We start from the raw sequence: 324,766 nt of genomic DNA on the forward strand, positions 1-324,766 counted from the left end.
GTTCAATTACACTGAGCGATTCCAAAGGCGTAGACGATCTGATCAATATCAGCGAACGCCAAATGCGGGGCATTCGTGGAAATCGGGTTTCGATGATCTTTCAGGAGCCGATGCGTTCGCTGTCGCCGTTGCATAAGATCGGCAATCAGGTCAGCGAAGTTCTGTGGCTGCACCGCAACGCCTCTGAAAAGCAGGCCCGCAAAGAAGTGCTGACCCAGTTCGAGCGTGTGGGCTTCCCCGATCCTCAGCGTGCTTATGATTCTTATCCGTTCGAGTTGTCCGGCGGGATGCGGCAACGGGCGATGATCGCCATGGCAATGGTGGCCAGACCAGAGCTGCTGATTGCGGACGAGCCGACAACCGCATTGGATGTGACGACGCAGGCGCAGGTGCTGGGGCTGATCAAGGAACTTCAGCGTGAAACCGGAATGGCGCTGATCCTTGTCACCCACGACCTTGGCGTTGTCGCCAATATGGCCGAACAAGTTGTCGTTATGCACAAGGGTCAGGTGATGGAGGCCGGAGCAGCAGCGCCGATCCTGAACGCACCCGCCCATCCTTATACCCAACAGCTGTTCAACGCGGCCCCCGCGATCCCGGATGAGGAATCGGTTGGATTACCGATGCCACAAGAAGATCTGATCCTTCAGATGAAGGACGTCTCCAAGACCTACACAATGCGATCCAGCAGGGGTTGGCAGGGGGACAGGCAGATTCACGCCTGCCGCGGAGTTGATCTGAACCTTGCGCGCGGCAAGACGCTGGCGATTGTCGGCGAAAGCGGCTCGGGCAAAACAACGGCCGCGCGCATCGCGCTTGGCGCGGAACCGCCGGACCCGGGCGGCGAGGTGCTGTTCAAAACGTCACCGGACGAAGACCCGATCACCGTGCATCGCATGACCCGCGCCCAGCGCAACGCTTTTCAGCGTAAGGCGCAAATGGTGTTTCAGGACCCCTATAGCTCCCTCAGCCCAAGGATGCGCGTTCAGGACGCCATGACCGAGCCGCTGGAAATTCACCGGGTCGGCTCAACTTCGGAGCAACGCGATAAAGCGGCCGAGATGTTGCAGCGCGTCGGGCTGAATTCCGACATGCTAAAACGCTATCCACATGCCTTTTCCGGCGGTCAGAGACAGCGCCTGTCGATCGCACGGGCAATGATGCTGGACCCACAGCTGATTGTCTGCGACGAGCCGACCTCGGCCTTGGATGTCTCGGTTCAGGAACAAATCCTGACTTTGCTTGAAAATCTGCAGGACAGCCTGAACCTGTCCTACTTCTTTATCTCACATGACCTTGCTGTCGTGGCGCGCATTGCGGACGAAGTTGCCGTCATGCGCCGGGGCCTTGTTGTCGAACAAGCCCCGCCTGAGACGCTGTTTTACAACCCCCACCACCCCTACACCAAGGCGCTGATCGCCGCCCAACCTGAACCAGACATCAACCGGCCTATCGACCTGAATTTGGTTGCTTTGGGCGCAGGTTCGCCAGACAGTTGGGATGACGCCTTCCGATTTACCGACTCCGTGATACCCTCGCTGGTAGAGATGGAGCCCGGCCATAAGGTACGATGCCATGTTTAAGACCACTCGCCCCCTGTTTCTGGCCGCCACACTGGCTGTCACATGGATGCTGCCCGCCACGGCAGAAACCCCGGCGCCACAAGAAAGCACTTTTTGGGCAACCGAGGTGAATGCGGGGAACCTTCCGCCGATACAGGATCGCCTGCCCAGCGAACCGCTGGTTGTTGACCTTGCCGCAAAGGGGCGCGATTTCGGAACGCCTGGCGGTACGTTGCGCACAATGGTCACGCGATCCAAGGACATTCGCCAGATGGTTGTGTACGGCTATGCCCGGCTGGTCGGATTCAACGAAAACTATGAACTGACCCCCGACCTTCTGGAATCGTTCGAAAACGAAGACAATCGCAAGTTTACCCTGAACCTGCGGCAAGGGCATAAATGGTCGGATGGCACATCTTTCACGTCCGAAGATTTTCGTTACTGGTGGGAAGATGTCGCAAACAATGAGATGCTCAGCCCATCCGGCCCGCCGGATTTTCTGATTGTCGAGGGCAAGCCACCAACCGTGACCTTCCCGGACGAGACCACAATTGTCTTTGAATGGGAAAGTCCGAATCCCGATTTCCTGCAAACTCTGGCACAGGCGCGCCCGCCTTTTATCTATCGGCCGTCCGCATTTCTGAAACAATATCACGATAAATTCGCCGACGCCGACAAGTTGAAGCTTCACGTCGATGACGCCCGCGTCAAAAGCTGGGCGGCGTTGCACAACAAACTGGACAACCTGTACAAGTTCGACAACCACGAATTGCCCACACTGCAACCTTGGCTGAATGCAAGCTCGGGCAAGAAAATCCGCCACAATTTCGTGCGCAACCCCTATTACCACCGCATCGACAGCAACGGCATTCAACTGCCCTATATCGACGTGGTCGAGTTAGAGATCGTGGCCCCCGGCCTGGTCGCCGCAAAAACCAATGCCGGTGAAAGTGATCTTCAGGGGCGTGGTCTGGCGTTCCGCGATGCCTCGATCCTGAAAAAGGGAGAGGCCGGAGGCAACTACAAGACCCTGCTTTGGAAAACCGGTGTCGCATCCCAGATTGCGATCTATCCGAACCTGAATTTCTCGGATGAAGGCTGGCGCGACGTTCTGCGGGATGTTCGCGTCCGCCGTGCCCTGTCGTTGGCGATTGACCGCAAGACGATCAATCAGGCGCTTTATTTCAAACTGGCGCATCCCGGTGCAATGTCCGTGTTGTCCGCCTCGCCCTTTTATGACGAAGCGAACGCGCAAGCCTGGGCACAGTATGACATCAAAATGGCCAATACCCTGCTGGACGACGCGGGCCTGTCCGAACGTGACAAAAATGGCATTCGCCTGTTGCCTGATGGTCGCCCGATGGAGCTGATCATCGAAACCGCAGGTGAGCGGCAAGAGGTTGAGAACGCCTTGCAAATTGTCACCGACACCTGGCGTGAGATCGGCGTGGATCTGGTGATGCGCCCGCTGGACCGCGATATCCTGCGCAATCGTGTATTTGCAGGCAGCACCATGGCTTCTGCCTGGTTTGGCTGGGATGATGGCATCCCCCAGGCGCACACATCCCCCGCCTATTTGGCACCGACCGATCAGGTGTTTCTGGCCTGGCCCAAGTGGGGGCAATATTACCAGACCGGCGGCGATGTGGGTGAAGCCCCCGACATGCCAGAGGCGGAACGCCTGATGCAACTGGCCCATGATTGGGAGGTCGCCACGACCGAAGATGAACGCAAGGCCGTCTGGACCGAGATGTTAAAAATCCACGCGGATCAGCTTTACGCGATCGGCATTCTGAACGGCGCGCCGCAGCCCATTGTTGTGTCGAACCGTCTGCGCAATGTGCCGGAACAAGCCATGTGGGCATGGGAGCCCGGCGCGCATTTCGGCATTCATCGTCCGGATGAATTCTTCTTCGCCGACTGACAGGAGCAGCTAAATGGTCATGCTGCGCTATGCGGTGTATCGCTTTTTCACGATGCTACTGACGCTGTTGGTGGTGTCGATGCTGGTCTTCGTGATCATCAACCTGCCGCCCGGCGACTATCTGAGCAACCAGATCGCCGAGCTTCAGGCCTCGGGGCAATCTGCGGGTGTTGCCAAGGCGGAATTCCTGCGCTCTGAATACGCGCTGGACCGTCCCATGTGGGAACAATACCTGATCTGGATCGGGTTCTGGCCCGGCCCGCATGGCTTTGAGGGTTTGTTGCAAGGCAACTATGGGTGGTCCTTCGAATTTGACCGCCCAGTGGCCGAGATCGTAGGTGACACCCTGTGGTTGACCGTGGTGGTCAATCTGGCGGCGATCCTGTTTGTCTATGCGGTCGCCCTGCCCCTGGGGGTTTTAGCCGCTGCAAAGTCACGCACATGGATCGACTATACCTCGGCCTTTGTCGGCTATCTGGGATTGGCGACACCCAACTTTTTGCTGGCGTTGATCCTGTTTTACTATGGTCACCGCTATTTCAACCTGCCCATCGGCGGGTTGATGGACCCGTCCTTCGAAGGTGAACCGATGAGTTGGGACAAACTGAAATCCATCCTTATTCACCTGATCGTTCCGACATTCGTGATCGGCACCTCGGGTGCTTCGGCGATGATGCAGCGCCTTCGGGCCAATATGCTGGACGAATTGGGTAAACCATATGTGGAAACCGCAATTGCAAAGGGCATGGCCCCGTCGCGGATGCTGACCAAATACCCGCTGCGCGTGGCGTTCAACCCGTTTGTGGCTGATATCGGCAACCTGTTGCCCTCAATGGTGTCCGGCTCGGTTCTGGTCTCGGTCGTTCTTGGGCTGCAAACCATCGGCCCGACCCTGCTGACAGCCCTGAAAACGCAGGATCAATTCCTGTCTGCCTTCATTTTGATGTTCGTGGCCCTGTTGACCTTGATCGGCACCATGATCTCCGACATCCTGCTGGTCATGCTGGACCCGCGCATTCGGTATGAGGGGCGCGAAGCATGACCAAACATCCCGACGGTCGCTATGTCGACGAAGCCCCCTTTGACCCAAATGCTGCGCTGCAACAGCTTGAGCGCGCCGATCTGGATGCCCCGAACTGGATACTGGTCTGGCGCAAGTTCAGAACGCACAAACTGGGCCTGATCTCGGGCCTGTTCCTGCTGCTGTGCTACCTGATGCTGCCCTTTGCGGGGTTCATCGCGCCCTATGGCCCGAATGAGCGGAACGGAGAGCACCTGTACGCCCCACCCCAAAGCGTCAATTGGTTTTACGAGGGCGCGCTTGTCGGGCCATATGTCTTTCCCATCGTGGCCGAGGCCGACCTTGAGACCTTTCAGTGGAAATTCGTGTCCGATACCCAAGACCCGCGCCCGGTACGCTTTTTCTGTGAAGGGGCAGAATACAAGCTGGCAGGGTTGATAAAATCGAACACTCACCTGTTCTGCGCGCCCGAGGGTGCCACGCTGTTTCTGTGGGGGTCTGACCGCCTGGGTCGTGATGTGTTCAGCCGCATCCTTTACGGCGCTCAGCTGTCGCTGACAGTTGGCCTGATTGGCATCACTGTGTCGTTTTCGCTTGGCATTCTGTTCGGGTCGATGGCGGGCTATTTCGGCGGCAAGATCGACTGGGTCATCAACCGCGTGATCGAAGTCCTGCGCTCACTGCCGGAACTGCCCTTGTGGCTGGCGCTGTCCGCTGCGGTGCCCTCGAACTGGAGCCCGGTAGCGGTGTTCTTCATCATCTCGATCATCCTCGGCATCCTCGACTGGCCGGGGCTGGCCCGATCCGTGCGCGCCAAATTCCTGTCCCTGCGCGAAGAGGAATACGTGCGCGCGGCCGAGATGATGGGCGCAAGTTCCGGCCGGGTGATCCGCAAGCATCTGTTGCCGAATTTCATGTCACATCTTATCGCGTCAGCCACATTGTCGATCCCGGCGATGATCCTTGGGGAAACCGCGCTCAGCTTTCTGGGTCTGGGGTTGCGGGCACCTGCGGTCAGTTGGGGCGTGATGCTGAATGATGCACAGAATCTGGCCTCGATCGAGATTTACCCGTGGACGGCAATCCCAATGCTGCCGATCATCGTCATCGTGCTGGCCTTCAACTTCCTTGGCGATGGGTTACGCGACAGTCTGGATCCGTATCAACAATGACTTTGCTGTCGGCCCTTCCTGCCTCGGACAGTTACCGAACGACGGGGTCGGGCGCGCGCGCCAGCGTATTTGCCGTCTCGGAACTGGCGACAGCAAGTTTTGCTTCTGTAGGTCAGGAACTGGCACGCCTCGTGACCGCGTTGAACCTGACGCCGGGCACGCCCGACGTTTCGATTGATCACCGTTTGGCCTCTTTGTGGTACGGGCTATCGTTCAAACCAGACGGGTGGGAGGTTCCCAGCCTCTGGGATGCAATTGCTGGCAATTATCAGGCTTCAGACGGATGGATACGGCTGCACACCAACCTGCCCCGCCACAGGGCCGCCGCGTTAAAGGTGCTCGGCGTTTCCGCTGAAAGGAACGCGGTCGCCGCAGCCCTGAAAAAATTGGCCATAGCTGAACTTGAGGCAGCAATCGTCGCCGAAGGCGGCGTTGCCGCCGCGATGCGCAGCCGTGCAGATTGGGCAGATCACCCTCAGGGTCGGGCAGTGTCGCGCGACCCGCTTATTAACTGGCACAGCCCCCGACGGATCACGCTGCGCGACCGACCCCAAGCCACCGCCAATCGCCCGCTGGCGGGTCTGCGCGTTCTGGATCTGACCCGCATTCTGGCGGGGCCTGTGTCGACCCGCACCCTGGCCGGATTCGGGGCCGAGGTGCTGCGTATCGACCCACCGGGATGGGACGAGCCCGGAATAATCCCGGACATATCCCTTGGCAAACACTGCGCGTATCTGGATCTGAAAACACCGGCGGGCTTGGAAAAGCTGCAGGATCTGTTGTCGCAAGCTGACGTCTTTGTTCATGGATATCGTCCCGGGGCGCTGGATGCCCTTGGCCTGACCAAAGCCAAACGCGACGCGCTGGCCCCAAACCGGGTCGAGGTCACTTTGAATGCCTATGGGTGGCAAGGGCCGTGGTCCAACAGACGCGGCTTTGACAGTCTTATTCAAATGAGCGCCGGGATCGCGGATGCCGGTCGCATCTGGGCAAATACCGACAAGCCAACCCCGCTGCCGGTTCAGGCGCTGGATCATGCCACAGGGTACCTGATGGCCGCCGCCATCCTTTCTGCCCTGGCCGAGGCTGCCTCGGGGAACTCTGTCATGCACGCGCAGCTTTCGCTGGCCCGCACGGCTGAATTGCTGGCCGTTCTGGGAAAGTCAGACACCAACAAAGAAATCACCGAGGCTGAACCGGCAGATTATTCCCAGACGCCCGAGGCGTCGGACTGGGGCCCCGGTCACCGCCTGAAACCGGCCTTGACCGTGGGCGCCGCCCGCATGTCCTGGCCCCTGCCTGCATCAAAGCTGGGTACTTCAGTGCCGGTCTGGTCGTCGCTTTCCACATGACGCACCCGCTGCGCGGCACGCGCAGCCCGGCCCAACGCTTTGGTTGGCGTCTCGTCAGAGACGCAATTCAAAGGGGCGGGAGCAGCCCCTAGCGGTCATCGCCACCGGGGCCAATGTCGTCCAGATAATCCTCGTCAATTGCAGCTTGCACCGCACCGGTGACTGCTTCGCGCTCTTTCGGGGACAGATTTTCCGCCTCTTTGCCGTCCGCCAGCCGAACCGTGACCTCGCGGTGCGCAAAGCGAATACCTTCGCGCGCGAACAGCTCTCGTATATCTTGATAGACTTTCTTGCGGACCAACCACTGATCGCCGGGTTTGGTCATGAATTTCACCCGGATGATCATTGCCGAATCCTGCATCTCGATCACGCCCTGGGATTTCAACGGCTGGATAAAGTTCTCACCAATCACTGGATCGCTCAGCAATTCCTGACCCAGCTTCTTGATCAGCTTCCGCACCTTCTCGACATCGGTGTCATAGGTGACCCGCAGCGGCAGCTTCATGATGACCCAGTCGCGGGAATAGTTGGTCAGAACCTTGATTTCACCAAAGGGAATAGTGTTCAGCGCCCCAAGATGGTGGCGCAATTGGAACGAGCGAACCGATATCTTTTCCACTGTCCCCTTTACGTCCCCAATGTCGATGTATTCCCCCTTGCGGAACGCGTCATCCATCAGGAAAAACGCGCCCGAGAAAATATCACGCACCAATGTCTGTGAGCCGAAACCAACGGCCAGACCAACAACACCCGCGCCCGCGAACAACGGGCTGACATTGATCCCAAGTTCCATCAGAACAATCAGTGCGATGGTGACAACAACAACGGCCAGGATCGCGCCACGGAAAAGCGGCAACAAAGTCGCCAACCGGCTTTGCCCACCTTCGCCGCCCTCATCCCCCAATTCGGCATCGGCGCTGCCATCGTCGGTTTCTTCGGCGATCTTCGTGTCGATCCAGACACGGAAAAAGTGGAAAAGGATATATCCGATGAACAGGATCACCATCACATCCAAGGCCCGTTCGATCGGCAGGTCCTCGCTCCAGCTGGCCTCTGGGTTCCAGATGACCGCCAGGGCATAAAGCCCGACAACAAACGCAAGGATACCTGCCACACGACGTGCCAGATCCTCATAGGTCAGGATCGCGTGCTTACGTTTCTCTGCCTGCGGTGTTTCGGTTACTTCCTCGGCTTCTGGGTCGTCCTCGGCCTGAGCCTGGGCGTTCATCTCGTCCATCTGGCGGTTGCGGTCAAAGTACCGCTCCAGCAGATAGTTCATGGCCCCGTAGGCAACGACCACTGACATGAAGATCGCATAGCTGCTGGCAACAATCGGAATCGAGTTCTCGTTCTCAAGCACCAGATCGACGGCCAGCTTGAACCAGCTGAACACCATATACACTGTCAAAACCGGCGCCCAGGAAAACGAGATCAGGCGCAAAATCCACGACACCTGATCCGGCATCCGGCCACCGCGAATGGCATTCGAAATAGCCCGGGCGTTAAACAGGATCATCAGCACGTTCCCGATCGCGCCGAACATGGTCAGCCCGCCGTAAACCATGGCGTAAACGTTATAGTTCAGTCCGAAATCCGCCACCCAGGTCGCAAACAATACAACCGATATATCATACGTCGCCAGCGCCGAAGCCCAGTAGTACAACCGCTTTGCATCACGATCCGAGAAGGGCGGCAGGCGGTATTGGCTCAGATACGGTGACAGGACCATCCGCCACAGGTCGGACGCGGTGCGAGCCAGGAAAAAGCCCGAAAAGATCGCCGTGACCGTGAATTGAATCGAGATGTCTTCGGCCTCGCCGAAAAACAGGAACCCCGCAATCAGTGCCAGCACCATCGCAAAGATCGTGGCCCCGATGCCCATAAAGAAGCGGAACACCAGAAACGGCATCTTTTCACGATACCCCTGCGGGTTTTCCTTGGATCGCGCCACAACGATCCGGCGCGCGATGCGTTTTCCATAGATTTCAATGGACAGCCAACGCCCCAGCAGCAGGAACAATATGTTCCAGAGCAAGACCTCGACATAGGTTTGTATCCGACCGTCCGGGCTGGTTTGGCGCAGGACGTACTGCATCTCGAAAATGGAATAGGGCAAAGCCTGCAACCGAGATTCCATGGACGCGCGGAACCTCGAAAACCGCTCTTGCGCCTTCATCAGTTGCGAGCCCTCAGCCATTGCGTCATGCGCAGACGTGGCATTGGCGTCGGCACCCTGCTGTCCGCCCGAAGAGACAACCTGACCCCCGCTGTCGATGACGATCACACTTGCCCCTGCCTCGGTCGCGGACCGTATCGCAGCAGCCAGATCGCCGTCTTCCGACGCCTCAGAACTGGATTCTGTTCCCGAAGTGTACCCCGGAATAAGCGAGGTTTGCGCCACCGCTTGGGTGACACAGGCCAGGCTGACCGCCCAGATAAACGACGCAATTCCAGCAAACAGTTTGAGTTTCATCGTATTTTTTATCCAGCTCATATCTTGCGAACAGGTTACAGAAGCGCCAGCCCGTGTTCAAATCTTCTGCTTTTTTCTTCGCGATATCATGCGCAGCCGTGTTCCGTGTGCCATGGCGGCGATTAGACTGTTTCCAAGTCCGGAAAAACTGAATATGACCAATTCGCTACTATGGGCTTGTCTAAGGGCGCCAACAGCGAAAACGGTGCTATAGGCATTCACGACAGAACCGGAATTCAGGATGTTGCCAATTCGCAATGCTTGCTGAAATTGCCGGGGCTTGGCGACCCCTTTGGCAAGCAGTAGCAAGGAATATACGATAACAGATGTAAACGCGCGCAATTGCACCGAGACAAAGTAACAGGCGAAGGCATGAGCCTAGGAATACAAAACGAAAAAACGGGCCGTGCGCCGCGCATATTGTTCTACAGTCACGATACGTTCGGGTTGGGTCATTTGCGCCGGTCGCGTGCCCTTGCCGGTGCGATCACGCAGGCAAACCCACAGGCCTCGGCCCTGATCCTGACAGGATCGCCCGTCGCCGGGCGGTTCACTTTTCCGCGTCGGGTCGACCATGTGCGTTTGCCGGGTGTGACCAAACGCGCCGACGGGTCTTATGCCTCGCAGACAATCGGCATGGGCATCGAAGAAGTGACCGAACTGCGCTCGGGCCTGATTCAGACCGCGGTTCAGCAATTCGACCCCGATGTTCTGATCGTCGACAAGGAACCCACCGGTTTTCGCGGTGAGCTGCTGCCCACGCTGGAAATCCTGCTTCAGTCTCAGCGGACCCGGTTGGTTTTGGGCCTGCGCGACGTTCTGGACGAGCCCGAGGTTCTGGCTGCCGAGTGGGAGCGGAAAGAGGCCGTCGCCGCAACCGAGGCATTCTATGATGAAATCTGGGTCTATGGGCTGCGTTCGATCTATGATCCGACCAGGGGCCTTCCGCTTAGCCCCGCCACGCAATCGCGGATACACTGGACGGGCTATCTGCGTCGGGATCTGGGGCCAGTGTCGGAACCGCCCGAGCAACCTTATATCCTGATCACACCGGGCGGTGGTGGCGACGGTAAGGCGATGGTCAACCTTGTCCTGTCCGCCTATGAAAAAGACCCGGACCTGTCGCCACGCGCGCTGCTGGTCTATGGCCCCTTCCTGTCCGGTGAACTGCGCGAGGATTTTGAGACCCGCGTTGCCGCGCTGAACGGGCGGGTGACGGCTGTCGGTTTCGAATCCCAGATCGAAACGTTGTTTGCCGGGGCTGCCGGTGTGGTCTGCATGGGCGGCTACAACACATTCTGCGAGGTTCTGTCCTTTGACAAACCCGCCGTCATCGTGCCGCGCACAACGCCACGGCTAGAGCAATGGATTCGGGCGTCGCACGCGGAAAATCTGGGCCTTGTCCGGATGCTGGACGAATACCGCGACGGCCTGTCTACGGATGCGATGATCAAGGCCATCCGCGAACTGCCACATCAACCACTGCCATCGCAGGCAATCCGGGATGGGTTGCTGGACGGGTTGGATTACGTCACCGACCGTATTGACGCGTTGCTGAACCGGGAACAGGAACGGGCCACCGGATGACCGCTGCACAGCCCAAACTGGCGGTGCTGGTCAAAGGCTGGCCGCGCCTGTCCGAGACGTTTATCGCCCAGGAATTGGTCGCTTTGCAGGAGGCGGGCCACAGTTTTGATATCTGGTCGCTGCGTCACCCCACGGACGTCAAACGGCACCCGCTGCACGACCGGTTTCGCGGGCAGGTGCGTTACCTGCCGGAATACCTGTATGACGAGCCACAGCGCGTCTGGGCGGCCCGCCACATCGCGCAGGACCTGCCCGGCTATGCCAAGGCTTATGCAATCTGGCGCGCCGACCTGCGCCGCGACCCGACCCACAACCGTATCCGCCGTTTCGGTCAGGCCTGTGTGCTGGCCGCCGAATTGCCGGAATCTACGCGGGTGATGTATGCGCATTTCATGCATACGCCCTCGTCCGTTGCCCGTTACGCCGCAATCATGCGCGGCCTACCGTGGAGCTTTTCCGCCCACGCCAAGGACATCTGGACCTCGCCGGAGTGGGAGAAATCGGAAAAGCTGCGGGCGGATACATATGGCGCAGCTTTTGGCGCGACCTGCACCGCGATCGGGGCAGAACACCTGCGCAGCCTGGCCGATGATCCGGCGCGCGTTGATCTGATCTATCACGGGCTGGACCTGAGCCGGTTCCCTGCACCGCCCGTGCGCGCGCCACGCGCCCCTGACGGCCCGTTTCACATGCTGTCCGTCGGTCGGCTGGTCGAGAAAAAGGGGTTTGACCGCCTGATCGACGCCTTTGGCCTGTTGCCGGATACGCTCGACTGGCACTGGACCCATATCGGTGGCGGCAGCCTGGGCGGCCCGCTGCGCGACCGCGCCCGCACCGCAGGTCTTTCAGATCGGATTTCGTGGAACGGGGCCTGTGACCAACCCGAAGTCATCGAAGCCATGCGCCAAGCCGATCTGTTCGTCCTGCCCAGCAGGATCGCAGCGGACGGGGATCGCGATGGCTTGCCGAATGTACTGATGGAGGCTGCCTCGCAATTGCTGCCGATTCTGTCCACACCGGTTTCAGCCATCCCCGAGTTCATAGAAACGGGGACGCACGGCGTATTGTCAGACGACGACCCCGGATCGCTTGCCGCAGCCATAACCCGTCTGGCCGCAGACCCCGAACAAACGGCGGCCATAGCCGGTGCAGCCTATGACCGGCTGATCGCCGAGTTTCGCATGGACCCCGGAATTGCCCTTTTGTCCAAACGGTTGTGCGCTTTGGGCGCGGACAGAGACTGATGGCCCGCGTCGCCTTTTACACCCCAATGAAATCACCCGACAGCCCGGTGCCTTCGGGGGATCGTGAAATGGCGCGAAATCTGATGCAGGCGATTGGCGCGCAAGGGGATTTCGTTGATCTTGTGTCCCGGCTGCGCATCTACGACAAACATGGCGATGCGCAGCTTCAGTACAGTTTGCGCGCCGAAGCCGAGGCCGAGGCACAGCGCCTGATCCGGGACATGCCCCACGATACGGCGTTATGGGTAACGTATCACAATTACTACAAGGCCCCTGATCTGTTGGGGCCGCTTGTATGCAAGGCCCGAAACATTCCTTACGTCCAACTGGAAAGCACACGCGCGAGCAGCCGTTTACATGGTCCTTGGGCCGGCTTTGCCAAATCCGCGCATGATGCCTGCGACATGGCGCAGGTGATTTTCTACCACACCGCAAACGATCTGATCACGCTGGAACGAGACAGATGCGGCTCGCAGACCCTTGCGGAACTGCCCCCCTTTTTGCCGATATCCGACCTGCCACCTGCGTCCGGCTGTGACGGCCCCATGCTGGCGGTTGGCATGATGCGGCACGGCGACAAGCTGGCATCGTACAAGCTGCTTGCGCAGGCGCTGACGCATCTGACCGGCGAATGGGCGCTGAACATCGTGGGCGACGGCCCCGCACTGGCTGATGTCCGGACGCTGATGGCGCCTTTTGGGTCAAAGGTTCGGTTTCTGGGGCAGCTTGGGCGGGACGCGCTGCAAACGCATTACGGGGCAGCGTCCCTTTTGGTCTGGCCCGGCGTGAATGAAGCTTATGGCATGATCTATCTGGAAGCGCAGACCAGCGGCGTACCGGTTGTGGCACAAGACAGACCGGGGGTCCGGGATGTCTTGACGCCTTCGGACTACCCCCCGGTCGACGCAGGGCCCGAAGGGCTGGCCGCGAAAATGCAGGCGCTGCTGCCCGATCTTCCCCTGCGCCTTTCGCTGGGGGCTCAGGCGCGGGCGCACGTATCCCAACGCCACCTGATGCCCGCCGCAACCAAGCGGTTCTGGCAGGTCACGCGCCCGTTGATAGCGGGCACCGCATGACCCGGCTGGCCCTGCTTCGTCACGGTCACACGCATTGGAACCGTGCAGGCCGCATTCAGGGGCGCAGCGATATTCCGCTGGATGCCGATGCGCGCTCGGAACTGGCGACCTATGACCTACCTGCGCCATGGGACAAGGCAACCGTGTGGTCCAGCCCCCTGTTGCGAGCAAGTGAGACAGCGCAGCTGGTATCGGGGCGGAACCCCCGCACCTCGGACGCGCTGACCGAGATGAATTGGGGCGATTGGGAGGGCCTGCGCGGCGTCGACCTGATCGCAGACCCCATCAGCGGCTACCGTCACATCGAAGATTGGGGATGGGATTTCCGCCCACCGGGCGGTGAAAGCCCGGCAGAGGTCTTGACCCGTCTGCAACCCTGGCTGGCCGGTTTACAGGGCGACGCAGTTGCGGTGTGCCACATCGGCATAATGCGGGTCATTCTGGCACGCGCCTGGGGATGGGATTTCAGCGGAGACGCGCCCTTTAAAATCAAGCGCAACCGCCTGTATATCGTCGATATGACAACACAAACCGCCTTGCCGGACCCCGTTCGCCTGCTGAAACCGGAGACGCCCCAATGAAGGTGATGATCGTCGTCACGCATTTGCTGGGGACCGGGCATCTCAGCCGGGCGCTGACCTTGGGCCGGGCTTTCGTTCAGGACGGGCATGAAACACTTGTCGTATCCGGCGGGATGCCTGCGCCACAACTGGACAGCTCGGGCATGGATCTGCTTGGGTTGCCGCCGCTGCGCTCGGACGGCACAGATTTCACGCGGCTGTTGACGCAGGCGGGTGAGGTGGCGGATGCAGCTTATCTTCAGGCCCGCGAAACCGCTTTGGTTGCCGCCCTCCAGAGCTTTGCACCGGACGTTCTGATCACAGAGCTGTTTCCCTTTGGCCGCCGCTCTCTGGCGGCCGAGTTCGGGGCCACGCTGGAGGCCGCGCAGAAGATGCCACGCCGCCCAATCGTTCTGGGTTCGATCCGGGATATTCTGGCCCCGCCTTCGAAACCATCAAAGGCGGAGCGGACCGAGGACGTCGTTTGCCGCCACTATGATGGCGTCCTTGTTCATTCGGACCAAAGCATAGTGCCCCTGGATATCAGTTGGCCGGTGTCCGAACGTTTACGACCGCGTTTGTTTTATACGGGTTTTGTCGCCCCACGCCCCCCGGTGCCGCACCCCGAAGCGGCGGGGAAAGGCGAAATTCTGGTCAGCGCGGGCGGAGGATCGGTGGGCCAGCCGATCTTTCGCGCGGCCATCGAGGCCGCCCGCAAGATGCCCAACAGGCGCTGGCGCCTGTTGGTTGGCGGACAAGACGCGGCGACGCGCATCGAATTTCTGAAGCCGCTGGTTGGCGACGCGCCCGTCACGCTGGAACCCGTGCGCCCGGATTTCCGCCAGATGTTGCCCCATGCGGCGGCCTCGGTCAGCATGTGCGGATACAACACCGCGCTGGACATCCTGCAATCCGGCACAGCTGCCGTGTTCATCCCCTTTGACGACGGCAACGAAGTTGAACAAAGCCTGCGCGGCCAGAGTCTGTCAGATCTTTCGGCAATCGAAGTTCTGACAAGCCAGAATCTGGATGGCGACTCTTTGGCACGGGCCGTCGACAAGGTGATCCAGGCCGCCCCGCGCCCCGCATCCCAACAGGGGTTTGACGGGGCCGCCAGATCGGTCGAGATTGCAAAAACCCTGATGGAGCGCGCGTGACACCCGACTGGACCCCCCTGCAATCCGAGCTTGATGTCTGGCAGGCGCGCGGGCTGTCCCTGCCCCTTTGGTGGCGCGATGACGATGCCATCTCGGCAACGCCGCAGCTTGAGCGACTGTCCGAGTTGTCCAAAACGCTTGCGTTGCCTGTGCATCTTGCGGCCATCCCCCGTGATGCGGATCGCACTTTGGTGGACGTTGTGACACACCAACCGGAATTGATCCCGGTCGTTCACGGCTGGGCACATTTGAACCACGCGCCGCCGGATGAAAAGAAGTCCGAATTCCGCCTGCACCGGCCTTTGGAGGAAATCCTTTCTGATGCGCGGTCAGGGCTGAAGCAGATGCAAGGGCTGTTCGGCGATAAACTCTGCCCGATGTTCGTGCCGCCCTGGAACCGTATCGCGCCCGACGTGGTGCGGGAGTTGCCGGGTGCGGGCTACCACTTCATCTCAACCGCGACACCGCGCCGGACAAGGTTTCCCGCGCCGGGGATTGAGCAGATCAACACCCATCTGGACCCCATCGACTGGCGCGGGACGCGTGGTCTGGCCGCACCGAATGACCTGATCGTAAAGACCTCAGATCTGCTGCGGGATCGCCGCACGGGGGGTGCCGACATCACCGAACCGTTTGGCGTCTTGACCCATCATCTGGTTCATGATCAGGACATCTGGACCTTTACCAAAGACCTGCTGCGCAGATTACTGGACGGCCCCGGTGTTGCCTGGACCGCGCCGCAAACCGACATGATACGGAGACCCGAATGAGCCGACTGGATTCCATGCTGCGCCGCCTGACGGCCCAACGCGACGGGTTGAACTGGGCGGCGGCCCAGATTGGCGACATGGCTGGCGATGTTCTGGACATGGGCCTTGGCAATGGCCGCACCTATGACCACCTGCGGGAAATCCTGCCGGACCGACGCATCTGGGTGATGGATCGGGTGCTGCAATGCCACCCATCCAGCACTCCGCCAGCCGAGGATTTTTTGCAGGGTGAGGCAGGCCCGATGCTGAACAGGTTGGCCAAAGGTGGCCCCAAGATCGCGATGGCCCACTATGATTTCGGACGTGGCATCAAGGACGACGACGTTGCCGAGGCTGCCCATCTCAGCCCTTGGATTGCGCAGGTGATGCTGCCCGGTGCGCTGCTGATTTCGGGGCAACCTCTGGTCGGGTTTAAACAGATACACGGGCCGGACACGATAGCGCCGGACCGGTATCTGTTCTACAGGGCCTGATCAGGACACACGCCGCCCACGCGACCAGACGCCGTTCAGTGCTGGCGCGCCCTCACGCATCCGGAACCTGATGAGGTCTGCACGGGCTCCGACCCGAATCTCACCCCGGTCATTCAACCCGACCGCTTGCGCCGGGGTTTGGGTCACGGTTTTCAGACCGCGGGGCATGTCACCCCACAGCTCGCCCAGACGCGCCGCCGACAGCAGCAAAGCCGCTGGCACATAGTCCGACGACAAGATGTCGAGATGCCCAAGATCGGCCAGCTCAAATGCGGCCACATTGCCGGAATGCGACCCACCCCGGATGACATTCGGCGCGCCCATCATCACCTTGATCCCGTGTTCGTGGCAGGCGCGCGCGGCCTCGACCGTGGTGGGGAATTCGGCCAGCCGAATACCGTGACCAGCCGAGACGCGCACCTGTTCGTCGGTCGTGTCATCATGGCTGGCCAGCATCGCGCCGAACCGTTTGGCGGCTTTGACCGTCTCGATCTCATGCTTGTCCCCGTTTCGGTCCCGCAACGCCTTGAGGTCCGCAACATGCCGTTGAAAGCCGTCGCCGTCTAACCCCAGCTTTCCTTTCAGATAGGCTTCAAGCTTGGTGATGTCGCGGAACTGCCGCTGACCCGGTGTGTGATCCATCAGCGAGACCAGCCCGACGCGGTCTTCGGGCCCGAATTCGTCCAGTTCTTCGACAAGCGTTTCCGAGCAAACTTCGGCCCGCAGATGCAGGAAATGGCTGATCTTCAAAGCGTCCTGCTCGCGCAGTTGCCACAGCTCGCGCGAAAGACCACGCGCGTATTTCGCGTATCGCTGCCCAGAGGGAATTGATCCCACACGCATCGCGTCAAACACGGTTGTAATCCCGGTACTGGCCAGTTCTGCGTCATGGGCCAGAATCGCGGCTGCGTGGGGCCAGTCGACCTTGGGGCGCGGTTGGATGTGACGCTCAAGGTTATCGGTGTGCAATTCGACCAGGCCCGGGCTGACATAGTCGCCGTCGCAGTCGACCGCACCTGTTGGCACCGACGGGCCCGTTGCAACCTCGGCAATTGTTTCGCCGACAATCCGAACGCTGCCTGTGACCGTCTCATCGGGAAGCACAAGCGTGGCATTGGCAAGGATCATTTCTTCTGTCATCTGAACTTCACACGGATTGAGCTATTGGGAAGGCCACGCATAGGAGGCCAATGTGACATTCACGCGATACGCGATTTATTTTGCACCCCCCCAGGATGCCCGGTGGGCAGCTTTCGCCACCAGTTGGCTGGGCTGGGATATGGAAACCGGGCGCAAAGTTGCGCAGCCGGTCCTCGAAGGTGTGGATGTTGCCGCCGTGACCGAAGTGCCGCGGAAATACGGGCTGCACGCGACGATCAAACCGCCGTTTCGCCTGCGGTCCGGGTGTTCGGTTGCCGAGCTGCAAGATGCCTGCGCCCTGCTGGCCGCACGTCAAGCGCCCGTCACGCTGGACGGGCTTGAGATCGCCCGGCTGGGGCGCTTTCTGGCGTTGCGCACGCGGGGCGACGAAGGCGCGCTGAACACGCTTGCGGCCGCTTGTGTGCGCGATCTGGACATGTTTCGCGCGCCCGCCCCCCAAGCCGAGCTGGACCGCCGCCGCGCCGCCGGTCTGACCGCACAGCAAGAGACCAATCTGGACCACTGGGGGTATCCCTACGTGATGGAGTCGTTCCGCTTTCACATCACCCTCAGCGGCAAGCTGGACAAGGCGACGCTTGCAGCCGTTCAGGCCGTGTTGCAATCGCAGCTTGCGCCGCTGCTGCCCACCCCGTTCCACATTACTGATCTGGCGCTGGTCGGAGAGGCCGAGGACGGGCGGTTTCACCTGATCCATCGTTACGCCCTTTCCGGTTGAAGCTGGGAGAGTATCGCCTCAACCGTCTGCTCAAGCGGCCCGGAATTGTCGATGGTGATCACACGGGTCAACCCATCGGGCAGCGGCGTATTGGCCTTGCTGAGCCGCTGCGCCTGCTCGGCAGCACTTTCCCGCCCGCGCGTGGACAGGCGTTGGGCCAGAACCTGTGGATCGGCGGTCAGCGAGACCACGATCAGATCACCAAACACCTGTTGCGCCCGAAGCAGAACCGAGCGGGAAAAGTTGACCAGAACGGCATCAGCTTGCTGCCTTGACTGGTCGATGCTGGCGGGCACCCCGTAAAACAACCCATGCGCGGCCCAATGCAGGGCAAAGGCCCCATCACCGACCATTTGTTGAAAAACGGCGGTGGACACCCGGTCGAAATCTTCGCCCTCTTCACCGGCGGGGCGCGTGATAACCCGACGCATTCGGTGAATGCCGGGGGCACGCGCAGCCAGCGCCTCCATCACGCTGTCCTTGCCGACGCCCGAAGGCCCGACTACGGCGATTACCGGCGCGCGGCTCATGCGGCCATACCGGGGGTGAAGTCCGATACGTCGACCTCGTGGTCGCAGATGCGTTCACGCGCATCAACATCATGGAAAATGCCCACGATCGCAGCGCCGCGCGACTTGGCCTCTTCAATCAGCGCCAATACCGTTTCCCGGTTTTGGGCATCCAGCGACGCCGTCGGCTCGTCCAGCAGCATCGCTGGATAGTCATGGGCGAACCCACGGGCGATATTCACACGTTGCTGTTCGCCGCCCGAAAACGTCGTGGGGCTAAGGGTCCACAACCGTTCGGGAATATTCAACCGCGCCAGCAGGGTCGCCGCCTTGTCCAGCGCAGCCTGCCTGTCGCAGCCGATGACCAGCAGCGGCTCGGCCACCACCTCCAGCGTTGGCACGCGCGGCACGACGCGCAGGAACTGGCTGACGTATCCCAATGTCTTGCGCCGCAAGGCCAGGATTTCACGTGGTTCAGCCCGGGCCACATCCAGACCACCCACCAGAACCTGCCCCGAGGCCGCCAGATAGTTGCCATAAATCACCCGCATCAGGGTCGACTTGCCTGCCCCGGACGCACCAGTTAGCGCAACGCATTCACCGGGCGCGACCTTGAGAGTAGCCCCCCGCATTACCGGGATCACCGCGCCGCCCTGATTGTGCAGGGTAAAGCTTTTGCTGACGTTCCTGAGTTCAATCATCCTCTCGCCCCCTGTCAAACCTGCAACACGCTGGACACCAGCAGTTGCGTGTACGCGTGCTGCGGATCGTCCAGAACCTGATCGGTCAGCCCGCTTTCGACCACATGCCCGTCTTTCATCACCATCAGCCGATCCGCCAGCAGGCGCACCACAGCCAGATCGTGGGTGACGATGATCGCGCTCAGCCCCATCTCGCGGACCAATCCGCGCAGCAGGTCCAGCAGGCGCGCCTGAACCGAAACATCCAGCCCGCCGGTCGGTTCGTCCATGAACACCAGCCGGGGGCCGGTAACCAGATTTCGGGCAATCTGCAGGCGTTGCTGCATTCCGCCGGAAAAATCCGTGGGGCGGTCATCGACGCGGGTTTCGCTGATTTCGACCCGACCCAGCCAATCTACGGCCCGCTCTCGGATCGCGCCGTAATGGCGCTCTCCGACGGCCATCAGACGTTCGCCGATATTGCCGCCCGCGCTGACCGACATGCGCAGCCCGTCGCGGGCGTGCTGATGGACAAAAGCCCAATCGGTGCGGCCCAGCTTCCGACGTTCGGGTTCGGACATTGTCACCGTGTCCACCGGGCCGTCGGCCCTTGTGTCAAAAACCACCCGTCCCATGTCGGGTTCAAGATGCCCCGCCAGACAGTTCAACAGCGTCGATTTACCGGAACCGCTTTCGCCGACAATCCCCATCACCTCGCCGGGGTAGAGGTCAAAGTTGACGCCGGTGCAACCAACCCGCGCACCGTAGGTTTTTCTGATGTCCTGAACGCTTAGAAGCGGTGTCATGTCACTCACCTCGGGTCGTACGCGAATTCGATCCGGTTGCCGCCCGGTTCGCGGATCATAAAGTGGATTTTTGGCCCAGCGCCCGAGGGTTCGGGAGCGAATTCCACAACAACACCCGGCCAGTCCTGGACCGTGGTGAACACAGCCTCCAATGCGTCCTGATCGCGGAGCTTGAAGGCGACATGATGCAGGCCCACATTGGCATGGCGGTCGAACCCACGCTGGTTGTCGCCTTTCTGCTGCCATAGCGTCAGTACCGCCGCGCCATTGCTGATGAATACCGAAGGGTAATCCGGCCGACCGCCAACCTCCTCCCAACCCAGCGCGTCGACAAAGAAGCTTTTCGTGGCCGCCAGATCCGAAACCGTCAGACCAAGGTGATCAATTCCCAAGATGTATTCGCGTGTCATTGCATTTCCTCCCTGGCCATCCGGCCTTGATAACCCGCGGCGCGGCGCGAGCGGCAAAAATCCGTGTCTGAGCAGACAAACATCCGGTTGCCCGCATCATCCATGATGACCTCATCCAGATAGCTGTCATTGGCCCCGCACAGGTCGCAGGGATGGTTGGCTTTTGTGGCCTCGAACGGGTAATCCTCGAAATCCAGCGATACGACTTTTGTATGCGGCGGCACCGCATAGATGCGCTGTTCGCGCCCAGCACCGAACAGCTGGATCGCGTCCATCTCAAGCTTTGGGTTGTCGAATTTCGGGATCGGGGACGGATCCATCACATATCGCCCCGACACTTTCACCGGATAGGCATAAGCGGTCGAGATCGCCCCATGTCGGCTGATATCCTCGTACAGTTTCACATGCATCAAGCCGTATTCCTCAAGACTGTGCATCTTGCGCGTTTCGGTCTCGCGCGGTTCCAGAAAGCGTAGCGGTTCGGGGATCGGCACCTGATAGACGATGATCTGGTCGTCGCGCAGCTTGGCCTCGGGGATGCGGTGGCGGGTCTGGATGACCGTCGCCTTTTCGGTTTCCTCGGTGGTTTCGACGCCTGCGGTATTTTCAAAAAATTTGCGGATCGAAACCGCGTTGGTGGTGTCATCCGCGCCCTGATCTATCACCTTGAGGGTGTCACCCGGCGTCAGCGTTGCGGCCGAAACCTGAACACCGCCCGTGCCCCAACCATAAGGCATCGGCATTTCGCGGCTGGCAAAAGGCACTTGATAACCGGGCACAGCCAGCCCCTTTAGAATGGCCCGCCGGATCATTCTCTTGGTTTGTTCGTCCAAATATGCGAAGTTATACTCATTCATTTGATGTATCACTTTGTTTTTTGGTGTTTTTGTGGACATATTTGTTTATTGCTCGGGCGTTTTCGCCGTTATGGTCTATTTTTTCTGGCACACGCGACACGCAAAGCGCCGACGCCGTGCTATGCAACGCGATGATTCTGACATTTGGAGTTCGATAGGCGCGGCCCAGGGCACTCCTGCTGCCAGCGAAACGCCTGATGACCCCAGGGCAAGAAGATGTAGCAGCCTGGATGAAGCCACACGGCAGGCACGCTGAGCTCATTCCGCGGCCTCCTTTGAAGTCAGGCGCTCCTCGGCTTCGCGGCGCAGCTTGCGCACCAGTTCCAGTTCGGACTGGAAATCCACGTAGTGCGGCAGCTTGATATGTTCGAGGAACCCGGTCGCCTGAATGTTGTCAGCATGGCTCAGTACAAATTCTTCGTCCTGCGCGGGTGCGCCTAGGTTGTCCTCGCCCAGTTCCTTCCAGCGCAGTGCCCGGTCGACCAGCGCCATGGCGATGGATTTGCGTTCCGATTGACCAAAGACCAGCCCGTAGCCGCGCGTAAACTGGGGCGGTTCCGTCTTGGAACCTTTGAACTGGTTGACCGTTTCGCACTCCGTCAGCTCGATCTCTCCGATCTCGATGGCAAAGCCCAACTCGGGGATATCCATCTCGACGGGTACCTTGCCAATCCGAAGTTCACCAACGAAAGCGTGGTTGCGGGCATAGCCGCGCTGCGTCGAGTAGGCCATGCCCAGCACGAACCCTTCGTCCCCGCGCGTCAACGATTGCAGGCGCAGGGGGCGATCTGTCGGAAACTCCAACGGTTCTCGGGTCAGGTCACCAGGGGTTTCGTCGCTGGCGGGTTCGTCCTGAATGATACCCTCACCCCTGAGGAACCCGGTGATATGCGGCGTCGACCCGGTGCGCGCGGGACCTTCGGATACGGCGGGCACCTCACCCTCGGCGGCCAGCTTGAAATCCAGCAAGCGGTGCGTGTAATCGAAGGTCGGCCCCAATACCTGCCCGCCCGGCGCATCCTTGAACGTGGCCGAGATACGGCGGTCACAAATCATCGCGGCGGTTTCCACCGGGTTGGAATAACCAAAGCGCGGCAGGGTGGTCCGATAAGCGCGGATCAGAAAGATTGCTTCGATCAGATCCCCGCGCGCCTGTTTGATCGCCAGCGCGGCCAGATCGGGATCATACAGCGACCCTTCGGCCATCACCCGGTTCACCGCAAGGCTGAGTTGTTCGCGGATTTGCGCAACGCTCAACTCGGCCACATCCGTCGACCCGCGTCTTTCCTCGGCCAGCCAGGCGTGGGCGTTTTCAATGGCTTTTTCACCACCTTTGACAGCGACATACATCGTTCAGCCCCCCGTCCTGACCTGCGTGCTGCGTGGCAGGGCCGCAACCTTGTCCCCGCAGGTGAAAAAGAAATCGCACCCCAGCGGATAAAGCGCGGCGTTGGCCTGAAAGGCCGGAACATCGGGCAGCGATAAAAAAGCGGTGTCACGGATACCCGGTCCGCTCAGTTCAACGCCGGACGGGTGCAGGGCGTCACATTCCACGATCAGGGTCGCGGACCGGTCGGGGTATTCAGCCGTCCCGATGCGATAATCGTCTAGGGGACCCAACGCCTGCCAGCTTCCGATTGCAAAATCCGCCTCGGCGGCGGCCGTGATGGGCGCGCCGGTATGAAAGGTCAGCCATTGGCGCACAGCCTCGGTATCGGCACCTTCGGCCAGATGCACATTGGTATCCGGATCACATAGGGTCAGCAGCAAGGTCCCCGCCGCGATCGACAATGGCGCGGGCGGCTGGGCGCCGATCAAAGGGCGAATGACCCCTGGGCGCGCCATAACCGTCATGGCCGCGCGGAAGGCTACCGCCGCCTCGACAGGCGCATTCTGAAATCCGCCGGAAAACTGGGTCTGCGCGTTCATCAATCCTCTCCCCGTACCATTGTGAAGAATTCAACTTTGGTTGCCGCAGCCTTGGCCGCGCGGGTGTTTCTGTCGGCCTGCATCTGCTGCCTGAGCGGCACGATGACCTTTGCGCGGATTGTTTCTGCGGCGTCAGTTTGCATCAGCGCATCAATCAGCGCCGCCGCTTCGGCCTTGGGTTTGGATCGGCCCTGGACATACCCGTGCCCGATCGTTCCGTCCTGCAACACCAAGGAACATCGCGTGACCGTCATTTCCCCAAGGTTGAACGGCGCCCCCGTGCCTCCGGTACGCCCCCGAACCATCACGCCGCCAACCTCGGGGCTGCGCAACCAGTCAAAGCGCGGCCGCGCCCCGGCATTGGCCCAAAGATCCAGCACCGCCTTTTCCGGGGCACGGGCCAAAAGCCCCATCCATTCCTGACGCGCACCACCCGTGATTTTTGTCTGATCTGTCATCAAAACCTCTTGGCCGGGTTGTCTAAGTTTACTATACAACTAGACAAATATTACACCCCACCGCGATGACTCGCAATCCGCAACCTTGTGAAGATTTGGTGACATGAGCAAAACACCCGTCTGGAAAAGCATCGCCTTAAGCCTCACCTCGGAAATTGCCGAAGGGCGGTACAGCACCGGCGACCGCCTGCCGACCGAGGCGCAATTGTCCGCGAAACATGGCGTAAACAGGCACACGGTGCGTCGTGCACTGTCAGAATTGGCCGAACAGGGGTTGGTCCATGCCCGTCGTGGCGCGGGCGTTTTCGTGGCCGCGCATCCGACGGATTATCCAATCGGAAAACGAGTTCGGTACCACAAAAGCATCTCGGCCAACGGCAAAATGCCCGGCAAAAAGATCCTCACACTGACGACGCGCGCAGCGGATGCATCCGAGGCCGAGGCCCTGCAGCTTGAGCCCGGCGACCCGGTACATGTCTATGATGGGTTGTCTTTGGCGGATGGCCAGCCAATCGGCCTGTTCCAAAGCGTTTTTCCCGCAGACCGCTTGCCCGATATTCTGGAGGCGCTGACGGAAACGCAGTCGGTGACCAAAGCGTTGCAGCGATGCGGGATCGCGGATTACACCCGCATTTCCACCCGCCTGACCGCACGGGCTGCAACGGTAACCCAGGCCCTGCACCTGCGCCTGCCTGAAGGCGCGCCCGTCTTGTTTTCGGTTGGCGTGAACGCAGATCCGAACGGGGTGCCGGTGGAATTCGGCCGGACGGTTTTTGCGGGCGAACGCGTTACATTGACCCTGAACGAGGATTAGATCACGGGGGGCCTCTCCCGCCCGTCTTCAACCTCCTGACGGAGGTCTCATCCCGTTGGGCGTAGCGCCGCGCAAAGCGCGGCGCCGGGCCCAAGGCCGCCAGGGCGTTTCGGCGCAGCCGAAGCGAACGCGGGCACGGGAGGGCTGGGTTTTGATTGCCGGGTGTTACCTATTCGTATTTCTCCAGAAATCCCTCAGCCCCCAGCGCGCGGAAGTCAGGCAGCGCCGCGCGCAAACGCAGGCTATCCCAATCCCACCACGACAATGCGATCATCCGATCCGCCACACCCCTGGGAAATCGCAATCGGATCGGATCGGCCGTGACCCCGCCGACGATGGTGTATGGCGGCACATCCTTGGTCACGACCGCGCCAGATGCAACAACTGCGCCATGGCCGATGGTCACTTCGGGCTTGATGATAGCGGCGTGTCCGATCCACGTATCGTGCCCGATCCTTGTGATCCGGCTTGCACGATGCTGAAACCAGTCCGCGTCGTCCTCGGCATCATCCCAGTAATCCGTCGAGCGGTAAAGAAAGTGATGCAGGGATGCCTTCTCCATCGGATGATCCGTCGCCCCGATCCGGGTAAAGCTGGCGATATTGGCGAATTTTCCGATCTGCGCATTGGCGATGTCGCAGGTTCGGTCGCAATAGGAATAATCGCCGACCACCGTGTTCACCACGCGGGTACCAGCACCGATTTCGACGTATTCGCCGAACTGGCTGTTTGCAATTGAGCAATCCGGATGAATGAACGGTTGATCCGAACGAAGACGCGCCATGAATTTACCCTTTTGCCCCGTGAATCTCAGCCTGCTTTTCCGGTCTGAGCCGTTCTCCGCCTTGGCCCAGTTTCGCCTTGTATCAGACGCCGACGCAGCCAGCCTGAGAACCAGTCCATCAGCATCACCATCAGGATGATCAGGACGATGTAATAGGCCACCTCCTCCCAATCTTTCTGCGTGATGATCGCCTGCGTCAGCAGCAAGCCAATGCCGCCGCCTGTTATCGCGCCAATCACCGTTGCGCTGCGGGTGTTGGATTCGAGGAAATACAACAGCTGGCTCAGCAGTACCGGCGTCACCTGTGGGATCACGCCAAACCGATAACGCTGCGGCGCGTTGGCCCCGGTGGACTGTACGCCTTCGATCTGTTTCTGATCGACGTTTTCCAACGCTTCCGAGAATATCTTGCCGAACGTTCCGGTATCCGTCACCAGAATGGCCAGCGCCCCGGTCAGCGGGCCGGGCCCAAAGGCGCGCGCCAGTACGACGGTCCAGATCAGCGCGTCCACACCGCGCACGAAATCGAACACCCGTCGTGTGGCGAACCGGACCGTTTTCAGTGGGTTGAAATTGCGCGTCGCAAGAAATGCCAGAGGCAGCGCGACCATTCCTGCACCCAATGTGCCCAGAAACGCCATCAGGATTGTCTCAAATATGGCCCAGGCCACATCCTGATGCCGCCACATCTTGTTGGTCCAGAAATCATTCAGGATTGCCCCGGCTTCGCCCTGCGCTGCCAGACCGGCCAACTCGGGAAAGGATTTGCCGTAGTACGGGCTGTCGAGCGTGAACCAGAACAGCTCCCACCCGGTGAAATAGCGGAACACTTCGGACCGGTTGCGCGTGACCGTCAGGCGGCCCGCATCCGTGGTGATCGCCATCCGGTTTTTGGACATATTGATCCAGTCGGGCACCTTGTCAGTGGGCAATTCCGCCTGCACGCCCGCCGCGCGGGTCGGCGTTGCCCGGACGGTGCCATAGCCCGGGATGTCATATTCCACGGTTTCGGGCCCGAAGCGCACGATGTGACCATCCTCCAGATCAACCACGGTCGTTTCACCCAGCGCCACCCAATCCGGGGCCTGCCCGTCGGGATAGCTGCCCTTGCGCTCACCCTCGATGGCAACGGACACCTCGCCGTTGCGGTTGTCGCGCGTGACATGGGTTTTGTAGCTATAGCTGTCGGCAATCAGCGTTTTGCCGTTTTCCCAATTCGCCCGACCGGCCAACCCGGAGACGTCGAAGGCAAAGAACACATAAGACAGGTAAACCAGCACCAGTGCGGGCAAACCGAAATTCACCAGCCGTTTGCGGCTGAACATACGATCAACTTCGGTCTTCAGGTCGTCAATGGTCAGGTCGGTGGCAAAGGTGCTCATGCCCGCGCTCCTTTCTCGGTTCCGTGGGTCAGGCGGTCGCGCAGATATCCCGAAATCTGATCCACGATGACGATGGTGACAAACAGCAGGACAAAGATGGCGGCCGCCTCGTCGTAACGTCCCTGCCCCCAGGACATCGCGTTGCGCAGCTCATACCCCAGCCCTCCGGCACCGACAAAACCCAGAATGGCCGAAGCGCGAATGTTGATCTCGAACCGCAGCAAGGCATAGCTGACATAGTTCGGCCCGACCTGCGGGATCACCCCCAGATACATGCGCTGCGACCAGTTTGCGCCCACCGAATGCAGCCCCTCAACGGGTTTGAGCGAGGCGTTCTCGTTTACCTCGGAAAACAGCTTGCCCAGCGCCCCCGCCGTATGAATGGCGATAGCGATCATCGCGGGCACCGGGCCGCCACCCAGAATGAAGATCAACACCAAAGCGATGACGATTTCCGGAACGGCCCGGAAAACATCCGAAATACGTCGGAACACAGGGATCAGCGATGGCCAATAGGCCATGCCGCGCGTCGACATCAGCGCCAGAAACGTCCCCACAATCGCGCCGATCAGCGTCGAGGCCGCAGCGATATTCAGCGTCTCAACCAGCGCTGGGAAAAATGTGACCAGATGCGCGGGCATCTCGGCGATCTTTTCCCAGGCTTCCGACAGGACCTCGGCCGGATAGTCCAGCACGCGGTGCCAGCCGTCGATAAAGCTGCCTGCGTTGCGATCGTCGGCGGTGCGGAAACCTGCAGCCATCATGGCAACGAACAGGATCAGAAGGATACCACCATAGACCCTCTTGCGCCGCGCCATCTCGGTATAGTCGTCGCGGATCTGATCGACGGTCGGGGACCCAGCAGTCAGGTCTGTCATGGAATGCTCCTGATGGAAAAACGGGGTCCGGTTTTTCACCGGACCCCGCGTATTGGATATGCAGGCTTAGTTGGACTTCAGCTTGCGCGCTTCGATGATGACTTCGTAGGCGTCATGGGTGATCGGCATCAGGCCTTTGGATTCGCCACCCAGAACGTTGTACATGCAATCCGGGTCAATCGAATTCATCGAGGCCAGCATTCCTGTCATCTTGATTTTGACATCCTCAGGCAGCTCGGAACGCACCACGAACGGGCCTTCGGGGATCGGCTTGGATTTCCAGATTTCGACCATGTCGTTCATGTCGACCAACCCGGCATCCACCGCACGGCGCAGCGCGCCGGACTGATAACCGTCTTCCCAATCACCCAGACCGTCGGCCCAGGTCACGCCCGCGTCCACATCGCCGTTGTTTACGGCCACAATGGTTTGCTCGTGACCACCGGTGAATTTGACCTCACCGAAATAATCGCCCGAAGCCATGGTTGCCCCTGTGGCGGCGGGGATTTCAATCGACGGGATCAGAAAGCCCGACGTCGAGTTGGGATCACCAAAACCAAAGGTCTTGCCCTTCATGTTGTCCAGCGAGGTGATGCCGCTGTCCTTGCGGGCAAACCCAATCGAGTAGTAGCCGTAGCTGCCATCGGTGTTGACCTTGACCAGAACCGGCTCAACCGCTTCGGGATCGCTCAGATAGGTCTTGGCGTAACCCGACGCACCCAGCCAGGCCATGTCGATGGTGCCGCCCAGCAGACCCTGAATAACACCGTTATAGTCGGCAGGGGCAAACAACTTTGTCTCGACGCCCAGCAGGTCTTCGGTCTGTTGACGCAGGCATTCCTGTTTGCTCAGACGGTCCTGCGCGTTCTCGCCGCCCAGAATGCCGATGCGGAATTCGCTGATCTCTTGCGCCATGGCGGGTACGGCCAGCGCGGTGGTCGCCACAAAGGCGGCAATCAGTTTTTTCATCTGTCTCTCTCCAGTTTGATTGCGCCGGCCTGTCATCGGCCGGTCGATGAAAGGGGTGTGTGGGCCTAGATGACAGCTTCGGCTTCCATCAGCGCCTTGCGGGTCGCATCCAGCGTCTCAATCTCGGTCGAGGTCGCCTCTTCCGAGAAGCTGGCGTCAGCGCCGTAGATCTCACGCGCGACGCCGGTGGTCAGCTGTTCGGGCAACCCGTCGAATACGATGCGCCCGTCGCGCATACCCACCACGCGGTCGCAGTACCGGCGCGCGGTATCCAACGTATGCAGGTTGGCGATGACGGTGCGGCCATCCTCTTCGTGGATACGGCGCAGCGTCTGCATCACAACCTGCGCATTCATCGGGTCCAGCGAGGCGATAGGCTCATCCGCCAGAATGATGCTGGGGTCCTGCATCAGGGCGCGCGCGATGGCGACACGCTGTTGCTGCCCACCCGACAGCGCCTCGGCCCGTTTTGGCGCATGTTCGGCGATGCCCAGACGGTCCAGAATGTCGATGGCGCGGTGAATGTCCTCGGTCGGGAACAGGTTGAACATGGTGGCCAGGGTCGACTGCCGGTTCAGCGTGCCATGCAGCACATTCGTGACCACATCCATGCGCGGCACCAGATTGAACTGCTGGAAAATCATGGCGCAATCGGCCTGCCAGGCGCGTTTTTCACGGCCTTTTAGCTGGGTGACATCGCGGCCTTCGAACAGGATTTGACCATCGCTGGAATCAGTCAGGCGATTGATCATCCGCAACAGCGTCGATTTGCCAGCCCCGGATCGACCAATGATGCCAATCATGCAGGGTTTGTCCACATCCAGCCTTGCCGCATCCACAGCGATATTGTCGCCGAAGCGTTTGGTCAGTTTCTCGATCCGCAGCACAGGCCACCCCCAATTCATATTGGCGTCCAGCTACAGGTGGTGTTCAACGGCTGTGTGTCAGCGTGGTGAAAGTTTTGTAACGGGCCGAATGGCGCAGGGGCTACCCATCCGATGCGCGCACGGGTATACGCGATCCCGACTCTTCATCTGACATGAGGCCGCCATGAGCTTTGACCGCACCATCAAGATCGCCCCGTCGATCCTGTCCGCCGATTTCGCCAATTTCGGCGCCGAGATTCAGGCCATCGAAGCCCAGGGCGCCGACTGGGTTCATGTCGATGTGATGGATGGCCATTTCGTGCCGAACCTGACCTTCGGCCCGCCCGCCGTCAAAGCCTTTCGCCCGCATGTGAAAACGGTGATGGACGTGCACCTGATGATCACCCCGGTCGATCCCTACATTCAGGCCTATGCCGACGCCGGGGCCGACATTCTGACCGCCCATATCGAGGCCGGAGCCCACACGCACCGCACCCTTCAGGCAATCCGCGCCGCCGGTATGAAGGCCGGTGTGGCGCTGAACCCCGGCACCCCGGCCGAGGCAGTCGAGCATCTGCTGGACCTGACCGATCTGGTGTGCGTCATGACAGTGAACCCGGGCTTCGGCGGGCAAAAGTTCATCGACATGACCAGCAAGGTTCGCAAACTGCGCCAGATGATCGGCGACCGCCCCGTGCATATCGAGATCGACGGCGGCGTTGACCCCAATACCGCCCCCCTGCTTACCGCCGCTGGAGCAGACGTACTGGTCGCCGGGTCAGCGGTGTTCAAGGGTGGGTCGGTGGACCAGCCTAACGTCTATGGCGAGAACATTCGGGCCGTGCGGACTGCGGCGGAGGCTGCGCTGAAGTGAAGCCGTCGCACTAAGGTGCGCGACAGTCTGAGCCTAGTGAGCTAACGGGCATCGTTAACCCTTATCGAATCCAAAGGGTGGTGGTCTCGCATTTTATGTTCTTGTTTTGACGAGGGTAATCTCGGCATAGAAAGGCATCAATAGCGGTTGAGAACCGCTCCCTTCATAACAGAAGTAAGCCTTCTTACGACCACGGTTTGAAATCTTGACAGTGCCCGGGCACACTCACAGAAAAACGAAAAAGGCCGCCCCCTAAGGAACGGCCTTCTTTGTTTCACCGATGTGCCGGGCTGAAGCCCGGCCTACCGACTTACTCGACGATTTTCGAGACGACGCCGGCGCCGACGGTGCGGCCGCCTTCGCGGATGGCGAAGCGCAGGCCGTTTTCCATCGCGATGGGCGCGATCAGCTCAACGCCGAACGACACGTTGTCGCCGGGCATGACCATCTCGGTGCCTTCGGCCAGGGTCACGGTGCCGGTCACGTCAGTCGTACGGAAGTAGAACTGCGGGCGGTAGTTCGCGAAGAACGGCGTGTGACGGCCACCTTCATCCTTGGTCAGGATATAGGCTTCGGCTTCGAACTTGGTGTGCGGTGTCACCGAACCCGGCTTACACAGAACCTGACCACGCTCAACGCCTTCACGGTCGATGCCGCGCAGCAGGGCGCCGATGTTGTCGCCCGCTTCGCCGCGGTCCAGCAGCTTGCGGAACATTTCAACGCCGGTACAGGTGGTTTTCTGAGTGTCGCGGATGCCGACGATTTCGATCTCGTCGCCAACGTTGATCACGCCACGCTCGACACGACCGGTCACAACCGTACCACGACCCGAGATCGAGAACACGTCTTCGACCGGCATCAGGAACGGCTGGTCAACAGCGCGCTCAGGTGTCGGGATGTACTCATCCACGGCCGCCATCAGCTTGCGGATCGATTCTTCGCCAATCTCCGGGTTGTTGCCTTCCATCGCGGCCAGAGCCGAACCGGCAATGATCGGAATGTCGTCGCCGGGGTAGTCATACGAAGACAGCAGCTCGCGGATTTCCATTTCCACCAGTTCCAGAAGTTCTTCGTCGTCAACCTGGTCAACTTTGTTCATGAACACGACCATGGTCGGGATGCCAACCTGGCGGCCCAGCAGGATGTGCTCGCGGGTCTGCGGCATCGGGCCGTCAGCGGCGTTCACAACCAGGATCGCGCCGTCCATCTGCGCCGCACCGGTGATCATGTTCTTGACATAGTCGGCGTGGCCGGGGCAGTCGACATGCGCATAGTGGCGGTTGTCAGTCTCGTATTCCACGTGGGCGGTCGAGATCGTGATGCCGCGGGCTTTTTCTTCCGGCGCGCCGTCAATCTGGTCATACGCTTTGAAGTCACCAAAATACTTGGTGATCGCTGCGGTCAGCGTGGTCTTGCCGTGGTCAACGTGGCCAATCGTGCCGATGTTGACGTGCGGCTTGTTACGCTCAAACTTTTCCTTTGCCATTCCTCAGGCGCCCTTTTGCGATTTGGGGGACCCTTGGTCCCGTGGTTACATCTGCGCGCGCGAGATATTGGGTTCAAAGGGGAAAATCAAGCACATCCTTCGGAAAACCCGATCTTCACGCCGGATTTTGCGTGACCTCTGTGGAATCCAACGGCTGGATCAGATTGGGCCGCCTGTCGAACCAGCCATTGTCCTGGTGTTCTTCTGCCAGCCACTCTTCGACACGGTCCGCCACTTTCAGCGCCAGACCGCTCATCTGTTCCTCGCGCGTACGGGCGTGGCCCGACCCCTTCAGCGCACTGCCGCCGGTGGTATCTTCCAGCACCTGGAACTGTTTGCCCTTGGCGATGAACTCTTTCTTGTTCACGTCGTAGACGTTCACCAGAACGATGGCCGTGCTTTTGGGGTTGAACACCACCGGCACACCCGGAGGTGCCAGCATGTACCCTTCGAGGCTGATGCCGATGTCATAATCCTGCGCGCCCTCGTACCGGCCCAACCGGATATCGACCGCGTTCTGGATGGCGGCGGTCCATTCCTCGGGGGTTGCGTCCCGCGACACCGGGCCTTTCACGGCCTTGTCGGCAAAGGCGTAATTCACACGCAATTTGAATTCACCCAGATTTTCGGGTTCTTCATAAAGCTGTGTCTGCGTGCAAGCGCCCATCAGGGCCAGTCCGGAAATCAGAGTCAGAATGCGGATCATGGTCACGTCCCGATAGGTTTGTTTTGCTTTGATCTAACGCACCGATACGGGTTGTGCCAAGCCGTATCGGCAGAAATCCACCATTGATGGCGCGCGATCACGAGAATTTATAGTCGCGCGGGAAGCCGTAGGGCGGTTTTTTCCCGACACTGGCGCGTTTGGACAGCCATTGCGACAAGTCCGCCTCATGCCGGGTTTTGTCGCCACCCATGGACCATTTCAGACCTTCGTTCCAGTCGAAAGTGGTGATGTCGGACAACCCGCCATCCAGCTCCAGCGTGCCCTGACGCCCACGGGCCATGTTGTATTTCTGCAAGCGCACACCCTTACCACGGGTCATCTCGGGCAGTTCGTCGACCGGGAAGACCAGAAACTTGCCGTTCTGGGACACCACGGCCACGTGGTCGCCCCCAACCGGTTTACAGATCATCGCGGTCTCGTCACCTTTGACATTCAACACCTGCTTGCCGTTGCGGGTCTGGGCCAGCACCTCATCTTCGGGCACCATAAAGCCGTTGCCCGCATCCGAGGCCACCAGCAGTTTGCGCCCCGGCTTGTGGATCAGGATGTCAATGATCTGCGCCTCGTTCGGCAGATCGACCATCAGGCGCAGCGGCTCACCCATCCCCCGCCCACCGGGCATATTGGCGGCGCTGAGCGTGTAGAACCGCCCGTTCGAGGCAAACACCAGCAACCGGTCGGTGGTTTCCGCGTGGAAGATGAAACGCGGGCCGTCGCCGTCCTTGAACTTCAACTCGCGCTTCAGGTCGATATGGCCGGTCATGGCACGTATCCAACCCATCTGAGAGCAGACCACCGTGATCGGTTCCTTGTCGATCATCGCCTCAAGCGGCACTTCTTCGACGTTGCCCGCCTCGGCGAATTGGGTGCGGCGTGCGCCGCCTTCGTAATCCTTGCCAAACGTCTTTTTGGTCTCTTTCAGTTGCTCGGCGATACTGTCCCATTGCAGGCCCTCGTCAGCCAGCAGATCCTCAAGGTTGGCGCGTTCTTCCATCAGCGCGTCACGCTCACGGACAAGTTCCATTTCCTCAAGACGCCGCAAAGACCGCAGACGCATGTTGAGAATTGCGTCGACCTGAACCTCGGACAGCTCGCCTTCGCCCGGCTTGGGCGAGACATAGTCAGCCTCGTTGGTGGCGCGGACGTGGTCGATGCCCCAATCCTCGCGCATCAGCGCGGCTTTAGGGTCGTCGTCGTAACGGATGATGTCGATCACGCGATCCAGATTGAGAAAGGCAACGATGAAACCTTCCAGCACTTCCAGACGATGATCAATCTTCGCCATGCGATGGCGCGAGCGGCGCAGCAGCACCTCTTGCCGGTGATCAAGGAAGGCGCGCAGCACTTCTTTCATCGAACAGACCTTGGGTGTCACCCCGTCGATCAGCACGTTCATGTTCAGGCTGAACCGTACCTCAAGGTCCGAGTTGCGGTAGAGCATCCCCATCAGCACCTCGGGGTCCACATTCTTGGAACGCGGCTCAAGGATCAGGCGAACGTCATCGGCGGATTCGTCGCGCACATCGGCAAGGATCGGGATTTTCTTGGTCTGGATCAGTTCGGCGATCTTTTCGATCAGCTTGGATTTCTGAACCTGATAAGGAATCTCGGTGACGATGATCTGCCATTGGCCGCGGCCCAGATCCTCGACCTCGTACTTACAGCGCAGGCGGAAGCTGCCGCGTCCGGTGCGATAGGCCTGTGCGATGTTCTCGGGCGGCTCAACAATCACGCCACCGGTCGGGAAATCCGGGCCGGGGACATAGTTCAGCAATGTATCGTCGCGCGCATCCGGCGCCTTGATCAGATGCAGACAGGCATCGCATAGCTCCGAGATGTTGTGCGGCGGAATATTGGTCGCCATGCCCACCGCGATACCGCTGGACCCGTTCGCCAACAGGTTCGGGAACTGCGCAGGCAGCACGACCGGTTCAGTCAGCGTGCCATCATAGTTGTCGCGGAAATCGACGGCGTCCTCGTTCAGACCCTCAAGCAGCGCTTCGGCCACGATGGTCATCCGCGCCTCGGTGTACCGCGAGGCGGCCGGGTTATCACCGTCGATATTGCCAAAGTTCCCCTGACCGTCGACCAGCGGGTAACGCACGTTGAAATCCTGCGCCAGACGCGCCATCGCGTCGTAAATCGCGGCATCGCCATGCGGGTGATAGTTACCCATCACGTCGCCCGAAATCTTCGCGGATTTACGGAACCCACCGGTTGCGTTCAGCCGCAGCTCGCGCATCGCGTAAAGGATTCGCCGATGCACCGGCTTCAGACCATCCCGCGCATCGGGCAACGCCCGGTGCATGATGGTGGACAGCGCATAGGTCAGATAGCGTTCGCCAATCGCGCGGCGCAGCGGCTCGGCTATCTCGCCCCCATTGCCGGGGGCCTCCATGTTGGGGTCGTCTATCGTATCGTTCATATATGATGTGATACGCCGCAAGCGCGCTTTGGTAAAGCAAGCAGCGCATATTTAGCTGGGGACAAGTCGCGCTTTTTGCAACAGGGGGAGACAACCCCCCGATTTCCCCCGTCTTTCGACTCAGTCCAGGAAATATGGTATCCTGACTGAATTAGACTGCTGCCTATTTCTTGTTTCTTGCGATTACCGGGGGATGCGCCATGACGCGCCTTATTGTTATGACTTTCGCCGCACTGGGTTGGTGCTTTTACGTAGTAAGCGACGGGCCGAATTTCGAACCGCGTGGCCTGCGCGCCGAGCAACCTGTACGTGTTGCCGCAACTCCGAAACCGGCGCCACCTGCATCCACACAGGCCCGGGATCTGGTGACCAACGTTGCCCTGCGCACCCCATTGACGCGTGTGGAAACGGAAACCACCCCAACAGAAGACGCCGCAGCAGCAGTACCTGTGCCGGCCAACCTGGAAGGGTTTTCCGGCCTGACGGCGTTTGACGATCAGGCCGCCAGCATAACGCTTGCCTCGCTTGAGGACGGCGTGGCCGGGCTGCAACAGACCGTTTTGGATGTTCAGGATCAGACCACCGAAGTCTTTGAACCCAAGAAAGACATCCGCGAGATTACCGGAACCCGCGTCAACGTCCGTGACGGGCCGGGCACCATCTATCCCATCATCGGCAAGGTGGCCATCGGCCAAAAGGTCGAGGTTCTGAGCGAATCCGGAACCGGCTGGCTGCGCCTGCGCGTGTTGCCTGCGCAACAGGTCGGATGGATTTCGGCGTCACTGGTCCAAAAAACTGCAAACTGACGTCGTGGTGTCATTGTCCTGACCCGAACCTGACCATAGCTTCAACTCAGGTTCAGCTTCAGGAAGATCATGCAGAAAACCATTCTTATCACCGGCTGCTCATCCGGCATTGGCCTTGACGCAGCTCATGGAATGCGTGCGCGCGGTTGGCGGGTGTTTGCATCCTGCCGCCAGCAACGCGATTGCGACCGGCTGCGGGCGCAGGGCTTTGAAAGCCCCCGAATTGACTATACCGATTCCGGCAGCATCACCCAGGGGCTGGCCGAAGTGCTGGAGGCCACAGGCGGCACGCTGGACGCGTTATTCAACAATGGTGCGCACGGCCTGCCCGGCGCGGTCGAGGATTTGCCGACCGACGGTCTGCGTCAGATATTTGAGGCCAATTTTTTTGGCTGGCACGAGCTGACCCGGCAGGTGATACCGATCATGCGGGCGCAGGGACATGGGCGAATCGTGCAGAATTCATCCGTGCTGGGCCTGGTGGCTTTTCCTTGGCGCGGTGCCTATGTGGCAACGAAATACGCGATCGAAGGGCTGACGGACACGTTGCGCCTGGAACTGGCGGATACCGACATCAAGGTCATCCTGATCGAACCCGGCCCGATCACATCGAAAATCCGCGTAAACTCGATCCCCCACTTCGAGCGTTACATCAACTGGCAGAACTCGGCCCTGCGCGAACGGTATGAGACGTCCTTGTTGAAAAGGCTGTACGAATCCTCAGGGCCGGACAAATTCGAACTGCCCGCCTCGGCCGTGACCGACAAGTTGGCCCATGCGGTCGAATCGAAACGGCCCCGCCCGCGGTACTATGTGACAACGCCGACCTATATCGCCGGATGGCTGCGCCGGATCCTGCCGACCCGCACCATCGACCGCATCCTTTCGGACGTCTGAGGCGAAATTACCCGTTCGCTTTTCAGGCCCATAAGGCTAGATGATAGGCCAAGGAAATAAGAAATGCGGACGGTGTGCTCATGGACCTTTTGATGGTCGTTTTGCTGTTGGCCATGGCGGCGGTTGTCGTCGTGCTGGCGATTGGCATCTTCAACTTCGGCAAAAGCGGCAAGTCCGCTGCCGTGAAAAGCAACAAGATGATGCAATTGCGCATCCTGTTTCAGTTCATAGCCGTGGTGCTGATCGTGCTCTACGTCTGGCTGCGCGGACAAGGAGGTCAGTAAATGGTCGTACTCAACAAGATTTACACCCGCACTGGCGACGACGGGAAAACGGCGCTGGGCAATGGTGAACGGGTTGCCAAGTATTCCGGCCGTGTGGCCGCCTATGGCACGGTCGACGAATTGAACGCCTTTGTTGGCGTGGCCCGCACCGAGGCCGAAGGCGACGTCGAAACCGCCCTGTCACGCATCCAAAATGATCTGTTCGATCTGGGGGCCGATTTTTGCCGCCCGGAAATGGAAAAGGATGCCGAGGCGGATTATCCGCCGCTGCGTATCATTCCGGCCCAGATCGACCGGCTGGAAGCGGAAATTGACGCAATGAATGAAACGCTGGAGCCACTGCGCAGTTTCATCCTGCCCGGCGGCTCGCGTCTGGCAGCGCAACTGCATGTCTGCCGGACTGTCTCGCGCCGGGCCGAACGGCTGGCGGTCGAGCTGACCAACATGGAACCCGTCAATGTGGTTGCAGTGAAATACCTCAACCGTCTGAGCGACTGGTTTTTCGTGGCTGCCCGGTGCGCCAATGAAAACGGGACGGCGGATGTGTTGTGGGTTCCCGGCGCAAACCGCTAGGAAATCGGCGGCCAAGCAATATTCTTGCTCTCCGTTGCGTCAAAAATTACGAAACGCGACGTCTCAAGTTCATGTCATGACGATTTTGCCCTGTTGTCGCACGGGCGGAGACGCTATTGAGGCCACCGAGAGCATTGGTGGAGTCGCAACGCGGCTTGCCGTTTTTGTAAGGAGCGTACGCAAAAATGAAGGTACTTGTGCCTGTCAAACGCGTGATCGACTATAACGTGAAAGTTCGCGTCAAAGCGGACGGCAGCGGTGTTGATCTCGCCAATGTCAAAATGTCGATGAACCCATTCGACGAAATTGCCGTCGAAGAGGCCATTCGCCTGAAAGAAGCCGGCAAAGCGGACGAAGTCATCGCCGTGTCGATCGGTGTCAAGCAGTCGCAGGAAACCCTGCGGACCGCATTGGCTATGGGCGCAGACCGCGCCATTCTGGTGATCGCAGCTGACGACGTCCACCAGGACATCGAACCGCTGGCGGTTGCCAAGATTCTGGCCAAAGTGGTCGAGGAAGAGCAGCCCGGCATCGTGCTGGCTGGCAAGCAGTCGATCGACAACGACATGAACGCCACCGGCCAAATGCTGTCGGCCCTGCTGGGCTGGTCGCAAGGCACATTCGCCTCTGAGGTTGATATCGAAGGCGACAACGCCAAGATCACCCGTGAGGTTGACGGCGGCCTGCAGACCATCAGCGTCAAGATGCCGACCATCGTCACCGTTGACCTGCGTCTGAACGAGCCGCGCTATGCGTCGCTGCCCAACATCATGAAGGCGAAGAAAAAGCCGCTGGACGAGAAGACCGCCGCCGATTACGGCGTCGACGTCACACCGCGTCTGGAAGTCGTCAAAACCGAGGAACCTGCCGCACGTGCCGCGGGTATCGTCGTAGGCTCGGTTGACGAGCTGGTCGAGAAACTCAAAGAAGCGGGGGCTGTGTAATGGCTGTACTTCTGCTTGCCGAAGTGAATAACGGCGAACTGGCGATGGACGCCACCGCCAAGGCCGTCAACGCCTCAAAGGTACTGGGCGACGTGACCGTCTTGGCCGCTGGCGGTTCTGCCGCTGCGGCTGGTGAGGCTGCCGCCAAGATCGACGGTGTGTCCAAGGTGCTGGTTGCCGAAGATGCCTCGCTGGGTCACCGCCTGGCGGAATCGACCGCTGCACTGATCGTGGGATTGGCTGATGGCTATGAGCACATCGTGGCACCCGCGACCACTGACGCCAAGAACGTCATGCCACGCGTGGCCGCGCTGCTGGACGTAATGGTGATCTCGGATGCGTCCGGCGTGGTTGATGGTTCAACCTTCGAGCGCCCGATTTATGCGGGCAACGCCATCCAGACCGTGAAATCCAACGACGCAAAAAAAGTCGTCACCATCCGGACCGCCAGCTTTGACGCTGCGGGCGAAGGTGGCTCGGCTGCGGTCGAGACCGTCTCGGTTGGCGACAATCCGGGTCTGTCCGAATGGGTCGAGGACAAGGTTGCTGAAAGCGACCGTCCCGAACTGACCTCGGCTGGCGTGGTTGTCTCGGGCGGCCGTGGTGTTGGCTCGGAAGAGGATTTCAAACTGATCGAGACGCTGGCTGACAAGCTGGGCGCCGCCGTTGGCGCGTCGCGGGCCGCGGTCGATTCGGGCTATGCCCCGAACGACTGGCAGGTCGGTCAGACCGGTAAGGTTGTCGCCCCCGACCTGTATGTCGCTGTCGGCATCTCGGGCGCGATCCAGCACCTTGCTGGCATGAAAGACTCCAAGATCATTGTTGCAATCAACAAAGACGAAGAAGCACCGATCTTCCAGGTTGCCGATTTCGGACTGGTCGCTGACCTGTTCCAGGCGGTGCCGGAACTGACCGAGAAACTCGGCTGATCACAGAACCAAGATTTTTCGACGAAAAATCTTGTGGGGCCCGCCAATAGGCGGGCCTTTTTCAATTCAAGTTCCGAACTGATCCTATCAGCATATTCGCAATGGACCTGTGCGTCGCGGGGCCGATCATATGCTCTGCCAGGGGCTGCTGAAGCGTCCCGAACAATAGATCTTCAAGCTCATCAGATTGCCCCGAAACACACGCATTAACATCCGCGCTGCCGACACAATAAGGGCGCAGGGCCTCAAGCATCTGATCGGTCACGGAGACACCTGCCTCTTCAACCTGATGTTCCCCGACCATTTGATGCTGAACACGCAGGTGCATCAGGAAAACCGGCACTTGCAGTCGGCGAAGGAAGGAACTGATCCGTTTGGCCCAATTCCGGCGCAGCTCTTCCGCCACGACCTCAAAACGCGCGTCTCGAAAACCGCGCAGGCGGGCCATCAGATGGCGCACGAAATGCACGTCGGTAAAGTCAATCTCGGGGTAGAGATCGACCAGGTTGTCTGTAGGGGCCAGGACCCGATCGTTGCGCCTGGGGTGGACCCGATAAAAGTGATTCGATTGCCCCAGTACATTCGGCGTTTGCAGAATACACAGCTCGGCCCCGTTCAGCAGGCTGACCAGCCCTTCATCGCCGCACAGTGCATCGACGCCGCAGAACAAGCTGCCGAAATTCACGCAGCGCTGGCCCAAACGCTCTTCAAGAATTGCGGCAAAGGGGTATTCGACGAAACGTCCGTGGGTCTCCTCTCCTCCGACGCAGGCCATATATGGCAGGTCCAGCACCCGGCGCGGGCCGCGAAACCACAGTCGCGACCCATCGTATTGACATACGGCATCCTCGGGTCCCCCCGAGCCTGTTTGATGATAGCTCATAACACTCACCCAATTTTTCACCCGGTTGCCATCTTGCGGTCTTATGTCTTGAGGAATTCCTAATGTGCGTATTTTAAACAAATTCGTTGGGTTCGCTCCTCTTGCCGCCTGCCCCGAACTACCGATAGTGTCTGAGTAACCGTGATACAGAGGCACCAGATTATGGATGTAAAATCAGTCGGAGTAATTGGCGCAGGCCAGATGGGCAACGGCATTGCACATGTGCTGGCCCTGGCGGACTATGACGTGCTGCTGAACGACGTAAGCCAAGACGCATTGGACGACGCGATTGCAACGATAGAAGGCAATATGGCGCGCCAGGCCTCACGTGGGAAGATCACCGAAGAGGCCATGCATACCGCACTTAGCCGGATCAATACCACGCTGGAGCTGCCGCAGCTGGGTCAGACGGATCTGGTGATCGAGGCCGCCACTGAACGCGAGGCGATCAAGCAGGCGATTTTCGAAGACCTGCAACCGCATTTGCTGCCGCATACGATCCTTACATCCAACACCTCGTCGATCTCGATCACCCGACTGGCCAGCCGCACAGACCGGCCCGAACGGTTCATGGGGTTCCACTTCATGAATCCTGTTCCGGTCATGCAGTTGGTAGAGTTGATCCGCGGCATCGCCACCGACGAAGAGACGTTCAGCGCGTGCAAAACCGTTGTCGATCGTCTTGGTAAAACCGCTGCCAGCGCCGAGGATTTCCCAGCGTTCATTGTGAACCGCATCCTGATGCCCATGATCAACGAAGCGGTGTACACCCTGTACGAAGGCGTTGGAAATGTGCGATCCATCGACCAATCCATGAAACTGGGCGCAAATCACCCGATGGGTCCATTGGAACTGGCCGATTTCATCGGTCTGGATACCTGCCTTGCCATCATGAATGTGCTGCATGAAGGTCTGGCGGACACCAAATACCGCCCCTGCCCCCTTCTGACCAAATATGTCGAAGCTGGTTGGCTGGGGCGCAAGACCGAGCGGGGCTTTTATGACTATCGTGGCGAAACCCCTGTTCCGACGCGATAGCGTCAGATAGGCACCCCTCTGACCTGCGGCCGGATCGTCAGATCACGGCACGCGGGTCAGGATTTCTGGGACGGACCCAAAGCAAGTGTGCGCTTTCTGAGCCATGCCATGAAACCGCGTGGGTCACGCTCCAAAAGCTGCATATCCTCGTCCGAAACAGGTTCACCGATAACCGGTGATTGGGGTTTGTTGCACGAGCGGACAATTTCATGCAGCAAAAGCCCCTGCCGCAGGATCGGCGACAGTTTGTTGGCGATCTGATAAGCGCGCGAGTTTCGGCCCGGGAAAAAGATCGGAACAACCTGTGCCCCCGATCGACGGATCATTTTCGCGGTAAAGACATTCCACTCACGTTCCTGCGCCGGACCGAACCAATCATCGGATGACATCACAACGCCGGACGGAAACAGGGCAACAACACCGCCGTTTTTCAGATGATCCATCGCATTGCCGCGCATTTCCAGCATCTTGGTCTGCGCTTCGGGGTCATGCGGGAATGGTACCGGGATCATGAAGGATGTCGCCGCTTCATCAAGACCGGTCAGAACCGAGCGCGTCAGGATACGGTAGTCATTGCGCACCTGCCCGATCAGTTCGGCCAGTATCATACCATCGACCATTCCATGAGGGTGGTTCGCCACCACAACAACCGGGCCTGTTTTCGGAATGCGCGCCATCTGTTCCTGCGGGGTGGTCAGCTTGATGCCCATGACCTCAAGCGCGCCGCCCCAGAACCGTTGACCGCGATAATATTCGTTCTTCTTCTCGAACTTGTTGACCATACGCAAAATGGTCAGCTTGCCCGTGCACCATTCGATCGCGCGAATGGCTGTCGAGGTCCAGACGTCATCGAAGGAATTTGCATAGGTCAGCGTTCTACGGTCGTAGATTTCGCCTTCGTCCGCGGCTTTATCTGCCACCTGGCCTGTCTTGGTTTCGTGCGTGGTTTCCGCCAATTCCTGGTTTTCCCGTTCTTCGTATCGCGGCGGATGTGTCAGAAACCTTCGCCGAACTTGTCGTTCACCAGTGTTTCCACAGCATCAGCCAACGCCTCAGCATCCGGCCCGGACGTCTCGACGTCAATAGTCGTTCCGCGTGACGCTGCCAACATCAAAAGGCCCATTATGCTGTCCCCCGACGCAGAAAGCCCGTCCTTGGACACCTCGGCCTGCGCATCGAACCCTTCGACCACCTCGACCAGCTTTGCCGAGGCGCGGGCGTGCAGGCCCTTTTCATTGATAATTTTCAAGCTTCGGTTGGTCATTCTTAATCAGTCCGGTCTTCTTCCAACGTCACATTTTGCGCGTTGATATATTTGCGTCCAGCCTCCATCGCCTGCCGCACCGCATCTCCGATGGGCAGGTGGCGACTTTTAGCCAATTTGATCAACATAGGCAGATTTGCACCGTAAAGGATACGCCGATCCTGCGGTGCGCAGGCGCGCAGGCTCAGATTCGACGGGCTGCCGCCGAACAGGTCCGTCACCACCACAACGCCGCCGCCCATATCCACGCTGTCGGCGGCCGCGCAAATCTCGGCCTGCTTCGCATCGCGGTCATGATCGGCCTCGATCGAGATCGCGGCCAGACCCGGCTGTTTTCCGACCACATGCTGCAGGGCTGCCAGATACTCCTGCGCCAGCCCGCCATGTGCTACGAGTACGATCCCGATCAATCCGGCCTCACATTCAACGATCGACGTTCCATTTCGCGGTGTCTAATTGCCACTTGCTGCCCCTCCTCCGCAAGGGCTTTTGCAACCGCCTCGGCCATGGCCACCGATCTGTGTTGCCCCCCGGTGCAGCCAAATGCCACCGAAAGATGGGCCTTACCCTCGGCACGGAAGGCCGGCAACAACAGGGTCAACAGATCGACCACCCGGTCAAAAAACGGTGCATAATTCTTATCGGACTGAACATAGCGCGCCACACCCAGGTTTCGACCATCTTCTGCCCGCAGTTCCGGGCACCAATACGGGTTGGTCAAAAAGCGGCAATCGAACACCATGTCCAGACCGCGCGGCAGGCCACGTTTGTACGAAAACGATTCAATCGACACGGCCAGATGACGCCCACCCTGCGGCGCGAACCACCGCTCGACCTCTTCGCGCAGTTGGTGGACGTTCAGCGGGCTGGTTTCAATCAGGGTGTCAGCAATCTCGCGGATTGGGGCCAGAAGTTCTTTTTCCTGCCGTACCCCGGTCTCGGGGCTGGCATCCATCGCGACCGGGTGCCGCCTGCGGGTTTCCGAGAACCGCCGCAGCAGCACCTCGTCACTGCAATCCAGATAGAGCGTGGTCACTTCGACATGCTCCATGCGGCGCAAGCGGGCGACCAGTTCGATAAAACCGATGGTCGAAAAATCGCGGTTGCGGGCGTCAATGCCCAGCGCCATGGGGCGATCGCTTTCGGCACCGTCCAGCAGGCGCAGCAGCAACCCCATCGGCAGATTGTCGATGGCTTCAAAGCCCAAATCCTCGAGAACGCGAATCGCGGTCGAACGGCCCGCCCCTGAGGGGCCTGTTACAAGAACGATGCGCCGCTGCGTTGTCATGTGTTGGGCCATTGCGGGTTCACACGTCCCATTTTCAGAAGCTGCATGAGTGCTGCCGGTAAATTGGGTGTGCCGGCGGCCAGAAGCAAGGGAACGGTTTGCCTCAGGACCTGTGCATGGCTGGGCTCGGGCAGGCGCGACGGGTCTTCCTGATCCAGATCCACCACAAGGCTGACCAGCGTCGGCCCAGCCGCTTGTGCGCGTAAAATTCCGATACCGCGCGCCTCGATCAACCCGCCAAGGTTCGGGGCCGCATCGGCCACCGCACGCCCATCGACCATGCGCAACACAACCCTGTCATCCGCAACCAAAGCCGCGCCATTCCCCATCATCTGCAAAGCCAACGCCGATTTGCCCGCGCCCGAGCGCCCGACGATCAGCGCACCCTGCCCCGCGACGGCGACGCAGGTGGCGTGAATGATGGCAGTCTCCAGATTGTGTGTGTCTAAGAGCGTCCCACCACACATGTCTTAAACCGGAAGGCCAACGACAAAGCGCGCGCCCAAGGGGTCAGAAGTGATATCTGCCGCCGTAGGGCGAATGTTCTCGGCCCAGATAACGCCCCCGTGGGCTTCGACGATCTGTTTGGAAATCGCCAACCCAAGCCCGGAATTGTTTCCGAAATGCTCTTCCGGGCGTTGTGAATAAAACCGCGTGAACACTTTGGTCAACGCCTGTTCGGGGATACCGGGGCCGGTATCCTCGACCACGATCAGAACCCGGTTTTCCCGCCGTCGCACCCAGACCCGGATGGCATCGCTTTCCTCGCAAAACGAGATCGCGTTGGTGACCAGGTTGACAAAGACTTGAGCCAGCCGTGCCTCCAACCCGTTCACGACAACCGGCTGAGAGGGCAGATCCGAAATATAGTCGATCCCCTTTGCGCGGGCCTCTTCGCCAAGGTGCTGACCGATATTGCCGATCAGTTTCAGCAGGTCAAAGGGTTGCTCTTCTTCCTTGACCAGTTCCGCATCCAGACGGGACGCGTTCGAGATATCGCTGACCAGGCGGTCCAGACGGCGCACGTCATGTTCGATCACGCCCATCAGCTTTTCGCGCTGATCATCGCGTTTGACCATACGCAGGGTTCCCACCGCCGATTGCAGACTGGCCAGCGGGTTCTTGATTTCATGCGCAACATCTGCCGCGAATTGTTCGTTGGCGTCGATGCGATTGTAAAGTGCGGTCACCATGCTCCGCAAAGCACTGCTGAGGCGGCCGATCTCATCCGGGCGCGCGCTGAGATCGGGGATGCGGATACGACCGGGATTAACCCCGGCCCCGCGGTCCTTGCCCATCTCAGCCGCAGCAGCCAGATCCGCCAGCGGGTTGGCAATCGTTGACGCCAGAACAAGGCTAAGCCCGATCGACACCAACAGGGCGACAACGAACATTTGCAGGATACGTTCCTGCTGTTGCCGGGCTAGGGCGTCGATCTCACCCGGAGGACCCGCCATGGCAACGGCGCCCACGGGTACACCAGACAACTGAATCGGTGCGGCAGCGACGATGACAGTCTGCCCGGCATCATCCTTGACCGCCTGAACCTGCATCTGCCCATCCAGTGCCTGCGGGATAATTTCCTGAACACGCTGCGCCAGGGTCGGCGCCTCCTCAGGTTCGCCCCAAGAAAAAATCTTGGAGATTCCAGTCCAGACCGCGTTCAGCGAGTCACTAATCAGTGTGCTGCCAGTCTGCATCTCGGCTTCGGATCTCAGCAAAACCGGGGGTTGCGATAACGTCGAGGCCCCCCGGGTCCAGCCGATCAGCGTACCACCTGCGTCATAAACAAAGACCTCACCCGCTTCGGGAAGGCTGAGACCCGCAAGCGTGCCCTTCACATCCAGCGCGCCGGTATTCTGCGCAGAGCCGGATGTTTTCTGGCGCAATTGGGCCTCGAACACATTGCTGACAAGCTGCGCATCCCCGATCAGGTTGCGCGCGGTCTGCTGCACCTGATCTTTTCGGGAATCGTCCAGATACAACAATCCGGTGACGAGGATCACAAGCGCGATCAGGTTGAAGGTAATGATCTTTCTGGCAAGGGGCGAACCGCGCAAGGAAAACAGATTGCGCTGCGCACGCGATGCGCGCAGACCGGCCACGTCGGCATCCTGCGGGATGACCCAGTCATCCCCCAGAACGACATCTCCGTCCCGCATATCGCTGGCTTGTTCAGTATCGCGCACGAGACCCAGTTACCCCTTGAAAGCGGCCGTCCTTACTCTTCGTTGTACCTGTACCCAATGCCGTACAGTGTTTCGATGGCCGAAAACTCTGAATCTGCGGCGCGCATCTTTTTGCGCAGACGCTTGATGTGGCTGTCGATGGTACGGTCGTCCACATAAACCTGATCATCATAGGCAACATCCATCAGCTGATCCCGGCTTTTGACGAATCCCGGACGCTGCGCCAGGGCCTGCAGCAACAAGAACTCGGTCACCGTCAGCGAGACATCCGACCCTTTCCAACTGACTGCATGGCGCAGCGGGTCCATCCGCAGCTCGCCCCGCTCCATAACCTTGGTGTCACCGGTGGTGGCGTTCGTCACCTCGCCGTTGGTCGCCTCTTGCCGGCGCAGCAGCGCGCGGATGCGTTCGACCAGCAAACGCTGCGAAAACGGTTTCTTGACGTAATCGTCCGCACCCATGCGCAGGCCCAGAACCTCGTCTATCTCATCGTCCTTCGAGGTCAGAAAGATGACCGGCATCTGGGTTTTCTGTCGCAGACGCTGCAACAGATCCATGCCATCCATACGCGGCATCTTGATATCCAGCACCGCCATGTCCGGTAATTTCTTGTTGAACGCATCCAGGGCGGCTTGCCCGTCATTATAAGTTTCGACCTCGAAGCCTTCGGCTTCCAGGGTCATGGAAACAGACGTCAGAATGTTTCTGTCGTCATCCACCAGTGCAATCTTTGACATCGGGTTAACCCCTATTCCTGCTCACTCATGCAATATTTCGCTTATTAGTATGGCTTTTTTGGCGTTTTTAAGACCGCGAATCAATCCGTATCTGCGAATCGTGCGATTGTTGTCACACAGCTGCGGCAAAAAAGCCGTTAATGCGCACAGAAAAGCGCCCTGATTTCCGGCAGGAAATTCTTGGTGGCGCTAAACCTGGGCTTGGTTGCGCTAACTGCGCCAAACCGTCCTGTTCATGCCCTAAATGACCGTGATAAGACCCGGCTGTCCGCCGGATTCATCCCGGCATAATGCCCCAAGAGCGCAGCTGGCCCAACTGCCATCGCGCCGCCACAGGAGAAGACACACATGACATCTGGACGGGTTAACCCGCAATTCCGCCTCGAAGATCAGGGCATCGAGGGTCTGGGCAATGTCTATTACAACTTCATGGAACCGGCGCTGATCGAAGAGGCTCTCAAGCGGGGCGAAGGTACGCTTGGCAAAGGCGGTGCCTTTCTGGTCACAACTGGCAAATTCACCGGCCGGTCGCCCAAGGACAAGCACGTCGTCAAAACTGACAGCGTCACCGATACAATCTGGTGGGAAAACAACGCCGCGATGACCCCCGAAGGGTTCGATGCGCTCTATGAAGATATGCTGGCGCATATGAAGGGCCGCGACTACTTTGTGCAGGATCTCGTGGGCGGCGCCGACCCGGCCTATTCGATCAATGTCCGCATGGTCACCGAATTGGCCTGGCACAACCTGTTCATCCGCCACCTGCTGCGTCGTCCGGACCGTGAAGACCTGGATGAGTTCGCCGCAGATTTCACCGTCATCAACTGCCCCAGCTTTCAGGCCGACCCGAAAAAGCATGGCTGCAACAGCGAGACCGTGATTGCGCTGAACTTCGACCGTAAGCTGATCCTGATCGGCGGCACTGAATACGCAGGCGAGAACAAGAAATCCGTGTTCACCCTGCTGAACTATATGCTGCCTGAAAAAGGCGTGATGCCGATGCACTGTTCGGCCAACCACGCCGTTGGCAATGCCGTCGACACCGCCGTGTTCTTTGGCCTGTCCGGCACCGGCAAAACCACCCTGTCCGCCGACCCTTCGCGCACCCTGATCGGGGACGACGAACATGGCTGGTCGGACCGCGGCACCTTCAATTTCGAAGGCGGCTGCTATGCCAAGACGATCAACCTGAACGCCGAGGCCGAGCCGGAAATTTATGCGACCACAAGCAAGTTCGGCACCGTGATTGAAAACATGGTCTTCGATCCCGAAACCAAGGAACTGGATTTCGAAGACGACTCGCTGACCGCGAACATGCGCTGCGCCTACCCGCTTGAATACATCTCGAACGCGTCCAGCAGCGCAATGGGCGGGCACCCCAAGAACATCATCATGCTGACCTGTGATGCGTTCGGCGTGCTGCCTCCGATCGCACGGCTGACCCCGGCGCAAGCGATGTATCACTTCCTGTCGGGCTTCACCTCGAAGGTGGCCGGGACCGAGCGCGGCGTCACCGAACCCCAGCCGACCTTCTCGACCTGTTTCGGCGCGCCGTTCATGCCGCGCCGCCCCGAAGTCTATGGCAACCTGCTGCGAGACAAGATCGCCCAGCACGGCGCGACCTGCTGGCTGGTGAACACCGGTTGGACCGGTGGTGCCTATGGCGTTGGCAGCCGGATGCCGATCCGCGCCACCCGCGCCCTGCTGACCGCAGCACTGGAGGGTTCGCTGCGCGATGCCGAGTTCCGCAAGGACGCGAACTTCGGCTTTGACGTTCCGGTCGCTGTACCCGGCGTTGCCGAGGTCCTGCTGGACCCGCGCCGCACCTGGGATGATCAGGCGGCCTTCGACAAGCAGGCCGAGAAACTGGTGCAGATGTTTGCTGCAAACTTTGAGCAGTACCTGCCCTTCATCGACGACGACATTAAAGCCGTCGCAATCGGTTAAACGACTTTAAGGGGGCGACATCGCCCCCTTTTCCCTGAGGTGTCTCACCTCAGCGCTTTCCCCCTAAAGTTGTAATTCGTAACATGCACAGACAAATGCGTTGCCCGAATTGCCCGGTTCGGGTATCTCATCGTGTCATTATGATGAAAAAGCCCGGCGCAAAAGCACCGGGCCAAACTTGAAAAGACCTTTGGGTAGCTCGCACGCACACTCACATTCGCGAATTGAGCAACCTAATCAGATAACTAGTGTATTCTAAAGGGGGTGAGTGTCAATATGAGACATACCGAGAAACACTCGGATCAGTATGTCCATATCTGTCGCGGCACCGCGACAGGCGACACTGAGGAGAACGGGTAGCAATATGACAGAAATCTCGAAATTGACCGAACTGCGCAAACTGATGCAGAGCATGGAACGGACATTGGGGCTGGAGCAGCTCTCTCCGGTTGAACGCGATATTTATTACGCAGCCGAAGAATTGTCCAAAGCCGACCAGGAAGTTCGCACTTTCGGTCTGATCGAACACACGCTTGTTCAAAGTGTTTCGCGCCCGACGTTTTTCCGCGCGCTGAAATCTTTGGTGCAAAAGGGATATATGTCCCAGAGCGGAAGCGCTAACCGAGGCCGGTATATCGTTCATGCACCCAGATGACGCCTGCAACCTACGCAATGGTGGCTGATCATCGTGCGCAGGTGGGCTTCTGACACTCTCTTTGCCTCTTTGGCCTATGTAGTTGCATCGTTCCTGACATTCGAGGTTCTGATGCCGCTGCAAAATGTGTTTTTTCCGGAATATCCAAGCCGGGCCAGCCTGTTGTTTCTGCCGCACGGGGTGCGGGTTCTGTCGGCATGGCTGTTGGGGTGGCGGGCGATTTTCGCGCTGTTACCAGGGGTGTTTCTGGTCTTTGCCTTTCTGGGCGGTGCAGACGTTTTCCTGCCAAGTCGTTTGCTGGCGATGGCCATTGCCGTCACGACCGTCCCTGCCGTGTTCTACCTGTGCAAATGGCTAGGCTGGGATCTGTTTCCCCACCCGGATCGCAAACCCTGCTGGTCCTGCGTCATGGGGGTTGGGATCATCACATCTTTTCTTGTGTCCGCTCTGACAAACATGGCATTCGGCAGCGCCAGGGTTGAATATATCGCCTTTCTGATCGGGGATATCTCGGGCCTGTTTTTCCTGATGTTGGGGCTGTATTTCACGCTTCGCGTTATGGATCGTCAAGGTTAACCAACCAGACCGCGTCGCAGCAAGTTCAGCCCCGCTATCAGCAGGACCAACAAGGTGACTTTGCGGAAAAGCACCTGATCAATCCGGGACTGCAATTGATACCCGATCCACATCCCCGCCAGCGCCGGTGCAATCAGAACCACCGAAAACGGCGCGGTTTCAGCCCGCAGGATGCCGGACCCCAAGTGTGCCAGCAACAAGGCCACCGCCCCCAACCCATAGATCACCCCCTGCACGCGCATCTGTACGGCCTTCGGCGTGTTCAGAGCCGTCAGGTAAGCCACCGTCGGAGGCCCCCAGATACCCGACATCCCCCCAACAAAACCCGCAATCGCGCCAATGAACGCTTCGATGCGCACCGACGGTGCGTTCAGGGTAAGCTGCGCACCCAACACCTGAATCAAGGCAAAGAATGAAACCGGGATGCCGATCATCAGCAAAAAGGTCGACGCAGGCACAAGGCTGACCACTTGCGCACCCATCAAAAGGAACACCAATCCGACAATCAGGAATGTGCGAAACTGCCGGATTGACGACACAGCCGCTGGCACCCCCTCGCGCAGGGCCTGAATCCCGTTCGTCACCAACGTCGGCAGGATCAGCCCCGCAATCGCCAGATCAGGCGGCAGGAACATGCTGAGGCCTGAAACCAGAACCATGGGCATGGCAAAACCAACCATGCCCTTGACGCAACCCGCGATAAAGGCAACGCCAAAGGCCAACAGCAACTCTTGCGGAGTCAGAATAGAAAACAACACCATACGCCCGTGATAACACTCTTGACGGGCGCTGCACCGCAAAATCGCACAAGCAACTTTAGAACATTATCGCCGCGTAATTCGTATTTTTGTTGCGCTGCATGTGCAGCATGATATGACCGGGCGACCCAGAAAAGGACGTGATTCATGGCCCATGACGGACAGGATATGACCCAGATGACAACCTCCGCGATTTTGCCCGATCTTTTGACACTGACCCGCGCGGCGGTACCTGCCGTTGAAACAGTTTTCGAGCGCGCGCGCGAGTCTGTCCGGGCAATGGTCACTGCGGATGGCCGTGTATCGGGTGCGCTGATCGAAGCCAACCAGACTGCGGCGCATGGGCTTGCATGGCTGGCGACATACAACCAGTCCCTTCAGCAGATGCAACGCTGGGCCGAAGCCCTTGAGGCCGACGGCAAGTTCGGTGAAATCGAACAGCTGCTGCACCAGATCGCCTTTGGCGAGTATCTGCATCAAGTCGCAGGCGGTATTCCGATGAACCAGGGTGAGGTCGTGCGCCTGCAGGATATGGGCCTTGGCTGGGATGCCCTGTCGGGCTTCCAATCCTCCGAAGTGCAGACGCTGATGGCGCAGGCCAACTCTCAGGCCGCGCGCACACGTCTGGTCGCCCTGATGGAAGATCAGGCCGGTGCGACCATGTTCGGCGCCTCCGGTCTGGACGAAGAACTTGAAATGATCCGCGATCAGTTCCGCCGCTATGCGCAGGAAAAGGTCGAACCAAACGCACACGACTGGCACCTCAAGGACGAGCTGATCCCGATCGAGATTATCGAGGAGCTGGCCGAGATGGGTGTCTTTGGCCTGACCATCCCCGAGGAATTCGGCGGCTTTGGCCTGTCCAAGGCGTCCATGTGCGTGGTGTCCGAAGAACTGTCGCGCGGCTACATCGGTGTCGGCTCATTGGGCACCCGTTCCGAGATCGCGGCCGAACTGATCATCGCCGGTGGCACGGACGAGCAGAAAGCCAACTGGCTGCCGAAACTGGCCAGCGCCGAGATCCTGCCCACCGCTGTCTTTACCGAGCCCAACACTGGTTCGGACCTGGGCAGCCTGCGCACCCGCGCGGTCAAGGACGAAAACGGCGACTACACGGTCACCGGCAACAAGACATGGATCACCCACGCGGCACGGACCCACGTGATGACACTGCTGGCGCGGACCAATCCCGACACCACGGACCATCGCGGTCTGTCGATGTTCCTAGCCGAAAAGACCCCCGGCACCGATGAGAACCCCTTCCCCACCCCCGGCATGACCGGTGGCGAGATCGAAGTGCTGGGCTATCGCGGAATGAAGGAATACGAACTGGGCTTTGACGGCTTCAAAGTCAAAGGCGAGAACCTGCTGGGCGGCGAAGAAGGCAAAGGTTTCAAACAGCTGATGGAGACCTTCGAAAGCGCGCGTATTCAGACGGCGGCCCGCGCCATCGGCGTGGCCCAAAGCGCGCTGGATATCGCCATGCAATACGCGCAGGATCGCAAGCAGTTCGGCAAGTCGCTGATCAACTTCCCCCGCGTGTCGGGCAAACTGGCGATGATGGCGGTCGAGATCATGATCGCGCGGCAGTTGACTTATTTCTCGGCCTGGGAAAAAGACCACGGTCAGCGCTGTGACCTTGAGGCCGGAATGGCGAAGCTGCTGGGCGCGCGCGTGGCCTGGGCAGCGGCGGACAACGGTCTGCAAATTCACGGCGGCAACGGTTTTGCGTTGGAATATAAAATCAGCCGCGTCCTGTGTGATGCGCGCATTCTGAATATTTTCGAAGGGGCCGCCGAAATTCAGGCACAGGTCATTGCTCGGCGTTTGCTGGGCTGATCAATTCGGCACCCCTGTTTCCCCAACTGACCCGGTCCCCGTGCCGGGTCTTTTTCTGTTTTGGATCGGTTTCGTCGAAGTTTTGAACACTTCCGGCGCAGCGATCAGTCGTGATCCGCCCACGCGGAAACTTCTGCTTTGAATTCATTCGGAAACCCGGCTAAAGCAGCCTGCGCCCCGACACTAAATTTGGCACCCGAAATGACCAGACGATTATTTGCACTTTGGGCGACCCTCGCCGCCCTCGCCCTTGGCGGCTGCGCCACCACACAGCCCACCGCCAGCCAAAGCGACATCGACAATCTGGCGCAGGCCATCCAATCCCTTGACCCCAAAGTCGACCCGACCGAGGCGCAAGAGGCCGCCACTATCGCCTATACCTATTCCCAGCAACTGGCGCAGGAATGGCGGGTCACCGACCCGGCCATCATCCACAACGCCAAGGTCATCAACGGCTTTCGTGAACGGGGCCTGTGCAATGACTGGGCCCAGGCCATGACCACGCGCCTGCGGCAGGAAAACTTCCGCACGCTTGACCTGCATTGGGCCACGTCTCCACCAACTGAGCTTCGGATCATCCACCACTCGGCCCTGATCAGCGCCAAGGGCGATTCGATGTATGACGGGATCATCCTTGATCCATGGCGCAACAGCGGCGCGCTGGTCTGGGCTCCCACCCTCGAAGACACACGGTACAACTGGCGCCCTCGTTTGGAAGTGCGTGAGGAATTGCTCAGCGGCAAGCTGCCCTACTGACACGGCTTAACGGCGGTTTCGCTGGAATCCACGATGCGCTAAGACCATCACATGATACGCCTGATCCTGACCTTGCCCCTGTTGGCCCTGTTTCAATGCGACAAAGACGAATCCGTTGCCGCCTATGGGGCGTCAACGCAGGTTTGGGCGCTGCAAGAGATCGACGGTCAGTCATTCGAGGCCAGCGCCCAGCTGCGTTTTGCCCAAAAGGGCAGGATCGAAGGCAACGCCCCCTGCAACAGCTATAGCGGCACGCTGAACGCGCCCTATCCGTGGTTCGAGGTCACCAACCTGACAGCCACCCGCGCCGCCTGTGCCGGGCTCGAGGCCGAAGGGTTCTATTTCGCGGCCCTCATGACCATGACCCAATCCGAGGTATCGGGTGATGTGCTGATCCTGCGCAACGAGGACGGGCACGAGATGCTGTTCAAAGCCGCCGAGTGAACTGATCGACAAACCGCGCCCGTGCCTCGGGCAACGGATTGTGACCCAGCGACGGGGCCAGGTGGTGATCCAGAAAATAACCGGTGGTTCGCAAACCCTGAAGGATTTCCGCATCCGGCGCGGCCCCTTCACCGCGCAAACAGGGCGGCAGCGGTAACAGCTTGTCCGCCCATTCCCCCGCGCCCTGGGCGCTGACCGCGCGGCCGGTTTTGGGCGAGACATAGATCAGCCCCGCTGACGCCCCCGTCACCGCACAAGCCGACAGGTCAAGGCCAAAGCCCAGTTCCTCAAGCAGTGCCAGTTCCCACCGCAGATAAGCCAGTGGCCAAATCTCATCTTGCCCCAGCAGATCCATCAGTTGTTCGGTCTGCCTGTAGATCGCCGGATGCGGTTCCCGTTCAGGCAGGCAAAAAGACAGCAACGCCACGGATGCGTTCAACCCCGCCAGCGCCAACCGCCCCGAAAACGCCGCCGCCGCGCGCGACCGCAGGGGTTCGACCTGAAACGTCCCGATATGCTCCTCCAGCCGCGCCCGCCAGAGCACATCCAACTGCGCACCGGGTTGCAGAATCGGGGCGATCTTGCGGCTGGTCCCGCCGCGCACGACCCCGGCATGGCGGCCGTGGCCTTCGGTGAAGACTTCGATAATGGCCGCCGCCTCGCCATGGCGACGTGTGGTCAAAAGGATGCCGTGATCGCGCCAGTCCATGTGGGGCCTGTTAGTGGTTGGATCAATTTTCGGCCAGAAGATCGTGCCGATTGGCATTCTGCAAGCGTTAAACGTGGGGCGACACATCAATCGGTTGACTTAAAGGGGCTACGCAATGGCCGGGATGCGGACGAACCCGACCTTTGCGATTGGACAAGGCATGTCCGCTCAACGCCTGTCTCCGACCTTGGCGTCCGGATGTCTGAATGCGAGCTTGATCGATTTTGCGCTCAGGTTTCCCAAGGTGGCTTTGCACCAATCTCCGCGATCAGAAAGTCCATGAACACTCGAACTTTGGGAGATAACACGTTCGACTTGGGATAGATCAGCCACAAGACGTTGTCTTCGGCGGCCTCAAAGTTCGGTAAAATACGGGTCAATCGCCCTGCCTTCAGGTGATCCTGCACGCTCCATAGGGCGTTCAAGGAAATCCCGGCCCCGGCCAGCGTGGCGCGGACCTGACTTTGGCCGTCGTCGATAATCAATTGACCCTTGGCCGATGCGGGATCGAAAACGGCTTTTTCGCCCTCCAATCCTGTCAGCGAGCGCGGTTGGCGGTTTTGGAAAGCGATCAGGTGGTGGTCCGTCAAATCGGCAGGTGTTTCGGGTGTGCCGTAGGTCTCAAGATAACGCGGCGCGGCACAAAGAATACGGTGATCATCAGCCAGTTTGCGGCCTTTCAGGCTGGTGTCGACAAGTGGTGCGTTCCTGAGCGCCAGGTCGTAGCTTCCTTCGATCAGGTCGAACTGCACATCCGACAGGCGCAGATCGAGTGTGAGGTCGGGGTGCTGTTGTAGAAATTTCGGCAGGATCGGTGCAATGTAGAGCTGTGCAAAGCTGCTTGGTGCAGCGAAGCGCAACGTGCCCTTGATCGTTGTCGTCTGCTTGCCCAAGGCCGCAAGCGCTGCCTCTTCCTGTGCGATGATCTCGCGGGCGAAAGGCAGGAAATCGGCTCCTTCAATCGACAGCGACACTTTGCGCGTCGTGCGGTGCAAAAGCTCGGAACCCAAGGCCTGCTCCAGTTTGGCAAGTTTTGCGCTCGAAACGGCTGGAGCCATACCCAACGCGCGCCCCGCAGCGCTGATGTTCAACATTTCCGCCGCACTGACAAACAGCCGGAGCGCGTCTGTATCAAGGCTTATTATATCCAATACCCGAATTATCAATCCATTATTGCGCTGTTTATCTGCAAATGGATCGAGGTTAAATGCCTTTCATCGACGCAACAGAACTCGGGCAGGAGGTGCAAATGACACGGACGGCCACAGTCAACTACCATGTTCACAAGCCCCACCGACAAGCCTTTGAACTTGATGCAGGAGGCATCGCAGGTAACCTGATTTCCCCCGAACTGGCCCCGAGATCCGTTGAGCTTACAGACAACCGGATGGCGGCCATGTCAGTCGCATTCGCGTCTGACGCGGTAGAATTCACTTCGCTGACAACGCAGGTCCGGGACTTTTCAGGTGACAGCTGGAAACAGGCATATGATGCAGAGCTGACGGCGATGCTTCTGGAAAAGTTGGGTGCGCACGAGGTTGTGGTTTTTGATCACACTGTTCGGGTGGACGATCCCGATGCGACGCGCAAACCCGCACGCAATGTCCATAGTGACTACAGCAAGGACGGGGCCGAGCAGCGCCTTGTCGATCTGTTGGGGGTCCAGACGGCGGCTGAATGGGCGCAGGGTCACTATGCCTTTGTCAATGTGTGGCGTCCGGTGGAGCATCCGATCAATTCAGCACCCCTTGGGTTTGTCCGCCCGTCATCCGTTGATCCGGCCGATTGGCTTCTGCTGGATCTGATCTATTCTGACCGCAAAGGACAAATCTTGGGGTTGGCGGCAAACCCGAACCATGAGTGGGTTTACCAGTCCAAGATGACGCCGGGCGAAGTGGTAGTTTTCAACATCTACGACAATCAGGGGCTGCCGTCGATTGCACATAGTGCGCTCGATATGGTCGAGGGTCCAAACGTGACCACCCCTCGCAAAAGCATCGAGAGCCGCACTTTAGTGCGTTATTGAAGGGGTGTAGAAAATGTTCGACAAAATACAGTCGACTGAGTTTGCCCAGATCAACGTGGCCTATAACCGGGTGTTTCGTCCGGGGCGGCTGAGCGTTGGTCTTGTGTTGCCGCTGGAGGCTTACGCGGTCGGCGCAGAGCCCTCCCTGCGGGGTCATCTGGATGCGGCTCGGAAAGCTGAAGACTTTGGGTTTGCAGCCCTCTGGCTGCGCGACGTGCCCTTCAATGTTCCAAGCTTTGGGGATCCAGGACAGGTTTTTGATCCATTTGTCTATCTGGGTGCGCTGGCAACGGTAACGGACCGGATCGCGCTTGGAACGTCGAGTGTCATCCTTCCCTTGCGCCACCCCGCCCATGTGGCCAAGACGGCGGCAACGGCGGACGTGCTCTCGGGCGGGCGGCTACTGTTGGGCGTTGCCTCGGGTGATCGGCCTGAGGAGTACCCGGCGATGAACCAGAGCTATGATGACCGCGGGGCCCGTTTCCGCGACAGCATGGACTACATCCGCGCGGTCGGTTCGGACTATCCTACGCATGAAGGCGCGCAGGGCATATTGTCTGGCGGGATTGACCTGTTACCAAAGCCGCATGGCACGCGCCTGCCGATGCTCATCACCGGCGGCAGCCAGCAAACGCCCGATTGGGTGGCGCAGAATGGGGATGGTTGGATGACCTATCCGCGCAGCGCGGCAGCTCAGGGGCGGGTCATCGTGGATTACCGCAGGCGAGTGAAGGCGGCGGGCCAGCCCGAAAAGCCTGTCATGCAATCGCTTTATGTTGATATCGTTGCTGATCCCGCCGCACCTCCGCGCCCGATCCACCTTGGGTTTCAGTCCGGCGTCGACTTCCTACGCGGCTATCTGCGCGAGATTGAAACGCTCGGCGTCAATCACGTGGCCCTGAATCTCAGGTTCAATCAAGCCCCCATCGATACAACCCTCGAACATCTGGCGGACACTGTGCTGCCTGACTTTTGCTAAAGGATCAGACCAATGACAAAGACCATTCTCATTACAGGTTCAACCGACGGCATTGGCTTGTTGACGGCAAAGAAACTGGCCGCGGATGGGCACCAAGTGCTGTTGCATGGACGCAGTGTAACCAAATTGGAGCGCGCGGCCGCCGAGGTCGGCGGCAACGTCGAAACCTATGCCGCTGAATTGAGCGATCTGTCCGCGGTTCGAAAACTGGCCGAAAACATACGCGCAAAACATGACCAACTGGATGTGTTGATCAACAACGCTGGTGTGCTGAAAGCCCCACAAACCGTGCTCGAGAACGGGCAGGACATCCGCTTTGTCGTGAACACGCTCGCACCCTATCTGCTGACCGAATTGCTGCTGCCGATCATGCCCACGGATGGGCGCGTCGTAAACCTATCGTCAGCGGCGCAGGCCCCGGTCAACATCCGGGCCATGCAGGGCAACATCCCGCTGGCGGATATGGATGCCTATGCGCAAAGCAAGCTGGCGATCACCATCTGGACCCGGGAATGGGCCAAAGCGCTAACCGATGCGCCGATGATGGTCGCTGTAAATCCCGGATCGCTACTTGCCTCGAAGATGGTGCAAGAAGGCTTTGGCGTCTCAGGAAACGACATGAACATCGGCGCGGATATCCTGATTGATGCGGCCTTAGGTGAGCGGTTCGCTGATGCGTCCGGCGCCTATTTCGACAATGACAGCGGGGCTTTCGCTGATCCGCATGCCGCAGCGCTCGACAAAGACCACGCCACCAATGTCATGACCACTATCAGAACCTTGATCAACCAGACCGGCTGACCCAAGCGGTGCGGTCGCGCCATACACATCCACCTTTACCTCCTACCACCCCCTCGCGCGTGTCGCGTCGAGGCCCAAGAAAGGACTGCCTGATGAAATACAAGAACTTTCAAACCTTTGACGTAGCCGTTGAAAACGGCATCGCCACCGTGACATTCAACTTCGGCTCTGTGAACGTTCAAGGCCAGGAAATGCTGGCCGATCTCAACAGTCTGGCTATGCGGTTAGAGCGAGATCGCGTCACCAAGGTCGTGATCTTTCAGTCTGCCAACCCGGAAATCTGGGTCTGCCACTACGACACTGACTTGCTCAAGGACATGTCGACCGAGGCGATATCCCGGCAGGACGCACAGCTTCTCGACCTGCAATCGGTTTGCGAGCGGATCAGCAAAGTGCCGCAAGCCACCATCGCAAAGCTGGAAGGGTTTGCACGCGGCGGCGGGCACGAATTGGCGTTGGCGCTCGACATGCGCTTTGCCGCGCGGGGCAAGTACAAGTTCATGCAGATGGAGGTCGGCATGGGAATACTGCCCTGCGGCGGCGGTGCCTCGCGCATGGCGCGTCAGACCGGTCTTGGCAAAGCGCTTGAGATCATTCTGAGCGCGCAAGACTATGACGCGGATGACGCCGAACGTCTGGGCACCATCAACAAGGCGCTAGAGCCGGACGTGATTGGCCCGTATGTGACCGCGCTGGCCGAACGGATCGCCCAGTTCCCGGCAGATGCGATCAATGCCTGCAAGCAGATGGTCTATGAATCCATCGACAAACCCATTGATGAGGCACTGAAGGCCGAAGCCTATTGGCTCTATCAGGCCACCAGCAAAACCCCGGCCGTCAAACGGTTCGCCATCGCGGATGAACAGGGTTTGGAACACGACATCGAAAACCAGCGCAAGTGGAGCGAACTGGTGATGCAGGTTCAGGACATCAACTGACCCCCAAGGAAAGGTCACGTCAGCGCGTCCGCTTGCGTGACATCAGAAAAGGAATATCCCAATGAAAGCAACGGTTCTGAATACATATGGACCAGACGCGCCGTTCGAGCTTGCAGAAATGCCCGACCCGGTCGCAACACCCGGGCATGTGGTGGTCAAGGTCGCCGCCGTCAGCGTCAATACCGTCGACACTATGATCCGAAGCATGGGCGCAGACCTACCGCTATCCCCCGCCTTGCCTGCCGTTTTGGGCATGGACTTTGCTGGCACAGTTGTCGCTTTGGGTGACGGTGTGACAGATTTCGCGGTGGGCGATGAAGTCTATGGCTGCGCCGGTGGTTTGATGGACCTGCCCGGTTCGCTGGCAGAGTACATCAACGCAGACGCGCGCCTGATTGCTCACAAACCCAAAACGCTGAGCATGCGCGAAGCCGCAGCGCTACCCCTCGTCGGCATCACCGCCTACGAAGGGCTGACCCGTGCCGGTGTCGACGAGGGGCAGACCGTACTGGTTCAGGGCGGCGCTGGTGGCGTTGGCCACGTCGCCGTGCAAATCGCCCGCCATCTTGGCGCGACGGTCTCCGCAACAGGTCGCGGTGCCAACCAGATGTCTCTGATCGAGGGGCTGGGCGCGCGATCCTTGGATTTCACAACGCAAAAGGTCGAAGACTATGTGGCCGAGCACACGGGTGGTACAGGCTTCGATGTGGTGTTTGACAGTGTCGGCGGGTCGAACATGACGAACTCTTTCAACGCGGCGAAGCTGAATGGCCATGTCACCTCGACAGTAGCGATGGTCGAGATCGATTTGACACCTGCGCATTTCAAAGGTCTGTCTCTGCATGTCGTTTTCATGCTGATCCCGATGATGCACAATGTCGGACGGCAGAGCCATGGTGACATCCTCAGGACACTGGCAGATCTGGCGGATGACGGCGCGCTTAAACCGATTGTTTACGAACAGACGTTCGGGCGGGCCGATGTCGAGGCAGCCTATGCCCAGCTTACGAATGGATCTGCGGTCGGAAAAGTCGTAGTGGAGTTGTGATAATTTTCGGCTGAGATTGGTGCGCGTAAAATGACCTTGCGCACCAACTCAGTTTGAGCTGCAACGATGTCGACTATCAGTGCTTAGCTGACCTTCGAGCAAATTGCAGCACCGGTAACTCTGGGCTCAGAGCGGTCATCTGACATATTCAGTAGGACATTGACCGGGTTCCAACGGCCCCAAAGCCTGCTGTGCGGACGGAGCAGCCGTTCGACGCCAGTGTTCGAACGACAGCTTCGCAGCAGTACTACCAAATCAAACTCTTGCCGCTTGCTGCTCAAAAATACGCTAGCGTGATTGTCGACTGCGAAGAAAGAGGTGATAGTTAGTCGAGACTAGGGAGGGTTTGATGACGTTAAATCTGATTGATTGGGGGAAAAGGGCCATTTCGCTTCTTCCTGATATGACAGAAGACGATGATCTCTATGATTTCACCGCAAAAATGTTTCCGGAGATTACAAAAGCCGTTGAGTTTTCGGAACTTTCTATCCGACGCGGCATACACGAATATATGGATACTTTACGCGTTGATTACCTTCAAATATCTGCCACGAAAGACACCTATCAAGTGCTCGGACTTGCGATTTTGGCCGCTGCCTTTCAAGCAGAGGACGTTTGGATCACTTTAACGAACGAAAAGACAGATTTTAAGTTTCTGTCGATTTCCGGCTCTGACATGGCAAGTTGTGGCGGGGTACGTGGCAGAGTGGCCCTGAAGGAATGGAGCTATACGCCGCGCGAGCGAACACGACACCCATTTTTCGCCGATAAGCTGGCTGAGTATCCGGCATTTTGCCTCGAATGCAGTGATGAAGATGCTCCGCTACCTGACGTATGGGACTCCCGTGATACGGTTGTGGGGTTTGGAAGGCTTGAGCCGTCCCTAGAACTTGCGGGAGTGCTGCTGGACATGGCGAGGCCAAGTAACTCCCGGAACGAATTCGTGCTTGAGGGTCCCGCTGGCTTCCAAGGCGTTGACGCGCTTAGCGCCGAGGTAAGGTTTTGGCTACCCGGTGCAGCTGGATATGATCTCTGATGGATTGCTCAGGAACAACAAGCCCATAAGTCCTGTACAATTTTCTCGTCTAATTGGTCTTCATTCTCAAGAGCCGCCATTCGCTGTCTTGCAGAAGTTTGTCATTTTGGGCTCAAAGTTGACAATCGTTGAGCGGCTACTCTAACCCCTCTTCGCCCAAAAGATGCCGCCCTTGCCGGTCTTCGACCTCTAACACCCAGAGGTCGGGGTCAAAGCTGCGCTGGCGTTGGATGGCCTCGTCTACGTCCAGTTCCAAACCGCTGGACAGCTCGACCCATTTGCGGTCACCGCTCATCAGATCAAAACTGCGTTGGAACGCCACCGCCTGACCGTCCAGTGTATTCAGCTTGACCAGAACAGCACCGGCTGTGTCGTCGCCGTGAGACACGACAAAAGCCGGAATTTCCTGAAACCGCAGCCGCGCCAGATAAGCATGAACCCAGAATTCCGCTGTCAGACGACCCATCGCGCCGCCCTTTCCATTGGGCGTAAGAATTTTCGACGAAAATTCTTATCCTGCGTCATGCGTTGCCGTCTTTGAAATCCAGACCCATTTCCGAATAGCGCTCCGATTCCTCCAGCCAGTTGGGCCGGACTTTCACTTGCAGGAACAGGTGAATCTTGCGGTCCAGAAACTCTTCCAACTCAGCCCGCGCCGCCTGGCTGACGGCCTTGATCGTCTCACCCTTCTTGCCCAGAACGATACCTTTGTGGCCGTCGCGCATGACATAGATGATCTGATCGATTTTGGCCGAGCCGTCCTTGCGTTCTTCCCAGTTTTCGGTTTCGACCGTCAGCTGATAGGGCAGTTCCTGATGCAAGCGCAGCGTCAGTTTCTCGCGCGTCATTTCGGCCGCGATCATGCGCAGGGGCAGATCGGCGATCTGATCTTCAGGATACAGCCAGGGGCTTTCGGGCAGTTTGCCCGCAAGCCACTTGCGCAGGTCTTCGACGCCATAGCCCTTTTCAGCCGAGATCATGAAGGTTTCGGCAAATTGGTAACGCGTGTTCAGTTTGCTGGTCAGCGCCAGCAGAACCTCGGACTGCACCTTGTCGATCTTGTTGATCGCCAGCGCGACGGTACGGCCCTGCCCGATCTCATCCAGACCTTCCAGGATGCGTTCGACCCCTTCGGTAATGCCGCGATGCGCCTCGACCATCAGGACAACGACATCCGCATCGGCGGCCCCACCCCAAGCGGCGGCGACCATGGCGCGGTCCAGGCGGCGGCGGGGTTTGAACAGGCCGGGTGTGTCGACAAAGACCAGTTGCGCGTCACCCTCCATCGCCACGCCGCGGATGCGGGTGCGGGTGGTTTGCACCTTATGCGTCACGATCGAGACTTTGGCCCCGACCATACGGTTCAAAAGGGTGGATTTGCCTGCGTTGGGCTCTCCGATCAGGGCGATAAATCCGGCGCGTGTGGTCATGTGTCCTGCGATCCTGTTTGCAAGTGCGCACCCCTATAGCAGAAAGACCCCGCGGGCCAGAGGGATTTGTCGCATTGCAGCCATGCGATTGCGGTGGCAGGACTGAAAGCGCGCCACGCCAAATCCAGCCAGGCGATCAGTATTGCAATGAGGCAGGACATGAACCGTCGTGAGTTTCTTTTGGGCAGCGCCGCCGCCACCGGCGCGGCAGGGTTGGGTGGTTACAGCATGGCAGCCAACCCGCAGGAACTGGTCATCCAACCGGCCCGTTTCGCCTTGCGCGATCAGGTAACGACCGGAATGGTCAGCCTGTCACCAGACGCGCCGCCGCCGGTTTTGTACGGCAGGCAGGGCGAAATCATGCGCCTGCCGGTGCGCAATACCCTGCCCGAGTATACCGCGATGCACTGGCACGGGCTGCGCATTCCCAATGAGATGGACGGGGTGCCTTATCTGACCCAGATGCCAATCGGGTCGGACGAGGTATTTGGATACACGTTCACCCCCCCGGACGCGGGCACATATTGGTATCACCCCCATTGCATGACGATGGAACAGATGGCCCATGGCCTGACCGGCGTGATGGTGATTGCCGAAGCCGAAGACCCCGGCTTCGACGGCGAACAGGTGATCAACCTGCGCGATTTCCGACTGGATGATGAGGATCAGTTTCTGCCCGCCTATACCCAACGTGGCGCGGCACGGGCGGGCACCTTCGGCAATGTTCAGACCGCCAACTGGCTGGACGCGCCGATTTATGATCACACCGCAGGCGGGCTGGTGCGGCTGCGGGTGGTGAACTCGGACACGACCCGTATTTACAAGTTGCATCTGCAAGGGGCCGAGGCCCGGATCATCGCATGGGACGGCCATCCGGTAGAAATTGACCTCGCCATGCCCAGCGCAGATGCACCGCTGCTGGTGGGGCCGGGTCAGCGGGTGGATTTTGCCGTTGCCATGCCGGGGGTGGAAGGGCAGACCGTTGATCTGATGGCGAAACTGCCCGGTCAGCCACATCGCGCCATGGCGCAGTTGCGGGCCACAGGCACATCATCGGCACGCGATCTGCGCGAGCTGCGCCCGCTGGCCCCGAACCCGGTGGCCAAACCCGATCTGGCCAATGCCGAGTTGCACGAATTTGTCTTTGGCTGGACACCCGAGGGGGGTGAACCTATCAACGGCTTCTGCGGCTCGCTGGGGTATAATTTCTGGTCGATCAACCGCAAACCCTGGCCCGGAGATGCCGCGCAGGGGCTTGGGCCGCTGGCGACGCTGGAAATGGGCAAAAGCTATGTTCTGCGGTTGCGCAATGAATCCCCGAACCTGCATCCGATCCACCTGCACGGGCTGGCCTTTGTGCCGCTGAAATCGAACCAGCGTACTTTACCGCCTCTGATGACCGATACGATGCTGCTGTTGAAGGATGAGGTGGTCGAGATCGCTCTGGTCGCGGACAATCCCGGCGACTGGGCCTTTCATTGCCACGTGATCGAGCATCAAAAGACCGGGCTGACCGGGTTTATCCGGGTGGTTAGAGGGGGTAAGCGAACCGTCCTGTAAAACAGGACAGGTCGCAGGTGTTGGCGTATGTCGAAGGATCAGGCCGTCTGACGCTCGATCCAGCGTAGGATGGCGACCATCACGATGCCGTAAAGGACGTGCCCGATCAGCGCGACCCAGGCAATGCCGGTAAAATTCAGAAACGGCGGCAGGCCCGCAAAGGTCGTGACCCCGCCGATGGCAAAGACCCACAGGCCAAAACCATAGAGCGCCGAGGCCAAACCCCAATACCCCGGTCCCAAGACGCGGCTCCAGACCGGGTTGAAAACCAGCACCCACCCCAGCGGATAAGCAATCAGCCCGACGATGTAGAAATGCACGAAAAAGCCCAGAAAGGCGCTGCTGGGCAGTCCGAGGCTGGCCAGCAGGCTTTGCGCCAACCCCTCGGGCGACAGGTTGGCCCAACCGATCGAAGGGCTGATGACCTGCCCCCAGAAATCAAAGGCCATGGTGGCGAAAAAACCGGCAATGAACAGGAAGCCGACATAAGAAATGGTCTGAGTGCGTTGCATGGTGTGACTTTCAGAGCTGTTTGTTAATCGCCAAGGTCGACCAGACAAACAGGTTCGGCCTTGGCAGGCTGTCACACAGATACGCACGGCAGAAGTTTCTGCCAGATTCCTCAAGATAGTTTTACAATTCTGACAAAGTGCTTCAGCCCAGCCGGTCGAGCATTGCCCTTGCAGCAGCCTGTTCCGCCTGCCGTTTTGACCCGGCGGTGGCCTGCGCCTCGGTCCCGTCCTGAAGGCGAGCGGCAATGGTGAATATGGGCGCGTGGTCAGGGCCGCTGCGCTTGACCTCGACGTAAGACGGCGGCTTTTGCCCCCGCGCCTGCGCCCATTCCTGAAGCGCGGTCTTGGCGTCGCGGGCGTCGTCCTCGACCGTGTGGATGCGATCACCCCAAAGCGCCAGGATCACGTCGCCAGCAGCTTCGAACCCGGCATCGCGGTAGATAGCGGCGATGACGGCCTCCATCGCGTCGCCCAGCAGGGCCTGTTTGCGGCGACCGCCTGACAACATCTCGGATCGGCCCAGCTTCAACACCGCGCCCAGATCAATCTGACGGGCGACATCCGCACAGGCTTCTTTGCGGACCAGCGCGTTGAAACGGGGGGCTAGCTGCCCTTCCGAGGCTTTTTTGTCGGCCTCAAGCAGGGCGGTGGCCATGACCAGACCCAGCACCCGGTCGCCCAAAAACTCCAGCCGTTGATTGTCAGGCCGGGTGGTGGACGAGACCGAGCCGTGGGTCAGCGCGCGTACCAGCAGCTCGGGGTCGGCGAACTCATACCCCAAACGCTGCTGGAACGCTTTTATTTCAGCCGAAAGCTTCAATTGACCGCCTTAAAGAACCGGTCACTGCGCCAAGTCCAGAAGAACAGCATCGACCGGCCCGCGGACGAGAACATGATACGGTCCGCGCGACCGATCAGGTTCTCATAAGGCACATATCCGACGCCACCGGCCGATTGCGGCACCCGGCTGTCGTTTGAATTGTCGCGGTTGTCACCCATGAAGAAATAATGCCCCTCGGGCACGGTATAGATGCCGGTGTTATCTGATCCCTGATTGCCGATGTTCAGCACATCATAGGACACGCCATTAGGCAGGGTTTCGATCGAGCGCGATTTTTCGCATTCCCCGCCAATACCCACAGGTCCGTTTTCACAGCGCGGGCGCAGACGTTGCGGGCCTTGCGGCTCGGCGGTTTCGACGAATACCCCATCAGGCTGTTGCGGAACCGGGGTGCCGTTCAGGACGACCTGCCCCTGACGCACCTGAACCCGGTCGCCCGGCAGACCGATCAGACGCTTGATATAGTCGCGCCCGGTGACCGGGTGGCGAAAGACGATGACATCGCCGCGCTCGGGGTCGCCGCCCCAGATGCGGGTGTTGTCATCCCCCTGCATCCAGCCACAGATGTCTTCGGCATCGACATTCAAACCGACGCTGGGGATGATCAGGCTGGGGCAGGACGCATAGGAATAGCCATAGGCCATCTTATTGACGAACAGGAAATCCCCGATCAGCAGGGTCTGTTTCATCGAACCAGACGGAATCCAGAACGGCTGAAAGAACAACGTGCGGAAAATACCTGCAATCAGCAGGGCATAGACGATGGTTTTGATCGTCTCCCAGACGGGATTTCCGGTTTTGACGTCCTCGGCCATACTGCTCTCCGGTCCTTGGTTGGTTGGGGTGCTACATGCGGGGCGGATAGGGGCAAGTCAAGGCCGCGCAGGACCATCGTGAAGCGGGCGCGCCTCGATCACCACAAAGGCCTGTGCCCAGGGATGGTCATCGGTCAGCGTGACGTGAATGATCGCCTCGTGCCCCTCGGGCGTCATCTCTTTCAGACGCTCGGCGGCCCAGCCGGTGACCTGCATGACAGGCTGACCCGTGCGCAGGTTGGTGACGGCCATGTCTTTCCACGCAATGCCCATGCGCAGACCGGTACCCAGCGCCTTTGAACACGCCTCTTTCGCGGCCCAGCGCTTGGCATAGGTGCCTGCGGTATCGCGGCGGCGCTCGGCCTTGTGCTGTTCGGTGTCAGTAAAAACACGGTTGCGGAACCGGTCGCCGAAACGGTCAAGCGTTCCCTGAATGCGGTCGATGTTTGCGAGGTCTGTGCCGATGCCGAGGATCATTGATCTTGTTCTTTTTGGTTGCTTTTAGCAATCGCTCTGAGTTCAGCTTTGATGCAGAACGGAAAAACGACTGCGTTTGAGATAAACGCCACTGTCGTCAGAAACGCCATCAAATCCACAGTGTGGTCCGTGATGTACCAGAAGTGCAATATGTACATGCTGACTGGCCCGATATTAGACAATGCTAATAAAAAATAGGCTGACGAGTTCACCACAAGGAAAATCAAAGTTGCCAGGACAGCAAACGCCAGCACTTCACGCCAACCCGGCATGTGACCCTTAGAACGCGCTACCCCGCGTCCTGCAATAGCAGCTGCCAGAATCGCGGACAGAACCGGTATGCCGATATTCGTAAGGTCAATTCCGGTCAGGGTAAGTAAAACGACAATAGATATCGGCAGCAGATAACGGATGGCCACGAGCCAAACAGTGTATTGCCACAAGTCTATCCTTTGCAATTTCGCCTCCTGAAATCAACTTAAAGTACTGTTAACTTTATTTCTTACGACACCCGCACCGTCAGAATCTTGTAACTGGCCACCCCAAAGAACCCGGCAAAGGCAAAATCGAACCAGCGGCGGGTGCGGCGATAGGTGCGGACCATGCGCGCGGATGAGAACAGGAAAGCATAGCCGATGAAGATCAGCAACGATCCCGCATAAAGCAGGCCGAAATAACCCAGCAGCATCGCAAGGCTGGCGTCACTTGGCGCGACAATGGCATAGATCGACCCCCAGCTGAGGATCGCCTTGGGGTTGGTCAGATGGATGGCTGCCCCTTTGGCGAAGATTGTTCTTAGCGACCCCGTGACCGGGTTACCCAACGCCACCTCGTCCGAGGTCATGGCGCGGCGCAGCGCCTTGAACGCCAGCCAGCCCAGATAGGCCACACCAACATAGCGGATCACCTCGAACACCCAGACATTGGCCAGCATGATCGCCGACAGTCCCAGCGCCGCAGCGATGCCCCAGGCGGCGGACCCGGCGCAGATGCCCAGTGCAAAAACCAGCCCGGCAGTGCGGCCTTCGTTCATCGCGGTTCCGGCAATCCCCATGGTCGCAGGCCCCGGTGAGCCCCCCGCCATCAGCCAGGCAAGCCAGATAGCGACGAACCCGGATGTGATCATGCACGCGCCTCATCCATAAGGCGGCGCATTTCGGCGATGGCCGGGGTAAGGCCCAAAAAGATCGCCTCGCCGATCAGAAAGTGGCCGATATTCAACTCTCGCACCTCGGGAAAGGCGGCAACGGGTTTCACCGTGTCATAGGTCAGGCCGTGGCCCGCGTGCACCTCAAGGCCCAGAGAATGGGCAAAGCTGGACATTTCACGCAATGATTCCAGCTCGCGCGCGGCCTCGTCCTGGCGGCCCTCGGCATGGGCATCGCAATAGGCGCCAGTATGCAGTTCGATCACCTCGGCCCCGATGCGATGGGCGGCCTCGATCTGGCGTTGATCGGCGGCGATGAAGATCGAAACGCGGCAGCCGATATCGCGCAGGGGCGCGATGAAGTGGGCCAGCCTGTTTTCCTCACGCGCGACTTCAAGCCCGCCTTCGGTGGTGCGCTCCTCGCGCTTTTCGGGAACGATGCAAACCGCGTGCGGCTTATGGCGCAGGGCGATTTTCTGCATTTCATCCGTCGCCGCCATTTCAAAGTTCAGCGGCACCGACAGCACCTCCATCAGCCCATCAATATCGGCGTCCGAGATGTGGCGGCGGTCTTCACGCAGGTGGGCGGTGATACCATCGGCCCCGGCCTCTTCGGCCAGTTTGGCCGCGCGGAGCGGGTCAGGATAGACGCCGCCACGGGCGTTGCGCACCGTGGCCACGTGATCAATATTCACGCCCAGACGCAGGGGGTTATCAGACATCACGCGTTTCCTTTTTCAGACTATTGCCCGAGCCTAATGGCTTTGTCAGAAGAGTAGCAGGGTTTGCTTCGGCCCGGCGTTTGATTTCATCGAATTTTGCTTTGATTTTGTCGCGGCGGCGTTGCTGATAGGTTCGGATCAGCGGCAGGCTAAGGTAAAAGCACACTATCCCCGCCAGCAGACCGGGCAAGACGCCACCAATCATGTAGGGGTAAAACACTTCGCGGTAGAAAACCCCCAGCCCGTTCCAATCCGCGACCTGATCGGTGAACATCGCGAGAAAGTTGTTTTTCAAATCCCCCATTGCACCGGTAAATTTACCCATCAGACCGTGGGTTTCGCTTTTTTCAAACTCTGTCCCCAACAGAAAATGGCCGGTCTGCAAACAGATCACACCAATGGGTACATAAGTCAGAGGGTTACCGAAGAATGTGCCGCTGAGCGCCGCAAGGATGTTGCCATTCAGCAGCCGCGCACCGATGGCTGCAACGAGAAAGTGCAACCCATAAAACGGTGTGAAGGCGGCAAAGACCCCTGCGCCGATGCCACGTGCAATCCGCTCAGGTGAATCCGGCAGGCGGCGGACACGGTGCTTGACGTAGTGAAAGGCCCGCGCCCAACCCCCACGGGGATAGACGAATTCCGAAGCGATCCGGGCAGGCGAGCGTCGATCTCGGCGCTTGAAAACCACTCGTGATCACCCCTTCTCAGCCAGCCGCCATGGCGGTTTTGGACCTGTCCCGATACCGTTCGACCGCGGCAACATCGCTTTCAGCCTCGAGCATCAGCATCAGCGAATGCAGTTGTTCCAGGTCGCGCAGTTCGACATTGATCATAAGCCGGTAAAAATCCGGTTTGCGGTCGACAAATTCCAGATTGGAGATATTGGCCTTTTTCTCACCAATCAATGTGCAAATACGACCCAATACCCCGGCATCGTTTCCAATTGTCAGATCAAGCGTGGCACCATAGACGGCGGGGTGCGTGCCCGAATGCCAGTGCAGATCGACCCAACGGTCCGGTTCGCTTTCGAATTCGGAAAGGCGGTCGCAGTCGATGGCATGTACGACCACGCCCTTGCCGCGATAGGTAATGCCCACGATACGTTCGCCCGGCAGGGGCTGGCAGCAGGGCGCGCGGTCGAATTTCTGCCCCGGTTCCAGACCAATCACCGCGCGGCGCAGCGGGATGGCGTCGCCGTCATCCTGCGTCAGTTCTGGGTAGACCGCGCTGACGACGTCATGGGCGGTCAGTTCGGCACTGCCGAGGCGGGCCAGCAGCTCGTGCCGGTCTTTCAGACGCAGGTGTTTGGCGGCGGTATCCAGCGCCTTGTCGGTGGCTTTGCGGTTCACATGCTCGAAACCGGACCGGGCCAGTTCCTTGCCCAGCTTGATGAACCGCTCGCGGTCCACCTCGCGCAGGGCGCGGCGAATGGACGTTCGGGCCTTGCCGGTAACAGCGATTTCAAGCCATGTAACCTGCGGCGTCTGACCGTCGGCGGTGATGATATCCACCGATTGGCCATTCTTGATCCGGGTCCACAGCGGCACGCGAATGCCGTCCACCTTGGCCCCTACGCAGGCGTGGCCGATGCGGGTGTGGATGGCATAGGCGAAATCAATCGGCGTCGCCCCACGCGGCAATTTCACCACATCCCCTTTGGGCGTGAAGCAAAACACCTGATCCGAATACATCTCAAGCTTGACGGCTTCGAGGAAATCTTCGTGATCTTCCTCGCTGTCGAACTGTTCGGTCAGGTTTGCGATCCACTTGGCCGGGTCGACGGCAAAGGGGTTTTCCGAACGTACGCCATCGCGATAAGACCAATGCGCCGCAACGCCGGTTTCGGCCACATCGTGCATCTGGCGGGTGCGGATCTGCACCTCGACCCGTTTACCGTCGCGTCCCGATACCGTGGTGTGGATCGAGCGATAGCCGTTCGATTTCGGCTGACTGATGTAGTCCTTGAACCGCCCGGGAACCGCGCGCCAGCGCTGATGGATCGCGCCAAGGGTGCGGTAACACCCTTCCTCGGTCTGGGTGATGATACGGAAACCGTAAATGTCGGACAGGCGCGAAAAGCCCTGATCTTTTTCCTGCATCTTGCGCCAGATCGAGTAAGGCTTTTTGGCACGGCCAAAGACCTCAGCCTCGATCCCGGCCTTTTCAAGCTCATGCCGCATGTCGCCGGTAATGCGATGGATCACGTCGCCGGTTTCACGCTGCAAGGTGATAAAGCGGCGAATGATCGACTGGCGGCCTTCGGGGTTGAGAACGCGAAAGGCGAGGTCTTCCAACTCCTCACGCATCCACTGCATCCCCATGCGGCCCGCAAGCGGCGCGTAGATATCCATCGTCTCGCGCGCCTTGATCACCTGTTTTTCCGGGCGCATCGCCTTGATCGTGCGCATGTTGTGCAAACGGTCGGCCAGCTTGACCAGAATGACCCGCAGGTCCTTGGACATGGCCATGAACAGCTTGCGGAAATTCTCGGCCTGCTTGGTTTCGCGGCTGGACAGCTGCAGATTGGTCAGCTTGGTGACACCATCGACCAGCTTTGCGACCTCTTCCCCGAACAGCTCGGACACTTTGCCGTAATTGGCTTTGGTATCCTCGATTGTGTCGTGCAGCAGGGCCGTGATGATGGTTGCATCATCCAGACGCTGTTCGGTCAGGATGGCGGCAACGGCAACGGGATGGGAAAAATAGGGCTCGCCGGAATGGCGGAATTGCCCATCGTGCATCTGCTGGCCGAACTCATAGGCCAGTGCGATACGATCAGCATTTGTCTTGGGGTTGTAGTTGCGGACCAGCGCAATCAGATCGTCAGCAGAAATCATCCGGTCCGCACCTTCGTCTTTGGGAATTACCCCTGGCCTTGAGCCTCCATCAGAGCGCGCAGCAGCTTCTCTTCTGACATATCGTCATCGGCAGGTTTATCCGATTCCGCACCCATCAGCAGCGCCATCTGATCTTCTTCCGGCTCGTCCACCTCGATCTGGGTCTGGTTGGCCTCGATCAGACGTTCGCGCAGATCATCCGCACCCTGGGTTTCATCCGCGATCTCGCGCAGCGACACGACAGGGTTCTTGTCGTTGTCACGATCAACGGTGATCGGGCCACCGGCAGAAATCTCGCGCGCCCGATGGGCGGCCAGCATCACCAGTTCGAACCGGTTCGGAACCTTGTCTACACAATCTTCGACCGTCACGCGGGCCATGGGGCGCTCTCCGTTACTGAATCCATGTCAGGAAGAGGTTTATCTAAGCGCGAATCCCCGCCTTGACAAGCAGGAAATGCGGCACAGCCGCGGATCACAATGGGGTGACCGCCGCAATATCATCAGCCGGCAGGTCCCCAAGCATTTCCGCAACCGTCCGACCCAGCACCGGATGCCGCCAATCGGGGGCCACATCAACCATCGGAACCAGCACAAAGGCACGGTCCTGCAATCGCGGGTGTGGCAGGATCAACTGATCCGGTGCCTGGTGTTTCTGATCCTCCACCGGCAAGGCACGCCAATGGTCGAACCCCGCCCGATCCGGAAGAACCAAATCGTCATAACACAGCAAATCCAGATCCAGCGTGCGCATTCCCCAACGCTGAACCCGCTCGCGGCCATATTCATGTTCGACGTCATGAAGTACCCGCAACAGTTCGGCCGGGGATTTCTCTGTCTCAACCAACGCTGCAGCGTTCACGTAATCCGGCCCCGCGCCTGCCGGAAAGCAGGGCGTTTCAAAAAAGCGGCTGACGGCGCGAATCACCACCCCTTGACGCGAAATCGCGTCAAGAGCCTTGCGAAGTGTCACCCTGGGTCCTTCTTCTCTCAATTTGAGATTTGCACCCAGCGCAAGCACGGCTTTTGACGAAGAATTGCTCATGCTACTCCCTATATTCGGTGAATTGCATACTTGCGATACGGTTTAAAACCCCTAATTATAGACATATCAGCGCGCCGCCTATTTCTAGCTCACTCACGCATCATTCGGCGTTCTGGTTAGTACCGGAAGGATCAATTTATGTTTTATAAAGACGAACGGCTAGCGCTGTTCATCGATGGCTCGAATCTTTATGCGGCCGCAAAAGCACTGGGGTTTGATATAGACTACAAACTGCTGCGCCAGGAATTCATGCGACGCGGCAAAATGCTCAGGGCTTTCTACTATACAGCGCTACTGGAAAACGACGAGTATTCGCCGATCCGTCCCCTGGTCGACTGGCTGCATTACAACGGCTTCACCATGGTGACGAAACCGGCAAAGGAATACACCGACAGCATGGGGCGTCGGAAAGTCAAAGGGAACATGGATATCGAACTGACCGTCGATGCCATGGAACTGGCACCACGCGTCGATCATATTGTGCTGTTTTCGGGCGATGGGGATTTTCGCCCGCTGATTGCCAGCCTGCAACGTCAGGGCGTACGCGTTTCGGTGGTTTCGACCATCCGCAGCCAACCGCCGATGATCTCGGACGAGTTGCGCCGCCAGGCCGACAACTTCATCGAGTTGGAAGACCTGCGCGACGTGATCGGGCGGCCCCCGCGCGAAATGCCGATGGAGCCGCGCAGCGTCGCAGCCGCCAGCGGACAATAAACCCCGACCACTCACCAACCCGGGGATGACAGAAATCGGCGCGGTCAGGATTCACTCTCCTGACCGCGCCTTTTTCAACTGGGAACAGGTGCTGAGATTTCTTTTGGCTCGCACCGTTTCTTGTCGGTTCAATGACACAGTCCCGTCTGGACCAGGGCCAGGAAAAGACTTACCTGTGGCTTATGGAGACCGCGACATGACAAAGCCCCCCCTGATCCTTTACCTTGCCGCACCGCGCGGGTTCTGCGCCGGTGTCGACCGCGCCATCAAGATCGTCGAAATGGCGTTGGAAAAGTGGGGCGCGCCGGTCTATGTGCGCCACGAGATCGTACACAACAAATTCGTCGTTGATGGGCTGCGCGACAAGGGTGCCGTCTTTGTCGAGGAACTGGATGAATGTCCCGATGATCGCCCGGTGATCTTTTCCGCCCACGGGGTGCCGAAATCCGTCCCCGCATCGGCCGCGCAGCGCGAAATGATCTATGTCGACGCCACCTGCCCGCTGGTATCCAAGGTCCATGTCGAAGCCCAGCGCCACGCTGAGGCCGGGTTGCAGATGATCATGATCGGCCACAAAGGCCACCCCGAAACCGTCGGCACCATGGGCCAGCTGCCCGATGGCGAGGTGTTGTTGGTTGAAACAGTTCCGGATGTGGCCACCGTGCCCGTGCGCAACCCCGAAAAGCTGGCTTACGTCACCCAGACCACCCTGTCGGTCGATGACACCAAAGACATCGTCGCCGCACTTGAAGCACGGTTCCCGGCGATTGTCGGCCCGCACAAGGAAGACATCTGTTACGCCACCACCAATCGGCAAGAGGCGGTCAAGGCAGTAGCCCCAAAATCCGATGCCCTGCTGGTTGTGGGCGCGCCGAACTCGTCAAACTCGCGCCGTCTGGTCGAGGTCGCATCGCGCGCCGGGTGCAATTACGCCCAGCTTGTGCAGCGCGCCACCGAGATCGACTGGCGGGCGTTGGAAGGTATCTCCACCGTCGCGATCACGGCGGGCGCATCCGCCCCCGAAGTGCTGGTCAACGAAGTAATCGACGCGTTCCGTGCCCATTACGATGTCACAGTCGAAATGGTGGAAACCGCAGTTGAGAACGTCGAATTCAAAGTACCCCGTGTCCTGAGGCAACCCGCATGAATGGCATTCCAAGGGCCCCTCTGTTTCTGGGGCTGGCCGGGTTGATCCCTTTTGTCTGGGGGGTGTTGACCTATCTGAACGACGACCTGCACGCCTGGGGCACGCAGGCGCTTGGTTCGCGGTTTGTCGGGCCTTATATCCAGCTGTTTTACGGCTCGGTGATCCTTAGCTTTATGTCGGGCGTTTTGTGGGGGTTCGCGACAAAGACCTCTGGCGGCAAGGCGGCAACCTGCTATGTCCTGTCGGTTCTGCCCGCGCTTTGGGCCTTTGTCAAAACCGGCGGCGGGGCTGTCAGCACCGGCACCAACCTGATGTACGGCTTTGCCGGGCTGCTGGTTCTGGACGCCATCTTTGCCTATTGGCGGCTGACCCCGACCTGGTGGCTGCGTCTGCGCGTGTTGCTGACAGCCGTTGTTCTGGCCTGCCTGGCTGTAGGAGTGTACCTGTGACCGACGAAAGAACGATCAACGCCTATACGACCCGGGTGGCGGATTACCTCAAAATCCCCCTGCCCCCGGAGCAGATCGAAGCCCGCCTGACCTTTGCCGAGGCGGTGGGCACAGGCTATGTACTGGATCTCGGCTCTGGCCCCGGATCGGACAGCGCGTTTTTCCAGCGTGAGGGCCTGACGGTGCGGGCAATGGACGCAACCCCGGCCTTTGTCGACTACGCCCGTGAAAACGGTGTGGATGCATATCTGGGCACCTTTGACGATGTGACCGAAGAGGCAGAGTATGACGGCGTCTATGCCAGCTTTTCCCTGCTGCACGCGCCGCGCGCGGATTTCCCGCGTCATCTGGCAGCCATTCACCGGGCGCTAAAGCCCGACGGCATCTTTTTCCTTGGCCTGAAACTGGGCACGGGCGAGCACCGCGACGATCTGGATCGCTGTTATACCTATTTCTCACAGACCGAGGTCGAAGGCGCGTTGGGTCAGGCCGGTTTCACGGTCGACCGCATCACCACAGGCATGGGCACCGGTCTGGCCGGGTCTTATGACGGGTTCATTCTGGTGCTAGCCCATGCCTGAGCTGTTTGCCTATACCGATGGGGCCTGCTCCGGCAATCCCGGCCCGGGCGGCTGGGGCGTGCTGCTGCGCGCAACCGATGGCGATACCGTCCTGAAAGAGCGTGAGCTGAACGGTGGCGAGGCCGAAACCACGAACAACCGGATGGAACTGATGGCCGCAATCAGCGCGCTTGAGGCACTGGAACGGGCGTCGAAAATCACCATAGTCACTGACAGCGCCTATGTGAAAAACGGCGTCACGGGCTGGATATTCGGATGGAAGCGGAATGGCTGGAAGACCTCGAACAAGAAGCCGGTCAAGAATGTCGATCTGTGGCAGCGGCTGGATGAGGCGCAGACCCGCCACGATGTGACATGGGAATGGGTCAAGGGTCACGCAGGTCACCCTGAAAACGAAAAGGCCGACGAATTGGCTCGTGCCGGAATGGCCCCATTCAAACCGAAAAAGACCCAGGCATGAGCGGCCTGGCTTTGCTGGACTACGCCTCGGTGCTGGTTTTTGCGCTGACGGGCGCATTGGTGGCCAGCCGGGCACAACTGGATTTGGTGGGGTTTGCCTTTATCGCCTGCCTGACGGCGGTGGGCGGGGGTACCCTGCGCGATCTGCTGCTGGACCGGCACCCGGTGTTCTGGGTCGGGCAGCCGGGTTACATCCTGATCGGAGCTGGTGCCGCAATACTGGTTTTCTTCACCGCCCATCTGGTCGAAAGTCGATACAACTGGTTGGTCTGGCTGGACAGTTTCGCCCTGTCGATAGCTGTAGCGGCAGGCACCGGCGCGGCGCTGTCGCTGGGGCAATCTGGTACAATCGTGGTGCTGATGGGGGTCACGACGGGGTGTCTGGGCGGGTTGATGCGCGATGTGGTGTGCAACGAGGTGCCGCTGGTCCTGAAACAGGGTGAGCTTTACGTCTCATGCGCTTTGGCCGGTGCGGTGACCGCCGTGGCCACAAACCGCCTTGGGCTTGATGAACTGACCACGCTGGCGATTTGCGCACTAACCTGCTGGGCCTTGCGGGCGGGATCACTGCTGTTTGGCTGGAAACTGCCCGTCTACAAAAGCCGCCCGCCGCGCCGTTAACCGGCCAGCGGTCTGGCCGGTATCCCGCCCAAAGGTCAAAAGGTCAGCGGCGCAGATAGGTCTGCCAGATCCAGATCACCAGCAATGCGCCCAGCAGTGCGCCGACAAAACCCGAAAGCCAGCCCGCCACAGTGATCAGTGCGCGCAGAAGGAAGCCACCCACCAACGCGCCTACGATGCCGATCAGCATGGTGGTGGGAATATTAGCGTCGATCCGCATCAGGCGGGTGGCCAGAAATCCGGCGGCGGCACCGATTACAATCAGGGCGATGACGGGCATTCTACTTCCTCCAATGGGTCGGCACGATGGCCAACGCGCCAGCGGACGACAAGATGGCATTCAGGCCGGGCGACCCAATCCCAAGGCTAAAACCGAACATCCGGCCGAACATGATCTGGGCAAAGAAAAACAGAAAGGCCCCGCCGACACAAATGATGATGGATTGCAGATACCCATTGCGGGTAAAGCCGGTTTTCTCGGCAAGGCTTCCGACGGCGGCCGCGATCAGCACCGTCCCCATCAATGTCATGTACAAATCGTTCGTTCCTTTTTCAGATCCGCTGCCCGGCCGACACATCCCAACCGCGCAGGAATACGTCTGCGTCCTGTGCCCCCTTACCTGCCCGCTGTAGGCGCAACAGGTCAATCGCTCCGTCCCCGCAAGCCACGCGGAGTGTGTCATTCAGAACCTCTCCGGGTGCGCCCTGCCCTTCGGCCAGCCGTGAGGCCAGCAGCTTGACGCGCGCGCCTTCGATTTCGGTCCAGGCACCGGGGAACGGGGACAGACCCCGGATCTGGCGATCAACCTCGACGGCCGGGCGGGTCCAGTCCACCCGCGCCTCGGCCTTGTCGATTTTCGAGGCATAGGTCACGCCAGTCTCGGGCTGTGGCTCGGGCGTCAGATCGGGCAGTCGGCGCAGGGCCTCGACGATCAGATCGGCCCCCATGGGGGCAAGGCGATCATGCAACTCGGCTGTGGTCTCTTGCGCACCGATGTCGGTGGCTTTGCGCAGCAGAACGGGACCGGTATCCAGACCGGCCTCCATCTGCATGATGCAAATGCCGGTCTGTGCGTCGCCTGCCATGATGGCCCGGTGGATCGGCGCAGCCCCGCGCCAGCGCGGCAACAGACTGGCGTGGATGTTCAGACAGCCGTGAACAGGCGCATCCAGAATGGGTTGCGGCAGCAACAGGCCATATGCCACGACCACCGCCACATCGGCGTTGAGGGCGGCAAAAGCCGTCTGCTCCTCAGGGGATTTCAGCGAGACCGGATGGCGTACGGTCAAGCCCAGCGCCTCGGCCTGCGCATGGACCGGTGTCGGGCGATCTTTCTTGCCACGACCAGCCGGGCGCGGCGGCTGGCAGTAGACGGCGGCGATCTCGTGCCCGGCATCAACCAGCGCATCCAATACAGGCACCGAGAAATCGGGAGTTCCCATGAAAATGACGCGCATGATTGGCTCCGGGTTGTGGCGGGTGCCGGGCTGAAGCCCGGCCTACGTTGATTTTCGCGCTTTGCGCAGCAGCATGTCACGTTTGATCTTGCTGAGGCGGTCGAAGTACATCCGACCGTTCAGATGGTCGATCTGATGCTGAACGCTGGTGGCCTCGATCCCCACAAAATCGCGGCGGTCGACGATGCCCTGTTCGTTCAGGAATTTAACCGTCACAGCACGGGGGCGTTTCACCTTGGCCGAGACACCGGGCAGGTTCGGGCTGGCCTCATCATGTTCGCGCAGCTCGATCGAGCTGTGCAGGATTTCCGGGTTCGCCAGACGCACCGCCCGGCCCCGTTCGGCCGAGCCGTCGACAACGGCCAACCGCAACATCACGCCGATCTGCGGCGCAGCCAGTCCAACGCCGGGCATCGCCTCCATCGTGTCGATCATGTCATCCCAGATGGCCCGAATGTCGTCGGTGATCTCGGCCACATCCTGGGCCTTGGTCCGCAGACGATTGTCGGGCCATGGCAGGCAGGTGCGAACGGTCATGCGCGGGCCTGCTCGCGTTTCAGCTTTTGCATCCTGCGGGTGATCATTTGGCGTTTCAGCGGCTTGAGGTAGTCAATGAACAGCTTGCCGTTCAGGTGGTCGATCTCATGCTGTACGCAGGTTGCCCAGAGGCCATCGAATGTCTCTTGCCGCGCGTTGCCATCCTGGTCCATCCACGCAACATCCACCACTTTGGGGCGAGTCACCTCGGCGTATTGGTCGGGGATCGACAGGCAACCTTCCTCGTAAACATTGGTTTCATCCGACGAGGCGATGATTTCCGGGTTGAACATCACCAGCGGGCGGGGCGTCTCGCCCTCTTCCTTGATGCAGTCCAATACGATCAAGCGATCAAGAATACCAATCTGCGGTGCGGCCAGCCCAATGCCGGGCGCATCATACATCGTCTCAAGCATGTCATCGGCCAGTTTGCGCAGGTCGTCCGTCAGGTCGGCCACCGGGGCGCAGACCTTTTTCAGACGGGGGTCGGGATGGATCAGGATATTACGTTTCATGGGGTTGATTTAGGCCATCCCGCCCCCCGCCGCAACGCCCCCCTTGCACCTGCGGAATTTGTGGCTAGCTTTCGTCAAGACAGATGGAGCAGACATGACTTTCAACAACCAGATCGACCGCCGGGGCACCAACAGCTCAAAATGGGACAAGATGGAAAAGCTATATGGCATCCCCCCCGAGGACGGGCTGGCCATGTGGACGGCAGACTCCGACTATCCCACAGCGCCCTGCGTGATTGAGGTGGTGCGTCAGGCTGCCGATCATGGGGCCTTTGGCTATTCCTGGATGCATCCGGATTACCTGACATCGGTTCAGTGGTGGATGAAGAACCGCCATGCCTGGGATATCGACACCGATTGGGTGCTGACCTCGCAGGGATTGGGTAACGCAATTGCCCTGTGTCTGGATGTCTGGAGCGAACCCGGCGATGGCGTGGTAATCTTCAGCCCCGTTTACCACGAGTTTGCGCATAAGGTGAACAAATCGGGCCGCCGCGTGGTCGAATGTCCGCTGGTGCGCGAAGGTGATACTTACGCACTGGATCTGGACGATGCGCAATCGCGGCTGGATGGGTCGGAAAAGCTGTTGCTGTGGTGCTCGCCCCAGAACCCATCGGGCCGGGTCTGGACACCGGACGAGCTGCGCGCGGTGGCGGGTTTTGCCGAACGCAACGGGTTGATCCTGGTCTCGGACGAAATTCACCACGATCTGGTTTATCCCGGTCATACCTTCGTGCCGATGGATGTGGCAGCACCCGATGCGCGGCCCTGGACGGTCACGCTGACGGCGGCATCCAAGACGTTCAACATTGCCGGGCAGCGCACGGGTAACATGATCATTCCCGACGCAAAGCCGCGGGCCACCATGCGCCACCGGATTCAGACGCTGGATTATGACCCAAGCGCATTGGGCGTGACCATGATCACCGCCGCATATTCACCCGAGGGCGCAGCCTGGGTCGATGCGCAGATCGCGCATCTTGACGGCAACCGCAAACTGTTCGACGCCGCCATCGCCAACATCCCCGGGATGTGGTCGATGCCCCTGCAGGCCACCTATCTGGCCTGGGTCGATTTCTCGGACACCGGGATGGATCACGACGAATTCGTCCGCCGCCTGCGCGAGGATGCAAGGATCGCCACCTCGTCCGGCCCCGGTTTCGGCGCGGGTGGAGAGACATTTGAGCGGTTCAATCTGGCCACCCAACGCGCGCGGGTTGAAGAGGCATGCGCCCGATTGAAACACGCGTTTTCTGACTTGCAATAACAGATATGCGGCGGCTGACGCTCATATCTCTGTTGGTCGTTCTGGCAGGTGCCGTCTGGTTCGGGTGGCACCGCTATGGGCCGCGCGGGCCGGTGCCGCTAATGGCACCCGATGCCGCGCAGATTGACCACATCCTGATCGAAAAATCCGCCCGGCGGCTGACGGCAACCCTGAACGGCGCTGTGGTCATGCAGACCGACATTGCCCTGGGCTTTGCACCCGATGGCGACAAGCAACAAGAGGGGGACGGAAAGACCCCCCTTGGCGTTTTCAAGATCGACAGACGCAACCCCCAAAGCGCGTTTCACCTGTCACTGGGGCTCGACTATCCGCAGCCCGAGGATCTTCAACGCGCCCACGATCAGGGCATTGACCCGGGCGGGGATATTTTCATCCACGGGCAACCCAATGGCGTCGTGGGCTTGACCTTGCCTGGAGACTGGACCGCCGGGTGCATCGCCATATCAAACGCCGAGATCGCGCAGCTTTGGAGCCTGACACCAAACGGAACCGTGGTGGAAATCCGCCCCTAGTCCTCATACCCCAGCAGGGCAATCGGCGCATCGGGTGCGCGGTAGAAATCCAGCGGTGCCTTGTCGGCCGCGGCGGTGCTGCGCTTGAATTCATAGCGCATCTCTCCCGCGTCCTCATCATCCGCGATGATCAGGCATTGATACAGATGGCGGGCACCGTCGTAGATATCGACCAAACCGCGCAGTTGCGGCGTGGTTTCAGCCTCGACCGTGAAGCCATCCTTCCACAATCTTAGAATTTTGAACGTATTGTCGCCAAATTCTACACGCAGGCGGCTGGTTTTCTTTAATCCCGCGATTCGCGCCGCATCCAATTCGGCGCTCATCTCCTTAGAAACATAGGTCGTCATAATAAATTCCCCCCGGAAACAGACTCCATTGTGCGGCACCAAATGTAAAAATCCAGTGAAGACGGTCACATAATTCCGTTAGAATTCGAATTGTTGCACGAGCATCATAGGCCCGGCCTGTGCGCCAGCGCAGACCCGATGCGCGAACCCTGACGTGTGAAGGCATCCAGCGACGCCCTATGTTTGCCGAAATCGCAAGGCGGAGGATACGCAATGGGCCTGTTGGTCGACGGCAAATGGCACGACACTTGGTATGACACCAAATCCACCGGCGGCGCGTTCAAACGCAGCGCCGCGCAGTTTCGCAACTGGTTGACCGCCGATGGCACCGCCGGCCCGTCCGGCAAGGGCGGCTTCAAGGCGGAACCCGGGCGTTATCACCTGTATGTCAGCCATGCCTGCCCTTGGGCGCACCGCGCATTGATCTTCCGCGAGCTGAAAGGGCTCAGCGATCTGATCACGGTCTCGGTGGTGCATCCCGACATGCTGGACAAGGGGTGGACCTTTGAAACCGACGATCACGGCGCGACCGGTGATACATTGTACGGGTTGGACCATGCGTATCAGATCTACACCAAGGCCGATCCGACCTATTCGGGCCGCGTCACGGTGCCGATTTTGTGGGACAAAGCACAGGAAACGATCGTCTCGAACGAAAGCTCAGAGATCATCCGCATGTTCAATTCGGCCTTTGACGGGATCACCGGCAACACCGACGACTACTGGCCCGACGCAATGCGGGATGACATCGAAGAGGTGAACGCGCAGATTTATTCTGACGTCAACAACGGCGTCTACAAATCCGGCTTTGCCACCAGCCAAGCGGCATATGACGCAGCCGTTGGCCCGCTGTTTGACACGCTGGACTGGCTCGAGGACCGGCTGACCACGAACCGCTATCTGATGGGCGACCGTCTGACCGAGGTCGACTGGCGTCTGTTCACCACCCTGATCCGGTTCGACCCAGTCTACCACCTGCATTTCAAGTGCAACCGGCAGCGGCTGATCGATTATCCGAACCTGTGGGCCTATACCCGTGAGCTGTATCAGTGGCCGGGCGTGGCGCAGACGGTGAACATGCCGCATATCGTGCGCCATTATCACTATAGCCACGAAACGATTAACCCACACCGGATCATCCCGGTGAATCCCGATCTGGACTACATGGAACCGCACGGCCGCGATCAGCGCCCCGCCGCGTAGTGTTCGACCATCGCCGCCAGATCCTCTGGCGGCGTTGCGCTTTGTACATAGGCGCAGGCGTTCGGGCTGTGGGCAAAGATCGACCCGTCCGAGAAAAACGTGGTGTTGGTGACAAAGATCACCCGTGCCTCGGGGCGGCGATAGCTGGCAAAATCGGCAACCGCCAGCGCGCTGCCGGTTTCCAGAACCAGATCCAACACGATGATATCGAAGTCCTGGCCGTACAACGCCAAAATCGCAGCCTCTTGCCCCGCCACAAGCGTCACCTCCGCGTTGTGGCGTTCCAGATGCCTTTGCCAGACCCGACCAAGGTCGGGGTTACTCTCAACAATCAGAACTTTCATTTGCAACAACCTCGGCACTTGATAGAGTGTGTGGTGCCGACCCCCGTGGTCCGTGATCCCGTGATTTTCTTAACAAAGTGTTAACGATGACCTTCGTAGGCCCGGATCACGCGGATTCGCTTGTCAAAACGGCAAAATTCCGCTTGAAGCGGCAAAATCAGGCATTTTGGGGCGGATTACGTAAATGTGCAGTGACGAATTGAACCCGCGCAGCAAACGCGACCACGGTGGCGGTTTGGATGGGGCCATCGCACAATACGGCGGCACGCGCGCCGACTGGATCGATCTGTCCACCGGAATCAATCCGATTCCGTATGAGGTGTCGGGGCTGACCTCCCCAGACTGGGCCGAATTGCCGGACCACGGCGCATTTGAACGTCTGACTGAGGCCGCGCGCAGCTTCTGGTCGGTGCCAGATGGGGTGGCGATCCTACCCGCGCCGGGGGCATCTGCCGTGATCGCACGGGTTCCGGCGCTTGCCGCACAGGGCAAGGTACAGATCACGCCCCCGACCTATAATGAACATGCAGCGGCCTTTTCGGCGCAGGGTTGGGCCGTGCAGGCCGACGGACCGGCACAGGCCCGCGTCATCGTACACCCCAACAACCCCGACGGGCGGATCTGGAGCGCGGCAGATGTGAACGCCCCCCTGACCATAATCGACGAGAGCTTCTGTGACGTCTGCCCCGATGCATCCCTGATCCAACTGGCCGCCCGGCCCAGCGTGATCGTGCTGAAGAGTTTTGGCAAATTCTGGGGGCTGGCCGGGCTACGGCTGGGCTTTGCCATTGGACACCCCGACCTGATTGCCTGCCTCAACGACCTGACCGGCCCTTGGTCGGTCTCTGGCCCGGCTTTGCGGGTCGGCACGCGCGCGCTGACCGACACGTGTTGGGCTGACGCCACACGCGCCCGGTTGGCCGACGACTCTGACCGATTGGACCGGATGGTCACCGCCAAAGGCGCGCAACTGGTGGGCGGCACCACCCTGTTCCGCCTGTACGAGGTCGACAGTGCCGCCGACTGGCAGGACCGGCTGGCTCGCGCCCATATCTGGAGCCGCATCTTCCCCTATTCGAAGACCTACCTGCGGCTGGGCCTGCCGCCTGGTGATGGCTGGGACAGGGTGGAGGCCGCGCTGTGAGCACCGCCTTCCTGCTGGTCTGCGCCCTGTGTCTGGACGCCGCCTTGGGTGAACCCGACTGGCTGTGGTCGCGGGTGCGCCATCCGGCGGTGATTATGGGCACTGTCATCGGCTGGCTGGACAAACGCCTGAACCACGGCGCGCATCGGCGGTTGAAAGGTATCGCCGTAGTGGCGGTTCTGGTTGTCGGCGCGCTGATCCTTGGGCGGGCGCTGGCCCTGCTGGGACCGGTGGTCGAGATCATCCTCTGTGCCATCCTGCTGGCGCAGAAATCGCTGGTGTCCCATGTGCGCGAAGTGGGCGAAGGGCTGCGTGCCTCACTGCCGGAAGGACGCGCAAAGGTGGCCATGATCGTCTCACGCGATACGGGTGAGATGACCGAATCTCAGGTGGCCCGATCCGCCATCGAAAGCGCGGCCGAGAACCTCAGCGATGGGGTGATCGCGCCGGCCTTCTGGTTTTTGGTCGCCGGGCTGCCCGGGCTGCTGATCTACAAGGCTATCAATACCGCCGACAGCATGATCGGATATCGCACCGAAACCTATCGCGCGTTCGGCTGGGCCGCGGCCCGTCTGGACGACCTGCTGAACCTGATCCCCGCCCGCCTGACCTGCGTGATGATCTTGGCGTTGTCCGGCCAATGGGCGCGTTGGTCGGACATTGTGGCAGATGCGCGCCGCCATATCTCGCCCAACGCGGGCTGGCCCGAGGCCGCCATGGCCCGTGCCCTGAATGTGGCCCTTGCCGGGCCGCGCAGCTATGACGGGCAGCTGCGCGATCTGGCCTGGGTCAACGGCGATGCCCCGCACGAGATTGGCGCGCCGGAGGTTTTCCGCGCATGTGACATGCTCTGGCAGGTTTGGGGGCTTGCGCTTGGCCTCGTGTCAGTGTCGGTTGGGCTGAGTTTCATTTTCTGACGGATCCACTCATGCGTTTTGTTTCCGGCCTGCTGGCCGCCGCCCTGTTTGCAACGCCCGCTTTTGCCCAATGCGGCGGCGGGTTCAATTCCTTTGTAAAAGGGCTGAAAGCCGAGGCCGGTCAGCAAGGGTTCGACACCTCCACCGTGAACGCCTTTTTCAACGGTGTGCAGCAGGACAATGCGGTGCTCAGGGCCGACCGGGCGCAGGGTGTGTTTCAAAAACCCTTCATCGACTTTTCCCGTCACTTGATCTCGGCCAACCGGATCGAACGCGGTCAGGCCATGGCGCGCAAATACGATGCGGTTTTTGACCGGATTGAACGGGAATATGGCGTCTCGCGCGGGGTTCTTCTGGCCTTTTGGGCGTTCGAGACCGATTACGGCGCCTTTCAGGGCGACTTCAACACCCGCAACGCGCTGGTGACGCTGTCCCATGATTGCCGCCGCCCGGAACTGTTCCGGCCGCAGATTTTCGCAGCAATTGAACTGTACCAACAGGGCGATTTCGACCCCAACCGCACAACGGGCGCATGGGCCGGTGAGATCGGCATGGTCCAGATGCTGCCACGCGACATTCTGGAAAACGGCGTCGATGGGGATGGCGACGGCAAGGTCTCGCTGAAAACCTCGGCCCCGGATGCGCTGATGTCGGGCGCAAAAATGCTATCGCATCTGGGCTGGCAACCGGGTCAGCCGTGGCTGCAAGAGGTGACGGTGCCCGCACAGATGGACTGGTCGCTGGCCGGCCCCGGCAAACCGCGTTCGGTATCCGACTGGCAAGCGATGGGCGTGCAGGCGCGTGGCGGATCGCTGACTGATCTGCCCGCCTCTCTGATCCTGCCGCAGGGGCACAACGGGCCTGCCTTTCTGGCCTATCCGAATTTTGACGTCTATTTCGAATGGAACCAGAGCTTTGTCTACGTCCTGACCGCAGCCTATTTCGGCACCCGTCTGCAAGGCGCACAGATCTACGATGCTGGCAATCCGGCACAAGGTCTGTCAGGGGCGCAGATGAAGCAGCTGCAAAGCAAGCTGCAAGCACGCGGGCATGACGTGGGCAAGATCGACGGCATTCTGGGCGCTGGCACACGGGCTGCGGTACAGGCGGAACAGGCGCGGCTTGGACTGCCCGCAGACGCGTGGCCGACGGCAAAGTTGTTAGGGCGGTTGTAAAGAAATTACGACTGTGGGCCCAAAGCGAATTACTTGCCCTGATGGCAATTTGAACCAATCCGCCTAGTCTAAGGACATACCAGAAACTCAGGATCGCGCGCGTTTCAAAGGGAAAAAGATGGCTACATCAACTTCGAACTTAAGAGTTTTTGAACCCACCCCCTACTTGCTCGCGTTCTATGACGGACGGATAGAGGGCACCCGCTTGCATTCGGTTGAGCCTAACTGGCTCGATGATGGTGCTTATTCGCTGGGTTTTGCGAGTTACGTCATTGTCGATCAGGGCGAAGCCTTGGTTTATGACACCAGCATCTCAATCGAACATGCGCAGGCGATCAGGGACGAACTTGAACGCCGCGGTGTCACCTCAATTCGCGTCGTGCTTAGCCACCACCACATGGATCATGTTGCCGGAACTGCGGTGTTCTCGGATTGCGAAATCATCGCCAGCGCAAAGACCGCTCAGGCGCTTCGGGACGAGCAAGACGCATTCGCAAGATCATCACCACCAATCGCCCCGGTCGTTATGCCCACGACGGTATTTGACGGTGAATTGAAATTAACGGTCGGAGGTCTTGATGTTGAACTACGCCCATTGGACATTCACAGCTTTGACGGCCTTACGATCTACTTGCCAGAAACTCGATTGCTGTTGGCTGGCGACACGCTTGAGGACACTGTCACATACGTGGCAGAGCCGGATCGACTTGATGTGCATCTGGCAGAGATTGACCGGCTTTCCAATTGGGATATCCAAGCGATTTTCCCCAATCATGGCACCCCTGACCGCATTGCAAGCGGGGGGTATGAGACGTCCTTTATTGCTGCAACGCGTGCGTATGTCGAAAAACTACTACGCTGCCGAAATGAGCCTGAGCTGGGTTCTCTCACGCTTTCCGAGTTCATTGCCCCACATATCGAAAGCGGGGTGTTGATATATTTTGAGCCCTATGAGCAGGTGCATAAATGGAATGTGAGGTCAGTTCTAGCCACCTGAAACTGGCCAAGCGAATAGTCAGGTGACGTTATTTCGCACAGGTTTCTGACAGCAGTCAGGTCTTGCGAAACGACAATCTCAAATTGGAAAAATCACGTCCCACTCACTCCGGCCGCACCGGATAGCGATCGCCCTTTTCATCAATCAGGATCAGCCGGTCACCGCTGTGCACGTACATGTCACAGCGGCTGAACCCGTTGCGGTAAGCGATGCAGACGCTGCCATCCTCGGCGATGCTGTAAGTGCCAAAGGCGGATTCCCCGCTGGCGTAAGTAAAGGAATAGGCCCCGCCCGCTGAAAATCTGGACTGACCGTCGTCGTAAAAGGTCAGCGTGCGTCCGGCCAAGCCATCCAGTTCCTCGGCGGTCAGGGGGGCATCTCCGGGCTTTGTGGGCCATTCCGCTGCCGCAAGCGGGCTGGCGGCAAAAAGGGCAATGATCAGAAACCGCGTCATGCCACCAGCTTAACCCGACCCGGGGTAAATGGCCCATAACGTTGCGGTGATGGGGTCAGGCGACCATTTGCTCGGCCTTCTTCAGATCGACCGAGACCAGCTGGCTGACGCCTTGTTCCTGCATGGTCACGCCGAACAAGCGGTCCATCCGCGCCATGGTCACCGCGTGGTGGGTGATGATCAGGAACCGCGTGTCGGTTTGGCGGCACATCTCATCCAGCAGGTCGCAGAAGCGCGTAACGTTGGCGTCATCCAAGGGCGCGTCGACCTCATCCAGAACGCAGATCGGCGCGGGGTTGGCAAGGAACACGCCAAAGATCAGCGCGGTGGCGGTCAGGGTCTGTTCACCGCCCGACAGCAGGCTGAGTGTCGACAGTTTCTTGCCGGGCGGCTGGCACATGATTTCCAGTCCCGCATCCAGCGGGTCGTCGCTTTCGACCATAACCAGATTGGCCTCGCCACCGCCAAACAGGTGCTTGAACAGCATGGCAAAGTTCGAATTCACCTGTTCGAACGCGGTCAGCAGACGCTCGCGCCCTTCGCGGTTGAGGCTGGCAATACCGCTGCGCAGGGCCTTGATCGCCTCTTCCAGATCGGCCTTTTCGCTGTTCAGGGTATCGAATTCTTCCTGAACCTCTTTGGCGTCCTCTTCGGCGCGCAGGTTGACCGCGCCCATCGCGTCGCGTTGGCGCTTGTGGCGGTTCACTTCGGCCTCAAGCGCGTCGGCGGCGGGCATCTGATCGGGGTTCACGTCCAGCTGGTTCAGCAATTGGTTCGGTGTCAGCTGCTGATCCTCGGCGATGCGTTCCGCCGCGGCTGTCACGCTTTCCTTGGCCGCATCACAGCGCGCCTCAGCCGCCGCGCGGCTTTCGCGCGCTTCCGAGGCGAGGCGTTCCGCCTCCCGCTCGGCCAGAACAATTTCACGCTGTTGCGTTTCAGCCAAGGCCAGTTTGTCAGCAGCTTCGGCACGGCGGGCTTCGGCCTCTTCGATCAGCTCGTTGAGTTCTTCGCGCGCTTCGGCGATTTCACCGGGAGCAGCCATCGCCTCGGTCAGCTCCTCCTCGGAACCTTCCTTGCGTTCAGCCAGTTCCGCGATCCGCTTCTCTGCCGTTTCCAGACGGTGCTTCCAGCCGCTGAGGTCCTTGGTCACCTCTTGCGCGCGTCTCGTGCGGGCCTCGCCCTCGCGGCGCAGCTCATCATGGGTCGAGCGGTGGGTCAGCATGGTGATCCGCGCCGCCTCGACCGTTTGTTTGATATCTTCGACCTGCGCGCGCGCACTGTCGAGGTCACCAAGACCCGTCAGCGCGCCTTCGGCCTCGCGCAGTTGCGCGCGGGCGGACATGGCGTCTTCTTTGTGGCGATCCACGGCCAGCGCCAAAGTTTCCCGCTTGCCCTGCGCCAGATTGCGATCCGCCTCAGCCCGGCTGAGCGCACGCGCCGTTTCGGCCATCCGCTGATCGGCGGCGCGGCGGGCTTCGCGCGCGCGGCGGTCGGCTTCGGTCACATCGGCCAGTTGTTGCGACAGGGCCTCATGCGCTGCGCGGGCGCCACCTGCCTGCGCCTCGGTCCGGGTCAGTTCTTGCTTCAGGGCTTCCAGCTTGTTGAGCTGTTCCAGCCGCAGGGCCGCCGCACTTGGCGCATCCTCGGCCCAGGCGCGGTATCCATCCCAGCGCCACAAATCGCCCGAGCGTGAGACCAGCCGTTGCCCCGGCTTCAGCGAGGCCTGCAACCGTGCGCCCTGATCAGCGTCGACCAGCCCGATCTGCGCGATCCGACGGCTGAGGCGATCGGGACCCGACACATGCAGCGCCAGCGGTTCCGCCCCATCGGGCAGCAGCTGATCGGCGTCATAGCCCGCAACCTGAACCCAGCCCGAAGGACCATCCCCTTCGACCAACGGCGCGCGCAGATCATCGGCCAGCGCCGCACCCAGTGCCTTTTCATAACCCGGCTCGACCCGCAGCAGATCCAGCACCTGCCCACCTTCGGCGGTATCGCGTTCAACCAGCTTGGCCAGCGCCATAGTCTCGGCCCGTATGGCACCCAGCTCTCCTTCGGCTTCGGACCGCTGCGCGCGGGCTTCGGCCTCACGCGCTTGCGTTTCATTGCGCAGCTCATCAGCGGCGGCCAGGGCTTCTTCGGCAGCCTCAGCGGCTTCGCGGGCTTCTTCCTCGCCCTCCTGCGCGGCCTCGAACGCCTCGCTGGCGCGGGTCAGGGCCTGACGGGCCTCTTCCACCGCACTGCGCGCCTTTTCTTCTTCTCCCTCAGAGCGGGCCAGCGTCTTGTGGCTGTCTTCGACCAGACGCTGCGCCGATTGGTGGCGAGCCACCAGCCGCGCCATATCTTCGGTTTCCTGCGACAGGTGGTCTTCGCGATCCTGCAGCACCGATGCCGCCTCGCGGGCGATCTCGGCGGCCTCGGCCACCTTGTCTTCGTGCCCTTCGGCGGCCTTGGCCAACTCGCGCGCTTCCCATTCCAGACGTTCGATCATCTGACCGGCATCGCGGTTCAACCCGGTTTCGCGTTCGATGTCGTTGCCCAGCTGCTGAATGCGGTTGGTCAGCGTCTCGATGGTCTGACGGGCGCGGGTTTCCTGATCCGACAGCTGGTCGCGCTGCACCTGCTGGCGTTGCAGGACAGCGGCGGCGATGGCCTCTTCCTCGCGCAGGGGCGGCAGGGTTTCTTCGATCTGGGCGCGTTTGGCGCTGGCTTCACGGGCGGCGGCCTCGGCGCGCGAGGCTTCGGTGATCCGTTCGCGCAGTTTCTCTTCGGCCTGCTGACGGGCCATATCGGCCTCTTTCCAGCGCCGGTACAGCAACATCCCTTCGGCCTGACGCAGCTGTTCGCCGATCTCGCGATAACGCGCGGCCTGACGGGCCTGACGGGCCAGTTGCGCCAGTTGAGTGCCCAGCTGCTCTAACACATCATCGACGCGGGTCAGGTTGGATTCGGTGCCTTTCAGCTTCAGCTCGGCCTCATGCCGACGCTGATAGAGACCCGAGATGCCCGCAGCCTCTTCCAGAATGCGGCGGCGGGCGCGGGGTTTGGCGTTGATCAGCTCGGCAATGCGGTTCTGCCCCACCAGCGCGGGCGAATGCGCCCCGGTCGAGGCATCGGCGAACAGCATCTGCACATCTCGCGCGCGCACGTCCTTGCCGTTGGTCTTATACGCGCTGCCCACGTCGCGGGTGATGCGGCGCACGATCTCAAGCTGGTCGCTGTCATTGAACCCCGAAGGAGCCAATCGTTCCGAATTGTCCATGGTCAGGACCACTTCGGCAAAGTTGCGGGCGGGGCGTGTGGCGGCCCCGGCAAAGATCACGTCCTCCATCGCGCCACCACGCATGGATTTGGGACGGTTTTCGCCCATCACCCAGCGCAAAGCCTCAAGAAGGTTCGACTTGCCGCAGCCATTCGGCCCCACCACACCGGTCAACCCGTCCGCGATGATCAGATCGGTCGGATCAACAAAGCTTTTGAAGCCGGTGAGTTTGAGTTTGCTAAAGCGCAAAGGCCGCTGGTCCCATGATTCCTACGTCTATGAAGTCTGCGCAACGGAATAGGGTTGAGTCAACGCAGTTGCGCAGGATATGGGATATCCACCCTACTTATCCACAATATCTTGCCGAAATGCGCAGGAAAACGCGTATCTCAGTAAGGTGTGCATTCAAAGACCTGATAGCCATAGTCGTAGCGGATATCGTCATAGATGCCATAGTCGACACATTCATAGTTCGGAGTCGATATCGCGGTCAGCAACAGCCTTTCCCCGGCCTCACGGTCACATCCCAATACGCCGACAGTCACCGCAGCATCCCCCAGCACGTCCAGAATTGGACAGCCCGAAACCTGCGCCATGGCCAGCCCGGCCCGGTCACGGATCGGGCCCAGCCGCGGCGCGTATTGCATGTTGACCCGCACCGCCTCGGCCAGATCGCCGCGCACGCGCACGTCAAAGACGCTGCCGTTCACCGCTACGCGGGTCGCGGGGACGTCACGAAAGTGGGGCGTACCCGCCGAACAGGCGGCCAGCAGCAGAAAGGGCAGAAACCGGATCATGCACCCAGTCTTGCGATAACTTGGTTAACAGAACCTTTCCGCCGTTCAGCTTCGCAGAACTTCTCCTAACCGGCGGATGCCTTCGCGGATCGTATCCTCGTCCGAGTTCGAAAAGCTCAACCGGATCGTGTTGGCGCCGGTTGCATCCGGGTAAAAGGCCTGCCCCGGAACAAAGGCCACCTTAACGGTGTCCAGCGCGTGCGCCAGCAGATCGGCCCCGTCCATGCCGACCGGCAGGGTCATCCAGATGAACATGCCACCCTTGGGTTTGGTCCAGTTCACACCGTCAGGCATGTGTTCCTGCAACGCGTCCAGCATAGCATCGCGGCGCGCGCCATAGACACGGCGCAGCATCGGGATATGCGTATCAAAGCAAGCCCGCGCCACGTGGTCGATGGCCATCTGGTTGATCGTCGCCGAATGCAAATCCGCCGCCTGTTTCATCAGTACCAGCTGTGAAATCACCGGTTTGGCCGCGACCACCCAACCCACGCGCAGCCCCGGAGACAGGGTTTTCGAGAAACTGCCACAATAGATCGTCCGACAGTTTTCGATCGAGCCCTTGCGGGCCTGTTCCAGCGCAAGCACCGGCGGGATCGCATCGCCGTCATAGCGCAAAGCCTGATAGGCCCCGTCTTCGATCACCGCACAGTTCAACTCGTCAGCCAGATCCAGCAATGCCTCGCGGCCGCGCAGATCAACGGTCTCTCCGGTCGGATTGGCGAAATCCGGCGACAGATAGGCAAATTTGACCGCGCCCTCACCCGCAGCCGCATTGTATTCAGCGGCTCCGCGATTGCCATTGATGCTAAGCCGGTCAAAGCGCGGCTCATAAGCGTTAAACGCGGCCAGCGCGCCCAGATAAGTGGGCCATCCAACCAGCGCCGTGTCGCCGGGCGACAGATACAGCTTGCCCAGATAGTCCAGCGCCTGCTGCGAGCCCGACGTGATCAGGATGTTGTCCAGCGTGCATTCAACACCAATCTGACGCATGTGCTGCACCAGCCATTCCCGCAGCGGCACATAGCCTTCGCTGACCGAATACTGCAGCGCTTGCGCCTGACTGTCCGACCCCAGCGCCGTCTGGAATGCCTGCGCAAAACCGTCTGCGGGAAACAGGGCCGGATCGGGAATGCCGCCCGCAAATGAAATAATGCCTGGCTGATCGAGCAGTTTCAGCAATTCGCGAATTTCGGATGCCTTCATCCGGGATGCTCTTGTGGCAAACAGATCGTGCGTTGACATGTGTCTCCTCCGTTTGGGATTCCGGTCAGAGTAGACGCGACGCCAACAATGTCAATATTTCTGACCTAATACGCCAAAGCGGTTGAAATGCCGTCCTTGAACCGCCCCGGAATACATGGTCATATGATTTGACCAATCCTAAAGCGATCGCGTCATGCCCTTTCAAAAAATCCAAACCGAAAAGCTGTCCATCGCGGTGGTCAAACAGATCGAACTGCTGATTCTGCGGGGCATCCTGCGCCCGGGCGAACGATTGCCCCCCGAACGCGATTTGGCGGACCGCATGGGTGTTTCGCGCCCTTCCCTGCGCGAGGCGATTTCGGAATTGCAGGAACAGGGGCTGCTGACCGCCAAGGCGGGCTCGGGCATTTATGTCGCCAAGGTTTTGGGATCAGCCTTTTCCCCCGCCCTGATCCGGTTGTTCGGCAGCCATGATGAGGCCGTGTTCGATTACCTGTCTTTCCGGCGTGACATGGAAGGGTTGGCGGCTGAGCGCGCGGCCCGATTGGGATCGGCAAGTGATCTGAAAGTTGTGCAGGCGATCTTTGACAAGATGGAGGCCGCCCATATCCGCAACGCCGCCGAAGACGAGGCGCATCTGGATGCGCAGTTTCACATGGCCATCATCGAAGCCAGCCACAATGTGGTGATGCTGCATATGATGCGATCCATGTTCGACCTATTGCGGCAGGGGGTGTTCTACAACCGTCAGATGATGTTCCAGCAACGCACCACGCGTGAAGCTATCCTGGACCAGCACCGCGCCATCAATACCGCCCTGCAGGCACGCGACCCCGAAGGTGCGCGTGACGCGGTCCAACAACATCTGAGCTTTGTTCGAGCCTGCATGGAAGATCACCAGAAAGCCATGCGGAATGAATCCATCGCGCAACAGCGGCTGGAGCATGAAACTGGCCAGACCTGACGACAGTGTCGCCGACCCGTGATTCAGATGCGGTACAGCAGCCGCATGACCTTGTGTTTCCAAAGCTGCACGCGTTTTAGGGGGCGAGGGTCCACGCCGCCAATTGCAGGAAAGCACTCTTCGGCCTCGGATCGACTGCGCAGTTCAAGCGGAGCATCCAGAATAGATTTGATCAGGTCATCGGCACTGTTTTCCAAAGCCCTCTCGCGCTCAATCGCCTCAAGCATTTCTGCATGATACCTGTCCATCGCCTCGGACCGCTGCCCCTCGCGGAACCGAAACGCACCGATCCGGGCGTGCACCGGCACCAGTTCGGCATGGCGGGAAAAGCGCAACCACAATTCACCATCTATCGCAAGTTTGACCGTTTCATCACATTGACCACCGGCCCTGTCCCACAGGCTGCGGCGCCAATATGTTGATTCCTGTTGAATCCACCGGTAATCCCCGGCCAACAAACGGGCACGAGAAAACGGGCCGGGGCGGCCTGCACGAAGAAGATTACCGTGTTCATCTATGGTGGTAAGACGGCCGGTCAGCCATTCGATGTTCTTGTTCAACGCGAACAGGGACCCAACAGTGGAAAGCCCGCCCGGCATCAGAACGTCGTCCGAGTTGATCCAACCCATCACCTCGCCGCGCGACAGGGCAAACCCCTTGTTCACGGCGTTAGCTTGCCCAGTATCCGGTTCTGAGATGATGTGGGAAAATGCATCCCGGTAGCGTTCAACAATGTCCATGGAACCGTCGGTGCTGCCACCATCCGCAAGAATCAAATCCAGATGCGGGTATTCCTGTTCAAGAACGGAAACGATTGTGCGTTCCAGAAACTCGGCGCAATTCAAATTCGGAATCACGACGCTGATCACAGGTAGGGCGGTCATAGTATTCTCATGTCAGAGGTGCCCGAACCGTTGGAAATCAGCAAGCGCAAGTAACAAATTAGGGGAACCAATTTGGCGCTCTAGGTATTAGCTGAGCGCCTAGGATTTGAGAGGAAATCCTGGCAAAGAGCGGACCCGACAGATATTTGCCGGGTCGCACTATTGTTAGTGTAGCTTTTCTCCGACGTCGGCAATTGCCCCGTCGATCAGCTTGTTCGCCTGTGCAGCCGTCATCTGTTTGGCCAGTACCGCATTGGCAGCCGAAACTGCGACGGTGATGGCCTGATCACGAACTTCCTTGACGGCCGAAGCTTCGGCAGACGCGATCTGATCCTGCGCAGCGGCCAGACGGCGTGCAATGGAACTTTCCAGATCGGCCTTCGCCTGTTCGGCAGCCAGCACCGCGTCATCCTTGGCAGCGGCCACAATGGCATCTGCCTGAGTCTGCACTTCGCGCTGCTTACGCTCGTACGAAGCCAGCAGGCTGCGGGCTTCTTCGTGCAGGGCGCGGGCTTCGTCCAGTTCGGACTTGATGCCCTCGGCACGGTTGTCCAAAGCACCGCCGATCATGCCCGGCACCTTGAAATAGAACAGGACCGCGATGAAGACGATAAAGCCCAGCAGCACGACAAAGTCGGTGTTGCCCAGCGAAAAGAACGGGCCGCTTGCGGCAAATGCCGGGCTGGCCGCACCTACGGTCAGGATAAGGGCAAGAGTGTTCCGCATGTCACTTATCCTTTCGTCTGTGCGTCAACAGCACTGTTGATAGCGGCGGCGTCTGCCTCTCCACCCAGTGCAGTCACCAGTTCGGCGGCCGTATCCTTGGCAACCACTTGAATGCCTTCCAGCGCACCGGCACGGATATCGGCAATAGCCTTTTCCGATTCAGCTGCCTTCGCAGCGATTTCCGCATCTGCCTTGGCAATTGCGTCATCCAGACCAGACTGGATTTCAGCGCGTGCCTCGGCAGCGATACGCTGTGCCTCAGAACGGGCATCGGCCAGCGCCTTGTTGTAAGCCTCTTCAGCTTCGACAGCCTTGGCCTTCAGGTCTTCGGCCGCAGCCAGGTCATTTGTAATGGTCCCCTGACGTTCAGCCAGGATTGCCGCGATGCGCGGCAAGGCCACGCGGGACAGGACCAGAAAGATGACGACCAGCGTAATGACCAGCCAGAAAATCTGGTTGGGGAACCAATCAAAGCAGAGCTGTGGCATCCCGATGGCAGAACCACCGGCGTCGACACATGTGCCAGCTACTTCTTTGGCAAGGGGTTCAGTCGCCATGATGTCCTCCGTCGGAACGTTGTCTTTACAACAGGTGGGCCGCTATGGCTTGGGCCCACCCGCGCGTAAGGATCAGGTTCCGCAGATTAGACGGCGAACATCAGCAGCAGCGAAACGAGGAATGCGAAGATCCCCAGCGCTTCTGCGAATGCGATACCGATGAACAGGGTCGCGGTCTGCGAAGCAGCCGCCGAAGGGTTGCGCAGTGCGCCGGCCAGGAAGTTGCCTGCTACGTTGCCCACCCCGATTGCGGCTGCGCCGGAACCGATTGCTGCCAGGCCTGCGCCGATGTGTGCGAGATCGCCTTCCATGATGTTTCTCCTTACGAATTGGAAGTTTCGATGTTTGGGTATCGGACCTTAGTGCGACGGATGCAGCGCATCTTTCAGATAAACACAGGTCAGAATGGTGAATACGTAGGCCTGAATAAAGGACACGAGGACCTCGAGGCCATACATTGCGGTGATCGCCAGCACGGACACAGGCGAGATCACGGCAATCGCGGCAAAGCCCGCGAACACCTTGATCACGGCGTGACCTGCCATGACGTTACCGGCAAGACGAATAGAGTGGCTGACCGGACGCACGAAGTACGAGATCAGCTCGATGATCGCCAGAACCGGACGCAGCGCCAGCGGCGCGCTGGAGACCCAGAACAGGCCCAGGAACGCAGCACCGTTCTTGACGAAACCAAGGATGGTCACGGTCAGGAACACGGCCAATGCCAGCGGGATGGTCACGGCGAAATGCGATGTGGTTGTGAACGAGGTCGGGATCATGCCCAGGAAGTTCGCGCAGACAATGAACATGAACAGGGTCATGACATAGGGGAAGTACTTGACGCCTTCCTTGCCACAAATGTCTTCCAGCATCTTGTAGATGAAGCCGTAGGCCAGTTCGGCCACCGACTGCATCCGGGTCGGAACAATCGCGCGCTTTGAGGTGCTGAGCACCAGCAGGGCAAAGATCGCGGCAATCGCCAGGAACATCCACAGGGTCACGTTGGTGGGCGTATACCATGCAATCGCACCGTCGCCGAAAAGTGGCTTGACGATGAACTGGTCCATTGGATGGAAAACCAGGCTGCTGCTCTCTTCGGCGCCGTGTGCTGCGGTGGTCTCAGTTGCCACGTTCAGTCCCTCTCGTCTTTTTCGGCAGCCTCAGCCGCCGTTTGCTTCGCCTGGGCCTCTTGTGCGCTGCGGAGCATAACCTTCACCCCGGCGACCAGACCCAGCAATGTGAACAGCACCAGAAAAATCGGGATTGTCCCGAGCAGGCTATCCAGCCCAAATCCGATGCCAAATCCGATCCCCAGACCGGATACCATTTCGATGACCATCCTCCAGGCAAGCTCGCCCCCGGAAAAGTCGGCGTCTGCGCGGGTCTCGGGCTGTTTGGCCTTTTTCGCCGCGTCGATCTTGGCCTCAAGCTGCGCCATACGCTGCTTTTGGTCGTCATCAGTCACGGGCAATTCCCTCGCACAGTCTTGGGCATGTGCTAAGGGTCGCAGGGCGCAGAGTCAACGGCGATGATCGCCCAAATTGATGCGCGCCAAGTGATTGTTTTGCAAGTGTTTTACATCGAATCCTGTGCCGCCAGATTTCCTGCGGTACAGGCCGTCGCTACCAATTGCACTGAATTCGGATATTCAACCAAATGGTTGACCAATCACGGGCGCTGTGGTTCAGCGAGGGTATGCCCAATGATCTCGACACCGTATTCGCCGCCCTTGCCGATCCCACACGCCGCGCCATTCTGGCGATGCTGCTTGAGGACGACATGGCCGTCACCGATGTGGCCGAACCGTTCGAGATGTCGCTGGCCGCGATTTCGAAACATCTGGTCATCCTCACCAAGGCCGGTCTGATCTCTCAGGAAAAACGCGGGCGGGTAAAGTGGTGCAAGCTGGAACCCGACGCCCTGCGCGCCGCATCCGTCTGGATGCAGGGGTTTGGTCAGTTCGAGCCGGTCAACCTGGATGCATTCGAACGGTTTCTGGAAATCGAGCTGCCCGCAACCGACGACCCCTAGCCGGTCTGAGCGCACGACCAGAACCGAGACCCTGGCGTATTTGGCCCTCCTGCCATTGGGCGAGGTGCAAGCGGTCAATCCCGCCGCTGTGATCAGGATATTGCTGGATTCATTGTTACGTGCCCGTGTGTTGTCTGGAACCAAGGCTTACACATAACGGCGCGAAAGCAAGTGTCACTCTGGCGCGGATTGTGCCGGGACGCGGTGCTGATCCTCGGCCTTCAGCAGCAGCAGCAGCGCCACAACGGTCAGAATTGCGCCGACAAAAATCAATAAGGCGGGCGGCTGTTGGCCCAGCGCGATTTCCCACAAGATCACCCAGCTGGGCGTCAGATAGGTATAGGCCATCACCTTGGCCGACGGCAGACGCAGCGTGGCGAATTGCACCAGTACAAAGCTGGCCGCCGTCGCAAAGATCGAGACATAGAGCAGCCCGACCCAGACGATCAGCGGCAGGTTGACCCAGTCGGTCGCGCGAATATCGGCCCAGCCATACAGGGTCAGCAACAGGCACCCCGCGACGAGCGTGCCAAAGGTGAAGACTACGGCCGGTTCACCCCGGTTCAACTTGCGCACCATGGGCGTATAGATCGCATGGGCCACACACCCCCAGAAAAAGATGATTTCGCCGCCGCCGATCTCAAAGGCCGCAAAGGCCCGCCAATCCGCGCGAAAAATGACCCACAGCGCGCCAACGGCGCCGACCGTCAGCGCCAGGCCCATACGCGGCGTCGTGATCTGCCGCAGCAGCACCCACCCCGCCACGGCCGACATCACCGGGGTCAGCGTGAACACAGCGGCGGCGCTAACGGGCGGCGCGGTTTTCAGCCCGTGAAACATCAGCACAAAATAGCTGGCGAACAACCCACCTAGCACCAGATAGCGCCACGGGGCCTGCGCCACACTGCGTGGCAGGCCGGTCGTCATCAACGCCGCCACCCCGATCACAACCGACGCGATCAGAAACCGCGCCGCCGTGATCGCCTCGGGCGCAATCTGGTTCGCGATCAGCGACCCCAACGAAAAGCTGCCCGCGACCAGCGCCGAAAACACCAGCATCGCCAGATGGCCACGGGCCTGAGGGGTCACGCCAACCAGCCTTTGGATTGATCCTTGAGATAGCTCAGAAAACTCTGAACCTTGGTTGTGCGGTGCAGATCCACATGGGTGACCAACCACAGGTTTCCGAACCATTCTGCCATCGGGTCTATCACCTCGACCAGATTGGGATCGCGGGCGGCCTCCCACCGGGCCATGAAGCCGATCCCGGCCCCTGACGAGACCGCCTCGCGGATGCAGAAGTTGTTGGTGCAGCGGAAGGTGATGTTTTCCGCCGGTACTGTCGCACGCAACCAGCGGGAAAATGGCGCGCGGCTGTTTTCATCATCGGTGCTGACAAAGAAATGGTTGCCGAAATCCGCAACACCTGAAGGTTTGCCATGACGCTCGATATAGGACGCGCTGGCAAAAAGCCCGACTTCCTGAGTGATAAAAGGCTGCACCACATTGTCTGGCTGGTCAGGGGCTGATCCGGCCCGGATGGCGACATGCGCCTCGCCGTATTCAAGCCGGAACAGGCGGTCTCCGGTCAGGTACCGCACGATCAGCCCCGGATGCAGGCGCTGAAACTCGCTGAGCACGGGAACCACCAGTGGTGCCAGCGAGGCCAGCGACGTCACCACCAATTCGCCCGAGACGTCGTCACCCCGGCCCTTCATCCGCCCGACCAGTTGGTTGAACTGATCCTCGGTGGCCTGCGCCACGCGCAGCAGGTCCTCTCCGGCCTCGGTCGAAGTATAGCCGCGTGCGTGACGCTGGAACAGTTTGACACCCAGCCGCGCCTCGATCGCGTCGATGTGGCGGATCACCGTCGCGTGGTGCACACCCAGCACCTCGGCCGCGCCGCTGACGGTGCCCATGCGGGCCACCTGATAGGCGGTTCTCACTTCGTCCCAATTATCCATGGCCAAATATCTTCTGTGCAATTTCCAACAATCAATGTTGATGTAGCCGAGTTTTGTTCACTCACGCAACATCCATATTGGCCGCAGACGTAAAACCCCTTTTAAAAGGACTTCGGTGAAATGACCAAAACCATCCTCCATATCGACGCCTCGGCCCGCCGGTCCGGCTCGACCACACGCGACCTGTCCCAGCGGATCGTTCAGCATCTTGGCGCGGATCGCATCATTCGACGCGATCTTGCCAGCGCATTGCCGCAGGTGACCGAAGACTGGATCGCCGCCAATTTCACCCCCGCTGATCAGCGCGATGCCGTACAGCGCGACCGCCTGACCCTGTCGGATGAGCTGGTGGATGAGCTTCAGCGCGCGGACACCATCGTAATCGGGCTGCCGATCTACAATTTTTCGGTCCCTGCGGCCTTCAAGGCGTGGATTGACCTGATCGCCCGCGTCGGGCTGACGTTTTCATATTCTGAAACCGGACCCAAGGGGCTGCTGGAGGGCAAACGTGCCGTTCTGGCAGTTGCCTCCGGCGGCACGCAGGTCGGGTCGGATATCGACTTTGCCACCGGCTATGCGCGTCACGTGCTGGGCTTTGTCGGCATTCAGGACGTCGATATCGTCGCCGCGGATCAGATGGCACTGGATGCCGAAGCGGCGCTGAACACTGCCCACAAGGCGGTCTCGGAACTGGCGGCCTGACACCTCTGGATTTTGCCCCTCGAAACGTCCAGTCTGTACCTGCAAGGGAATTGGCAGGCTGGGCGTTTCAGGTGAAGAAGATCGGGATATTGGGTGGCGTGGGCTGGGCCTCGACCGTAGATTACTACCGGGCGATTGCCGAAGGCGCGAGCCGGTATTTTGCCGAACGCGGCCATGGCTCGCCCCTGCCGATCCCGCCGATGACTATCGAATCCGTGACGCAGGCCAAAACCCGTGCCCTGCGCGGCGTGGCCGGGGACGAGGGCAGCTGGGCGGCGTTTGATGCGGTGTTTCGCGATGCGTTGCTGACGCTGGAACGCGCAGGCTGCGATTTCGGGATCATCGCATCGAATACGCCCCACGCCCGGCTGCACGCGATCCGTCAGGGTGTCTCGATGCCCATCCTCAGCATTTTCGACGCCACCGCCGAGGTTACCGCATCATGCGGGGCCTCACAGGCGCTGGTGCTAGGCACAACCGTCACCATGCAGGCCAGCAATTACGCCGATTGTCTGGCCCGGGAAGGCGTCACCGCAAATGCCCGCCTGCCCGACCCGGAAATCGCGGAAATGCAGGCGATGATCGACAGCGACTTTTATGGCGGGGCATCAGACACGGCGCGAGGCCGCCTGCTGGCCTTTTGCAACCGTCACGCCACGCCCGGAACCGCCATTCTGCTGGCCTGTACCGAGCTGCCGCTGGCCTTTCCCGATCATCTGGACGATCCGGTGTTTCGGGCGGATGGCCACTTGTTCATCAACCCCTCGGCTGCACATGTCGCGGCTGCACTGGCAGAGGCCCTGAGCGATTGATCAGGGCAGCCAGGTGACCTCGCACCCGATCCTGTCGAAGAAGGCCATCAGATCGTCGCGCGCCATTGCAATGGTGCGGTCGTTGACCAGCGGGTGCATATAGATGGCATCCGCGTGCTGCGCGGCGGCATCCATGAAAAACCGCACGTCGTTCTGCACCCCGTTGATCATCGCCAAAGGGCTGACCGCGCCGGGGCGGATACCAAGGTTCTGCATCAACCGATCCGCTGATCCAAAGGACAGGTTGCCAATCCCCAGTTCAGCCGCCAGAGCCTTAAGATCAATCTCGCGGCTTTGTTCCAGCGTCACCAGATAATTGCGCTTTTTCTTGTCGCGCAGATACAGGTTCTTAAGGCGCAGCGCGTTCTCACCCGGCACCATGAACTGATCTTCAACCGCCTTGGCATCCTCGACCGTGCGCAGGGGCACATGGGTATGCAGCCGATAGGTCAGCCCCCATTCGTCAACCCGCGCCAACAGCGCGTCGGAACTGAGCGGCAATGTGTCCTGAAATGCGGATGATGCGTCCATGGCTAACCCCCTCTTTCACGTGGTCATCGCGCAACGGGACGGGAAATTCAAGTCGGGACAGGGCGGCAAGCTGGTGCTAGCGTGCGGTCATGAAAGTGACCCGCAATTCAGCCGATCAACTGATCCTGTCCGACACGCCATGGTTCATCGGGATCACGCTTATCTTCTTCGTACTGACCTTTGTCGGCCTCGGCTTGTTCCTGATGAGCGAGGGCGGAAAAGGTATCTGGTTAGGGCTGCTGTTCGGGCTGGTCGGTGGCGGCCTTGGCGTCGGGTTTTTTTTCGCGTTCGTCCGGCGGGTGCAGGTCATACTGGACCGCAGCAAGGACAGCATTTTGATCCAACGCCAATCCATTTTTGGGCATGAGGCGGTGGAACATGCTCTTTCCAACCTGTCTCATGCGGAACTGGAAAGCACCATTTCGCGCAGCAACAAGGGGTCATCTACCCTGTACCGCCCTGTTCTGATCCTCGACAAAGGCATGAGCACGGGCCGTCATCCTATAACCGAGGCGTTCTCGAACGGCGGCGGCTCGAAACGTATGGTGGATGCCGTCAACGATTGGTTACCCGCACATGAGGTTGACTCGGACAGCCAATCAGCCTAAATCGCCCCAAACATCCGGAAGCCTCTCGATCTTCCGGTCCCTTGAGTCGTTCAGGGATCGCCCCCCACCAGCGAGTTTCGCCCGTGGGGGCAATGCCATTTGGCATTACCCCCACGTCTAATTCAGTGGGAGGGGGCAATTGTGTATTTAACCGGTGCCCCCTAACTAGGTGGTGCCACATCTAAACCGGCTAAGGAGGCCGCAGGCATGTTTGAAAATCTATCCGAACGCCTCTCTGGCGTCTTTGATCGGCTGACCAAACAGGGTGCCCTGTCCGAAGAAGACGTCAAAACCGCCCTGCGCGAAGTGCGTGTTGCCCTGCTTGAGGCCGACGTCTCGCTGCCCGTCGCCCGTGAATTCGTCAAAAAGGTGCAGGATCAGGCCACGGGTCAGGCGGTAACCAAGTCGATCACACCCGGCCAGCAGGTCGTCAAGATCGTGCACGACACGCTGGTTGATGTGCTGCGCGGCGAGGATGATCCCGGTGCGTTGAAGATCGACAACCCGCCTGCCCCGATCCTGATGGTCGGTTTGCAGGGCTCGGGTAAGACCACCACCACCGGTAAGCTGGCCAAGCGCCTGAAGGAAAAAGAAGGCAAAAAGGTCCTGATGGCCTCGCTGGACGTCTATCGCCCGGCGGCGATGGATCAGCTGGCCGTTCTGGGCACTCAGGTTGGCGTCGATACGCTGCCGATCGTTCCCGGCCAAAAACCCGTCGACATTGCCAAGCGCGCCAAGCAACAGGCGACGCTGGGTGGTTACGACGTCTATATGTTGGATACCGCCGGCCGTCTGCACATCGACGAAGTGCTTATGGGTGAGGTCGAACAGGTCCGCAACGCGGTTGATCCGCGCGAAACTCTGCTGGTGGTCGATGGCCTGACCGGTCAGGTCGCCGTTGAGGTTGCCGAAGAGTTCGACGCCAAGGTCGGCATCTCAGGCGTGGTTCTGACCCGGATGGACGGTGACGGGCGCGGCGGTGCGGCGCTGTCGATGCGCGCGGTCACCGGCAAGCCGATCCGCTTCGTTGGTCTGGGCGAGAAGATGGACGCGCTCGAAACCTTCGAGCCGGACCGGATCGCCGGTCGTATTCTGGGCATGGGCGACATCGTTGCCCTGGTCGAAAAAGCCCAGGAAACGATGGAGATGGAACAGACCGAGCGCATGATGAAGCGCATGGTCAAAGGTCAGTTCAACATGAACGACCTGAAAATGCAGCTGGAACAGATGATCCAGATGGGCGGCATGCAGGGCATGATGGGTATGATGCCGGGCATGGGCAAGATGGCCAAGCAGGTCGAAGAGGCGGGCATGGACGACAAGGTGCTCACGCGCCAGATCGCCATGATCCAGTCGATGACCAAACGCGAACGTGCCAACCCGCAGCTGTTGCAGGCCAGCCGCAAAAAGCGGATCGCAGCCGGTTCGGGAATGGAGGTCAGCGACCTCAACAAACTGCTCAAGATGCACCGGCAGATGTCGGACATGATGAAAAAGATGGGCAAGATGGGCAAAGGCAAGATGCTGAAACAGGCCATGAAAGGCATGTTCGGCAAAGGCGGACCCTCGCCCGAAGATATGGCCGCGGGCATGGATCCCAAGGCGCTGGAACAGGCCGCCAAGGCGATGGGCGGCAAGATGCCCGGCATGCCCGGAATGGGCGGCGGCATGGCCTTGCCCCCGGGTCTGAGCGGGTTTGGGAAGAAAAAGTAAGTGAACGCCTTCGCCCATCATATCCCCCGGCTTGAGACCGAGCGCCTGATCCTGCGCGCGCCGTCCGAAGCTGATCTGGACGCAGAGGCAGAGTTCTACGCCAGTGACGCGTCGGAATTCGTCGGTGGGCGAAAACGCCGAGATGAAACCTGGCGCTTGATCGCAATGCTTTTGGGTCATTGGACCCTGCGCGGATATGGCTTCTGGGGCGTCGAGGAAAAGGGCACTGGCACCTATGTCGGTCGCGTCGGCCTGTGGTTTCCCGAAGCCTGGCCTGAGCGTGAAATCGGCTGGACCCTGATGAACACGGCCACCGGCAAGGGCTATGCAACCGAGGCCGCATTGGCCGCACGGGCACATGCCTATGATGTTCTGGGCTGGGACACCGCGATTTCGCTGATCGACCCGGAAAACCACGCCAGCAAAGCCGTGGCCGAGCGGTTGGACGCGCAGTTCGACTATCACTACGAACACCCCAAATTTGGCACCACCGAAATCTGGCGCCACCCTGCCCCCGCCGATCTGGTGAATGGCGGCATGGAGGCCTACGCATGACCCACACCGCCTTGACTGCTGAGAGGACCGGCCAATGACCGACCCCGTGACACAGGCCGCCGCGCTGCTGAAAGAGCATCGCGAAAGCATCGACCGGCTGGACGCGATCCTTGTCTATACGCTGGGTGAGCGGTTCAAGCACACGCAGGCCGTTGGCAAGCTCAAGGCGACACACGACCTTCCCCCGTCCGATCCCACGCGCGAAGCGGCGCAGATCGCACGGTTAGAAGATCTGGCGAAACAGGCCGATCTGGACCCTGATTTCGCCAAGGCTTTCCTGAATTTCATCATTCAGGAAGTCATCCGGCACCACAGGAAACACCAAGAGTGAACCTAGGGTTCAAAGAATACCAAGAATAGCCGGGAATGCCCCGGCACACGCCATCCAAAGGAGATACCACCATGGCAATGAAAATTCGTCTCGCCCGCGGCGGCTCGAAAAAACGTCCCTTCTATCGCATCGTGGCTGCTGACAGCCGCATGCCGCGCGACGGCCGTTTCATCGAAAAGCTGGGCACCTACAACCCGCTGCTGCCCAAAGACAGCGAAGAGCGCGTGAAAATGAACGTCGAGCGCGTTCAGTACTGGCTGGACCAGGGCGCACAGCCCACCGACCGGATCGCACGTATGCTGGAAGCAGCCGGCACCCGTGACAAGGCCGAGCGCAGCAACCCCAACAAGGGTACCCCGGGCAAGAAAGCTCAGGAACGCGCGGAAGAAAAAGCGGCCAAGGCTGCTGAAGCTGCCGAAGCGGCTGCTGCACCGGCTGAAGAAGCGGCTGCAGAAGAATAAACAGGCGGGCGCGTGCAGAATCAGGCTTTCACCGACGATTTTCGCACGCAGTTCGACCTGTTGATGCGGCTCCGGCGCGATGTGCGCCGGTTTCGCACCGACGCGATAGACGAGGCAGTGCTGACGCGCTGCCTCGACGCGTTTCGGCTGGCCCCTTCGGTGGGGTTAAGCGAACCCTGGCGCGTCATTCGCGTCGAAAGCGAGGCGGCGCGCGCTGCCGCGCTTGAGAATTTTCAGACCGCCAACGCGCAAGCGTTGGACGGGTATTCCGGTGAGAAAGCGCAGCTTTACAGCCGGTTGAAACTGTCCGGGATGCAGGAAGCCCCCGTACAGTTGGCCGTGTTCTGTGATGATGCCACCGACAAGGGGCTGGGATTGGGCGCAAACACAATGCCCGAGATGCGCCGCTATTCGGTCGTATCCGCCATCACCCTGTTCTGGTTGGCCCTGCGTGCCGAAGGGGTGGGGCTGGGCTGGGTGTCTATTCTTGACCCCGACCAGCTGGCGCGTGACCTGAACGTGCCGGACGATTGGCGGCTGATTGGTTACTTCTGTATCGGCTGGCCCGAGGGTCTTTCAGATACGCCCGAACTGGAACGCGTCGGCTGGGAATGCCGCGACGACAGTTTGTCGGTTGAGGTGCGATAGCTGATGTTCGGGTTGATACGGCTTCCTATTCTTTTGATGATCGCCTTTATTGTCGGCGTGTTCTTTGAACGCAGCAACCAGCGCGAGGCCTGTGCCGAGCATGGGCAATGGCAGGACGGGCTATGTATGATGGAACGGTCAAATGAGTGATCTGATCTGCGTGGGCAGCATTGCCGGATCGTACGGCGTACGCGGCGAAGTGCGGCTGAAAAGCTTTTGCGCCATCCCCGAGGATATCGAAGCGTACTCGCCCCTGACCGATGAGGCGGGCACGGAACGCTATCCGCTGGTGCTGACGCGCCCGGTCAAGAACGGTTTTGCCGCGCGTCTGGGTGGCGTCGAGACCAAGGAACAAGCGGACGCCGTAAACGGCCTACGCCTGTTTGCGCGGCGCGATCAATTGCCGTCGCTGCCGGATGATGAATTCTATCACGCCGACCTGATCGGGTTGGCGGTGTACGATACCGGTGGAATACTGTTGGGCCGCGTGAAATCCGTACAGAACCACGGCGCGGCAGACCTTTTGGAACTGCACGGGGAGGGTTTGAAAACCACGGTGTTTTTACCCTTTACGCTGGACTCCGTGCCCACCGTCGATCTGGAGCAGGGCCGTATCGTCGCCGACCCGCCCGAGGGTCTTATCTGATGCGACGGGTACTGCTGCATCTGGGGTTTCATAAAACCGGCACCACGGCTGCACAGTCCTTTCTCTATGAAAACCGCGCGTTGATCTGGCCACATTTCGCACTGGTTCTGCCTTATCGAACACGTGACTTGGGCCTGTCGCGGGCAGCTACCAACCATTCCGTCTATGGCACGGTTGGCACCCTGTCCAAATTTGGCACTCAGATTCGTACTTTTCTGGACTCACTCGATTTCGGCGACAAACGCGGCCTGATTGTCAGCGAAGAGAATTTTTCGGGTCTACGCCCCAGCCGCAATGCGGAACAGGGCTATGCGGCGGCACCGGAACTTGCCGCCTGTCTGGTGGACGCGATCCGCCACCGCCTGTCCGGGCAAGAGGTCGATATCACCGTCTACCTGTCCCTGCGTCAGCGTGGTAGCTGGCTGCGCAACTTGTGGGCACATGACCTGGAACACATGCGGCAGGTTCGTGATATTGAGACCTTTCGCGCGGAACTGGATCACCTTCCCCCGCTTGAGGATACGGTTGCCAGAATCCGGGAAAAACTGCCCTCTGTCACGGTACAGGAAGAATGGCTGGAAGATCTTCAACTGCGGCGCTTTGGTCCCGGCACGCCCTTTGCCGAGTATCTTAAGTTGCCCCGCGACAAGGCTCGCCTGTTGGTGCCACCCACCAAAGTCAACAATCGCCTGCCCGAAGACGTTCTGGCTGAATTGCTGGACCTGAACCGCTCACGGCTGGACGAGGCTGCGCTGATCCGGCAAAAGACGGCGATTATCAAACGCGCAAGACATGCGCTGATCGGCACAAGATGACAGACAAGCCCAGCAAATCCCACGGTCGCAAGGCGATCCGCCCCACCCTGAAACCCCGAGAGTTGATGACGCCCACTCCCGATCTGCATGGCGTGTGGAAGGTCAAGATCATCACTCTGTTTCCGCAGGCCTTTCCCGGCGTGTTGGGTGAAAGCCTGACCGGCAAAGCCTTGCAGGAGGGGCTGTGGCAACTGGAAACCGTTGATCTGCGTCCGTTCGGCATCGGCAAGCACCGCAATGTCGATGACACGCCCGCAGGCGGCGGCGCGGGCATGGTGCTGCGCGCCGACGTGCTGGGCGAAGCGATCGAGCACACGATGGTGGGTGTACAAGGCAATTGGCCGCTGATCTACCTCAGCCCCCGGGGCCGTCGGATGGATCAGCACATGATGCAAAGCCTTGCGCATTGCGACGGCATGACCCTGCTGTGCGGCCGTTTCGAGGGTGTCGATGAGCGCGTGCTGGAACATTATGGTGTTCAAGAGGTTTCACTGGGCGATTTCGTCATGACTGGCGGTGAGATCGCAGCGCAGGCACTGATTGACGCGACGGTGCGACTGATCCCCGGCGTGTTGGGCAATCAGGCTTCGGCCGAAGATGAGAGCTTTTCCTCGGGCCTGCTGGAGCATCCGCAATACACCCGCCCGGCCGAGTGGAAAGACCGCCCGATCCCCGAAGTGCTGATGTCCGGCCATCACGGGCGCATTGCCGAATGGCGTCACGACATGTCGGAACAGATCACCCGCGAACGGCGGCCCGATTTGTGGGACATTTTTTGCAGAACCCGGACAGAGCAGCAGGATTGATCAGCATTTCTGTTGCCTTTGGGGCGCAGTTTTCAAGCTCTGTCAATTTCGCCTTTTCGAAGAACTACGTTGTACATATTCATCTATAGATGAACCTAAATTTCGATAGCAACGATCAATACAGGCTACATAGATGAAAGTAATTTGGCTTGCCGCCCTGCTGGCAGTTTCTGCCTGCACAGCAAAACCCCTGACAATGTCAGTTCCCTCAAAAGCCGGTCATGATCTGAACTCCGCAAGAAAGGCAGTGCATTTCTGCACGGGCCAATCGGATGAGGGAGGCAACAGTGCCGTTATCGGCGGGTATATGACCAATATCGTTTTATTTGGCATTTTGCCCGGCACGGTTGGAACAATGCTGGTGCAGGACGAGCTGCGCACCCAGGGCGAGTATGATCAGGTGGACCGCTGCCTTACCGAACGCGGATTTGAGCGCCGCGAACTGACACCAAATGAATCCGCGTGGCTGCGCAATACCACAGAGGCAGAGCGGGCTCGCCGACTGGATCATTTGGTCGATGGCGGTAAAATCGAAGCTTACGGTCTGACTAGGGTTCAGTAACCCCCCGCCTTCCAGCGTGCCCAGATTTCAGGCGGGCCGTTGAAGGTGTTGATGTCAACTTTCCCCTGCACGCCGGGCACCAGCCCGGTGCCCGTGTATTGCCAGAATCGCCAGGCCGCCTTTGGGTATACATTGCGCGGATGTCCGGCGACCGAACGCAGCCAGAACTCGGTTTTTGGAAGGCGGGCTATGTCCGTATCCCCATAGAAATCCACGGTCGTGTAGACAATCGGTCGGCGGCCATAGTGACGTTCGAGGATATCGAGAAAACGCTGCGCCTCGGCCCGGACGGTCGCGCCATCCGGGCGCAGGGTGCAGGTTTTGGAATGGGGCGTCCACTCCATATCCAATACGTGCGGCAGGTCACCCCCCTTGGGCACATTTTCGATGAACCAGCGGGCCTGTTCATGGGCAGGGCGGCAGAAATAGTAATAGTGATATGCTCCCCACGGCACGCCCGCCGCCTGTGCGCCGCGGCGGTGGTCGTCAAACAAGGGGTCGGCCACATCCCCGCCTTCGGTCGCCTTGATGAACACGAAACTGACGCCGGACGTCTTGGCCCTGTGCCAGTCAATCGGCCCCTGCCAGCGCGACACGTCCAGCCCATGCACAGGATAGTGGCCGGGATGCCGCCCCTCCCAGTCGTGAGGGTCGGCGTCGCCAAAGGCCGGAAAAATCACCGAAGGCGATGTCGTGTCCAGAAAAGCTTTGGCCTCGACCTGTTGTGGCGGAGGGCTGCTGCGACCGCATGACAGGGTCGCAAAGGCCATAACGGCCAGCATCAATGCTGCGCGCATAATCTGTTCCTGTTCCGAATTTCTGCTCTTATAATTACGTCCAGAATGCCTGATCCGGCGCACAAGGCAACAGTGTTGTTTGTCAGTGGCGAAACCCCACCGCCCACACCAGGGATTTATCACGATTTAGGCTTGATCCCCGCACATAAAGCCCTTAAACGACGGCAATCCGGTGCCGCAAATTGCGACTCCGGTGTTTTGGTTTGCATCATGGCGCAACACCCGGCTTTCTTCGGCCGCGGCGTGTCGGGGCGGACCGGATCAAAGGAACATTCGATCTGACCTCTGGCGGGCTGCACGCAGGACCCGGTGAAGACCAAGAGCTCTCAGGCCGTGCCCAAACTTCGTGGACCAACCACGAGCAGATAGGAGAACTGCGATGGACCTGATCGCACAGCTAGAGGCGGAACAGATTGCCGCCCTGGGGAAAGACATCCCCGATTTCAAAGCCGGTGACACCATCCGTGTCGGCTTTAAAGTGACCGAAGGGTCGCGCACCCGTGTGCAGAATTACGAAGGCGTCTGCATCGCCCGCAAAGGCGGCAGCACCATCGCCGGTGCGTTCACCGTGCGCAAAATTTCGTTTGGCGAAGGCGTGGAGCGTGTGTTCCCGCTGTATTCGACCAACATCGACAGCATCACCGTTGTCCGCCGTGGCCGCGTCCGTCGCGCCAAACTGTACTACCTGCGTTCGCGCCGTGGTAAATCCGCACGTATCGCAGAAGTCACCAACTACAAGCCCAAGGCTGGCGCCGAGGCGTAAGGAGCGGAAAGATGAAAAAAGACATCCATCCCGATTATCACGTCATCAACGTCAAAATGACCGATGGCACCATCGTTCAGATGAAATCCACCTGGGGCGCCGAAGGCGACCAGCTGGCTCTGGAAATCGACCCCTCTGTGCACCCTGCATGGACCGGTGGTTCGTCGCGCCTGTTGGACGCCGGCGGCCGCGTGTCGAAGTTCAAGAAGAAATACGAAGGCCTGGGTTTCTAAGCCAGATCTGTTTCGAATGCGAAAGGCCGCTCCTTCAGGGCGGCCTTTTTTTGTTGGGCACTCAACTGTAACTTCAAGATTTTTGCAAAACCCACTCAATCAACGCTTTGTTCGATGCAGCTTTGGTGAAGTCGCCGTTTCCAGTTTGCTGCTGGAATTACACACCAGCCATGGCCAATAATGCGCGGTGATAAACGATCCCGCCCATACTCTCAGTGATCTCGGCCTTACAAGGGGCCTCATTTCGATCCACGCACCAGATCGGCCGCGCTGTGAACGGGCGGCACCGGGCCGCGTAACAGCAACAGCGCCAGCACCATCCCAACCAGCGCCATAACCGCCGCAACCAACATGGCGCTGTCAAAGGCGTTGTCCAGCAAATCCCGCAGGGCTTTGGCCAAGGCAACGCTGGACGGCGGATCCATACCTGCCAGCAACTGCTGTATCTGACTGGGTGTGCCATGGGTTAGCGCGTGGGCCAGATCCGCGCGTTGGGTCGAACCGGTCGGCAAGGCGTCGATCACCTCGGACAGGCCCCGACGGGTGGTGATGGCCTCGGCCAGGCCGCCGACCACAGCGCCCAGCGTGGCCCCGAAATACAGGCAGGCATTGATCACACCCGATCCCTGCCCTACGTGTTCTTCGGGCAGCAGTCGCAGGCCAAGGCGCGGCAGCAGTGAGAAACAAATCCCCAGACCAACCCCAACGATCATCAGCTTCCACCATATCCCGGCATATTGCGTTGAATTCGTGGTCGTCATCAGCAGCAGAAAACCAACCGACATCGCCCCCAGGCCAAACGCAATGGGCCATCGAAAACTGTAGGGGGCCAGAAACCGGGGCGCGGTGACCGAGATAACAAACATGCTGAGGCTGAGCGGCATGATCGACAGCCCCGCCCCGATCGAGCTATAGCCAAACGCATCCGGCGACTGCACGAAGGTGTTGAAATACACAAAGAAGCAGAACAGCGTAAAGCCGGTAATGAACATGCCCGCCGCGGCCATGAAATACCGGGGATGCCGGAAATAACGCAGTTCGATCAGCGGGTCGTCACTGCGGCGCGAGACGATAACCAAAACCACAGTTGCCACCGCCGCCACGCCCAACGGGACCAACGTGAGCGGCGTGGCCCAGCCGTTGCTCTCGCCATTGCTGAGGGCAAAAGACAACGGCCCAAGAAACAACAGCAATGCAAACGCACCGGGATAGTCGAATTCGGCCCCGGCAAGGCGGGTATCGGGCACGTATTTCCTTTTGCTGACGTGCAGGCCGATGGCAAAGGCCGCGGCAAGCAACACCAGATCGGTCGCGAAAACAGCCCGCCAGCTGATGTAATGCGCAAAGGCGCCGCCTACGATTGGTCCGACGCCGATTGCCAATCCCACAACGGCACCCCAGGCCCCGGTGACGCTGGCCCGTTGCGCCTCGGGGGTGGCCGCCGTCAGCAAGGACAGCGAGGTGCCGAACAGGGCCGCCGCCCCGGCCCCCTGCGCCCCGCGACCAACCAGCAGCATGGCCCCGTCCTGCGCAATCAAGACCAAGGCTGATCCGAAGGCAAAGACGATCATTCCAACGAAAAATACGCCCATCTTGCCGGTGATATCGCCCAGACGGCTGACGATGGTAACCAGTGTGGCGCTGGCCACGGTATAAGTTGCCATCACCCATTGCAGTCCCGAAAGGGTCAGGTCGAATTCAGCCTTCAGGTTTGGCAAAATGGTCGCGACGGCGGTGGTGTTAAAGCCGACAACCATCATACAGATCGCCGTCATCGCCAATACGGTGCGCGCGCGCCCGTCCTGCGTTGTTTCCGCTGCGCTTTGGTCGCTCATCACCTGGCCCTGTATCTGTGGCTGTTTGGCATAACTTATCAGAAGTTAAGCGATTTTCGCCGTCACGCATAGGGTGCGCATCAAACCCAATAGGACAAAGCAACCGGCAGCACGATGATTGTGGCCAGCGTCGACACCAGAATGAACCCGGCCACATCCGGCCCGTATTCCGGCACGTGTTCATCAATGAACAGGTAGGTCGCCACCGAAGACGGCATCAGGCAGCACAGGATCACCGCACCGCGTTCCGCCCCTGAAAATCCGAATACCCAGACCAGCCCGCTGGCAATCAGCACCGCCATCACCAGATGCAGGACCGTCAGCAAGACCGCGCGGCTGAGGTTTTTGATCTGCAATGTCTCCAACGTATGGCCCAACGTCAGCAACATCAGCGGGATCGAGAGCCCTCCGAGAATATCGAAAGACTTGGCGACGGGCTGCGGCAGCCTGTAACCGGTGGTCATCAGGATCAAGGACAGGATCACCGCGTAGATTATGGGCGACGTTGCAAGCTTCTTGGCCGAGAATTCCCCGGCGGGAATCCACATGCCCAGCGTGAAGATGCTGACCAGAACAACAACTACAAACCCCATCGTATAGGCCATGCCGGTATCCCCCAGCGCCAGCAGGGTGATCGGCAGGCCGATATTGCCGACATTGCCATGCATCAACGGCGTCAAAAACGCCCGCACCGGCAACCCCATCGCCTTTAGCGCAACAAACCCCAGCACGCCAAACCCGACAATCGCCAGAGCGGCGGCAGCCATCACATCCAGAAACGTGCCAACGGCAATCTTGGTGGTCGACAGATGCGAAATGATCAGCGTCGGATAACCGACCCGGGACACGATCCCGCCGATGATCTTGTTGTCAAACGGCGCTTTGATCAGGGCCAGCGCGTATCCGATTCCAGCACAGATCAGTACCGGCAGGACCACGTTCAGAACGTTCAGAAACATATGGTCCACTTGGCGCCCCTATCGCAAACAGCTGTCCAGAACAGTGAAACAGGGCGGTAATTTTGGCAAGCGCGCAGACTAACCCGCCCCCACGCCTTGGTTTTCCAAGTCAGGGCCTATTATCACACTGCAACAATGCTTGGGGTTCTTCCCTTCCAGCGTTCCACAACATATAGTGGCCTGTAACAACGTGTGGCTAAACACGGCGGGACATGGGAATACAGGCATGGCACATATCATCGTAGTGGGGAACGAGAAGGGCGGCGCGGGCAAATCGACCGTGTCGATGCATGTGGCCACCGCGCTGGCGCGACTGGGGCACAAGGTCAGCACGCTGGACCTGGACCTGCGGCAACGCAGTCTTGGACGGTACTTTGAAAACCGCGGCAACTTTTTGAACGGGTCCGAAGTGGCCCTGCGCAGCCCCCGCCACCACGACCTGCCCGAGATCGACGCCGCCAAGCTGAAGCCCGGCGAGAACATCTATGACCATCGCCTGTCGGCCGCCGTGGCCGAGCTGGAAAGCGACAGCGACTTCATCCTGATCGACTGCCCCGGCTCGCACACGCGGCTTAGCCAGGTGGCGCATTCTTTGGCCGATACGCTGATCACGCCGCTGAACGACAGTTTCATCGACTTTGACCTGCTGGCCCGGATCGATTCAAAGGGTGAGAAAATCCTTGGTCCGTCGGTCTATTCCGAAATGGTGTGGAACGCGCGACAGCTGCGGGCGCAGGCCGGGTTGAAGCCAATCGACTGGGTTGTCGTGCGCAACCGGGTTGGTACGCAGCGCATGGTCAACAAGGAAAAGATGCAGCGGGCGATTGAAATGCTGTCGCAGCGCATTGGCTTCCGCGTCGCCTCGGGCTTTTCCGAGCGGGTCATCTTCCGTGAGCTGTTCCCCCGCGGCTTGACCCTGCTGGACCTCAAGGATATCGGGGTCAAACAGCTGAACATCTCGAACATTGCCGCGCGTCAGGAACTGCGCGACATGATGAAAGAACTGAACCTGCCGGGCGTCGAAATCGATTTTTGAAGGATCACGACAAAAGCCGGTCTGCGCCTGCCGTTTCAATACGATCCCAATCCACAGATCATGGTCGGAGCCTACACTGCGACTTTGGGCAAAGCGGCTTTATCGGTAAATCGTAAACAGCTCTTTCGGTTCGGGCACGCCGCGCAGCATGTATCGCCCCACTGACACCAAATCCTGGCCATCGGGTTGCGCGGCACGGGCCACATCATCCGAGATCAGAATCCGCTGCCCAAGCGACCGGTGCATTCCTGCGATCCGGGCGGTCTGGTTTACGGCCGGGCCGATCACTGTGAAATCCAACCGGCTTTCCGCGCCGATATTACCATAAAGAATCTCGCCCGCGTGCAGGGCCAGCGTATAGTTGGATACTGGCAGGTCACTGGCTGCACGGTGTGCATTCAACGTGGCCATTTGTTCTTGCAGCTTGGTCACTGCGGCCAACGCAGCACGGGCATCGGCATCAATCTCACCCACATCGAACATGGCCATCAGACCATCCCCCATGAACTTCAGAATACTGCCGCCGCAGGCGTGCACAACATCGACCGCAACGGCCAGATAGTCGTTCAGCATGTCGATGATCTCGTGTCCTGGCAGCTCCTCGGACAGGCTGGTGAACCCTTCAAGGTCGAAATTCCAGATCACGGCGTCGATCTGTTGCAATGATCCGCGCCGAATCTCACCCGACAGCACGCGTTGGCCCGCGTCGCGGCCCAGATAGACACGCATCAGATCCTGCGAAATCCGGGCATGGTTTGCGGATTTCAGCGCCAACCCCAGATGCGGCAGCGCCGTTTGGATCAAAGCCAGATCGCCTTCTCCAAACCCCTCGGGCGCATTTGAAGTCCAGGACAGCAACACCCCGTCCAATGACTTTTTCGCATCCCTTAGCCCGTTGTCGGTTGGGACGTCGGTTGCCACGCCGGTTGCAAAGTAATCGGTCGCGCCACGCTCGCGCAGTTCGTTCAGCAAAGGAAACCGGCTGGCTTCGTTCTGATCGACCAGACGTTCGTGAATATAGTCCAGCCCTTCGTTCAGGATCGCGAACAGGGGGCTTTGCTGCCAGTTTTCATTGGGTTCTTCCGAGTATTCGAATGACTTGTACTCTCCGCCCTGTCCCTGATACCAGCTATAACCGGTTCCGCCATACACCGGATGCAACGCCGACTGCGCCGCGTGAAATCGCATCAGCGGAACACCCAAATCAACCAGACGGGTGCAATAGCCGTCCAGCAGTTCTTCTTTGTCAGCGCCTTCAAGGCCGCGTGTCACCAACCAGGTGATCAATTCGCTTGATTTCGACGCGTCAGAGCCCGAGGCTGTCATATCACGTTCCTGTGTCCGCATTGGATTTCATCTGGGGGCAATTGCACCGAATTACCAGTGCTCAGCCCATATGCGCCAGCCGTCGCAGCATTTTGCGCAACAAAGCGGTCTCATCTTTGCTGAACTTCCCGGCAAGCTTCGCATCATATTGTTCCGCGATGCCACGCAGTTCGTGATAGACTGACTGCCCCGGGGTGGTCAGTTGCAAAAGCTCGACCCGACGGTCCGTCTCGCTGCGCGTGCGTGACAGGTAACGTCGGTGCTCCAGCTTGCGCACTGCACGGCTGATCTTGGTTTTGTGGATCTTGGCCCGGTCACCGATTTCCTTCGCCGTCATCCCGCCGTAATTGCCCAGATGGAACAACACCCGCCATTCCGTGCGCAGCATCCCATAGCGGTCCTTGTAGACCTTTTGAAACTCTAACGAACTTTCCTCGGCTGCGCGGTTCAGCAGGTAGGGCAGGAAATCACGCAGATTAAAGTCATCTTTTTTGTCGAAACTGTCTTCTGTCATACTTGTTAGTTACAAAATCAACTATTATCCGACAAGCAGCAAATGGAGGAACACTGGATGAACCATCCGACTGATCCGCATACACTGACGCAGGCCAGCACCCCGGTTGGTACGCAAGCGGGCTATATGCCCGGCTTTGGCAATGACTTCGAAACCGAGGCCCTGCCGGGTGCGCTGCCGCAAGGAATGAACAGCCCGCAACGGTGCAATTATGGCCTGTACGGCGAACAGCTTAGCGGGACGGCTTTTACCGCCAATCCGCCCGAACGGACGTGGTGCTATCGTATCCGGCCATCCGTCAAACATTCGCATCGCTATGAAAAGATTGATCTGCCCTATTGGAAATCCGCCCCCTGCGTCGATCCTGATGTGGTCAGCCTGGGCCAGTACCGGTGGGATGCGGTTCCGCATACCGATGAAGGTCTCACCTGGCTGACGGGTATGCGCACGATGACCACGGCCGGGGATGTGAACACGCAGGTCGGCATGGCATGTCACATCTATCTGGCCACTGAATCCATGGTGGACGACTATTTCTTCTCGGCCGATTCCGAGCTGTTGGTGGTGCCACAAGAAGGCCGCCTACGCTTTGCCACTGAGCTGGGCGTCATTGATGTAGAACCCAAAGAGATCGCCATCCTGCCACGCGGCCTGGTGTACCGGGTCGAAGTGCTGGAAGGCCCCGCTCGCGGCTTTGTCTGCGAAAATTACGGTCAGAAGTTCGAATTGCCTGGCCGTGGACCCATCGGCGCGAATTGCATGGCTAATCCACGGGACTTCAAAGCGCCGGTGGCTGCATTCGAAGACCGCGAGGTGCCCTCGACTGTGACCGTCAAATGGTGCGGGCAGTTCCACACCACCAAGATCGGGCAAAGCCCACTGGACGTGGTGGCGTGGCACGGCAATTACGCGCCCTATAAATACGACCTGCGCACCTATTGTCCGGTCGGTGCGATCCTGTTCGATCACCCCGATCCGTCGATTTTTACTGTCCTGACCGCGCCTTCGGGACAACCGGGCACCGCCAATATCGACTTTGTCCTGTTCCGCGAACGCTGGATGGTGGCCGAGGATACATTCCGCCCACCCTGGTACCACAAGAACATCATGTCGGAACTGATGGGCAACATTTACGGCCAGTATGATGCCAAACCGCAGGGCTTTGTTCCCGGCGGCACCAGCCTGCACAACATGATGCTGCCACATGGCCCGGACCGGGACGCCTTTGAAAAGGCGTCGAATTCCAATCTGGGCCCGGACAAACTGGATAATACCATGTCCTTCATGTTCGAAACCCGGTTCCCGCAACACCTGACACCGTTTGCCGCCAATGAGGCACCGTTGCAGGATGACTATATCGATTGCTGGACGTCGCTTGAAAAGAAGTTCGACGGCACACCGGGCAAAAAATAGGTTCTATTGGCGGTCCAAGATTTTTCGACGAAAAATCTTGGACCCTGACACAGGTTTGGAGACAAGATGCCATTGATGAAATCCTGGGTGGCTTCGGCTAATGACGCAGCCCACCCGTTCCCGTTGAACAATCTGCCCTACGGGGTCTTTTCCACAGCGGGAACCGACCCGAGATGTGGCGTGGCCATTGGCGACATGATTCTGGACGTCTCGACCGCCGAGGCCGAAGGTTTGATTACCCTGATGGATGAGCCTCTGTTCGATCTGCCATTCTGGAACCCGCTGATGGAGGAAGGCCCCGCCGTCTGGGCCGCCCTGCGGGATCGGCTTACCACCCTGCTGGCCGAAGGCGCCGACCAACAAGACGCGATCGCCCCCTTTCTGGTCGCCCAGCAAGACGCCGAGATGCATATGCCGTTTGCGGTCAGCGAATACACCGATTTCTATGCCGGGCGTCACCATGCCCAGAACGTTGGAACAATGTTCCGTGGGCCGGAAAATGCACTGCCGCCGAACTGGCTGCATATCCCGATCGGCTATAACGGCCGCGCGTCGTCGGTTGTGGTCTCGGACACCGATATCCGCCGGCCCTGGGGACAGCTGAAATCCCCCGATCAGGAATTGCCTGCCTTTCTGCCCAGCCGCCGGTTCGATATCGAGCTTGAGATGGGCGCGATTGTCGGCACGCCGTCCGATGGACCGATCTCGGTTCAAGAGGCGGATGATAACATCTTTGGCTATGTTTTGCTGAATGACTGGTCTGCGCGCGACATCCAGGCGTGGGAATACCAGCCGCTGGGCCCTTTTCAGGCCAAGGCGACCGCAACCTCGATCAGCCCGTGGATCGTGACCAAAGCCGCGTTGGACCCATTCCGCTGTGACACGCCAAAACGTGAGTTCGAATTGCTGGATCACCTGAAGGACTGCGGTCCCATGCTCTATGACATTGATCTGGCAATCACCATGGCGCCAGAGGGCGGGGATGCCACTACCATTGCGCGGACGAACTACAAGGAAATGTACTATTCCGCTGCACAGCAACTGGCCCATCACAGCACGTCGGGTTGCCCGATGAACGCTGGCGATCTGTTGGGGTCGGGCACGATTTCGGGGCCGACCAAACCCGAACGCGGATCATTGCTGGAACTTAGCTGGGGTGGGAAAGAACCGCTGACGCTGGACAGCGGCGAGACCCGCAGCTTTATCGAAGATGGCGACACGCTGACCCTGAAAGGTGCCGCCAAAGGCGACGGCTATACCGTGGGCTTTGGCGAATGTGTCGGCACTGTCCAGCCCGCCCTTGAAAACCCATACGCACGATAAGGAACCCATCATGGCCAAGGCATTCGCGTCCCAGGGGGACATGTCGGAAAAGAAAATCTCATTCACCGAAGTTGGCGAGGGCCTGTATGCCTTCACCGCCGAGGGTGACCCGAACTCGGGCGTTATTATCGGCGATGACAGCGTGATGATCGTCGAGGCGCAGGCGACCCCGCGTCTGGCCAACAAGGTGATCGAATGCGTACGTTCGGTCACTGACAAGCCGATCACACATGTGGCGTTGACGCACTATCACGCGGTCCGTGTGCTGGGTGCCAGCGCCTTTGGGGCACAGCAGATTTTGATGTCGGACATGGCCCGCGCCATGGTCGTGGAGCGCGGGCAAGAGGACTGGGACAGCGAATTCCAACGCTTTCCACGCCTGTTCGAAGGCCACGAAAGCATTCCCGGCCTGACCTGGCCCACCACCACCTTCAGCGACACGATGACCGTGTATCTGGGCAAGCGCCGCATCGACCTGATGCATCTGGGCCGCGCCCATACGGCGGGGGATATTGTTATCCATGTGCCGGATCAGAACGTGATGTTCACCGGGGACATCGTCGAATACCACTCGGCCTGCTATTGCGGTGACGGTCATTTCAGCGACTGGGGCGACACCCTGGACGAGATCAAGTGGTTTGACGTGGACGCCATCGCACCGGGCCGGGGCAATGCGCTAGTTGGCAAGGACATGGTCAACGCCGCCATCGAAAACACCCGCGACTTCGTCGAAAGCACCTATCGCCCGGCTGCCAAAGTCGCGGCCCGCGGCGGATCGCTGAAAGAGGCGTGGGATGCGGTACGCGCGGAATGCGACCCGAAGTTTGCCGATTATGCGATCTACGAACATTGCCTGCCTTTCAACGTTGCCCGCGCCTTTGACGAGGCGCGCGGCATCGACACCCCACGCATCTGGACCGCGCAACGCGATCTTGAGATGTGGGAGGCGCTGCAAGGCTAAGGAAACCCCGGCGCATTTGATCCAGATCGTTTTGCGCCGGGCCAATCAGTGAAACCATTGGCCCAGGACGTGCGGCACGCCGTTTCCATAGACCGGAGATATTGCGTCATCGCCGCCAAAGCATCGGGGGACAGAGCCCATGAACAAGATCTTCGAAGTTCCACTTTACGCCTATGAACGCAGCCCGGATCAGGACACAGCGACGCCAGTACGGCATAAGGTGATCGTGATCGGTGCGGGGCCGATCGGACTGGCCGCCGCGATAGATCTTGCGCAACAAGGCATCCAGGTCGTGGTGCTGGATGACAACGACAAGGTCAGCTTTGGCAGCCGCGCCATCTGCTTTTCGCAGCGCACGCTGGACATCGCAGACCGTCTGGGCGGTGGCCGTCAAATGGTTGACACCGGGGTTCAGTGGAATACGGGCAAGGTGTTTTTCGATGATCGCAAAGTTTATGAGTTCAATCTTCAGCCCGAAACCGGATATGCCAACCCCGCTTTCATCAACCTGCAGCAATATTATTTCGAACAGATTCTGGTGGACCGCGTCCATGAATTGCAGGATCAGGGCGCATCGATTGAAATCCGGGGGCGCAACAAAGTCGCGGCTGTCGGCACCCATGACGATTTCGTCAAACTGGAAGTCGAAACACCCGAAGGCCCCTATAACATCGAGGCCGATTGGCTGATCGCCTGCGATGGGGCACAATCGCCCACGCGCCGGATGCTGGGGCTGGATTTCGAAGGCCGTGTGTTCGAAGATAACTTTTTGATTGCCGACGTCGTGATGGAGGCGGATTTTCCGACCGAACGCTGGTTCTGGTTCGATCCCCCCTTCAATCGTGGACAATCAGCGCTGCTGCACAAGCAACCCGACAACGTCTGGCGCATCGACCTGCAATTGGGCTGGGACATCGACAAAGATTACGAAAAACAGCCCGAAAATGTCATTCCGCGCCTCAAGGCGATGCTGGGCGAGGATGTGGCGTTCGATCTGGAATGGGTGTCGATCTACACCTTCCAGTGCCGCCGGATGGAGCGGTTCCGCCACGGCCGGGTGCTGTTTGCCGGGGACAGCGCCCATCAGGTCAGCCCGTTTGGGGCCCGCGGGGCCAATTCCGGGGTGCAGGATGCCGACAACCTGTGCTGGAAGCTGAAACTGGTGCTGGAGGGAAAAGCGCCCGAGATTTTGCTGGACAGCTACAGCCGCGAACGGGTTCAGGCAGCGGATGAGAATATCGCCAGATCCACCAGTTCAACCGAATTCATCACCCCCAAATCCGAGATGTCGCGGCTGTTGCGGGACGCGGTTCTTGACCTGAGCGAGCATTATGAATTCGCGCGCCCGCTGGTCAATTCCGGCAGGCTGAGCGTGCCATGCACCTATCACGATTCATCGTTGAATTCGGCGGATGCGCTTGATGGCCCCGACATGACACGCCCCGGATCAGCCTGCCCTGACGCGCCGCTGGGCGATGCGTTCCTGCTGCCCAAACTGGCAGGTAAGTTCACCCTACTGACCATCGACGCCGACGCCCCGGACAGCATCGAAGAGGACGGGGTCGAGGTGACGCGGTTGGCCCTGTCCGTCAAGGATGACCTGACGCTGGAACTGAAACGCCGGTATCTGGGAAAGGCCCGCAGCGGGGTCTATCTGATCCGCCCCGATCAGCATGTCGCCGCACGTCGCGACACCTACGAAGAAAACGCGTTCCGGCAAGCGATCCGCCGGGCAACCGGTAAGGAGTAAGCGAGATGGCCGATCTGATCCTCACGCCCAATATTGACGACGCCGATGATTTCTTTGCCGATCTACTGGCCACGCATGAAGGGCTGGAAAAAGGTGAAAGTGACGCGTTGAATGCGCGTCTGGTGCTGGTGCTGGCCAATCACATCGGGAACTCTGATGTGTTAAAGCAAGCCCTGCACACTGCCGCGCTAAAGGACGCCTGACGCTGTGACCGAGATTGTCCTTTACGACTACTGGCGGTCATCGGCCAGCTACCGGGTGCGGATCGCGCTTAATCTGGCTGGGCTGAACTATCGCGCCGTTTCGGTCGATCTGCGGGCCGGGGATCAGACATCCGCCCCTCATCTGGCACGCAACCCACAGGGGCTTGTTCCCGTGCTTGAGATCGACGGTTTGCGCCTGACGCAATCGCTGGCGATCATCGACTATCTGGATCAGACCCGGGATATGGGCTTACTGCCAGCCGATCCCGGGCACCGTGCACGCGCCGTGGCGTTGGCGCAATCCATCGCCATCGACCTGCATCCGGTCTGCAATCTGTCCGTTGCGCAATTCGCCACAAAGCTCAGCGGGGATGCCGAGGGGATGCCCGGCGACTGGATGCGCCACTTTATTCGTCCCGGACTGTTGGCATTTGAGGCGCTGCTAAGCGGGTTTGAACAGACCCCATATTGCACCGGCGCACACCCCGGTCTGGCCGATCTGTGCCTGATGCCGCAGATGTATAACGCGCGCCGCTGGCAGGTTGACCTGTCGGACATGCCCCGCATTCTAAGCGTCGAGACTGCCTGCGCCGATCACCCGGCCTTTGCCGCGGCCCACCCAGACGCCGACGCCCCGACCTGAACCGGCGCACAGGATTTGTGTGCGGGCGCGGATAGGAACACCCATCACAAAGCCTTAGGTTCATCGAAACGGATGAAAGAGGACACTATGCCCGAGATTTCAGGCTATCACGCCCATGTCTATTTCGATGCCGAGACGCAGGACGCCGCACAGCAGCTTTGCGAAGAGGCCACGCGCCTGTTTCCTGTCCAAATGGGCCGGATACACACCCGCAATGTCGGCCCCCATCCCCGCTGGAGCTGCCAACTGGGTTTTGCGCCAGATGTGTTCGATCAGGTCATCCCATGGCTGATGCTGAACCGGCAGGGCCTGACCATCTTCACCCACCCCGAAACCGGCGATCATCTGACGGATCATCGGGACCGGGCCATCTGGATGGGCGAGATGCTGGCGCTTGACCTGTCGATCTTTGACCGGCTGGACACCTAGTCCAGCGCCCGCGCCTGATCGCGCAGTTTGAACTTTTGAATCTTGCCGGTCGATGTCTTGGGCAGCGGCCCAAAAACGACGGTCCTGGGGGCCTTGAAATGGGCCATGTTATCCCGGCAAAAGGCAATGATCTCGGCCTCGTCCGCCGCGATATCAGGCTTGAGCTCAACAAAGGCGCAGGGCGTTTCCCCCCATTTTTCATCCGGCCGCGCCACAACGGCGGCATCCATCACGGCCGGGTGTTTATACAGGATATCCTCAACCTCGACCGATGAGATATTCTCGCCCCCCGAAATGATGATGTCCTTGGACCGGTCCTTTAGCGCGATATAGCCGTCCGGGTGCATCACCCCCAGATCACCCGAGGCAAACCAGCCACCGCGAAAGGCTGCGTCCGTGGCCTCGGCGTTCTTCAGATATCCTTTCATGACAACGTTGCCCTGCATGAAAATCTCACCCATGGTTTGGCCATCGGCGGGCACCGGGTCCTGTGTGTCCGGGTCAGCCACCATCAGCCCGGACAAGGCCGTGTATCGCACCCCCTGCCGCACCTTCAGGGCGGCGCGGTCTTCGGCGTCTTTGCTGTTCCATTCGTCCTTCCATGCACAGACCACCGAAGGGCCATAGGTTTCGGTCAGGCCATAGACATGGGTGACTTCGACCCCCATCCCCTCCATCTTTTCGATCACCGCGGCGGGTGGCGGTGCGCCCGCAGTCATCACCTTGATCTGATGGTCGAAATCCTTGAGGTGATCCGGCGCGTTGGCCAGCATGTTCAGAACAATCGGCGCACCGCAAAAATGGGTGACCTTTTCATCGCGAAACGCGGCATAGATCGGCTCATCCCGCACCGCCCTCAGGCAGACCGAAACACCGGCATTGGCCGCCATCGCCCACGGGAAACACCAGCCATTGCAATGGAACATTGGCAGCGTCCACAGATAGACCGAATGCCGTGGCATGTCCCAGTCCAGCAAATCGGACTGCGCGTTTAACGCCGCCCCCCGGTGGTGGTACACAACGCCCTTTGGGTTGCCCGTGGTCCCCGAGGTATAGTTCAGCGTGATCGCATCCCATTCATCTTGCGGCAGCGACCAGTTGTAATCCGCGTCACCTTCGGCCAGCAGCGCATCATAGGTCAGGCTGCCAAGCCTCTGGCCCCCGTCAAAGCTTGGGTCTTCGATGTCTATGAGCAGAATGTCGTGATCGACCTGTTTCAGCGCCTCAGCCACCACGTCCGAAAATTCGGGATCAACCAACAGCACCCTGGATTCGGCATGGTTCAGGATGAAGGCGATAACCGGCGCGTCCAGTCGGGTGTTGATCGCGTTCAAAACCGCGCCCGCCATGGGGACGCCGAAATGCGCCTCATACATCTCGGGGATATTGGTGGCGATGATCGACACCGTATCCCCCGCGCCGATACCGCGCGCATTCAGCGCCCCCGCCAGACGGCGGCAACGGGTATAGGTTTCGGCCCACGTATAGCGGCGCGCGCCATACACCACCGACGGGTAGTCCGGATAGACCTGCGCCGTACGTTCGATAAAGCTGAGCGGTGAAAGCGGCGTGAAATTCGCCCGGTTTTTGTCCAAATGGCGCGTGTAGATATTGGTCTCTGTCATCCCCTGTCCCTCCGACTCCAGATCCTGCGCGACTTGACCACAAAGACAGGCGTCTGACAAATCCGTAGAAATACGCCGCAGACATGAACTGGCAATACGGGATGATGCAATCTGGCCCTATCGCCCGATGGTCTTTCGCGGTGATCTGAACCATCGCAAATGCAAGCCGGGACCGCTTTGTTCCCGCATCCCGAGCACCCTGTAATTCTGAAAGGACATGTCATGGACGGCACGTTCAATGAAAACGATCTTTCCCGCGTGGTCGAGGCCGACCGGGCCCATATCTGGCACCACCTGATCCAGCATAAACCCTTTGAAACCAATGATCCGCGCATCATTGTCGAAGGCAAGGGTATGCGCGTCTGGGACCAGAACGGCAAGGAGCATCTGGACGCTGTGTCCGGCGGTGTCTGGACAGTCAACGTGGGCTATGGCCGCGAATCGATCTGCAAGGCGGTCTATGACCAGTTGATGAAACTGTGTTATTTTGCGAATTCGGCCGGGTCGATCCCCGGGTCGATCTTTGCCGAAAAGCTGATCAGCAAGATGCCGGGCATGAGCCGTGTTTATTATATGAACTCAGGTTCCGAGGCGAACGAGAAGGCCTTCAAGATGGTGCGCCAGATCGCGCACAAACGCTATGGTGGCAAGAAGACCAAGATCCTGTACCGCGATCGCGACTATCACGGCTCGACCCTGGCGGCGATGTCGGCAGGTGGGCAGGACGAGCGCAATGCCCAATACGGCCCCTTTGCCCCCGATTTCATCCGCGTGCCGCATTGCATGGAGTACCGTAAGCACGAGTTGGACGGCGCACCCGAAGAGAACTTTGGCGAATGGGCCGCAAACCAGATCGAAGAAGTGATCCTGCGCGAAGGCCCCGACACCGTGGGCGCCCTGTGCCTTGAGCCGGTGACCGCTGGCGGTGGTGTGATCGAAGCGCCCGACGGCTACTGGCCACGCGTTCAGGAGATCTGTAAAAAGTACGACATCCTGCTGCATATTGACGAGGTCGTCTGCGGCGTGGGCCGTACCGGCAGCTGGTTTGGCTATCAGCAATACGGTGTGAAACCGGATTTCGTCACTATGGCCAAAGGTGTGGCGTCAGGCTATGCCGCCATCGCCTGCCTGGTGACCACCGAAGAAATCTTTGACATGTTCAAGGATGATGCCGCTGATCCGATGAACTACTTCCGCGACATCTCAACCTTTGGTGGCTGCACCGCTGGTCCGGCGGCCGCGATCGAAAACATGCGCATCATCGAGGATGAAAACCTGCTGGGCAATTGCGTCGACATGGGTGACCGTATGATGGGCAACCTTCAGGCGCTGATGGACAAGCATAAGGTCGTCGGCGATGTGCGCGGCAAGGGTCTGTTCCTGGGCGCCGAACTGGTTGCGGATCGGTCAACCCGCGAGCCGGTGGAAGAAAAGATGGCGCAGGCAGTTGTGGCCGATTGCATGGCGCAGGGCGTGATTATCGGCGTCACCAACCGCTCGATCCCCGGCCGCAACAACACGCTGTGCTTCTCGCCTTCATTGATTGCCACACCGGATGATATCGACCAGATCACCGATGCGGTGGATGGTGCGCTGGGGCGTGTGTTCGGATAACTCACTGCAACAAGACTGTGAAAACCGGCGCGCCTTGCGCCGGTTTTTTTGTTTCAACGGAATAGTTTGCCAAATTTCCATTCTCGAGTAGCCTGATCGCACCCCATGCAGGAGATCAGTCCGATGATACGCAACCTCATCCTCAGCTTTGCCGCCGCCCTTGTTCTGGCGGTTGCCCCCCCGGCCAGCGCCGAAGACGGAAGTGGCTTCCCCCAGATCGTCGGCACGTGGCATGGCACCTATCTGGTCGCCTTCGCCAAGTCGAACCCGAACCACGGAAAGGGCCTACTGAAAACCGAGATGGAGTTGGAGGTCACCAAGCTGGACGGCAACCTGATCACCGCCACCAACCGCTGGCGGCGCATCGGTGACACCGAATGGATCGTCGAAGAGGCAATGGGCACCTTCAGTCTGGATGACCCCACCCGCTTTGTTCTGGCCGAGGCCGGGATTTCAGGCGACGACGTCTCGGCGGGGATATTCAACGGCGTCTATCTGGATGATGTGATCATGATCACTTACGCCGGTCCGGGTACTGGTGTGGCCTTTGCTGCGCAATTGGTGAAGAAGGACAAAAGCGAGTAAGCCCATAGGCGGGCTCTAGTGCGACGAAGACCGGCACCATTCGCGCCATGTTTTTTTGGGGAAACCCATATACTGTCGTGCAGAATGACCACTCTACCGGACGGAGCAGACTTCCGATATCCCAAAACATTGGCTATCAAAGGCCATGAATGAAATTAGCCAACAGCTTCTTTATCAGCGATTACGCAATCGCATCATTGAACAACTAGATCACTCTTCGTCACTTTGTAGCGTGTCTGAGCTTGGCGCATTCGAAACGTTAGAGTGCATATACGATTTCCTGCCGATAGACTTTGATGTTGTCCCAGAACTGTTTGACGAAGAAGAGCGGAAAGCGATTTCTGGTTTTTTGGAGATTGCCGACAAAGCTGCCAAGGAAACCCATCAAGACACTTGGGAACTCGCTGTGTACGAACGATCTACAACGTGGGTCGAACTATCTCGCAGGGCAAAGTTGGGGTATGCGGTGTTCCTAAGAAGGGGGCGGTTCTCCGAGGACGAAGAGGCGAACCTAACTAAGTCAATGTCGACTTAGGGCTCAATGCGGCCTCAAACCGTTTCCGGCTTCCTGTAACAAAAGGGCCGCCCCAAACGGGACGGCCCTTCATTCACTGTCTCTTTTCAGAGGATCAGGCGGTCAGAGCAGCCTGAGCTTGGGCGACGATCGCGCCGAACGCTTCCGGTTCGTGCACGGCCAGGTCGGCCAGAACTTTGCGGTCCACTTCGATACCGGCCAATGTCAGGCCGTTGATGAAGCGGGAATATGTCAGTGCTTCGTCATGCGAACGCACAGCAGCGTTGATACGCTGGATCCACAGCGCGCGGAAGTTGCGCTTGCGGTTCTTACGGTCGCGGGTTGCGTACTGATTGGCCTTGTCGACGGCCTGACGGGCAACCTTGAAGGTGTTCTTGCGGCGGCCATAGTAACCTTTGGCGGCCTTGACGACCTTCTTGTGACGGGCGTGAGTTACGGTTCCACCTTTAACGCGGGACATCTCTTAATCTCCTCTTAGCGGTCGTAGGGCATGTAGCCCTTGACGATCTTGGCGTCGGGGGCGGACAGGGTGGTGTTGCCACGGGCATCGCGGATGAATTTCTTGGTCCGCTTGATCATGCCGTGACGCTTGCCGGCCTGGCCAGCAAGGACCTTACCGGTCGCAGTCACCTTAAAGCGCTTTTTGGCGCTCGACTTTGTCTTCATCTTAGGCATTTCCGTCTCCTTTCGGGGTTCGGTACTAAACGCGACTCGGCATGCCACATTGGCCGGTCACGCGATCAGAAGCGCCGTTTACGCAAGTTCGATCATACTGGCAAGGGGGTTTCGACCAGAATCTGCGCTTTTCGCAGCATGGTCAGGCACCGGGGCGACAACGACCGCCCCGGTGATTTGCTTCAATGGCCGAATTTGCGGATTTCGCCACTTTTCAGTCGGGCCGCGTAGGACGCCAGTTCCTGCCGCACCACTTTCATCAGGAAATACAGCGCAAAGACGTTCACAACCGCCATCGCAAAGATCGCCGCATCCGAGAAGTCGATGACCGGGCCAAGGTTAGCGGCGGCACCGATCACCACGAAGACGCAGAAGATGATCTTGAACATCAGCTCCTTGGTGTGACCTTCACCGAACAGGTAGGTCCAGGCCTTAAGGCCGTAATAGGACCAGCTGATCATGGTTGAAAAGGCAAACAGCACCACCGCAATCGCCAGAACATACGGGAACCAGCTGAAGGCGCTGCCAAAGGCCGCCGAGGTCAGGCTGACGCCCGAGTTACCGTCGACGGTGGCAATTGCATTGCCCGCCTCGTTCAGCATGTAGTTGCCGGTTTCAGGATCAACGATCAACTGCTGGGTGATGATGATCACCAGGGCGGTCATGGTACAGATCACGACCGTGTCGATGAAGGGTTCCAGCAGCGAGACAAACCCTTCGGTGATCGGCTCTTTGGTCCGCACCGCCGAGTGCGCGATGGCTGCCGAACCCACGCCCGCTTCGTTCGAAAACGCCGCACGGCGGAAGCCCTGGATCAGCGCCCCGACCATACCGCCTGCAACACCAAGCCCTGTGAATGCACCGGCAAAGATTTGGCCAAAAGCCCAGCCGATCTGATCTGCGTGCATGATGATGATGACCAGCGCCGCCGCCACATACATGACACCCATGAACGGCACGACCTTTTCTGTCACGCGTGCGATGGATTTCAGGCCGCCCACGATCACCATGAAAACGATGGCTGCAAAGACCAGCCCCGTGATCCAGCCGGGATAACTCCCGACAATGCCCGCAATCTGCTGATGCGCCTGGTTGGCCTGGAACATATTGCCCCCGCCCAACGCGCCAAGGATACAGAAGATCGAGAACAGAACCGCCAGTATCTTGCCACCCGGCAGGCCGAGTTCGTCGAACCCCTTGGACATGTAGTACATCGGGCCACCTGACACGGTGCCATCTTCGTATTCGTTACGATATTTCACGCCCAACGTACATTCGGTGAACTTAGAGGCCATGCCCAGCAGGCCCGCAACGATCATCCAGAACGTGGCACCCGGCCCACCGATCCCAACGGCCACCGCCACACCGGCGATATTGCCAAGACCGACTGTTCCCGACAGCGCCGTTGCAAGCGCCTGAAAGTGGCTGACCTCACCCGCGTCGTTGGGATCGGAATAGTCGCCCTTTACCAGGCTGATTGCGTGGCCAAAGAACCGCAACTGCACAAAGGCAAAATACAGCGTAAAGACAGAGGCCGCGACAACCAGCCACCCGACGATCCACGGAAACCCCGTTCCCGGGAACGGGGCAAAGATAAAGCTGACGAAAGGCCCGGTGAAATCGGCAAAGGCCTGATTGATCCGCTCGTCCAATCCGGCGGCCTCTTGGGCCATTGCGGGGCTGGCGAACAGGGCGGCCGCTGTGGCCAGACCCAATTGATGTAGCATTTTCATTGTCATCCCTCCCCCTCAGTTCACAACAGTGACTGGCACATCGGCATGCATGACCAGATTCTGGGTCGAACTGCCGAAAAGACGCTTTTTGAACCCATCCGCCGAGGCGCGGCCGACGATGATCTGCGTGCCCTTGTTTTCAACCGTGATCGCGTTCAGCGTCTCGGCCACGTCACCATGACGGACGATGCCATGTGCCGTGAAGCCCGCTGTACTCAGGGCCTCGATCGCCGGGGTGACAATTCGTGACGTCGCCAATGCGACTTCTTCTTCGCGCCGCTTGTGGCGCAACGCATTTTCTTCGGGTGTTTGAAATGTAAAAGGGGACCATTCGATGACATAGACCACCAGCAATTCACAGGTGCCAATCCGCCCGGCCAAATCCTTGGCAAAGGCGATTGCACGCTCTCCGGTTTCTGTCCCGTCCAGTCCAATGACAATTTTCGTTGTCATGACGTTCCTCCATTATTTTGGTTGTGCAAAGGCTTATGCCCCCGCCAGGACAGCCGGAACCTGGAACTTAATGAGTAGACCGTCCCTGCGGCCAAGTATCCGGGAAAAACACCAAAAATCAGAGGATTATCTGCCAAATTCACCCATAGATTCGGCAATATGCTGGAATCGCTATATTATTTTCGCCCAATAATTAGGCATGTCACCTGCGCGACATATTCAAGAATGAAATTTCACCCTCGGATCAACCCGGATCGGTGTTGTAGATCAGACGCTCGTCGCAAGGGGCGATGCGCAGGATATTGGTGGTGCCGGGCACGTTAAAGGGCACACCGGCGGTCACGACGATCTGATCAGCCTCGGACGCGAAACCGCCAGCACGCGCCGCGCGGGCGGCATTGACCACAGCGCCCTTGAACCGCTCCAGCTCGGGCGTCATCACGCAATGGCAGCCCCAGCTCAGACACAGACGGCGCGCGGTGCCGGTGGCGGGCGTCATGGCGATGATCGGCACACCAGGACGTTCGCGCGCAGTCAACAGCGCGGTGGTGCCGCTTTGGGTAAAGCAGCAGATGGCCTTGATATCGGTCTTTTCCGCAATCTCACGCGCGGCGGCCACAATGCCGTCAGCGATTGTCGTGCCCTTGGCCGTGCGGGATGCGGCGATGATCTGGGTATAGGTGGGATCGGCCTCAACCTCGATTGCGACCTTGTTCATGGTTTGCACAGCCTCGATCGGATACGATCCGGCAGCAGATTCCGCGCTGAGCATGATTGCATCGGTGCCCTCATAGATGGCGGTTGCCACGTCCGAGACCTCGGCCCGGGTGGGCATCGGGCTTTCGATCATGCTTTCCAGCATCTGGGTGGCCACGATCACCGGCTTGGCGGCGCCTCGGCACCTGCGCACCAGACGTTTCTGGATCGGCGGCACAGCGGAAACCGGCAGTTCAACGCCCAGATCGCCCCGCGCCACCATGATCCCGTCCGAGGCATCAAGGATGTCGTCAAACGCCTCGACCGCCGCAGGCTTTTCGATCTTGGACAGGATCGACGCGCGGCCATCGGCCAGCGCGCGCGCCTCGAACACGTCCTTGGCGCGCTGCACAAAGCTAAGCGCAAGCCAGTCGACACCTAGTTTACAGACAAATTCCAGATCGTCCCGGTCCTTGGCCGACAGCGCCGCCAAGGGCAAAACCACATCGGGTACGTTGACGCCCTTGCGGTTCGAAATCGTTCCGCCGACTTCAACCGTGCAATTGGCGTAATCCTGACCACAATCCTGCACGATCAAACGAATCTTGCCGTCATTCACCAGCAGGCGCGCGCCGACCTCAAGGGCCGCAAAAATCTCGGGATGAGGCAGGCAAACACGGCTGCTGTCACCGGGTGTCTCATCAAGATCCAGACGGAACGCGGCACCCTCTTGCAGATCTTCCGCATCATTGGCGAAAACGCCGACGCGCAGTTTCGGCCCCTGAAGGTCGGCCAGAATCGCAATCGGGCTGTCCAGGTCCTTTTCCACCTGCCGAATGGTGCGATGCCGTTCGCGGATTTCATCGTGGCTGCCGTGGCTCATGTTCAGGCGGAACACATCTGCGCCTGCCTCGTGCAGGGCGCGGATGGTGTCATAGTCGTTGGACGCCGGTCCCAGCGTCGCCACGATTTTCACATTTCTCAGGCGTCGCATCGGTTCCGCTCTCCTCACGTCTTTTCTTGGCTTCGCAGTCATGTTACCGCAAACATTGCCTGGGTCTGCTTATTGCGCAATTCCCTTTTCTAGGCAACTGCCCTACACCTGCGACAAACTAGATGACAGGCTTATGACGTATTCTCCGTTTTTTATCCATGGCGCGGATCGCCCGTCCCGCTGGCTGATCACATGCGACCACGCAACCAACACCGTGCCGCCCGAAATCAATGGTGCGGACCTCGGTCTGCCGCGCGAGGATATGGAACGTCACATCGCCTATGACGTCGGCGCCTATGAGGTGTCGAAACATCTGGGTGAGATCCTGAATGCCCCTGTCATCGCGGCCAATTTCTCGCGTCTGGTGATTGATCCGAACCGGGGTGAGGACGATCCGACCCTGCTGATGAAGCTGTATGACGGCTCAATCATTCCCGGCAACCGCCACGCCGACGCGGCCGAGCGGGAACGACGCCTGAACATGTGTTACCGCCCCTATCACGACGCGCTGGAGCGTTTGGCCGGGTTGCCGCACGCCGTGATCGTGTCGATGCATTCTTTCACCCGGCAATTGCGGGGTCGCGAACCGCGCCCGTGGCACGTAGGTATCCTGCACACCGAGGACGAGAGATTCTCGCGCCCGTTGATCAACCGGCTTGAGGCCGAGGCAGACCTGTGCGTCGGCGTCAATCAGCCCTACACCGGCGTATTGCCCGGTGATGCGATCAACCGGCACTGCACGGCCCATGGCCGCCCGAATGCGCTGATTGAACTGCGCAATGACCTGATCGCCGATCACTCTGGGCAACGGGAATGGGCGGAACGTCTGGCCGTTATCCTGCAAGACGCGTTGACTGACAGCGGCTTGTAACGGCAACAGGATAAAAACCCCGATCATTGCGCGCCACACCCCCGATCCCCATGTACTGAGAGAAAGGAGGCGATCATGACACAGGAGTTTCTGACAACCGTTTTCGGCTGGATGGCGGTGCTCAACATCGCGGTTCTTCTGTTCACGACTTTGGCAATAGTCCTGTTGCAAGACTGGATCGCAGGGGTTCATGGCCGGATGTTTCAAATGGAACGTCCAGACGTGAAACGGGCTTACTTCAGATATCTTGCCAACTACAAAACCCTGACCCTTATCTTTTGCATCGTGCCATGGCTGGCGTTGAAACTGGCCTAGGGAACGATCCGCTGTTTGTTGTAACGCCACAATTGGATTACTAGGTCAGCTAACACACACAAGACAACCATCCGGAGCCAGACCATGGACAAGCAAACCGAAATCGAACTTCAGGCCGCCGCGTTCCGCCGGTTGCAAAAGCACCTGATGGAAGATCGCACCGACGTTCAGAATATCGACATGATGAATCTGGCCGGGTTCTGCCGCAACTGCCTGTCGCGCTGGTATCAGGAAGCCGCCAACGAAAAAGGCATCGAGTTGGGCAAGGACGAGGCCCGCAAAATCTTCTATGGCATGACCATGGAGGAGTGGAAGGCCAACTACCAGACCGACGCCAGCCCAGCGAAGCAGGCCGAATTCGAAGTCGCATTCGAAGAGAATGTAGGCAAAAAGGGGTAACCCCCGCCGAACAAAAGGCCCGCCCATTCGGCGGGCCTTTTCAGGTCCGGTGCGCCCTCAGATCGCCGCCTTGCGGCTTTCATCCAGATAGATCTCGCGCAGGCGTTTGGCGATTGGGCCGGGTGTGCCGTCGCCCAGTGGAACGCCGTCAATCTCAACCACCGGCATGACAAAGGCGCTGGCCGAGGTGGTAAAAGCCTCATCCGCCTCTTTGGCCTCATCAATGGTGAACAGACGTTCTTCGATTTCCATCTGAGCTTCTGCTGCCATGCGCAGCACTGCCTTGCGGGTGATGCCATGCAGGATGTCGCTGGACAGTGGGCGGGTCACGATCTTGCCGTTCTTGACGAAATAGGCATTGTTGCTGGTGCCTTCGGTAACATGGCCATCCTCGACCATCCACGCATCATCGCAGCCGGCGGCTTTGGCCATCATCTTGCCCAGCGACGGGTACAGCAGCTGCGTCGTCTTGATATCCCGGCGACCCCAGCGGATATCGTCGATCGAGATGATCTTGGCACCTTTTTTCGCTGCGGGGCTGTCGGCCAGCCCCGGCTTGTTCTGCGTGAACAGAACCAAAGTCGGTTTGGTATCTTCCGCCGGGAAAACGAAATCCCGATCCCCATCGCTGCCGCGGGTGACCTGCAGGTAAATCAGCCCTTCTTCGATACCGTTCAACTCTACCAGCTTGCGGTGAATTTCCAGCAACTCTTCTTTGGAGCACGGTTCGGCCATCTGCAATTCGTTCAGCGAACGTTTCAGGCGCACCGCGTGGCCTTCGAAGTCAATCAGCTTGCCGTCCAGAACGCTGGTCACCTCGTAAACGGCATCAGCCATCAGGAAACCGCGGTCAAAGATCGAAACCTTGGCCTCGGTCTCGGGCAGGTACTCGCCATTCACGTAAACGGTGCGGGTCATGTCTTATCCTTTTCGTCTCTGGGCTTCGCCCGTTCCTCACTGAAAACGATCCGCCGGATCGTTTTCTAGGCGTTCGTCACCCCCAGAGGTTCGCTTTGGGCGGGTGCACTCCGGCGTCATCGAAAATCAGCGGGGTATCGCGGTCTTCGGCCAACAGAAGCGGGCCGTCAAGGTCCGTTACCATCGCACCTTGCGCCAACAAGGTCGCAGGCGCCATCGCCAGCGAGCTGCCGACCATACACCCAACCATCACGCGATAGCCTTCGGCCAGCGCGGCCTGACGCAGGTGCAGCGCTTCGGTCAAGCCGCCGGTCTTGTCGAGCTTGATGTTCACCACGTCATATTTGCCCTTCAACGCGGGCAGGCTCGCATGATCATGGCAGGATTCGTCGGCGCAGACCGGCACAGGGCGATCCATACCGATCAGCGCATCATCGTCCCCGGCAGGCAGGGGCTGTTCGACCAGTGCCACCCCCAGCCGCACCAGATGCGGGGCCAGATCGGCATAAACCTCGGCCGACCAGCCCTCATTGGCATCCACGATGATTTTCGAATCCGGAGCACCTGTGCGCACGGCCTCAAGCCGGGGCATATCGTCCGGCGTGCCCAGCTTGATCTTCAGCAGCGGGCGATGCGCATTTGCCGCCGCCTGTGCCTGCATCGCCTCGGGCGTGTCCAGTGACAGGGTATAGGCGGTGATCTCGGGGGCAGGTGCTGGCAGCCCGGCCAGTTCCCAAGCACGCCGCCCGGCGCGCTTGGCCTCAAGATCCCACAACGCACAATCCACCGCGTTGCGCGCAGCGCCTGCGGGCAGCAACTCCATCAACCGGGCACGGTCAAACGTGTCCGGTAGGCCTGCAATCTCAGCCTCGACGGATTCCAATGTCTCATCATACCGGGCATAGGGCACGCATTCGCCCCAGCCCTGATGCGCCCCATCTGAAAGGCGCACGGTCAGCACCTTCGCCTCGGTCCGCGACCCGCGCGAGATCGTAAAGACCTGCGCCAGCCGGAATACATCTCGAGAGACATCAATCTGCATAACCGCATCCTTATTCTTTTGAACGACCGGGTGCCCGGCCCAGATTTTTCGACGAAAAATCTCGGCCCAACGGCGGCCGGTTCTCTTTACATCGCCGCCAGCGCATCCACCAGCTTGCCGGACCCGAACCGGAACGGGTCGGTGGCTGGCAGGCCCATCTCGGCCTCGACCTTGGCCAGATAGGCGCTCGCTTCGTCCTCGCTCATGTGCTGCGTGTTGACCGAAATACCGACCACCTGACAATCGGGATTGGCAACCCGGCCCAGCGCCAGCGCCGTGTCGCGCAGGGTTTCAAGCGACGGCAGCTGATAGGTCGGCAAACCGCGCATATGCGTGCGCGTCGGCTCATGGCTAAGGATCAGTGCATCCGGCTGGCCGCCATGGATCAGCGCCATGGTCACACCAGAGTAAGACACATGGAACAAAGACCCCTGCCCTTCGATCAGGTCCCAATGGTCGTCGTCATTGTCCGGTGTCAGCCATTCGACCGAGCCCGCCATGAAATCTGCAACGACCGCATCCAGCGGCACCCCGTCGCCGGTTATCAGAATGCCGGTCTGGCCGGTGGCACGGAAGGTCGACGTCATGCCCCGCCTGCGCATCTCGGCATCCATTGCCATGGCCGTGTACATCTTGCCCACAGAGCAGTCGGTTCCCACGGCCAGACAGCGTTTGCCCTTGCGTTTGATCCCGTTTGCGATCGGGAATTCGACCTCGGGGACGCGCACATCATGCAGCTTGCGGCCCGTGGCCTCGGCCACGGCGACCAAATCCGGCTCGTCCCGTAGCAGGTTGTGCAGGCCCGAGGCCAGATCGAACCCTTCCTCAAGCGCCATCACCAGAACCTTTTTCCATTCCTGGCTGATCACGCCGCCACGATTGGCAACGCCGATCACCAGGGTCTTGGCCCCTGCTTCGCGTGCCTCTGTCAGGGTCATGTCGGTCAGGCCCAGATCCGTCTTACAACCATCCATCCGGTACTGACCCACGGCGTTTTCCGGACGCCAGTCCCTGATGCCGATGGCAACTTTGGCCGCCAATTGGTCGGGCGCATCGCCCAAAAACAACAGATACGGTGTCTCGATCATTGCGGTGCACTCCTTAGGTTTCGACGCAGGCTAGTGAGAATGCCTGACGAGTGTTTCGCGTTTTCAGCTGGCAACGCCCCTTTGGGTGGGAGATTTTTGCGCCGACTTCGGCAATTACGCACAAGGCTTCGAAGTTTTCACAGTGATTAAACTTTAATCTCCAACAAAGGGCCGCATCAGAGTGATTGCTGCGATTGCATTGCCGCAACTGCACAAAGGCGCTTGCGAAGCCATGCGCAATTTAATACCTCATGAGGCAAGAAAATCGCAATTTCCTTTCTTGCACGAGGTCCAGATGAGCTTTCGCATTCAACCCGCCGCCCCCGCGCGTCCCAACCGCTGTCAGTTGTTCGGACCGGGATCGAACACCAAACTGTTCCCGAAAATGGCGGCGTCGGCTGCGGACGTCATCAACCTGGACCTCGAGGATTCGGTTGCACCTTCGGACAAGGACACAGCCCGCGCCAATGTGATCGAGGCGCTGAACACCATCGATTGGGGCGGCAAATACATGTCTGTGCGAATCAACGGGCTGGACACGCCCTATTGGTACCGCGATGTTGTGGATCTTCTGGAACAGGCGGGCGACCGTCTGGACCAGATCATGATCCCCAAGGTCGGCTGCGCGGCGGATGTCTATGCTGTTGATGCCCTGGTCACCGCCATCGAACGCGCCAAGGGCCGCACCAAGCCGGTTTCCTTCGAGGTCATCATCGAATCGGCCGCAGGCATTGCCCATGTCGAAGAAATCGCCGCCTCATCCCCGCGGATGCAGGCCATGAGCCTGGGTGCCGCGGATTTTGCCGCATCAATGGGCATGCAGACCACCGGGATCGGCGGTACGCAGGAAAACTACTACATGCTGCGCGAAGGCGAAAAGCACTGGTCCGACCCGTGGCACTGGGCGCAGGCCGCAATCGTGGCCGCCTGCCGCACCCATGGCGTGCTGCCCGTGGATGGGCCTTTCGGCGACTTCTCGGATGACGAGGGTTATATCGCGCAGGCCAAACGTTCGGCCACGCTGGGCATGGTCGGCAAATGGGCGATCCATCCCAAGCAGATCGCTCTGGCCAATCAGGTCTTTACCCCGTCGGACGAGGCGGTGTCGGAAGCCCGCGAAATTCTGGCCGCGATGGAACAGGCCAAAGCAAACGGAGAAGGCGCAACCGTCTATAAGGGCCGCCTGGTCGATATCGCCTCGATCAAACAGGCCGAAGTGATCGTGGCACAGGCCGAGCTGATCGCCGCCAACGCCTGACCCGGAAAAGAAAAAGGCGCCCATCGGGGCGCCTTTTTGCTATCGGCCAAACACGTTGTTGGGCGTCCAGGCGACCCCTTCGCCCTGCTTGCCCGACTTCATCATCAGGCAAGACGTGCCAAGTTTCTGGAAATAAGTGATCTTCAGCGGATACCACCCCGCCCGCGGCACTTCGACTTCGGTTCGCTGATTGGCCTCGCACCCCTGAATGCCCCTGACATGACCGATCTGCTGGCCGCCAACCCATGCGTCGATCCCGTCATTTGACCAGGTTTCAAGTTCATACACCCCCGGCGAGTCGAACCGCATGTAACCCGTGATCTCAGCGGCAACATTATAGGCGTCGCTGAACGTCAGCACTTTTTCACCTTTGTTCGTGTCCCGGTAATCCAGCCCACGCAAGGGTTGCCCGGGTTGTGCTTTGGACAGCAATTTCTTGGCCTGTTTTAGATCGCGGATCTTTCGCTGTGTTCCGCTTCCGACATATTTCACATCCAATCCCGCTTTTGGGCTGGGTTGCGGGTTGGCAGGTTGCAATTTCAGCGGCGCGGTCATGGCCGCACCGGCGATCAACGCCAGTGCTGCGGCAAGTGCCCCGGTCCGAATGAATGTCATGGTCTTCTCCCTGAGTATGGCCCGGCTTGGGTTTCTCCCCACTTCGGTTGGCCTTTTAAGGAAACATTAAGACCTGAGTATTTACCCCGCAAGACGGTTAAAGTTCACAATTTCAGACTCAGGCCCGCATATCCTTGGGCGATCCCATGACAACATAAGATGTAATCGACGTGACATGCGGCAGGGTTCCCAGAACGTCGGTATGGAACGTTTTGTAAGACGCAAGATCCGCGCATTCGACCCGCAGCAGGTACTCAATGGTTCCGGTGATGTTGTGACATTCAACCACCTCTGGCGCGCGTTGCAGGGCGCGTTCGAACCCTTCTTGCGCGGCCTTGGTGTGTTCACCCAAACCCACACCGATATACGCGACAAACCCCACGCCCAGCGCCGCAGGGTTCAGCACTGCGCGATAGCCTGCGATCACGCCCGAACGCTCAAGCTCTTGCACGCGGCGCAAACAGGCCGAGGGGGACAGGCCAACGCGGTCCGCCAGTTCAAGATTACTGATACGGCCGTCGCGCGACAGTTCACGCAATATTTGCTGATTTATGTCGTCTATCGTCGTCATTAATTGCAGAAGTACTGCATAAACACATCAAAACGCAATTTCATTTGCGGGATTCACAGCAATTATCCGCGTTATGACTTTTGATATCCTTCTGGCCCTGATCGCCTTTGCCTTTGTCTCATCCATCACGCCGGGACCCAATAACCTGATGCTGATGGCCTCGGGCGCGAATTTCGGATTTCGCCGCACTATCCCGCACATGCTGGGAATCGGGCTGGGGTTCACCTTCATGGTGCTGCTGGTCGGGGCCGGGCTTGTGCAGCTGTTTGACAGATATCCGGTCAGTTACACGGTGCTGAAACTCGTATCCGTGATTTATCTGCTTTATCTCGCATGGAAAATAGCCCACGCCGCCCCGGTGCAAGGTGGGAATGCATCCGGTGTGCCGATGACCTTTTTGCAGGCGGCGGCGTTTCAGTGGGTCAACCCCAAGGCCTGGGCCATGGCCCTGACCGCGACAACGGCATACACGCCGGATCAAACACTAAAAGCAATTGCCGTTGTTGCGCTGGTCTTTGGCGCGGTGAACCTGCCATCGGTCAGCACATGGACCGTGCTGGGGCAACAGATGGCGCGCGTTTTGACGAACCCGCGCCGACTGGTGGTGTTCAACTGGACCATGGCCGCCCTGCTGATCGCCTCGCTTTATCCGGTCCTGTGGCCGGGCTGAGTTACTTTAGCGGCAGGCAGATTTCGGTCAGCAGGTCTTCGGGGGCCGTTTCGCGCGGGTTGTTCAGGTAGATCTCATAACAGGGCTGATCTGCGGGTTCCTCGCCTGATTCTGGCAACCAATTGCCGTAAAGGCTGTGATACGCGGCATGAATGCCGGAGTACGGTCCCTTGTAGGTCAGCACAGCCGTCTTGCCGCCGGGGATTTCCAGGCTTTCCATCCCCTCGGGGGTGGCACCGCCCCGGAACTCGGCCCCTGCATAGCTGCGCAATTGGTCTGCGGGCACCTCGTCGGGGCTGTCCAGATAGACGGCCAGCACTAGCCCGATTTGCGGCCACAACTGGCGGGATTCGCACAGGGCGCCGAATGCCTCAAAGCTTTTGCCGATCTCGGTATAGCTGCCCTTGTGCGGCAAGGCGACGACACGGCGGGCGGGGTCAGTGCGGGTGATAATGGGTTGCATGGGATAGTCTCCGGTTTTGAAATGAGGGTTTGCGGGCAAAAACTGTCCGGCCTTGCGAAACGCGGCAGGGCTGTGGCCATAGGCATCGGTAAAGGCCCGCGCAAAGGATTTGAGGTTGGGATAGCCGATGCCCGTCGCAATCTGCGCGACCGGCCGGTCTGTTTGCACCAACCAACTGGCAGCACGATGCAGCCTGATCCGGCGCACCGCCTGCGCACAGGTTTCACCGGTGATGGCGCGAAACACGCGATGCCAGTGAAACCGGGACATGGCAGCAATATCCGCCAATGCGTCCAACGACAGGTCCCCAGCCGGGTAATTGTGAATATGAGCCAGAACGCGCAGGACGCGGTCTTCGTAACTTGTTGCCATCGGCATCCCTCTTTCGCTTTGCCTGTCCGGGATTGCATATACCGCATCCACAAATCTTGCTGAGTTGCATCCCGAGCGACGTCAGGTCATATAGCAGGGAACTTCTGCGTTGAGAGGCGTCATGACCCAGTATCTGGATTTCGAAAAACCACTGGCCGAGATCGAAGGCAAAGCCGAGGAATTGCGCGCGCTTGCCCGCGCCAACGAAGAGATGGACATTGCCGCCGAGGCTGCCGCTCTGGACACCAAGGCCGCCAAGCTGTTGGACGAATTATATGACGACCTGACCCCATGGCGGAAATGTCAGGTGGCCCGTCATCCCGAACGGCCCCATTGCAAGGATTACGTCAAATCCCTGTTCACCGAATTCACCCCGTTGGCAGGTGACCGGAACTTTGCTGACGATCTGGCCGTGATCGGCGGTCTGGCCCGGTTCAATGATCAGCCGGTTATGGTGATCGGCCACGAAAAAGGGTCAGACACCAAATCGCGGATCGAACGGAATTTCGGCATGGCCCGGCCCGAAGGCTATCGCAAGGCCGTCCGCCTGATGGAGATGGCCGGTCGCTTTGGCCTGCCCGTCATCACCCTGATCGACACGGCAGGTGCCTATCCCGGCAAGGGCGCCGAGGAACGCGGCCAGTCCGAGGCCATTGCGCGTTCAACCGAGATGTGCCTGAAGATCGGTGTGCCGCTGGTATCAGTGATCATCGGCGAAGGCGGCTCGGGCGGGGCTGTGGCCTTTGCCACGGCGAACCGCGTCGCGATGCTGGAGCATTCGGTCTATTCGGTGATCTCACCCGAGGGCTGCGCCTCGATCTTGTGGAAAGATGCGGAAAAAATGCGTGAGGCCGCCGAAGCGCTGCGCCTAACCGCGCAGGACCTGCACAAACTGGGCGTCTGCGACCATATTATCGAAGAACCCAAAGGCGGCGCCCATCGGGACCCGTCCGCCACGGTTGAATTGGTTCGGGGGGCTATTGCCGAAATGCTAAAAGATCTGGACGGCAAAGATGCGGCGGCCCTGATTATGGACCGCCGTCAGAAATTCCTGGATATCGGCTCGAAAGGGCTGGCGGCGTAACCCGTCAGCCGCCCAACCTGCGCAACAACGCCACCGAAGGTTCGCCCGTTACCGGCAGACCACTGGCGCGCTGATAGGCGCTGATGGCGGATTTGGTGTTGTTGCCGATCACCCCGTCCGCGCCCTGCGTGTCATAGCCTGCGGAGGTCAGCCGACGCTGCAATTCCTTGCGGTCTTCCAATGTCAGACCCGTGGCGTCCGGCCCGAACGAGGCCTGAAACGGCGCACCGCCCGCGATCCGGTCAGCCAGATGTCCGACGCCAATCGCATAGCTGTCCGAATTGTTGTAACGCTTGATCACCTGAAAATTGCGGAACACCGCGATACGAGGCCCGGGCTTTTGCGGCTGCAGAATTGCGACTGGAGTGCCCGATACTGTACCGGCCTCCCCTCCCCAAGGCTGCCCTCTCACCCAGCCCGCGCGCGCCAGATAGGCGGCGGTCGAGGCCAGCGAATCTGCCGGATCTTCGGACCAGATATCGCGCCGCCCGTCGCCGGTGTGGTCCACCGCATAGGCCAGGTAGGATGTGGGGATGAACTGCGTATGCCCCATCGCACCGGCCCAGCTGCCGGTCATGTTGGCCGGCGTTGTGTCGCCTTCCTGTATGATCTTCAGGGCCGCCACCAGTTGCTTTTCAAAAAACGCACCGCGCCGCCCGTCATAGGCCAGTGTTGACACCGCCGACACCACCGGCACATCCCCGCGCCGCGCGCCATAGCGGCTTTCCAGACCCCAGACGGCCACCACGACTTCTTTGTCGACGCCATATTGCGACTCGATATGCGACAGGGTTCCTGCGTGACGCACAAGCATCTGCTTGCCGGTGCTGATCCGCTCGTCCGAGGCGGCGATGGCCAGGTAATCCTCAAGCGAGCGTTTGAATTCGACCTGATTGCGGTCGCGTTCGATCACGTCGGGCAAATACCCGGCCCCCTGAAATGCGCGGTTGAGGGTGGATTGCGAAATCCCCTGTGATGCAGCGCGGCCTTTGAAACCCGCAACCCATGCATCCCAGCCTGCGTTCGGAACGCTCTGCATTCGCGACGCTGGCGCACTGGTTGGCGCCCCCCCGGAACAGGCGGCCAGCAGGGTTGATCCCAGTCCAATGGAAAAAATCCGTCGATTGATCATGATTGAAATCTGCTCTTGTTGTGATTTGGTCCAGAGTACCGCAGACCAGACGCGCAGGCCAGAACCACGACACCGTATCCAGACAAGCCAACGCGGTCGGCGACAAGCCGCTTAGCTAACCAGCATCCGCAGACCCTGCGTCACATCCGAGCGTACCGCCAACCGCAATCCGGGTTCGTCCCCGGCCTGCAATGCGGCGATGATCAGCTTGTGATAATGCGGCGGCTCGGTGCGTCGCAATCGCCCGTACAACGCCCGCATGGTTGGCCCCAATTGCAGCCACACCGTTTCGGCAATGGCCAGCATCGCCGGGGCCTGCGCCCGCAGATACAGCGTGCGGTGGAATTCAAGATTGGTTCGGATATAGCCAACAGCGTCGCGCTTGGTGACCATCTCAGCCACGGTCATGTTGATGCTTTGCAACCGGTCGATCAGCGCCATATGTGCGCGTGGCAGGGCACGGCTGGCCAGCTCGACCTCAAGCAACGCGCGCAACGCCGCCAGCTCTTCGATCCTGTCGTTGGTCAGCTCTGGCGTCGAAACACGGCCTGACGAAGACAGGAACAACGCCCCCTCGGCCGCCAGACGCCGCACCGCCTCGCGCGCGGGCGTCATTGACACGCCAAAGTCCTTTCCGATGCCGCGCAGGGTCAGCGCCTGCCCCGGTGCCATCTCTCCGTGCATGATGCGCGCGCGCAAAACACGATACACCCGGTCATGTGTGGCGGTCTGGGACTCGGAAGGGCGCGCATTTAACATGCGCCCATGTGATCACAAACTGCCACAGGGTCAACTCAGGGGGCATCAAATCTGTACTGATGCAGCTGCGCCCCGTTGTCGCGCAACCAGCGTCGTTGCCCCTTGTAGTCACCAAAAATCCGCTCGACCTGTGCCCAGAAAGCGGGCGAGTGGTTCATCTCGGCCAGATGCGCCACCTCATGCGCGGCGACGTAATGCAGAATTTCGGACGGGGCGAGGATCAGCCGCCAGGAAAACATCAACCCGCCGGCGGAACTGCACGACCCCCAACGCGACCGGGTGTCCCGGATGGTCAGGCTGGTGTACGGGCGACCCAACATCGCCGCATAATCATCGCAGGCCCCGGTCAGGCGATCACGAGCCAGTTCCTTGAGAAACCGCGCCAGACGCCGCGCCTCGGCCCCCTCGGGCACCGCAATTTCGTCGCCCTGCAACAGAATGCGGCGACCATCGGCGGGTACGATTCGCCGTTCCGTGCCCTCGATGGGGATCATCTGGCCAAACTGAACCACCGCAGGGTCCGGGCGATCCAGCAAATGTTCCCGTATCCACTCTTCCTTCATTCGGGCAAAGCTCAGGGCCTCGGTTTCAGGGACACCTTGCGGGTATGTCAACGTAACCCGCCCGTCCAATTGGGAAATTCTCAGACTGATACGCCGCGCACGGGCCGATTTCCGCAATGTAAGCGGCACCGGCGGTGTCCCGGGCAGTGCGTGATCTCCCATATGCCAATTTCTCCTGCGCAAAGGCTTTGACAGTGCCCGCTGCATGTGGCACCTGACCTGAATCGTTGATACGACTCACCTGATATCAAGGGGATTTGACATGCCCAAGGAAGAATGGGGCGTAAAGCGCGTTTGCCCAACAACTGGCAAACGTTTTTATGACCTGAACAAGGACCCGATCATAAGCCCCTACACCGGCGAGATCGTGGAGTTTTCAACCGGCAAAAGCCGGATGATTGCTGCGGATGCGGAAGATGCTGCATCCGCCAAAGCGCGTGAAAATGCGTCGGAAGAAGATATTGTTCTGGACGATGGCGACAATGTCGAAGTCGAGCTGGACGATGATCTGCTCGATGATGACGATGATGAAGATGATAAAGTCTCGCTGGACGATATCACCGACATGCCGTCGGAAGACGAGAGCTGATATCGGTCAGAGGCGGCCGCGCGCCGCCTCAAACCATCCCCGGACCTGGGACTGAAATTTTTTGGCGGATTCCAATTTTTTGGACTTGAACTCACTGCCACCGTCTCATAAATGTCCGCCCACTGCTTCGGCAGTACCTGTATGGGGCCTTAGCTCAGTTGGGAGAGCGCTTGCATGGCATGCAAGAGGTCAGGGGTTCGACTCCCCTAGGCTCCACCAAAACCTAACTGGATAGTTCACCATAGTTCTTCCATTAATTCGCGTGTTTCTTCCATTTTCTGGCTGACGCGACTTTTCGCACCCGGCACACGACTTTCATCACCCTCTATCGGTCCGGCTGTATCAACTGGCTTGAATCGCATCGTTACAGTTTTGAAATCGAGACTTTTTGTCGATCTTGCGCTAGGCGCGCTGCGCATCGATTTGCGGCCGCGCGGATACAGAATGTAGCATCTGGCATCGCTGTAAGCTCTACAAGAATTCTTAGTAGAGAACCCATTGCTCGGCGCTCTCCCCGAAAACGGCTATCCCATGTGCAAAATGAGAAGGGAAACATCGACTGACCAGGCGCTCAAGGAAGGACTCTTCGGCATAAAGGCCACCAAGCCGCCATTCTCGCTGCGGTTGCGACACTGGTGGCTACTAACGGCAGCTACAGGGGTGCTCTTAGAGCAAATTACTCTGTAGCCTAAGTCAACCTTCGAAGTCCTCCGCATCCTCGGCAATAGCGTCTATCGATACATCTTCAGCCGTTGGTTTGTCTTGTTTGATCCTAGGCGCAGCTTTCTTCCAGACGGAGAGGTTCGCGCCCACTTCTCCATAAAACAGAGGAACAACCTCTTCTAAGTCCGATATGAAGTTGACCTGTTGTGTGAAACGGCCGCCGAGGCGTTTGGATAGGAACACATGAAAGCCGTGTGTAACGAGGTGGTCTTTGCCTTCCTGGCAGATATCAATGTCTTCCCGTAAATCCGAGACCAAGTGCTGTGTCGGTTCGCTGGCTCCAGGCCAAAGCAAGCGTATATACAACCCCTCCATGTTACCGACTGTGATCTGCCGCAAAAGCCAATTCAGCCTAGCTTTGGTCGACTTCTTATCTTCAGGCGCGCGGATGGTCATTCCGACGTCGACGCACCGCCGCTTCAGATCTGCGGTAACTTCAATTGGAGCGGCAGTATCCGGAACATCCAAAGTGCATTGCAACTGGTGTTGCTCTCTCAGCATCAGCAATTCGTCTTTCTTCCGCTGTGCTGGATCATTGATGTGTTTACGCGAAAGTTTTTCACTGACGGATGTCTCAACCAAGCGACTCAGGATGAGCGACAGGTCGCGGGTTTCCTGATGCCAAGCGTCAATTACGATCTGCGCCTCTGGCGACCGCGCTGGAATGACACCGCCAGACGACACCAGTTTGTTGAGATCGCCCCATTCTTTGGGCATCCTATGGAAGCCCTGAACGCCAGCGCTCTCGTGGTTGAGGAAGCGCCGGAGCTCATTCAGCAACAGTAGTTGATCCTTGTCCTCGACCTGCTCATTGCTGATCAGCAACTCCGCAGTCGTAACAACGTGCATCCATGACCAATGATACACAGGTATCTTGGATCTGCTCTTCCTAACTTCCTCAACAGGGTGCGCTGTGGGGGTAGTGGCGAATTGATTGGATATCGTGATGACGCAATCGACGCCGTTCTCTTTGGCAAGAGCACGGTATCTTTCAATTTGCTCGGCATCGAGGGTGTTGTTCCCAACTTTGGTTTCAACAAGAGCCCTCCACTCGCGAGGGCCAACCTTCAGGACAATTAGTCCGTCGGGCCGATCCTTGATTGTCTTGGACTGGTTCTTGAATACGACCTCAGTGAACGCATGCACTTGGGCCCGTTTTCCACGCTTCTGGCCTAATGATTGCAGTAACGCGGCTCCTAATTCCTCAATCTGAACCATACAAGCCAACACAATGGACGTTGTGCGACCTTCCTTCGACGTGGTTGAGAGAACGGGGAACAAACGGGCGGCTTCGCCTTGAGCCAGGTAATCTGGCAATTTCTCAGTCATCTATGCGCCTACAACTTGAAATTGAATATCATGTCTCAAATAGACAGTCGTCGCAGCTTTCCGTCAAGTTTTCAATGAAGTATCGTCCTCAAAACATGGAGGGAAACCGCCTCTAGCGTGGTTGAAAGACCACGCTTCTAAAGGAGTAGCGTAGATTGATGAAGTTTCATTCTGATTGGAAATTCACGCAATGGCAGTCAGTTGAACGAGTTGCCAACAATGACTTAACGCGGGTCGTCGCGCTGGTGCCAATTATTGGGTATCTAATCCTGTTCAACGACCAAATTGCGGAAATAGCTTCATTCCGGATGATAGCTGGAGTTGAACCGGGTGCAGAAACACCGTTTCTCTTATCTGGCTTAGCCAAGATGAGGCTAGTCTTCTTTGGTAGTCTTTTTTTGTTGTTTTCCAATTTGATTTTTAAGGGCTTTCGCCCACAGGTCTTGGAGCTTGCCAAAGGAGACGTAGAGTTTGCTGCCAGAGTAGGAGAACGCTACAGCGTCCATGAACTTGCAGACATGGAAACACACGTTTTTTCCGAAGACTGGAAGCCGAGACTGCCTCTGTTCTGGAAAGTGCACGACGAGTTTAGGAGCAAGAAGCCGCTGGTTTCAGGTTATAGACCTGATGTTCGTTCTCATATGTTTTCGGGGCATTGTGACTATATTAGCTTTCTTGCGCGAGAATGGTGGACAGGGGAGATGCACACATTCCGGTTGGCGCGCTTCGTGTCACTAAGTCTGGGCATCATTGGAATCTTCTTACTGGCAATTCCAACGTTGGATATCACGCAAGCCGTAGTCGGAGACGTTCTTCTGAAATTTTGGTGATTTGGTTGGCAGCTGGACCTGATATCTGCTCAAGAACGAATGTCTGCTTAGGGCTGATTCTGTGGAAAAACAACGTGTTGCTGGTGCGGAAAGTGTGGTTCTGAACAGAGCGCGAGCGCCTTTTCTATCAGGCTTTGCGCGTTTGCTGCGGTGCAAGAAGGATCCGAGATGCCGTAAAGAAGCTGGTAGTCTGGCACGGCGTCTTGCAGTGCGCGGCGACACAATAACAAAGCACATGGAAGCATCGGGCATGAACCACAGCGAACTGCGCACAACACCCTTACTTGTGTGATCATATTTCAGGCAAAACCGCATGGTTTTTTGCCGATCAGCAAGAATCTTCCGATTCAGGGCTGATTTTTGGAAAAATCTTCCACTTCGAGCGGTGGTCAATCCGGATCAAACCCCATATTTAAGCCGCCATATATCCATCAGGCAGAAATCAGTCCCGTGTTCGACCTACCCGCGCAGCGTGCGTATCTCTCCGATAAATATGATCTGGCCCCGTCACCCGAGCTGGCCGCCAGCATGGACGACATCTATCAGCGCATGGCCCGTGTCGTGTCGCCGGTCGACTGGGCGATCTATGCGCCCTACGTCAAGGCGATCAACGATCTCAAGGCTGAACGCAATGCGGTCATTCTGGGCCATAACTATATGACGCCCGAGATCTTTCACGGCATTTCGGATTTCGGCGGTGACAGCCTGCAACTGGCCATCAAGGCAACCGAGGTCAAGGAAGACGTGATCGTGCAATGCGGCGTGCATTTCATGGCCGAGACGTCAAAGATCCTGAGCCCGAATAAAACAGTGCTGATACCGGATATGGAAGCCGGGTGCTCTCTGGCCGAATCAATCACGGCCGAAGGAATCGCCGAGATGCGCAAGCAATATCCCGGTGCGCCGGTCGTGACTTATGTGAACACCACGGCCGAGGTCAAAGCCGCGTCCGACATCTGCTGCACCTCGTCCAACGCGGCCCAGATCGTCGCAGCGCAGGACAGCCATACCGTGATCATGACGCCTGATCAGTATCTGGCGCAGAATGTGGCGCGCGACGTGCCGCAAAAGAACGTGGTCTGGTGGGAAGGCTCGTGCATCGTGCACGAACAATACAGCGCCAGCGACCTGCGCGACTTCCGCGAATGGAACCCGGGCACTCGCCTGATCGCGCACCCGGAATGTCCGCCGGATGTTGTGGCCGAGGCCGATTTTTCCGGCTCGACCAGTGGCATCATCAAATACGTCACGGATGAAAAGCCCGAAAAGGCGTTGCTGATCACCGAATGCTCGATGGCGTCGAATATTGCCGATGAACTGCCCGAGGTCGATTTCGTCGGCCCCTGCAACATGTGCCCCTATATGAAAAAGATCACCCTGGAAAAGGTGCTCTATTCCCTCGATACCATGACCGGACAGGTCGAGGTCGACGCCGACGTCGCCGAAAAGGCCCGCCTGTCTGTGCAGCGGATGATCGACCTGTCGCGTCAACTGGGGCTTTGACCGGACGGATGCAAACAATCGCCACCGCGCGTGTTGTCATCATCGGGGCCGGGCTTGCAGCGGTCTATGCCGCGCTGAAACTGGCGCCGCGCCCGGTTGTGATGATCTCGCCCGAGCCGTTGGGATCGGGGGCCAGTTCGGTCTGGGCGCAGGGCGGTGTTGCCGCCGCAATGGCCCTGACAGACAGCCCTAAGGCCCATGCCGATGACACCATGCGCGCCGGGGCCGGTTCGGTCCTGCGCGAGGTGGCCGATTTCGTGACCCGGGCTGCCCCGGAACATATCCTCGACCTGTCTGATCTTGGCACCGGGTTCGACCGCACCGCCGATGGTGGCTTTGTGCAATCCCGCGAGGCGGCGCATTCCGCCGCGCGGGTGGTACGGGTCAAAGGCGATCAGGCCGGCTCAGAGATCATGCGGGCGCTGATCGCGGAATTGCGCCACACCCCATCGGTTCAGGTGATCGAAGGGGCGCAGGCGGTTGGGCTGGAAAGCGACGGCACGCGCGTTACCGGTGTTTACCTCTCCGGCACCGATGCCCCCGGCGCGCAGCCGGTTCTGTTGCGGGGGGCCGCGCATGTGCTGGCCACGGGCGGGTCGGCGGGGCTGTATGAACAGACCACCAACCCCGCGCGCATACAGGGACAGGGGATCGGAATGGCAGCCCGCGCGGGCGCGCGCATCGCCGACGCCGAATTTGTCCAGTTCCATCCCACCGCGATCGACGTGGGCGAAGACCCGACACCGCTGGCAACCGAGGCTCTGCGCGGCGAGGGTGCCGTTCTGATTGACAGCTCTGGCCATCGGTTCATGGCCGCGATCCACCCCGATGGGGAATTGGCGCCGCGCGATATCGTCGCCCGCGCCGTCTATGTGCAGGCACAGGCAGGCCTGCGTCCCGCGCTGGATACACGCGCAGCCATCGGGGCTGAAATCGCAACTCTGTTCCCTTCCGTGACCGAAGCCTGCACCCGCAACGGCGTTGATCCCATATCCGATCCCATCCCTGTGACCGCATCGGCGCATTACCATATGGGCGGGGTGGCCACGGACCTGGCTGGCCGCAGTTCTTTGGCCGGGCTTTGGGTCTGTGGCGAGGCGGCCTCGACCGGGTTGCATGGGGCCAATCGTCTGGCCTCGAACGGGCTGCTTGAGGCGCTGGTTTTTGCCCGCGCCTGCGCCCGGGACATTGCGACGCTGGTGCCAACAGGTAGCGCGCCAATGGTCGATATCCGCTTTGACACGGGTGGCAGTTTTTCACGGCAGCAGGCCGTGTCCGCCCTGCGCCAGACCATGACCGCGCATGTGGGCGTGGTCCGGGATCGCGCCGGCCTGCGCCGCGCACTGTCGGACATCGCAAGGCTTGAGGCCGAGCAGGCGGGGTCTGAGGTTTTCCTGAACATGACCGCCACTGCAACCCTGATCGCCGCGACCGCCCTGATCCGCAAGGAAAGCCGGGGCGCGCATTACCGATCTGATTTCCCCGAACCCATCCCCGGCCCCGGCCAACGCTCGGTCCTGACGCTGAGCGAGGCCCTGACGCTGCGGGACCGTATCGCAAAGGAAGATACATGAGCTATCCGGCATTGCCCAACATGATCCTTGACCCCCTGGTCCGGTCCGCCCTGATGGAGGATCTTGGGGCCAACGGCGATATCACCACCCTGACGGTGATCCCGGCGAACACCACCTATGTCGCCCGGCTGAACGCGCGTGAAAACGCCGTGGTGTCCGGTATGCAGGTCGCTGAGCTGGCGTTTCGTCTGGTTGATCCCTCGCTGATCGTCACGGCGCATGTCAAAGACGGTCAGCCCTGCGCCAAGGGTGATACGCTGATGGAGATTCACGGCAGCGCGGCCTCGATCCTGTCCGGGGAACGGGTGGCATTGAACTTTGTCGGGCGTCTGGCTGGCGTCGCGACCTCAACCGCGGCGCTGGTTGCCGAAACAAAAGGCACCAGGGCGCGTGTCACCTGCACCCGCAAAACCACACCCGGCCTGCGCATCGTCGAGAAACAGGCGGTGATACACGGCGGCGGCTTCAACCACCGGTTTTCCCTGTCCGATGCGATCCTGATCAAGGACAACCACATCGCGGCCGCTGGCGGCGTTCGCGCGGTGCTCGAGGCGACGAAATCCCGCGCCTCGCACATGATGAAGGTCGAGATCGAAGTGGACACTCTGGATCAACTGGCCGAGGTTCTAAAGGTCGGCGGAGCGGACGTGGTCCTGCTGGACAACATGTCCTGCGACCAGTTGGAAAAAGCGGTCGCATTGGTGGATGGCCGCCTGGTGACCGAAGCGTCAGGCAATGTCACCCGCGAAACAGTTGCCGCCATCGCGGCCACCGGGGTGGACTATATCTCTTCCGGCGCGCTGACCCATTCGTACCGATCCGTGGACATCGGTCTGGATTTCTGACGCCGCAGGCGCGTTCGGATGACACAGACGCTGATACCGGCGGGGGCATCATGCCCCCGTCAGGCACCCCAGTCAGACGCGGGCGTCACTTTTCGGACGGATCGCTTTCGGCATAATCCCGCAAGACAGTAACGTCCGAGATTTCCGCGTGATTTCGGTTGATCTTGACGCCAACCGATTTCAAACGCGAAAACGCCCGGCTCAGGCTTTCCGGCTTCATCCCCAGACGCCCGGCAATCAGCATTTTATCATAGGGCAGTTCAACGTCGCATCCGCCCGCATCAATATCGCTGAGGTTCAGCAGAAACTCTGCCACCCGCTGCGCCCCGGTCTGCGCCTTGAGCTGCTCCAGCTGGGCCACCAGCCCATGCAGATGGGTAAAGGTCGAGGCCAGAATGGATATCCCGATCTCGGGGTCTTCTTTCATCATCGACAGCAGAACCGGGCTGGGGATATGCATGATGTCACAGGCCGACACGGCCTCGGCCGATACAGGGTACGGCACGTTGCGCAACGCGACCGCCTCGCCAAAGCTTTCACCGCGGGTAAACACGCTGACCACGGCCTCGGCCCCGGTGGGCGACATGCGGAACAGCTTGACCCAGCCCGCAAGAACCACATGAACGGCCCTGGCCTCTTCCTCTTGCAGAAAGATCGTCTCGCCCCGGTCGTAAGACCGCCAGATCGCGTGGCTCAGTAAGGTATCGACATGCTGGTCCGGCAAGCTCTTGAGCAAGAGTGACTGCCGCGCGATCGCTTTTTGTGCTTCGTGCGCCAAGAAGGTTCCCCTTTTCCCTGGCCGGTGTCCCGGCCGGTACATCCTTCGGCTACAGCCTATGCCAAAGCCCTATCCCAAGCACCAGTCTTTTCGGGCCTCGCAACTTGACAATTGTCATGTCGCAGCTAGTGCCCAGCGCCTAATCTGCGGTCAATGCCAGTAATCCAGGGAGCCAGCAAGATGGACTACGAGCGATTTTTCACCCAGAGCCTGGATGATCTGCGAGACGAGGGAAATTACCGCGTCTTCATCGACCTGCAACGCCGTTGTGGTGCCTTCCCGAACGCGCGCCAGACGGATGGGGCAGTGGAGCGGGATGTGCGAATCTGGTGTTCGAACGATTATCTGGGCATGGGTCAGCACCCCGTCGTCATCTCGGCCATGCATGACGCGCTGGATCGCTGCGGCGCGGGCGCAGGTGGGACGCGCAACATTTCCGGCACAACACATGACCATGTGCTGCTTGAGGCCGAACTGGCCGATCTTCACGGCAAAGAGGCGGCTTTGCTGTTCACCTCGGGTTATGTCTCGAACTGGGCGGCGCTGGGAACGCTGGCGGCGAAAATCCCCGGTCTGATTGTGTTTTCCGATGCGCTGAATCATGCCTCGATGATCGAGGGCATCCGCCATTCGCGCGCGCAAAAGGTGATCTGGGCCCATAACGATCTGGCCGATCTTGAGGCGAAGCTGGCCGCTGCCGACCCCGACGCGCCCAAGATGATCGCCTTCGAGTCGGTTTATTCGATGGATGGCGATATCGCGCCCATCAAGGAAATCTGCGATCTGGCCGACAAATACGGTGCGATGACCTATCTGGATGAGGTCCACGCCGTTGGCCTTTACGGTCCGCGCGGCGGCGGCATTGCCGAACGCGAAGGGCTGATGGATCGGTTGACGGTGATCGAAGGCACGCTGGGCAAGGCGTTTGGGGTGGTCGGCGGGTACATCGCCGCCTCAGCCGCGCTGTGCGATTTCGTGCGCAGCTTTGCCAGCGGGTTCATCTTTACCACCGCCCTGCCCCCCGCAATAGCGGCTGGCGCTGCGGCCTCGATCCGGCATCTGAAACAATCGAATACTGAACGTGATCTGCAAAAAGACCGTGTGGCGCAGGTGCGTGCCCGGTTGGATGCCGAGGGCATTCCGCATCTGCCCAATCCCAGCCACATCATCCCGGTGATGGTGGGCGATCCGGTCAAATGCAAATTCATCTCGGACACATTGTTGGAAGAGTTTGGCATTTACATCCAGCCGATCAATTATCCCACGGTCCCCAAAGGCACCGAACGCCTGCGGATCACGCCGTCCCCTGTGCATACGGACGCGGATATCGACCAATTGGTCGGCGCACTGTCGGCCCTGTGGCAGCGGTGCCAGATCGCGCGGATGCCGATCGCTGCCCAGTAACCAAAGCGCCCCTTGCGTGGAAAACTGCCGTCCTTCGGGGCGGCTTTTTTCGGTTCAGATCAGATAAAGACCAAAGATCAGCACGGTAAATCCGGACAGCACCATGGTAAAACCCCGCAGCCAAGCGGGGCTGCCAGACAGATCAAGATAACGGGCAAGGATCACCCGTGCCTTGATCAGCGCCAACAACAAAATGCCCGCCCCCAGCAGCGCGGGCCGCAACGGCACCAGGGTCAACAGAGCCGAACCCAGACTCAACCCCAGAAGGGTAAGCCAAGCACGGGTAAGGAGGTCTGCGCGCATCGTTTTCATCCCAACAGGTAGATCACGGGGAACAGCATGATCCAGACCAGGTCAACCATATGCCAGAACTGCGCGCCCGCTTCGATATTGCGGGGTTCGTCGCGCCAGGTGACCAGCAGCAGAATGCCGACCCCGGCCAGCACATGCGCGGCATGAAAACCCGTCAGCAGGTAGTAGAACATGAAAAACGGGTGGGTTTCGAAATTGATACCCTGTGCGGATTTGTCAGCATATTCCGCCCCTTTGATGATCAGAAAGACGACCCCCAGCGCGGCTGCCGCAAGCAGAGCGAGCCGCGCAGCAAACCGGCGGGCGGCGCGGCGCCAATGCAGGGCCTGCGCCGCCAGATACCCCGAGGTGACCAGAATGGCAGTGTTCAGCGCAGCACCCGTGCGATGCAGATGCGATTGCGCCTCGGCAAATCCCGCCGGGTCGGTCAGGCGCACGCCCATAAAGGCAACCAGCCCGGCACCAAACACCAGCAGTTCCGAGATGATCAGCACCCACATCAGCAACTCACCCGGAAGCTCGTCGATCAGAGAGGTGTCGCTCATGCCCCCACCAGTTGGCGATAGATCTGCGGCAGCGCCATGGTCAGGCGATGCGGGTCGGGGATGACGGCGAAACCGCCCTGCCCGAACATACGCGGGAACCAGCTTTTGCCGGTTTTGTCGATGGTGACGCCAAAGACCGATTGCCCGGCGCGACGCGCTTCGCGGATCGCCATTCGGGTGTCTTCGATCCCGTGGCGGCCCTCGTAATGATCCAGATCATTGGGCTTGCCGTCGGTGATGACCAGCAGCAGGCGGCGTTTGCGCGATTGCGCGGCCAGATCAGCCGAGCAATGCCGGATCGCCGCCCCCAACCGCGTGTAATGGCCGGGGCGCAATGAGGCGATGCGCTGTTCTACTGGTTTGCCCATGGGTTCATCGAACCTCTTGCAGCGCTGCACGTAAACCCGCTGGCGTTTCAGCGAACTGAAGGCGTGGATGGCGAAATCGTCGCCGCAGGCATTCAGGCCCCAGGCCAGCGCGGCCAGCGCCTCACGCTCAATGTCGATCACCGCGCGGCCAGTGACCGCGCTTTCGGTTGAACGGCTGACATCCAGCAGGATTGACACCGCCAGATCGCGGGCCACCGGGCGGGATTGCAGCCAGACGCGTTCATTGCCCTCGCCGCGGGCAAGACGGTCAGCTTCGGCCCGCACGGCGGCTTCGATATCCAGTTGGTCACCGTCCAGATGGCCGCGCGTCATCACCCGCCCGGGGCGCAGCGCCTCGAACTGGCGCTTGACCGCGCGGATACGGCGGGCGGTGGCGGGGTCTTTGCCGAACTCTGCCGCATCTTCGCGGATATCGGCGTCGGACAGCAGGACATTGACGTGATCGGGCAGATATTGCCCCGTGCGCACATCCCATTCGGGATACAGGATACGGCCCGACAGCCGTTCGCGGTTCACGTCCTCAGGCGCCAGATCCAGATGCAGTTTCAGCTTGGTTGGCGGCGCTTTGGAGATCTGGCCCAACCCGATTTCTTCCTGATCGTCGGCGGCCTTTTTGGCGTTGTCGGGATCGTCGTCGTCAATGCGCCGATTGATGTTCAGGAATTCGGCCCAGCTGAGGATCGCTTCGAACTTGTGCAGGATGAAACTGTCACTGCGTGTGGCCTGATCGGATTTGCGGCGACGGGCGCGGTGGGTTTTTTCATCCGATTCCTCGGGCGGGCCTTCGGTATCGGGGTTTTCAACTTCGTTGTGTTCGGACAACCCGACGGCGCGCAGCTCGGGCCACAGGGGGATCGGGCGAAAACGCTGATACCCGCGCGGGGCCGTAACGGTGTCGTCCAGTGCCCTCAACTGTTCAGCCCTGGCAGACAGCGGCGCAGGATCACCCAGCATGTGCCGCAGCAGTTCTTCCAGCGCGGCCTCAACCGGCGGCAGGTTCGGGATATCGCGCTGATGCAGCAGCCCCTTGCAAAGCTCGGAATACAGCGGGCGCAGGCCGGGGGCGTCGTCCAGCGTCGCCTTTACCATCCTCTGCGCGGCGTCCAGCGCGCGCAGATCGGCACGCAGAGGGTCATCTTCGTCAATGCGGGTTCCGGCATGGGCCGCCGCCGCCGCCAGCCAGACATAAAGCGCACCGTTCGCCTCGCGCGCGGGGAAAACGGCCAGCCGTTCCGGCAGGCGCAACACCTCGCCATCGAACGATGCGCGCGGCATCAGCTCTGCCTCGGTGCCCAGACGGCGGCGCCAGCTTAGGCGGTGGCGCGACACTTCGGGCGAGACCGGGCGCAATTCAACGCCCGGACTGCCCCCAAGCCCCCGAAAAAGGACTGCCAGCCGCCCCGCGACCTCAGAAAGGTCGACCGCGGCTCCAACATGCACCTGGGGTGCATCGAGGCGACTGGCAAGGGTGTGCCACAGTTTCCCGATCGTTTCTTCGGGTTCCCATGGCTCAAAATCGATCTTGACCATTGGCCGGCCTCACCCAAAGACAGCCGTGACAAGATCGAGGAGCCCGCGTTTGGTGTCCTCGTCATCAGTCAGAGGTTCAATCATTGCGGCAAGGATGGCGCGGTCGGTGGACATGCCCTGTGCGATCAGTGTCGCGGCATAGACAACCAGACGGGTGGAAACGCCTTCCTCAAGATCCTGACCCTTGAGCCCGCGCAGCTTGCCCGCCAGCCGGATCAGCGGCTTGCAGCGCTCCAGCGGCAGGCCGCTTTCCTGCGCGACCACCTGTGCCTCCAACTCGGGCGACGGAAAGTCGAATTCCAGCGAGATGAACCGCTGCCGGGTCGAGGGTTTCAGGGTTTTCAGGATATTCTGGTAACCGGGGTTATAGGACGCCACCAGCATGAAACCGGGCGCGGCCTCAAGCTCCTCGCCGGTGCGGTCGATCGGCAGGATGCGCCGGTCGTCGGTCAGCGGGTGCAGCACGACGGTCACGTCCTTGCGGGCCTCGACCACCTCATCCAGATAGCAGATCGCGCCTTCGCGCACCGCGCGGGTCAGCGGGCCATCGACCCAGACGGTTTCGCCGCCTTTCAGCAGATAGCGTCCGATCAGATCGGCGGCGGCCAGATCGTCGTGGCAGGCCACGGTATAAAGCGGGCGGCCAAGGCTGGCGGCCATATGGGCCACAAAGCGGGTTTTGCCGCAGCCTGTCGGCCCTTTCAGCAGGACCGGCAGATCGTTGTCATAGGCGGCGTTGAACACGTCGCATTCATCGCCCTGAGGCAGGTAGAAGGGGGCGTCAGCCGCCCCCGTTCCCAGTTGTAAGGAGCCATCCATATCCATCACTCCGCCGGGGTCTTGGCTGCGCCGGGTTCGATGACCTCTTTCCGGGGCACCCAGATTGAATAGATGAACAGCAGCGCACCGATGACCACCACCAGACCAGAGCCAAAGCGCATCCAGTAGAAGATCGCGATCTGATCCTGCACATCCATAAAGTAGTCACCGACCACCCGCTGCATGTGCGTCTGAACGGTTCCGCCAAAGGTCAGGACAAAGGTCATGAAGACCATGCCGCTGGTCATCAGCCAGAAAGATCCCATGTTCAGCACCTGATTATACGGATCGCGGTTTTTCAGGATCGGCATGGCATAGCTGAAGATCGCCAGGTTGAGGCAGACATAGGCACCGTAAAAGGCCAGGTGACCATGAGCCGCCGTAATCTGCGTGCCGTGGGTATAGTAGTTCACCCCGTGCAGCGTGTGCAGAAAGCCCCAGACGCCCGCGCCAAAGAAAGCCAGCGTGGCACAGCCCAGCGACCACAGCAGTGCGGCCTTGTTGGGATGGTCCCGGCGGCCCTTCCAGACCATGACAAAAGCAAAGGCCATCATCGCAAAAAACGGGATCACTTCGAGGCTTGAGAAGATCGACCCGATCCACTGCCAGTAACCCGGTGTCCCGATCCAGTAATAGTGGTGGCCAGTGCCAAGAATGCCCGAGAACAGCGCGGCGGCGACAATGACATAAAGCCATTTCTCGACGATCTCACGGTCCACACCAGTCAGCTTAAGCATCAGGTAGGCCAGGATCGAGGCCATGATCAGTTCCCACACACCTTCGACCCACAGGTGGACGACATACCACCAGTATTGCTTGTCCAGGGACAGGTTGCCTGGGTTGTAGAAGGCAAACAGGAACAGCAGCGCCAGACCCCACAGACCCAACAGAAGGATGTTGGTGATGGCGGTTTTCTTGCCCTTCAGAACGGTCATCGACACGTTGTAAAGGAAGATCAGCGCAGCCACGACGATGCCGGCCTTGACCCATTTGGGTTGCTCAAGGAACTCGCGCCCTTCTTTGCCCAGCAGCCAGTTGCCTTCGAACAGGTTGAACGTATAGGTCAGCACCGCGCCCAGCGTCCCGACCACAAGGATCAACAACTGCAGATACGCCAGCTTGGTCGAGTGGATTTCCCGCTCGGATTCCTCGGGAATCAGGAAGTAGGCTGCGCCAAAGAAGCCCAGGATCAGCCAGACAATCAGCGCATTGGTGTGCAGCATCCGAACAATGTTGAACGGCAGCAGCTCACTCAGGAAATTGGGGGACACATAGATCCAGCCTGCCAGCAGGCCGCCGGTCACCTGGATCGCGAACAAGCCCATTGCCACGGCAAAATAGGCATAGGCCACTTTTTGGGATTCGTATTTCATTTCATTGTTCCCTTCTCAGCCCGCCTCGTTGGGGGGCCAGCCCTGCGCGTCGATGTTGTCGGTCCAGATCAGGAAGTTGGCCAGATCGCGGATCTCTTCGTCGCTGAGGTTGAAATTGGGCATCTGCCGGCGACCGGGAATGCCGGTCGGCTGCGCCTCCATCCAGCCCTTGAGGGTTTCAAAGGCCGATTCCGGGTCGTCCAGAACATCCCAACGGGTCATTACGTTGCCGACCTCGGGGGCAAAGTAGGCCCCTTCGCCCAGGATCGTGTGACAGTTGATACAGGCGTGTTTTTCCCAGACGTGTTTGCCCCGCACCACACTTTCATCGAGTTTCGCCGAATTCTCGGAGTTCACGATATACCAGTGGGAATGGGCCGACAGGGCCAGAAAAATTAAAATAAAGAACAGTGACCCGCCATAAAATATGTTGCGGGCCATGCTCTTGGTCATGACTTCTCGCATTGCGCTCTCCTTTGCGCCGCATTGCTGGTTCCGGCAGAATGGCTGCGGGGCCGTGGGGCCGCCTTAACGAAAGTCAAGACTGGTGGAATCAAATGATTTTCACCCCGCCCGTGGGGGCCTTGGCCCGGTCAGCGCTGGCCACATTGCGATCAGATAAAGTGCAAAGGCGCTGACCCACAAACCGTCAGACAACAGCATCGCCACCGGGTACCCCGCATCCAGCGAGGCCCCGACCCAACGCGACAGGGCTGCGACCGCCATCAACCCATAAGCCACGACTACTGGCCCCGGCGCGATCAGCGCGCGGCCGCTATGACCCAGCGCTGCGCGGCTCATGACCGCCAGGGTCGTGCCGCCGACGCAACCGATCCCAAGGACATGAACGGCGGCGACCTCATTGCCAAACCCCAGCACTGCCAGCCCCCACAGGATCAGCCCCAGCGCCAGCATCCCAAGCCCCATATGCAGCGCCAGCAGTATCGGTTGCCGCGCGGCCCAAACCGTGCGCCAGCGCGTCATGCGCAGGATCTGCACGATGCCCAGCGTCAGCGCCACAACCCCGGCCAAAGGGCCGGTCCCCAACGTCAGGACGCTCAGCGGCAGGATCAGGGCCAGAACCATGCCCACCTTGTCCAAACGGGCAACCGAAACCGGCCAGCCAGCTTCGGGCACCCCGGCGCGTTTCATGGCGTTGCGGGTAAAGGCCGGGGTGATCCGCCCGCCCAGAATACCGATCATCGCGCATAAGGTCAGCAACCCGGCACGCAGACCGGCTTGCAGCGTGTCGCTGGTGATGCCCATCCACTCCAGATGTGTCAGCAGGTTGGCCACCCAGATAAAGCACAGCAGCAGCAGGAAGATCATGTTCTGCGGTTTCGGACGACGCATAAGCTGCGATGCGATCTTGGCCGCCAGAATCGGCACAAACGCCAGATCGACGGCCGCGACCAGAACCGGTGACAGCATCCCTGAAAACCACATCGCCATCCGACCCGCCAACCACAGCCCGGCGGCCAGAGTGATAAAGCGCGCCCGCGCCTCGGGGGCGCCGGTCCAGTTTGGCACGGCGGTCAGGAAAAACCCGCCCAGCGCTGCGGTCGCATAGCCGAAAATCATCTCATGCGCGTGCCACATGGGCGGCGTCATGCCGTAATCCGGGACCACATAAGGCACCGTCAGCCACACGCCCCAAACCACCCCGACAAACAGGCCATAAAGCCCGGCGGACAGGAAAAAAACACGAAACCCCTCACCTAAAACGCGGGCGATGACTGTGGGCATGGCTGCTCTCCTCGGTCGTTTTTCCTGACCTAGCAAGCGATCCACGCGGGCGACTTAACCAAAATCAAAAACCCCCGGAAAATATGACCCTGAGACACAGATTTTTCCGCGATCATTTTCGACGAATTATTCAGCCGGACCGCCCAATTGCCCCGCTCGTGTTGACTTTGGTCAAGGAGAGCCTACGCGCGATGTCCCACCCTTGGACCTGCCTCACCACGCAAATGGAGAGTGATCATGTCACTTGGAATCAGCTACAACAAAACTGGCCGCGCCTTTGGGGTCGGTTTGGCGATGCTGCTGGGCAGCGTCGCTGCACCAACCTTCGCCGAAGAGCCAACATTAAGCGACGAAGCCTTTGAATCGTCCAAACAGCTCTATTTTGAACAATGCGCCGGTTGCCACGGCGTTCTGCGCAAAGGCGCCACCGGCAAAAACCTTGAACCGCACTGGAAGAAAACCGCAGCCGACGGCACCGTGACCGAAGGCGGCACCCTGCAACTGGGCCAGGAACGTCTGGAGAAGATCATCGCCTGGGGCACCGAAGGCGGCATGAACAACTTCTCGGACATCATGTCCGAGCAGGAAATCAAGGACATGGCGACCTACATCATGATGGATGCGCCAAAGCCGCCGGAAATGTCGCTGGAACAGATGATGGCGACCCGCAAGGTCTATGTCGAAGAAGAGGATTACCCGACCGAGCCGCTGCATGGCCGCAACTGGGAAAACTTCTTTGTCGTCATCGAACGGGACGTGGGCAAGGTGGCCGTGATCGACGGCGACACCAAAGAGGTGCTGACCCATATCCCCACAGGCTATGCGGTGCACGTGCTGAAGGCGTCGGAACACCACGCGCTTGAAGAACCCGAAGAACCCGGCCGTTTCTGGTACACCATGGGCCGCGACGGCAAGATGACCAAGATCGACCTCTGGCAGACGCCGGACAAGATGTTGGTGTCCGAAGTCAAGATTGCCTATGACGCCCGCGACGTGGCCGTATCCGGCGACGGCAAATACGTCATCGGTGGGGGCTATTGGCCGCCGCACTTTGCTATCGTTGACGCACAGACGATGGAACCGGTCAAGGTCGTGTCCACCCGCGGCGTGAACGTGGACGGGGATTATGTGGAAGAGGCCCGCGTGGCTGCGATCTACACAACTCCGAACGAACCCACCTGGATCGTTGCGGTCAAAGAGCTGGGTCAGTTGTGGCAGGTCGATTACACCGATCTGGACAACCTGCGGATCGACAAGATCGACAGCGCCAAGTTCCTGCATGACGGGTTCTTTGATCCGACGGGCCGGTACTTCCAGATCGCCGCGAACGCGTCGAACAAGATGGTGGTCGTTGATACCGAAACCCACAAGCTTGAGGCGATGATCGACACCGCCGCCCTGCCGCACCCCGGTCCGGGTGCCAACTGGGTTGATCCGAATTGCGGCCCGGTCGCAGGCACGACCCACCTGGGCGTCGGCACCGTGACGGTTTGGGGCAACGATCCTGAAAACCGCCCCGATGACGCCTGGAAGGTCTGCTATGAGGTGGAAACCGACGGCCCCGGCCTGTTTGTCCGGACTCACCCGAACTCGGATTACATCTGGGCGGACCAGACCAAGCACCCCGAGCCTGAGGTTCAGCAATCGGTTCAGGTCATCTCGAAAGAGACCGGCGAGATCGTGAAAACCATCCAGATTACCGAAGACGAAGGCAGCGCCGCTGTTCACTTTGAATTCAACGCGGATGGGACCGAGGTCTGGGTGTCCAAATGGAACCTGTCGGACTCGCTGGAGCCCAACGGTCAGATCGTGATCTTCGACGCCAAGACGCTGGAAGAAATCGGTCGCATCGAAGGGCTTTATGCCCCGACCGGCAAGTTCAACGTCTACAACCGGTCGAACCACGTCACCTGACGGATTCGCGACCAACACCGGAAAGGGCGGGCCCCTCGCCCGCCCTTTCCTCGTTTAAGCGATCAGCGACATTCACCGGCCTGTCACCCGAGGCCAGACAAGACAGCCAAAACGGAGCCCGGATATGACCCAGTCCGAACCGGATAAGAAAAAACCAATCTGGCGCCGGTATTTCCTGTGGGGAATGCCCGTGGCCGGTATTGCCGTGGCCTTTGCCGCCGGCATCGTCTTCTGGGGTGGGTTCAACACCGCCATGGAAGCCACCAACACCAAGGATTTCTGTATCTCGTGCCACGAGATGCGCGATTTCGTATACGAGGAATACACCGGCACGATCCATGACGTGAACCGGTCAGGCGTGGGCGCGGTTTGCTCCGACTGTCACGTGCCCAAAGACTGGACCCATAAGATCATCCGCAAGATCAAGGCGTCGAAAGAGCTGTATGGCAAAATGGTCGGCACCATCAACACACGCGAAAAGTTCGAAGCCAAGCGTGTGCATCTGGCGATGAACGAGTGGGAACGGATGAAATCCTCGGACTCGCGCGAGTGCCGCAACTGCCACGATTTCGAATCGATGATGCCAGAGTTTCAGAAGCCCCGCGCACGTCAGCAGCACCTGAACGCGATGAAAGTGGGCCAGACCTGTATCGACTGTCACAAGGGGATCGCGCATTCGGACGCCCGCGACCGGGCCGACGAAGAGTATCTGGAAGAACTCGAAGCGCCGAACCCAGACTTCATCCGCCCGGTTCCGCCGGAATACCTGGCCAGCCTTGCAAAAATCGAAGCCAAAGAGGCCGCCGTGGCCGAGGCTGAGAAAGCTGCCAAGCAGACCCAGCAAGAGGCTGTACAGACCCAGATCGCAGCCGCTGTTGACGCAGCCGTTGCCGAAGAACGCGCCAAGGCAAATGGTGAAGACGCCGCAGCACCCGCAGGCGGGGGCAGCGGTGTCGGCGGCGATATCGACTGGAACGCCGTTGCCGGCGCGGATCTGAAACTGTTCTACCCCGGTCAGGCCTCGTTTGAATGGGTGCAGAACGGCAAGTTCCATGGCGGCGCCCGCCCGCTGACCAAGGGCGGTGATCAATGCACCACCTGCCACGCCAAGGAACTGGATGCGATTGGCAACAAGATCGTTGCGGGCGGAGAGCTGGAGCCCACGCCGATCCCCGGAAAACGCGGTGTGATCGACGCGACAGTTCAGGCGGCCCATGACGATGAAAACCTGTATGTCCGCCTGCAATGGCCGGATGCGGGCCACAACCCAGCGCCCTTTGTCGATGGGGGCAAGATGGATCCCGACAATCAGATCAAGGTTGCCATGATGATCACCGGCACCGGCATTGAGCTGGGCGAACAGGTGGGTTGCTGGGCCTCGTGCCACGCCGACAACACCTATATGCCCTTCGCGCCCGAAGGTGACGCGATTGCCGCCAATGGTGATTTCACCAGCCGCATGACCGCACCGGGTACAGTGACCAAATACATCAGCGAAAGCCGCACAGATGTTGAGGTCAAAGGCCGTCGTGGCAAGGCGTTGGGCGGATGGGACAAGCTGCAGGCCGCCGAGCAGATCGAGCAATATCTGACCGATGGCACCTATCTGGACCTGATGCGGGTGTATGCCGATGGCAGCGCAACAAATGGCTATCTGCTGGAACAGCGCGTGGTCAACGACGGCGAGATCGCCGCTTCGGCCAATCTGTCGGGTGGTATGTGGACCGTGGTCTTTGCCCGCCCGCTGAATTCCGGCGCGCCCGGCGATGTGCCGCTGGAACCCGGCCAGACCTATACGGTGGGCTTTGCCATCCACGATGACTTTGCCGCCGCACGGTTCCACCATGTGACGCTGAACACCAGCCTTGCGTTGGATGACGACGCGGCCGCAATCAACGTGGTGAAACAGTAACAGACGGGGCCGGATGATCCGGCCCCTTCTCTTTTGGAAAGGAGACATGGACGATGAAACCCCACCGCCTTCTTCCCGCGCTGCTGCTTCTGGCAGCGCCCGCCTGGTCGGATGAGGCCGCCGCCATCTGCGCCGAAGCCCAGACGCGTTATGTTGAGCTGTTCGGTCAACCTTCATCCGGCGTCGAGGATGCCGAGGTTGTACTGATGTACAAATACAACTTCTGCCCGGCGGAACTGACGGTCAAAGCAGGCACAACGGTGCGCTGGGTGAATGTGGACAAACGCACCAGCCACTCGGTCCTGTTGAAGGACGGCAGCGCCCCCGAAAGCGACCGTTTGTTCCCTGAGGAAACGGTCGATCTGACCTTCCTGACCCCCGGGCCGCAGGATTACCTGTGCGGCCCACATTGGGAGACACAGAACATGATCGGAATGATCACCGTGGAACCCTGAGGCCGGGGCGGATTCACACGCAAAATCAAAGGAGCGCGGGCGCAAATCCCGCGCTCCTTAACTTATGTCAAGGAGGTTGGTTTTCGATTGCGTCACCCTGCGCTCATGACACGCCCGGTTCACCCAACAACGTCCCCAGTTCGCGCGTGGGCGCTGCCGGAAGGCCCGGGTTCAGAAGACATTCAGAACAAGCGAGTGTGCACATGAGCGGTAAGGTTTTTCTGATTGGCGCCGGCCCCGGAGACCCCGAGCTGATGACCCTGCGCGCCCTGCGTATGCTGCAAGAGGCCGACGTGGTGGTTTATGACCGACTGGTCTCGGACGATATCCTTGCCCTGCATACCGACGGTGCGCAGCTGATACCCGTTGGCAAAGCCCCCAAATGCCATACGGTTCCGCAGGACCGCATCAATGGGATTTTGCTGGAACAGGCCCGCGCCGGGCACACCGTTGCGCGGCTGAAGGGTGGCGACCCGATGATCTTTGGCCGCGGCTCGGAAGAGGCGGCCTATCTGATGGCCCACGGCGTTATGGTCGAATATGCACCGGGCATCACGGCGGCGCAGGGGGCGTCCTGTTCTACCGGCGTGCCGCTGACCCATCGCGGGCTTGCAACCTCGGTCCAATATGTCACCGGACACCGGCAGGCGGATAAGGTGCTGGATCTGGATTGGAAACGGCTGGCCGATCCGGATTCGACGCTGGTTGTCTATATGGGGGTGGCCAATATCGGCCAGATCGCCATGGGTCTGATGACCGAGAACCTGCCCGGCTCCACCCCTGTTCTGGCCGTTGGCAAAGCCACCACCCCGCACGAACGCCGCCTGATCTCGCGGCTGGACCAACTTGCGACGGATGTGCGCGCGGCGGATCTGAAAGCGCCGACACTGTTCATCATTGGTCAGGTGGTATCGCTTTATGCGCAACGCTCCGTGACTGAGCTGTTGGAGCAGGCCCATGGCTAGCGCCGCACAAAGGAACGGCGGACTTCCGGGCTGGACGGCGCGCGCTGTTCTTACGACCGCCGTGCTTGTCGCCACCTCGGCCCTTGCCGCTGACGCAATCGACCCAGGCGCCCTGAAACGGCTTGTCCATCAGGATTGCGGCTCGTGCCACGGGCTGTCGTTGAAGGGCGGGCTTGGCCCCGATCTGCGGTCTGAGACCCTGAAACACTATGACCCCGACGTCCTGACCGGCGTCATTCTTGACGGCATTCCCGACACCGCGATGCCGCCCTGGCGGCCTCTGATTACCGAAGAAGAGGCCGAATGGATCGCCCGATACCTGCTGGAACCGGAGGCACAATGAAACATCTTCTGCTTGGCCTTGCAGCCGCCCTGATGATGACCACCGCACAGGCCGAACCCACCGCCACCGGTGATCTGGGTCTGGTGATCGAACGCGCCAACGGCTCGGTCCTGCTGGTGGACCAATCCGACCGGGCCGCGTTGGCGCGGATCGAAGGGCTGGGCGATCTGTCCCATGCGTCGCTGGTGTATTCGCCCGATGAACGCTTTGCCTATGTGTTCGGGCGCGATGGCGGGCTGACCAAGGTCGACATCGTCACCCGCCAGATCGTGAACCGTGTCGTGCAGGCGGGCAACGCTATTGGCGGCGCAATCTCGGATGACGGCAGGCTGGTTGCGGTGTCGAATTATGAACCCGGTGGCGTGCGTGTGTTCGATGCAGATACGCTGGAAATGGTCGCCGACATCCCCACCGGCAGCAAAACCATCGGTCTGGTCGACGCGCCGGGCCGCCGGTTTGTGTTTACCATGTGGGACACGGGCGAAACCTGGATCGCCGATTTCGCCTCGGGCGATCCCGAGATCACCAAAATCCCAGACATGGGCAAAAACCCCTATGACGCGCTGATCACCGCCAATGGCCGCACCTATATCACCGGCCTGTTCGGCGAGGACGGACTGACCGCGCTGGACCTGTGGGCCGACACGCCCGAACCCATCCGCGTGCTGCCCAACTATGGGCGCGGGCAGGAGGAAATGCCGGTCTACAAGATGCCCCATCTGGAAGGCTGGGCGCTGACCGGGAGCGAATTCGTCCTGCCCGCCGTTGGTCACCCGCAGGTTCTGTGGATCGACGCCGGCACACTGACCGAGACCGGGCGCACCCAAACCCACGGCCAGCCGGTCTTTGCCATGGCGCGGCCAGACGGGCGGCAGGTCTGGGTGAATTTCGCCCACCCGCTGAACGATACGATTCAGGTGATCGACAGCGTCAGCAAGCAGATCATCCATGAATTCAAACCGGGCCCGGCGGTGCTGCATATGGAGTTCACGCCACGCGGGCATGAGGTCTGGATCAGCGTGCGCGATGCCAACAAGGTCATGGTCTACGACACGCACACCTTCGAAAAACTGCGCGAGATCGAGGCCGACAGCCCATCCGGCATCTTCTTCACCGCACGCGCGCACAGAACGGGGCTGTAACCGATGGATCACATCACCGACCCGATCGACCGCCGCCTGCTGGATGAATTCCAGCGCGATTTTCCGATCACAGACCGCCCGTTTCAGGTTCTGGCCTACCTGCTGGGGCTGGGTGAAGCCGAAGTGATTGATCGCCTTGCCCGGATGCGGACAACCGGCCGGATCACCCGCGTTGGCGCAACGATTGCTCCGGGTGCAGTCTCGGCCAGCACGCTGGCTGCCGTCGCCGCCCCGGCTGAGCGGCTGGAGGAAGTCGCCGCCCTGATCGACGCCGAACCCGGCGTGAACCACAATTATCAGCGCGAGGATGACTGGAACCTGTGGTTCGTGGCCACCGGCCCGGACCGAACGCATGTAAACGACACATTGGCGCGCATCTCGCGCCGGACCGGGTTGCAGGTGCTGGACTTGCGACTGGTGCGCCCGTTCAACGTGGATCTGGGTTTTCGCATGTCGGGCGAGACCCGCCACACCCCCGGCCCGCGCAAGGTGGATCGCGATGCCATGCAAGACGGCGACCGCACGCTGTTGCAGGCGCTCAGTTCCGGTCTGCCACTGGTCGCTGATCCCTATGCCGCGCTGGCCCGGTCGCTGGACCGGAACGCGGGTGATGTAATGGCAAGGATCGAGGCGCTGCATATGGCAGGCATCATTTCGCGCCTGGGCGTGATTGTGCGCCATCGGGCCTTGGGCTGGTCGGCCAACGCAATGGTCGTCTGGGACATGCCCGCCGAACAGATCGACCGCGCCGGACCCGCCCTTGCCGCGCATCCCGGTGTGACCCTGTGCTATGAGCGCCGCCCGGTTGAAGGTATCTGGCCCTATCGCCTGTATTCTATGATCCACGCCCGCGCGCGCAGCGAGGCCAAGCAAGTGTTGGCGGGCGCCGCCGCCCTGCCCGAGATGTTCGGCGCGCACCACAAGGTGCTGTTCTCGACCCGCTGTTTCAAACAGACCGGCGCATTGATCCAACCGAAGGAGGCCGCCGCATGACGCTTGATGAAACCGACCGTGCGATCCTGAACCGGATGCAGGACGACCTGCCGCTGACCCCGCATCCCTTTGCCGCCATCGCCGAGGAGCTGGGCATTTCTGAAAACGCGCTGCTCACCCGACTTGCGCGCCTGAAGGATGGCCGCGTGATCACCCGCTTTGGCCCGTTTTTCGACGCCGCCGCCATGGGCGGTGCGTTCTGCCTGTGTGCAATGGCTGTACCCGCGGAAAAATTTGAAACCGTCCTGACCAAAGTCAATGCGCACCCCGAGGTGGCCCATAATTATGAACGCACGCACCGGCTGAACATGTGGTTCGTGCTGGCCACCGAAACACCCGAGGGGATCGTGGCCACCGCCGATGCGATCGAACGGGAAACGGGAATCGAAGTCCTCCGGTTTCCCAAATTGCAGGAATTCTTCATCGGTTTCCGGGTGGCGGCATGATCGACGCAAAAGACAGAGAGATTATTGCGGCGCTGCAAGGCGGCCTGCCGCTTGTGCCTGCGCCCTATGCGCAGGTGGCCGAAACGCTGGGGATGGACGAGGACGCGCTGCTTTACCGGTTGGCGGACCTCAAATCGCGCAGTGTGATCCGCCGCATCGCCGCCGCACCAAACCATTACAAGCTGGGCATGACTGCAAACGGGATGACCGTCTGGGATGTAAAGGATGACCAGATCGCTGAATTGGGCACCCAGATCGGCGCTTTGCCCTTTGTGACCCACTGCTATGAACGCCCCCGCGCCCTGCCCGACTGGCCCTATAACCTGTTCGCTATGGTCCACGGAAAGGACCGCAAAGAGGTTGAGAAAAAGCGCGCCGAGATCAGCGCCATTCTGGGCGGGGCCTGCCGGGCCAAAGATATTCTTTATTCCACGCGCATCCTGAAAAAAACCGGGCTGCGCCTGAAAGCGAAAGGCTGAGTACCCATGTTCCGCCTGACCGAATACATGCACCAGCTGGTCAAGCCGACCCCGGTGCGCAAACGCCGCCCCGGCCCGGTAAAGCCGGTGGTGATCTGGAACCTGACGCGGCGCTGCAATCTGAAATGCCGCCATTGCTACACCGTTTCGGCGGATGTGGCGTTCCCGGGTGAACTCAGCCATGAGCAAGCCATGATAACCCTTGAGGATCTGGGCCAGTTTCGCGTCCCGGCCCTGATCCTCTCGGGTGGGGAGCCGCTGGACCGGTTCGATTTCTTCGACATCGCCAAACGCGCGCGCGATCTGGTGCCGATGCTGGCGCTGTCGACCAATGGCACCCGGATTTACGACGAAACCGCCGATATGATCGCCGATGTGGGGTTCAACTATGTCGGCATTTCGCTGGACGGAATCGGGGCCACAAATGACTGGTTCCGTGGGGTCGAAGGTGCCTTTGCCGACGCCCTGCGCGGCGTGCGCGAATGCAAGAAGCGCGGCATCAAAGTTGGTCTTCGGTTCTGCCTGACCGAAGGCACGCAGCATCACCTGCCGGACTTGTTGCAGCTGTGCGACGATGAAGGTGTCGACAAGTTCTATCTGTCCCATCTGGTCTATGCCGGGCGCGGCGACAAGAACCGCGGCGAGGACGCCGAACATCTGCGCACCCGCAAGGGGCTGGACCTGTTGCTGGACCGCGCGTGGGAGGCCGCCTCGGGCGGGCGCCCACTGGACATCGTGACCGGCAACAATGATGCCGATGCGGTGTATTTCCTGAACTGGGTCCGCGCGCGTTTCGATGCCGAAAAAGCCGCGCGTGTACGCGAACATCTGGCCGCCTGGGGCGGAAACTCCAGCGGGTTGGGTGTGGCCAATATCGACAATCTGGGGCGGGTGCATCCCGACACCTATTGGTCCGACTACACGGTCGGAAATGTAAAGACCAAACCGTTTTCCGAGCTGTGGACCAGCGACGATCAGATGCTCGCCATGCTGCGCACCCGTCCGCGCCCGTTGAAAGGGCGCTGCGGGGCATGTCAGCTTCAGGACGTGTGCGGCGGCAATACCCGCATCCGGGCCTTGCAGGTGACCGGCGATCCCTGGGCCGAAGACCCGGCCTGCTATCTGTCAAACAAAGAAATCGGCGTGAATGACGCGGGCGAGCGCCTGCAAGTCACACCGTTCCGGGGGAAACGCCATGATCCGGCGCATCAGTTCTTTTGACACTCTGAAAATCGGTACGTTCTGTTCCCTTTTGCTGGCTGGCACCGCATGGGCCGATGCCCCGTCGGATTACGCCGAACATTGCGCGTCCTGCCACGGGGAAAACCGTCTGGGCGGCGTGGGCCCGGCGCTGATCCCCGAAACGTTGAAACGGATGCGCGGCCCGCGTGTGGCTGCGGTGATTGCCGAAGGTCGCACCGCGACGCAGATGCCGGCCTTTTCGCAGGACCTGGACGCCTTGCAGATCGAAGAACTGGCGGGCTGGCTGAAATCCCCGCTGGAAACCGACCCGAACTGGGGCGAGGCCGAGATCATGGCCAGCCGCACGCTGGACGAGGGGTACGCCCCGGTCGATGCGCCCGTCTGGGACAGCGATCCGATGAACATCACGCTGGTGGTGGAAACCGGCGATCATCATGTCAGCGTGCTGGATGGTGACACCTTCGCGGTTCTGGACCGGTTCGAGACCCCCTTCGCCGTGCATGGCGGCCCAAAGTTCAGCCCCGACGGGCGGTATGTCTTCATCATGTCGCGCGATGGCTGGGTGCAGAAATACGATATCTGGGCGCTGCAACAGGTGGGCCGCGTGCGCGCGGGTCTCAACAGCCGCAACATCGCCATGTCCAGCGATGGCAAATGGGTGGCCGTGGCGAACTACCTGCCCAATAGCCTGACCCTGCTGTCAACCGACGATCTGTCGGTGGCCAAGGTCATCGACATCAAAAGCAAAAAGGGCAATCCCAGCCGTGTCTCGGCCGTTTATCAGGCCCCGCCGCGCGAAAGTTTCGTTCTGGCGCTGAAAGATGTGCCCGAGATTTGGGAAGTGTTCTATGGGGCCAACCCGCCGCAATCCGGGTTGGGGCATGATTTTCGCATCGAAGGTCAGTTCAAGAACCCCAACCCCTTTCCCGTGCGGAAAATCACCACGCCTGACTATCTGGACGATTTCTTTTTCGACCAAAGCTATGAATACGTCATGGGGGCGTCTCGGGACGGCAAGGGCGGTCAGGTGATTGACCTGGTGATCGGTCAGAAAGTGGCCGATCTTGACCTGCCTGGCATGCCGCATCTGGGGTCAGGTATTACGTGGCAGCACGGCGAAACCACCGTGATGGCCACGCCCCACCTGACCGACGGCACGGTTTCGGTGATCGACATGGAAAGCTGGGAAACGGTCAAACGGATCAAGACCGAAGGGCCGGGTTTTTTCATGCGCAGCCATGAGAATTCGCCCTACGTCTGGGCCGATGTGTTCTTTGGTCCCAACAAGGACGCGATGCATGTGATCGACAAGCAAAGCCTTGAGATCGTAAGGACTCTGCGCCCCGCGCCCGGCAAGACCGTGGCCCATGTCGAATTCACCAAGGATGGCAGCCACGCGCTGGTGTCGATCTGGGAAGATGACGGCGCGGTGATTGTCTATGACGCGCAGACGCTGGAAGAGGTCCGCCGCCTGCCGATGCGCAAACCTTCGGGGAAATACAATGTCTGGAACAAGATCACCTTCTCGGAAGGCACCAGCCACTGAGGGCAAATGGCCGGTCTGGAAACTGGCCATATTGCTGTACCCGGCCACGGCATTGGCCGTGGCCATCAATCTGTTTCTGGCCGGGCTGATCGGCCACAGCGCCGGGTTTGGCGTAATTGCACCGGTCACCGCGATCGTGTGGTCGATCCCTTTGGGCATCCCTGCATCCTGGCTTGCCGGGCGTTGGCTGCGCGGGCTGATGGATGAGGCCGACGGCTAGTTCGAAATTTTCGGTGGCCTGACCTAAGTCAAGTATTCGCTTCGGGAAATCCAATACGACTCAGGAAAGTTCGCCGAGTTGGATTCTCCATGCCCGCCCTTAACCCTCTGCACATCATAGCTGTTCGCGCCCTGCGCGCGGTATGTGCGTTTGCGGGCATTTTCCTTTTGCTGTTGCAACTGCTCGGCCCGGCGCTGGCGAGTCCCGGGCAAAGCATGTGGGTGGAGATCTGTTCAGAGGCTGGGGCGGTCTGGGTTCAGGTCGATCTGGAAGAGGAAGACCGCGATCCAACCGCGCCCTGTCCGAAATGCGCCGATTGCGCCCTTTGCGCGGTAACGGCAGCCGCCCCGCTGCCCGGTCAGCCTGAACTGATACGGGCCGAGTTTATCCAAACCGCGCAAAGCGGGGTCCGTATCCTGTACGAGCCCTACGTTTCAGCCTGGCTCTGGCCTGAAACCCGTGGCCCCCCGGCTGCGCCCGGACATAAAACCGAACGCGCCCTGCGCGCGTCCATGGCGTCAATCCAAGTTATCGGAGGTGCGCCGTGGTCGTAAGTCGCGCAACCCATTTTCTGCTGGCTTTAATCCTGTCCTGCCTGATGGCGATCAGTGCCCATGCCGACAGCCTTGCCAGCTTTCTGCCCGATATCACGCCCGCCGATCTGGCCCCCGGTGCAGACGCCTTTGGTCCCGTGCGCGATGACGTGCCCGTTGCCCCCGTTCTTAAGGGCGGCGCAACCGTCGCCTGGGCCTTTCTGACATCCGATTTTGTGGGCACCACCGGATATTCCGGCAAACCCATCCACGTGGTTGCCGCTATCGACGCTGACGCCGTTCTGACTGGTGTGCAGTTGATCAAACACTCGGAACCCATTGTTCTGATCGGCATTCCCAATTCCCGCATGGTCGAACTGACCGAAGGTTACACCGGCCTGGACCTCAAGCATGAGGCCGAAACCGGGGGTGAGGGGCATGACCTCGACATCATCTCGGGCGCGACAGTAACGATCATGGTGATCGACGACAGCCTTGTGCGCGGCGGTATCAAGGTGGCCCGCGCGCTGGGTTTGGGTGGGCTTTCCCCATTGCAGGCCGATGGGCCGAAACGCGACGTCGATCTGGCGCAGAATGCCGTCTATGACTGGACCACCCTGTCCGGCGACGGCTCGGTCCGGCGGCTGACGCTGGATATCGGTCAGGTCAACGCCGCGTTCGAGGCGACCGGCGATCAGCGCGCCATCAAACGGCCAGAACCGGGCGAACCGGATGACACCTTCATCGACATGCATATGGCGCTGGTTTCCGTACCGTCGATCGGGAAATCCCTGCTGGGTGAGGCCGAATACCAGAACCTGACCGAATGGCTAGTTGAGGGCGAACAGGCCATTCTGGTTCTGGGGCGCGGGGCTTACAGCTTTAAGGGCTCGGGCTATGTGCGCGGCGGGATTTTCGACCGGATTCAATTGATCCAGGGTGACAATTCCGTGCGGTTCTTCGACAAGCAACAGCGCCGCCTGGGTGCGGTTGCCGCGCCCGATGCGCCCAGTTTCACCGAGTTGGACATCTTCAAAATCCCCGCCGATGCCGAGTTTGATCCGGCCGAACCCTTCCGCCTGCAACTGTTGGTGCAACGGGCCGTCGGCGCGGTTGAGAAGACGTTCCTGACTTTCGATTTGGGCTACAAACTGCCCGAGCAGTACTTGTTGCCCGTTACCGCCCCGGCTGTCGTAGACGACGCCACGGGAGAAGCCGCCGCCAAGGCCGCCCTATGGCAGCGTATCTGGAAGGATCGCACGGTCGAGATCGCCGGTCTGGGCGTCATGCTGCTGGTGCTGACCGCCACCTTCTTCTTTCAGTTCCACGCCACGATGAACGCGCGGGTCTTCTACTGGTTCCGCATCGGATACCTGACTATGACCCTGTTCTTCATCGGCTGGTACGCCAATGCGCAGCTGAGCGTAGTGAACCTGATGGCGCTGGCGGGCAGCCTGCGCACGGGCTTCTCATGGGATGCCTTCCTGCTGGACCCGCTGGTGTTTATCCAATGGTTTGCCGTGGCCGCCGCCCTGCTGTTCTGGGGGCGCGGGGCCTATTGCGGATGGCTGTGCCCGTTCGGCGCGCTGCAAGAGCTGACCAACAAGATCGCCCGCGCCTTGCGCGTTCCGCAATGGACCCTGCCCTGGGGGCTGAACGAACGCCTGTGGCCCGCGAAATACATGATCTTCCTTGGCCTGTTCGGCCTCAGCTTTGTCTCGATCCCGCTGGCCGAGAAATATGCCGAGGTTGAGCCGTTCAAGACCGCGATCATCCTGAAATTCATGCGCGACTGGCCGTTTGTGGTCTTTGCGCTGACCCTGCTGGGGATCGGGCTGTTCATCGAACGGTTCTATTGCCGCTACCTCTGCCCGTTGGGCGGAGCGCTGGCGATCCCCGCCCGTATCCGCATGTTCGACTGGCTGCGCCGCTACAAGGATTGCGGCACCCCCTGTCAGACCTGCGCCAACGAATGCCCCGTTCAGGCCATCCACCCCAGTGGTGAGATCAACCCGAACGAGTGCGTCACCTGCCTGCATTGTCAGGTGCTCTACCAGTCCGAGGACAAATGTCCCGTCGTTATCCGCCAGTTGAAACGGCGGGCCAAGACAGGGTCGGTCGACCTCAAGACCCCACTCGGACAACCACCGGCGAACCATCCGAACGCCAAACCGCAATCCGTTTCCTAAAGGAGAAACATCATGTCGGAACATGATAAGAAACTGAACGTCACACGCCGCGGCATGCTGGGTGCAACCGCAACCGGCGCTGTGCTGGCCGGGACCGGTCTGGGTTCAACCCTGATGACCGCAAAACAAGCCAGCGCTGCGGCTGGTGCCAATCTCGAACCCGGTGAGCTGGACGAATACTACGGCTTCTGGTCCTCGGGCCAAACTGGCGAACTGCGCATCCTGGGCTTCCCCTCCATGCGCGAGTTGATGCGGGTTCCGGTGTTCAACCGCTGCTCGGCCACTGGCTGGGGCCAGACCAACGAGTCGCTGAAAATCATGACCGATGGCCTGTTGCCGGAAACCAAGGAATTCCTCGCCAAGCGCGGCATGAAGACCTATGACAACGGCGACCTTCACCACCCGCATATGTCGTTCACCGACGGCACTTATGACGGCCGTTACCTGTTCATGAACGACAAGGCCAACACCCGCGTTGCCCGCGTGCGCTGTGACGTGATGAAATGCGACAAGATTGTCGAGATCCCGAACGCCAAGGCGATCCACGGTCTGCGTCCGCAGAAGTTCCCGCGTACCGGCTATGTCTTTGCCAACGGTGAAGATGAAACGCCGCTGGTCAACGACGGCAGCGTGCTGGACGACCCATCGCAATATGTGAACATCTTTACTGCGCTGGACGGCGACACCATGGAAGTGGCGTGGCAGGTGATGGTGTCGGGGAACCTCGATAACACCGACTGCGACTATCAGGGCAAATACGCCTATTCGACCTCGTACAACTCGGAAATGGGTATGAACCTGGCCGAGATGACCGAGAACGAATTGGACCATGTCGTCGTCTTCAACCTTGCGGAAATCGAAGCAGGCATCGAGGCCGGTGATTATCAGGAGTTGAAAGGCGTCAAGGTTCTGGACGGACGTAAGGGTCAGAACAAGAACTATACCCGCTACATCCCGATCCCGAACTCGCCACACGGCATCAACACCGCGCCCGACGGCAAGCACGTCTGCATCAACGGCAAGCTGTCGCCGACCGTGTCGATCATGGACGTCACCAAGCTGGACGCCCTGTTCGCAAGCGATGTCGACCCGCGCTCGTGCATCGTGGGCGAACCGCAGCTGGGTCTTGGCCCGCTTCACACCGCATTTGATGGTCAGGGCAACGCGTTCACCACGCTGTTCCTCGACAGCCAGATCGTGAAGTGGAACATCGAAGACGCGATCAAGGCTTACGGCGGCGCTGACGTGGACCCGATCATCTCGAAGGTCGATGTGCATTATCAACCGGGCCACAACTCGACCACCATGGGTGAAACCAATGAAGCCGACGGCAAGTGGCTGATTTCGATGAACAAGTTCTCGAAAGACCGGTTCCTGAACGTTGGACCGCTGAAGCCTGAAAACGAGCAGTTGATCGACATCTCAAACAGCGAGATGAAGGTGGTGCACGATGGCCCGACCTTTGCCGAACCGCATGACGCCATCATGGTGCGCCGCGATATCGTCAATCCGGTCAACGTCTGGGATCGCAACGACATCACTTGGGAAGACGCCCGCAAGCAGGCCGAGGCCGATGGCGTCGATCTTGAAGATGGTGCCGAAGAACCCATCCGGGATGGCAACAAGGTACGGGTCTACATGACATCGCAGGCCCCGACCTTCAGCCTTGAGAAGTTCACCGTCAAACAGGGTGACGAGGTGACGGTTTACATCACCAACCTGGATGACGTGGACGACGTGACCCACGGGTTCTGCCTGGGTAACTACGGCATCGCGATGGAAGTTGCACCGCTGGCGACCGCCTCGGTCACCTTCACCGCCGACCGTCCGGGCGTGCACTGGTTCTATTGCCAGTGGTTCTGCCACGCACTGCACATGGAAATGCGCGGCCGGATGCTGGTCGAACCGCAGGGGGCATAAACCATGCGTTGGCCCCTGCTCATACCGCTCCTGCTCGGCTCGCCCCTTTGGGCGGCGGACTGGGATGTGCCCAATTGGGCGGGGGCCATCAACGAAACACTGGCGCAGGCGGCGGATGGGGACACCCTCCGCCTGAGCCCCGGAGTGTATAGCGAAGCTCTGGTACTGGACCGGCCCGTCACCATCGACGGGCAGGGACAGGCCACCATCGACGGGCAAGGCGCGGGCAGCGTCATCACCGTGACCGGGCCGGGCGTGACCCTGCGTGGGTTGACGGTGATCGGCTCAGGTTCAAGCCATGACGGGATCGACAGCGGTATCCAATTGACCAAAACAGCCAAAGCACCGGTGGTTGAGGATAACGTGCTGCTGGGCAATCTTTATGGCGTCGACATTCACGGCGCCAAGGACAGCATCGTGCGCGGCAACCGCATCGAAGGGCGGCAGGATCGCCGGATGAATGCTCGCGGCAACGGCGTCTATGTCTGGAACGCGCCGGGTGCGCGGGTTGAATCGAATGACATTCGCTATGGTCGTGATGGGATCTTCGTAAATTCTTCGAAGAAGAATTTCTTCACCGGCAACCTGTTCCGCGATCTGCGTTTTGCGGTGCACTATATGTATGCAGACGATTCAGTCGTCAGCGACAACGTTTCGATCGGCAATGATCTGGGCTATGCGGTGATGTTCACGACCAATGTGAAGGTCGCAGACAACGTCTCAATTGGTGACCGCGAACATGGCGTGATGCTGAATTACGCCAACAAGAGTGTCATCACCGGCAACGTGGTCATAGGTGCCAAGGAAAAATGTACCTTCCTCTATAACTCCAACAAGAACGAATTCACCGACAACTGGTTCCAGGGGTGCGGCATCGGCATCCATTTCACCGCCGGTAGTGAGCGTAATCGCATCGTTGGCAATTCATTCATCGGCAACCGGACGCAGGTGAAATATGTCTCGACCAAATGGGTCGAGTGGTCCGAAGACGGGCGCGGCAATTACTGGTCTGATTTCGCCGCCTATGACGTGGATGGCAACGGCATCGCCGATGCCCCCTATCGTCCCAATGACTCTATGGACCATGTGCTGTGGACCCAACCCGCAGCCAAATTGCTGCTCGGCTCGCCTGCCGTGCAGCTGGTGCGCTGGTCGCAATCGGCCTTCCCGGCGCTGTTGCCGGGGGGCGTGATGGACAGCAACCCGCTGATGCAAGCCCCTGAACCCCCAGCTATGAAAAAGGTGCCTCATGACGGATAAGGCCCTGAGTATTACCCAAGTCTGCAAGGACCGTGGCAAGATCCGCGTTCTTGACGATATCACCCTGTCCCTTGCCCCCGGTCAGCGCGTTGCGCTGCTGGGCCATAATGGCGCGGGCAAATCGACCCTGATCAAATCCATCCTCGGTCTGACGCCGATCCATGGCGGAGCCATCCGGATCGGTGACGCCACCCCCGGCAGCGCGCAGGCGCGGCGGGATACGGCTTATCTGCCCGAGGCGGTGTCGTTTCATCCCGCCTTGACCGGGCGAGAGCAACTAAACCTGTTTGCGCAATTGTCCGGGGCTAGGGCGGACGTGCCTGGCCTGCTGGACCGTGTCGGCCTCAGCGATGCGCTGGATCGCCGGATCGGCGCCTATTCCAAAGGGATGCGGCAACGTCTGGGTCTGGCGCAGGTGCTGCTGGGTCAGCCGAAAGTGGCGCTGTTGGATGAGCCAACGAGCGGATTGGACCCGATCTCGCGGCAGGACCTGTACGCCATCATTGATGAGCTGGCGGCGCAAGGCACCGCCGTCCTGATCGCCAGCCATGCGCTGACCGAGGTCGAGGCCCGCACCGACCGCATCGCCATCATGCGCAAGGGTCAGATGGTAGCGGATGACACGCTGAACAACCTGTCGGCGCTGGCCGGTCTGCCGATCCGCCTGAAAGTGCGTGCCAGCGCCAACCCAGAAGTACTTGCCGCCGAACTGGGTGGCATTCGGATCAACGGTGCCTCAGTCGAACTGCTTTGCACCCCCGATGACAAGATGGAGGCCCTGCGCCGCATCGCCGGAATGGGTGACGCGGTGGCGGATGTGGAAATGACCCCACCCAGACTGGAAGACCTCTATCGCCATTACGCTCAGGAGGAGATGCAATGACCCGTTTCCTTGCCATCACCCGTACTGAAATGCTGATCCTGCGCCGCAACCGCTGGCTATTGGTCGCAACACTGATCATGGTGCTGTTTGCACTGGCGCTGACATTTGCGGGCAGCGCACCCACCGGAACGCTGGGCGTTGACATGCTGACCGTCTCGGTCGCGTCGATGACCACGCTGTCGGTCTACCTCGCCCCGCTGTTGGCGCTGATGATCGCTTTCGACGCCATCGCAGGCGACGTGGACCGGGGCAGCCTGTCGCTGCTGCTGTCCTACCCTGCCGGGCGCGGGGAAATCCTGCTTGGTAAATTCACCGCCCATCTGGCCGCGCTGGCCTTTGCCATGACCGTCGGCTTCGGCACCGCCGGAGCAGTGGCCGCGTGGTTCGGTGGCGCAGGCCCAGAGAGCCTGATGGCGCTGGCGCGCCTGATCTTAACATCCATCCTGCTGGGTGCCGTGTTTCTGGCGTTGGGATACCTGCTGTCCGCCTTGTCGAGGGGGTCGACGGCGGCAGCAGGTCTGTCGGCCGGGCTTTGGCTGATCTTTGTCGTCCTCTATGATCTGGGCCTGTTGGGGGCTGTGGTCATGGACAAGGGCGGCACCTTCACCCAATCCGTCTTTCCATGGGTGATGGTCGCCAACCCGGCCGACGCGTTTCGTTTGTGGAACATCGCCGCGACCGAAGGGATCGCGATGGCCTCGGGCATGACCGGCGCGGCGCAGGCCCTGCCCGCGTGGGCCGCACCCGCATCGCTGCTGATCTGGCCGGTGCTGGGCTTTGCCCTCGCCCGCGCCGCGTTCCGGAGGGTCGAGCCATGAAACGCCTGTGCCTGATCGCGCTGGTGGCCCTTGCTGCCTGCAAGGAAGACATCGCCGTCGCCCCCGATCCGGTTGATCTGACCCCCGATGCGCTCAGCTTTTTCTGTCAGATGAACATCGCCGAACATGGCGGTCCCAAGGGGCAGATCCATCTGAAAGGCTACCCCACGCCCCTGTTCTTTGCGCAGGTACGCGACATGGTGGCTTATCTGAAAAGCCCCGAACGGGATGCCGAAATCACTGCCGTCTATGTCAGCGACATGGGCGCTGCGCCCAACTGGCGGCAGCCGGGTATCTCGAACTGGATCGCGGCTGATGGTGCGACCTTTGTGGTCGGGTCAAATGTGGCGGGCGGCATGGGCGCGCGCGAGGTCGTGCCCTTTTCCGATCCCGTCGCAGCCGAGGCGTTTATCAAAGAATACGGCGGGTCCGCCCTGCCGCTGTCGGAAATCCCGGATACCGAAGTGCTGGGGCCCGTCGATCTGGACCTAAAGCTGGAGAGCCCCGCATGACCCATCTGACCCGTCGTCGGTTTCTGACAATCTCTGCGGCCTGTGTGGCCCTTCCGACACATGCGAGCCCCGCACCCACAGCCAGCTGGCACGGCACCGCCTTGGGCGCACCCGCCAGTCTGAGGCTGGAGGGTTTGACCGATGCGCAAGCCGCGCCGATCATTGCGGCCGTCGAGGCCGAGGTGCTTCGGCTTGAGAACATCTTCAGCCTTTATCGCCCTGAATCAGAGTTGAGCCGGTTGAACCAAACCGGCCATCTTGAAACTCCGGCCCCGGAACTGCTGAATGTCTTCAGCCTGTGTTCGGCGCTTTATGACGCCACCGACGGCGCATTTGACCCAACCATTCAACCCCTTTGGGTCGCTTTGGCACAGGGGGGCGATGACATCGAAATCCAAAACGCCCGGCAAACCATCGGCTGGAGCCGTGTTTCCGTGCAGACAGACGTTGTCGCACTGCCCCAACCCGGCCAATCCGCCCTGACGCTGAACGGGATTGCCCAAGGGGCGATTTCGGACCGTATTGCCAACCTGCTGAAATCGCAGGGCCTGCAGGATGTTTTGATCAACATGGGAGAAATCGTCGCCAATGGCCAACGCGGTGACGGGCAAGATTGGCAGGTGGGCATTGCAGGGCCAGACGGTACCGTCAGCAAGCACATCGCGCTGAGAGATCGTGCCATCGCGACATCCGATGCCAACAGCATGATGCTGACCGACAGTCAGGGGCACATCCTGGCCCCCGATGGCCAGAAGCTGCATCATCAGATCTTGTCTGTTTCCGCACCGAATGCGGCCTTGGCCGATGGGTTGTCGACGGCTTTATGCGCCATGCCAACACCAAAAATGGAAACGGCAATAGGCTACTTTCCGGGCGCGCGGATCGAATTGTATCTGTGATCTAGCGCAAAGCCTGTCACGGCCACGCTATGCGGACATCAAAGACCTGATGGGTCCACAAGCGTGCGGCAGAGGTCGCGTCATGGTCTGAGCCAGACTCATAAGACCCTGTGCTGGTTAACCCTCAAACTTCACAGCCAGCGCTTCTTGGGTTGCAACACTCTGACAGGTCAGGATCAACCCTTTCGCGATGTCCGCATCTTCAAGTGCCACGTGGTTTCGCATTTGAACGCTGCCGTCCGTCAACCGCGCCACACAGGCACCGCAGACGCCGGACTGGCAACTGAACGGCGGGGCCAACCCTGCAGCGCGGGCCGCCTCAAGCAGGGTTTGGTCGGCGGCCACGGGTATCTCACTTACGCTGCCGGCCAATTCCACGCGCGCGGTTGCGGCGATACCCTGCACGTTATCATTGTCGTCAGCGGCTGCGCCAAAGCTCTCCATATGAATACGGTCGGCAGGAACGTCCAAACCCGTCAGGGCCGCCTTGACGTCCACATTCATCCCGCCGGGTCCGCATATCCAGTACTGCGCGTCCTGCGCAACCGGGGGGGCTTCGGCAATGGCTGCCTGTACGGTTTCCGCATCCAGACGGCCCTTGCGCCACGGCCTGAGCGACGCCCACATCGACGGGGCAGACAGAACATGGCGAATGGTGAAACGCGTTGGAAAGCGGGTCAGCAACTGCTCTAGCTGGGCGTGGAACAGTATCGTTTCCACATTGGTATTGCCGTAAACCAGATGCGCAACCGAATAAGGTTCGCCGTCCAAAACCGCATTGATCATGGCGTAAAGCGGCGTGATGCCGCTGCCAGCCCCAAAAAAGTAATGGGTGCGGCGCTTCAATGCGCCGGGGTGCAGGGTGAACTGGCCAAAGGGAGGCATAACCTCGACCTGATCACCGATTGTCAGGGCGCCACCGATATGGTTGGAAACGACACCGCCCTTAACCCGCTTGACCGTGATCCGCAGCGCCGCCCCCGGCGGGTTCGAGATCGTATAGCTGCGCCGGTGTTCCTTGCCATCGATCAGGAATTTCAACGTCAGATGCTGGCCTGCCTGCCACTGAAAAAGATCGGTCAGTTCGGGCGGAACGTGAAAGGTCACAGAGGTGGCCGCGCCGTCGATCTCTTGGCGGATGTCGGAAATCTTCAGGATGTGAAAGTCGCGTCGCACCGGGTTTCCCTTCAGCGATAGTCAATTGTCGTGTCCAACGAGCGGATCACGGGCTTGCCCAGTTGGGTTTCGAAAACAAACCGGTCGGTTTGCAGCATCGTGCCATTGTACCCCTGCCACGTATAGGCGACACGCGTCTCGGCGGTCAGATGCAGGACGCCATCCGTTGTTTTCGAGGTGATTTTGGGATCGGACCGGCCGGTTTCCTCATACCCTTTCAGGGCTTCGGAAAGCTGGGGGTCATTGGTGGGGTCCGGCAGGTTGGCGTAATCCGCGACCATATATGCAAAGACATCATCCTTTTGCCCCAAACCATATTTGATTGTGACCTTATGCTCAGCCGCTGGGTGCCAATCGTCCCACGTGGCGGCCAGGGCCTGTTCGTTCTGGGCCTGGACGACGCGGGTCGCGATTTCTTCCGGGGAATCCGCCTGCGCGGTCAGCGCCAGAGCCGCCGCAAACACAACGCCGATCAGGGTTGCTTGAACTGGTTTCATTATCTGTGCTCCTGACTAGGTGGGGTCTTTTGCGGGTTGCATGAAATCAAGTACCGCGCGCTGGTGCTGGACAATCGGGCTTTCGCCAACCGCAGCCGGTCCGATTTCCAGAAACGGGCTTTTCAGGGATTTTTGCTGCTGTTCGCAGGCGAATATGTCTTCGGATGTAAAATCGCCCGAGGTCATCGGGTCATCTGCACCGCTGGCGTCCGCGCCCTGATACTTCGGGCCTCCGAAGTTTTTCCAAAAGCCTGCGCTTTTCCATTGCTGCTTCTGGTATGCCCAGTCGGATACATTGGCCAGTTTCGTGCGGGTTTCTATTCGGGTCAGATCCGGCGCCAAGGGTTTGACGATGAACAGGTTCCAACTGTCTTCGCTTGCGCCGATACCGATTCCGGGGAACAGCATCGGAACCCACGCCCCAACATGCGGTTCCGGGATGGCGCGCGGCGTTGGAAGGTTGGTTTCCAGATTTTCCGCATATTCAGCCGAAGGAGGTTCCCAGAAATGATAGTGCGGTCCCTTCCATCCGTATTCGGCCTTTGCATGATCATACATATACAGCGTGTTCGAATGCAGATGGCTCAGGTGATATACGTCAATGTAATTCTCGACGACGATTTTCCAGTTGGCCTTGATTTCATAGGCGTTTCTGGTGTCCGGGTATTCGATCAGCTCTTCGGGCCTGTGCGGTCCCAACAGCGGATCAACCTCTCCGAACCATTCGGCCAATGTCGGGGCAGCTGGATCGGGGTGAACAAAAAGCATACCACGCCAGACATCCACGCTGGCCGGCTTCAGGCCAAGGCAGGATTTGTCGACGCCCTGGGGAAATTCCGATGCCTCATCCGGGACCGAGATGAGGTTGCCTTCCAGATCATAGGTCCAGTCGTGGTACGGGCAGGTCAGGGCCTTTTGCGTCTTGCCGACAGCGCGGATCAACTGGGTTCCCCGGTGTCGGCAGATGTTATGAAAAGCGCGCAACCTGTGGTCCCGCCCCATGACGATAAAGATATTGTTCAGCCCGGCCTGAACCGTCAGGAAGTGACCGGGTTCCGGGATATCTTCGACCAATCCCGCAAAGCTCCAGGTGCGCGAGAAGATCAGGCGCTGTTCCCGTTCGAACCAGTCTTGTGATGTGTAAGCGTCAACAGGAAGCTGGTGGTACATTTTGGTCATCGGGATACCTCAGGCAAGAAGATGGGCGTATTGCGGAAACAGGCTTGCGGCGATCATCATCAGGCCAAGCACCGCCCAAAGCGTCACAATGGCCCAATACAGCACCGGGTCTTCGTCCCGGTTGACCTCAAAGACCAGAAAAGCCTGCCCGTTGAGGATTGTCGGAACCACCCACCAGACGAACAGCGCGCCCCAAATCCAATAGATGCCATAGGCCGTCGAAACCAACAGAACCGGCAAGGCAACATAGTTTAGCGTTCTGGCTCTGCTCATTGGCGGACCTTCAGGACCGAGGCCATCAATGTCGCCGCCAGTTTAAGTTCGGCGCGCCAGTCGTCCGGCGGGTCCAAAGTGGACAGCGCATCCAGATTGACGAAGATCGCGGAAATGCCCTGTGTCACTGCCCGTATTTTGGCATCCGGGGCCATGGGGGCCGCGCGCCTCAGGATCTCTTCCACGACGTCGTAAAAATCCGTCAGGCTGTCCATCAGGCCTTGCCGCAAGTTCGGGTGCCCCGGAACGGCCGCCACAAGCGCCTGATAGGTCAGCATCAACCGGGGATCGGTGCCGCTGTGTTCCGAAAACAGCGCCTCGACCAGGTCGGACGGTTGCGCCATGTCCGGCAACGCCTGACGCAACCCCTCGACCGCCTCTCCAAAACAAGTGACCACATGACCTGTCAGGGCAATGATCATCTCATCCTTGTTGCCAAGGTAATGGCGCAGCAACGGGCGCTTTACGCCAGCCTCCTCGGCGATGCGGTCCTGCGTCGCGCCTTCCAGGCCGAACCGCGCCACACAGGTCAGATAGGCATCCAGGATTTCGTTGGTTCTTTGGTCTTTCAGCGATGGTCGTGGCATTTGGCTTCCATAAATTGTCACCAGAGACAAATAACCCCTATCGATACTTTGTCAACAGTGACAATTTATAGGATTCACACCCAACCACTAACCCAACAACCGCGCGTTCACAGGCTGCGGAACTCGCAGGTATTTGCCAATCACCGGGACAACACGGGAAGTTTAAGTTGTAGTTTTCTTATTTATCGATAACAAACTCGGGAAATGGAACGAGATTGGTAAATTATCGATAAAATGGAAAATCCGAACCTGCCATGGACCCGCAAGACCGCCGAAGCCCTGCATGATCTGCCCCTGATGGATCTGCTGTTTCGCGCACAGTCGGTACACCGCGAAAACTTTGACCCCAACAAGATCCAGACGTCAAAGCTGTTGTCGATCAAAACCGGAGGCTGCGCTGAAGACTGCGCCTATTGCTCGCAGTCGGCGCGAAACGGGTCGAAACTGTCGGCCTCAAAACTGATCGAGGTCGAGCGTGTCCTGAGCCAGGCGCGCAAGGCGCGCGACGGTGGCGCGACCCGTTTCTGCATGGGGGCCGCCTGGCGCGAACCCAAGGACCGGGACATGGATGCCCTTGTGGCCATGGTCGAAGGTGTGCGCGATCTGGGCATGGAAACCTGCATGACCCTGGGCATGCTGGACGATGATCAGGTCTTTCGCCTGCGCGATGCCGGGCTGGACTATTACAACCACAACATCGACACGTCCGAGCGGTATTACCCCGAGGTCATCACCACCCGCACCTTTGCCGACCGGATCGACACGATGAACCGTGTGCAGGACGCCGGGATCAAGGTGTGTTCCGGCGGCATTCTCGGGATGGGCGAAGAAGCCCAGGATCGGGTCGACATGCTGGTGACGCTGGCCAACTTGAACCCGGCCCCGGATTCGGTGCCGATCAACATGCTGATGCCGCAAGAAGACACCCCACTGGCCGACGCCAAACCGATCGACCCGATCGACTTTGTCCGTGTCATCGCCCTGGCGCGCATCATGATGCCGCAATCTTATGTCCGCCTGTCCGCCGGTCGCAGTGAAATGAGCGACGAGCAGCAGGCCATGTGTTTTCTGGCCGGGGCGAATTCGATCTTTGTAGGTGAAACTCTTCTGACGGCGGAAAACCCCGAAGAAGACACCGACGCCATCCTGTTTGCCAAGCTGGGGCTGCAAGCGGAAACCCCTGCCGGGCAATCCTGTGCGGATGCTGCTGAATGAAGGTTCTTAGCCGCCTGCACTCTGTGCTTGAGGTTCTGGACAATCGGCATCGCCGCCGGGCGCTGACCGCGCGGCAGGGCCTGGACTTTGCGTCCAACGATTATCTTGGCCTGTCGCAATCGCCGGTGCTGAAGCGGGCGGCGCAGCAGGCGCTGGATCGCGGCGTGCCGCTGGGATCGGGCGGATCGCGGCTGTTGCGGGGCAATCACCCCGAACACGAAGCCCTTGAACAAGAGGCCGCCGCTTTCTTCGGCACCGAGGCCGCCCTGTTCATGGGCGGCGGGTTTCAGGCCAATCAGGCGATTTTTTCGACCCTGCCAGCAGCCGAGGACCTGATCCTGCATGATGCGCTGGTGCATGCCAGCGCGCATGAAGGTATGCGTCTGGGCCGCGCGGACACGCGGGCATTTGCCCATAATGACGTGCAGGCCGCGCGGCACGGCATTGCCGAATGGCGCGCCGCCGGTGGGCGCGGGCAAATCTGGATTGCGGTCGAAAGCGTCTATTCCATGGAAGGCGACATCGCCCCGCTGCAAGAGCTGGCCGATCTGGCCCGCGAATACGGCGCGATCCTTGTGGTCGACGAGGCCCATGCAACCGGCGTTTTCGGACATCAAGGCAAAGGTCTGGCCCACGGCCTGAAGGCCGACCTGCTGACCCTGCACACCTGTGGTAAGGGTCTGGGGGTTTCGGGCGGGTTGATTTGCGGGGCCCGTGTGATGATCGACACGCTGATCAATCGCGCGCGACCCTTCATTTTTGCCACTGCCCCTGCGCCGTTCAATGCGGCGCTGGTCCGGGCGGCATTGCGCCAGCTGCAAACGGACCAAGACCTGACCGGGGTCGCACGTGACCGCATGCGACACGCGCACGCCGAGGCACAGCGCAACGGGGTTCCACAAGCCGCGCTGAACAGTCAGATCATCCCGGTAATTCTGGGCGACGAAGCCCGAACGATGGACACAGCCGCCGCTTTGCAGGCCAAGGGCTTTGACATTCGCGGCATCCGCCCGCCGACAGTTCCGCGCGGCACGTCACGTCTGCGGGTGTCCATCACCGGCAATGTCGACAACTCTGACATCACCGCGCTGTTTGAAACGCTTGCCCGCTACCGGAAAGAGGCCGCATGAACCCTGTGATCGTCACCGGCACCGACACGGATGTCGGCAAAACCGTATTTGCCGCGGGCCTGACGGCCGCGCTGGGTGCGCGCTATTGGAAACCGGTACAATCCGGTCTTGCGGACGCGACCGATTCAGAAACGATCCGCGCCTTGTCCGGGGCCGAGGTGATCCCCGAGGTATATCTGCTAAACAAACCGGCCTCGCCGCATTTGTCGGCCGAGGATATGGGGCTGGAAATCGCAGCGGACCGCCTTGCCTTGCCGCCTGTCTCTGGCCCTTTGGTCGTTGAGGGTGCGGGTGGCGTCATGGTACCGCTGAACCGCAAGCTGTTTTTTCTGGACCTGATTGCACAATGGCAGGCACCGGTGGTTCTGGTGGCGCGCACGGCGCTGGGAACGATCAACCACACCAGCCTGTCGCTGATGGCCCTGCGAAATGCGGGGTGTACGGTGATTGGCGTGGCTTTTGTCGGCGATGCGGAACCTCAGGTCGAACAGACAATTGCCGACATGTGCGCGGCCCGGCATCTTGGGCGGCTGCCGTATCTTGATCCCCTGTCGCGCAAGACCCTGTCCGATGCGTTCACAGCCATCGACGTCGACACAATCCGGAGCGCCCTGTGACCCCGCTGGACTTTGACGCCCGCCATCTGTGGCACCCGTATACAAATGTTCTCGACCCCGGCCCGATGCATCTGATTACCGGGGCCGATGGGGTTTGGCTGACCCGCGACGACGGAACCAGAATGATTGACGCGATGTCGTCCTGGTGGTGCGCGGTGCACGGGCATCGTCACCCTGCGATCACCGGCGCGATGCAGGCACAGTTGCAGCAAATGCCGCACGTGATGTTCGGTGGGCTGACCCATCAGCCAGCGATTGACCTGGGCCGCACGCTGGTCGGGCTGCTGCCTGACGGTCTGGATCGCATATTCTACAGCGACAGCGGATCGGTCGCGATCGAAGTGGCGCTGAAGATGGCGGTGCAATATCAGATGGCGCTGGGACGAACCGGGCGCACCCAATTCGCCACCATTCGCGGCGGCTATCACGGAGACACCTGGAAAGCGATGAGCGTGTGCGACCCCGTCAACGGGATGCACGGTTTGTTCAGTGGCGCCCTGTCGATCCAGCATTTCCTGCCCCGTCCGCAAATCCAGTTTGATCAGGAATGGTCCGAGGACACAGACGTGAACGGCCTGTCAGCGCTGCAAGAGCTGCTGGACACCAAAGCCGATCAGATTGCGGCCCTGATCCTTGAACCTGTCGTTCAGGGCGCGGGGGGGATGTATTTCTACCACCCGGAATGGCTGCGAAAAGCGCATGAGATGTGCAAGGCACATGATGTGCTGGTCATCTTCGATGAGATCGCCACCGGGTTCGGGCGCACCGGAGAGCTGTTTGCGATGCACCACGCCGGTGTGGTGCCGGATATCATATGCCTGGGCAAGGCCCTGACCGGGGGCCATATCACCCTGGCCGCCACCGTGACCACCGAAACCGTTGCGCGCAGGATTGGCGAAAGCGACGCCAGCGTCCTGATGCACGGGCCGACCTATATGGCCAACCCGCTGGCCTGTGCGGCGGCGGTCGCCAGCCTTGAACAGTTGTCGGCAAGAGATTGGCGCGCCGAGGTTCGCGCGATCTCTGCCCAGCTTACGCAGGAGCTTTCCCCGGCGCGCGGGTTACCGGGGGTCGCTGACGTGCGGGTGTTGGGTGCGATCGGGGTCATCGAAATGGAGGCATGGGTCGATCCCGCAATCGCCCATGGGCTGGCCCCGGAAACCGGCGTCTGGCTGCGCCCGTTTGCCCGCAACATCTATTGCATGCCGCCCTATATCATCTCGCCCGATGAGTTGAGCCGCGTGAGCGCAGCCATGGTGTCTCTGGCCCGGGGCATGTCATGAGGCATCAGTGGCTGTCGCGGTCAGGCACCCAGGAGTTGATTTTGGTGTTCGGGGGCTGGGCCCTTGGCGCGGCCCCTTTTGCGGGCATGACAGGGGATCAGGACGTTCTGCTGGTGGATGACTATACCCGACTGGACGATTCCGTGCCGGTTCTGGCCGAATATGACCGGGTTTGCCTTATGGCCTTTTCCTTTGGTGTGGCGTCAGCCGCCCATTGGTTGAACCAGACGGGGTTCAGACCCACGCGCCTGGTCGCGGTCAGCGGCACGCTGTTCCCCGCTGACGCCCAGCGCGGCATTGCGCCGGACATGATCCGTGCCACGGCGGATCAATTGACCACAGACAGTTTTACCCGGTTCTGCCGCCGCGCTGGTCTGGAAACCGCCGCACCGCAAATTGACTTTGATGCGGCCCGGAACGAGCTGCACGCGGTGATCGCTCGCGGCCCGGCCCCCGCGTATAAATTCGACCGCATATGGATTCCACAGCGGGATCGGATCATTCCCACACGCGCGCAAGAGGCCGCATGGGTATCCCAACAGGACGCCATCCGCAGCATCCCGGCCCCGCACACCCCGTTTCGCGCCGGGCAGGATTGGGCAGGGTGGATCACGTGAACACCCAAAGCACCGCGCGCGTTCAGCGCAGCTTTAGCCGCAGTTTTGGAACCTATCACGAGTCAGCCGGTCAGCAGGCCCGGATCGCAGGGCATTTGGTGCAGGAACTGCGCAACAGCGGCGCACCAAAGCAGTTTTCATCCGCCTTGGAATTTGGCTGCGGCACCGGCCACCTGACACACCAGCTTTGCACGGCATTCGAATTGGGTGCGCTGACGATCAACGATCTGTCGCCAGAGGCCCACCAAACCGCAACCGACGTTGGGGCCAATTTTCTGTGCGGCGATGCCGAAACCGTCGATTGGCCCGATCAGCCCGATCTGGTTGCCTCGGCGTCAATGATCCAGTGGTTGCCCGACCCGACCGCATTCCTGCGCCGGATCGCCTCCGCCCTGGCCCCCGGCGGTTGGCTGGTTGTTTCGGGTTTTGGCCCCGAACAATACCGGGAACTGGTTCAGATCGGCACGGCGGCCAAGGCACCGGGGTTGCGCCAACCCGCCGATCTGGCCGCCGCTGTACAAGGTGATCTTGAAATCATGAGCACGGGTGAAAGCCTGCGGCAGATGCACTTTGCCTCGCCGCGAAAGGTGCTTGAACACCTTCGGCAAACCGGCGTGAACGGGCGCGCGCAAAGACCCTGGACCAGATCCACGCTTGCACGGTTTACAGACGAGTATGCCCAGCAATTCACCACCGAGGCCGGCGTATCGCTGACCTACCACCCGACCTGGATCATCGCCCGCAAACGCGGCTGAGCGCGTCAGGCCAAACGGTTCAGATGGCGCTGCATCACCGAATGCGCCCGCGCGGTGTCCCGGTCCTTGATAGCGGCCAGGATTGCCGCGTGATCCGGATCGTCGCGCTTGCGCCACCGGGCCGTGTGACGCTTGTTGAAATGCCAGGCGTACAACAATTGCAGGTTCCGGATTTCGGCAATCAGGCGCGACATCTGGCAGCCCGCGATAACGGCCATATGAAAGCGTTGGTTGGCCTCCTCCCAATCCTCGGCGGTTTCGGCCTCATTGCATTGTTCGTGCGAGGCTTCGATCTGCGCGATCTGCGCATAGGTGAGGTTCGGAACGGAATACCGCAGCGCGACCGGCTCCAGCGCGCGCCGCATCACGCGCACCTCCTGGGCTGCGTTCTGGTCCATGGGCGCAACACACATGCCCCGGCGCGGCAGACCGGTCACCAGCCCCTGCGACGCTAGGTTAAGCAGCGCCTCACGGACAGTAACCTGGCTGACGCCGAATTCACGGGCAATCAAATCCTGCCTCAGCTTTTCGCCGGGCTGAAACGCGCCCCGAACAATTCTTGCCGACAGTTTGTACGCAATGTCGTCCGATTTCTTGACTTGTAAGTCCGACACTGTGCCCCCGCCGTTTCGGTGAAATGAATTCTGCTTCGGAACGATTATCGCCATGTGCCGTATTGGGCAACAGACCAACGCAAGTCCTGATCCGGCATTGGGCTTGTAACACACAGGGATACGGTCAAGAATTCCAACAGGGCAATGATGGAGCAGCAGGATGGCGTTGGAACTGAAAGAAATGTGCAGCGGGTTGGGGTTTCCCGAAGGCCCGGTTGCAATGAAGGACGGATCGGTGCTGTTCGTTGACATCAAGGAACAAACCCTGGCGCGTCTTGCGCCCGACGGGCAGGTCAGCGTCGTGGCCAAGATACCGGGCGGACCCAACGGGGTGGCGATTGGCCCGGATGGGGCGGCCTATGTCTGCAACAATGGCGGGGTCTACAGCTTTGTGCCCTTCGGGCCTGACAAGATCACGGTTCCGGCCCCGATCCGGCCAAATTACACGGGTGGATCCGTGCATCGGGTGGATTTGCAAACCGGGGCCGTGTCGCTGCTGTTCGATGCCTATCAAGGCACGCGGCTGATCGCGCCGGACGATCTGGTGTTCGACGCCTCTGGTGGCTTCTGGTTCACCGATACCGGGATCGAGGACGAAGAATCCACCCGCTATGGCGGGCTGTATTACGCCACGATCGACGGCAAAACCCTGATCAAGGCGGCCACGATCCCCATGCCCAACGGGGTTGGCCTGTCACCGGATGGCAAAACCGTCTACGTCTCGGACACTGTGTTCGGGCGTCTCTGGGCGATGGAGATCACGGGGCCGGGGCAAGTCAAATCCGGGCCGATCCCCGGAATGCCCGGAAATGTCGTGCAGACGCTGCCGGGGTACCAATGGCTTGACAGCCTCAAGGTTGAAGAGGACGGCCGCGTCTGCGTCGGCACGATTTTCAACGGCGGGATCACGGTTTTCGGGCTGGATGGCACGACCGAGCACGTCGAAACCCCCGATCTGTTCACGACCAACATGTGTTTCGGCGGCAGCGACATGCGGGATTTGTGGATCACGGCCTCAAGCACAGGTAAAATCTATAAGACCCGGTGGCCACGTCCGGGGTTAAAGCTGGAATTCAACGCGTAATATTTCGCGATTACAGCACACACGCAGATATCCGTGACATTTTCACTGCCATTTGATGACGCTGTTAACACCTTCCGTTGGGGATGCCTTGGCGGAGCGTGGCAGGGTGTTGTACACCGTTAAACAACATGGGGGACAACACAGATAATCCTGCGCGGCAGTCAGCAGATCTTGGCCAAAGACGCCAAGTGTCGGTGCTGTTTGCCGATATGGTCGGATATACGGCGATTGTCGCAGGGCTAGAGGACGAAAAGGCCCTGGAATTCGTCCGCATGGTCTACGAAAAGCTGGTGCGCGCGGTCGAGGATCATGGCGGCACGGTGCGCGACTTTGCCGGCGACAGCATCATGGCGCTTTTCGGGATACCAGACGCACTGGAAGACCCCGCCCTGCGTGCCTGCCGCGCGGCAATGTCGATCCATGAATCGTTCAACGCAGCTGCGGCAGACATCGAAACCCGGTTCGGGGTGCGCCCGACCATGCGTGTCGGGGTTAGTTCGGGCACAGTCCTGATGGCGGCGGTACAAGGCAAAGGCAGCCCGATCACAGCCGTGGGCAGCACGGTAAATCTGGCTGCACGAGTGGAAAACCTGGCGCCATCCGGCAGCAGCCTGGTGTGTGATACCACGCGCGGACTGGTGGAATGGGTGACCGAGCTGAGCTTTTTCGGCGAGCATCAGATCAAGGGTCTTTCCACCGCACAGAAGCTGTGGCAGCTGCAATCCATTCACGACGACGCAACCCGCTTTGATGCCTCGGTCGCGCAGGGACTAAGCAGTTATGTTGGCCGCACCAATGAGCTGAACGCGATGTCGGCTGCGCTGACCCGGTCAAAACCCAGACGTTCGATCATTGATCTTGTGGCAGAGCCCGGGCTGGGTAAAACGCGCCTTGTCTTTGAATTTCTGCATCGGGTGCTGGCAGATGACGTCACGGTTCTGACCGGATATTGCTTTGCAGACGGACAACAGATTCCATTCCTGCCGTTTCTGGAGATCATTCGGAAGTCCTTTCAAATCCGGGATGTGGACAACCCGCTGCTGGTACAGAAAAAGCTGGAAATTGGCCTCAATATCTTGGGTATGCTTTCGCAGCAGAACCTGGGCCTGATGATGAACCTTCTGGGGTTGGAACCCCCTGTGGGGTCTTTGGATGGATTGGACGGCGTTCTGATCGGTTTGCGAACGCGCGGGCTGATGATGGACCTGCTGCGGGAAAAATGCGCCCGCGACCGGGTCATTTTGTTGATCGAAGACAGCCACTGGATTGACAGCGCCTCAGAAGACCTTCTGGCGATCATCATCGACGACCTAGACCTTTCAAACCTGTTGATCATTCAGACACGACGCCCAGAGTACACGCCGGATTGGCTGAACCAAACTGGCGTGATGCGCGTGACCCTGAACCCCTTGGGGATCCGGGATATTGCCAATCTGGCGCAAAACCGCCTTGGGGTGACCGATCTGCCGGGCGGCCTGGCAGAGCAGCTGACCGAGCGTGCCGGGGGAAATCCACTGTTTGGTGAGGAAATCCTGAGCTTCCTGCTGGATCAGGGGGTTTTACGCATCGACGGGGACACGGCATGTTTCGACGCCGAGATCAGCGACAGTGGCCTTCCCATCACGATGCGCAGCTTGCTGACCGCCAGAATTGAACGCCTTGCCCCCGAGGACCGCGAACTGCTGCAGGCCGCCGCTGTGATAGGACGTCGGTTTGACCCTGGCTTGTTGTCGCAACTTATCGAGAACGCCAAGGACGCCGGTGCCGCGCTGCAAAGGTTGCAAACGCAAGACGTATTGTACCGCGAGGTGAACTCGTCGGATTACGTCTTCAAACATGTGCTGTTGCGGGACTCGGTCTATGAAAGCCTTGTTTCGTCGCGCCGGTCGGAATTGCATCTGGCCATCGCAGACGCCCTTGCCTTTCGAAACGCAAACCGCCTGCAAGAGGTGGCCGAAACGCTGGCGTATCACTATGGGCAGACGGATCGCACGGATCAGGCATTTCGGTACAGCGCCATGGCCGGCGACAAAAGCCTGGGTGTCTATTCGCTGGACGAAGCAGATCGGTACTTTGTGTCCGCCTTAGAGCTGTATCAAAGCGACCCGGACTGCGCCACGCACGAACAATTTGCGCAATTTCTGGCCAGCTTTGCGTTGTGTTCCAATATCTCTCTGCGGGTCAAAACGATTATTGATCTGGCGGGCACAGTGCGCCCGATTCTGGAGCAGGTGGGTGACAGCCAGCACCACGCCTTGTTTCTGCACCACTATGTCTCGTGCCTTGTGTGCAACGGCAAATACCACGAAGCGCATTGGGTACAGCGGGACCTGACAGAAATGGCCCAACGTCTGGGGGATCCTGCATCCCGGGCCTATGCCATGGTGAACGAACTTTCGGTGTCGATCTATCATCAGCCCATTGAGAACGCGCAATTTGAGGCTCGCAAGCGGGAAATCGAAGCCGTCCTGGAAAAGATCGACGACGCCTATATTCAGAACTTCTTTCTCGCGACGGTCGGTTGGAACGAGCTGACCCGTGGTCGTGTGGCACGGGCCCATGCCACCTCGGACCGGATGATCGCGGTTGGAAAATCCAAGAATGACCCGCGCGCGCTGGGATACGGAAAAGCGATGAAGGCGCTGATCGCAATGGTCACGGATGACCATGAGCTGGCCTTTGAAATGGCGGAAGAAGCGCGCCAAGTCTCGCGGGCCGAGTTTGAGCTGGCGATTGCCAAGGCCGCCTGCGTCGGCGCCATGGTGCCGTTGGAAAAGCCGGACGCGATCGAGACCATTCAGCAGCATATCAAGGCGTGTGACGAAAAAGGCTGGGCGTTGTTCACCTTTGGCCCTGCAACGATGCTGGGTGTGGGATATGCGATGAACGGTCAGGTCGCCGACGGGCTGCGACAGGTTGAATCGGCCATTCAGAAACGCACGGATGAGGGCACCTTGATATCCGCCGACTGGGCCCGCCTGTTCCTGTGCGAGCTGTATCTGGCCATCCTGACCGGGGAAGGCGGCGGTTCGTTGGGGGTTCTGTTTCGAAACTTCTGGTCAATCGTCTGGGTCATGTTGTTTGGCGAAAAGCGGCTGGTCGCAATGGTCGATCAGGTGCGCAAGAACCCTCAGTTTGACGACCGGGGGCATTACATCGCCCGCTGCGACATGATCATGGGGCTGCTGTACAAGGCCAGAAAAAAGAAGGCGCAGGCCATCGAATACCTGACCAAGGCCCGCGTCATCGTGGAAACCGCCGGGCATTCCCCAATGTTGACCCGTATTGATACCGCTTTGGCCGATCTCGCCTAACCCGTCAGTTCCGACAGATATTTAATCGCCGTCAGGCTGGGCAGGAACGTGTAAGCTCCTCCCCGTGTTTGGATCAGGCGCGGAAAGCCGTGCAGGCGGATAGATCCCCCATCCGGCAGTGTCATGTCGAACCAGCTGGTTTCCGGTGTATTGGCCCCAAGCAGCGGATCATTTGCACCGGTGATCGTGGGATCCTGCAGACCAAGGTTGATCCAGTCGCACATCACCGCCTCGAACTGCGCGCCAATATTGGCGCCGATAAAACTGCCAAGCAGGCCGCGTTCTTCGGTATCGGGGTTGCGCGGGTCAAAATCCGGGCCATAAGACATGCCCCGACGCACCAGCCGCCGTGTATAGTTGGCGATGCGCTGCACAATCGGGCCGCCCCGGGGATTTCCGCGCCGCAGATGCGATCCCGCCGGGCAACGCGACGTATGCGAATAGTCGAAATTGGTCAGCGACACATCGCCTTCGGGCCATTGTGCATCGGGTGACAGCTCATACGGGATGCCGTTGCGCCAGCGCCCACACATCTGCGCGGCCGCCACCTCGCGCAGCGCGCCGCGCTGGTCGAGGCCCTTGCCGATGCGTTCCAGCTTGCTGGGGTCGGCCAGCATATCACGCTTTGGATGTCTCATCAGCTCATCCGCTGCCTGATCCAGATAGCCTTCGAACCCGGCTGCGTCCTGCGCCAGCACACGGAAGGCATTGAACGAACCGTTGAACCCCAGCGGATGAGGCGACGGAACGCGAAACAGAACGCCTTCCTGCGTGGTTGGATAGCCCAGCAGCGCGGTGCCCAGCGGGTCTATGGGTTCGTCCACGCAGACCTGTTCCGGGTCATAGACCTGTTCGAACCGCGGTTGCGAGATACCGTCGACATAACCAAAGAACACCTTGCCCTCGGGCAGGTTGCGGCCGTTGCGGACCCCCAGAATGGTAAAAGCCCGGGCGACCTGTTGTTCGACGCTGTCCAGATAATCGGCGGTGTCGGAATGAACGGATGCAATCAGATGCACTCGGTCCGGCTGATCAAACGGTGCGGGCCAGTTTTCCGGCCCGCTGTCGCCGAAATCACCCAGCTTTGCCGCGCGCTGCGTCATGCCCTGCGCGAACTCGGTGGGGAAGGTTTTCAGATGGTCAGGCGCGGCGCCCAGCGCGCGCAGGCCCGCAAAGGTGATACCGATGTTAAAACAGAACGGCGGCTTCACATCCCACAACAGGCCGCGGGTGATGGCAGGAACCGTGTCGCTGCCACCATCGGCGGCAACGCCAAGGAACCGGCGGGCTGCTGCGCGGTCGGTGACTTCAAGGATCAGATGGCGCACCAGATTGCGGCGATACCCCCGCAGGATGTTGCCCTGAATATCCGCGAGATCAAGTTTCGTATTCACCAGCCCTGTCCAAATTTTTGGCGCACCTGCGCGGCTGAAATTCCGGGATAGGCGCGATACCCGCCCCCCAGCGAAATATTGCGGTTCGCATGAAGCTGCAGAACAAATTCACGCGGTAGTGTGACCAGCTTATGCGGCGGCTCATTCGGTTGCAGACCTTTGGCTGCATCCTGCAATCCAAACAGGTCGGTGGGAAAATCAGCAGCCTGAAACAGGTCATGCGCGTGTACCCAGTCAATGAATTCCTCGACATTCCGCTCAGTCGGGATCAGGTGTTCGGCCCCCTCCACCAACGAGATCACATCGTTGAAGACACTGCCGATCGTAGTGATGAAGTCACGGATATAATTGCTGAAATCCCCGTCATAGACAGAAATCATGCAGATGTTGTTGTCGATCAGCAGAAACCGCGCAAAGTGGACCGTGCCGACATTGTCGAGCCCGGCAAAAATCTCATCAACGTTCTGTGCGATGGCCAGCGTCGCCCGGGCGCGGCCAGCGGGGGACGGGTCCTTGAGGGGCATGATCAGGTTCATCATGCGCTGCAGGTTCTCGCTGGGCTGGGGCGACGGGCGCGGACCGCCGGGCAGTTTCGGCTTTGGGTCGCGCCAGTTCCAATAGGGCACAACGATATAGCGGGACAAAAACCTGAACCACCCCCGGTCCGGCAGGCTGTTGACATAGCTGTTGAACCAGCTGTTCCGGCTTGTCATGATCTTAGCTCTCTGAAAATGGGCAGGGTGCGCCGCCGCGCCACGCGCTTGAGATTTTGTACGAGTCGATCCGCACCTTCAGCACCGGATCGTCCGATGCCGCGATACCATCGGTCAGCAGACCCGGATTGAAGCTGAGCTTTTCCGACAACCCGGTCTGATCCTCGGGCACGGCATTCAACGTCAGCGTTCCCATCATGATCCGTTTGCGGTGCGGCGGCCACGGGCGGGACGAATTGTTGAAATCATCCCCGATCTCACCAATCGTCATCATCAGTGAAAACCGGGCGGTTTCTTTGGCCAAACGCTTTTTCAGCTCGGCCCGCAGGTAGTCATCGACCGGCGGCTCTGCCGGATTGGTACTGAGAACGCCCGCGATGGGTTGCCAGGAAAACCGCACCCAGCGGCGCGTGCCATCTGCCCCGGTGACAACAAAGGTGTGAACCGCGTGATAGGCGGCACGTACATAGCTGGTTGGCGCGCCGATCTGGGCCGCCTGCAAGACACCCAACTGGGAATAGGCGTTGCTGTCGGCAAACGCGATGGCACCTGCGTCCGGGCTGATGGTTTCACCGGGGTAAGGATCGCGCGCAGGCAGGATCAGTTGCAGGTAGTTTGCAATTTTCCGCCAGGGGGATTCACCCTTGTACAATTTGGGTTCGGCCTCTTCGGCGAACTCCAGAAAGGTTTCGGGCGTCGGCGCAAAGAATTCAGGCAAGGTCATTGCGATCAGGTCTGTGTCGGTGCCGTCGGACAGATGAAAGCGTACTGCCATACCACGCACGTCCGACCAGCCATCATGCACCACCGCGCACCCCGATCCGTTCGAGAACCGCACGATCACGTCGGTTTTTTCCGCCTTGAAATGATCCGCGACACAAAAATTTTGGGCGATAGGAGAAGGTTTGAAAAAACCTGTCGCGCTGATGCCGATCGTGTGCACGGGTCGCAACGCCAGATCGCCATCAGGGCGCTGCAATACCTCAACCAGCTTCTCGGCAATGCCGGGATCGCTCATCCCTCTCTCCCCCTTTTCACAGCTGACGTTGATAACTTGTGAACTGCTTTGCGCAAACATTATGCTCTGCGCGTTCAAAGGCAACAAAACGCTTGGTGAGGGGCGGTTTGGCTGCCCCCTGTGGCGCTGCGGCTACCATTTGTTCAGCATATCCACGGCGTTTTCCCAATCCTGGCTTTGCTTGCTGGTCTGGAATGCGGCCTCCATCAGCCGATAGGATTCGGGTTTATGCGTCGCCAACCCAACAACTTTGGGAAGCGCAGGGTTCAAACGCACCAGCCTGTCCTTCAAAACCAGATGCGCCATCCAGTACTGATTTTCCGCCGAAGTGTTCAGCAACAGTTCAATCAACGCCCCCCTCGGGGCGTTCGAGGTAATGCCGAACCATTTCAACAACCCCCAATCGTCGGGATTCTTGATCATCTGTTCCGAGATATCGGTCGGCTGCTGGCCGGTGCCGATGGACAGGGCCTCGATATCCTCAAGCCCGTGCGCGCGATTTGCGGCAATGGCGACGTTGATCCCGTTCATCACAGGGTTGTTCGCAAAGGTTCCACCATCGGCAAAATACCCATAATCCGAGCCCCCGGCCTTGATCAGATGCGGTGGAAAATAAGACGGCGCGGCCGAGCTGGCCATTGCCACATCCAACAGCCGGACCGCGCTCATATCCAGCCAGTTTTCATGTTCAAGGTTCTGGTTGGTGAAGGTGAATGGCGCCCACCCGACCTTGTCGCTGCGATGCAGGCAAACCGTGTTGATGGCCAGAACAAGCTCCGGCGACAATGATCCGATGGTCCGATCCCCGACAAGCGATAGCCCGATTTCCTCAAGGCCCGATGCGCTATACTGCGAGGCCGTGATGCCAGGGCCGCCGCCCAGTTTGAACCGCTTCAGAACGTCATCAAGAGCACGGTCCAGAAGGGTGCGTTCGTTTTCCCGGAATATCTTGTCAGCGTCATCGCGGTAGTGCGCCGCCAGCTTGCCGACCAGTTGCCCCATATCCTTGCCCCGGGTCCGCCCATCTGCCAACGCGATGGCAGTCAGCCCGCCGGTTGACGTGCCTGCGAACCCATCCGCCTTGTCCAGAACCCCGGTTTCTTCGTGCAGGCTTTGCAGGGTCAAGCAAGTCAGATACCCCCTGATCCCCCCGCCGTCGCAGGAAACCAACTTGAAAACCATCCGATGCGCCTCGTTCTTTTTTGCTTTCAGCCGCCAGCGTGACCTTTAACCAGATCGGCACCAAGCGCCGTGTATTCTTCTGTGCCCCCATCATGAGGAAAACCGCCCATAGCGCAAGAACGCGTCGCCCCCTGCCCGAACAACGGATACGCCAGATCGGCCTAAACGGATGTCTGCCGTTCCCGGCCATGATGGCTGAACATCAGCTGGCTTCTCCGGACGTCCGAACGGAAATCCGCCGTCCGGCCATCCAATGCGCGGTAGAACCTTTGCAACCCAGGCTCGACATGTTCCGCAATAACCACGCAGTCCCGACATATCTGCCCAACCGTTGACTGAGGTTGCCGATCCCTGATTGCCGCGATCAAGGCCTCATGAGTAGCTTCGAGCTTTTGATAATTGGGGTCTTCAAGCAAGGTTCGGTTTCCGACCAGGACATAAACCGGCTCAGGATCGGACCGCCCCTTCAGATCAACAAATCCGGCCTCAAGCATGGCGAGGTCTTGACGCGTGGTGTCATACACCGAACTTGAGACGAGGATATCATATTCGACATGGCGGCAGCTTTGTTCGATCCGCGCCGCGACATTCACCACGTCGCCGATAACAGTATAATTGAACCGCCGCCGCGAACCGATATTGCCAACGCAGGCCTGACCGGTGGCACAACCAGTCGCCAGCGCGATGGGTGGACGGCCCCGCATCACGTCGGACGCGTTGAATTCAACCAACGCCTCGCGCATCAGCAACGCCGCCCGAGCGGCACGTCGCGGGTGATCTTCGACCGGCAGAGGCGCATTCCAAAACGCCATGACCGCGTCACCGATGAATTTGTCGATCGTGCCCCTTTCAAGCAGAATTTTGTCGCCAACCTGTGAGAACAGTTCATTCAGCAAAGTGACAAGATCGGTTGCTGAAACCGACTCGGACAACGGGGTGAACCCCCGGATGTCGGAAAACATGACGGTAATTTCCTGGGTTTCACCGCCAAGCTGCAACTGATGGCCCGAGACCTCCATCTCATCCAGAATTTCCGGCGCAACATAATGCGAAAATATCTGCCGGATCACGCGTTTTTCACGCTCGGTCGAAATGAACAGATAGCCCGCCAGCAGGCCGAAATTGGCCATGCCACCCAGCAAGGGAAACGTGACATCGAACAGCACCAGCTGGTTCTGAAAGGCAACCCAACTGACCCCCAGAACAACGGCTGCCGCGATCCCCCCCGCAACAAACGAGGCAACCGCGCCAAAGCTGGACATTACGACAATCACCACCACCCCAAGCAGGACAAATGACAGCAATTCCAGCGCCGCCGTCACATCCGACCGGCTCAGCATTTCGCCGGTCAGGATCTGTTCAAGAATTTGCGCGTGGATCGACACGCCGGGGACAGATTCGCCCAGCGCCGTCTGATGCATATCGAACAACCCGGGGGCTGAAGTTCCGATCAGAATGATCCGACCTTCGATTTCGGCGCGCAACACCGGGTCTTCCGACCCTTTCATGACGTCATCGGCAGACAGATAAAGTTCAGGGCGGTCCCGCCTGTACCTGACCCAAACCTCGCCATTCTCGGTGGTCGGCAGGCGGAAGCTGCCGATCTCAACCGCCAGCATGATGCCGGTCTCATCTGGTGTTCCTTCGGCCAGGATGACCGGCTCGCCCATGGCGATCCTCAGCGCTTCGATGCCAAGACTGGGAAGGGGGCCGTCCGGTCCACCCCATAGAACCGGAACACGGCGGACGATCCCAATCCCGCCCAGGGGCGAAACATTCACCCCGCCTATACCCGTCGCATCCCGCCCCAGCGGCGGCGCCGGCGGCGTCCAGTGTGGAACGGTGACCAGCCCAGCAGTCGGTGCTTCGCCGATTTCGATGATACCTGCCTTGGATGTGACATCCGGGCCGTCGTGGGTCAGCCGCGCCGCCGCGCCCATGACAACGGGCCATTTCGCGATTTCCGATCCGAACAATACGTCGTTGTCCAGGTTTTCGGCTTCGCGGCTGACCGACAACATTCCCGCAAGGGCCGGATCAGTCAAAAGCCGGGAGGGTGAGTATCGGTCAGGTTCGATAAACAGCATATCAAACGCGATGGCTGCCGCGCCATGTTCACCCAGTCTTTGAACCATCTGCGCCAGCAAGGTCCGGGGCCAGGGCCACTGCCCCCAGTTCGCCAGTGATCGTTCGTCAATATCAACAACCCGAACAGGAAGATCCGGGTTGTATTCCCGGGGTGAAATACGCTGAAGAATATCGAAATAGATCAGCCGCGACATCCGCACCGGATACGGATCCATCACCCGAATGAAACACCCAAAAAGGATCAAAGCCAGCCCGACAAGCTGAAAGGCCCGCCGCCGACCCGTTCTTTCTTTGGACTTCACGGTCACGTCAGCCTCCAGACGCGGTGGACAGTGTCCCAGTGACGCCTTGAATGTGGTTTGCGGCTACCGCACAGGCATTTGCCACGCGGCACCGCCCGTTTCGGTCTCAGCCACTGTTGCCGCCATTGCCGCCGGGGCTGCCACTGCCGACCCCATCGCCAGAAGTGCCACCGCCGCCCCCGATCGTGCCACCGTTACCGTTGCTTTCGCCAACAATGCCACCGCCGCCACCGCCAATGCTGCCCCCTTGGCCATTCCCGCTGTTACCGTCGCTGTTGATATTGCCGCCGTTACCGTTTCCGCTCGGGGTGCCGCCGCCGATGCTGCCGCCGTTGCCGCTCCCGACACTGCTGCTCTCGACGCTGCCGCTGTCATCGCTTTCTGTCTCAGAGGGTCCGCTTTGGGCGGCGGAATTCACTTCCGAGCGCTGCGACCGCTCACCCTGACGCTCGGGCGCGTCCGATTTCACCGGCAGCAAAGGCAAGGATTCCGCAGCGCATCCTCCGAAATCCACCTGCAGCGGCGCCAACAGTTTTTCCTGAGATTGAACAAATGGGAACCCGGCTTTCAGTGCCTTTTCGTACTGCTCTTGATCCGCAGGACGCCCAACACCGCCACCTTGCGTCGTGGCGAACAGATTGCATTGACGTCCTGTCGACCGGCAGCTTCCGGTTAGGCTGCACATCTCGACCTTGCCTTCCAGAACCAGCATCGCACTTTGGGTGCCAGACACCACCCACATATCAAAGGTGGTACCGCGCACGGCCATGGTCGCTGTGGGCGTCTTGATGGAATAGGCCCGTTTTTTGCTTTTGCCGGAAATGAACCGAAAGCTGCCGCCCAGGGCTTGAACCGCAAAGCTCTTGGCCTTTCGATTGCCCCGCAACATCGTCACGTCCAGCACCATTCGCGCGTTCGGTCCAATCGCAATTTTGGTTTCATCCACGAACACCAATTGGACAATCCCTTTGCCGTCGGTGGAAATTGAATCCCCGGACGCGACCCCCATGCCCTTGCGCAGAGGCTGTGATTTCCCCGAGCGGGTAAGTTCTGCACCTTGTTGAACACCTATGACCGTACCGATTTCGGCCAGAACCTTTGGCGGCAAAATCAAAACGTAACACGAAACAATAAACACTTTTAACCAGGCCAAACTCTTATCCCTTCCCCCAAAAGGTAGATGCTGAGCGCTATGCACTCCCTGCCCGGTCGGTGCCTCACGAATTCCGTTTTTTGAATTAACTGCAATAAAATCTAGACAAATATGCATTAAACCTTGTGCGTTTGGCAAGTTTTCTGTGCGAAACGCAGGGAAACCGCCGTGAACTTCTGGTTATTTTGCAGCGTTTCGCTGCCTGATACGCGCGCCACACGGTTCGGTCAGAGAAAAATGTAAAACGAGTGGAAAATCGTCTTGTATCTGGGCGACGGGCAAGGATATACCGGCCAACGGAGACGTGGCCGAGTGGTCGAAGGCGCTCCCCTGCTAAGGGAGTAGGCCCGGAAGGGTCTCGAGGGTTCGAATCCCTTCGTCTCCGCCATTTCACTATTTGCGGTACTGATCGCGCTCGCGAAAAGCGATTTGCTCTTTGAAAGAGCTCGGTAGATCCTGCGCAATTGATGCTACATCAAAATAAAGCTGTCATTCGTCACGAACGCTTTCGAGAATGGGTATCGATGATCAATAATCCTTTGGTTGCAGTATTGCACCCAAGCAAGGATTCGAGACGCAAGAACGACCGTCATTGATTAGGCGTATGGCCTGATGTCAATATTCGCCACAAATCTATGAAGGCAATCAATCAATTGTATTGCCATTGAACCCGATCCGGAATCGTGCACCTGTCGGGTATGGCTCAAGTTTTATGCAACCGTCTAGTGCTTCGACGATAGCTTTCACAATGTTCAGCCCCATCCCAGTGCCACCTAGGTCTCGGCGGGTGGTGAAGAACGGAGTCAAGACTCTGTCGCGATTACCGTCACTGATCCCCTTGCCGTTGTCCGTAATCGTTAGGTGCGTTCCGGAAGAATCCGACGAGACTTCCAGAGTTACATCGTCGGCTCCATGCTGCTGAGCGTTCTCCAACAAATGTGTCAGGACGATCTTCAGCGTGTCCTGATGTGCCGGCAGGGGGACTTCGTTGTTCAGAATATTGATCACCAATGAGTGGAACTTCATCCGTATGTCATCCTCGATTTGGGTCAGGCTGCATGTGCCCTCGATGGCGTTCTGTTCGGCCAGGCTGAAGGCCCGCATACTGGCTAGTAGGTCTTCCATACGGGCGGTGTCTCGGTCGATATTGTCCAGAAACCGGCTCCTCTGCACCGATGTCATCTCAGCATCACGCAATAGCTCAACGGCCCCCTTCACCCCGGTGAGCGGAGATCTTAATTCATGGGTCACATGGGCCGTATAGCTCTTCAGGGCGTCCTGCTGGCTCTGGAGCCGTCCTGTGAGGGATTGGAAACTACGGCTGAGGTTTTCGATTTCTCTGGTGCCATAATGATTCAGGGGCTCCCACCGTTTGCCGTTCCCGGTGGTCCGGGTGCGATGGATAAGTGTCTGGATCGGGCGGGTAATGAAGCGCCAGAAGATGAAGCCGATCAGACCCGTCGAGACTATGATGAACAGCCCTGCCTTGGCCAGGTTGAATCGTTCGCCGTAGAAGAACCGGAAGATATGGTTCGGGGTGCGACTGATATAAACCGCCCCGATGATGTCGCTGTCTATGACGACAGGCATCGCGGTGAAGACCCTGACCCTGGTGCCACGGCTGAAGGCATAGAGGACCGGTTCAGGGGTTTCACGGATGCGTTCTCGGGCGACAGAGGCGATTTCACCCTGAAGTGCTCTAGCAACCTCGTCCACATGAAGCAGGGAAAGGCCGACTTCGGCACTCCCCCCGATGACATTCCCATTTGGATCAAGCAGCCGGTATCCGGCCAGCGTGTTTACTTGGGATGCCGCCGCGATGCGGGACAGTTCGGGACCTATCTCAAGATAAATGACGTCGGGATTTTTGGTAATGGGAACAGCGTCCGGGCGTGGCGGAAGGATCGCCTCGGATTGCATCGACAAAGAGGGAAAGACCGGAGTGTAATCCTGTTGCTTATCCGCGTTGGTAGCGTCCCGACTGGTTTCAGCCCGATAGAGTTCAGCATAGACTGCCGCCATTACCGACGCCTGCGTCAGCAGGCTTTCCTCAGTCTGCTGGACAAGCTGGTTGGCATAAAACTTGAACAGAAACAGCCCAGCGAAAGGCAGGCACAGGACCAACCCCAGCACCAGCAGCACGACGGCCCAGAGGCGAGGACGCCATTTTCCTGTCAAGCTGTCTGGCACGATCCCATCCTCAACCCTACGCCGTGGACCGTCACAATGCTTTCCGCACAACCCGCCCGGGCCAGCTTGCCCCGGATGTTACGGATGTGGCTGTCGATGGTGCGATCCGAGACGTGGATGTTGTGGCCGTAGATAGCATCAACAAGGCGTTGCCGGGACATGACGTTGACCGGTTTTGACATCAGGGCCTCAAGTAAAGAGAACTCGGAGGCGGTCAGAGAAACCTCTTGCCCCGCCACCAAGCAAAGATGCCGGTCAGGGTCGATCCTGAGATCACCATGGGATAAGGCAGGGTCTGAAGGCACGGCATTTGTCTGGGTTCGTTTCAGGATCGCTTTGATCCGGGCGACCAGTTCACGGGGCGAGAACGGCTTGGTCACGTAGTCGTCCCCGCCGATCTCCAACCCTACGACTCGGTCGATCTCCTCATCCCGGGCGGTGAGGAACAGAATGGGTAGGTCCGAGGTCTTGCGCAGTTCCCGGCAGACCTCCAACCCATCCATCTCGGGCAGTCCGATATCCAGCACCATGAGGTCGGGTTTGCCGGTGCGGGTTTGCTCCAGAGCGGCCAGACCATGCTTGGCAAAGACAGCGGTGAACCCGGACTTCTCCACAGCAAATCCGATCACCTCACGGATATTCGGATCGTCGTCAACGATGAGAATTTGGCCGGACATCAATCACCTGCTCCTAGAATTCCCCGGCAAGATAGACCTGAAGCCGCCATTCGCGAAAGCCCCAATCCCGCCAGTCGTCGATGGGGGTATGCAAGGGCATCTCACGCCCATATCCCGAGCACATGGTCTTCCCGGTCGTCCTGTCATGCTCAAGGATCAATGGCAACGCTTGTTCACCCAGTCCACAGAGATAGCGGGTATCGAGCCGACCGATAGTGTTTGAGTGGTGCAGATTGTAGTCGGCGATCACCCAGGCAAAGTTGACAAAACTGCACAGATAAAGCGTGCTCATCAATACGGCCAGATTTGACCTCACCAGCCATCCGACACTGTATGCCTTGGTGATCTGAACGATGATCAGGACCAGCCCCACAAACACCAACCCCATCCAGACGAAGGCCGCGACCCGCAAGTAGGTGAGGGTGTAGGCTTCAACATAGAGGCTAAGCCGAAACGTTGCCGTGATGACCAGAAACAGGTTCTGACCTAGCCACAGGAACAACAGGTTCTTCAAAAACCGGCTTTCGCCGATCATCCTGTGCGTGGTGACGGCAAACACGCCGGCCAGAAGCGCGGTGGCCACCAACGGATAGGCCCCACGATAGGCGTAACGGGCAAAGGTCACGCCCTCTGGAAGTGACATACCACCGATCAGCACGCCGATATCCATGGCGGTTTGGACAAAAAAGAGGATGTTGAACAGGACGAGGGAGTTGCGAACGGATTCGGCGCTCACCAACGACGCCAGCCAGGGCATCCGAAGTGACTTGAATTTGGGCGTATTGGCAACTGGACCGAGCCAAGATTCGCTTAGGTTCAGGTAGGGCCAGATAACCGACGCCACGACCAACCAAAAGGAAACCCGAAGCATCTGCTTGGCCGTCAGGAATTCCAATCTTGCGAGCCGATCCAGGAACCGCTCCAGGATCGGATTGGCCGAGGTCAGCAAGAACAAGAACACCAGCCCGATCCCTAACGGGAGGATCAACGCCCTCAGTTGATGCTTCCATCCCGCCGCGCTCTGGGCCCCCCTCACCTCCTCGACCAAGCCGATGGGCAGCAAAACGGCTCCGACGGTTGATATCCGGATCATGGCCCATAGGGCTTGCCACCATTCGACAATCCGCCCGTAACTCACCCAAACGACCAGGACGACAATCCCGATTCCGGTGAACATAAGCGACAGCGGTTGAATCTGTTCGACAACGGGTAAGTTGCAGATGAGTTCACATCCCAATGCGATCACCCATTCGCGATGTGTCACCCCGCCGGACCTCATGGCCAAGATTGCGGCAGACAGAACCAGAGCAAACAAGGCAATAGACAGTCCAGGGCTGTGACCCCAAAACAGCCAGTCGGCCAGCAGAACCAGGACGAGCAATACTGGGATGGTCACGGGGTGACGAAGAGCAGTGGTCTTCTGCGGCGTTTCCTCCTGCTTGCCGGTGTCACCGCGTGCGTCAGCAACACTGCATGCAAGCCACCAGCCATCCAGCCGAATACAGTCTGGCACACCATTGATCACAAATTGTCCGCTCATCTTTCCCTCTTTCGAAAATCAGGTTTCTTACGAAAGATTATGGGGAGCCGGTGTGAATTTCGCCGTGGTGGTTTGTGTAGGCGTCGAGGCTCTTTTGCGCAGAATTCGTGCAGGAGAATTCTAATCCGGCACAATCCAAGTATGTTGCCATGAGGTGCCGGCAACGCGATGATACCGCCATATATTCGAATCCCTATTGGCGTTTCGTACCATCGGATCAGAATCCTCATTAGAAAATGCCAGATCGCTACAATCTTTTGCTACTGTATCTGCTCCTTATTCGTGTAGATTGCTGATCTAATGTTGTTAATTTTCGGTCGGTTAACCTCAATCGCCCTCGCAGAAACCGTCATTTACTGGTTATGAATCCTGACCCTAATCACCCGGAACTGTAATTCGTATCATTGTCTGAACTGAGCTTCAGGAGGTGATGCGATGGTAGGACGGGTGGCGGATGCGGTGGTGCTGAGCGATGAAGAGCGCCCCGGTCGCCCGCGCACGGTGTCGGATGAACAGGTGGCCGAGGTGATCGAGCGCACGCTGAACACCACGCCAAAGGACGCGACCCACTGGTCGATCCGCTCGATGGCTGCCGCGACGGGGCTGTCTCACACAACAATTCGGCGGATTTGGAACGCATTCGGGCTACAGCCACACCGCAGCGAGACCTTCAAACTCTCAACCGATCCGCTGTTCGTGGACAAGGTGCAGCATATTGTCGGGCTGCACCTGTCGCCGCCGAACCGGGCTATCGTGTTGCGCGTAGACGAGAAATCCCAGATTAAAGCGCTGGATCGCGAACAGCCGGCCCTGCCCCTCTCGGCAGATTGCTTTGCAATCGCCTGCCGGCAATGCATCGCGCCCGGCGTGGCTGAGCGGCGAACTCACACGTACATCCGTCACGGCATCACATCGCTTTTCGCCGCGCTGGATATCGCCACCGGTGCCGTCACCGGCAAGTGTTACAAACGCCATCGCGCGACCGAGTTTCTGGACGTTCTCAAAAAGATCGACCGGCACGTGCCCGCAGGCCCCGACGTGCATATCGTCATGGACAATTATGCCACCCACAAGACGTCGAGGGTCAAGGCTTGGCTGGCGCGCCGCCCGCATTGGCATGTCCACTTCACGCCTACGTCAGCGTCACGGATCAACCAAGTGGAACGCTGGTTCACCGAATTGACCCGCAAGCAGCTACAGCGTGGCCTGCACCGATCAACCGTAGAGTTGGAGGCCGACATTGTGGCATTCATCGAGGTCCACAACGAGAACCCAACGCCGTACAAGTGGGTCAAATCCGCAGACAAAACCCTCGCATCCGTCAAACGGTTCTGCCAGCGAACTCAGCAAACCTTATGCGGCAAACTTTAGATTCAGGTGACTAGGTTGTGAGGAACGTGTAAAGGCGCATTGCGTTTTTAGGCAGGCTGACATTCTGCTTCCGGCACAGGTGATAGGAATTCTTGGGCCTCAAGCTCAGATCGCCAATTCTGACCAACGCGCCGCTGTTAAGCTCTTCTTCCATCAATGAGGTGTTCACCAGTGCGACACCGTCGCCTGCCAGCGCTTTGCCAACCGATTGGACGTAGCTGTTGCAGTGCGCCATCGGCCAATTGCTGGTGTCCGGCAGGTCAAGCCGCCTGAGCCAGGTTTGCCAGTTGATCCAGTCCGGGGCCAGATTTGCAAACTCAAGCAGGGGGAGTGCCCGGCCGAATTGCTGTTGCCGGGTAAACATTCCTGATTGTTCTGCCTGCCTGGCAATCTCGGGTGAGGCGGCAGGAACCATTTCGACATTCAGCAGGCTGACGCAATCCCATCCGGGGATGTCCCCGTTGCAATAGACGATCGCCAGGTCTTGCGAGTCCGCCAGCAACTCGGATGTTGATTCTGTCGTCAGGATGTTGACGTCGCAGGCTGCGTCGCTGAACGAGAATGTCCTCAGTCGTTTTTGAAGCCAGAACATCGACAAAGCGGTATTGGCCGCGATCCGAATGGCGGGCTGTTCCGGCACTTTGACCTTGTGAATCGCGCGATCAAGAAACTCCAGCGCAATCTCTACGTCGGATGCCAGATCACGACCCGCTTCGGTAAGCTCAAGCTTGCGTCCCTCGCGCGAAAAAAGCGGGGCGCCAAGCCAGTCTTCCAGCCTGTGGATCCGCTTGCTGACCGCTGCCTGAGTCACAAAAAGCTCTTCGGCAGCAAGCGTCAGGCTTTCGTTGCCTGCCGCTGCGTGAAAGAACAACAGGCTGTCCAGCGGAGGAAGATTCTTGCGATAGCTTTTCATTACTTGTGGTTATGGATTACTCGGACATTTTTCAACGTTTTTTGCGGCGGCACTGTCTAATAAATCTGTGGCTCTCGGAAGCGTCACAGCGACCTGATGTCGAAATTCAAGGCAATCGGGATACGCCGATCCGCTGCCAGTGCGATGATGATCAACCAGGAATGCTTGTATGGATCTGACCAGTTACATCAACGACGCACGGCTGGGTCTGAATCAGTTGCCGCAAGTCGACGAGGCCAAGATGCGAATGGAACGGCTGGACCGGCTTCAGCAGCAGCTGGCCGCGAATGATCTGGGCGGTATCCTGCTGTATGATCCCATAAACATTCGTTATGCGACCGACTGCCGAAACATGCAGATCTGGACGATGCATAATGCGGCCAGATATTGCCTTGTGCCCACCCAGGGCAAGGCCATCATGTTTGATTTTGTAAACTGCGGCCACCTGTCAAAAGGGTTGGATACGATTGCCGAGTCGCGCCCAGGAACCCTGTGGTACCACCACACGGCTGGCGACAAACGACCCGATCTGATCGAGGCATGGGCGGACGAACTGGCCGATGTCATCGCCGAACACTGTGGCAATTCCCGCATCGCCATCGACAAGCTTGAGCCCGGCGGGCGGACCGCGCTGACCGAACGGCAGATCACAACCGTCTTTGGTCAGGACATCATCGAACGGGCGCGCAGTGTCAAAACCTCTGAGGAACTCAAGGCACAGAAACACTCGGCGCTGGTGTGCATGACGGCGCTGCGGGCCATGCGCGACATGACCGTGCCCGGCGCGACCGAGAATGACCTTTGGGCGGTTCTGGCGTCGATGAATTCGAACCTTGGCGGCGATTACATCGAAACCAAACTGGTCGTGGCGGGCAGCAACACCAACCCGTGGTATACCGAGGCGAGCAACAAGGCGCTGCAACCCGGTGAGTTTCTGGCGATTGACACCGATATGATCGGGCCGTTCGGTTACAACACCGACATCTCGCGCACCTGGCTGTGTCAGCCTGCCAAACCAACGCCCGAGCAAAAGACGCTGTATCAGACATCTTATGATCAGGTGCATACAAACATGTCGTTGATCAAGGCGGGTGTCTCTCTGCGCGAGTTTGCCGAGAAGGCGTGGAAAATGCCCGATAAATATCAGGATCTTGATTGCCGCGTATTGGTTCACGGAACCGGCATGTGCAACGAGTACCCACAAGTACCACCACTCGCGTTCTGGGAGCGCACCGGCTATGACGGCGTGTTTGAGGAGAACATGACCCTGTCCATCGAAAGTTACATCGGTGAAGTCGGGCGCTCCCATGGTGTGAAGCTGGAGCAAATGGTGCGGGTCACCGAGACGGGATGCGAAATCATCGCTGATTTTCCGTTTGAAAAAGAGCTTCTGAACTGACGCGGCACGCCATCGAAATTCATCGGATTGCACTGCATCCGGGGATGACTGCTGGCCTGTCGGTTGTGTTTTGCCGGTTCAAAGTATCGCGTCAGGCAAGGGGATCTGACGGGCCGGCCTGAGAAAGCAAAATTGTGATTGGGCATTCCATCCAAATGCCATCACGCGGGACGTATCATGGTTGAACAAAGCACGCTGACATCTCTGAAGATTGACACCAACATGCTGCCCGAAAAGCAGCAATATGCGTTCTTTCGCGAACAGCTGTTTGAATCCGCAGGTATCGAGGTCGAACGCAAAGGCCCTTCTGACAAGCCGTTCAGGTTCATCGCCGAATACAACAGGACCGCGGCCCTGACGCTGTATCGGTATCAAAGCATAACGCCCTGTTTTCTGAAACGTTCCGAGCGGGGCATGGTACGCGCCGAGATGAATGCCTTTGGCGTTCATTACCGGTTCAAGGGCAATGATCTGGCGACGCATTTGACCGATGGAAAAACGCTGACCAAATCAGGTGATTTACGGTCATTGGATACCGAGCGCCCGTTTTTCTATCAGCACGAAGGCGTCGTTGTTTATACGCTTAATCTGCACCGTCCCAAGCTGGTGAACGAAATTCCCGGTCTCTCGCAACTGCACAACATGGTCCTGAGCGACAGCCCGGTTACCAGAATTCTGAAGACCGCAATCAGAGACGTGTTTTCCGAGCTGCAAAACGCAGATGATGGTGAGGTCGGAACGCTATCGGACATGCTGCACAAACTTGCCGTGGATGCTATCAGGCACCAATGGATACAGGAACTGGAAAGCCGCGAAATCCGCAGCGAAACAGTTCTGTGCACTATCGTTGACTACATTCACCGGAACTTTCATTTTCGCGATTTGTCGCCAGAGATGATCGCGAAGGAACTTGGGATTTCCCGATCCAAACTTTTCCAGGTTTGCCAGCAGGTTGACACACCACAAAGACTTATCCGTTTGATAAGGCTTGAAAAAGCCGCCGGTTTTTTCCGGTCCGAGGCTGAATGCAACGTGGGCGATGTCGCCTATCGAACCGGGTTTTCCAGCCGACCGGCCCTGTCGCGGGCCTTTGCCGAACACTATGGCGTGTCTCCCAGCGAATATCGTGAGGGGTTGCGTGTCAAAGCATCCAGCCCCCGTGCCGCGCAGGGGTCGATGGAAACGGTCTGGGAAACGCTGCGGGCCTCGGTCAAGGCTGCCGCATTGGGGTGACCCCCCTGTGAAGCCTTCTGTTCTGGTGGAAATGTTAAGCGTTTCAACCTGCGGTACAAACGTTCACCAATCCGTGTCGATAACGATCTGAGTGACGGTAGGAATTGCGGAAATCCGCGCTGCCGACTGGCGCGTTTCCACCGTTTCTCTCGGGTCTGTTGGTGCCGGTTTTCACGCTTCGACCCTGGTTGCGGTGGCCGTGAAAACTATCAGAAAACCCCCAACCACGCGCCGATTTCTGCGCGGGAAATCTCAGGCTGAAACCAACGCGTATTTCATAGCGAGCCGAGACTGATTCCTTTGGCCGCAACCCTTGTGCAATGGGTGATTTCAAAGACCTCAGCGACCAGCGCACTCAGTCCAAAAGGGGTATCACAGCGTCCAATTGCGGGTGTTTCGTGGGCCGATCTGTTGCAATGATTCCTGCGTTCGTCGAACTGAAATCAAAAGAGTATGAGGTTTCAGATGGTGCGCGGCAGTTCATTAAAATGGCTCGGCGAAAATACGCTCTGCGATCCGAAAGACACGCGCGTGTCTGGATGGTTGCGACAAGGTCAATTCAAGCGTGTCACCGGGTCTGACCTCTTTTTGCGGGGGGCGAAATGAGTGATGCGACCACGGTAGATGAACCGCTGGATAAGGCGGTTGAAACAGGCGGGTCTGACGGCGCGAACAAGACCGATTATTCGGTTTCCGCCGGATTTGCAGCGCGCCTGTCCGGGCTTGGACTGTCCATCGCGTTTTCGTCCTATCAGTCGGGCTTGCTGTACATGGTCGGCGTTAAGCCGGACGGCGGGGTCAATATCCACCAGATGGCCTTTCCGCGCCCCATGGGCCTGCATCGGCATGGGGCACATGGGCTGTCGCTGGCGGCAGATGATCAAATCCTGCACATGCAGAACGTGCTGGACCCGCAGGAACGTGTGAACACTCTGTTCGATGCCGCCTTTATGCCCCGGCAAAGCGATTTTACCGGCCAGTTGGATCTGCACGATCTGGGCATTGATCAAAGTGGCAGCGCGGTTTTTGTCAACACGCGCTACAACTGCCTGGCCACGCCCGACCCGCGCCACAGCTTTGCCGAGGTCTGGCGGCCACCGTTTATCTCGGCCTTGGTGGACGAGGACCGCTGCCATCTGAACGGCTTGGCTATGCAGGATGGGCAGCCACGCTATGTCACCGCTGTCAGCCGGTCGGACACGATCGACGGCTGGCGCGACCGACGCGCCGATGGTGGGATCGTTATCGACGTCAGAACGAATGACATCGTGTGCGACGGGTTGTCGATGCCGCATTCACCGCGTCTGCATGATGGCAAGCTCTGGCTGCTGAATTCTGGCCGCGGAGAATTGGGCACAGTCGTGTTCGACGGCGACGGCAAAGGACATTTTGAGCCGCAGGTCTTTTGCCCTGGGTTTGCGCGGGGTCTGTCCCTGCACGGGCGCTATGCCTTCGTTGGTCTGTCAAAGCCGCGCTACAAACGGTTCGAGGGCCTGGCGCTGGATGCGCGGCTGGCTGAGGCCGACAGCGCGCCCTGGTGCGGCGTTCAGATCATCGACCTTGAAACCAGGACCTGTGTCGACTGGTTCAGGATCGATGGGGCCATTTCAGAACTTTACGATCTTGAGCTTTTGCACGGCCATCTTTGCCCGATGGCGGCAGCGCCGGGCACGCCCGAGGCGGCAACCCTGATCACCATGCCGAAACCGGCGTGACGTCAGCACAAAAATAAAAACAACACATTTGGGACGGATATCATGATTCCATCAGAGCATAGCGCGGTCCAACCGCACCATCAGGCCATCCTGCTTCGCGGCGGACGGATGACGAAATTCAAAGGTCAGGTCGCCAGCTTTGCCCCGTCGCTTGGCCGGGTGCTCTCGGGGGCCTCTGCGGCCGCTCTTGGCACGGCAATCACGTTGGGCGGCGGCACTGCGACCGCAGGCAGCTGTGCTGGTCCAAACTTTAGCACCATCGTGTGCTCTGGCCCCGCTGATCCGACGACGGATATCAGTGTGGGAATCATCAGTGGCGGGCCTGTCAATGTAGTTACAGAGCCCGGCTTTGGAATCGAACCATTCAACGCTGCTAACGCAATCGATATCTTCAGCAACACCGAACTAACCTTCACCGACACAAACCAATCTTCAATCACTGGCATTTCCGACGGGCTTCGTGCCGTGGTTTACTATGGTGGCGATCTGTCCGTGACCACAACCGGGGCCGTCAGCGGCGGCAATTTTGGCATCTACGCGCGCAACTACGGCGCTTTGTCGACCAGCGGTGACATGACCATTTCGGCAGCAGATGTCACCTCGGGTCGCTCTGATGGAATCTTTGCCCGCAACAACGGAGCCGATCTGACAATCACCACATCCGGAGTGATCTCTGGTGCCAGACGCGGCATTGAAGCGCAAAATTCCGGCACGGGTGCGCTCTCCATTTCGACGGCGAATGTCAACGGAGCCGGAGGAGTGGGCATCGCGGCCACCAACAGCGGCACGGATCTGTCGATCAACACACTTGGCGGAACGGTGACCGCAGCGAGCGATGCGATCACTGCGCTCAACGATGGCACAGGTACCCTTACGGTTTCGACGGCAAACGTAACCTCGACCGGACCCAATGGAATATTCGCCGACAACCGGACCGGCACCAACCTTTCGGTTACATCCACCGGATTGGTCAGCGGCAGCACAAACGGAATTTACACGCTCAATCGCGGCAGTGGCGCGCTTACGATTTCTGCTGAAAACACCTCTGCCGGCGTTGGATCGGGGATTTATGCCCGCAATGAGGGTACGGACCTGTCGATCACCTCATCCGGTGTGGCCAATGGCGGGTCTCGTGGCATCTATGCGCGCAACTATGGTTCTGGAGAGCTGGCAATCTCGGCGGCGAATGTCGCGGCAAGCACTGGAACAGGGATACTTGCCAACAACGCCGCCAGTGGTACGGATCTGTCGATTACCTCGACAGGTCAGATCACCGGAGCCACCAATGGTATTCGCGCAGACAACAACGGTAGCGGCGCGCTGAGCCTGTCGGTGGCTGGCGTTACCGGCACAACCAGCGCGGCAATTGATGCCCGAAACCGTGGCACCGACCTGTCGATCACCGCCACAGGGATTGTCAGCGGCACGGCGGGTATCAGCGCCCGCCATTATGGCAGCGGGGCGTTGACGATCTCAACGTCCGAGATGATGGGAACATCCGCCAACGGGATTAACGCGCTGAACGATGCCGGAACCACCCTGTCCATCACCTCCACGGGCGCGGTCACCGGCACACGGGGCATCAATGCTCTGAACCGAGGCACCGGCGCGTTGACGATTTCGACCGCTGAAGTGGCCGGAACAACTTACGAAGGTATCTTTGCGCGAAACACCCAATCAGAGTTGTCGATAACAGCCACCGGCGCGGTTCGCGGCGGAACCCGTGGGATCGACGCCCGCAACTACGGCACCGGCGCATTGTCCGTCACTGCCACCGATGTCGATGGCGGCACGAGCCATGGTGTCTTTGCACGCCATACCGTTGGCACAGACGTTACAATCATGACGACCGGGACCGTTTCGGGGGGCGACTCGGGTATCCTTGCCCAAAGCACCGGCAGCGGTGCGCTAACGATCTCGGCGGCAGATGTTCGGGGCGGAGGCAGATCAGATGGTATTTCCGCACTCAGCACAGGTACGGATCTGTCCATTACTGCGGCGGGGTCAGTCATCAGCGGCGCGCGCGGGATCGCCGCGCTGAGCAATGGCAGCGGCGCGCTGATGATTTCTGCGGCGGATGTCACCGGCCTTACCTCTGAGGGGATATTGGCCAGCAACAGCAGCAGCGGCACGAATTTGTCTGTCACCGCCACTGGCCCGGTATCGGGGGGCACCAGAGGTATAGATGCCAACAACGCCGGGACTGGTGCGCTGACAATTTCAGCGGCAGCCGTCACAGGAAACGATGGTCACGGGATTTCCGCCGTCAATCAGAGCACCGGTACTGATCTGTCGATCACGACGACCAGTGCCGTCGCGGGGGGGGACACGGGGAATGCTTCGGGTATTTATGCGAGGAACTATGGCAGCGGGTCCTTGGATGTATCGGTCACAGACGTCACCGGCACCAACAGCCGAGGGATCAATGTGTTCAACGAGGGAACAGGTCTTTCGGTAACGGCATCTGGCACCGTGAGAGGTGTCGATCATGCGATCTATGCCGGCAATCGCGGAACCGGGGGGTTGATCATTGATGTGCAGGATGCAATCAGCACAGGTGATGGATACGGTATCAGTGCCCGTAACCAAGGTGCGGGCGCGCTGGTGATTTCAGCGGCCAACGTCACGGGCAGCGGCAATGATTCCGGTCTTACTGCAACCAACGACGGCACCGATCTGTCAATCACGACGACCGGAACGGTAACCGGCAATTGGCGCGGGATTTCCGCAACCAATAATGGCTCAGGTGACCTGGCCCTTTCTGTCGTTGATGTGACCGCAACCCGCCTTAACGGGCTTAACCTGACCAACCGTGGGGCAAACCTTTCGATTACCTCTACCGGCACGATCAGCGCGATTACCAAAGGTATCGAAGCCCGGAACGAGGGATCTGGCGCGCTGACGGTTAATGCCGTCAACGTCACCGGGACGAATGAAGAGGGGATTTATCTGCGCAATAACGCCACCGGCACGGACTTGTCGGTCACAACCACCGGACCGGTCAGCGGGGCAACGCGCGGGATCGATGTGCGCAATGCAGGAACCGGTGCTTTGACGATTGCGGCGGCGGATGTGACCGGAACCACCGGATTTGGCATCGACGCCCGCAACAGCGCCAATGGCACCGATCTGGCGATCACGACCACGGGTACAGCCAGTGGCGTCAGTGGGATCTTCGCAGACAACGATGGCAGCGGTGACATGACGATCACAGCGGCGGATGTCACCGGAACCGTCGGCACCGGGTTCGTGGCCTTCAACGCAGGCACCAACCAATCCATCACAAGCACCGGTCTGATCAGTGGCGTCACGGATGGTCTGCGTGCCGACAATACCGGCGCCGGATCGCAGACGATTTCGGTCACGAATGTAACCGGAACCAATACGAATGGCATCAGGGCCGAGAGCTTCGGAACGGACCAGACGATCACCACCACCGGTACTGTTGTAGGTGCCACAGGTATTCTTGCCCGTAACAGGGGCAGCGGTGCGCTGACGCTTACGACCGCAAATGTCACCGGGACCGGTGACACAGGAATCGTGGCGCGCAATGCTGGGACTGACCTTTCGATAAACACGGTCGGTGGGCATATCACGGGGGCGAGCAGCGGGATTAACGCAAGAAACTCCGGCACAGGTGCACTGATGATTGACGCACGAAATGTCACCGGCAACGGAGGCAACGGCATAAGCGCAAGAAATGACTACAGTGGAACGTATCTGTCAGTTACAACCACCGGGATGATTCATGGTGACACCAGCGGAATTCTTGCGGTACAGCGAGGCACCGGTTCCCTCACGATTTCTGCGGCGGACGCCATCGGTGCTGACGGTGCGGGGATCGCTGCAAGAAACGAAACCGGCACTGATGTATCCATCACAGCCACCGGGACCGTCAGTGGGACGTACGACGGTATCCATGCTGAATCCTATGGTAGCGACACAATATCGGTCTCTGTGTCGGGCGCGGTAACAGGCGATTACGGATCTGGCATCTTAACGCAAACCGATGCGGGCGGGCTGAGTGTGATCAACCTCAACAACGGCGCGTCGGTTTCATCGGTATCCGGTGAGGCCATCACCAACAACGAAGGCAACAGTCAGGTCAATCTGGCGGCGGGGTCCACGGTTGCTGGCGCGGTTCGGCTGAATGACGGTGACGATGCCCTGACCGTGAACGGCGGCGCAGATATCAGCGGTGCAACTCTGCTTGACGGTGGCGCAGGTGCGCAGGATGCGCTGACCTTCTCAGCCTTCAGCGGTGCCGTGGATGGAACACGTTTTACCAATTGGGAGAGAACTGTCGCCGACAATGGCAGCGCGCTGACCATCACCGACACCGCGGCAGGTTTTGGTTCGCTGACGGCACTGAACGGTTCCACCGTTGCTGCCGAGGATGCAAACCTGGCTTTGGGTGGTGCGTTGCAGATTGACGCGACCAGCAGCTTTAGGGCCGGATTTGGTGGCGCGGGCGCGGTCAGCATTGCTGGCGATACGCTTAGTAATGGCCGCATCAACCTAGCTGATGGTCAGAGCGGTGACCGCTTGACCCTTGGTGGCAATCTCGCGGGGGCAGGCACTGTTGCGCTTGATGTGAACTTTGCAACCGGCACCAATGACCAGATCGTGGTGACCGGTGACAGCGCGGGCGCACAACAAGGCTTGCAGGTCGAAAAGGCTGGAAACGGCAGCGGCAATCTGCAGACCTTTGCCCTGGCCACTGTCTCAGGTGCCAGCACAGCCAGTGATTTTCGGCTGGTGAATGGTGATTTTGTCACGAAGAACGGTCAGGACGCCATCAATGACGGCTCTGTCGCTTTTGTTCTGAACTACGATGCTGCGACCGGAGGTTTCAATCTGTCCCCGTTCAACGCATCGGGTGAGGTGAACACCAACCCCAACAGGGCTTTCCTTGCTGCAACCGTTCAACAGTTCAGCGACCATATCGCATTGGGCGGGGCGCTGCGCCGGTTGTCGGGTCGTACAGCTTCGTCTGATGCCAACACTGTCAGCCGATCCCTGATCGACCTGAGCGCAACCAATCAGCCCCTGTTCTGGTTTGAGGCCGAGGGTGGCCGTGATCAATACACCAACGGCGACCGCACGAACAAGACAACAACCGGTGGCCTGCGCGTAGGGGCCAGCCTGCCGATTACCGAGATCGGGAATGGGTCTTTGATTGGCGGCCTTGAATTCGGGGCGGCCACGATTTCCACGGACAGCGACACGTCGCTGGCCAGTGGTCGGGTCGACACCGATGCCTATGATCTGACGGCCAGCGCACTTTGGCTGGCAGACAGCCAGCTCTATCTCGACAGTCAGCTGCGTTACGCATTCTTTGACAGCACAACCCGACTGGCTGGCGGGCAGGAGGTGGATACCGATGGCAACGGCTATGCGGCTTCTATCGAGGTTGGCAAGTTCTTTCGCCTGAGGAACGGCCTGAACATCGTGCCACAAGCGCAACTGATCTACAGCCGCGTTGATGCCGATGACCTTGAAGACGTGACAACCGGCACGACAGGAACCGTTTCTGACGGCAACACGCTGCGGGCCCGCCTTGGTGTGCGCGTCGAACATGATCTCGGCGGTGCCGGGGCCTTGTTTGGCCAGTTTGATTACTATCGCGCTTTTGACAACGAAACCGGGGTATCGTTCGGCAATGACACCGTCCTGACAGAACGCGGCCAGAACAATCTTGAACTGACACTTGGGGGCCAAATGAAAATCGCAACGCAAACCACGTTGTTCGGCGAGGTATCAGCCCAAAGAGGTTTTGACGGCAGTTCCGATGACTATGGATTTGCAGGCCAGATAGGGTTTGAAATCCGGTTCTAAGTCACCAGCAACAACAAAACAGAGACAGCACCTGGGAAAAGGGCTGTCTCCTGTGGGTCACCGCACTGCTCACTCGCAAACCCCCTCAAGTCGGTGGCCCACGCTTTTTTCTTAAACAGAAGGATCTATCCAATGACCAAAACCGTACTTGCCGCGATAGCGGTTGCCGCCCTGACACCCCTGTCAGCGGCGTACGCAGAAGATCTGAACTTCCGGCTTGTAAATGACAGCAGCTCGGCACTGGTGGGATTCAATGTCTCTCCCACATCTGCCCAATTCTGGGAGGAAAACCTGCTGGCAGGAGACCGCATCGCGCCGGGATACGAAGCAGACATAACCATTGCGGACGGGTTGACCACTTGTACCTACGACATCCGTGGAACCTTTGCCGATGAGGCCGAGGCCGAGGACTTTGGTTTGAACCTATGTGAGCTGGGCGAATACGTGTTTACCGACTAGGTGATTAATCCCGGGGTTTGATCGCATCAGCGATGAACCTGAAAAATAGACTTGCGCCTTGTTTTGCCCGAGTCAGGAAAAGGCCGCCGTTACATCATATCGACGGCCTTCCTTTGGCCAGTCTGAGTAGCCCGTAAGCGCTGCATCAAACCTCCAATTGGCCCACTTATCGTTCGTCCGATCAAGCCTTAGGTTCGCGTCATGTTTAGCTTGAATCTTTCATGCCTGCATAGCATGGCGTAGTCTTCGACTGACAGATTGTTCCCCGCAGCATCAGAGAGAAGCGTCCCCATGACGGTTTCAGGAATGTTGGTGATGACTAGATCATACAAGACTAACCCTTTCGTTGATATCAATCGTCATACCGCGACCGGATGCCGGGTTCGGCGCGCTATCACACGCTTCCAGTCGAGCGTAAGCGTTGCATGAAACCCCGAACCGGGGTCTTTCGACGACTCAACCGCCGCAGTATATCGGCCTCACGGCCAATATACAGAGCAGCAAACTTGAGCGCTTCCGGCCCTAACCTGCCCTTCACTAACCGGTGAAGATGCTGCAGTGGCAGCCCGCATTGCTGCCATTTGCTAGGGTCAGGATTCATACCCAGTAGATGACGGTTTCTGCGAGTGCGATGGCGGAGAGGAAGACCTTGGGACAGCGATCATGGCGCGTGGCTACACGCCTCCAATCCTTGAGCCTGCCAAACATGATCTCTATGCGGTTGCGTTGTTCGTACCGACGCTTGTCGTACTTCACGGCAGTCTTGCGTTGCTTTCGACTTGGGATGCAGGCACGTATCCCTTTGTCTTTCAACGCATCTCGGAGCCAGTCGGCATCATAGCCACGATCCCCGAGCAGCCAGTCCACATTTGGTATGCTGCTGAGCAGAGCCCGAGCACCGATGTAATCGCTGACTTGCCCTGCGGTGACAAAAAGGCTGAGTGGTCGCCCTTGGCTGTCACAGATAGCATGCAGGTTGGTATTCATGCCGCCCTTGGTTCGACCAATCAGACGGGTAATCCCCCCATTTTTACTGAGATCCAGCCGTAGAATTCACGCGGCTGTTTTAAGTTTCATGGCGGGTGTGATGCCGCCGATGCCCATGTTGGGTCTCTCGTTGTTGTAAGTCCATAGCCATTCAGTCGCCTGGTCTTGTGCCTCCTCAATCGTTTCAAAGATGTATTGTCCGAGCCACTCGCCACGAACGGTGCGGTTGTAACGTTCGATGTAGGCGTTTTGCTGCGGCTTGCCCGGCTGGATGTATTCAAGCCGGATGTTGCGTTTCTCGACCCATGTCATGAGCGTGCCACTGATTTATTCTGGACCGTTATCGACGCGAATTGCCTGCGGTTGGCCGCGCCACTCAATGATCTGGTTCGGGCTACGCACAACGCGCTCAGCGGGCAGTGAGAAGTCGATCTGGATGCACAAACTTTCCCGATTGAAGTCATCCAGCACGTTCCTCGTGAACCACAAGCAAAAAAGACATTCACGCAGCTTGCAGAATTCGGCACTTTGGGCTCACTGCCGCCATGCGGCGGCACAGCACGAACGGCGGCTGTTGAACGCGAACCCCTTGCCAATGCCTATGCGGCACAAACGGTCGATTCCGCCGGTGTCACAAACGTTGGATTTTGGCCGGTTTTTCTTCGAGCCCTGCTTGATTTGTTGCCTCAACTATCCCGTCAAAGCGGAGCGATGTGTGTTGACAACATCGCGCAGAAAATCCGCAACCGCGCGAACGCGGCGGGATTGGGCCAGGTTGGTGTGGGTCACGAGCCAGATGGGTTGATCGATCCCAAGGTCCGCATCAAGGCAGATCAAATCGTTCGACCTTGCTAGAAAATGTGGCAGGACGGCCAGTCCAAGGCCGTTTGCACAGGCCGTCAGCTGCGTGGCCAGCGAGGTCGTTGTAAGAGCAGGCGCGCGCCCCTTTAATATTCGTTCGACCCACTGGGCCGCAGGAAGATGCGTATAGGTTTCGGTCCACCCGATGAAGTTTGCGTTGTCATAGGCATTTGCATCCAGGGCCAGGTGCTGCGCTGACACATAATCCGGCGCTCCATATAACCCGAAACCAAGTGTGCCTAGCCTTTGAAGCGAGACATTGCCTCTGTCGGGTTTTACCATCCTCAGAGCAATATCAGCATCACGCCGATGCAGGTTCACCGTGGCAATATCGGTGACAATTTCCAATGACAGCTCAGGGTAAGCTGCCTTGATCTGCCCAAGGCTCGGCAGGATCAGGCCCGTTGCAAGATTTTCTGCCGTGGCAAGCCGCACCGTGCCTGAAACCGCAGCTTTATCTTGTAGCCCGGAGGTTAGCGTCAGGGCGGTTGCTTCCATTTCTTCGGCCCGCGCGACCAATGCCGCGCCATCCTCCGTCAACCTGTAGCCGGATTGGTGCCGTACAAACAGCGGCTGTCCAATCGCGGCCTCCAGCCGCTCGATCCGCCGCGATACAGTCGCGATCCCAACCCCCAACGGCTCGACCGCGCCACTTAATGTGCCTGCACGAGACACCGCCAAGAAGGCGCGGAGGTCATCCCAGACGAGATTATCAGTAATCTGTTTTCCGATTTTGAAAACCTCTTTGCCATTCTCATGGATGTTTTTCCTAAATTGGAAGTGCCATGTCTGGGGTCAACAGGCAAGGCAAGGAGAACGACATGCGGTATCGCACCCTGGGACAAGACCTCGACGTTTCGGCCATCGGCCTCGGTTGCATGGGGATGAGCGAGTTCTATGGCCCGCGCAATGACGAGGTGTCGATGCATGTTCTGCACGAGGCTATCGAGCTTGGGATCGACTTTTTTGACACCGCAGACATGTATGGGCCGCACCACAATGAAGAACTGATCGGTGCGTTTCTTGCGCAAACGGACGCTTGCCCGAAAATCGCAACCAAGTTTGGCATTGTTCGAAACCCTGGAGAATACCGTCGCGGYCTCGACAACAGCCCGGACTATGCGCGCCAATCCTGTGAAGGGTCGCTAAAGCGGCTCGGGGTCGAGCAGATTGATCTCTATTATGTCCACCGGATCAATCGGGAACAAGGCATCGAGGACACGATGGGTGGCCTCTCCCGGTTGGTCGAGGAAGGCAAGATCGCCAGAATTGGGCTTTGCGAGGTGAGTGGCGAGACCTTACGCCGTGCGCACGCGGTGCATCCGATCACGGCGGTACAGACAGAATACTCACTATGGTCTCGTGGGGTCGAAGACGACGTGTTGCCCGTGTGCCGAGAATTGGGGATCGGCCTTGTCCCTTACTCTCCGCTTGGTCGCGGTTTCCTGGCGGGGCGCTTTCAGGACGGGACCGGGTTTGAGGATGGAGATTTCCGTGCCGCGTTGCCGCGCTTTCAGCCAGAGGCCGTTACGACCAACAAGCGCATCGCGGACCTTGTAGGTAAGATCGCGTCCGGGAACGGATGCACGCCTGCGCAACTGGCACTTGCATGGCTCTTGGCACAAGGCGGCGACATCGTTCCGATCCCTGGCACAAAGAGATTGGCTTACCTCCGCGACAATGCCACTGCGGTGGACGTTGCATTGAGCGCCAAAGACCTTGCCGAGATGGAAGAAGGTCTGGCGGCTCTGCCAGTTTCGGGTGCGCGCTACACCGAAGAAGGTATGAAGGGAGTGGACGCATGAGTCGGAATATCGAACCATTGCCACAGGCGTTGGCCCTATTGGAAAAACTGGAACAGGGAGCCGCCGAGAAGGTGCAAGCCAACCTCGATGCTTTCTCGCCGGATGCAGCAGAACTTATCCTAGGCTATTCCTTCACGGATATTGTGTGTCGTGCCGGGATCGATTTGCGCACCCGCGAAATGCTCACCGTCGCAATGTTGTCCGCCATGGGCACGGCACCGGGGCAGCTGGAATTCCACATGCGCGCAGCGATAAACACCGGCGTGACGCGGGACGAAATCGTTGAAATTGTGTTTCAGGTGTCAGTTTATGCGGGCGTCCCCGCCTGTATGAACGCGATCACAGCGGCCAAAGAGGTGTTTCAGGCGAATGAGGTGGGCTAACCTTGGCTGAACACTGTTGATCACGGGAACAGGGTCGATTCAGGCTGAGTGCAAACTAGGACGGTAGGAAAGTTTCTGAACTGATCGGTTTGAAACAGACCCTTCGCCGCGCCAAGCCCGAATTGGTAAGGAGCGGACATATTACTCTTTCGCTGCGGCTGCGCGGGTGTCTGCTTTGATCAAATAATAGCTTTGCTTCCGAATGAGTCTGGCAATGTTTGGCGGATCACTTCCGGTCGCGGATATTTTGATAAAACTGCTTTCGAGAGCACGCTGGAATTGCGAGCAAGATGAAAAAGGCGGACAGTGGCGCGGCGATGGTGAACGCCCACGCGAGAGCCCAAACCGGAGCGCCAACGACCGTTTCGACAACTGACGCAAAGACAAACGCTACCAGGCTGGAAACTGATGCAATGATGGACGATCCCAGACCTGCCAAATCTCCGAGCGGGCGCATTGCAAACGCATTGAGGTTGCCAAACAAAAGGCCGAGGGCAAAGAAACCAAACCAAGTTAGCCCAAGCAGAATAGCTAGTGGAGGATGGCCACCGTAAAGTACGGCAGCGACCAAAAGCCCCGTCCCCGACAGTCCCAATACCAATAGCCCTGCAAAGATAGGAGCCTCCATCCCCGTGCGCCCTACCACCCAAACGTTCAACATAAGAGCTAACGCAGTACCCGTTGCCAGAAGTGCGAAGAACACGGGCATCATTGCCGAGACACCATAAACCGCGCCAAAGAGGTTCGCAGCCACCGCAAAATAGGTAAGTTGTGCGCCAAAGACGAAACCGGTTGCTATGACAATGGGCATTACGTTCATGCGAAACAGCATTTTCCGGAAATTTTGCCACAACCTGCGCGGACTTAAGGGCACGCGCTTCTCGACAGGCAGCGTCTCGGGATGTCGCAGCCACAGCCATGCGCCCAGTCCCGCCGCCAACATCAGATACGACCAGAACACACCCCGCCATCCAGCGACTGCCGCGATCAGTGCACCCAATGCGGGTGCAATCATAGGCACAACGATGAGCAACGTGAAAATCACCGACATGATCTTGGCCATGTCTGCGCCTTCATACCGGTCGCGGATCATTGCACGTGTCCCGATTTTTGGTCCGGTGACGCCTATGCCCTGAATGAATCTCCCAATTATCACCGCTGCAAAGTTATCTGCGGTGGCGGCGACCACAGTGCCAATGACGAACACAACAATCCCGGCAATCACGGCGGGGCGGCGTCCCAAAGCATCGCTGATGGGGCCAATCACCAATTCTCCGACAGCCATGCCCAACACGAAGGCAGTAATGATTTGAGCGCCTGAGAACGAAGATTCAGCGTCAAAAGCACCTTCTATCATAGGCATTGTTGGCAGCACGCCATCAATAGCGAAAGCAGTTAAGGCGGTCAGTGCAATATAGAGAGCAAGACGTTCAACACGGCTCATCAATAATTTATCCTGATAAATGATGGTAAAACTCGCCGGTCTTTGCGGGATGCCCTCTGCAATTCTCAATTACCGTATAGTGCGTAAACATGACAGCCGACATTCGTTCTGCGCGTAGCATCCGGCAAAATGGGCTCCCACCGGACTTTCTCTGCGGCAGGCCCGGATTGGTCGAATGAGCCCCTAGCTGCCTTTCCCAATCTTCATAATCTCTGCGCATGCATGCGTCCGGTAAGCGGACTAAGTTGCCAATCGCCGTTGCAACTGCAACAACGGCCCCAACACCTCCTTCCCGCGAAATCAAGGAATAGCCAATGGCCCTCATACCCTCCGAACAGAACTTGTTCGTTGTAGATCTGCACTACGTTGTATCGATTGATGAAATTGAGTCTGCTCTGGACGCTCATGTTGAATTTCTTGAGGATAATTTCGCTTCTGGCCGGTTCATTGCGTCGGGGCCAAAAATTCCACGCACTGGAGGCGTGATCATTGCAATGGCCCCATCCCGGATTGAGCTTGAAGCCATACTTGAATCTGACCCATTCAAACAAAATGGTTTGGCGGACTATTCTATAACAGAATTTCGAGCTTCAATGCGGGCGAAACAACTGAACTCCTAAGGTAATTGAGGCTCGCAACGGCCTTTCTCCGGGGAGAGTACGGAGGGGTTGTCTGAGCCCCTAACCGGACCTCCAACACCATTTGAGGTTTCGCTCGTGCAGCAAGTCGCAAACCGCGAGAACCGGACATTCAAACGACGCGCATGCAAAGGTTGTAGTTTCATCGCTAAGTAGATCATATACATATAGAAAAGCATCGAATACACAGGTGTATTAATGAACAATCCAGATGGTCAATTTCAGGTCGAGATACGGTGTCCAAATTGTGCCAAAGAAGTCGATTTTATGGTTCGACAAGTATTTGATTGGCTACCTCAAAAATCTACCGACTACCCACACTTTGTCGAAGCTGTTGAGGCATCGCGCAGACCCCGCCGTCAGATCAATGTTGATGACAAGCGGTCAAATCATTTACGTCAAGATGGGACAGATAAAATCACTGCCTATGGCTTTGGAACTTGCCCCAAATGCTATCAGCCGGCGATTTTGATGTTCAATAGTAGCTCAAAGAACCTGAGCTTTCTACGGAACGCGGACCTAGAAAGCGCCCTAGTAAAAACTTCGTTTGCGGCTCAATACATTACGCTTCTCGGCATGGTTCCAAGTGCGAAGAAGTACACAGCGCCATCTGCCTTACCAGAGCGTATACGTCAGTTGTGGCCTGCCACACAGGCATCATTAGATCGTGGTGATCCCCCATCGCGCATTGTCTCCGAATGTCGAAGTATTCTGGATGTTTCGCTGAAAGAACTTGGGGAAGTTGAGGGTGGTCGGAAAACACGCATCAAAAACCTTCGCGACAAATTCATTCTCACGGATGATTTGATGAAATGGGCCAATGATTTGTGGGAAGACGGCAACGACGCGGTGCATGACATCGAAGCGGATGGCAGCACCGCTCAACAACATGTCGAGTTCTTGAGGCTATTCTTCCGTATTGTTTTTGAACTACCTGCGGAGATTGAAGCCAAACAACACATGGCAATAACTTAGATAGAGGGAGCGAGTAAGTGCTCCAGCGGGATGGCGAAGCGCGTTGCTTTATCATCCCGCAATACAAGAATGCCCGGCCTGTTGAAATATCTTGGGATCGCAGCCAAACGGGGGTCGATTTGGGTAGAGGGCGAAATACCCCTTTAAGGATTTCGACCTATTAACAACCGCCTTTCGCTGCGGCGTGTATGAACTGGAAAGATGCGGACAAAACAGATTTCCGCCGCGCTTGCTATTTGTTGGGCAAGGCACGGGATGGGGGCCACAAAGCTGCTGTTCGATGCAATTGCATCAGCGATTGCGATGACCTTGGCCACACTCAATCAATACCGTAAATCATTGCGGCATATTCACGAGTTTCATCCGGCGTTCCGCCTTCTATCTCCCTCAGGTAACCCAAGAATTCATCTGGATCGTTCAGGGAGAAAATTCGTGCCTTGTACTCCAACTCAGTCCTAAGCGGATCTTCCTTCAATAGTGCAGCGCAGCGCTTGTCAACAAAGAGCGCATCCAAGTAAGGCGCGTAAGTCGATATTGTCCTCACATCATTCACGAGCCCACGATCGACTATTTTCTTCTCGCCCATTACGACCCGCCTAGCCACAGCGGCAAACAGGTATGATGATATCTTTTGGTGTGGTATTTCCCTTTGCCGTTCCCAATTCCAAAACTTCATGATTGCAACCAAGTGCTGATCTTCTTCAACTCCCCGATCTTCAAGAAGGTGGCAAAGCTCTTGATACTCACGAAATATAGGCCTGCCAGAACTCTCGAAGAGTGCCATTGGGTCGCTTGGATCAGGATTTGAGACTTCCTCAAACCACTTCGCAAAGGCCTGCTCCTTTGTTGGCCCAATTGCCGAGGACTCACTTTCGAGAACGCCCTCGAACGTTGCTTTTTTCTCAATCCAAGTGTCCGCGAGGTGCTTTAATGCATCATGCACTTCGCCCCTCACGGATCGTATGTGGTCCGCAAATTGGCTGTAGTCAGCCCGCACGCCTACGTGCATGTCGGGCAGCCATTCGTTTCTTCGACTGTCTGCTATCTCATCTAAACCAAGAGAAACGTCTGGTTCTTTGTCATCAAAGAAGGCCTTTGCAAATTGAATGTCCTGCAAAAGCTCAACATCGCGAGAATCCATCAGAGAAACGTCGCCACCAAAGAACTCATACAAGCCGCGCAAGTCGATGGGACTGTGGAAGACCGTTGTCTCATCGTGGTGGATATCAGAGTGAGGTAAGAAGACTTGCTGTAGAAGAACGCACCGCCTTAGCAGCGCGTAAACCTCTTTCGCAAAAGCTTCATGACCCTTCGGAAGGTTTCCTTCGTTCTTGACGTTGTAGATCATGCTAAACATGAATTGGTCTAGGTAGATCGCCTTCTTGTCCAATTCCGGCAATGGGATTTGCATGGTGTTTCGACAATTCGCGCAACGCTTTGTCAGTAAGTGCCCGCCGACCGAGAGAATTCCCATAGTTGTATGCCCGCACTTGGAGCATCGCGTGAATGGTTCTCGCTCCCAAGTGAATCCGCTCAAGGCGACACCTCCTCTTGCTCAGCTTTGAGATAATCGTGCATTTTCAGTTTTGAGATTCCTGATCCTGCCGCGACTCCGCGTTGATTGGATTCACTCCGGGTGCGGGTTGCACAAACCCCGAACTAATCCCGTCAACATGCTCACTTAAATCGCTTTCGACACTCTGCCACATCGGGTCAAGAATTACCTCGACACCTTCGCGACGGGCCAGTTTGGCAGCCGGGATAAAATCACTGTCGCCTGTCACTAGAACTATTGTGTCCACCTGCTTTTTGAGTGTCATCGACGCAATATCGAGGCCGATCCGCATATCAACACCTTTTTGACGAAGTGGGTAGTGCACACCATCTTCGTCCAATGCGGTCCATTTTTCTAAGGCTTTGAGGGCTTCGGCCGATTTATCTGCGTCGTAGGCGTCAGGATTGTTAGCCAGTTCCGCCAGGTACTCACGATGGTGCCACAGCTTCAGCAACCCTTTTTGGTGCCTACTGTGAGGAGTCCAGGAGCCTTCTTCCTTCAAAGAGCCCAAGCGCAAAGCAAATTTTCTTTTCTTTCGGATTTCGTTGAAGAGCTCGCGCCGAAACTTGGCTTCATCTGTATTGGCAAATTTCACGAGCTGATTTTTGAGCGGATGATGAGTTTGTTTCTCGAACGGCTCTGCATCGTAGTAGAACAGCCGATAGACATGATCGAGCCATTCACCCCCATTGAGCGGAGATCTTGTCAGTTTGATAATGTGCTTTTTGCAAAGAGCCTGAGCTGCTTTAGCAACTAGATCGGGATCGTCGCGATCAATTTCTGACCATTTTTTGATACGCTTATAGAAAAAACCACCATCGATCAGCACCGCAACTTTTCGGACTCTGGTCATAAAAACAATCCACCAAACGCAAAAAGCCCCGCCGTTCGGTATCTCTCCAAGATGGGTGGAGAAACCTACTGTGGCAGGGCGGATAGTTCATATATCGCACAGGATCCTGAATTTTCAATAACAAATGGTAGAAATGGGTAACAAGAATTTCGAAAACTACTGCTACCCAGCTTGATATGAAGCTGGTCTACCTCCAAATTAGAGCTGTCATAGCAGCGGCTGCCGGAGCCCGACATGCGTAAATGGCACAATATCCGGCAACTGGCCTAATGGGTGGTGGCTGCTACCTTAAGGGACCCCGCCCACGAGATGAAGGAGGCACGCCTATGCGAGCAACGTTCATCATCGAAGCCAGCAATTCTGAAGGCGCGATTTACCGCGTCCAGGCGACGGTGGATTTTCAGATCCTGAGCTGGCTGGTGAGGTCCATCGGGCTTTAAGGCTTGCCGAAGGGTCGCCTCAGGCGGCCCTTCGGTTTTAGGTAACTAGCAACACTATTTCTCCTTCATCTTATCAACAGACTCGGATGAGCGCTAAGCGGGTGCCAAGGATCCTGACATGAGGTGCCCTGCCCAATTCTGATGGGTACATTGAAACCGCCATTCTGTTGTGCTTTGAGTTCATTGATCAAGGGAGTTATCGCCATGAAAAGCTTTACAATACTACTTCGAGCAGAGGATAATTCCGCGCAAACGATAGCAGAGTTTTTTGTTCCATCCGAGGAATGGGATCGAGCTCTCCGGTTCGTTCAGGAAGCTAACGCTCTCCGAAACACAGCCTTTGTTCAAAAGGAGATGGGTGGCTCAATAAATCTCACGGTTTCGAGGAATCACGGAATAAGTTCCAAAGCGCGTGAAGTTGATCCCGAGGCCGTTGGGAACATGCTCATGAAACTCCGGCCTTTTGTACTGCAAAAAGACCAGGATGTGAGCTTCTACGCCATGGCAAAAGTTCTCAAACGCTATGCCGATCATGCGTTTTTACGGAAGCAGATAGATGACGCAAAATCTATATTTGACCTCAAAAGGATGCAGGGTGCACGGATCTTTACCCCACTTGGCTTACCTCCTGTAGACAACAGATCTGTCATGGATTGGTTGAATGCCTTTCACTACCATAGAGAACTGAAGAAGCGCGAAGCCGTTATGGAAAGTCTCGGGATCTTCGGTAAAGACAAGAACGGTCAGCCTGTAGTGTTATTTGCGATCGTAGAAATGATCGAAGCCATTCAGCACCTGAGCGATCTGATCGAGACACTGGCTTTGCACGCTGACGGGACAAAGCCTGTGACGGTACCGCCTGAGTGGTTCGAGATCGACGATACAAGCAAAGATCAAGCTGCAAGTTGACGTTTTCTGGAAATAGCGATCTGCAGTCAATCAGATGTAAACTCATTGCCTTCGTGATAGAAACGGTTTCCGCTGCCATAGATATCGCATTTGCAGGGGCACATTGAAAAGTCCGCTTTCTGCGCACTCCAGCCGTTGAGTGGTAAACTGCCTGACCGTTTGCATCCGAGGTCTGGTCTCGAGCCCAAAGTGTTTGACGTCAGCACCTGTGGGACAGATTTGAGGATTTGAACAACGGAGGATTTCTGGTTCATCGTAACCGTCAAGGAGTGAAGATGAACAAGAAATCCGGAACCAGCAAAGCTTCGGCTACCAAGTTGGTCAAAACCATCCGCCGCAAGACGCGGCAAACCTATTCGGCGGAGGAGAAGATCCGCATTGTTTTGGCGGGTCTTCGTGGTGAGGAAAGCATCTCGGCACTGTGTCGGCGCGAGGGCATTTCTGAGAGCCTGTATTACAGCTGGTCAAAGGAGTTCCTCGAAGCCGGGAAACGCCGTCTGTCTGGCGATACAGCCCGGCAAGCGACGTCGCCTGAAGTGAAGGAGCTTCGATCCGAGGCGACGGCACTGAAGGAATGCGTCGCCGATCTGACCCTTGAAAACCGCCTGCTCAAAAAAAGCATGACAGGGGCTGGGGAGTTCGAGGAATGAGATACCCTGCCTCTGAGAAACTGGAGATCATCCGCACCGTTGAGGGGTCCCATCTGCCCACCAAGCAGACCCTGGACATGCTGGGCATCCCCCGCACGACATTTTATCGTTGGTATGATCGCTATGTCGAAGGCGGCTTTGATGCCCTGGCGGATCGCTCACCTTGCCCAAAGTCTGTCTGGAACCGCATTCCACAAGCTAGGCGGGATGATCTGATCGAGTTTGCGTTGGAACATGAGGTGTTAACGACACGGGAGCTGGCGGTCAAATACACCGACGAAAAGCGGTATTTTATTTCTGAATCATCTGCTTATCGATTTTTGAAGGAAGCTGATCTGATTACCGCACCAGACTACGTCGTGATCAAAGCAGCCGACGAGTTCACGGATAAAACCACCGCCATCAACGAGATGTGGCAGACCGACTTCACTTACTTCAAGATCATCGGCTGGGGCTGGTTTTATCTCAGCACGATCCTGGACGATTTCAGCCGCTATATCGTTGCCTGGAAGCTCTGCACAAACATGCGGGCCGAAGACGTGACTGACACAATCGAACTGGCTCTGGCGGCATCTGGATGCGACCAGGCCATCGTTCGGCACAAGCCACGCCTGCTGAGTGACAATGGGTCCTGTTACATCTCCGGCGATTTGGCCGAATGGCTGGAAGACCAAAAGATGGGCCATGTTCGCGGCGCTCCGTTCCACCCGCAAACCCAGGGCAAGATCGAGCGTTGGCATCAAACCATGAAGAACCGGGTTCTGCTGGAAAACTACTACCTGCCCGGCGATCTGGAACGTCAGATCGAGGCTTTCGTCGATTACTACAATAACGAGCGATACCACGAGAGCCTGAACAACGTCACACCGGCAGACGTCTACTTCGGGCGTGACAAAGCCATCATCAGAGAAAGGGCAAAGATCAAGAAGCTGACAATCCAACAGCGCCGCTTGCAACATCAAAAACAAGCCGCATAATCAATCACGTTAACGAACCAGAGCCTCCAATAATCAAGCCGCTCTGATGTCCCATTTTATATGACGACGGACACAATACCTATTGCATGCGCCAGACGTTCGAGTGATGCATCGCGGTCAGCAATTTGCATATCCAAGACAGCCCGAATTGATTGAAGCATGTTAGCTGGCGGTGACAGGCGTTCCCGGATGATATCACTTCGCGTTACCGGCATTGCGAGGTCAGATTTCAGTGCCGGTGCAGTTAGAACTGACTTCGGGAAAACCAGTCGTAGCTTGGGGCGGTCGAACAAAGTTGGGCAGCCGAATGTCCCCTCGGCCTGTACACTCCCGCATTCTTCTGGAAAATCAAACTCAATCCTTAAGGGGGACCAACTTTGTCCAAGATATGATCGCGGGATGCTCAGCATTGCGGCCACTGCGCTGTAGGCCATATCGGGGTAACTGGGATGATGCTTCAAACCGAATTCATATGCGTATGATATGGTGTTGCCTTGGTTAACAAATTCGACCCGGTCGGTGTTCGAATGCAATCGCATTTCACGTTGCGCCCGCAAGAGGGCGGTTCCCAAATCGGGGGCGGACAGTACAAATTTCCCCCATGCGCCATAATCCTCGACGGTCAGGTACGGTGAGAACAGCAGACCAAGGTGTTCCTCTCCCAGTGCACGACCAATTCCGGTCACAAATTCACAAAGCGCGTTCTCTGGAATGTAACCCAGCCGTTCTCTGATCAAGTTTTCAGCCAACCCCGCGTCAGACAACAGACGAAGCGTTTTACGTTCGCCCAGTACAGCGATTGCAAAGTCGGGCATTGCTCCCAGTGCTTTGGCAGTGATCATGGCAGGCGGATTAGACAGTTCGAAACTCCTTTTTTTCAGTCTGTCGTGAAATGATATTTCTGACAATCACTCATATGCCATATTCATATCTGTTTTATGCTTCCCAAATTTTGATGGAGGTTTCGATGCCATTTTTCAAATTCCTGCCGACTTTCGCACTCGCTGCGGGAACGTTGCTCGCAGGTTTTTCTGCTCAAGCGCAAACCTTTAATGACACCGGAGATATTCTGGCGCGGTCGGCCGAGGTCGAGGATATTGAATACCAGATTATGGTGCAGCGCGCGACGCAGACTGCGCTTTGGGGCATGCCCGCCGCTGGGATGATCGACTTTCTCAAAGGCATTCGCCGGGACCTTGGCGGTGACTACAACGATGTGGTCTATCTCAATAAACCGTTCGATTCCAAACACGGTTTCCTCACAGCCAACGATGTGACTGCCTATGCCTGGGCCTCGATGACTTCAGAACCGGGGCCGCTGGTTATCGAAGTTCCGGCGGCAACAGATAATGTCAGCTACTTTGGCACCATCGTGAACGCATGGGACCAGCCCATTGCCGATGTCGGGCCAGATGGCTTCGACAAGGGCGAAGGCGGCAAATACCTTATGATCCCTCCCGGTTATGACGGAGACATGTCGATTGAGGATATGAGGTCCGCCGGCTACCTCCCTTTCGAAACCGACACCTACGAATACGGCTTCTCGTTCCGTCCACGCCTTTACAACGGGGCCACTGATCTGGACGCCGCCGACTATGCTCAGACCATCAGGATCTACTACCTGTCTGAGGCTGACAACCCGCCCCCCAACATCTATCACGAGGCCTCAGAAGTCCCCTACGACTCGCTGCCTTATTACAATCATACGTTCTTTGAGGACATTAACGACTACGTCCAGAACAACCCGATCCGTCCTCAGGACAAGATCATGGTGAACTTCCTCAAAGATCTGGGGATCGAAAAAGGCAAACCCTTTGAACCAAACGAGCGCCAGCGCGAAGCCATGAATGAAGGGCTGGTTTTGGCCTATGCGGCCATGCAGCGCTACTTCGTCGAGCCGGGTCTTTCCACTGTCCCACTTTGGATAGATGAGGCTGGCAAGCTCAAGAACCAGTGGCTTGTCTGGGACTTTGCCGAAGGTCAGGCCGAGATTGGCTTTCCCTATGAAACCGACACCGAAGTTTTGATCGATGACCGCGCAGGCGGAAGCTATTTCTGGATCACATACCTGCCCAAGAATCTGGGGGGTGGCACCTTCTACCTGACCGGTCTGCGCGACAGAAACGGCGACATGTATGATCACAACGCCAACTACAAGCTGAACGTGCCAGCGGATACGCCAGCCAAAGATTTCTGGTCGGTGATCGTCTATTCGATGGAAACCAAAAGCTTCATCCGCAATGTCAATCCGGTTGGCCTGTCCTCGCGTGATGCCGATACGATGCAAGCGAACGAAGATGGCTCTTACGACATCTATTTCGGCCCCGAGGCGCCGGAAGGGCACGAAAGCAATTGGATTCCCACACCTGAAAGCTACTTCCTTCTGTTCCGCCTCTATGGTCCCGAAGAGGGGTGGTTGCAGAGCGGTTGGATGCTGCCTGATCTTGAGAAGCTCGATTAACCTACCGATCCTTATTGGGAAAAACACCATGAAAACCAAACTGTTATTGGCCGCTGCGGCCACCTCTCTTGCGATACCGGCATTGGGCCAGGAATTTGCCGCCGATGTTCCTGACAACGTAAAGACTCCAGATGTTGTTGAGACCGAAACACTCGGCACTCTGGAGTTTTTCGACGGAATGCCTTCGCAGGAAACCACTCAGAAGGTGTTCGACAACCTCGACCTGATCAGGGCAACCACTGCGTTCCTTGATGGCACCAAAATTGCTTCGTTACGGGGTATGTTCCAAGGTTATGAAGACGTGGGTGCCCAGCCCAACGAGATTGTCATCACTGAGACGCTGATGGACGCGAAATCGATCTGGCTGACCCCCAACACAACCACCATCTATATCGGCTCGAACGTCGACATTTCCGAGGGCCCCATGGTCATTCAGGTTCCGCCCGGATTGCTTGGCTTGCTGGATGACGCCGCTTTTGACTACGTTGCCGATATCGGTGCTCTGGGAGCGGACAAGGGCAAAGGGGGCAAATATCTTCTTTTGCACAACGACGATGACACGCCGGTGCCCGAGGGCTATTTCGAACTACGCACCAAGACCTACGAGCACTGGTTGCTCTTGCGCCGCAGCCCCGGCACGGATGGCGATACCGCTGGTCCGGTTGCGGAAATCAAGGCTGGCCTGAACGTCTACCCCCTCAGCGCAGCCGACAACCCACCGGAAGAGACCTTCATCAATGTCTCCGGTGTGCAATACAATACCGTCCACGCCAACAACGAGGACTTCTACGAGGAGATCCACGTCGCACTCGACAACAATCCGGTTGGCGCCTTCGCGCCAGAAATCGTGGGGGTGTTTGCATCTATTGGGATCAGGAAGGGCGAAGCATTTAATCCTGATGAACGGATGCAGGGGATTTTGCGTGAAGGAGCCGCCATCGCCAATGCAACAGCACGCGCGATTACCTATGCGTCTCGCGATCCGGGCGTGTATTTCTACGAGGACCGCCAGTGGAACTCTCCTTTCCAGCGCCAAAGCTATGAGTTCTTGGAGAACGGTGCCCGTATCTTGGATGATCGAACCTATTTCTTCTACATGGCAACCGGCATCACACCTGCGATGACTGCGCCTCCGGTCGGTTCGGGGTCCGTTTATGCTATGACCGCCCGCGACGAGACAGGCGCTTATCTGGACGGCTCGAAAACCTACAAGGTCACTCTGCCCGCCCCTGTTCCCGCAAAGAACTTCTGGTCGTTTATGTTGTATAGCGGTCAAACACGATCAATTCTGGAAACGGATCAACAGTCTGGCGGCATCGATTCAAACCGCGATGGCATCCGTCAGAACGACGATGGCAGCTTTACGGTCTATGTTGGGCCGAAAGCGCCCGAAGGTTGGGAAAACAACTGGGCGCAGACCATGCCGGGCAAAAGCTTCAACGTGATGATGCGCCTTTACGGCCCGCTTGAGCCCTGGTTCGAAAAAACATGGAAGCCAGGAGACTTTGTCCTGGTCGAATAAAAACGAACAAAACGGTCAGGCAGCACGGCGAATTGTCTGGTTGACCGTGTTGCAAAATTGTCCTGAACCGTACGTGATCTCTTATAGGGCATTCTGGCAGAGAACGGCGATATCTGGCTCTGAGCCCAAAGTGACGGATGCCGCGAGCTGACCAATTGTCCATTTTACCAATGAGTTACGGACATGCACAAGACAACTCGACAATGGTGATGAGAACAACGTCCTCCTGCACCTTTTGATTGATTACACGCACGGCTTCGTCTTCTCTGTGACCAACGGCGAAAACAACCCGCTAACAATCAAAGACTATCTGCGCGGAATTGAGTGGATTCTGGCGCGCGCGGTGGGTGATGCAGACGGGTAGAGGGCATAGGCATAGACGAAGCGAACTCACACTTTGCCCCTTGCCCCGCGTCCCACCAGTTCGTGCTCGGTATAGCGAAAGATTAAGAACCCGGACCAGCCGTTCATGGACCGTTCGGCGAAGATGTCGGAATAAGCCCACTGCTAGTCAGCAGTAATGTCTTCGTACAGCTCGTGAGATGCCTCTGGCATATTCAGGTTATCACGCGCCCAGACACTTTCGTCCAAGGGTACAAAACGACCCTCTTCCTGTACAGGAAAGCGGATTGCCTCGCCCGGGAACACATCTGCGAGCACCTTGCTATTTTTGACAACGACTGTGCCGTTCACGACCACATATGGGATGCCAGTCGTCGGCATAGTGCCGACATTGTAGTCCGAATTATCAACAACGCCTTCGGGATCAAACACAACGATATCGGCAACCATTCCCTCTTGCATTCGGCCACGGGCCTGCATCGATTTCAGCCCTGTGTCGCCCAAATGTTTGGCCACGTTGTAGCTGAATGTTGCCAGAACATGCATCAGTGGTATGTCATATTCGCGAGCCAACCGAAGGCTCTTGCCATGCGACCCGGCAGTGCGAGGGTGGGCGTTTGGGATATCCTCGAAGGCGATGTCCCAGGGAAGCTGGTCCCAATCGCCTGGCACCATCATTGCATCACTGGCCATAACGACGCCAGGAAGCGCCACCCAAGCCGGGATGTCTTCAACTGGCATCTTGTAGAGAATGATTTGCTTGGTTGGGTCTTCCGCCACATCTTTTTCATAGCGGGCGCGATCATAGAATTCACCGGTCTCAGGGTCTTGCAGGGTGTCTTCATATTTGTTGCCGAGTTCATCAAGCCAAACTTCCGGGGCCACAAACGCGGCGTTGATTGTGGTGGACCCGGCGGCATAGGGATAATATTCGCCCCAGATATTGTAGCCTTGGTTTTGCAGCCCGATGATCAGCTCCTGAACTTGCCGCCAGCCGTCATTGTTGAAGTGGTTTACACTCAAAGGGACGTCAAGAGCCGCTGCATTCGCCAGCACTTCTTGTATTCCGTTCACCGTGGTTGTCGATGTTCCCGGCGTATAGCGGGTGTGAACAAAAGTTGCCCGATCATAGTGACCACCGAGCCGCTGCACCTCAAACATCTCTCTGGCCGTTGCGCCGGGGAAGTAGCCGACGGTTGAGGCAACGCCAACGGCACCAAGGCGCAATCCTTCGTCGATTATCCCTAAGGCCTCGTTGCCGGTTTCCAGGTCGAACACTCCGTCAGCCCAGTTTTCGCCGCCGCGCGCACTTAACACGGCACCCGGGGCATCAAAGCCGCCGGAATGGCCATCCAGCACGGCAGCGCGGGCGAATTCGTGGCTGGACGCCGTGCCGTAGTTCACCTGCGAACGGCCTGCGTGCATCTCGTACCATTCATTTATGAAACGCCCATCGGCCCCGGCTTCGAGGTCCATTGCAGTGGTGACCCCATCGCGAAGTGCAAGCTTATATCCGACCGGGCGGGTCCAGTGAAAATGCTGATCGATGAAGCCAGAGGTAACCACATGACCCGTAGCGTCAATAGTCTCGGCGCCCGACAAATCTTCTTTGGTAATGGCGACAATCTGACCGTCCTTGACGCCCACATTTGCAATCGCGTCATATCTGGTTTCCGGGTCCATGACACGGCCATTCAATATTACCAGATCGTAGTCTTGGGCAAACACACCAGAGGCTGTGAACAACGCTGCCCCAATAACCGTTGAAGCTAAGAAGAACGCATTTCGAGCAGTAGCCATGAACTTATCCCAATTCCAGAACGTTGCTGCGGCTTTTCGCCAAGTTGGGCGGGCCGAGCAATCGTTTGTGTATCAACTACAAACTCTACTTATTGTGATGGTTTGCACAAGACGAAGTCGTTCAACCGATGAACTGGTCTCTGTCTGCACACTCGGAGAGGTGTCTGCGTGACAACAAAGATGGCAAGTGTGCCAGCAGAGTGCCAGAGCCCACGACGTACAAAATCCTAAAGCGGCAATAAGTCGTCCGCGCAGCGAAAGCCCGCTGTGTCCGCTCACTACCAGTTCGCTCTCGGATTGAATTTGCATCTGCAGCGAACGGCGGGTTTGACGGGCCGCACCGCAGCGGAAGAGGAGGCAGGCCAAAGCCCGCAATGGGCCGTTCACAGTTTCGGCTCTGGGAACCTCTGCCAACTTGCTGCGATCGATTTAACGACAGCAGTGAGCCCAAAGCAGAAATCGCTTTTTGGAAGCATAGTTGTCTAGCCCCCTGTATCTGCGCCACTGGTTTGCCGTTTTTCTAATATGGTTCCCGACACTGGTGGACGCATGTTGAGCGCCTGGTGAGGGCGGGTATGATTGTACAGCTTGAGCCAGTGTTTGATGACGATCTGGGCCTGCTCGGTTGTGGTGAACTATTCGGCATTGAGCACTTCTCGAACTACTGGTGGCCCGAAATTTTCGATTTCATACATTCATACAATTACTGCTATATGTGAATTCTTTAAATGATGAGGACACGATGAACTCACTAACCAGAATAACACGTGGGATGGGCATCGCTTTAAAGGACGGTAGAGTGAAAGGTATTCTTGCCTTCACTATTGGAATGATCTTGTGGGCCTCGGTTTTTTACCACTTTGTCGAAGGTTGGAGTTGGCTCGACTCCATCTACTTTTCTGTCGTGACGATTTCGACCGTTGGGTTTGGTGACTTCTCACCTGAAACCGCGGCAGGAAAGATCTTCACAATGGTATACATCATTGTAGGTCTCGGTGTCTTCGTGACCGCGGCGACCACAGTGGCAGATACAATCTTGTCCCAAGACGACAAAAAAGCGGAATAAGAGATCACACTCAATTGAGCCAAGCCGAGTTCGTGCACAAGCATTAGTCTGCCTGTGAACCTCAAGCCGTGATCCAGATTCATTTGTGTCTTCAAGCTGATAGATGATCACTAAAATTCAAAAAAATTACATATTATGTTTTTTGAGTGTAACATTCAAAAAACATATGGAGGGATGGAATGGAAAAGACCCAAGACGCAAAGATTGTCGATCTAGCGGTACGATTGCTCTTTCTCGGACTATTCCTCTACAGCGCCCTGGTCATGGTGGCCCCGCTTGCGAGCGTGGTTATCTGGGCAACGATCCTCTGTGTGGCGCTTTACCCGGCATTTGATTGGCTTCAGTCCAAACTGGGAGGGCGGAAAAAACTTGCCACGACGATCTTGGTTTTGTTGGGCCTTGTTCTAACCCTCGGGCCAGTCGCAACTGCGGTGTCTGGTGCCGCAGAACTTGGGTCTGAATTCGCGGAACAAGCAGACAAAGGTGAGTTGAAAGTCCCACCTGCGCCCGAGGGACTCAAGGAGTTGCCCTTGGTGGGAGACAAAATCGCTGATGTTTGGGGAATGTTTGAGCGCAATCTTGACGGCGCGCTTGCAAAATACGGCGCGCAAATCCTTGAGATAACCAAATCGCTCTTCGGGAAGGTGCTGGGCATCGGCATCGGGCTTCTTGGCTTAGCTCTGTCCGTGTTGATTATGGGGGCGTTGTTCAGCCCAGGGCCAAATTTGGTCCAGGGTCTTCAACGCTTTGCCAACCGTGTTTTCGCTCCGCGCGGTGGAGAATTCGTAACACTGGCAGGCGCAACAATTCGGAACGTTACAAAAGGCGTGATTGGCGTAGCAGCCATTCAGGCTGTCTGCGTTTGGATACTATTGGCTTTGTTTGGGATTTCTTCGGCCGCCACGCTGGCATTTATCTGCCTAATACTCTCGATCATCCAAATCGGGCCCGGATTAGTTCTTATACCGGTAATTATCTACGCATGGAGTTCCATGTCCGGCGGAACTGCTTTGATCTTCACCGTTTTGGCCGTTCCAGTCATGATAATGGACAGTTTCCTAAGACCCGTTTTCATCTCAAAAGGCCTTGAGACCCCCATGTTGGTCATCCTCATCGGTGTTCTCGGAGGTATGATGGCGTACGGATTGATCGGCGTCTTTATGGGGCCGGTTCTCTTCGCTGTCTTCTATGAGCTGTTCAAAGTGTGGATTGATACGTCGTCCGAAGCCGAGGGCGTTGCTGAGGGTGCGGCGAAATGAGGAAGACGATATGGACAACCCTGGCTGTCATTCTGATTTTTCTTGTCTGGTATTTGGTCGCTGATCGGAAAACGCCATTTACCGGGAACGCCAGAGTAAAAACCGTGGCGACCCAGATCGTCCCGCAGGTGACTGGCATCGTGACTGAAGTATTGGTCGAAAATGGTGAGATTGTCTCGGCCGGAGATGTCCTTGTCCGGATCGACGCGCGACCCTACGAGATTCAGCGCGACAAGGCAGAAGCTGACCTCGAAGCAGCCACTCAAGAAGTGGGCGCATCTTCGGCAGAGGTAAGAGCGGCACAAGCCAAACTAGCAAGGGCGCAGAGCGATCTGGATACGATGCGCATTCAAACGGAACGCGTATTTGCGCTCGAAAAGAAAGGTTTGATTGCAGTCTCAAAGGCTGATGACGCCCGAGGGCAACTGGCAGAGTCTGAGGCAAACTATGAGAACGCCAATGCTGATCTGGAAAAGGCAAAACAGAGGCTTGGTGACGACGGGATTGAAAACCCGAAAATCCAACGCGCGTTGGCCGCTTTGGCGGATGCGGAACTGAACCTGGAATGGACTGAACTGCGTGCTCCGGCGACAGGTGTCATCTCTAATTTGCTGATAGCCCCCGGAACATATGCGCGGTCGGGTCAGGATTTGTTGACGTTTCTGGACGCAACTGATGTCTGGATCGAGGCGTATTTCACCGAGAACAACCTAGGAAGAGCCTCGATAGGTTCTCCAGTTGACGTGGTGTTGGATATGCATCCAGGTCAGATTGTTCCGGGCGTTATTGAGAGCTTTAGTGCGGCGGTTTCCCTAAGCGGCGGTGATGTGCCCGGGCAATTGGCGAGCCCACCAAGCACCAAAGGATTTTTGCGGGAGCCTGAGAGATTCCCGGTCAGGATCGTTTTGCCCGGCTATGAAGCGGGAAGCACCGAAGATGACCTTCGCTTTCAGTTGAATGGGCAAGCCGATGTGATCATGTATCTAAGTGACAATTCGTTGCTGAACCTGGTAGGTCGTACCTACATCCGCTTGGTTTCAATTCTGTCCTATGCGTACTGAGGACCAACGCTCTGTCACCCGGCTTGCGCTGGGTGTAACCAGCGTCTTTTCATTGGGTCTATTTCTTGGGTGGCCGCTTGCCGTCGTTGGGGCGGTGTTCGCCGCCCTTTTCCTGCAAGCACCTGCCGCATTGCCTTTGGCAGCTTTTGCTAAGCTCTTTGTCTTCTCTATTGGATTGATGTTCATTTCGTTCCTGTTGTCGTCAATCTTCTCACCATATCCGCTTGTGTTTCTTATGCTGGTGGCTATTGGAATAATCCTGTCTTTCATGTGGTCAGTTTCAGGCGCCGGAGTTTTACCGGGTGTCATTGCCCTCATGGGCGCATTGATGATTCCGAACCTAGTCCTGCAATCACACGACCTGGCTTTGGTGCTCGTGTATTGGATACCGTTGAACCTGCTATTCGCAGGCTTCGTATCGACACTGATGTTCGTGTTGATACCCGCTGAACTTCAAACGGCGGCTCAAAAAAAAGCTGTTTCGCAGGCGAGTTTCGACCCGCATCGTCGAATAGTCAGGATGTCTCTTGTCACAGTACCGTTTGCAATGGCGTTTTTTGTTTCCGGCGCGTCTGCATTGCTGGTTTTGTTCTTTGTCGCGCTGCTGAGCCAACAGCTTGCGGCGATGCCTGCTGCGGGTAAAACCGTTGCAAAAGCCATGCTGACGGCAAACCTCCTTGGGGCGGCAGTATCCATCATTTGCTATGAAATAAACGTAATAGCTCCGGTTTTTCTGGCGCCCATTCTGCTGTGTTTTTTCTTTTGCCTGACACTCGGAGCACTAGGTAAATCTCAAGCCGCGCTCGCCGCCGCTGCCGGTTCAGCAATTACAACGGCCCTGATCGTATATGGCGGGTCGGTTGCACCGTTTTCAGACGAGGCGGACGTCAAGAGCATCACTCGAGTTTTGCAAGTTGCCAGCGCCGCCATTTTTGTAATCATCGCATATGTCGTGGTGGATGAATTCTGGCCGGAAAAAGAGCGCCAGACGGCTCATTGACGTTTGTTGTAACAAGGCTTCGCGCTGAAACCAGTAGAGTTCCCGGTTTGACCATTTCTACATAATTCATCTGGGCCGAAAGACGTCAGCATTGTCCGCACACTGTGAAATTGCTGACCCCACGATTGCAGCACTGCAGCGAAAGTCTCCTTCGACGGGCCGCGTCGCAGCATTGCTAAGAGTGGGTGAAGGTCCGGAATGGGCCCTTCCACGAGATTAGTTGCTTGCGGGGCAGGGGCCCATGCTGCGCCGCCTCGGAAGCCTGCGATGAGCCCGAAGCGACCATTTCGGTATCTAGATCCAAAGTGGATGTCCCTGTCTTTGGCCTCACTTCACTAGTGTGTCGGTGGCCCGGCGAACCGCGAGGACCGATGCAGCATAATCCCCCAATGAAATCCCCCTGAAAGCAAAAGCCGCCGGTTTATTGCGTGCTCGGACTTCGACTTTGCCAGTTACCAATTCCGTCAGATCGCCAGCAATTTTCTCGTATGGCAACATAGGCTTGTCGCTTTCCAACTCCTGCAAACGGTCGTCGACAATTACCGTTTCGAAAGCAGTCATGCTCGCCGGCACCCACGGGATACAAGCATCAGTTATAGTGGCGAAGGCTGCTGGCTTCAGCCATCGGGCATCCAAGAAGGGTTCAATAGAGTAGTCCAACGTTATCGATGTCACTATCAGTTCGGCATCACTCAAAGCGTCCCTGGCATTGGCGCATGTTTCAGCTTCGAGACCCATACCCCGAGCGTAACGACAAAGCTTGTCGGCATTCTCTTTGCCACGCCCGAACACGCGGATTCGTTTCAGGGGAAACAGTTCTGAAAACGCTGCTAGATGGGAGTGAGCCTGCACGCCCGCGCCCACAAAAGCCACCGTCTCGGCATCAGGGTCAGCAAGCCGACGCGCTGCCACGACTGACAGAGCCGCAGTTCTGACGGCCGTAATCCAATTCGCGCCCAAGACCGCGCGAAGTAGTCCGGTTTGCGCATCCATAACCATGATGGCACCGTTTATCGCGGGAAGACCCCTCGCCGGGTTTTCCGGACACACTGTAACCTGCTTGGTCACGATGAATCCATCATCTCCCATTGCCAAGGTAGACATTGCGTAGCGACCATCGCCGGGCAAGATGACTGTCTTGGGAGAAGTGTGAAGCTTTCCGTCGGCCTTGGCTACTAGAGCAGACTCGATGGCATCGGCAACTTCAGAAGGTTGGATGCCTAAACCCCCGAGGTCGCCGTCAGACAGATACATTAGCGCGTTCTCAGAAGTCACGGCGTCCCTCACTTAAGAAATTTGGTTTTTTGACTGAATACATTATCTTCGGCCGTTCTTCCTATCGGTTTACTTTCACCGAAGTATTTAAGCTGTAACTTTCAATCGCCTGATCTAATGCGCAGAAGATAAATGCGGCTGCACTTTTCTGAAAATATGAACCTAGCCAAACGCTTGCTTTGTCCGCCTTGTGTGAATTTGACAGGCCTCCCTTCTCGCTGGTGCAGCGAATGGCGGCAAAGCGGGCTGCGCCCGCAGCATTGTGACGCCTGATCTAATGTCGGCAATGGGCCGTCTCAACGGCACCGCTCGTCAATTTAGATACAGACCGGACCGAAAATAGACGCCAGGCAGTTCAGTTCTCTATACGCGGCCCCAACACCCGCACCGGCAATTCCCGATCTGCAGGTTTGCCCCGCTTATGCGCGCGGATCCGCGCGACCTTTCCGTTCGAATAGTGTCTTTCATGCTCAGCGACCCAGTGCTCCACCGGTGTCGCGCGCCCAGAGGCTTGCGCCTGTTCGAACTGTCGCCGTGCCTCGCGCTCGATCAGGTGGCGTTCGCCAGCAGGCCCGATCTGAATTGTAACATGCGACCGGAGCGTTTCGGTCATCCAGGTTTTTCCGAATTTTCGTGCCGCCTTCGCCTGCGAGGTCGAGAGGCTTGGAGCTTCACGCGATAGTAGATCGTCCTCGCGCGCAGCCAGCGCCGCAAAAAGCATGAAACCAATCACCATCTCGTAGGTTAGATGACCTTTGTGCGTTTCTACGTGGTCCTTCAGTTCGTACTGCTGGTCGCCAGAAGCGAGTTGCGCACGTGACATTATGACATTGTTTTGAAGTTGCCAGTTCGCGCTGTCGAATTCGGGGCGGCCACCTTGCGATTTGTTCAGAACCAGAGTGAGGGGCGAGTCCAAGAAAATGCGATCAGTCATGGCAGAAAATAGCCGTACGGTCATCGTGTCCGGAGACCGATTGTCGAATAAGAACCCTTGTTGATGCCTGTTGCTGAGCTCCTTCTCGCCCATGGTTGTCAGGCCTCGCGCAATGCGGTCCTCCCAGAGTTTTCGGCTGTCATATTCGACCCAAACCAAGTCCTGCGGGAAATCAACTTCGCGGACGTAACCTTGGATGTGAACTTCAGGCCGATCCTCCCATGGCATACCTTGGACGTCCATTCGCAGGCTATCGAGGTAGTTCGCAGCGCGGTGGTCGAGCAGGTAAATCCGGGCTGCAGCGAGATCGTTTAGAATACCTTGCCGTTGTGAGCGGGTTTCTTCTGTTGAACCCAAGCGAGCCAAGAGATCGTATTCGTCTCCGGATTGTCCGGTTTCGAGATAGCGCCCATACTGCAACGCGATTGTCTTGTAGAGGATCATCGTATTGCCCCAGAATAGAAACTGGCGAGAGATGGTCGACCCCTGCGCTGCCTCTCTTTTACGATCTAATGTCCCGCAAGCAAGCAATCGCTCTCTGTTTTCTACAGTCTAATATCTGGAGAAGGTTAAGGTCTTACCGTCCACTGAGCAGAGCGATTGCCGCAAGGACGACCAACTTCGGCTTTGCAGAAGCCGTAGTGCGGAACCACTCAACGCGACAAATGCCTATTTTGGGCCGGAAGCAATGTTTCTAACGATAGTCGAACGCAAGTATCGTGCGGCGCTCGATATGGAAAAACCTGTGATTCTCGAACGCTTCGAACGCGTACGCCATTCCCAAGACCGCCTTGTCCAGATTGCATTTTGAGGCTTGCTCTATCACACAAATCTCATCGCCGTATCCGCCGCTAAGATGAAGCGACCGGCCCATGCCTAGTTGGGTTCAACGGGCGTTTGGGTCAACGTTGTGACGGAAAAGTCAAACATCTCTGGCGTTTTATAGGTTGTCGGGCGACGCATAGTTTTGCCATTCATGATCGGCTAAGCTATTGATTTTGAACCGTGTGAAGGCGGGCTGTTACGCTGACTTTACCATTCACGACTCAAAGATTTTCCATTGCCGAACGCGGCCGTTCGATCTCGGCGCAGCAAATACCAAGAGAGCCCATTGCCGCCTTTGACCCAATTTATCGCATTAGCAAACGCAGCATGACGGCCGGCCCTGAACTGCCGTTGGACGACGGGTGCCGTCGCTGCGGTGCGGCCCGTCAGAGGAGACATTCGCTGCAGTAGCAAATTTTGGCGGCTGCCGAATTCACAGCCTGCGAAACAAGGCAGTCATAAGCGCCCCGTAGCGTTTCTGACAGCTTTCGGTACGCTCTTCGCGAAATGTTACAACAAGCTGGATATGCAGATTGCCGTGACCCAAAGCCCAATTCCAAAGCTGAGATGTGCAAAGACGCTCTTGCGCCGCGCAGCTCGTGGATCAGGCGTCAACCGTGCCGCCAACCCCGCTCCCATGCCCGGCTGAAGGATCAGAAAAGGCGCGAGCACTGTAAAAATTCCAAACGCAATCGCAGGCAGCAGGCTGGGCTCTTCAATCCAGCCCCGACCGACCACGGAAAGAAAACCCAGCGCGAACACGACGCCCGTCAGATAATGTGCGCTCCAGCCCAACAAACGCTCCGCCGGAACAGGGTCGCTGGCCATGATGGGCCTATGAACAAACCGCCCCTGTACCACATGGCCGAGCCAACGGCCCAACATCGCATAGTTGAGCGATTGCTGAGAGAAGATCAGCTTCTGGGAAAGGGCGACCATATCCATGAAGGCTGTCGCGCCTATGCCGATCAGAACCGCGCTGAAGAAAATTTCTGTTGTCATGGAGGTATCGACCTTAGTTTCTGTTGATGTTTTGCAGTGGATAGGCAACATGCAACTTCAAGTCCACTTGAGGTCAAGACCATGCTCGACATTTCTGAACTTTCTCGCGCAAGCGGATTTTCACCGTCAAAACTCCGCTATTATGAAGAGGTTGGCCTGATCCGGTCGGCGGGCCGAAGGGGGTTGAAGCGTCTCTATGAGGATGAGGTGAAGACGCGGATTTCCCTCATTTCTCTGGCGCAAACCGCCGGGTTTTCACTCGGCGAGATCAAAGAGACGATGGGTCCAGAAGGCAGGCCCGATCTGGATCGTACTGTTCTGGCAGCAAAGGCCGATGCAATTGACGTGAGGATCAAGGAACTGACGGCCTTACGGGACGGCCTTCGCCATGTCATGAATTGCACCGCCGAAAACCATCTGGATTGCCCTCGGTTTCAGCGCATCATCTGTGTTGCACTGACGAAGAAGCAGGGCGATGCGAAACGTTCTAAAAGGAATCCCAACAAAGGGTGAAGGGATTAAGCGTGGACCCCGATCCACCATTTCGGGGCTGTTGACGGGTCGAGATACTGGAACCACTGCCGCCCGGACGTGACGCGTTCCTGGTGTTTAGCGCGGTAATTCGCTGAATGGACAGACATCGTCCTCGAACGGAACATGCCGTCTCCGGAACGATGTTCCCTCGACGATCTCGGGGCGGCTGATCCGATCCATGCGAAAATGCCGGAAATCCTCACGGCTGGAATCCCAGGCTACGAGGTACCAGAGAGGCGGCAGGATGAGCATAGCTTGCGGTTCGACTTCGCGACTCGTCTCCGCGCCCTTGGCGTCCTGGTAGCCGTAGCGCAGGTTTTGCCGTTGCAGAAACGCGGTTTCGAAGGCAGGCAAAAGCGCCGGGTCAATAGTGCCCATGTCCGAGGTGTCCTGTTTGGGCGAAAGTTGTCCGACATGCAGACAGTCAAGGAACCTGCGCAGATCCCGCACCTTGTCCGACGGCAGGGCCTTCTCGATTTTGGCAAGCCCCGAGTCGGCGAGGCCCGAGAAGGGAAGGCTTCGCGATGCGCGCATGGCCGCCACACTGATAAGAAGCGCAAACACTTCTGTGACCGAGAGGCGGGCGGTGGTCTGCACAGATTGCGGATCGAGTTGCACGCCCCCTCCGCGCCCACATTCGGAATGGATGACAAAGCCCTGGTCGCGCAACGCCCCGATATCGCGCAATACTGTTCGTCTGGATGCACCGACCTGACAGGCCAGCTCATCGACCGTTGCTGTTCCGTTACGGCGAAGGGTGCGCACGATGGCATCATGACGGAGACGGATGTTCATTTATTCACCTTAGCACTTTTAGTGACAAATTTTGTCACCTTAGGGTTCTAAGCTGCTCCCGGACCACTCAGCAAGGAGAATGAACATGACGTCCCGAGATCAGAATACATCCAACGGTGCATTGCCGATCATCGTCAATCCACCGCATCTGCATGATCCCACGCCAAACGGCTACAGCACGGCAGTCGTGTCTCCTGCTGCGGGACGATTTGCCTTTGTTTCAGGACAGGGCGGACAGGATCAAAACGGTAACCTATCGCCGGAGTTCGGCAACCAGGTTGAGCAGGCCTACTCCAATCTGGCGGCGGTCCTCGACGCGCTCGGCGCTCTCCCCAAACAGGTCGTGAAGCTGACCGTGTTCGTGGTCGACCACGATATGTCGAAGCTCGGCGTGCTGACTGAAAACGTGAAGCGTATGTTCGGCGGTACCCTGCCCGCGCAAACGCTGATCTCCGTTCCGAAGCTTGCCATCGACCCGATGCTCTTCGAAGTCGAGGCTGTCGTGCTTTTGGATTGAGCGCTCGATTGCGGCGGCGACTTGCCGCCGCAATCACAAGCGCGACCTAGTTTGCGAAGTGGAAGCCGACGTTCGCAAACTGCGCAGCATCGGTTACTATTGGGCTCGATGCTGACGCCGGAGCTATCGTGGCATCTATTCGACTGCCCGACCTCGCTCAGGTGTGAGCGACCCTTTCATGCCGTTGGCCACAACGTCGTGTGCTGCGGTGCAGCGTCCCCAGAACGGACTTTCGCACTCGGCGTAGCAAGCGGGTCGGTTTTCAGAATGGAATCTGCAATTTGGTACTTTCAGTGCAACTGAGCGTGAACCAGAAATCCTTCGACTTTATCTTCACCAATAGCGCGCAAGGCTTCTAGCCGGTGATATCCTTCGACAAGAATGTAGCCGCCGCCTTTATCGGCGCGCAGGCGTATGGGCGTGGTTTGGCCGTTTTCGAGGATATCGTAAGCGATGGCATCGACTTTGGCGGGATCCAGAGTTTTCCTGCGTTTGATGGGAATGCGAACGTCGGCAATGGCAAATTTCTCTTTTACAGGCATGACATCAAATTGCACGGGAGAGCAGCATTTAGGCAAGCACTTGCGCTGCGATATCCACGAATTTCTAAATTTGTCTCATGGAGCCACTAGCTAACAGCCTATGTATATCGGTCATGAGTTCGTAAATTACCGAGCTTTTGGTCAAATCGAAGGCATCTTTTTGACGGCCCTAACAGGTCAAATGATACGCTGCAGCTCAAAAGAAGCTAACTTCAGTCGATAATGCAGCAATGGTGTATCACAAACAAATGCTAGGCGGACTTTACCACCAAACAACAATTCACAAAGATGTCTGTTTTTAAGAACTAAGCTATGTCAGCGAAGCAAAGAACGCGTCCAGAATTTCGAGGTGATCCTCGGGATCGTCACCCTCTGAAACGGCGAGCGCAGCCCTGTCAAAAAGCGCGGAGAGTTGGACGGTCAGGGCATTGATCGGCAGATGTTTAATCTGCCGTGTCTCCATCGCTTCTTCGAGGCCCAATCGCAATGTGTCGGCCGAGGTTTTCCGGTCAATCTTGTCGAGCTCCACTTGCCCAAGGACAGCCGGGCCATCAAGTAACATGATCCGAACGCGGCCCTTGTCCGACATCGCCTTTAAATAGCCACGGCTACCCTGCCGCAAGGCATCAACCGCAGATGCTGGTTCTGCCATTGCGAACGCCGTTATCTCGCCAGCGACAGCAACATACTCTTCTCTAACAACTGCACGAAAGAGCGCTGCTTTGTCCTCGAAGTGATGATAGAGCGCACCGCGCGTGACCCCTGCCGTCTTTACGATCTCAGGTGTTGACGTTTCGGCATACCCTTTGTCGGAAAACAGCTTTCTCGCAGCGCTCACAAGGGCGGACCGGGTTGCTTCCGTGCGCGCCTGATTAGAACGGGCTTCATTTTTCTGTTGCATGCATACAGCCTGTATGTTTATAAACTACCTACATACAGACTGTATGTATCATGAGTAGGAGAAGCAACATGAAATGCACCCAGTATTACCCAGTGATCCAGACCAATGATGTCGCAACGACAAAAGCGTTCTATGTCGACAATTTCCGTTTCAACGTAAGCTTCGATGCAGAATGGTACTGCCATCTTCAATCAAGTGAAGATCCGAAGGTTAACATCGCAATCCTCAAAGGAGATCACGACACTATCCCGACCGAGGGGCGCGGTACGATCAATGGCCTGATCCTGAATTTCGAGGTCGAGGATGTCGATGCCGAGTTCCAACGTGTTCAGACTGCGGGGTTGCCCATCCTAAAGACATTGACGGATGAAGACTTCGGCCAACGGCACTTTATCACGCACGATCCCAACGGGGTTTTGATAGATGTCATCAAACCAATTTCGCCGGTCGGCCAATTCGTCGATCAGTATGCGTCCGAAGCGCTGCCCCCATAGAATGCCAAGGTAAGTTGCGATACCGGCCTCTTCCTGCCGGTTCTCGCATTCAACTACAAACATTCGCACATCGCGCAGCTTCGATCACAAGGGCTCTTGACCGACCACCGAAGCTCAGCGGCGTTTGTGGCCAAGGAGACCCCTACGCAGTCGTTCACGGTCATCTCTTGCCGACAGCTACAACAACTGATCGCCATTTGGATTATGAGTTCGAAAAGAATTCCGTGACAGTGTCGATGATCATCTCATGCTTGGCAGCACGCGCTGCGCCGCCATCTGAACAGATGATCTCGTCTCCCGGTTCTTCTTTTGCCAGAAGCTCGTAACCTCCGGGCTTGCAGCGACCGAGGAAATCAAAATGCGATAGCGTTTCTGGTTCGATGTAGCGTGAATTACTTTCTGGTAGGGCCGCAATCAGCGCGCGGGATTCAATGTCGAGCGTCAGACCCGAATTCATAATCGGTGCCCCAAAGACCAACATGGGCCGGTCAATTTGACGGATGCTTGTCTCGGAAAAGCTTTGTGTTCCGCCAAGATCAAAAACGGCAAATGCTTTGATCCGGCGATCGGACAGGTCGGCCTCCATTTGAACGCGATCTTTGGGTGTTTGTGCGATTTTCCAATCCGAAAGGATGCGACAAGCCAACTCGTCTGGCTGAGTGTCACAAAACCTCTTTAGCCCGGCCGCGTCGTAGCGCGCGCCGGCCAAGGCAACAGCCGTGAACCCACCCAGTGAATGTCCCGCCATGTAGATTCTGTTTGGATCGACATATCGTGCAAAGTCTGCCGATCCGATTGCATGGTCAATGACACGGGAGATATCCTTCGGCCGCTCCCACAATTGCCGAGTATGATCGGGGTCGCGGGACCAGGTTGATGTGCCAGGGTGGCTAATGGCGGCCACAATGTATCCGCGCTGTGCCAAGGCATTGGCGAGCCAAGCCTGATTGTATGCATTGCCAAACATTCCGTGCGACAAGACAACAAGGGGGAACTGTTTCGTTGCCGGAACTGCATCCTTTACAACCTTGTTGCCTACCCAAACCTCGCTTTCAAAATCGTAGGTCACGGGGTTTATGGCGTCCGTCGGATACCAAAGAAATCCGGAAAGATCACGTTTCCCTACTACGTCTGGGATCTCCAACTCAGTCATAGCAGGCTGATAGGACTGAGCCTGTGCAACACCACCACAGGCGGCCAAGACTCCGGCAAGTAGATATGAGAAATGTCTCATTGAAAGTTCCGATCATCATTCAGGGTGGGATCGAATCTGGGCCATAGGTCTATTTGAAACAATACGTTGCACAGTCTATATCTGTCCTTGATCCTGATCCAGGACAGGTGGTGATAGAAAGAGGTCAAATGGACAGCCCCGGGTTGATCAGTTTCCCTTTGCCACTGGCGACTGCCTTGCTTTGCTGTGTGCTTGCCATTCTGGCGTGGCGTTTGGATCTGGGTCTTCGGCGCGCCAACCTATTTTTCTCGGCCTTTTTTGGGTTAGGCGCATTCTCGTCTTTGTTGGTCGGTTTGCGATTTGGATATGGGGTCGAGGATTTGATCCCTATGCAACGCACGCTACCCCTGTTTCTGGGGCCGTTAATGTATCTTGGCTTCGCCTCCATGGCCGTCGACAAGGGCGGCATTGCCAAGATCACTCTGTTGCATTTGGGCGCGCCTTTCTTGCTGATCGGGTTGTTTCTGCTCTTCGCCACCGATCTGAGAATTCTGGATTGGGTCATCAGTGGAAGCTATATATTTTATAGCGGTGTCCTCTATCTGCTTTGGCGAAAGGGCCCCGACGCTTTGAGTCATGCGCGGGTCGATGCATCCCGCCACCTTTCCGATTGGCTTCTACGCGGCATCGGATTTCTCGTTTTCATATTGATTTTGGACAGTGCGATCGCATTCGATTTTGCGATCACCGGGGGGGCCAATGCCTCAAAGCTGATCTCTTATGGGACAATTCCTTTGATCCTGCTTCTTCTTGTAACGCTAGTCACGCTCCCATTGATGTTCTCCAAGGTGCAGATTGTGGCGACGACAGTGCCAGATGCCAACACCGAAGACACCGAAATCGCGGCTCGTCTACAGAGATTGATGGATGAGCAGCGGCTGTATCTGGACCCTGATATTACTGTCCAACGACTTGCCAGACGCCTGAGTCTTCCAGCCCGCATCTTGTCGTCTGCCATCAACAAGACTCAGCGAACCAACATGTCGCAATATGTGAACAGGTTTCGATTGACACATGCAGCCCGACTACTTGCAGACACTGATACAAGTGTCGCAAAAATCGCAGCTGAGTCCGGGTTCCTGACGCGGTCTAACTTTTATCGTGAGTTCCAGCGGGTCTACGGGCAATCACCAATCGAGTATCGAACACAAAGCAAAGCAGAGAAGAAATCATCGACAAATATCTAAGAAAGTTTGGACTTAATATGATCCAACTCAGCGTTAATACCCGATCCGAGGTCAATCATTAGTGAACTCGGCCCAGAGCCGACTTTGAGCGCCATGACGAGATGCTGCGGTCGCAGCCCGCATAGCCGCCATTCGCCGCTCCGCCGAAATCGAGTGATGCTTGAATTCACAATTGCCGGGACAAAGCTGTCGTTACCTCAGACAGGGGGAAAGTCCGCATTGCCAATCGAGGTAGCATTTACAAACGCGAGGCGCAGCCCTGAAGGCCGGCAGGTAGCACCAGCCAAGCTCCGTGTTGGTACAGTTGAAATGCGAGATCTGCATCGTCTGATGCCAACGTCACACTGAACGGTGTGGCAGCCAACACTGCCACATCTTCCGGTATATCCACCAAGAAATCTTGACCCGGAAACAGCACCAATGCGGCCGGGGCATCGTCGCTGAGCAGCGTTACTCCAATAAGGATGCCGACCCATCCAAACACGAGCAGCGTGATTGCCAGAAATGTGCCTCTAGTAGTCATGGATATGTTCCAGACGCTCTCTGCCACCATCCAAGGCACGCAGGTCTGAAGCGAGATCGGCAACGTCAGTCAATATCAGGTGGCGATAATTGTCAAAACCCTGTCGGGCATCGCTGTAGATTGCTTTCGGATGTTCAGCAGCATCGGATACGATAGAGAACATGATGTCGTCATTTCCGGCAATTTCGATAAATTCTACACCAACATTCGACATATCCTGCATTAAATGTGTCAGCGCGCGGTAGCGCACCGTTTCGATTTCGATCCCGGAACCTGTATCGCCGATGACAGTCACACCGTCGAGGCGCGCCAGTGTTTCGGGCGTTGCACCATCGACAATCATCCGCAGGGTCAGTGCGTCGGCACCGACTTCTGACACCGCTGCCGCGATGATCTCGGCGTAGGCTGCTTTCGCGCGGTATTCGATACCCAGCGCAATCTGGCGCTCGCGATCCCTGAGGTTTTGTGTGCCATTATCCGTAAGAGCCTGGGCATCGGCCCGGAAGTCCCATTTGTACCACGGGACCTGCTGAAGGAACTCCGCATAGTCCCTGGCCTGCCGAGCTGAAACGTCATCAAGTGGTGCCCGGTTCTGGCCGCGTAGCACCGCAAAGAGACGACCCAGAGTCTCCTCGTATGCGGCCTTTGCCAACAGTTCTGCTGTGAAGCTGACGCCGATCACGTAAACCATTTGCTTCGTCGCGCTATCCTCTGGCCCAAGTTGGCCCGCGGCCTTTGACAGCGTGCACAGTGACCCCCAGAAACCGGCAATCCCGGTGGTAAATTGGTAATCATGGGGGTCACTCGCTTGGAGGACACGCGCATAGTCCTCATACGCGTGAACGATATGCCACTCTGGATAGGTCATAAGGGTGCGGGATTCCAAACGGTGATGGTCTGGCTCCAGGATCGTTTGCGATGCATTCGGATCGCCTGTCGGGCGGCACATGACTTCTGAATAGGCCACCGGTGAAAGGAGGCCAACCACAACCATGACAAGAACCACGGCCAGCCGTTTGAGCCACCGCCAGAAGAACCTCATACCCGGCGCCCGATGTTTGTGAACCCAGCCCACACGGCCAAGGCCCCGAGCGCCAAATGAGGCACGTTCGCAAGCACCCTGCCCAGGGAAAAGTCCAGACCCGCCGAGGCGTTCGTAAAGATGCCAAGGTCGAGGTAGCCATAGCCAGTAAAGAACCCAAACACTCCATCGCCGAGATAGGCGATGCCAAACAGGATCATGAACGTACGCGCTGCACGATGGGACAATAGCCCGGCGATCAACGCCCATAATGCAGAGGCAACATGCAGGGCATCGTCATAGATATCGAGCGCGAAAATCCCGAACGCGAGCCCGTCCTCGTTTGTCAGCCCCGGAATGTAGTTCAGTGACGCGGCGATCATCAGCACCACGAAATAGACGAGGCAGAGTTTCTGCATGGATGTCATAGCTGCTCCAGATAGCTGTCCCAAAGATTACTGCGCAGGATCAGCTGCGGATCCAACTCGCGCTTATTCGCCGTAAAGTTGGCTGCACCCGGATAAATTCGGGCCAGTTGATCAAGGCGCGCGTGGGGTCGGTATGGCAGATAATAAGCACCGCCGTCTTGCGCGATACGTTCAATCAGCGCTTCGGTCATCCGCCTCATATCGGCTTCGGCACGTTCGGTCATCTCTTGACTGAAAGACATCACCGCAGCAATGCGCGGCGTCGTGGCATAGGACAGGTCGCTTTGATCATCCTGCGCCACATAGCGGAGCGTCACGTTCAAGAATTCTTGGTACGAGGCCGGGATCACGTCGCGACAGGCCGTCAGAAACGCATCGAACGCATCAAAACTGACAAAGTACTCATGCAAGATGTCGGTGCGATCCGGGTTGCGGTCATCGAGCGTCACAACCGGTTCGTTGATCAACGAATTGCGGGTCACTTCCCCGTCACCAATCGCGGGCCCGAGGGTGGTTTCATTCCACCAGCGGAATGACTTCATCGTCTCGTTACCCAGCTGCGTGCGGTAGAGGCGGCTTGCTACATGCGACATCCAGCCTGACCCGCTTGCTGGCGGCAGCGCGGTTTGATCATCGGTCTGGCGATAGGTGATCAACAATGCCTGTTCAAAGAAGGACGCCCGTTCAACGTTCAGACGACCATAGGCCATCGTGACAGCGGGCTCTTCAATGGCGGCCTGGAAGGCGGCGGGAAATGCGCTGGCGGCCATAGTTTCGAAGGTCGGAACAAGGCGCGCATTGGACACCATGCCGACTTCAAGATCCAGGATCACTCCAACAAGCCCATAGCCCCCCATGGCCATATTGAAGAGGTCCGCGTTCTGTTCAGGCGAGCAAGTCACCAGATCGCCGGACGGCAGGATCATGCGCAGTGACCGAACCGTGGCCCCCATGGGTCCGTAGGGCACGGGCCAACCATGTGCGTTGACAGAAAACGTCGCGGCCACGCCAAAGTCATTGTTGGATTGCATGACTGTGGGCGACCAGCCATTCGGGTCGAGCGCGGCAATCACTTGGGACCAACGCGCCCCGGCATGAACCCTGTAGCTTTGGCTTGCGCTGTCAATTTCTACTGTACCATTGTCGAATGTCACGGCGGTTCCATCCCTCGGAATGGCCTGCCCGCCCATCGAATGCCGCGCCGCACCCACGTTGAAAGCCCTGTTTGCAGAGGCTGCCTCTGCCAGTTCCTTTCGAATGGCCGCGATCAAGGCATCGTCTGCATTTTCCGACAGCACCAGATGCTTGTGGATCGGCGTGGATGAGAGCCCGCTCGCGTCGTTCATGACTGTTCCGGTCGGCGGTTGGTCCAATCTCGTGGTGCCGTCCAGAACAGGCAGATCGCTGTTGAATGTGCGGGCTGCGGCCCAACCCGCCGCCGCGCCGCCAAGGACCAGGGCTGACCGCCGGGTGATGGACTTCATTTCTGTTCACGCTCCTCTTTGTGGGATTGCGTCATTGGCTGCAGCGCATCGATAAGCGCGGCAGCAAACTCTGCAGGTGCCTCAAGGTGAGGGATGTGGCCGACATCTGTGAGGACCGTTATCGTTGCGCCCGGGATGAGCGATGCGAGCTCTTTACCTTGAAATACAGGGGTCACACTATCTTCGGTCCCCCAAATTAAGGCAACTGGCACGTCGAGCGACGTCCAATTGGCAGGATCCAGACTCAATGCATCGTTCGGAGTTGTGAATAGTTCCGGGATCCAGTCGGATACAACTTGCGTATAGTTTTCCCGGACCATTGGTTCCTGTAACATCGCCACCACCTCAGGCGACGCCGCATCTGCCTGATACATGAAATCTTGCAAGAATTTTCGAGTTAGCAGTGGGTTCGTCGCTGTTGCAGAGGTCAAATACGGCCGGATGGTTGGATTGCGCAGAACAAACGGTGGCTGTTTTGGATCCGCCCGATCGTTCAACCCGATCGCCCCCGCAACAATTACAAAACCAGAGACCAGATCGGGGCGTTGCAGCACAGCCTCGGACACCGGTCCTGCCCCAACTGAATGGGCCACCACAACGGGTTGGTCACCTAGCGTCTCCAACAATGCAACGATGCGGTCAGCCTGCGCCGACCTGCTATAGTCGGTTCCTTCTGGATACTCAGACCAGCCAAAGGGTGGCATATCGAAAGCGGTTGAATGATAGCCGCTCTTTGAAACCGCGTTCATCGTTTCACGCCAAATCGCTGACCATGCCGCTGTTCCATGTGCAAACAAAACGCGAGGAGTTCCTGCCTCTCCGGCTTCGAGCACAAAAAACGAGCCTTCAGGTGTTTCCAGAAGCCGCCCATCATCCGGTAATCCGGCCGCAAATGGCAAAGCTTCACGGTGATAAGCTGCCCATCGGAACGCCAAAATCGCAACAACGCAAAGTGTCACAAGAGAGGCAACAATCCAAACAATCCATCTGTTCATAAATCTTAGTACTCAATTCATCTCAAAATCCACAATCGCATCACTCAGGTCAAAGACAAGTGGGGATTTCCTTATTTATGTCCCCGATCTGGATTATCAGACGACTACATCTCACCTCCGGCATGCGAAGATGCCAGAACGGCCATTCGGATGATCCGCAGCATTTGTCAGATTGGGCTCATTCCGGACCCAAGAGGCCTTGCGGCAGAGGCCCCTGCCCCGCTATCAACTGATCACGCGGACGGCCCAAAGCCGACCTCCACGACCTGGTCGACGAGCTGCGGTGCGGCCCGTCATAGGAGACATTCGCTGCGGCTGCGCGATGCTGATGGCTCGATCACATACAATGCGTAGCCGTTGATTAGCATCGCGACGCCAGCAGAAGACACCAGTTCAACGAACCTTTTCGACCAGGAAATCAATCATGGCACGCGTTTTTGCTGGCAGATTGTCACGGCTGGCATAGATCACATGAACGCCAAGCGGTGGGTTTTCAAACGCTGTCAGGATGGGAACCAGAGTTCCCGCGTCCAGTTCAGCTTGACATGAGATTTCCGGAAGACGGGTAACCCCGCGGCCTGCAAGGGCAAGCACTTTTTCGGTGTGTGCATCGTCACATCGTATCCTTGGTGAAATTGGCACGGTGATCACCTCTCCGCCCGGGCCCATGTATGTCCAGCTTTGCGTTATTCCGTGAAATGAGAAATCAATCAGCTCATGGTCTTTCAGGTCATTTGGGTGATGCGGTGTGCCATTGCGTTTCAGGTAGGACGGGGATGCCACAGTAAGACCCCGAGTGCGCAGGATCTCCCGGGCCACCAGATCAGACGACGGGAGGGTCCCAATTCGCACCAGTAAATCGATCCCTTCGCCGATCAGGTCGGAATGGCGTTCAGAAATGTCCAGATGCAGGTCTACGTCAGGATATCGGTCAAGAAATTCGGGCAACCATTGATTTAGCCAACCGTGGGCAAAGACCACCGGAACGCTCAACCGCAATTCCCCGAAGGGCCGGTCACCTATCGAATGCAACCGGTCTTGCAAGGCGTGGGCATCTTCCACAATCCGTCGGGCGTTTTCATAATAGACGCGCCCGGATTCCGTCAGGCTGAGCCGCCGTGTTGTCCGGTTTAAAAGCCGCGTCCCCAACCGCGTTTCAAGCCGGGCAATTTCCTTGCTGACATGGCTGGGGGTGTGTCCCAGCAATTTTGCAGCCGCACTCATGCTGTCTTGCGTCACCACGGCGCAGAACAGAACCATGCCGTCAAAGAGGTCTTTATTATGATCCATCTGGAATAAATATAGTTCCAACTGAAGTATTAATATTTGTTACAGGCAAAGTTACCTTTGTTGCAAGCAAAGGAAAGGCACAGCCATGTTGGATATCAGAAATTTCGATCACATCGGCATCCGCATCAGCAACCGCATCGCGTCTGTTTCGTTTTATGAACTGTTAGGATTCGAACAGATCGCTGACGGCGGTTATGACGACGGCCATCCGCTGGTGATGCTGCACCCGTCCGGGATCAACATCAATTTGCTTGGACCCGCCACCGCGAAAGCCGGTGAAAACGTCCTGATGGATGAGGTCGAAAAATACCCCGGCATCACCCATCTGGCCGTAAAGGTGAAAGACGCCGAAGCGACCGAAGCCTTTGTCATCGAAAACGGCATCGCAATCACCGGGCGGCGTGAATTCCGGGGCACCAAAACCATCTTCATACGCGATCCGGATCGCAACGTGCTTGAGCTTGTCGGCCCAGGACCATCAGTTGCGCAACTGATTGCCGAGCATGTGCACGCCTAACCCCCATACCTCTAAAGGAGCAACTCTCATGACCTTATCTCTCAAACCCCTTGCGACAGCCTTGAGCCTGACCATCGCTGCAACCGCGCTGCCTGTATTGGCCGAAACTCCAATGATCAAAACGGTAGATGGCGTTGCCACCTATCCGGAGGGCTACCAGGGCACGCCGGTGCGGGCCGCGTATGAGGACCCGTTCCTGTCGCCAACCAACTCGGCATTGATCCTTATCGACTATCAGCCGCCAATTCTGGCGGGGGTCAAGAACATCGACCACGAAGAGCTGATCAACAATACCACCGGCCTGATCAAGACCGCGGTTATCTACGACATCCCGATAATCTTCAGCCATGTTGCCGTTGGCTTGAATGGCTATGATCCGATGATCGAGGAACTTAAGGAACTGGCTCCGAACGCCGTGTTCATTGACCGGACCAATGTGAACGCCTGGGAAGAGCCCGAGTTTGTTGCCGCTGTTGAAGCAACCGGGCGGAAGAAGCTGATCATGGGTGGCCTGTGGACCGATGTATGCCTGGCATACCCTGCGATTGAAGCCGAGAAATCTGGATATGACGTTTACGTGCCCGAGGACGCCGTCGGTTCAATCTCTCAGTTGAGCCATGAAAACGGTATGCGTCGCATGATCGAAGCCGGCGTCGAGCCGATCACCTGGAACGTCGTTCCCGCAGAACTGCAACGTGACCACGCCCGCAGCGACAAACTGCAAGCGGTTACCCGGGTGTTCATGGAGCATTTGTTCAAGATTGACCCGGACTCGACCTGGTAATCCGCAAAGGGTCAGGGGCATCCTCCCCTGACCTTCTTTGCGTGATCAAGATCATCCACAACCAGCGGACGAAAGAACCATCTATCCTGACACTTTTCTGCTCCTGGCACCTGTGCCACCGCAATCATATCGTGCTTGAATGGATAATTGATCAGATCTACACGTGGGATCAGCGGGCCCGGTTCGGTGATCATAGGTGGGCCAGAGCTAGTTTCACATGCGGGCGATCTTTTGGAATGACTACGCCGCTCGCACAGTCGGACAACGCAAATGGGGTTAGCTTGAGTGCTCCAGCATTGGATCGAGCGCAGGCTTTGACGCGATTTGCAGGCCTTCAGGCATAGTGCAGCATCATACTGTTAGGCTCAGAGCCAACCCCGGAGACGGCGTGGCGTAACCCCTTGGCCTGCAGACAAGTTGCTTCAAGTCGGCCCAAACCGGACTTTCGAAGTAGAGTTTGCTTCTGCGACGCGGCTTATTCTGACGTACCATTTTCAGAGTTTGTCATTGTGGCACCAAAAAAAGGCAGTTGTGCCTTAAGTGCGCCATTTCTTATTCACTCAGGCGACAATCAGACTCTGGCTTTTTCAAAGGCTGCCCAAGCGGTTTCGAATGCTTCGAAATTAAACTCCGGATGACGGGCTGCGTCCAAGACAATACGTTCTGTAGACAATAGCTTTTGTATTGCAGTTCCCAATTGATCGACGACTTCCTCGGGCACGACCAGCGCACCATGACGGTCGGCATGGACCAATTCGCCCGGATTAACCCTCAGGCCAAAAACTGAAACCGGCGTATCAATCTCGCGGATGTGGACAAAGCCATGGCTCGGCCCGACAGAACCGGCAATTATCGGAAACCCCTCGGGTAAGTCCCCGAGATCGCGCATGACACCGTTGGTTACGACACCGGATATACCGAACCCCTTGTGGACAGAGGTATTGATTTCACCCCAATAGGCGCCGATGCAATCGGGAAAATCCAAATCCTCAATCACAGCGACACAGGGGCTGGGCGCTTCGGCCATGTATTTATAATAGGCCATGCGCCGGGCTTTGATGACGTCGGGCGTCTCGGTCGGTGGATTGACCGCCGCGATCTTGGCCGTGCGCGCATAGCCGACGATCGCAGGCTCATCAGGCACTGAACACAGCATGGTGCCGCGCGTAAAATCGTCGAACCCGCGCTTACCCTGTGCCACTTCGATGGCGTTGCAGACAGTGGGAGTGTCGACCTTGCGAAGCAGGGACAATAGGGATGGCGTCATTTGTCCTCCAACCAGCGGATCAATGCCGCCGTGGTTCTTTGTGGTTGTTCCAATGTCGGGAGGTGTCCTGCACCCTCGATGACCTCCAGCGCGCTGTGTTGCAGCAGATCATGCATCATCTGGTGGCGCTCAACCGGGCACAACTTGTCTTCGCGTCCACACAGGACCAGAACCTTTCCGGTATAAGCCCTCAGAGTCGCGCTTTGGTCCGGGCGGTCCATCAGCGCCTGCGACTGGCGCAAGAAAACGTCAGGACCCAAGTCGGAGGCCATCGCCATGCAAAGATCCAGGATAGCCCCCCGGTTAGGCCCGTCGGCCAGGTAATTGGGTTTCATCTCGTCCCGCATCACCGACTTTAGATTGCCGTCGCGAACAGCCGCCATTTGAGGCGCACGACGGGCTTTTACTTCTGGATTTTCAGCGAGCGGGTTTGTGTCGAGCAATGCCAGTCGTGAGACACGTTCAGGAGCCTGACGCAATACTTCCATCGCCACGATCCCCCCCATCGACAAGCCTGCCAGCGCGAAATCGGGCGGCCCATATTTTAGGATATCATTCGCCATTGCCTGCACGCTGTCGTGCCCAGACAAAGGGAAAGTCATCACGGGCCTGATGCGCGACAGAGCATTGATCTGCGGGCCAAAGAGGCGTGCATCACACATCATACCCGGTAAGAAAATCAAAGGTGTCATGCCGAAGCCAGCTTTGCCCCATCAGACAGCGCGGACAATTTGGCGTAAGCAATCTGCGGATCAACAGCCCCAAAGCCCGCAAAGGTTCCAAAACCGCAATCGCTGCCCGCGATAACCCGGTTCGCGCCGACTATTTCTGTAAAGCGTTCGATCCGCTGGGCCACAAGTTCGGGATGCTCGAGGAAATTGGTGGTAGTGTCGACCACGCCGGGGACCAGTACCTTGTCATCGGGTATCTCAGACTTGCGGTCGCGGAACACAGTCCACTCGTGCGCGTGGCGCGGGTTTGATGTCTCAAACAGAACATAATGCGATTTGGTCGCCATCAAGGTGCTGAAGACCTTGTCCATTGCTATGTCGCAACAATGCGGCCCCTCGTAGTTGCCCCAGCAGATATGCACTCGCACGCGATCCTGCGGTACATTCTGGAGCGCGTGGTTCAGTGCCTCAACATGCATGTCGGCAATCTTCACGAACTCGTCGTCCGAAAGATCGGTGAACAGCATATGGCGCGACAAGGCCAGATCGGGGCAATCCAGTTGCAGATCCAAACCCGCGGCCACGATGGTTTCGTATTCCTCTTTCATGGCATCTGCCAATGCTGCCAGATAGGCCTCGCGCGTGGGATAGAACTCATTCTGCAAAAACAAAGAGATCACACCCGGGGATGCCGCATTCATGAAGCCGCGCTCGGCCCCGTGCTGCTCCATGGCGGCTTTAAGATTGGCGATGTCCTTCTCCAACTCGCCCTGCCCTTTTGAGCGCACCTCGCCGGTGCACATCGGCCGTGCGTATTGGGGCGTGCCACCGTCATTGGCCAGCCGTTGCAGAAAACCGGGGAACATCTTCAGGTCTGCAGGCGCATTTCGCGGGCTATCACCAGAAAATCCGGTGTAACGATCCTTGACATAGGTCGCGTAGGAAATCTTCGAGGTTTCGCCATCGCTGACAACGTCGACACCAGCGTCGACCTGTTTGCGCACTGTCTCAGAGACCGCATCGGTCATGCAGACGTCAAACGCGGCGGCGTCATAGGTTTCACCGTTTTCACGGGCGAAAATGAAATCCACTACGTCTTGTGTGCGGGGCAGAGATCCAACATGTGTGGTTTTGATAGTCATCAGCGCCTCCTTAAACTTTGCGCGCCATCAGGATCGTGTGGCTTTGGGTTTCAGGGTCCTCGGCCAAAAAACCGGTCATTTGCAGTCCGTTTTCCTCAAGACACGTCGCGTAGTCTGCTGGGGACAACGACGCGTGATAGACAAGCTCTGATCCCACCGTGCCGCTAACTTCTCCGGCCCGCGGTCCTACTGTCAGCATCAGCATTCCAGCGGATCGCAAATGACGCGACATACGCGCGATACAGTCTTTTTGTTCATCCGCTGTCAGGTGAAAAAAGCTGTTCCACGCAATGATGCCATCGAACTGCTGATCCAGCTCAAAGACCCGCATATCAGCGTGCCGCCAATCTCCGTTAGGCCAGCGGTCACGGGCTATGGCCAGCATCGCCTCGGCAAAATCGACACCTGTTACTGCGAACCCCTCAGCCATGAACCAGCGCGCAATCGGATCGCCTGTGCCGCAGCCCAGATCCAGCACATGGTCACCCGGCTTGAGGCTGACCGTGAAGCGCGCCAGCCAGCGCGCTTCGAACAGGGCCTTTGAGCGACGTTTGTCATACTCCGTCGCTTGCCGCTCATAAACGGCGTGTATGTCTTTTGGGTCTACGCTCATCCTGTCCAGGTTGCTCCTGCCGGGTCATCGGTTGCAGTGATCCTATACAGACCCGCATGCCCGGTCATCGATGGTTGCACGCTATAGGATTCACCGGATAGGACCAAAGCCGTGTCGCCGGTGGACAAAGTGGTTTCATGATCGTCGATCACAACACGCCAATGGCCGCTGGCTGGCATAAGAACCACAGGATTTTCTGCCACAACCGGTTCGGTCACAGAGGATCCTCGCCCAAGGAAATCTACCTCGAAGCCGGGTTTATCCTTGATCATTCCGTTTTCGCCGATCACCTGCGCGGGTTTGTTGGCCGACAATGCCATCAGGTCCCAATAGCGCGCGATGTACTTTCCAACCACATCTTCTACTGGAACTTCGGGGTAGTCCTTCAATTGCTCTTCAGTCAACAGAGGCATCGGGTGCACGTTGTGAGGTAATTCCTGGCCCTTTTTGGAATCGTACAGCACACCATTGTCGCCAAGCATCAGCCCATGTGCTTGCGCATCTTCGATAACCTGCGGTGCCCAAGTGACCCCGCCGCCCGCATCGTCACCGCCTAGCATCGACATGATCATCCCATAATCCTGACCTACGTTTTCAAAACCCCGGAAGATACCAGTCGGGATGTTGAAGATATCGCCCTCTTCGGCGATGAATTCACCGGCGGTGCCATAGCGGCCCCAGAAAAAACGCCAACGACCTTTGGCGACAAAGAAGACCTCGGCCGTTGTGTGGCTGTGCAGAGAGTTCCGGCATTTTGGCGGCTGGCCCGCAGCACCGATGTTGAAGCCGATCTTGTCAGTGATATGCACATGCTGATCAGGAGATTCCGAGACCCCCCCGCCAACGATTGTGAAGTTCTCTTTCTGATCGCTGCCCGGCGTGTGGGCGTCGATAAATGCGGTTTTGCACGGCCGGAGTTCACCATAGTGAACAATGCGGGAAGAGATTGTTGATTTCGACATTTTGCAAGTTCCGATACTACGTTTTCAGGAATGGTGGGTTGCGTGCTTGTACGGCACGCTCTCTCACTCTCCTGGCGGGCGCAGGTTCAAACGACGTGCACGCAGGCTTTGGCGGTGTATATGGTAACGCCGAAGGGTCCCGGTCTCACTCAGACCATCCACAAGGATGCGATATGCAACCGGGTGCTCCACTCAGACTTCTCCGCCATGCAACAGGATTTGCTTCCAGACCGAGGTTTCATCAAACAGAGTATATTCGCGGCGCAACTGCGGCTGCCCGCCAATCAAGGCGCCAAACTCGGCGTGGCTGATGCCAAGGACATTCACCTGTGCACCCGTCGGTGCGCCAAACACGCCCCAGCCGTCATGTTTGCCCCAAAGGCTCCAGCGGATCGCAGCCCGGGGTGGCATATCCGGGTCGTCGCGCCCGATCTGATGCTCGATCTTGAATTCAGCATTCGGGAAGCTCGCCCGCAGACCCATCCAGAAACGGTCGACCGCATCCCAGCCATGACCAGTCACGCCGCCTACATATTCCGATTGAACAGCGCGGTCATATTCTGCCTCGATTGCACCCATATCGGCATTCATGATCCGAGTCAGAATGTCGGCATAGCGCTGCCCCCACTCGTTATCGTTTCCACGGCCCTTGTACGGCCCAGGTTGATCGATTTCGGGGGTCAGAGGCTTGGTGCAGTTCTCCTTACCTCCTTCGCGAGTAATCAGATCGGCGGCGTATTCCTTCGGGTCCCATCCCATCTGGCGGACGATGGCACCCTGATCGCGGATGAGCCATTCGTCGTTGATCTGGTTGTTGATGGCGTGGCAATCGGCCAGAATTCGATAGCGTAGCTTAGTTCCGGTTGGCTTGCCGTAAACGCCCTCGGCCAGATGCGTGGCCGTTGAAAGGATGCGGTGAGAACTCAGCATCCCTTCTTCGGGGGTACCTGACCAGATCACATCCTCGCCCAGCAACTGCCGATCCGGAAACTCGGCCAGCGTCGCCATGGTAGCGCCGATCACATTCTGATTGCCCAGCACCACCGAACCGGGCGAACGCACGACGATATCTTCGCTGTAATAGTCGTGCAGGGTCGCGATACCCCGGTCTTCCCAAATCTCTTTGGTGATACAGATGATATAGTCGGGGAAGTCCCGGAACTTGGGATCAAAGCCTTTCATGTTTTCATCCTTTGCGGCGTCCAGCCTTTGGGCAGCCGTGCCGAGGTGCGCACGATCAGCGGCCCATCAATTGCGACCTTGCGTGCCGCAGCAGCTGCCGGGTTTTCAATATGATCCAACAAAGCGTCAACGGTCTCGGCAACCATCAGGTTGGCGCGCTGACGAATGGTGGTGAGGTTATAGGCAAGCCAAGCTGCTTGCGGGACGTCATCATATCCAACGACTGAAACGTCTTCGGGCACACGCATCCCCAACTCGAACCGGATGACGTCCATGACGGCAAGCGCCATGTGATCATTAGCGACGAATACCGCGTCAGGCCGTTTCTGCGGTTCAACATCGAACATACGACGTGCCGCTAAGCGCGTGTTCTCGGTGTGAAACTCTCCGATCTCATGATCGTATAGTTCCTGGCCGGCATCGCTCAGAGCTGCCCGGAAGCCAGCTTCGCGGTCTCGCTGGGTTGATGCACCTTGCCACCCGGCAATGTAAGCGATGCGGCTGTGACCGGCCGCAATAAGGAACTCGGCCACCTTGCGACCGCCCGCATAGTTATCAGACGTGACCGATGTGATCCCGTCGATGTCCTGACTGCGGTTGAACAGTACCACCGGCACACCGGCCTGTTGGCAGCGCGTAGCGATATCGGACGACATCGCGACCGAGGCCAGAATGACGCCGTCAACCTGATAATCGAGGATTTCCTCCATCACGTCGTCAATGTTTCCGGCCGTTCTGGAGGCCATGAAAATCAGGACATGATAGCCCTGCTCCTGCAACTCGTTCGACAACTTCTCGAGTGCTTCGGGATAGAAATAGTTGTCCAGATAGGCCACCACCAAACCGATGATGCGGCTTTTGCCGGATACCATTGCGCGCGCCAACACATTGGGGCGATAGCCCAATTCAGTAGCAGCCTTTCGCACTTTCTCTTCGGTCTTCTTGCTGACCGAAGCCCCGGGCGTGAAGACGCGGCTAACCGCGGATTGGCTGACCCCTGCAAGCTGGGCGACCTGGAGTGATGTTACTTTCTCAGCCATCAGTCTGCCGTCCAACCTCCGTCAATCAACATCGAAGTGCCCGTGACCAGCGCCGAAGCGTCCGAGGCGAGGTAGCGGACCGCGCCCATAATGTCCTCGACCTCTCCCACCCGATCCAGCTTGATCTTTTCCATGATCCACGCAGCGCGTTCGGGGTTGTCAAAGGTGGATTGTGTCAGTGGCGTTCGAATGAAAGTCGGGCAGACCGTATTGATCCGGATGCCCTGTTTGCCCCATTCGATCGCCATTGATTTGACCATTCCCTCCAGCCCGTGCTTGGTCGCACAATAAAGCGCTCGGTCGACTCCGCCGACATGCCCCATCTGGCTGGAGATATGGATGATCGAACCGGGCTTATCAGCCTCGATCAACGCGCGGGCGGCGTAGGCCGAAAGGAAATAGGCAGAACGCAGATTGACATTGGTAACAACATCGAAATCCTCTGGCGTTGTCTCAATCGCCGCGCTGTGCCGAGCGACTCCGGCCGAATTCACCACGACATCAAAACTGCGCGTTAAGAAGAGCTGCTCTAACGCGACCAGATCGCCCTGATCCAGCACAAGAGTCTCGGCTGACCAACCCTGTCCCTGCAGAGCGGCGACGGTGTCGTTCAACCGGTCCGCACCTCTGGCCGCGCAGACGACATGCGCGCCTGCCTCAGCCAAAGCCACCGCGCAACCCTGCCCTATGCCCGACGAAGCTCCGGTCACGAGGGCGGTTTCTCCACTCAGTGAAAACGAAGGGGTGCGCGGCAGTTCTGTCATCAGCTCATTCCATCCGGTATTTCAATGCAGCCCATATTGCGGGCCTTGTTGAATTCCCGCAGACGGGCAAAGACGTCAACGCCAAGCTGCCGGTAGGCGTCCAGCAAATCGACCAAAACCCAGTTTTCACGGACGCGCCCGTTTTCCAACCGCCAGAAGTCGAGGCTACGCATCGTGATTTTCTTGCCCGAGGGTGCGATCCCCAGCCAACCGTCATGGGTCACGGTCTGGATCATGTTGGGCCAGCCAGTCACAGCCGCGTATTCGCCATCACCAAAGAAGTGATAGGTGATCTCGTCCACGTATTGCCCCCGGTCCGGCATCCCGTTCAGGAACGGGATCTGGTGCCAGTTGCGAAAGCCCGCATACCCGCGCCCGGTACCGATGCCCGAAGGACCGTACCAGTTCATCCGGGGATGCCAGAACCGCCCCATCTCCATGACCTCGGGGCCGCCTTGCGTCGGGTGTTTCTTGAGATGCTCCAACATGTCGATGATGTGCTGGCAGGTCGCCTTGCCCTTGGCCGCGTCATAGGGGCCGGGCACGAAGCCGTCCTGTGTGGCTGGTCCGGGCACGTGCCATTCGCGCCCCAGACTGGGGGACATCGGCCAGGCACCCGCCTGCATCATCACCTCGGGAATATCCCAAAGCGCCTGCATTTCAACGACCTTGCCGTCCTCAAATCGATAGAATTCGTGGAACCTCATGGTCACCTGATGACCGGTGGGCGGGATTTTGAGCCACGGACCGGTGAAAGTACCCGTGTAGTAGCCACCACAACCAACCCAGTCCGCGCCGTCTTCGTCAGGCCCGCCCATGACGATGTAATCGCGGCGCTCCAGATCGGGCCAAGCGGCGAACAAATCCTTGAAGGCACAGTCATAGAAAGCATCGCTACCGATACTATCGCCAAAAGGATGGCACAGGTGGAATACAGTGTCTGGAGTCGCCGCCCCGGCCAGCGCCTTGCGGACACCGGTCTCGGAAAAGTCGTACATCGCGGCCCTGAGCGGAGCGATCAGGGCCTTGTGCTGGGTGTGCACGTCACTCATTCAGCAGCATCCCGATACGGCGCGGGTTCGCCGTAAGGTACGTTGATTCCGCCATAACGGCGCACCCGCACATTGCACTGCTCGGCGTGGCCAACGAAACCTTCCAGCATACACAGGCGTGAGCCGTATTCGCCAATCAGCGTCGCCGCCTCATCAGTCAGAACCTTCTGATAGCTGTGCGTTTTCAGGTACTTACCAACCCACAACCCCCCAGTATATCGGCCTGCCTTCTTCGTTGGCAGCGTATGGTTCGTACCAATTACTTTGTCCCCGTTCGAAACATTAGTACGCGGCCCAAGGAACAGCGCGCCGTAGCAAGTCATATTCTCAAGGAACCAATCGTCGCGATCTGTCATCACCTGAACATGTTCCGAGGCAATACCGTCAGCGACTTGCAGCATCTCATCATACGTGTCGCAGATGATCACTTCGCCATATTCTTCCCAGGACACTTTAGCGGTGTCGGCGGTCGGCAGGATACCCAACAGACGGTCCACCTCGGTCAGTGTCTCTTCGGCAAGTTTGCGAGAGTTGGTCAGCAACACGCAGGGGCTGTTATAGCCATGCTCAGCCTGCCCCAAAAGATCGGTTGCGCACAACTCGGCATCCGCTGCGGTCTCATCCGCGATGACCATGGTTTCGGTGGGACCGGCAAACAAATCAATGCCGACGCGCCCGAATAGCTGGCGTTTGGCCTCCGCGACAAAAGCGTTGCCCGGACCAACCAGCATATGAACCGGGTCGATTGTCTCGGTCCCCAGCGCCATGGCGCCGATGGCCTGAATGCCGCCCATGACGTAGATCTCATGCGCCCCACCAAGATACATTGCCGCAATCACAGCTGGGTTTGGCTTGCCGTTGAATGGGGGCGTACATGCGATGATGCGCGGAACACCCGCCACCGAAGCCGTCGCAACCGACATATGGGCCGATGCCACCATTGGGAACTTGCCACCGGGGACGTAACATCCCACCGATTGCACGGGGATGTTCTTATGACCAAGGATAACCCCCGGCAGAGTTTCTACCTCGATGTCCAACATCGAGTCCCGCTGAGCTTGTGCAAAGTTGCGAACTTGCTCTTGGGCGAATTTGATATCGGCCAGTTCGCGGTCAGACAATTGCGCAATCAGGTCGTCGATTTCCTGTTGGCACAAGCGGAACGAAGCGGGCGAATAGTTGTCGAATTTCTCACTCAGCTGACGCACCGCAACATCACCGCGGGTTTCGATGTCTTTCAGAGTTGCTTCGACCACGGCGCGGGTCTTGGCATCATCTTCTGCCCGGTCTGCATCGGATTTACCGCGTTTAAGATACTCGATTGCCATGTTTCCAATCCTCAATTTTCGGGCCGGGGTGGACATTTTTCACCCCGGTCAAATGCTTCCCAGCCTTCGCCGTTGAACAGGTCGACGCCCAGTTGCGCCGCGACATGAGGGAAATCGACATTCACCCAGTTGTCGACGATCTTGCCGTCAACGACTTTCCAGAAATCCATGTAGCGGATCTCGACCCGCTTGCCGGTGGGGGCGATGCCCAGAAACTCACCCGTATGGGTCGCTTCCTGGCGGCCAAAGGCTGCTGCCCATTCGCCCATGTATAGGCGGGCCTCATCAATGCAGGTCTTGTCCGAAAACGCTGCTTGGAACGGACGCTGCCAGTTTTCCTGAAACTCTTTCAGGCCGGTTTTAGTGCCGCAGCCTTGATTGCCCATCCAGCGGAAGCCTTGGGTGAAGAATTCTCCGATATCATCAATGCGGTGGTCGTTCAGACCATCCACCATGGTTTCGATCACGCGGCGCGTATCTTCGGTTTTGCTCATGTCCGTGCCGCGAGTTAGAACCGCTTGTTCGGGGCGAGAACCTTTCATACCTATATCCTTTCAGGTTGCCAGAGGGAGAGTTTGGGGGTCGCAGCCCCAATACTCAGAAAGTCCCTCGGCAACCTGTTCAGTGCCGGGTGGCGCGACATGGCGTTATGTCGGGCATGGTTGCTCATTAGCCCTTGACCGCTCCGGCTGTCAGGCCACTCACGATCTGGCGCTGGAAGATAAGAACAAGGAAAATCAAGGGCGCAGTGATCGACACAGCGGCAGCCACGGCAACCACTTGATCGGTTGTGGTGGTCTCGCGGTTGAACATGCCGACGATGGCGGGAACCATTGTCTGGTTCTGTGCGTCCAGCAACAGCGCAGTGACCAAAAAGTCATTATAGGCCAGAAGGAAGCTGAACAGCCCTGTGGTAATCACTCCCGGCCACATCACCGGCATGATGACACGGCGAAAGGCCTGGAAGTGGCTGCACCCATCCACGCGGGCGGCCTCGTCCAGCTCAGCCGGTATGTTCTGAAAGAACGAACGCAGCATCCAGATGGTGAAGGGCTGATTAATGGCGACGAGCACAGCGATCACCGCGAAGGGTTTGCCGTATAGGGTCGGCGCATTCTCTCCCAAGATCGGGGCCAACCATTCAGCCGAATTGACGAAAACCGGCAGATAGCCTGCCACCAGCACCGAATGTGGCAATGCGCGGAAGACCAGCGCGACAATCAGTATCCAGAACGCCAGGGTCGAACCCGAGCGTGCCAGACCATAGCCTGCGAGCGTGCCTACGGTCAGTGACACCGTCACCACACCGGTTGTCACGATCAGCGAATTCTTGAAGTTGTTCGAAAAACCCCGGTCGATCCAGACGGTCTTGTAGTGTTCTGTCGTCAGGCCCAGCACATCCCGACCCAAAGGGCCGAACCACGGGTTCAGCACGTTCAATATGGCAGGCAGGATTACAAAGAACGCTAAGAGAAAGCCAACCAGGACGACCAGCGCGCCAATGACCCACACAAACCACTCCTGCCCGGGCCCCGAGTATGATTTGACCATCGACGGCAGGGTTTTGGTGGCGACCACAATCGTGGCCCAGATCACCGCGATTCCCAGAACGATGTCCAGCAATGAAAGACCCTTACCGCCGCCCAACGTGGCCGGGCCGAAGATGACGTTCAACGCATTGCTGTCGAAGGCATCGACCGGTGATTTGAAGCTCATCACCACGATCCAGAAGATCGGGAAAGCCGCGATCAGGCACCAAAGCGCCAGAAAGATGTTCGAGGTCAGCCGCAAGCTGAAAGGCTGGCGTAGCGCGCGCGAGGACATATCAGTGACCTCCTTTGTGATCGCGCCAGGTGCGGCGCAGCGGCAGGATAAGCAGGATAACGACACCGATCATGGTCAACATCGAGTTCGCCGAGGCACGGCTGATTGACCGGTTACCCGCCTGATCAGGCGTCAGGTAGTCGAAGGTCAGCCATTGCAGCGAGATGACGTAACCCTGGCTCGAGAAACCAACGATCTCTTCGAAGACACGGTAGCTGTCCATCAGGTGGATCATCGCAACAAAGATGATCAAGGGCATCAGGTGCGGGATGACGATGTATTTCAGTCGCTGCCAGCGGGTAGCCCCGTCAATCACCGCACTTTCCAAACTGTCCTGATTGACCGTTTGCAGACCGGCATAGAAAATGATCGCTGCAAAGGGGGCGACGTGCCAGACGCGGTAGAGCATCATCAGAAGCTCGATGGTCCAAGCTTGAGCAAACAGAGCGATGTCGCGGTTCAGCCACCATTCCATCATTGCGGTCAGGATACCGTCGCCCCGGAACAGCCAATTGATCGACAGCACACCAATTACCGGCGTGATGATGAATGGCAGCAATGAGACAAATATCACCGGTCCACGGATCGTTTTGGCCGCGTTGTTGATCAGAATTGCGATCCCAAGCCCGCACCCGACAACCAGCGGCAGAGTGATCAGTGTGAAGGTCAAAGTGAACCGCAGGGCTTTCCAGAAGTTAATCGTCGAAAGTACATGCCAACTGCCGTCGCTTATGGCGCGCCAGGCCCGTTCGGGCTCCAGAACGTTACGGTAGCTTTGCAACCCGACATATTGGGTTTGCGTAATGATCTCGCCATGATCATCCAGCATAGGTTGCGACACTTGTTCGGTCACACAGGTCTGCGTCAGGAAACCGGGCGTGCAAGTTTCCTTTTCAACCGTCTCATAGATTGGCTGGGTGACATAGAAACTCTGCTTAAACACGCTGACCAAAGGGAACGCGATGAAGAGAAGCATCATAAAGACAGAGGGGCCGACAAAGGCGGCAAATGTCCGGAAATTCATGGCTCTGCCTTTCTCATGTTTCTCAAGGGAAAAGGCCGGGAGGGCCCAAGCCCTCCCGTAGGAAGGATCAGTTGCTGATCAGACCAGCTTCTTTAGCGGCGGTGATGTAATCGGCCTCAATATCGGCCAGTGTAGTCTGCGCATCCTTGGCGCCGGTCAGGTAATCGGCCAGACCGTTACCCAGAGAGGTGTGCATGATGCCCATCGGGCTCGAGGCGGGATACGCCTTGGCACCGCCTTCTGCGGAAGCTGCAGCTCCAGCCGCCAAGGCACCTGCCGAATAGGCTGGGCTTAGCCAGACGGCGACATCGTTGTTCGCGCTGACCGTATCGCTGTCCATCCCCTCAAGGGCCACACGAAAGGCAGCATCGGCCTCTTCGTCGCTAATATTCGACGCCAGCACGATGCCGTCCCACCAGATAGTGGTCGCCGGTAATGCCGAACCCATCGGTGCAGCGGCCATGGTCACTTTGCCGACAACCTGGCTTTCAGTTTCGTCATTCATTGCCGCTGCACGACTGGCCCACAGGTTCGCCATGGCAATCTTGCCCTGCTGGAACTGCTGCTGAACATAGGTCGAGTCAGATACCAGATATTCTGGATCCATGAACTCGGTCATTGCTTTCAGGGTTTCCAGCGCCGCAACGCCCTGCTCATTGTTAATCGCGGGCATGTTGCCGTCGCCAAAGAACGCCCCACCCTCGCCGAGGTACATGTTGACGAATTCCTGACCGAGGTTCCATCCCGTCTTGAAAGTGCCGCCGATCGGATAATCCATGACACCGGCTTCTTTGATCTTGGCAGCGGCTGCCAGAACGTCGGCGTAGGATTTTGGTTCTTCGATACCCAGTTCAGCCAGAACATCATCGCGATACATTAGGTGCTGAGCATTGACCATCATCGCAATGGCCATGGTCTTGCCATCCACCTTGATCAACTGGTTAGGCAGCAAATCTTGGCCGTACTTCTCGACCAGATCGTCCAGCGGGCGGATCGTACCCGCGTTTAGCAATGGCACCAGTGTCGCATTGGACACGCCACCAATTTGATACAGCGCGGGATCAGCGGCAAAAGCTTCCGGCTGTTTTTCGCGGAATTCTTGGTCCAGCGAGGCGCTGAAGTTCCCACATTCAGCCATCGCATCGGTGACCGCTTTCCATGCTTCAAAACCGGCTGATAGCGATTTCAGCGGCACGTCATTTTCAAACGAACAGGCAGCCCATGCGCCACTTGCAGCGATGGACATGGCACCTGCCATGAGGATCGTCTTGAGTTTCATGCGTTTCTCCCTGTCAGGATCGGTCCGTCGTCGACGTCCGGACCGGTGTTAAGCCCGTTTGGGCTGTTTGTGGGGGTGTTCCCCGATCCGCGCACCGCTTTCCGCTTCGAAAAGGTGACAGATTTCTTTGGGCACTGTGAATGAGACCGGTTCTCCAATCTCGGCGCGGAAGGCTTTGTCGGCTTTAACCGAAACCAGCGCTCCACCGACCCGGACCGAGATCATGGTCGCGTCGCCCAACAGTTCCAGCGTGTAGATCGGTGCGGTAATCTGGCCATTTCCTTCGGCAAGACTGGCATCCTCGGCCCTAAAGCCCAGCGTCATCGGGCCGTCCGGTGCATCGACCGAAATTTCGACGTGCTCGGCGCGGAAAACGCCGCCCGATACCTCGCCGTCCATCAAGTTCATTGCGGGCGAGCCGATAAAGCTGGCCACAAAAGTATTCGCAGGCCGGTCATATATTTCGGTCGGACTTCCGACTTGCTGAACCACGCCCTGTTTCATCACCACAACACGGTCGGCCAGCGTCATGGCTTCGATCTGGTCATGGGTCACGTAAATGGTGGTGACAGCCAATTCATGGCTAAGGTTCTTGATTTGTGCCCGGGTCGAAACCCTTAGCTTGGCATCCAGATTTGACAGCGGCTCGTCCATCAGGAACACATTCGGCTCGCGTACAATGGCGCGGGCCAGCGCCACGCGTTGCCGCTGACCACCCGACAACTCGGCAGGCTTCCGGTGCAGGAAATCGTCCAGTTCGACCATCGCGCTGGCGCTGCGCACCTTATCGTCATGGGTCGTCGGGTCGATACCGCGCACTTTCAGCGGAAATCGGATGTTTTCATAGACGTTCATATTGGGATAGAGCGCGTAGCTCTGGAACACCATCGCAACGTCGCGGTCCTTGGGCTCAAGATCGTTGACCACCTTGCCGTCAACCAGGATTTCACCCTCGGTCACGTCCTCGAGACCGGCAATCATGCGCATCGTGGTGGTCTTGCCGCAGCCCGACGGGCCGAGCAGCACCAGAAACTCGCGATCCGCGATCGTCAGGTCGAAATTGTGGACCCCAACGAATGAGCCCCATCGCTTGCCGACGTTCCGCAATTGAATTTCCGCCATGGTGCCCCCCCCCCGCAAGGAATCATCTTGCATACGCTTGCAAAACTGTAATTCGCATATATCAAATCAGGCAAGACTTTTTTGCATACGTATGCAAACCTACAAAAAATACCCGACTCACACCGGCCTCGCGCCTCTCGTAAAACCCTGATTACAATGGCAAACACCGTGAACTTTCAGACAGAAAAAAAACTGATCTCCGCGTTCCACACCGCCCTGGATTCCGCGACAGAACAAGAATCCCCTAAGGTCATGAGCCAATTCTGTGCTCCGGACCTGCAGTGGCGCGGCTTTCATCCATTCAACGAAATCAGCGGTGCTGAACAGGTTGCGCGGCAATTCTGGCAACCTCTAAAGCGCAGCCTTACCCATATACAGAACCGTGTGGATATCTTGTTTGCAGGACAAAACTCGTTGAGTGACGAGGCTGACGTTTGGGTCGTGTCCATGGGGCATTTGATGGGCCTGTTCGACCGACCTTGGTTGGGTATTCGACCAACCAGTAAGTTGGCATTCCTGCGGTATTGCGCGTTCCACAGAGTCGCCGGTGACAGGATTGTCGAAACGGCAATGTACTTCGACATACCACACCTGATGGTTCAAGCCCGACAGAACCCGTTTCCTCCCCAAACAGCGGCGCATTTGGTGCAACCTGGACCGAAGCCTCATGACGGCCTGTTGTTTAACCAACAATCCGTTGAAGAAGGCGAGAAGACGCTGGCGGTCATCAATGCGATGATCTCGGATCTCGGCCAATGGGACAGCGGAGTGTCGCTTGAGGATGAACTGGCCCGAACCTGGCACCAAGACATGATCTGGTGGGGACCCGAGGGGATTGGCGCGACCTACACGATAGAGCGATATGCCAAGCAGCACTCTGGACCGCTCCGCGCGTCTTTCAAAGACCGGTCAAAGACCAAACATGTTTGCCGCCTGGCCGAAGGGCACTATGGCGGCTTCTTTGGCTGGCCCAACTTCATGGCTACTCCGTCGGGAGGGTTCATGGGTATGCCTGCCACTGAGAAACCCGGCGAATTCAGGGTGATCGACATCTATCGCCGCGCTGGTGACAAACTGGCCGAAAACTGGATCTTCATCGACCTGCTCCACTTCTGGAAAGGGCAAGGAGTTGATATTCTGGCACGCACCACGGGGATCGAAGCACCATGAAGATAGATGCACATCACCACCTGTGGGACCTCTCGGCAGTGACCTATCCCTGGCTTACGGAGAAAGGCATCGTTCGTTTTTTTGGCGACCCGGCTTCTATCCAACGGGACTATTTGTTGCCTGAATTTCGCACAGATGCCGAGGCCAAGGGCGTCGGCGCATCGGTGCACATTCAGGTCGGCGCTGCTGACCCCTGGGCCGAAGCACAATGGGTGCAATCCGTGGCAGATCAGTTCCCTGACTGGCCGTTGGTGCAAGTAGCTTTCTGCGACCTGATTTCTAAAGATCTGGACGAACAACTCGATCGTCTTCAAACCCTGCCTTCCGTGCGCGGCGTTCGCCAGATCATTGGCCGCGCTCCGGGTGAAGATGCGTCAACGGGCACAAACGCCCTGCTTAAAGACCCCGCGTTTTTGGCTGGCCTACAGCAATTGGGCACCCGCGGCCTCTCGTTTGACCTTCAATTGCTGCCAGAACTAATGGATCAAGCTGCAGATGTTCTTGCGCAAGCTCTGGAAACGCAGATAGCCCTGTGCCACGCTGGTTCGCCACATGACCGGACTCCGCAAGGTTTGCAAAGTTGGGCAGATAAATTGACTGCATTGTCAAGCTTGCCGCAGGTCTATTGCAAACTCTCCGGCCTCGGAATGTTCGATCACAACTGGAGCGCTGACAGCGTCGCGCCCATCATTTCGACCTGCTTGTCCCAGTTCGGCGCAGATCGCTGCATGTTCGGATCGAATTTTCCGGTCGACAGCCTCACTTCAACTTACAACGAGGTTGTTTCCCGGCACCAGGACCTGATCCCAAGCTCAAACCAAGATGACGTGTTCCATGGCACATCAAAACGCTTCTATCGCATTTGACAGCGGAGAGGCACACAAGAAAAAGGTCTTTGGCTCTATTTCAAAACAATTGCTTTGCAGTCGCAGCTAACGGCAGCTTTCCGCCCTCCCGGTGGATGACTTTGCGCTTGCAGTAGATTTTTCACGTATGCAGCGAACGGCAGCTGTGTGGCCCAAATCACTTATCTTGCCCATTAGTTTGCTGGCGCGGCTAATGTCGGCAAGGTCCCACTTGGTAAGATTTCGTCCAACAGAGATTGAATGTCTGCAAGTGGTGGCGGAGCGCATTGCCCCGCCGCTTTTGTTTGTGGGCCAGCGGGATTTGGACAAGCCAAACGCCCCTGGCCGTCAGGGGGAAAGCGCTGCCTTCCCCCTCGGGCAACCCTATTAGACAGGGCCGTGTCCTCAGCTGCGCCTGCGGGCCGCACCACCCCTGTCGAATAGCATTGCCTCGCCCCCTTCCGCGTTCGCCACGTGGCAGATCAGCAGGAACAGGCGCCTTCGGCGTCTGATCTGCAAATCAGCCCTGATTTTTCCGAAAGGAGGTCAGGATCAATGAAATCGGTTTGGGTGCTGGATGAAAGATGTGAGGCCAAAAAAGGAAAGGTTCTGTCGCTGGTGGCAGAACTATGTGTCGCCTCACATAGGTGTAAGTGGCGGACCGAGGAGGATTCGAACCCCCGACCCCTTGATTCGTAGTCAAGTACTCTATCCAGCTGAGCTATCGGTCCGCGTTGGTGAGGCGGTGTTTAGACCCACCTCAGGGGACGCGCAAGCCGATTCTTCAAAAATATTCTAAAAAGTTACGTCGCCCCTCGGCAGCCGGATTTCAAAGGTTGTTCCCTGCGGTCCTGTCTCGGTTAGCACCAGGTCTCCGCCATGTCCGCGCACCAGTTCCTGCGAGATCGCAAGCCCAAGTCCCGACCCACCTTTGCGCACTCCGCCCTGAAACGGGGTGAACAGGTTTTCGCGCGCTTTGGGTGGCAGGCCCGGCCCGGTATCGGTTATTTCGACACACCAATCATCTTCATGCACGCAGCCCGCAAGCGTGATTTCGCCCGGTTTTCCAGAGGCCACCAGCGCCTGACGGGCGTTGCGTACCAAATTCATCATGACGCGGAAAATCTGCTCGGGGTCGGCCCGTGCGACAAGATCATCTGGAACCGCATTCACGATTTCAACGCAGGCATCGGCAACGGCCAGTTTTTCGCTGGCCACAACATCCTCGGCGACATCCCGCATTCGTACCATCGTCAGCGTCGGCGCGGGTTCTTCCGCCCGGCCAAAGGCCAGCGTGCTTTCGCACAAGGACACCGCCCGCGTGATCGAATTGACCAGCTTGGGCGCCATGCGCCGCACCAGCGGATCGTCGCTAGCCTCAATCCGGTCGGTGAACAGCTGCGCCGAGGTCAGGATGTTGCGCAAGTCATGGCTGACTTTGGCCACCGCGCCGCCCAGTTGCGCCAGCCGCTCGCGTTGTTTCAGGGCCTGCGTCAGTTCGGTCTGTAGCTTTTGCAGGGCTTCTTCGGCCTCGCGCAGCTCGGTCACTTTCGAACCGGGCGAGATGATCCCGCGCGCGTCCTCGGGCGCGCTTGCATAGCGTTGCATGTAGCCAACAACACTTTTGATCGGTTTCACCAAAACCACCCGCACGGCCAGAAACAGGAAAAAGGCCGTGATGATCGAGATGACAAAGGACAAGCCCAGAATGCGCAACCCATAGTCGGTCATCGCCATACGCAGTGGCATACTGTCAGTCGTGACTTCAATCAGCAGCCCCGCGCCTTTGACTGGCTCACCTATTACGCGAATGACCTGATTTTCCGTGGTGAACATGCGCGCCACCGCATCCCGGATCAGGATCCAGGGCCGGGCGTCACGCAGGTCATACGTCTTGGATATCTGTTCCGGAATCGGCGATGACAGCATCAGTTGGCGCACTTCGTCGCGCCGCAGAACGACGTTGTAAACACCGGCATTGGCCAGCAATTCTGCTTCAAGATCTTCAGCCAGCATGTCATCGGCCAGCAAGGCCAGTGACGCGATCTGGGCGCGTTCAAGACGGTTCAGCAGGAAATCTTCGCGAAAACGTGCAATCGACGGAACAAAGATCAGGATTTCGGCCAACATGACGAAGACCGTCGTCAGGATCAGAAATCGGCCCGACAGCGAATTCAATCTGCTCTCCTTTCCCGGTCAGGGCATCCAGCGCTGGACGAACCTGACGACGCGTTTAACTGTCTGATTCTCAAACAGCCTTGGCGAGAAATAGGCACCCGCCACCCGTTTGTTAAGCTCTCCGATCGTCGGATAGGGCGAAACCATCGCGGCAACCTGCCCCATCTTTAGATTATTGGCCAAGGCCAGCGACCACAAGTTGATCAGTTCGCCCGCCTGATGACCCACGACTGTGGCCCCCACAGGACGGCCTTTTACGACCATGACCTTAATGAAGCCTTTCGTCTTACGCTCGGATATCGCGCGGTCGTTGTGATGATAATCAAAGCGCGCGATCTCGACCTTGTCGCCATGCTGCGCGCGCGCCTGCGCCTCGGTCAGGCCAACCTGCGCCAATTCGGGATCAGTGTAAGTGGCCCACGGGATATGCGCTGTTTTTGCTTTGGACGGCAGGCCGAACAGGGCGGAACGGATGATGATCCCGGCGTGATACCCGGCCACATGGGTAAATTGCAGCCCCCCTGCAACGTCACCGATGGCATAGACTTTGCGGTTCGTCGTGCGCAGCGCCTCATCCACTTTGATGCCAGTGCGGGTCGGCTCGATCCCGGCTGCCTCAAGGTTCAGGCGGTCGGTATTGGCCTTGCGCCCGGCAGCCAGCAATAGATGCGAACCCGAAATGATGTCGCCGTTTTCGGTCACAACCTCGACCGCGCCGTTGTTGTTCCGAAACTGCGCCACCATCGCCTGTTCCAGAATCGCGACACCTTCGGCGCGCAGGGTGTCCAGCACAATCGCTGCCGCCTCGGGGTCGTCCTTGCCCAGCGCCTGCAGGCCCTCGATGACAGTGACCTTGCAGCCCAGCCGGATGTGGGCCTGCGCCATCTCCATCCCGATGGGGCCGCCGCCGATGATCAGCAGATGGTCCGGCTTGTCGCGCAAATCAAAGATGGTCTCATTGGTGTAATGCACCACCTGATCCAGCCCGGGGATCAGCGGCACCAAAGGCGACGAACCCGTGGCAATCACCACGCGCCGCGCTGTAATCAGATGATCACCCGCCTGCACCTGTGTCGCAGAGACAAAGCTGCCAAACTCTCGGATCACCCTGACGCCGAACCCTTCGAACCGCTCCTGGCTGTCCATCGGCTCTATCTGGGCGATCACATCGTGAACGTGATCCTTGGCGGCGGCATAATCCACCTGCGGCACCACGTCGGCCACGCCCAACGCCGAGGCATGCGCCTGCCCGTAGGCCGCCTTGCCGCTAGCAATCAGAGCCTTGGACGGCACACAGCCGAAGTTCAGGCAATCGCCGCCCATCTTGTGACCTTCCAACAGGATCACATCAGCGCCCATCTGGCTGGCACCTGCGGCCACGGACAACCCGCCCGACCCGGCCCCGATTACCAGGATATCGGTTTTCAGTTCTTGCATGAATTCAGGCGTCCTTTTTGCCACGCAGGGACTTGATGACAATCGGCAATGCGGCCAGCACACACAACCCAATGATCGGGCCGATGACGAATGGTTCCCACAGCAGGGAAACATCCGGCGTCTCACCCCGGTCGAACACGCCGCCCAAACCGACACCGATCCAAGTAAAAACGATGCCCCCGGGGATAATGCCCAGCGCCGTAGTGATCAGAAAGTTGCGAAATCTCACACCCACAAGCGCAGGGACCAGATTGGCCACAAAGAACGGCACGATAGGCACAAGGCGCAGCAGAAACAGCACCGAAATCTCATTCTCTCGCAGACTGTCTTTCAGCTTTTTGATCGTCCCTTCCGAGGATTCCAGCCGCGCGGTCAGTGATGCGCCCAACCCCCAGCGCGCCGCCAAAAAGATCGCGGATGCCCCAATGGTGGCGGCGAATACGTTAAAGACGGTTCCAGCGAACAGACCGAACAAGAACCCTCCGGTCATCGAGGCCACAGCCGCACCCGGCAGGGAAAAGGCGACGATCACGATGTAGATCGCCACAAATGCACCCGCCATCGCCCAATAGTTCGCATCACGCCACGCCAAAAGTGCTTCGCGGTTATCGCGCAGGGTCTCAAATGTCAGGTAATCGCCCAGTGTAAAGAACCCCACCGCGGCAACGGTGAGAATCACCAGCAATGGAATATGGCGCGCAAGCCCGCTGCGCGGGGCCTGAGTTGTATCGCTCATGTGGCTGTCCGGTTTGTTGCGTTTCATTCTGCCTACAACATGCGCCGTCAGCGCGTTCAGCAACAGGGGCCTCACGCTGCCTTGATGTTTACGGTAGGGAATGTGAGGGTCAGGGGTATCAAAACCGCCATTTTGAAATCTTTTGCGCTATGCGGTTACAGAATTGTTGCAAAAGGTGCCGAATCCCGCACCTAGGGGTTTGACTTACCCTACGCTTGCCAGTAGAGGACGGGCTTCGAACACCACGGGCAGGCGAATCCGCGCTGCACCCGACCGATATATTGGAGACGGAGCGATGAAACGCACCTATCAGCCTTCGAACCTGGTTCGCAAACGCCGCCACGGTTTCCGCGCGCGCATGGCCACCAAGGCCGGCCGCAAGATCCTGAACTCGCGCCGCGCACGCGGTCGCAAGTCGCTGAGCGCATAAACCGCTCACCGATCAGGTTGTGAACATGACGCCGCCGGAGGCCCCTGAGGATGGTAGCAACCGCCCCGGGGATATGCCCCCGGCGGCGTCCGTTTGCGCGCCTGAAACTTTGACAGTTCTAAAGAAACGATCCGATTTCCTGAAAGCCGCCCGCGCGCGCAGGCAGGGCACATCGTCGATGATGATGCAGGCCCGCAAACGCGCACCGGATGAGGCGGACGGGATTCGCGTTGGCTTCACCTGTTCCAAGAAGGTCGGCAATGCCGTGGCCCGCAATCGGGCTAAACGTCGCCTGCGCGAGGCTGCGCGCGCCGTCTTGCCCGCCCAAGGGCACGACGGATGGGATTACGTGCTGATCGGTCGCGCCGAAGTCACCGCCACGCGCCCGTTCAATGCCTTTCTGGATGACTTGCGCTATGCGCTGCGCAAAATCCACAGCGCGCGTAAATGACCCTGCTGTCCCAGATCTTTGCCCTGCCCATCCGGGCCTATCGGTTGGTGTTCAGCCCATGGGTCGGGTTCAACTGCCGCTATCAGCCCACATGCTCGGCCTATGCGCTGGAAGCGCTGGAAAAGCACGGCGCCATCAAAGGGGCATGGCTGGCCGCCCGGCGAATTGGCCGCTGCCACCCGTGGGGCGGCGATGGTTATGACCCGGTGCCGGACCACAAGGACGGCGACCCCTCGGCGTGACCCCCCGTCAGACTTGACCCGCCAGGGTCCGGGCTGAACACTTGGCCGTGTTCAAGTTGAGGCCCAGATGACATCCAAAGCCCGCCATACCCTGCCCACACACAGCGTCCTGAACCAACCGCCTGAGCGTGGTGATTTCGACCTTTGGGCATCCGATCCGGTACTCCAGGACGTCACGAACGTGGCAGGCGGGCGCATCGCGCCGCTGGCGGCCTATGGGGAAACGCTTGGACGTGCGGAAACGCGGGAATTGGGGCGGGATGCAAACCGTCACCCGCCCGAACTCCGGCTGTTCGATCCGGGCGGTCGGCGTCTGGATGAGGTGCGCTTTCATCCGGCCTACCACCAGTTGATGCACCTCAGCCAGTCAGCCGGGTATGCGGCCCTGCCATGGGACGGCCAACCGGGCGGCCACGCGACCCACGCCGCGATGATCTATATGGCCAGCCAGATCGAGCCCGGCCATTGCTGCCCGTTGACCATGACCTATGCCGCAATCCCGGCATTGGCTGCGCATGAGGGTATCGCCGCCGTCTGGCGCCCTAAGTTAACGGCGCACACCTATGATCCGACGACAAAGCCGGTCACGGAAAAGACCAGCGCCACGCTGGGCATGGCAATGACCGAAAAACAGGGCGGCTCGGACGTGCGGGCCAATTCCACGATTGCCACCCGTGACGGCGATCACTGGCGGTTGCGCGGGCACAAGTGGTTCTGTTCGGCCCCGATGTCCGACGGGTTCCTGACCCTGGCGCAGGCACCCGGCGGGCTGACCTGCTTTCTGGTGCCACGCTGGCTGGAGGGGGACCGCAACGCCATTCACCTGATGCGGTTGAAGGACAAGCTGGGCAACCACGCAAATGCCTCGTCGGAAATCGAATACCACGACGCGCTGGCCTTGCAGCTTGGCGACGAAGGCGCAGGCGTGCGCACTATTCTTGAGATGGTGCACCACACCCGGTTGGACACGGCAATGGCCCCCGCTGGCCTTATGCGCGCTGCCCTGACCGAGGCGCATCACTGGGTCACCCACCGCAGCGCCTTTCAGCGCCGGTTGATCGACCAGCCGCTGATGCGCGCGGTGCTGGCCGATCTTGCGTTGGATTGGGAAGGCGCGCTGACGCTGGGGATGCGCGTGGCGCAGGCATTCGACAGCCCCTCCCCCGAAGACAGGGCCTTTGCCCGGATCGGCGTCGCGCTGGCCAAATTCCTCAACAACAAGCGCTGCCCCATCGTCACCGTCGAAGCGATGGAGGTGCTGGGCGGCATGGGCTATGTCGAAGACACCCCCCTGCCCCTGATTTATCGCGAGGCCCCCCTGAACGGCATTTGGGAGGGGTCGGGCAATGTGATCTGCCTGGACATTCTGCGCACCCTGGCACGCGACCCGCTGGCCGCCGAGATATTGCAGGCCGAACTGAACGCCGCCAAGGGCACCGACCGGACCTATGACGCCGCGCTGAACGCACATCACGACCGCTGGCCCGCTGTGCCGCCCGAGGCAGAGGCGCGCTGGTTTGCCGAACGCACGGCGCTGTTGCTAGCCGCGTCGCAACTGCTGCGCCATGCACCGGGTGCGGTGGCTGACGGGTTTATCGCCACGCGCCTGTCAGGCGACAGCGGGCGCATCCCCGGATCGGTCACCGGGCTGGACACGGACGCCATACTGGGCCGCCTCGGCTGACCCGCCCACTTGCCCGGTTGCGCCATCTGCTGTAGGGGCTGCGCATGTTTGACGAAGCTGACGATATCCACCCGCTCTTTGCCGGCGCGCCCTCGACCACCGAGTACAAGAAGCTGCGCAAACGCATCGTGCGCCAGACCCGCGAAGCCATCGAGCAATACGGGATGGTTGACCCCTCTGCCCATGACAAAGACGGCAAACCGCCCCGCTGGCTGGTCTGCCTGTCGGGCGGCAAGGACAGCTATACCCTGCTGGCGGTGCTTTATGAGCTGAAGTGGCGCGGGTTGCTGCCGGTCGATCTGCTGGCCTGCAATCTGGATCAGGGTCAGCCGGGTTTTCCCGCCACCGTCCTGCCCGAGTTTCTGGAACGTATGGGCGTGCCCCATCGGATCGAATATCAGGACACTTATTCTGTCGTCATGGACAAAGTTCCCCAGGGCCGTACGTTTTGCGCCCTGTGTTCGCGCCTGCGTCGGGGCAACCTGTACCGTGTTGCGCGCGAAGAGGGATGCTCGGCCGTGGTGCTGGGTCATCACCGGGACGATATCCTTGAGACGTTCTTTATGAACCTGTTCCATGGCGGTCGACTGGCAACAATGCCGCCGAAATTGGTGAACGAAGAAGGCGACCTGTTCGTCTTTCGCCCATTGGCCCATGTGGCCGAGGTCGATTGCGAGAAATTCGCCACCGCCATGAAGTATCCCATCATCCCCTGCGACCTGTGTGGCAGTCAGGACGGGTTGCAACGTCAGCAGGTAAAACAGATTCTGGATCAGTGGGAAAAAAACAGCCCCGGCAGGCGGCAGGTGATGTTTCGGGCGCTGACCAACGCGCGGCCCTCGCATTTGCTGGACCCGAAATTGTTCGATTTTCAGGGCCTGAACCTGAACCCAGATAAAAATACCGAAAATTCAGATGAAATTCCGCAGTTGCGTTAACGACTGACTCAGATTGGTTTTCTACGGTTGCCTGAAACGTGCTATGTCCAACGTAAAGGCCCAGAAATCCGATGTGGAAACATATCACAGTCGAACGCGTTCTAAATGCTCTTACTTCCATTCTCAGCGGCCCTGCCGCACTGGCCTTTGTTCCGGCCATCAGCCTGGCCGCCTTCTGGCTTGGTGGGGAAAGGGCGCTGGTGGTGGTTGCACTGGTCTTACCACTTGTTTTCGCGGGTGCTGTTGCGTTTGACGCCCGGGTCGAAAAGCGACGCAGCCCAACCACCGGCATGATGGACCTTGGAACCTTTGCCGCCGAGCTTGAGGGGATTTTCAAATCATCCTCGTCCAGTGGCGCGGAATCCGCCTGTATCCTTGTTGCACTGGATGATTATCCGGGTTTCCTTGACCTTCATGGCAACGCCGCGGCAAATCACCTGGCCGAACAATTTGGCAGCCGCATTCTTTCTGTCATCCGCACGCAGGACATCGTGACCCGGCTGGATCAGAACAAGATCGCTATCGGATTGCACCCGTCACACCAGCTGGATCTTGAAGCCTGCATTCAGATGGCCGGGCGCATGCAAGCCGTCGTTGAGGAGCCGTTCAATATGAATGGCGCGGGGGTGTATGTGTCCTGCTCGATCGGGTTCAGCCTGCTGTCCAGCGTGGTGGATAGCCGGTATGAAGATTGGATCGACGCCGCCTCGGCCGCATTGGGCGAGGCGCAAAGAAACGGCCCATCGACCATTCGCGCCTTTTCCAGCGAAACCCGCCGCCGCTCGCACATTCGGGCCAACCTGCGGAAAGAATTCGAAACCGCGCTGGACAATGGCGAAATCCGCCCCTGGTTTCAGCCTCAGGTTTCAACCGACACCGGCCGCGTCACAGGGTTTGAAGCATTGGCTCGATGGGAGCATCCGCAAAAGGGTGTATTGGGGCCGCAGGTGTTCCTGCCCTTTGCCGAGCAGGCCGAACTGATGGAAAAACTTGGGCAGGCGATGCGTCACCACGCCTTTGCTGCCCTGCGGGATTGGGATCGCGCCGGGGTAGTGGTGCCCCGGATCGGCGTCAATTTTTCGTCCGATGAGCTGCGCGACCCGGCCTTGATCGACCGTCTGAAGTGGGAGCTGGATCAGAATGATCTGACCCCGGACCGGCTGGCCGTCGAGATTCTGGAAACCGTTTTTTCCCGCCGCCCCGATGATGTGATCACCCGCAACGTGACCGGCATGGCTAAGCTGGGGTGCTGCATTGATCTGGACGATTTTGGCACCGGACATGCCTCGATCGCATCAATCAAGCGCTTTGATGTCACGCGGATCAAGATTGACCGGTCTTTTGTCGCCAAGGCGGATCGCGACGCCAGCCAGCAACAACTGGTCAGCGCCATTCTGACAATGGCAGAACGGTTGAATGTCGAAACACTGGCCGAAGGGGTAGAGACACAGGGCGAACACGCGTTGATGGCCCAGCTGGGGTGTGATCACGTTCAGGGGTTCGGGATCGGCAAGCCGATGCCTTTTGAAAAAACGCTCGACTGGATTGCAGCGCATCAGAACAAGATTGAGGGAATGCCCCGGATCGGGCGCAAGACGGGCCTATAGGCGCTGAATTGCGCCACACAAACGCGATCCGTGACGAAGTGACAGGCGATTCCGCTTGACCTTTGGGCCTGCACTCTGTTGAACCCACCGGGTGTGTTTCACTGCTTAAGGTGGCTGTCCCAGATGGACGATCAGAATAAGAATCTCATCCTCGCAACCGTGCTCAGCTTTATCGTGATCCTCGCTTGGTTCGTGCTGTTCCCTCCGCCGGAACAGGCAACTGCGCCCATTGAGTCCGAGATTGCAGCCGTAGAAGGCAATGAGGTTCAGACGCCCAGCGCCTCAGGCGCCGGCACTGTTGGCGAAGCGACCGCCGCCGCCGAAGAGACCCTGCCCGAGGCGCAAGCCCCGCGGGTCGAAATCGACACCCCCCGCCTGAAAGGCAGCCTGTCACTGTCGGGTGGCCGCATCGACGAACTGTTCCTGAAGGACTATAAGGTCTCCATCGCCGAGGGCGCGCCGATTGTCGAGCTGCTGTCCCCGGTCGGATCGGACTCGGCTTATTACGCGCTGTATGGCTGGGCCCCCGGTGCGGGCGTTGCCGGTGCCGATGTGCCAGGCCCAAACACCCTGTGGACCGTTGAAGATGGTGAAACGCTGAGTGTCGATACCCCGATCACCCTGAAATGGGAGAACGACAAGGGTCTGACCTTCCGCCGCATGATCTCGGTCGATGAAAACTATATGTTCACGGTTACCCAATCGGTCGAAAACAACTCGGCCGCTGAGGTCGGCATGGCCCCTTATGGCATCCTGGCCCGCCACGGCATCGGCGAGGATGGCGACCTGCCCGACTTGAAGAACTTTTTCATCCTGCACGAAGGTGTGATCGGCATGGCCGATGGCACGCTTGCGGAAATCGACTATGGCGATGTTCGCGATTTTGACATTGACCCGAACGAGCGCGCTCAGGCCGAGGTGTATCAGGTCAAAGAAGACGGCTGGATCGGTTTCACCGACCATTTTTGGATGACGACGCTGATCCCCGAACCCGGGACCGCGTTCAAGGCCGCCGCGAAGTATGACGCGCGCCGTAAAATCTATCAGACCGAAACGGTTCTGCCGACTTTGACTGTTGCCCCTGGTGCAACCGAAGAGGTCACCACCCAGTTGTTTGCCGGTGCCAAGGAATGGGAAACCATCCGCGAGTATCAGGCGGAAGGCGTGCAGAAATTCATCGACAGCATCGACTGGGGCTGGTTCTTTTTCCTAACCAAGCCGATCTTCTGGCTGCTGCACAACCTCAACGCGCTGATCGGTAACATGGGTTGGTCGATTATCGGCCTGACGCTGATCATCAAGGCAATCCTGTTCCCGCTGGCCTATAAATCCTACGTCTCGATGGCGAAGATGAAGGAACTCCAGCCGCAGATGGAGGCCTTGAAAGAGGCCGCCGGAGACGACCGTCAGAAGATGCAGCAAGGCATGATGGAGTTGTACAAGAAGGAAAAGGTGAACCCCGCCGCGGGTTGTCTGCCGATCCTGATGCAGATCCCGATCTTCTTCTCGCTGTATAAGGTGATCTTCGTCACCATCGAACTGCGTCAGGCCCCCTGGTTCGGCCCGTTCCAGGACCTCAGCGCACCCGATCCGACCTCGATCATGAACCTGTTTGGCCTGTTGCCATTTGCCGGGCCGCAGCCGGATACAATCATGGCGCTGGTCTTTATCGGCATCCTGCCGCTGTTGCTGGGTATTTCGATGTGGCTGCAGCAAAAGCTGAACCCGGCGCCCACCGATGCGACGCAGGCGATGATCTTTGCCTGGATGCCATGGGTGTTCATGTTCATGCTGGGCAGCTTTGCCAGCGGACTGGTGGTATACTGGATCGCGAACAACACGATCACCTTCACGCAGCAATACCTGATCATGCGCAGCCAAGGCTACAAACCGGACGTTTTCGGCAATATCAAATCCGGCTTCAAACGCACACCAAAGACGGATGACAAATGACGGCCGAAGTAACCCACCTCTGGCGGCACCCGATCAAAAGCCATGGTCGTGAGGCCGTTCAAACCGTTACCGTGAACCCCGGGCAGACCATGCCCGGGGATCGCGTTTGGGCAGTTGCGCATGAGGCGTCCAAGGCGGATGGGTCCGAATGGGTATCCTGCGCCAATTTCAGCCGGGGGGCGAAGGCACCACAGCTGATGGCGATTTCGGCCCAGACGATGGGCGAGACGCTGACGCTGTCCCATCCGGACCGCCCAGACCTCAGCTTTGATCCCGACGCGGAACAACAAAGGTTTCTGGACTGGGTCAAACCGCTGATGCCAGCGAATCGCGCCGCGTCGGCCCGGATCATTCGGGTTCCGGGGCGGGGCATGACCGACAGTGATTTCCCGTCGATCAGCTTGTGCAACATGGCGTCTCATCGTGCCGTGGAACAAAAGCTGGATCAGGACCTGTCGATCAACCGCTGGCGCGGCAATATCTGGTTCGATGGCTTGCCCCTGTGGGAAGAATTTGACTGGCTCAACCGTGAGGTTCAAATCGGCGAGGCAGTGTTTCACGTCCGCGAACGCATCCGGCGCTGTCTGGCAACAACCGCCAACCCGGACACAGGTGTTCGCGATGCCGACACGTTGGGCGCTCTGAAAAGCTGGGATCATCAGGATTTCGGTGTCTATGCCGAGGTGATCCGGGGCGGTGCGATCTCGGTCGGTGACAAGGTACACGTGCTATGAACACCCTTCCCTTTCCATTGGCCGAAAACCCCGATGAATTCGCGATGGAGCGCGGGCGCAAGCTGTTTGCGGGCCAGTCCGAGTTTGTCAAAGGCGTCGTTGCGATGGACGGCCTGCCCGCCCCCGACCGGCTTGAGGTCTGCTTTGCCGGCCGCTCGAACGTTGGGAAATCCAGTCTGATCAATGCGCTGACCGGCACCAAAGGTCTGGCGCGCGCATCGAACACCCCGGGCCGCACGCAAGAAATCAACTTTTTCACCCAAGGGCCAGAGTTGTATTTGGTTGACCTGCCCGGCTATGGCTATGCCAACGCGCCGGTCAAGATTGTGGAAAAATGGCAGCGGTTGTTGAAGAAATATCTGAGCGGCCGCCAGACCCTGCGCCGGGCTTTTGTTCTGATCGATTCCCGCCATGGGGTGAAACCGGTCGATGCCGAGATCATGAAGCTGCTGGACACCAGCGCCGTGACCTTTCAGTGCGTGATGACCAAGGCAGACAAGGTCAAGGCGAACGAGCGTGCAAAGGTTCTGGATCAGGTGCGCGGTGCCTTGTCGAAACACCCGGCAGCTTTCCCTGAAATCGTGCTGACCTCGTCCGAGAAGGGCGACGGCATTCCTTCGCTACGGTCGATTATCGCGAATCTGGAATGATCCTGGCGGCCCGTTTCTTCACGCTGTTGACTGCACTGGCGCTGTTGGCGACTGCAGCCATCCCGCAAGGGTGGATGCCAGCGATGGGCGACGACGGCAAGGTGTTGCTGGTGCTGTGCACAGGCGAAGGCGCGGTCGAGCAATGGGTTGATCTGGACCCGGCTGACCCCGTGCACGACGATACCGATCAGCGCATCATGTGCCCCTTCGCAGGTCTGACAGCGGATGCCGAATTGCCTGCGGTTGGATTGATTGTGCCGTTTGACGCTTCGATCCAGCCGCGCTGGACCCACCGTGATTTCACCCATCGCAGTGCCGGGTTTCATGCCCGTTACGACGCACGGGGGCCGCCTCACTTCTCCTGATTCAATTCGACACTGTTTGAACCTGCGCAAGAATTGCGCGGACCAATTCCGAATCCGGAGATTGTTATGGCGTTTGATAGCCAAATCGCGGGGACCTCCCCAGCGCAGAACACTGCTGCGCAAAAATTCTACTTCGCTGCCTGGCGGTGGCATTTCTATGCGGGGATCTTCGTCATCCCGTTTCTTGTCATATTGGCCACGACCGGGTTGATGATGATGTTCATCACCCAGTTCGATGGTCGCGACGGCGAAAAAATACCCGTCGCCGTGCAGGGCATGGCACTATCTGTGTCGCAGCAGGCCGCGGTTGCACTGACCGAAGTACCGGGAACTGTCGCCGAATGGATCGGCCCCAAAACCCCCGATCTGGCGACTGTATTTCGCATCAAAACCGAGGAGGGTCAGCGCCTTGTGGCCGTCGACCCCTACGCCGGTGACGTTCTGCAGGTCTGGGATCGCCGCGCAGGTTGGTACGATCTGGCCGACAACATCCATTCGACACTGATGATCGGCACGACCGGCGACCGCATCCTCGAAATCGCCGCCGGGCTTGGCCTGCTGTTGGTGTTCACCGGCCTGTACATGTGGTGGCCGCGCGGCAATGCCATGGCCGCTTTGGTGCCCAACTTGCGCGCGCGCGGCCGCGCCCTGTGGAAGTCGCTGCATGCTGTGGTCGGGTTCTGGATATCGCTGCTATTGGTGGCCTTTCTGATATCGGGCCTGTCCTGGGCCGGTGTCTGGGGCGGCATGTTCGTTCAGCCCTGGAGCAGCTTCCCGGCTGAGAAATGGGACAACGTGCCCCTTTCGGACGACACCCATGCCAGCATGAACCACGGGCATCAGAACGACGTCCCATGGGCGCTGGAGCAGACCCCGATGCCTGCCTCAGGCTCAGCCGCCGGAATTGCGGGAGTACCGCAGGGCACTTCGGTGGATATTGACGCGCTTGTGGCCTTGGGAGCCGCTCTGGATATGACCGGACGTTTCCGCGTGGCCTATCCCGGCACCGACACTGGTGTCTGGACCCTGAACCGCGACAGCATGAGCAGCGACTCGACCGATCCGGTGAATGACCGCACCGTGCATGTGGATCAGTTTACCGGCAAGATATTGGCAGATATCCGGTACGCAGATTACTCGCTGATGGGTAAATCCATGGCCATTGGCATTCCGTTTCACATGGGTCTGATGGGCACGTGGAATTTCATCCTGAACCTGGCGTTCTGCCTTTCGGTCATCTTTGTCTGCGTTTCGGGTGTTGTGATGTGGATTAAGCGGCGACCGCAGGGGGCAGGTCGGCTGGCCGCGCCGCCAATGCCTGCGGAACTGCCGCTGTGGAAGGGGGCGGTCCTGATTGGCCTGTTCACCGCGATGGCCTTTCCGCTGGTCGGTATCACGCTGTTGATTGTGCTGGCTTTCGACCTGCTGCTGGTCAGCAACATACCGGCAATGAAACGCGTCATGAGCTGACGGTTTAGGGCCGCATCGCGCAGGTGCGGCCCTGAACAGGCAGATGTTTCCGCTATCCGGTCTTGGCAGCACCTGTTAAAGGCCCTAACACGGGGTCCCAGAGGGACAGCAGCCATGAAGACAAGAGATATGAACCGGGACTGGATCGCCACCGCCGCCACCTTGAACAGCGCACTGCCGTATCTGCAACGCTATGACGACGCTATTGTCGTCATCAAGCTGGGCGGGCACGCCATGGGCAGTGACGAAGCGATGGAGAGCTTTGCCCGCGATGTCGTCCTGATGCGTCAGGTGGGTGTGAACCCGGTGGTCGTGCATGGCGGCGGGCCGATGATCAACGCAATGCTGGATCAGTTGGATATCCAGTCGGAATTCGTGAACGGCAAGCGTGTGACCGACAAGGCCACCGTCGAAGTGGTCGAGATGGTGCTGGCTGGCTTGGTAAACAAGCGTATCGTTCAGGCCATCAACGGACAGGGCGGTACAGCCGTGGGGCTGTCGGGCAAGGATGCCAACCTGATGACCTGCGATCAGACCGATGCCTCGCTGGGGTTTGTCGGATCACCGGCCGAGATGAACCCGAAAATCCTGCACGACCTGTTTTCGCATGACGTGATCCCGGTGATTGCCCCGCTGGGCGCAGGCCGGAACGGTGAGACCTTTAACGTCAATGGCGATACCGCTGCGGGGGCGATTGCCTCGGCGCTCAAGGCCGACCGCCTGTTGCTGCTGACCGATGTATCGGGCGTCAAGAACGCCGCCGGGGATGTGGTGACTGAACTGAAGGCCGGTCAGATCCGCGAGATGACGCTGGACGGCACAATTGCAGGCGGCATGATCCCCAAGACCGAAACCGCGTTGGACGCGCTGCACAGCGGGGTGCGCGCGGTTGTCATTCTGGACGGGCGCGCACCGAATGCCGTATTGTTGGAACTGTTCACCGAACATGGTGCCGGCTCGATAATCCGGCCCGACTGACAACCCTTGCGGAGGAGACATGACGGCACCGCCCCCACCCTCCTCTGACGCAGTGTCCCAACCTTACGACCGTGTTGAACGGGCGGCACAAGACGCCGGGCTGATTGTCATGGGCGCGCTTCATCCGCGTGTGACCGGGGCCAAACAATTGCACGGCGGCACCCTGATCCTGCTGGGCGCGGGCCGGAATTTTTGGACCACGCTGAAAGCCGCGCCGGAATGGTCCGACGACCACCCGGTGGATCGGTGGTCAACGCGCGTGATCGGGCAAATGGCGCATGATCTGGGGGCTGAGGCGCATTTTCCCTTTGGCGGCCCGCCCTATGCGCCCTTTATCGACTGGGCGCTGAAATCCGGCCGTACCTTCAGCAGCCCGGTGGGCGCGCTGGTCCATGATACGGTTGGTATGATGATCTCATTTCGCGGCGCGCTGCACTTTCCCCAGGAATTCACCATTCCCAAGGGCACCGGCACCTCGCCCTGCACCACCTGCCCTGCCCCTTGCACCAATACCTGCCCGGTGGGCGCGCTGAACAGTCAAAGCTTTTATGACGTCGACGCCTGCCACGGCCACTTGTCCACCACCGAGGGGCAAACCTGTTTGACCGGCGGTTGCCTCGCACGGCTGTCCTGCCCCCTCAGCGATGGCGCCGGGCGCGACCCGGAGCAATCCGCCCATCACATGAAGGCGTTTCATCCGTCATGACCCGCACCCTGATCCTGACCCGCCACGCGAAATCCAGCTGGAATGGCATATCCGTCAGCGATCACGACCGCCCGTTGAACAAACGTGGGCGAAAGTCGGCCCCGGCAATTGCCGGATGGCTGCGTGAAAACGGCTGGTTGCCGGATGAGGTGCTAAGCTCGACCTCGGCCCGGACGCGCGAGACCTGGGACCGGATGGGGCTGCAGGCCGACAAGGTCTGTTTTCACCGCACGCTCTATCACGCTGAGTCCGAGGACATGTTGATCAAATTGTCCGGTGCCACGGAACCAACTGTGCTGTTGCTGGGGCACAACCCCGGCATTGCGACCTTTGCCAGCCGCATTGTCCGGCAAGCACCCGATCACGTGCGATTTCAGGATTATCCGACCTGCGCAACCACGGTGATCCGCTTCGATTTCGACAACTGGGCCGATATCAAATGGCACAGTGGCGATGTTCAGGGTTTCACAATTCCGCGCGAATTGCCGGAATGAAAAAAGGCGGGGCAAAACCCCGCCTTTTCATCAATTTCACTGGGTTTAATGTCCCAGAATCTGGCTGAGGAACAGTTTGGTCCGCTCACTTTGCGGGTTGTTGAAGAACTCTTCGGGTTCGTTCTGCTCCACGATCTGACCGGCATCCATAAAGATCACGCGGTTGGCGACCTGACGGGCAAAGCCCATCTCGTGCGTTACGCACAGCATGGTCATGCCTTCCTCGGCCAGCTCGATCATAGTGTCGAGCACCTCCTTGATCATCTCGGGGTCCAGCGCCGATGTCGGTTCATCGAACAACATGATCCGCGGCATCATGCAGAGCGAACGGGCGATTGCCACACGCTGCTGCTGACCACCCGAAAGCTGACCGGGGTATTTATCGGCCTGTTCGGGGATCTTCACCTTTTCCAGAAAGTGCATCGCACGCTCTTCAGCCTCTTTCTTGGGCGTCTTGCGCACCCAGATCGGGGCCAGCGTGCAGTTCTCCAGAATGGTCAGATGCGGGAACAGGTTGAAGTGCTGGAACACCATCCCGACCTCGGACCGGATCTTGTCGATGTTTTTCAGGTCATTCGACAGCTCGGTTCCGTCCACAACGATCCTGCCCTGCTGGTGTTCTTCCAGCGCGTTCAGGCAGCGGATCAAAGTAGATTTACCCGACCCCGACGGCCCCGCGATAACAATTCGCTCGCCTTGATTGACGGTCAGATTGATGTCGCGCAGCACGTGGAAGGCCCCATACCACTTGTTCATGTTCGAGATTTCGATGGCGACCTCGTCGCTCACCTGCATCTTGGAGCGGTCGATTTGACGGTCAATTGCAAGTTCAGACATGTGTTGAACTCCTTAATGATGGCCAGTCTGAAGCTTGCGCTCCAGATACATGGAATAGCGGGACATGGAGAAGCAGACGACGAAGAACAGCGCCGCGATGAACGCGAACAGTTCCCAGTAGATGCCGTTCCAGGCGGTGTCGGCGCGGATGGCGGATGCCAGCCCGATCACGTCGAACAGCCCGATGATCGACACCAGTGTCGTATCCTTGAAAATCCCGATGAACGTGCTCACGATGCCCGGAATTGAGATTTTCAGGGCCTGCGGCATGATGATCAGCCGTTGGGCTTGCCAGTAGTTCAGGCCCAAACTGTCGGCCCCTTCATACTGACCCCGTGGCAAGGCAGCCAAACCACCCCGGATCACCTCGGCCATATAGGCGGCCGAGAACAGGGTCATCATGATCATCACCCGCAGGATGATGTCAAAGTTGGTGTTTGGCGGCAAGAACAGGTTCAGCAGCAGTGAAGCCACGAACAACAGTGTGATCAGAGGCACGCCGCGAATGAACTCGATAAAGCCCACGCACAGATATTTGACGACCAGCAGATCAGACTGACGACCCAGCGCCAGGACGACGCCAATCGGCAGGGATACCCCGATGGCCACAACCCCCAGCAAGATCGCCAGCATGAAGCCACCGAACTGACGGCTTTGCACTGCTTCGATACCGATGGGCAGGACAGAATCCATGGCACCGGTAAAATAGCTGGAAAGCACCAGCCACCAGATCACCGCCGCAACAGCCGCGCTGATCATTCCGATCAACTCGCTCAGTTGCTTGCTGAGAACCGAGTAAACGCCCCAGCCGATGACAAAACCCAAAGCGGCAGAGATCGGCCCCCAGATGGTGCCACCCCACATCAGGAACGGCATCAGAAAGGGGTATGCTGCGGTAAGGATCAGCATTTTTCTCGGTACACGCTCCGAATACAGGACTGGTGCGAGTGCCGCCAACAGCAGAACAAGCGATACAATCGGACGCCAGTACAGATGGCTTGGGTAGAACCCGAACAGCAACTGCAACCAACGATCATTGATCACCGCCCAACAGGCGTGGCCATGGGTGGACCCCCAGGTTTCCAACATAATCTCGCGGCATTCTTTCAGCGAGTTGGCATTCCAGACCGACTGAAATATCCACGGCAAGATGCCTGACAGAACATAGTAGATCGCATAGAGCGAAACCAACGTCAGGACCGTATTGAACCAACCTGAGAACAGATTGTGCCTGACCCAGCCGATAAGGCCCACTTCGGACGCTGGCGGGGCTTGTTCCGGCAACATCTCTGTGCGGACAAATGAAACATCACTCATATTACCGCTCCACCAGTTTTACGCGATTGTTGTACCAGTTCATCACCGCCGAAATGCTCAGCGAGATGGCCAGGTAGACCAGCATCAGCAGCAGAACGCATTCCAGCTCGCGGCCGGTCTGGTTCATGGTGATGCCACCCAGCGTACCCGTGATATCCATATACCCCACCGCAATCGCCAGGGACGAGTTCTTGGTCAGGTTCAGATAGTTCGAGATCATCGGAGGGATAATCACCCGCAATGCTTGCGGCAGGATCACAAGGCGCATGATCCGGCCTTGACGCAGACCCAAAGCAGCGGCGGCCTCGGTCTGGCCTTTCGAGATGGCCAGAATACCCGCCCGCACAATTTCTGCGATGAACGCGGCCGTATAAAGCGACAAGGCCATCCAAAGCGCAATCAACGAGTTGCGCATATGCGTGCCACCTTTGAAGTTAAAGCCCTTCAATTCGGGGTAGCCAAGATACAAACCCAGTGCCGTCATCAGAATGATCATCGGAACGAACAGGATGCCCAACTGGATGTGCCAGATTTTCGGACGGTCGCCGGTCGACTCTTGTTTGGCAGCGGCCCAGGCAGACACTTTGCGCATCGTAAAGATGCTGCCGCCAAGAACGATCAAAAACGCGATCAGGTCCAGCGAGATATCAAACCGCAAGCTCGACGTGCCAAAGATATGAATATCGCCCAGACTGCGCGAGAACAGGAATTCCGGGATGTAGACACCGCGATTGGTGACTGCCACGGAATTGAACAAATCCATCGAAGCCGTGGGATTTTCACCCCTGAATGCATTGGGTGCCGGTAAGCCTTCAATCAGGATGGCCATTGCCAAGACGATCCAAAGCAGAACAGGCACGTTGCGGAACATCTCGACGTAAACCGTCATGATCCGCGCGATCAGCCAGTTGTTGGACAGACGCAGAACGCCAACCATAACGCCGACAATCGTGGCCGTGATACAGCCCAGAACAGCCACAACTAGCGTATTCAGCAGCCCGATAAAGGCCGCACGCAGATGGCTGTCGCGTGAGTCGTATTCCAACAGGCGCTGGTTGATATCGTAGCTGGCCGGTTCCCCGAAAAACCCGAATTCAACCGGTTTGCCCAGAGCCTCGAGGTTCTGAATGGTGTTTGAAATGATCCAGGCTGCCAGAAGCATGAAACCGATCAATGCGATGACTTGAATGGTCGCAGATCGGTACCGCGTGTCGTAAAGGAGCATGGACAGCCGGAACTGCTCCTTCGGCGGGTCAGTTAGAGTCGTCATGACCTATGTAAATCCCCGTGCATCCCGTTTTTTTGTCGGCAGAGTTGACCTCTGCTCAGATCTATCCGGGCGTGTTTCTTATTAATGGAAAAAGGGCGCGGGTTGCCCCGCGCCCTTTTCCGTGGATTTTAGCGGAACGGCGGCGAGTACATCAGGCCGCCATCGGTCCACTGTGCGTTCAGGCCGCGTGCCAGACCGATCGGAGTTTCCTCACCGATGTTCTTGGCAAACACTTCGCCGTAGTTACCACCGGCTTTGATCGCCCGCAGACCCCACTGGGCGTCAAGGCCCAGCATCTCGCCCAGGGTGCCTTCGGTACCCAGCAGGCGGTTGACTTCGGGGTTGTCGGTCGCGCCCGCGCTCAGCTCATCAATGTTCGCCGAGGTCACGCCCAGCTCTTCAGCTGAAACCAGTGCGTTCAGAGTCCAGCGGACAACGTCGCCCCACTCGTGATCGCCATGACGGACCAGCGGGCCCAGCGGCTCTTTCGAGATGATTTCGGGCAGCAGAACGTGGTCACCGGGGTTTTCGAACGTGGCGCGGGTAGCGGCCAGGCCCGATGCGTCGGTGGTGTAAACGTCACATGCGCCAGCCAGATACTGCTGCTGTGCTTCAGCGTTGGTTTCGATCGGAACCGGCTCATAGCTGATGTTGTTCGAGCGGAAGAAATCCGCCAGGTTCAGCTCGGTGGTGGTGCCGGTCTGGATGCAGACGGTCGCGCCGTCCAGTTCCTTGGCCGAGCTGACGCCCAGTGCCTTGGGAACCATGAAACCCTGACCATCATAATAGTTGACGCCTACGAATTCGAACTTCAGGTCGACATCGCGGCTGAAGGTCCAGGTCGTGTTACGGGCCAGCATGTCGATCTCGCCGGATGCCAACGCGGTAAAGCGTGTTTTACCGGTGGTCGGAACAAATTCGACTGCGCTTGCGTCGCCCAGAACGGCTGCGGCAACCGCACGGCAAACTGCCACGTCAAACCCTTGCCACTCGCCGTTCGCGTCAGGCGCGGCAAAGCCAACCAGACCGGTGGTCACACCGCAGTTCAGCTTACCGCGCGCCTTGACGTCGTCCACGGTTCCCGCCATGGCTGCGCCTGCGGCCAGGCCGGCAACTGTGGCCGCGCCCAAGATTACGGATTTTTTCATTTTTACCTCTTCCTGATTTTCCGTCCCATTCAGGGACGGTTCTATCCGGCACCTGTGGCACCAGAAAGGTTTCCCCAAAGGTGTCTCCCCTTTAGTGGGCTTGAGTTTGGTCGCATTCATAAACAAACGTCAAGGGTCGGATCAGGGAAAACGATGGTTCAATCGGAAGATGGCTGTGACAAGGGTGGAAATTCAGAGATCTAGGATCAAAGCGATATATCAAAGAACCGTTTGGCGTGTAAAAAGGCGGCCTTTTTGACTTCGGCCGCTTTGTGCGCCTCGTCGTCGTGGCCCCATTGTTCGACCTGCCAGATTTCATCAAGTCTGGATATCTGCCAGATTTCATCGGCTTTGCGCCAGTTTTCGGCCGCCGCAAATCCCAGGATCAAAGACCCCGAAAGGCTCACAAGATCGTGAAACGCGGCAAGTTGGAAGTCGTTGAAATCGTGAACGCGTTTGGTCAGCGATCTCAGCGAAGTTTCAGATTGGGGATGATGCAATACGCCGATCACCGGTACCAATCGGGCCGAAAGCGTGGTTGCGGCCCATTCCAACGCCGGATCCCATTGCTCGGCCTGTCGCTGTTGCAACTCTTGCGGGTGAGCCGCCCGGTAACACAGCAAGTCCGAATCGCCATAAGCCGCCAACATATCCGCAACCTCGGCGTGTTGCTGGCGGACCTTGTCGATGGCGGCATTTGCCGAACGGGTGAACGGCATCACGGTCGGGTCGACCTCTTTTTCCTGCGCGTCCCATTCTGCGGCGACCTCATCGGCCAGGACACGGGTGGGCAGGATCAGGGCGTCCTTGGCCGGGGTTTTCACCCGGCGGCCATCCAGTTCGACGGTGTATCCACCTTGGGTTTCGACCACCGTACTCTCGGTCCAAAATCGCTTTGGCTTCCAGTCGCTCATGTCTTCAGGTCCAGATGTCGTCCAGCGCGGGTGGCAGCTGGTCAAAGGTTTCAATAATGCACGCCGCCCCATCCAGCGCGGACCGGTCATGATAGCCCCACGCCACGCCGATACCCGCAACCCCGGCGGCTTTGGCCATGTCCATGTCGAACCGGGTGTCCCCGATCATGACCGTCGCCGCAGCAGTCACGCCGGTTTCCGCCCGCGCGGTGTCGATCATCGACGGATGCGGTTTCGACGGGTGGTGGTCCGCGACCTGCCTTGTGACGAAAAAGCGTTCCAGCTCATGCGCCTCGATCAGCGCATCCAGACCGCGTTGAGATTTTCCGGTGGCAACGCCCAGAAGTATCTCGGGCACAGAATGAAGTGCTTCGATGGCGGCCCTGGCGCCTGGATAAAGCGGCGAACTGGCCGCCCCCTGCTCTAGCCGCTGCGCATGGTAGGCTTGCTTGTATCCTTCAACCAGCCGGTGCTGATCCGCATCTGAATTTTGCGGCGCAAGCTGCGCCATCGCGTTGGGCAGGGACAGGCCCACGATCGACAGGATCGCCGCACGATCCGGCACCGGCTGGGACAAGGCTTCGAAACTGGCGGTCATCGCCGCGACGATGCTGCCCTGACTGTCGACCAGGGTTCCATCCACATCGAACAGCACCAGACGCAGGGGTGCGCTCATTGCAGGGCCTCGAACGGGTCATCCGCAGCCAGATCCTCGGTCCAGCCAAATGTGTCCCAGCTGTCCTTCATGTGGTCCGGCAAGGCGGCGGTTACGGTAATGGGCTTGCGCGTAATCGGATGCTGAAACGAGGCCCGCCGGGCGTGCAGGTGCAGCTTTTTGCTGATGATCCCGCCCAGTTGCGCGCCCCAGCCATCGCCCAGATTCTCTTGCCCGGAACCGCCATATTTGCCGTCACCGATGATCGGATGACCAATCGCGGCCATATGCGCCCGCAGCTGGTGCGTGCGGCCGGTGATCGGCTCCATCGCCACCCACGCAGCCCGCCCTGCCACCCGGTAGAGCGTGGAATAAAGCGAATGCGCCCGCTTGGCACCCGGCGTTTCGTCGATCTCGCTTGGATGCACGGCGATCATCTTTTCGCCCTCACCCTGTTTGCCGTGGCCCGACGCCTTGACCAGACCAGCCTTGATTTCACCCAGATAGGGGGTCGGCACCCCAGCCACCAGCGCCCAGTAAATCTTGCGCGTGTCGCGGTGACGGAACGCCGCTGTCAGCCCTTTGGCCGCCTCGCGCGTGCGGGCCATCAGCAGAACGCCGGATGTATCCTTATCCAACCGGTGCACAAGGCGGGGGTTTTCGTCATAGCCGAACCGCAGCGCTTCGGACAGGCTGTCGACATGGCGGGTCTGACCACTGCCGCCCTGCACCGGCAGGCCTTGGGGTTTGTTCAGCGCCAGCACATGATCGTCACGATAGATCACACAGGACTGGATCATCTTGGTGTCCGCGTCCGAGACACGCCGAACAACCTCGACCGGTCTGTATTCGGCATCCGGCAGCGGCGGCACGCGCACAGTCTGGCCGACCTCAAGCCGGGTCGAGGCCTTAACCCGGCCCCCTTCCACGCGCAGGTCGCCCTTGCGGCACATCTTTTCAATGCGGCCCTGGCTGACATGCGGGAACAGGCGGCGCAGCCAGCGGTCCAGCCGCTGGTCGCCGTCACCCTCTGCCACGGTGATCATCTGTACGCCGCTCATGCCGATATCTCCTGCGTCGCGCAGGTATTCCGCGCGGTAGCCATGTCTGTAAGTGCCCTAGAAAACATGCGCGTCTGTGGCGTGCCGCAACGCAAGAGTCAAGCCGGGACAGGCCCACCCATCATCCTAGCCGTTCCTCTGCGCCCGCAGATTGGCGAAATAATCCAGCCGCTTTTTCAACTCGCGCTCGAACCCACGTTCGACCGGCTGATAAAGCGCGGGCCGGTCCATGCTGTCGGGAAAGTAATTCTGGCCGGAAAACCCATCGTCGGCATCGTGATCATAGGCATAGCCCGCGCCGTACCCCTGATCCTTCATCAACGCGGTCGGCGCGTTCAGAATATGCTTGGGCGGCGGTTCGCTGCCCGATTGTTTGGCCAACCGCATCGCCGCCTTGTAACCCACATAAGCGCCGTTCGATTTGGGGGCCAAAGCCAGATAGACCAGCGCCTGCGCCAGCGCCAGCTCACCCTCGGGCGAACCCAGCCGTTCGTATGTCTCCCACGCGTGCAGGCAGATGGATTGGGCCTGTGGATCGGCCAATCCGATATCTTCGACCGCCATGCGCGTGATCCGCCGCGCCAAATAGCGGGGGTCCTCGCCCCCTGTCAGCATCCGCGCAAACCAGTACAGCGCCGCATCCGGGTCGGAACCACGCACCGATTTATGCAAAGCCGAGATCAGGTTGTAATGCTCATCCCCCGATTTGTCATATTTCGCAGCCCGGCGCATCAGGCGTGTCGACAGCGCGTCAGTATCCAGCGGGGCATCAACCCGCCAAGCGGCAATCTGTTCGATCAGGTTCAAAAGCGCCCGCCCATCGCCATCTGCCATTTCCTGCAGCGCCTCACGGGCAGATGCGGTCAGCGGCAAGGCGCGGTCCAATTCCTTTTCCGCGCGCTGGGTCAGACGTTCCAGATCGCCAAGGTCCAGCCGCTCCAGCACCAGTACTTGCGCCCGGCTAAGTACAGCTGCGTTCAACTCAAATGAAGGGTTCTCGGTCGTGGCCCCAACCAGCAGGATCGTCCCGTCCTCCATATGCGGCAGGAACCCGTCTTGCTGCGCCTTGTTGAACCGGTGGATCTCATCCACAAACAGCAGCGTGCCCTGCCCGTTCTGGCGCCGGATTTTCGCAGCCTCGAACACCTTTTTCAGGTCCGGTACGCCGGTGAAAATCGCGCTGATCTGAATGAAATTCAAATCGGTTTCCTGTGCCAAAAGCCGCGCGATGGTGGTTTTTCCCACCCCCGGCGGCCCCCAGAACACAAGGCTGGACAAGCTGCCCGACGCCAGCATCACGCCCAAAGGGGCCTCTGCGCCCAGGACCTGTTCCTGCCCGATCACCTCGGCCAGCGATTGCGGCCGCAGCCGGTCAGCCAGCGGGCGATGCGCGGGCGTTGCGGGCTCGGACGCTTCGGTATTGAACAGATCGCCCACAGGGTTACAGCCTGAACCGAAGCGAGACGGAACGCCCGCCGCGCAGGATATCCAGATTCACCCGACGCCCCGGATCGGTCAGCGCATCCACCACGTCCTGAGGATGCTTGATCTGTTCACCGTTGATGCTGTTGACGACGTCCCCCACACGCAATCCAGACCGGCCGCCGTATGGGCCAGCGTCCACCACAACCACGCCGCTTTGCGACAGGACCAGCCCCATCCGCACAATCACCGCCGGATTGATACGCAACACAGTCAGACCCGGCATCACGGTCTGATCGTCCAATGTGGTTTCCTCGGCCGCTGGAGTGTCCGGTGCCTTGACCAGCGCGACCTTGATATCTGCGCTGTCTTCCCCGCGCAGGCGAGTCAAGATCGAGGTGCCGCCGACACCGGCCACCGACATGCGGAATTTCATCTCAGCCGGAGAGTTCACTTCATCCCCGTCGACATGTGTTATCACATCACCCACGCCCAAACCGGCCTCGGCCAGCGGGCTAAGCGGATGGAGGTCGGAAATCACGACACCCATTGGGATCACCAAACCCAACGACTCGGCGATATCGGCGCTCATGTGCTGGCCTGCCATTCCGGCCCAGGGGCTGACAAAGCTGTTGTTACCCTCCTGCGCTTGGCGCAGGAATTCGGCCACCAGATTGGCCGGGATTGCAAAGCCGATGCCATTGGACCCACCCGAACGGGTCAGGATCGAAGTGTTGATCCCGATCAGGTCGCCATTCACGTCAATCAGCGCCCCGCCGGAATTGCCCGGGTTGATCGCCGCATCGGTCTGAATGAAATAGCCACGCGCGTTACCGGTGGCCGTACCAGTCCGCGCAAGACCCGAGATGATACCGGACGACACGGTCTGCCCCACCCCGAACGGGTTGCCGATGGCCAGGGTCAGTTCACCCACCTCGACATGGTCGGAATCGCGCATTTGCAGGAACGGCAGATCTTTGGCCTCTTGCAGCCGCAAAATAGCGATATCGCTTTCCTTGTCGCCCAGAACCACTTGCGCTGAATATTCACGCCGATCTGTGGTCACCACCCGGATTTCCGTGGCCGTACCCACGACGTGATAATTGGACACCACATAGCCATCATCGGACAGGATCACCCCCGACCCCAGTGAGTTTTGCACCCGAGGGCGTGGTTCGGCGAAGCCCCGGCCAAAGAAATCCTGAAAGAACGGGTCAGAAAAGAACGGGTTCGCCCGCCCCTGCCGGACGATCTTGGCGTAAATGTTCACAACAGCCGGGGATGCCTGTTTCACTACCGGGGCAAAGCCAAGGCTGATTTCGGCCTGTGATGTCGGCACTTTGGTTTCAGCGTTTGCTGAAACCGCATGGGTGGCCAGCAACAACGAGCACAGAATTTTCCGCATGATCTATCCGTCGATTAAATCGCCCTTCGGATATGCGAGGCCAGTGACTGGATTGCAAGCATGTTGCGCCATCGCATCTGTTGGGCTGATCGCGCTTACGCGGCTTGAAGCCATCCCAAATGATCAAAAGCAGCCTGCCCGCCATATGTTGCGGCAATAAAAAACCCCCGCGTCCGGGACGCGGGGGCAAAATTCAGAAAGTCAGACTTTCTTATTCTTCGTCTGCGGCCACTTCTTCGGCGGCGACGCGGGCTTTGTCAGCTGCGCCTTTGGCGTCCAGATCACGGTCAACGAATTCGATGATCGCCATCGGAGCCATGTCACCATAGCGGAAGCCAGCTTTCAGGATGCGGACATAACCGCCCTGACGCTCGGCGTAGCGGGGGCCCAGAATTTCGAACAGCTTTGCGACGTCTTTGTCTTCTTTCAGCTGCGATGCGGCCTGACGACGTGCGTGCAGGTCGCCGCGCTTGCCCAGAGTGACCAGCTTTTCGATGATCGGGCGCAGTTCTTTTGCCTTGGGCAGAGTTGTCTTGATCTGCTCATGTTCAATGAGCGAGCCAGCCATGTTTGCAAACAGAGCCTTGCGGTGCTCATGTGTACGGTTCAGGCGGCGGTAACCACGTGCGTGACGCATTTTCTATTTCCTTCTTCAGCGTTTTGCTTTGTCTGGCCGGCGATGCGTGTCACCGGCTCTCCTTGGGGCGGAAGCGCCCATTTTGTCCCCGGAAACCCGGGCATTGGGGAAGACGCGCTTAAAACGCGTCTTCGAATTTCTTCGCCAGATCTTCGATGTTGTCGGGCGGCCAGTCCTCGACATCCATGCCAAGGTGCAGACCCATGCCGGACAGCACTTCCTTGATCTCGTTCAGCGACTTGCGGCCAAAGTTCGGGGTGCGCAGCATCTCGGCTTCGGTCTTCTGGATCAGGTCGCCGATGTAAACGATGTTGTCGTTCTTCAGGCAGTTTGCCGAACGCACCGACAGTTCCAGCTCGTCGACTTTCTTCAGCAGCAGCGGGTTGAACTCCAGACCATCGTCTTCGTCCTGACGACCAGCCGATTCCGGCTCGTCAAAGTTGACGAAGATCGACAGCTGATCCTGCAGGATACGTGCGGCAAAGGCCAACGAATCCTCGGGGGTGATCGACCCGTCGGTTTCGATCTTCAGGGTCAGCTTGTCATAGTCCAGAACTTGACCTTCACGGGTCGGCTGAACGTCATAGGCAACCTTTTTGACCGGCGAATAGATCGCGTCGATCGGGATCAGGCCAATGGGCGCATCTTCCGGCTTGTTCTTTTCAGCCGAGACGTAACCCTTGCCGGTGTTGACGGTCAGTTCCATGAACAGGTCGGCACCATCATCCAGGTGGCAGATGACGTGATCGCGGTTCAGAACCTCGATACCGGCGCTTTCGCTGATGTCGCCTGCGGTGACAACAGCGGGGCCCTTGGCATTGATCGACAGGCGCTTGGGCCCTTCGACTTCCATGCGCAGGGCAACCTGCTTGAGGTTCAGGATGATGTCGGTGACGTCTTCACGTACGCCCGCCACACTCGAGAACTCGTGCAGAACGTTGTCGATCTGAACGCTGGTGATGGCCGCGCCTTGCAGCGAGCTCATCAGGACGCGGCGCAGCGCGTTGCCCAGGGTCAGACCAAAGCCACGCTCCAGCGGTTCAGCGACCAGAGTCGCCTGACGCGCAGGATCGTTGCCCGGCTTGCCTTCCAGCTGGGTCGGCTTGATCAATTCAGCCCAATTTTTGTGGATCATGTAATCCCTCCATTCCTGTCCGCGCCCCATGACCAACAAGGTGCAGACGCCCGAGGTTCAAAATGACGTGCTGGGGCCGTGCGAAAACGCGGGCCCCAGCTCAATTCTAAATCGCTTAGACGCGGCGGCGCTTCGGCGGGCGGCAACCGTTGTGAGCAATCGGCGTCACGTCGCGGATCGACGTGATGTTGAAGCCCACTGCAGCCAGCGCGCGCAGAGCCGATTCACGACCCGAACCAGGGCCCTGAACTTCGACTTCGAGCGTTTTGACGCCGTGATCCTGTGCCTTTTTGCCTGCATCTTCAGCAGCCATCTGAGCGGCATAGGGAGTCGATTTACGCGACCCTTTGAACCCCATGGTCCCAGCCGACGACCATGCAATGGCGTTGCCTTGCACGTCCGAGATCAGGATCTTGGTGTTGTTGAAGGTCGAATTCACATGGGCGACGCCCGATGCGATATTCTTGCGCTCTTTTTTCTTGGTACGAGTCTTTTCGCGTGCCATCAGTCAGACCCCCCTTATTTCTTCTTGCCGGCAATGGCCTTTGCGGGGCCTTTGCGGGTACGAGCATTGGTGTGAGTACGCTGGCCGCGAACGGGCAGGTTACGACGATGGCGCAGGCCGCGATAGCAACCCAGGTCCATCAGGCGCTTGACGTTCATCTGAACTTCACGACGCAAGTCACCTTCGACGGTGAAGTTGGCGTCGATGTGCTCGCGGATGGCCAGAACTTCGGCGTCCGACAGTTCATTGACGCGACGGGTCGCATCGATGCCCACGGCTTCGCAGATTGCCTGCGCCGAGGTGTTGCCGATACCGGTGATATATGTGAGGGCGATTGGAACCCGCTTTGCAGTCGGGATGTTTACGCCGGCAATACGTGCCACGTGTCACTTTCCTTTTTTGTTGCGGTTCCGTAGCTCCGGAACCTTTTTTCACAACACTTGATCTTGGCAGTGACGCCAGAGGATCCAGCATTATTCGAGGTGGTCGGGGCGCTTGGGACGAATCCCTCACGCGATCTTGATTCCCTTTAGGGATGGGGGTCGATATGGGCTTTTTTGCTTGGCGTCAAGCCCATATCAATCCAGCCAGCAAACCTTCTCTCTGACATACTGATCGAAGATGAAATGCTTGCTGGTTTGGTCACGGCAGAAATCAACATGGGTGTCCAGCGTCGCTAAACCAACCGCGCTGATCCCGCCCAGAAAAATGCCGGTTACCAAGCCCAGTATCAATCCAATCACGAACCATCGTGATTTCTCATTGTATGCTTTCCAGACCACTGGAAATCGAACGCTCAACCCAGAACGGCCTCGATCGACGCCGTGACCTCTTTGATATCCGCCAGACCGTTCACCGGGCGCAGGTCGCCTTTGGCATAGTAATAGCCAATCAGCGGCGAGGTCTTTTTGTAGTATTCCATCAGGCGCGTGCGCAGGCTGTCTTCGTTGTCGTCGGCGCGGCGGGTGAACTCTTTCTGCTCACCGCAATTGGTGCAGCGGCCATCGGCAGGGATCGGTTTGGTGTGGTCGTTATAAACCTCGCCGCAACCCGAACAGGTTGACCGCGCAGTGATCCGGTCGACCAGTGCGTCGTCGTCCACGCGCATCTCGATCACGGTGTGCAGGGACTGGCCCAGCTTGCTCAGCAGCGCCGCCAGCGCGTCGGCCTGTGCCAGCGTCCGCGGGAAGCCGTCAAAGATGAAACCTGCACCTTTTTCGGTGGTCAGCTTCTCTTCGATCAGACCGATCACAATCTCATCGGTGACCAGTTGGCCCTTGGCCATTACTTCGGCCACGCGGTTGCCCATTTCGGTGCCGCTGTTCTTGGCTTCGCGCAACATGTCGCCGGTGCTCAGTTGCACCATGCCGCGTGTCTCGACCAGGTGACGCGCTTGCGTCCCTTTACCTGCCCCCGGGGGGCCAAGAAGAATGATATTCATCGACGAGCGGGTCCCTTCCTGCCGCGTTTCTTACCTTTGCCGCGCAGTTGGGACTTTTCGATCAGCCCTTCGTATTGATGCGCCAGCAGGTGGCTCTGAACCTGTTGGATCGTGTCCATGGTCACAGAGACGATAATCAGAACCGAGGTGCCGCCGAAATAGAACGGGATGGCAAACTGGCCTCTGAGAATCTCGGGCAACAGACAGACCGCCGCCAGATAAGCCGCACCCAGAACCAGCACGCGGTTGACCACGTATTCCAGGTATTCGGCGGTTTTCTTGCCCGGACGGATACCGGGAACAAATCCGTTTTGCTTTTTCAGGTTGTCCGCCACATCATCCGGTTTGAACGAAACGTTGAACGTATAGAAATAAGCAAAGAACACGATCATCGAGGCAAAGAACAACAGGTACAGCGGTTGACCGGGGCCAAAGTTGGCCAGCAGCCACGACATCACTGGCCCATTGGTCGCACCCGCCGAGAAGGTCGAGATCGTGACGGGCAACAGCAGCAAGGAGCTTGCAAAGATCGCCGGGATAACGCCCGCTGGGTTCACTTTGACCGGCAGGTGGCTAGAGCCGCCCTCATAGATCTTCATACCGGCCTGACGGCGCGGATATTGAATGTGGATCTTGCGCAAGGCTCGTTCCATGAACACCACAAAGGTAATCACTGCGATAACCATCACAATCACACCAACGATCACGGCCGGGCTGATCGCGCCGCTGCGTCCGCTTGCAAGGAATTGCGCCAGCGCAGCCGGAACCTCGGCGATGATGCCGACGAAGATGATCAGAGAGATACCATTGCCGATGCCGCGTGCAGTGATCTGTTCACCCAGCCACATCAGGAACATGGTGCCGCCAACCAGTGTGATCATGGTCGACAGGCGGAAGAACAAGCCCGGATCGGTGGCCAGATCACCCGATTCCAACGACACGGCCAGACCATAGGCCTGAACGGTGGCCAGCGCCACGGTGCCGAAACGGGTGTATTGGTTGATCTTCTTGCGGCCCTGCTCGCCCTCTTTCTTGAGCTGTTCGAGCGCGGGAACCATTGATGTCAGCAGCTGCACGATGATCGAGGCCGAGATATAGGGCATGATGCCGAGGGCAAAGATACCCATCCGCCCCAGCGCCCCGCCAGTAAACATCGAAACCATGCCGCCGATGCCCTGCCCCGCCTGTTCCATGAACTCGCGCAGGGCTGTACCGTCGATCCCCGGCACCGGAATAAAGGTGCCCAAGCGATAGACGATCAGCAAACCCAGCGTGAACAGGATGCGGTTGCGCAGATCGGTGGCTTTGCCAAGGGCAGACCAGCTTGTGTTGGCTGCCATTTGTTCTGCTGCTGATACCATAAATCGGTCTCTCTTATGAAAACACCGCCCGGAACCGTTTTCCGGCTCGGGCGGCGTCTGGGAAAACTCTGGGGTCTATGTAAGCGGGTCTTCGCCCGCTCACAAGCGCTTACTCTGCCGCAGCAGCTTTTGTGACCGTCAGTGAACCGCCCGCTTTTTCGACTGCCTCAACAGCAGCTTTCGAAGCACCGGTTACTTCCAGGTTCACCTTGGCGCTGATTTCGCCTTTGGCCAGAACGCGGATACCGTCCAGCTTGCGGCGGACCAGACCGGATGCAACCAGCGCATCCTCGGTGATGGCCGCCTTGGCGTCCAGCTTGCCGGCGTCGACAAATTTCTGGATCAGGCCCAGGTTGATAACAGAAAATTCCTTGCGGTTCGGCTTGTTGAAGCCACGCTTTGGCAGGCGCTGGTACAGCGGCATCTGGCCGCCTTCGTAGCCATTGATGGCCACACCCGAACGGGATTTCTGGCCTTTGATACCACGGCCACCCATCTTACCTTTGCCAGAACCGGGACCACGGCCAACGCGGGTGCGTTGCTTGGTGGCGCCTGGGTTGTCGTGCAATTCATTCAGTTTCATTTCGCTTCTCCTTCGCCGGAAATGACCCCGAAGCGTGGTGGGTCAGACACGGCATTTCTTGGTTTTGATTCTCGCGGACATACGTCCACCGGAGGCGTATAGGCCCGTTGCCCTCACTTGGCAAGCCCGTGGCGTCACCCGTCGTCTTGGGGCGCTTCTTCCTTAATCTGAGCGTTGGGAAGGATGGGCGCAGCGTGCGGGTCGATACCGTGTTTTTCCGCCAGCTTTCCAACCAGACTGTCAGGATGCGGAACGCCATCGAATCTGTTTCGGATAAAGGCGCGCATCCGACGCCCATAGAAATGGATCGACATGGTGTTTTCGGTAAGGAATTGCTCTGCATTTCCAGATGCTCTGGCCATATGTCTGCGAGCTTTATAGCTTACGGGATACAAAACATCCTGCGGTTGAGAAAACCGGGCTTCATTGTTTTGCAACAACAGCCATGTAAGCGCACGCGGCCCCCAGACACCCCAAGGCATGTCACTTGCGTGCTTTCGGTTTCCGGCCATTGCGTCGCGGATGAGCGTGTTACGGATTTTGGCAGGAAACCAATGCGGAATACGGTAAGGATCGTTCGTATAGTCGATCAGGTCGAACAAAGTCGGACTGTCTTTAGGTAACGCAAGAACACCACCATTGATTTCGTGCGGTGCCAGCCAGCCGTGGAGATGCCCGTTCTCCGTCGTAAACGGTTTGACGCAATACGCGTCCGTGTCTGCCCAGATAATGTCCTGTTCCTGAGCCAGCATCTGCACCCGAAACTTATCAGAGTGTAAGGCTGGGCTGCCTGTGCGGTTGTGAAGAATTATCTCATCTTCTGGCAGAACGTCGCGCGCATCGCACAGTTCAACCCCGTCAGGTACATTTGCCACTGGGCCGTATGTATAGAGACGAACGTGCTGACCGACATCCAGGAAAGACTTGATGCAAAGCTGCTCCAGAAAGGTCAGCGATCCATCTATCCACAACATGCCAATCTGATATTCTCGCACGTGATTTTTCCCTTTCTGTCCGCTTACCAGCAACCGGAAACTACTGCCCCCTTCACTTGACCGATTACGACCGTGTCTTCAACAGGGTCCGCGTGGAATCCGGAAATCTGTGGCCCGGAATCAAAAAGAGGCGCCAATGGCGCCTCTGGGTAACCTGATCCGGCTGATCGGTTACGAGCAATAAACGTGATTGTGCGCGATGTCGCGGATATCGCACCGGCGCACGCCGATATCGTTCAGTTCGCGATCGGACAAACCCTGCAGCTCTGCATAGGTGCGGTTGTACTCGGCACGCATGGAGTATGCCTCTTTCACGTTGGCCACGAACTGTGAAATGCGCGCGATCAGGTTAACGCCGCCATGAGTGGTTGTTGCTGTGTAAGCCATCTTTGAATTCCTATCTGGATCGGGGCGAATTCCCCGATGATTGTGTTTCTGTTCCTGTTTGGGACAGCGTTCAGATAGGCTTGGCAGAGGCTGTCAACAACCAAGGTTTCGGTCTAGCCGCTATGCATTGGAGGCATGGCAAACTCTGAGGGAAACCCTGTCGCCAACTGTGGCTTGGGTCTGCTATGCGGAAGATATCCATATCGGCTGCAGGTCCGCGCCTCGGATGTATGTGTATTCGCAAACCGGGTTTTTTGATGCAGGTCCACAACACGATCGAAGTTCACGACAAAATGCAAACCGGCTACCGGTATGAGGTGGTCGCGCCGCCCGGAAGGGACTTCGCGCCAGAGTTTCAGCCCTTCTTCACACCAAGCCAGATGCTTGAGATGGGCGTGTTTGAAGGCAAGTACTGCAACGACTGCACCAAGGAGTTTCCCGAAGAATGGTTCGACAAGGCCAGGCTGAGCAGCATCGCAAATCCTGAGATCAACTACTTTGGGATCAAAAGCCGTCAACCGTTGAGCCACTGGCGTGAAAAAGGTTGGATTCTTGGTCCAGACCCGCGCGGTTGGTTTCAATGGTATTGTCGCTACTATCTTGGGCGGCGGCTTCCCGAGATTGATACACTACAGATCAAACGCTGGCGGGGGTTTGCGCGTCATCGTGGGCAAATCCTGGCAAACTGCTATCCCGGCGACCTGTTTTGCAGGCCAAGACAGCGGCAGGCGCTTTTGCAATGGTCTTACGATCCGTTCATCTGAGTGCAACCGTGCAATGCAAAAGCAAACAGCTAAAGCAATGCCGGGCAGACAAACCGCAGTTTTGCAGACCGCCAAAATCTGGACTAGCCTAACCACCCAGACAACCCGGAGCAGCAGGATGAGCGTCGAATCAGAGCTATACGAAAACGCCGTCAGGTTGGTTGAAACACGATACCCTTCTGGTTGGGGCGGTGCGGCGGCCATACGGCTGGCGACAGGCGATATCCTAACAAGTGTTGCCCCAGAGACCGATTTCGATGCTTTGTCAGTCTGCATGGAACTCGGGTCCTTTCTGGAAGCTCATAAACGAAATGAGCGGGTCACCCATAGCCTTTGCATTTACCGCGAGAGCGAAATCTCTGACTTCAAAATTCTCTCCCCCTGCGGGATTTGCCAGGAGCGGCTGAGGTATTGGGGATCAGATGTTTCTGTCGCCGTCACCACGCCTACGAATGAATTGCTGTTCCAGCCACTCAGCGCGCTGCAACCGTTCCATTGGGCGACTGCGTATTCGTGAATTCATACACGTTTGAGCCCTGCCTGACGGTCCGGTTCAATTCCGAAACTCGGCGGCACAACGCAAAACGCCCCCGACGATGTCGGAGGCGTTTCTAATCTTACGAAGATGTTGCGCTTAGCCGCGCTCTTCGATGATCTCTACCAGATGCGGGATCTTGTTGACCATGCCGCGGACCGAAGGAGTGTCCTCCAGTTCACGGGTTTTGTGCATCTTGTTCAGACCCAGACCAACCAGAGTTGCGCGCTGGTCGGCAGGGCGGCGGATCGGGGAACCGATCTGCTTGACGACGATGGTTTTAGCCATAACGTGCTCTCCTTATGCTTCTGCTTCAGCAGCAGCCGGTGCTTCGTCCCGCTTGGGCAGGATATCAGCAACCTTTTTGCCACGACGCTGTGCAACCGAACGCGGGCTCTGCTCTTTGGTCAGGCCGTTGATGGTTGCGCGGATCATGTTGTACGGGTTCTGCGAGCCCAGCGACTTGGACACAACGTCCTTTACGCCCAGCATTTCAAACACGGCACGCATCGGACCACCGGCGATGATACCGGTACCTTCTGGTGCTGTGCGCATGACCACTTTACCGGCGCCGTGACGGCCTTCGATATCGTGGTGCAGGGTCCGACCTTCGCGCAGCTGCACGCGGATCATCTGACGCTTGGCTTGCTCCGTCGCCTTACGGATGGCCTCGGGTACTTCTTTCGCTTTACCCTTGCCAAAGCCGACGCGGCCCTTCTGATCGCCTACGACCACCAGAGCGGCGAAGCCAAAGCGCTTACCACCTTTTACGGTTTTCGACACACGGTTGATCGCAACCAGACGGTCTGCGAATTCCGGAGTTTCGTCGCGGTCACGACCACGGCCCCGGCGGTTATCACGTTCTGCCATTTTGGCATCCCTTTTCTTTGGTGACGCTCGCTCATTGGATTCAAAGCTACGTCGTTTGTTCAATCCAAGTGAGCCCCGACTGTCGCCGAGGCCCCCGGATCATCGGGGCAGCCACAAAGCTGCCCGCAAGTCTTAGATCTTCAGACCACCTTCACGCGCAGCGTCGGCCAGAGCCTTCACCTTGCCGTGAAACAGGAAGCCGCCACGATCGAAATAAGCCTCTTCGACGCCTGCCTTCTTGGCACGCTCGGCGATGGCTGCGCCCACTTTGGTGGCCGCTTCGACGTTGTTTTTGCCAACGATACCCAGGTCTTTTTCCAGGCTCGAGGCCGAGGCCAGGGTCACGCCACGTACGTCGTCGATCAGCTGAACGCTGATGTTCTTGTTCGAACGGTGTACGGACAGACGCGGACGACCCGCGTTGACCTTGCGAAGTTTGTTCCGAACGCGCAGGCGGCGCTTCAGAAACAGGGTTCTTTTGCTGTTTGCCATTGTTTGCGTCCTTACTTCTTCTTGCCTTCTTTGCGGAAGATGAACTCGCCCTTGTAGCGGATGCCTTTGCCCTTATAGGGCTCGGGACGGCGCCATTCGCGGATTTTCGCCGCGACTTCGCCCACCTGCTGCTGGTCGTTACCTTCCACAATGATCACGGTCTGCTTCGGCGCGGTGATGGTGACACCTTCCGGAGCAACGAAATCGACGTCGTGGCTGTAGCCCAGGTTCAGCTTCAGGGTGTTACCCTGCATCTGTGCCCGGTAACCAACACCCTGGATCTCCAGCTCTTTCTTGAAGCCTTCGGTCACGCCGGTCACCAAGTTTGCGACCATCGTGCGGCTCATGCCCCACTGCTGGCGCGCACGCTTGGACATGCCGCGAGGGTTGATCTGAACCACGTTGTCCTCGACCGACAGCGTAACGTCGTCGGTTGCGGTGAAGCTGCGGGCGCCTTTCGGGCCTTTGACTTCGATGGTCTGGCCGGAAACCGAAGCGGTTACACCGCTGGGCAGTTCGACCGGCTTTTTACCAATACGAGACATTGACAGACCTCCTTAGAAGACGGTGCAGAGCACTTCGCCACCAACATTGTTGGAGCGTGCGTTCTGGTCCGACATCACACCTTTCGGAGTGCTGACAATCGACACACCCAGACCCTGACGGACCTGTGGGATGTCACTGACGCCCATGTAAACGCGACGACCGGGCTTGGAAACCCGCTTCAGTTCGCGAATGACAGGGGTGCCTTCGTAGTATTTCAGGCTGATTTCGATGGCCGGATGACCGTTTTCGCCGGTCGTGTTTTCATAGCCACGGATGTAACCTTCGTCCGCCAGCACGTCCAGAACCCAGCCACGCAGCTTTGACGCCGGGGTGGATACGGTGGACTTGCCACGCATTTGCGCGTTGCGGATGCGGGTGAGCATATCGCCGATAGGATCGTTCATATCTGTCTCTCCCTTACCAGCTCGATTTCACCATACCGGGGATCTGACCAGCAGAGCCCAGGTCGCGCAGCGCGATACGGCTGACCTTCAGCTTACGATAGTAAGCATGAGGACGACCGGTCAGCTGGCAGCGGTTGTGCAGACGGGTTGCCGAGCTGTTGCGCGGCAGTTTCGCCAGTTTCAGACGCGCTTTGAAACGCTCTTCCATCGGCTTGCTTTCGTCATTCGCGATTTCTTTCAGCTCGGCACGCTTTGCGGCGTATTTTGCCACCAGGCGCTCGCGCTTCTTCTCGCGTTCGATCATTGCTTTCTTAGCCATGTCTTTTCCTTCCCGCGCTTAGCTTGTGAAAGGCATGTTGAAATGCTTCAACAGGCTCTTTCCTTCAGCGTCGGTTTTCGCTGTGGTGGCAATTACGATATCCAGGCCCCAGACCTCGTCGACCTTGTCGAAGTCGATTTCCGGGAACACGATGTGCTCTTTCATGCCCATGGCAAAGTTGCCACGACCATCGAAAGACGGCTTCACACCGCGGAAGTCACGAATACGCGGCATCGCGATGGTGATCAGACGATCCAGGAATTCGTACATCCGGTCACCGCGCAGGGTCACTTTGGAACCCAGCGGCATTTCTTCCCGGACGCGGAAACCCGCGATCGACTTTTTCGCCAGCGTCGCAACGGCCTGTTGACCAGCGATTGCCGTCAGATCCGCGACAGCCGCCTTGGCTTTCTTGGAATCACGAACAGCTTCTGCACCACACCCGATGTTCAGAACGATTTTTTCCAGCTTGGGCAGCTGCATTTCGTTCTCATAGCCGAACTCTTCCATAAGAGCGGCACGGATGGTTTCAGCGTACTGAGCTTTCAGACGCGGGGTATAGTTTGCGGTATCAAGCATCGATCACGTCCCCCGTGGTCTTGGCGAAGCGCACCTTCTTGTCGCCTTCCATGCGGAAGCCAACGCGGGTTGCTTTACCGTTTTTGTCCAGCAGAGCCAGGTTCGACAGCTCGATCGGGTTTGCCTGAGGCAGGCGACCCCCCTGGCTGTTCTGGGTCTGGCGGGTGTGACGGATCGCGATGTTCACGCCATCAACAACAGCTTTACCGGCAGATGGGTCAACCGAGGTAATCGTTCCCTCTTTGCCCTTGTCCTTACCGGCCAGCACGACGACCTTGTCGCCTTTGCGGAGCTTAGCAGCCATGATTACAGCACCTCCGGAGCGAGCGAGATGATTTTCATGAAGTTCTTGCCACGCAGCTCGCGAACAACCGGGCCAAAGATACGGGTACCTACGGGCTCGTTGTTGTTGTTCAGGATGACGGCAGCGTTGCGATCGAAACGGATCGCGGTGCCGTCTTCGCGACGGACTTCTTTGGCGGTGCGTACGACGACGGCCTTACGGACGTCACCTTTCTTTACGCGGCCGCGTGGGATGGCTTCCTTCACCGAGACGACAATGATGTCACCAACGGAGGCGTATTTACGCTTGGAACCACCCAGGACCTTGATGCACTGAACTCGGCGTGCGCCGGAGTTGTCAGCGACATCCAGATTGGTCTGCATCTGGATCATGTGGTTTCTCCCGACCTGTGGGGGCTGGTCTGGTTAGATCCCCCAGGGTTTCGACAATTGGGAAAATCCTGAAAAGCTTACGCTTCCAGAACTTCCCAGCGTTTCGTCTTCGATTTCGGCGCGCATTCGATGATGCGTACGGTATCGCCGACCTTGAAGGCGTTCTTTTCATCGTGAGCCCGGTATTTCTTGGACTTACGGATGGTTTTCTTCAGAACCGGATGCGTAAAGCGGCGCTCGACGGATACGGTTACGGTTTGTGCGTTGGCATCGCTTGTTACGGTGCCGGACAGGATACGCTTGGGCATAGGATTACTCCTCCGATGCCGCTGCAGCGGCCTTTTCGTTCAGAATGGTTTTGACGCGGGCAGCGTTGCGGCGGGCCGCTTTGATGCCGGCGGTGCTTTCCAGCTGACCGGTTGCCTGTTGAAAGCGCAGGTTAAAGCTTTCTTTCTTCAGGTTGGCCAGTTCCTCGCGGAGCTGGTCCGGGGTCTTGTCACGCAGTTCTTGGGCGTTCATCGCCTTTTTCCTTTTCTCAAAACACCAGAAGGCCCCTTACAGGGTCACCTTTGACCTGGTGGATGAATGATAGACAAACGAATCCCCCGACTCGGCCGGGGGAACGCAAGATGTCGCTACATAGGGGGTTCAAGGGTGGGTGGCAAGGGAAAGTTTGATGCCTTATTTCCAACCACAGCAAAGCGTCCCAGATATCGCACCGAACTAATTTCTTTTCGGCTTTGAGTTGAACCCTTGAAAGCCCACTCAATTAAGATACAGAACGTTTGCGACTAAGAACCTTTTTTTTGAAGGCTAGCTTATGGGTTTCTCAACAATACTTGAATTTTTGGGTTTACCAACAACACTTGAAATCCTTGTAGCCATAAATGTGGTCAGTATCGTCTATCTAATTTGGTACGCGTGGTATCTATTTATTGCGAACAAAGGAGACCTTGGAGCGCTAGGGCTCGCATTCGCTGCCATGGCATTTTTGAATTTAATGGGCGAAGCTCAGGATTGGTTTGAAGACAGTTATGACGCACGTGATCATAGGTCGGTAACTCAACAAACTGATACTAAGTCTAATTGAGTTAGAAAAACCCTACGTGTTGGCGTCCCCGACCAGCAAAATTCAGACGCTCACTCCCACTGACAATTAGAACTCGCCGAAAACGGCTCTTCCTCCGCTTTGTTCACTGGCACGTCGTGTCGCAGCCAATGACTAACCCAGTTTATTCAATCGTCCACAAACGCAAAACGCGGCCCCGTTTGCACGAGGCCGCGTCTTCAACTGTCTAAGTCTGAGTGACTTACGCCAGAGCGATGTTCACAGCCGACTCACGACCGTCACGGCCGGGCTCGATGTCGAATGTTACTTTCTGGTCGTCGGCCAGGCCGGTCAGACCCGAACGCTCGACAGCAGAAATGTGAACGAACACATCTTTGCCACCGGTCTCAGGTGCGATGAAGCCAAAACCTTTAGTTGTGTTGAACCATTTTACGGTGCCATTAGCCATATCCGTAGTCTCCTTTAAAATGCTGCCCGCGGGGTTGCGACAGCGCGGCGTAGTTAGGTCTGGATCGAGAGACTGAACGCCGAAAATCGGGAGACAGTGGTCGAAAAAGAAAAACGTTTGCGCGCTTCACATCGGGTAAGTTGCGACAAATTACAAGACCTAATAGCAAATTACCATGAATCGTGATCGCCATTGGTCGGCGCATCTTCGCCGATCAATCGTTTTGTCAGGGTGATTGCCGCCAAGTAAACCGGGGTTCACTCCCACCGATAGTTAAAACTCACACTTATCCGCTCGTCCTCGGCCATGTTCATTGGCACCTCATGGCGCAGCCAGCTTTCCCACAGTAAGACATCGCCCACCTCAGGCTTCATATAGATGAACGGCTGCAATTCGCGCCGGGCTTCTTTGCGACGCACAGGGGCGGCCATCATGCGGGCCGAGCGAGGGTCTTCCAGTTTCAACGCACTGGCACCGTCGGGCATTGACACGTATGTCGTGCCCGAGATGACACTGTGCGGATGTATGTGGCTGGCATGCATACCACCCTCGGGCAGGATGTTGATCCACAGGTCCTCAAGTTTGAGTTCTCGGTCATCCAAGTCGAACTCCAGATCTTTGGCAAAGGCGGCCACATGGGTGTCCAGCACCTTGACCAGATCGGCAAAGATCGGAAACCGCCAGGGCAGATCGGTCAGCGACGCATAACTGGTATAGCCGGGATAGCCGTTTTGTTCACACCAATCCTGCCCGGCCTCATCATCCTCGGCGATAACAAGGCATGAACTTTCCAGTTCCTCAGCGTCGATCTTTGGATCGAACTCGGACAGGGCTGCGCGGTAAAGGCGGGTCACGAAGAGTGATTCAATCTGTGGCATGAGGTCGTCATACCCCAGCCGAACGCACGATGCGATAGCAAGTTATGCGAGGCTCTGCCTCGCGCTCCGAGATATTTTTAGCCAGATGAAGACCGGATCCCCAGCTTCATCTGGCCTTAAATATCTCGGGGGAGTCGCGGCTTGCCGCGGCGGGGGCAGAGCCCCCAAAAGAAAACCCCCGCCGGCTTCCCGGCAGGGGTTCATCTTGTCACGAACGGGTCTCCCCCAATCGTTTACCAGTCTTCGCGAACCACAACGCGGGTCTTGATCGGCAGCTTCATCGCGGCCAGGCGCAGGGCCTCGCGGGCGATGTCGTCATTGACACCGTCGATCTCGAACATCACGCGACCGGGCTTCACTTTCGCTGCCCAGTAGTCAACGGAACCTTTACCTTTACCCATACGGACTTCGGTCGGTTTCGAGGTCACGGGGGTATCCGGGAAGATCCGGATCCAGACGCGGCCCTGACGTTTCATGTGACGTGTCATAGCACGACGTGCAGCTTCGATTTGACGCGCGGTAACACGCTCGGGCTGCAGTGCTTTCAGACCGTAAGTGCCGAAGTTCAGATCAGACCCGCCTTTGGCGAGGCCCTTGATCCGGCCTTTGTGCATCTTGCGGAATTTAGTACGCTTTGGTTGAAGCATATCTTTCCCTCCTTAGCGACGACCGCCACCAGCACCACGAGGTGCAGGGCCGTCCTGGAGTTCCTGTGCTTTACGGTCACGTGCCTGCGGATCGTGCTCCATGATCTCACCTTTGAAGATCCAGACCTTGATCCCGATGATCCCGTAGGGGGTCATCGCTTCGGCTTGTGCGTAATCGATGTCGGCGCGCAGCGTGTGCAGAGGCACGCGGCCTTCGCGGTACCATTCGGTCCGTGCGATTTCGGCGCCACCCAGACGGCCAGCGACGTTCACCCGGATACCCAGGGATCCCATGCGCATGGCATTCTGAACCGAACGCTTCATCGCGCGACGGAACGAAACCCGACGCTCCAGCTGCTGAGCGATGGACTCGGCAACCAGCTGTGCGTCAAGCTCGGGCTTGCGCACTTCGACGATGTTCAGGTGCAGTTCGCTGTCGGTCATCAGGGCAATTTTCTTGCGCAGGACTTCGATGTCTGCGCCTTTCTTGCCGATGATGACACCCGGACGTGCAGTGTGGATCGTAACGCGGCACTTTTTGTGCGGACGTTCGATGATCACACGAGCAATACCGGCTTGCTTGCACTCTTTGTTGATGAACTCACGGATCTTCAGATCTTCCAGCAGAAGATCACCGTAGTCCTTGGTATCAGCGTACCAGCGGCTATCCCAGGTGCGGTTGACCTGAAGGCGCATGCCGATCGGATTGACTTTATGACCCATTAGGCTTGCTCCTCAACTTGACGCACCTTGATGGTGATCTCCGAGAACGGCTTCAGGATTTTCCCGAAACGGCCACGGGCCCGCGGACGACCGCGCTTCATGACCAGGTTCTTGCCAACCCATGCTTCGGCGACGATCAGCTCGTCAACGTCAAGGTTGTGGTTGTTCTCGGCGTTGGCGATTGCGGACTGCAGACACTTTTTCACGTCCTGCGCGACACGCTTGTTCGAGAAAGTCAGGTCGGTCAGAGCCTTCTCAACTTTCTTGCCGCGGATCATCTGCGCAACCAGGTTCAGTTTCTGCGGGCTGGTACGGAGCATGCGCGTTTTCGCCATTGCTTCGTTTTCAGCCACGCGGCGGGGGTTCTTTTCCTTGCCCATGACTTACTTCCGCTTCGCTTTTTTGTCAGCGGCGTGACCGTAATAGGTCCGGGTCGGCGAATACTCACCGAACTTCTGACCGATCATGTCTTCCGAGACGTTGACGGGGATATGCTTATGGCCGTTGTACACACCAAAGGTCAGACCCACGAACTGGGGCAGAATGGTGGAACGACGCGACCAAATCTTGATGACTTCGTTGCGGCCCGACTCGCGCGCTGCTTCGGCTTTTTTAAGCACATAAGCATCGACGAAAGGACCCTTCCAAACAGAGCGAGACATAGATTAACGTCCCTTCTTCTTGGCGTGCCGCGAGCGGATGATCAGCTTCTGGGACGCTTTGTTTTTGTTGCGGGTACGCTTACCCTTGGTGTCCTTACCCCAAGGCGTAACCGGCGTACGGCCACCCGAGGTACGACCTTCACCACCACCATGTGGGTGATCGATCGGGTTCATTGCGACACCACGTACCGACGGACGCACACCCTTGTGGCGCATACGACCGGCTTTACCGAGGTTCTGGTTGCTGTTGTCGGGGTTGGACACGGCACCAACGGTGGCCATGCATTCCTGACGAACCATGCGCAGCTCGCCCGAGCTCAGACGGATCTGAGCGTAGCCGCCATCGCGACCAACGAACTGAGCGTAAGTACCAGCCGCACGTGCGATCTGACCGCCTTTGCCAGGCTTCATCTCGATGTTGTGGATGATGGTACCGATGGGCATACCCGAGAACGGCATTGCGTTGCCCGGCTTGATGTCGGCCTTGGCGGATGCCACGACTTTGTCACCAACAGCCAGACGCTGCGGAGCAAGGATATACGCCTGCTCGCCGTCTTCGTATTTTACCAGTGCGATGAATGCGGTCCGGTTCGGGTCATATTCGATCCGCTCGACGGTTGCCGCGACATCAAATTTGTTCCGTTTGAAGTCAACGATCCGGTAGAGACGCTTTGCGCCACCGCCGCGGCGGCGTGAAGTGATCCGTCCGGTGTTGTTCCGGCCGCCCGATTTGGTCAAACCCTCAGTGAGAGACTTGACCGGACGTCCTTTCCAAAGCTCCGAACGGTCGATCAGCACCAGCCCGCGCTGGCCCGGCGTCGTCGGCTTGTACGACTTGAGTGCCATGCTTTCTGTCTTCCGTTTAGCAAGTGCGGGGTCATCCCCGCTATGTGATAGGCCCCCGTAGGTGCCAAAGGTATAGGGCCCCGAAGGTCCCCGGTTTCAAATATCAGAGGCCCCGGAACGAATCCGAGGCCGCAAGATTGGGTGCATTTAGCAGTGTTGGGGGTGGGTGTCTATAGGGCCTGAAAAGATTTAACCGTCCAAAATTTCCTTCAAATCAAACGCGATCTCACCGCCCACCTTTGTATCTAGTAATAGTTTAGGTGACATTCTTAGCTCTTGATGGACCAGCGCCTTGAGTTGCTTAACGAGCTTCTTTCCTTTGATTGAGCCTGCGTAGTGATAGTCTAGCTCCTTTTGGGCATCGCCTAACGAAGGAGTGCCGGATCCTCCCGGATAGAATTTCTCATCTTTGTTTATTTGAGACCGTTTCGCCCGAAACGACTTAGCGTCCTTTGCAGCGCGCCACGCTTCTGCCAAGCAATCCTCAGCCTGATCTTCGCCAATTTCCAGCACCGACATGAGATGTTCACGCGTACAAAAATAACCTTCCACGTCCGAAGGTTCTGTAATCCACAACTCGCACCCACTTCCCTTGAATTTTCCAGTAAGGATATCTTTTTCAGCTTGGAGCATAAAATCCGCGTCTCTATGAACAATCAGCTTCGACAAGCCCAGCATCGCTTTTAGGGCCTTTGCTCCATCAGCCGTTGGCAGGTTAGTCGCCCCAAAGACAGGCCAGATCGCAGTTTTTTTACTGTGATCTGGCCATTGGTCGAGAATTGCCTGCAACAAAGGCGTATTTTTGTCCTCTGTCACAATCAATGTGCTTCGATCCAGGAGACCCCAACCCATTTTCCCCCGAATGGTATCACTGTCTTGCGCAACGCCGCCTTCGGTAAGCCACGCCAGATTGACACGGTCCGACGAAGTTCGAATTACGTGTGGGCTGTGTGTAGTTAGAATCACCTGAGTGGAAAACTCAACCGCAGCCTCTTCAATTGCACGTATGAGTTTTTCCTGCCTATCTGGATGTAGATGCGCATCCGGTTCATCGATTAGCAATATAGAAGGGTGAAACAGAACCTGTCCGTCGTCATATAAAATGGGACATCAGAGCGGCTTGATTATTGGAGGCTCTGGTTCGTTAACGTGATTGATTATGCGGCTTGTTTTTGATGTTGCAAGCGGCGCTGTTGGATTGTCAGCTTCTTGATCTTTGCCCTTTCTCTGATGATGGCTTTGTCACGCCCGAAGTAGACGTCTGCCGGTGTGACGTTGTTCAGGCTCTCGTGGTATCGCTCGTTATTGTAGTAATCGACGAAAGCCTCGATCTGACGTTCCAGATCGCCGGGCAGGTAGTAGTTTTCCAGCAGAACCCGGTTCTTCATGGTTTGATGCCAACGCTCGATCTTGCCCTGGGTTTGCGGGTGGAACGGAGCGCCGCGAACATGGCCCATCTTTTGGTCTTCCAGCCATTCGGCCAAATCGCCGGAGATGTAACAGGACCCATTGTCACTCAGCAGGCGTGGCTTGTGCCGAACGATGGCCTGGTCGCATCCAGATGCCGCCAGAGCCAGTTCGATTGTGTCAGTCACGTCTTCGGCCCGCATGTTTGTGCAGAGCTTCCAGGCAACGATATAGCGGCTGAAATCGTCCAGGATCGTGCTGAGATTCAACCACACCCAGC

At 58.4% G+C, this 324,766-nt stretch carries 341 protein-coding genes, 3 tRNA genes and 6 pseudogenes (1 of these 350 running past the window's edge); 161 read left to right on the forward strand and 189 right to left on the reverse strand.

The window, feature by feature from the left end:
- The 5 genes in view from JT51_RS09155 to JT51_RS09175 are tightly spaced (at most 13 nt apart) and all read left to right on the forward strand, a layout consistent with a single transcriptional unit that may run on beyond the window.
- Positions 1-1,583, forward strand: the 3' portion of a protein-coding gene (locus tag JT51_RS09155; RefSeq protein ID WP_037310970.1) for an ABC transporter ATP-binding protein. It extends 190 nt beyond the left edge of the window; the window shows 1,583 of its 1,773 coding nt (coding positions 191-1,773); its start codon lies beyond the left edge, outside the window; the stop codon is at positions 1,581-1,583.
- A complete protein-coding gene (locus JT51_RS09160) occupies positions 1,576-3,486 on the forward strand; it encodes an ABC transporter substrate-binding protein (RefSeq protein ID WP_051927466.1) in 1,911 nt (636 codons plus the stop codon). Before JT51_RS09155 ends, JT51_RS09160 begins: the two co-directional genes overlap by 8 nt.
- Before the next feature lie 13 nt (positions 3,487-3,499).
- Entirely contained in the window at positions 3,500-4,528 is a 1,029-nt protein-coding gene (locus tag JT51_RS09165; RefSeq protein WP_037310972.1) for an ABC transporter permease, read from the forward strand.
- Positions 4,525-5,679 (forward strand): ABC transporter permease, encoded by a 1,155-nt coding sequence (locus JT51_RS09170; protein ID WP_037310975.1) that lies wholly within the window; start codon positions 4,525-4,527, stop codon positions 5,677-5,679. Before JT51_RS09165 ends, JT51_RS09170 begins: the two co-directional genes overlap by 4 nt.
- Complete coding sequence (locus JT51_RS09175; RefSeq protein WP_037310977.1) at positions 5,676-7,031, forward strand: CoA transferase; 1,356 nt, start codon at positions 5,676-5,678, stop codon at positions 7,029-7,031. The genes JT51_RS09170 and JT51_RS09175 overlap by 4 nt, the downstream gene beginning before the upstream one ends.
- Before the next feature lie 88 nt (positions 7,032-7,119).
- Here JT51_RS09175 and JT51_RS09180 read toward each other — a convergent pair whose 3' ends face one another.
- Positions 7,120-9,504, reverse strand: a complete 2,385-nt coding sequence (locus JT51_RS09180) for a mechanosensitive ion channel family protein (RefSeq protein ID WP_037310980.1) — start codon at positions 9,502-9,504, stop codon at positions 7,120-7,122.
- A gap of 372 nt (positions 9,505-9,876) precedes the next feature.
- Between JT51_RS09180 and JT51_RS09185 the strand changes: the two genes are divergently transcribed.
- The 7 genes from JT51_RS09185 to JT51_RS09215 are packed head-to-tail and all read left to right on the forward strand — an operon-like array spanning position 9,877 to position 16,371.
- Positions 9,877-11,091 carry a glycosyltransferase family protein gene (locus JT51_RS09185; protein ID WP_081894641.1) on the forward strand — a complete coding sequence of 405 codons (1,215 nt, stop codon included), beginning with the start codon at positions 9,877-9,879 and terminating at the stop codon, positions 11,089-11,091.
- Positions 11,088-12,335: a glycosyltransferase family 4 protein gene (locus JT51_RS09190; protein ID WP_037310982.1), complete on the forward strand. Its 1,248-nt coding sequence runs from the start codon at positions 11,088-11,090 to the stop codon at positions 12,333-12,335. The genes JT51_RS09185 and JT51_RS09190 overlap by 4 nt, the downstream gene beginning before the upstream one ends.
- Positions 12,335-13,411: a glycosyltransferase family 4 protein gene (locus JT51_RS09195; RefSeq protein WP_037310986.1), complete on the forward strand. Its 1,077-nt coding sequence runs from the start codon at positions 12,335-12,337 to the stop codon at positions 13,409-13,411. The genes JT51_RS09190 and JT51_RS09195 overlap by 1 nt, the downstream gene beginning before the upstream one ends.
- On the forward strand, positions 13,408-13,992 hold the full coding sequence (locus tag JT51_RS09200) for a histidine phosphatase family protein (protein WP_037310988.1): 585 nt from the start codon (positions 13,408-13,410) through the stop codon (positions 13,990-13,992). Before JT51_RS09195 ends, JT51_RS09200 begins: the two co-directional genes overlap by 4 nt.
- On the forward strand, positions 13,989-15,128 hold the full coding sequence (locus JT51_RS09205; RefSeq protein WP_037310990.1) for a glycosyltransferase family protein: 1,140 nt from the start codon (positions 13,989-13,991) through the stop codon (positions 15,126-15,128). The genes JT51_RS09200 and JT51_RS09205 overlap by 4 nt, the downstream gene beginning before the upstream one ends.
- The gene (locus JT51_RS09210; RefSeq protein WP_037310992.1) at positions 15,125-15,898 is read left to right on the forward strand and encodes a polysaccharide deacetylase family protein; all 774 of its coding nucleotides are present in this window, start codon (positions 15,125-15,127) and stop codon (positions 15,896-15,898) included. The genes JT51_RS09205 and JT51_RS09210 overlap by 4 nt, the downstream gene beginning before the upstream one ends.
- Positions 15,895-16,371, forward strand: coding sequence for a class I SAM-dependent methyltransferase (locus JT51_RS09215; protein ID WP_037310994.1), 477 nt, complete (start codon positions 15,895-15,897; stop codon positions 16,369-16,371). Before JT51_RS09210 ends, JT51_RS09215 begins: the two co-directional genes overlap by 4 nt.
- On the opposite strand, the gene JT51_RS09220 is transcribed toward JT51_RS09215, so the two are convergent.
- A complete protein-coding gene (locus JT51_RS09220) occupies positions 16,372-17,511 on the reverse strand; it encodes an alpha-D-ribose 1-methylphosphonate 5-triphosphate diphosphatase (protein WP_037310996.1) in 1,140 nt (379 codons plus the stop codon). It lies immediately after the preceding gene.
- A 52-nt stretch (positions 17,512-17,563) separates the two neighbouring features.
- On the opposite strand from JT51_RS09220, the gene JT51_RS09225 reads away from it, so the two are divergent.
- Positions 17,564-18,247 (forward strand): DUF1045 domain-containing protein, encoded by a 684-nt coding sequence (locus tag JT51_RS09225; RefSeq protein WP_037310997.1) that lies wholly within the window; start codon positions 17,564-17,566, stop codon positions 18,245-18,247.
- Here JT51_RS09225 and phnN read toward each other — a convergent pair.
- From phnN to phnG, 8 genes are all read right to left on the reverse strand, one after another.
- On the reverse strand, positions 18,229-18,777 hold the full coding sequence (phnN, locus tag JT51_RS09230; protein WP_037311000.1) for a phosphonate metabolism protein/1,5-bisphosphokinase (PRPP-forming) PhnN: 549 nt from the start codon (positions 18,775-18,777) through the stop codon (positions 18,229-18,231). The genes JT51_RS09225 and phnN overlap by 19 nt on opposite strands.
- Positions 18,774-19,457, reverse strand: a complete 684-nt coding sequence (gene phnL / locus JT51_RS09235; RefSeq protein ID WP_037311002.1) for a phosphonate C-P lyase system protein PhnL — start codon at positions 19,455-19,457, stop codon at positions 18,774-18,776. Before phnL ends, phnN begins: the two co-directional genes overlap by 4 nt.
- Positions 19,458-19,471: 14 nt before the next feature.
- The gene (gene phnK / locus JT51_RS09240; protein ID WP_037311004.1) at positions 19,472-20,242 is read right to left on the reverse strand and encodes a phosphonate C-P lyase system protein PhnK; all 771 of its coding nucleotides are present in this window, start codon (positions 20,240-20,242) and stop codon (positions 19,472-19,474) included.
- A gap of 5 nt (positions 20,243-20,247) precedes the next feature.
- Entirely contained in the window at positions 20,248-20,652 is a 405-nt protein-coding gene (locus JT51_RS09245) for a VOC family protein (protein WP_037311006.1), read from the reverse strand.
- The gene (locus JT51_RS09250; protein WP_037311009.1) at positions 20,649-21,509 is read right to left on the reverse strand and encodes an alpha-D-ribose 1-methylphosphonate 5-phosphate C-P-lyase PhnJ; all 861 of its coding nucleotides are present in this window, start codon (positions 21,507-21,509) and stop codon (positions 20,649-20,651) included. Before JT51_RS09250 ends, JT51_RS09245 begins: the two co-directional genes overlap by 4 nt.
- A 258-nt stretch (positions 21,510-21,767) precedes the next feature.
- Entirely contained in the window at positions 21,768-22,859 is a 1,092-nt protein-coding gene (locus JT51_RS09255; RefSeq protein ID WP_037311011.1) for a carbon-phosphorus lyase complex subunit PhnI, read from the reverse strand.
- A gap of 3 nt (positions 22,860-22,862) precedes the next feature.
- The gene (gene phnH, locus JT51_RS09260; protein WP_037311014.1) at positions 22,863-23,438 is read right to left on the reverse strand and encodes a phosphonate C-P lyase system protein PhnH; all 576 of its coding nucleotides are present in this window, start codon (positions 23,436-23,438) and stop codon (positions 22,863-22,865) included.
- Positions 23,438-23,896 carry a phosphonate C-P lyase system protein PhnG gene (phnG, locus tag JT51_RS09265; protein ID WP_037311017.1) on the reverse strand — a complete coding sequence of 153 codons (459 nt, stop codon included), beginning with the start codon at positions 23,894-23,896 and terminating at the stop codon, positions 23,438-23,440. Before phnG ends, phnH begins: the two co-directional genes overlap by 1 nt.
- Positions 23,897-23,999: 103 nt before the next feature.
- Between phnG and phnF the strand changes: the two genes are divergently transcribed.
- Entirely contained in the window at positions 24,000-24,710 is a 711-nt protein-coding gene (phnF, locus tag JT51_RS09270; protein WP_037311019.1) for a phosphonate metabolism transcriptional regulator PhnF, read from the forward strand.
- Positions 24,711-24,879: 169 nt separating this feature from the next.
- Here phnF and JT51_RS09275 read toward each other — a convergent pair whose 3' ends face one another.
- The 5 genes from JT51_RS09275 to phnC form a co-directional block, all read right to left on the reverse strand.
- Positions 24,880-25,494, reverse strand: coding sequence for a chloramphenicol acetyltransferase (locus JT51_RS09275; RefSeq protein ID WP_037311021.1), 615 nt, complete (start codon positions 25,492-25,494; stop codon positions 24,880-24,882).
- Positions 25,495-25,520: 26 nt separating this feature from the next.
- The gene (gene phnE, locus JT51_RS09280; protein WP_037311023.1) at positions 25,521-26,876 is read right to left on the reverse strand and encodes a phosphonate ABC transporter, permease protein PhnE; all 1,356 of its coding nucleotides are present in this window, start codon (positions 26,874-26,876) and stop codon (positions 25,521-25,523) included.
- On the reverse strand, positions 26,873-27,754 hold the full coding sequence (gene phnE / locus JT51_RS09285) for a phosphonate ABC transporter, permease protein PhnE (protein ID WP_037311025.1): 882 nt from the start codon (positions 27,752-27,754) through the stop codon (positions 26,873-26,875). The genes phnE (JT51_RS09280) and phnE (JT51_RS09285) overlap by 4 nt, the downstream gene beginning before the upstream one ends.
- 66 nt (positions 27,755-27,820) lie before the next feature.
- Entirely contained in the window at positions 27,821-28,723 is a 903-nt protein-coding gene (phnD, locus tag JT51_RS09290; protein WP_037311027.1) for a phosphonate ABC transporter substrate-binding protein, read from the reverse strand.
- Between the two features lie 65 nt (positions 28,724-28,788).
- The gene (gene phnC / locus JT51_RS09295; protein WP_037312045.1) at positions 28,789-29,610 is read right to left on the reverse strand and encodes a phosphonate ABC transporter ATP-binding protein; all 822 of its coding nucleotides are present in this window, start codon (positions 29,608-29,610) and stop codon (positions 28,789-28,791) included.
- A 163-nt stretch (positions 29,611-29,773) separates the two neighbouring features.
- On the opposite strand from phnC, the gene rpe reads away from it, so the two are divergent.
- A complete protein-coding gene (rpe, locus tag JT51_RS09300; RefSeq protein WP_037311029.1) occupies positions 29,774-30,463 on the forward strand; it encodes a ribulose-phosphate 3-epimerase in 690 nt (229 codons plus the stop codon).
- A 310-nt stretch (positions 30,464-30,773) separates the two neighbouring features.
- Here rpe and tuf read toward each other — a convergent pair whose 3' ends face one another.
- From tuf to JT51_RS09315, 3 genes are all read right to left on the reverse strand, one after another.
- Positions 30,774-31,949 carry an elongation factor Tu gene (tuf, locus tag JT51_RS09305; RefSeq protein WP_037311032.1) on the reverse strand — a complete coding sequence of 392 codons (1,176 nt, stop codon included), beginning with the start codon at positions 31,947-31,949 and terminating at the stop codon, positions 30,774-30,776.
- Positions 31,950-32,064: 115 nt separating this feature from the next.
- The gene (locus JT51_RS09310; RefSeq protein WP_037311034.1) at positions 32,065-32,655 is read right to left on the reverse strand and encodes a hypothetical protein; all 591 of its coding nucleotides are present in this window, start codon (positions 32,653-32,655) and stop codon (positions 32,065-32,067) included.
- Between the two features lie 97 nt (positions 32,656-32,752).
- Positions 32,753-35,101 (reverse strand): DNA topoisomerase IV subunit A, encoded by a 2,349-nt coding sequence (locus JT51_RS09315; protein WP_037311037.1) that lies wholly within the window; start codon positions 35,099-35,101, stop codon positions 32,753-32,755.
- A 200-nt stretch (positions 35,102-35,301) separates the two neighbouring features.
- Between JT51_RS09315 and JT51_RS09320 the strand changes: the two genes are divergently transcribed.
- From JT51_RS09320 to JT51_RS09345, 6 genes are all read left to right on the forward strand, one after another.
- Positions 35,302-35,907 carry an SH3 domain-containing protein gene (locus tag JT51_RS09320; protein ID WP_235216141.1) on the forward strand — a complete coding sequence of 202 codons (606 nt, stop codon included), beginning with the start codon at positions 35,302-35,304 and terminating at the stop codon, positions 35,905-35,907.
- A 69-nt stretch (positions 35,908-35,976) separates the two neighbouring features.
- Complete coding sequence (locus JT51_RS09325; RefSeq protein ID WP_037311040.1) at positions 35,977-36,804, forward strand: SDR family NAD(P)-dependent oxidoreductase; 828 nt, start codon at positions 35,977-35,979, stop codon at positions 36,802-36,804.
- 80 nt (positions 36,805-36,884) lie between these two features.
- Entirely contained in the window at positions 36,885-37,088 is a 204-nt protein-coding gene (locus JT51_RS09330; protein ID WP_037311042.1) for a twin transmembrane helix small protein, read from the forward strand.
- On the forward strand, positions 37,089-37,661 hold the full coding sequence (locus JT51_RS09335; RefSeq protein WP_037311045.1) for a cob(I)yrinic acid a,c-diamide adenosyltransferase: 573 nt from the start codon (positions 37,089-37,091) through the stop codon (positions 37,659-37,661).
- A gap of 185 nt (positions 37,662-37,846) precedes the next feature.
- Positions 37,847-38,605, forward strand: coding sequence for an electron transfer flavoprotein subunit beta/FixA family protein (locus JT51_RS09340; RefSeq protein ID WP_037311047.1), 759 nt, complete (start codon positions 37,847-37,849; stop codon positions 38,603-38,605).
- Positions 38,605-39,534: an electron transfer flavoprotein subunit alpha/FixB family protein gene (locus JT51_RS09345; RefSeq protein ID WP_037311050.1), complete on the forward strand. Its 930-nt coding sequence runs from the start codon at positions 38,605-38,607 to the stop codon at positions 39,532-39,534. Before JT51_RS09340 ends, JT51_RS09345 begins: the two co-directional genes overlap by 1 nt.
- A gap of 61 nt (positions 39,535-39,595) precedes the next feature.
- Here the strand turns inward: JT51_RS09345 and JT51_RS09350 are convergent, their stop codons facing one another.
- The gene (locus JT51_RS09350; protein ID WP_037311053.1) at positions 39,596-40,417 is read right to left on the reverse strand and encodes a DUF6473 family protein; all 822 of its coding nucleotides are present in this window, start codon (positions 40,415-40,417) and stop codon (positions 39,596-39,598) included.
- Positions 40,418-40,579: 162 nt separating this feature from the next.
- Between JT51_RS09350 and JT51_RS09355 the strand changes: the two genes are divergently transcribed.
- Positions 40,580-41,455 (forward strand): 3-hydroxybutyryl-CoA dehydrogenase, encoded by an 876-nt coding sequence (locus tag JT51_RS09355; protein WP_037311055.1) that lies wholly within the window; start codon positions 40,580-40,582, stop codon positions 41,453-41,455.
- Between the two features lie 56 nt (positions 41,456-41,511).
- Here the strand turns inward: JT51_RS09355 and JT51_RS09360 are convergent, their stop codons facing one another.
- The 7 genes from JT51_RS09360 to JT51_RS09390 are packed head-to-tail and all read right to left on the reverse strand — an operon-like array spanning position 41,512 to position 46,933.
- Entirely contained in the window at positions 41,512-42,411 is a 900-nt protein-coding gene (locus tag JT51_RS09360; protein ID WP_037311057.1) for a lysophospholipid acyltransferase family protein, read from the reverse strand.
- 38 nt (positions 42,412-42,449) lie between these two features.
- The gene (locus tag JT51_RS09365) at positions 42,450-42,719 is read right to left on the reverse strand and encodes an HPr family phosphocarrier protein (protein ID WP_037311060.1); all 270 of its coding nucleotides are present in this window, start codon (positions 42,717-42,719) and stop codon (positions 42,450-42,452) included.
- Positions 42,720-42,721: 2 nt separating this feature from the next.
- Positions 42,722-43,129 (reverse strand): PTS sugar transporter subunit IIA, encoded by a 408-nt coding sequence (locus JT51_RS09370; protein ID WP_037311063.1) that lies wholly within the window; start codon positions 43,127-43,129, stop codon positions 42,722-42,724.
- A complete protein-coding gene (rapZ, locus tag JT51_RS09375) occupies positions 43,126-44,007 on the reverse strand; it encodes an RNase adapter RapZ (RefSeq protein ID WP_051927468.1) in 882 nt (293 codons plus the stop codon). Before rapZ ends, JT51_RS09370 begins: the two co-directional genes overlap by 4 nt.
- Positions 44,004-44,474 (reverse strand): HPr kinase/phosphorylase, encoded by a 471-nt coding sequence (locus JT51_RS09380; RefSeq protein WP_051927469.1) that lies wholly within the window; start codon positions 44,472-44,474, stop codon positions 44,004-44,006. The genes rapZ and JT51_RS09380 overlap by 4 nt, the downstream gene beginning before the upstream one ends.
- 3 nt (positions 44,475-44,477) lie before the next feature.
- Positions 44,478-46,196 carry a sensor histidine kinase gene (locus JT51_RS09385; RefSeq protein WP_037311068.1) on the reverse strand — a complete coding sequence of 573 codons (1,719 nt, stop codon included), beginning with the start codon at positions 46,194-46,196 and terminating at the stop codon, positions 44,478-44,480.
- Between the two features lie 32 nt (positions 46,197-46,228).
- Positions 46,229-46,933 carry a response regulator transcription factor gene (locus JT51_RS09390; RefSeq protein WP_037311071.1) on the reverse strand — a complete coding sequence of 235 codons (705 nt, stop codon included), beginning with the start codon at positions 46,931-46,933 and terminating at the stop codon, positions 46,229-46,231.
- Between the two features lie 348 nt (positions 46,934-47,281).
- On the opposite strand from JT51_RS09390, the gene JT51_RS09395 reads away from it, so the two are divergent.
- From JT51_RS09395 to JT51_RS09405, 3 genes are all read left to right on the forward strand, one after another.
- On the forward strand, positions 47,282-48,880 hold the full coding sequence (locus JT51_RS09395; protein WP_037311074.1) for a phosphoenolpyruvate carboxykinase: 1,599 nt from the start codon (positions 47,282-47,284) through the stop codon (positions 48,878-48,880).
- A gap of 364 nt (positions 48,881-49,244) precedes the next feature.
- A complete protein-coding gene (locus tag JT51_RS09400; RefSeq protein WP_037311077.1) occupies positions 49,245-49,535 on the forward strand; it encodes a hypothetical protein in 291 nt (96 codons plus the stop codon).
- Positions 49,536-49,568: 33 nt separating this feature from the next.
- Positions 49,569-50,111, forward strand: a complete 543-nt coding sequence (locus JT51_RS09405) for a hypothetical protein (RefSeq protein ID WP_235216142.1) — start codon at positions 49,569-49,571, stop codon at positions 50,109-50,111.
- Here JT51_RS09405 and JT51_RS09410 read toward each other — a convergent pair.
- Entirely contained in the window at positions 50,108-50,872 is a 765-nt protein-coding gene (locus JT51_RS09410; protein ID WP_037311082.1) for a sulfite exporter TauE/SafE family protein, read from the reverse strand. The genes JT51_RS09405 and JT51_RS09410 overlap by 4 nt on opposite strands.
- 144 nt (positions 50,873-51,016) lie before the next feature.
- On the opposite strand from JT51_RS09410, the gene JT51_RS09415 reads away from it, so the two are divergent.
- From JT51_RS09415 to JT51_RS09425, 3 genes are all read left to right on the forward strand, one after another.
- The gene (locus JT51_RS09415) at positions 51,017-52,708 is read left to right on the forward strand and encodes an acyl-CoA dehydrogenase family protein (RefSeq protein WP_037311085.1); all 1,692 of its coding nucleotides are present in this window, start codon (positions 51,017-51,019) and stop codon (positions 52,706-52,708) included.
- 201 nt (positions 52,709-52,909) lie between these two features.
- On the forward strand, positions 52,910-53,464 hold the full coding sequence (locus JT51_RS09420; protein WP_037311087.1) for a hypothetical protein: 555 nt from the start codon (positions 52,910-52,912) through the stop codon (positions 53,462-53,464).
- 51 nt (positions 53,465-53,515) lie between these two features.
- Positions 53,516-53,908, forward strand: a complete 393-nt coding sequence (locus tag JT51_RS09425; protein WP_037311090.1) for an META domain-containing protein — start codon at positions 53,516-53,518, stop codon at positions 53,906-53,908.
- Here the strand turns inward: JT51_RS09425 and recO are convergent.
- The gene (gene recO / locus JT51_RS09430; protein WP_037311093.1) at positions 53,892-54,617 is read right to left on the reverse strand and encodes a DNA repair protein RecO; all 726 of its coding nucleotides are present in this window, start codon (positions 54,615-54,617) and stop codon (positions 53,892-53,894) included. The genes JT51_RS09425 and recO overlap by 17 nt on opposite strands.
- Before the next feature lie 230 nt (positions 54,618-54,847).
- Entirely contained in the window at positions 54,848-55,759 is a 912-nt protein-coding gene (locus JT51_RS09435) for a LysR family transcriptional regulator (RefSeq protein WP_037312053.1), read from the reverse strand.
- A 107-nt stretch (positions 55,760-55,866) separates the two neighbouring features.
- On the opposite strand from JT51_RS09435, the gene JT51_RS09440 reads away from it, so the two are divergent.
- The 6 genes from JT51_RS09440 (at position 55,867) to JT51_RS09465 (ending at position 61,445) form a co-directional block, all read left to right on the forward strand.
- The gene (locus tag JT51_RS09440) at positions 55,867-56,643 is read left to right on the forward strand and encodes a CmcJ/NvfI family oxidoreductase (protein ID WP_037312056.1); all 777 of its coding nucleotides are present in this window, start codon (positions 55,867-55,869) and stop codon (positions 56,641-56,643) included.
- 13 nt (positions 56,644-56,656) lie between these two features.
- Positions 56,657-57,622, forward strand: coding sequence for an LLM class oxidoreductase (locus tag JT51_RS09445; RefSeq protein ID WP_037311096.1), 966 nt, complete (start codon positions 56,657-56,659; stop codon positions 57,620-57,622).
- Between the two features lie 12 nt (positions 57,623-57,634).
- Complete coding sequence (locus JT51_RS09450; protein WP_037311100.1) at positions 57,635-58,423, forward strand: SDR family NAD(P)-dependent oxidoreductase; 789 nt, start codon at positions 57,635-57,637, stop codon at positions 58,421-58,423.
- Positions 58,424-58,515: 92 nt separating this feature from the next.
- Positions 58,516-59,361, forward strand: coding sequence for an enoyl-CoA hydratase/isomerase family protein (locus JT51_RS09455; RefSeq protein WP_037311103.1), 846 nt, complete (start codon positions 58,516-58,518; stop codon positions 59,359-59,361).
- A gap of 61 nt (positions 59,362-59,422) precedes the next feature.
- On the forward strand, positions 59,423-60,409 hold the full coding sequence (locus JT51_RS09460) for a zinc-dependent alcohol dehydrogenase family protein (protein ID WP_037311106.1): 987 nt from the start codon (positions 59,423-59,425) through the stop codon (positions 60,407-60,409).
- Between the two features lie 349 nt (positions 60,410-60,758).
- Positions 60,759-61,445, forward strand: a complete 687-nt coding sequence (locus JT51_RS09465) for a hypothetical protein (protein WP_037311109.1) — start codon at positions 60,759-60,761, stop codon at positions 61,443-61,445.
- Between the two features lie 136 nt (positions 61,446-61,581).
- On the opposite strand, the gene JT51_RS09470 is transcribed toward JT51_RS09465, so the two are convergent.
- Positions 61,582-61,911, reverse strand: coding sequence for a DUF1491 family protein (locus tag JT51_RS09470; RefSeq protein WP_037311112.1), 330 nt, complete (start codon positions 61,909-61,911; stop codon positions 61,582-61,584).
- A 55-nt stretch (positions 61,912-61,966) separates the two neighbouring features.
- On the reverse strand, positions 61,967-62,875 hold the full coding sequence (gene era / locus JT51_RS09475; RefSeq protein ID WP_037311115.1) for a GTPase Era: 909 nt from the start codon (positions 62,873-62,875) through the stop codon (positions 61,967-61,969).
- A gap of 159 nt (positions 62,876-63,034) precedes the next feature.
- Between era and JT51_RS09480 the strand changes: the two genes are divergently transcribed.
- A complete protein-coding gene (locus JT51_RS09480) occupies positions 63,035-64,435 on the forward strand; it encodes a multicopper oxidase family protein (protein ID WP_037312058.1) in 1,401 nt (466 codons plus the stop codon).
- Between the two features lie 38 nt (positions 64,436-64,473).
- Here JT51_RS09480 and JT51_RS09485 read toward each other — a convergent pair whose 3' ends face one another.
- The 11 genes from JT51_RS09485 to folK form a co-directional block, all read right to left on the reverse strand.
- On the reverse strand, positions 64,474-64,947 hold the full coding sequence (locus tag JT51_RS09485) for a hypothetical protein (RefSeq protein ID WP_037311120.1): 474 nt from the start codon (positions 64,945-64,947) through the stop codon (positions 64,474-64,476).
- Positions 64,948-65,089: 142 nt separating this feature from the next.
- Positions 65,090-65,767, reverse strand: a complete 678-nt coding sequence (rnc, locus tag JT51_RS09490; RefSeq protein ID WP_037311123.1) for a ribonuclease III — start codon at positions 65,765-65,767, stop codon at positions 65,090-65,092.
- Entirely contained in the window at positions 65,764-66,603 is an 840-nt protein-coding gene (gene lepB / locus JT51_RS09495) for a signal peptidase I (RefSeq protein ID WP_037311126.1), read from the reverse strand. The genes rnc and lepB overlap by 4 nt, the downstream gene beginning before the upstream one ends.
- 57 nt (positions 66,604-66,660) lie before the next feature.
- Positions 66,661-67,080: a holo-ACP synthase gene (gene acpS, locus JT51_RS09500; RefSeq protein WP_037311129.1), complete on the reverse strand. Its 420-nt coding sequence runs from the start codon at positions 67,078-67,080 to the stop codon at positions 66,661-66,663.
- Positions 67,077-67,538, reverse strand: coding sequence for an ABZJ_00895 family protein (locus JT51_RS09505; RefSeq protein ID WP_037311131.1), 462 nt, complete (start codon positions 67,536-67,538; stop codon positions 67,077-67,079). Before JT51_RS09505 ends, acpS begins: the two co-directional genes overlap by 4 nt.
- A 44-nt stretch (positions 67,539-67,582) precedes the next feature.
- A complete protein-coding gene (locus tag JT51_RS09510; protein WP_037311134.1) occupies positions 67,583-68,206 on the reverse strand; it encodes a LysE family translocator in 624 nt (207 codons plus the stop codon).
- Complete coding sequence (locus JT51_RS09515) at positions 68,203-68,949, reverse strand: pyridoxine 5'-phosphate synthase (protein WP_037312063.1); 747 nt, start codon at positions 68,947-68,949, stop codon at positions 68,203-68,205. Before JT51_RS09515 ends, JT51_RS09510 begins: the two co-directional genes overlap by 4 nt.
- Positions 68,942-69,640: a DUF2062 domain-containing protein gene (locus JT51_RS09520; RefSeq protein WP_037311137.1), complete on the reverse strand. Its 699-nt coding sequence runs from the start codon at positions 69,638-69,640 to the stop codon at positions 68,942-68,944. Before JT51_RS09520 ends, JT51_RS09515 begins: the two co-directional genes overlap by 8 nt.
- A gap of 16 nt (positions 69,641-69,656) precedes the next feature.
- Positions 69,657-71,789, reverse strand: a complete 2,133-nt coding sequence (locus tag JT51_RS09525; protein WP_037311141.1) for a RelA/SpoT family protein — start codon at positions 71,787-71,789, stop codon at positions 69,657-69,659.
- 26 nt (positions 71,790-71,815) lie between these two features.
- Positions 71,816-72,169 (reverse strand): DNA-directed RNA polymerase subunit omega, encoded by a 354-nt coding sequence (rpoZ, locus tag JT51_RS09530; RefSeq protein ID WP_037311144.1) that lies wholly within the window; start codon positions 72,167-72,169, stop codon positions 71,816-71,818.
- Between the two features lie 94 nt (positions 72,170-72,263).
- Positions 72,264-72,833, reverse strand: coding sequence for a 2-amino-4-hydroxy-6-hydroxymethyldihydropteridine diphosphokinase (folK, locus tag JT51_RS09535; protein WP_037311147.1), 570 nt, complete (start codon positions 72,831-72,833; stop codon positions 72,264-72,266).
- Between the two features lie 138 nt (positions 72,834-72,971).
- Here folK and JT51_RS09540 point away from each other — a divergent pair, with 138 nt between their 5' ends.
- The 6 genes from JT51_RS09540 to JT51_RS09565 all read left to right on the forward strand — a co-directional run bounded on the left by JT51_RS09540 (position 72,972) and on the right by JT51_RS09565 (position 76,804).
- The gene (locus tag JT51_RS09540; RefSeq protein ID WP_037311150.1) at positions 72,972-73,547 is read left to right on the forward strand and encodes an NYN domain-containing protein; all 576 of its coding nucleotides are present in this window, start codon (positions 72,972-72,974) and stop codon (positions 73,545-73,547) included.
- Positions 73,548-73,743: 196 nt separating this feature from the next.
- Positions 73,744-74,694, forward strand: coding sequence for a 4-hydroxy-3-methylbut-2-enyl diphosphate reductase (gene ispH, locus JT51_RS09545; protein WP_037311153.1), 951 nt, complete (start codon positions 73,744-73,746; stop codon positions 74,692-74,694).
- On the forward strand, positions 74,691-75,143 hold the full coding sequence (locus tag JT51_RS09550) for a DUF3429 domain-containing protein (RefSeq protein ID WP_037311156.1): 453 nt from the start codon (positions 74,691-74,693) through the stop codon (positions 75,141-75,143). The genes ispH and JT51_RS09550 overlap by 4 nt, the downstream gene beginning before the upstream one ends.
- Positions 75,140-75,724 carry a class I SAM-dependent methyltransferase gene (locus tag JT51_RS09555; RefSeq protein ID WP_037311159.1) on the forward strand — a complete coding sequence of 195 codons (585 nt, stop codon included), beginning with the start codon at positions 75,140-75,142 and terminating at the stop codon, positions 75,722-75,724. The genes JT51_RS09550 and JT51_RS09555 overlap by 4 nt, the downstream gene beginning before the upstream one ends.
- Positions 75,717-76,184 carry a ribonuclease HI gene (rnhA, locus tag JT51_RS09560; RefSeq protein ID WP_037311163.1) on the forward strand — a complete coding sequence of 156 codons (468 nt, stop codon included), beginning with the start codon at positions 75,717-75,719 and terminating at the stop codon, positions 76,182-76,184. The genes JT51_RS09555 and rnhA overlap by 8 nt, the downstream gene beginning before the upstream one ends.
- Positions 76,181-76,804 carry a trimeric intracellular cation channel family protein gene (locus tag JT51_RS09565; RefSeq protein ID WP_037311166.1) on the forward strand — a complete coding sequence of 208 codons (624 nt, stop codon included), beginning with the start codon at positions 76,181-76,183 and terminating at the stop codon, positions 76,802-76,804. Before rnhA ends, JT51_RS09565 begins: the two co-directional genes overlap by 4 nt.
- Before the next feature lie 43 nt (positions 76,805-76,847).
- On the opposite strand, the gene JT51_RS09570 is transcribed toward JT51_RS09565, so the two are convergent.
- The 5 genes from JT51_RS09570 to def (JT51_RS09590) are packed head-to-tail and all read right to left on the reverse strand — an operon-like array spanning position 76,848 to position 79,314.
- Complete coding sequence (locus tag JT51_RS09570) at positions 76,848-77,084, reverse strand: GlsB/YeaQ/YmgE family stress response membrane protein (RefSeq protein ID WP_037311169.1); 237 nt, start codon at positions 77,082-77,084, stop codon at positions 76,848-76,850.
- 1 nt (position 77,085) lies between these two features.
- Positions 77,086-77,340, reverse strand: a complete 255-nt coding sequence (locus JT51_RS09575) for a hypothetical protein (RefSeq protein ID WP_037312066.1) — start codon at positions 77,338-77,340, stop codon at positions 77,086-77,088.
- A 16-nt stretch (positions 77,341-77,356) separates the two neighbouring features.
- The gene (gene fmt, locus JT51_RS09580) at positions 77,357-78,262 is read right to left on the reverse strand and encodes a methionyl-tRNA formyltransferase (protein ID WP_037311172.1); all 906 of its coding nucleotides are present in this window, start codon (positions 78,260-78,262) and stop codon (positions 77,357-77,359) included.
- Positions 78,263-78,304: 42 nt separating this feature from the next.
- Complete coding sequence (gene def, locus JT51_RS09585) at positions 78,305-78,799, reverse strand: peptide deformylase (protein ID WP_037311175.1); 495 nt, start codon at positions 78,797-78,799, stop codon at positions 78,305-78,307.
- Entirely contained in the window at positions 78,796-79,314 is a 519-nt protein-coding gene (gene def / locus JT51_RS09590) for a peptide deformylase (protein ID WP_037311177.1), read from the reverse strand. Before def (JT51_RS09590) ends, def (JT51_RS09585) begins: the two co-directional genes overlap by 4 nt.
- Positions 79,315-79,408: 94 nt before the next feature.
- On the opposite strand from def (JT51_RS09590), the gene JT51_RS09595 reads away from it, so the two are divergent.
- Complete coding sequence (locus JT51_RS09595) at positions 79,409-80,581, forward strand: MalY/PatB family protein (RefSeq protein ID WP_037311181.1); 1,173 nt, start codon at positions 79,409-79,411, stop codon at positions 80,579-80,581.
- A 5-nt stretch (positions 80,582-80,586) separates the two neighbouring features.
- Positions 80,587-81,114, forward strand: coding sequence for a L,D-transpeptidase family protein (locus tag JT51_RS09600; RefSeq protein ID WP_037311184.1), 528 nt, complete (start codon positions 80,587-80,589; stop codon positions 81,112-81,114).
- Here the strand turns inward: JT51_RS09600 and JT51_RS09605 are convergent.
- Complete coding sequence (locus tag JT51_RS09605) at positions 81,111-81,464, reverse strand: hypothetical protein (protein ID WP_037311186.1); 354 nt, start codon at positions 81,462-81,464, stop codon at positions 81,111-81,113. The two genes, JT51_RS09600 and JT51_RS09605, sit on opposite strands and share 4 nt — an antisense overlap.
- 213 nt (positions 81,465-81,677) lie before the next feature.
- Between JT51_RS09605 and JT51_RS09610 the strand changes: the two genes are divergently transcribed.
- On the forward strand, positions 81,678-82,667 hold the full coding sequence (locus JT51_RS09610) for a glutathione S-transferase family protein (protein ID WP_037311189.1): 990 nt from the start codon (positions 81,678-81,680) through the stop codon (positions 82,665-82,667).
- Here JT51_RS09610 and JT51_RS09615 read toward each other — a convergent pair.
- Entirely contained in the window at positions 82,649-83,011 is a 363-nt protein-coding gene (locus JT51_RS09615; protein WP_037311191.1) for a response regulator transcription factor, read from the reverse strand. The genes JT51_RS09610 and JT51_RS09615 overlap by 19 nt on opposite strands.
- Before the next feature lie 184 nt (positions 83,012-83,195).
- Here JT51_RS09615 and JT51_RS09620 point away from each other — a divergent pair, with 184 nt between their 5' ends.
- The 4 genes from JT51_RS09620 (at position 83,196) to JT51_RS09635 (ending at position 87,244) form a co-directional block, all read left to right on the forward strand.
- On the forward strand, positions 83,196-84,155 hold the full coding sequence (locus JT51_RS09620; RefSeq protein ID WP_037311194.1) for a threonine-phosphate decarboxylase: 960 nt from the start codon (positions 83,196-83,198) through the stop codon (positions 84,153-84,155).
- On the forward strand, positions 84,152-85,072 hold the full coding sequence (gene cbiB / locus JT51_RS09625; protein WP_037311197.1) for an adenosylcobinamide-phosphate synthase CbiB: 921 nt from the start codon (positions 84,152-84,154) through the stop codon (positions 85,070-85,072). Before JT51_RS09620 ends, cbiB begins: the two co-directional genes overlap by 4 nt.
- 11 nt (positions 85,073-85,083) lie before the next feature.
- The gene (locus tag JT51_RS09630; RefSeq protein WP_037311199.1) at positions 85,084-86,247 is read left to right on the forward strand and encodes a lytic murein transglycosylase; all 1,164 of its coding nucleotides are present in this window, start codon (positions 85,084-85,086) and stop codon (positions 86,245-86,247) included.
- A gap of 118 nt (positions 86,248-86,365) precedes the next feature.
- Complete coding sequence (locus JT51_RS09635) at positions 86,366-87,244, forward strand: MBL fold metallo-hydrolase (RefSeq protein WP_037311202.1); 879 nt, start codon at positions 86,366-86,368, stop codon at positions 87,242-87,244.
- Positions 87,245-87,347: 103 nt separating this feature from the next.
- Here JT51_RS09635 and JT51_RS09640 read toward each other — a convergent pair whose 3' ends face one another.
- From JT51_RS09640 to JT51_RS09655, 4 genes are all read right to left on the reverse strand, one after another.
- Positions 87,348-87,698 (reverse strand): hypothetical protein, encoded by a 351-nt coding sequence (locus JT51_RS09640; protein WP_037311204.1) that lies wholly within the window; start codon positions 87,696-87,698, stop codon positions 87,348-87,350.
- 55 nt (positions 87,699-87,753) lie between these two features.
- On the reverse strand, positions 87,754-91,209 hold the full coding sequence (locus JT51_RS09645; protein WP_037311207.1) for a chromosome segregation SMC family protein: 3,456 nt from the start codon (positions 91,207-91,209) through the stop codon (positions 87,754-87,756).
- A gap of 140 nt (positions 91,210-91,349) precedes the next feature.
- Positions 91,350-91,757 carry a hypothetical protein gene (locus tag JT51_RS09650; protein WP_037311210.1) on the reverse strand — a complete coding sequence of 136 codons (408 nt, stop codon included), beginning with the start codon at positions 91,755-91,757 and terminating at the stop codon, positions 91,350-91,352.
- A gap of 45 nt (positions 91,758-91,802) precedes the next feature.
- Entirely contained in the window at positions 91,803-93,002 is a 1,200-nt protein-coding gene (locus JT51_RS09655; protein WP_037311213.1) for a PLP-dependent aminotransferase family protein, read from the reverse strand.
- Between the two features lie 154 nt (positions 93,003-93,156).
- On the opposite strand from JT51_RS09655, the gene JT51_RS09660 reads away from it, so the two are divergent.
- Entirely contained in the window at positions 93,157-93,927 is a 771-nt protein-coding gene (locus tag JT51_RS09660; RefSeq protein ID WP_037311215.1) for a FadR/GntR family transcriptional regulator, read from the forward strand.
- Positions 93,928-93,950: 23 nt separating this feature from the next.
- Here JT51_RS09660 and JT51_RS09665 read toward each other — a convergent pair whose 3' ends face one another.
- The 6 genes from JT51_RS09665 to JT51_RS09690 form a co-directional block, all read right to left on the reverse strand.
- Positions 93,951-94,811 (reverse strand): glycosyltransferase family 2 protein, encoded by an 861-nt coding sequence (locus JT51_RS09665; RefSeq protein ID WP_051927470.1) that lies wholly within the window; start codon positions 94,809-94,811, stop codon positions 93,951-93,953.
- A gap of 165 nt (positions 94,812-94,976) precedes the next feature.
- The gene (locus JT51_RS09670) at positions 94,977-95,537 is read right to left on the reverse strand and encodes a F0F1 ATP synthase subunit B (RefSeq protein WP_037311218.1); all 561 of its coding nucleotides are present in this window, start codon (positions 95,535-95,537) and stop codon (positions 94,977-94,979) included.
- A 5-nt stretch (positions 95,538-95,542) separates the two neighbouring features.
- Complete coding sequence (locus JT51_RS09675) at positions 95,543-96,094, reverse strand: F0F1 ATP synthase subunit B' (RefSeq protein WP_037311220.1); 552 nt, start codon at positions 96,092-96,094, stop codon at positions 95,543-95,545.
- 86 nt (positions 96,095-96,180) lie between these two features.
- Positions 96,181-96,405 (reverse strand): F0F1 ATP synthase subunit C, encoded by a 225-nt coding sequence (locus JT51_RS09680; RefSeq protein WP_005981269.1) that lies wholly within the window; start codon positions 96,403-96,405, stop codon positions 96,181-96,183.
- Positions 96,406-96,453: 48 nt separating this feature from the next.
- Positions 96,454-97,224 carry a F0F1 ATP synthase subunit A gene (locus JT51_RS09685; protein WP_037311227.1) on the reverse strand — a complete coding sequence of 257 codons (771 nt, stop codon included), beginning with the start codon at positions 97,222-97,224 and terminating at the stop codon, positions 96,454-96,456.
- 2 nt (positions 97,225-97,226) lie between these two features.
- On the reverse strand, positions 97,227-97,559 hold the full coding sequence (locus tag JT51_RS09690; protein ID WP_037311229.1) for an AtpZ/AtpI family protein: 333 nt from the start codon (positions 97,557-97,559) through the stop codon (positions 97,227-97,229).
- A gap of 230 nt (positions 97,560-97,789) precedes the next feature.
- Here JT51_RS09690 and JT51_RS09695 point away from each other — a divergent pair, with 230 nt between their 5' ends.
- Positions 97,790-98,125 (forward strand): ArsR/SmtB family transcription factor, encoded by a 336-nt coding sequence (locus JT51_RS09695; RefSeq protein WP_037312071.1) that lies wholly within the window; start codon positions 97,790-97,792, stop codon positions 98,123-98,125.
- A 174-nt stretch (positions 98,126-98,299) separates the two neighbouring features.
- Here JT51_RS09695 and JT51_RS09700 read toward each other — a convergent pair whose 3' ends face one another.
- A complete protein-coding gene (locus JT51_RS09700) occupies positions 98,300-99,214 on the reverse strand; it encodes a DMT family transporter (protein ID WP_037311233.1) in 915 nt (304 codons plus the stop codon).
- Entirely contained in the window at positions 99,211-100,089 is an 879-nt protein-coding gene (locus JT51_RS09705; protein WP_037311235.1) for a LysR family transcriptional regulator, read from the reverse strand. Before JT51_RS09705 ends, JT51_RS09700 begins: the two co-directional genes overlap by 4 nt.
- Positions 100,090-100,209: 120 nt before the next feature.
- Between JT51_RS09705 and JT51_RS09710 the strand changes: the two genes are divergently transcribed.
- Complete coding sequence (locus tag JT51_RS09710) at positions 100,210-100,791, forward strand: FMN-dependent NADH-azoreductase (RefSeq protein WP_037311237.1); 582 nt, start codon at positions 100,210-100,212, stop codon at positions 100,789-100,791.
- A 71-nt stretch (positions 100,792-100,862) separates the two neighbouring features.
- Complete coding sequence (locus tag JT51_RS09715) at positions 100,863-101,603, forward strand: aspartate/glutamate racemase family protein (RefSeq protein WP_037311240.1); 741 nt, start codon at positions 100,863-100,865, stop codon at positions 101,601-101,603.
- Here the strand turns inward: JT51_RS09715 and JT51_RS09720 are convergent, their stop codons facing one another.
- Positions 101,604-102,134, reverse strand: a complete 531-nt coding sequence (locus JT51_RS09720; protein ID WP_037311243.1) for a prolyl-tRNA synthetase associated domain-containing protein — start codon at positions 102,132-102,134, stop codon at positions 101,604-101,606.
- A gap of 89 nt (positions 102,135-102,223) precedes the next feature.
- Between JT51_RS09720 and JT51_RS09725 the strand changes: the two genes are divergently transcribed.
- From JT51_RS09725 to JT51_RS09770, 11 genes are all read left to right on the forward strand, one after another.
- On the forward strand, positions 102,224-102,742 hold the full coding sequence (locus JT51_RS09725) for a hypothetical protein (protein ID WP_037311245.1): 519 nt from the start codon (positions 102,224-102,226) through the stop codon (positions 102,740-102,742).
- A 207-nt stretch (positions 102,743-102,949) separates the two neighbouring features.
- Complete coding sequence (gene ffh, locus JT51_RS09730; RefSeq protein WP_037311248.1) at positions 102,950-104,455, forward strand: signal recognition particle protein; 1,506 nt, start codon at positions 102,950-102,952, stop codon at positions 104,453-104,455.
- Positions 104,456-105,010, forward strand: a complete 555-nt coding sequence (locus JT51_RS09735) for a GNAT family N-acetyltransferase (RefSeq protein ID WP_037311251.1) — start codon at positions 104,456-104,458, stop codon at positions 105,008-105,010.
- Between the two features lie 34 nt (positions 105,011-105,044).
- A complete protein-coding gene (locus JT51_RS09740; RefSeq protein WP_037311255.1) occupies positions 105,045-105,341 on the forward strand; it encodes a chorismate mutase in 297 nt (98 codons plus the stop codon).
- A gap of 71 nt (positions 105,342-105,412) precedes the next feature.
- Complete coding sequence (gene rpsP, locus JT51_RS09745) at positions 105,413-105,802, forward strand: 30S ribosomal protein S16 (protein WP_037311258.1); 390 nt, start codon at positions 105,413-105,415, stop codon at positions 105,800-105,802.
- A gap of 12 nt (positions 105,803-105,814) precedes the next feature.
- Complete coding sequence (gene bluB, locus JT51_RS09750) at positions 105,815-106,450, forward strand: 5,6-dimethylbenzimidazole synthase (protein WP_037311260.1); 636 nt, start codon at positions 105,815-105,817, stop codon at positions 106,448-106,450.
- Positions 106,451-106,453: 3 nt separating this feature from the next.
- Positions 106,454-106,600 (forward strand): hypothetical protein, encoded by a 147-nt coding sequence (locus JT51_RS22100; RefSeq protein WP_200876078.1) that lies wholly within the window; start codon positions 106,454-106,456, stop codon positions 106,598-106,600.
- Positions 106,593-107,096 carry a ribosome maturation factor RimM gene (gene rimM, locus JT51_RS09755; protein ID WP_037311263.1) on the forward strand — a complete coding sequence of 168 codons (504 nt, stop codon included), beginning with the start codon at positions 106,593-106,595 and terminating at the stop codon, positions 107,094-107,096. The genes JT51_RS22100 and rimM overlap by 8 nt, the downstream gene beginning before the upstream one ends.
- Positions 107,096-107,911, forward strand: a complete 816-nt coding sequence (locus JT51_RS09760; RefSeq protein ID WP_037311266.1) for a hypothetical protein — start codon at positions 107,096-107,098, stop codon at positions 107,909-107,911. Before rimM ends, JT51_RS09760 begins: the two co-directional genes overlap by 1 nt.
- Entirely contained in the window at positions 107,908-108,717 is an 810-nt protein-coding gene (gene trmD / locus JT51_RS09765; RefSeq protein ID WP_037311268.1) for a tRNA (guanosine(37)-N1)-methyltransferase TrmD, read from the forward strand. Before JT51_RS09760 ends, trmD begins: the two co-directional genes overlap by 4 nt.
- A 133-nt stretch (positions 108,718-108,850) precedes the next feature.
- Positions 108,851-109,279 carry a hypothetical protein gene (locus tag JT51_RS09770; RefSeq protein ID WP_037311270.1) on the forward strand — a complete coding sequence of 143 codons (429 nt, stop codon included), beginning with the start codon at positions 108,851-108,853 and terminating at the stop codon, positions 109,277-109,279.
- Here the strand turns inward: JT51_RS09770 and JT51_RS09775 are convergent.
- Positions 109,273-110,076: a GH25 family lysozyme gene (locus JT51_RS09775; RefSeq protein ID WP_037311273.1), complete on the reverse strand. Its 804-nt coding sequence runs from the start codon at positions 110,074-110,076 to the stop codon at positions 109,273-109,275. The two genes, JT51_RS09770 and JT51_RS09775, sit on opposite strands and share 7 nt — an antisense overlap.
- A 379-nt stretch (positions 110,077-110,455) precedes the next feature.
- On the opposite strand from JT51_RS09775, the gene rplS reads away from it, so the two are divergent.
- The gene (gene rplS / locus JT51_RS09785; RefSeq protein ID WP_037311279.1) at positions 110,456-110,839 is read left to right on the forward strand and encodes a 50S ribosomal protein L19; all 384 of its coding nucleotides are present in this window, start codon (positions 110,456-110,458) and stop codon (positions 110,837-110,839) included.
- Positions 110,840-110,850: 11 nt separating this feature from the next.
- Positions 110,851-111,072 carry a 50S ribosomal protein L31 gene (rpmE, locus tag JT51_RS09790; protein ID WP_037311282.1) on the forward strand — a complete coding sequence of 74 codons (222 nt, stop codon included), beginning with the start codon at positions 110,851-110,853 and terminating at the stop codon, positions 111,070-111,072.
- Positions 111,073-111,311: 239 nt separating this feature from the next.
- Here rpmE and JT51_RS09795 read toward each other — a convergent pair whose 3' ends face one another.
- On the reverse strand, positions 111,312-112,907 hold the full coding sequence (locus tag JT51_RS09795) for an MFS transporter (RefSeq protein WP_037311285.1): 1,596 nt from the start codon (positions 112,905-112,907) through the stop codon (positions 111,312-111,314).
- Between the two features lie 80 nt (positions 112,908-112,987).
- Positions 112,988-113,866, reverse strand: a complete 879-nt coding sequence (locus tag JT51_RS09800; RefSeq protein WP_235216160.1) for an AEC family transporter — start codon at positions 113,864-113,866, stop codon at positions 112,988-112,990.
- Positions 113,867-114,092: 226 nt separating this feature from the next.
- On the opposite strand from JT51_RS09800, the gene JT51_RS09805 reads away from it, so the two are divergent.
- A complete protein-coding gene (locus tag JT51_RS09805) occupies positions 114,093-114,902 on the forward strand; it encodes a division plane positioning ATPase MipZ (RefSeq protein WP_037311290.1) in 810 nt (269 codons plus the stop codon).
- 99 nt (positions 114,903-115,001) lie between these two features.
- Here the strand turns inward: JT51_RS09805 and JT51_RS09810 are convergent, their stop codons facing one another.
- Positions 115,002-116,249: an adenylate/guanylate cyclase domain-containing protein gene (locus tag JT51_RS09810; protein WP_235216143.1), complete on the reverse strand. Its 1,248-nt coding sequence runs from the start codon at positions 116,247-116,249 to the stop codon at positions 115,002-115,004.
- A gap of 40 nt (positions 116,250-116,289) precedes the next feature.
- Complete coding sequence (locus tag JT51_RS09815; protein ID WP_037311292.1) at positions 116,290-116,742, reverse strand: MarR family winged helix-turn-helix transcriptional regulator; 453 nt, start codon at positions 116,740-116,742, stop codon at positions 116,290-116,292.
- Between the two features lie 57 nt (positions 116,743-116,799).
- Here JT51_RS09815 and hmgA point away from each other — a divergent pair, with 57 nt between their 5' ends.
- The 7 genes from hmgA (at position 116,800) to JT51_RS09850 (ending at position 123,464) form a co-directional block, all read left to right on the forward strand.
- Positions 116,800-118,155 (forward strand): homogentisate 1,2-dioxygenase, encoded by a 1,356-nt coding sequence (gene hmgA / locus JT51_RS09820; RefSeq protein WP_037312077.1) that lies wholly within the window; start codon positions 116,800-116,802, stop codon positions 118,153-118,155.
- A 66-nt stretch (positions 118,156-118,221) separates the two neighbouring features.
- A complete protein-coding gene (gene fahA / locus JT51_RS09825) occupies positions 118,222-119,478 on the forward strand; it encodes a fumarylacetoacetase (protein WP_037311294.1) in 1,257 nt (418 codons plus the stop codon).
- A gap of 10 nt (positions 119,479-119,488) precedes the next feature.
- On the forward strand, positions 119,489-120,439 hold the full coding sequence (locus JT51_RS09830) for an MBL fold metallo-hydrolase (RefSeq protein ID WP_037311298.1): 951 nt from the start codon (positions 119,489-119,491) through the stop codon (positions 120,437-120,439).
- A gap of 139 nt (positions 120,440-120,578) precedes the next feature.
- Positions 120,579-122,189 carry an FAD-dependent oxidoreductase gene (locus JT51_RS09835; protein WP_037311301.1) on the forward strand — a complete coding sequence of 537 codons (1,611 nt, stop codon included), beginning with the start codon at positions 120,579-120,581 and terminating at the stop codon, positions 122,187-122,189.
- Between the two features lie 5 nt (positions 122,190-122,194).
- Complete coding sequence (locus JT51_RS09840) at positions 122,195-122,392, forward strand: DUF2783 domain-containing protein (RefSeq protein ID WP_037311304.1); 198 nt, start codon at positions 122,195-122,197, stop codon at positions 122,390-122,392.
- Between the two features lie 4 nt (positions 122,393-122,396).
- Positions 122,397-123,035, forward strand: a complete 639-nt coding sequence (gene maiA, locus JT51_RS09845; RefSeq protein ID WP_037311306.1) for a maleylacetoacetate isomerase — start codon at positions 122,397-122,399, stop codon at positions 123,033-123,035.
- An 87-nt stretch (positions 123,036-123,122) separates the two neighbouring features.
- Positions 123,123-123,464, forward strand: coding sequence for a DOPA 4,5-dioxygenase family protein (locus JT51_RS09850; protein ID WP_037312080.1), 342 nt, complete (start codon positions 123,123-123,125; stop codon positions 123,462-123,464).
- On the opposite strand, the gene JT51_RS09855 is transcribed toward JT51_RS09850, so the two are convergent.
- Positions 123,461-125,089: an acyl-CoA synthetase gene (locus JT51_RS09855; RefSeq protein ID WP_037311307.1), complete on the reverse strand. Its 1,629-nt coding sequence runs from the start codon at positions 125,087-125,089 to the stop codon at positions 123,461-123,463. The genes JT51_RS09850 and JT51_RS09855 overlap by 4 nt on opposite strands.
- Positions 125,090-125,311: 222 nt before the next feature.
- Here JT51_RS09855 and JT51_RS09860 point away from each other — a divergent pair, with 222 nt between their 5' ends.
- The 3 genes from JT51_RS09860 (at position 125,312) to JT51_RS09870 (ending at position 127,823) form a co-directional block, all read left to right on the forward strand.
- Positions 125,312-126,703 carry an aspartate aminotransferase family protein gene (locus JT51_RS09860; protein ID WP_037312083.1) on the forward strand — a complete coding sequence of 464 codons (1,392 nt, stop codon included), beginning with the start codon at positions 125,312-125,314 and terminating at the stop codon, positions 126,701-126,703.
- Between the two features lie 123 nt (positions 126,704-126,826).
- A complete protein-coding gene (locus JT51_RS09865; protein WP_152563322.1) occupies positions 126,827-127,288 on the forward strand; it encodes a hypothetical protein in 462 nt (153 codons plus the stop codon).
- A gap of 145 nt (positions 127,289-127,433) precedes the next feature.
- The gene (locus JT51_RS09870; RefSeq protein ID WP_037311311.1) at positions 127,434-127,823 is read left to right on the forward strand and encodes a hypothetical protein; all 390 of its coding nucleotides are present in this window, start codon (positions 127,434-127,436) and stop codon (positions 127,821-127,823) included.
- 94 nt (positions 127,824-127,917) lie between these two features.
- Here JT51_RS09870 and rplT read toward each other — a convergent pair whose 3' ends face one another.
- The 5 genes from rplT to pyk all read right to left on the reverse strand — a co-directional run bounded on the left by rplT (position 127,918) and on the right by pyk (position 132,374).
- A complete protein-coding gene (rplT, locus tag JT51_RS09875) occupies positions 127,918-128,283 on the reverse strand; it encodes a 50S ribosomal protein L20 (RefSeq protein ID WP_037311312.1) in 366 nt (121 codons plus the stop codon).
- A gap of 14 nt (positions 128,284-128,297) precedes the next feature.
- Positions 128,298-128,498, reverse strand: coding sequence for a 50S ribosomal protein L35 (gene rpmI, locus JT51_RS09880; RefSeq protein WP_010443552.1), 201 nt, complete (start codon positions 128,496-128,498; stop codon positions 128,298-128,300).
- 182 nt (positions 128,499-128,680) lie between these two features.
- Positions 128,681-130,231, reverse strand: a complete 1,551-nt coding sequence (locus tag JT51_RS09885; protein WP_037312087.1) for an alanine/glycine:cation symporter family protein — start codon at positions 130,229-130,231, stop codon at positions 128,681-128,683.
- A gap of 15 nt (positions 130,232-130,246) precedes the next feature.
- Positions 130,247-130,684, reverse strand: coding sequence for a universal stress protein (locus JT51_RS09890; RefSeq protein ID WP_037311315.1), 438 nt, complete (start codon positions 130,682-130,684; stop codon positions 130,247-130,249).
- A gap of 244 nt (positions 130,685-130,928) precedes the next feature.
- Complete coding sequence (gene pyk, locus JT51_RS09895; RefSeq protein WP_037311318.1) at positions 130,929-132,374, reverse strand: pyruvate kinase; 1,446 nt, start codon at positions 132,372-132,374, stop codon at positions 130,929-130,931.
- A 133-nt stretch (positions 132,375-132,507) separates the two neighbouring features.
- Here pyk and JT51_RS09900 point away from each other — a divergent pair, with 133 nt between their 5' ends.
- The 3 genes from JT51_RS09900 to JT51_RS09910 all read left to right on the forward strand — a co-directional run bounded on the left by JT51_RS09900 (position 132,508) and on the right by JT51_RS09910 (position 133,959).
- Positions 132,508-133,245, forward strand: coding sequence for an N-formylglutamate amidohydrolase (locus JT51_RS09900; protein ID WP_037311321.1), 738 nt, complete (start codon positions 132,508-132,510; stop codon positions 133,243-133,245).
- Between the two features lie 75 nt (positions 133,246-133,320).
- Positions 133,321-133,560: a DUF6868 family protein gene (locus JT51_RS09905; RefSeq protein ID WP_037311324.1), complete on the forward strand. Its 240-nt coding sequence runs from the start codon at positions 133,321-133,323 to the stop codon at positions 133,558-133,560.
- A gap of 84 nt (positions 133,561-133,644) precedes the next feature.
- Entirely contained in the window at positions 133,645-133,959 is a 315-nt protein-coding gene (locus tag JT51_RS09910) for a DUF1244 domain-containing protein (RefSeq protein ID WP_037311328.1), read from the forward strand.
- A 57-nt stretch (positions 133,960-134,016) separates the two neighbouring features.
- On the opposite strand, the gene JT51_RS09915 is transcribed toward JT51_RS09910, so the two are convergent.
- From JT51_RS09915 to dgcN, 3 genes are all read right to left on the reverse strand, one after another.
- A complete protein-coding gene (locus JT51_RS09915; protein WP_037311330.1) occupies positions 134,017-134,877 on the reverse strand; it encodes a D-amino-acid transaminase in 861 nt (286 codons plus the stop codon).
- Between the two features lie 76 nt (positions 134,878-134,953).
- Positions 134,954-135,919, reverse strand: a complete 966-nt coding sequence (gene dgcA / locus JT51_RS09920; protein WP_037311333.1) for an N-acetyl-D-Glu racemase DgcA — start codon at positions 135,917-135,919, stop codon at positions 134,954-134,956.
- Between the two features lie 86 nt (positions 135,920-136,005).
- Entirely contained in the window at positions 136,006-137,007 is a 1,002-nt protein-coding gene (dgcN, locus tag JT51_RS09925; RefSeq protein WP_037311335.1) for an N-acetyltransferase DgcN, read from the reverse strand.
- A gap of 295 nt (positions 137,008-137,302) precedes the next feature.
- Between dgcN and JT51_RS09930 the strand changes: the two genes are divergently transcribed.
- On the forward strand, positions 137,303-138,265 hold the full coding sequence (locus JT51_RS09930) for an L-malyl-CoA/beta-methylmalyl-CoA lyase (RefSeq protein WP_037311337.1): 963 nt from the start codon (positions 137,303-137,305) through the stop codon (positions 138,263-138,265).
- Between the two features lie 39 nt (positions 138,266-138,304).
- On the opposite strand, the gene JT51_RS09935 is transcribed toward JT51_RS09930, so the two are convergent.
- Positions 138,305-138,880: a PA14 domain-containing protein gene (locus JT51_RS09935; RefSeq protein WP_037311338.1), complete on the reverse strand. Its 576-nt coding sequence runs from the start codon at positions 138,878-138,880 to the stop codon at positions 138,305-138,307.
- Positions 138,881-138,998: 118 nt separating this feature from the next.
- On the reverse strand, positions 138,999-139,451 hold the full coding sequence (locus JT51_RS09940; RefSeq protein WP_037311340.1) for an Lrp/AsnC family transcriptional regulator: 453 nt from the start codon (positions 139,449-139,451) through the stop codon (positions 138,999-139,001).
- Positions 139,452-139,524: 73 nt separating this feature from the next.
- Between JT51_RS09940 and JT51_RS09945 the strand changes: the two genes are divergently transcribed.
- A complete protein-coding gene (locus JT51_RS09945; RefSeq protein WP_037311341.1) occupies positions 139,525-140,121 on the forward strand; it encodes a LysE family translocator in 597 nt (198 codons plus the stop codon).
- 1 nt (position 140,122) lies between these two features.
- Here JT51_RS09945 and JT51_RS09950 read toward each other — a convergent pair whose 3' ends face one another.
- Positions 140,123-140,956 (reverse strand): AraC family transcriptional regulator, encoded by an 834-nt coding sequence (locus JT51_RS09950; RefSeq protein ID WP_037312090.1) that lies wholly within the window; start codon positions 140,954-140,956, stop codon positions 140,123-140,125.
- Between the two features lie 121 nt (positions 140,957-141,077).
- On the opposite strand from JT51_RS09950, the gene JT51_RS09955 reads away from it, so the two are divergent.
- On the forward strand, positions 141,078-142,040 hold the full coding sequence (locus JT51_RS09955; protein WP_037311343.1) for an acetyl-CoA carboxylase carboxyltransferase subunit alpha: 963 nt from the start codon (positions 141,078-141,080) through the stop codon (positions 142,038-142,040).
- Between the two features lie 4 nt (positions 142,041-142,044).
- On the opposite strand, the gene JT51_RS09960 is transcribed toward JT51_RS09955, so the two are convergent.
- The 3 genes from JT51_RS09960 to JT51_RS09970 form a co-directional block, all read right to left on the reverse strand.
- Positions 142,045-143,172 carry a lytic murein transglycosylase gene (locus JT51_RS09960; RefSeq protein WP_037311345.1) on the reverse strand — a complete coding sequence of 376 codons (1,128 nt, stop codon included), beginning with the start codon at positions 143,170-143,172 and terminating at the stop codon, positions 142,045-142,047.
- A gap of 111 nt (positions 143,173-143,283) precedes the next feature.
- Positions 143,284-143,931: a GntR family transcriptional regulator gene (locus JT51_RS09965; RefSeq protein ID WP_037311346.1), complete on the reverse strand. Its 648-nt coding sequence runs from the start codon at positions 143,929-143,931 to the stop codon at positions 143,284-143,286.
- A 35-nt stretch (positions 143,932-143,966) separates the two neighbouring features.
- Positions 143,967-144,656: a M48 family metallopeptidase gene (locus JT51_RS09970; protein WP_037311348.1), complete on the reverse strand. Its 690-nt coding sequence runs from the start codon at positions 144,654-144,656 to the stop codon at positions 143,967-143,969.
- A 100-nt stretch (positions 144,657-144,756) separates the two neighbouring features.
- Between JT51_RS09970 and JT51_RS09975 the strand changes: the two genes are divergently transcribed.
- Together JT51_RS09975 and JT51_RS09980 are read left to right on the forward strand one after the other, a co-directional pair.
- Positions 144,757-145,083 carry a TIGR02300 family protein gene (locus JT51_RS09975; RefSeq protein WP_037311351.1) on the forward strand — a complete coding sequence of 109 codons (327 nt, stop codon included), beginning with the start codon at positions 144,757-144,759 and terminating at the stop codon, positions 145,081-145,083.
- A gap of 143 nt (positions 145,084-145,226) precedes the next feature.
- Positions 145,227-145,302: transfer RNA gene (locus JT51_RS09980), tRNA-Ala, on the forward strand.
- 474 nt (positions 145,303-145,776) lie between these two features.
- Here the strand turns inward: JT51_RS09980 and JT51_RS09985 are convergent.
- Positions 145,777-147,135, reverse strand: a complete 1,359-nt coding sequence (locus tag JT51_RS09985; protein WP_037311353.1) for a hypothetical protein — start codon at positions 147,133-147,135, stop codon at positions 145,777-145,779.
- A 158-nt stretch (positions 147,136-147,293) separates the two neighbouring features.
- On the opposite strand from JT51_RS09985, the gene JT51_RS09990 reads away from it, so the two are divergent.
- The 4 genes from JT51_RS09990 to nadC all read left to right on the forward strand — a co-directional run bounded on the left by JT51_RS09990 (position 147,294) and on the right by nadC (position 151,887).
- Positions 147,294-147,965 carry a hypothetical protein gene (locus JT51_RS09990; protein WP_037311355.1) on the forward strand — a complete coding sequence of 224 codons (672 nt, stop codon included), beginning with the start codon at positions 147,294-147,296 and terminating at the stop codon, positions 147,963-147,965.
- 450 nt (positions 147,966-148,415) lie between these two features.
- Entirely contained in the window at positions 148,416-149,468 is a 1,053-nt protein-coding gene (gene nadA, locus JT51_RS09995; protein WP_037311356.1) for a quinolinate synthase NadA, read from the forward strand.
- Between the two features lie 8 nt (positions 149,469-149,476).
- Positions 149,477-151,042, forward strand: a complete 1,566-nt coding sequence (locus JT51_RS10000) for an L-aspartate oxidase (protein WP_037311359.1) — start codon at positions 149,477-149,479, stop codon at positions 151,040-151,042.
- Entirely contained in the window at positions 151,039-151,887 is an 849-nt protein-coding gene (nadC, locus tag JT51_RS10005; protein ID WP_037311362.1) for a carboxylating nicotinate-nucleotide diphosphorylase, read from the forward strand. The genes JT51_RS10000 and nadC overlap by 4 nt, the downstream gene beginning before the upstream one ends.
- Before the next feature lie 85 nt (positions 151,888-151,972).
- Here the strand turns inward: nadC and JT51_RS10010 are convergent, their stop codons facing one another.
- On the reverse strand, positions 151,973-152,665 hold the full coding sequence (locus JT51_RS10010) for a Crp/Fnr family transcriptional regulator (protein ID WP_037312093.1): 693 nt from the start codon (positions 152,663-152,665) through the stop codon (positions 151,973-151,975).
- A 180-nt stretch (positions 152,666-152,845) separates the two neighbouring features.
- Here JT51_RS10010 and hemA point away from each other — a divergent pair, with 180 nt between their 5' ends.
- Positions 152,846-154,069, forward strand: a complete 1,224-nt coding sequence (gene hemA / locus JT51_RS10015) for a 5-aminolevulinate synthase (RefSeq protein ID WP_037311364.1) — start codon at positions 152,846-152,848, stop codon at positions 154,067-154,069.
- Positions 154,070-154,123: 54 nt separating this feature from the next.
- On the opposite strand, the gene JT51_RS10020 is transcribed toward hemA, so the two are convergent.
- From JT51_RS10020 to JT51_RS10050, 7 genes are all read right to left on the reverse strand, one after another.
- Complete coding sequence (locus JT51_RS10020) at positions 154,124-154,372, reverse strand: cytochrome C oxidase subunit IV family protein (RefSeq protein ID WP_235216144.1); 249 nt, start codon at positions 154,370-154,372, stop codon at positions 154,124-154,126.
- A 5-nt stretch (positions 154,373-154,377) separates the two neighbouring features.
- Complete coding sequence (locus JT51_RS10025) at positions 154,378-154,926, reverse strand: cytochrome c oxidase subunit 3 (RefSeq protein WP_037311368.1); 549 nt, start codon at positions 154,924-154,926, stop codon at positions 154,378-154,380.
- Entirely contained in the window at positions 154,923-156,845 is a 1,923-nt protein-coding gene (locus tag JT51_RS10030; RefSeq protein WP_037311370.1) for a nitric oxide reductase activation protein NorD, read from the reverse strand. Before JT51_RS10030 ends, JT51_RS10025 begins: the two co-directional genes overlap by 4 nt.
- Before the next feature lie 9 nt (positions 156,846-156,854).
- Positions 156,855-157,664, reverse strand: coding sequence for a CbbQ/NirQ/NorQ/GpvN family protein (locus JT51_RS10035; protein ID WP_235216145.1), 810 nt, complete (start codon positions 157,662-157,664; stop codon positions 156,855-156,857).
- Between the two features lie 5 nt (positions 157,665-157,669).
- Positions 157,670-159,037 (reverse strand): cbb3-type cytochrome c oxidase subunit I, encoded by a 1,368-nt coding sequence (locus tag JT51_RS10040; RefSeq protein ID WP_037311375.1) that lies wholly within the window; start codon positions 159,035-159,037, stop codon positions 157,670-157,672.
- A gap of 15 nt (positions 159,038-159,052) precedes the next feature.
- Positions 159,053-159,502 carry a c-type cytochrome gene (locus tag JT51_RS10045; RefSeq protein WP_037311377.1) on the reverse strand — a complete coding sequence of 150 codons (450 nt, stop codon included), beginning with the start codon at positions 159,500-159,502 and terminating at the stop codon, positions 159,053-159,055.
- Between the two features lie 99 nt (positions 159,503-159,601).
- Entirely contained in the window at positions 159,602-160,783 is a 1,182-nt protein-coding gene (locus tag JT51_RS10050) for an NnrS family protein (protein ID WP_037311380.1), read from the reverse strand.
- A 237-nt stretch (positions 160,784-161,020) separates the two neighbouring features.
- On the opposite strand from JT51_RS10050, the gene JT51_RS10055 reads away from it, so the two are divergent.
- The 20 genes from JT51_RS10055 (at position 161,021) to JT51_RS10150 (ending at position 181,415) form a co-directional block, all read left to right on the forward strand.
- The gene (locus JT51_RS10055; RefSeq protein ID WP_037311383.1) at positions 161,021-162,697 is read left to right on the forward strand and encodes a cytochrome D1 domain-containing protein; all 1,677 of its coding nucleotides are present in this window, start codon (positions 161,021-161,023) and stop codon (positions 162,695-162,697) included.
- 124 nt (positions 162,698-162,821) lie between these two features.
- On the forward strand, positions 162,822-164,609 hold the full coding sequence (locus JT51_RS10060) for a NapC/NirT family cytochrome c (RefSeq protein ID WP_037311385.1): 1,788 nt from the start codon (positions 162,822-162,824) through the stop codon (positions 164,607-164,609).
- Between the two features lie 53 nt (positions 164,610-164,662).
- Complete coding sequence (locus JT51_RS10065; protein ID WP_037311388.1) at positions 164,663-165,064, forward strand: cupredoxin domain-containing protein; 402 nt, start codon at positions 164,663-164,665, stop codon at positions 165,062-165,064.
- A gap of 203 nt (positions 165,065-165,267) precedes the next feature.
- A complete protein-coding gene (gene cobA, locus JT51_RS10070; RefSeq protein ID WP_037311391.1) occupies positions 165,268-166,029 on the forward strand; it encodes a uroporphyrinogen-III C-methyltransferase in 762 nt (253 codons plus the stop codon).
- A complete protein-coding gene (locus JT51_RS10075; RefSeq protein WP_051927471.1) occupies positions 166,022-166,372 on the forward strand; it encodes a c-type cytochrome in 351 nt (116 codons plus the stop codon). Before cobA ends, JT51_RS10075 begins: the two co-directional genes overlap by 8 nt.
- Complete coding sequence (locus JT51_RS10080) at positions 166,369-167,514, forward strand: cytochrome D1 domain-containing protein (RefSeq protein WP_037311393.1); 1,146 nt, start codon at positions 166,369-166,371, stop codon at positions 167,512-167,514. Before JT51_RS10075 ends, JT51_RS10080 begins: the two co-directional genes overlap by 4 nt.
- A gap of 3 nt (positions 167,515-167,517) precedes the next feature.
- Positions 167,518-168,507 carry an AsnC family transcriptional regulator gene (locus tag JT51_RS10085; protein ID WP_037311396.1) on the forward strand — a complete coding sequence of 330 codons (990 nt, stop codon included), beginning with the start codon at positions 167,518-167,520 and terminating at the stop codon, positions 168,505-168,507.
- A complete protein-coding gene (locus JT51_RS10090) occupies positions 168,504-168,953 on the forward strand; it encodes an Lrp/AsnC family transcriptional regulator (protein WP_037311399.1) in 450 nt (149 codons plus the stop codon). The genes JT51_RS10085 and JT51_RS10090 overlap by 4 nt, the downstream gene beginning before the upstream one ends.
- Entirely contained in the window at positions 168,950-169,432 is a 483-nt protein-coding gene (locus JT51_RS10095) for an AsnC family transcriptional regulator (protein ID WP_037311402.1), read from the forward strand. The genes JT51_RS10090 and JT51_RS10095 overlap by 4 nt, the downstream gene beginning before the upstream one ends.
- Positions 169,433-169,438: 6 nt before the next feature.
- The gene (gene nirJ, locus JT51_RS10100; protein WP_037311404.1) at positions 169,439-170,653 is read left to right on the forward strand and encodes a heme d1 biosynthesis radical SAM protein NirJ; all 1,215 of its coding nucleotides are present in this window, start codon (positions 169,439-169,441) and stop codon (positions 170,651-170,653) included.
- Positions 170,628-172,181: a nitrite reductase gene (locus JT51_RS10105; RefSeq protein WP_037311407.1), complete on the forward strand. Its 1,554-nt coding sequence runs from the start codon at positions 170,628-170,630 to the stop codon at positions 172,179-172,181. The genes nirJ and JT51_RS10105 overlap by 26 nt, the downstream gene beginning before the upstream one ends.
- Complete coding sequence (locus JT51_RS10110; RefSeq protein WP_037311410.1) at positions 172,138-172,401, forward strand: hypothetical protein; 264 nt, start codon at positions 172,138-172,140, stop codon at positions 172,399-172,401. The genes JT51_RS10105 and JT51_RS10110 overlap by 44 nt, the downstream gene beginning before the upstream one ends.
- 89 nt (positions 172,402-172,490) lie before the next feature.
- Positions 172,491-172,955, forward strand: a complete 465-nt coding sequence (locus tag JT51_RS10115; RefSeq protein WP_235216146.1) for a DUF2946 family protein — start codon at positions 172,491-172,493, stop codon at positions 172,953-172,955.
- Positions 172,946-175,123 carry a NosR/NirI family protein gene (locus JT51_RS10120; RefSeq protein ID WP_037311412.1) on the forward strand — a complete coding sequence of 726 codons (2,178 nt, stop codon included), beginning with the start codon at positions 172,946-172,948 and terminating at the stop codon, positions 175,121-175,123. The genes JT51_RS10115 and JT51_RS10120 overlap by 10 nt, the downstream gene beginning before the upstream one ends.
- Before the next feature lie 12 nt (positions 175,124-175,135).
- Positions 175,136-177,043: a TAT-dependent nitrous-oxide reductase gene (gene nosZ / locus JT51_RS10125; RefSeq protein WP_037311414.1), complete on the forward strand. Its 1,908-nt coding sequence runs from the start codon at positions 175,136-175,138 to the stop codon at positions 177,041-177,043.
- A 3-nt stretch (positions 177,044-177,046) separates the two neighbouring features.
- Entirely contained in the window at positions 177,047-178,303 is a 1,257-nt protein-coding gene (locus JT51_RS10130) for a nitrous oxide reductase family maturation protein NosD (RefSeq protein ID WP_037311417.1), read from the forward strand.
- Positions 178,293-179,186 (forward strand): ABC transporter ATP-binding protein, encoded by an 894-nt coding sequence (locus tag JT51_RS10135; protein WP_037311420.1) that lies wholly within the window; start codon positions 178,293-178,295, stop codon positions 179,184-179,186. Before JT51_RS10130 ends, JT51_RS10135 begins: the two co-directional genes overlap by 11 nt.
- Positions 179,183-180,004, forward strand: coding sequence for an ABC transporter permease (locus JT51_RS10140; protein ID WP_037311423.1), 822 nt, complete (start codon positions 179,183-179,185; stop codon positions 180,002-180,004). Before JT51_RS10135 ends, JT51_RS10140 begins: the two co-directional genes overlap by 4 nt.
- Positions 180,001-180,516: a nitrous oxide reductase accessory protein NosL gene (locus JT51_RS10145; protein WP_037311426.1), complete on the forward strand. Its 516-nt coding sequence runs from the start codon at positions 180,001-180,003 to the stop codon at positions 180,514-180,516. The genes JT51_RS10140 and JT51_RS10145 overlap by 4 nt, the downstream gene beginning before the upstream one ends.
- Positions 180,513-181,415, forward strand: a complete 903-nt coding sequence (locus JT51_RS10150; protein WP_037311430.1) for an FAD:protein FMN transferase — start codon at positions 180,513-180,515, stop codon at positions 181,413-181,415. Before JT51_RS10145 ends, JT51_RS10150 begins: the two co-directional genes overlap by 4 nt.
- A gap of 117 nt (positions 181,416-181,532) precedes the next feature.
- Here JT51_RS10150 and JT51_RS10155 read toward each other — a convergent pair whose 3' ends face one another.
- From JT51_RS10155 to JT51_RS10175, 5 genes are read right to left on the reverse strand one after another with little or no spacing between them, the layout of a single operon-like run.
- Entirely contained in the window at positions 181,533-182,591 is a 1,059-nt protein-coding gene (locus JT51_RS10155; protein ID WP_037311433.1) for a ferredoxin--NADP reductase, read from the reverse strand.
- A gap of 11 nt (positions 182,592-182,602) precedes the next feature.
- Positions 182,603-183,088: a hypothetical protein gene (locus JT51_RS10160; protein WP_037311435.1), complete on the reverse strand. Its 486-nt coding sequence runs from the start codon at positions 183,086-183,088 to the stop codon at positions 182,603-182,605.
- A 15-nt stretch (positions 183,089-183,103) separates the two neighbouring features.
- Positions 183,104-184,267, reverse strand: a complete 1,164-nt coding sequence (locus JT51_RS10165; RefSeq protein ID WP_037311437.1) for an aromatic ring-hydroxylating oxygenase subunit alpha — start codon at positions 184,265-184,267, stop codon at positions 183,104-183,106.
- Between the two features lie 9 nt (positions 184,268-184,276).
- Positions 184,277-184,540: a hypothetical protein gene (locus JT51_RS10170; RefSeq protein ID WP_037311440.1), complete on the reverse strand. Its 264-nt coding sequence runs from the start codon at positions 184,538-184,540 to the stop codon at positions 184,277-184,279.
- Positions 184,537-185,127, reverse strand: a complete 591-nt coding sequence (locus tag JT51_RS10175) for a TetR/AcrR family transcriptional regulator (RefSeq protein WP_037311443.1) — start codon at positions 185,125-185,127, stop codon at positions 184,537-184,539. Before JT51_RS10175 ends, JT51_RS10170 begins: the two co-directional genes overlap by 4 nt.
- Positions 185,128-185,361: 234 nt before the next feature.
- On the opposite strand from JT51_RS10175, the gene bioB reads away from it, so the two are divergent.
- Genes bioB through JT51_RS10205 form a run of 6 tightly spaced genes read left to right on the forward strand, consistent with a single transcriptional unit; the run spans position 185,362 to position 190,744 of the window.
- Positions 185,362-186,342, forward strand: a complete 981-nt coding sequence (bioB, locus tag JT51_RS10180; RefSeq protein WP_037311446.1) for a biotin synthase BioB — start codon at positions 185,362-185,364, stop codon at positions 186,340-186,342.
- Complete coding sequence (locus JT51_RS10185) at positions 186,339-187,472, forward strand: 8-amino-7-oxononanoate synthase (protein WP_037311449.1); 1,134 nt, start codon at positions 186,339-186,341, stop codon at positions 187,470-187,472. Before bioB ends, JT51_RS10185 begins: the two co-directional genes overlap by 4 nt.
- On the forward strand, positions 187,469-188,089 hold the full coding sequence (gene bioD, locus JT51_RS10190; RefSeq protein ID WP_037311453.1) for a dethiobiotin synthase: 621 nt from the start codon (positions 187,469-187,471) through the stop codon (positions 188,087-188,089). The genes JT51_RS10185 and bioD overlap by 4 nt, the downstream gene beginning before the upstream one ends.
- Positions 188,086-189,372, forward strand: a complete 1,287-nt coding sequence (bioA, locus tag JT51_RS10195; RefSeq protein WP_037311456.1) for an adenosylmethionine--8-amino-7-oxononanoate transaminase — start codon at positions 188,086-188,088, stop codon at positions 189,370-189,372. Before bioD ends, bioA begins: the two co-directional genes overlap by 4 nt.
- Positions 189,369-189,989: a pimeloyl-ACP methyl esterase BioG family protein gene (locus JT51_RS10200; RefSeq protein ID WP_051927472.1), complete on the forward strand. Its 621-nt coding sequence runs from the start codon at positions 189,369-189,371 to the stop codon at positions 189,987-189,989. Before bioA ends, JT51_RS10200 begins: the two co-directional genes overlap by 4 nt.
- On the forward strand, positions 189,986-190,744 hold the full coding sequence (locus JT51_RS10205) for a methyltransferase domain-containing protein (RefSeq protein WP_051927473.1): 759 nt from the start codon (positions 189,986-189,988) through the stop codon (positions 190,742-190,744). Before JT51_RS10200 ends, JT51_RS10205 begins: the two co-directional genes overlap by 4 nt.
- Before the next feature lie 5 nt (positions 190,745-190,749).
- Here the strand turns inward: JT51_RS10205 and JT51_RS21760 are convergent, their stop codons facing one another.
- Positions 190,750-191,358, reverse strand: a complete 609-nt coding sequence (locus JT51_RS21760; protein WP_037312105.1) for a GntR family transcriptional regulator — start codon at positions 191,356-191,358, stop codon at positions 190,750-190,752.
- A 160-nt stretch (positions 191,359-191,518) separates the two neighbouring features.
- Between JT51_RS21760 and JT51_RS10215 the strand changes: the two genes are divergently transcribed.
- Together JT51_RS10215 and JT51_RS10220 are read left to right on the forward strand one after the other, a co-directional pair.
- Entirely contained in the window at positions 191,519-192,442 is a 924-nt protein-coding gene (locus JT51_RS10215; protein ID WP_152563324.1) for an SMP-30/gluconolactonase/LRE family protein, read from the forward strand.
- A gap of 188 nt (positions 192,443-192,630) precedes the next feature.
- Positions 192,631-195,756, forward strand: a complete 3,126-nt coding sequence (locus tag JT51_RS10220; RefSeq protein WP_160175174.1) for an ATP-binding protein — start codon at positions 192,631-192,633, stop codon at positions 195,754-195,756.
- On the opposite strand, the gene JT51_RS10225 is transcribed toward JT51_RS10220, so the two are convergent.
- From JT51_RS10225 to JT51_RS10250, 6 genes are all read right to left on the reverse strand, one after another.
- The gene (locus JT51_RS10225) at positions 195,753-197,150 is read right to left on the reverse strand and encodes a Dyp-type peroxidase (RefSeq protein ID WP_037311463.1); all 1,398 of its coding nucleotides are present in this window, start codon (positions 197,148-197,150) and stop codon (positions 195,753-195,755) included. The two genes, JT51_RS10220 and JT51_RS10225, sit on opposite strands and share 4 nt — an antisense overlap.
- Positions 197,147-197,863, reverse strand: coding sequence for a hypothetical protein (locus tag JT51_RS10230; protein WP_037311466.1), 717 nt, complete (start codon positions 197,861-197,863; stop codon positions 197,147-197,149). Before JT51_RS10230 ends, JT51_RS10225 begins: the two co-directional genes overlap by 4 nt.
- 4 nt (positions 197,864-197,867) lie before the next feature.
- The gene (locus tag JT51_RS10235; protein WP_037311468.1) at positions 197,868-198,881 is read right to left on the reverse strand and encodes a catalase; all 1,014 of its coding nucleotides are present in this window, start codon (positions 198,879-198,881) and stop codon (positions 197,868-197,870) included.
- Between the two features lie 132 nt (positions 198,882-199,013).
- Positions 199,014-200,063 (reverse strand): patatin-like phospholipase family protein, encoded by a 1,050-nt coding sequence (locus tag JT51_RS10240; RefSeq protein ID WP_051927475.1) that lies wholly within the window; start codon positions 200,061-200,063, stop codon positions 199,014-199,016.
- Positions 200,064-200,224: 161 nt separating this feature from the next.
- Positions 200,225-202,459 (reverse strand): CHASE2 domain-containing protein, encoded by a 2,235-nt coding sequence (locus JT51_RS10245; RefSeq protein ID WP_152563325.1) that lies wholly within the window; start codon positions 202,457-202,459, stop codon positions 200,225-200,227.
- A gap of 100 nt (positions 202,460-202,559) precedes the next feature.
- Positions 202,560-203,606, reverse strand: coding sequence for a FecR family protein (locus tag JT51_RS10250; protein ID WP_235216147.1), 1,047 nt, complete (start codon positions 203,604-203,606; stop codon positions 202,560-202,562).
- Positions 203,607-203,904: 298 nt separating this feature from the next.
- Here JT51_RS10250 and JT51_RS10255 point away from each other — a divergent pair.
- Positions 203,905-203,994: transfer RNA gene (locus JT51_RS10255), tRNA-Ser, on the forward strand.
- 257 nt (positions 203,995-204,251) lie between these two features.
- Here JT51_RS10255 and JT51_RS10260 read toward each other — a convergent pair.
- From JT51_RS10260 to JT51_RS10270, 3 genes are read right to left on the reverse strand one after another with little or no spacing between them, the layout of a single operon-like run.
- Positions 204,252-205,796, reverse strand: coding sequence for a sensor histidine kinase (locus JT51_RS10260; RefSeq protein ID WP_051927478.1), 1,545 nt, complete (start codon positions 205,794-205,796; stop codon positions 204,252-204,254).
- Complete coding sequence (locus tag JT51_RS10265; RefSeq protein ID WP_037311472.1) at positions 205,781-206,473, reverse strand: response regulator transcription factor; 693 nt, start codon at positions 206,471-206,473, stop codon at positions 205,781-205,783. Before JT51_RS10265 ends, JT51_RS10260 begins: the two co-directional genes overlap by 16 nt.
- A gap of 13 nt (positions 206,474-206,486) precedes the next feature.
- Positions 206,487-207,998, reverse strand: coding sequence for a DUF4173 domain-containing protein (locus tag JT51_RS10270; RefSeq protein ID WP_235216148.1), 1,512 nt, complete (start codon positions 207,996-207,998; stop codon positions 206,487-206,489).
- Between the two features lie 480 nt (positions 207,999-208,478).
- Here JT51_RS10270 and JT51_RS10275 point away from each other — a divergent pair.
- A pseudogene (locus tag JT51_RS10275) lies at positions 208,479-209,384 on the forward strand (IS630 family transposase); the annotation flags it as partial.
- A gap of 10 nt (positions 209,385-209,394) precedes the next feature.
- On the opposite strand, the gene JT51_RS10280 reads toward JT51_RS10275, so the two are convergent.
- The gene (locus JT51_RS10280) at positions 209,395-210,297 is read right to left on the reverse strand and encodes a LysR family transcriptional regulator (RefSeq protein WP_037311477.1); all 903 of its coding nucleotides are present in this window, start codon (positions 210,295-210,297) and stop codon (positions 209,395-209,397) included.
- Positions 210,298-210,466: 169 nt separating this feature from the next.
- On the opposite strand from JT51_RS10280, the gene JT51_RS10285 reads away from it, so the two are divergent.
- The 5 genes from JT51_RS10285 (at position 210,467) to JT51_RS10305 (ending at position 220,941) form a co-directional block, all read left to right on the forward strand.
- The gene (locus JT51_RS10285) at positions 210,467-211,696 is read left to right on the forward strand and encodes a M24 family metallopeptidase (RefSeq protein ID WP_051927480.1); all 1,230 of its coding nucleotides are present in this window, start codon (positions 210,467-210,469) and stop codon (positions 211,694-211,696) included.
- Between the two features lie 177 nt (positions 211,697-211,873).
- Positions 211,874-212,929, forward strand: coding sequence for an AraC family transcriptional regulator (locus tag JT51_RS10290; RefSeq protein ID WP_037311479.1), 1,056 nt, complete (start codon positions 211,874-211,876; stop codon positions 212,927-212,929).
- Between the two features lie 602 nt (positions 212,930-213,531).
- Entirely contained in the window at positions 213,532-214,644 is a 1,113-nt protein-coding gene (locus tag JT51_RS10295) for a TIGR03032 family protein (RefSeq protein WP_037311482.1), read from the forward strand.
- 108 nt (positions 214,645-214,752) lie between these two features.
- Positions 214,753-220,482 carry an autotransporter outer membrane beta-barrel domain-containing protein gene (locus JT51_RS10300; RefSeq protein ID WP_160175175.1) on the forward strand — a complete coding sequence of 1,910 codons (5,730 nt, stop codon included), beginning with the start codon at positions 214,753-214,755 and terminating at the stop codon, positions 220,480-220,482.
- A gap of 132 nt (positions 220,483-220,614) precedes the next feature.
- Positions 220,615-220,941: a hypothetical protein gene (locus JT51_RS10305; protein WP_037311488.1), complete on the forward strand. Its 327-nt coding sequence runs from the start codon at positions 220,615-220,617 to the stop codon at positions 220,939-220,941.
- Positions 220,942-221,538: 597 nt separating this feature from the next.
- Here the strand turns inward: JT51_RS10305 and JT51_RS10310 are convergent.
- From JT51_RS10310 to JT51_RS22345, 4 genes and pseudogenes are all read right to left on the reverse strand, one after another.
- Positions 221,539-221,973 (reverse strand): annotated as a pseudogene (locus tag JT51_RS10310) (IS5 family transposase); the annotation flags it as partial.
- Positions 221,974-221,994: 21 nt separating this feature from the next.
- Positions 221,995-222,402 (reverse strand): annotated as a pseudogene (locus JT51_RS10315) (integrase core domain-containing protein); the annotation flags it as partial.
- A 216-nt stretch (positions 222,403-222,618) separates the two neighbouring features.
- Positions 222,619-223,287 carry a substrate-binding domain-containing protein gene (locus JT51_RS10320; RefSeq protein WP_235216162.1) on the reverse strand — a complete coding sequence of 223 codons (669 nt, stop codon included), beginning with the start codon at positions 223,285-223,287 and terminating at the stop codon, positions 222,619-222,621.
- A gap of 39 nt (positions 223,288-223,326) precedes the next feature.
- Positions 223,327-223,551: pseudogene (locus JT51_RS22345) on the reverse strand (helix-turn-helix domain-containing protein); the annotation flags it as partial.
- Positions 223,552-223,610: 59 nt separating this feature from the next.
- Between JT51_RS22345 and JT51_RS10325 the strand changes: the two are divergent.
- Positions 223,611-224,594, forward strand: a complete 984-nt coding sequence (locus JT51_RS10325; protein ID WP_037312130.1) for an aldo/keto reductase — start codon at positions 223,611-223,613, stop codon at positions 224,592-224,594.
- Positions 224,591-224,977 (forward strand): carboxymuconolactone decarboxylase family protein, encoded by a 387-nt coding sequence (locus tag JT51_RS10330; protein ID WP_037311495.1) that lies wholly within the window; start codon positions 224,591-224,593, stop codon positions 224,975-224,977. The genes JT51_RS10325 and JT51_RS10330 overlap by 4 nt, the downstream gene beginning before the upstream one ends.
- A 226-nt stretch (positions 224,978-225,203) precedes the next feature.
- Here JT51_RS10330 and JT51_RS10335 read toward each other — a convergent pair whose 3' ends face one another.
- Positions 225,204-226,421: an MFS transporter gene (locus tag JT51_RS10335; protein ID WP_051927481.1), complete on the reverse strand. Its 1,218-nt coding sequence runs from the start codon at positions 226,419-226,421 to the stop codon at positions 225,204-225,206.
- A 314-nt stretch (positions 226,422-226,735) separates the two neighbouring features.
- Here JT51_RS10335 and JT51_RS10340 point away from each other — a divergent pair, with 314 nt between their 5' ends.
- Positions 226,736-227,041, forward strand: coding sequence for a YciI family protein (locus JT51_RS10340; RefSeq protein ID WP_200876079.1), 306 nt, complete (start codon positions 226,736-226,738; stop codon positions 227,039-227,041).
- Positions 227,042-227,257: 216 nt separating this feature from the next.
- Entirely contained in the window at positions 227,258-228,034 is a 777-nt protein-coding gene (locus JT51_RS21485) for a DUF4145 domain-containing protein (protein ID WP_081894649.1), read from the forward strand.
- Positions 228,035-228,353: 319 nt separating this feature from the next.
- Here JT51_RS21485 and JT51_RS10355 read toward each other — a convergent pair whose 3' ends face one another.
- Together JT51_RS10355 and JT51_RS10360 are read right to left on the reverse strand one after the other, a co-directional pair.
- Positions 228,354-229,445, reverse strand: a complete 1,092-nt coding sequence (locus JT51_RS10355) for a hypothetical protein (RefSeq protein WP_037311503.1) — start codon at positions 229,443-229,445, stop codon at positions 228,354-228,356.
- A gap of 169 nt (positions 229,446-229,614) precedes the next feature.
- Positions 229,615-230,442, reverse strand: a complete 828-nt coding sequence (locus JT51_RS10360; RefSeq protein WP_037311506.1) for an NYN domain-containing protein — start codon at positions 230,440-230,442, stop codon at positions 229,615-229,617.
- 644 nt (positions 230,443-231,086) lie between these two features.
- Here JT51_RS10360 and JT51_RS10365 point away from each other — a divergent pair.
- Both JT51_RS10365 and JT51_RS10375 read left to right on the forward strand, forming a co-directional pair.
- A complete protein-coding gene (locus JT51_RS10365) occupies positions 231,087-231,791 on the forward strand; it encodes a hypothetical protein (protein WP_037311509.1) in 705 nt (234 codons plus the stop codon).
- A 275-nt stretch (positions 231,792-232,066) separates the two neighbouring features.
- A protein-coding gene (locus tag JT51_RS10375; protein ID WP_419177295.1) for an IS3 family transposase occupies positions 232,067-233,418 on the forward strand; the annotation gives its coding sequence in 2 pieces (ribosomal slippage) (positions 232,067-232,402 and positions 232,405-233,418; 1,350 coding nt in all).
- 56 nt (positions 233,419-233,474) lie between these two features.
- Here the strand turns inward: JT51_RS10375 and JT51_RS10380 are convergent.
- Positions 233,475-234,260 (reverse strand): AraC family transcriptional regulator ligand-binding domain-containing protein, encoded by a 786-nt coding sequence (locus tag JT51_RS10380; RefSeq protein ID WP_037311512.1) that lies wholly within the window; start codon positions 234,258-234,260, stop codon positions 233,475-233,477.
- Positions 234,261-234,385: 125 nt separating this feature from the next.
- On the opposite strand from JT51_RS10380, the gene JT51_RS10385 reads away from it, so the two are divergent.
- Together JT51_RS10385 and JT51_RS10390 are read left to right on the forward strand one after the other, a co-directional pair.
- On the forward strand, positions 234,386-235,879 hold the full coding sequence (locus JT51_RS10385) for a DUF1214 domain-containing protein (RefSeq protein WP_037312139.1): 1,494 nt from the start codon (positions 234,386-234,388) through the stop codon (positions 235,877-235,879).
- Between the two features lie 28 nt (positions 235,880-235,907).
- Positions 235,908-237,401 carry a DUF1254 domain-containing protein gene (locus tag JT51_RS10390; protein ID WP_037311514.1) on the forward strand — a complete coding sequence of 498 codons (1,494 nt, stop codon included), beginning with the start codon at positions 235,908-235,910 and terminating at the stop codon, positions 237,399-237,401.
- A gap of 507 nt (positions 237,402-237,908) precedes the next feature.
- Here the strand turns inward: JT51_RS10390 and JT51_RS10395 are convergent.
- Entirely contained in the window at positions 237,909-239,543 is a 1,635-nt protein-coding gene (locus tag JT51_RS10395) for an amidohydrolase family protein (protein WP_037311517.1), read from the reverse strand.
- A gap of 482 nt (positions 239,544-240,025) precedes the next feature.
- Positions 240,026-240,166: pseudogene (locus tag JT51_RS22415) on the reverse strand (integrase core domain-containing protein); the annotation flags it as partial.
- 176 nt (positions 240,167-240,342) lie between these two features.
- Between JT51_RS22415 and JT51_RS10400 the strand changes: the two are divergent.
- The 4 genes from JT51_RS10400 to JT51_RS10415 all read left to right on the forward strand — a co-directional run bounded on the left by JT51_RS10400 (position 240,343) and on the right by JT51_RS10415 (position 243,929).
- Positions 240,343-240,609: a potassium channel family protein gene (locus tag JT51_RS10400; RefSeq protein ID WP_235216149.1), complete on the forward strand. Its 267-nt coding sequence runs from the start codon at positions 240,343-240,345 to the stop codon at positions 240,607-240,609.
- Between the two features lie 179 nt (positions 240,610-240,788).
- Positions 240,789-241,868 (forward strand): AI-2E family transporter, encoded by a 1,080-nt coding sequence (locus tag JT51_RS10405; RefSeq protein ID WP_037311520.1) that lies wholly within the window; start codon positions 240,789-240,791, stop codon positions 241,866-241,868.
- A gap of 104 nt (positions 241,869-241,972) precedes the next feature.
- A complete protein-coding gene (locus JT51_RS10410; protein ID WP_160175176.1) occupies positions 241,973-242,929 on the forward strand; it encodes an HlyD family secretion protein in 957 nt (318 codons plus the stop codon).
- On the forward strand, positions 242,919-243,929 hold the full coding sequence (locus JT51_RS10415; RefSeq protein WP_037311524.1) for a DUF2955 domain-containing protein: 1,011 nt from the start codon (positions 242,919-242,921) through the stop codon (positions 243,927-243,929). The genes JT51_RS10410 and JT51_RS10415 overlap by 11 nt, the downstream gene beginning before the upstream one ends.
- A gap of 327 nt (positions 243,930-244,256) precedes the next feature.
- On the opposite strand, the gene JT51_RS10420 is transcribed toward JT51_RS10415, so the two are convergent.
- The 3 genes from JT51_RS10420 to JT51_RS10435 form a co-directional block, all read right to left on the reverse strand.
- Positions 244,257-245,183 (reverse strand): ornithine cyclodeaminase family protein, encoded by a 927-nt coding sequence (locus JT51_RS10420; RefSeq protein WP_037311527.1) that lies wholly within the window; start codon positions 245,181-245,183, stop codon positions 244,257-244,259.
- Positions 245,184-245,559: 376 nt separating this feature from the next.
- Positions 245,560-246,582, reverse strand: coding sequence for a hypothetical protein (locus JT51_RS10425; protein WP_037311530.1), 1,023 nt, complete (start codon positions 246,580-246,582; stop codon positions 245,560-245,562).
- An 891-nt stretch (positions 246,583-247,473) separates the two neighbouring features.
- Positions 247,474-248,016 carry a DUF2938 domain-containing protein gene (locus tag JT51_RS10435; RefSeq protein WP_235216150.1) on the reverse strand — a complete coding sequence of 181 codons (543 nt, stop codon included), beginning with the start codon at positions 248,014-248,016 and terminating at the stop codon, positions 247,474-247,476.
- 30 nt (positions 248,017-248,046) lie between these two features.
- Here JT51_RS10435 and JT51_RS10440 point away from each other — a divergent pair, with 30 nt between their 5' ends.
- Complete coding sequence (locus JT51_RS10440; RefSeq protein WP_037311539.1) at positions 248,047-248,478, forward strand: helix-turn-helix domain-containing protein; 432 nt, start codon at positions 248,047-248,049, stop codon at positions 248,476-248,478.
- A 96-nt stretch (positions 248,479-248,574) separates the two neighbouring features.
- Here the strand turns inward: JT51_RS10440 and JT51_RS10445 are convergent, their stop codons facing one another.
- The gene (locus JT51_RS10445) at positions 248,575-249,294 is read right to left on the reverse strand and encodes a helix-turn-helix transcriptional regulator (protein ID WP_037311543.1); all 720 of its coding nucleotides are present in this window, start codon (positions 249,292-249,294) and stop codon (positions 248,575-248,577) included.
- 85 nt (positions 249,295-249,379) lie between these two features.
- Here JT51_RS10445 and JT51_RS10450 point away from each other — a divergent pair, with 85 nt between their 5' ends.
- Positions 249,380-249,811, forward strand: a complete 432-nt coding sequence (locus JT51_RS10450; RefSeq protein WP_152563326.1) for a RidA family protein — start codon at positions 249,380-249,382, stop codon at positions 249,809-249,811.
- Positions 249,812-250,101: 290 nt separating this feature from the next.
- On the opposite strand, the gene JT51_RS10455 is transcribed toward JT51_RS10450, so the two are convergent.
- Both JT51_RS10455 and JT51_RS10460 read right to left on the reverse strand, forming a co-directional pair.
- Positions 250,102-250,368: a ParB N-terminal domain-containing protein gene (locus JT51_RS10455; protein ID WP_235216151.1), complete on the reverse strand. Its 267-nt coding sequence runs from the start codon at positions 250,366-250,368 to the stop codon at positions 250,102-250,104.
- 295 nt (positions 250,369-250,663) lie between these two features.
- Entirely contained in the window at positions 250,664-251,254 is a 591-nt protein-coding gene (locus JT51_RS10460) for a TetR/AcrR family transcriptional regulator (RefSeq protein WP_037311549.1), read from the reverse strand.
- Between the two features lie 68 nt (positions 251,255-251,322).
- Between JT51_RS10460 and JT51_RS10465 the strand changes: the two genes are divergently transcribed.
- Positions 251,323-251,748 carry a VOC family protein gene (locus JT51_RS10465; RefSeq protein WP_037311551.1) on the forward strand — a complete coding sequence of 142 codons (426 nt, stop codon included), beginning with the start codon at positions 251,323-251,325 and terminating at the stop codon, positions 251,746-251,748.
- 202 nt (positions 251,749-251,950) lie between these two features.
- Here the strand turns inward: JT51_RS10465 and JT51_RS10470 are convergent, their stop codons facing one another.
- Complete coding sequence (locus JT51_RS10470) at positions 251,951-252,982, reverse strand: alpha/beta hydrolase family protein (protein WP_037311553.1); 1,032 nt, start codon at positions 252,980-252,982, stop codon at positions 251,951-251,953.
- Positions 252,983-253,110: 128 nt separating this feature from the next.
- On the opposite strand from JT51_RS10470, the gene JT51_RS10475 reads away from it, so the two are divergent.
- Positions 253,111-254,169: a helix-turn-helix transcriptional regulator gene (locus JT51_RS10475; protein ID WP_037311555.1), complete on the forward strand. Its 1,059-nt coding sequence runs from the start codon at positions 253,111-253,113 to the stop codon at positions 254,167-254,169.
- A 238-nt stretch (positions 254,170-254,407) separates the two neighbouring features.
- Here the strand turns inward: JT51_RS10475 and JT51_RS10480 are convergent, their stop codons facing one another.
- From JT51_RS10480 to JT51_RS10505, 6 genes are all read right to left on the reverse strand, one after another.
- The gene (locus tag JT51_RS10480; RefSeq protein ID WP_037311557.1) at positions 254,408-254,692 is read right to left on the reverse strand and encodes a hypothetical protein; all 285 of its coding nucleotides are present in this window, start codon (positions 254,690-254,692) and stop codon (positions 254,408-254,410) included.
- Complete coding sequence (locus JT51_RS10485; protein WP_037311560.1) at positions 254,682-255,734, reverse strand: hypothetical protein; 1,053 nt, start codon at positions 255,732-255,734, stop codon at positions 254,682-254,684. The genes JT51_RS10480 and JT51_RS10485 overlap by 11 nt, the downstream gene beginning before the upstream one ends.
- Entirely contained in the window at positions 255,731-256,141 is a 411-nt protein-coding gene (locus JT51_RS10490) for a membrane protein (protein WP_037311562.1), read from the reverse strand. The genes JT51_RS10485 and JT51_RS10490 overlap by 4 nt, the downstream gene beginning before the upstream one ends.
- Positions 256,138-257,625, reverse strand: coding sequence for an FAD-binding oxidoreductase (locus JT51_RS10495; RefSeq protein ID WP_037311564.1), 1,488 nt, complete (start codon positions 257,623-257,625; stop codon positions 256,138-256,140). Before JT51_RS10495 ends, JT51_RS10490 begins: the two co-directional genes overlap by 4 nt.
- Positions 257,622-258,620: an alpha/beta fold hydrolase gene (locus JT51_RS10500; protein ID WP_037311566.1), complete on the reverse strand. Its 999-nt coding sequence runs from the start codon at positions 258,618-258,620 to the stop codon at positions 257,622-257,624. Before JT51_RS10500 ends, JT51_RS10495 begins: the two co-directional genes overlap by 4 nt.
- 393 nt (positions 258,621-259,013) lie before the next feature.
- Positions 259,014-259,910 carry a LysR family transcriptional regulator gene (locus JT51_RS10505; RefSeq protein WP_037311567.1) on the reverse strand — a complete coding sequence of 299 codons (897 nt, stop codon included), beginning with the start codon at positions 259,908-259,910 and terminating at the stop codon, positions 259,014-259,016.
- Positions 259,911-259,995: 85 nt separating this feature from the next.
- Here JT51_RS10505 and JT51_RS10510 point away from each other — a divergent pair, with 85 nt between their 5' ends.
- Positions 259,996-260,427, forward strand: a complete 432-nt coding sequence (locus JT51_RS10510) for a VOC family protein (protein WP_051927484.1) — start codon at positions 259,996-259,998, stop codon at positions 260,425-260,427.
- Between the two features lie 28 nt (positions 260,428-260,455).
- Entirely contained in the window at positions 260,456-261,211 is a 756-nt protein-coding gene (locus tag JT51_RS10515) for a hydrolase (protein WP_160175177.1), read from the forward strand.
- Between the two features lie 571 nt (positions 261,212-261,782).
- On the opposite strand, the gene JT51_RS10525 is transcribed toward JT51_RS10515, so the two are convergent.
- The 15 genes from JT51_RS10525 to JT51_RS10595 all read right to left on the reverse strand — a co-directional run bounded on the left by JT51_RS10525 (position 261,783) and on the right by JT51_RS10595 (position 276,481).
- Positions 261,783-262,478 (reverse strand): RraA family protein, encoded by a 696-nt coding sequence (locus JT51_RS10525; RefSeq protein WP_037311572.1) that lies wholly within the window; start codon positions 262,476-262,478, stop codon positions 261,783-261,785.
- Complete coding sequence (locus JT51_RS10530) at positions 262,475-263,170, reverse strand: alpha/beta fold hydrolase (RefSeq protein ID WP_037311576.1); 696 nt, start codon at positions 263,168-263,170, stop codon at positions 262,475-262,477. The genes JT51_RS10525 and JT51_RS10530 overlap by 4 nt, the downstream gene beginning before the upstream one ends.
- Complete coding sequence (locus JT51_RS10535) at positions 263,167-264,291, reverse strand: cobalamin-independent methionine synthase II family protein (protein WP_037311578.1); 1,125 nt, start codon at positions 264,289-264,291, stop codon at positions 263,167-263,169. The genes JT51_RS10530 and JT51_RS10535 overlap by 4 nt, the downstream gene beginning before the upstream one ends.
- Before the next feature lie 10 nt (positions 264,292-264,301).
- Positions 264,302-264,904 (reverse strand): class I SAM-dependent methyltransferase, encoded by a 603-nt coding sequence (locus tag JT51_RS10540; protein ID WP_037311580.1) that lies wholly within the window; start codon positions 264,902-264,904, stop codon positions 264,302-264,304.
- On the reverse strand, positions 264,901-265,866 hold the full coding sequence (locus JT51_RS10545) for a cupin (protein WP_037311585.1): 966 nt from the start codon (positions 265,864-265,866) through the stop codon (positions 264,901-264,903). The genes JT51_RS10540 and JT51_RS10545 overlap by 4 nt, the downstream gene beginning before the upstream one ends.
- Positions 265,867-266,058: 192 nt before the next feature.
- Positions 266,059-267,048 (reverse strand): ester cyclase, encoded by a 990-nt coding sequence (locus JT51_RS10550; RefSeq protein ID WP_037311588.1) that lies wholly within the window; start codon positions 267,046-267,048, stop codon positions 266,059-266,061.
- Positions 267,045-268,088, reverse strand: a complete 1,044-nt coding sequence (locus tag JT51_RS10555; RefSeq protein ID WP_200876080.1) for a LacI family DNA-binding transcriptional regulator — start codon at positions 268,086-268,088, stop codon at positions 267,045-267,047. The genes JT51_RS10550 and JT51_RS10555 overlap by 4 nt, the downstream gene beginning before the upstream one ends.
- Positions 268,088-268,852: an SDR family NAD(P)-dependent oxidoreductase gene (locus tag JT51_RS10560; RefSeq protein ID WP_037311591.1), complete on the reverse strand. Its 765-nt coding sequence runs from the start codon at positions 268,850-268,852 to the stop codon at positions 268,088-268,090. Before JT51_RS10560 ends, JT51_RS10555 begins: the two co-directional genes overlap by 1 nt.
- Positions 268,852-269,904 carry an ester cyclase gene (locus tag JT51_RS10565; RefSeq protein WP_037311593.1) on the reverse strand — a complete coding sequence of 351 codons (1,053 nt, stop codon included), beginning with the start codon at positions 269,902-269,904 and terminating at the stop codon, positions 268,852-268,854. The genes JT51_RS10560 and JT51_RS10565 overlap by 1 nt, the downstream gene beginning before the upstream one ends.
- The gene (gene hisD, locus JT51_RS10570; protein ID WP_037311600.1) at positions 269,901-271,232 is read right to left on the reverse strand and encodes a histidinol dehydrogenase; all 1,332 of its coding nucleotides are present in this window, start codon (positions 271,230-271,232) and stop codon (positions 269,901-269,903) included. Before hisD ends, JT51_RS10565 begins: the two co-directional genes overlap by 4 nt.
- A gap of 11 nt (positions 271,233-271,243) precedes the next feature.
- Positions 271,244-271,774 carry an ester cyclase gene (locus tag JT51_RS10575; protein ID WP_037311603.1) on the reverse strand — a complete coding sequence of 177 codons (531 nt, stop codon included), beginning with the start codon at positions 271,772-271,774 and terminating at the stop codon, positions 271,244-271,246.
- Positions 271,775-271,901: 127 nt separating this feature from the next.
- On the reverse strand, positions 271,902-273,056 hold the full coding sequence (locus JT51_RS10580) for a carbohydrate ABC transporter permease (protein ID WP_037311605.1): 1,155 nt from the start codon (positions 273,054-273,056) through the stop codon (positions 271,902-271,904).
- Position 273,057: 1 nt separating this feature from the next.
- Positions 273,058-274,080 (reverse strand): carbohydrate ABC transporter permease, encoded by a 1,023-nt coding sequence (locus JT51_RS10585; protein ID WP_037311609.1) that lies wholly within the window; start codon positions 274,078-274,080, stop codon positions 273,058-273,060.
- Positions 274,081-274,147: 67 nt separating this feature from the next.
- On the reverse strand, positions 274,148-275,359 hold the full coding sequence (locus JT51_RS10590) for an ABC transporter substrate-binding protein (protein ID WP_037311611.1): 1,212 nt from the start codon (positions 275,357-275,359) through the stop codon (positions 274,148-274,150).
- A 48-nt stretch (positions 275,360-275,407) separates the two neighbouring features.
- The gene (locus JT51_RS10595) at positions 275,408-276,481 is read right to left on the reverse strand and encodes an ABC transporter ATP-binding protein (protein WP_037312160.1); all 1,074 of its coding nucleotides are present in this window, start codon (positions 276,479-276,481) and stop codon (positions 275,408-275,410) included.
- Between the two features lie 156 nt (positions 276,482-276,637).
- On the opposite strand from JT51_RS10595, the gene JT51_RS10600 reads away from it, so the two are divergent.
- Entirely contained in the window at positions 276,638-277,651 is a 1,014-nt protein-coding gene (locus JT51_RS10600) for a nuclear transport factor 2 family protein (RefSeq protein WP_037311614.1), read from the forward strand.
- Positions 277,648-278,517: an amidohydrolase family protein gene (locus JT51_RS10605; RefSeq protein WP_037311617.1), complete on the forward strand. Its 870-nt coding sequence runs from the start codon at positions 277,648-277,650 to the stop codon at positions 278,515-278,517. Before JT51_RS10600 ends, JT51_RS10605 begins: the two co-directional genes overlap by 4 nt.
- A gap of 633 nt (positions 278,518-279,150) precedes the next feature.
- Here JT51_RS10605 and JT51_RS10615 read toward each other — a convergent pair.
- The 4 genes from JT51_RS10615 to JT51_RS10630 all read right to left on the reverse strand — a co-directional run bounded on the left by JT51_RS10615 (position 279,151) and on the right by JT51_RS10630 (position 282,847).
- Positions 279,151-279,227: transfer RNA gene (locus JT51_RS10615), tRNA-Arg, on the reverse strand.
- Between the two features lie 64 nt (positions 279,228-279,291).
- The gene (locus JT51_RS10620) at positions 279,292-280,674 is read right to left on the reverse strand and encodes a sensor histidine kinase (protein ID WP_037311624.1); all 1,383 of its coding nucleotides are present in this window, start codon (positions 280,672-280,674) and stop codon (positions 279,292-279,294) included.
- 18 nt (positions 280,675-280,692) lie between these two features.
- Entirely contained in the window at positions 280,693-282,111 is a 1,419-nt protein-coding gene (locus tag JT51_RS10625) for a dihydrolipoyl dehydrogenase family protein (protein ID WP_037311627.1), read from the reverse strand.
- 4 nt (positions 282,112-282,115) lie between these two features.
- A complete protein-coding gene (locus tag JT51_RS10630) occupies positions 282,116-282,847 on the reverse strand; it encodes a TVP38/TMEM64 family protein (RefSeq protein ID WP_037312162.1) in 732 nt (243 codons plus the stop codon).
- A gap of 295 nt (positions 282,848-283,142) precedes the next feature.
- Here JT51_RS10630 and rpmH point away from each other — a divergent pair, with 295 nt between their 5' ends.
- The 14 genes from rpmH (at position 283,143) to JT51_RS10700 (ending at position 295,549) form a co-directional block, all read left to right on the forward strand.
- The gene (gene rpmH, locus JT51_RS10635) at positions 283,143-283,277 is read left to right on the forward strand and encodes a 50S ribosomal protein L34 (RefSeq protein ID WP_005632162.1); all 135 of its coding nucleotides are present in this window, start codon (positions 283,143-283,145) and stop codon (positions 283,275-283,277) included.
- A gap of 25 nt (positions 283,278-283,302) precedes the next feature.
- A complete protein-coding gene (gene rnpA, locus JT51_RS10640) occupies positions 283,303-283,728 on the forward strand; it encodes a ribonuclease P protein component (protein WP_037311633.1) in 426 nt (141 codons plus the stop codon).
- A complete protein-coding gene (yidD, locus tag JT51_RS10645; RefSeq protein ID WP_037311636.1) occupies positions 283,725-283,970 on the forward strand; it encodes a membrane protein insertion efficiency factor YidD in 246 nt (81 codons plus the stop codon). Before rnpA ends, yidD begins: the two co-directional genes overlap by 4 nt.
- Positions 283,971-284,037: 67 nt before the next feature.
- Positions 284,038-285,654, forward strand: coding sequence for an acyl-CoA dehydrogenase family protein (locus JT51_RS10650; RefSeq protein ID WP_037311639.1), 1,617 nt, complete (start codon positions 284,038-284,040; stop codon positions 285,652-285,654).
- 44 nt (positions 285,655-285,698) lie between these two features.
- Positions 285,699-286,592: a tRNA 2-thiocytidine(32) synthetase TtcA gene (gene ttcA / locus JT51_RS10655; RefSeq protein ID WP_037311643.1), complete on the forward strand. Its 894-nt coding sequence runs from the start codon at positions 285,699-285,701 to the stop codon at positions 286,590-286,592.
- A gap of 71 nt (positions 286,593-286,663) precedes the next feature.
- Positions 286,664-288,199 carry a putative bifunctional diguanylate cyclase/phosphodiesterase gene (locus tag JT51_RS10660; RefSeq protein ID WP_037311646.1) on the forward strand — a complete coding sequence of 512 codons (1,536 nt, stop codon included), beginning with the start codon at positions 286,664-286,666 and terminating at the stop codon, positions 288,197-288,199.
- A gap of 123 nt (positions 288,200-288,322) precedes the next feature.
- Positions 288,323-290,152, forward strand: coding sequence for a membrane protein insertase YidC (yidC, locus tag JT51_RS10665; protein WP_037311649.1), 1,830 nt, complete (start codon positions 288,323-288,325; stop codon positions 290,150-290,152).
- Positions 290,149-290,886, forward strand: coding sequence for an MOSC domain-containing protein (locus tag JT51_RS10670; RefSeq protein WP_037311651.1), 738 nt, complete (start codon positions 290,149-290,151; stop codon positions 290,884-290,886). Before yidC ends, JT51_RS10670 begins: the two co-directional genes overlap by 4 nt.
- Positions 290,883-291,536 carry a ribosome biogenesis GTP-binding protein YihA/YsxC gene (gene yihA, locus JT51_RS10675; RefSeq protein ID WP_037311653.1) on the forward strand — a complete coding sequence of 218 codons (654 nt, stop codon included), beginning with the start codon at positions 290,883-290,885 and terminating at the stop codon, positions 291,534-291,536. The genes JT51_RS10670 and yihA overlap by 4 nt, the downstream gene beginning before the upstream one ends.
- Positions 291,533-291,901, forward strand: a complete 369-nt coding sequence (locus JT51_RS10680; RefSeq protein ID WP_152563327.1) for a DUF2946 domain-containing protein — start codon at positions 291,533-291,535, stop codon at positions 291,899-291,901. Before yihA ends, JT51_RS10680 begins: the two co-directional genes overlap by 4 nt.
- Before the next feature lie 66 nt (positions 291,902-291,967).
- On the forward strand, positions 291,968-293,371 hold the full coding sequence (locus tag JT51_RS10685; RefSeq protein WP_051927486.1) for a PepSY-associated TM helix domain-containing protein: 1,404 nt from the start codon (positions 291,968-291,970) through the stop codon (positions 293,369-293,371).
- Between the two features lie 114 nt (positions 293,372-293,485).
- On the forward strand, positions 293,486-294,349 hold the full coding sequence (argB, locus tag JT51_RS10690) for an acetylglutamate kinase (RefSeq protein ID WP_037311660.1): 864 nt from the start codon (positions 293,486-293,488) through the stop codon (positions 294,347-294,349).
- 19 nt (positions 294,350-294,368) lie between these two features.
- Positions 294,369-295,055 carry a hypothetical protein gene (locus tag JT51_RS10695; protein ID WP_051927487.1) on the forward strand — a complete coding sequence of 229 codons (687 nt, stop codon included), beginning with the start codon at positions 294,369-294,371 and terminating at the stop codon, positions 295,053-295,055.
- On the forward strand, positions 295,052-295,549 hold the full coding sequence (locus tag JT51_RS10700) for a SixA phosphatase family protein (RefSeq protein ID WP_037311667.1): 498 nt from the start codon (positions 295,052-295,054) through the stop codon (positions 295,547-295,549). The genes JT51_RS10695 and JT51_RS10700 overlap by 4 nt, the downstream gene beginning before the upstream one ends.
- A 45-nt stretch (positions 295,550-295,594) precedes the next feature.
- On the opposite strand, the gene JT51_RS10705 is transcribed toward JT51_RS10700, so the two are convergent.
- The 19 genes from JT51_RS10705 to JT51_RS10795 all read right to left on the reverse strand — a co-directional run bounded on the left by JT51_RS10705 (position 295,595) and on the right by JT51_RS10795 (position 312,622).
- On the reverse strand, positions 295,595-296,386 hold the full coding sequence (locus JT51_RS10705; protein WP_037311669.1) for an amino acid ABC transporter ATP-binding protein: 792 nt from the start codon (positions 296,384-296,386) through the stop codon (positions 295,595-295,597).
- Positions 296,387-296,398: 12 nt separating this feature from the next.
- The gene (locus JT51_RS10710; RefSeq protein ID WP_037311671.1) at positions 296,399-297,703 is read right to left on the reverse strand and encodes an amino acid ABC transporter permease; all 1,305 of its coding nucleotides are present in this window, start codon (positions 297,701-297,703) and stop codon (positions 296,399-296,401) included.
- 1 nt (position 297,704) lies between these two features.
- Complete coding sequence (locus JT51_RS10715) at positions 297,705-298,973, reverse strand: amino acid ABC transporter permease (protein WP_037311677.1); 1,269 nt, start codon at positions 298,971-298,973, stop codon at positions 297,705-297,707.
- Between the two features lie 128 nt (positions 298,974-299,101).
- Entirely contained in the window at positions 299,102-300,121 is a 1,020-nt protein-coding gene (locus JT51_RS10720; RefSeq protein WP_037311680.1) for an amino acid ABC transporter substrate-binding protein, read from the reverse strand.
- 206 nt (positions 300,122-300,327) lie between these two features.
- Positions 300,328-301,035 (reverse strand): ATP12 family chaperone protein, encoded by a 708-nt coding sequence (locus JT51_RS10725; RefSeq protein ID WP_037311683.1) that lies wholly within the window; start codon positions 301,033-301,035, stop codon positions 300,328-300,330.
- Positions 301,036-301,039: 4 nt separating this feature from the next.
- Complete coding sequence (locus JT51_RS10730; RefSeq protein WP_037311684.1) at positions 301,040-301,711, reverse strand: HAD-IA family hydrolase; 672 nt, start codon at positions 301,709-301,711, stop codon at positions 301,040-301,042.
- Positions 301,708-302,751, reverse strand: a complete 1,044-nt coding sequence (locus JT51_RS10735; protein ID WP_037311685.1) for an RluA family pseudouridine synthase — start codon at positions 302,749-302,751, stop codon at positions 301,708-301,710. The genes JT51_RS10730 and JT51_RS10735 overlap by 4 nt, the downstream gene beginning before the upstream one ends.
- 126 nt (positions 302,752-302,877) lie before the next feature.
- Positions 302,878-304,188, reverse strand: a complete 1,311-nt coding sequence (locus JT51_RS10740) for a replication-associated recombination protein A (protein ID WP_037311689.1) — start codon at positions 304,186-304,188, stop codon at positions 302,878-302,880.
- Between the two features lie 4 nt (positions 304,189-304,192).
- The gene (locus JT51_RS10745) at positions 304,193-305,581 is read right to left on the reverse strand and encodes a trypsin-like peptidase domain-containing protein (RefSeq protein ID WP_037311692.1); all 1,389 of its coding nucleotides are present in this window, start codon (positions 305,579-305,581) and stop codon (positions 304,193-304,195) included.
- 208 nt (positions 305,582-305,789) lie between these two features.
- On the reverse strand, positions 305,790-306,215 hold the full coding sequence (gene rplQ, locus JT51_RS10750; protein WP_037311695.1) for a 50S ribosomal protein L17: 426 nt from the start codon (positions 306,213-306,215) through the stop codon (positions 305,790-305,792).
- 118 nt (positions 306,216-306,333) lie between these two features.
- Positions 306,334-307,350 (reverse strand): DNA-directed RNA polymerase subunit alpha, encoded by a 1,017-nt coding sequence (locus JT51_RS10755; protein WP_037312171.1) that lies wholly within the window; start codon positions 307,348-307,350, stop codon positions 306,334-306,336.
- Between the two features lie 115 nt (positions 307,351-307,465).
- Positions 307,466-307,855 (reverse strand): 30S ribosomal protein S11, encoded by a 390-nt coding sequence (gene rpsK / locus JT51_RS10760; protein WP_037311698.1) that lies wholly within the window; start codon positions 307,853-307,855, stop codon positions 307,466-307,468.
- Between the two features lie 14 nt (positions 307,856-307,869).
- A complete protein-coding gene (gene rpsM, locus JT51_RS10765) occupies positions 307,870-308,238 on the reverse strand; it encodes a 30S ribosomal protein S13 (protein WP_037311700.1) in 369 nt (122 codons plus the stop codon).
- Between the two features lie 195 nt (positions 308,239-308,433).
- Positions 308,434-308,598 carry a hypothetical protein gene (locus JT51_RS21975; protein WP_160175178.1) on the reverse strand — a complete coding sequence of 55 codons (165 nt, stop codon included), beginning with the start codon at positions 308,596-308,598 and terminating at the stop codon, positions 308,434-308,436.
- A gap of 53 nt (positions 308,599-308,651) precedes the next feature.
- The gene (locus tag JT51_RS10775) at positions 308,652-309,296 is read right to left on the reverse strand and encodes an adenylate kinase (protein WP_037311703.1); all 645 of its coding nucleotides are present in this window, start codon (positions 309,294-309,296) and stop codon (positions 308,652-308,654) included.
- Entirely contained in the window at positions 309,293-310,657 is a 1,365-nt protein-coding gene (gene secY, locus JT51_RS10780; RefSeq protein WP_037311704.1) for a preprotein translocase subunit SecY, read from the reverse strand. Before secY ends, JT51_RS10775 begins: the two co-directional genes overlap by 4 nt.
- A gap of 109 nt (positions 310,658-310,766) precedes the next feature.
- On the reverse strand, positions 310,767-311,240 hold the full coding sequence (rplO, locus tag JT51_RS10785; protein WP_037311706.1) for a 50S ribosomal protein L15: 474 nt from the start codon (positions 311,238-311,240) through the stop codon (positions 310,767-310,769).
- A gap of 134 nt (positions 311,241-311,374) precedes the next feature.
- Entirely contained in the window at positions 311,375-312,268 is an 894-nt protein-coding gene (locus tag JT51_RS10790) for a hypothetical protein (protein ID WP_235216152.1), read from the reverse strand.
- 138 nt (positions 312,269-312,406) lie between these two features.
- Complete coding sequence (locus JT51_RS10795; RefSeq protein WP_037311715.1) at positions 312,407-312,622, reverse strand: DUF1127 domain-containing protein; 216 nt, start codon at positions 312,620-312,622, stop codon at positions 312,407-312,409.
- Positions 312,623-313,011: 389 nt separating this feature from the next.
- Here JT51_RS10795 and JT51_RS10800 point away from each other — a divergent pair, with 389 nt between their 5' ends.
- Complete coding sequence (locus JT51_RS10800) at positions 313,012-313,386, forward strand: hypothetical protein (RefSeq protein WP_235216153.1); 375 nt, start codon at positions 313,012-313,014, stop codon at positions 313,384-313,386.
- 118 nt (positions 313,387-313,504) lie between these two features.
- Positions 313,505-313,903 carry a cytidine deaminase gene (locus tag JT51_RS10805; RefSeq protein ID WP_037312176.1) on the forward strand — a complete coding sequence of 133 codons (399 nt, stop codon included), beginning with the start codon at positions 313,505-313,507 and terminating at the stop codon, positions 313,901-313,903.
- 117 nt (positions 313,904-314,020) lie between these two features.
- Here JT51_RS10805 and rpmD read toward each other — a convergent pair whose 3' ends face one another.
- The 11 genes from rpmD to rpmC form a co-directional block, all read right to left on the reverse strand.
- Positions 314,021-314,209, reverse strand: a complete 189-nt coding sequence (gene rpmD / locus JT51_RS10810) for a 50S ribosomal protein L30 (RefSeq protein WP_037311717.1) — start codon at positions 314,207-314,209, stop codon at positions 314,021-314,023.
- Positions 314,210-314,221: 12 nt separating this feature from the next.
- Positions 314,222-314,791 carry a 30S ribosomal protein S5 gene (gene rpsE / locus JT51_RS10815; RefSeq protein ID WP_037311720.1) on the reverse strand — a complete coding sequence of 190 codons (570 nt, stop codon included), beginning with the start codon at positions 314,789-314,791 and terminating at the stop codon, positions 314,222-314,224.
- A 132-nt stretch (positions 314,792-314,923) separates the two neighbouring features.
- On the reverse strand, positions 314,924-315,283 hold the full coding sequence (gene rplR / locus JT51_RS10820) for a 50S ribosomal protein L18 (RefSeq protein ID WP_037311722.1): 360 nt from the start codon (positions 315,281-315,283) through the stop codon (positions 314,924-314,926).
- Positions 315,284-315,294: 11 nt separating this feature from the next.
- Positions 315,295-315,828, reverse strand: coding sequence for a 50S ribosomal protein L6 (rplF, locus tag JT51_RS10825; RefSeq protein WP_037311725.1), 534 nt, complete (start codon positions 315,826-315,828; stop codon positions 315,295-315,297).
- Between the two features lie 12 nt (positions 315,829-315,840).
- Positions 315,841-316,233, reverse strand: a complete 393-nt coding sequence (rpsH, locus tag JT51_RS10830) for a 30S ribosomal protein S8 (protein WP_037311728.1) — start codon at positions 316,231-316,233, stop codon at positions 315,841-315,843.
- Positions 316,234-316,246: 13 nt separating this feature from the next.
- Complete coding sequence (rpsN, locus tag JT51_RS10835) at positions 316,247-316,552, reverse strand: 30S ribosomal protein S14 (protein WP_037311730.1); 306 nt, start codon at positions 316,550-316,552, stop codon at positions 316,247-316,249.
- Positions 316,553-316,570: 18 nt separating this feature from the next.
- Positions 316,571-317,131, reverse strand: coding sequence for a 50S ribosomal protein L5 (gene rplE, locus JT51_RS10840; RefSeq protein ID WP_037311733.1), 561 nt, complete (start codon positions 317,129-317,131; stop codon positions 316,571-316,573).
- Positions 317,124-317,435: a 50S ribosomal protein L24 gene (gene rplX / locus JT51_RS10845; protein ID WP_037311736.1), complete on the reverse strand. Its 312-nt coding sequence runs from the start codon at positions 317,433-317,435 to the stop codon at positions 317,124-317,126. The genes rplE and rplX overlap by 8 nt, the downstream gene beginning before the upstream one ends.
- 2 nt (positions 317,436-317,437) lie before the next feature.
- Positions 317,438-317,806 carry a 50S ribosomal protein L14 gene (gene rplN / locus JT51_RS10850; protein ID WP_008757934.1) on the reverse strand — a complete coding sequence of 123 codons (369 nt, stop codon included), beginning with the start codon at positions 317,804-317,806 and terminating at the stop codon, positions 317,438-317,440.
- Positions 317,807-317,883: 77 nt separating this feature from the next.
- A complete protein-coding gene (gene rpsQ, locus JT51_RS10855) occupies positions 317,884-318,114 on the reverse strand; it encodes a 30S ribosomal protein S17 (RefSeq protein WP_037311742.1) in 231 nt (76 codons plus the stop codon).
- A 4-nt stretch (positions 318,115-318,118) separates the two neighbouring features.
- Positions 318,119-318,325: a 50S ribosomal protein L29 gene (gene rpmC / locus JT51_RS10860; protein ID WP_037311745.1), complete on the reverse strand. Its 207-nt coding sequence runs from the start codon at positions 318,323-318,325 to the stop codon at positions 318,119-318,121.
- A 301-nt stretch (positions 318,326-318,626) separates the two neighbouring features.
- Between rpmC and JT51_RS10865 the strand changes: the two genes are divergently transcribed.
- Positions 318,627-318,896, forward strand: a complete 270-nt coding sequence (locus JT51_RS10865; RefSeq protein WP_037311748.1) for a hypothetical protein — start codon at positions 318,627-318,629, stop codon at positions 318,894-318,896.
- Between the two features lie 220 nt (positions 318,897-319,116).
- Here the strand turns inward: JT51_RS10865 and JT51_RS10870 are convergent, their stop codons facing one another.
- From JT51_RS10870 to JT51_RS10910, 10 genes and pseudogenes are all read right to left on the reverse strand, one after another.
- A complete protein-coding gene (locus JT51_RS10870) occupies positions 319,117-319,323 on the reverse strand; it encodes a cold-shock protein (RefSeq protein ID WP_010437077.1) in 207 nt (68 codons plus the stop codon).
- Between the two features lie 257 nt (positions 319,324-319,580).
- Positions 319,581-320,201, reverse strand: coding sequence for a 2OG-Fe(II) oxygenase family protein (locus tag JT51_RS10875; protein WP_037311753.1), 621 nt, complete (start codon positions 320,199-320,201; stop codon positions 319,581-319,583).
- A 233-nt stretch (positions 320,202-320,434) separates the two neighbouring features.
- A complete protein-coding gene (gene rplP / locus JT51_RS10880; protein WP_037311756.1) occupies positions 320,435-320,848 on the reverse strand; it encodes a 50S ribosomal protein L16 in 414 nt (137 codons plus the stop codon).
- Between the two features lie 12 nt (positions 320,849-320,860).
- Positions 320,861-321,571, reverse strand: coding sequence for a 30S ribosomal protein S3 (gene rpsC / locus JT51_RS10885; protein WP_037311761.1), 711 nt, complete (start codon positions 321,569-321,571; stop codon positions 320,861-320,863).
- Positions 321,571-321,951, reverse strand: a complete 381-nt coding sequence (rplV, locus tag JT51_RS10890) for a 50S ribosomal protein L22 (protein ID WP_008756532.1) — start codon at positions 321,949-321,951, stop codon at positions 321,571-321,573. Before rplV ends, rpsC begins: the two co-directional genes overlap by 1 nt.
- A gap of 3 nt (positions 321,952-321,954) precedes the next feature.
- Positions 321,955-322,233: a 30S ribosomal protein S19 gene (gene rpsS / locus JT51_RS10895; protein WP_010437056.1), complete on the reverse strand. Its 279-nt coding sequence runs from the start codon at positions 322,231-322,233 to the stop codon at positions 321,955-321,957.
- A 3-nt stretch (positions 322,234-322,236) separates the two neighbouring features.
- On the reverse strand, positions 322,237-323,079 hold the full coding sequence (rplB, locus tag JT51_RS10900) for a 50S ribosomal protein L2 (RefSeq protein WP_037311765.1): 843 nt from the start codon (positions 323,077-323,079) through the stop codon (positions 322,237-322,239).
- A 189-nt stretch (positions 323,080-323,268) separates the two neighbouring features.
- The gene (locus JT51_RS10905) at positions 323,269-323,895 is read right to left on the reverse strand and encodes a hypothetical protein (protein ID WP_235216154.1); all 627 of its coding nucleotides are present in this window, start codon (positions 323,893-323,895) and stop codon (positions 323,269-323,271) included.
- Positions 323,896-324,024: 129 nt separating this feature from the next.
- A pseudogene (locus tag JT51_RS22420) lies at positions 324,025-324,141 on the reverse strand (AAA family ATPase); the annotation flags it as partial.
- A gap of 95 nt (positions 324,142-324,236) precedes the next feature.
- Positions 324,237-324,766 (reverse strand): DDE-type integrase/transposase/recombinase (locus JT51_RS10910; protein WP_037312182.1); only part of this gene is annotated, 530 nt, incomplete at its 5' end.

The sequence above is a fragment of the Ruegeria halocynthiae genome (assembly GCF_000743705.1).
GTDB lineage: Bacteria > Pseudomonadota > Alphaproteobacteria > Rhodobacterales > Rhodobacteraceae > Ruegeria > Ruegeria halocynthiae_B.

Bases quoted from the DNA above. Each gene is read 5' to 3' on its own strand.
- JT51_RS10510 (WP_051927484.1), top strand. From the start codon at position 259,996: ATGTTGGATATCAGAAATTTCGATCACATCGGCATCCGCATCAGCAAC.
- JT51_RS10185 (WP_037311449.1), top strand. From the start codon at position 186,339: ATGAAGGTTCTTAGCCGCCTGCACTCTGTGCTTGAGGTTCTGGACAAT.
- JT51_RS09455 (WP_037311103.1), top strand. From the start codon at position 58,516: ATGAAATACAAGAACTTTCAAACCTTTGACGTAGCCGTTGAAAACGGC.
- JT51_RS10110 (WP_037311410.1), top strand. From the start codon at position 172,138: ATGTCTGGAACAAGATCACCTTCTCGGAAGGCACCAGCCACTGAGGGC.
- JT51_RS10415 (WP_037311524.1), top strand. From the start codon at position 242,919: ATGCGTACTGAGGACCAACGCTCTGTCACCCGGCTTGCGCTGGGTGTA.
- JT51_RS09325 (WP_037311040.1), top strand. From the start codon at position 35,977: ATGCAGAAAACCATTCTTATCACCGGCTGCTCATCCGGCATTGGCCTT.
- rplB (WP_037311765.1), bottom strand. From the start codon at position 323,079: ATGGCACTCAAGTCGTACAAGCCGACGACGCCGGGCCAGCGCGGGCTG.
- JT51_RS10775 (WP_037311703.1), bottom strand. From the start codon at position 309,296: ATGAATATCATTCTTCTTGGCCCCCCGGGGGCAGGTAAAGGGACGCAA.
- JT51_RS10515 (WP_160175177.1), top strand. From the start codon at position 260,456: ATGACCTTATCTCTCAAACCCCTTGCGACAGCCTTGAGCCTGACCATC.
- JT51_RS10680 (WP_152563327.1), top strand. From the start codon at position 291,533: ATGATCCTGGCGGCCCGTTTCTTCACGCTGTTGACTGCACTGGCGCTG.
- rpoZ (WP_037311144.1), bottom strand. From the start codon at position 72,169: ATGGCCCGCGTGACGGTCGAAGATTGTGTAGACAAGGTTCCGAACCGG.
- JT51_RS09165 (WP_037310972.1), top strand. From the start codon at position 3,500: ATGGTCATGCTGCGCTATGCGGTGTATCGCTTTTTCACGATGCTACTG.
- JT51_RS09860 (WP_037312083.1), top strand. From the start codon at position 125,312: ATGGACGGCACGTTCAATGAAAACGATCTTTCCCGCGTGGTCGAGGCC.
- JT51_RS09355 (WP_037311055.1), top strand. From the start codon at position 40,580: ATGGATGTAAAATCAGTCGGAGTAATTGGCGCAGGCCAGATGGGCAAC.
- JT51_RS09810 (WP_235216143.1), bottom strand. From the start codon at position 116,249: ATGCGGACACAGGAACGTGATATGACAGCCTCGGGCTCTGACGCGTCG.
- rnpA (WP_037311633.1), top strand. From the start codon at position 283,303: ATGACGCCGCCGGAGGCCCCTGAGGATGGTAGCAACCGCCCCGGGGAT.
- JT51_RS09215 (WP_037310994.1), top strand. From the start codon at position 15,895: ATGAGCCGACTGGATTCCATGCTGCGCCGCCTGACGGCCCAACGCGAC.
- phnG (WP_037311017.1), bottom strand. From the start codon at position 23,896: ATGACAGATCAGACAAAAATCACGGGTGGTGCGCGTCAGGAATGGATG.
- JT51_RS09600 (WP_037311184.1), top strand. From the start codon at position 80,587: ATGCGGCGGCTGACGCTCATATCTCTGTTGGTCGTTCTGGCAGGTGCC.
- JT51_RS10535 (WP_037311578.1), bottom strand. From the start codon at position 264,291: ATGACTATCAAAACCACACATGTTGGATCTCTGCCCCGCACACAAGAC.
- JT51_RS10160 (WP_037311435.1), bottom strand. From the start codon at position 183,088: ATGAAACCAGTTCAAGCAACCCTGATCGGCGTTGTGTTTGCGGCGGCT.
- JT51_RS10340 (WP_200876079.1), top strand. From the start codon at position 226,736: ATGGCCCTCATACCCTCCGAACAGAACTTGTTCGTTGTAGATCTGCAC.
- JT51_RS09610 (WP_037311189.1), top strand. From the start codon at position 81,678: ATGGGCCTGTTGGTCGACGGCAAATGGCACGACACTTGGTATGACACC.
- JT51_RS10795 (WP_037311715.1), bottom strand. From the start codon at position 312,622: ATGGCTTACACAGCAACAACCACTCATGGCGGCGTTAACCTGATCGCG.
- JT51_RS09950 (WP_037312090.1), bottom strand. From the start codon at position 140,956: ATGGCAACAAGTTACGAAGACCGCGTCCTGCGCGTTCTGGCTCATATT.
- JT51_RS09650 (WP_037311210.1), bottom strand. From the start codon at position 91,757: ATGATCCGGTTTCTGCCCTTTCTGCTGCTGGCCGCCTGTTCGGCGGGT.
- rplR (WP_037311722.1), bottom strand. From the start codon at position 315,283: ATGGCAAACAGCAAAAGAACCCTGTTTCTGAAGCGCCGCCTGCGCGTT.
- JT51_RS09835 (WP_037311301.1), top strand. From the start codon at position 120,579: ATGAACAAGATCTTCGAAGTTCCACTTTACGCCTATGAACGCAGCCCG.
- cobA (WP_037311391.1), top strand. From the start codon at position 165,268: ATGAGCGGTAAGGTTTTTCTGATTGGCGCCGGCCCCGGAGACCCCGAG.
- JT51_RS10630 (WP_037312162.1), bottom strand. From the start codon at position 282,847: ATGAGCGATACAACTCAGGCCCCGCGCAGCGGGCTTGCGCGCCATATT.
- JT51_RS09800 (WP_235216160.1), bottom strand. From the start codon at position 113,866: ATGTTTCTGAACGTTCTGAACGTGGTCCTGCCGGTACTGATCTGTGCT.
- JT51_RS10805 (WP_037312176.1), top strand. From the start codon at position 313,505: ATGAGCGTCGAATCAGAGCTATACGAAAACGCCGTCAGGTTGGTTGAA.
- JT51_RS10660 (WP_037311646.1), top strand. From the start codon at position 286,664: ATGTGGAAACATATCACAGTCGAACGCGTTCTAAATGCTCTTACTTCC.
- JT51_RS09635 (WP_037311202.1), top strand. From the start codon at position 86,366: ATGGCTACATCAACTTCGAACTTAAGAGTTTTTGAACCCACCCCCTAC.
- argB (WP_037311660.1), top strand. From the start codon at position 293,486: ATGAAGACAAGAGATATGAACCGGGACTGGATCGCCACCGCCGCCACC.
- rplE (WP_037311733.1), bottom strand. From the start codon at position 317,131: ATGCTTGATACCGCAAACTATACCCCGCGTCTGAAAGCTCAGTACGCT.
- JT51_RS10475 (WP_037311555.1), top strand. From the start codon at position 253,111: ATGGACAGCCCCGGGTTGATCAGTTTCCCTTTGCCACTGGCGACTGCC.
- JT51_RS09710 (WP_037311237.1), top strand. From the start codon at position 100,210: ATGACCAAAACCATCCTCCATATCGACGCCTCGGCCCGCCGGTCCGGC.
- JT51_RS09330 (WP_037311042.1), top strand. From the start codon at position 36,885: ATGGACCTTTTGATGGTCGTTTTGCTGTTGGCCATGGCGGCGGTTGTC.
- lepB (WP_037311126.1), bottom strand. From the start codon at position 66,603: ATGGCCGAGGACGTCAAAACCGGAAATCCCGTCTGGGAGACGATCAAA.
- JT51_RS10420 (WP_037311527.1), bottom strand. From the start codon at position 245,183: ATGTATCTGTCTGACGGCGACCTCGGGGGTTTAGGCATCCAACCTTCT.
- JT51_RS10055 (WP_037311383.1), top strand. From the start codon at position 161,021: ATGTCACTTGGAATCAGCTACAACAAAACTGGCCGCGCCTTTGGGGTC.
- JT51_RS10025 (WP_037311368.1), bottom strand. From the start codon at position 154,926: ATGAGCGACACCTCTCTGATCGACGAGCTTCCGGGTGAGTTGCTGATG.
- JT51_RS21485 (WP_081894649.1), top strand. From the start codon at position 227,258: ATGAACAATCCAGATGGTCAATTTCAGGTCGAGATACGGTGTCCAAAT.
- JT51_RS10545 (WP_037311585.1), bottom strand. From the start codon at position 265,866: ATGTCGAAATCAACAATCTCTTCCCGCATTGTTCACTATGGTGAACTC.
- JT51_RS10175 (WP_037311443.1), bottom strand. From the start codon at position 185,127: ATGCCACGACCATCGCTGAAAGACCAAAGAACCAACGAAATCCTGGAT.
- rpmH (WP_005632162.1), top strand. From the start codon at position 283,143: ATGAAACGCACCTATCAGCCTTCGAACCTGGTTCGCAAACGCCGCCAC.
- JT51_RS09655 (WP_037311213.1), bottom strand. From the start codon at position 93,002: ATGTCAACGCACGATCTGTTTGCCACAAGAGCATCCCGGATGAAGGCA.
- JT51_RS09670 (WP_037311218.1), bottom strand. From the start codon at position 95,537: ATGCGGAACACTCTTGCCCTTATCCTGACCGTAGGTGCGGCCAGCCCG.
- JT51_RS10650 (WP_037311639.1), top strand. From the start codon at position 284,038: ATGACATCCAAAGCCCGCCATACCCTGCCCACACACAGCGTCCTGAAC.
- JT51_RS09365 (WP_037311060.1), bottom strand. From the start codon at position 42,719: ATGACCAACCGAAGCTTGAAAATTATCAATGAAAAGGGCCTGCACGCC.
- JT51_RS10705 (WP_037311669.1), bottom strand. From the start codon at position 296,386: ATGTCTGAACTTGCAATTGACCGTCAAATCGACCGCTCCAAGATGCAG.
- JT51_RS09510 (WP_037311134.1), bottom strand. From the start codon at position 68,206: ATGATCACATCCGGGTTCGTCGCTATCTGGCTTGCCTGGCTGATGGCG.
- JT51_RS09630 (WP_037311199.1), top strand. From the start codon at position 85,084: ATGCGTTTTGTTTCCGGCCTGCTGGCCGCCGCCCTGTTTGCAACGCCC.
- JT51_RS09565 (WP_037311166.1), top strand. From the start codon at position 76,181: ATGAGCGGCCTGGCTTTGCTGGACTACGCCTCGGTGCTGGTTTTTGCG.
- JT51_RS09795 (WP_037311285.1), bottom strand. From the start codon at position 112,907: ATGAGCGACCAAAGCGCAGCGGAAACAACGCAGGACGGGCGCGCGCGC.
- JT51_RS09760 (WP_037311266.1), top strand. From the start codon at position 107,096: ATGCGACGGGTACTGCTGCATCTGGGGTTTCATAAAACCGGCACCACG.
- fmt (WP_037311172.1), bottom strand. From the start codon at position 78,262: ATGCGCGTCATTTTCATGGGAACTCCCGATTTCTCGGTGCCTGTATTG.
- JT51_RS09320 (WP_235216141.1), top strand. From the start codon at position 35,302: ATGACGCGCCTTATTGTTATGACTTTCGCCGCACTGGGTTGGTGCTTT.
- JT51_RS09415 (WP_037311085.1), top strand. From the start codon at position 51,017: ATGGCCCATGACGGACAGGATATGACCCAGATGACAACCTCCGCGATT.
- phnK (WP_037311004.1), bottom strand. From the start codon at position 20,242: ATGACACCGCTTCTAAGCGTTCAGGACATCAGAAAAACCTACGGTGCG.
- JT51_RS10550 (WP_037311588.1), bottom strand. From the start codon at position 267,048: ATGAAAGGCTTTGATCCCAAGTTCCGGGACTTCCCCGACTATATCATC.
- dgcN (WP_037311335.1), bottom strand. From the start codon at position 137,007: ATGATCGAGACACCGTATCTGTTGTTTTTGGGCGATGCGCCCGACCAA.
- JT51_RS10020 (WP_235216144.1), bottom strand. From the start codon at position 154,372: ATGCGCGCAGACCTCCTTACCCGTGCTTGGCTTACCCTTCTGGGGTTG.
- JT51_RS10355 (WP_037311503.1), bottom strand. From the start codon at position 229,445: ATGCAAATCCCATTGCCGGAATTGGACAAGAAGGCGATCTACCTAGAC.
- rnhA (WP_037311163.1), top strand. From the start codon at position 75,717: ATGCCTGAGCTGTTTGCCTATACCGATGGGGCCTGCTCCGGCAATCCC.
- JT51_RS09910 (WP_037311328.1), top strand. From the start codon at position 133,645: ATGGACAAGCAAACCGAAATCGAACTTCAGGCCGCCGCGTTCCGCCGG.
- JT51_RS10060 (WP_037311385.1), top strand. From the start codon at position 162,822: ATGACCCAGTCCGAACCGGATAAGAAAAAACCAATCTGGCGCCGGTAT.
- JT51_RS10065 (WP_037311388.1), top strand. From the start codon at position 164,663: ATGAAACCCCACCGCCTTCTTCCCGCGCTGCTGCTTCTGGCAGCGCCC.
- rplP (WP_037311756.1), bottom strand. From the start codon at position 320,848: ATGCTTCAACCAAAGCGTACTAAATTCCGCAAGATGCACAAAGGCCGG.
- JT51_RS10755 (WP_037312171.1), bottom strand. From the start codon at position 307,350: ATGATCCACAAAAATTGGGCTGAATTGATCAAGCCGACCCAGCTGGAA.
- nadC (WP_037311362.1), top strand. From the start codon at position 151,039: ATGAGCTATCCGGCATTGCCCAACATGATCCTTGACCCCCTGGTCCGG.
- JT51_RS10425 (WP_037311530.1), bottom strand. From the start codon at position 246,582: ATGATCCTCTACAAGACAATCGCGTTGCAGTATGGGCGCTATCTCGAA.
- JT51_RS09200 (WP_037310988.1), top strand. From the start codon at position 13,408: ATGACCCGGCTGGCCCTGCTTCGTCACGGTCACACGCATTGGAACCGT.
- JT51_RS09255 (WP_037311011.1), bottom strand. From the start codon at position 22,859: ATGTATGTCGCTGTCAAAGGTGGTGAAAAAGCCATTGAAAACGCCCAC.
- JT51_RS10050 (WP_037311380.1), bottom strand. From the start codon at position 160,783: ATGCCCACAGTCATCGCCCGCGTTTTAGGTGAGGGGTTTCGTGTTTTT.
- JT51_RS09460 (WP_037311106.1), top strand. From the start codon at position 59,423: ATGAAAGCAACGGTTCTGAATACATATGGACCAGACGCGCCGTTCGAG.
- JT51_RS10715 (WP_037311677.1), bottom strand. From the start codon at position 298,973: ATGACGACTCTAACTGACCCGCCGAAGGAGCAGTTCCGGCTGTCCATG.
- JT51_RS09550 (WP_037311156.1), top strand. From the start codon at position 74,691: ATGAATGGCATTCCAAGGGCCCCTCTGTTTCTGGGGCTGGCCGGGTTG.
- JT51_RS10625 (WP_037311627.1), bottom strand. From the start codon at position 282,111: ATGCAAGAACTGAAAACCGATATCCTGGTAATCGGGGCCGGGTCGGGC.
- JT51_RS10495 (WP_037311564.1), bottom strand. From the start codon at position 257,625: ATGAAGTCCATCACCCGGCGGTCAGCCCTGGTCCTTGGCGGCGCGGCG.
- JT51_RS09725 (WP_037311245.1), top strand. From the start codon at position 102,224: ATGAAAGTGACCCGCAATTCAGCCGATCAACTGATCCTGTCCGACACG.
- yidC (WP_037311649.1), top strand. From the start codon at position 288,323: ATGGACGATCAGAATAAGAATCTCATCCTCGCAACCGTGCTCAGCTTT.
- trmD (WP_037311268.1), top strand. From the start codon at position 107,908: ATGACAGACAAGCCCAGCAAATCCCACGGTCGCAAGGCGATCCGCCCC.
- nosZ (WP_037311414.1), top strand. From the start codon at position 175,136: ATGTCGGAACATGATAAGAAACTGAACGTCACACGCCGCGGCATGCTG.
- JT51_RS10445 (WP_037311543.1), bottom strand. From the start codon at position 249,294: ATGAACATCCGTCTCCGTCATGATGCCATCGTGCGCACCCTTCGCCGT.
- JT51_RS10075 (WP_051927471.1), top strand. From the start codon at position 166,022: ATGGCTAGCGCCGCACAAAGGAACGGCGGACTTCCGGGCTGGACGGCG.
- rpsQ (WP_037311742.1), bottom strand. From the start codon at position 318,114: ATGCCCAAGCGTATCCTGTCCGGCACCGTAACAAGCGATGCCAACGCA.
- acpS (WP_037311129.1), bottom strand. From the start codon at position 67,080: ATGATCCTCGGCATCGGCACAGACCTCGCAAACATCGACCGCATTCAG.
- JT51_RS10530 (WP_037311576.1), bottom strand. From the start codon at position 263,170: ATGACACCTTTGATTTTCTTACCGGGTATGATGTGTGATGCACGCCTC.
- JT51_RS09275 (WP_037311021.1), bottom strand. From the start codon at position 25,494: ATGGCGCGTCTTCGTTCGGATCAACCGTTCATTCATCCGGATTGCTCA.
- JT51_RS10800 (WP_235216153.1), top strand. From the start codon at position 313,012: ATGGGCGTGTTTGAAGGCAAGTACTGCAACGACTGCACCAAGGAGTTT.
- fahA (WP_037311294.1), top strand. From the start codon at position 118,222: ATGCCATTGATGAAATCCTGGGTGGCTTCGGCTAATGACGCAGCCCAC.
- JT51_RS10735 (WP_037311685.1), bottom strand. From the start codon at position 302,751: ATGAGCGGCGTACAGATGATCACCGTGGCAGAGGGTGACGGCGACCAG.
- JT51_RS09425 (WP_037311090.1), top strand. From the start codon at position 53,516: ATGATACGCCTGATCCTGACCTTGCCCCTGTTGGCCCTGTTTCAATGC.
- JT51_RS10465 (WP_037311551.1), top strand. From the start codon at position 251,323: ATGAAATGCACCCAGTATTACCCAGTGATCCAGACCAATGATGTCGCA.
- JT51_RS10670 (WP_037311651.1), top strand. From the start codon at position 290,149: ATGACGGCCGAAGTAACCCACCTCTGGCGGCACCCGATCAAAAGCCAT.
- JT51_RS09815 (WP_037311292.1), bottom strand. From the start codon at position 116,742: ATGACAGAAGACAGTTTCGACAAAAAAGATGACTTTAATCTGCGTGAT.
- JT51_RS10540 (WP_037311580.1), bottom strand. From the start codon at position 264,904: ATGAGCGTAGACCCAAAAGACATACACGCCGTTTATGAGCGGCAAGCG.
- bioD (WP_037311453.1), top strand. From the start codon at position 187,469: ATGAACCCTGTGATCGTCACCGGCACCGACACGGATGTCGGCAAAACC.
- JT51_RS10365 (WP_037311509.1), top strand. From the start codon at position 231,087: ATGAAAAGCTTTACAATACTACTTCGAGCAGAGGATAATTCCGCGCAA.
- JT51_RS09965 (WP_037311346.1), bottom strand. From the start codon at position 143,931: ATGTTAAATGCGCGCCCTTCCGAGTCCCAGACCGCCACACATGACCGG.
- JT51_RS09480 (WP_037312058.1), top strand. From the start codon at position 63,035: ATGAACCGTCGTGAGTTTCTTTTGGGCAGCGCCGCCGCCACCGGCGCG.
- JT51_RS09450 (WP_037311100.1), top strand. From the start codon at position 57,635: ATGACAAAGACCATTCTCATTACAGGTTCAACCGACGGCATTGGCTTG.
- JT51_RS09945 (WP_037311341.1), top strand. From the start codon at position 139,525: ATGACTTTTGATATCCTTCTGGCCCTGATCGCCTTTGCCTTTGTCTCA.
- JT51_RS09310 (WP_037311034.1), bottom strand. From the start codon at position 32,655: ATGATCCGCATTCTGACTCTGATTTCCGGACTGGCCCTGATGGGCGCT.
- folK (WP_037311147.1), bottom strand. From the start codon at position 72,833: ATGAGCAATTCTTCGTCAAAAGCCGTGCTTGCGCTGGGTGCAAATCTC.
- rplV (WP_008756532.1), bottom strand. From the start codon at position 321,951: ATGGGCAAGGAAAAGAACCCCCGCCGCGTGGCTGAAAACGAAGCAATG.
- JT51_RS09465 (WP_037311109.1), top strand. From the start codon at position 60,759: ATGACGTTAAATCTGATTGATTGGGGGAAAAGGGCCATTTCGCTTCTT.
- phnF (WP_037311019.1), top strand. From the start codon at position 24,000: ATGAGCAAAACACCCGTCTGGAAAAGCATCGCCTTAAGCCTCACCTCG.
- JT51_RS09740 (WP_037311255.1), top strand. From the start codon at position 105,045: ATGACCGACCCCGTGACACAGGCCGCCGCGCTGCTGAAAGAGCATCGC.
- rplQ (WP_037311695.1), bottom strand. From the start codon at position 306,215: ATGCGTCACGCACGTGGTTACCGCCGCCTGAACCGTACACATGAGCAC.
- JT51_RS10500 (WP_037311566.1), bottom strand. From the start codon at position 258,620: ATGAACAGATGGATTGTTTGGATTGTTGCCTCTCTTGTGACACTTTGC.
- JT51_RS09190 (WP_037310982.1), top strand. From the start codon at position 11,088: ATGACCGCTGCACAGCCCAAACTGGCGGTGCTGGTCAAAGGCTGGCCG.
- JT51_RS09420 (WP_037311087.1), top strand. From the start codon at position 52,910: ATGACCAGACGATTATTTGCACTTTGGGCGACCCTCGCCGCCCTCGCC.
- JT51_RS09180 (WP_037310980.1), bottom strand. From the start codon at position 9,504: ATGAAACTCAAACTGTTTGCTGGAATTGCGTCGTTTATCTGGGCGGTC.
- JT51_RS09675 (WP_037311220.1), bottom strand. From the start codon at position 96,094: ATGGCGACTGAACCCCTTGCCAAAGAAGTAGCTGGCACATGTGTCGAC.
- JT51_RS09680 (WP_005981269.1), bottom strand. From the start codon at position 96,405: ATGGAAGGCGATCTCGCACACATCGGCGCAGGCCTGGCAGCAATCGGT.
- JT51_RS10440 (WP_037311539.1), top strand. From the start codon at position 248,047: ATGCTCGACATTTCTGAACTTTCTCGCGCAAGCGGATTTTCACCGTCA.
- JT51_RS10135 (WP_037311420.1), top strand. From the start codon at position 178,293: ATGACGGATAAGGCCCTGAGTATTACCCAAGTCTGCAAGGACCGTGGC.
- hemA (WP_037311364.1), top strand. From the start codon at position 152,846: ATGGACTACGAGCGATTTTTCACCCAGAGCCTGGATGATCTGCGAGAC.
- phnD (WP_037311027.1), bottom strand. From the start codon at position 28,723: ATGAAAAAACTGATTGCCGCCTTTGTGGCGACCACCGCGCTGGCCGTA.
- JT51_RS09470 (WP_037311112.1), bottom strand. From the start codon at position 61,911: ATGGGTCGTCTGACAGCGGAATTCTGGGTTCATGCTTATCTGGCGCGG.
- rplX (WP_037311736.1), bottom strand. From the start codon at position 317,435: ATGGCTGCTAAGCTCCGCAAAGGCGACAAGGTCGTCGTGCTGGCCGGT.
- JT51_RS10525 (WP_037311572.1), bottom strand. From the start codon at position 262,478: ATGACGCCATCCCTATTGTCCCTGCTTCGCAAGGTCGACACTCCCACT.
- JT51_RS09380 (WP_051927469.1), bottom strand. From the start codon at position 44,474: ATGTGTGGTGGGACGCTCTTAGACACACACAATCTGGAGACTGCCATC.
- JT51_RS10115 (WP_235216146.1), top strand. From the start codon at position 172,491: ATGCCCGCCCTTAACCCTCTGCACATCATAGCTGTTCGCGCCCTGCGC.
- JT51_RS10480 (WP_037311557.1), bottom strand. From the start codon at position 254,692: ATGACTACTAGAGGCACATTTCTGGCAATCACGCTGCTCGTGTTTGGA.
- JT51_RS09220 (WP_037310996.1), bottom strand. From the start codon at position 17,511: ATGACAGAAGAAATGATCCTTGCCAATGCCACGCTTGTGCTTCCCGAT.
- JT51_RS09770 (WP_037311270.1), top strand. From the start codon at position 108,851: ATGAAAGTAATTTGGCTTGCCGCCCTGCTGGCAGTTTCTGCCTGCACA.
- rpmC (WP_037311745.1), bottom strand. From the start codon at position 318,325: ATGAACGCCCAAGAACTGCGTGACAAGACCCCGGACCAGCTCCGCGAG.
- JT51_RS10485 (WP_037311560.1), bottom strand. From the start codon at position 255,734: ATGAGGTTCTTCTGGCGGTGGCTCAAACGGCTGGCCGTGGTTCTTGTC.
- JT51_RS09620 (WP_037311194.1), top strand. From the start codon at position 83,196: ATGTGCAGTGACGAATTGAACCCGCGCAGCAAACGCGACCACGGTGGC.
- JT51_RS10590 (WP_037311611.1), bottom strand. From the start codon at position 275,359: ATGAAACTCAAGACGATCCTCATGGCAGGTGCCATGTCCATCGCTGCA.
- rplN (WP_008757934.1), bottom strand. From the start codon at position 317,806: ATGATCCAGATGCAGACCAATCTGGATGTCGCTGACAACTCCGGCGCA.
- JT51_RS09170 (WP_037310975.1), top strand. From the start codon at position 4,525: ATGACCAAACATCCCGACGGTCGCTATGTCGACGAAGCCCCCTTTGAC.
- JT51_RS10095 (WP_037311402.1), top strand. From the start codon at position 168,950: ATGATCGACGCAAAAGACAGAGAGATTATTGCGGCGCTGCAAGGCGGC.
- JT51_RS10605 (WP_037311617.1), top strand. From the start codon at position 277,648: ATGAAGATAGATGCACATCACCACCTGTGGGACCTCTCGGCAGTGACC.
- rpsN (WP_037311730.1), bottom strand. From the start codon at position 316,552: ATGGCTAAGAAAGCAATGATCGAACGCGAGAAGAAGCGCGAGCGCCTG.
- JT51_RS10725 (WP_037311683.1), bottom strand. From the start codon at position 301,035: ATGAGCGACTGGAAGCCAAAGCGATTTTGGACCGAGAGTACGGTGGTC.
- JT51_RS09840 (WP_037311304.1), top strand. From the start codon at position 122,195: ATGGCCGATCTGATCCTCACGCCCAATATTGACGACGCCGATGATTTC.
- JT51_RS10170 (WP_037311440.1), bottom strand. From the start codon at position 184,540: ATGAGCAGAGCCAGAACGCTAAACTATGTTGCCTTGCCGGTTCTGTTG.
- JT51_RS10695 (WP_051927487.1), top strand. From the start codon at position 294,369: ATGACGGCACCGCCCCCACCCTCCTCTGACGCAGTGTCCCAACCTTAC.
- JT51_RS09350 (WP_037311053.1), bottom strand. From the start codon at position 40,417: ATGAGCTATCATCAAACAGGCTCGGGGGGACCCGAGGATGCCGTATGT.
- JT51_RS09695 (WP_037312071.1), top strand. From the start codon at position 97,790: ATGCCCAATGATCTCGACACCGTATTCGCCGCCCTTGCCGATCCCACA.
- rpsS (WP_010437056.1), bottom strand. From the start codon at position 322,233: ATGTCTCGCTCTGTTTGGAAGGGTCCTTTCGTCGATGCTTATGTGCTT.
- JT51_RS09440 (WP_037312056.1), top strand. From the start codon at position 55,867: ATGACACGGACGGCCACAGTCAACTACCATGTTCACAAGCCCCACCGA.
- JT51_RS09485 (WP_037311120.1), bottom strand. From the start codon at position 64,947: ATGCAACGCACTCAGACCATTTCTTATGTCGGCTTCCTGTTCATTGCC.
- JT51_RS09830 (WP_037311298.1), top strand. From the start codon at position 119,489: ATGGCCAAGGCATTCGCGTCCCAGGGGGACATGTCGGAAAAGAAAATC.
- phnN (WP_037311000.1), bottom strand. From the start codon at position 18,777: ATGAGCCGCGCGCCGGTAATCGCCGTAGTCGGGCCTTCGGGCGTCGGC.
- bioB (WP_037311446.1), top strand. From the start codon at position 185,362: ATGGAAAATCCGAACCTGCCATGGACCCGCAAGACCGCCGAAGCCCTG.
- JT51_RS09395 (WP_037311074.1), top strand. From the start codon at position 47,282: ATGACATCTGGACGGGTTAACCCGCAATTCCGCCTCGAAGATCAGGGC.
- JT51_RS10280 (WP_037311477.1), bottom strand. From the start codon at position 210,297: ATGAAAAGCTATCGCAAGAATCTTCCTCCGCTGGACAGCCTGTTGTTC.
- JT51_RS10700 (WP_037311667.1), top strand. From the start codon at position 295,052: ATGACCCGCACCCTGATCCTGACCCGCCACGCGAAATCCAGCTGGAAT.
- JT51_RS10870 (WP_010437077.1), bottom strand. From the start codon at position 319,323: ATGGCTAATGGCACCGTAAAATGGTTCAACACAACTAAAGGTTTTGGC.
- JT51_RS10685 (WP_051927486.1), top strand. From the start codon at position 291,968: ATGGCGTTTGATAGCCAAATCGCGGGGACCTCCCCAGCGCAGAACACT.
- rpsK (WP_037311698.1), bottom strand. From the start codon at position 307,855: ATGGCACGCGAAAAGACTCGTACCAAGAAAAAAGAGCGCAAGAATATC.
- JT51_RS10145 (WP_037311426.1), top strand. From the start codon at position 180,001: ATGAAACGCCTGTGCCTGATCGCGCTGGTGGCCCTTGCTGCCTGCAAG.
- JT51_RS10585 (WP_037311609.1), bottom strand. From the start codon at position 274,080: ATGAATTTCCGGACATTTGCCGCCTTTGTCGGCCCCTCTGTCTTTATG.
- JT51_RS09720 (WP_037311243.1), bottom strand. From the start codon at position 102,134: ATGGACGCATCATCCGCATTTCAGGACACATTGCCGCTCAGTTCCGAC.
- phnL (WP_037311002.1), bottom strand. From the start codon at position 19,457: ATGATTGAACTCAGGAACGTCAGCAAAAGCTTTACCCTGCACAATCAG.
- JT51_RS09865 (WP_152563322.1), top strand. From the start codon at position 126,827: ATGATACGCAACCTCATCCTCAGCTTTGCCGCCGCCCTTGTTCTGGCG.
- JT51_RS09205 (WP_037310990.1), top strand. From the start codon at position 13,989: ATGAAGGTGATGATCGTCGTCACGCATTTGCTGGGGACCGGGCATCTC.
- JT51_RS10040 (WP_037311375.1), bottom strand. From the start codon at position 159,037: ATGAAATACGAATCCCAAAAAGTGGCCTATGCCTATTTTGCCGTGGCA.
- JT51_RS09915 (WP_037311330.1), bottom strand. From the start codon at position 134,877: ATGACCCGCACCGTTTACGTGAATGGCGAGTACCTGCCCGAGACCGAG.
- JT51_RS09775 (WP_037311273.1), bottom strand. From the start codon at position 110,076: ATGCGCGCAGCATTGATGCTGGCCGTTATGGCCTTTGCGACCCTGTCA.
- JT51_RS10395 (WP_037311517.1), bottom strand. From the start codon at position 239,543: ATGGCTACTGCTCGAAATGCGTTCTTCTTAGCTTCAACGGTTATTGGG.
- JT51_RS10030 (WP_037311370.1), bottom strand. From the start codon at position 156,845: ATGGTCAAGATCGATTTTGAGCCATGGGAACCCGAAGAAACGATCGGG.
- rpmI (WP_010443552.1), bottom strand. From the start codon at position 128,498: ATGCCTAAGATGAAGACAAAGTCGAGCGCCAAAAAGCGCTTTAAGGTG.
- JT51_RS10105 (WP_037311407.1), top strand. From the start codon at position 170,628: ATGATCCGGCGCATCAGTTCTTTTGACACTCTGAAAATCGGTACGTTC.
- rpe (WP_037311029.1), top strand. From the start codon at position 29,774: ATGAGCTTTGACCGCACCATCAAGATCGCCCCGTCGATCCTGTCCGCC.
- JT51_RS10320 (WP_235216162.1), bottom strand. From the start codon at position 223,287: ATGGAAGCAACCGCCCTGACGCTAACCTCCGGGCTACAAGATAAAGCT.
- rimM (WP_037311263.1), top strand. From the start codon at position 106,593: ATGAGTGATCTGATCTGCGTGGGCAGCATTGCCGGATCGTACGGCGTA.
- JT51_RS09595 (WP_037311181.1), top strand. From the start codon at position 79,409: ATGACTTTCAACAACCAGATCGACCGCCGGGGCACCAACAGCTCAAAA.
- JT51_RS09390 (WP_037311071.1), bottom strand. From the start codon at position 46,933: ATGTCAAAGATTGCACTGGTGGATGACGACAGAAACATTCTGACGTCT.
- JT51_RS10295 (WP_037311482.1), top strand. From the start codon at position 213,532: ATGAGTGATGCGACCACGGTAGATGAACCGCTGGATAAGGCGGTTGAA.
- phnH (WP_037311014.1), bottom strand. From the start codon at position 23,438: ATGAACGCGCAGACCCAGTTTTCCGGCGGATTTCAGAATGCGCCTGTC.
- JT51_RS09640 (WP_037311204.1), bottom strand. From the start codon at position 87,698: ATGACGCGGTTTCTGATCATTGCCCTTTTTGCCGCCAGCCCGCTTGCG.
- dgcA (WP_037311333.1), bottom strand. From the start codon at position 135,919: ATGCAGATTGATGTCTCTCGAGATGTATTCCGGCTGGCGCAGGTCTTT.
- hisD (WP_037311600.1), bottom strand. From the start codon at position 271,232: ATGGCAATCGAGTATCTTAAACGCGGTAAATCCGATGCAGACCGGGCA.
- JT51_RS10565 (WP_037311593.1), bottom strand. From the start codon at position 269,904: ATGAGTGACGTGCACACCCAGCACAAGGCCCTGATCGCTCCGCTCAGG.
- JT51_RS10335 (WP_051927481.1), bottom strand. From the start codon at position 226,421: ATGAGCCGTGTTGAACGTCTTGCTCTCTATATTGCACTGACCGCCTTA.
- JT51_RS10600 (WP_037311614.1), top strand. From the start codon at position 276,638: ATGGCAAACACCGTGAACTTTCAGACAGAAAAAAAACTGATCTCCGCG.
- JT51_RS10710 (WP_037311671.1), bottom strand. From the start codon at position 297,703: ATGAGTGATGTTTCATTTGTCCGCACAGAGATGTTGCCGGAACAAGCC.
- JT51_RS10385 (WP_037312139.1), top strand. From the start codon at position 234,386: ATGCCATTTTTCAAATTCCTGCCGACTTTCGCACTCGCTGCGGGAACG.
- rpsP (WP_037311258.1), top strand. From the start codon at position 105,413: ATGGCAATGAAAATTCGTCTCGCCCGCGGCGGCTCGAAAAAACGTCCC.
- phnE (WP_037311023.1), bottom strand. From the start codon at position 26,876: ATGAGCACCTTTGCCACCGACCTGACCATTGACGACCTGAAGACCGAA.
- JT51_RS10470 (WP_037311553.1), bottom strand. From the start codon at position 252,982: ATGAGACATTTCTCATATCTACTTGCCGGAGTCTTGGCCGCCTGTGGT.
- JT51_RS10435 (WP_235216150.1), bottom strand. From the start codon at position 248,016: ATGTTGCCTATCCACTGCAAAACATCAACAGAAACTAAGGTCGATACC.
- JT51_RS10390 (WP_037311514.1), top strand. From the start codon at position 235,908: ATGAAAACCAAACTGTTATTGGCCGCTGCGGCCACCTCTCTTGCGATA.
- ffh (WP_037311248.1), top strand. From the start codon at position 102,950: ATGTTTGAAAATCTATCCGAACGCCTCTCTGGCGTCTTTGATCGGCTG.
- pyk (WP_037311318.1), bottom strand. From the start codon at position 132,374: ATGCGACGCCTGAGAAATGTGAAAATCGTGGCGACGCTGGGACCGGCG.
- JT51_RS09570 (WP_037311169.1), bottom strand. From the start codon at position 77,084: ATGCCCGTCATCGCCCTGATTGTAATCGGTGCCGCCGCCGGATTTCTG.
- JT51_RS09960 (WP_037311345.1), bottom strand. From the start codon at position 143,172: ATGATCAATCGACGGATTTTTTCCATTGGACTGGGATCAACCCTGCTG.
- JT51_RS09335 (WP_037311045.1), top strand. From the start codon at position 37,089: ATGGTCGTACTCAACAAGATTTACACCCGCACTGGCGACGACGGGAAA.
- JT51_RS09890 (WP_037311315.1), bottom strand. From the start codon at position 130,684: ATGACAACGAAAATTGTCATTGGACTGGACGGGACAGAAACCGGAGAG.
- JT51_RS09805 (WP_037311290.1), top strand. From the start codon at position 114,093: ATGGCACATATCATCGTAGTGGGGAACGAGAAGGGCGGCGCGGGCAAA.
- yidD (WP_037311636.1), top strand. From the start codon at position 283,725: ATGACCCTGCTGTCCCAGATCTTTGCCCTGCCCATCCGGGCCTATCGG.
- JT51_RS09175 (WP_037310977.1), top strand. From the start codon at position 5,676: ATGACTTTGCTGTCGGCCCTTCCTGCCTCGGACAGTTACCGAACGACG.
- JT51_RS09340 (WP_037311047.1), top strand. From the start codon at position 37,847: ATGAAGGTACTTGTGCCTGTCAAACGCGTGATCGACTATAACGTGAAA.
- JT51_RS10085 (WP_037311396.1), top strand. From the start codon at position 167,518: ATGGATCACATCACCGACCCGATCGACCGCCGCCTGCTGGATGAATTC.
- JT51_RS09195 (WP_037310986.1), top strand. From the start codon at position 12,335: ATGGCCCGCGTCGCCTTTTACACCCCAATGAAATCACCCGACAGCCCG.
- JT51_RS09345 (WP_037311050.1), top strand. From the start codon at position 38,605: ATGGCTGTACTTCTGCTTGCCGAAGTGAATAACGGCGAACTGGCGATG.
- JT51_RS09250 (WP_037311009.1), bottom strand. From the start codon at position 21,509: ATGAATGAGTATAACTTCGCATATTTGGACGAACAAACCAAGAGAATG.
- JT51_RS09940 (WP_037311340.1), bottom strand. From the start codon at position 139,451: ATGACGACGATAGACGACATAAATCAGCAAATATTGCGTGAACTGTCG.
- JT51_RS10380 (WP_037311512.1), bottom strand. From the start codon at position 234,260: ATGATCACTGCCAAAGCACTGGGAGCAATGCCCGACTTTGCAATCGCT.
- JT51_RS09605 (WP_037311186.1), bottom strand. From the start codon at position 81,464: ATGACGACCTATGTTTCTAAGGAGATGAGCGCCGAATTGGATGCGGCG.
- JT51_RS09905 (WP_037311324.1), top strand. From the start codon at position 133,321: ATGACACAGGAGTTTCTGACAACCGTTTTCGGCTGGATGGCGGTGCTC.
- JT51_RS09935 (WP_037311338.1), bottom strand. From the start codon at position 138,880: ATGACATTCATTCGGACCGGGGCACTTGCCGCAGCACTGGCGTTGATC.
- recO (WP_037311093.1), bottom strand. From the start codon at position 54,617: ATGGACTGGCGCGATCACGGCATCCTTTTGACCACACGTCGCCATGGC.
- JT51_RS10130 (WP_037311417.1), top strand. From the start codon at position 177,047: ATGCGTTGGCCCCTGCTCATACCGCTCCTGCTCGGCTCGCCCCTTTGG.
- JT51_RS09855 (WP_037311307.1), bottom strand. From the start codon at position 125,089: ATGACAGAGACCAATATCTACACGCGCCATTTGGACAAAAACCGGGCG.
- JT51_RS09850 (WP_037312080.1), top strand. From the start codon at position 123,123: ATGCCCGAGATTTCAGGCTATCACGCCCATGTCTATTTCGATGCCGAG.
- JT51_RS10300 (WP_160175175.1), top strand. From the start codon at position 214,753: ATGACGAAATTCAAAGGTCAGGTCGCCAGCTTTGCCCCGTCGCTTGGC.
- JT51_RS10450 (WP_152563326.1), top strand. From the start codon at position 249,380: ATGACGTCCCGAGATCAGAATACATCCAACGGTGCATTGCCGATCATC.
- era (WP_037311115.1), bottom strand. From the start codon at position 62,875: ATGACCACACGCGCCGGATTTATCGCCCTGATCGGAGAGCCCAACGCA.
- def (WP_037311175.1), bottom strand. From the start codon at position 78,799: ATGACCGTTCGCACCTGCCTGCCATGGCCCGACAATCGTCTGCGGACC.
- JT51_RS10230 (WP_037311466.1), bottom strand. From the start codon at position 197,863: ATGACAAGCCGGAACAGCTGGTTCAACAGCTATGTCAACAGCCTGCCG.
- rpmD (WP_037311717.1), bottom strand. From the start codon at position 314,209: ATGGCTAAAACCATCGTCGTCAAGCAGATCGGTTCCCCGATCCGCCGC.
- JT51_RS10865 (WP_037311748.1), top strand. From the start codon at position 318,627: ATGGGTTTCTCAACAATACTTGAATTTTTGGGTTTACCAACAACACTT.
- hmgA (WP_037312077.1), top strand. From the start codon at position 116,800: ATGAACCATCCGACTGATCCGCATACACTGACGCAGGCCAGCACCCCG.
- JT51_RS09515 (WP_037312063.1), bottom strand. From the start codon at position 68,949: ATGTCTGATAACCCCCTGCGTCTGGGCGTGAATATTGATCACGTGGCC.
- JT51_RS09985 (WP_037311353.1), bottom strand. From the start codon at position 147,135: ATGACTGAGAAATTGCCAGATTACCTGGCTCAAGGCGAAGCCGCCCGT.
- JT51_RS09400 (WP_037311077.1), top strand. From the start codon at position 49,245: ATGACAGAAATCTCGAAATTGACCGAACTGCGCAAACTGATGCAGAGC.
- JT51_RS09665 (WP_051927470.1), bottom strand. From the start codon at position 94,811: ATGACCGCCCTACCTGTGATCAGCGTCGTGATTCCGAATTTGAATTGC.
- JT51_RS10140 (WP_037311423.1), top strand. From the start codon at position 179,183: ATGACCCGTTTCCTTGCCATCACCCGTACTGAAATGCTGATCCTGCGC.
- JT51_RS09930 (WP_037311337.1), top strand. From the start codon at position 137,303: ATGAGCTTTCGCATTCAACCCGCCGCCCCCGCGCGTCCCAACCGCTGT.
- JT51_RS09975 (WP_037311351.1), top strand. From the start codon at position 144,757: ATGCCCAAGGAAGAATGGGGCGTAAAGCGCGTTTGCCCAACAACTGGC.
- JT51_RS09315 (WP_037311037.1), bottom strand. From the start codon at position 35,101: ATGAACGATACGATAGACGACCCCAACATGGAGGCCCCCGGCAATGGG.
- rapZ (WP_051927468.1), bottom strand. From the start codon at position 44,007: ATGACAACGCAGCGGCGCATCGTTCTTGTAACAGGCCCCTCAGGGGCG.
- JT51_RS10575 (WP_037311603.1), bottom strand. From the start codon at position 271,774: ATGAAAGGTTCTCGCCCCGAACAAGCGGTTCTAACTCGCGGCACGGAC.
- rpsC (WP_037311761.1), bottom strand. From the start codon at position 321,571: ATGGGTCATAAAGTCAATCCGATCGGCATGCGCCTTCAGGTCAACCGC.
- ispH (WP_037311153.1), top strand. From the start codon at position 73,744: ATGACAAAGCCCCCCCTGATCCTTTACCTTGCCGCACCGCGCGGGTTC.
- JT51_RS10240 (WP_051927475.1), bottom strand. From the start codon at position 200,063: ATGGTTTTCAAGTTGGTTTCCTGCGACGGCGGGGGGATCAGGGGGTAT.
- rpsE (WP_037311720.1), bottom strand. From the start codon at position 314,791: ATGGCAGAACGTGATAACCGCCGGGGCCGTGGTCGTGACCGCGACGAA.
- JT51_RS10200 (WP_051927472.1), top strand. From the start codon at position 189,369: ATGAGGCATCAGTGGCTGTCGCGGTCAGGCACCCAGGAGTTGATTTTG.
- phnE (WP_037311025.1), bottom strand. From the start codon at position 27,754: ATGACAGACCTGACTGCTGGGTCCCCGACCGTCGATCAGATCCGCGAC.
- JT51_RS09185 (WP_081894641.1), top strand. From the start codon at position 9,877: ATGAGCCTAGGAATACAAAACGAAAAAACGGGCCGTGCGCCGCGCATA.
- rplO (WP_037311706.1), bottom strand. From the start codon at position 311,240: ATGAAACTGAATGAATTGCACGACAACCCAGGCGCCACCAAGCAACGC.
- JT51_RS09540 (WP_037311150.1), top strand. From the start codon at position 72,972: ATGTTTTATAAAGACGAACGGCTAGCGCTGTTCATCGATGGCTCGAAT.
- JT51_RS10505 (WP_037311567.1), bottom strand. From the start codon at position 259,910: ATGGATCATAATAAAGACCTCTTTGACGGCATGGTTCTGTTCTGCGCC.
- JT51_RS09705 (WP_037311235.1), bottom strand. From the start codon at position 100,089: ATGGATAATTGGGACGAAGTGAGAACCGCCTATCAGGTGGCCCGCATG.
- JT51_RS10150 (WP_037311430.1), top strand. From the start codon at position 180,513: ATGACCCATCTGACCCGTCGTCGGTTTCTGACAATCTCTGCGGCCTGT.
- ttcA (WP_037311643.1), top strand. From the start codon at position 285,699: ATGTTTGACGAAGCTGACGATATCCACCCGCTCTTTGCCGGCGCGCCC.
- JT51_RS09955 (WP_037311343.1), top strand. From the start codon at position 141,078: ATGACCCAGTATCTGGATTTCGAAAAACCACTGGCCGAGATCGAAGGC.
- JT51_RS10555 (WP_200876080.1), bottom strand. From the start codon at position 268,088: ATGGCTGAGAAAGTAACATCACTCCAGGTCGCCCAGCTTGCAGGGGTC.
- JT51_RS09160 (WP_051927466.1), top strand. From the start codon at position 1,576: ATGTTTAAGACCACTCGCCCCCTGTTTCTGGCCGCCACACTGGCTGTC.
- JT51_RS09900 (WP_037311321.1), top strand. From the start codon at position 132,508: ATGACGTATTCTCCGTTTTTTATCCATGGCGCGGATCGCCCGTCCCGC.
- JT51_RS10305 (WP_037311488.1), top strand. From the start codon at position 220,615: ATGACCAAAACCGTACTTGCCGCGATAGCGGTTGCCGCCCTGACACCC.
- JT51_RS09970 (WP_037311348.1), bottom strand. From the start codon at position 144,656: ATGGGAGATCACGCACTGCCCGGGACACCGCCGGTGCCGCTTACATTG.
- JT51_RS10560 (WP_037311591.1), bottom strand. From the start codon at position 268,852: ATGACAGAACTGCCGCGCACCCCTTCGTTTTCACTGAGTGGAGAAACC.
- JT51_RS09410 (WP_037311082.1), bottom strand. From the start codon at position 50,872: ATGGTGTTGTTTTCTATTCTGACTCCGCAAGAGTTGCTGTTGGCCTTT.
- JT51_RS10595 (WP_037312160.1), bottom strand. From the start codon at position 276,481: ATGGCGGAAATTCAATTGCGGAACGTCGGCAAGCGATGGGGCTCATTC.
- secY (WP_037311704.1), bottom strand. From the start codon at position 310,657: ATGGTATCAGCAGCAGAACAAATGGCAGCCAACACAAGCTGGTCTGCC.
- rpmE (WP_037311282.1), top strand. From the start codon at position 110,851: ATGAAAAAAGACATCCATCCCGATTATCACGTCATCAACGTCAAAATG.
- def (WP_037311177.1), bottom strand. From the start codon at position 79,314: ATGAAACGTAATATCCTGATCCATCCCGACCCCCGTCTGAAAAAGGTC.
- rplT (WP_037311312.1), bottom strand. From the start codon at position 128,283: ATGTCCCGCGTTAAAGGTGGAACCGTAACTCACGCCCGTCACAAGAAG.
- JT51_RS10090 (WP_037311399.1), top strand. From the start codon at position 168,504: ATGACGCTTGATGAAACCGACCGTGCGATCCTGAACCGGATGCAGGAC.
- JT51_RS09660 (WP_037311215.1), top strand. From the start codon at position 93,157: ATGCCCTTTCAAAAAATCCAAACCGAAAAGCTGTCCATCGCGGTGGTC.
- JT51_RS10875 (WP_037311753.1), bottom strand. From the start codon at position 320,201: ATGCCACAGATTGAATCACTCTTCGTGACCCGCCTTTACCGCGCAGCC.
- JT51_RS10490 (WP_037311562.1), bottom strand. From the start codon at position 256,141: ATGACATCCATGCAGAAACTCTGCCTCGTCTATTTCGTGGTGCTGATG.
- JT51_RS09870 (WP_037311311.1), top strand. From the start codon at position 127,434: ATGAATGAAATTAGCCAACAGCTTCTTTATCAGCGATTACGCAATCGC.
- JT51_RS10285 (WP_051927480.1), top strand. From the start codon at position 210,467: ATGGATCTGACCAGTTACATCAACGACGCACGGCTGGGTCTGAATCAG.
- JT51_RS22100 (WP_200876078.1), top strand. From the start codon at position 106,454: ATGTTCGGGTTGATACGGCTTCCTATTCTTTTGATGATCGCCTTTATT.
- nirJ (WP_037311404.1), top strand. From the start codon at position 169,439: ATGTTCCGCCTGACCGAATACATGCACCAGCTGGTCAAGCCGACCCCG.
- JT51_RS09990 (WP_037311355.1), top strand. From the start codon at position 147,294: ATGAAGTTTCATTCTGATTGGAAATTCACGCAATGGCAGTCAGTTGAA.
- JT51_RS09245 (WP_037311006.1), bottom strand. From the start codon at position 20,652: ATGACACGCGAATACATCTTGGGAATTGATCACCTTGGTCTGACGGTT.
- JT51_RS09445 (WP_037311096.1), top strand. From the start codon at position 56,657: ATGTTCGACAAAATACAGTCGACTGAGTTTGCCCAGATCAACGTGGCC.
- JT51_RS09885 (WP_037312087.1), bottom strand. From the start codon at position 130,231: ATGAAAATGCTACATCAATTGGGTCTGGCCACAGCGGCCGCCCTGTTC.
- JT51_RS10460 (WP_037311549.1), bottom strand. From the start codon at position 251,254: ATGCAACAGAAAAATGAAGCCCGTTCTAATCAGGCGCGCACGGAAGCA.
- rpsH (WP_037311728.1), bottom strand. From the start codon at position 316,233: ATGAACGATCCTATCGGCGATATGCTCACCCGCATCCGCAACGCGCAA.
- JT51_RS10330 (WP_037311495.1), top strand. From the start codon at position 224,591: ATGAGTCGGAATATCGAACCATTGCCACAGGCGTTGGCCCTATTGGAA.
- tuf (WP_037311032.1), bottom strand. From the start codon at position 31,949: ATGGCAAAGGAAAAGTTTGAGCGTAACAAGCCGCACGTCAACATCGGC.
- JT51_RS10215 (WP_152563324.1), top strand. From the start codon at position 191,519: ATGGCGTTGGAACTGAAAGAAATGTGCAGCGGGTTGGGGTTTCCCGAA.
- JT51_RS10290 (WP_037311479.1), top strand. From the start codon at position 211,874: ATGGTTGAACAAAGCACGCTGACATCTCTGAAGATTGACACCAACATG.
- rplS (WP_037311279.1), top strand. From the start codon at position 110,456: ATGGACCTGATCGCACAGCTAGAGGCGGAACAGATTGCCGCCCTGGGG.
- JT51_RS10580 (WP_037311605.1), bottom strand. From the start codon at position 273,056: ATGTCCTCGCGCGCGCTACGCCAGCCTTTCAGCTTGCGGCTGACCTCG.
- JT51_RS10730 (WP_037311684.1), bottom strand. From the start codon at position 301,711: ATGAGCGCACCCCTGCGTCTGGTGCTGTTCGATGTGGATGGAACCCTG.
- JT51_RS10000 (WP_037311359.1), top strand. From the start codon at position 149,477: ATGCAAACAATCGCCACCGCGCGTGTTGTCATCATCGGGGCCGGGCTT.
- JT51_RS10265 (WP_037311472.1), bottom strand. From the start codon at position 206,473: ATGTCCGGCCAAATTCTCATCGTTGACGACGATCCGAATATCCGTGAG.
- rplF (WP_037311725.1), bottom strand. From the start codon at position 315,828: ATGTCTCGTATTGGTAAAAAGCCGGTCGAACTGCCCAGCGGTGTAACC.
- JT51_RS10360 (WP_037311506.1), bottom strand. From the start codon at position 230,442: ATGACCAGAGTCCGAAAAGTTGCGGTGCTGATCGATGGTGGTTTTTTC.
- JT51_RS09615 (WP_037311191.1), bottom strand. From the start codon at position 83,011: ATGAAAGTTCTGATTGTTGAGAGTAACCCCGACCTTGGTCGGGTCTGG.
- yihA (WP_037311653.1), top strand. From the start codon at position 290,883: ATGAACACCCTTCCCTTTCCATTGGCCGAAAACCCCGATGAATTCGCG.
- JT51_RS10080 (WP_037311393.1), top strand. From the start codon at position 166,369: ATGAAACATCTTCTGCTTGGCCTTGCAGCCGCCCTGATGATGACCACC.
- JT51_RS09525 (WP_037311141.1), bottom strand. From the start codon at position 71,789: ATGATTTCTGCTGACGATCTGATTGCGCTGGTCCGCAACTACAACCCC.
- JT51_RS10035 (WP_235216145.1), bottom strand. From the start codon at position 157,664: ATGGATGGCTCCTTACAACTGGGAACGGGGGCGGCTGACGCCCCCTTC.
- JT51_RS10165 (WP_037311437.1), bottom strand. From the start codon at position 184,267: ATGACCAAAATGTACCACCAGCTTCCTGTTGACGCTTACACATCACAA.
- JT51_RS10235 (WP_037311468.1), bottom strand. From the start codon at position 198,881: ATGAGCGATCCCGGCATTGCCGAGAAGCTGGTTGAGGTATTGCAGCGC.
- JT51_RS10405 (WP_037311520.1), top strand. From the start codon at position 240,789: ATGGAAAAGACCCAAGACGCAAAGATTGTCGATCTAGCGGTACGATTG.
- JT51_RS10045 (WP_037311377.1), bottom strand. From the start codon at position 159,502: ATGCGAGAAGTCATGACCAAGAGCATGGCCCGCAACATATTTTATGGC.
- JT51_RS10720 (WP_037311680.1), bottom strand. From the start codon at position 300,121: ATGAAAAAATCCGTAATCTTGGGCGCGGCCACAGTTGCCGGCCTGGCC.